Origin of the sequence: Serratia sp. TMDUHS_CL, from assembly GCF_037137105.1 — a bacterium.
GTDB lineage: Bacteria > Pseudomonadota > Gammaproteobacteria > Enterobacterales > Enterobacteriaceae > Serratia > Serratia nevei.
In genome coordinates, this window is record NZ_JBBBDV010000002.1 from 115113 (window position 1) to 571180 (window position 456068).

Consider the following 456068-nt stretch of genomic DNA (forward strand, 5'->3'; position numbering starts at 1 on the left):
TAACTTCGACTCTCAGCGCATCATCGGCTACGCGCGCGAAACCCTGCTGCTGCGCGATTCGCTGGCCGCCCGTTGCCGGCTGCTGGACGCCAGCGTACGCGTCGATCACCCGATGGCGGCGCTGCAGCTGGCCGGTGACGATATGCCTGCGCTGCTGCAACAGGCGGCGCAGTTTGCCCTCAACAGCGACAAAGCCGAGGTAGGCGACGACGTCCACGGGTTGCGCATGCTGTGCCTGTACGGCCTGAAAGGCGCGGCGGCCTATATGGAACACGCGCACGTGCTCGGCCAGTTCGACGAGCAGCTCTATGCCGACTACCACGCCTTCATGGCCTGGCTCGGCACCCGGCCGCGCAACGTCGATACCCTGCTGAACAACGCCATGGGCATCGGCAAGATGAACTTCAACGTGATGGCGATCCTCGATCGCGGTGAAACCCAGGCCTACGGCGATCCGCAGCCCAGCGCGGTCAACGTGCGCCCGGTGGCCGGGAAAGCCATTCTGATCTCCGGCCACGATCTGAAAGATCTGCGCATGCTGCTCGAACAAACCGAAGGGCAAAACGTCAACGTCTACACCCACGGTGAAATGCTGCCGGCGCACGGCTATCCGGAACTGAAAAAATTCAAGCATCTGGTGGGCAACTACGGCAGCGGCTGGCAGAACCAGCAGACGGAATTCGCCAAATTCCCCGGCCCGATCGTGATGACCTCCAACTGCATCATCGATCCGAACGTCGGCAACTACGGCGATCGCATCTGGACCCGCAGCATCGTCGGCTGGCCGGGCGTCAATCATCTGGAAGGCGACGACTTCGGCGCCGTGATCCGCCAGGCGCAGGGCATGAACGGCTTCCCTTACACCGAGATTGAGCATCTGATCACCGTCGGCTTCGGCCGCCAGACGCTGCTGAACGCCGCCGACACGGTGATCGATCTGGTGTCGCAGAAAAAACTGCGCCACGTCTTCCTGGTGGGCGGCTGCGACGGCAGCCGCGACGAGCGCAGCTACTTCACCGACTTCGCCCGCAGCGTGCCGCAAGACTGCCTGATCATGACGCTGGCCTGCGGCAAGTACCGTTTCAACAAGCTTGACTTCGGCACCCTGGAAGGGCTGCCACGCCTGCTGGACGTCGGCCAGTGCAACGACGCCTACTCCGCCATCATGCTGGCGGTCAAGCTGGCGGACACGCTCGGCTGCAGCGTCAACGAGCTGCCGCTCAGCCTGGTGCTGTCCTGGTTTGAACAGAAGGCGATCGTCATTCTGCTGACGCTGCTGTCGCTGGGGGTGAAAAACATCGTCACCGGCCCGACTGCGCCGGGCTTCCTGACCGACAACCTGATGGCGATCCTCAACGAGAAATTCGGCCTGCGTCCGATCACCACCGTCGAGCAGGATATCAACGCGCTGCTCGCCTGATGCCGTTACGTTATGGGGCCGCCTGCGCCGGCCCCTTTGCTTTTTGAGGTGCCCCGATGACTCAACCCACTCCGCTTTGCCCGAACCGCATGCAGGTGCATTCCATCCGACGTGAAACCGCCGACGTCTGGACGCTGAACCTGATCTGCGACGTTTTCTACCCTTATCAGGCGGGCCAGTTTGCGCTGGTCAGCATCCGCAACAGCGAGGAGACGCTGCGCGCCTATACGCTCTCCTCCTCGCCCGGCCAGAGCCGCTTTCTCAGCATCAGCGTGCGCTGCCTGCCGGACGGCGTCGGATCGCGCTGGCTGACGCAAGAGGTCAAGCCCGGCAACACGCTGTGGCTGTCCGATGCGCAGGGCGAGTTCAGCTGCGAGCGCCACCCGGCCGATCGTTATCTGATGCTGGCCGCCGGCTGCGGCGTGACGCCGATCGTCTCGATGTGCCGCTGGCTGACCGCCAACCGTCCGGCCTGCGATATCGCCGTGATCTTTAACGTACGCACCCCCGCCGACACGATTTTCGCCGATCAATGGCGCGCGCTGTGCGCCGCTCATCCGCAGCTGCGCCTGACGCTGATGGCCGAGCGGGATCTGCAACCCGGCTATCTCAGCGGCCGCATCGATGAACAGACGCTGCGGCAGGCGGCGCCGGATATCGCCGAACGCACGGTGATGACCTGCGGCCCTGCGCCCTACATGGAACAGGTGGAGCAGCTTTGCCGCCGACTCGGCGTGCCGGCCGAACGTTTCCATAAAGAGCAGTTCCACACGCCGACAACGCAGGCCGATGCCACTGAAGGGCTGACGCTGCGCGCCGCCCGCCCGCTGCGCGAATTCCGCGTGCCGGTCGGCAGCACGCTGCTGGCGGCGATGGAGGCCAATGCCCTGCCGGTCAACGCCGCCTGCCGCGCCGGGGTGTGCGGCTCGTGCAAAACCCGCATCCTCGAGGGTGACTACACCACCACCAGCACCATGACGCTGAGCGCGGAAGAGATAGCGCAAGGCTACGTGCTGGCCTGCAGTTGCCAGCTGCAGGGCGACGTCACATTGGCGTGATCCCCAGGCCCCATCGCCGCGATGGGGCATTTATCGGCAAGCTCCCTCATCCCCGCCCGGTTACACTTTCCTCCGTCCTACGCTCTTTACCCTTCCTGACCGCATCTCGTCCACAGCCGGTAAGCTATGCTTGCAGTTGTTCTGCTGACACTCACCGGATCGAGTACACATCGTTTTTCAAACCATGTTTGGGGGAACCATGAAGCAAACCGTAGCCACACTGATCGCCAAAACGCTGGATCAAGCCGGCGTAAAACGCATTTGGGGCGTGACCGGCGATTCGCTCAACGGCCTGAGCGACAGCCTGCACCGCATGGGCACCATCGAATGGCTGGGCACCCGCCATGAAGAGGTGGCCGCCTTCGCCGCCGGCGCCGAAGCCCAGCTCACCGGCCAGCTGGCGGTGTGCGCCGGTTCCTGCGGCCCCGGCAACCTGCACCTGATCAACGGGCTGTTCGACTGCCACCGCAACCATGTGCCGGTGCTGGCGATCGCCGCACACATTCCTTCCAGCGAAATCGGCAGCGGCTACTTCCAGGAAACGCATCCGCAGGAGCTGTTCCGCGAATGCAGCCACTATTGCGAGCTGGTTTCCAACCCGGAACAGCTGCCGCGCGTGCTGGAGATCGCCATGCGCAAGGCGATCCTCAACCGCGGCGTCTCGGTGGTAGTCTTGCCGGGCGACGTGGCGCTGCGCATGGCGCCGGAAGACGCGACCCTGACCTGGCATACCCCGGCGCTGCCGCTGGTGCAGCCGCCGATGAGCGAGCTGAACAAGCTGGCGGAGACGCTGAATCAGGCGAAGAACATCACCCTGATGTGCGGCAGCGGCTGCGCAGGCGCGCACGATGAGGTGGTCAAGCTGGCCGAGCTGCTGCAGGCGCCGGTGGTGCACGCGCTGCGCGGCAAAGAGCATATCGAGTGGGATAACCCGTACAGCGTCGGCATGACCGGGCTGATCGGCTTCTCCTCCGGCTATCACGCGATGATGAACGCCGACACGCTGGTGCTGCTCGGCACCCAGTTCCCCTACCGCGCGTTCTACCCCACCAACGCCAACATCATTCAGATCGACATCAACCCCGGCAGCATCGGCGCGCACTGCCCGGTCAACATGGCGCTGGTGGGCGATATCCACACCACCCTCACCGCCCTGCTGCCGCAGTTGGAGCCCAAGCGCGACCGGGCGTTCCTCGACAAGGCGCTGGAGCATTACCGCAACGCCCGTAAGGATCTCGACGGGCTGGCGACCGCCAACGACGACCAGCCGATCCACCCGCAGTATCTGGCGCAGCAGCTCAGCCAGTACGCCAGCGACGATGCCATCTTTACCTGCGACGTCGGCACGCCGACGGTGTGGGCCGCCCGCTACGTGAAAATGAACGGCAAGCGCCGCCTGCTCGGTTCGTTCAACCACGGTTCGATGGCCAACGCCATGCCGCAGGCGATCGGCGCCCAGGCCACCGCGCCGGATAAACAGGTGATCGCCATGTGCGGCGACGGCGGCTTCACCATGCTGATGGGGGATTTCCTGTCGCTGGCGCAGCTCAAGCTGCCGGTGAAAATCGTGGTGTTCAACAACAGCGTGCTGGGGTTCGTGGCGATGGAGATGAAGGCCGGCGGCTACCTGACCGACGGCACCGACCTGCATAACCCGGACTTCGCGGCGATCGCCAACGCCGCCGGCATCAAAGGCATCCGCGTGGAAAAAGCCTCGGAGCTGGACGGGGCGCTGCAGGAGATGTTGGCGCACCCCGGCCCGGCGCTGCTGGACGTGGTCACCGCCAAGCAAGAGCTGGCGATGCCGCCGCAGATCAAGTTCGAACAGGCGAAAGGCTTCAGCCTGTACATGCTGCGCGCCATCATCAACGGCCGCGGCGACGAAGTGGTCGAGCTGGCGAAGACCAACTGGCTGCGCTAAGCAAGCTGCCCCCGGTAAAATAAGGGTATATGATGCCATGTACCCTTTTCCTCTCCCTTACATTCCAGGAACCCTATGCTTATCGATCTACGCAGCGACACCGTCACCCGCCCCAGCGCCGCCATGCGCCAGGCGATGGCTCAGGCAGAGGTCGGCGACGACGTCTACGGCGATGACCCGACGGTCAACGCGCTGGAGGCCGAGGCGGTACGCCTGTCAGGCAAAGAAGCGGCGCTGTTTTTGCCCAGCGGCACCCAGGCCAACCTGGTGGCGCTGCTGAGCCACTGCCAGCGCGGCGACGAGTATCTGGTCGGCCAACAGGCGCACAACTATAAATACGAGGCCGGCGGCGCGGCGGTGCTGGGCAGCATCCAGCCGCAGCCGATCGAGGCCGACGCGGACGGCACGCTGCCGCTGGACAAGCTCGCCGCCGCCATCAAACCCGACGATATCCACTTCGCCCGCACCCGGCTGCTGAGCCTGGAAAACACCATCAGCGGCCGAGTTCTGCCGCAGGCCTACCTGCAGCAGGCGTGGCAGTTTAGCCGCGAGCGGCAGCTGGCGCTGCATATCGACGGCGCGCGCATCTTCAACGCCGCCGTGGCGCTGAACCTGCCGCTGAAAGAGATCGTGCAATACTGCGACACCTTCACCATTTGCCTGTCAAAAGGATTGGGCGCGCCGGTCGGATCGCTGCTGTGCGGCAGCGAGGCCTTCATTCAGCGCGCGCTGCGCTGGCGCAAGATGACCGGCGGCGGGCTGCGTCAGGCCGGCATCCTGGCGGCAGCCGGCTTCTACGCGCTGGAGCATAACGTCGCGCGGCTGCGCGAAGACCATGACAACGCGGTCTGGCTGGAGCAACAACTGCGGCAGATCGGCGTAGAGATCGCCGAACCCGGCGCACAGACCAACGTGCTGTACCTGCGCCAATCACCGGCGCTGGCGGCCAAATTCGGCCCGTGGATGCGCGAACGCGGCGTGCTGATCAGCAGCGGCCCGCTGACGCGCATTCTGACCCACCTCGACGTCAGCCGTCAGGATCTGCAGCGGGTGGTCGAGCTGTGGCGGGAGTTCCTCCAGCAGCACGCCTGATCCCTCCTCCCCGGCGCGCCGGGGAGCCCTTCACCGCCCGCCGATGGCCTCGACAAAACGGCGAGTGATCTGCTGCGGGCGCGTAATGGCGCCGCCCACCACGACCGCATGCGCCCCCAACGTCAGGCAGCGTGCGGCCATCGCCGGCGTTTCGACATTGCCCTCGGCGATGACCGGCACCGGCACCGCCGCCAGCACCGCGCGCAGAAAACCGAAATCGTCCTCCGCCAGTCGGGCGCCCCGGCTTTCGGCGGTATAGCCGTGCAGCGTGGTACCCACGCAGTCGAACCCCAACCTGGCAGCCTCTTGCGCCTCTTCCACGGTGGCAATGTCCGCCATCAGCAGCAGCCGGGGATACCTGGCGCGGATCGCGGCAACCAGCGCCGCCAGCTGCAGCTCCCCTGGCCGAGGGTGGCCGGTCGCGTCAAGCGCAATCATCTGTGGCGCCGCGGCCATCAGCTCATCGATTTCACGCAGGGTCGGCGTGATATAGACATCGCTACCGGCATAATCGCGCTTGATAATGCCGATCACCGGCAGCGCCACCGTGCGCATGATGGCTTTAACGTCTTCGACGCCGTTGGCGCGAATCGCCGCCGCACCGCCTTGCTCGGCCGCCAGCGCCATGCGTGCCATGATAAAATCGCTGTGCAGCGGCTCGTCGTCCAGCGCCTGGCAAGACACCACCAGCCGGCCCTTAATCTGCTGCAAAATGGAAAGCGTCATAAATCCAACAACTCCTCGACTTCATTTTTAATAATGGTCACGTGCGGGCCATAGATCACCTGAACGCCGTTGCCGCGAACGATCACCGCCCGCGCGCCGCTGGCCTTCAGCCCGCCCTCGTCCAGCAACCGGCTCTGTTTTACCGTCACGCGCAGCCGCGTGGCGCAACAATCCAGTTCGACGATATTCTCTTTGCCACCCAGCGCCGCCAGCACCTGCTGCGAGCGTTCGGTGCCGCTCATCACCGTTTCCGGCACGGTTTCCACCTCGCGCCCCGGCGTTTTGAAATTGAAGCGCAGGATCAGGAAACGGAACGTGAAGTAGTACAGGAAGAACCAGGGCACCCCGACCAGCGGCACATACATCCAGTGGGTTTTCGCTTCGCCCTGCAGCACGCCGAACAGCATGAAATCGATAAAACCGCCGGAGAACGTCTGGCCGATGGTGATATGCAGAATGTGCGCGATCGCGAACGCCAGGCCGTCGAACAGCGCGTGCACCACGTACAGCGCCGGCGCGATGAACAGGAACGAGAATTCGATAGGCTCAGTGATGCCGGTCAGGAAAGAGGTCAGCGCCGCCGACAGCAGCAGCCCGCCGACGCGCTTGCGGTTCTCCGGGCGCGCGCTTTGGTACATCGCCAGGCAGGCGCCGACCAGGCCGAACATCATGGTGATAAAGCGGCCGGACATGAAACGCGCCGTGCCGATGTAGAACTGCTGCGTATTCGGGTCGGCCAACTGGGCGAAGAAAATGCGCTGCGTGCCTTCCACCAGCTGTCCGTTGATCACTTCGCTGCCGCCGAGCGCGGTGGTCCAGAACGGCAGGTAGAAGATGTGATGCAGGCCGAACGGCCCAAGCATGCGCAGCACGAAGCCGTAGATAAAGGTGCCGAGATAGCCGCTGGCGTCCACCAGGCCGCCCATGCTGAAGATCAGCCGTTGGAAAGGCGGCCACACCACGGTCATCAGGGCGCCGACCGCCATCGCCGCCAGTGAGCTGACGATCGGCACAAAGCGCGAGCCGCCGAAAAAGCCCAGGAACGGCGGCAGCGCTATTTTGTTGTAGCGGCCGTGCAGATACCAGGTCACCAGACCGATGACTACCCCGCCGAACACCCCGGTCTCCAGCGTCTGGATCCCGAGAATCGTTCCCTGCCCCACCGCGCCGGCGTCCTGCGTGGCCAGCGTGCCGTTGATTTTCAACAGCGCATTGATGGTGGCGTTCATCACCAGATAGGCGATCAGCGAGGCCAGCCCCGCCGTGCCCTTGTCGCTTTTGGCCAACCCCACCGCCACGCCGACCGCGAACAGGACCGCCAGGTTGGCGAACACGATGGCGCCGGCGCTGGCCATCACCGTAAATACGCTTTGCAGCCAGCCGACGTCGAGCCAGGGATACGCCTCGACGGTATTGGGGTTGGACAGCGCACCGCCGATCCCCAGCAGCAGGCCGGCCGCCGGCAGCACGGCGATCGGCAGCATGAACGATTTGCCGAACAGCTGGGCTTTTTCGAACCAGCCGCCGGAGCGCGACAATTCTGGTGTTGACATAAATTTTTCCCCGCTATCATTTTTATGATGAAAATTTTTACCACATTAAAATTTATTTAATGAAAATTTTATTCATAACGATGATCGGCTTCACAATCCGTCGATTTTGCTGGCGAGCGGCGGCGTCTTTCCGCCACAATAGAAACGGGCATACTCAGAAAGGTAACGTGATGAATACAGGCAACTTGTTATTGCGGCTGCGGCAGGATTTAGCGGGGTACAGCCCCACGCTGCAAAAGCTCGGCAACTATCTTCTTGCGGAGCCCTCCCGCGCCGTTTACCTGACCATCACCGAACTGGCGCGTGAAAGCGCCACCAGCGAAGCCAGCGTCACGCGGCTGTGCCGCCATCTGGGCTGTAAAGGCTATACCGAATTTAAAATGGCGCTGGCCCTCAGCCTGCAACAAAACCAGCCGGAGGCGACGACGCGGCAAAGCGCAACGGAAAATTTGGTGGAAGAGAGCGTGCAGGCGCTGCGGGATACCGGCGCGCTGTTGGATCCTCAGGCGCTGCAACAGGCGGCGGACAGCCTGCAGCGTTGCGCTTCGGTACAGATTTACGGCGTCGCCGCCAGCGCCATCATCGGCGATTTTCTGCACTACAAACTGTTGCGCCTCGGCAAACCGGCGCAGCTGTTCAGCGACATGCACCGGGCGGCGATGAACGCCGCCTCGCTGAGTGAGCGGGATCTGCTGATCGTCATCTCCAGCTCCGGCTCCACCAAGGACGTACTGCATGCGGTGGCGTTGGCCAAAGGGCGCGGCGCACGCGTGATCGCAATCAGCAACACCCAACGCAGCCCGCTGGCTAAAATGGCGGATACGCTGCTGGTGGCGGCCAAACCGGAAGGGCCGCTGACCGCCGGCGCCCTGCCGGCCAAGGTCGGCGCCATGCTGCTGGTGGAGTTGATGATCGCCGCACTGGCTCAGCGCGATCCCGCCTACGCTCAGGCGATGCAGGCCACCGCGAGCGCTACCCTGCCGCTGCTGTTGTAATCAGAAGATCCAGCGGCCATAAACCCAGTACCACAGCCCCAGCACCGCCACCAGGTTGAGCGCCACGCTGAGGATGAACCAGGTTTTAAACGGCTGCTTTTGGGTTTTGTGGCGAAACAGCTGCTGTGCCGCCAGTGCGCCCAACCACCCGCCCAGCGCGCCGAACAGCAACAGCGTCGCCTCCGGTACCCGCCGCCACCCTTTGCGCGCCGCCAGCTTATCGCCGCCGTAGATCAGAAACGTCAGCAGGTTGGCCAACAGCAACCACATCCACACCGGATGCAGCGAGAACAGGCTGGCGACCAGCGCCAGGCCCAGCAGGGCGTAACAAATCACATTGAGCTTCATGACATCCGGTTTTTCGTTCGGTAAGGGGGCGCGTAGTGTGAACCTGCACCAGGATGGATGCAACCGGCTTATACCCATACAAAAAGTGCATTTAAACCCTGAATTTGGCATCCTGTCGTTCAGCCAATCCTCTACCGCACAAGGCGGCCCGATGACACCCCAACGCGTACTGGTTCTTGGAGCCAGCGGCTATATAGGCCAGAACCTGATCCCGCACCTGATCGAACAGGGGCACCAGATTACCGCCGCCGCGCGGCGCATCGAGTGGCTGCAGGAGCGGAACTGGCCGCAGGTCAACTGCCTGTATGCCGATCTGTATCGCCCGGAGACCCTGAGCGCGGCGCTGTGGGAAATCGATACGCTTTACTATCTGGTGCATGCGATGGGCGACGGCGACGATTTTATCGAGAAGGAGCGCCAGGCGGCGGAAAACCTGCGCGACGCGCTGCGCAATGCCAGCGTCAAACAGGTGATCTTTCTCGGCGCGCTGCAGCCGAACGACGATAGCTCACCGCACCTGGCGGCCCGCCGCCTGACCGGCGAGATCTTGCGCCAGAGCGGCGTGCCGGTGACCGAGCTGCGCGCCGGCATCATCGTCGGCCCCGGCTCGGCGGCGTTCGAAGTGATGCGCGACATGGTCTATAACCTGCCGGTGCTGACGCCGCCGCGCTGGGTGCGTTCGAAGTCGTCGCCGGTGGCGCTGGAGAACCTGCTGGTTTATCTGGCCGATCTGCTGGCGCACCCGGCGCAGGAGCACCGCATCTTCGACGTTGCCGGGCCGGAATACCTCAGCTATCAGGATATGTTCAAACGCTTTATCGCCCTCAGCGGCAAGCGGCGCTGGCTGATCCCGATCCCTTTGCCGACGCGGCTGATTTCGGTGTGGTTCATCAGCCTGATCACCTCGGTGCCAACGCCGATCGCCCGCGCGCTGATCCAGGGGCTGAAGCACGATCTGCCCGCCGACGGCCGGCCGCTGCAGGCCCTGATCCCGCAGCGGCTGCACACCTTTGAGCAGGCGGTCGCCACCACGCTGCAGCGCGAACAGGAGGTGGTCGATTCCGCCGACTGGGGCTACGATCCGGCGGCGCGGGCCCGCTGGCGCCCCGGCTACGGTTACTATCCGAAACAGGCCGGTTGTTCGCTGGACACCGCCGCCACCCGCGAGGCCCTGTGGCAAACGGTGCAGCAGCTGGGGGGCGAAGAAGGCTATTTCTACGCCAATATTCTGTGGCGCATCCGCGCCCGCATGGACGACATGATCGGCAACGGGGTGGTCTACGGCCGCCCGGCGCGCGCGACCCTGGCGCTGGGCGACGAGATCGACGGCTGGAAAGTCATCACGCTGAAGCCGCTGCGGCAACTGGCGCTGCTGTTCGGCATGAAGGCACCGGGGCTGGGGCGGCTGAGCTTCAGCATCACCGATCACGGCGATCGCCGCACGCTGGACGTGCGCGCCTGGTGGCATCCGGCCGGCTTCAGCGGGCTGCTGTATTGGTTCGCCATGATGCCCGCACACCTGTTCATTTTTCGCGGCATGGCGAAGCGCATCGCCGAGCTTGCCGAGAGCCTGGACCGGCAACGGCGCTGAACACCGTTCATTTGTCGATCAACCGCACAGTTTGCCGCTGCGCTTCGGGGCTTTCCGATTGCATAGCGCACGAAATCACGGAAGAATGGCATCTTATTTGCTGGGAGCGCCGCAAGCGCCCGCCGGTATTCCGATTTTGGGTGAGAATAGAGTCCGTTATGAAGGTATTGGTCACCGGTGCCACCAGTGGGTTAGGCCGTAACGCCGTTGAATATCTGCGCCGCCAGGGCATCAAAGTGCGCGCCACCGGCCGCAACCAGGCGATGGGCGGCCTGCTGGAAAAAATGGGCGCGGAGTTTATTCATGCCGATCTCACCAATCTGATCTCTTCGCAGGCCAAGGCGATGCTGGCCGACGTCGACGTGCTGTGGCACTGCTCCAGCTTTACCTCGCCCTGGGGCACCGAAGAGGCCTTCGAACTGGCCAACGTCCGCGCCACCCGCCGCCTCGGCGAATGGGCGGCGGCCTACGGCGTAGCGCAATTCATTCACATCTCTTCCCCGGCGATCTATTTCGATTACCACCATCACCGCAACGTGACCGAAGACTTCCGCCCGCAGCGCTACGCCAACGAATTCGCGCGCAGCAAGGCCGCCGGCGAGCAGGTGATCCAGCAGTTGGCACTGTCCAATCCGCAGACCCATTTCACCATTCTGCGCCCGCAGGGATTGTTCGGGCCGCATGACAAGGTGATGCTGCCGCGGCTGCTGCAGATGATCAAGCGCTACGGCAACCTGCTGCTGCCGCGCGGCGGCGCGGCGATGGTGGACATGACCTACCTGGAGAATGCGGTGCACGCCATGTGGCTGGCGACGCTAAAAGAAGATACCCCGTCCGGCCGCGCCTACAACATCACCAACCAGCAGCCGCGCCCGCTTCGCACCGTGGTACAGCAGCTGATCGACGATCTGGGCATGAAATGCCGCATCCGCTCCGTCCCCTATCCGATGCTCGACATGATGGCGCGCGGCATGGAACGCCTCGGCAGCAAAAGCGAGAAGGAGCCGGTGCTGACCCACTACGGCGTCGCCAAACTCAACTTCGACCTCACGCTCGATACCACCCGCGCGCAGCAAGAGCTGGGCTATCAGCCGATCGTCTCGCTGGAAGAAGGCATCGCGCGCACCGCCCGCTGGCTGAAAGATCACGGTAAGCTGCACGGCCTGTAATCAACGCGCCGCGCCGTACTTCACCAGCAGCGCATCGACAATCGCTTCACTCTCTGCATCCGGCTCGCCGCGCACATCGTCGGGCCGGAAGTGCATCTGAAACGCCGCTACCACGTTGCGCCGCTGCCGCGCATCCCATGACGGGTCGATCGCATAGCCGTAACGCGCCAGCTTTTCGAGCAGCGGCGCCATCGGTACCGGCGCATGGCGATCGCGCCCCGCCAGCAAACGCTGCACGTCCCGTTCATCCGGCCAGGCGCCGATGCCGGCCTGCGCCAACTGCCGCCAGGGGAACAGCGGGCCGGGATCCTGCTTGCGCTGCGGCGCGATATCGCTGTGCCCCACCACGTCCTGCGGCTGGATGCCATAGCGTTGGATAATGTCGCGGCTCAGCGGGATCAGCACGGCGATCTGCTCCGCCGTATAGGGTTGCCAGTGGGTGAACAGCATGCTGCGGGTGAAGCCCTTGTTGACGATTTCGATGCCGATCGAGGTGTCGTTGAGGTTGCTGCGGCCGCGCCAGGCGCTGGTGCCGGCATGCCAGGCGCGCATCGCCTCCGGCACCAGCCGGTACACCGTCGGTTTGCCGTGCTCGCGCTGAGGGTGTGCCGGCAGCAGATAATGGGCGCTGACGTGCTCGTCGGTCAGCGTTTTCAGCGATGAATGGAAGTCTTCCGCCGTGTAGTGCATCACCAAAAACCGGATGCGCTGATCGGCACCCTGCGCCTGATGCAGGGTTTCGAGCTGGTAAGCGCCGCGATCGACGAGCGTGTCCTGCTGTGGATTTTGGCACCCCGCCAACAGCGCGGCGGCGATAATCCCTGGCCAAATTTTCACTTATCCTCCTGATTGTCGTCCGTGAAAATGGTAAGGCGACGCGATTAGCCTGTATCCAATCATCACGCTCATCGAGAAATGATGACAGATAGCGCCGATGTGCAAGCGAGTGTTTCTCTCGGCTGGCGCCCTGCGCCCCCCATGATAGTCTCAAAGTATCATCTGCGCTGAAAGAGCGGAGTCGAACATGTTCACACCACGCTATCTGTCCTGGTTGCTCTGTGCCGCCATGCTGCCGCTCAGCGGCTGCGATCAGCAAAAAGTCGCCGGTGCGATGGGCGGGAGCACGCCGCCCCCGGCCGCTCCCGCCGCCACTGCAAGTGCGCCGGCCTATACGCCGCTGACCGCCGATCAGCTGTACCAGTTGGTCAGCCCGGTGGCGCTGTTCCCCGATAAGTTGCTGGCGCAGGTCTTGGCCGGCGCGGGCTATCCCGACCAAATCAGCGCCGCGGATGCCTGGCTGGCGCAAAACCGCGGATTGCAACCGGCGGCGCTCAGCTCGGCGGCCGACGCTCAGCCCTGGGATCCCAGCGTGCGCGGCCTGGTACAATTCCCCGACGTGCTCGATCAGATGGCGAAGAATATCCCCTGGACCACCGCCCTGGGCAGCGCCTACCTCAACGATCCCACCGACGTGATGAACGCCATTCAGGTGATGCGTCAGCGGGCGGCCAGCCAGGGTACGCTGAAAAACACCCCGCAGCAGCGCATCGTCGTAGCGCCTACGACCCGTTACGTTGAGCAGCAATCCTATCGCCAGAGCGTGGTGGCGGCGCCGGGCGAAACCATCGTCATCGAGCCCAGCCAGCCAGATACAGTTTACGTTCCGCATTACGACCCCTGGGAGGCCTACGGCACGCCGATCCCCGCCTACCCCAGCTATCAGTATCAGCCTTCGGGCTATAGCGGCGGCGACATGTTGGCGGCCGGCGTGATCAGCTTCGGCGTCGGCATCGCGGTCGCCTCATTGTTCAATCAGCACAACAGCGGTTGGCACAACTGGGATATGCGCTGGGACGACCGACGCCAACCGGTGGTCTACCGCAATGCGCCTTACGTATCGCACTCCACCACCGTGGTAAATCGCGTCACCAACATCAACCAATATAACAACGTCAACAATGTGAATCGCAGCAGCACCAGCACGGTGAACAACTACAATACGTCCCCCGCCGCGCCGACGCCGCGCTTCAACGCATCGGCGCCGAACGCGGCGCCGCAACAGCCGCGCGTCGCGCCTGCAGCCCATGCGCCGATGACCATGCCGAACTTTGCGCATACCCAGCCGGTAGCGGCCGCGCCGCACGTGCAACAATCGGTCAACGCGTCCCATGTGCAGCAACCGATGAGCATGCCGACGTTCACGCATACCGCGCCTGCGGCGCCCCACGCGCAGCAGCCGATGGCCGTGCATTCAGCGCCGGTACAGACGCATCCGATGCCGGCCGTCGCGCCGGTGCATCAATCCGCCGTGCGGCCACCGGTTCAGGTCGCGCCGCACGTCGTTCAGCCGGCGGTACACGAACCGGCCGTAGAGCCGCACCCGGCGGTAGTGCGCCCGACGCCGATGCCGCAAGAACGCGTCATGCCGCATCCGGCCCCGGCGCCGCAGATCCGCCCGTCGTTCGTTCAGCCGATACAGCATCGCCAGGAGCCGGCGCCGGTAAAACCGCAGGAGCACCGCCCGATCGTCGAGCAGCACAAGGTGGGGTAAAGCAAGAGAACGTCGCCCCGGCAGAATGGCCGGGGCGCGAGAATGGCGTTAGCGGCTGACTTTCACCGCGGTGCCGCTGACGGTCACCATCAGCATGCTGCCGTCTTTACCAACAGTTTCATAATCGATATCAATGCCGACCACCGCGTTGGCGCCCAGCTCTTTCGCCTGATCTTCCAGCTCTTCGAACGCGATCAAGCGCGCCTTGCGCAGCTCTTTCTCATAAGCGCCCGAGCGGCCGCCGACGATATCGCGCACGCCGGCAAAGAAATCACGAAAAATGTTGGCGCCGAGGATCGCTTCGCCGGTCACGACGCCGCAGTATTCGGTGATGGTGAACCCTTCCAGGGTCGGGGTAGTTGAAAGCTGCATCAGAATTCCTTGTTTGATTAATTCAACGTATCTATGACCAGAGGATTGGCATTATGTTCGCTTAATCAATGGCACGCAGTACGAATGCAAGGCCAAAAAACGCATTTATACTGTAAGCTATCGGTCTTCATGGTAGAGACTTTCACATAAGGTAATAAGATGAAAACAAAAACGATTGCGGCTGTTTTACCCTTAGCGCTGTTGCTGAGTGCCTGTACCACGGTGGAACCGGCATACAAGGATATCGGCACCCGCAGCGGCAGCTGTGTGGAAGGCGGCCCGGATACGGTCGCGCAAAAGTTCTATGACCTGCGCATCCAGCAGGGCGCCGGCCTGCCGGACAGTAACCGCCTGGCGCAGCTGCAACCTTACCTGAGCAAAGTGCTGTATCAGGATCTGGTCAGCGCCGGCCAGAACCCGGGCAAGCACCGGATAACCGGCGATCTGTTCTCCGGCAATGCGCAGGGGCCAAGCAGCGCGTCCGTCGCCAGCGCCTCGACCATTCCTAACACCGATGCGAAAAACATCCCGCTGCGCGTTGACTTGAGCTACCAAAAAGACGCCAACAGCACCGTGAACTGGCAGGACGAAGTGCTGATGGTGCGCGAAGGCACCTGCTGGGTGGTTGATGATATTCGCTACCTGAATGTTCCAGCGCACGCCACCAACGGCAGCGTGCGCCAGGTGCTGGAAAACCAGTAACCCGCCATGCCCCGGCCGACGCGGGCTTGCCGCGTCGGTCATCCCCGCCGTCCGCCCACCGCTCGAATTTCGTCCAATAGAAAAAATTTCGCTACCGATCTCACAGCCTGCGCCACAAATCCCCTCCCTCGGCTTGAGTCGCGGTATCTTGTGCTAATCTTTTACTGTCCCGCCGCACACTCATAAATTTTAACGCACAAAGATTGCATAAGTATTCTGTGGAAGTTAACATTTGCGGCATCAATGTCTATTCAATTCTGGCGCATGAGTATTCAACTTAACGGTATCAATTGCTATTACGGCGCTCACCAGGCGCTGTTTGACATCACGCTGGATTGTCCAGCCGGGGAAACCCTGGTGCTGCTTGGCCCAAGCGGCGCCGGGAAAAGTTCATTGCTGCGGGTGCTGAACCTGCTGGAAATGCCGCGTTCGGGCCAACTGCAGATCGCCGGTAACCAATTCGACTTTAAGCAGGCGCCGGGCGAGAAAGCCATTCGCGAACTGCGCCAAAATGTCGGCATGGTCTTCCAGCAATACAACCTGTGGCCTCACCTCACCGTGGTTCAGAACCTGATCGAAGCGCCTTGCCGCGTGCTGGGTCTGACCAAGGCTCAAGCGATGGAGCGTGCCGACAAGCTGCTCAAGCGTCTGCGCCTGACCGACTTCGCCGATCGCTTCCCGCTGCACCTTTCCGGCGGCCAGCAGCAGCGCGTGGCGATCGCCCGTGCCCTGATGATGGAACCGCAGGTGCTGCTGTTCGATGAACCGACCGCGGCGCTGGATCCGGAAATCACCGCTCAGATCGTCAGCATCATTCGCGAACTGGCCGGCACCGGCATCACGCAGGTGATCGTCACCCACGAAGTGGAAGTGGCGCGCAAGACCGCCAGCCGCGTGGTGTACATGGAAAACGGCCACGTGGTGGAGCAAGGCGACAGCAGCCACTTCACGCAGCCGCGGACCACCGAGTTTGCCAACTACTTATCACACTAACAATTAACTTGCTGTAATTTGGGGAGTTTGCGATGAAAAAACTAATAATCGCCGCCGTTCTGGCCGGCATCAGCGTTTCCGCCTCCGCAGCCGAAACGATCCGTTTCGCTACCGAAGCCTCCTATCCTCCATTTGAATTTATTGACGCCGGCAACAAGATTCAGGGTTTTGATGTCGATCTGGCCAACGCGCTGTGCAAAGAGATGCAGGCCGAGTGCACCTTCACCAACCAGGCGTTCGACAGCCTGATCCCGAGCCTGAAGTTCAAGCGTTTCGATGCGGTCATGGCCGGTATGGACATCACGCCGGAGCGTGAAAAGCAGGTGCTGTTCACCAAGCCGTACTACGATAACTCGGCGCTGTTCATCGCGCAGAAAGGCAAAATCGCCGACGTGGCGGCGCTGAAAGGCAAGAAAGTGGGCGTGCAAAACGGCACCACCCACCAGAAATACCTGACCGACAAGCACCCGGAAATCACCACCGTGCCTTACGACAGCTACCAGAACGCCATTTTGGATCTGAAGAACGGCCGCGTTGATGCGGTGTTCGGCGATACCGCGGTGGTCAACGAGTGGCTGAAGCAGAATGACGCGCTGGCGGCAGTGGGCGCCAAAGTGACGGATAAAGACTACTTCGGCACCGGCCTCGGCATCGCGGTACGCCAGAAGAACACCGATCTGCAGGGCAAGTTCAACGCCGCTCTGGACAAGATCAAGCAGGATGGGACCTATGAAACCATCTACAAAAAATGGTTCCAGCAGTAATACGCCCCGATGAATGAATTACAACCTTTAGCAAGCGCCGCCGGCATGACCGTCGGCCTTGCCGTTTGCGCCCTGATCCTCGGGCTGATTCTGGCGATGCTGTTCGCCGTATGGGAATCGTCCCGCTGGAAAGCGGTCAGCTGGCTCGGCACCGCCTGGGTGACCGTGCTGCGCGGCCTGCCGGAAATCCTGGTGGTGCTGTTTATCTATTTCGGCTCGTCGCAGCTGCTGCTGATGCTCTCCGACGGCTTTACCCTCAACCTCGGTCTGTTCCAGCTGCCGATTCAGCTGGCGATCGACAATTTCGAAGTCAGCCCGTTCCTGTGCGGGGTGATCGCTCTGGCCCTGCTCTATTCCGCCTACGCTTCGCAGACGCTGCGCGGCGCGCTCAAAGCGGTGCCGCAGGGGCAGTGGGAGTCCGGCCAGGCGCTGGGGCTCGGCAAGGCGGCGATCTTCTTTCGCCTGATCATGCCGCAGATGTGGCGCCACGCCCTGCCCGGCCTCGGCAATCAGTGGCTGGTGTTGCTGAAAGACACCGCGCTGGTGTCGCTGATCAGCGTGAACGATCTGATGCTGCAAACCAAGAGCATCGCCACCCGCACCCAGGAACCCTTTACCTGGTATGTGATCGCCGCGGCCATCTACCTGCTGGTGACGCTGTTCAGCCAATACGTCATCAAACGCATTGAGCTGCGCGCCACGCGCTTTGAGCGGGGGCCAGTCTGATGATTGAGTATTTACCGGAGATCCTCAAAGGGTTACACACCAGCCTGACGCTGACCGTCGCCGCGCTGATCGTCGCGCTGGTGCTGTCGCTGCTGCTGACGGTGATACTGACGCTGAAAACGCCAATCCTGACGCCGCTGGTCAAGATCTACGTGACGCTGTTCACCGGCACACCGCTGCTGGTGCAGATCTTCCTGATCTACTACGGCCCCGGTCAGTTCCCGGCCATCCGCGACTACCCGTGGCTGTGGAACCTGCTGTCGCAGCCCTGGCTGTGCGCGATGATAGCGCTGGCGCTGAACAGCGCGGCCTACACCACGCAGTTGTTCTACGGCGCGGTGCGCGCCATTCCCGCCGGACAGTGGCAGTCGTGCGAAGCGCTGGGCATGTCGCGCCGGCAGACGCTGCGCATCCTGCTGCCGTTCGCCTTCAAGCGCGCGCTGTCGTCTTACTCCAACGAAGTGGTGCTGGTGTTCAAAAGCACCTCGCTGGCTTACACCATCACGCTGATGGAGGTGATGGGCTACAGCCAGCTGATGTACGGCCGCACCTACGACGTCATGGTATTCGGTGCCGCAGGCCTGGTGTACCTGTGCGTCAACGGCCTGCTGACGCTGCTGATGCGCTTGGTGGAGCGCCGCGCGCTGGCGTTTGAACGCCGCAACTGAGGCCGCCTCCCCCATGAGCCCCGCCATTGTGCGGGGCTTTTTTTATCCCCACTGCAATACTTAATCATTTATATTGCATTTTAATTCACCCAATGGCAGGGTTATCAGCAGGCGCACACGTAAAAACCTCTGGCGATTACCAGTAAAAACAAACGATAGCGAATAATCACTTTCAGGATTCAGACAGGAGCTCTACGCATGAAAAAACTGCTGCTTGCCGCGACGATGTTGGCCGGGATCACCTTTAACGCTACCGCGGCCGAGACCATCCGCTTCGCCGCTTCCGCCACCTACCCGCCGTTCGAATCGCTGGACGCCAACAACCAGATCGTCGGCTTCGATATCGATCTGGCCAACGCGCTGTGCAAGCAGATGCAGGCGCAGTGCACCTTCACCAACCAGGCGTTCGACAGCCTGATCGCCGCGCTGAAATTCAAGAAATACGATGCGGTGATTTCCGGTATGGACATCACGCCGGAGCGCAGCAAACAGGTCGCTTTCACCCAGCCTTACTACGCCAACTCGGCGATCGTGATCGCGCAAAAAGGCAAGTTCAGCTCGCTGGCGGATCTGAAAGGCAAAAAGCTCGGCATGGAAAATGGCACCACCCACCAGAAATACATGCAGGACAAGCATCCGGAGATTAACACCGTCTCTTACGACAGCTACCAGAACGCCATTCTGGAGCTGAAAAACGGCCGTATCGACGGCGTGTTCGGCGACACCGCCGTGGTGAACGAGTGGCTGAAAACCAACCCGCAGCTGGCGCCGGTGGGCGAGCACATCACCGATGCGCAATACTTTGGCACCGGCCTCGGCATCGCGGTACGCCTCGACAACCAGGCGCTGCTGGCCAAGCTGAACGCCGCGCTGGACGCCATCAAGGCCGACGGCACCTACAAGGCCATCAACGACAAGTGGTTCCCGCAGTAAGCAATAAGGCCCGGTTATCCGGGCCTTATGTTTTATAAAATCCGCACCAACAGCGTCAGCACTTCGTAGTGCGCGGTATGCGGGAACATGTCAAACAGCTGCACCCGTTCGATGCGGTACCCCGGCAACATCTCGATATCTTTCGCCATGCTCTCGGCATTGCAGCTCGAATAGAGAATATAGTCCGGCGCCATCCGGCTCAGGTAGTCGCACAGCGCCTGGCCGATGCCACGCCGCGGCGGGTTGACCAGCACCAGCTGCGGCACCTGACCTTCGGCGGTGGCGAAGCGGGTGGAATCGAGCGCCTGAAAATCTACGTGCAGCAGCCCTAACCGCTGCGCCGACTGGCGGGCGCAGGCGATCGCTTCCGCGCTGATTTCGATGCCGGTCAGCCGCGTTTGCGGTTGCGCGCAGTGCAGGCCGAAACCACCGACGCCGCAGAACAGATCCCACATGCTGTCGATACCCAGCGCGCGCACCCAGTCGCGGGCGGTGGCATACAGATCGGCGGCCACCTGCGGGTTGGTCTGGAAGAAGCTTTGCGGGCGGATAAACAGCGGCACCTGATTGAACCGCTCCTCCAGCGCCTGCTGTTCGGTCAGCGCAATCTCGCGCTCCCCTTCCATGATCGCCATGTGCACCGGCTGAATATTGGCGGAGATCACCTTGAGCTGCGGCAACTGCTGCTGCAGCCACGGCAGCGCGGCGCGCAGCTGCGCCAGCTTGGTTTCCGAACGCAGCACGAAGCGCAGCATCACGCCGCCGTCGAGCGTGCTTTCGGTCAGCAGCAGGTACTTCAGCTCGCCGCGTTTGCGCGCCACGTTATACGGCGTCAGGCCCGCGCGGGCGATAAAGCTTTTCAGCACCGCAAACATCGGCGCAAAACCGGCGGGATACAGCGGGCAGTCGCTCAGATCGACCGGCGTGCCGTCGCGGTGCAGCATGCCGAGCAGCGGGCGCTCTACGCTGCCGCTGACCACCATCTTGGCTTTATTGCGAAATGCGCTCAGCTCTCCCGCCACCGGCTGCAGCCACTGCGCGACGTCGCGCCCGGCCAGCAACGATTGCAGGTGATGCTGTTTGTCGGCCAGTTGCTGCGGATAGGGCTTTTCCAGCCACTGACAGGAACGGCAGGTGCCCGCCGTATACAAAGCGCAATGCATGAAGATTACCGTGAAGTTCAGGATGACGAATTAAGGGCGCAGAGTTTACCACTCCGCGCGCCTAAAATCTCACTTGCGCGCGGCGAAGAAGCGGCGGCTGGCGGTAGGAACGAACAGCAGCGCCAGGATCACCACGTCGGGGATCTTTTGCAGGATCAGAACGTGCAGGATTTGGCCGCTGGTTTCCCCTTCCACGGTAAACACCTCGGGGAAAACGCTGCCGATGGTGGCCAACAGCAGGTAAAGCACCACGATGCACTGGCAGACCACATAGCCCCAGCGCCCCCAGTTGCGGCCGCGCATCACCGCAAAGCCGCAGCTGATTTGCAGGCACAGCAGCATCAGGCCGGCCAGAAAAATAAGGGTAGAATCCCACGCCTGCGCGCTGGTGTTGACGAACTCCTGCGCACCGTCGACGCCCAGTTCGCCCAACAGCAGCACCACGCTGATACACTTGATCGCGACCATGGCGGTACCCGCCACCATCACCGGCACCGGCGCATCCGAAGTCGATCCCATTCCCTGCCCGCTTTTCAGCATGTCTGACATATCCGTGTTCCGCTACGACGCGCCACCAATACAGATGGCGCATGTAAAGTCAGGTAGTTAGTTGCAATACTTATTGATTGCAAAAATAGCAGGTTTGTTACGATTCAGCTACGGGCCGCCCGCTGTAATTCACGCGATCGTTGTTTTTCCGAGCGCGCCATAAACCACCAGGCGATCAGGCCGAGAATGCCCACCACCAACAAGATCAGGCTGGCCAACGCGTTAATTTCCGGATTCACCCCCATGCGCACGCTGGAGAATACCAGCATCGGCAGCGTGGTGGCGCCCGGGCCGGAGACGAAGCTGGCGATCACCAGATCGTCCAGCGACAGGGTGAACGCCAGCATCCAGCCGGAGATCAGCGCCGGCGCGATCATCGGCAAGGTGATGACGAAGAACACCTTCAGCGGCGGCGCCCCCAAATCCATCGCCGCTTCTTCAATTGAGCGATCCACCTCGCGCAGGCGCGAGCTGATCACCACCGCCACGTAAGCGGTACAGAAGGTGACATGCGCCAGCCAGATGGTGAACATGCCGCGTTCCGACGGCCAGCCGAAGGCGTGCCCCATCGCCACGAACAGCAGCAGCAGCGACAGGCCGGTGATCACGTCCGGCATCACCAGCGGTGCGGTCAACATAAACGCAAAACCGGTCGAACCGCGAAAGCGGCCGAAGCGCACCATCACCACGGCGGCGATGGCGCCCAGTACCACCGCGGCGGTGGCGGAGGCGGCGGCGATGGTCAGGCTGAGCCCCACCGCGCTGATCATCGCCGAGTCGTGAAACAGTTCGGTATACCAGCGCGTGGACCAACCGGCCCACACCGTCACCAGTTTGGAGCTGTTGAAGGAGTAGATCACCAGCATCAGCATCGGCGCATACAGGAAGGTAAAGCCGACCGTCAGGATGGCGATGCGCCACGGTGAACGCACTACCGGCAAGTTGTTCATTCCTGCCCCCCCATTTCCTTGTTCTGGTGTTTGTGGAACCACAAAATTGGCACGATCAACAGCAGCAGCATGATGGTAGCGACCGCCGAGGCCACCGGCCAGTCGCGGTTATTGAAGAACTCCTGCCACAGCACGCGGCCGATCATGATGCTGTCCGGCCCACCGAGCAGTTCCGGGATCACGAACTCGCCCACCGCTGGAATGAACACCAGCATCGAACCGGCGATGATGCCGCCGCGCGTCAGCGGCACGATCACGCTGAAGAAGGTTTTCAGCGGCCGGGCCCCCAGATCCAGCGACGCCTCCACCAGCGAGTAATCCAGCCGGATCAGCGCCGTGTAAATTGGCAGCACCATAAACGGCAGATAGGAATAAACGATGCCGATATACACCGCCAGGTTGGTGTGCAGGATCACCAGCGGCTGGTCGATCACCCCTAGCCACATCAGAAAGTTATTCAGAATGCCGTTGTTTTTCAGAATGCCCATCCAGGCGTAGACACGGATCAGGAACGAGGTCCAGGAAGGCAGGATCACCAGCAGCAGCAGAATGTTGCGGGTTGACGCTTTGCTGTGGGCCACCGCCCAGGCCAGCGGATAGCCGATGATCAGGCAGCACAGCGTCGAGACCGCCGCCACGCGCAGCGACTGCAGATAGGCGTCGATATACAGCGGATCGTCGGTCAGCTGCAGGTAGTTGGCGAAGTTGAGCGCGATGTTCAGCTTGCCGTCCGCCCAGCTCAGCAGCTCGGTGTAGGGCGGCACCGCCAGCGCCAGCTCCGCCAGGCTGATCTTGAACACGATCAGGAACGGCAGCATGAACAGCAGCGTCAGCCATAAATACGGCAGCGCGATCACCAGCTTGCGGCCGTGAGCCATCAGCAGGCGGTGGAACAGCGCCTTGAAGGTGCCGGGCGTTTTGGCCGGCGGTTCCGGCGTGCGTTCAGAAAGCAGGGTCATACGGGTTACTCCTCACCGGCTCCACTACACTGTCAACACTACGCAGCTGTCGGTTTCCCAGCACAGACGCACTTCATCGCCCCAGGTCGGCATCCCCTTGCGGAAACGGTGGCCGTTTTGCAGCTGGGCGCTGATAATCTGCCCGCTGTGCAGCTTCACGTGATAGATGGACAGATCGCCCAGGTAGGCAATGTGCGCCACTTCCCCCACCGCGAAGTTGCAGCCGTCTGCCGGCACCTGTTCGCACAGCAGGATCTTCTCCGGCCGCAGCGCCACCTGGATCGGCACGCCGTCCACCACCGAGGCGTCCGGATCCACCTTGATCGCATGACGCAATCCGGGGCTTTGCAAGATCAGCGCGTCGTCGTGCCGCTCCTGCAATACGCAGTCGAAGACGTTGACCGAGCCGATAAATTCGGCGCTGAAGCGGCTGTTCGGATGCTCGTAGATCTCTTCCGGCTCGCCGATCTGCACGAACTTGCCGCGGTTCATGATGGCGATGCGCCCCGCCATGGTCATCGCCTCCTCCTGATCGTGCGTCACCATCACGCAGGTCACGCCGACGCGCTCGAGAATGTCGGTCACTTCCAGCTGCATGCGATCGCGCAGCTTCTTGTCCAGCGCGCCCATCGGCTCATCCAGCAGTAGCAGCTTCGGCCGCTTGGCCAGGCTGCGTGCCAGCGCCACCCGCTGCCGCTGGCCGCCGGAAAGCTGGTGCGGCTTGCGCCTGGCGAACTCCTGCATGTGCACCAGCGCCAGCATTTCCGCCACCCGTTCGGCGATTTCTGCCCGCGGCATTTTGTCCTGCTTCAGGCCGAAGGCGATGTTCTGCTCTACCGTCATATGCGGGAACAGCGCGTAAGACTGAAACATCATGTTGATCGGCCGCTGGTACGGCGGCACGTGCGACATATCCTGCCCATCGAGCACGATCTGCCCTTCCGAGGGCTGTTCGAAGCCGGCCAGCATGCGCAGCAAGGTGGATTTGCCGCAGCCGGACGGGCCGAGCAGCGCAAAGATTTCGCCCTTGTAGATGGTAAGGCTGACGTCTTCGACCGCGTTCTGCCCGTCGAAGGTTTTGGTGAGGTTACGGATTTCCAGCAGAGGGGTGAAAACCTTCTGCGACTTGGCTTGAGGACGAGGGATGGCGTCGTTCAATCGGGGTGCTCTCCGGCGTAAAGCGGCACAAAACCACGGCGAGCGCCGTGGCCCAAAACGGCAATGCAGGCGGGGGCACCCGCCTGCCGGTTTACCGACGATAGGGGGCTATCCCCCTATCATCACTTCCCGCTTTTAACTTTAGTCCATGCGCGGGTAATGACACGGTCCAGCTTCGGCGACTGCACGTTGAGCGTGAACAGCTTGGCGCGAACATCGGCCGGCGGATAGACGTTCGGGTTATCGCGCACTTCGGCATTCACCAGCGGCGTGGAATCCTTCACCGCATTGGCGTAGTAAACGTGATTACTGATGTCCGCCATCACGTTCGGCTTCAGCAAGAAGTTCAGGAACTGGTAGGCGGCATCCTTGTTCTTGGCGTCCGCCGGCATGGCGAACATGTCGAAGTAGGTCAGCGCCCCCTCTTTCGGGATCGCATAGGCCACGTTGACGCCGTTCTTCGCCTCTTTGGCGCGGTTGGCCGCCTGCATCACGTCGCCGGACCAGCCGATCGCCACGCAGATATCGCCGTTCGCCAGATCGTTGATGTACTGGGAAGAGTGGAAATAGCGGATATTCGGCCGCAGCTTCAGCAGCAGATCGTTGGCCGCGCCGGTATAGTCCGCCGCGTTGGTGCTGTTGGGATCTTTACCCAGGTAGTGCAGCACGGTGGCGTAGACTTCGCTCGGCGCATCGAGGAAGGAAACGCCGCAGCTTTTCAGCTTCTCGAGGTTTTCCGGCTTGAAGATCAGATCCCAGCTGTTGACCGGCGCGTCTTTCCCCAGCACCGCCTTCACCTTGTCGACGTTATAGCCGATGCCGGTGGTCACCATCATGTAAGGGATGCCGTATTTGTTGTCCTTGTCGTTGTGCGCCACCAGCTTCAGCATCTCGGGATCGAGATTTTTGTAGTTGGGGATCTTGCTCTTGTCGAGCGGCTCGAAGATGCCGGCCTGCGACTGACGCTCGAGGAAGTTGGACGAAGGAACCACCAAATCGTAGCCGGTGCTGCCCGCCATCAGTTTGCCTTCCAACACCTCGTTGGAGTCAAAGACGTCGTACACCACCTTGATACCGGTTTCTTTCTGGAATTTGGCCAGGGTATCCGGCGCGATATAGTCGGACCAGTTATACACGTGCAGCGTTTTCTCTTCGGCTGACGCCGTGACGGACGCGGCCATCAACAGACCGGCAACCACACCCGATAACCACTTTTTACGTTGGGTGACCATCCGTAACTTCCTCCAAAACAGGGTGAATCATAGAATTGAACTTGTATCTGCAGCGATACAAAACCTTTCCTGATTGAGCGCAATCGTTGCAACCGCGAACTGAATGGCTATGCATATGATTGCATGTGCCTTTTTTCACTGCCCTGCTCGCGTGGTCACAAGGGAAATCGCAAGCCCTTTGCAGAATCAGCAGCATAGCCGCTGCTACCGCAACCCGCCAGCCCCCAGGGTAAAAAACGCCTTTTATCGATTTTTTATGCAGTTTTTCTCTATGTGATACGCCATTAACGGCACAAAAGGCGAGAAAGATCGGGCGGCAAAGGCCAAAGTGCAGAATATTTTATTGCGGAGGGGAATAACGGCAGCATGCCGCCGGAGCGACGGCATGCTGCAGGTACGGCGAGGATCAGTGCAGCATCGGCTGACGCACAGCGCCAGCGGGGATCTCTTCTTCATCCCCCATAAACAGCAGATCGTTCGCCCGCGCTTCGAGGATCACCATCGAGACCTGCTCTTCACCCTGCTGCATAAAGTGGGTGAACTGCTCATAGGTGATGCCGACCGCCACGCTCAGTGACTGGCAGACGATCAGCTTCGGCAGGTTGTCGTCCTGAATGTCGACAAAGGCTTTGATGGTCAGCGAACTGGCGTTGATTTGGCTCAGATCCGCCACCAGCGGGATCAGCGCGGTCGGCTTCACCTCGGCCAGCGCGGAGAACAGAATGACGTTGTCCACCAGATCTATCTTGGCATCGAACACGCCGTCGAAGTTCTGCATGTGCGGCAGGTGCAGCGCCTGGCAGGAATCGCACTCAAAGAAAGAAATGCCCGACTGATCCAGCCAGCGCCGCAACAGCGCCAAATCGGGGACAATGAGTGAATCCATAATAACCAGCCTCACAATATTCAATACGCGAAAAGGCGCATAGCTTACGGAATATTCACCCGATACGCCACGATCAATGCGGCTTAATTCACTAATTAAGATATTGCTCGGCGAGAAAAGCGCGCCGCCCGCCCCGTCACCCGCCGGATTTCAGGCGAAAGCCAGGCCGGCCGCGCTGCTCGATGTATTCGATCATCATACCGGCGATGTCCAGCCCGGTGGTGGTTTCCACGCCTTCGAGCCCCGGTGACGCATTGACCTCCATCACCAGCGGGCCGCGCTCGGCGCGCAGGATATCCACCCCGGCGACGTCCAGCCCCAGCGTGCTCGCCGCTTTCACCGCGATCGCCCGTTCTCTGGCGGTGATGGTCACCTTGCGGGCGGTGCCGCCGCGGTGCAGGTTGGAGCGAAATTCGCCGGGCTTGGCCTGCCGCTCGATGGCGGCCACCACCCGGCCGCCCACCACCAGGCAGCGCACATCGCTGCCCTGCGCTTCGCGCACGTATTCTTGCACCAGGATATGCGCGTTCAGGCCGCGAAAGGCATCGATCACGCTTTCCGCCGCCTGGCGGGTTTCCGCCAGCACCACGCCGATGCCCTGCGTGCCTTCCACCAGCTTGACCACCAGCGGCGCGCCACCGACCAGCTCGATCAGATCGCCGGTGTCGTCCGGCGAATGGGCGAAGCCGGTGATCGGCAGATCGATGCCCTGCCGCGCCAACAGCTGCAGCGAACGCAGCTTGTCGCGGGCGCGGGTAATGGCCACGGATTCGTTTAGCGGGTAGCTGCCGAGCAGCTCGAACTGACGCAGCACCGCCGTGCCGTAAAAGGTGATGGCGGAGCCGATGCGCGGGATCACCGCATCGTAACGCTCCAGTTGGCGGCCGCGATAATGAATGGTCGGCGCCGCCGGATTGATGTTCATATAGCAGGAGAGCGGATCGATAATATCGATGCTGTGCCCGCGATCTTCTGCCGCTTCACGCAGCCGCTTGCATGAGTAGAGCGTTCCGTCGCGAGAAAGAATGGCAATTTTCACTCGTCACCCCAAAAAGACCAACGCCTGCCCGGCAGGCGGGTTAGCGGCCGCGGCGCTCAGGCGCGCGGATCGCTGTCCTGATTATCTTTCGATTGCGGCTTGCGGCGATCGTTTTCCGGCGGCAGACCGCCGCGCATCAGCGGCCCGAAGCCCTGCACCACGCGCCACACCAGAAACGCCGCCGCCGGCACCATCAGCGCCACGCCGAGGAAAATCATGCCGACCGCCGCCTGCTGCGACGCCAGCCAGCCCGGCAGCTGCAGGTGGCCGTGAATGCTGAGGTAGGCCAACACCAGCATCACGATGCCCAGCCCTTCCAACACCAGCACCGGGCGCGGTAAGTCACCGAATGAACGCATATTTTTCTTCTCCAGAAGGTCTGCCCCCAGTGTAGTGAATTCCCGTCGGCGGCGACAGCCCCGGCCGACTAATTGGTTACATGAATCAGATTAACAGGTAATTCCTGCTTTTTTTTCACCGCCTCAACGGGCATAGTAGGCGCCATCTGACGCAGGTAATGACTTTTTCGGTGACGGGATGTCGTTGCGGTAGCGAACAATTTATTGAAAATCCAATTAAGGAGCGTTGCATGTTTGCAGTAATCTTCGGGCGTCCTGGCTGTCCTTATTGTGTCCGCGCTAAAGAACTGGCGGAAAAACTGACTGAAGAACGCGACGATTTCAACTTCCGTTACGTTGACATCCACGCGGAAGGCATCACCAAGGCCGATCTGGAAAAAACCGTCGGCAAACCGGTTGAAACCGTGCCGCAGATCTTCCTGGATGAGAAGCACATCGGCGGTTGCACCGATTTCGAAGCTTACGCCAAAGAACACCTGAACCTGTTCCAGTAAGTTTTTGAACGAAAAAGACAAAAAAGGCGCTTAACGCGCCTTTTTTTATTGCCGCTGCCGCCGGTGCAGCTGCTGCAGCGTCTGCAACAGGCCGAGGGCGAACAGCATCAGCATCGCACCGAACACGCACCAGAACACCGCGCTGGTGGCGTACGCCAGCTCCTGCCAGAACGAAGAGGACGGCGTCAGCCAGAAGTGGCGGATCAACAGGCACAGCGGCAGCGCATACAGCGCGCCGAGCAGCGGGCAAAGCAGCCGCTTGCGGCTCGACAGATAGCTGGCGATCGCACCGGGGATCACAAACAGCAGCAGGCCGGTTTCGCCGTGGTGCTCATGATCCGTGCTGCCGAACAGGCCGGTTTGCTGGCCGAGAAACACCAGGCTGAACAACAGAAAACAGCTGAGAATGCCCAGCCAATATCTATAACTCGTCATGCGAATTCTCCCCCGCCCAATTACTGCATCAATAGAAATCGGCCTGGCCCCCGCGCGGAGACGCTGAACCGAATTTTTTCCTTGGTCAAAAGAGAGTTAAATGCGCACGGCGGCGCAGGAAATCAGCTTTCTGTGCTGGCTGTCATCGGTCATAGCGTCTAGAATGAACGCCGCCGAACGATGGTTCGCTTCGCCTTACGCTGGTGGTGATTTATGACGTCGTTTTAAGGCTGAATTTATCTCTTATAGTTATCTATATCAAGCACTTACTGGTAAACAATAAGTTATCCTCCGTGAACATAAACGTCGCTAGTTTGTTAAACGGTAACTACATTCTGTTACTGTTCGTGGTACTCGCACTGGGGCTGTGCCTCGGTAAACTCCGTCTGGGCTCCGTCCAACTCGGTAATTCCATTGGCGTTTTGGTGGTTTCGCTGCTGCTCGGCCAGCAACACTTCGCCATTAACACCGAGGCGCTGAATCTCGGCTTTATGCTGTTTATTTTCTGCGTCGGCGTGGAAGCCGGGCCCAACTTTTTCTCGATTTTCTTCCGCGACGGCAAAAACTACCTGATGCTGGCGCTGGTGATGGTCGGCTCGGCGATGGTGCTCGCCATCGGTCTCGGCAAGCTGTTCCACTGGGACATCGGCCTGACCGCCGGCATGCTGGCCGGCTCGATGACTTCGACGCCGGTGCTGGTGGGCGCCGGTGATACGCTGCGCAACACCATCGTCAACGGCCCGGCGCTGCTGGCGGCGCAGGATCATCTGAGCCTCGGCTACGCTCTCACCTACCTGATCGGTCTGGTCAGCCTGATCTTCGGCGCGCGCTACCTGCCGAAGCTGCAGCACCAGGACCTGTCCACCTCTGCCCAGCAGATCGCCCGCGAACGCGGCCTGGACACCGACAGCCAGCGCAAGGTCTACCTGCCGGTGATCCGCGCCTACCGCGTCGGCCCCGAGCTGGTGGCCTGGGCCGACGGCAAGAACCTGCGCGAACTGGGCATCTACCGCCAGACCGGCTGTTACATCGAACGCATCCGCCGCAACGGCATTCTGGCCAACCCGGACGGTGACGCGGTGCTGCAGGTGGGCGACGAGATCTCGCTGGTCGGCTACCCGGACGCCCACGCGCGGCTGGACCCGAGCTTCCGCAACGGCAAGGAAGTGTTCGATCGCGATCTGCTCGACATGCGCATCGTGACCGAAGAGATCGTGGTGAAGAACAGCAACGCGGTGAACAAGCGCCTGAGCCAGCTGAAGCTGACCGATCACGGCTGCTTCCTCAACCGCGTGATCCGCAGCCAGATCGAAATGCCGATCGACGACAGCATCGTGCTCAATAAGGGCGACGTGCTGCAGGTGAGCGGCGACGCGCGCCGGGTGAAGAGCGTGGCGGAGAAGATTGGCTTTATCTCCATCCACAGCCAGGTGACCGACCTGCTGGCATTCTGCGCCTTCTTCATCATCGGCCTGCTGATCGGCCAGATCACCATTCAGTTCAGTAACTTCTCGTTCGGCATCGGCAACGCCGCCGGCCTGCTGATGTCCGGCATCATGCTCGGCTTCCTGCGCGCCAACCACCCGACCTTCGGCTACATTCCGCAGGGCGCGCTGAACATGGTGAAAGAATTCGGCCTGATGGTGTTTATGGCGGGCGTGGGCCTGAGCGCCGGCGCCGGCATCGGCCATAGCCTGGGCGCGGTCGGCGGCCAGATGCTGATTGCCGGGCTGATCGTCAGCCTGGTGCCGGTGGTTATCTGCTTCCTGTTCGGCGCCTACGTGCTGCGCATGAACCGCGCCCTGCTGTTCGGCGCCATTATGGGCGCCCGCACCTGCGCACCGGCGATGGAGATCATCAGCGACACCGCACGCAGCAATATTCCGGCGCTGGGCTATGCCGGCACCTACGCCATCGCTAACGTGCTGTTAACGCTGGCGGGTTCACTCATCGTGGTGCTATGGCCGGGGATACTCGGCTGATCGATTAGCGGGAGAGATGGATCGGCGATAAAAATATTTTGATTTTTTTGTCGCCGGCCAGAACTTTCGTTGGGGGCCGCAGTCTGAATTAGTGCCACTGCTTTTCTTTGATGTCCCCATTTTGTGGAGCCCGATAATCCCGCCTTTTAGGTTCAAGATTATCGGGTTTTTTGTTGCCTGAAACAGCCCGCAATACCTGCTGTCGCTGCCTCGTCGTCAGACATAAAGCATCGTGCCTCTGGGTGTCGCTTACGCCAGCATCCCCATCAATGTGCAGGTTTCAAAATAGAAACGCTGCTTGTGGGTTCGCCACTGTTCGGTGGCGCCAAAAACGGCTCTTAACAGCACCACTCTCGTCACCACCGGCTGGCTGCTCTTTGATGGCACATCCCATCATCTTCCTGTATGTCATCATGTCATGGTACTGCACTGGGGGAAGTGCCGGCATTGTCCCCCATGAGAGTCGGGACCATCTAATTCACCTGTTTTATTTTTTCTTTAATTTTAATTAGCTTTTTTATGTACGCATTGCTCTTATCCCCTTTGGCTATTTCCGCAGAAATCAGAGAAAGGAAGCTGTCATTAAAGTCATCTTTGGCTAAGGGGTTAGCGCCATGAGCCAAAAGAACCTCAATGTGCTCAGGGCAGCTGTTATACAGCGCATTAATTAATGGCATTCGGCTCATAGCGCCTTTGATATTAACATCAGCTTTGTATGCAATTAATATCTTTAATGTTTCGGTGTTCGCCGCATCAAAACTTTCAAATATAATGGGTTGATTATGAACCTTATCTCTGGCATTTGGAGAGAGCCCGCCCTCTAACATAGCTTGTATCCATACGCCTTTATTCGCCTTCATAACAAATTCAGCTGGGCTACTCCCCCCCTCAGCTCTTGGCTGCAGTGGGTCTGCTCCCGCCTTGACCAGATCCGTAATGATCTTGAGCCGCTCTGGCGTGTTCTTGTCAAAGATAGCGTTATTTATCGCCCAGAATAATAACGTCATCTCCGCCTTGGCCGGCCGATTTAACGTTTCTTTGCTTACCGTCGGTAAAACCTTATCCAGCTTTTGCCGGTCCCCCTCGTAGATGATCTTGGCGATGTCCAGCTGCTTTCCTTCAAAGTAATCCTGTGGTTGTAGATCCCTACCTTGTTTGCATCCCTGCATCATGAGCATCGACAGCAACATGATAATGATAAGAGCGCTGTGCCCCATGCCATCTCCATTTTTAACATAACCACGGCCCAACTTTGCTTTATTACCGTATCAGTATCCATCTACACCCTTGGGATACTGAGAATGGCTTATTTACTGACAGGAGCAGGCGGCCATTTCCCGCCACGCTTAATTAGCTCGTCTCTGATGCGCTCAAGAGACTCTTTCGCCTCACTGCCGTCCGGGCTTCTATTAATCAGCCGTTGCAGTTGATTACCCATCGTCCAACCCGAGTTGCCTCTTATATCGCTATCGGCACCTTTTTCTAAAAGAAGAATGACGTGGTCATAGGAGTGATAGTCTAAAGCATCGATGAGCAGCGTATCACCCAGTGAATTTCTTATATTTATGTCCGCACCATAATCCAACATGACCTCTAATGTCTCTGTATTCTTCGCAAGAATACTTTTAAATATAATTGGCTTATTGTTGATTTTATCTTTTGCATTAGGAGAGAGCCCCCCATCTAACATGGATTTTATCCAGATTCCCTTATCTGCTTTCATAACAAATTCAGCGGGGCTACTTCTCCCTTCCGGCCTTGGCTGCAGTGGGTCTGCCCCTGCCTTGACCAGATCCGTAATGATCTTGAGCCGCTCTGGCGTGTTCTTGTCAAAGATAGCGTTATTTATCGCCCAGAATAGCAACGTCATCTCCGCCTTGGCCGGCCGATTTAACGTTTCTTTGCTTACCGTCGGTAAAACCTTATCCAGCTTTTGCCTGTCACCCTCGTAGATGATGTTGGCGATGTCCAGCTGCTTTCCTTCAAAGTAATCCTGCGGTTGTAAATCCATACCTTGTTTGCACCCCTGCATGATGAGCGTAGACACTACCATCGTGATAATGAGTATGATTTTTTTCATATTCTTCCCTTGATTGTGGCAATGTCATCGTCTTTTTCATTTTCAATGCATTGTATCGCCTGGTCTATACCGTGCTTGTCCAGCAGTGAGCCTGTTCCACCGGGAAGCGTGTGTTTTACTCCCACGGCGTCAGGCGCCAACATGGACAACCGTTCTTTCGCCATCACTGCGGGCGGATAAAATTTAAGGTCTTTGGCATCCTCCCACAAATCAACCTCCTGCAGCTTGGTCAACAGCTCCCCTTTCACGCGATACGCCTGAATATTATCGGCGTTGCCTATTATAGAGCCACCGTATTTTTCGACGGTTCCCGCATTCAGGCCTGCTGCATTAAACGTCCAAGCCAGTTTGCCGCTGGCCATGGAGGTCGCAGAGGCCATGCCACCGCCTAATGAATGACCTGCAATGTCAATATTTGATACTTTCGAAATTTTATCGCCAATTATAACGGCTTGTTTATAGTATTCAGAATTAAACCCCAACCCCTGAGCGCCGTTATTTGACCAGTCACTCAGATTTTTAATGCCTGACAAATCGCCATTCAGTAACGCTTTCTGGGCAGCCTTGCTTATTCCCTCCGGGAACTCGGGCGCACGCGATCCACGGAACACCACCGTCGGATTCATCGCTTTACCAAAGACCCTTTCATCTGGCTGATAAACCCGAGCCAGAAAGCCCGGCGTATCCTCATCGTCATAGAGCATATCTTTGCTTAAACCGAGTTTACCCAGCGCCCCATCATTGTTACTGATGTCCTTCCAGCCCTCAGGGATGTCTATCGTGTCCTTGAGTGGGTTAGTGGTCTTGTAAACATTCTCAGCCAGCTTCGCTTTTTCGACCGCGACGTTGTTCTCCGCCAATCGCTGTGCCGCCATGCGCGCATCCGGGTAAATGCTGCGGTTGCCTCGCCCTATCAGGTACTGGCGTTCTTGCCAGCGTTCTGCCTTGGTCATCGGACGAATGGCCTGTACCGTGGCGGCAACGGTTGCCACTGCGGTAGCGATGGCTTGCTGCAGAGGGGGATTCCGGGTCGTATTCTGCCTCGCCGGCAGCACCGTCGGTTTTGCCCGCCGGCCATAGCGGCTGACCATTTCTTCATAGCGGGCGATCACGCGCCCTGTAGGATAAAAGGCAGGAAGAGAGCTGCCGGGATAGCGCTGTAATCGGCCTTCCGCGTCGACGTAAAACGCGTATTTGGTCGGCGTCCAGGCGCCTATTTCCTCATCAATCGCCAGCAAACCGCCCCGGTTGAGATCATCGAACACGCTGCGCTTCACAATCGCGTCCTCACGATAACCGGTGACGCCAATACCGGATTGAGTATTACGGGTTATGGAATACCGGCTGCTTATCGATATGCCGGCTGCGCCGCCGAACAGATAATGCCGTTCCAGCTCATGGCACGCTTGTGTCGGGGTGAGTATCCGGGAGAAACTTTCCGGCGCCGTGTGTTCAGAAAAGAGAGAGAGCAGCTTCATACGGCACCAGTCCGTACGTCGCTTCCCTGGGGCGGCGTTCCGGCCCCTTTCCTTGTCACCTCGCCGAGATTTAGCGAACGATAACGCATTGGATATCCTTATCTTGCAGGTCACTGCATGTCCGTGAATGTTCGAAAAACTAGCACAATTCAGCAAAGATTGCTTTGTTGTCTTGCTGTTCACACCGTAACACTCGGTGGAGGAAATTCATGCAGTGGCGTTTTTCGGCAGCGGCGTCTGGCAAACGCCATAGGAAAATAAATCTCAGATAAAAGTCTGGCGGAGAATCAGAAGGGATATAGAGAAAAAGAAAAATGGCACACCCGACGTTGCTGGGCTGCTTTTGCTGCGCCGGCCCAGGCCGGCGCAGCAACGCCCGTTTAGAACCGCTGTTTGATAGGTTCATCACTGTTCAGATTGCCGTTGGCCTGCGCTTCTCCGCAGGTGGTGGGGCCAAAGGCCACCACTTTGCCGTCGCTGTTTCTGAAGCCGACGTAGAACGGCGTCACGGTGCCGTTCGGCAAGCGGTGGTTATAGTCGTGGCACACGCCCTGGCCGTTCAGCGTCGGCCGGGTGGCAATCGGCGCGCCGAAATCCCGGCTGACCGAGCGCTTGTCGGCGCCGACGTGAAAGGCCTCGGCGATCTTTTGATCGCGCAGCAGGCTGAAGGTATCGCAGCCGGTTAACAACAGGCTCACCGCCACAACGGCACTCCCTAACCCTTTATTCATTTTTCACTCCCTCTATATATATTGAACCTGGCGGCAATTACGCTGTTTTGCCGGGTAAACGTCGGCGAGCGCCCAAGGGCGTGCCTGCTCGCTAGAGCATTAAAAAGAGAAGCCATACAAATTAATGATTCAACGAATGAGATAACCGCCCCATCGCCGTGGAAAGAACCGAATGGAGACGCGTTACAGTTTGCGGATCACATTGCCAATCAGGCATTTCACGGCGTTGACTTGCGCCGTCAGCCCCGGCTTGTCGGCGGGAAACACGCCGTCCAGCGCCGCGGTACCGACGGTGAAGCCAACCGCATTGCCCGTCACCACGGCGGCGATGCGATCTTCGCGGTCGATAGACCCGGCGATATAAACCGGTTTGTCGACCGCATCGCACACCCGCCGAATCAACGTCGGCACGTCGCCGGCAAAGCGGTAGGCCAGCAGATCCAGCCCTGTCACGCCCGGTAAAGCGGCGCGCTGGCGGGCGCTGGCGACAATATCGTCAATGTCACCTTCCAGCACGCTGGGGTGGCCGCTGATGCGGCCGGCAAACGGATAGTAGCGTAGGCCAGACTGACGAATGATCGGCAGCACGCTTTCCGGCCGCGTTCCCCCCATCAAGACATCAACGCCCAACGCCAGCGCCGCGCGCGCCGAATTCATCTCGCTTTCCTCATCCAGGCTAACCACTTCCAGATAAGCGGTGGCGCCACCGGCGTGGATCGCCTGCGCCAACTGTTTGAGTTGATCCAGCGGCAGGCCGATATCCTTAAAGCCGATATGCTTCACGCCGGCAGCCAGCACCTCTGGTAGCCGCGCTTGCGCATCGGGCACCGTGCTGTCGTTGCGCGTCAGCATGAAAATAAACTCGGGTGTGTGCATGGTGTTTCCTTATTGTCTTCAGGTGATATGAGTTATTGGGCGTGCAACATTTTTTCCGCCTGCCGGAAGGCGTACAGCAGGCTGGCGTGTTCCGCCCGTCCGCTGCCCGCGATATCGAACGCCGTACCGTGGTCGACCGAGGTGCGGATAAACGGCAGGCCGACGGTGACGTTAACGCCATGATCCACCCCGAGATATTTCACCGGGATCAGGCCCTGATCGTGATATTGGGCGACCACGATGTCGAACTCCCCGCGCCGGGCTCGCATGAAAACGGTATCGCCGGGCCAGGGGCCGCTGACGTCCAACCCCTGTTCCCGCGCCAGGGCGATGGCGGGCACGATGACGTCAAGATCTTCGCGGCCGAACAGGCCATTCTCCCCGGCATGCGGATTCAGGCCGGCCACCGCAATGCGCGGTTTCGCTATGCCCAGCGCCCGACAGGCCGTTTGCGCCAGATGAAACGCGCGCAGTTCGTTTTCCACGGTCGCCGCGTCGATGGCGTCCCGCAGCGAAACGTGAATGGAAACCAGGATCACCCGCAGCTCGTCGTTGGCCAGCATCATGGCGAAGTCCTGGGTGCCCGAGCGCGCCGCCAGGATCTCGGTGTGCCCCGGATAATCGATCCCCGCCAGGCGCATCGCCTCCTTGTTCAACGGCGCGGTGACGATGCCGGCGATGCACCCCGCCAACGCCAGATCGATGGCGGCAACTACCCAGGCATAAGACGCCGCGCCTGCGCGCTTATCGAGCCTGCCGAGGGGCAGGTCCGCCGGCAGCGCAACGCCGGCGGAATAGACGGCGGTTTCTCCCCGCATCCAGGCTTCGTCCCATCCCGCCAGCGAGGCGGGCAGCTCGCGGATGTGCAGCGTCAGCCCCAGACTGGCCGCCGCGCGCGCCAGGGCACCGGCATCGCCAATCACCACATAAGGCGTGCTCAACCGCTCTTTGGCCGCCAGTTTGGCGATGATCTCCGGCCCGATGCCGGCGGGATCGCCCATGGTTATCGCCAGCGGCAAGGTGGAAAGGGTCATCGTTCTTCTCCTTCTCGGTCAGCGCGCAACCGGGTTACGCAGTTCAACAACGTGGCAGCCCGGCCAAAACCGCCCGCCTTGGTGGCGAACGGCAGCCTGCGGCCCGGCAGATTTAACAACCCGAAAGGCACGCCGGGTTCCACCTCACCGAACAGCGTCAATGAGCCGGCCGCCATGGCGTCGACGATGCGCCGCGCGGTATCGCCGCCGGTCGCCACCAGCCCGTCGAAGGCGGGCGTGCAACGGCTGACGACCGCGCCCAGCGCAGCGGCATGATCCGCCGCGGCCGCTCGCGACCGGGGCGACATCAGGCAAACCACATCGGCACGCGCAAACGCCGCTCGCACCTCTTGCGCTACCGCCTCGGGATCGGCCGCTTCCGGCAGCGTGACTAGCACCGCGCCCGCCTGCCGCAGGCTTGCCAGCTGGGCGTCATTCGCCGGATGCAGGCTGCCAATCGCCACCAGCACCTTGCGGGCTCGCAGCGGCGGTTGAGCGGGCGGCGCGTTCTCCTCCGAGGACAACGCACGCGACAGCGCCGCCGCCAGGCCCGGCGATCCCACCCACACCACCGGTTCGGCAATGCCGATCCGCCTCACGACCTCATCCAACTCGCCGTTGTCTGCGGCGTCGAATACCTGAAAGCGCGTCGGTTCCAGCCCCGCCATGCGCTCCATGACGTAGCCGGTGACGATCGGGTTCTTCGGATCGCGCGCAAAGGCGGTCTGCTCCAGCGCGACGCCGTCGACGTATTGCCGGCCGCCCACCGTGGTGCGGCCGGCATCCGGGAAGGCCGGCGCGACGATGGCGAGACGGCGCCCGCTGCCCGTCAGCGCCCCGCGCGTTTCCGGCCCCAGATTGCCGCGCAGCGTGGAATCCACCGTTTTGTAGATGAGGCGCGCCGGTTTCACGCAGGCGGTGGCATGGCGAAAACGCCGCTCCGCCTGCTCCGGCGAAACGAAGCGGGAATCTAAATCGAAGGCGACGATCTCCGCGTCCTGCAACGTGGCATCGGGCAGGCGCAGCATGACGCAGGCATTCAGTCCGCGTGCGGCGAACGGGGCCGCGCCGTCGAGCGCGCTGGTAAGATCATCGGCGAGAATGGCAATCATCGCAGTTACCCGTAAGTGGAAAGTGATGCACACTTTGGCGGATTTGGCTGGCAATAAAAAACGATTTGCGTAGTATCGATGATTGACAAAAACTCAATCAAAAGGGGGCGCAGTGCGTCAACGAAGATTGCCTAACCTGGCGGTATTGCGGGCTTTCGAAGCTACGGTGCGGTACGGCAGCGTGTCGAAAGCCGCCAAATCTCTCAACGTCACCGACGGCGCCGTCAGCCGCGCGGTGCGCGAATTCGAGCAGACCCTGGGATTCGCGCTGTTTCAACGCACCAGCCGCATGGTGCACCCGACGCCGCAGGCGCAAGAGCTGGCGAGCGAGATCGGCCGGGGGCTGGACAACCTGCAGTCGGCGATCGACCGCGCCTGTCGGCATCATCAGAATCGCCCATTGGTGATCTCCTGCGAGCCGACCTTTCTGATCCGCTGGCTGATCCCGCGTCTGGCCGGTTTGCAGCAGGCGGTGGGGAAAGAACGCGATCTGCAGCTGGTCTCCGCCGGCGGCGCCGTCGCCTTCTCACGGGAAGGCATCGATCTGGCGATTCGCCGCAACGATTTCCCGATCGCCGACGACGTGGTCGCCCGACCGTTCCTCAAAGAGCGGGTCGGCCCGGTATGCCGCCGGGAGCATGCCGCGGCGGGGCGTGAACTGCGCGGTACCCTGCTCCACACCGAGACGCGCCCGTACGCCTGGCGCGACTGGTGTGCCCACAGCGGCATCGAGATCCGGCCGGGTAACGAGCTGCGTTTCGAACATTTCTATCTCAGCCTGCAGGCGGCGGTCGCCGGTGCCGGTATCGGCATCGGCCCGTTGGCGCTGGTGGCGGATGATATCGTCAACGGCGCGCTGGTGGCACCATATGGCTTTGCGCCTGACGGGACGGATTACGTGCTGATGACCCAGGCCGACGCCCAGGAGGATGCGATCTTCTCAACGGTGTTGGATTGGCTGATCGCCATGGGGGAAGAAACCGAACGGGCGGTGTTGGTGGGCGAAAAGAAAGCGTAACGGGGAGAAGTCTCCGCCTGCCGCGCAGGGCAAGCGGAGTGGCGTCAGGCGGCGATTACTTCTGTTCGGCCTGGCTTACGGTGTCTTCGGCTTTCCAGATGCGGTATTTCACTTCCGCGTCTTTCGGCGCGTATACCACGATCGGCAGGCGGCTGTTGTAGCGCTGCATCGCGGCATCACCCAGGTTGGCGGCGATAAATTGCTTGGTCTTGGTGTTGTCCGGGCAGCCCATCAGCGTGGAGGCCGGATCGGACAGCTTCTCCAGTACCAGGTAGTCATAGCCCCAGCCGGAGAGGGTTTTGGTCTCCAGCGTGCCGCCAATCATGTGGCGGTTGCAGTCCACTTCCAGCGTCTTGCCAATCAGCAGCTCCACCTTGTAGTTCTCTTCGTGCTCTTGCTTCGGCAGGTAGATAACCTGGCGGTTCATGCCCTTCTCGGCTTTCGGGTAAGGCGCGATTTTTTCCAGCGGCTGTTTGCTGATATCCGCATCATCACCAGAGGTCGCCGCCATGGCGCCGGCGGAAACGGCCATCAGCAGGCCAGAAAATACAACGGATGCCTTGTTCATGTTTTATCCCTACACGTTGTCAAATAATCCGCCTATAAACTAATACACTACAGCCAAGCCCGCCACAGGTTTAATCTTCTTTACAATAGGCGATCAATAGTGACAATCGCCTGATATCGCCGATTAACCGGAGTAATGACTCAGCGTTTCTTCAGGTTGGCAACATAGGCCTTCACCACCTGATAGACATAATCCTGGCATGCCAGCCCGGTTTGCGGATCGTATTTGCCCTGATTGGTGATGTTGTTGGACAACACGCGAATGCCGACGAACGGCACCTTGAACTCGGCGGCGATCTGCGCGGCGGAGGCGGTCTCCATCTCTTCGACCGACGTCCGGTAGCGGTCGTGGAAATAGCGAATGCGATCCAGCTCGCTGTTCCATACGTCGGCCGAGCCGATCACCCCTTCCACGACCTTGCCCTGTCGGTAATCGCTCTTAACGCTTTGCGCAATCGCCAGCAGGTTGGGGTCGGCGGGAAACTGACGCAGGCTGTGCGCCTTTTTGTCCTCGCCGGCGCTGCCTTTGGAAGCCAACAGATCCATCGGCTGCCACTGCCGCGAGTCGCTGCCTTCCCCCAACGCCTTGGCCGGCGTTTTGAACGCACCGAGATTGACCGAATATTTGCCCAGCACGATGTCATATACTTTCAGTGCCGGATCATGGCCGCCGGCGGTACCCTGGTTGATGATCGCCACCGGGTGAAACTGCGTGGCGGCGATCGCCGTGGCCGCCGCGGCGTTGGACATGCCCTTCAGCGTCTCCGACACCACCACCGGGTAGCCGTCTACAGTGCCGTGCCAAAAGCGCCAGCCGCCGATCTGCTCCTCGCGCGGGTTTTCCAACCGCTGGGCAAAACGTTCCGCCTCCACCGGCATGGCGCCCTGCACCACGATCGGCCCGGCCGCCGCAGGTTGGCCAAAGCTCAGCGGAGAAAAAGCCGCACCGGCAGCCGCCAACAGTAAGACACGCGCTTTATTCTGCATCACCACACTCTCATCCCGAAAAAGCAAACGATTACCTTAGCCGAAGGCGGTGGCCTCGGATAGGGTTTTCTTACCGGTGGACTAAGGTTTTCTTAAGACAGAATTATTACAGTGGCGTTATTCAATCCTGCCACCGAGCCTGCGCGTGAATCCAGAATCGTCATTAAATCAATCCTCAACGGCACCGCAAATTAAGACAACCGCCCTTTACTCCCTGCCGGCATCCTTTTACCGTTGGCAGGTTTTTGGCCTGCTGATCAGCGGCCTGCTGTTCCTGTGGCTCTCCCGCAACGAACAGCTGGACTGGGCGATCAGCAACTTTTGGTACGCTCCCGCCAGCCGGCATTTCCCGTGGCAAAACAATTATTGGCTGGATCTGATCAACCACCGCCTGCTGAAGCAAATAGTGATCGTCGGGGCGGTGCTGACGCTGTTTTGGGGCATCTATCGCCGCAGCGCGCGCCTGATCGTGACCATGCTGTTGATCGGGATCGGTCCGTTGGTGGTGGGCATTCTCAAGGCCACCAGCGCGCACTCCTGCCCGTGGGATCTGATCGAGTACGGCGGCAAGGCGATGTCCTTCCCGCTGTTCGGCGCGGTACCGGCGCTGCCGGGCCCCGGCCGCTGCTTCCCCGGCGGGCACGCCTCGAGCGGTTTCGCGGTCATGGCGTTGTTTTTCCTGTTTTATCCGCAGCGTCCGCGCCTAGCCTGGTGGTGCTGGTGCGGCGGCATTGCGCTCGGCATGCTGATGGGCTTTGGCCAGATCATGCGCGGCGCCCATTTTCTTACCCATAACCTGTGGGCGGGTTGGTGGGTTTGGTTAAGCCAGTTGGCTATTTATTGGACGGTTAGCGGCTATTGGCGCCGCAAGACGAGGTAACGGTTATGGAACAGTTGAACCATTTTCTTTTCGCCTGGATCAATGCGACCCCGGCGTCTCCCGAGTGGATGATCGATTTCGCCACCTTTTTGGCGCGCGATCTGATCATCATCGTGCCGCTGCTGATCGTCGGCCTGTGGCTGTGGGGGCCGCAAAGCCAGCTGGTTTCGCAGCGCCAGGTGGTGGCGAAAACCACTATCGCGCTGCTGTTCGCCATGCTCGCCGCCGCCACCATCGGCGCGCTGCTGCCGCATGAGCGCCCGTTCGTCGCCGGCGTTGGCTATACCTTCCTGGCACATGCGCCGGACAGCTCGTTCCCAAGCGATCACGGCACCGCCATCTTTACCTTTGCGCTGGCGTTCCTGTTCTGGCACCGGGTCTGGTCCGGCGTGCTGCTGATGATCGTCGCCGTCGGCATCGCCTGGTCACGCGTTTACCTCGGCGTGCACTGGCCGCTGGATATGGTCGGCGGTTTCCTGCTCGGCCTGGTCGGCTGTCTGTTCGCCCAGCTGGTGTGGAATCTGTTCGGCGATGTCATCGCCGACAAGCTGTCGCGCCTGTATCGTTTCCTGTTCGCCTTCGCCATTCGCCGTGGCTGGGTGAAAGAGTAACTGCACAACATGACCGGGGCGTTACCGCCCCGTTATTTCACACCACGCCGGTGGTCACGCAAAACGCCCGCGTTTTTCCCGCCCCCAGCATCATTCCCGCCTCTTCCTCCAGCGCATTCGGGCGACAGTTCGCCGGCTGGATAAAAGCCAGCAGCCGCCGGTTGCCCTGAACGGCGATGCGCCGCAGGCCATAGTTGAATTGCCCTGATGATCGTCGCCGTCGGCATCGCCTGGTCACGCGTTTACCTCGGCGTGCACTGGCCGCTGGATATGGTCGGCGGTTTCCTGCTCGGCCTGGTCGGCTGTCTGTTCGCCCAGCTGGTGTGGAATCTGTTCGGCGATGTCATCGCCGACAAGCTGTCGCGCCTGTATCGTTTCCTGTTCGCCTTCGCCATTCGCCGTGGCTGGGTGAAAGAGTAACTGCACAACATGACCGGGGCGTTACCGCCCCGTTATTTCACACCACGCCGGTGGTCACGCAAAACGCCCGCGTTTTTCCCGCCCCCAGCATCATTCCCGCCTCTTCCTCCAGCGCATTCGGGCGACAGTTCGCCGGCTGGATAAAAGCCAGCAGCCGCCGGTTGCCCTGAACGGCGATGCGCCGCAGGCCATAGTTGAATTGCCCGGTAGCGAAGCGCGTCACATAGCGCCGGCCTTGCGACGCCAGCATAAAGAACTCGGCCTGATCCACATAGCGCGACAGATCGTCGGAGCACAGCAGTTCCTGCCCGAGCGCATCCCCCAACAGCGCCGGCGCCGGCAGGTTCTGACGGAATACCGCGTCGGGAATGCAGCCGTAGTTGAGGCGACACACATAGCGCAGCGGCTGCGGCCGCTCGGCCAGGTTGGTGACCGTCATCTCAATGGCGAACTGTGCGCTCTGCGCCGCCAGACGCAGCGCCGGGCCGATGCGCCAACGCCCACCCGCCCGCTCCCCCTCGCCGTGCAACGTCAGCTCATCGCCCGCCAGTTGGAGCCACACGCGTTGCATCTGCAGCGGCTCACCGTCCTGATTCGGCCAGGCAGGGCAGAACGCGGCATCGTCAGCGCGCTTTCTTCCGGCGCCCTTTACGCTGCGGCGGCCCGACTTCAGCGAATAACCGTCAAACTCGGCGTCCCAGATCGCGAGGCCCTGATACGGTAAAACCGTCAGTGCGCCACGATGATTCGCCAACGTCAGCATCGGCCCGCGTTCTGTGCAGCGATGCGTGCTCACCGCGAAATCCGCATTGCGGAACAGTTCCTGCCGATGCGCCCCGAAAGCTTCAGGAGCCAGATCGATGTTGATCTTCATCTTTTTTCCCTCGACGTTGCGCCCGCGCAGGCCGCGAGCCCTTAAATGTTATTTAAATAACAAATGAAACGCCTTTAAGTTATACCTATAACAGCCTTATAGCGACGATCGGATCGACATTTTTTAAACATCACTAGGTTTATCGGCATCTGAATGTTATTATTTTCACATTACCCATCCCGCTTACTGTCTTAACCTCACTAAGGAATCGCGATGACCACCGAAACCATCGATTACGCCAGCTATGTTGACCACACCCTGCTGGCGATGGACGCCACCGAACTGCAGATCGCCAAACTGTGCGAAGAAGCGCAGCAGCACAACTTCTATGCGGTCTGCGTCAACTCCGGCTACGTGCCGCTGGCAGCCCAGCTGCTGCAAGAAAGCACCGTAAAAGTCTGCTCGGTGATCGGTTTCCCGCTGGGTGCCGGCCTGACCGTCGCCAAAGCCTTTGAAGCCAAAGCGGCAATCGCCGCCGGCGCACAAGAGATCGATATGGTGATCAACGTCGGCTGGTTGAAAAGCGGCCTGTTGGACGAAGTGAAAGCCGACATCGCCGCCGTGCGCGAGGTTTGCGCGGCGATCCCGTTGAAGGTAATATTGGAAACCTGCCTGCTCAGCGATGCGCAGATCGTCCAGGTTTGTGAAATGTGTCGCGAACTCGATGTGGCCTTCGTGAAAACCTCCACCGGCTTCAGCACCGGCGGCGCTCGGGAAGAGCACGTCAAACTGATGCGCGAGACCGTGGGCAGCGAAATGGGCGTGAAAGCTTCCGGCGCCGTGCGCGATCGCGCCACCGCCGAGAAGATGATTAACGCCGGCGCCACGCGTATCGGCACCAGCTCCGGCGTCGCCATCGTTTCCGGCGCCCAGCCAGCGGCGGGCAGCTACTGATCGTCGGCATGCCCTGACGGGCACAGCCAATACACTCCGATGCGGGACAATACGGGCGGCCAAGGCGGCCCGATATTGCCCCGCATTGTTGTGTTTAGCGCCGGACACGCCGGCACGCCCTTTTATCTCTACTACCTGTGGGAAGACGGACCTATGGAAACGCGGCGCGAAGAACGTATCAACCGGCTAGTTCAGGCGTTAAAACGCGCTGACAAGATCCACCTGAAAGAAGCCGCCGTGCTGCTGGGGGTCTCGGAGATGACCATTCGCCGCGATCTGAGCGCCGAACCGGCGGCGGTGGTGCTGCTCGGCGGCTATGTGGTGACCGATCCTCGCAGCAACGGCGTGACCAACTACTTCGTTTCCGATCAAAAAGCCAAGCAGGTGACGGAGAAACGGCGTATCGGCCTGCTGGCGGCCCCGTTGATCAATGAAAACGACACGGTGTTTTTCGACTGCGGCACCACTACCCCGGCGATCATCGACGCCATCGCCGACGAGCTGACCTTCACCGCCGTCTGTCATTCGCTGAACACCTTCCTGGCGCTGCAGGACAAACCTAACTGCAAGGTGGTCCTGTGCGGCGGTGAGTTCAAGCCGAACAACTACATCTTTTCCAGCGTCAGCGGCCGTAACGAGCTCGATCACATCTGCCCGAACATCGCCTTTATCTCCGCCGCCGGCCTCAGCCTGCAGCACGGCGCCACCTGCTTCAACTTCGACGAGCTGGAGATGAAGCATCGCGCCATGGCGATGGCGCAGCAAAAGATCCTGGTGGCAGACCACAGCAAGTTCGGCAAAACCAAACCGGCCTGCATCGGCCCCCTGACGCAGTTCGATCGGGTGATCAGCGACCGCCAACCGGACGCCGACTTCATGGCGTTCTTCAACGACAACGCCATCGCTACCCGCTATTAGTCCGCCTTCTGCGCCGTCGAAACCGACGGCGCACCGTTGCAATCCCCTTCTTTTCCCGCCCGAAAATGAACAAATAATGCGCAATCGATTCGCGTTTTTCGCTTATCCGCACGCAACATCAGGTTAATAAAATGCAACAGATCACCCGAGTGATTATTTTCTCGCAGGCTAAACCGGCTGTCGGCTGCGTGAATTAACGACTATTTATGGCTTTTATATGATAAATCGCGCCAAAGGCCGGGATGTTTAAATAAACGGCGGTTTAAGCGATTGCAGCAAATCTCGCCAATACCTGTTAGTTATCTGTTATTTATATGATGAATGGTTACGCATTTTTATCCGCTAACCACGTAAGTAATTTCCCTTCGTTATTAGCGGTGATTTTTAACAAAAAACCATTAAAAACAAATAGATGAATTGAATTTTACTTAAAAATACAATGTGATCTACGTCACTAAAACTGCTTAATCCGGGTTTTTCGCTAGATCCAAAACCACGCATAAAATATATTGCTCGGCTTGCTGCTGAGCACAGCGCTTTATCCGGCTAATTATTGTACAAACCGCATAATCGCAGAAATCTTTATGAGAGCGTTCTCAGCACAAAATCTTACACAAATGTGCAACAAATGCGCGAAAAATCGATAAAACAGCGGATAACTGCACATATTACGCATTTGAGAGCAGGATCACGGTTGTTTCTACTGTAAATCGTTATCTTGCCGCCAACAAAAATCGACAGGCAAAGACCTGTCGGCAGCGATAACGACTTTTATCACCCGTGACGGTGAAAAGTCTTTAGTGAATTACCCGGCGCTGTGCCTTGGTAATGAACGCAATAAACAACCAGGGGGACGCCAAAACATCCCCGCAAGCAACACCTGATTCTTACCGCAAGCGTTGCCTGAATAGGACGTTTGACGGTTTAACCTTAAGTTTTGCCTTTTAATTTTAAATTCGTGTTCACTTCGGAGATATTTATGGACACTACACAGACCGGCACAATTGCCTCTGCGGCCTCGGGCTCCAGCAGTACCTGGCGTAAAACGGATACCATGTGGATGTTGGGCCTGTACGGCACCGCCATCGGCGCAGGCGTCCTGTTCTTGCCAATCAACGCCGGTATCGGCGGTTTGATTCCTCTGATCATCATGGCCATCATCGCTTTCCCGATGACCTTCTTTGCCCACCGCGGCCTGTGCCGTTTCGTTCTGTCCGGCAAAAATCCCGGTGAAGACATCACCGCCGTGGTAGAAGAGCACTTCGGCATCACCGCCGGTAAGCTGATTACCCTGCTGTACTTCTTCGCCATCTACCCGATTCTGCTGGTTTACAGCGTGGCGATCACCAACACCGTCGACAGCTTCATCACCCACCAGTTGGGCATGACATCGCCACCGCGCGCCATCCTGTCGCTGATCCTGATCGTCGGCCTGATGACCATCGTGCGCTTCGGCGAGCAGGCCATCGTGAAAACCATGAGCATCCTGGTCTTCCCGTTCGTCGCGGTGCTGATGCTGCTGGCGGTGTATCTGATACCTAACTGGACCGGCGCCATCTTCGAAAACGTGTCGCTGTCCGGCAGCGGTACCGGCATGGGCCACGGCCTGATCATGACCCTGTGGCTGGCGATCCCGGTAATGGTGTTCTCCTTCAACCACTCGCCGATCATCTCCGCCTTCGCCGTCGCCAAACGCGAAGAGTACGGCGCAGACGCCGAGAAAAAATGCTCCCGCATTCTGGCTTATGCACACATCATGATGGTGCTGACCGTGATGTTCTTCGTGTTCAGCTGCGTGCTGAGCCTGACGCCGGAAAACCTGGCGGAAGCCAAGGCGCAGAACATCTCGATTCTGTCTTACCTGGCTAACCACTTTAACAACCCGATGATCGCGTACATCGCGCCGGTTATCGCCTTCGTCGCCATCACCAAATCGTTCCTGGGCCACTACCTGGGCGCCCGTGAAGGCTTCAACGGCCTGGTTGCCAAGTCGATGAAGAGCCGCGGCAAAACCGTCAGCACCGCCAAGCTGAACCGCATGACCGCAATCTTCATGCTGGTGACCACCTGGATCGTCGCCACCCTGAACCCAAGCATCCTGGGCATGATCGAAACCCTGGGCGGCCCAATCATCGCCATGCTGCTGTTCCTGATGCCGATGTATGCCATCCGTAAAGTGCCTGCCATGCGCAAGTACAGCGGCCACATCAGCAACGTGTTCGTGGTTGTGATGGGTCTGATCGCCATCTCTGCTATCGTGTTCAGCCTGCTCGGCTAATCACGTCCGGCCGGCGCCGCTGCGCGCCGGCCCTCCCGCACTCCCCCATTTCCCGTATTCACCGCCTGAAACCTGAAGAAGGAGGCGAGACCATGGTCAGCGTTTTCGATATTTTCAAAATTGGCATCGGCCCATCCAGCTCCCACACCGTTGGCCCGATGAAAGCCGGCAAACAGTTCGTCGACGATCTGATCGCCCACCAGCAGCTGCAGGACACTACCCGCGTGGTGGTCGACGTGTACGGTTCGCTGTCGTTGACCGGTAAAGGCCACCACACCGATATCGCCATCATCATGGGCCTGGCCGGCAACCTGCCGCACAACGTGGACATCGACAGCATTCCGGGCTTTATCCGCGACGTCGAACAGCGCGGCCGCCTGTCACTGGCCAACGGCCATCACGAGGTGGATTTCCCGCTGCACGGCGGTATGAACTTCCACAGCGACAACCTGCCGCTGCACGAAAACGGCATGCGCATCCGCGCCTTCGCCGGTGAACGCCTGCTGCACAGCAAAACCTATTACTCGATCGGTGGCGGTTTCATCGTTGACGAAGAGCACTTCGGCCAATCCGCCGAGGGCGCCACGCCGGTGCCCTACCCGTTCAAATCGGCGCACGACCTGCAGCAGCATTGCAAAGACACCGGGCTGTCGTTGTCCGGCCTGGTGATGCAGAACGAGCTGGCGGTGCGCAGCAAGGCGGATATCGACGCGCACTTCGCCGACGTCTGGCAGGTGATGAACGCCGGTATCGAACGCGGCATCAACACCGAAGGCTTGCTGCCCGGCCCGATGAAAGTGCCGCGCCGCGCCGCCGCGCTGCGCCGCATTCTGGTGACCGGCGACAAGAACAATATCGACCCGATGAACGTGGTCGATTGGATCAACATGTTCGCGCTGGCGGTCAACGAAGAGAACGCCGCCGGTGGCCGCGTGGTCACCGCGCCGACCAACGGCGCCTGCGGCATCATCCCTGCGGTGCTGGCTTACTACGACAAGTTCATCCGCCCGGTGAACGCCAACTCCTACACCCGCTATTTCCTGGCGTCCGGCGTGATTGGCGCGCTGTACAAGATGAACGCCTCGATCTCCGGTGCCGAAGTGGGCTGTCAGGGGGAAGTGGGCGTAGCCTGTTCGATGGCGGCGGCCGGGTTGACCGAGCTGCTGGGCGGCAGCCCGGCGCAGGTGTGCATCGCGGCGGAGATCGCCATGGAGCACCATTTGGGGCTGACCTGCGATCCGCTCGCCGGCCAGGTTCAGGTGCCCTGCATCGAACGCAACGCCATTTCCGCCGTCAAGGCGGTCAACGCCGCGCGCATGGCGATGCGCCGCACCAGCGAACCGCGAGTTTGTCTGGATAAGGTGATCGAAACCATGTACGAAACCGGCAAAGACATGAACGCCAAATACCGCGAAACCTCCCAGGGCGGGCTGGCGATCAAGGTCGTGGCCTGCAATTGACCGCCACGGCGAATCACTAAAGGCGCCGGCCGTTCCGATCTGGCCGGCGCCGTTTCAATGCCGCTCTTTCCCTGCCGCAACGCCCGGCTGAATGCCGGCTCGAGCCCCCACGGCGCCGGGACGGGCGCTGTGCCGCAGCCAACCGTAAAGTTCGGCATTACGCCGGAATCCCATCTTGCGCATAACGCTCATCTTGTGATTGCTGACGGTTTTCACGCTGATGTCCAGCATCCGCGCAATTTGCGTCACCCCCATCTCCCGCGTCATGCAGCGCATGATCTCCTGTTCCCGCAGCGTCAGGCCTCGGTGCTGACATACGCAGTTCATGCCACAACCCGGCCTACCCGGCCATTTGCTGCGCCGCTCCAGTTCGGCGCTCACCTGATACAATGCCGATACCAGCGGCGTATCGTGGTAAATGACGCCGGCCTCCAGCGAGCAGCGGGTGCCGACGGTGCGTTTATGCCGCCCCTCCGGCGTTCGCAACGAGAAATACAGCGTTTTGCGCCCTGCGGCCTGCGCCTCAAAGAAGTGACAAAAGCAGCTTTGCACGCCGGGAGGAAAATAGCAGAACACCAGATCGGCTTCGTGAATCTGCTGCGCATCCAGTAACAGCGTGCGCTTGCCGTAAGTGCTGAAATGCAGCGCCAGGGCCTCCTGCCAACCGGCGCTGAAGTAACGGTTTTCATCAAATAGCGCGATTTTTATCATGGTGTTCATCCCTGCCCTCCCGCCGTTCCGGCTTCCCGTTTAACCGCCTGGGCCCCCTTTGTCGGAGCCTGACTGTTGTCGATGCGTAATTCATAAATCATGGTGGCGTTAGGTGGCACTTTCGGCGGGTAGCCGGTTTCGCCGTAGGCCAGCGCCGGTGGCACGACCATCGTCAGCGAACCGTGGTTATGCAGATGGCTTATCGCCTCCCTGAACAGCGGCGGATACTCGGACAGCGGTTGCGACAGCACCTTGCCGCTCAGTTCCATATCCTGGATCACCGTGCCGTCGGTCAATTTCTCCTTCACGACCACATCGACCACCGCCGTTGGCGCCAGCGCGCCCTCTCCGGCGTAATCCACCCGATACCAAAAGCCCATCGCCGATTGTTTTACGCCCTTTTGTTGACTGAACTGCGCCAGATAATCTTCATCACGCCGCCGCTGTTCGTTAACGCGTTTCTCACGCGCGGCCATGGCGGCGGCATCCGCCTGCGCCGTCAGCGTATTCAGTTCATCCGGCGGCAGCTGCAAACGCCCCGACACGCTATCGATGACGCCCGCCAACAGGCTGTCGCGGTCCACCGGTACGCCCCAGCTTTGACGCTCCGTCACTACCCCCTGAATATCCCGCCCCAGCGCACTGCCCGCCGCATAGGACAAACGCTTGCGTTCATCCTTCAACTGCTCCGGCGTCACCTCCCATTGCAGCCGCTTATGCAGCGCCAACAGCGCTTCGCGCGCCTGCTGGGTCACTTTCTGCTCATCGGCCCGCTTCTGCTCACTCGCCTCCAGCGCGGTACGCAGAGCGTGCAGTTCCTCCTGGTGCTCGCGCTGGCGTTGTGCAAGCGTCTGTGCCGATGCCTGCGCAGCGGACTCCAGCTCGGTGACGCGCCGTTCGGCCTGCATCGCCGTCGCTTTGGTTTTGGCGGTTTCCTGCGTCGCCTGCCGCAGCAGCGCCTCGGCGCGCTGCGCATCGGGCGAGCCGCGCCAGGCGGCGCCCAGCCCGGCGATCCACTGCTGCAGCGTTGACGAATCGGGCAACGTCGCGACGGGTGGTGCTGCTTTCTCCGCCCGCAGCGCGGCGAGTTCCTGGCGCAACACCGTCAGTTCCATTCGCTGGCGCGCCAGCTGTTGGTCACGCGCCAATAATTCCTGGCTCAGCGTAAAAGCTTTGGCCGGGGAACCAGGCTGGTGGGTATCCGACGGACGCTTTGCCGGCTCACGCTTTTTTTGCCCCGCCCCGCGGTCGGCGGGCGCCGCGTTTTCGCTCGCCGGCCCGGTGTTCTGCCGTTGATACTGCTCGGCAAACTGCAGCAGCGCCGGCACGCCGTCGTCCGCCTGCGCGACGCCGGTGAACAGCAGAGCCGCACAGCCCAGCAGGCGCAGCCTCATTTAACCTGCTCCCCGCGATCCGCCAAGCCGGTCAACACCGCCTGATTCACCCCGGCGCACAGATAGTTGACCTTGTAGCGATACAGCGCATCCACCGTCTCCTGCGTGTCGCCGTTTACCCGTGCGCGCAAGTTGGCGTACTGCGAAGCGCCGCTCATCAGGCTGTCGAAGGCCTGTTTATAGCGCTGATATTGTTTCTCGTCGATCGTGCGCAATGCACCCAGTTGCTCCTGGCACTGCTGCAGCTGCTCGGCCTCACGCTGCTTGCGCAAAGCCTCTTCTGACGGAGCTTGCACAGCCTGATTTTTGGTGTTCACAGCCGGCTTGCCCGACTTTTGGTTTTGACAGGCGGCGGCGCTCAACGCCAACAGGCACAGCAGGCCCATGCGCAGGGCGCGATTGAGGGGCTTTATCATCATTGCGTTTTTTGTCCTTGTAGACGCTTATTCGTATTCCAACGTAAAAGTGGCCACCGCGCTGAAGGTGCCGCGGCCGATGGACTTCGATTGGATGGCCTCCGGCTCCCCCTGCACATAGGCCTGCAGCGTGAGCGTGGTGTTACCGGAATTCAGGCGGAATTTATCGCTGGCGCGATTGAGCGGCAGCGCCTTGCCGGTGCTGTCCTCCAGCCCGATGCCGATCCCCGAGGCCAGGCTGCCGGCATCCAGCGCCAACAGGCCGGGCAGCTTAGCGTTCTCGGTGCCGGTAAACGTGATGGCCACCGTATTGCCCAGGCTGAGATCGCACTCGGTCAGGTGCAACGCGAAGCTTTGGCTATGGGTGCGGGTGTTCAGATACAGGTATTTGTCGACGATGGTGCCGAAATCCAGTTGGATATCCTCATCTCCCGGCTGAATGACGCACGGCTCGGCTACCAGCGTACCGTGAAAGCGCATGTTTTCCGCCGCAGTCGCCGGCGGCGCCATCATGCCGGCCGCCATGACCATGCCTGCCCCCAACAGCGCGCTCCGGCGCCGGTTCGTCTCTGTCGCGCGCATGTCGCCACTCCCTTTGGTTGTGCTTGCGCCGGTCCGACGCAAGCGGCGTATTAGTCGTAATAAAGGCGGAAATCGATCGCCGCACGGTAGGCGCCGGCGCTCAGCGTCGCCGGGGTTCGCACCGGCGTCACCGTATACGTCAGGGTGTTTTGCCCCGGCGTCAGCAAGATCGGTTTGTTACGCGCGCCGAGGCGCACCGGCAGGCCGCTGGCATCCGCCAACAGCAGCCCCAAGCCGGTGACGCCGGCTACCCTGACCAAACCCGGCGCGTCGTCATCCGCAGGCGCGGCAAACGCCACGGACACCGCAGGTTGACTGCCGCTCCAGGCCAGAACCCCGGTCCAGGCGTCGCGGTTACTCGCCGGCGCCCGCAGACAGTCTTTCAGCGTCAGCTCGAACGCCACCGGCGTGCCGCGATCGCCCGGGCGCTGGAAGTGCGCCGTTCCCGTCTCCCCCAGCCACACTTCCTGACGAGCGGTGGTCATTTCCAGACTGCAGGCGCTTTCCGTCAACGCGCCGTAGACGTGGAGCGTGCCGTTCGCGCCCTCCACGTCCCAGTTGTCCACCGCGCGGGCCGGCGGCATCAGCATCAGCATCGTGCCTGCCGTCAGCGGTACCATCAGCGCGGCCAATACCGTCAGGCCGATAGTGCGTCGCTGATGACGTTCATAGGCCTTTCCCAACAGCATGGGGATCTTTCGTTGCATGATTCGTTCACTCCGCTGTATTCACTCTGTCTTCCCTGCTTGCGCGCGGATCGTCATTTGGCGACCGGCACGACCTGGCAGGCATTGCCGGCGCAGCGGAAGTTCAACTGCGGCCGCCCACCGTAATCGTTGATGTATGCCAGCGACGGGCCGTTGCCGAGGCTCGCGGCGGAGACGTTCAGCGGGGCACTGGCCTTCGGCGCCACCATCAGCGGTTCAAAGCCCGCCGCTCCTTTTCCGCCCTTGCCGGCGCTCGCCTCAACGATCGTCACGTAATAAGGGGTCGGGTTGTTCACCACGTACTTGTCGCCCTGCCGGGTCAGCGTCAGCTGCTCCTGCCACGGTGCGGCGTTCTTTTTCGGGGCGAGCGCCGCCGGGCGATAAAACATTTTGATGCGCGTCTGCAGCGCTATCTGCAGCGTGTTCGGCTTATTGCTGCGCGGCGGGATCTCGCGCAGGTTGAAGTAATACAGCGTCTCCCTGTCCTGCGGCAGCTGACGCGCGGCCGGCAGCGACTGGATCTTCACCTGGCTCGGTTTACCCGGCTCCACCCGTTGCACCGGCGGCAGCACGGTGAAAGGGCTTTGGATTTTGTTGCCGCGATCGTCTTCGATCCATCCCTGCGCCAGATACGGCAACTGTTTGTTCTGGTTACTGATGTTGAGACTGACCGTTTTCAGGTCGCCGTCGAAAATCACGCGCGTGCGATCCAGCGCGATAGCCGCATGAGCGGGCAGGCTGACCGCGCCGATCGTCAACGCGGCGGCGAGCGGGCCCACAAGGAAAACGGTCTTTCTGGTCATAGTCAGATTCATCATGTCTTCACGGTTCCAGTCGGCCGGAAGCGGACGAGCCCGCTCCGGCGGTTTAGCGGCGGAGCGGGCTCCGCCGGGTGTATGTCAGTTGGCGTCAGCCGCCGGCTTGCTGCCGGCAAGAGGACGGCAAGGCAGCAGCAACGTGTTCATCAACATTTCGGCCGGCAGCGGCGACGGCAGCTGGATTTCACACTGCGCCGCGCCGTTCCAGTGCACGCTCATGCGCTCGCCGGGGTTAAGGCCGGACAGGTAAACGCTGCCGCCGTCATTGATGATGCCGGTCTCCTGTTTGCGGGCATTCAGCACCGTGGCGCCAAACGGCGGCTCGCTGCCGTCCGCCAGCTTGACGATCGCCATCGCCTTCTCACCGGCAATCACTTCAAACTTGCGGTAGCCGATGGCCCCCTCGGTCAACGTGGCCTGCACCACGGAACGCGTCGCCTCGACGTTGTCGCTCAGGCTGTTGAGATCGATGCTGGCCTTGTTGCGGTAGTAGCTATTTACATCCGCCACCACCGCCTTGCCGTAACGGTTGGTCAGCACCGTACTGCCGTAGCCACGTACCGGCACACCGGCGACGCCTTCGGTATCGAGCAGCAAGCGCGTCCCGCCCGGCGTATTGACGCGGTGCAGCACCGCCCCTTCCGCCGCCATCGTCAGGCCGCCCTGCGCACCGATGCCGACGGCGCTGTAGCGGCCGGCCTGGTAGCTGGCGTTGGCGTTGATCTGCGCCATGTCGCCCTGATGGCTGTAATAACCGCTGGCCGTCGCTCCGCTGCGTGCGGCGCCGGCGCTGATCTGATAGTTGTTGTGTTCATCGACCCGGTTGTAGTACCCGACCCGGTGAGCGTTCTCTTCGCGATCGAGCGTCATGTTGTAACTGAGCGTGCCTGCACTGCCCCAGGGCAGCGACAGCGACAGATACATCCCGTCGTCGTTGCGCTCGTTATAACGGTTGCGATAGGCCGACAGCGACACGCTGACGTTCTTGAAATCGCCGATGTCGAAGTAGCGTGATACCATCAGGTTGTAACGATCGTTCGGCGCCCGATCCCAGTAGGTTTGGTGGCTGTAGTTGAGATAGGTGCTCAGCCCCAGTTCGCGGAACTGCTTGTTGAAGGTGATGGTGTACATCTCCTTGCTCTTGCCGCTGCGCCCCCCTTCGTAACGCGCATCCAGGTAGTCCCCCATGCTCATGAAATCTTCCTGGGAGAAGCGGTAACCGGCAAAGGTGACCTGGCTGTCGTATTCATCGAAGTTCTTCGAATAGCTCAGCCGGTACGAACCGCCGGTCAGCGTGCCATCCTGCGGCAAACGCGCACGCGACTGCGTGGCATCGAACGACAGCGCCCCCAGCGCCATCAGATCGCGCCCGATCCCCAGCGACAGCGCGTTGTAATCGCCGCCGGCGATGCCCCCGCCGTACAGCGACCAGCCGTTGCTGATCCCCCAGGAGAACTCGCCGGTGCCGAACATCGGCCCGCGCAGATGGTGCCCCCACTCTGACGGTTTGCCCGTCGCCAGCTTGTAACGCACCGTACCCGGCCGCGTCAGATAAGGAATGTTGGCGGTGTTCATCTTGAACTCCTGCACGCTGCCGTCTTGCTCTTCGACACGCACGTCCAGCTCGCCGGAAACCGCATCGTTGATGTCCTGAATGCGGAACGGCCCCGCCGCTACCTGCGTTTCATACAGCACGCGCCCCTGCTGGCTGACCACCACCTTGGCGTTGGTTTTCGCCACGCCGGTCACTTCCGGCGCATAGCCGCGCAGGTTGGGCGGCAACATGCTGTCGTCGGATCGCAGACTGACGCCGGTAAAGCGCAGGCTGTCGAAAATGTCGGAGTTCAGGTAATCCTCACCCATCGTCAGCCGCGAACGCAGCGCCGGGATCGCCCGGTAGGCGTAATAGCGGCTCCAGTCGAACTGTTTATCGGTAGGCTGAGAAGAACCGGTCTGATGGTTGAGGTTGGCCTGCCAGTCGGCGCGCAGACGCCAGGCGCCCAGGTTGGCGCCACCGGTACCGTTGCCGCTCAGGCTGTAACTGCTGCCGCCTTTCTGATGCTTTTGCGTTTGGGCGTTGACGTTATAGTCAAACAGCAGCCCGGGAATACCGTCATCCCAGCGCGAAGGCGGGTCCCAGTTTTCCGAGCTGTATTCCAGATAGGCCTGAGGAATGTTCAGATACAGTGAGGAGCTGGCAAGATCGCCGCGGGCTTCCATCCCCGCCAGACTGGAGGCGTCAAGGCAACGGCCGCCGTGCGTCCAGTTCAGCGTGCTTAACAGTTTTTCTTTCAGCCCCAGTTGGTTGACCAATTCCGGCGAAAGACAGGCTTCGCTGCCTTTAGGATCGTTCTCGGTCGCCATAAACGTTACCGGCTGTTCCGGCAGATCGTTCTTATTGACGTGCACCACCATGGTATAAACGCCCGGCATGATGTAGCCGCTGCGCGTAAATTGGCTCAGATCGATATTTTTACGATCGTTGATGTCCAATACGTCGGTATTGAATTGAATCACGTCGGCGGCATAGACCAACGCGATTGGATTTCCCAGAGAAAGGGCAACGCAAAGCCCCAAGGCCTGAAGACGAAATAACTTCCCTGCCGGTGAAAGCATAATAAAGTCCTTTCAATAACGAATTAACCGTCAGTACGAGAAAAAATCAAAAATAATCCAGCTTAAAACGCACTGTGGAAAAATACGCTCCCACCTTCAACGGCTGGTGATTCGGCATCAACGTCATGGAATAATTCAGCACTCGGTTTCCCGGTATTATTCCCTCCATCGGCAAAGGTTTCCCTGGAATAACCGCCGTGCCGCTGCTGTCTTTTATCTCCAAGGCAACGCCGCGCGCATCGCCCTGTACGCCAAACAGAGCACCTTCCGCATAACCATCAAACGTGACCTGAAAGAATTTCCAGTCGGGCTTGTTTTCCGGCCGTTCCAAAATGCAATTGACCAATTCGATACTGAAAGGTTTGGTCATCCCCTGGCCGTCACGAATGATCTGTCCGAGAGGAATAGTGTCCATATCGATCGTCTGATCGCGGCTGCCGGCGGCAATGGCGCAGGCGGTGTCGATAATGGCGCCGTGCATGTTGACTTTGCCCCACCCCTGCGCGGCGGAAGTTGCATAGCCGGGCGCAAACGCCAACGACGCCAAAAGAACGGCACCCGCTCGATTCCTTGGTAAAAACATCGCGACATTCCTTTGACAGGGAGATTCACCAGGCATGCGGCGAACCCCATGCCTGGTTGATTAAGCCTTCGGACTCACTTACTGATAAGCCAGGGTGAAATCGGCTACGGCAGTGAAATCGCCCGGAACGATGGCGGCGGAAGCGCCTTCACCCTGCAGGTAGGCGGCGAAATGCAGAGTGTTGTTGCCGGTGTTCAGGGTCTGCGCGGTAGTCGCTTCACCCAGTTTGATCGGCTGACCATTGTAAGAGATGGCTACGCCGGCGCCGCTGGCGGTACCCGCGATACCCAACAGATCCTTGTCGGTGGACGACGCTACGCCGCTGAAGGTGGTTTTAACGGTTTTCAGCGTGGTGATATCACACTGCTCCAGTTTGATTTCAAACGGACGCGGGTTGGATTTGCCGCCGTTTTTCAACGCCACGTTGGAAACCTGGCCCAGATCTACGGTCTGATCGATCGACTCGGGTGCAATAGAGCATGGCGCATCAATAATAGAGCCCGTGAAGGTGACCTTACCGTGTCCCTGATCGGCTGCCTGTGCAAAAGAACTTGCGCCAAATGCAATCACTGCAGCCATCATGATTTTGTTAAGTTTCATAGAACCTATATTCCTTATAAGAAAAAATGCATATTCCAATCAAGAAAAAGAGCAACAGGAAACCCGCTCGCGCTTATATATGCGCAGCCCTGATTCTTTAGCATCTTGCTGGTTGGTTAACTGCCAAAACCCAAAGGCGCCGACAATAAACATGTCGATTACGGCAAGTTCGCAGCGGCCCACCCATTAATGAATTCGTCATATAAAAATAAACAAAATCACAACAAGCAGAGACCAATACTTTCTAATCCGCCCTTCTTGTTCGGCGATGAATATTCTGGCAAATGCCTCCAAGCAAAAAAAGGCTTTTTTTGATCAAGGCGAACATTCGCAATTTATTTCCTAATTGAAGTTAATTTACTGTTATTTTTAGGCTCATAGATCGTAAAAGATGCTTTTATAGAGCAATATCCTGTTTTTCTGTGATTCCCAAGTAATCAGATCGCAAAGTGGCACTTTGTGAATATAATAAACCAAAATTTTAGGTTTCAGCGTGACGCCACCCCTGCCTTGGTATAGGTAAAAACGGGGCGGGCAACGCCTTTTTTTTCAATCCTGATAAATAGATAGGATTTTTCTTTGTTCGCGTTTTACCTCGTTGTTGGTAGGCAGCGAAAGTTTGTTTTTTCTTAGGAATACGGCAATCGGAATACAGAGGAAGTGCTATGGAAGCGTTATCTCCGAAACAAAAGGAAATACGGCAATTGCAGCACGATCTGCTGCAAACATTATTTGCGCAGTCACCCCGCAAGTGCCCCGTCGCCGGTCTGCCGCCGCCGCAGCAATGGCTATCGACGCGGCAACTGGCCAATGCCGTCAACGTCGGTGTTTACCGGGCTCGGCGGCTGTTGTTGGATCTTGTCGCCCGGCAAAAAGTGATTGTGACGGACGGCTCTATCAACAACTCGTTGAGGTGGTATCCCACCGCGTTGCTGAACGGTGATAACGACGGCATCCCCAACAGAGATGCCCTCACTCCCCTTTAACGGAATAAATATGGCCAACCGGCCTGATTGGCGATATTTCATTGCGGAGTAATGCCGCACACTATTTATATATATTGGGATATTATCGTGAGAAAAACAGCCCTGCTATTTTTACGTTGCTGCCTGGCATTATCTTTCTTCATGCTGCTTGGCAATGCCAACGCATTTACCTGCCGCACGTCCGATGGCGGACTGATTCCACCCGGGGGCTCGACCACGCCGGTTGACGTCCGGGTACGCATCGGGCCACAGCTTTCTTATGGCAAAAACGAAATCGTCAACGTCAGCCAGGTCACCTGTAAAAACGACGTCGCGAGCTGGTATGACTATCTCAAAACCGACAGCCCGGCGCTGTCGATGAACAGTGCGATTTTTGGCACCATCGGCAGCGGTACCACCATCAACGGTAGCGATTACAACTCTCCGGTGCCATCAGGTATCAGCGTACTCAGCCTTACCGGGTTACAGACCCAGTCGGTCGCCATCCGGGTCTATATCGTGTTGAACCGTTTCCCAACGCCGGACATCAAGGTGAACAAGGGCGACGTCATCGGCCAAATAAACTTTATTCAGACCAACGATCAGCCGGGTTGCCCGCAGTGCGGCGTTTATCGCTGGCGCCTGATCGCCGACAACGACGCCTACTTCGTCACCACCAGTTGCACCATCAACAACGGCCAGCAAATCAATGTCGACTTTGGCCAGATCCGCCAGGACTTTCTGACTCAAAGCGCCAGCGACGCCCAAATCAAACAGGACAAGGCGCTCAGCTACCAATGCGACGACCAGAGCGCGACGCAGGATATTCTGATCCGCATGGTCAGCGACGCCAGTGGCTTCTCCAGCGATTTTATCAAAACCAGCAACCCTAACGTCGGCGTGGCCATGGTGTACAACGGCGCGGTGGTAAAGCCCAACAATGCCTTCAGAACGCGCATCGTCAACGGGCTGGGCAACGACACCGTAACCTTTGTGCCGGTGAAGAACAATGTGCCTTACACCAGCATCGCCACCGGCCCGCTGTCAGGCTCGGCCACGCTGATCTTCAGCGCACCTTGAAACGGGAGCCAGAATGAACATGACGAAAAAAACACGCTGCGCTCTGCTGTGGTCGCTGAGCCTGATCAGCGCCACCACCCAGGCCGCCGACCAGGGCACCAAGGTCAACATCACCGCCACCGTGGTGGCGCCTCCGCCTTGCGTGATCAATGACGGGCGCACCATCGATATCGACTTCGGCAAGGTCGGCATCAAGCGCATCGACGGCAATCGCTATATGCAACGCATCGATTACAGCATCAAATGCGAGTTTCTGGATAACAGCCGCCAGCTGAAAATGAAGATCATGGGCGGCGCGGCGGCCTTCGACGGCAGCGTGTTAACCAGCAGCGTCAATGGATTGGGCATCAAGCTGTTGGCCAACGGTAAGGCCTTCGCCATCAATACGCCGCTGAACATCGATTACGCCAATCCGCCGACGCTTGATGCAGTGCCGGTGAAAAACAGCGCCGTCACCCTGGCGGAAGGCGATTTCACCAGCGGCGCCACCATGCTGGTGGACTACTTTTAATCACCGCGCCCCAGGAACTCGCGAAAAAAAAGCCGCAACGTCTCCGTTGCGGCTTGGTCGAGAATCTTGCACCCGGGGCGCGCGCCTCACATCAGGGTATTTAGCCGAAGATCCCGCCGAACCACTGGCTCAGCTTCATCATCACCATATCCCAGATGCGGCTGAAGAAGTTGCCCTCTTTCACCTCTTGCATCACCACCAGCGGGTGTTGCTCGATGGTTTTGCCGTCCAGCTGGAAATCGATGGTGCCGACCACCTGGTTTTTCGCCAGCGGCGCTTCCAGCGTCGGCTGGGTCAGCTTGTAGCTGGCCTTCAGGTTTTTCATCTGCCCTTTCGGAATGGTGACCGAGGCGTCTTTCGCCACGCCGAGCGGCACTTCGCTGACGTCGCCGAACCACACTTTCTGGGTGACGAACGGCTTATCGGCCTTGATCGGCGTCGCGGTTTCATAGAAGCGGAAGCCCCAGGTCAGCAGCTTTTCGCTTTCACTGAAGCGTACGCGATCGCTCGGCGCGCCCAGCACCACCGAGATCAGACGCATCGGGCCGTCGGTGGCCGACGCCACCAGGTTATGGCCGGCGCCGCTGGTGTAACCGGTCTTGATGCCGTCGACGTTCAGGTTGCTGCTCCACAGCAGGCGGTTACGGTTAATCTGGCGGATCTTGTTAAAGGTGAACTCTTTTTCTTTATGCAGCGCGTATTCGTCCGGCACGTCGCGGATCAGCGCCTGGCTCAGCAGCGCCATGTCGCGCGCCGTGCTGTACTGCCCTTCCGCATCCAGACCGTGCACCGTCAGGAAGTGGGTATTCTGCAGGCCCAGGGATTTGGCGTAGTTGTTCATCAGGCCGACGAACGAATCCTGGCTGCCCGCCACGTAGTCCGCCAGCGCGATGCTGGCGTCGTTGCCCGACTGGATCACGATGCCCTTATTCAGCTCCAGTACCGGCACCTGATCGCCCGGCTTGATGAACATCAGCGAAGAACCGCGCAGCGCCGGGTTACCGGGCGCCCAGGCGTCTTTGCCGACGGTGACCAGGTCTTCCGGCTTGATCTTGCCGGCCTTGATCGCCTGGCCGATCACGTAGCTGGACATGATCTTGGTCAGGCTGGCGGGATCGAGACGGGTGTCGGCATTGCCTTCGGTCAGCACCTTGCCGCTGTTGTAATCCATCAGAATGTAGGCCTTGGCGTCTACCTGCGGCGGCGCCGGCGGCTCGGCCGCGTGCACGGCCGGGGCGGCCAGCAACAGGATGCCTACGCTGAAGGTCAGTTTTTTCAGGGAAGTGGATAAGTTTTTTTTCATCATGACGTCGCCAGAGTGTCCATTCAAACCATTGAAATAGCGTTAACTTTCAAACATGTTCACGTTTTAAGCCAACCAGCGAGAGTGGCCCGGTGCGCGCGTGCCGGCCGCAACCCCCTGCGGCGCCCATAGCGGGTAACGCAACGCACCGAAAATGCCCTTGCTGTGAGTTTATGTGATTTATCTTATTTTTGCAGGGTTTAGCGTGAATTTTCAGCATTTTTACATAACTGTACGCAGGCCCCCGCTTATCGTTCAAAAAAGCATCGCGACGCGTATTTTTGCATCCACCCACGGCTACACGGCCAAGCATCTGCACCGCTAAACATCTGCGCATCTATACGTCTAAAAAAGATTAATATATTCCATAATGGCATATATAACCGTTATTTGTTCTTTTTAAAGCGCTTATCCTCAGCGTTATCATCCATATAACGACTTTTATACCGAATAATCCTGGAGATGAGTCATGGCGATCCCCCATTCCGTCATCGAGATGATTGGCAATACCCCGATGCTGGAACTGACCCAGTTCGATACCGGCCCGTGCCGGCTGTTCGTCAAGCTGGAGAATCAAAACCCCGGTGGTTCGATCAAAGACCGCGTGGCGCTGTCAATGATCGAGCAGGCCGAGCGCGACGGCAAGCTGCAGCCGGGCGGCACCATCATCGAAGCCACCGCCGGCAATACCGGCCTGGGACTGGCACTGGTGGCGGCGCTGAAAGGCTATAAGCTGCTGCTGGTGGTACCGGACAAGATGAGCCGCGAGAAGATCTTCCACCTGCGCGCACTGGGCGTGGAAGTGCTGCTGACCCGCTCGGACGTCGGCAAGGGGCATCCGGCTTACTATCAGGATTACGCCAAACGCCTGGCCGGGGAGATCCCCGGCGCCTTTTATATCGATCAGTTCAACAACCCGGCCAACCCGGCGGCCCATACCACCACCACCGCGCCCGAACTGTGGCAGCAGATGGAGCATGACGTAGACGCTATCGTGGTTGGCGTCGGCTCCGGCGGCACGCTGGGCGGGCTGAGCCGCTATTTCGCCGACGTTTCGCCGCAGACGGAATTCGTGCTGGCCGACCCTGCCGGCTCTATCCTGGCGGACTATCTCGACAACGGCCACATCGGGGAAGCGGGCAGCTGGCTGGTGGAAGGCATCGGCGAAGACTTCGTCCCGCCGCTCAGCGACTTTGACCAGGTCCGCCACGCTTACCGCATCGGCGACGCAGAAGCCTTCACCACCGCGCGCGATCTGCTGCGCAAGGAAGGCGTGCTGGCGGGCTCGTCCACCGGCACCCTGCTGGCCGCCGCACTGCGTTACTGCCGCGCACAGACCGAACCCAAGCGGGTAGTGACCTTTGTCTGCGACAGCGGCAACAAATACCTGTCTAAAATGTATAACGACCACTGGATGCTGGAACAGGGCCTGCTGAGCAAACCGCAGCACGGCGATCTGCGCGATCTGATCGCCTACCGCCACGACGAAGGCGCCGCCGTTTCTGCCGCGCCGGACGACACGCTGGCGATCGTGCACGCCCGCATGCGGCTGTACGACATCTCGCAGCTGCCGGTGCTGGAAGGCGATCGGGTGGTCGGCCTGATCGATGAGTGGGATCTGCTGAACGCCGTCCAGGCCGACGCCGCCCACTTCAGCCTGCCGGCCAGTAGCGCAATGACCAAGCGGGTCCATACGCTGCAAAAAGAAGCCGGCTACGAAGAATTGCAGGCCACTTTCAACCATGGCCACGTCGCGGTGGTGCTCGACGGCGAGCGCTTCCTCGGCCTGATTACCCGCACAGACGTGCTAAACGCCTGGCGCCAAAAATTACGTTAATAAGGACCCATTATGGCCAAGTTTGATACGTTGACCGTTCACGCCGGTTACACCCCGGACGCCACCGGCGCCGTGATGCCGGCAATTTACGCCACCTCCACCTACGCCCAACCGGCGCCGGGCGAGCATACCGGCTACGAATACTCCCGCAGCGCCAACCCGACGCGCACCGCGCTGGAAAGCGCCATCGCCGAACTGGAAGGCGGCAGCCGCGGCTACGCCTTCGCCTCCGGCCTGGCGGCCTGTTCCACGGTGCTGGAGCTGCTCGATAAAGACAGCCACCTGATCGCGGTAGACGACCTGTACGGCGGCACCTATCGCCTGCTGGAAAAGGTGCGCAGCCGCACCGCCGGCCTGCGCGTCACCTACGTGTCACCGGCGGATCTCGCCGGGCTGGAACAGGCGATCGAGCCGGATACCAAAATGATCTGGGTGGAAACCCCGACCAACCCCTTGCTGAAACTGGCGGATCTGAGCGCCATCGCCGCGATCGCCAAAAAGCATCAGCTAATCAGCGTGGCGGACAATACCTTCGCTTCGCCGTATCTGCAGCGTCCGCTGGATCTGGGCTTTGACGTGGTGGTGCACTCCGCCACCAAATACCTCAACGGCCACTCCGACGTGGTGGCCGGCGTCGCGGCGGTGGGGGATAACCCGGCGCTGGCGGAGCAGCTCGGTTTCCTGCAAAACGCGGTCGGCGGCATTCTCGATCCGTTCAGCAGCTTCCTGACGCTGCGCGGCATCCGCACCCTGGCCCTGCGCATGCAGCGCCACAGCGACAGCGCGCTGCGCATCGCCCAGTGGCTGGAGAGCCAGCCGCAGGTGGAAAACGTCTACTATCCCGGCCTGCCGAGCCACCCGCAGCATGAGCTGGCGGCGCGCCAGATGACGCGCTTCGGCGGCATGATCTCGGTGCGGTTGAAAGGCGACGACGCCTATGCGCGCCGGGTCATTCAGCGCTCGCGCCTGTTCACCCTGGCGGAAAGCCTGGGCGGCGTGGAAAGCCTGATCAGCCAGCCGTTCAGCATGACGCACGCCTCCATTCCGCTGGAACAGCGCCTGGCAACCGGCATCACGCCGCAGCTGGTGCGCCTGTCGGTGGGGATTGAGGATGTGGAAGATCTGATCGCCGATCTGCAGCAGGCGCTGGCGGAATAATCGCCCGAATCAATCGCCATCAGCCCGGCCGGCGCGCCGGGCTTTTTTGTGCCTGATGTTCAGACGCCGATGACGTCCCGATAAAAGCGCTGTGCCACATCGGGGTGGGAACGGATGCGGCCTTTCAGGTAGTTATACCCCACGTCGCGCAGCAGCGGATTGAGCGGATCGCTGGCCGGGCCGCGCGCCTGCGCCGCCAGCGACGGCGGCAGTTGATACAACGGCACCACCGCGTCCAATCGCGCGCCGAGGAAGAAGGCGATCGACAGCCTGTCGCGCCCCGCCGGCGGCGTTTCCACCCGGTGCACCGTGGCGCGCAGGTAGCCGTTGGTCGCCAGCTCCAGCAGCTCGCCGATGTTCACCACGAAGGTGTCCTCACGCGGCTGGGCGTCAATCCACCGCCCTTCGCTCACCTCCACCTGCAGCCCTTTTTGCGCGTCCTGCAGCAGGAAGCTGAGAAAGCCGGAGTCCTTGTGCGCGCCGACGCCCTGTGCGCTGGCGGTAGCGTCCCGCCCCGGGTAGCGAATCAGTTTGATGTGTTCGTTGGGCTTCTCGCCGTACAAGCGATCGAAAGCCTGCTCCGGCAGCGACAGCGCCAAAGCGAAAGCGCGCAGCAGCCGCAGCGACATGGCGGTCATCGCCTGTTGCCACTGCAGCAGCAGCGGTTTCAGCGTCGGCAGCGCCGCCGGCCACTGGTTTGGCCCCTGCAGACGCGCCCAGCGCGGGGTGTCGTCAGACAGCGTTAGCGCCGGGCGTTCGGCGCCGATATCGAACTGCTCACGCCAGTCCGGCTGGCCACGCGTCAGCTCCGCCGCCGCCCGGTTGTAACCACGAAAGTGCGGCGAATGCACCATCTGCACCGCCAATTTGTCGGCTTCCGGCAGCGCGAAGAATTGTCGCGCGCCCTGCTGCAGCCGCGCATTCAGCGCACTGTCCACACCGTGCCCGCGCAGATAGAAAAAACCGACGTCGCGGGCCGCCGCGCGCAAATCGTCAAGAAAGGCGCGCCGCCGGCGCGCATCGCCGTCAAGCTGCGAAAGATCCAGCAGCGGCAGCGTCTTCAGCGTCGTCAGGTGCGTCATCATGCGGTTCCTCTTCTTCCCCGATCGCGATCGGGCTGCCGTACAGGCGAATAATCAACATTGTCTCTCTCCAGCGGGTGGCTGCGTTTGCCTCATAGTTATCACCGCGCTCGCCGGGGCGGCCAATATTGTTGCGTTCTAAGTTATGCAAACGTTCAACAAACTGTCGCAAAACCGTCATCAATGTTTCTTATGCTCTGCGCAATTTCGCCGACGCCGCTGGCTGGCGATGGGCGCTATCCGCTATCCTGTAAACGACCTCATACCCTGCCTGCCGGAGAAATACTGATGGATTTAGCCTTATTCGACCTGGATGAAACCCTGATTGACGATGACAGCGCCAGCCTGTGGATCCGCTGGCTGGTCGGCCAGGGCTTCGCGCCGGCGGAGCTGGAACTGCAGGAGCAGCAGCTGATGCAGCTCTATTATCAGGGCAAGCTGTCGATGGAAGACTATATGCAGGCTACGCTGGCGCCGCTGACCGGCCTGAGCGTGCAAACCGTGGCCGGCTGGGTGCAACGCTACATTCGCCGCGATATCCTGCCGCGCGTCTATCCCGCCGCCCGTGAGCGCCTGCAGTGGCACCGCGAGCGCGGCGACTGCATCCTGGTGATCTCCGCCACCGGCGAGCACCTGGTGGCGCCGATCGCAGAACAGCTCGGCGCCGACGATGCGCTGGCGATCGGCGTGGAAATCAGCGACGGCCGCTTCACCGGCAACACCTACGGCACCATGACCTACCAACAGGGTAAGGTGATCCGCCTGCAACACTGGCTGGCGCAGCATCCGCACCTGAAATTCGAACACAGCCACGGCTACAGCGACTCCCTCAACGATAAGGCGATGCTGCAATTCGTCGACAGCGCTACGGTGATCAACCCCGACAGCGAGTTGAGCGCGCTGGCGGCGGAACACGGCTGGGAAGTGTGCCGCTGGGAGCGCTGAGCGGCAGGCAAAAAGTGCCCTGCGGTGTGACAAAAAGCGCGTTGTGGCGTAGGTATTAAGGGTCTTTAATCCGCTAACGGAGTTATCCCATGCTGACCATTTGGGGTCGTGAGAATTCGAACAACGTCAGGAAGGTGCTGTGGTGCGCCGCCGAACTGGGGCTGAGCTATACCCACATCAACGCCGGCGGCGCGTTCGGCAAGGTGAACGAAGAGAGTTACCGCGCGCTGAACCCGAACGGCCTGGTGCCGCTGCTGCAGGACGATGACTTCGTGCTGTGGGAGTCCAACACCATCGTGCGCTACCTGGCGGCGAAATTCGGCGACGCGACGTTCTATCCGCAAGATCTGCAGGCACGCGCCGCCGCCGAGAAGTGGATGGACTGGACTACCTCGACTATCGTCCCGGCCTTCACCATCGTCTTTTGGGGCCTGATACGCACCGCGCCGGAATTGCGCGACATGGCGAAAATCGAAGCGGCGATCGCCACGCTGGAAAAACACTTCGACGTCATTGAACAGACGCTGGCACGCCAGCCTTACCTCTCCGGCGACGCGTTCGGCTTTGGCGATATTCCGCTCGGCAGCTTCGCCTACGCCTGGTTCGAGATGCCGATAGCCCGCCGTTCGCGGCCGAACATGGAGCGCTGGTATCAGCAGCTGCGCGCTCGCCCGGCCTACCAGCGCGGCGTGATGAGCGAACTTACCTGATCGCTACGGGGCGTTACGACGCCCCGACTTTCAGCAGCTTGCCGTCCCGCTCGTCCGTCAGCAGATACAGGTAGCCATCCGGCCCGCTACGTACCTCGCGAATGCGCTCGCCGCGATCGCCCAGCAACCGCTCTTCCGCCACCACCTTGTCGCCTTCCAGCGTCAGGCGAATCAGTTCCTTTTGCGCCAGCGCGCCGATGAACAGCGAGTGCCGCCAGGCGGGGAAGCGCTGCCCGTCATAAAACGCCATGCCGCTGAGGCCGGGCGAAACCCGCCAATAGTGCAGCGGCTGTTCGGTGCCGGGCACCCGTTCCCCCCTGGCCTCCGGGATCGGCTGGCCGGAATAATTGATGCCGTAGGTGGCCAGCGGCCAGCCGTAGTTTTTACCCGGCTGCGGGATGTTGAGCTCATCGCCGCCGCGCGGGCCGTGCTCGTGCTCCCAGATCGCGCCGCTCCACGGGTTCAGCGCCAGCCCTTGCGGATTGCGGTGGCCGTAGGACCAAACTTCCGGCCGTTTGCCGGCCTGGCCGACCCAGGGGTTGTCCGGCGGCACTGCGCCTTCGGCGGTCAGCCGCACCAGCTTGCCCTGCAGCTTGTCAGTCTCCTGCGCCGTCGGCCGCTGGTTGTTTTCGCCCAGCGCAATAAACAGGTAGCCCTGCCTGTCGAACGCCAGCTTGCCGCCGAAGTGATTGCCGACCGACAGCTTGGGCAGTTGGCGGAAGATCACCTTGAAGTTTTCCAGCCGCGCGCCGTCGTCGCTCAAACGGCCGTAGCCGACCGCCGTGCCGGCTTTGCCGCCCTCGCCCGGTTCGGCGAAGCTGAGGTACACCCGGCGGCTGGCGGCGAAGTCGGGGGCCGGCAACACCTCCAGCAGGCCGCCCTGCCCCTCGGCGTAAACCTGCGGCACGCCGGCGATCGGCGGCGACAGGCCTTTGCCCTGCTGCCACAGCCGCAGCCGGCCGGGCCGTTCGGTGATAAGCAGGCCTTGTTCCGCCGGCAAGAAGGCCAGCGACCACGGGTGTTCCAGGCCGTCCTGCAGTTGGCTGACCGTCGGCGCAGCGTGCAGCAGGCCGCTGCACAGCAGCAAACCGGCCAGCAAAGTCAATCGGGGCATGGCGTCCTCCTGGGGTGAAATGACCCGTTTAGTGTAGCCCACTCAGCGGATGTGGTCGTTTGCATTACATTTCAATAGGTTGCCTTTTGGCCGTAGTGTGCTTAAGTTAACGCATCACCCAGGAGGAATCATGGACATTACCGTTACCGACGCGATTGACGAACACACCCTCGATGCGATCAGGCAAGGCCTGCGCGCTTACAACCTGCCCCATATCGACGCCCGTCACCGCAAGTCGCTCAGCGTCTATGCGCGCGACGAGGCCGGCACGGTGATCGGCGGGCTGACCGCCGAAACCTGGGGCAACTGGCTGAGCGTCGAGTGGCTGTGGGTGGCGGACTCCCAACGCGGCAGCGGCCTCGGCGGCCGGTTGATGCGCGCCGCCGAACGCGAGGCGCAGGCGCGCGGCTGCCGCTACGCTCGCCTGGATACCTTCAGTTTCCAGGCGCGGCCGTTCTACGAAAAACTCGGCTATCAGCTGCAAATGACGCTAAAAGATTATCCGGTGGAACATGAGTGTTATTTTCTCACCAAAACCCTGACTGATTAATGGATGGACGGATGGACAGCAAAAGCATGGTGGTGAACTGTGTGGCGTACAAAGCCGGCCAACGGCTGGGCGAAGTGACCATCGACGATATCAGCGAGGTGGTCAAACAGCCGGACACCTTCGTCTGGCTGGGGCTCCGGCAGCCGGAACCGGCGTTTATGCGCAAGGTGCAGGAGGAGTTCGGCCTGCACGATCTGGCGATCGAAGACGCGCTGTGCGCGCACCAGCGGCCGAAGCTGGAGACCTACGGCGATTCGCTGTTCATCGTGGTTAAAACCGCGCAGTGGGGCGAGCACGACGAAATCGAATACGGTGAAACCCACTTCTTCGTCGGCAAAAACTTTCTGGTGACGGTGCGCCACGGCGCCTCGCCCAGCTACGCGCCGATCCGCGCCAAGGCGGAAGAGAACCGCAAGCAGATGTGCCGTGGGCCGGGCTTCGCCCTCTATTCGGTGCTGGACTTCGTGGTGGACAACTACCGCAGCGTGGTGGCGCGCTTCGAGAGCACCATCGAGAATATCGAAGCCAACATGTTCCAGTCGGAGTTCGATCAGGCGGCGATCGAGAACGTCTATACCCTGCGCCGCCATCTGCTGGCGCTGCGCAACGCCGCGCTGCCGATGGATGAAATCTGCAACCAGCTGATCCGCCTGCACGAAGAGGTGATCCCGAAAGAGCTGCGCGCCTACGTGCGCGACGTGCAGGATCACGCGCATCAGGTGGTCAGCAATATCGACGACATGCGTGAAATGCTGACCAACGCCATGCACGTCAACCTGGCGCTGGTGACGGTCAAGCAGAACGAAGTGGTGAAACGGCTGGCGGGCTGGGGCGCGATTTTGGCCATTCCGACGGTGGTCTTCAGCCTGTACGGCATGAACTTCGCCGACATGCCGGAGCTGAAGTTCCCGTGGGCCTACCACGCCACGCTGGGGGTGACCGCCGTCGGCTGCATTTTCCTGTATCAGAAGCTGAAGAAATCGGGCTGGCTGTAAGCGCCAAAACGGCGGCTGTTGCCGCCGGCAAAAACCCTCTGCGGGGCAGCCCGCCCCGCCGCTTCAGTACAGCATCGGCCTCCGATCGCGATGCACGTGATTGTGGCGGCCGATGCGCTTGTCATCGGCCGCGCCGATATCCATCGATGCCAGCACCATGCCTTCGCCCGTCAGGCTCTGCGTCAATGGATAGCCGTCGGCGTCGACGATCGCCGAGCCGCCGATCCACGCGACGCCGCGCTCCGTTTCGCAACGATCGCACACCGCGATGAACAGCCGATTGACGGCGGCATTGGCCTGCGCCTTCACCATCTCCGCCGGCCGTTCGCCCTGCGGGCGCGGCGCCAGCGGCCAGTTGACCGGCGCGCACAACAACTGAGCGCCGGCCAGCGCCGGCAGCCGCACCCACTCAGGGAATTCGAGATCGTAACAGATCATCACCGCCAACCGGCCGAAGCGGGTCTCGACGACCGGCGGCGGCCGATCGCCGGCGGTAAAAATGGTGCTCTCTTCATGCCACAGGTGCGCTTTGCGATAAATCGCCCTCACCCCCTGCGCATCGATCAATGCCGCGCTGTTGGCCACCTCGCCATCAGGCAGGCGCTCGCAAAAACCGGCGACGATCGCCACATCCAACTCGCGCGCCAGGCCCCGCCACAGGCTGAGGCTAGGCCCGTCTTCGGCCTCGGCCAACGCGCGCGCCTCCGCCTTATCACGCAGCACGTAGCCGCTGTTCACCAGCTCCGGCAGCACGATGACGTTGGCGCCGCGCTGCGCCGCCCGGCGGATCGCCTGGGCGGACAGTGCCCGATTGTGTTCCGCTTCCCCGACCCGCAACGCTAACTGGCAGCATGCGACGCTGATTTTTTCCTTCACTCCCGTTCTCCTTCCAATAAACCTTCGCAGCACAACGCCACCCGCCGTTCGGCTTCAAGATCGAGCTTCCGGCACATCACGACATAAACGCTCCCGGCCACCAGCAGGCCGACCAGAAAAGCGATATCCGCACCGCCCAGTAAAACAGCAAAGGGGCCGGTGTAAAAGCCCAACGTCATGAACGGCACCATCGCCAGCAGGCCGATCGCATAGGCCGTCAGGCCAGGGCGCCCCCAGCGGCCGTAGATCCCCGCCGGGTTGAAGATTTCACCGATCGCGTAATGCCCGCCGCGCACCACGTAAAAGTCCATCAGATTCACCGCCGTCCAGGGCACCAGGAAATACAGCATCAGCAGCACGAAGGTGTTGAAGCTGGCGAGATAGCTTGCCGGGATAGCCAACGCCACCGCAAATACCGTCAGGGCGACGACGCCAATGCCGATCATGCGTAATCTCAACGTCGGCGTCACTTTACGGAACGCGTCAATCGCGCCGAGGCTGGTCAGCATTGCGCCATAACAGTTGACCGCCATGATGCCGACCAGCGAGGGCACGGCGATCAGCACGGCCAGCGTGCCAAACCCCGGGTAAACGGCATTACCCACCGCCTGTACGCTGCCGATCGCATCGGGGGCCGGTAAGGCTGAAGCCAGAAACGCGCCCAGCGACATCAGCCAAAGCGCCGATCCTGCCGCCCCCAGATAAGTCCAAAAGATCACTTTGGCAGACGGCGTTTCCTGCGGCAGATAGCGCGAATAGTCGGAAACGTACACCGCGTAGCTGATCTGGTAGCCGGCGGCGGCCGACAGCTGAATCAAAAAGGCCGCCCACGAGAAATGCCCGGCGCCGACGGCGGCATCCATCCGCAGCGACAACGCGGCGCCGATCGTCAGCACGCCGAACACCGCCATCATCACATAGGTCAGCCAGCGCTGCACCGCATGCAGCATATCGTGGCCGACGATCGCCAACAGCACGGCCACCGCGATCAGCAACGCATACCAGGGCAGACGGTGCCCCGGCAACACCGTGTTGATCGCATCGGTCGCGAGAATAACGTTGAACACGTTGAAACCGATGTAAACAAACACCACGGCGGCAAAGGGCACGATGGCGCCACGCAGGCCGAATTGGGCCCGCGACTGGATCATCTGCGGCAGCCCCATGCGCGGCCCCTGATTGGCATGACACGCCATGAAGAACGTGCCGCACCCTACGCCGGCGGCAATGGCCAGCATCGAATAAAGCGCGCCCAACCCCAACGCAGGGCCGGTGAAACCGACCACCATCGTCGTCAAAACGAAATTACCGGTAAACCAAAACGGCGCCTGATGCCAAACCTTGCCATGCCGCTCGTGACGGGGCACATAGTCTATCGAGCGCACTTCAATTTTTGGGCGTGACGCCACATTGCGATTGTTCATGTTCCACCTCGTCGCGATCATTAGCCTCGTCTCAACGCTCGGTTTGCGGCTGCAGCTGCGCTGCCGGGCGGCTCAACAGGCTGCCCAACACGAAGGCGACGCCGCCGCCCAGCAGGCCGCCGTAGATCGGGCTGTTGGCGTCGATGCCGTGCCAGATCATCAGCCCCACCACGCACAGGCTGCCGGTCAGCATGCTGGCAATGGCACCGGCGCTGGTGGCGCGCGGCCAGAAGATCGCCCCCACCAGCGGGATCAGCATGCCGCCCACCAACAGGTTGTAAGCCAGCGTCAGCGCCGCCAGCACGTCGCGTACCACAAACGCCAGCCCCAGCATGACCACGCCCATGAGAAGCGTGGTGAAGCGCCCGGCGGCCAACCCGCCGGAAGGTTTGCGCCGGATGGCCGGCAATACGTCCTCCAGCGCGATGGTGGAAGAGGCCAGCAGGCAGGCGCTGGCGGTGGACATCAGCGCTGCCAACGCCGCGGCGGCCACCAGCCCGCTGACGCCGACCGGCAACACCGCCTGCGCGATGGCGGCGAAGGCGCCGTCGGTGTTGCTGAGCGACGGCTGTACGATCTTGCCGGCCATGCCGATCAGCGCGCCGGTCACGCCGTACAGCACGCAATAGACGCCCGCTCCCAGCCCGGCGAAGCGCGCCACGTTGGCGCTGCGGGCGGTGAACACCCGCTGCCAGATGTCCTGGCCGATCAAAATGCCGAAGAAGTAGATCAGGAAGAATACCAAAATGGTGTCCAACCCGATCGACGACAGCTGGTAGTAACCGGCGGGCAGCAGGCTGGTGAAGGCTTCCCAGCCGCCGGCCTTGACGATGCTCATCGGCATCAGCACCAGCATCATGCCGACGGTCATGATGATGAACTGAATGATGTCGGTCAGCGTCAGCGACCACATGCCCCCCAGCGTCGAATACAGCACCACCAGCCCGCCGCCGAGCAGGATAGACGCGCTGAACGACAGGCCGAACATCACCTGCATCACGCTGCCGATGGCGATGATCGAGGTCACCGCCACCATCAGGTCATACGCCAGCATGATCGCGCCGCTGGTGACCCGCGCCGCCGGGTGATAGCGCCGCGACAACACCTGGCTGACGGTATACAGCTTCAACTTGAGCAGCGGCTTGGCCAGCACCAGGCTCAGCACCACGATGCCCAGCCCGAGCGCGCCGCACAGCCAGACGCCGGAGATGCCGTAGGTGTAGCCGAGTTTGACGCTGCCGATGGTCGACGCGCCGCCGAGCACCACCGCCGACAGCGTGCCCAAATACAGCCCCGGCCCCAGATTGCGCCCGGCGACCAGATACGCCTCTTTGGAATTGGCGCGGCGAATGCCCATCCACCCCACCGCGCCTATCACCAGAAAGTAAAACACCACGACCAGCAGATCGAGATTCATGGGTACCTCCACTCCGTTGTTATTGTTATCAGGGGCCCCGGCGCAACCGCTCCGCCGGTAGGGTCAGCGCACCGGCCTCAGCGGGCCGGCAGCACGCACAACATTTCAAACAGCAGGTTGGCGGCCAGCAGCGCCGTGTTGCCGGAGCGATCGTAAGGTGGCGACACCTCCACCACGTCGCCGCCCACCAGGTTCAGCCCGTGGCAGCCGCGCACGATCTCCAGCCCCTGCCAGACCGACAGCCCGCCGACTTCCGGCGTGCCGGTGCCCGGTGCGAAGGCCGGATCCAGTCCGTCGATATCGAAGCTGAGGTAAACCGGCGCATCGCCCATCTGTTCGCGGATCTCCGCCATCAGCGGCGTCAGCGACCGGTGCCAGCAGGCCTCGGCCGGCACCACGCGGAAGCCCTGGCGCCGTGACCAGTCGAAGTCGTCCGCCGCATAGCCGCTGCCGCGCAGGCCAATCTGCACCACCTTTTCCGGCGCCAGCAGCCCCTCCTCGAACGCGCGGCGGAAGGTGGTGCCGTGCGCCAGCTGTTCGCCGAACATCTCCTCATTGGTGTCGGAATGCGCATCAACGTGGATCAGCCCGACCGGGCCATGCCGACGGGCGACGGCGCGCAGCACCGGCAGCGTCAGCGTGTGGTCGCCGCCGAGCGTCAACGGCATGCAGCCGTGCGCCAGGATCTCGTGGTAAGCCGCCTCGATGCGCTGCACGCTGTCCGCCAGGCTGTAAGGGTTGATGGCGACATCCCCCAGATCGGCCACCTGCAGCCGTTCGAACGGGGCGGAGCCGGTGCCCATGTTGTAAGGGCGGATCATCACCGACTCCTGGCGGATCTGGCGCGGGCCATAGCGGGTGCCGCTGCGGTTGGAGGTGCCGATATCCAGCGGAATGCCGACAAAGGCGGCATCCAGACCGTGCGCCTGGTCGGCCGCGGGCAGGCGCATCATGGTGGGAATACCGGCAAAGCGCGGCATGTCGTTACCGCTTTGGGGTTGGTTCAGCATGGCGTTTCCTTGTCTTTATCTGCGATGAATTGAAACATTTGAGCAACATTCGCAGACTACCCCGTTGGCCACCCCGGCTACCATTCCCGCTTTTGCATGTAAACATCGAAAAACGCGATGCAACTAACTTATTGAAGTATTGATTTTTATTTCCAATTCATGCCATAAGGAAGGCCATATCTTCAGCGCCGCCCCTATTTCTTCGATGTTAAAAATGGGTTAACCGGCCGACGTTCTGCGGAGGGGGAATGCTCACCAACCTAAGCGATATCGATCTGAAACTGCTGCGGGTGTTCGTCGCGGTGGCAGAAGCCCAGGGCGTCAGCGCCGCGCAGGAAACGCTGCTGATGAACCAATCCACCATCAGCACCCACCTGGCCTCGCTGGAAACCCGGCTGGGTTTTCGCCTGTGCCAACGCGGCCGCTCAGGCTTCCGGCTGACGCCCAAGGGCGAACGCATGCTGATCGCCTGCCGTTCGCTGTTCAACGCCGCCCGCGACTTCACCCGGGTCAGCCAGTCGCTGAACGGCCTGCTGACCGGCGATCTGCAGATCGGTCTGGTGGATAATCTGGTTTCGCTGCCGGGCAACCCGTTCAGCCAGGCCATCAAACACTTCCAGCGCCGACATCAGGACGTGCAATTGCAGTGCCGCATCTGTTCACCGAACGAGATTGAGCAGGGGCTGCTGCACCGGCAGCTCGATCTGGGCATCGGCTACTTCGGCCAACAGTTGGAGGCGTTGCGTTATCAGTCATGGCTGGAGGAGACGCAGGCGATCTACTGCAGCGCGGATCACCCGCTGTTCGCGGTGGAAGAACCGGAGCGCGAGCAGATTGAAAACGCGCGTTGGGTCAAGCGCGGCTACCTGCTGGCGCAGCAGCTGTGCCCGATCGCGCCGCCTCACCTGGCTGCGGTGGCCCACCATATGGAAAGCGTCGCCCATCTGGTACTGAGCGGTTCCTGTCTCGGCTACCTGCCCACCCACTACGCGGCGCGCTGGGTGGAACAGGGGCTGCTGCGGCAGCTGGGCGGCGCGGCGCTCTCTTACCGCGCCACGCTCAGCCTGGTCAGCCGCCCTGTCCAGCCCGACGAGGCGTTGAACGCGCTGCTGGAGGATTTGGCGCGTGCCGCACGCCAATCACCTCATCGCTGAGAGGCCAGCGCCCGATTCATGGCAAACAGCGTGCCGGTTAAAGACAGGATGAGGAGCCCGATGATGGCCCAGGCAAAAGAGGCCGCTCCGCCCTTGTCGAGCAGCATGCCGCCGATCGCGCCACCGGCGGCCACGGCGGTATTCCAGCCCGTCGTATACATGGACTGCGCCATATCGGCCGCGCGGCCGGAAAGGCGTGACAATGCCGTCTGCGTGAGGGTGGCGAAACCGCCGAAAGCCACGCCCCACAATGCGACCGCGAGATAAACCATCGGGGCTATCCGTCCCCCACTCCCCAGCAGCACGGCGGCGAGGGCAAAGGTGACGATGCTCATTACCGTAAGAGATTGGACTCGTCGATCGACCAGCATCCCGGCGACGCCCAATCCGGCAATCGCGCCCAGCCCGAAGATAAACAGCACGATATCGACCCGCTCGGATAACCCCGACGGCTTGAGGAAAGGCTCCAGGTAGATATACAGAATGTTGTGGGCAACGATGAAGGTGAACACCACGAACAGCACGGCGCGGATCCCGCATTGCAAGAATACGCCGCTCAGAGACGGGCGATGCGCCTTAGCCTGGCCGGGGAAATCCGGCACGATGGCGATGATCCACACCACGAGCATCACCGCCATCAACGTCATCAGGCCAAAGGCGCCTTGCCAGCCGATGGCTCGGCCAAGCAACGTGCCGAGCGGTACGCCAAGCACCAGCGCCAGGGTGGCGCCGGCGCCGGAGATCGCAATAGCGCGGCCGCCAAGATGGGCCGGTGACATGCGCACGGCGTAACCGGCCAGCAAGGACCAAACGATGCCGCCGAAAACGCCGGCGAAGAAACGCGTCGCCAATGAGACGTGGTAATCATGCGACAGCGCCGTGACGAGGTTGACGATGGCAAAGCCGCCGATCGCACTCAAGAGCAAGGGGCGGCGCCGCATGCCCTGCGTCAATGCGGTAAGCGGAATGGCGGCGACCAACGCCCCCACCGCATAGGCGGTGATGAATTGCCCCGCCAGGCTTTCAGACACGCTCAAATCGCCCGCAATCGAAGAAAGCACGCCCGCCGGCATGATCTCGGTCAGCAGCGTGATGAAAGCGGCCATCGCCAACGCCAGCAGGCCCCCCAGCGGCAACCGATCGCTTCTCGCGGCAGGCGCAGATATCGTCGTTTGATTCATCAATCACTCCCCATTCAAAGATGTTTCCGCCCATTGCGGATGACGTTTGCATCATGCTGCCCACTCGCCGATAAAAGAAAAACAGGCTAAAGTGAATAACACTCATGACGTAAAGGTCATCAATAGAATGGAAGCCTATGGAAAGCTTGGGTTCTCTCGACGTTTTCGTGCGGGTCAGTGAAAGCCGCAGTTTCACGGCGGCCGGGCAACAGCTGGGGATCTCCGCGTCGGCGGTCAGCAAAACCATCGCCCGGCTGGAGGAACGGCTCAGCGTGCGGTTGTTTCACCGCTCCACCCGCACGGTCAACCTGACGCCGGAAGGCGCCTTGTTCCTGGAGAGGTGCCGACGCATTTTGAGCGAGGTGAAAGACGCGGAAGCCGAACTGTTGCAAACGCGAGGAACGCCCCAGGGTAAGCTGCGCATCAGTCTCCCGTCGCTGGGCACGCTTTTCATGCCAAAACTGGGGGACTTCAAGCGCCGCTATCCTGAGATCGAGCTGGATATTGATTATTCGGATCGGCTGGTTGACGTGATTGAGGAAGGTTTCGATGCCGTTATCCGCAGCGGCACCCCGAGCGATTCACGGCTGGTTGCCCGCCGGTTGGGGACCTGCCGCAAGGTTTTCGTTGGCGCGCCAAGCTATTTCAGCCAAGCGGGTATACCGCGCAAGCCCGAGGATCTGACAAGCCATGCCCGTTTGCATTATCGCTTTCCCAGCACCGGCAAACTGGATGTCTGGCCGCTGGGGGACAAGACGGAGACGATCCCCGAACGGCCGGCCAGCATGGTGACAAATACCCTCGATCCGCAGGTGTGCTTCGCGGAGCAAGGGCTCGGCATCGCTTATTTGCCGGAGATCGCCGTGCGCAGACAGCTGGAACAGGGCAGCCTGGTGACGGTTCTGGATGAATACGACCGCGAGAACATGGTTTTTCATGTCCTCTGGCCGTCGGGCCGCCACCTGTCAGTCAAAATCAGGCTGTTCGTCGACTTTGTGACGAGCCACCTTTTCCCGCTTTAAACGACGTATGCTGCCTTAACTGACCGGCATGCGCGCCGGATCGGGATACTGGTACTCAAAACCCAGCTCGTTGCAGATGCGGTTGCCGTCCACCAGCCGCTCATCCTGCTCCGCTTCGTCGGCGAACTGCGGCGGCTCCAGGTGCAGCTGCTCGGCCAGCGCCGGATAAAATTCGCGTTTGGCCGGATGACGCGGCGCGCACAGGTTGTACACGTGACCGCCCTTCGGCAGCTTCAGCAACAGCTGGATGGCGGCGATGACGTCGTCCTGGTGCACCAGATTCACCCCCTGCGAACCGCCCTTCACATCGAGCTTGCCCGCCAGGAAGCGACCGGGGTGACGATCGGCGCCCACCAGCCCCGCCAGCCGCAGAATGTCCACCGAGGTGTTCGGCAATTCATGCAGCCAGCGCTCCAGCTCGGCCAGCACCCGGCCCGACGGCGAGACCGGCCGCAGCGGCGACTCTTCGCGCAGCGTGCCGGCGGTTTCGCCGTACACCGAGGTGGAACTGGTAAAGATCACCCGCGGCACGCCGAAGGCCATCGCGCTGTCCACCAGCATGCGCACCGCATTGAAATAGTTCTCGCTGCCTTCGACGGTGCGGCGAGCGGGCAGCGTCACCACCAGCGCATCCACACGCAGCAGCGATTCCAGATCGTCCGGATCGCACACCAGCTCCGGCGTCAGCTCCAGTTGATAGCATTCGATGCCGCTCATGCGCGCGGCCTCGACGCCGTCCGGCGTGGTTTTGCTGCCGACCACATCATACCCGCGCCCCATCAGCGACAGCGCCAACGGCATGCCCAGCCAACCCAAACCAATAATGGCTACCTTTTTCATCCTCTTCCTCTCCTGAAGATCGCAGCGCCCTACCCCTAAGGCTACGCCACTGTGCACGGCGATACAATCTGCCCGGCTTAAGGTTAGGTAAAGCCGTCTGTGGCTAATAACCTAACCTGTTTCAATAAATTAAATTTATGACGTTAAAAAAGGGTTGCGCGGTGGACAGCGGATAGTTTAGCTTAATTGGCATACGGTTTTTACCGGCTTTTGATTAGAGAAAAACACCATGACACGCGTTCAGTTCAACCACCATCATCACCATCACCCTGACTAGTCTTTCAGGCGATGAGTGCTGGAAGACGGTTTGTTAATCTTCCAGTGGCGCGCAGAACGCAAAAGAGAGCCCTCGGAAGATTTCTTCCGAGGGTTTTTTTTTGGCTCCGGACAGACAGAAAAGAATAGTTTTTACAATAAATTCATAAAATTACAGATTAAACAGAGGTTACCATGCTGGACAAGACACGTTTACGGATCGCAATGCAGAAGTCGGGCCGCCTGAGCGATGAATCCCAGGAGCTGCTGGCGCGCTGCGGCATCAAGATCAACCTGCAGCAGCAGCGCCTGATCGCCTTCGCGGAAAACATGCCGATCGATATCCTGCGCGTGCGCGACGACGACATTCCGGGCCTGGTGATGGACGGCGTGGTCGATCTGGGCATCATCGGCGAAAACGTGCTGGAAGAAGAGCTGCTCAGCCGCCGCGCTCAGGGCGAAGACCCGCGCTACTTCACCCTGCGCCGCCTCGATTTCGGCGGCTGCCGCCTGTCGCTGGCCACCCCGCTCGACGCCGAATATACCGGCCCGCAAAACTTGCAGGACGCCCGCATCGCCACCTCTTACCCGCACCTGCTGAAGCAATACCTCGACAAGCAGGGCGTGCGCTTTAAATCTTGCCTGCTGAACGGCTCGGTGGAAGTGGCGCCGCGCGCCGGCCTGGCCGACGCCATCTGCGATCTGGTCTCTACCGGCGCCACGCTGGAGGCCAACGGCCTGCGCGAAGTGGAAGTGATCTACCGCTCCAAGGCCTGCCTGATTCAGCGCGACGGTGAAATGCCGGAAGCCAAGCAGCAGCTGATCGACCGCCTGATGACCCGCATTCAGGGCGTGATCCAGGCGCGCGAATCCAAATACATCATGCTGCACGCGCCGAGCGAGAAGCTGGACGAGATCGTCGCGCTGCTGCCGGGCGCCGAGCGCCCGACCATTCTGCCGCTGGCCGGCGCGCAGAACCGCGTGGCGATGCACATGGTGAGCAGCGAAACCCTGTTCTGGGAAACCATGGAAAAACTGAAAGCGCTCGGCGCCAGCTCGATTCTGGTGCTGCCGATTGAAAAGATGATGGAGTAACGCCATGTCGACCTTCAACACGCCGATCGATTGGGCAACGTGCAGCGCCGAACGCCAGGCCGAGCTGCTGATGCGCCCGGCAATCGCCGCTTCCGACAGCATCACCCGCACGGTGAGCGAGATCCTCGACAACGTGAAGGCCAACGGCGATCGGGCGCTGCGCGACTACAGCGCCCGTTTCGACAAGGCGGACGTCGCCGCGCTGCGCGTCAGCGCCGAGCAGATCGCCGCCGCCTGCGCCCGACTGGGCGATGACATCAAACAGGCGATGGCGGTGGCCGTCGCCAACGTGGACACCTTCCACAACGCGCAGCGACTGCCAGCGGTGGACGTCGAAACGCAGCCGGGCGTGCGCTGCCAGCAGGTGACCCGCCCAATCGACTCGGTGGGCCTGTATATTCCCGGTGGGTCGGCGCCGCTGTTCTCCACCGTGCTGATGCTGGCGACGCCGGCGCGCATCGCCGGTTGCCGCCGGGTGGTGCTGTGCTCGCCGCCGCCGATCGCCGATGAGATCCTGTATGCGGCGCAGCTGTGCGGCGTGCAGGAAGTGTTTCAGGTCGGGGGCGCGCAGGCGATCGCCGCCCTGGCGTTCGGCACCGAAAGCGTACCGCGCGTGGCGAAAATCTTCGGGCCGGGCAACGCCTTCGTGACCGAAGCCAAGCGGCAGGTCAGCCAGCGTCTCGACGGCGCGGCCATCGACATGCCGGCCGGGCCTTCGGAGGTGCTGGTGATCGCCGACGCCGGCGCCACCCCGGCGTTTGTCGCTTCCGATCTGCTGTCGCAGGCCGAACACGGCCCGGATTCGCAGGTGATCCTGCTGACGCCGGACGCAGCAATGGCGCAGGCAGTGGCCGAAGCGGTGGAAAGCCAGCTGGCCGAGCTGCCGCGCGCCGAGACCGCCCGCCAGGCGCTGGCGAGCAGCCGCCTGATCGTAGCGCGCGATCTGCCTGAGTGCGTGGCCATCAGCAACCGCTACGGCCCGGAGCACCTGATCATTCAGACCCGCAATGCGCGCGAGCTGGTAGACGGCATCACCAGCGCCGGCTCGGTGTTCCTCGGCGACTGGTCGCCGGAGTCCGCCGGCGATTACGCCTCCGGCACCAACCACGTGCTGCCGACCTACGGCTACACCGCCACCTGCTCCAGCCTGGGGCTGGCCGATTTTCAAAAACGCATGACGGTGCAGGAGCTGACGCCGCAGGGCTTCAGCAACCTGGCCGCCACCATCGAGACGCTGGCTGCCGCCGAGCAGCTGATCGCCCACAAGAACGCCGTGACCCTGCGCGTCGCCGCCCTGAAGGAGCAAGCATGAGCATCGAAAAACTGGCGCGCGCCAACGTTCGCGAGCTGACCCCTTATCAATCGGCGCGTCGCCTCGGCGGTAAGGGCGACGTGTGGCTCAATGCCAACGAATACCCGATCGCGCCCGAGTTCCAGCTGACCGCGCAAACCTTCAACCGCTATCCGGAGTGCCAGCCGGCGTTGGTGATCGAACGCTACGCCGCCTACGCCGGGGTGAAGAAAGAGCAGGTGCTGGTCAGCCGCGGCGCCGATGAAGGCATCGAGCTGCTGATCCGCGCCTTCTGCGAGCCGGGTAAAGACGCCATCTTGTTCTGCCCGCCGACCTACGGCATGTACGCCGTCAGCGCCGAAACCTTCGGCGTGGAGCGCCGCACCGTGGCCGCCAAAGAAGACTGGCAGCTGGATCTGCCGGCCATCGCAGACAGCATGGACAACGTGAAGCTGATCTACGTCTGCAGCCCGAACAACCCGACCGGCAACCTGATCGATCCGGACTCTCTGCGCAACCTGCTGGAGCTGGCCAAAGGCAAGGCGATCGTCGCGGTGGACGAAGCCTATATCGAGTTTTGCCCGCAGGCCTCGGTGGCCGGGTGGCTGAGCGACTATCCGCACCTGGCTATCCTGCGCACGCTGTCGAAGGCCTTTGCGCTGGCCGGCCTGCGCTGCGGCTTTACGCTCGCGAACGAAGATCTGATCGCCCTGCTGCTGAAAGTGATCGCGCCTTACCCGCTTTCGACGCCGGTGGCGGATATCGCCGCGCAGGCGCTGAGCGAAGAAGGTATCCGCACCATGCGCCAGCGCGTCACCGACATTGCCGCCACCCGCAGCTGGCTGCAGCAACAGTTGGAAAAATGCGCCTGCGTCGAGCAGGTTTTCACCAGCGACAGCAATTACCTGCTGGCCCGCTTCACCGCCTCAAGTAATGTGTTTAAAAGCTTGTGGGATCAGGGCATTATCTTACGAGACCAAAACAAACAGCCCGGGTTGTCCGGCTGCCTGCGCATCACCATAGGCACCCGCGACGAATGTCAACGCGTGGTGGACGCCTTGTCCGCCCTGCCCGGTGCCAACCAGACTCGCCAGGAGCCAATGTGAGCCAAAAAATCCTCTTTATCGATCGTGACGGCACGCTGATCGCCGAGCCACCGGAAGATTTCCAGGTTGACCGCCTGGACAAGCTGGCGCTCGAGCCGGACGTGATCCCTTCCCTGCTGGCGCTGCAACAGGCGGGGTATCAGCTGGTGATGATCACCAATCAGGATGGGCTCGGCACCGCCAGTTTCCCGCAGGAAACCTTCGACCCGCCGCACAACCTGATGATGCAGATCCTCAGCTCGCAGGGCATTCAGTTCTCCGATGTGCTGATCTGCCCGCACCTGCCGGCGGACAACTGCGACTGCCGCAAGCCGAAAACCGCGCTGGTGAAGGGTTACCTCGAACCCGGCGTGCTGAATGCCGCCCACAGCTACGTGATCGGCGATCGACCGACCGACGTGCAGCTGGCGGAAAACATGGGCATCCAGGGGCTGCGCTACCAGCGCGGCGTGCTGGGCTGGAAAGAGATCGTGCGCCAGCTGACGCTGCGCGATCGCCATGCGCGGGTTAATCGCGTGACCAAAGAGACGCAGATCGACGTCAACGTGTGGCTGGATCGCGAAGGCGGCAGCAAGATCAAAACCGGCGTCGGCTTCTTCGATCACATGCTGGATCAGATCGCCACCCACGGCGGCTTCCGCATGGAGATCGACGTCAAAGGCGATCTGTATATCGACGATCACCACACGGTGGAAGACACCGGCCTGGCGCTGGGTGAAGCGCTGAACAAGGCGCTCGGCGACAAGCGCGGCATCGCCCGCTTCGGCTTCGTGTTGCCGATGGACGAATGCCTGGCGCGCTGCGCGCTGGATATCTCCGGCCGCCCGCACCTGGAGTACAAGGCCGAGTTCAACTATCAGCGCGTCGGCGATCTCAGCACCGAAATGGTCGAGCACTTCTTCCGTTCGCTCTCTTACACCATGGGCTGTACTTTGCACCTGAAGACCAAGGGCAAAAACGACCACCACCGGGTCGAGAGCCTGTTCAAAGTGTTTGGCCGCACGCTGCGCCAGGCGATCCGCGTCGAGGGCAATACCCTGCCGAGCTCGAAAGGAGTGCTGTGATGAACGTGGTGATTTTGGATACCGGCTGCGCCAACCTGGCCTCCGTCACCTACGCGGTGCGGCGCCTGGGCTATCAGCCGGAGGTGAGCCGCGATCCGGAGATCGTGCTGCGCGCCGACAAGCTGTTCCTGCCGGGCGTCGGCACCGCACAGGCGGCGATGGATCAACTGCGCGAGCGCGATCTGATCGAACTGATCAGGGCCTGCACGCAGCCGGTGCTGGGCATCTGCCTCGGCATGCAGCTGCTGGCGGCCAGCAGCGAAGAGAACGGCGGCGTGACCACGCTCGGCCTCATCGATACGCCGGTCAAGCAGATGACCGACTTCGGCCTGCCGCTGCCGCACATGGGCTGGAACCAGGTGTCCGCGCAGGCGGGCCACCATCTGTTCCGCGGCATCGATGACGGCGCCTACTTCTATTTCGTTCACAGCTATGCGATGCCGATATGCCCCAGCACCATCGCCCAGGCGAACTACGGCGAGCCCTTCACCGCCGCCGTGCAAAAAGACAACTTCTTCGGCGTGCAGTTTCATCCAGAACGATCTGGAGCGGCCGGCGCGCAACTGTTGAAAAACTTTCTGGAGATGTAGGCAGCATGATTATTCCGGCTTTGGATTTGATCGACGGCAACGTGGTGCGTTTGCATCAGGGCGATTACGGCCAACAGCGCGACTACGGCAACGATCCGCTGCTGCGCCTGCAGGACTATCAACAACAGGGCGCCCAGGTGCTGCACCTGGTCGATTTGACCGGCGCCAAGGATCCGGCGGCGCGCCAGATCCCGCTGCTGCGCAAGCTGCTGGCGGGGGTTGACGTGCCGGTGCAGGTCGGCGGCGGCATCCGCAACGAGCAGGACGTCAGTGCCCTGCTGGAGGCCGGCGCCACGCGCGTGGTGATCGGCTCCACCGCGGTGAAACAGCCGCAGTTGGTGCAGAGCTGGTTCGAGCGCTACGGCGCCGACGCGCTGGTGCTGGCGCTGGACGTGCGCATCGACGCGCAGGGCGTGAAACGCGTGGCCATCAGCGGCTGGCAGGAGGATTCCGACGCCACGCTGGAACAGGTGGTGGAGCAGTTCCTGCCCTACGGGCTGAAGCACGTGCTGTGCACCGACATTTCGCGCGACGGTACGCTGGCTGGGTCCAACGTGGCGCTGTATCAGGAGATCGGCCGCCGTTATCCGCAGGTGGCCTTCCAGGCCTCGGGCGGCATCGGCAATCTGGACGACATCGCCCAGCTGCGCGGCAGCGGCGTTGCCGGCGTGATCGTGGGGCGCGCCCTGCTGGAAGGTAAATTTAGCGTTGAGGAGGCGATCGCATGCTGGCAAAACGGATAATCCCGTGTCTGGATGTTAAAGACGGGCAAGTGGTGAAAGGCGTGCAGTTCCGCAACCACGAAATCATCGGCGACATCGTGCCGCTGGCGCAGCGCTATGCGCAAGAAGGTGCGGACGAGCTGGTGTTTTACGATATCACCGCCTCGAGCGACGGCCGGGTGGTGGACAAAAGCTGGGTATCGCGCGTGGCGGAGGTGATTGATATCCCGTTCTGCGTCGCCGGCGGCATTAAAAGCGCCGAGGACGCCAGCCAGATCCTGTCTTTCGGCGCCGACAAGATTTCGATCAACTCGCCGGCGCTGGCCGATCCTGAGCTGATTAGCCGCCTGGCGGAACGCTTCGGCGTGCAGTGCATCGTGGTAGGCATCGACACCTGGTTCGACAGTGAAACCGGCAAGTATCACGTCAACCAATATACCGGCGATGAGAGCCGCACCCGCATCACCCAGTGGGAAACCCTCGACTGGGTACAGGAAGTGCAGCGCCGCGGCGCCGGTGAGATCGTGCTGAACATGATGAACCAGGACGGCGTGCGCAACGGTTACGATCTGCAGCAGCTGCGCCTGGTGCGCGAGGCCTGCAAGGTGCCGCTGATCGCCTCCGGCGGCGCGGGCACCATGGAGCACTTCCTGGAAGCGTTCCGCGATGCGGACGTCGACGGCGCGCTGGCGGCGTCGGTGTTCCACAAACAAATCATCAATATCGGCGAACTGAAAAGGTTCCTGGTTGAACAAGGCGTGGAGATTCGCGTGTGCTGACAGAACAACAGAGAAACCAGCTGGACTGGGAAAAAACCGACGGTCTGATGCCGGCCATCGTGCAGCACGCCGTTTCCGGCGAAGTGCTGATGCTGGGTTACATGACGCAGGAAGCGCTGGCGACCACCGAGCAGAGCGGTAACGTCACCTTCTTCTCACGCACCAAGCAGCGTCTGTGGACCAAGGGTGAAAGCTCCGGCCATTTCCTCAAGGTGGTCAGCATTACGCCGGACTGCGATAACGACACGCTGCTGGTATTGGCCAACCCGATCGGCCCGACCTGCCACCTCGGCAACAGCAGCTGCTTCCACCCGGCCGCCAGCGACTGGACGTTCCTCTATCAGTTGGAGCAGCTGTTGGCGGAGCGCAAGCACGCTAGCCCGGACAGCTCGTACACCGCCAGCCTGTATGCCAGCGGCACCAAGCGCATCGCGCAGAAGGTCGGGGAGGAAGGCGTGGAAACCGCGCTGGCCGCCACGGTCAACGATCGCGAAGAGCTGACCAACGAAGCTTCGGACCTGATCTATCACCTGCTGGTGCTGCTGCAGGACCAGGATCTGGATCTGAGCGCGGTGATTGGCCGGCTGCGCGAGCGGCATAGGAAATAAAATCGCGATATAATGCCATAACATCACTCACTTAACATTTTTGGCCATAAAAAAACCGGCAATAAATATCATGACTTGACATTTATTGCCGGCAAATTGAACCCTAAATTAATATGATTAGATGTATTTCTTCCAGAATTTCTTCCTATTTATGCGCCGATAACCTTCTTTCCAATAGCTCTGTTCAAACATTTCGTAATACTTATTTCCCTGAAGCAAACGATCTTTCAGATTTAATTTTTTCGCCAAAGCAATACGCCCACTATTAGCCCCTGCAGCCTCAGAGTGAGTGATACCAACTAAGACGTCCAACTGGTGACTGCTTGGTTCAGAAACAAGCGTAAAGAAAGGTTCAGACAACAAACGACTGCTCATAGCCTCTGCCGGTACGACCGCAAGAATGGAAGAGACATATTCAAAGAAGGACAAAATACCCTTTTGTAAAAGCTGCGCCTTTTTTAGGTATTCCAATTCTTCGTCACCGACAATTTCTTTTACAGGCTGCGTTTTACCATTAATTTTCTCATAACCCTTAGTCGAACCCGTGTTGTCTGCCATAGCAAACTCCAACAGTTCTACCCCACCAGAGAGAATCAAGTCATGATGACTTCTTGGTTCGCCATAATTGGTCAACCAACCTTTCATATCATTATAATATGATTTGTTATCCTTAGCCCCTTCAAAAGTCGCTAGATATAGCCCACTTATTTTCTTATCTGCCCATACGTCACCTAGAGCACGACTAAATACAGATTGAATGTTGCCCATCCAACCAATATCAACTAACGCAACTGACTTATAGTCACCCACTGCTTCTCTGAAGTAATCTGAGAATTCATCTCGACACTTCTTATTTTGCAATAATGCATGCGTGAACAACTTATTAATCAGCCAGTGAACTCTATCGCGCTCGTGATGACTCGGAACATAATTTTCGTCTGGGAAACCAACATCGTGAATATCAGAAAGATGGTTTTCAGCATTTAATCCAATAACAGAAAGAATGCTTTTTATACTTTTCCTATTCTTACCCCCAAAAAGATGCCAAATACGATGCATGGGCCAGTCAGTCATTCCCATTTTGTAAGTCGAGGCACGGGAAAGATAAACATATTGATAGTCAAATTGACGATCTTTATTGTAGAAATTCAGGAAAATATCGCGAATTAAATGTGCATCACGAGCTAAAAACAAGAGTTTTTCAACATTTAGTTTTTTTGCCGTAGCGTAGATCCAAGATGTATAGCCCAACATCAATGGGCCAAAAATTTTGAAACCAATCTCAGTAAGCGGGTCATCAGCGAAAAATTGCTTTGCTTGGATATTCGTTACAGAGAGATTAATAGACTCGCCGATAACATCCTTAATCTGCCAATGCCGCGAAACACCACCATCATATTGTGACCAATCAGCATGTAATCCATCAATCGAATGACACTTCGCCATTTCAATATCAGAATGCTTATTATCACCAATATGCAACCAACGTTTTCCTGTTAGCCCAAGTTTTTCTCTAACCCTAGGGTATAATTTCCCCGAGTGTTTAGATACGCCCTCCTCGCCTGATGAGAAAATAGCCACATCATCAAGATCTTTATAACCAGAGTTTTCCAGCAGTTCGCGCAACACTTTAGATGGTAAATACATATCGCTTATAACGATAATCTTACACCCTGCTGCCCTAGCTTGATCAAAAATGGTTTCCGCAGCAGAACTTTTAAAAAGGACGGCTTTCTCCATCTCTATTTCTAAAGCAATCAATATGTCAATTATATTACTGGGTAATGCGGGAACCCTCTCTCTTACTTGATCATAGATATCCGAAATCAAAATCTCAGGCTCACCGCCGTACAGTTCAACCTTATTTTTTCTAGCTTTTTCCTCTGCTTTTTCTCGGATAACAGAAAAATTATCGACTAGTTCAGGCCATGCAACATATTTATTATCATACGACAAATTAGCCTGAATCAGCGAAAACAAATCCTTAGGCCGTGCAATTTTTCGACTTAAAAGCGTATCAAAAATGTCGAAACTAACAAAATCGTAATTATTAAAATTCATAGTTCCCTCTACTGAGCAGGAATTATTTATTGATCTACGAGGCGTGAAATTTTGTTATCAATCGAGGTTACTCGATGAAAAATAGCCTCATTAAAGATGAAACTAGAAATAAACCGACATGTGTAGTCATCGGAAGCATTTCTAGCCATGCTATTTAGAATAATTTTAGATGAAAAAGCATAGTCTTCTGCATGAATAATACTATAGTTACCCAGATTGAAATCATCTTCCCTACGAAAGTGATAGAAAGATAACGATTCAGGAATGAACCAAACATCATTTCTGCTCATAAATGATATTAAGAACACCCAGAAAAATGCCGGCTCTAGAATATTATAGGACTTAACATCATGCATAAATGCACTATATTCAAAGATGCATGATGATATAGGAATACTGTTCCTATAATACAATGCATCGATGCAAACTGGCCCCGCAGAAAAATAATGATTCCACGGCTCTGTTTTATCTATTTTTATTCTATTGCCTTCAGCTATTTCAGAAACCCTATTTACATGGCATGCCACAGCACCAATGGATGGGTATTTATCTTTACTTTTTTCAAAAATAGAAAGGCAGCGTGTTAAATATTCAGGAGCCCAAGTATCATCATCGTCAAGAAAACATACATACTCAAATTGGATGCTGTGTAGTTTATTAATAAGTTCATCCTGGGAGGCTACAACATTAACATTGTCACACCCAGAAATTAAAACCAAGTCCTCAATGTCAGACGATATGTTAAATTTACTCATCATGACAAAAACTTCATATTTTTTATATGATTGATTCTTCACGGACTCAAGGGCTCGTAAAAGCAAGCGCTTCCTAGTCTCGTGGTGTCTCAAAATAATAGCAACTGAGCCTTTCATATTTCCTCTATGAATACTATTCAGGCAAATGAATCAATATTGACTTATATTAACTACTATAATAATTTTTTATTTTCTGAAAAATATAGAAATCAGAAATCAAAACTTATGACAGTAAAGCCGGACATAGTCCGGCTATTTAGTGTAATGAATTTATTCCATCCATTCGGTATGGAACACGCCTTCCTTGTCGATACGTTTATAGGTGTGCGCACCGAAGTAGTCGCGCTGCGCCTGGATCAGGTTCGCCGGCAGCACCGCGGAGCGGTAGCTGTCGTAGTAGGCGATCGCAGCAGAGAAGGTCGGCGTAGGAATACCGTTCTGCACGGCGTAAGCCACCACGTCACGCAGCGCCTGCTGGTACTCGTCGGCGATTTGCTTGAAGTATGGCGCCAACAGCAGGTTGGCGATATCGGCATCCGCCGCGTAAGCGTCGGTGATCTTCTGCAGGAACTGGGCGCGGATGATGCAGCCGGCGCGGAAGATCTTGGCGATTTCGCCATAGTGCAGATCCCAGTTGTTTTCTTTAGACGCGGCTTTCAGCTGAGAGAAGCCCTGCGCGTATGACACGATCTTGCCCAAATACAGCGCGCGACGCACTTTCTCGATGAACTCAGCTTTGTCGCCGGTGAACGGCGCCACTTTCGGGCCGGTCAGCACTTTAGACGCGGCAACGCGCTGGTCTTTCAGCGAGGACAGGTAGCGTGCGAACACCGACTCGGTGATCAGCGACAGCGGTTCGCCCAGATCCAGCGAGCTCTGGCTGGTCCACTTGCCGGTGCCTTTGTTGGCGGCTTCGTCCAGGATCACATCGACCAGGTATTTACCCTCTTCGTCTTTCTTGGTGAAGATATCTTTGGTGATGTCGATCAGGTAGCTGTTCAGTTCGCCCTTGTTCCACTCGGCGAAGGTTTCGGCCAACTGCTCGTTGCTCAGGTTCAGCGCCTGCTTCAGCAGAGAATAGGCTTCGGCAATCAGCTGCATGTCGCCGTATTCGATGCCGTTGTGCACCATCTTCACATAGTGGCCGGCACCGTCAGCACCGATATAGGTCACGCAAGGCTCGCCTTCCGCAACCGCAGCGATTTTCTCCAAGATTGGCGCCACCAGCTCGTAAGCTTCTTTCTGGCCACCAGGCATGATGGAAGGCCCTTTAAGCGCGCCCTCTTCACCGCCGGAAACGCCAGTGCCGATGAAGTTGAAGCCCTGGTCGGACAGTTCACGATTACGACGAATGGTGTCCTGATAGTAGGTGTTGCCACCGTCGATCAGAATATCGCCCTTGTCCAGGTGCGGAGTCAACGAGGCAATGGTTTTATCCGTTGCTTCGCCCGCTTTCACCATCAGCAGGATGCGGCGCGGTTTTTCCAGCGATTCGACAAACTCTTCAACGGTGTAATACGGCGCCAGATTCTTGCCCGGGTTCTCAGCGATCACTTCGTCAGTTTTGTCGCCAGAACGATTGAAAATGGAAACGGTGTAACCACGGCTCTCGATGTTCAGCGCGAGGTTGCGGCCCATTACCGCCATGCCGACAACGCCGATTTGTTGCTTGGACATTTAGGAACTCCTGTCTGAGGATGACCCTGCCAGCAACGTCGGCCAGCAGGTTTTGTGATGTGGCACACATGTTAACTCAGGATTGAGCCGGGTGGGTAGTGATTGGTGCGATAGGCTTTGCAACAGATTACAAAGCGTTAAAAATTGTACAGCTGCGCCAATAACAGCTGCTTAGCCTGTTGAATTTGTTCCAGACCCTGTTGGCGGTCGCCACGCGAAAATGACAATAAGATAGCCCGTAACTCTTCCTGGTTGATATCCGGTCGAATCATTGGCCAGTCTGACATGCGTTGCAGACTGGAGAACTTGTTGTCGTAGTAATCGGACCACGAAAGCGCGACCCCTGGAATGCCAAGGCTGGCAGCGATAACCTGAAAATGGAAACGCGAGCTGATACAAAAATCATGTGACGCAAATTTCAAGCCATCATGCCAAACCTGCTCAAATGACACAAACTCAGCCTGGGGGAAAAACTCGAGGATTTGACGGAAGAAAACACCATCTGAGCCAGGGCGAAACTCATAAAACTTGATTATCGCGTTCGGATGCTTTTCCAGGAATAGCGCTGTTGTTTGCCCCAACAACCCCAATAAACTCTCAGTGAGAACATCATCTTCCGATAACTCGGTATGAATGCACAGGTGTAAAGTGAACTGCTCATTCTCAGCAATGTATCCTAGAGGATAAGACGAAAAAGCAAAATAATCGTCTCCTGTAAAACCGAGCGCTGGCAGTTCAAACGGCGCTAAAACGTCGTAACTCGCCTGATCCCGGACATCAAACTGGTCAAACTGGCGAATATAAGGTGCTAGTTGCTCGGCCTTTTCAGAAGAGAGCGGCTGCAATCCCAGCCCTGTAGCATAACAAGCGAGCTGGTATTTTTGGGCAAAATAGGCAACCACTTCAATTAGCCGCGAGTTGGCACCCCAGAGCTCATTGATGTATCCCCCACCCAGTAGATGAATACTTTCGGCGGAGATAAATGCCTTGGACATCAAACGCTCACGAAACGGTAGCGTGTAAGGATCGGCAAGCTTTTCTTCCAAAGAGCCATCATTGCCCAATGCTTGAACCAATCGCCACAGATAATCCACGCATCGCACTCCGGGAAATAACCGTGAAGCAACGACGGCGTCAACTGCATCCAGATAAATGGTGCAGCCCGGGAACCGCCGTTGCAATTCAGTGACCCAAAATCGCGTCAGCATATCATCGCCAAAATTAGGCATACCTGCAGCCGACACTAAATAGAATACTTTCACTGGCGGAACCGGAACGTCCTTTTCACATTTTCTCGTCCATAGCTTCGCGAAGAAAGTCAAAATACCCCCTAAAATCAATACGTTCCATTAGCAATGGCGCGTTGATAGAGTTTCAACGTGTCATCGATAACTAATGATGAGGCGAATTTGCTTTCGATGCGCTCTCGGCTGCGCACACCCATCTCGACACGCTTGGTAGGGCTGGTGAGCAGCTGTTCCAACTTCTCTGCCAAGACTTCGATATTGCGCATCTCAACCAAGCTGCCGGTATATTCATCAATAATCAGACTTTGGCACCCGCCCACGTCGTAAGCGATGCAAGCACGCCCAACCGAGGACGCTTCAAGCAAAATACGCGGGATGCCTTCCGAATACGTAGAAGGCAGAGCGACAACGTTAGAGGCCTCAATCAGACTGTAAACATCGCTGCAGCGGCCCAGCCAGTTAATAAGCCCTTGCTGGTGCCATTCTTCTATTTGCGACAGCGGGATGGCATCTGGATCGTCAACAATCGAAATCCCAGCCACATTAAGCACAAAATCCACACCTTTACTCGCCAACCGTTTTTTCACCTCAACCAGATCGCCCAATCCTTTGCTCCACAGCAAACGGCTGGCGAACAAGACGACCGGTTTTTCGCGGTTGATTTCTAGCGAGTAGTGATAAATATCGGGGTTAATGCCAGCACCATCGATCACAACCGTTTGGTTTTTTTTCGCTTCAGTCAGCGCCAGAAGTCGATCGCGGTCGTGTTCATGCTCAAAGGCCAGCAAGCATTTTTTGTTCTTAAAGATATGATTGTACGAATGTAACGTCAGATAACGAATGACGTTCATTGACAATTTATCCTCCATAAAGACGCGCCCAAGCCCGACAAAGCCGAGAATAATCGGCTTGTTGTAAAAACGCGCAAAGAACCCGCCCATCAAGCAAGGTTTGATAGTGATGCAATGCAGTACGTCAGGGTTGATTTTTTTGAGTAACGTCCAAACTTTGGCCAGCGAACCAAAGAAGTTAATCGGATTGATAGACAATTCAGATACAGATGAGTCATGGCAGATAAAACCCTTATCCGCCAGCTTTTGCTGAATGTCGTCGCCCACAAAGTGACTAACAACGTGGATCTCATAGCCTGCGGCCTGAGCCGCCAGCGCTCTTTCAACCCAGTGCAGTTCAAAGTACCAATCTGAGTTGATAAAATAACAAATCTTTTTCATTTAACTCTTACCGGCTAATGTTGTTTACCATTTTTACGTGATATACCGTCAACAATACCGCGCACTACGTATTTAATATATTCGCCTTTTCTGCCTTGAGAGGTAAAAGAAAGTAAATATTTAGCAATACGTAACACGATAGCTCCGAGTGAGTATGGTCTTTCATGTTTTTCGAAAAGCATCCTTGAAAGGAGCAAGTTTCTGACCAGATAGTACACTTTCCAGGGCGGCGTTATCCCACCCTGGCTAGCAGGTACATCATGCAGAAACATCAGCTCCGGTGAGTATCGGAACCGATACCCTTGTTGACTCAACCTGTAAGAGAAGTAAAGATCATCATAATAAATAAAAAGCTCTGGCCAGATGTACTCGATGTTAGCGGCTAAAACGTCTTTGCGTATTATTGCGCCAACAAATGAGAGAGTAACAACATCCGCGGGTTTATGCTCCGCGGGGGTGTAACGTCCGGGCTCAGTTATGTAGTCCAATGTTTGTAACAGCGACGTTGGCATCTTGCTGAAAGGCACGTTCATTTTGCATAACGCCCCTTGCTTGTCCAGTACCCGACTACAGTAGGCCGCATAGTCGAACCGTTGCGCCAAATCGCAAAAACGCGTCAGCAATGCGCTATCAGGATAGGCATCGTCATCGAACATAAACACCCAGTCGGTATCTATCTTGCTCGCAATATACTCTGCACCGAGCCTGAAACCACCTGCACCACCATCGTTTTGCGTAGCGCGTATGACGTGCAAACGGCTATCTTCGATGCTATTCAGCCACGGCTGAGTTTCGTCGGTCGATGCATTATCAACAATGATAATCTCTTCAAACGGCAACGCAGAGGTTGTCGCCCAACATTGTTTCAATTTTTCCAGGCGATTGAATGTAACAATTAACGCCGAGCTTTTCATCTGATGCTGACCGTAAATACCGGCATGGCGTTTTCTTGTTCCAGGCCTGCCAGGTAGGTTTCAGCCGTTTTCAGCGCTTCGGCGATGGTCACATCCATATCCAGGTAGCGATACGTTCCTAAGCGGCCGATGAAAGTAATGTCATGCTCTTTTTCAGCCAAATCGACATACTTCTCCAACAACGCCATTTCGCCGACCTGGCGAATCGGGTAATAAGGAATATCGTTTTCTTCACAGGCGCGACTGTACTCTTTATAACAAACCGACCCTTCGTGTTGCTCCCACGGGGAGAAGTACTTATGTTCGGTGATACGGGTATATGGTACCGACTGTTCACAATAGTTCATCACCGCGCAACCTTGATAATCCCCTTCCACGGTGAATTTTTCAAAGTCCAGAGTGCGGTATCCCAGGCGCCCATACTGGAAATCATAAAACGCATCCAATGGACCACTGTAAAACACATGATCGTAGCCTTCACGATCCTGCATTTGGAATTGGGTATCCAACGCCACCGAGATATTCGGGTGATCTAAAATACCTTCCACCATTTTGGTATACCCGTCTTTCGGCATCCCCTGGAACTTATGATTGAAATAGTTATCATCATAATTAAAGCGGATAGGCAGGCGTTTGAGAATAGAAGCCGGCAACTGTGCCGGGGACATTCCCCACTGCTTGATAGTATAGCCTTTGAAGAAGGCTTCATACAGCTCTTTGCCGACAAAGCGTAGCGCCTGCTCTTCGAACGATTGCGGGTCAGTAATACTGGAATCGCCTTTCTCGGCGATCAAGGCTTTCGCCTCCGTTGGCGAGCAGGTCTTTTTGAAGAACTGGTTAATGGTGTGCAGATTAATCGGCAGCGAGAAAACCTGGCCATTCACCGTCGCTTTTACACGGTTAACATATGGCATCATCGTGGCGTACTGATTCACAAAGTTCCATACTTGCTCGTTGTCTGTGTGGAAAATATGCGGACCATAGGTATGCACCATCACGTCTGTCTTTTCGTCCCGAGCGTCGTAGCAGTTGCCTGCGATATGAGTACGACGATCGATGATATGAATTTGATGACCTTGCTCAGCCAATTTCCGCCCGATGACCGCACCGGAAAAACCTGCACCTACAATTAAAATTTTTCTACTTTTCATCATCAAATCATCCAATAATTGCACGTCTAACTTTGTAATAATACTTAGTCATAAAATTGCGACGTGAAGTGCCTTTAGGTGCCATCTTGTTAACCATGGGCATCAAGGCTCGTTTCACTTTGGTTTGAAACAGCACGACCGGTGCACTTACAACTTGCGGCACAGTACGCGAGGAGATGCTCGAACCAACCAAACGCTCATAAGCCTCCAGAGCCCAAGGTGTTTCTACGACATTTTTGTGGTAATTATCGAAGAAATCCACATGACGCGTGTTCCATGGTTTGTTCTCACCTGCGAAATGGATCATTTTAGGCTTGCTGCGCGCATCGAGAAAACGCATATAGGTCGAAAATGGCAAGTTCGGGAAGAAATCATCTGTATTTCCATTGCCATGATAAACATTCCACTCCAGTGGCAAATAATGGACACGACCATGGAAGACTTTATTCATTATGTCTTGGTCGAGGAACCAATAGGTTTTGCTTTTCATTGCATCCATCAGGCTGGAGAACGTCTTCTCCTGGTTCATCTGCTTAATGTTAAACACTAAGATGCCCGCCTGGAAATAACCCTTCGGATCCGTCATTCCCAATGAAGTTGACAGATATTCCTTCGCCGGCATCACGCCATCGCTGGACTGCGACATTGCGCCAAACAAGACAAATCCTTCCATCACGATGTCTTTAACCGCCGCGACCAGGTTATCGCCTAGCGGTACAGCCAGCAATTCGGAGAGATCACTTTCCACTACGGTATCCGAGTCGATAAAAATAACTTTGTCAAACTCGGCAAAAAGCTTAGGAATAAACAGGCGTGCATAGGTCGCTGCACTGAAATGTGCTCGTGTAAAGACGCTTTTTATCTCGGAAAACGCATTAACATCAAAGAAGCGAAGCTTAATATTATTATGCTCAGATACCATCGAGAAGAAGCGCTTTTTGCTCGCCAGCGAAACGCCGTTCTCTAACACTACCACGTCATAATTCAGCTCTGGATTGGCATGCTTGATAATAGAGTTAATCAATGCTGCGCCACTAATTGCGTAGTTATCATCAAAGCAGATGACTACCGGCACATTGTTCTCGGCAAAGGCCGGTTTCAGTGTGGCGGTAAAAGTTTCTTGTTGAATGAAGGTTCGCTGTAATTCTTTTATTTTGAAGTTGCGTTTACTAGCTTGATATTCAACATAAATGTTCAGTAAGCGTTCGGAAATATGCCCAACCACCCGTTTCTCTTGAGCATTGTAGTTTTTGAACCTAAGTTTCGACTCAAGCTTATCTAAAATAGAAAACAACCAAGAGGAGTAGTCATCAAACATGTCCTTTTTCATCACGAACATATTTGTATAATAACCATCCGATGCATTATTAAATTTATCAGCTGCAGCTTTATACTCTGGATAGAATTCATCAATAATTTTTAAAGCTGCATCGTAATCTTCAATATGCAAATAATTAGATACTTTGTAATGCTGATAGTTATTTTTGCTACCTGCCGCACTGACATCCCATTTTTTTGGCAAGATAATATCAACATCAGTTAAACACTGAGCGATATCCTCATCATTCAGACCAAACTGTTTATGATAAGTTTCGTCAATTTTCTCATAGTTGACAACCCCCCAATTATCTTCTTGGAGGTTTTGATCTTTTGAGAAATTAAAATGGCGGCGATAATGCATAAACCCAACATAATCAGCCGGTTCTGCATTTTTCCACGCCCAATAATGTGCAGTCAGTTCGCAATAAAATGGATTCTTGAACGAGATGTTATCGCCAGTATCGTCACCTGGACAGCCAATTTCATTGAGACTATTCGCTTTTCCAACATGGATGGGCTGAACCAACGTGGAGTCAAGAAAAGCACTTGGTTTATGGTGACAAGTGTATATCTTAATACTTTTCATTTGAATTACCTAGTAGTCATATTTATAAATTTAGGCCATTGCTGTCTTATACTGAGAGATAATAGAGTGAGCATCACCCATGGCTTTCATTTTATGGTTTTCAATCCAAATGACCTTATCACAAATTTTCTCGACATCTTCAAGATTGTGGCTAACAAAAAGAATAGTAACGCCCTTGCTCTTAAATTCGTTGATCGTTTTTATACATTTGCGTTGAAACGCAATATCCCCTACAGCCAACACTTCATCAATAATCAGGATATCCGGATCAACTTGCGTAATGACTGAGAACCCCAGCTTCGCCAGCATACCGCTGGAGTATACTCGGATTGGTTCATCGATAAATTCCCCCAACTCGGAGAACTCGATAATCTTATCCAGGCGTTGTTTTAATTCTTTACGACGAAGGCCCAACAGCGTGGCATTCAATCGGATATTCTCTCTGCCGGTCAGTTCCGGATGGAACCCACCGCCCAATTCCAGCATGGAAGCCACCCGGCCAACGACATGAACAGAACCGGAAGACGGTTTCATCACGCCAGCGACCAAACCAAGCGACGTACTTTTCCCCGCGCCGTTTCGGCCAATGAGAGCAACGGACTCTCCTTTTTGCACCTGGAAACAGATATCCTCGATCGCCAAATAACTGCGCCCACTGAGCAAACTCAGCGCCCGGCGAGGATTAAAAATCAGCTCCTTAATGCCAGATCCAATATGATGGTATAATGGATAGCGCTTAGTGACATTTTTAAATTCTATAGCTACGCTCATTATAATATCTCTGCAAATCTGTACTTCAACTTATTGAAAATGCTGACACCAACGATAATGAACAGCAGCGCATATCCGTAGAGCATACCGATTTGTTGATAATCAATAACCCCATTCATAAACAGATCGCGCCAACTCAGTATCATGTTAGCCAACGGATTGTAATCAACCATAAAGCGATATTCTTGGGGAATCATATCACCGGAGTACAGAATTGGCGTGCAATAAAACATCAACATGATACCCAGCGTAATGAAACGCTCCAGATCGCGGAAGAAAAGGTTCAGCGTTGACAGCATCATCGCGATCCCGAAAGTCATCATCATCTGCGCAATACCGATAAGTGGGACTCCCCACAGCCAATCAATCGATGGACGCATATCATAAACATAGAGGAAAACAATAATAACCGGAATCGTACAAAGGAAATGCAGGCACTCCATCAGAACATTACTAAAAGGAATGACCGAGCGTGGAAATACGGTTTTTTTGATAATCTGCGCGTTAGCAATAAACGAATATAAAGAGTTAGTCGTTGAACTGGCAAACCACTGCCAAGGGAACAGACCTGTAATAATAAAAACGGTATAGTTTGGTATTTGAACCCGCATGACCAATTTAAAAATAAAATAGTAGATCATAGCAAAGAGTAATGGATTAGCAATTGACCATAAATAGCCAAAGAAGCTGCTTTTATATCTTACTTTTAATTCTTTCTCTGTGATGACCGAAGCCAAATCCCAAAGATAACCTAAGCTATACTTCATATAAAAACTCGATTTAAGATTGAAATTCCCTGACAGATGAAACATGGCCGCACGTCTTCAGGTCTAACCTAGCCTGGGTAGCAAGACGGGTAGAATGCGTTTCTCAACTAATCGCAACCACGCTACCGCCCCTGGCGTTGTGGCAACCAGAGCACACTTAAAACAACCTGTTGATTTTACTTCATAACCGGGAAAACTTCCTGCCCCCAGTTCGCTACACACCTCGGTGAGCCCGTGTAGCCTGCCCTCAAGCTACATCCAGCCGGTCCATTTTACTTTAGGAATCGGCTGGATTCGTCAGGTACAGCAGGCGCTTAAGCCTGCAACATCCCCTTTAACCACTCAGAAAATGCTTCACCCTGCGTTGGATGACGAAGACCATACTCAACAAAGGCCTTCATGTAACCTAATTTATCGCCACAGTCATGCGAACGCCCAACCATGGCGAAAGCCTCAACCGGTTTTTGCTCCATCAGCATGGCGATGGCATCGGTAAGCTGGATCTCACCGCCTGCGCCATAAGGCGTTTTTTCCAGCAGCGGCCAGATATCCTCAGCTAAAACATAGCGGCCAACGACGGCCAAATTTGAAGGAGCCTCTTCTTGAGAAGGTTTTTCGACGATCGCATGCATCGGCACGCTTTGGCCTGGCGCCACGGTCACACCGCGACAATCGACCACGCCGTATTTGGACACGTCCTTTTCTGGCACAGGTTCTACCATGATCTGGCTGCGACCGTGCGCTTCGAATTGGGCAATCATGCAGGCGAGGTTATCTTTCGTCAGATCAGAGGCAATATCGTCCATCAGCACGTCCGGCAGCAATACGGCAAAAGGCGCATCACCGATCAGGGGTCTGGCACAGAGTACCGCATGGCCCAATCCTTTAGATTGCCCCTGCCGTACATGCATCAGGGTCACGCCTTTCGGACAGATAGACTGAACCTCTTCCAGCAGTTGGCGCTTAACGCGTGACTCCAGCATGCTTTCCAATTCAAACGAGGTGTCAAAGTGGTTTTCAATCGCATTTTTTGACGAGTGCGTGACAAGAATAATCTCTTTAATACCAGCAGCAACGCATTCATTTACGATGTATTGGATAAGAGGTTTGTCTACAACCGGCAGCATTTCCTTAGGAATTGCCTTTGTGGCCGGTAACATGCGGGTACCAAGACCGGCAACTGGGATGACAGCTTTCAGCATATCTGTGGGGGCTCCCAACGACTTCAGTTTCATTAATGCAACATGTCAAAATTATCGCGATAACACTCAACGTTATCACCGCCCTCTGTTATGCAACCAAGGGGCCTCTATTTTCTTCGGGCTGAATTATACACCCATGTGGGAAGTTAATACATTAACGCCACATAGACAAAACGTCATTTGTCTACGCAGTAACCGCCAGTCACCAAGAAAAATCTCAATGCATTGAATAACAATAAAAAAAGCGAAATCCTGCACGCTTTCTCACTAACCCTAAGAGTCTTCTGGCCCTTGGCACTTTTTGCACCTGCAGGGTTGGAGGGGACCACAAAAGGAAAATATAATTAGCACACTAACAAAAACATCAAGTTATTGAGAATGATTGCTAATTACTAAAGCTACGTTTCCCTCTTTCGCCACAGATAACAACGAAAAAGCCCACAGCTTAATGTGGGCTTTTCATTGTTTAACTTTATATCAGTATTCTTACTTATACCCTTGCGGATTTTTTTTCTGCCAGTTCCAGGTGTCGCGCATCATGTCATCGATACCCCGACGAACTTTCCAGCCCAACTCCTGATAAGCCAGATCGGCGTTCGCCCAGAAAGCAGGCAGATCGCCGTCGCGGCGAGGCAGTATCTGGTAAGGGATCGTTACGCCGGACGCTTTTTCAAATGCCTGAACCATCGCCAGCACCGAATGCCCTACACCGGCCCCCAGATTATAAGCTTTAAATCCGTTGATCTTCGCCAAATGGTCCATCGCTTTCAGATGGCCCTCGGCCAAATCCATGACGTGAATGTAATCACGCTCTCCCGTGCCGTCTTTCGTTGGATAGTCACCGCCGAAAATACCCAACTTCTCCAGCTTGCCGATAGCCACCTGAGAGATGTACGGCAGTAGGTTATTGGGAATACCGTTGGGGTCTTCACCAATCAAACCCGATTCATGGGCACCCACCGGGTTAAAGTAACGCAAGGCAATGATCGAAAATTGCGGTTCTGCCTTAGCGAAATCTTGCAGGATCTGCTCTACCATCAGCTTGGACGTACCATAAGGGCTGGTCGTGCCGCCGATCGGTGTCGTCTCGACGTAAGGCACCGGCGAATTGGCCCCATAAACGGTGGCGGAGGAACTGAAGATGAAATCATGTACGCCGGCACGGCGCATCGCATCCAACAGCACCAGCGTGCCGGTGACGTTATTCTGATAATATTCGAGAGGTTTGCGCGTTGACTCCCCGACGGCCTTGAGGCCGGCGAAGTGGATCACGGCAGTGATCTCATGCGCACCAAAGATGCGATGCAGGCATTCAGCATCCTGGACGTTCCCCTGATAGAACACGGCGGATTTCCCCGTAAGCTTTTCCACGCGGCTTAATGACTCGGCAGAAGAGTTCGACAAATTGTCCAATACCACCACGTCTTCGCCACGTTCCAACAGAGATAAAACGGTGTGAGACCCAATGTAACCGGCACCACCGGTAACTAGAATTGCCATATCAACCCCTTATACTTCGGCAACACCCTTGGTTTGCCAAAAACACCCCATTGATAATGGATGTATCGTACAACCTTCTGAGCGCACCATGAAGAGAGAGCGGCAAAAGCCGCCCTCATCCTGGACTCTTCAATATGCTAAGCGTTAAATTTTTGCAGCGAGCAGCGCAAGAATTTCATCAGTTTTCTCTTGCATCAGCGCAACATCAGCACGCGATTCGACATTAAGACGCACCACCGGTTCCGTATTGGAGGAACGCAGATTGAAACGCCAGTTTGCAAACGTCATGCTGATGCCATCGGTATAGTCCACCTCGTCGGCATGCGCTAAATAGTGTTGCTTAACGCTTTCGATAGACACGGCCGGCTGAGCCAGTTTGATATTGATCTCACCGGAAGACGGGTAGGCGGCAATGCGATCCTGTACCAGCTGTCCCAGAGTTTGTCCCTTCACGCTGACCAACTCAGCGACCAGCAGCCACGGGATCATGCCACTGTCACAATAAGCAAAATCACGGAAATAGTGGTGAGCGCTCATCTCTCCGCCATAAATGGCGTCTTCCGCACGCATGCGTTCCTTAATGAAAGCATGGCCGGTTTTCGACATCACAGGTACGCCGCCGGCACCGGTGACCACATCGACGGTGTTCCAGCTCAGACGCGGATCGTGGATGATCTTCGCCCCTGGCTGTTTCTGCAGGAAGGCTTCCGCCAGCAGGCCGACGATGTAATAGCCCTCGATGAAATCGCCTTTTTCATCGAACAGGAAGCAGCGATCGAAATCACCGTCGAACGCAATGCCCATATCAGCGCCATGCTCACGCACCGCATCCGCGGTATCCGCGCGACACTCAGGCAGCAATGGGTTGGGAATACCGTTAGGGAAAGTGCCGTCCGGCTGGTGATGCACCTTGATAAACTCCAGCGGCACGCCCCGCGCCTTCAGTTGCGCTTCAATAGCATCGATCACATGCCCCGCCGCCCCGTTGCCCGAGTTGATCACCAACTTTAACGGTTTGAAGTTTTTTACATCGACATAGGAGAGAATATGCTCAACGTAAGCCCCCAACACATCCTGGCGGGCATAGCTGCCGCGCGTTGCTGCTGGTGCATCAAATTGGTTGTTCTCCGCCAGTTCTTGAATAGCCCGTAATCCGGTATCGCCGCTAATCGGGCGAGATCCTTCGCGCACCAGCTTCATACCATTGTAATCGATAGGGTTATGGCTGGCGGTCACCTCCACGCCACCATCCGTTTTCAAATAAGTCGTGGCGAAATAGATTTCTTCGGTACCGGTTAAGCCGATGTCGATCACGTCGGTACCCGCATCCTGCAAGCCTCTCGCCAACGCCAGCTTCAAACTTTCGCTGGTCAACCGCACGTCACTGCCCAATACGATAGTTTTAGGCTGCAAAAACTCGCCGTAGGCGCGCCCAATACGGTACGCGATGTCCTCGTTAAGCTCTTCGCCCAATTTCCCCCGGATGTCGTACGCCTTAAAACACGTCAACTTTTGCATTGCCCAACCCTTTTTTAAACTCTGCCATAGCGATCTTGTAAGCGTTCAATATCATCTTCTTCCAAATAGCGGCCTGATCTGACCTCAATCATTTCCAAATCGATTTTGCCGGGGTTTTCCAACGTATGGACACTCCCCGCAGGAATAAAGGTGGACTGATTTTCCGATAAGAAGAACTCTTTATCATCAACGTTAACTTTTGCTGTCCCGCTCACGACCACCCAATGTTCAGCACGGTGGAGATGGCGTTGTACTGACAAACCTTCACCTGGGCGAACAATGATCTTTTTCACCTGGAAATGCGAGCCGCTGTCGATGTCGCAGATTTTTCCCCAGGGGCGATAAGAGGCTGAATGCTGGCGGAAATGGTGAAGATTTCGCTTTTTAAGCTCATCAACGACTTTCTTAACATCCTGCACTTTGTCTTTATGAGCAATCAGTAGAGCATCACTGGTGTTAACCACAACAAGGTTTTCCAACCCTATTGTCGCCACCAACGCAGACTCAGAGGAAATGTAGTTGTCATTAGAATCGATCGAGATAATTTCACCCACGTTGACATTACCCAAATGATCCTTCTTTGACACTTCCCACAACGAGGACCAGGAGCCGACGTCGCTCCAACCCGCATCGATAGGAATCACCACCGCATCATGCGTCTTTTCCATCACCGCATAGTCGATGGAGTCACTCGGACAATGTTTGAAGATGTCTTGCTCAACCCGGATAAAATTCATGTCTCGCTGACTATTGATCACAGACTGCTGCGTTGTGCTGAAAATTTCAGGACTGAACTGCCGCAGTTCTTGCAGGAACTTAGCGGTCTTGAACATAAACATACCGCTGTTCCAGCTGTAATCACCGCTGGCGAGATATTCGATCGCTTTCTCCAAACGCGGCTTTTCAACGAACGAATCAACTTTGAAACACGCATCGGAAAGGTGCTCGCCACGCTTAATGTAGCCGTAGCCTGTTTCAGGATGCTCAGGAATAATGCCAAACGTCACCAGTTGATTGTTGTCTGCAAACGAGATAGCTGTCTGGATAGCCGCGTGAAAATTATCCACTTTGGTGATCAGATGGTCTGCTGCCAACACCAGAAGCATACTGTCTTCGTCTTCCTCAGCAGCAAGATGAGCGGCTAACGCCACTGCCGGTGCGGTATTACGCCCTACGGGCTCTAAAATAATATTGGTCGCTAATTGTCCAATTTCGCGTAATTGTTCAGCAACTAAAAAACGATGTTCCTCGTTGCAGATGACCAGAGGGGCGACAACTTCAATGCCTGCCAGGCCTGACAAACGCTGTAACGTCTGTTGCAGTAGGCTTACGCCACTGTCATCAATAGACAAAAACTGTTTAGGAAACGATTCTCGCGACATCGGCCATAGACGACTCCCAGTACCGCCGGCCATAACCACAGGAATTAGTTTGGACATTATCTACCCTTTACTCAGCCATCGTTCTGATAAGGATAACACCACACATCAGCAGCATTATTCTAAACTTCGTACGTTAATTAACCAATTATTGCATTTTACGAAAAGTATGCATCCCTCTAACTTACCGTTCCTTAAAAGAAATTTATGTATAGAAATAAACCAGGCAAGTATAAATACTGAAGGAAGCACCGGCCGATAACATAACGTATTAACGCAAAAAAGAGCAGCGCAGTGCTGCTCTTTCAGATTAATGCTCATAGTGAATATGCTGTTAGCGACTGTGGGCGAAATACTGCGCCACGCGCAGCACATCCTTCTCGTCCAACGTGCCGGAGTCGCTCAGCAGGGTAATCCAGGACTTGATGTAGGTGTACTTGGCAGAAGCCAGATCCCGCTGGGCGCTATAGAGCTGCTGTTCGGCGTTGAGCACATCGACGTTGACGCGCTGCCCCGCCAAGACGCTCTGCCGGGTCGCCGTCACCTGCGTGGTCGCCGACTTCACCGCCAGCTCGTAGGCCGCCAGCTTGGCGCGGCTGCTGATGCACAGATTGAACTGTTTGCGCAAATCGTTCAGCGTCGAGCCAACCTGCGTGTCCATCTCAGCCATCGCCTGGCCGTAGCGTGCCGCCGCCTGCCGCGTTGAGGCCGCCACGCCGCCGCCGGAGTATATCGGCAAACTCACCTGCACCCCGATACTGTCGGTTCGGTATTTCTGGTTAACCGTGTTGTCGCTGCTGGAATCGTTCTCCGAATGCGAAGCATAGAGTTGCACGTTCGGCATAAAGCCGGCGCGGTTTCTCTCTACCTCGTATTTTGCCGCATCGACGCCATGGCGCGAGGCCGCCAGCACCGGGTTATTCTCCAGGGCGATCTTTTGCCACTCTTCGAACTTCGACGGGATCAGCGGTGCCACCTGGAACTTGCCTGGCCGTAGGGCCTGCAGCTCATCCAGTTGATTCAACGGCACGCCGATGATCACCTCCAGCTCGCGCTGCGCGGCATCCAGCGCGTCGCGCGCCTCGATCACCTGCGCCTCGGCCAGGCTGTAGCGCGCCTGCGTTTCGGAAACGTCGGTCAACGTCCCCTCACCCGCGCTCATCAGCCGATCGTTCAACGCCAGCTGCTCTTTATAGGCCGCTTTTTGCGCCTCGGCCAAGGCGATTTGATCTTTGGAATAGGCCACTTCGACATAGGCGCTGATCACCCTCACAGCCAGGTCGAGCAGTTTGCCGCGGTAGCGTTCATCCGACATCATCGTTTGCGCCACGCCGCCTTTGTAGCGCGCATAGGCCTCATAATCGAACAGCGGCTGCGTCAACGTTATCGAACTGGAATGGCTGCGATACTGTTGTCGCTTGGTTGCCTCTCCAAGGCTGTTGCCGAAAATGTCACTCGCCGGATACTTCTGCGTTTGCCAGTTGCGCGGCGAATTCTGGTAGTTCAGCGATACCTTCGGCAGCAGCCCCGCCCTGCCAATATTTTCGTTCTCATCTCCCGCTTCTTTTTCTTTTATAGCCGCCCGGAAGGTCGGGTCCTTTTCTAATGCCAGCGAATATGCGTCTAAAATCCCTATCGAATAAACCGGCGCAGACATCGCAAACAAAAGGGTGCCGATAACCAGACCGGCAGCCTGTCGTTTTGAATGAATCAAAATTATTCCTCGGTTAATGAAGTATGAGCGCGATCCAAAATAGGTTTAAACAGATAGCTCAGCAGCGAGCGTGACCCCGTTTTCACGAACACCTCCACCGGCATCCCCGGCTTGATGTCCTCGCCACTGAGCATTTTCATGCCCTCCGGCGAGACCGTGACCTGCATCTGGTAATAAGGTTCGCCATTGGTTTTGTCGACCAGACGATCGGCGGAAACCAGCGTGACCGTTCCCGGAATTTTCGGGGTTTTGTTTTGGTTGAAGGCGGTAAACATCAGATCCACCGGCAACCCGTTGTACACCTTATCGATCAGGTCGACTTTGAGGCGAGAATCCACCACCAATGTCGCCTGGCTGGGTACCACGTCCATCAGGTGGTCACCCGCTCCCACGACGCCCCCCTGAGTGAAGATATTCAATCCGACCACGGTGCCGTCCACCGGTGAGGTGATGGCGGTGTTGCCCAGATCGAAATCGGCCATTTGCAGCTTGTTGCGGAACTCGCTGGCGTCCATTTGGGTTTGCGCCAGCTGCGTTCTGACTTCGCGCTGATAGTCGGCGAAGCGCTGATCGATGCGTTGCTGAGATTCCTGCAGCTGCTTTTGCAGTTGGCCAATCCGCCCGACGGTTTCATCGATGCTGCTGTTCACCTCGGCGAACTGGCGCTGAATTTCCAGATAGCGGTTACGCGGCAGGTAACCGTCCGCCGCCAGCTGTTTCATGCTGTTCATCTGCTCACGCAGGCTGGAGAGCTGGATCTGTTTGTTGGCACGTGAGTCCTGCAGGCCTTTCAATTGGAAACGGATCCCGTCCATCGACTGCTTATAACCGTCAATTTCACTTTGCAGCCCTTGGCGACGGGAGGCGAACAGCTGCGTCTGCAGCGCAATGATCTCCGCGACACGCGGCTGAGCCTTAACCTGAGCGAAAACAGGGGAAAAAGTGACCTTGCTCAGACCGTCCCGTTCAGCCAGCAAGCGCCCTTCGGTCGCCAGCGTGGTGTAATACTGATCGCGCAGCGAATCGACCTGCGCCTGTGCCTGCACCTGGCTCAACTGCACCAGGACTTCGCCGGCTTTCACCTTGTCGCCGTCTTTCACCACGATATTTTTGATGATGCCGCTGGCCGGTGCCTGCACCGTTTTACGGTTGCCGGAAACGGTTACCGATCCCGGCGACGCGACCCCTTTGTCCAAAGGTGCAAACGCCGCCCAGGCCAAGAAACCGAACACGCCCACACCCAGCGCCAACCACCCGAGACGGGTATAACGGCGCTCATCCAGCGGGATCTGTTCTGAGTACGAGTCATTCGGCTCGCCAATATGCGTAGACATACCAACTCCTTTGACTGCCGGCGACGCAACGGCGCCGCCAGGCCAGTTCACGGCTTAATTAATTTGAGTTTTAGGAACATCGCCTTCATCCGGCTCGGAGTTCACCGCACGCACCGCCTGCGTAGGCACCTGCGCTTTTTGCGCATTCGCCAAGGCCTGCAGCACCTGCTGCGTTGGGCCAAACGCATTGACGTTCCCGTTAACCAGCAGCAACAGCTTGTTGGTCATCGCCAGCAGATTGGTGCGGTGCGTAATCAGGATCACCGTCTTATTCCGCTGTTTAAGGAACGTAATGGCCTGGTTCAACGCCCGCTCGCCGGCATCGTCCAGATTGGAGTTGGGTTCATCCAGCACGATAAGAGAAGGATCGCCATACAGCGCGCGCGCCAAACCGATACGCTGCTTCTGACCGCCGGAAAGCCCGGCGCCCCCGCTACCAATAACCGAATCATAGCCATTGGGGAAGCGCAGAATCAGCTCATGCACCCCGGCCAACTTGGCGGCCTCGATCACTTTCTCCGAGTCCAGCTCGTTGAAGCGGGCGATGTTCTCCGCGATGCTGCCGGCGAACAGCTCAATATCCTGCGGCAGATAGCCGATGTAAGGCCCCAGCTCGTCCTTGTTCCACTGGTAGATGTCGGCGTTGTCCAGGCGCACGATGCCTTCGCTGACCGGCCAGATGCCGACCAGCAGACGCGCCAACGTCGACTTGCCGGAGGCGCTTGGCCCGATAATCCCCAGCACGTCTCCCGGCTGAATGGCGAAGCTGACGTTATGCAACACCGCGCTCCCCTTCGAGCCGGGCGGCGTCGCGGTCACCCCTTCAACGGAAATCACCCCTTCCGGGCGCGGCAGCGACATGGCGGTACCACGCGGCGGATGCTGCTCCAACAAACGCACCAGGCGCTGGTAAGCCAGTTTGGCGGAGCTCCAGCTTTTCCAAACGTTAATCACCTGCTCGATAGGCGCCAACGTGCGCCCCATCAAAATGGAACCGGCGATCATCATGCCCGGCGTGATGTGCCCATCGATCGCCAGCCAGCCCCCCAGGCCCAAAACCAGCGACTGAAGCGACAGACGCACAAACTTCGTGATCGACGTGACCCGTGATGCCCGTTCGCTGGCGATACGTTGGCTGTTCAGGAAGCGCTGATGCAAACTGAACCAGCGCCCCTTCAGGTTGGGTAACATCCCCAACGCTTCAATCACTTCGGCATTGCGCAAGTTGGTGCTGGCCAGATTGCCCGACATGATTGAAAGCCGGCTGGCATCCGCCAACGGTTTCTTCGACACCACTTCGTTGATCACCGCCAGGGCGATCAACAGCAAGGAGCCCACCAGCGCGAACAGCCCCAGCCAAGGGTTAAACAGGAAAATCACCAGCAGATAAATAGGGAACCAGGGCGCATCGAAGAAGGCGAACAGCGCACTGCCGGTCAAGAATTGACGCACGTTGGTCAGATCGCTCAGCATCTGGCCGGCATCAGAAGATCCGTTCTTTAAATTCGCCTCGTAAGCCGCCGTATAGATGCGCGTATTGAGGCGCATATCCAGCTGACTGCCGATGCGGATCACCACCATGCTGCGCACGTATTCCAGCAAAGACATCATGCCGAACATACCCAGCATGATCAGCGTCAGCATTAACAGCGTGATTTCATTGCGCGAAGGAAGCACCCGGTCGTAAACCTGGAGCATGTAAATGGAAGGCACCAGCATTAACAGGTTAATAAACGCAGTGAATATGCCAACGGTCCAGAAGACTTTACTGCGCGTCCGTATAACATCCGCAATTTCGTTGCGCGGGATAAATTGATTCACGTTCTGCCCTTACATCATGTGCACTGTCAGTCCAATCCGCATTGACCCCTTCCCTAAAGAAATTCCTAAAAAAGAATTACCCCGAGAAGACTCACCCCAAAGAAATGCCCGAGACTGCAGATACTTTTGTTAACTATAGGTAGAGAAAGTGAAAACCGGCAAGGTAGGGTATAAAAAAAAAGCCGGTCATCGTGCATTGAAAAAACATGATAAAACAGAATGATACGGGAAAATGAAAAAGCAGCGGGAAGATAACGAAATGGAATAACTTAGAGAGGATGATGCCGCTCACAAATTTAAACATGCGGGGGGATAACCTCCCCCGCATTATTTAAACCTCAATAGTTCCATAGGGAATTATTGATTATTGTGGTTTACCCTTAGGCGTAGTGCAGAGTATCCACCAATTGCTGGTGGTTCTGGCCCGTCAGGTAAATGACGGTATCGTTAGCATCCAGCGTGTGGTTATTGTTATTGTCAATAATCACATAGGAGTCAGCATTGTTACCTGTACCACTGAACACCACCGAGGCCACGCCCACCTTCGCCGTCAGCGAGTTAGGATTGCTCAGGCCCAGGATGCCGCCCAACAGACCGACAACGCCGGTAGTCAGACCGCCAACCAGCGACCCCAACAGCGCATCCAACGTATCTGAAGCGCGAGTACCGTAATCCGCCACCGCGGTACCGGTGTTGGACAGGGTCAGGCCGGAGGCCGCATCCACGATTTTGTCTTTCGCGGTGCTGAAGTCGGTGATGGTGACCCCCGCCTGCGAAGTACTGGATTTCAGATCGTAGATATTTGCCCCGGTGCCGCCGGTCAACGTGGTGTTACCCAGTACGTTGAAGCTGTCGGCCGTCGACGTCCCTTCTACCGTCAGTTGGTAACCGTTCAGACCCAGCGTGTTCAACAGCGGAGTCAGCAATGCGGTGGTAACCGCACTCAGTGGCAACGCGTTCAACAGCTGCACGATAATACCGTCACCGGTACCCGCATGGTTTGAATCCAGGTTCAAACCGCCGGTATTGGTAGAGGCGTTAACGTCACGAACGTTGCTGAAGCCGCTGCCCAACGTCAAGTTCAGCGCATGGTCACCGGTCACGTTGACGGTCTGAACCTGCGCATTGGTGCCAGCCAGGGACAGAATGTTGTTGAACGAGCCGGTACCGCCGGAAGCCACATTCACCGTCGTCAGCGCGGTGCCCAACAGCGCACTGCTGCTGCTGTTCAGGCTGATGGCGCCGGCATTCACGTTCGCCGAACTCACCGCATCAAAGTTGATGTTGAAGTGGTCGGTGGCGTTTTGGACGAAGGTAAAGTTCAGCGTACTGGCGGAGGTCGCGTCCCCTTTCACCTCCAGCTGCGCGGCATTGCCGCCGGCGGCATTGATGACGTTGACGTTAGCCAGGCCAGAGATCACGAACCCTTGTGCCCCCAGGTTGGTCGCCGCTGCGTTCTGGGTGACCGTGCCGCCCGTAGTGCCTTCGACCGTAGACGTGCCGTTGGTCAGGCCAAAGTCGAAGGTGTTGGTTGGCGTAGTGACGCTGGTGGTGGTTGGTGAACCAATCAGCGGTGTCGTAATCAGCGTACCGACAGACTTACCGATATAACCGGTCAGATCAATCTGCTCAAAGTTCGAGAAGTTGTTGGCGTTGCTGGTCACGGTGCTGGTGCGAACGCCCAGGGCGTTCTGGTTGGTCACGACGGTTTTGGTGATGAAGTTGGCAGAGATGGAATCCGTGCCGGTACCGCCGTCAGCCTTGACGGTATTGGCAACGGTGTTCGCACCGCCGGAGACCGCGTTACCCGCCCAGTGCAGGCTGTCGTTGCCGGCGCCGAGGTTAAACTGTGCGGTACCGGTCGCGATGTTAGCCGTCGAAGTCACGACCACGTTGTCTGAACCGGAGCTGGCATTCAGAATGACGTTGCCGTTGTTGACAGTCACCGCCACGCCAGGGTTGACGCCGTTGTTAGACAGGTTGACCGTTGCAGCGCTGGTGCCGTTAATGGTCAGGTTAGCCAGATGATCGGCGAACTGCAGGTTGACCAGGCTGGCGGCGTTGGCGTTCAATACCGCGTTAGCAAGTACAGCGGTTTCTGCATTGCTCAGGGTATGACTAGCACCAGTATTTACAGTACCAGTAGCGTTCCCTCCCCCAGATGTGACTGAAAGCGTGGCCGCTGTTTTGTAAAGTAAGCTGCTACCAATATCATATTCGAAAGCATGCTGTTGAGTAACGGTCGCATTATCAGTTGCTACTGATGTGCGGAGGTCATTAATAATTGCACTGACGATTAAGGAGTTGTTTGCCAGCCCGCTGTATTGGGCCAACTGAGCCGCGGTCGCAGCCGTGCCATGAACAGCTGTATATACATGCTGAATAAAGTCGTTACCGGTGAGCTGGGCTCCTTTACGCTGAAACTCGGAAGAAGCTAAAAGCGTGCTGATTAAACTATTAAAGGTTTGACCCGCTGCAAGGCTTTTCGAATAAGGATCTACACCAGATGCATCAATATCTCGACCTGGAACAGCTAAATAAATCGAAGAAACTTGTTCCTGATAAGACAATCCGGCAAGTTGACCAGGGTTATATACTACAAGTGCGCCATTAAAGTGGGCCTGAGCAGCTGCATCGGAAGAAGCAACGGTTCCTTTCAGTGAAGCAATCACCTCCAGGGCAACCTGAGCTCTTGTTGTACCTGAAGATAACTCACTCAGATACTGATTTAATTCAGTCTGAGTAGGCGTTCGCTGATAACCATTAGTGAAAAGACGTGCTACAAAGTCACTATTACTGATTCCGGACAGATACGTTCTTGAATTTATTATTGCAGCAGCAACATCAGAAACGGTTTGAGCGCCAGATGCAATGGCCGCACCATATGTATTTAAAGCATCGGTCGTTGTTCCCATGCCAAAAACGTAGAAAAGGCCTTGAACATCAGCGGCCCCAGGAGCTGCGGCAGCATTTACAGAAGGATAAAGAATAGTATTAATAGTGTTCGTAAAAGAATCTTGTGCGGCAAGTTGAGTAGCATCAAAACCACTGTAATTCAATACATTATTAATAACAGAAGACAAGATAACAGGGAGAGAACCTAGCGAAAGGAGGTTTGATAACTCAGCGGCAGAAGGCGCCTGCCCATAAACAGTTGTATAGATAGCCTGAACAACGTCTGAGGTTGATTTCCCTTGATATAAGGCCACTCCTTGCGAAGAAGAAAGCAAATTCTGAACATATGCGCTGCTAGAAAGAGTACCACTCTCAAACTGCGCCCCAACTTGATCAAAAGCAGAAATAGTAGCTTTAGTCCCCAATACGGCATAAAGAATAGCTGCGGCTTGTTGCTGATATGCTAACCCCGACATAGAATCCCCCTGCGAGATATAGGTAAAACTGTTAAGAAGCCATAAAATAAACAAAAAGAGATGCCACAAAAGATGAGATGGCAGCCAAAGTGAGTACAGTTCATAGTTTTGGCATTGTCAATGCGAGCCAAAAGAAATTAAAATAATCAGAATATACAATGAGTTAAGCTTGAGGTAAAAAATAAAAAAACAAAATAATTTCTGTTGAAAAAGTTTAATTAGCAACATTATCAAGGATGTCAAAGCCAAAAAACAACTTAATTCAAAGAGATAGGCAGGGAATATTTTAAAAAGTCCATGAGGGAAACGCGAAGATATTGAGATGTATAGGATTTTTTACCTAAATACATTTTTTGAGGAAGTTAAGATATGGTGCAGGATATAAAATAGTAACTAAACAAGGAATGAAAAGTGGTGTTTATAATAAACTTTTATGTAAAAATACAAACACCACGGTAAACTCTTACAGAAAACGCCAATATTACAATCGGTTAAAAATCAAGACTTTTCATCTTCCTGGATTTTAGCCAACTTGACGCAAGCTTCCATTCAAAAATAAGAATTGAAACACAGTAGAGCAATATACCTAAAACCACTTTCAGAATAAGCGCAGATACACTTTCCATGGAATAAAAATCAATATAATCAGATAGAACCATCAAAAGTACTGCCATCACCGCAGCCGCCAACAGTGGACGAATTATCACGGAAAGAAAAGAAATGAAGCCCCCCCCAATTTCCTTTACAGCCAAGTACATATTTGGCACAAACATAAAAACATTTGCGATAAGATAAAGTTTTATGAGGACATCAATACTAAATAGACCACCTACAACGAATGCTCCTACCTGTAAGATGGAGTTATACAAGGAAATCTTTAAAAGGAGATCCGTCCTCGCTCGAGACATGAAGACCGACCCCGTAGTACTTACCATAGACTGCATTATTGCAACTGGGGCCAACCAAATTAACATATTAGCCACCATGGTCCATTGTGACCCAAAAACAATGAGCACAAAGTCATGGCTTACCACCGCCATTCCTAGCATTAATGGGGGAATAACAATAGCTATCGTTTTAATTACTTTAAAATAAGTAGCAACTGCCTCAGTATTATTTTCCTGCAGTCGACTTAATACAGGATAAAGAGAGCGCGTTAGTACAAATGTTATATTCTGTATTGGAAATAGCATTACCCTATACGCAAGGGAATACTGGCCTAACACAGCTGAATTAAAGGAACGACCGATAATTATTTGGTCCGAGTTTCGTGAAAAATAATTTATAAAATTAAAGCCCACTAAATTAGAACTAAACCTGAAAATTGACCGAACATCATCAAATTTGAATTTAAATTTAGGAAACCATCCAGAATAGATCCAAAAACCTAGTGCACTTATTATCGCATACAATACAGTTTGAATAACTAAGCTGTAAACACCCGCTCCATATATGACAAAAAAAACAGCCATAACAAGGGCCAATATCGAGGCAGTAATTTCAACCACAGCTGTTTTATTAAATTTTGACTCTCTCTCAAGTAAAGCAAGATGTACTGCTGTCATGCTATTAATAGGGAAGGCAATCGCTACTATTTTCACTGTGTCTGCCAGCTCCGGCTCTTTGAAGAAGTCGGCTATAACACCAGAGAGTGAAAAAGCTATAATAAACAAAAAAATGCCTAGGGATAAGTTGAGAAAAAACACACTACATTTGAGACTGTCGGTAAGTTCATCTCTTTGTATTATAGCCGCCGATGAACCCATATCCCGTAAAACATTTACGAAGTTGACAACAATCAGCGTCATTGACATCACGCCTATCTCTCCAGGGGTCAAAAACCTAGAGAAGATAATCATACCTAAAAGCTGACAAACGACTTTTATCAATTGAGATATGGTAACCCATTTGACGTTATTAAATAACCCCATAAGGCCCTCTTGAATTACGAAAAAAACTTATCAGTGATGGCAGAAATAAAGTATAAAGACACTAAATCAATCAGCTTTTTCTTTCTATGGAAAAATATGCATCAATCTTACGCATAATCTGATCATTGTTAGAAAGAGAAACACCAAAATAACCAAAAATCAAATTCTTAACCTTCACCATAAATTTAGAGAATCCTTTAGTCTTAAAAATAATATTATTTGTTTGGCTCAGCGCATCATTCGAGTGCTGAATTTCCATGACATGTACGAGAGCTTTAGGACAAGTAACAACCTTACTTCCCGAGAGTTCAAGTAATTTACTGATCCAAAGATCATCAGTACGCGGAGCGATATTGATAAATTCGCGATTATTTATGAAGGATTCACGCACATGTTCCTTTTTGAGAACACATCCTCCCACACCGGTAATAATAAAATCATTAGACATCTCCCGCTCGGAAAGAGAGACTGCGTATCGATTATAACTCTGGTACCGCCCAAATAAATTCTTATTTTTAATTCTGACTCTGGCCGCAACAACAGCCTCACCATTAAATCTATTAAAAGTAGAAACTAATGTTTTTAACCAACACCTACCATATACAACATCATCATCAGCATAAACCAATATGTCATCTTGAGCGCACTCTGCCAATGCAGGAAAAATCTTCCGGTAGGGACCAGTGTTTTCGACGTACTTAATATTAATAATTCTTTTTATATTATTTAATTTATCATACCAATCAGGGAGACTATCTATTCCATTATCAGCCATGTAAGCATCATGAGATATGTATAAATCAATTCGATCGGGCAACAACTCTTGATGAATGAGGGACCAAAGAGTAACCGCACATAAATCTAATCGTCCAGATGTTGTCGTTAAATTAACAACCAGCATAAAGTCCTCTACTTAACATTCCGTGATAATTAATAAACGATTTTTTTTCGTCTTTGAATAATTCATATTTTTCGTTTATATACTGCGCTATTTCTTGCTTGAACCTGGCCGAAGAAAATCTCATCGCATTGTTTCTGCAAGCGTCAGGAGAAACAGCGTCAACATGATTTTCAAATTGCGAGACGGCATCTACGATCGAAGCAATAGTTTGCTCTCTAAAGAAGAAACCCGTAGCATTATCAATGCCATAAGGTCGTACCGTTTCTAACGAACCGCCTTTTCCAAAAGCTATCACAGGCGTACCACAGGCCTGCGCCTCAACAGGCGTGATACCGAAATCTTCTTCAGCGGCGAAAACAAATGCTTTCGCATTTTGCATATGTTCTTTCATAACATCATTACTTTGATAACCAAGAATTTCGATGTTCCCACTTGCCTTAGACTTTATCTTTTTCATTTCTGAACCATCGCCGATGACAACTAATTTTTTATCCGGCATATGGCTAAAAGCCTCAACAATGAGGTCTATTCTCTTATATGGTACCATCCGAGAGGCAGTGAAATAATAGTTATCTTTTTTTGACACCAAAGAAAAACGCTCCACATCTACGGGCGGATATATTACATCGGCCTCACGGCCATAGACCTTTTTTACTCTTCTTGCAATGAATTGAGAATTAGCAATAAAATGGTCAACTCCGTTTGCAGTTCGATAGTCCCACATTCTAATTTTGTGGAGTAAGAAACGGGCCAACATGCTTTTAAGCCCTTTCCTCATACCTGACTCGTTCAAATACTGATGCTGCAGATCCCAAGCATAACGAATTGGAGAGTGCACATAGCTAATATGTAATTGATCAGGACCAGTAAGTACTCCCTTTGAGACTGCATGGCTGCTAGACAATATTACATCATGCTTAGAAACATCTAACTGCTCAATAGCAAGTGGCATAAGTGGCAGATAGGTTTGATACTTCTTCTGCGCGAACGGTAAGTTTTGGATAAATGTAGTTTTGGCTTTTTTATTATTAAAAAGCTCTCGTGATTTATCGGAAAGAAAATCAACAACTGAATAGAGCTCTGATTCAGGAAAAATATCAATAAACTCTGAAATAACCTTCTCAGCCCCGGCATAACTGACCAACCAATCAGCAACAATACCGACATTTAAATCCTTTGACATAAAAAACCCTTAAAACCTGTAATTAAACTTCAATTAAAAAGCAATATTAATAACTTTCTTCAATGTTATTCACAAGAGTTATAACTTTACGAGCAGATTGTTCCCAAGAAAATCTGCGCACATTCTCAAGACCTAGCGAAATCAATGAACTGCGTAAATCCGGATTTTCAATAATTTTCACCATTGCATCACTAATGTCCACACAGCTATCGGGATTAAAATATAATACGCTGTTACCAAGAACCTCCGGGATAGCAGCCTTATTTGATGCAATAACAGGACAGCCAGACGCCTGAGCTTCTAGAGGTGGAATGCCAAACCCTTCATAAAAAGAAGGAAAAATAAAAGCCAGAGCATTCTGATAGAGTCCTGCAAGCTTTTTATCATCGACCCTACCAATAAACTCTACATTATTAGAGTATTTGTTCCGCTGGTACTTTGGTTTTGAAAATACGGAGGAAGAGGCGCCGATAATTTTAAGTTTTATAATATTGCTGCAACTTACTCTCTCCATTGCACTCAAGAATGCGTCCAACATACCATGGAAGTTCTTATGGTAATTAGGAGAAGAGACAGCTAGTAGATATACTTCCTGATTATCATTACGCTCTAAACTTTGTTTAGGCTCAAATAAAACATTTGCTGAATTATAGATAACAGATATTTTACTTAGCTCGGTTTTATATGCTTGATTTATTTCAGACTTTGAAAACTCACTAACAGTAATAAGATGCTTTGATCTTTTCACCATTAAAGGAATGATCAATTTATAAAAAAAAACGAACGACTTAGAGTAACTTCTAGGATACCTAAGATATGATACATCATGATGAGTGACTATTTTATTTTCATAGAAAACGGGCCCAGTACTCCCTAAATTTAACAAAAGAGGATTGTCAAGTTTTTTAAGAAAATTAGGTAATTCAATCTGCTCCCATAAAGGTCCCGAGAAACGGCCGATAATCTTAACATTCAATTTTTCTGCTGTGCCAAGCCTCAAAATTCCAGGAGGGCATAAGAAACATATATCTTTCTTTAAACGAGAAAGTTCTAGAGAAATCATCTCTGCAAACCGCTGCACGCCAGTAACTTCTTGTGTTAAAAACCGAGCATTAACATATAGCATCGAACGGCCTCTGAAGCTTGGTAAGATTTACTATTGCCAACATCAATCTAAAAAAAGCTTTGACACATAAAGATATCATATGTCCACACAAATTGCTCTAACGCTAGTCGGAACATCAAATAACGAGAGAAAGTAATAATTTGTATTCACTATTAATACTTACTTTTAAAATACTCTTCAGTGTCATTTGCCATGTTAGAGAGTGAATCATATACTCGTATTGCTATAACTAAATAGTAACACAATTGGAGCTAGTCATGAGAAAATCGTTGCTTCATGTAAATATCTTAACTGTGCTGGGATTAAGCCTTGCATGCAGCACTGCATACGCCTTCGAATTGGGTATCGGCGTTCATCCAGCGGAATTCAGTGCGCCTACGGAAAACTATGTAAATCTAGCAAAACAGTATGGGTTTAACTCATTTAGAACCGACTTTAGCTGGAACAGCACTGAAAAAGAAAAAGGAATGTACTCAATTCAGGGTCCACTTGGAAAAATTAATGAGCTGTTACAAATAATCAGCAAAGACAAGTCAACAACTGCGCTGCTTGTGCTGGACTACGGCAATGAGCTATATACGCCATCAGGCTATCCATATACTCAAGACCAGATCAATGCCTTCGCAAATTATGCTAGCTGGGTTTCCCATCACTATAAAGGCAAAGTGAGATACTATGAAATCTGGAATGAATGGCTGCAAGGAACAGGTGTAAAGAAGAATTCAACTCCACCAGAAGATCCTTTAGTTTACACGGCATTAGCACGAGAAAGCTATAAAAGAATAAAGCAAAACGATCCTAACGCAATAGTCATGGTTGGCTCAATAAACCCTACCATCCCCAAATATATGACATGGCTTGACGGGCTAATTGACAATGGCATCCTGGATTATTCTGATGCCATCTCAGTCCATGCTTACTCAACAAGAATTTCGACCCCTGGAACTAAACCTCCGGAAAGAGGAATTGAAGAAATAGAAAAAGTTGAAAAACTTATTGTTAACAAAACTGGCAAGCCTAAAGATATATATATCAGCGAAAATGGCTACCCTACAATGTATAATGTCAAGGACCTATCTCAAGATGGTGTTGCCCAGAATATAATAAAATTCACTATGCTAGCCAGAAGTAAACCTTATATCAAGGGACTTTGGTGGTATGATCTCATTGACGATGGCAGCAATAAGGATGAGCCAGAAAATAACTATGGTTTCTTCAGCACCACGAATATACCGAAAAAATCTGCTGTTTCAGTAAAAGAACTCGCCAGAGTTGTTAAAGATGATTCCTATCGATTTACAGAAAGTGAAAGCAGCAAAGGAATTATCACCATATCGATAGTTTCACCGACAAACAAGCAAGCGCAAATCTCTTGGAGAAAATATCATCCAATCAATGTTAACGAGTTCAATGATTTTTTGACAAGCCTAAGCTCAATGTAAGTCAATATTCAAAGGGCCCTGCCTTAGCAGGGCCTTAATTTGTTCTTCTCTAGCTAAAGGCGATTAATTGCATTCTCTATAATGCCCCGCGTTTCTGACCACTGAAATTTCGCAGCCTGTTTATATCCTTTTGCCACCATTGAATCGCGGATGTCTGCATCATTGACAATTTTTTCAATTGCGCCAGTTATCTCATTTAAATCATTGGGACTAACTAGTAAGGCAGCATCTTCTGAAACTTCTGGTAAAGAAGTCGTATTAGAAGTAATAACGGGTGTTCCACAAGCCATGGACTCAATAACAGGCAGCCCAAACCCCTCGTATAGAGAAGGAAAAAGTAAGCAAGTAGCCCCTTTGTACAAGGACGCTAACTCTTTATTTGTAACTTTACCAAGAAATCTTACTCTATCAGAAGCGTTATTCTTATCCAAAATATCAGTCAACTTTGGTGATGAATCACCAGTCAGCAATAATTGATAATTAGTAGAGATTTTTGCTTTTAAAAAAGCAAGCAATGCCATATCTTCATTCTTATGCTCCTTTCTATTCCCAACCATCAGAATATAAGGTGACACATTTTTATACGCGACTGCATTTTTATTGAACTCATCTGATACGCCATTTCCAACGACAATAACTTTTTCTTCGCTGGTACCTGACCATTCAACAATTCTTTTCTTAGAAAACTTTGACACAGTAAAAACTATAAGTGCATTTTTACACGCTCTTTTTAAAACGTAGTTATAGTAAACTCTTTTCAAAAAAGAACTGTTTGAATCTATATCAATATGATTCAGGTCATGCACAGTAATAATAGAGCGCTTTGCACATAAAAGAGGGGCGTTATATCCAGGGGAAAAATAATATTTATTTTTATTAACAAGTAAAAAAAGCGTTAACTTCAGTACATCCAATTTCCCCGCAGGGTTTCCTGCTAGTTTTATTTCTTCTAATTTTAAATTACTTTTTTGCACTTCTTTAGCAAAGCGGCCTATCCCATGTTCGCCGATCCATCTGTTATCAAAAATAAACTCTTTTTCGATCATATAATTTCACTCGCTAGTAACCAATACGATTTTTAATACTCTACATTCTTTCAGCACTGTTCGATTTAATTGCATCATCATAAATCTTTACATATTCTCTCATAACATTTTCACTCGAAAATTTTTGTGAAAACAAAACAGAGTTTTCTGATAATACGCTATATTTATGATCGTCCAACATTAAAACATTCTGCAACAATGTAACTAGTGAGTATTGATCATCGGCATCAAATACAAACCCAGTTTCGTTCTCAACAATGATTTCAGGGATCCCTCCTCGATTGCTACCTAAGACAGGAACGCCAAATGAGTTAGCCTCAACAACCACTCGGCCAAATGGTTCATGCCACAATGATGGCGTAATCAGGTAATCTATTTGAGGGAAAAAATCATTAATCTTGACTGTGCCTATAAATTCAAAATTAATTTTTGAATATTTTCTTTCCAAAAATCGTAGGTATTCGTCATCACCCTTACCGGCCACTAGCAAACTTAGATCTTCCCTGTCCAGTTTATCTAGTGCATCAAGCAGAAACTCAATTCCTTTATTTTCCTCTATCCTGCCTAAATATCCGAAAGTAATCTTGCCACCATCTTTATATTTTCTTTTATTCGGCCATGAAGTTCTTTTTATATCAATACTGTTATAGATAACTTCGGATATTTCATTCCTGAAAAAACCGTTTTGAACATGTAATTTTTTAATATACTGACTAATTCCCACAAACTTAGTAACTTTCCGCGCCTCTCTTCTCTTGACGAAAGAGAAGATTAATGAATCAATTGTTTTCGGTGAATGATTTTCCCCTTTGCGAAATAATTTCGCATTAGGATTCATCAGATAGTAATCTCGTGCAGTATGTACAATAGGAAAATTTCTTTGTTTTGCCCATTCCCACACAGCTACAGAAAATCCACAAAGGTTATTGGTATGTACGACATCATAGGTTTCGTTGGAAAACTTATTTTTGACTGTCTCCAACATTTTATTGTTATAGATGTCACGTATATGCCAAAATAGCTTCGTTATTCTCCCCTGTACTTCCCCCCATGGCCAATAAGAGTTCAACAATGGCAACTTTACTACATTCACACCGTTATAATTGACCTGTTCCACATCATTGCCATCATGTAAGCTAACAACGGTAACTTCATCTCCATTGTTACTCAAACTCTCGGCAAGAAGCTGCACTGAGCGCTCCGCGCCACCAATTTGGTATGGGTGATAGAGCGTATTAAAAATGATAATTTTCATTTTAGTTGAATCCAAGTATTGCCTTATATTACAAAAACCATCACTTCTACTTCAGGTAATATAAGAAAGTTTCACCTACCCAAGGGTAGCTAAACCAAAGGTTCATAAAGCTATCATCGCCAGTATCAGGTGAGAAATAAGGCCCTATTTTAAATGTCCTATAGACACAATATCCTATTAAGATAATTCTATAGACCCATAGCATCCTAAAAAATGCCAAAAACATTAGGTAGCCGTTCATAAATGCAACCATCAACAAAAGCAATCGATGAGAAACAACCGGAATCGGCGTTAAGACGAAGTAAATGAATGTTCCATAGAAAAGAAGGCTTTTATATTTTTTATGCTCCGGTGAGAAATAGAAAATACCAACAACACACGTTATAAATAAGTACTTCAGATAGCCAAGTGTCATATCACCTGAGTCTACATCCGCATAAAATAGAAGTTTATATGTTGCAGTTCCAAGCAAACCTTTCGCGATTATAATGCCTATAACGATGTTAAAGAATAACGAGACAAATACTGCTGTGGCAGCAAGTATCTTCTTCCTTCTTTCATTCTCCCCCATTAGGATAGCGAACAGAGGAAATATTAAGAGAGCAGTAACATGTGATATCGTTGCCAAGAATAGGAATACGGAAAATAGCAGCCACTTTCGCTCAAAATAAAAAGTTATAACGTAAAGCAAAAAAACACATGATATTGCCTGCCTCATATTTTGCGTGGTTACAGCAAATACCAAAAGGGCAAGTGATGATGCAACACATAATGAGCGCTTATTTTCACTAATACTCTTCAAACCATATTTTTCAAGCCAAATATAAAACAACCCTAAGCACAAAGCGGTAACTGCAGCCATGATTGGTACTGGCTGAGAAATACCAAAAACGTTATAGATTATTTTAAAATATAGTGGCAGGAAGAATTCAGCCCCCTTAGTGAATTGATAATAAAATATTGTACTTCCGTGGGTAAGCATATTAAATACAGGAAAGTATATATTGGCAAAGTCATCTTTTATAGAACCACTGGCAATATTTCTTGATGCAAAGACAAACATGCTGCTATACAATATTATTATTGAAATTAATATCCTGAATGTTTTATTACTTCCAAAGTTCAATGCCAAGAATATTATCGGGACATAAAAACCAAGCACGGGCGAAATAGCCGCAAGAAGAGAGAAAGAAACTAAGAAGAAGGCATAAAATAAGAATTCGAATCGCTTAAGATAACTTTCATTCATCATGCAGCCTTAAATTATTATTGCACATCATAGCAAAAATGAAAAACACAACTTTATGGGGTAGTAAGCGAGCATTGTTTACAATTTATGGCCTCCTGAAAATCAATAAGCCACACTAATAAGCACCATCTCTCTTGACCACGACCCCAATAGTTTTAAATAAAATCGCAATATCATTCCACATTGACCAATTTTTCACATACCATGCATCAAAGTATACTCGTGTTTCATAGTCAACGTCATTGCGGCCACTCACCTGCCATAAGCCCGTCATGCCTGGTTTTGCCATAAGATAATAATCTACATCGCCGGCATAGCGCTCCAGTTCTTTTTCAATAATAGGTCGAGGTCCAACCAAACTCATCTCGCCTTTTATTACATTAAAGAGTTGGGGTAATTCATCAAGACTCGTCTTGCGAATGAATTTACCCACAGCAGTTATTCTGGGATCATCTTTCAGCTTGAAATCCTTGGCCCATTCTGCTCGGGCTTCGGCATTGTTCTCTAAAAGTCCTTGCAATACTTCCTGCGAGTTTACAACCATCGAACGGAACTTCAAACATTTAAATTTTTTACCATTGTGCCCAACTCTTTCATGTCCATAAATGGCAGCACCGCCATCTTTTGAAACGAGATAAGCTAAAATGGCCAGAACCGGTGAGAGCAAAACAATTATACTCGCTGAACCAATAATATCGAAAACACGTTTGCAAAAACGTGAGGTCCTTTTCGCCAAATTATTATTCACCCTTAATATCATCACTTCATGGCTAAAGATGAACGACATATCAGTGCCATACAGCGGAACACCGCGAAGTGTTGGAATGACCGAAACGGAGCGACAATTATGCGTTGTCAATCGTTTTAACCATTCGTCTCGGATTATATTTTCCTCAAACTCTAATGCCACTATAAATTGAGTCGTCGCCGGGTCACACTGTGCCCATAACTTATCCTCATCATATACAATAGGAATACCCAATAGTTCTTTTTTGGAATCTGGAGTCGGTGAGAAAAAGCTCGTAATGGCAAATCCCATGACCTCTTCACTTTGCAAAGCTGCATAGGCATCCCGTGCATTCTTCCCTGCACCAATAATGACGGTGTGCTTCTTCCACAACCCAATTTTGTTGAGGAAGTGTTTTGTACATGCCCTTGCAAAAGGAACCATCAGCAAAGCAAGAGTCCACGTACAAACCCACACATAACGGGAAAATTGCCATTTTGAAAAAGCGACGAGAGCCAGATCACAGACGGAAAAAATAAGAAGCGTTCTGAGAATTTCTTTGAGTTCAAACCAGAATGGTTTTCTATATGTATAATGGCGTAACCGCACCCAAAACCATGTCACACATAACAGCGAAAGCATTATATGGGTAAAAAGCCTTGCTGGCATTTCAGTTTCAGGTAAAAAATTATTTATGTCACCGCCAAAAAACTCAACGATAAATATACCGATAAACAATGACAAATTAAAAAATAAAAAGTCTGATAATGCCAAAAAAATTTTAACTAAATTGGTTTTTTTTGAGTAACTCATGGCACTCATAAGCTTTCCCATCCCTAAATGCTAGATAAGCAGAGACCCTAACAAATCTCTTTTGTTATCTTCAATATATACCTAACTTATAAATCACAGGGAAATCAAGTGACTACTCTGTATATAGTCGAAGACGGCATTAAAATCATCTAATGCCGTCTTCCGTTTTTCGCCAATTAACTCCGGCTTTTCTTATCTTCATAACTATAGTCGTAATAATCATAACCATAGTTATAGTAGTTTATCGCTTTTCTTATTACAGCGTTCAAGATCACGCCTTTTATTTCGATGCCATTTTGTTCGAACCGACGGATACTGATATCAATTTCTTTCGGAGTATTGACTTCGAATCTGGCAACTACGAGCGACGTACCTGCATGCTTTCCTATGATGGCGGCATCCGTGACCGCAAGAATAGGTGGCGTATCGACCAATACTAAATCGTAGTCTTTTGATACCTCACTCAGAAGCGTGGAAAAACGCGAGTGCATCAAAAGCTCGGAAGGATTCGGAGGTATCTGGCCTCTAGAGATAAAGTCAAAACCACCTTCACCGACAGACTTAATTGCAGATTTATAATCAAGCTTTCCAGATAAAATATCTGATAGCCCATTATTTCCCGCAAGCCCTACTAGCTCGTGAGCATAGCCTTTACGCATATCACTATCGATAAACAACACGCGTTGACCAGATTTCGCGACAACTGCAGCCAAGTTCGCACTGATAAATGTCTTACCGATCCCAGGACTCGCGCCTGATATCATTAAGACATTATTCTTCGCTTCCATCATGGCAAAATGCAAACTGGTTCGCAGGCTGCGAATAGCCTCAATGGCCAGATCAGCCGGATTACCAAATGCTAGCAAGGTATTCGCATCTGTATTCTTCTTTTTACCCTTTATCTTATTAGCAAAGTCGAGATCTTTTTTACGTTGCCATTCAGAAAGCGGCACACTTGCATATACATTTATGCCAAGCTCTTCCAGTTGTTCAGGGCTTTCAATGCCACGATGAAGGAATGAACGTAATAATACATAAGCAAAGGAGAAGAAAGTTCCAAGAATCATACTTACCAGTATGACCACAATTTTCTTTGGTTCTACTGGTTTTGGCTGCACCATCGCTTGGTCAATGATGCGTACATTGCCGACAGTACTGGCTTTTGAAATGCGTAACTCTTGATCTTTATTTAACAACTGCATGTATACGGCTTGCCCAGACTGAACGTCACGGCTCAATCGCAAGATTTCTTGCTGTGTTTCAGGCATTGCGTTTACACGCTTATTCAATCTGTCTCTTTCTTTTTCCAGTGTATTACGCTTCTCTAAAAGAGCTTTGTATGATGGATGCTCTTTAGTATACAACTTAGAGATTTCCGCCTCTTTGAACGTCAACTCATTCAACTGAGAATCGACAGATACGATAGTATCCAGTACCGACTTTGCTTCAAGTGAAAGGTCAACAGAGTCTTTTTTCTGTCTGTATTGGTTTAGTTTCTCTTCAGCCCCATCCAAGCCAGCTCGAATTTTCGGCAGTTGTTCTTTCAAAAAATCTAAACTTCTCGCATCCTCTTCAGACTTCCGTGCAACATTCTGTTCTAAATAGTTCTGCGTAATAGATTGAAGAGTCTCTCTTATTAAGACAGGATTTTCACCCGTCATTGACAAAGCAAGAATCCCCGTATCTTTTCCTTTATCAGCTACATCAAGCTGCTCTAGTAAATTATTGACCGCTTCAAGTTCACTGATCTTATACACTTTAAATTTCGTGCCTGCATCAGCACGAATATCATCTACTTGTATAGAGAAATCATCAGCTTTAGTGACAAGCTGACCAATTTTACCTTTAGCAAACTCATCGCCATCTTTGCTAAGAGTAAAACTAGAGTCATCACCCACTGTCAGCGTAATATAATCACTCTCTTCCCAAGATGAGGGAACAGTAAGCTTAGAAATAGCTAACTCACCTGGCTTCTCGCCGCTTAATCGCGCAAATCCTTTGCCAACTATCGGAAAGTACTTTTCCTTGACGACTATTTGTAAGTTTAATTCATTGACTGTCTTTCCCAGAATCATTCGCGACTTGAGAAGTTCGATTTCTGGAGCCGACTCAGGCTGACTTGTTGGCAACATTTGACTGATATTATTCAGCAACGAGTTACCAACACTTTGCTCTACCTGAACCAAAGCATCAGCTTTATAAATTGGTGTAGCGAAAATGCTATATAGTATGCCTAATGTTAAGAAAATAGCCGTTGTCCCAATAATAAGCCAACGGTTATCTATTGCCTCACCTACAATGCGAGTTAAATCTACCCCATCGGACTTATCGTTACTCGCATTACTTACTTTTGTTTTTTCTGACATTGGATATCCTGAATGACTATCGGCTTAATGCGTTGGCCCACTTTCTAGCAGACTCATCAAGAAGCTGGTAAACAAATTCAAAGGCTTCACGGCTCTGGCGATATGGATCAGCAATTTCACGCTGCATCAGCCAATGGCCAAACAACATCGTTTTTCCTCTAACTTCCGGAGCTATACGGCAGACCGCGTCAATATGGCCTTTCTCCATAACAAGTATGAGATCATATTCACGACACATAGATGCTGTTAGTTGCTGTGCAACATGGCCCTCAAGAGAAGTTCCATTCTTTAACGCAACATCAACCGCTGATGGATCTGCGGGTTTTCCAACTAATGCACCAAGTCCTGCAGAAGCAATGTTCTTCGTAGGTAATAAGTTTTTCAACAAATGTTCCCCTGTAGGGGAACGGCAAATATTACCTACACAAACCACCAAGATTGAATCAAACATTTGTCAATTCCACTGTTTGATAAACCGTACCGTTTCGGTCATATCGTGTACGCCGGTAATGGTCGGTACCAACTGGGTAATCACACGATTCCAACGAACTACAGGCGCGGTTGTCACATAGACAATATCGTAAGGCTGCAATTGGAATTCTGTGCCCATAACAAGCGCAGAAGCATCGGCGGCGTTTAACTGATAAATGTTGGCAATCTTCTTCCCGTCACTTCCACGCAGAGGCCGGATAACGAAGACACCCGTTGCATCAGACATTGCCTGATCCATCCCCTCCGCGTTCCCCAAGGCTTCGGTTAAGGTCATCCCACTCCGATCCATACGCAAGGTAGACTGCTTTTTCACTTCTCCCATCACAAATACTTTCAGATCGTCATTGCGTGGGATGTACAGAATGTCACCTGGATAAAGCAGATGATTCTGTGTAAGGTCACCCTTCTGCATCAATGCTTGCAGAGATATACGATGCTCTTTGCCATTGTGCGTTAATACCACATTTCGCCAATCAGCATTTGCGCTCAGCCCACCCGCAGCATTCACAGCGTCCATAATCGTCAATGGGACGTTCGTAATAGGTTGTTGACCTGATTTCTCGACCTCACCGGTCACATAAACTTTCTGCGAACGGAAAGCAGCGATGCTGACGTCAACTTGCGGGCTCTCGATATACTGAGCGAGACGGCCGGCAATATCACTGCGCACCTGACTGACCGTCTTTCCTGCAACTTTCACCTTGCCAATATACGGATAGAAAATAGTCCCGTCCGAGTTGACCCAGTTACCGGTATCACTGGCACTGCGGTATTGCCCCGCTGGCGTTGTCAGTTCTGGGTGATCCCATACGGTCACCATCAGCACATCGCCGACGCCAATACGGTATTCGTAATTCTGCAATTCACGTTCTAACGAAGAATTAGGCTGTGCAACCACTGGTTTCGACCGTAACTTCTCGATAAGGCCAGGTGTCAATGGGTAAATATTAACCAGCTTGTCGAGATCAAAATCGCTATCTTGCTGTTTTACGACATCTTTACCACTAGTTGAAAGATGAGAGCCCGGCACGATAGTACAGCCGCTAACCACACTGATAGATACCAGAAGCGGTATCAGTTTCCATTGTTTTTTTGCCATCGAGTTATCATCACTTTCAAAGTAAAAAATGCATGTAATGCCAAGCCCCAGGCCAACCATGGCGCCTACCGCGGCACTTAGCGAAATGAGTTATCAATGCTCGCATGAGTACACCCTAAAATGCACGGTCATTGAGCAAGCGTTGAATTCAGATTTGTTAGACTTAAAACTGTAGGAGCATTATTGCATAGTTCTTAAATAAAAAGAGCAGCATAAGCACCGTCGTTTTTGCCTAAACATAGCAGTGGCCGGTCGGATATCGCTCCAAACCAGCCATCATAAAGGCAATTGATAAACTCTACAGAGAGAGTTGCTCCGCCCACTCACGGAAGGCCTTCCCTTGCGTTGGATGGCGTAAGCCATACGTCACGAATGCCCGCAAGTAGCCCATCTTCTCGCCGCAGTTAAACGACTCGCCAACCAACTCAGTGGCCTCTACCGTCTGATGTTTCAGCAATTCGGCAATCGCGTCCGTCAACTGAATGCGCCCCCAGGCACCCGGCTCGGTTTTTTCCAAAATGGGCCAGATAGCGGCTGAAAGCACGTAGCGCCCAACGGCTGAATAGTTGGATTTCAGTTGAACACCGCTGTCCGGTTTTTCGATAATCGCGGTAATGGGTGAGGATTCACCTTGTCGCAACGCATTGTTCTGGCACTCCACAACAGAATAGTCGCGCAAAACATGCTCATCCACGGGTTGGATCAATACCTGACTCAAACCCGTCTCTTCGAAGCGGGAAATGAGGTGAGCCAGGTTATCTTTTTTCAGATCGGCTTTGGCATCGTCAAGCAGCACATCCGGCAACAGCACCACGAAAGGAGACTCTCCGATCAATGGTTTGGCACAAAGTACCGCATGACCCAGCCCTTTAGGTTGCCCTTGCCTAATATGCATCAACGTTACGCCTTTCGGCGTTATCGATTGGACTTCATCCAACAACTGGCGCTTAACGCGTGCCTCGAGCATCGCTTCCAATTCAAAGGACGTATCGAAATGGTTTTCTATTGCATTTTTAGATGAATGCGTAACCAGAATGATCTCTTTGATACCTGCCGCTACGCACTCATTAACAATATATTGAATCAAAGGCTTATCGACGATCGGCAACATCTCTTTAGGAATCGCTTTGGTCGCCGGTAGCATATGCATGCCAAGGCCAGCGACAGGAATGACAGCTTTCAACTTCGTCATGCTCGTCCTCTTCAATCTTGTGAACGTACTCAGCCACATGTTAGTTGTTATTCAAGGCCAGCTTCAACCATCGCGAGAAATCTTCACCTTCAGTGGCATGGCGTAGACCGTATTGCACAAAGGCCTTCATATAACCAAGTTTATCGCCGCAGTCGTGTGATTTACCGCTCATATGGAAGGCTTCCACTCTTTGCTCATCCATCAGCATGGCGATAGCGTCGGTCAACTGGATCTCATCGCCCGCGCCTGGAGGCGTTTTCTCGAGCAACGGCCAAATAGCGGCGGAAAGCATGTAGCGCCCCACAACCGCCAGGTTCGATGGCGCTTCCTCGCGTGCGGGTTTTTCAACCACGGCAGACATCGGCGCACTTTCACCAGCAACCAGTGCTACTCCCGCACAATCCACTACGCCATATTTCGACACATCCTGCTCTGGTACCGGTTCAACCATGATTTGGCTGCACCCTGTAGCCTCAAAGCGTTGGATCATTTTAGCCAGGTTTTCTTTACGAAGATCCGCGGTTGCATCATCCAACAACACATCTGGCAGCAAGACGACAAAAGGGGAATCCCCTACCATGGGTTTCGCACACAATACCGCATGCCCGAGCCCTTTCGCTTGCCCCTGACGCACCTGCATCACGGTCACATCCGGCGGACAAATGTTTTGCACTTCAGCCAGTAACTGACGTTTTACACGAGCTTCCAGCACCGCTTCCAACTCGAAAGAAGTGTCAAAATGGTTTTCAATCGCATTTTTCGAAGAGTGGGTGACCAGCACGATATCCTTAATGCCGGCGGCGACACACTCACCGACAATGTATTGGATAAGTGGCTTATCGACCACCGGCAACATTTCTTTAGGGATTGCCTTGGTTGCCGGCAACATACGAGTTCCTAAACCCGCCACTGGGATCACAGCTTTCAGTCTTTTCTGCATTTCCACTTCCACAAGCAATTAACTGATTTATATAGTATAAAAAACGGATTTTAGGCAAAATATCGCAGCGCAAACAATTCGATTAGACACGCTACCGCCCTTGGCTTATAGCTGCCAAAACGCTGTTATGAAAATTCCTGTACGCAATCCAATGAACGCTAAGCACGCTTCTGTACATGACAAAGAGCACGCATCACACGTTGGTATTTCGCAGTTTGAAGAACAACGAGAATCTATGCCCTTATAACCAAAAAACGCGAGTTATCTTCGCTTATATGGCTAAGATTCTTATACTATTGACTTGCTGATACAAGCCTTAGATACCCGTGGCTAGGTGTTTTCAGAATAAGACTACTAACGTGCTGGAGCCATGCAAATAATAGCATAAGAAACCTATTTCAATACGTTGATATTATTGATGTTTAAAGCATGTGTTTTTTATGAACAGCCCAGTTGGCATTCTCATACACCGTTTCCCCGTGATGCCAGATACACCTGAATGTGCTTTAAATTATTGGATGCTTTTTCTGCCGAAATACCCCGTTTTCATTCACTTCCTCTGATTAAAGTTGAATTTTGCCGCCTCAGCGCCCATCATTCCCGTGCGGCATAAGCCGTAGAACTTACAGGTGAAATTGGGCGTATGGAATGGATCGCTGATCCAACAATTTGGGCCGGCCTGGCCACATTGGTCGTGCTGGAAATCGTTCTGGGTATAGACAACCTTGTCTTCATCGCCATTCTGGCGGACAAACTACCAAAACAACAAAGAGATAAGGCTCGTGTCGTCGGTCTGTTGCTGGCGCTGGTCATGCGCCTGGCGCTGCTCGCTTCCATCTCGTGGCTGGCGACGCTGACCAAACCGATGTTCATCGTCGCGGAGCACCCCTTCAGCGGCCGCGATCTGATCATGCTGGTCGGCGGGATATTCCTGCTGTTCAAGGCTACCATGGAGCTGAACGAACGGCTGGAGGGCAAGGATGAAGAGCAGCACGGCACACGCAAGGGCGCGCGTTTCTGGCCGGTGGTGGCCCAGATCGTGGTGCTGGACGCCGTTTTCTCACTCGACTCGGTGATCACCGCAGTCGGCATGGTCGACCACCTGGCGGTGATGATGATCGCGGTCTGTATCGCCATTGGCCTGATGCTGCTGGCCAGCAAGCCCCTGACGCGCTTCGTCAACGCACACCCGACTATCGTTATCCTGTGCCTGAGCTTCCTGTTGATGATCGGTTTTAGCCTAGTGGCGGAGGGCTTCGGCTATCACATTCCGAAAGGTTACCTCTACGCGGCGATCGGCTTCTCGGTGATGATCGAAGCCTTGAACCAACTGGCCCAGTTCAACCGCCGGCGCTTCCTGTCGAAGGTGCGGCCACTGCGCGAGCGCACCGCCGAGGCGGTACTGCGCATGCTGAGCGGTAAACACGAAGAAGCGGAGGTCGACAGCCACTCCGCCAACCTGCTGGCGGACAGCGACAGCGAAAACGGCGAGATCTTCAATCAGCAAGAACGGCGCATGATCGAACGCGTGCTGGGCATGGCGCAGCGCACGGTCAGCAGCATCATGACTTCGCGTCACGACGTCGAATACCTCGAGCTGAACGATCCGCAGGAGAAACTGACGCAATTGCTGGAGCGTAATCAGCACACGCGCATCGTGGTGGTGGAAAGCAGCGCCAGCGACGAACCGCTGGGCGTTATCCATACTATCGACGTCCTCAAACAGCAGTTGGCGCAGGCGCCGTTGGATCTGCGCGCGCTGATACGCCAACCGCTGATCTTCCCGGAACAGCTCACGCTGTTAAGCGCCCTGGAACAGTTCCGCCAGGCGCAGACGCACTTTGCCTTTGTGGTCGACGAGTTCGGTTCCGTCGAAGGTATCGTCACCCTGACGGACGTGATGGAAACCATCGCCGGCAATCTGCCGGAGGCCGGCGAAGAGGTGGACGCACGCCATGACATTCAGCAAAACGAAGACGGCAGCTGGATTGCCAACGGCTATATGCCGCTGGAAGATCTGGTGCTGTACCTGCCGATGCCGCTGGAAGAAAAACGCGAATACCACACGCTGGCGGGGCTGCTGATGGAACACAGCCAGCGTGTGCCGCAAGAAGGCGAGCAAATCAAGATCGGTGACTATCTGTTCGAACCGCTGGAGGTTAACAGCCACCGCATTCTGAAAGTGAAGATCACCCCGCCTCCCCCACCGGAGGACTACGAGGTTTAGCATTGAGGCCGGGCATCGCCCGGCCTTTCTTTTACTGGGGAACCAACAGCTCGGTCGCCACGATCACCACCACCAACCCGACAATTACCGGCACCGAAGTGCGTTTCACCACTTCGAACGGCGAGATTTTCGCCATGCCGGAAACCGCCACCACCACGCCGGAGACCGGCGACAGCGTGCGGCCAAGGTTAGACGCCTGCAGCATCGGGATTACCAGATAGGCCGGATTCACGCCCATCTGCGCCGCCAGTTTCGGGATCAGTTCGACAAACGCATAAAACGGCGCATTGCCGGAACCGGTAGTCATGGCCGCCAGCATGGTGATCACCACCAGCACCAACATCATGATCAAACCACCGGTGCCGAACGACTGCGCCAGCCCGATCAAGCCGCTGATAAAGCCAACGGTGCTCAGCCCCTGCGCGAACACACCCGCGGCCACCAGCAGCATCACCACGCTGGCGAAAGCGTCCGCCATGCCGCGATAGGCCACTTCCAGGCCGCTGAATACCTGTTTGGCGCTGAAGCTGCGCACAAACTCGATCACGGCCGCCAACAGTATGCACCCGACCAGTACGGTAATGATATGCAGCTCCGGCCCCCATTTTCCGTCGAAAATCAGCACGCCGAGGATCGGCGTAAACGGCAAAATCGCATAGAACCCCGGCGCGTGGGTGTTGATTTCGCTGACGTCCATGATGTGATGCTGTTCATTGTTCTTTTTGTCGAGATAGCGCTGCCAGAAAAAGTGCGCCACGGCCATGCAGACGATGGCGGCAATCGAGATCGGCAGCGTGGTTTTGAACGCGAAGTCCACCAGCGGCATCTCCGCCGCCTTGGCCGCCAGCACCACGTCGCCAGAGGTCGGCGCCAGGATAATCGCCGCCGGCGAAGCGCAAATGGCCGCCGCCGCCCCGCGGCTGATGCCAACGTTCACCATCAACGGGAACAGCGTCGCCATCAGCAATACGCCGAGGCCAGTGGCGGAAGAGACCGCCAATGACATCAGGCAAGCGACAAAATAGGCCGCCACCATCAGCAGATAAGGCGAGTTGATCATCTGCAACGGGCGCGAGGCCAGCTTGACGACCACGTCGTTGGCGCCGATATGCGTCATGTAAGCGGCGAAACCGCACAGCATCATGATCATCATGCCCAGATCGCCGCCGCGGCTCATCAGCAAGATCTTGACGTATTCGATAATATCGGTCGCGCGCCAGCCGGTAGACGCGGCGCCGGACGGCAACAGCGTTTTCCCCATTAGGGCGCTGATACCGAGCAGCAGTAACCCGCCCACCATCAAGACGCCGGTGGCGGAATACCCCTTGATGATGTAACGGCCCACGCCCGCCGCCACTACGGCGCCAATAAGAAGCTCTATCATGTTTCCTCAACTCGTCATGTTTTCGCGCTCAGGCGCATAGTCATAGCAGAACAGTCCCTTACTCTGCACAAACTGCGCGCGAGTCTTCATGACCTTCATCAAGGTAACGGAGAGAAATTATCGCGGGAAACATCGAGATTGACGCGGGCCACAATGCGGCCCGCGCCTGAGGAGATTACAGCTTGTCGAGCAGCTTCTTCAGATCCTGGCCTTCGCGCGAATCCTTGTTCTTTTCAGCCCATTTGTTCAACGCATCCTTGGCCCGATCCTGCAGCGTTTTGCGCAGCACTTGATCGACCTGCAGTTGATAATTCAGCTGTTGCCAAGGCCCATAGACCCGCAGCGGGATCGGCGTTTTTTGCAGTTGCTCAATCAGCTCGCCGCGCCCTTGCCAACCGCCGGTGACGCGCACGTTGAGCGCCATGTCGCACTGTTTGCCCGGCATATCGATGCTGCCGGCGCCGGTCAACGCCAGCAAAGGCGAATCCGCCGTCAGGCCGCTGAGTTTGACCGTGCCCTGATTCAGGCTGGCCTGCGCAGAGACGCTTTTGACTTCGGTATAGCGCTGATAGCTGTCTTGCCCACGTACGCTGTTATCATTACGCGCCACCGCCTGCTGAATCAGCTGCTGAATATTCAGGCCGTGCAGCTGCGCATCCTGCATCGCCAGCTGCGCCGTACCGCGCCAGCGGCGCTCAAATGCCTGTGAAGAGAGGCGATCGCCGGTAAGATCCCCTTTCATGCTGAACTTGCCGGTGAGCATCTGCGGCATATCGAATGCCTTGAGCACCGTGCCGAGCTCAACCTGATTCAGCACCGGTTGCACGCTTATCACCGGTTTATTGCCGCGCGCGTCGAGCGTTCCCGGCAAGGAGAAATCTCCGCCGGCCAATTGCCCGGCAAGCTTGTGCAACGTCAGCAGGCCGCGTTGGTTGTCTGCCGTAACGGCCAATTGGGCAACGTTCATACCGCGATAGGTTACCTGTGCCGCCTGCAGGTTCAACTGTGCAGTGAAATCGCGCAGCGCCTCCAGGTTTTGCTGCCTATCGTCAACCTGGCTGGCGATCACCGGCGCGGAAGTCACGGCGGGCTGCTCGGCGGTAGTGGTGCTGGATTGCCAGCCGGAAAGCGCGTCGAGATCGAGGTTAGCCGAATTGAGGTTCACCACATAGCCGGGCACTGGTCCCAGCGTGGCGCTGATATCGCCGGTCAACTGACTGTTATTGGCGCTGACGTTCAGCTGACTGACGGCAATCTGCGCCGGCGTCTGCTGATAGACCACCTGCGCATTACCCTCTCCCTGAATACCGCCGTTCAGAATATCCGCGCCCGCCAGTTGGTAATTGAACTGGGTCACTTTGGCGCCAATCTGGCGTGGGAACTGCTGCAGATCGACATCGGCCGCCATGCTGAAGGTCAGGTCACGCTGATCGCGGTTGACCCGGCTGGAAAGTTCCAGCTGCGCCTGGCGTTTCTCCGTTTGTTGCAGGGTGAGATTGATATCCCGGACATTGATTTGTTCGTTATCGGCACGCTGCCAAATCAGCAGGCTGTCCACCACCCGAAGGTTATCGATATCGAACTTCCAGGCCGCGTCTGCCGCGTCAGTACCGCTACCGGCGGGTGCGATCGGGGCGTCCACCTGCGAGTGCTCTTCGCTGTCGGGCGTGAGGCGAATAACCGCGTTTTTCAACATCACCTGCTTCACAAACAGCTGATGCGACAGCAGCGGCAACAGTTTGACATCGAGGCGCATGTTTTCCGCACTCACCACCGGCGCTTTGGCACCCGGTGCAGTTAGCGTCATGCGGCCGGCCAGGATGCTGAGCTGCGGCCAGATATGCCACCGCAGGTCGCCTTCGAGCGTCAGCTGGTAGCCGCTCTTCTGCTCGACCTTTTTGACCATGTAGCCGCGAAAATCATTCGGATTGACCAGCAGTACCAGCGCGGACATCCCCGCCACCACGACCACCAGTAAAATCGCCAATGTCGTCAGTAATCTTCTCATGCCACCCTCTTGTCAGCGCCACACCGACGGTGCATTCCGCGCCGTTAGTCCTTGTCGATTCGACTGGCTACTGCGCCCTGCTGATCGCGATATTTTGCGTCCTGGCGGCTGTTGTATGGCCGGGCCGCCGGGCCGGACAATGGCTCAAAGCTCAAGGCCCCGATCAGCATCCCCGGCCGCAGCGCCAGCGGCAGCTTGCCGGAGTTGTAAAATTCCAGCACGATGCGGCCGTGCCAACCCGGATCGATACGGTGCGCAGTGACGTGCACCATCAGCCCCAGGCGCGCCAAAGAAGAACGGCCGTCGAGCCAACCCACCAGATCGTCCGGCAGCGTCACGGATTCGAACGTCACCGCCAGGGCCAGCTCGCCAGGATGAAGGAAGAACGCCTCGCCTTCCGGCAGGACAATCTCGTCGCTCATCACGCGATCCAGCGCGGCGCTGACTTCGTCTTTCGGCCCGCTAAGATCGATAAAAGGCGCGGTATGGCCACTGAACACGCGGAACTGATTGCCCAAACGGACATCTACTGTGGCCCCGTTGATGCGTTCGAGCGGCGGGCGCGGGGAAATCACCAGTTTCTCGCTATCCAGCCAGGCTTCTATATCGCGGTCGCACAGTCTCATGTCTTTCTTCTCCATCAAAACGCATAACTAAACAAAAATTGCCACACAACGGGCGAAAGGTCTACGCCGGGGTGCAAATAGTTGGCCAATGGCCGGAAATACACATTTCCGGCCATTAAGCGGCATTATTCAAAGAATTGGCTGATTTTGGCTTTCAGAATATCGATCGCGATGCGGTTTTTGCCACCGCGTGGGACGATGATATCGGCGTATTGTTTGGAAGGTTCGATAAACTGTAGGAACATCGGGCGCACGGTCTTCTGGTATTGCGCCATCACCGAATCCATCGAGCGGCCGCGCTCGTTGACATCGCGCTTCATGCGGCGCATCAGGCAGATATCGAGCGGCGTATCGACAAAGATAGAGAAGTTCATTTCCTGGCGCAGGCGGATATCCGTCAGCAGCAAGATCCCTTCCAGAATGATCACTTTTTTAGGTTCGAGATGGATGGTTTCTTTCTTGCGCGTGTGTTCGGTGTAGCTGTACAGCGGCAGCTCGATCGCCTTGCCGGCCTTCAGCATCTGCAGATGCAGAAACAGCAGGTTGTGATCCATGGCGCTCGGGTGGTCATAGTTGGTTTTGACCCGTTCTTCCATGGTCAGGTGAGTCTGGTCTTTATAGTAACTGTCTTCTGGAATAACGCCGATGTGCTCATCGCCGACCTGCTCGCGGAGTTCGCGGTACAATGTGCTGGCAATAAGGCTTTTTCCGGAGGCAGATGCGCCAGCTATACCAATAATGACGCACTGATGCGGATTGTCAGTCATAAAATTAAAGACCTGATTTCATAGTGTGAAGGGGGGAACTAAAACGCGACAATTATAGGGAGTCGTCAGGGTTTGCGCCACTGTATATTGCGCGACGGCGGGCGAATTCAGGCTATCTCGTCTTATCGGTACTGTCGTATTTTAAGAATCTCACGGCTAGGGCAACGCACGCTAACAAGATACACTCCTGCGCTGACTTATGCTCCCCCATGCCCCTTCATCGGAGATTGATGTGCTGGATTGGTATTTTTTGACTTTTTTCGGCGACAGCATGCTGCTGCTGCCCTGCGCGCTGATTCTGTTTTTATTGCTGCTCACGTCTTCCACCACCCGCGCGGCAGGCTGGCAGTGGGCGCTGATCTTCGGATTCACCGGCGGGCTGGTCTGCCTGTCCAAACTGGCCTTTATGGGCTGGGGTATTGGTAACGCAAGTTATGATTTCACCGGATTCAGCGGCCATTCGGCCCTCGCCGCCAGCATCTGGCCGCCGTTACTCTGGGCGTTGACCGGCCGTTTTTCCCATCCAGTGCGTAGCCTCGCGCTGCTGACCGGATGGATATTGCCTTTCACCATCGGCGTGTCACGGCTGGAAATTCGCGTTCATTCGGTATCCGAGGTGATCAGCGGGCTGATTTTAGGCTACCTGGCCAGCGCCCTGTTCCTGTGGCTGCAACGCGCTAAGGCTCGTCCACGCCTTTCCTGGCCACACTTGGCCATCGCGCTGGCCTTGCCGCTGGCACTGATGGGGCAGCGGCAGCCGGCCCCCACCCAGGGGTTGCTGGAACATATCGCCAAAACGCTCGCGCAAATCGAACGTCCTTATACCCGCGCGGATTTGCATAACCCTGCCCGTATCCCATAAAAAAACCCGGCGTTTAAGCCGGGTTCTTGCATTGCCATAGGCCGATTACAGCGCGCGGAACGCAATCTCCGTCGGGATCGTCTCGCCCTGCCAATACATCTGCGCGGCCACGCGGCCGGCGAGCTGGCGATACATCTCGGCAAATTCGCTGTCCGGGCGGCTGATCACCGTCGGCGTACCGCGATCCAGATCTTCGCGCAGCGAGATATGCAGCGGCATCTGCCCCAGCAGACGGCTGTGGTATTTCTGCACCAGCTTCTCGGCGCCGCCGGTGCCGAAGATCGGCTCATGGTGACCGCAGTTGCTGCAGATGTGCACGCTCATGTTCTCCACGATGCCCAATACCGGCACATGCACTTTCTCGAACATCACGATGCCCTTGGCGGCATCCAGCAAAGCGATATCCTGCGGGGTGGTAACCACCAGCGCGCCGGTCACCGGAATGTTCTGCGACAGCGTCAGCTGGATGTCGCCGGTGCCCGGCGGCATGTCCAGCACCAGGTAATCCAGATCCGGCCACAGCGTATCCTGCAGCAGCTGCATCAGCGCCTTGCTGGCCATCGGGCCGCGCCACACCATGGCGTTATCGTCGGTCACCAGGTAACCGATGGAGTTGGTCGCCAGGCCGTGCGCCACGATCGGCGCCATGTGCTGACCGTCCGGCGAGGTCGGCCGCTCATGTTCGGTACCCAGCATGTTGGGGATCGACGGGCCGTAAATGTCGGCGTCCAGAATACCGACCTTGGCCCCTTCGGCGGCCAGCGCCAGCGCCAGGTTGACGGCGGTGCTGGATTTCCCCACCCCGCCTTTGCCGGAGCTGACGGCGACGATGTTGCGCACGCCTTTGATGCCGGCCTGGCCGTTGGCGCGTTTCAGCGTCGTGATGTCGTGTTTCAGCTTCCAGTCGATAGCGGAAGCGCCGGTCACGCGCAACAGCTCGGGGCCGACGCTCGCCTGCAGCGCCTCAAAACCGCTCTGCCAGGCAAACGGCATCGTCAGTTCGATATGCAGTACATCGTCCAGCAACGCGCAGTGATGAATGGCCTTCAATGCGGTCAGGTTGTTTTTCAACGTCGGGTGTTCAAAGGCGGCCAGTACACCGGTCACCAGGGCGCGCAGAACTTCGGGGTTGGTCTGCTCAGGGGATTTTGCGTTCATCCCGGCTCCTTGATTTTGAATGAGTAGCTTCCGGCTAAGCATATCAGAACTGCGCTGCCGCTGGCGCATATAACCTGCAAGAAACCGCCCTAGCAGCGAAGGGCGCGATCGGTTAACATCGAAGGCCCTTTTATTCATTACAGAAAGCAAGTTCTCACTATGGCTCAAGTCGCGAAAAAATTATTGGTGACGTGCGCGCTACCGTACGCAAATGGTTCCATCCATCTCGGCCACATGCTCGAGCACATCCAGGCGGATATCTGGGTGCGTTACCAACGAATGCGCGGCCACGAAGTGCATTTCATCTGCGCGGACGACGCGCACGGCACGCCGATCATGCTGAAAGCGCAGCAACTGGGCGTGAAACCGGAAGAAATGATCGCGGAGATGAGCCAGGAGCACCAACAGGATTTCGCCGGCTTTGGCATCAGCTATGACAACTACCATTCGACCCATAGCGATGAAAACCGTGAGCTGTCCACCCTGATTTACAGCCGCCTGAAAGAAAACGGTTTTATCAAGAACCGTACCATTTCTCAGCTGTACGATCCGGAGAAAGGCATGTTCCTGCCGGACCGTTTCGTGAAAGGCACCTGCCCGAAATGCAAATCGCCGGATCAATACGGCGATAACTGCGAAGTGTGCGGCGCCACCTACAGCCCGACGGAACTGATCGATCCGAAGTCCGTGGTTTCCGGCGCGACGCCGGTGATGCGCGACTCCGAGCACTTCTTCTTCGACCTGCCGGCCTTCAGCGAAATGCTGCAGGCGTGGACGCGCTCCGGCGCGCTGCAAGAGCAAGTGGCGAACAAGATGCAGGAGTGGTTCGAATCCGGCCTGCAGCAGTGGGACATCTCCCGCGATGCGCCTTACTTCGGCTTCGAGATCCCGGATGCGCCGGGCAAATACTTCTACGTCTGGCTGGACGCGCCGATCGGCTACATGGGCTCCTTCAAGAACCTGTGCGACAAGCGCGGCGATCTGGACTTCGACGAGTTCTGGCGCAAAGACTCCACCACCGAGCTGTATCACTTTATCGGCAAGGACATCGTCTACTTCCACAGCCTGTTCTGGCCGGCGATGCTGGAAGGCAGCAATTTCCGCAAACCGACCAACCTGTTCGTGCACGGCTACGTGACGGTGAACGGCGCCAAAATGTCCAAGTCGCGCGGCACCTTCATCAAGGCCGGCACCTACCTGCAGCATCTGGACGCCGACTGCCTGCGCTATTACTACGCCGCCAAGCTCTCTTCACGCATTGATGATATCGATCTCAATCTGGAAGACTTCGTGCAGCGCGTAAACGCCGACATCGTCAACAAGGTGGTGAACCTGGCGTCACGTAACGCCGGCTTTATCAACAAACGCTTCGGCGGCAAGCTGGCCGACAGCCTGGCCGATCCGGCGCTGTACCAGACCTTCGTCGACGCGGCGCAGAGCATCGCCGAAGCTTACGCCGGCCGCGAGTTCAGCCGCGCGATCCGCGAAATCATGGCGCTGGCCGATCTGGCCAACCGCTACGTGGATGAGCAGGCACCTTGGGTGGTGGCGAAGGAAGAAGGCCGCGACGCCGATCTGCAGGCCATCTGCTCGATGGGCATCAACCTGTTCCGCGTGCTGATGACTTACCTGAAGCCGGTGCTGCCTTCGCTGACCGAACGCGCCGAAGCGTTCCTCAACGCCGAGCTGAGCTGGGACGCAATCCCGCGGCCGCTGCTGGGCCACCAGGTGAACGCATTCAAAGCGCTGTTCAACCGCATCGATCTGGACAAGGTCAGCGAAATGGTCAACGCCTCGAAAGAAGACATGGCCGCCGCCAAGCCGGTGACCGGTCCATTGGCCGATGATCCTATTCAGGAAACCATCACCTTCGACGACTTCGCCAAGGTGGACATGCGCATCGCCCTGATCAAAAGCGCCGACTTTGTCGAAGGCTCCGACAAACTGCTGAAGCTGCAGTTGGATCTGGGCGGCGAATCGCGCCAGATCTTCTCCGGCATTCGCTCCGCTTACCCGGATCCGAAAGCGCTGGAAGGCCGCCTGACCATCATGGTCGCCAACCTGGCGCCGCGCAAAATGCGCTTCGGCGTTTCGGAAGGCATGGTGATGGCGGCGGGCCCCGGCGGGAAAGAGATCTTCCTGCTGAGCCCGGACAGCGGCGCGCAGCCTGGCATGCAGGTCAAGTAACCGCGCCGGCGCGTTACATCAAGGGTCGAGCTTGCTCGGCCCTTTTTAATGCCTCAAACCCAACGTTATAAACAGTAAGAAAAAGTCATAACCGCTCTGATTCCCTCGCCCGCCGCATCTCGCTATGATGCTCCGCAACAACAAATAGACGTCCAGACAGAAAGACTGCTATAACAGACCTTCACCGGGACCGTTTACCCGCTTTTTTGGAGCCTATAATAATGAAAAATCTCAAGACTTCGCTGCTCGCCCTCAGCCTGCTGGCTGCCCTGCCGCTGCAGGCGGCGGAAAACGCCGCCGTGCCGGCCGCCATCGCTCAGCATCAGGGGCCGGTGCGCATCGCGGTGATCCGCAACCTCGGATCCGACGACAACACCACGCAATTTTTGGCGGGCGCCATTCAGGAAGGACGCAAGCTGGGCTTCAAGGTGGACACCTTCCTCAGCAACGGCGACGACGCGCGTTTCCAGGACTTCGTCAACCAGGCTATCAGCCAGAAATATGACGGCATCATCCTCTCGCAGGGACGAGCCCCCTATTCCACCGAGTTGGTCAAACGTATCGCGGTGGCCGGCATCGCCGTCGCGGCTTTCGATACCGACGTCAGCGGCAGCGTTCCCGGCGTCACCGTCTCGCAGCAGGACGACGCTTCGCTGGCCAACGCCTCCTTCGGCCAGCTGGTGAAGGATTTCAACGGCCAGGCCAACATCATCAAACTCTGGGTAGCCGGCTTCCCGCCAATGGAACGCCGCCAGGCCGCCTATCAGCAGCTGCTGAAACAGCATCCGGGCATTCACGAGCTGGAATCGATCGGTGCGGTCTCCTCCGACGTACAGGGCGATACAGCCAATAAAGTGGGCGCGGTGCTGGCGAAATACCCGAAAGGCAAGATCGACGCCATCTGGGGCACCTGGGACGCCTTCACCCTGGGCGCTTACAAGGCATTGAAAGAGAACGGCCGCACCGAGATCAAGCTGTACAGCATCGATATCTCCAACCAGGACTTGCAACTGATGCGCGAAGCCGGCAGCCCGTGGCAGGTCAGCGTGGCGGTGGATCCGAAACTTATCGGTGCAGTCAACCTGCGCCTGGTGGCCAACAAGATCGCCGGGGAAAGCACGCCGGACAGCTATCAGTTCAAAGCGACGGTCATTCCGCAAGCGCTGTTGCTGGCGCAGCCGGGGCCGGTCAACGTCGCCGGGCTGGCGAAGATCATCCCCGGCTGGGGCAGCAGCAGCGACTTCGTGCAGCCGTGGTTCGCCACGCTGCAGGCCGAACACGGTAAATAATGCTGTTTTTGACGAGGCTGCCGACGCAGCCTCTGTTTTTAAACTAATTTTAGGCTTTCCCCTTCCGTCCTCGCCAAAATACGCTATGTTATCTGCATTGCCCAATAACTGTATGCATACACAGGCTTCGAATGAAGGGATTCCCCTCGCTGATTAACATGCTGCTGGCCAGTTCGCTGGTGTTGACCATCGGCCGCGGCGTGACGCTGCCGTTCATTACCATCTATCTCACCGAGCATTTCCATCTGCTGCCGAAGAGCGTGGGCGTGATCCTGGGCGTCAGCCTGACCCTCGGCATCCTTGCCAGCCTGTACGGCGGCTATCTGGTGGACAAATTCAGCAAGAACCGCCTGATCCTGCTATCGATTTTATTGTTTGCGCTGAGCTTCTTCGCCCTTCCCTGGATCCCGCGCCCCGGCGGCGTGATCGTGGTGCTGGCGATCCTGCATACCTGTTATTCTGTGCTGAGCATCACCATTAAGGCCTGTTTCGCCGACTGGCTGCCGGTCGAGCAGCGCATCAAGGCTTTCTCAATCAACTACACATTGGTCAACGTCGGCTGGGCGATCGGCTCTGCGCTCGGCGTTCTGGTGGCCGGGCTTAGCCCACTGCTGCCGTTTTACCTGTCGGGCGGGTTGGCGCTGGCGACGGTGGCGACGCTAAGCCTGCGCTTGCGCGGTCGGGAACAGCGCGCAACGCCAGCCGCCGCCCCCGCGGCGCTCCCCAACTTCCGCCAGACGGTGACTATCCTGCGCAGCGATCGGCGGCTGATCTACTTCACTCTCGGCAGTACCCTGGGTGCCGTCGTGTTCGGTCAGTTCACCGGCTATCTGTCGCAATACCTGATCACCGTCTCCAGCGCCGAGTTCGCCTACAAAATCATCGGGCTGGTGATGATCGTCAACGCCAGCATCGTCATCGCCCTGCAATACCTGCTCAGCCGCGGCATGCGTCAGGAAAACATGCTGCGCTGGCTGGCGCTGGGCACGCTGTTTTTCATCGTCGGGCTGCTCGGTTTTATGGTGGCCGGCCAGGCGGTCTGGCTGTGGCTGGCGGCGATGGCGGTGTTTACCCTCGGCGAAATCATCGTTATCCCGGTGGAATACATGTTCATCGACTTTATCGCGCCGCCGCACCTGAAAGGCAGCTACTATGGGGTACAGAACCTCAGCGCGCTGGGCGGCGCCATCAACCCGGTGCTGTGCGGGGTGCTGCTCAGCTATGCTGCGCCGCCGTTGATGTTCGTGATGCTGATCGTCGCCGCGCTGCTCAGCCTGCTGTTTTTCTTCCTCGGCCACCGGCTGGCGGAACACGCGGCGACAACCGCCGAAGACACGCGCTGAGCCCGCGCGTAGCAGCCATTGCGGGCTGTCAACCCGCCGATCGGGCATGGCATCCATAGCGAGAATTCATGGTGCGATCTGTGGCATGGCTCACAGTTTAATTGTATGATGAATGCATCAGTTAAACGGGAAAAGACAATGGCCAACGTGCTCACACTGTGCTGGAAATACCTGAGAGCCCTGCTCCTCATCTACCTTTGTCTGTTCGTCGGCAATGCGCTGGCGGCGCTGCTGCCGTTCGCCATTCACGGCAGCATCCTCGGCATGCTGCTGCTGTTCGCCCTGCTCTCTACCCAGATTCTGCCGGCCAAATGGGTTAAACCCGGCTGCCACTTGCTGATCCGCTACATGGTGCTGCTGTTCGTGCCGATCGGCGTCGGGGTGATGAAATACTATGACCAGATCGTCGCGCATCTGGGCCCACTGGTTATCTCTTGCCTCATCAGCACGCTGATGGTGCTGGTGGTGGTCGGCTATACCTCACACTATTTTCACCGCGAGCGCCGCATCGCCGGTAAGCCCGATGACACGGAGGGCAACCCATGATCCATGAAATCTGGTGGTCGCTGCCGCTGACGCTGGCGGTCTATTTCGCCGCGCGCTGGCTGGCGCGCAAGCTGAACATGCCGCTGCTCAACCCGCTGCTGGTTTCCATGGCGGTGATCATCCCGCTGCTGCTGCTCACCGGCATCCCCTATGAGCGCTACTTTCAGGGCAGCAAAATCCTCAACGATCTGCTGCAGCCGGCGGTCGTCGCGCTGGCCTTCCCGCTGTATGAACAGCTGCACCAGATCCGCGCGCGCTGGAAGTCGATTATCGCGGTGTGCTTCATCGGCAGCCTGACCGCCATGATCAGCGGTGGCGCCATCGCCCTGTGGCTGGGTGCCACGCCGGAAATCGCCGCCTCTATCCTGCCGAAATCGGTCACTACGCCGATCGCGATGGCCGTCGCGGACTCGCTCGGCGGCATTCCGGCGATCAGCGCGGTCTGCGTCATTTTCGTCGGCATCCTTGGCGCCGTGTTCGGCCATACGCTGTTCAACCTGTTGAAAATCACCACCCACTCGGCGCGCGGTCTGGCGATGGGTACCGCATCCCACGCGCTGGGCACCGCACGCTGCGCGGAGATGGACTACCAGGAAGGCGCTTTCGGCTCGCTGGCGCTGGTGATCTGCGGCATCATCACCTCCCTGCTGGCACCGTTCCTGTTCCCTGTGCTGCTGCACCTGTTCGGTTGAACAGGGTGAAACTTGCGATACATCTCGCATTTATGTATCTCATTGCATTAATTTCATCAATTAAGAGACATTAATCACACTTTAATGTCTCTGGCCTGCCTAGAATGTTATCCCGTTAACCTGTAGAGAGACTTTCTATGCATCCGCGTTTTCACACCGCGTTCAGCGCACTGCCTGCGACACTGCAATCCGCCCTGCGGCCCTATCTGGACGCGCCTGACTTTCCGGCGATGTTCACGGCCGAGCAAGCGGCGGCGATCCGCACAGGCTGCGGGTTGGACGATGACGCGCTGGCATTCGCGCTGCTGCCGCTGGCGGCGGCCTGCTCGTTAACCCCGATATCGCACTTCCACGTCGGCGCCATCGCGCGCGGGCAAAGTGGCAACCTCTATTTCGGCGCCAATATGGAATTCAGCGGCGCACCGCTGCAGCAAACCGTGCATGCAGAACAATGTGCGGTTACCCATGCCTGGCTGCGCGGCGAGCCTGCGCTGGCCTCGGTCACCGTCAACTACACGCCGTGCGGCCACTGCCGTCAGTTTATGAATGAACTGAACAGCGGCGGCGAGCTGCAGATCCGTCTGCCGGGCCGCGCGCCGGCCACGCTGGCGGACTATCTGCCGGACGCCTTCGGCCCGAAAGATCTGGATATCGCTTCGCTGCTGATGGACAAGGTCGATCACGGCCATCGGTTGGCGCTGGACGATGCGCTGACGCAGGCGGCGCTGGCTGCGGCCAATCAGAGCCACGCACCGTACAGCAACGCCCACAGCGGCGTGGCGCTGGAAACGCAGGACGGTAACCTCTACGCCGGCCGCTATGCAGAAAACGCCGCCTTCAACCCGAGCCTGCCGCCGCTGCAGGCCGCGCTGATCCTGCTGAACCTCTCCGGCGGCGATTGCCTGAACATCCGCCGCGCCGTGCTGGTCGAACCGCAAGAGGCGATCCTCAGCCAGTGGGACGCCACCCGTGCCACGCTGGCGGCGCTGGGCTGCCAAAACGTCAGCCGCGCCGCGTTCTAAGCGCACCACGGCGGAGCCATCCGGTTCCGCCGCTAACAGCCCCGCCCGCCAAATACAATGCCCCAACGCCGCCAGAGAGACTTTCTTTAGTTAAAAAATCATTTGATTGTCGATAATTACGCCAACCTGGTTCATCATCTGGCAACAAATGCTGTACATCTTCTCTTTATCTCTTAGGATCGTCGGCAATAAAGTTATCTGATACGTGAAGAGTAAAACTGATGGAACTAGAATACGAAAGCAAACGCCCGCTCTACATCCCTTACGCCGGCCCGATTCTGCTGGAATTTCCGCTGCTGAACAAAGGCAGCGCTTTCACCGAGGAAGAACGTAGCCACTTCAACCTGCACGGCCTGCTGCCGGAAGCGGTGGAAACCATCGAAGAACAGGTGGAACGCGCCTACCGTCAGTACCAGGATTTCAAGAACGACAACGACAAGCACATCTACCTGCGCAACATCCAGGACACCAACGAAACCCTGTTCTACCGCCTGCTGGACTCGCACCTGAGCGAGATGATGCCGATCATCTACACCCCGACCGTCGGCGAGGCCTGCGAACACTTCTCCGATATCTATCGCCGCGCGCGCGGGCTGTTCATCTCCTACCCGAACCGCGATCGCATCGATGACATGCTGCAAAACGCCACCAAGCAGAACGTCAAGGTGATCGTGGTCACCGACGGCGAGCGTATCCTCGGCCTGGGCGACCAGGGCATCGGCGGCATGGGCATCCCCATCGGCAAGCTGTCGCTGTACACCGCCTGCGGCGGCATCAGCCCGGCCTACACGCTGCCGGTGGTGCTGGACGTCGGCACCAACAACCCGCAGCGCCTCAACGATCCGCTGTACATGGGCTGGCGCCATCCGCGCATCTCCGGCGAGGAGTACCACGCCTTCGTCGAAGAGTTTATTCAGGCGGTCAAACGCCGCTGGCCGAACGTGCTGCTGCAGTTCGAAGACTTCGCGCAGAACAACGCCACCCCGCTGTTGAACCGCTATCGCGACGAGATCTGCTGCTTCAACGATGACATCCAGGGCACCGCCGCGGTCACCCTCGGCAGCCTGATCGCCGCCAGCCGCGCCGCCGGCAGCCAGCTGCGCGATCAGACTGTCACCTTCCTCGGCGCCGGTTCCGCCGGCTGCGGCATCGCCGAGCAAATCATCGCGCAGATGAAGTCCGAAGGTTTGAGCGAAGACGAAGCGCGCGCCCGCGTATTCATGGTCGACCGCTTCGGCCTGCTGACCGACAAACTGCCGAACCTGCTCGATTTCCAGAGCAAGCTGGTACAGAAGAGCGACAACCTGGCCGGTTGGGAAACCGCCAGCGACGCCATCTCGCTGCTGGACGTGGTGCGCAACGCCAAGCCGACCATTCTGATCGGGGTGTCCGGCCAGCCGGGGCTGTTTACCGAAGAGCTGATCCGCGAAATGCACAAGCACTGCGAACGCCCTATCGTGATGCCGCTGTCCAACCCGACCTCGCGCGTGGAAGCCCGCCCGGAAGACATCATCAACTGGACCGACGGCGCCGCCTTGGTGGCGACCGGCAGCCCGTTCGCGCCGGTGAGCTATAAAGAGCAGCTGTACCCGATCGCCCAGTGCAACAACTCCTACATCTTCCCGGGGATTGGCCTCGGTGTGCTGGCCTCCGGCGCCACCCGCGTCACCGACGCCATGCTGATGGCCGCCAGCCGCGCGCTGGCGGACTGTTCGCCGCTGGCCACCGACGGCCACGGCGCACTGCTGCCGAATATCGACGATATTCAGGGCGTGTCGAAGTGCATCGCCATGGAAGTGGGTAAAGCGGCGCAGCTGCAGGGCGTGGCGATCGTCACCTCCGAAGACGCGCTGTCGAAAGCCATCGAGCACAACTTCTGGCGGCCGCAGTACCGCAGCTACAAGCGCACTTCGTTCTAACTGGCGCGCTAAATTGACCCAGCCCGGCTCCGCCGGGCTTTTTTGTGCGACAAAACCGCCTAAAAATGCGGCGTTGCGCGTGCTTCAGGCGGTTCGCGTCTTGCGTCGATCGGTCAGGTAAAGTAGCCTTGATCCATCTTTTTCAGCCCGGCGCGCGTAAGGCAACAACATGTGGAAACGCCTGATCATCAGCCTGTTCATCATCATTGCGGTGTTGATGGGTTCGGCTATTGCGCTGGATCGCTGGATCAGCTGGAAAACCGCGCCTTACGTCTACGACGAACTGCAAGAATTGCCGCACCGCCAGGTCGGCGTGGTGCTCGGCACCGCCAAGTATTACCGCACCGGGGTGATCAACCAGTACTACCGTTACCGCATTCAGGGGGCGATCAACGCCTATAACAGCGGCAAGGTGAAATACCTGCTGCTGAGCGGCGACAACGCCCAGCAAAGCTATAACGAGCCGATGACCATGCGTCGCGATCTGATCGCCGCTGGCGTGGCGCCGAGCGATATCGTGCTGGACTACGCCGGTTTCCGTACCCTGGACTCCATCGTGCGCACCCGCAAGGTGTTCGACACCAACGATTTCATCATCATCACCCAGCGTTTCCACTGCGAGCGCGCGCTGTTCATCGCCCTGCACATGGGCATTCAGGCGCAGTGCTACGCGGTGCCGTCGCCGAAAGACATGATGACGGTCCGCGCCCGCGAGATCTTCGCTCGCCTGGGCGCGCTGACCGATCTGTACATCCTCAAGCGCGAACCGCGCTTCCTTGGCCCGCTGATCCCGATCTCCGCCATGCACACCGTGCCGGAAGACGCCCAGGGCTATCCCGCAGTTTCACCGGAACAGTTGGTGGAACTGGAGCACAAGCTGAAAGAAGAGAAGCAGAAAGCCAAACAGCCCTGACGCGGCAAACGCCCAAAACAAAGGCCGGCAATAGGCCGGCCTTGTGGTCTGCGAGGTGGCAAATCTACTTCTTCTTGGCGTATTTCAACGAGTCCAGCGCCACGGCGAAGATGATGATGCTGCCCTTGATAATGTACTGCCAGTACGGGTTGATGCCGATATAGGTCAGGCCGTAGTTGATGACGGTGAAGATGATCACCCCGGTCACCACGCCCCACACCGTACCCACCCCGCCGGCGAAGGAGACGCCCCCCACCACGCAGGCGGCGATGGCATCCAGCTCGTACATAAAGCCGAGGTTATTGGTGGCGCTGCCGATGCGCCCCGCTTCCAGCAGGCCGCCGAAGGCGTAGAACACGCCGGACAACGCATAGATCATGATCAGGTTCAACGGCACGTTGACCCCGGACACCTTGGCCGCTTCCGGGTTGCCGCCGATGGCGAAGATGTTCTTGCCGAAGCGGGTCTTGGTCCACAGGATCCAGACGAATATGATGGCGATCAGCGCATAGAAGGTAATGTACGACAGCTTAAAGTCGCCGAAGCGCAAGAAACCTTGGGCAAAGGTGGAAAACTTCGGATCGAAGCCCGCGACCGGCGAAGCGCCGACCGAATCGTAATACAGCGAGTTGATGCCGTAGACGATGATCATGGTGCCCAGCGTAGTGATGAACGGCGTCACGTTGAGATAGGCGATAATCAGGCCGTTAACCAGGCCGATCACCGCGCCGACCGCACACACCAGCAGGATGACCAGGGGAATCGACCAGGTTTCCATGTGCGGGAACACCTTGTTGACGTTATCCATCGACTGCAGCAGCGTGGCCGCCACCACCGCCGCCAGCCCCACCTGCCGCCCGGCGGACAGGTCGGTGCCCTGGGTCACGATCAGCCCCGCCACGCCCAGCGCGATGATGATGCGCACCGAAGACTGCGTCAGGATGTTACTCAGGTTCATCAGGCTGAGGAAAGTCGGATCCTGAATGATGATGATGGCCAGCAGCACCAGCAACACCACGTAAATGCCGCCTTCCTTGAAATAGGTAAATAAGGTTTTTTTATTTAGCGCGTTCATAATTCCGATCCTTAAAGGTGCAGGGAGGCGAGACGTAAGATTTCATTTTGCGAGGTCTGTTTAGTGTTAACGATGCCCGCAACCTGACCATTGCTCATCACCAAAATACGGTCGGTGATCCCCAAAAGCTCCGGCATTTCGGACGAGACGATAATGATCCCCTTGCCCTTCTTCGCCAGTTCGGTCATCAGCTGATAAATCTCGAACTTGGCGCCCACGTCGATGCCGCGCGTCGGTTCATCCAGCATCAGGATCTCCGGCTGCGTCAGTAACCAACGGCCGATGATCACCTTCTGCTGATTGCCGCCGGACAGCGAGCCGATATGGGTGTGATGCCCCGGCGTTTTCACCCGCATGGCGTCGATCACCCACTGGGTGTCGCTCTTCATCCGCGCGTTATCCAGCAGGCCGAGCTTGTTTTTATAATTGCGGATATTGGAGATCAGCGAGTTGAAGCCCACGTCGAGGTAGGCATAAATCCCGGTGGAACGGCGTTCTTCGGTCACCAGCGCAAAACCGTGGTTGATCGCTTCGTTGGCGCTGTGGTTGTCGATCGCCTTACCGTGCAGCTTGATGGTGCCCGCCACCTTTTCGCGAATGCCGAACAGCGTCTCGACGATATCGGTGCGCTTGGCGCCCACCAGCCCGGCGATGCCGAGGATCTCGCCTTGGTGCAGATCGAAGGACACATCGCGAATCGAGGGCTGGCGCAGCGACGTCAGGTTCTTCACCTCGAGGATCACCTCACCCGGCGTGTTCTGCCTGTCGGGGAAGCGCTGGCTGAGCGAACGGCCGACCATCATGGCGATGACCTTGTCCATATCCAGCCCTTCCAGCGGCTGGGTGGCGATCCACTGCCCGTCACGCAGCACCGTTATCTCGTCGCACAGCTGGAAGATCTCTTCCATCTTGTGCGAGATATAGACGATGCCGCAGCCGCGCTCTTTCAGCTTGCGGATGATGGTGAACAGGTGATTGACCTCTTTTTCCGTCAGCGAAGAGGTCGGTTCATCCATGATGACGATTTTGGCGTCGTAGGAGAACGCCTTGGCGATCTCGATCATCTGCATCTGCGACACCGACAGGTTGCCCACCTTTTCGCGCGGGTTGATGTCGATATCCAGCTCGTCGAAGATCGCCTGAGTGTCTTTGAGCATTTTTTCCTGATCGACGAACAGGCCTTTGGTCGGGTAGCGCCCCAGCCACATGTTGTCCATCACGGTGCGCTGCAGCACCAGGTTCAGCTCCTGGTGCACCATGGAAACGCCGTGCTCCAGCGCTTCCTTCGAACTCTTGAAATCGATCTCCCGGCCCTGAAACACAATGCTGCCGCTGTCTTTTTTGTAAATGCCGAACAGGCATTTCAGCAACGTCGATTTCCCCGCGCCGTTCTCCCCCATCAGGGCGTGAATCGAGTGCGGGCGGACGCGTAAATTGACATTGTCCAAGGCTTTGACGCCGGGAAATGACTTACAGATATCCGTCATTTCCAGCAGAAATTCGCGTGAGCTATCGGCCATAAATACACCTGGCTTAACGATCTTGCAGTCGTAAACATCCCCGCCAGCGGTATTCCTGGTGTTGGCGCCGCCGGCGGGGTCTTAGCGGGATCTCAATTCTTATTTAACAAACTGAGACAGGTTGTCTTTATCTACGCCGACGTAAGGAATACGCACGACTTTATTTTCGATTTTATATTGGGTGCCTTCGGTGGCCGGTTTGCCCGCCGCCAGGTTCTTCGCCAGCTCGAAGGTGGCTTTCGCCTGGTTGTCGGCGTCGTTCAGCACCGTGCCCGCCATCGCGCCGGATTTCACCAGCGCCAGCGCTTCAGGCAACGCATCGACGCCAAACACCGGGATACTGGTCTTGTTGTGCGCTTTCAGCGCTTCCACCGCGCCCATTGCCATGGCGTCGTTGTTGGCGATCACCACTTCGATCTTGTTGGCGTTCGGGCCGGAGAGCCAGGCGTCCATCTTGTCCTTCGCCTGCGCGGTATCCCACATCGCGGTATCCATCTGCAGCTGCTGGGTCTTGATGCCTTTTTCGTTCAGCGTTTTCACCACGTAGGTGGTGCGCGCTTCGGCATCCGGGTGGCCCGGTTCGCCCTTCAGCAGCACATACTGGATCTGGCCGTCTTTGTTCAGATCCCAGGCCGGGTTGGCTTTCCAGTGTTTGGCGATCAGCTCGCCCTGGATCACGCCGGATTCTTTGGAATCGGTGCCGACGTAATACGCCTTGTCGTAGCTGTCCAGCGCCTTGCGGGAAGGTTCTTTGTTGTAGAACACCACCGGGATATCGTTTGCGCGCGCCTTATCGATAACCACCGGCGCCGCGGCCGGGTCGACCAGGTTGATCGCCAGCGCTTTCACGCCCTTGGCCAGCAGCACGTCGATCTGATCGTTCTGCTTGGACTGGTCGTTCTGCGAGTCATTCATCAGCAGGGTGACGTCCGGTGAAGCCTTGGCGTCTTTCTCAATAGCCTTGCGCACCACCGACATGAAGTTGTCGTCGTACTTGTAAATCGTGACGCCAATACGGGTGTCAGCATGGGCTGCGGCGCCAAACATCATGGCTGCGGCCAGGGCGGCCAGGGTGAAAACCTTCTTATTCATTGTCAGTCTCCGGTTCTGTGTAGGGTATTACTCGTCTTTGAGCCAATGGTCACCGGCAGTGCGCACACCCCAGGCCAGGCGATTTCCACTCAACACCTGTCGTCCGTGGATCTTGTTATTTCCGAGAAATGCTGTGTCAGCGCGAGGTAAAGGTTGCAGCGGCAAGGGCCTTTGCGCCGGAAAACGCCTAGAGCATAGACGGCGCGATGTTAATATTCTGTGAATTTTCTCACAGATTGAAAACGGTTACACAAGATTAAATCGTCAGAGAGTGACCGTCGCCTCACTTTGCCAGGGGGCGACAGAATGGCGCCGTACCAGCGTCGGCATGAACAGATGAGCGGCCTGCGGCTCCGCCAGGCCTGCTGCGCCCTGCAACGCCAGCTCGGTCGCCAGCGTGGCCATCGAGACGATCGGATAGCGCACCGTGGTGAGCTTGGGGCTGGTGTAACGTGCGATGGGGATGTCGTCGAAGCCGATCAGCGAGAAATGCTGCGGCACTGTGATACCGTTTTCTTTCAGCACCGCCATGGCGCCGGCGGCCATGGCGTCGTTGTAGGCGAACACCGCGCTCAGCTGCAAGTTACGCCCCAGCAGTTCCACCATCGCCGCCTCGCCGCCCTGCAGATCCGGCGAACCGTAGGCGCGCCAGTTGTCGGGCGTGGCCAGCCCGGCGGCGGCCATCGCCTGCGCATAGCCCTGCTGGCGCAGCGGCCCGTCTTCGATCGGGTGATTGGAGCCCAGATAACCGATGCGCCGATGGCCCTGCGACAGCAAAAGACGCATCGCCATTTCCGCGCCGCAGACGTTATCCAGCCCGACGCAGCGCGGCTCATAGCCGGGGATAATCCGGTTGATCAGCACCATGCCCGGCACCTGCTCCAGAAAGCCGATCAGCTCGGCGTCGCTCAGGGCTTTGGCATGAACAATCAGGGCATTACAGCGCTGGCGGATCAGCACTTCGATCGCGTGGCGCTCTTTGCCCGCCTGATGATAGCTGTTGCCGATCAGCAGGTATTTGTGGTGTTTCTGTGCCACCGTGTCTACCGCTTTCACCAGCGCGCCGAAAAACGGGTCGGAGACGTCCATCACCACCACGCCCAGGGTATCGCTACTTTGGGTCGCCAGCGCCTGCGCGTTGGCGTTGGGGCGATAGCCCAGCTCCGCCACCGCCTGCAGCACCTGCTCGCGCGTCTCCTTGCTGGTCAGCGCGCTGTGGTTCAGCACGCGGGAGACGGTCGCCACGGAGACCCCGGCGCGTTTCGCCACGTCGCGAATGGTGATCGGATGAACTGGAGGCATGCGGGATCCTGAAATCGGGGTAGTGGCCGGTGGCGCTATCCTACCCCGATTGGCCCGCTGCTCGCGTGAATTACGTCACAGGAAAGAAAACGTTTACATACATTTTTTTAACCTGCCGGCTGGCGCTCACTTCTGCGTTTTGGGTTCCGCTGCGCCGGCGGCCAGCTGCGTCAGCTTGCGCCACAGCCATTCCATCGGCCCCTGAGCGAAGTAACGCAGCCACAGTGCGGAAAACGCCAGGTTGGCCAGCCAGACCAGCGGCACGAACGCCAACAGCTGCAGCCGGTCGAACTGCGCATAGAGACCGAAGCGATAAAACAGCGTGGTGCAGATCAGCGTTTGCAGCAGGTAGTTGCTCAGCGCCATGCGCCCCACCAGACTCAGCCAGTGGGCGATGCGCATGCGCGACAGCGCGGGCCAGAAACCGTAGCACAGCGCCAGATAGCCCATCGCCTGCAGCGGGGCGCCCAGCTCACGCGGCACCTGCAACAGGAAACCGCTCCAGCGATAGTCCCAGTGGACCTGCCATTGCAGCGCCACCGCCGGCAGCTGGATCAGCACCGAAAGCGGCAGCAGCCACGCCGCCTGCCGCAGGTAATAACCGGAGGAATAACTGCCGCGCAGCCAGCCGCTGCGCATCAGCCCGGCGCCGAACAGCATCAGCCCCGCCAGCTCCCAGCCATACTGCGCGCCGATGGCCAACAGGCTGGACGAGAGCAGATCGGCGCGGCTGCGCCAGGCTTCGAAACCGCCCTGCAGCTTCCAGAACTTCTCGTACTGCAGCTCCGCCACGCCCGGCTGCCAGAAGCTGCCCGGCTCACCGTGCGAAACGAAGCCGAGCAGCAGCAGCACCGCTACGCCGATCAGATAGAGCACCACGCCGGTTTTCAGCAGCTGGAAGGTTTCTTTGGCTTCGCGGATCATGCGCCAGCACACCAGGCCGATCAGCCCATAGGCCAACAGAATATCGCCGTCCCACAGGAAGATGGCGTGCGCGAGGCCAAACAGCACCAGCCACGACAGCCGCGCGCGGATCCAGCTTTTGCCGCGCCGCAACAGCATTTGCAGCCCGGCACCGAACAGCAGCGCGAACATCGCCAGGAACTTCGCCTGGGCGAAGAGATCGAGCAGTGCCCAGGTCCAGGCGTCGCGCGACGACGGCATGCCCAGATAGGCCGGGTTGAGATAGGCGGCCTTCGGCAAGCCGAAGGCGCTGATGTTCAGCAATAAAATGCCGAGAATGGCGATGCCGCGCACGCAGTCCAGCGTGGCGATGCGCGGCAGAGGGTGACTGTTCATTTTTTATCGCTGTCTTCCGCTCATGAAAAAGGCGCCCGCAGGCGCCTGTTGTCGTCGTGCGGGTCGCCCCGCAACGCCATCACCCCTGGTGATGACGCACCGCGCGCAGGAACTCCTGGCGGGTATTCTGGCTGGACTTGAACAGCCCCCCCAGCGAGGTGGTGGTGGTGGCGCTGGTCGCGTCGCGAATGCCGCGCGCCTTGACACAATAATGGACCGCATCGATCGATACCGCCACGTTATTGGTGCCGAGCAGCGTCTGCAGCGCCACGAGGATCTGCTGGGTCAGGCGCTCTTGCACCTGCGGACGCTGGGAGAAGAACTGCACGATGCGGTTGATCTTCGACAGGCCGATCACCGAGTCTTTCGGGATATAGGCCACGGTGGCCTTGCCGTCGATGGTCACGAAGTGGTGCTCGCAGGTGCTGGTCAGCGTGATATCGCGCACCGTCACCATCTCATCCACCTTCATTTTGTTCTCGATGACGGTGATTTTCGGGAAATTAGCGTAGTCCAGCCCGGAGAAGATCTCGTCGACATACATTTTGGCGATGCGATGCGGCGTCTCCGCCAGGCTGTCGTCGGACAGATCGAGATTCAGCAGCTGCATGATTTCGGTCATGTGCTCTTTGATGCGGCGCTTGCGCGTTTCGCGATCCAGCACTTCCCCGCGCAGCGGTGTTTCCAGACCACGCTCTTCCAGCGCCGCATGCACCAGCGCGGCTTCTTTACTTAATGATGTCATGTACTTGTTCTCCTGCGGACGGAACCCGCCGGCGGCCTGGTAGGGCGTGCGGCCGGCGAATTGCTTGCTCTCGTGACGGCAGAGTTTTCGTGATGGATAACGTGAACCCGGTCAAGATTTTGCCCCCACTGTAGATGAGAGCGCGGCGATTATCCAGTGATAGTGCTTCATCCGCAGGTGAAATATTCGCATTTAGCACAATCAGGCCGGCTGCGGGATCCCACGCTTTTTGTATGGATTTTAATCAGCGCATCGCCGTTTTTTGCGCCAGCCGCCGCGCCGGGGTATTCACCACCAGCGCACCGGCCACCAACAGCGCCGCCACCGCCACGTACAACGCCGGCTCCAGCCGATGGGTCATGGCGGTCGACAGCGCCGACAGCATCGGCCCAACCAGCTGGCCGATCGCATAACCGGTGGTCAGCAACCCGGCCATGTAACGCGCATGGCGCGGCGCCAGTTCACGGCCGTGCTGAAGGGCGAGCTGCACCACACAGAGAAAACCGCCGCCGGTCAGCAACGCCCCGAGTGCCAGGCCGGCCACGCCCGGCACCACTTCGGCGCTCAGTACGCCCAGCGCCTGTATCCACAGCGTGATCGCCAGTCGGGTCTGGGTGGTCAGCCGATGACGGGTCAAAATGCCGATCACAATCCCCAGCACCGCCGCACCGCCGAACACCGGCCAGACGAACTGCGCGAACAGGCTGCCGGGAAAACGTGCCGCCGCCATCTGCGACAAGAACGTCGCCGGCAGGATGTAGCCGAAACCGGCCAGGCTGTAGCTCCACACCAGGCGTTTGAGCGCCGGCGTCAGCAGCAGCGGCTCCGGGGCCACATCCGGGCGATGCAGCTCGCCGCTGCGCGGCAGAAAGGCGCTAATTCCTCCGACCAACACCAGCGCCAGCCCGCCATACACCAGCCAGGCCTGCGCTGCCGTCAGCCCCAGCGTGTTGATACCCACCGCCAGCATGCCGCTGAGGAAGATACCGGCGCCCGGCCCGGCGAACACCGCCGCGCTCAGCGCCGGCCGGCCGTAGTGCGCCAACCGCTCGTTGGTCCAGGCCGCCACCAGCACCATCGCCCAGCCGCTGGCCCAGCCGATGACGAAGCGCAGCGCACCGTGCGTCCATTCATCCTGCGCCAGCGCCGACAGCAACGTCAGCGCCATCGCGCCCCATACGCCCAACCACAGGCGCCGCTCGACGTGGCGCGTGGCGCGCATCGCGTCGTAGGCGCCGCACAGGTAGCCCAAATAGTTGATCGCCGCCACCAGCCCGGCGCCGGTCAGGCTGAACTGGTGCTCCGCGATCATCAGCGGCACCTGGGGAGTAAAAGCGAAGCGGCCAATGCCCATCGCGACGATCAGCGCGGCAAAACCGCTCAAGGCAATACGTAAAGCCATACCGGTATCCAAAAGGTTAAAAGAAAGTTGCCAGTATCATGCCGCAGTATTAAACTCACAAAAACTGAATAATAGTTATCAAGTTCATCACGAAACGAGAATATTATGGATCTGACCCAGCTTCGCATGTTCTGCTGCGTGGCGGAAACCGGCTCGGTCGCCCGCGCCGCCGAGCAGCTGCACCGCGTGCCGTCGAATTTGACCACCCGGCTGCGCCAGCTCGAGCAGGAGCTGGGCGCCGATCTGTTTATCCGCGAAAAACAGCGCCTGCGCCTGTCGCCGATGGGCCATAACTTTCTGTGCTACGCCAACCGCATCCTGGCGCTGAGCGACGAGGCGATGAGCATCACCCACGCCGGCGAACCGGCGGGTAACTTCGCCCTCGGCTCGATGGAGAGCACCGCCGCTACCCGCCTGCCCTCGCTGCTGGCGGCTTACCACCAGCGCTTCTCGCAGGTTTCGCTGTCGCTGACCACCGGCACCTCCGGCGAAATCGCCGATCGGGTGCGCGCCGGCACGCTGGCCGCGGCGCTGGTCGACGGCCCGGTACCCTATGACGAGCTGAACGGCTGCATCGCCTATCCTGAACATATGGTGGTGATCTCCTGTCTCGATCACGCGCCGATCCACAGCGCCAAAGACGCCAATGGCGAGACGCTGTTCGCCTTTCGCGCCAGCTGCTCCTACCGCCTGCGGCTGGAGGCCTGGTTCAAGCGCGAAGGCGCGCGGCCGGGGCAAATTATGGAGATCCAGTCCTATCACGCCATGCTGGCCTGCGTCGCCAGCGGTGCCGGGCTGGCGATGATCCCGCATTCGGTGCTGAGCCTGCTGCCGGGCCATGAGCGGGTTCGGGTTCACACCCTGCCGCCGGACGTGGCCGACACCGCCACCTGGCTGCTGTGGCGCCGCGACGCGTTCGGGCCGAACGTGCGCGCGCTGAAAGAGTTGATTATTGAACAGACGGAAACCGCCGATGTTGATGAAAGCACCCCCAACGATTTATCAGACGTTGTCGATATCGCCTGATTTAAAAAGAAAACCACTGAGGAGACTATGATGGAGATGATCAAAACCCGCGCCGCCGTTGCCTGGGGCCCGAACCAGCCGCTGAAGATCGAAGAAGTCGAGCTGATGCCACCGCAAAAAGGCGAAGTGCTGGTGCGGATCGTCGCCACCGGCGTTTGTCACACCGATGCCTACACCCTGTCCGGCAAAGATCCGGAAGGCGTGTTCCCGGCGATCCTCGGCCACGAGGGCGGCGGCGTAGTGGAAGCGGTCGGTGAAGGCGTCACCAGCGTGGCGGTCGGCGATCACGTGATCCCGCTCTACACCCCGGAGTGCGGCGAGTGCAAATTCTGTAAATCCGGCAAGACCAACCTGTGCCAGGCGATCCGCGCCACCCAGGGCAAAGGGCTGATGCCGGACGGCACCACGCGCTTCTTCAAGGACGGCAAGCCGATCTTCCACTACATGGGCACGTCCACCTTCTCCGAGTACACCGTGGTGCCGGAAATCTCACTGGCGAAAATCAACAAGGAAGCGCCGCTGGAAGAAGTGTGCCTGCTGGGCTGCGGCGTGACCACCGGCATGGGCGCGGTGATGAACACCGCCAAAGTGCAACCGGGCGACACCGTGGCGATCTTCGGCCTGGGCGGCATCGGCCTGTCGGCGATCATCGGCGCGCAGATGGCCGGCGCGGGCCGCATCATCGGCATCGACATCAACACCAGCAAGTTCGATCTGGCCCGCAAGCTGGGCGCCACCGATCTGATCAACCCGAAAGACTATGACAAGCCGATTCAGGAAGTGATCGTCGAGCTGACCGACGGCGGCGTCGATTTCTCCTTCGAGTGCATCGGCAACGTCAACGTGATGCGTTCCGCGCTGGAGTGCTGCCACAAGGGCTGGGGCGAATCGGTGATCATCGGCGTCGCAGGCGCCGGCGAAGAGATCTCGACCCGGCCGTTCCAACTGGTCACCGGCCGCGTCTGGCGCGGTTCGGCGTTCGGCGGCGTCAAGGGCCGTTCGCAGCTGCCGGGCATCGTCGAGCGCTATCTGGACGGCGAATTCGCGCTGAACGACTTTATCACCCACACCATGGGGCTGGAGCAGATCAACGAAGCGTTCGATTTGATGCACGAAGGCAAATCGATCCGTTCCGTCATCCACTTCGACCAATAAGCCAGGAGGCAGAGATGACGTTGTCATTGGAACTTCTCGAAGAGCACCGCATGTTCGGCGGCTGGCAGCAGCGCTATCGCCACGCGGCGCAGAGCCTGAATTGCAACATGACATTCAGCATCTACCTGCCGCCGCCGCGCGATGACAACCCGCCGCCGGTGCTGTACTGGCTGTCGGGGCTGACCTGCAACGACGAGAACTTCACGTTGAAAGCCGGCGCGCAGCGCATCGCCGCCGAGCTGGGTCTGGTGCTGGTGATGCCGGACACCAGCCCACGCGGCGACGAAGTGCCGAACGACGAAGGCTACGATCTGGGCCAGGGCGCCGGGTTCTACCTGAATGCCACCCAGGCGCCGTGGGATCGCCATTTCCGCATGTACGACTACATCAGCGCCGAACTGCCGGCGCTGATCGAACAGCACTTCAGCGTCAGCGATCGTCAGTCGATCTTCGGCCACTCGATGGGCGGCCACGGCGCGCTGATGATGGCGTTTCGCAATCCGCAGCGCTTCCGCTCGGTATCGGCGTTCGCGCCGATCGTGAACCCGTGCCAGGTGCCGTGGGGCCGCAAGGCGTTCACCGCCTATCTGGGCAGCGACGAAAGCCAGTGGCTGCAGTACGACAGTTGCCATCTGCTGGCCAGCGGCGCGGAAAAAATGCCGGTCCTTATCGACCAGGGCGACGACGACCAGTTCCTGGCCGACCAGCTGCAGCCGGCGCGCTTGGCGGAGCTGGCGCGCCAGCGCGACTGGCCGCTGACGCTGCGCATTCAGCCGGGGTACGATCACAGCTACTTCACCATCGCCACCTTCGTGGAGGATCACCTGCGCTTCCACGCCGAGCACCTGTTCCGCTGATAAAAAAATCCGGGCGGTTAACCGCCCGGATTTCTTCAAAAGCCATCAATCAGAAAATCGATGGCAGCTTTAATTTGATTCCTATGCTCATTGGCATTACCAACGGCCTTCCCGATCTGTGAAATACGTACGGCAGCCATCTCATGTGTCATACCCATTCCTCATCCCTGTAATATACACCGGTCAAATCTTCATCAAAAAACTCTAAAACAGGGGTATGCCAATTCAGCGATACCCTCACCCCTTCAGTTTCGGATCCAACGCGTCGCGCAATCCGTCGCCCAACAGGTTGAAGGCCAGCACGGTGATGAATATCGCCAGGCTGGGGAAGATCGCCACGTGCGGCGCGATCACCATATCGGCGCGCGCCTCGTTGAGCATCGCCCCCCACTCCGGCGTCGGCGGCTGGGCGCCCAGGCCCAGAAACGACAGGCTGGCGGCGGTGATGATCGAGGTGCCGATGCGCAGGGTGAAATAGACCACGATCGAAGACAGGGTGCCCGGCAGAATGTGCCGCAGGATGATGGTCCAGTCCGAGGCGCCGATGCTGCGCGCCGATTCGATATAGGTCAGGTGCTTCAGCACCAGCGTATTGCCGCGCACCAGGCGGGCGAAGGCCGGAATGCTGAAGATCGCCACCGCGACGATCACATTGGCCATGCCGCTGCCCATGATCGCCACCACGCCGATCGCCAGTAGAATGCCGGGAAACGCGAACAGCACGTCGCAGACGCGCATGGTGAGGCGATCCCACCAGCCCTCATAGTAGCCGGCCAGCAGCCCCAGCAGGGTGCCGATCGCCCCGCCCGCCAGCACCGAGAACACCCCGGCCGCCAGCGAAATGCGCGTGCCCATCAGGATGCGGCTGAAGATATCGCGCCCGAGGGAATCGACACCCAGCCAGTGCATCAGCGAAGGCCCTTCGTTCAGCCGGTCGTAATCGAAATAATTTTCCGCATCGAACGGTGCCAGATAAGGCGCCAGCAGCGCCGCCGCAATCAGCAGCAGCACGAACAGGCCGGCGACCAGCGCCGCCCGCTGGCGGCGAAAACGCCGCCAAAACTCGCTCCACGGCGTGCGTACCGCGTTGGAGTCGATAAGCGGCATCGCCTTCAGTGCGGCGTTGCGCCGCCAATGCTTAATCATGCCGCGTCCTCATTGATAACGAATCGCCGGGTTGATCGCCGCGTACAGCATATCCACCAGCAGGTTGATCAGGATGAACTCCAGCGAGAACAGCAGCACCTCAGCCTGGATCACCGGGTAATCGCGCATCTCCACCGAGTCCACCAGCAACCGCCCCAACCCCGGCCAGTTGAACACCTTCTCCACCACGATCGAACCGCCGAGCAGGAAGCCGAACTGCAACCCCATCATGGTCACCACCGGGATCATCGCGTTGCGCAGGCCGTGTTTCATCACCACCACGCTTTCCCGCACGCCCTTGGCGCGCGCGGTGCGCATGTAGTCCTCCTGCAGCACCTCGACGAACGAAGCGCGGGTGAAGCGCGCCATCACCGCCGCCACCGCCGCCCCCAGGGTGATCGAAGGCAGAATGTAGTGCCGCCAGCTGTCGGCGCCCACCGTCGGCAGCCACCCCAGCTCGACCGAGAACACCTGCATCAGCAGCATGCCGAGCGCAAAGGCCGGGAACGAGATCCCCGACACCGCCAGCGTCATGCCGAGGCGATCCGGCCAGCGGTTGCGCCACACCGCCGACACCACGCCGATCGCCAGGCCGAACGCCACCGCCCACAGCATGCTGGTGACGGTCAGCCAGAAGGTCGGCATAAAGCGCGAGGCGATCTCTTCGCTCACCGGGCGTTTGGACACCATCGAGATGCCGAAGTCGCCCCGCAGCGCGTTGACGAAGAAGTGCGCGAACTGCTGCGGCAGCGGCTTATCCAGCCCCAAATCCTTGCGCACCAGCTGCACCACCGCCTCGTCGGCCTCCGGCCCCGCCGCCAGCCGCGCCGGATCGCCCGGCAGCAGGTGAACGAACAGAAACACCAGCACCGCCACGATCAGCAGAGTCGGGATCAGGCCCAGCAGTCGTTTCAGAAAATAATTGAGCATCTCATTCCTTCCCCCGCCCGCCGCCGCTTGGCCACGGGCGGGGATGGGCGCCTTATTTCAGATCGGCGTTATCAAAGTTGAACGAGGTATCCGGCATCACGTAGAAGCCGCTCAGCTGCTTGCTGTTGGCCGACAACAGACGTTCGGTCGCCAGGAAGATCCAGGGCGCGTCGGCCCAGATGCGATCCTGCGCGTCCTGATACAGTTTCTGCTTCTCGGCGCGATCGGTGGTCGCCAGCGCGTCGGTCAGATCCTTGTCCACCTGCGGATTGCTGTAGAACGCGGTGTTAAACTGCTTCGGCGGCGCCGCCTGGGTAGAGAACAGCGGCGACAGCGCCCAGTCCGCTTCCCCGGTCGAGGCCGACCAGCCGGTGTAGAACAGCCGCACGCCGGTGTCCTTCACCCCGACGCTCTCCACCTGCGCCGCACGCTGCCCGGCATCCATCGCCGTCACCGTCACTTTCACCCCCACCTGCGCCAGCTGCTGCTGGGTGAACTGCAGCACCTTCTGCGCGGTGCTGTGGTTGTGGGAAGACCATAGCGTGGTGGTGAAGCCGTTCGGGTAGCCGGCCTCTTTCAGCAGCTCGCGCGCCTTGGCCGGATCGTACGGCCACGGCTTATAGCGGGCGGCGAAGTCAATGGCCGGCGGCACCGGCCCTTCCGCCGGCACCGCGTAACCGGCGAACGCCACCTTGATCAGCGCGTCCTTGTTGATGGCGTAGTTCAGCGCCTGGCGCACCTTCGGGTTGTCGAACGGCTTTTGGGTGACGTTCATGCTGATGTAACGCTGCAGGATCGACGGGGCGGCCACCACGTCCAGCTTGGCGTTGCCCTCCAGCACCTTGGCCTGCTCGTAGGGGATCGGGAAGGCGAAGGTCGCCTCGCCGGTCTGCAGCATCGCCGCGCGGGTGTTGTTATCCACCACCGGGCGCCAGGTGATGCTGTCGAGCTTCGGCAGCCCCGGCTGCCAGTAGCCGTCGAACTTCTTCACCTTGACGAAATCGGTCTGATTCCAGGTCACGAACTGATACGGCCCGGTACCGACCGGGTGGAAACCGATCTCTTTGCCGTATTGCTTCAGCGCCGCCGGCGAGATGATCGCCGCCGCCGGGTGCGCCAGGTTGTTGACGAACGCCGAGAACGGCGCTTTCAGCACGATCTTCACCGTATCGGCGTCCACCGCCTCGGTTTTGTCGATCATCTTGAACAGGTTGTAGCGCTTGAGGTGGCTGTCCGGGTTGCTGGCGCGATCGAGGTTTACCTTCACCGCCTCAGCGTTGAACGCGGTGCCGTCGTGGAATTTAATCCCCTGGCGCAGTTTGACCGTGTAGGTCAGGCCGTCTTTGCTGACCTCGTAGCTGTCCGCCAGCACGTTCACCAGCTTCATGTCCTTGTCGAAGCCGAACAGCCCCTGATAGAACGACTTGGCCACCGCCTGCGACAGCGTGTCGTTGGCGTCGTAAGGATCGAGGGTGGTGAAATTGGAGGCCACGGCGATCACCGCGTCCTTCGCCGCCCAGACCGGGCCGGTTCCCGCCGCCAGCAGTACGGCGGCCAACAGCGCATTGCGTTTGAATGTGTGCTTCATGTCGCTTGTCTCTCCTGAGGTCTTTAAAAAGCACCGGCGATCGGGTGGCGGGCGACAAAGTGCCCGGCGCCAACCTGCACCAGCGGTGCGGTAACGGGTTCATCGCCCAGCGCGCGCACTGGGCTCGGGATCTCATCGGCCGGCAGCGGCTGCCGTTTGTGGGCATGAGCGGGATCGGCCACCGGCACCGCCGCCATCAGCTTGCGGGTGTAGGGGTGTTGCGGATTGTCGAACACCGCCTGCCGTGGGCCGATCTCGACGATCTGCCCGAGGTACATCACCGCCACCCGGTGGCTGATGCGCTCCACCACCGCCATGTCGTGTGAAATAAACAGAAAAGCGATGCCGAACTCGCGCTGCAGATCGAGCAACAGATTGACGATCTGCGCCTGAATCGACACGTCCAGCGCCGAGACCGCCTCGTCGGCGATCACCACTTTCGGGTTCAGCGCCAGCGCACGCGCGATGCAGATACGCTGGCGCTGGCCGCCGGAAAATTCGTGCGGGTAGCGGCGCGCATGCTCCGGCAGCAGGCCGACGCGCTCCAGCAGCCAGGCCACCCGTTGCTCCGCCTCCCGGCCGCGCATCACGTTGTGCACCAGCAGCGGCTCCATGATGGAAAAACCGACCGTCAGGCGCGGATCGAGCGAGGCGTAAGGATCTTGAAAGATGAACTGAATATCGCGCCGCAGGTGCTGCAGCGCCGGCCCCTTCAATTGGTCTATCCGCCGCCCGGCGAAGGTGATAGTGCCGCTCTGGCTGTCCACCAGCTTCAGCAGAGAGCGCCCGGTGGTGGACTTGCCGCAGCCGGACTCGCCCACCAGCCCCAGCGTCTCGCCGGGGTAAAGATCGAAACTGACGTTTTCCACCGCGTGCACCCGGCGAGTGACCCGATTGAACAATCCGCCGCGCAGATCAAAGCGCGTAACCAGATGCTCCACTCGCAGGATCGGCGCGGCGCCGGGCGGTACGGTATCCTGCGGCGCCGTATCCTCCTCGCCGCCCGGCAGCGGAAACTTCGCCGGCAGCGGCCGATCGGCCATCGCCCCCAGCTTCGGCACCGCCGCCAACAGCGCCCGGGTATAGGCCTGTTGCGGCGCGGCAAACAGCTCGCGCACCCGATTCTGTTCCACCTGTTCGCCGCGGCGCATCACCAGCACCCGATCGGCGATCTCCGCCACCACGCCCATGTCGTGAGTGATGAAGATCACCCCCATCTGCATCTCCTGTTGCAGCACGCGGATCAGCTGCAGGATCTGCGCCTGAATGGTGACGTCGAGGGCGGTGGTGGGTTCATCGGCAATCAGCAGCGCCGGTTTGCAGGAGAGCGCCATGGCGATCATCACCCGCTGGCGCATGCCGCCGGAAAGCTGGTGCGGGTAGCGCCCCAGCACCTCTTTGGCCTCCGGAATACGCACCAGATCGAGCATACGCAGCGCCTCCTGGCGCGCGCTGCGGCGATCCATGCCCTGATGCAGGCGCAGCGATTCGGCGATCTGCTCGCCGACCGGAAATACCGGGTTGAGCGAGGTCATCGGCTCCTGGAAGATCATCGCCATGTCGGCGCCGCGCACCGTGCGCAGCGTGCTCTGCGAGGCGCGCGCCAGATCGAGCAGCGCGCCGTCGCGCCGGCGCAGCGTCATGCCGCCGCCGACGATGCGCCCGCCGCCCTGCTCCACCAACCGCATCAGCCCCAGCGAAGTCACCGATTTGCCGGAGCCGGACTCACCGACGATCGCCAGCGTCTCGCCGCGATCGAGATCGAACGACAGGTTACGCACCGCTGCCACGGCGCCGTCCGGTTGAGGAAAGCTGATGCTCAGATCGCGCACCGTCAGCACCCGCTGCGGCGGCAATGACGGCCCGCCGCCAGCGGCGGGTCGAAGTGAAACGTCGGTCATGCACCCTCCCGGTGAACGCTTAGCGGTAAATCCCGACGGACGGTGCATCGCCGACATAGCCAAAACCGCGATACATCCCCTCGCAGTTGAACGGCAGCGCGATATTGCCGTGGCGATCGACGGCGATCATGCCGCCGCTGCCACCGAGCGCCGGCAGCTTCTCCATCACCACCCGATCGCTGGCGGCCTGCAGGCTCAGATCGCCATACTCGATCAGGGCGGAGACGTCATAGGCCGCCACGCCGCGCATGAAGATTTCACCGGTTCCGGTGCTGGAGACCGCCACCGTGGCGTTGTTGGCATAGCAGCCGGCGCCGATGATCGGCGTGTCGCCTACCCGCCCGGCCTGCTTGTTGGTCATGCCGCCGGTGGAGGTGGCGGCGGCGAGGTTGCCCAACGCATCCAGCGCCACCGCGCCGACGGTGCCGAATTTCCGATCGGGATCGAGCGGCTCGCCGGCCTGCGCCGCGCCGTCGTGATCGAGCAATACCCGGCCCTGCTCCGCCTGGGCCCGGTGCAGCTGATCGAAACGTTCCTGGGTAAAGAAGAAATCGGGGGTGACCAGTTCCAGGCCGTGGGCCGCGGCAAACTTCTCGGCGCCTTCAGCGGCAAACAGCACGTGTTCGCTGTTTTCCAGCACCGCGCGCGCCGCCAGCACCGGGTTGCGGATGCGGCTGACGCCGGCGACGGCGCCGGCATCGCAGGTGCGGCCGTCCATCACGCAGGCGTCCAGCTCGTGGGTGCCCTGATGAGTGAACACCGATCCTTTACCGGCGTTGAACAGCGGGCACTCTTCGAGCAGCCGCACCGCTTCTGTCACCGCGTCCAGCGCGCTGCCGCCCTGCGCCAGTATCGCCTGCCCGGCGGCCACGATCTCGGACAGTGCCTGGATATACAGCCGTTCTTTTTCCGCACTCAGCGCCGCCCGGGTAATTGCGCCCGCGCCGCCATGAATGGCAATCACTGGTTTGCTCATTTGCCTGACACCCTGTGTTAATCCCGCCGTTGCGCAGCGAATAAGCTGAGCGCGGTATCATTATTATTCAGTCTTTTTCGACTCTATTTAGTCCTGCAGTGGAAGTACAGCATAACGTCCACGCCCCGCTTTTAGCGTAGCGCGCTTAGACCGTTTCGCACCTTGAAATAGCTTATTGGAATAAAAACAGCAGGTTATAAAAAACGGCAAACCGCCGATCCTGCGGCTGAGATTATTGGTAATTTCACGTGCGGAAATAGCGGCATGGCGTAAGGAAATAAACGTTCGCGCTGAATAACGCTTATTGCGGCGCCCGGCCTGCTGTTTTTTCCCCGGCCGGGCGCAGATGATCCAACGATTAAAAGCCTGATCCAGGCTGTTGTAAAAAGGCCTCTTCTTCCGGCGTGCTGGTGCGCCCCAATATCGCATTGCGATGCGGGTAGCGGCCGAAACGATCGATGATCGCCTTATGCCGCAGCTCGAACTCCAGCTGGTCGCCGTTGTTGAGCTCGGTATACAGCATCAGCGCCTGCTGGTGGATCAGCGGCGATTCCGAATGCATGAACGGCAGATAGAGGAAGCCACGCTGCTCGCGGCTCAGCCGTTCGCACTCGCCGCTGCGGATCGCCTCCTGCGCCAGGATCAGCGCCATGCCGTCGCAGGCGAACGACTGTGGCGTACCGCGAAACAGGTTGCGGCTGAACTGATCGAGCACGATCACCTCCGCCAGGCGCCCTTCGATGGTGTCGCGCCAGTGCGCCAGCTCCCCCGCCGCCGCTGCACGCCAGATTTCGCCGAAACGGCTGTGCAGCAGACGATCGAAATCGTCGTCCTTTTTAAACCACATGATCGGTTCGATCTCGTCGAACCAGAACTCGATAACCTGTTTATGCATCATGATTCTCCTCTGTTTTGCGCAGTTTATACCCGTTCGCCCCGGCGCCGCAGTACGAAAGATGGCAAGCATAACCCGTTCTCCCCCCCGGCGTTCTCTGCCATAATACCCGCACTTTGTCGCTATTTTAGCGCACCCTGATTACGGAGTTCCCTTTATGGATCATTGCCATACTTCCGATCTCATCTCCCTGGAGCAAGCGCTGGAAAAAATGCTCGGGCAGATCGCCCCGCTGCAGCAGACCGAATCCGTTGCCCTGACCGCCGCCGCCGGCCGCATCACCGCCGCGCCGGTGGTCTCGCCGCTCGACGTGCCGCCGTTCGCCAACTCGGCGATGGACGGCTATGCGCTGCGCCTCGCCGACCTGGCGGCCAATGCGCCGCTGCCGGTCGCCGGTAAGGCCTTCGCCGGTGCGCCGTTCGACGGCCAATGGCCGGCCAACAGCTGCGTGCGCATCATGACCGGCGCGCCGATCCCGGCCGGGGCGGATGCGGTGGTCATGCAGGAGCAGGCCGAGGTGAGCGACCAGGGCGTGCGTTTTACCGCGCCGGTTGAAGCCGGCCAGAATATCCGTCTGGCGGGTGAAGACATTCGCCGGGGCGCGAGCGTGTTGCCGGCGGGCGTGAAGCTGGGCGCCGCGCAGCTGCCGCTGTTGGCTTCGCTTGGCGTCGCCGAAGTGCAGGTAATGCGTAAGCTGAAGGTGGCAGTGTTCTCTACCGGCGACGAACTGCAGCCGGTCGGCCAGCCGCTGCAGGCGGGCCAAATCTACGACACCAACCGTTTCGCGGTGCGCCTGATGCTGGAACAGCTGGGCTGCGAGGTGCTCGATCTCGGCATTATCCGCGACGATCGCGATGCGCTGCGCGCCGCTTTCGAACGGGCGGACAGCCAGGCCGACGTGGTGATCAGCAGCGGCGGCGTCTCGGTCGGCGAGGCCGACTACACCAAACAGATGCTCGACGAGCTGGGCCAGGTTAGCTTCTGGAAGCTGGCGATCAAACCCGGCAAACCCTTCGCCTTCGGCAAGCTGGGCCACGCCTGGTTCTGCGGCCTGCCGGGCAACCCGGTTTCCGCCGCCCTGACCTTCTACCAGCTGGTGCAGCCGCTGCTGGCGAAGCTGGCCGGCCACAGCGACTGGCGCCTGCCGCCGCGCCTGCGGGCGCGCGCATTGACGCCGCTGAAGAAATCGCCGGGCCGCCTCGATTTCCAGCGCGGCGTGTTCAGCAGCAACGCCGCGGGCGAACTGGAGGTCAGCACCACCGGCCACCAGGGCTCACACGTCTTCAGCTCCTACAGCCAGGGCAACTGTTTCATCGTGCTGGAGCGCGAACGCGGTTCGGTGGCGGTAGGCGAAACGGTGGAGATCGAGCCGTTCAACGCCCTGTTAAGGAGCTGAGCATGCTGCCGGAATTGACCGACGCCGAAGCGCTGCGCTACAACCGCCAGATCGTGCTGCGCGGCTTTGACTTCGACGGCCAGGAGAAGCTGAAGGCCGCCCGCGTGCTGATCGTCGGGCTGGGCGGGCTGGGCTGCGCCGCCGCGCCTTACCTGGCGGCGGCCGGCGTCGGCCATCTGGTACTGGTGGATTTCGACACCGTCTCGCTCTCCAACCTGCAGCGCCAGATCCTGCACCGCGACGATCGCATCGGCCAGAGCAAAGTCGCCTCCGCCAGGCAGGAACTGAGCGCCATCAACCCGCATATCCGCATCGACGCGATCGACGGCCGTTTGGAAGATGACGCGATCGCGGCAGAGGTCGCCGCCTGCAATCTGGTGCTGGACTGCACCGACAACGTGGCGGCGCGCGATGCCCTGAACCGCCTGTGCCACGCGCAGCAGAGGCCGCTGGTTTCCGGCGCGGCGATCCGCATGGAAGGCCAGCTCAGCGTGTTCACCTATCAACCGGGCGAGCCCTGCTACCGCTGCCTGAGCCGGCTGTTCGGCGACAGCGCCCTCACCTGCGTCGAAGCGGGCGTGATGGCGCCGCTGGTCGGCACCATCGGCACCCTGCAGGCGATGGAAGCCATCAAGCTGCTGGCCGACTATGGTCAGCCGCTGCACGGCAAGCTGTTGATGTTCGATGCGATGAGCATGCAGTTCCGCGAGATGAAACTGCCGAAGGATCCGCACTGCGAGGTGTGCGGCGGGGAATGACGGATAAAAAAAGGGCGGGATAATTCCCGCCCTGATGCGTTGCCGCGAGGGTTACACGATGCCCTGGCTACGCAGATAGTCTTCGTAGTTGCCGGTAAAGTCGATCACCTTGTTCGGGGTGATTTCCAGAATGCGCGTCGCCAGCGAGCTGACGAACTCACGGTCGTGGGAGACGAAGATCAGCGTGCCTTCGTACATCTCCAGCGCCATGTTCAGCGATTCGATGGATTCCATATCCAGGTGGTTGGTCGGTTCGTCCATCACCAGAATATTTGGGCGCTGCATCATCAGCTTGCCGAACAGCATACGGCCCTTCTCGCCACCGGACAGCACCTTCACTTTCTTCTTGATGTCGTCCTGGCTGAACAGCAAACGGCCCAGCACGCTGCGCACCGCCTGCTCGTCGTCTTTTTCCTGCTTCCACTGGCTCATCCAGTCGAACACGGTCAGGGTATCGTCGAACTCGTATTCGTGATCCTGCGCGTAGTAACCGATGCGGGCGTTTTCCGACCACTTCACGGTGCCGCTGTCCGGCTGCGCGTCGCCCACCAGCGTTTTCAGCAAGGTGGTTTTACCGATGCCGTTGGCGCCCAGCACCGCAACCTTCTCACCCACTTCCACCATCAGGTTCAGCTTGCTGAACAGCGGGCCGTTGTCGAAGCCCTTGGTAAGCGCTTCCACTTCCAGCGCGTTACGGAACAGCTTCTTGTCCTGATCGAAACGGATGAACGGGTTCTGGCGGCTGGAGGCCTTCACTTCTTCCAGCTGGATCTTGTCGATCTGGCGGGCGCGCGAGGTGGCCTGCTTGGATTTGGAGGCGTTGGCGCTGAAGCGGCTGACGAACGATTGCAGCTCGTTGATCTGCGCCTTCTTCTTGGCATTGTCGGCCAGCAGACGCTCACGCGCCTGGGTGGCGGCGGTCATGTATTCGTCGTAGTTGCCCGGATAAACGCGCAGTTCGCCGTAGTCCAGATCCGCCATGTGGGTGCAGACCATGTTCAGGAAGTGACGGTCGTGCGAGATGATGATCATGGTGCTGTTGCGTTCGTTCAGCACCTGCTCCAGCCAGCGAATGGTATCGATGTCCAGGTTGTTCGTCGGTTCGTCGAGCAGCAGGATTTCCGGATCGGAGAACAGCGCCTGCGCCAGCAATACGCGCAGCTTCCAGCCCGGCGCGATTTCGCTCATCGGGCCGTAGTGCTGTTCCACCGGAATACCGACGCCAAGCAGCAGTTCGCCGGCGCGCGCTTCGGCGGTGTAACCGTCCATCTCGCCGTAGGCGACTTCCAGATCGGCCACTTTATAGCCGTCTTCCTCGCTCATCTCCGCCATGGCGTAGATGCGGTCGCGCTCTTCCTTCACCGCCCACAGCTCGGTGTGGCCCATGATCACGGTGTCCAGCACGCTGTATTGTTCGAAGGCAAACTGATCCTGACGCAGTTTACCCAGGCGCTCGTTCGGATCGAGGAACACGTTGCCGCCGGTCGGCGCCAAATCGCCGCCGAGGATTTTCATAAAGGTGGACTTGCCGCAGCCGTTGGCGCCGATCAGGCCGTAACGGTTGCCGCCGCCGAATTTAACAGAGATGTTTTCAAACAACGGCTTGCTGCCGAACTGCATGGTGATGTTGTTGGTGCTTAACACAGCGCTCGCTCTTTATACATAGGGAATGTGATTTGGCGCGCATTATGCCACAACGGGGTGCAGAGATCGCGGGAAGTTTTGGTGACATTTTGAGCGGCGCCGACGGATGAATCATACCTGCGTTGGATAATACCGATGAAAGTCACGGGGAGGCTTCGCTCAGCAAACCGTACAATAGCTCGAACAAATTCACAAAACATATTAATTATCGGTATTAATTAAAATAAAAAATGAAATACATTCTCGCCAGATACCGCACCAGGTAAGAATAAATCGCACCTGAATACCTCTTGAGAATCATTGATACAGTCAACACACTTCTATTTAATTCTATTTCTTGCCGACTATCGCCACATATTCTGCTATACGCGACATTTTGTGACCCCCTTCTTAAATGCCAGGATTTTTTCGATGATTAATGCGCTACAGCTCACTAAATCGGCACTAAATCACCTCACTGCCACACGTTATAAATTCAAAAAAAACATATAAATACAAAATCTTAAAAAAATCAAACCCGCGTTATCCCGTTAACCGCCCTCATATTGCACAGGGTTGTACATACAAGTATATGTAAAGGAGACGTTGCCATTCTGTTGCCGCTTCGGGCGGCGGTTATCGCCGTCCCGGATAATGCCACCACGGCCAGAAAATAATAACAACACACCGTCCACCTATCGCGAGAGATAACGATGAACACTGCTGAAAAAACCTTGCCCAAAAGCCAAACGGCAGAGAAAGGCGCGGTAAATTACAAAGTCATTGTCGGCGCCAGCCTGGGCAACGGCCTGGAGATTTTCGACTTCACCGTATACAGCTTCTTTGCCGCCATCATCGGCAAACTCTATTTTCCCAGCGACAGCGCCTACGGCTCTTTGTTGATGTCGGTGGCGGTGTTCGGCGTCGGCTTTATCATGCGCCCGCTGGGCAGCATGGTGCTGGGCGCCTATGCCGACCGGGTCGGCCGCAAGGCCGCCATGCTGATGACCATCGTGCTGATGGGCGTCGGCACCGCCCTGATTGCCTTCGCGCCAACCCATGCGCAAATCGGCGTTCTGGCGCCGGTGCTGATCGTAGTCGGTCGCCTGATTCAGGGCTTCGCCGCCGGCGGTGAAGTGGGCTCAGCGACCACGCTACTGCTGGAGTCCGCCGGGGCCAATCAGCGCGGCTTTTTCGTCAGTTGGCAGGCGATCAGCCAGGGCGTCAGCGCCCTGCTCGGCGCCTCTTGCGGGCTGGCGCTCACCTATTTTCTGTCGGAAGAGGCGCTGTATGCCTGGGGCTGGCGCGTGCCGTTCATCATCGGCCTGCTGATCATTCCGGTCGGCGTCTATATCCGTAAGCACCTGGAAGAGACCTACAGCGGCGAACAGCCGGATCGTGCGCGGGTACCGCTGAATCCGGTATGGGATCTGGTGAGCAACCATGCTAAAGACCTATTGCTGGGTGTGCTGGTCATCATGTCCGGCACCGTGATGGTTTATGTGGTGCTGCTTTACATGCCGACCTACATGATGCAGACCTACCGCATCGCCGGCCCGACCGCCTATCTGTTCAGTTGCATCGCCTCCGTGGTGCAAATCGTGGCGGTCTATTACGCCGGGCGCTATGTCGATCGGATCCAGAATTACAAAAGGCCGCTGCTGTTCTCGATCTTTGCGGCACTGATCCTGATTTACCCAACCTTCTGGTTCCTCAGCGCCACGCAAACCCTGTGGCTGGCGATCGTCTTCCGCATCCTGCTGATCGGCGCGCTGGGCATCAACATGCTGTCCAGCACCATGCTGATCGTCTCGGCGCTGCCGCGCCACGTGCGCGCCACCGGCACCTCGATGATCTACGCCTTCGGCGTGACGCTGTTCGGCGGCTCGGCGCAGCTGATCGTTACCTGGTTGCTGGATGTCAGCGACAACCCGCTGGCGCCGGCGTGGTACGTGACCGGCATGCTGACCGTCAGCCTGATAGCCACTCTGCTGTTCCGGGAGCGCCACACCGAGTAAGGCCCATGGGTGGCCGGTCAGCGCAGCTGCTTCTCCAGCCACGCGCGCATGTCCGCCACCACCCGCGCCATCTCGCTGGCGCCATTTTCACGCCGCATCACATGGTCCAATCCAGCGTAATTGACATAGGTAATGTTCGTTTTGCCGGCGGCCCGCAATTCGTCGATCATATTGTCGACCGCCCCCGGCGAAACGGCGCGATCCTGGTCGCCCTGCACGATCAGCACCGGCGTCTTGATGCTGTGCAGCGTGGCGAGCTGATCGATGTTCAGCATGCCATGCCACCAGGCATAGCCATGATCGCTGGCGTTCAGGGGGAACGGCGGCGCCGTCATCACCTGCTGCAAAAATGCGTTCAGCCCGGCCATCTCTTCCTTCGGCGCGCCGGCAGCGCTGTGGCGCACGTCGTCGATAAACCAGCGCCCGCCACCGCTGAACGCGAGGGTGGCATCAATCCGGCCCGAGGAGGCCGTCACCAGATTAGCGATCACCGCCCCTTCGCTGCCTCCCAGCACCGCGACCTTTTGATAGCCGTTGCGCGCAATCACCGCCTGCAGCACCTGGGTGACATCGCTCACCCGCCGCTGCGGCGTGTCATGCTGCACAAAAGCGTCCGGGCAATCCTGCCGCGGGACTTCTTCGCGGTACGGCAACCGGTCGTCGATGCCGTATTTCTCCACCGTCAGCAGGTCTGCGGCGGGGAACACCTGCCGCAACGGCGCCAGCAGGCGGATATGCCGCACGCTGTTGCAATCCGATCCTTGCAGGATCACCAACAGCGCCGCCGACGATTGTCCGGGCACCGCGGCGTCCAGATAGTAATGAATACTCGAACCGTCTTCCCTGGGCAGCGTCAGCGCCGCAGGTTGCGCCATCGCCAGCCCGCTCCACAGCGCCAATGCGCTCAGCATACCCGTCGCCAGTCTCATTACTTGCTCCTCTTCCCTGTTACGTTCGGTTAATTCGCCTTTTCTGGTCTACGCTTCATGCCAACCACTTTTCTGACAGGGAAGCGCTACCATGCCGCACCTCTATAACACCGCGCTGCTGATCGGCGCCGCGCTGAGCGCCATCGCCGCGCTGCTGCATATCTGGGTGATCGCCGCCGGGCCGCGCGGCTACCGGCTATGCGGCGCCGGCGATCGCTTCATTAAGGCGGCGGAAGCGGGTAAAAAGTTCCCGGCCGTCGTCACCGCCGGTATCGCGCTGGTGCTGTTTATTTGGTCGCTGTATGCGCTTTCCGGCGCGGGCCTGATCGCACCGCTGCCGCTGCTGCGGCCCGCGCTGTTTATCATTACCTTCATCTACCTGCTGCGCGGCGTCGCCGGCCCCTTCGCCCTGCGCGATACCGGCCGCAGCCAGCGCTTTATCGTCGTCAGCTCGCTGATTTGCCTCGGCTTCGGGCTGGTGCATTTGCTGGGGATGACGCAGCGCTGGGGGGCGTTGGCGTAACGCCCTGTTCCTGCAAGACGGCGATAAACACCTGCGCGGCCGCGCTGCGGTAAGCGCCTTTGCGCTGCAGCCACACCGCCTGCCGCACCGGCATGGCGTTGGCCAATGCCACTTTTTTCAACTGCCGGTTCTCGCGCGCAATGGCGGCCGGCAGCAGCGTGGCGAGCTGCCCGCGCCGCACGATCTCGACGATGGCGCCCAGCGCGTTGGCCTCCACCGCCACCTGCGGCCGAAATCCCAGCTGCGTGCAGTAGCGATCGATAAACTGGCGCGTGGCGAAGTCGCCGCTCAGCAAAGCCAGCGGCAGATGTTGCCACTCCGCCAGCGTCAGCGGCCGGCGATGAGACGCCAGGGGATGGTCGGCGCCGACCATCAGCTCCAGCGTCTCGCTGAACAACGCCGCCGCTTCCACCTCCGCCGACTGCGCCATCTCGAAGGCGATGCCCAGATCCAGCCGATCCTGCGCCAGCAGCGCCTCAATTCGCTCTTGCGCCATCTCCTCGATGCTCAGGGTAATCCCCGGGTAGCGGCGGTAGAACGCATCGATCGCCGGCCCCACCAGATAGGCGGTGAAGGTCGGCGTCATCGCCAGCCGCAAATGGCCGCGCTCGAGCGTCGCCACGTCATGGATCGCCCGCGCGCCGGCGTCCAGATCTTGCAGCGCCAAGCGCGCATAGCGCATCCACGCCTCACCGGCGTCGGTCAGGCGCACGGCTCTGCCGCTGCGATCGAACAGCGGCGCCCCCAGTGTGTCTTCCAGCTGCTTGATCTGTTGAGACAGCGTCGGTTGCGAGACGTGCAGCGCTTCGGCGGCGCGGGTGAAGTTGCCCTGTTCGGCAACGGCCAGAAAATAACGGATGTGTCGCAGCAGCATAGCTGCCCCAGCTATTAGTAAAACCTATAGCTGGCATTATAAATGGGTCTTAGACCCTATAGCCAGAAGCGTTCATCATGCCGCCATCGCATAACGACACCCAATGGAGAAACGGATGAAAGAGGTGATTGAAGGCTTCCTGAAGTTCCAGCGCGAAGCCTTTGTTGAACGCACGGCGCTGTTTCAGCAGTTGGCGACCCGCCAAAACCCGCGCACCCTGTTTATCTCATGTTCCGACAGCCGCCTGGTGCCGGAGCTGGTCACCCAGCGCGAGCCGGGGGATCTGTTCGTGATCCGCAACGCCGGTAACATCGTGCCTTCTTTCGGCCCCGAACCCGGCGGGGTTACCGCCTCGGTCGAGTACGCCGTCGCCGCGCTGGGCGTGGAGGATATCGTGATCTGCGGCCATTCCGACTGCGGCGCGATGACCGCCATCGCCACCTGCCAGTGTCTGGAGCACCTGCCGACGGTCGCCGGCTGGCTGCGTTACGCCGATTCCGCGAAGGCGGTCAATCAGGCTTATCCGCACGCCTCCGACGAGGCCCGGGTCGCGTCGATGGTGCGCGAAAACGTCATCGCCCAGCTCAACAACATCAAAACGCACCCTTCCGTCGCCCTGGCGCTGGATCAGGGCCGCCTGACGCTGCACGGCTGGGTCTATGACATCGCCAGCGGCGCTATCGAAGCGCTGGACGGCGAAACCCGCCGCTTCGTGCCGCTCGCCACCCATCCCGACGTGACCGCCACCCCGGCGATCGCCCGTTTTTAAGCCAACAAAAGGAGCTAACATGACACACTCTCTGCATAACGCCGCCCCGCGCGAAGCGCTCACCGACACCATTATGGTCGCCAAGATCCGCCATAACCTGACTTTCGACGCGCTGGCCGAGGGCACCGGTCTCAGCCTGGCGTTCGTCACCGCCGCGCTGCTGGGGCAGCATGCGCTGCCGGAACCGGCGGCGCGCACGGTAGCGGCCAAGCTGGGGCTGGACGAAGAGGCGGTGCTGTTGCTGCAAACCATCCCGCTGCGCGGCAGCATTCCCGGCGGCGTGCCGACCGATCCGACCATTTATCGCTTCTATGAAATGCTGCAGGTTTACGGATCCACGCTGAAAGCGCTGGTGCACGAGCAGTTCGGCGACGGCATCATCAGCGCCATCAACTTCAAGCTGGATATCAAAAAGGTCGCCGATCCGGACGGCGGCGAACGCGCAGTGATCACCCTGGACGGCAAGTACCTGCCGACCAAGCCTTTCTGATTGGCCTTGCGCCGGCGGCCCGCGCCGCCGGCAAATTGACAGCCAACCGGCCATTGGCTACATTATCTGCGCTGAAACGCCGCCCTGGCGTTTTTCACTGCCCGAGGCCTGTATGTTGGAGATTGTAACCACCCGATAGTCGCTTCCTTGCCGTATGGCGAGGGACTCTGACGTATCCGACGCGCGTTTGCGCGGGGATGCGCGTATCTGGGGTTATTACAGGATCTCCCAACATGAACATTTCCAAAGCGGAACAACGCGTGCTGCACGTGTTGGCCAAAGGCGGCTATATCGCCTTCACCCGCAACGACGCCGGTCGCGTCACCCACGTCGAATGCTACACCCGCGAAGGGCTCGGCCTGGCCGACTGCTCACTGGCCGTCTTCACCAAACTCAAAACCAAACGCCTGATCCTCTCTCGCCAGGGGCGCCCTTATCGCGTCACCTTCGCCGGGCTCAAGGCCGTGCGTGCGCAGCTGGATAACCGTTAATCATCGATACCGGCCGGGCAGGTAGCCCGGTCGGCTCAGCCTTATTTAATCAGGATACAACCATGAACATCACTTTACGCCACGAAACGCCGGCCGACGTCGACGCCATCGCCACCCTGACCGCCGCCGCGTTCCTGCATGCCGAACACAGCAGCCACACCGAGCAGTTTATCGTCAACGCGCTGCGTGCGGCAGGCGCTCTCACCCTGTCGCTGGTCGCTGAGCACAATGGCACACCGATCGGGCACGCGTCCGTCTCGCCGGTCACACTCAGCAACGGCACCGCCGGTTGGTACGGGCTGGCGCCGGTGTCGGTGCTGCCGGCCAGTCAGAACCGGGGGATCGGCAGCCGGCTGATCCGCCAGCTATTGGCCGAGCTGCAGGAACGGCACGCCGCAGGCTGCGTGGTGCTGGGCGATCCGAACTATTACGGCCGTTTCGGCTTCCAGGCGCAGACCGCGCTGACCCTGCCGGACGTGCCGCAAGACTACTTCCGCGCCATCGCCTTCCAGGGCGCGCTGCCGTGTGCGGAAGTCGCCTTCCACAACGCGTTTAACGCCGAATCCTAACCCTGTTGCCGGCGCCGTCATGGCGCCGGTTTTCAGTTCTGTTCGCCATAACGCAAGACGGTCATCCCTTCCTCTTCCGCCGGGGGAACAAAGTACTGTGCCAGGCGCTCAAACTCCGCTTCGCTCAGTGTAAACGGGTGCTCACCGCGCGCGTTTCTCAGCGTTATCCGGCTCAGGCACTGCGCATGGCTGACGTCGAGAAAATGCAGGCAGTGCGCGACGCCGGCCTCCTCCGCCAACGCTTTGGCCCAGCGCCGCCTGTCCGGCGTATTCATCGGGAAATCGAGCGCCACGGACCAGCCGCCGCGCAGCAGCTGAACGAGGTGCCCGCCCAGCGCCCGCCGTAACCGTTCGGAACAGCGCGCATAGTCTTGCAGGCTGGCCATCTCCTGTTCATACAGCGTCGCCAGCCACGCATCTTCGACCAGCAACAGCGTTTGCGGTTGCTGCGCCAAACGCTGCGCCAGCGTCGATTTGCCTGCACCGGCCTTGCCGCACATCAGGTGTAAAACTGCAGGGTAGGTTTTCATGCCGTTCTCCGGTCGTTGCCGGAAGGGGATAAAAAAACCCGCCTTGCCGGCGGGTTTTTTATTGGCGACACACGCGCTATCCCACCACACGAAGCATGGTGATAATAATTTGCGCGAATGGGCGATAGGATCTTTTCATAACTAAGGAATATGACAACCGTGCGCCGTTGTCAATTCGCCGTCATCAATCCCTGTTCTCGCACAAACTCGGTGAATAAACTCACTTTCTGCTGCACATGCCGGCGCGTCGGGTAAACCGCGAAGACCTGATGCGCTTCGGCAATCTGTTCAGGGAACAGCCGCACCAGCCTGCCGGCGGCGATTTCGGGATCCGCCACGAACGACGGCAGCGAACCGATGCCCAGTCCCGCCACCAGCATGTCCCGCAGCATCAGGCTGTTGTTGGCGATCAACCGGGGAGTGAACGTCACGCTCAGGCTCTCCTCGCCAGCGGTGAACTGCCACTGCCCCGGCCTTTCCGCCAGGGAATAGGCCAGACAGCTGTGCCGCGGCAAGTCATTCGGCGTTTGCGGCACGCCGTGCTGTGCCAAATAGTCGGGCGCGGCGCAAATTCGCTGGTGCACTTCACCCAGTGCCCGGGCGCTGAGGGAAGAATCCGGCAGCCGTCGGCGAATGCGCAAGGAAATATCGAAACCGGCCGCCACCACGTCCAATACCCTGTCGTCCAGCGTCAGTTCCACCTGCAGCTGCGGGTAGCGTTGCATAAACGGCGGCAGCAGCGGCGACAGCACCGTCAGGCCGAACGAGAGCGGTGCATTGACCCGCAGCGTGCCGGAGACCTGCTGCGCGCTGGCGGCAACCGTCTGCTCCAGCGCGTCGAACTCGCCAAGCAACCGGCAGGCTTCCTGGTAATAGAGCTGCCCGGCTTCGGTCAGGCTCATGCTGCGGGTGGTGCGCACCAGCAACAGCGTACCCAACCGGTTCTCCAACTGCTTAATCTGCTTGCTCAACGCCGCCGGCGTGATCGCCAGATCCTCCGCCGCCTTATAAAAACTGTTGCGCTCAACCACGCGGCGAAAGGCGCGCATCGTCAGTAACACGTCCACATTATGTCCTATTGGTTAATTATAAATTCAATAAAACACAGATTATTAACCTCAACAACCTCAGTAGACTTTATTCAACCGCTTCCCTGAGTGGGAAGTGAATTTAATCTACTGATAATCATGGAGTTAATAATGAAAAAGACCCTGTTCGCCCTGATGCTCGGCCTGAGCGCCGCCGCCGCCCCCGTCGCCGCGTTGGCGCAATCCCCCGCCGCCGACAGCCGCCATGCGGGTTATGTGCAGCCGCTGACGGCCGAGAACAGTCTGCTGCTGCTGGTCGATCTGCAGGACATGTTCGGCATGACCATTTCCTCTATCGACCAAACCAACCTGGTCAATAACGCCGCCGGCATCGCCAAGGCCGCCAAGGTGTTCAACGTGCCGACCATTCTGGCCTCGGCCAACGCCAAAAGCTTCGCCGGGCCGGTATTCCAGCCGGTGACGCAGGCACGCCCGGACCTGCAGGTGTACGATCGCACCGCCATCAACGTCTGGCAGGATCGGCGCGTGGTGGATCTGATCAAACAATCCGGCCGCAAGAAAATCATCATCGGCGGGCTGTGGACCGCCAGCTGCGTGATGCTGCCGGCGCTGTCCGCCCTGGGCGAGGGATATGAGGTTTATATTCTGTCGGACGTCACCGGCGACATTACGCCAGACAGCCAAAACAACGCCATGCAGCGCCTGATACAGGCGGGCGCCACGCCCATCAACTGGGTGGCGTTGATGCTGGAATGGCAGCAGGACTGGAGCCGCAAAGCCACGGCGGGAGGCGTATTGCAGATCGCCCGCGACCACGGCGCTGCCTGGGGGATGGGCGCCAGCTACGCCGGGGCGATGAAGGTGGGCAGCGAAGCGAAATAACGGACGAAGAAAGCCCGCCGCCGGCGGGCTTTCTTCAGGTGCGGTGATAGCCACGGCTATCCTGCGGCGCCTGATCGCGTCTCTCCAACCCGTAGTCCCGCACCACCTCCGCCACCCGCAGCCGATACTGCGCCAGCACCTCGCCACGGCCGCGCGCCTGCGCCGCCCGGTGCTGCTCGAGATTGCGCCACTGCTGCACCGCTGCCTCGTCGCGCCAGAAGGAGAGCGACAGCAGGCGCGCAGGATCGGCCAGGCTTTGAAAGCGCTCGATGGAAATGAATCCATCGATCTGCGCCAGCAGCGGCTTCAGCTCCGCCGCCAGCGCCAGATAGGTATCACGCTGCCCGTCGGCGGCCTGCAGTTCAAAAATCACGGCGATCATTATCGTTTCCTCTCAACGGTAAAACTCAGGTACGCGTGCATTGTAGGAATGGCGCCACCGCACCGATTCCAACGCCCGCTCATCAATATTCAGCGAACACAGATGCGCCACGCCGCAGCGCGCGATAATCCTCGCCCAGCGTTCGCCCGGGCAGCGGTGTGCCCCTGCGCCGAAGGCCAGTTCGCCGTCGGTGCCGAGCAACAGCAAGACGGTCTGCCCCACGCGCAGCGTACAACCGGCAAGCTGCGTCTCGCGTAAGACGAAACGGCGCGTGTTTTGGATAGGTGGCGTCAGCGCCCGCACCCGATCCAGCGCGGTGTCCACTTCGCCGTTCTGCCGTGCCAGCAAATACGCCTGCCCGAGCCAGCCCGCCGTCGCCTCACAGGCCTGAAACAGCAGGCCGAGCGCATTGGCCGACTCAAGCCGGGCGTCGCCGATCTCCCGCACCAGGGCCTGGCGCAGCACGCCATTCCCCGTCGCCAGCCGGGCACAGAGCCGCTGCGTCGCCGCAATACCGCGTGCCAGCTGCTGCGGCGTGCCGCCGGGCGCGATACAGCGGACAAAGTCCAGGCTGTCGTCGATAAGATGTTGCCACTGCGCTTCGGGCACGCCCAACAATGCGCCGAGGGTGCAGACCGGCAACCCGTAGTTAAAGCGGGTGATCGCCGCCGCCTCGGGGGCCTTTGGCGCTAACCGCGCCGCACAGTGTGCCGCAGTTTGCTGAATCAGAGTATCGTCGCAGGAAGCTAACGCCCGCTGCAGCGCCGCCTTAAGCGTGCGATGCTCCTCGCCGTCGCGCATTCGCGCCAGCCCGGCGAACAGCGGCGCCATCGGCGTCTCCAGCAAGGCCGTCGGCACCGGCTCATCGGCCGGCCGCACGCCGAGATCGGCATTGAGCAGCGCTTCCCTCACCCACTGCGGCGTAGCGGCCACCCAACATTGCCATGCGCTATCCCAGCTCAGGGGCGGCAAGGCGCGATAGTGCATCTGCGGCTCGGCGGCGAGCGCGGCGGCATAAGGACATACGGACATGGTTTTCTCCCTCGGTACCAGATGGCGATAACCACAGGCTAGCGCTGGACGCGCAGTCATACTTCGCCTAATCTCGAAGTATGCATAACATCGACATAGAAGATCGTTTAGCGGCGTTGAGCGCCGCCATCGCCGACCGCACCCGGGCACGCATGCTGTGCCTGTTGATGGATGGGCGCGCCTACACCGCCACCGAGCTCAGCGCGGCGGTCGAGGTCGCCCCGTCCACCGCCAGCGCGCATCTGGCGAAACTGCTGGAGCAGCGGCTGATCGCCTGCGTCAAACAGGGGCGCTACCGCTATTTTCGGCTGGCCGGCCAGCCGGTAGCCGAAGCGCTGGAAGGCCTGATGGCGCTGGCGGGCGTACCGCGCCCGTCGGTGAAAAGCAGTACGCCCACCACGCTACAATATGCCCGCACCTGCTACGACCACATGGCGGGCGAGGTGGCGGTGAAGCTGCACGATCGGCTGCATGCGCTGAACTGGCTGAGCGGTGAGGAAGACTACCGGTTAAGCGACGTCGGTCAGGCCGCGCTGGCGCGGCTGGGCGTCGATTGCTCCCCCGCCCCCACCCGCCGCCGCTTCGCCTGCGGCTGCCTGGACTGGAGCGAACGCCGCTCTCACCTCGGTGGCGCACTGGGCGCCGCGCTGTTAGCCGCCTTTATTCAACGCGGCTGGATCGTCCGCCAGCTCGACAGCCGCGAGCTGCAGCTGACCCCCGCCGGTAAAAAAGCGCTGGCCGCACATTTTGAGCTCACGGTGTAACCCGGCGGCGGGGTAGTTTTACTGCAATACTCAAGGGGTACGCTTAAGCGACCCCGCCAACCCGAGGAGTTTCCATGCTCGATTCCACCCAATTCCCGATCGTCAAACGCTGGCCGGCTCAGCACCTGGAACGGTTGCAGCTCTATTCCCTGCCGACGCCGAACGGCGTCAAAGTATCCATCATGTTGGAAGAGATCGGCCTGCCTTATGAAGCGCACCTGATCGACATCGGCAACAACGAAACCTGGACGCCGGAATTTCTGGCGCTGAACCCGAACGGCAAGATCCCGGCGATCATCGATCCCGATGGCCCCGGCGGCCGGCCGCTGCCGCTGTTCGAATCCGGCGCCATTCTGCTCTACCTGGCGGAAAAGAGCGGCCGTTTCCTGCCGCAGGATCCGGCGCAGCGTTATGAAACCATTCAGTGGGTGTTCTTCCAGATGGCCGCCGTCGGCCCGATGTTCGGCCAGCTCGGTTTCTTCCACAAATTCGCCGGGCGCGAGTATGAAGACAAACGGCCGCTGGAGCGCTACAAGAACGAATCGAAACGCCTGCTTGGCGTACTGGAAACGCGCCTTGAAGGCCGCGACTGGATCATGGGCGCGGACTACACCATCGCCGATATCTCGCTGCTGGGCTGGGTGCGTAACCTGATCGGCTTTTATGAGGCGCGCGAGCTGGTGGAGTTCGACAGTTTCCCGCGCGTCGCGCAGTGGCTGGAGCGCGGTCTGGCGCGGCCGGCGGTGCAGCGTGGGCTGGCTATTCCGGCGCGCGCGGCCTGACGCCAAACGGGGTGGCCGCCGGGCCATCCCGTCTTTCGCTGTCATAAAATTGTCATCCCTCTGCTCTACTCTCCTTACGTAACAATTTGATGTTATTTACATTGTTGTATTACGACAAGGAGCTTACCCCATGCAACCTGCTGTATCCCTGATCGCCGGCGCCGTGCTGTCCGCCCTGCTCTGTTCCTCCGCCATCGCGGCGGAAACCTCGGCCAATGTCGATGGCCTGACCGAGCGCGCCGCGCGCGGCACCCTCACCGAGCCGGGCGGCGCCCGTCGTCTGGCCGGCGATCAGACCGCCGCGCTGAAGGCGTCGCTGTCGGACAAAACGGTGAAAAACGTGATCCTGCTGATCGGCGACGGCATGGGGGATTCCGAGATCACCGCCGCGCGTAACTACGCCGAAGGCGCAGGCGGTTACTTCAAGGGCATCGACGCTCTGCCGCTGACCGGGCAATACACCCACTACTCGCTGGACAAGAAAACCCACAAACCGGATTACGTAACCGACTCCGCCGCCTCCGCCACCGCCTGGGCCACCGGGGTGAAAACCTATAACGGCGCGCTCGGCGTGGACGTGAACGGCAAAGACCAGCCAACGCTGCTGGAGATCGCCAAAGCGGCCGGCAAGGCCACCGGCAACGTCTCCACCGCCGAACTGCAGGACGCTACGCCGGCGGCGCTGGTGTCGCACGTCACCTCGCGCAAATGCTACGGCCCGGAGGAAACCAGCGAGAAATGCGCTGCTAACGCGCTGGAAAACGGCGGCCGCGGCTCCATCACCGAGCAGTTGCTGAAAACCCGCGCCGACGTCACGCTGGGCGGCGGCGCGAAATCCTTCAACCAACTGGCGAAAAGCGGCGAATGGCAAGGAAAATCGCTGAAGGACCAGGCGGCAGCGCAGGGTTACCAGTGGGTGAGCAATGCGGATGAACTGCAGGCCGTTACCCTGGCCAATCAGCAAAAACCGCTGCTGGGCCTGTTCGCCGACGGCAACATGCCGGTGCGCTGGCTGGGGCCGAAAGCCAGCTATCACGGCAACCTCGACAAGCCGGCGGTAACCTGCGAAAACAACCCGGCGCGCACCGCGGCCACGCCAACGCTGGCGGCGATGACCGAAAAAGCGATCGCGCTGCTGAAAGACAACCCGAACGGTTTCTTCCTGCAGGTAGAGGGCGCGTCGATCGATAAGCAGGATCACGCCGCCAACCCGTGCGGGCAGATTGGTGAAACCGTCGATCTGGACGAAGCGGTGCAAAAAGCGCTGGCCTTCGCCCGCGCCGACGGCAATACGCTGGTGATCGTCACCGCCGACCACGCGCACTCCAGCCAGATCGTCGCCGCCGACGCCAAAGCGCCGGGCCTGACCCAGACACTGACCACCAAAGACGGCGCGCCGATGACCCTCAGCTACGGCAACTCGGAAGAAGAATCGCAGGGGCACACCGGCACCCAGCTGCGCGTCGCGGCCTATGGCCCGCACGCCGCCAATGTGGTGGGGTTGACCGATCAGACCGATCTGTTCTTCACCATGCGCGATGCGATGGGCATCAAGTAACCGCCTTGTGAATCCTGGCCGCCCGCAACGGCGGCCATTTATTATTGGTTACCGATGCGTATTTGCAATTTAACCGCAATTATTGTGTGATAACGAAATAACGTTTAATTGCGCGACAATTAACCCCTGAAAATAACGCGGTTATACGGCCTTTCTCCCCTCTCTGTTTATTCCTGCGACAGCAACCGGCCGTTTTTTGCTTATATTCATTTTTTTTAGTTACAAAAGTAGTTTTTAACATTCTCGCAAACAATAATACCCCGCCAGTAACGTGAACCGATCAATTTGCATCCGGACGGCCTGCAATAGTTCACTTTTCGTTAAAAACCCTATTAACAAAAAGGCATTATCGCTGCCTATCGGCTCACGCCGGGCGGTCGGCTTCATTATTTTCCAGGGTAACTCCCGCTAAATTCTTTCACCTGCAATGAGTAGAATTTACACACAAGAGATTTAATTCAATGAGAAAATTACTCGTCCTGATTTTCAGTCTCAGCCTGTTTAGCGTTACGCAGCAGGCAGCGGCTGAAGAGAAGAATAAAACCGTCGACGTGGTGTTGATCGGCGGCGGCATCATGAGCGCGACCTTGGGTACCTATCTGCATGAGCTGGAGCCGACCTGGACCATCGACATGTACGAGCGCATGAACGGCGTGGCGGAAGAGAGCTCCAACGGCTGGAACAACGCCGGTACCGGCCACTCCGCCTTTAGCGAAATGAACTACACGCCGGAAAAAGCCGATGGCACCATCGACATCAGCAAGGCGGTGAAGGTCAACGAGTCTTTCGAAATCTCCCGCCAGTTCTGGTCTTATCAGGTGAAGAACGATGTCCTGAAAGATCCGAAATCCTTCATTAACAGCGTGCCACACATGAGCTTTGTGTGGGGTGACGACAACGTCAACTTCCTGCGTAAACGCTACGCGGCGCTGCAGCACAGCACCCTGTTCCGCGGCATGGAATACTCCGAAGATCCTGCGCAAATCAAACAGTGGGCGCCACTGGTGATGAACGGCCGCGATCCGGCGCAGAAAATCGCCGCGACCCGCATGCCGCTGGGTACCGACGTTAACTTCGGCGTGATCACCCACCAGCTGGTTGACGCGCTGAGCACCAGCGACAAGTTCAAGCTGAACCTGAGCCACGAAGTGCGCGACATCAAGCGCAACGCCGACCAGACCTGGAGCGTGACCGTTGCCGATCTGAACCGCGACGGTAAAGAAACCACCGTTAACGCCAAGTTCGTGTTCATCGGTGCCGGCGGCGCGTCCCTGACCCTGCTGCAGAAATCCGGCATCCCAGAAGCCGACGGCTACGGCGGCTTCCCGGTCGGCGGCCAGTTCCTGGTCACCACCAACCCGGCGATCGCCAACCAGCACCTGGCCAAAGTGTATGGCCTGGCCAGCGTAGGTTCGCCGCCGATGTCCGTGCCACACCTGGATACCCGCATGCTGGACGGCAAGCGCGTGCTGCTGTTCGGGCCGTTCGCCACCTTCTCCAGCAAGTTCCTGAAGAACGGTTCGCTGTTCGATCTGATGCACTCGCTGAGCACCTCGAACCTGATGCCGATGACCCACGTTGGTCTGGATAACTTCGATCTGGTGAAATACCTGGTCGGCCAGCTGATGATGAACGACGACGATCGCTTCGCCGCGCTGAAAGAGTACTTCCCGGACGCCAAGCAGGAAGACTGGAAGCTGTGGACCGCAGGCCAGCGCGTACAGATCATCAAGAAAGACGCAGATAAAGGCGGCGTGCTGCAGTTCGGCACCGAAGTCGTCAGCTCTGAAGACGGCAGCATCGCCGCTCTGCTGGGCGCTTCGCCGGGCGCTTCCACCGCTGCGCCAATCATGCTGCACCTGATGGAAACCGTGTTCAAAGACAAAGTGGCGACGCCGGAATGGCAGAGCAAGCTGAAAGAGATCATCCCGTCCTACGGCCACAAGCTGAACGGCGATATCGAGATGACCAACAAGATCCGCGGCTACACCAGCAGCGTACTGGGTCTGAACTACATTGAAGTGAAGCCGGAAACTAACTGATTTTCCACTCGTTTCCTGCTGAAAAGGCCGCTTTATGCGGCCTTTCTTTTATCCCCCTGCCGTTCAAAGAGCATTTTTGGCCACCTTTTTACCCCCGGTTTACCCTTGCGTAACGGCGCACTCACGCCTATTATCAAAGCATATTCTTGGATAATTAAGCTAAGTCACTGTGACCTGAATGTCGTTTTTGCGGGAGAACTAAAACCATGGATCGCGTCAATATCATTCACGATTTACTAGACTGGATTGAAACTCATCTGGACCAGCCGCTGCTGCTGGATAACGTCGCCGCCAAATCGGGCTACTCCAAATGGCACCTGCAGCGCATGTTCCGCAGCACCACCGGCCACGCGCTCGGCAGCTATATCCGCGAGCGGCGTCTTTCGCAGGCGGCGCAGGCGCTGCGTTCCAGCCCACGCCCGATCCTGGATATCGCCCTGCAATACCATTTCGACTCTCAGCCTTCGTTCTCACGCGCCTTCAAGAAACAGTTTGGCAAAACCCCGGCAGTCTATCGCCGCACCACCCGCTGGGACGTCGCGGAATGGCCGGCGCAGCCGGTAGAGGCGGAGGCCGAACCGCGCCACGATGCCCCTACGCTGCCTCGTTGGTATGCGGGCAAGCCGCCGGAAGGCGTCTGCACCAGCTGGATGGGGCTGCGTTAATCGGCACGGCATAAGGCACAAAAAAAGGGTCAGTTCGCGCGAACTGACCCTTTTTTTATTGAAGCGACACCGGATTATTTGAAGGTGACGTCGACGTTGGCAGTGGCATTGAACACCCCGGTCTTCGGCGTATTGGTCAACCACTTCAGGTTCGCGATAAAGGTCTCTTTCACTTCGTTCTGCTTATCCTGCAGCACGCCGCCGAAATCCACGTTGGTTTGCAGTGGGATCGGTTTTTTACTGGTGTCGCGCTGCTGCGTCAGGAAGATCGCCACGCCCGGTTGGGTGGTTGGCAGGATCTGCGTGTTGTCTGACGGATCGGCGTTGGTGCTGCTGAAACTGGCCTGCAGAGATTGGCCGGCACATTCGCCGCCGCTCAAGGTAGCCTTGATATCGAACGGCACCTGCTTGGCGATAGTGCCGGTTTTGGCGCTGGAGCTGGTTAGCACGCCGAAATCGACGCTGGCACCGTTGTTAGCCAATACGGTGATCTGCGGGTTGCACTGGATCACGCGGATCTTGTCCAACCCTTTGATATAGGCGTTAAAGTTGCTGTCTTTGGTGGCGTTCAGCCCCAACTCACCATCGATCTGGAACAGCGACGCGCGCGCCAATGGCGGGAAGTTACCCGCCGGCGGTTTCACCCCGGTGGCTTTGATATACACCGAATAGGTGGCAGTCACCGCCTGAGGATCGGCTTTTCTTCTGTTACTACCCGGTTTGGTACCCGGCCCCAAATCAGGGCCCGTCGGCCGGTTGGAGCTTTGCTTCAGGTTAATCGCGTCATAATCACGCCCGTTGATCGATACCCCAATCTCCAGCGACTTATCCAGTGCACCGAACGAGTTCTGCGGGTTCCAATAGATGTAAGCGTTCTCTCCGCGCGGGTAGTTATCCGTATCCCAGCAGGTAAAGGTGGAGGTAAAGTTCTGCGAACGCCAAATCAGGTTGCCTTTGACGAAGTCGCTGGCGGCCAGCACGATCGGGCGGCCGACGTCGATATCCTGCGTTACGCTGCCAACCGGGTTTTTTGAACCCGTCGAGTTGCCGAAGCGGCACTGCATCGCCGCCGCCTGTTGCGCCATCGCCAACCCCGCCAGCCCCACCACCGACAGAAGTGTGTTACGTGCTAATTTGCTCAAGTTCATGGTGTACCTTACAGTTTTTGGCATTGCAGGGTCAGTTCCTGATATCCCATGGCCGCTTGTTTGTCGCCCACATCCGCCGGAATCGGCAGTACGCATTGCTGGTCGGCTTTCGGCCCCCATTTGATCGTCAGTTTCTCACCCGCTTTCACGCCGGAAACATAGGTTGCGCCTTCCAGGCCCACGGTACCGCTGTTGCGGCCGGACTCGTTGAACACGCCGGCGCCGATGGCCGGATAACCGTTGTCACCCAGACGAGCATGAATCAGCAGGCTGACGCCCTTGAAGGTATCGAAGCTCACCTTCACCACCGATTTCTCGGTCGGCACCACTTGTTTACTGGCCACCGGCACATCCAGGCCTGGGCCGAAGTCTTCGGTGCGCAGCGCCACATAGTTGTAGCGGTACGGGTTGGCCGACGGCACCACCGCATAACCGAAGCGATCGATGGTCACGCCCGGCTGGTTTTCCAGACGCACGCCTTTGGCATCTTTCGCTTCCACCAGCAAGATGGTGTTCTGCAACGGCTGAGTCAGGGTCGCGCCGCCGGAGTGCACCAGCAGACCACCGGAGAGGCCCAGTCCTTCCTGGCGGTATTTCGAACTGTAGGCATAGCTACCGTCGATGTTACCGATGCTGCTGCTGTAGCCCAGGTTCAGGTTGCTGCTCTGACCGGAGGACTGCGTATGCCCGGTGGAAACCGAGTAGTTCATGCGACGGTCGTCCAGCATGGTGCCGCTGATGCCGGTCGAGTAGCTGTCGCCGCTCTGTTTGCTGTGCGCCGCGCTGAAGTTGGCGGTGGTCGAGTTGTTGCTCTGGCCCCAATCCAACGGGATCGACATCGTGAAGTTCACGCTGCGATCGGAATAACCGTACTGGCCGCGCGTATCCTGCAGATAAACACCGTAGGAAATGCGCTTGAAGCCGTCGTTGTAACCCAGTTGAATCGTGCGGTCGTTGCCGGACACGCCCCAGTAATTCTGGTGGCTCACGTTGGCGTACAGGCTGGCACCCGCCCACAGCTGCTGGCTGAGCGACAGCTCGACGCGTTCACGCTTGTTGCCGTAACGCGCAGTGTATCGGGTACGTTTCTGGTTGTTGCTCCAGGAAGGCTGGCCCGGCTGCAGATCGTTCGGATCCCAGTAATCATTGGCATAAATGCCGTTGCGCCAGCTGTTGCGCTCCTGGACCGCATCGCTGAGATCATAGTAACCGGAAGTCGCATAGCGATAGCCCGCCAACTGGAAGTTGGTGCCCATCTGGTTAAGCGACTTGGAGTACAGGAAACGGAAGCTCTGCCCCTGCTTGCGATCGCCGTTCGCCAGCTCGGTATCGGAGATCGAACCGTCCACGGAGATGGCCCCCCATGACCCCAGGCTCTTACCGATACCCACGGCAGCGGAACGGTAGTGCTCCGCGATGATGGCGCCGCCGAACGGCGTCAGGCCATAGTTCATGCCGTATGCCGCGGTGCCCTGAATCAGTTTCGGCTGATAGCCGCCGTTACCGTTGTGGTATTTACCGGCGGTCAGCTGGAAGTTCCAAATGCCTTCGCGCAGCATGTTGGCCACGGAAGAGTAGGCGACGCTGAACGTTTTGTGCGAACCGTCGGCCTCGTTCACGGTGACCTGCAGGTCACCGTTATTGGTATGCGGATAGACGTCGTGGATCTCAAAAGGACCCGGCGCGACGTTGGTGCTGTAGATGACGTAACCGTTCTGGCGAATTTCGACGCGGGCGTTGGTCGCCGCCACGCCGCGCACCACCGGCGCATAACCGCGCAGGCTGTCCGGTAGCATGTCGTCAACGCTGGAGAGTTGCACCCCACGGAACTGGAAGCTGTTGAACACGCTGTTGTTGGTGCTCGCCTGGCCCATCACCAAACGGCTGCGCCATGGCACGATATCGGTTTCGGCCCAGGAAGAGACGTTGGTCCAGTTGCTGCTGCTGCCACTCTGCTTATCCCAGGTGGAGTTGTTGCGCAGGCGCCATCTGCCCAGGTTGAGGCCGCTGTTCAGCGCGAGGAACATGTACTCGCTGTCGTCGGCGTCATCTCGGCGATAGCTGTTCTTGTTGTAGTTGAAGTTATAGTTGGCGAACAGCGCGTTGATGCCTTCATCGTACATGCTTGGCGGGATCGCCCCGATCGCGCTCAGATCCATCATGGTCTGCGGCACGGAAATGTTGATCTGCTGCACCGCTGCGTCATAGCTGACGGTGGCGTCTTTAATCAACTCAGACACATCAACACAGCTGCCGGCCTGCAGCGTTTCCGGCAGTTTGATGCCGTAGTTGCGTAGGTCTTCAACTTTCAGGCAGGGTTGAGACGCGGTCTGGCCTTTAACCTGACGAAAAGTAACATCCTTATGATCGACCTGAGTCAGGTTGACATAGATGTCGAATGGGTAAACGCCCGGTTGCAAAGCATCGCCCTGAGCGACCGCTTCCGCGTTGCTCAGGTTTTCATCGCCGTGAATAAACGACATGTTAAACTCTGCCAGCGCCGCTTCACTCCATAACATCGGCGCACTGGCGGCAATGATTGCAATTCGGATCAGCTGTGTCAGCCGCGTCGTTCCGCCTGCTACTTTTCGTTGATTTGCCATTCCCTGTCTCTCTTATTGTACTGGAACGTCCTTGACTTCCGTTCTACCGCCAAAATCGTTGATATAACTGAAAGCAATCTTGTTGCCGACGCTGACGCCCGCCGGGATGTTGATCGATAAGCGATCTTTCGGGCTCACCATGTTGGCGTCCACATCCACGGTCTTGCCCGCGCTGTTTTTCAAATGCAGCGCCCCAAAGGTGATATGCAGCGGGCCATCGTTAATCACTTGCAGACGTGAACCTTCACGCTGCCAACGCAAATTTTGTACTTGCTCGTCCAGCGTCGTTTTCAACGCCACCGGCCGGTAAAAAAGTTTGATTCGGGTACGCACCGCAACCTGCAGCACGTTTTCCTGCTTCGGCGCCGGTGGAATTTCCTGCACGTTAATCCACAACAGGGTTTCTTTATCCTGAGGTAAGCCATTACCGGAATAGATAAAGCGCAGAACGGCAGTTTTAGCAGCGTCCAATTTCAGAATCGGTGGAACGACAACGACAGGCAGATTTTTCGGCACTTGGTTTCTGTCACCAGTGTCCAGCCAGGTCTGCACCATATAAGCTTCTGAAGCATCGTTATGAATCGGCAGAGAGGCGGATTTGTCATCGCCTTTATAGATCACGCGAGTGGCATCTACCTGGATACCGGCGTAGCTGTTAAAGGCGCCCAGCATCAGCAGAGCAGCAAAGAACTTTTTCATCGGTTTCCTCTACGGGCCATCCTTGGCCGTGTGTGTCCTGAAAGACGATTATTTGTATTCGATAGTGAACGGGCTGGTAGCGTTAGCCAGACCTGCAGTTACGTTGCTATCGAATGAACGGTAACGAGCCTGCAGGTTGAAGGTCGCTTTACCGTCAGCAGCGATGGTGACTTTCGCTACGTCGTCGTTGATGTTGGAACCGTCGCCGATAGCGAATGGCTTGCCGTTGTTATCGGTGATTTCGATACCCACGCCGGTAGCTGCAGCGCCGGTGCCGCCCACGTTGCTTACGGACAGCAGGTCTGGGTTGCCAGCAACGGTGTTACCGTCGAAGCGCAGGCTGTAATCGCCGGCATCACATTTTTCCAGAGAGATCTGGAAAGCTTTAGAAGCGGATTTAGAACCCACGGTTGGGAAAGCAGAAGTTGGGTAAGTACCCAGGTAAACTTCTTTATTCTGAGTATCGCTAGTTACCTGGCAGGTAGACTGTTTGATTTCACCGGTGAATTTAACAGTGCCGTTTGCTGCCATTGCGTTGGAAGCAGTTGCAGACAATACCAGGGCAGCCAAAGGCAATAATACTTTTTTCATTTCCAGCTCCATAGAACAATAAAATAATCGATTCAGTGGCGGGCTTATATATATATTGCCGCCACTGAGCATACACTCAGCGATAGCACTCCCTTGCTGAAAAGGAGCGTTGCCTCGATGAACTCATTGCCGGACGAAATATAGACTAAGCATATTCTTAATGTTAAATCGTTTAAAACATTCATAAGGCCCCTCTTGATAGGAATAAACTATCGGCGGATACCTATCGATCGATGTTGACGATTCATATGAATAGGAATAATCTGTGTTTGGGAAAGCTGCAGAGTTCAAGATTTTGCATTAAGGCCTGAAAATCAGAATATTATCCCGAATATTTACATTTAGTAACAGATTGCGACGTTTGGACTTTGGCACGAATTACGCGTTAAATGGTCTGTCGACACGCTTCGGCCATCCTGACGTTTTAAATAAGAAATTTACCAATAAACTCGGAGTAACTTTCTTTTTAATCATTTAAAATCAACAAGTTAAATATCAATCCAAGGATTGGGAAATGAGCGGTTCTTTCAGAGAGAAAAATAACGGCATTAATTATGTTTTTCAGCCAATGTTCGCGAAATCGGGACAATTGCTGGCCGTTGAATGTCTGTCTCGCTTTACGTTTAATAGCGAATATGCCCATTTTTCTCCTGAGCAGTTCTTTCGCCACGCCGACAGTGCCACTCGGATTGAGATTTTGATGGATCAGATCAATCTGATCGATAAATACAAACACTGGTTTCATGAAAACCAAGTGATAGCCACTTTGAATGTTGACGATTATTCCCTGCAATCGCTGGCGAATACTCACTTTGCCGAAAGAATTAACGCTATGCGCTGTATTCATTTCGAGATCAGCGAGAATTCAACCCGGCTGGTGAAAGATCGCGTGCACGGCGATCCGTCATTGAATAGTTATTCATTTTGGCTCGATGATTTTGGTTCTGGCTATGCGGGTTTTTCCGCGTTGTACAACAGCCAGTTCCGCTTCGTTAAGCTCGACCGTTTTCTGCTTTGGGACTTCATGAAAAAGTCCGGCGGCGAGGGCTTGATGCGCGCGTTACTGCGCTTCTTTTACCTTAATCATTACAAGGTAATTATCGAAGGAGTTGAAACTCCCGAACACAAGAAATGGCTGGATGAAATGCCATATTACGCACTGCAGGGAAAGCTGTGGAAGGAATCCAGCATCAAGGATTTGAACTCGCTTCTTACAGCTGAATACTTTTAACTCGGTATTGGTGTTTGCCCTATGTCTAAAAACAACGTTCTTGTGATTAGTGAGTGTAAGTACAGCTATGTTGGCCTGTCGGTGCTGCTGAAGAAACACTACGGCGCGTACGATATCCGCCTGTTTTCCGATTTCATGCACGGCGGCGCCAAAGCAGAGAAGATCACCAAGCACGATATCGCGCTGATTTTCACCTCGCAAAACCTGGAACAGAGCGTCAACGTGATCGAAAGCCTGGTGTCCCTGCACCAGCAGTACAACAGCAAAACGCGCCTGTTGGTGTTCTATGACGACGAGCGCGTGGTGAAACTGCTGTCGATCCTGGGGATTTCCGTCGAGTTGGTCTCCACCCGCATTCCGCTTTATTCGCTGCAGGAAAAAATCCAGCGGCTGCTGGAAAGCAAAGAACCGGGCGGCATCAGAGTGCAGAAAACCCGCGAGCTCAGCCCGGCGGAAAGCGACGTGATCTTCAATCTGCTGCGCGGCGACAGCCTGCTGCACATTGCGGAAAAGCGCGGTACGCACCCAAAAACCATCTTCTCGCAGAAATACAGCGCGATGAAAAAGCTGCGGCTGCGCAGCATGAGCACCATCTTCGTCGCCGGCAAATAACCGGCCCTGGCTTGTTGCGCGGTACGCCGCGCGGCAACCGGCCCTCCCCCGCCAAGTTAAATTAATGTAACAACCGGCGACAAAGCAGCAACAGACACACAACATCCTCTCCTGTTGGCTACGATTTGCACACGGATTATCCGTGAGTCATGTCGTGTGGATTAAAATAAACATCAGGAGATGTTATGAAGTCGTCCTTATTCAGCCGCTACACCTGCTTTGTGCTGAGCATCTTGCTCACCCTGGTTTTCTTAATCATGATGCGCAACCATCCGTGGTTCTGGCTGCCGGCCCTGGCCTGCGGTGGCTTGATGGTGCTGGGTATCTACGATCTCACGCAACAGCGCCACGCCATCTGCCGCAACTACCCGATCATCGGCCGCCTGCGCTTCTTCTTCGAATTCATCCGTCCGGAACTGCGCCAGTATTTCCTCGAGCAGGATAATGAAGAGATCCCGTTTTCGCGCACCCAGCGCACGCTGGTGTATCGCCGGGCGAAAAACGAGATGGGCGACAAGCCGTTTGGCACCCTGCTGGACGTCTATCAAACCGGCTATGAGTGCATCGGCCACTCCATGCGGCCGGTGGAAGCCGCCGACCCGACCAGTTTCCGCATCACCATCGGCGGCGCCGACTGCCGCCAGCCCTACTCCGCGTCGATCTTCAACATTTCGGCCATGAGCTTCGGCGCGCTCTCCGCCAATGCCATCCGCGCGCTCAACCTGGGTGCAGCCAAGGGCAATTTCTACCACGACACCGGCGAGGGCAGCATCAGCCGCTATCACCGGGAAAACAACGGCGATCTGGTGTGGGAGCTGGGCAGCGGCTATTTCGGCTGCCGCACCACCGACGGCCATTTCGATCCGCGGCGCTTTGCCGAACAGGCGCAAAGCCCGCAGGTGAAAATGATTGAAATCAAGCTCAGCCAGGGCGCCAAACCCGGCCACGGCGGCATTCTGCCGGCGAAGAAGGTGGATGCGGAAATCGCCGCCACCCGCGGCGTGCCGGAAGGGGTCGATTGCATTTCGCCGGCCTCGCACAGCGCCTTCACCACTCCGCTGGAAATGATGCATTTCATCCAGCAGCTGCGCGAGCTGTCAGGTGGCAAGCCGGTCGGTTTCAAGTTGTGCATCGGCCATCCGTGGGAGTTTGTCGCCATCGTCAAGGCGATGCTGCACACCCGCATCCTGCCGGATTTTATCGTGGTGGACGGCAAGGAAGGCGGCACCGGCGCCGCGCCGCTCGAGCTTTCCAACTATATGGGCATGCCGCTGCGCGAAGGGCTGCTGTTCGTGCATAACACGCTGGTAGGCTGCGGCCTGCGTGACCAGATCAAGGTAGGCGCCAGCGGCAAGATCATCAGCGCCTTCGACATCGCCAGCGTGCTGGTGCTCGGCGCCGACTGGGTGAACTCGGCGCGCGGCTTTATGTTCGCCGTCGGCTGCATCCAGTCGCAAAGCTGCCACACCAACCACTGCCCGACCGGCGTGGCGACGCAAGATCCGCTGCGGCAAAAGGCGCTGGTGGTGCCGAACAAGGCGGAACGCGTCTACCACTTCCATCAAAATACGGTGAAAGCGCTGGCGGACATGCTGGCGGCGGCCGGCGTCAGCCGCCCGGAGCAGCTGACCTCGCACCATATGCTGCGCCGCATCACGCCGACCGAGATCAAGGTGTACGCCGATATCTATTACTACCTGGAGCCGGGCGCGCTGCTGCAGCCGGAGATCAAAAGCGAGTTCTATGCCCGCATGTGGCGTATGGCGACGCCCACCAGTTTCGATCAGGCGATCTCGCTGCCGGCGGCATGATGGGATAAGGAATAAAAGGGAGTTGCCCCCTCGCCTTGGGGAAGAGCATATGGAGAGGGGTTGCTTGCTACGGCGGCCCTCCCCCTCAACGGCGAGAGGGCGTATCGGTTACTGCTTGCGCACCGGCGCATCGCCGGCGACGTAATAGTCGGCGGTGCTGCGCGGCAGCGGCGCGCGCTGGCGAATGCGATCGGCTAACTTCTCGGCGATCATGATGGTGGTGGCGTTCAGGTTGCCGGTGATGATCAGCGGCATGATCGACGCATCCACCACCCGCAATCCTTCCATGCCGTGCACCCGGCCCTGACCATCGACCACCGCCATCTCATCCTCGCCCATCTTGCACGAGCAGGACGGGTGGAAGGCGGTTTCGGCGTGCTCGCGCACGAAAGCGTCCAGTTGCTCGTCGGTCTGCACCTCCGGCCCCGGGCTTATCTCGCGGCCGCGGTATTCGTCCAGGGCCGGCTGCGCCATGATCTCGCGCGTGATGCGAATAGCGTCGCGGAACTCCTGCCAGTCCTGCTCGGTCGCCATGTAGTTGAACAGAATGCTCGGGTGCTGGCGCGGATCTTTCGATTTCACCTGTACCCGGCCGCGGCTCGGCGAACGCATCGAGCCGACGTGCGCCTGGAAGCCGTGCTCTTTCACCGCGTTGCTGCCGTTGTAGTTAATCGCCACCGGCAGGAAATGATACTGAATATTCGGCCAGGCGAACTCTGCGCGGCTGCGGATAAAACCGCCGGCCTCGAACTGGTTGCTGGCGCCGATGCCGGTGCCGTTGAACAGCCATTCCGCGCCGATCTTCGGCTGGTTGAACCATTGCAGCGCCGGGTACAGCGACACCGGTTTCTTACAGGCGTACTGCAGGTACATCTCCAGGTGATCCTGCAGGTTTTCCCCGACGCCCGGTAGATCGTGCACCACGTTGATATCCAGACTTTTCAGCAGCGCCGCCGGGCCGACGCCCGAACGCTGCAGGATCTGCGGCGAGGCGATGGCGCCGGCGCACAGCAACACTTCGCGCCGCGCTTTGGCGTGGGTCAACTGATTGCTGTCGCCCTGCAAATAGTTGACGCCCACCGCACGCTTGCCGTCGAACACGATGTGGTCGGTCAGCGCATGGGTGACGATTTTCAAGTTCGGCCGCGAACGCGCCTGATCCAGATAACCGCGGGCGGTGCTGGCGCGGCGCCCTTTCGGCGTCACGGTGCGATCCATCGGGCCGAAGCCTTCTTGCTGGTAGCCGTTCAGATCGTCGGTGCGCGGGTAACCCGCCTGAACGCCGGCTTCCACCATGGCGTGGAACAGTTCGTTGTTGCCGGCTTTCGGCGTGGTGACGCTCACCGGACCTTCGCCGCCGTGGTAATCGTTCGGGCCGATATCGCGGGTTTCCGCCTTGCGGAAATACGGCAAGCAGTCCAGATAGGTCCAGTCTTCCAGACCCGGCGCCTTGGCCCAGTTATCGAAGTCCATCGCGTTGCCGCGAATGTAACACATGCCGTTGATCAGGGACGAACCGCCCAGCCCTTTGCCGCGGCCGCATTCCATCCGGCGATTGTTCATGTGCGGCTCAGGATCGGTTTCATACGCCCAGTTATAGCGGCGGCCCTGCAGCGGAAACGCCAGCGCGGCCGGCATCTGAGTACGGAAATCCATCCGGTAATCCGGGCCGCCGGCTTCCAGCAGCAGGACGCTGACGTCGGCGTCCTCGGTCAATCGGGTGGCTAACACGTTGCCGGCGGAACCGGCACCGATAATGATGTAGTCAAATTCCATTCATTATCTCCTAAATATTCGTATGCCTGAATGATGCGAATGGCTTGAATTCCGCATGCTGAATATAACAAGGCAGTTTTGGATGCGAAAAAGATATATCCCCTATGGATTTCGAGTTACAGCTAGGCGGCAAGGGCGCAGAGCCCCAGGAGCTTACTCAAGTAAGTGACTGGGGTCTGCGCTCGCAGCCAACAACGCTGTAGCTTGAAAGACGACGGGGATAGTTAAAATACCGAGGCGTATTCGCCCAGCTCAACCTGCACCGATTTGATCTGGGTGTAGTGCTCCAGCGTCGTCAGGCCGTTCTCGCGGCCAACGCCGGACTGCTTGTAGCCGCCGACCGGCATTTCCGCCGCCGACTCGCCCCAGGTGTTGATCCAGCAAATACCGGCTTCCAGCTGGTGGATCACGCGGTGCGCACGAGCCAGATCGTTGGTCACCACGCCCGCAGCCAGGCCGAAGGTGGTGTCATTGGCGCGGCGCACCACTTCCTCTTCGCTCTGGTAGCTGAGAATGCTCATCACCGGCCCGAAGATCTCCTCGCGCACGATTTCCATCTCGTCGCGGCAGTCGCTGAATACCGTCGGTGCCACGTAAGCGCCCTTGCCGAATTCGCCGTGGGTGACGCGTTCGCCGCCGCACAGCAGGCGCGCGCCGCTGTTCTTGCCGCTCTCGATAAAGCGCAGCACCGACTCCATGTGCGCGAAGCTGACCAGCGGCCCGAAGTTGGTCTGCGGATCGGTCGGTTCGCCGAGGCGAATGCGCTTCACGCGCTCGAGGATTTTCGCCTCAAACTGCGCCTGCAGCGCCGCCGGCACGAAGACGCGGGTGCCGTTGGTGCACACCTGGCCGGAGCTGTAGAAGTTGGCCATCATGGCGATATCGGCGGCGCGATCCAGATCGGCGTCGTCGAAAATAATCAGCGGCGACTTGCCGCCCAGCTCCATGGTGACTTCTTTCAGCGTCGATCCCGACGCGTTGGCCATCACCTTCTTGCCGGTTTTCACCCCGCCGGTGAAAGAGACTTTGGCGATGCCCGGATGGTCGGTCAGGTACTGCCCCACCTCCGCCCCGCTGCCGGTCACCACGTTGAACACGCCGTCCGGCAAGCCGGCTTCGGTGTAAATTTCCGCCAGCTTCAGCGCCGTCAGCGACGTGACTTCGCTCGGTTTGAAGATCATCGCGTTGCCCGCCGCCAGCGCCGGCGCGGACTTCCACAGCGCGATTTGAATCGGGTAGTTCCAGGCGCCGATGCCGGCCACCACGCCCAGCGGTTCGCGGCGGGTGTAAACGAATGAGGTTTCGCGCAGCGGGATCTGTTCGCCTTCAATGGCCGGGATCAGGCCGGCGTAATACTCCAGCACGTCGGCGCCGGTGACGATGTCCACCGCGGTGGTTTCCGACATCGCTTTGCCGGTATCCAGCGTTTCCAGCGCCGCCAGCTCATCGTTGCGCTCGCGCAGAATATCCACCGCGCGACGCAGGATGCGCGAACGCGCCATCGCCGTCATCGCCGCCCACACCTTCTGCCCGCTGGCCGCGCTGGCCACCGCACGATCGACGTCTTCAGCGCCGGCGGACTGGACTTCAGCCAGAACTTCGCCGTTCGCCGGGTTAATGGCGTTGAAGGTTTTTCCAGCGGTGCTGTCTACATAGGCGCCATGAATATAGAGCTTCTGCAAGCCAAAACGGGACATAGGATCTCCTTGGGTTATCCTCCGGGCGGCGTCTGCCCCCGGAGTTGGAACGTGATGTATTCGGTCGTGAGCGCCAGCGCCTGCGACTGATTGAACGCCGAGCCGCGCAGCGCGCTGCGCAGCCACAGTCCGTCGATCAGCGCCGCCAGCCCCTTGGCCGCCAACCGCGCCTGCGGCTGCGGCATGACGCGGCGAAACTCGGCGCACAGGTTGGAATAGAGCCGGCGGCCGTTCACCTGCTGCAGCCGGTTGAGCTGCGGTTGGTGCAGACTGCTGGCCCAAAAGGCCAGCCAGGTCTTCATCGCCGCGCTGTTGATCTGGCTGTCGTCGAAATTGCCGGCGACGATCGCCTGCAGCCGCGCCGCCGGGCTGTTATCGGTCAGCGCCTGCAAGCGCAGCTTCACCGCCTCGCCCAGATGGCTGATCAGATAGCGCATCGTGGCTTCCAGCAGGCCGTTCTTGTCCTTGAAATAATGGCTGATGATGCCGTTGGAAACGCCGGCCCGCCGCGCGATCTGCGCGATGGTGGCGTCATGCATTCCCACTTCGTTTACCGCAGCGAGCGTGGCATCAATCAACTGCTGCCTTCTGATTGGCTGCATTCCTACCTTTGGCATATTTCGACTCTCACAAAACCGACTTCGGCCTTATCTCAGCGGGCAAATTTCACTGCCGTTTCGCCCGTGATTCAGGTCATCATGAGGACTATTAAACTTTTTTTTGATTGAACGTTCAATAAAAATTGCATATATTTTATTGCCGCCTGGTTAAAAATTTGTACTATCTGGTTGTGGAACTAGCTGATTTTTGTGAGGTAATTAACGAATCTGACCAAAATCAGTGGCTGTAAGCGGTTCCCGCCGCGAAGCGCGCCGGCGCTTCATTAACAGGCGAAAGCGGCATCATTCAGGCCCTCCTCTAAGGAGACGGCCGCCGCCTTCATTCGCCCGTTTTCCAGAGGCCAACGCGCCCCGGAATGCGGAGCGGCACGATTTTCTCAGTTCAGAGGATGACGATGACAACCCACGAAACCGCCTCCAAACCGCAGCAGGACCGCCTCAACCCTGTGGTTTTCTTCACCTCGGCGGGGCTGATCCTGGCCTTCTCGCTGATGACCATCTTTTTCACCGACTTCTCCGGGCAGTGGATCACCCGCACGCTGAATTGGGTGTCAGCCACCTTCGGTTGGTACTACCTGCTGGCGGCGACGCTGTACATCGTGTTCGTGGTGTTTATCGCCGCTTCGCGCTTCGGTTCGATCAAGCTCGGGCCGGAGCAGTCCAAGCCGGAATTCAGCCTGATGAGCTGGGCGGCGATGCTGTTCGCCGCCGGCATCGGCATCGACCTGATGTTCTTCTCGGTCGCCGAGCCGGTAACCCAGTACATGATGCCGCCGGAAGGTGACGCGCAAACGCTGGAAGCCGCGCGCCAGGCGATGGTCTGGACGCTGTTCCACTACGGCCTGACCGGCTGGTCGATGTATGCGCTGATGGGCATCGCCCTCGGCTACTTCAGCTATCGCTACAATCTGCCGTTGACCATCCGCTCGGCGCTGTACCCGATCTTCGGTAAGCGCATCAACGGCCCGATCGGCCACAGCGTGGACATCGCCGCGGTGCTCGGCACCATCTTCGGCATCGCCACCACGCTGGGCATCGGCGTGGTGCAGCTCAACTACGGCCTCAAGGTGCTGTTCGAGATCCCGGAAAACCTGACGGTGCAGGGCTCGCTGATCCTGCTGTCGGTGATCATGGCCACCATCTCGGTCACCTCGGGCGTCAACAAGGGCATCCGCATCCTGTCCGAGCTGAACGTGCTGCTGGCGCTGGGCCTGATCCTGTTCGTGCTGTTCTTCGGTGACACCGAGTTCCTGCTCAACGCGCTGGTGCTCAACGTCGGCGATTACGTCAATCGCTTTATGGGCATGACGCTCAACAGCTTCGCCTTCGATCGGCCGGTGGAGTGGATGAACAACTGGACGCTGTTCTTCTGGGCCTGGTGGGTGGCGTGGTCGCCGTTCGTCGGCCTGTTCCTGGCGCGCATCTCGCGCGGGCGCACCATTCGCCAGTTCGTGGTCGGCACGCTGATCATACCGTTCGTGTTCACCCTGCTGTGGCTGTCTATCTTCGGCAACAGCGCGCTGTACCAGATCATTCACGGCAACGCCGAGTTTGCGCAGGAAGTGATGCAGTTCCCGGAGCGCGGCTTCTACAGTCTGCTGGCGCAATACCCCGGCTTCACCTTCAGCGCCTCGGTGGCCACCATCACCGGCCTGCTGTTCTACGTCACCTCGGCGGACTCCGGCTCGCTGGTGCTGGGCAACTTCACCTCGCGCCTGGCCGACATCAATAATGATGCGCCGAACTGGCTGCGGATTTTCTGGTCGGTGGCCATCGGCCTGCTGACCATCGGCATGCTGATGACCGACGGCGTGCCGGCGCTGCAGAAAACCACGGTAATCATGGGCCTGCCGTTCAGCTTCGTGATCTTCTTCGTGATGGCCGGGCTGTACAAATCGCTGCGGGTGGAAGACTACCGCAAGGCCAGCGCGCTCAGCACCCTGGCGCCGGTGCCGGTCTCCAGCCACGACGTGCTCAACTGGAAACAGCGCCTGTCGCGGGTGATGAACTATCCGGGCACCCAGTACACGCAGAAAATGTTGGATAAAGTCTGCCGTCCGGCGATGCAGGACGTGGCGCGCGAGCTGGAGTTGCGCGGCGCGAAAGTGGAGTTCAGCGAAGTGCCGCCGACCGAAGACGAGCGTCTGAACCACCTGGAGCTGCTGGTGCGCCTGGGCGAGGAACAGAACTTTATCTATCAGATCTGGCCGATGCGCTACTCGGTGCCGGGCTTCACCTACCGCGCCCGCTCCGGCAAGTCGCACTACTACCGGCTGGAAACCTTCCTGATGGAAGGCACCCAAGGCAACGACCTGATGGACTACAGCAAGGAACAGGTGATTGGCGATATCCTCGACCAGTACGAGAAGCACCTGAACTTCCTGCACATTCATCGCGAAGCGCCGGGGGGCACCCTGACCTTCCCGGATATGTGACGATCGATAAATCACGAGAGGGCGTAGCCAGGCTACGCCCTTTTTTATGCCTGCTCGGCCGGCAAGTCGGCTTTCAGCAGCACTAGGGAACCGGCCAGCAACACCAGATCCTTGATTAAAAAGCTGGTGGCGCCGGCCATGGCCGGAAAACCGCCGGCGGAAGGCTCCCAGGCCCCCGGCGTGGAAAAGATCAGCGTCAGCGTAGTTAGGTAGGTTACCGTCGAACCGATCGCCCCCAGCAACCCCAGCCGCCGCGACCAGAATCCCGCCAGCAGCAGCAAACCGAAGCTCCACTCGGCAACGCCCAGCGCATAGCTGGCGCCGCGGATGCCGAACGCCTGATGCATCCAGCTCAGCAGCGGGCTGTTGCCGATCAGCGGTACCAGCCCCTGCGCCTCGTAATCAAACCACTTGGCGTAACCGAAGGCGGCGAAGATCACCACCAGCGCCGCGCGCATAAAGATAACGTCCCCGTTCGAGCGCTGAAAGCGCCGCAGCCATGTCGCCAGCATCATCCTCTCTCCTTATGTTGCCCACGGCCGCCGCGGATCGCCCGCTTGCGGCCGCGGGGTGCGGCGGCTTAGTGCCCCATCGCGTCCTTCTTCATTTCGTCTTTCTTCATGCCGTCTTTGGCCATACCGTCTTTCGCCATGCCATCCTTTTTCATCGCGTCTTTGCCCATCTTGTCTTTCTTCATGCAGTCCTTGCCCATGCACGCTTTCTTCATGCCGTCTTTGGCCATGCCGTCGTGCGACATCTGGCTCATGCCGTCCTTTTTCATCGCGTCTTTGCTCATGCCATCGGCGGCGTTGGCACCGGCCACGCCCAGCATCAGCGCGCTGCACATCATCATTGCGAATAACTTTTTCATGGTATTTCCTTCCGTCATGTCAAAGGCACCGGGGTGCCGGAGAATGGCCGGCGGCCGCCTCAGCTGCCGCCAAACCAGTTGTAACCCTGGTCTTCCCAGTAACCGCCCGGGAAGCGGTTGGTGACCTCGATCACCTGAATGTGTTTCGGGTTCTTGTAGCCCAGCTTGGTCGGCATGCGCAGCTTCATCGGGTAGCCGTACTTGCGCGGCAAGATCTGGCCGTCATAGGTCAGCGCAATAATCGTCTGCGGGTGCAGCGCAGTGGCCATGTCGATGCTGGTGTAGTAATCGTCGGCGCATTTGAAGCTGACGTAGCGGGCGCTCAGATCTGCGCCGATCGCCTTGAGAAAGGTCGCGAACGGCACGCCGCCCCACTTGCCGATGGCGCTCCAGCCCTCGACGCAAATATGGCGCGTCACCTGGCTGACCTGCGCCATGCGGTGCAGCTGTGGCAGGCTCCAGGCGCGTTTGTCCTGCACCAGTCCCGCCACTTCCAGCCGGTAATCGTCGCCGTTGATGTCCGGCGCGTCCTCCTCGGCGTAGAAAGCGTTGAACGGGAACGGCCGGGTGATCATCGATTCCGGGTAGACCGGCGCCAGGCGATCGCCATTGAACAGCCAGCCCTGTACCCGATCGTTGAAGCGAGAGATGCGGCTCAGCGCCTGTTCGACGTTGGCGTTATCGCTGAGATCGCAGCCGGTGAGCATGGCGATGCCGCCCAGCGTCAGGCCGTTGCGCAGAAAGCGGCGGCGCGAAGGCGCGCTCAACAGCCGCTGCGCTTCTTTGACGATCGCCTGCCCTTCAATGATCGTCATGATCCGTTTATCCTTTTCCATCATTCACTCCTTAGCGTCCGCGCAGCATGGCCAGCAGCGTCCGCGGCACCAGCGCCACCATCACCAGGTGAATCGCGACGAAGACCACCAGCGCCGACATGGCAAAAAAGTGGATATAGCGCGCCGCCTCATAACCGCCGAGCAGCGTGCGCAGCAGCGGAAACTGCACCGATTTCCACAGCACCAGCCCGGACAGCGCGCTCATCACGCCGAGGATCATCACCGACAGATAGGCCACGCGTTGCACCATGTTGTAGTGGCGCAGGTCGGCGTGTTGCAGCCTGCCGCGCAGCGCGGCACCTATATCGGCGAGAAACTGCCGTGGGCTGAGCGGCCAATACTTGCGTTTGAAACGCCCGCTGGCCAGGTTGATCAGCAGGTAGCACAGCCCGTTGACGCCGAACAGCCACATGCCGGCGAAGTGCCACTGCAGCGCGCCGCCCAGCCAACCGCCGAGCGTCAGCTCATTGAGAAAGCTGAAGTTGAACAGCGGCGAGGCGTTGTAGATGCGCCAGCCGCTGGTCACCATGATCAGCATCGCCAGCGCATTCAGCCAATGCGTCAACCGCAGCCACAGCGGATGCACCGTCTGTCGTTGTTCCGGGGTGAGAGTGAGGCTCATGCGAACTCCTGGCGACCAATGAGGCGATGAGCCGAGTATTCCCCGGATTTGTTCCCCAAGACCTCACGCAAAGTTAAATAAAATGTGATAACTCCGCCGGTGGGGGTTGTGTAGACTTCAGAGAGAAACGGGCAATCAGCGGTAATGAGAATGGACAAGCCAAAACGAATTTTGATCGTCGAGGACGACGGCGACATCGCCGAACTGCTGCAGCTGCATCTGCGCGACGAGGGTTACGCCATCAGCCACGCCGCCGACGGCAACCGGGGCATGGCGATGCTGGAACAGGGCGGCTGGGACGCCCTCATCCTCGATCTGATGCTGCCGGGCGTGGACGGATTGGAGATTTGCCGCCGGGCGCGCACCATGACGCGTTACACGCCAATCATCATCACCAGCGCGCGCTCCAGCGAGGTGCACCGCGTGCTGGGGCTGGAGCTGGGCGCCGACGACTATCTGGCCAAGCCCTTCTCCATGCTGGAGCTGGTGGCGCGGGTCAAGGCGCTGTTTCGCCGCCAGGAAGCGATGAGCCGCAACCTGCGCATGGACGCCGGCGTGCTCAGCGTCAACGATCTGACCATCGACCCCATCGCCCGCGAAGTGCACCTGCACCAGCAGCCGGTCGAGCTGACGCCGCGCGAGTTCGACCTGCTGTACTTTTTCGCCCGCCACCCGGGCCAGGTGTTCTCGCGCCTGAGCCTGTTGAATCAGGTTTGGGGCTATCAGCACGAGGGGTATGAGCACACCGTCAACACCCATATCAACCGGCTGCGCATCAAGATCGAGCGCAACCCGGCGGAACCCGAGCGCATCCTCACGGTGTGGGGCATGGGCTATAAATTCGCGGCCGCGCCGCAAGAGTGAGCCATGAAAAACCTTACGTTAGCGCAACGCCTCACGCTGATCTTCGCGCTGCTGATCGTCATCGGCTGCGCCTTTTCCGGCTGGATGCAGGTGCGCAGCAGCACCCAGTACAGCCAGGCGGTGATCCAGCGCCTGTCCGGCAACCTGGCGCAGCATATCGCCGACAGCAACCCGCTGCTGGGGGTGAACGGGCCGGATCCGCAGGCGGTGCATACCCTGTTCGATCAGCTGATGGCGGTGAACCCCAGCGTTGAGGTTTACCTGCTCGACAAGCAGGGCGCGATTATCGGCAACGCCGCGCCGGCCGGGCATCTGAAGCGGCAGCGGGTCGCGTTGCCGCCGCTGCAGGCGCTGCTCGGTGGCGCGCCGATGCCGGTGTATGGCGACGATCCGCGCAGCGTGGACGGGCGCAAGGTGTTCAGCGTCGCGCCGCTTAAGGTCGATGGCCGGATCGAAGGCTATCTGTACGTGGTGCTGCTCGGCGAAGAGTACACGGCGCTGGCCAGCAACGCCCAGTTCAACTCGGCGGTCAGGATGGCGCTGTGGACCTCCGGGCTGATGGTGCTGTTCAGCCTGCTGGCCGGCGGCTTCGCGTTTTATTGGGTAACGCGCCCTATCCGTCGCCTGACCCGACAGGTCAGCGCGCTGGACAGCGGCGGCATCGAGGCGGTGCAGGCCTACGCGGCGCTGCCTGCGGTACGGGCCGGGCGCGACGAAGTCAGCCAGCTGCAGCAGGCTTTCCACCGCATGGCGCAGCGCCTTGCCGAACAGTGGCAAACGCTGGCGCAGCAGGATCGGCTGCGGCGTGAGTTCATCGCCAACGTCTCGCACGATCTGCGCACCCCGCTCACCTCGCTGCACGGCTATCTGGAGACGCTATCGGTCAAGGCCGCCACCCTGAGCGAAGCCGATCGGCGGCGCTATCTGGAGATCGCGCTGGCGCAGAGCCGCAAAGTGGGCAAACTGGCGCAGGAGCTGTTCGAGCTGGCGCGGCTGGAGTACGGCGTAGTGAAACCGCAGAAAGAGCCTTTTTCCCTCAGCGAGCTGTTGCAGGACGTGTTCCAAAAGTTCGAGCTGGCGGCGGAGGCGCGCAACCAGCGGCTGCATGCCGACATTCCCCCCGGCATTCCGCCGGTGTTCGCCGATCTCAGCATGATTGAGCGGGTGCTGACCAACCTGTTGGACAACGCCATTCGCCATACGCCGCCCGGCGGCGACATCGGCGTGCGGCTGTGGCGGCAGGACGATCGAGTGATGGTGCAGGTCAGCGACAGCGGCCCCGGCATTCCGCAGACTCTGCGCGCCGATCTGTTCGTGCGCCCGTCTGTCCTGAGCGGCGCCCGGCGCCCTTCCGGCGGACTGGGCCTGATGATCGTGCGGCGCATTCTGCAGCTGCACGACAGCGATATTCAGCTGATCGAACAAGCGCAAAGCGGCGCATGCTTCCGCTTTGCCATTCCGCCGCGTTAATCGAGGCAGCTGCGATCGACGCTGATAAATTTGTCGTTATAGATAATAAATTTCTGCCCCTTCAGCCGAATACCGGCATGGGTCAGCGTATCGCCGGGGCGCAGGTATTCGGTGACGCCCTCTTCATCCGTGCTGTTGCAGCCCGGCTTGAGCAGGAACTTGAAGTAGGTGTTGCCGGTGTTGGTGAGCGTACCGCGCTGGGTATCGAGCCGATAGGCAAAGTTTACCTGACGCGGGCGCACCACCAGAATGGTGTCCATCACCACGATCGGCTCCAAGTTGACGCCGGCACCCCGACGCGGCCCCGGCTCGAACAGTCGGGTCGGCACTTCGCGAAATGACACCCGGTAATAACGCTCGCGATTATCCTGCGGCCCGCGATAGAAAAACTTATAGTACTCCGCCTGCCCGGCCTGCAGCGTCAGCTGGCGCGGCGCGAACAGCAGCTCGCCGTCCGCCGGCCGGCTGCGCACCTCGCGCTCTCCCGGCCGATCGATGGCGCGAATGCTCACCTGATACAGGCGCGCGCTGCGGTTATTATTCAACACCCGTTTGGCGGTGAATGAGCGATCCTGATCCATGGCAAACGTCAGGGTACCGACATTGATCGCGGCGGCGGTAAAGGGAAAGGACAAACACAGCAACCCTATCAGCACAAGTTTCACGCCCTGCCCTCAATTGATGTTGCGCCAGGTGGCTTCGACATGAATTTCACCGGCGGCGCTGACGTCGCCATACCAACCGTTGCCGTCGACGGTTCTCAGCGAGATCGGATTGTTCATCGGAATGCTAAAGGTCACGCGGGTCTTGTTCAGCACCCCCACTTCACCGGAGATATCATTCCACGGCGTGCTGCTCCAGAGCGCATTGGTCATGTCGTGCCACTGGCCATCGCAGCCGGCGGCGAAGCTCTGCTGGCCGTTGGTGCTGGTGGTGATGCCGAGGGTGGCGGGGAACGGCACCTGGGTAGTGTTATCCGCAGAAGAAAAGAGGCAATAGTTCACCCCGTTGATCGCCTGAGTCGGCCCGGTCGCCATCACCCTCACCTGATCGGCGGCGGTTTTGCCGCTGGTGGTCACGAAGTAGCCGAACTCCAGCGCCGGCTCCGCCGGGCCGACATAGCCTTCACGGTGTGGGCTGTTGTCGTAATCATCGGAAATAATGCTGATGCTGAAATCGCGCGGCTTGATAATCAGCTGGTTTGAAGTGGAAAACTCATACCATCCCGACTCCGGCGAGGTGGTGTTCTGAAAACGGAAATTGATCAGATCGCGGGTGCCGCTGTCGGAAATCCCCAGCGCGACCATCTGTTTGAAGAAGTTACTGGAGAAGAACACATAGACGGCGTTGCTGCTCTTCAGCTCGTTAAACGTATAGTAGCTGCCGGTGCCCGACGTGTTTTTCCAGGTGTTGCCGTTCAGACTGAACTGCAGATCGGCGGCGTTCACCGCTGAGGACAGCGCCGCATGGTTAATCGCCGGGAAAATATGAATCGAGGTATTGCTCACGCTGCCGTCGGTCTGCAAATCGTAGCTGACCATCTTGCACATGATGCCTGAGCGAGCGCCGATGGTCTGGTTCTTGCAATCGGCATTGCCCTCGCCGATGATCGGCACCCCATCGCTGTTGACGAACACCTCCGATACGGCGTTGGTATTGATAAAGCGCAGGTGGGCCGCCTTGCGGTGCGTGACGGTCCGCTTGTACCAGCTGCCGCTGGCCTGATCCCGACAGCGGCCGCCGGCCGCGGCGTCATAAGCCACCGACGTTTGGCAGCCGTTGATCTGCATGCTGAAAGCTTCGCCCGCCGCCATCTGCTTCAGATACTGATAGAAGCTCGGCGACATCATGCCGTGCATCCATTTTGCGCCGCCGGGCGTAACCACGGCGCCGTAAAATCCCTTTTCGTCGGTGGTCTGCGGCAGAATCAAGCTGGTATCCATATTGCAACCGGCATACCAGTTGATGCAGCGCAGGCCGAGGAACGGATTCTTTATCGGCGCATTTTCCAGCCACATGTCATAGCGCCAGTTGGCATTCAGCCCCGTGTTGTAACCATTATCCACGTACCCCAGGCTCTGCTGATAGACAGTGCCGGAACCGCCGTATTTCAGCCCGGTCCACTTATTGGCGCCGGTCATGCGCGGATCCAGCCCGCCGGCCGGCGTGACGAAAAAGTTGTCGTCGGCGTTGTTCTCCACGAAGACAAATTTCATGACCGCCGCATCCGGCCAGTTGGTCTGGCTGACCGCCGCCTGCAGCGCGGGGGCGACCAGCGCCAACAACAACAGCGCAACGTTAGCTCTCATGGTCAGACTCCCCGGATGACATATTGCCTGCATAGGTTTTCAGCCCGGTGCAGATCACGTCGCCGACCCACACGGCGCCTTGCGCCTTGCTGAGATCCAAATCCACTTCGCATGTCTGATTGCCGCCGTGGGTAAAATCGATAACCGGGAATTTCTTGTCGACGTCCATGATAAATTCGCCTTTCTCATCGGTGCGGGTGCGGCCGATATGGTTCTTGATATAGGCGTTGGCCAGCAGCGTGCCGTCCTCCGCTTTGATGCGGCCAAACACCGTCACCATCTGTTTTATCTCCGGCGAGATCACCGCCACGTTGCCCGGATACAGGGTGAGCTTGCTCTTGCGCCTGGTGACGATGTCGAAGCTCTCCGCCGAGTTTTTGTTGTTCATCAGCTCAACGTCGTACTGACCGTAAGGCGACAAAGGCAGGTAATTCTTATTGCCGCTCAGCTTCACCATCCGGCCGTCAACCCGTGCGGTCAGCAGGCCGTCGTTTTCAATGCCGGTATTGAAGATAATCCCGGCGTTGCCTTCGTTGCGGCCGCTGATGGCAATATCACGCCCTTGCCAACCCATGCTGCCGCTCGCGGTCAGGCTGCTGTTAACGTAGCCGTCGGCGGAGCTGCTGACGTTGAGCGTGCCGGCCGAATACTTGGTGTCGAAGCGCGCATAGCCACCACCGTTGAAGCGATTGTCGCCGCGGGTATCACCGGAAATCGCCCGCGACAGGTTGGCGCCCAGGGTGCGGATCGGCCCGTCCTTGATGTCCTTGCGCGCCGCCAGGTTGGCGGTGGTGTAACCGTTTTGATTGGAAACGCCGGCGCTGAGCCAGTTGCCCATCGGCAGTGAAAAATCGAGCGCGATGTACTTGCCGGTATTGGCGTTGCTGCTGCCGTTGTTGTAGCGTTGCACGCCCGCCCGGACGCCCAGCGTGCCGAATCGGCCGGTAAAGATGTTCTGGTAATAGTCGGCGTTGTAATAGTGACTGTCGTTCTTCTTATCGTCGTTGTAGCTGGCGCTCAGGGTGCCCAGCGGAGACCACAGCGCCCCCAGATTAAGGCTGCCGCCAACGGCGCGGTTATAGGCGTCATTTTGCAACAGACGATCGCCAATCTGCGTTTTCTCCTGATTGATCCATACGCTGCTGAAGCCGCCGGGCAACGCGGCGCTGACGCTGTTGACCAGGCTCCAGGAGCGATCGGAGGCCGCCATGTTTTGCAGGTTGATCTGAATCGACTCGGTCACCGGCAGGCTGACGCGGCTCTCGCCGACGGCGTTGCCGTCAAACGAATACCCCGACAGCGCCCAATTAAGCGTTTGCAGATTGCCGGTAGCCGAAGCGCCAAGCAAATAAGAGTCCTTTGCCGGGCGGTGGCGTTCCCGTTCGCCGCGCCAGTCGTCCATGCGCAGCATCCCGCCCCAGAATTGCCAGGCCAGCGGCGCATTCGCACCGCGATTGGGGCTGAACAATTTATTCACTCGCTGCATGCGTTTATCGACCACTTTGCCGTTGACCACGACCTCCACCTCTACGTCATAGATACCGTAGGGCAAACTGCCGGTGTCCACTTCATGGTTGCCCATCGTGAAGTTTTGTACGCTGAGCAGCCGCCCGTCGCGCGACAGATGCACCTCGCCGGCCGAGGGGAAAAAAACCACGATCGGCGTCAGCGATTGGGAATTATCGAATACCGTCGAGTTGGCGCGGTTGCCGTAGGACAGGCCATAAATCTTACTCGAGTTGATGGTCGTGACCGGCCCCAGCGACTGCAGATTCCAGCTGTCCAGCATGCCGGCGGCGAAACGGCGGCCGGCGAAATCACGCTCGTACATCGCTTTGTACAGCGTGGCGTTTTCATCGCCGCTGCCGATACCGTAGATGGAACCGTTCAACTCCACGTGGTGTTCACGCAACGCCGTGACGCTGTTGAGCGATAAATAACTGGAGGTATTGCCTTCGCTGGCGCGGGCCCGGTTATCGTAGACCCCGAGGTTATAATCCAGCGTGCTGCTTACGGCATCCACGCTGGACGCGCCGATGTCGCTGGAGCGGGCGCGCAGCACCGTCCCCAACGCGGATTCCTTCACCACCAGCTGCAGGTTGAGCTGCCGGAAATCCAGCGCCAGCCAGGCGTCGTCCGCGATCCGAATATGCTGCTGCCGATCGAATGGCGCATCCTGCAAAGCCTGCAGCTGGCCGGCAATCGCCGCCGTCAGCCGGGCGCCGTCGTCGTTATCCTCCAGCGTCACCCGACGAATCTTTAGCCTGTCCTGATCCAGGTAGAGAAAGGCATGGCCGATGCGGCTGTCGTCTTTGACGCCATCGCTCTTTTCATAATGCAACAACAGCGGAATACTCATCCCCTCGCGCAACGCCAGGCTGAAAGTGTGCGGGATCAGCACGCCGTTAATCTGCGTCAAACCGGCCGCCATCGCCATACGGCCAGGCAACAGCGTCGGGAGCGCCAGCGCACCGGCAGCCAAAAGCGTTCTCAACAGCACAGCGTTCACATGCCACTCCTTGCGTGATTGTTTTGCATCCATCGTGGATAACGCGCGCATTACTTCACCGGGATAAACTGTTCGCCGTGCCACAGCGCGACGCGTCCTTTTTTATCGTTGACGTCAACCTTGCTGAAGGCGCGATCCTTCCCCGGCATCACAAAATAGTTTTCCTTGCAGTCGCTGCCGTCTTGCTTGTTCCTGCAATTGCCGTAGGCCACCACTTTGAACGTGGCGTTGCCGGTGTTTTTGATCCGTCCGTTGGCGAACTGATAGGCGAAGCGATCCTGCCGAGGCGCCACCACCAAAATGGTGCCGATGCGCGCCGACGTGGTGGCCACGGCATTACGCCGAGCCGAGTTTTGCCCCGCCTCGCTCAGCGCCTGATCGAACCAAACGATGCGGTAGTAACGCTCTTGGGCATCATTCGGCCCCTTGTAGTAAAAGCGGATCACATCGCTGGCGTTGGCCGGCAAGATCAGGCTGGCGGGCGACAGCAGCATTTCATCCCGACTGCTCATCGGGATCACCGTGCCGGAGGCCAGGGGACTGGAAATGCGTTCGATCTTGATGGTCACCAGCCGGCCGCTGTCGGTGGTGTTTTTGATTTCCTTGCTCAGGCGCGCGCTGTCGCCAGGCATGAAGGCGCTGATCTCACCCACATCGAGCGCCAAAGCCGGCCGCAGCAGCATTAACATCAGGGTGACGGCGAGAGAAAAGCGTGTCATTGCGGTATTCCACTGGCGTTGATGAGCGATAAATAGCAGGAGGTCTCCCCCCTGCCAGATGCAGATCGTTCGGGGGATTAGGAAGTCCAGGTCGCGTTGAACTCGACGCTGACGTCGCCGCTCCAGATACCTTCCGGCAGCGTGCTGAAATCCGTGACGGCGGTGGTGCCGTTTGACGTCGCGCCGATGATGCTGAAGGTGAACTGATCCTGCGCGCTGGTGCGGCCGGCCTGGTTGTAGGCGTTGGACAGGGCGCTCAGATTGCCGCCCAAAATGCCGGCGGTGGTGTCGATCATGGTGGTTTCAGCCGTTTTCCCGACCACCGCACCGTTATAGTTCACCCCGACTTCCAGCGTAGAACCGGAAGTATCCAGCTGAGTCAGCGTATTGGAGACCAGTTTTGAGGTCAGTTTGAAAGCGGTGGCCGTGGTATCGCCTTCCACGGTGACGTCAAACAGGCCTTTCTGGCTGTTGAAACCCTTAATGCCTTCTGCATAGTTGAAGGCCAGGCTGCCAATCGGCGTCACAACCAGTTTGCTGGTGGTGTCTTTCTTGGCGGTCGCAGACCAGGTTGCCAGCGCCTGAGCGGTAACGTCGGCGGCTTGAGCAGTGCTGACCGCTGCAAAGGCGGAAACGATCGCCAAAGCCAGTGTCATTTTCTTCATGGTATAACTCCCTTCAATGTTGAATATGTTTTCTTTCTTTCGTCCATTCTCAGCCAGCCGTTTGCATCACTGCGTTTAGCCAGTCTGCTTGACGCCACAAGAATATCCCTGGCCGATCAAAAAAGAATCATTAACTATTAAAGTTCAAATATTTAGATTTAAATCCCGCAATTAATGTTTCAACCCCCATCAATCACATTAAAAAACGGGTTGAGCCTTTAATGAAAGCACAATCACATTGTGGTTTAACCCCGGCAAGGCGGGTATTGTTTAACCACAAGTACGCTCTGTTCGCCCTTCCCATGGCCGTGCAAAATTTCAGCGCCGGCGTTGTTCGCTGAGGGAAAAGATTGATTGGATTTACGCAGGGGGCAGCAGCCAATCCAGATCGGCCGCTGTAGAGAAAAAGGGGGCTTCTCGCCCTGTGTCAGGAAGGGTATCGGGTTCTCAGGGAAAGAATAAGCCGCATAAAGCCGGCCTGATTGAGGCCCAGTTTTCGCATAATATTCAGTTTATGGGAGCTTATGGTTTTGTAACTTCGCCGGGTCACGTTGGCGATGCTGCCTGGAGATGCACCGGCAACCATCATAGCCAAAACTCGCCATTCACTGTCAGATAATGCGGCTGCCGGATGCACCGAGCGGGCGCGAATATGCGGAGAACGATAGCCGGAGAACTCACCCGCAGCCGCAATGGCGTCACTCAGGCAATGCAATGGCTCCTCCTTTGCCACTATCGCTATGCGCGCATCCGCCGCCAACAACGCTAATATACCGGGGTGTTCTACCGCGGTGAAAATCACCAAGGGAATTTCCGGCCAAACATTTTTTGCCGTCAGAACGAACCGTAATACATCATACAAATATTCTCTCTGATGATATAACTCCATAATAAGCGCGCGAGGCTTTCCCTCTTTCAATACCCCTTCCAGCTCCCTCAAGGTGTCGATAAAATAGCTGTCACTTGATTGGGTAACGAGAAATGCTTCCATTCCTCTTCTCACTAAATAGCTGGGTTCAAAAAATAGCAGCGCATCACCGAAATCGGCTTTAACCATACATAATCACCATAATGAGGTAGAAAGCGGTAGAGAAAGGGAAATACCTCTCGTAAGCGCCACACGGCAACCCGCCAAATGAAAGTCGAACGTTCTATTTCAACACTGTAATATTTTTGTCATATCCACCGCCCTTCAATCGCGTTGGGCAGCGGCGATCAATGGTCAATTAATAAACTCAGCATTGTCGCTTTCCAATCCTGAACAGATCTCCATTTTATGTTCGCGCAAGATCTTGCAGCGCAGCAGGAATAAGCGGGAAATGCCGGAAATGTAAGCCCTGACCTGATTGCTGCGCACCACCAGCAAAAACTCATCGCCGCTGCATTCTCCCGTTTGGTGCGCGGCGTAAGCCAGAATGTCCCGATTCAGGCTGGCGTTGACCGTCGCCGAGGCATCAGGCAACGACATGAAAACCTTACAGTTGCCCGACTTTCCCAGGTAGCTCTCCTGCCGGGCCCCCGAGCCGCTGAAATAGGCCGTGACAGCAATAGCCATGAGGATCCCCCCCAGAACCATCGCGCTGAACATCAGCCACCCACGGCGGGAATAACCAAGATGAGAAGAGGCCCCGTCGATGACGGTGTCGGACGCCGGATTGACCGTCGCTGCGGCCGCAGATCCCGGCACAGCCGCGGCAGGCTCCGCGTCGTGAATATCTTCCGCGTCCTCATAAGACTCGATGGTAATCTCATCACGCAACATAAAGCCCACTTTAGGAACCGTAACAATGACCTCATCCTCGACGCCAAGGTTTTTAATCACCCGACGCAATTTGCTGACGCACTGATTAAGATTATTATTGCTGGACACCATGCCGTAATCGTCCCAGACCTTCTTGAATATCAGTTCACGCCCTACGGCCTCGCCATGGTGGGCAATCAACAGCAACAACAACCGTTTGGAAGGACTGGATATGGATATGGGATCGTCAGAAAAATCTGTTGGGCTAAGGGTTCTGGTGTCTGCGTCAAAGAGAATATGGTCATTAAATCTATATTTCATTTTATTCACATGTTTTCACTATAGCGATCATTTATAGTTTGGCGTCAAATGTTAATGAAATATTAAATAAATATTTAATCAGGTAATTCGCGAAAATACCCAAGCACAGGCAAGAAAAACCACTCAATTAACGCCACGAAATACGCTTTGTCACCTCACCATCGTTTATATAGGATTTTTCTTGCAAACCATAACCAAAGGTTAACCAATCACCTCATTCATTGATATATTGACGCGACAAAAACCACAAAGTTAGTTTTTTGTGTCGCAAATTATCAATTTTAAGGAAAATCATCTCAAAAAAAGACCGCAGAACTAAATTTTAATAAAAAAATAATAACACGTGAATGTTGAGCGTAATCACAGACCGCAGTCCATCCGCATTAGCCCGATGAATTAACGCGTTTGCCGCGTCGCAAATGTTAAATTTTAGGTTCAGCCAAGGCGGTGGGAAACAATAATGAAAGGAAAAACTTACGAATGGCGCCTGTCGCGTTTTCCGCAACAGGCGAAAACATTCGCGGTAGCTCATTGAACTGATGAGGGGAATATCAGGCTAAAGGTCAAGCAAGCAGAACCCCGGCCATCGGAACACTGCGCGCGAACTTCACCGCCGTGCAGCGTCATGATGGCGCGCACGATAGACAGCCCCAGCCCACTGGCATGATTGCCGGCGCTGCGCGCGGGATCGGCGCGATAGAAGCGATCGAACAGCTTTTCCAGCTGTGCCGGCGCGATCGGCGGCCCCTGATTGATAACCTGTACCCACCAGGCATCGGCGCGCCGTTCAGCCCGCAGGACGATCCGGCTGTTCTCGTCGGCATAACGTACCGCGTTAGCCACCAGGTTGCTCAACGCGCGCTGGAACAGCATCGCGTCCGCCTTCAGCGTTCCCTCACCTGCGCAGCTCAGCGCGATGCCGCGTTCTTCCGCCAGCCCCTCGAAATAATCCGCCACCCGCCGCAGCTCCAGCGCCACATCCAGCCGACTGTAGTTCAGCGCAGACTGCGCCTCGCCGGCGCGCGCCAGGAACAGGATATTTTCCACCATGCGGGAAATGCGCTCCAGCTCATCCATATTGTTCGACAGCAGGGTTTCGTACTCCTCCACGCTGCGGGGCTGGTAAAGCGCCACCTGACACTGGCCCATCAACGCCCCTACCGGAGTGCGGATCTCATGGGCCAGATCGGCGGAAAACTGCGTCAGCCGCTGATAGCCTTCATTCAACCGATCGAGCATCGCATTGAACGAACGGGTCAGCTGCTGCAACTCCTTCGGCGCCCCCTGCTCGCTCAGGCGTGTCGACAGCGTATTGGGTGCAATCTGCGACGCCTGCGCCGCCATGCGCCATAACGGCTTTAATCCTCGGCGCATGACCCCATACCCCAGGAGCGCAATCAGCAGGAAAGCCACCGCCACCGCCGCGACGATGCGCCACAGGTAGCGCGCCAGCATCTTCTGTTCGTTGACCATCACGTGCGCGGCGGAGATCTGCAACAGGCTGCCGTCTTCCAGACGCACCATCGCGGAAGCCGCGCGCAGCGGCACCCCCTGCGACGTTTCCCCGCCGCGCACGGCGGCCAACGTCTGCGCCTGGCCGGCCGGCGTCGGCGCGATCGGCGGCAATGCCACCCCGGCCGGGTTCACGTTGATGAGCGGTTTTTGTCCCGGAATTTGGAAAATCAGCACGTCCTGTTCATTGCCCAGCATGTTTTCAAACAGGCCGTTATTGGCGGTCAGGCGCGCCAAAGGAAAGCGCTGCCCCAGCAAATGGCGGAAATACTCCACGCGCCCGGTCACCTGCAGATCGCTGCGCAGCGTCATTTCCTGGCGCATGGCGCTATACAGATACCCGCCCGTCCCGCTCACCACCAACGCGGCCACCAGCGCGAACAGCGTGGCGGTGCGCAGCGTCAGCGATACCGGCCGACGTGACGTGCGCCCGCTCACGAGCGTGGCTCGCAAACATAGCCGATGCCGCGCACGCTGTGGATCAGCTTGACGTCGAACGGCCGGTCTATTTTGGCGCGCAGGCGTTTGATGGCCACGTCAACCACATTGGTGTCGCTGTCAAAATTCATGTCCCACACCTGAGAGGCTATTTGCGTGCGCGACAGCACTTCGCCCTCGCGCCGCACCAGCAGATGCAGCAGCATGAACTCCTTGTTGGTCAACGGGATCACCTGATCCTGGCGCACCGCCCGGCGGCGCAACACGTCCAGCTGCAGATCGGCGATGGCGTAATGATCGGCTTCGCGCGCCGGCCCGCGGCGCAGCAAGGTGCGCAAACGCAGTACCAGTTCGGTAAACGAAAACGGTTTAATCAGATAATCGTCCGCGCCCAGTTCCAGGCCGTGGATGCGATCCTGCACGCCGTCGCGGGCGGTGAGAAACAGAATCGGCACGTCGCTTTTCTTGCGCAGCACCTCGATAATCTGCCAGCCATCCAGCCCCGGCAGCATCACATCGAGCACGATCGCATCGTAATCCTGCTCCAACGCGCGAAACAGCCCGTCGGTGCCGTTGCGCGCCAAATCGACGCCGTACCCCGCTTCCCCCAGCCCTTTCTTCAGGTAATCCCCTGTGCCGATATCGTCTTCAACTACCAGTATTCGCATGCTCGCCACCTCGTTACGTCTGCAAAAATACTAGCAGCTTCGGCGGACAAACTTGATGACATTAATGTCATCAAACGGCCATGGCGCTGACCCAATGGCTCAACCATGCTTAACCGGCAAACTTATTTCAGGAGAACGTTATGATTACTCGTCATCGTATAGCCGGTTTACTGTTATCCACCTTGCTGCTGTCCAGCGGCCTGGCCGCCGCCGCCCAAACGCCGGGCAAAGTCATCGCGCCGCTGCGCGGCACCATCAGCCAGGTGGCCGACGGCAATCTGCAGCTGACCGATCGCAAAGGCGAGACACTCAGCGTCAAGCTGAACGATCAGACCAAAGTGCTCAGCGTGTCCAAAGCCACGCTGGACGACATCAAACCGGACAGCTTTATCGGCACCGCCGCCGTGCCGCAGCCGGACGGCACGCTCAAAGCGCTGGAGGTGCACGTATTCGCCGCCAGCCTGCGCGGCACCGGCGAAGGGCACTCGGCCTGGGAATCCGCCGACGGCAAAGTGGACACCATGACCAACGGCACCGTCGGCAAACTGGTGAAATCCAACGGCCGTACCCTGACCGTCACCTACGGCAACCAGCAGAAAACCGTCGTCGTGCCGGAAGACGTGCCGATCGTGACGCTGGATCCGGGCGATTTGAGCCTGCTGAAACCGGGCGTGCACATCGTGCTGTTCTCCGCCGTCAACGATAAGGGCGAGCGCATCGCCACCCGCATTTCCGCCGGCAAAGACGGCACCGTGCCGCCGATGTAACCGGAGAAAACCATGAAAACCAACGCGTCGCGGCCGGTGCATCGCTGGCCGGTTCGAATCACTCATTGGATCAACCTGTTCGCCATGGTGTGCATGTTCATGAGCGGTTGGGAGATCTATAACGCCTCGCCGATGTTCGATTTCCGCTTTCCGCCACAGATGACGCTGGGCGGTTGGCTGGGCGGCGCGATTGGTTGGCATTTGGCGGTGATGTGGCTGTTGGCGCTCAACGCCGTCTGCTATTTGCTGTGGAGCCTGTTCAGCGGCCATTTTCGCCGCGATCTGTTGCCGCTGCGCGTCGGCGCGCTGCGGCAGGATATCTGGCTGGCGTTGACGCTGCGCCTGCGCCACCGGCATGGCCACTACAACGCCATTCAGAAGCTGATGTACCTCGGCGTACTGGCGCTGGGCCTGTTGCTGGTGCTGTCCGGCCTGGCGATCTGGAAGCCGGTTCAGCTGCAGGGATTGGTCGCCCTGTTTGGCGGCTTCGATTTCGCGCGCTACGTGCATTTCTTCGCCATGGCCGGCATCGGCCTGTTCGTGGCGATCCACGTCTTTATGGTGATCATCGTGCCCAAAACGCTGTGGGCGATGATAACGGGTGGCAAACATGAATGAGAAAAAGCCGCGGGCAACCGCGCCAAAACTGGAACCGGACCAAAAAAAGCAGTTGGTCAATCTGCAGCGCCGCCTGATGCTGCGTTCCGGCCTGACGCTGGGTGGTATCGCCATGCTCACCGGTTGCAACCTGCAAGACGGCGATCGGGTGGATAAGGTGCTGTGGGCCATGTCGCGCTGGAACGACCGGGTGCAGGCCTGGCTGTTCAGCGGCCAGCGGCTGGCGCAAACTTACCGGCCCGATCAGATTACCCACCCTTTCCCCTTCAACGCGTTTTACCCGGAATACAACGTCCCCGAGATCGATCTCGCCGGCTACCGGCTTGAGGTCGCCGGGAAAGTGGAGAAAAAAGCCCCCTGGACGCTGGAACAGCTGCAGCGGCTGCCGCAGCAAAGCCAGATCACGCGTCTGATCTGCATTGAGGGCTGGAGCGCGATCGGCCAATGGGGCGGCGTGCCGCTACGCACCTTTCTGCAGCACGTCGGCGCGGATCTCAATGCCGGTTACGTCGGCTTCAAATGCGCCGATCGCTACTACTCCAGCCTCGACATGGCCACCGCGCTGCACCCGCAGACCATCCTGGCGCTGGATTTCGGCGGCAAGGCGCTGCCGGCGGACTATGGCTACCCGCTGCGGCTGCGGGTGCCAACCAAACTGGGGTTCAAAAACGCCAAACATATCGCCGCGATCTTCGTCAGCGACGTCAATCCGGGCGGGTATTGGGAAGATCAGGGCTACAACTGGTTCAGCGGCATTTAGTTTTGCGCGGCGCTGCGCATAAGCCTCATCGGCGGCTGGCGGATCTTCTCCGCCGCGGTTAATAATCTGTTCGTCACAACGGGGGTAACTATAGGAAAAATAATAGTAAAAAGGATTTTATCATGGAGATTGATGTGAGGGAGATCAATGCACGACCTGTCACGGAATATAGGTACCGAATAACGGTTTTTAAAAAAGCCAGCAGCGTTGCTGCATATTACCTTGATTTTAAAAAAGCGACGTTAAGGATGCGTCAATGGCTTATTGGGGCTTATCCTGCCTCGGAAGTATTGGACAATGCTTACGTCATGGAACTGTACGATGTAAGGGCGTTGGAAACCCGCGCCGAAGTAACCAAATCCTTATTTGATACCTATACCAGGATGGCATACACCCGAGATGAACGAGAACAGCTATTCATTAATGGCATCGGCCAGGCGATCGTCACTTTTGTGGCGCAATATCAAGCGAGATTGGTTTTCAGCGTACCGCTCAGGCCAGCGTTAGCCAGAATTTATGACTCGCTCTTGAAAAAACATGCGCATCGCGTACATTATTTGTACAACCAAGGGCTTATTGAGGACGGATTATATGTCATCGAAATACCGCCTGTTAACGGCAGAATCCCACCCAACTCCTATGAGCATAAAGGAACGGCACCAAAGAGAAATGCAAACCTTCCACGAAGAATGGGCTGAACAAAGGCGCCGCGAATGGCGTGAACGCGGCGGTGCTGAAGCCAGTGAAGCGCCCGCCAGTGGCATCGATAGCGAACTTTCATCCTGATTCCGGTTCGTATTTCCTCTTCCCCTGCCGTCAGCAACCCAAGCCCCGCCTACTCGATGGCCTCTTGTGCGGCGGCGGCTGGCCCCAAGACCTGGACGAAGCTGACCACCCTGCTCGGTCTTGAGCGGCTTTCTGTTCACCCGGCCGTTGTGGCTGGCGATGTGATTTCTCTGGCATACTGAACGCCGTTGTTTTTCATCGCCTTTCACCCTGTGCAGGAGCAGCAACATGACCGTAATCAACACCGCGCCAACGCTTATCACCGAACGTCTGCGGCTGGACGCGCACACGCTGGACGACTTCGAGTCGCTGGCCGCATTGTGGGCCGATCCGCAGGTGGTACGCTACATCGGCGGCACGCCGCGCGACCGGGAGGACTCCTGGGGGCGCCTGATGCGCTACGTCGGCCACTGGGCGCTGTTGGGATACGGGTATTGGGCGGTGCGTGACAAACTGAGCGGCGAGTACCTCGGCAGCATCGGCTTTTCCAACTTCCTGCGCGACATCACCCCGGCGCTCGACGCACCGGAAATGGGCTGGACGCTGGTGAGCTCGGCGCAGGGCAAAGGCTACGCCACCGAGGCACTGCGGGCGGCGCTGGCCTGGGGTAAAACGCACCTGCCGGGCGAGAAAACCGTCTGCATCATCTCGCCGGAAAACCAGGCTTCGCTGGGGCTGGCGAAAAAGGTCGGTTTCTGCGAAAGCCACCGCAGCGAGTATCACCAGAGCCCGATCGTCGTGATGTACTGCCCGCTTTGAAAGCCTAAGCGCGTTGCACCGCCAACGCCGTCTGAATGAAGTTGTCCCGCAGCGCGTCCGCGCGCTGCGGATCCCAGGCGATACCGACCTGCCACTCCGTCTCTTCGCCGCTCAGCGGCAGAATGTCGATGCCAACCGGCGCGATGTGCGTGATGCTGTGCGGCAGCAGCGCGACGCCAACGCCGGCGGCGACCAGCGCCAGCAGCGTCTGGATATCGCCGGCCTGCTGCACCACGTTCGGCGTCAACCGGTGAGCGGCGATAAACCGCAGCGACTGATCGCTCAGCCCGCGCCCGCGTTTCGGCGTCAGCTGCAACAGCGGCAGCTGATTGAAACGCGCCATCAGGTCGTCGGCCCGCAGCGCCAGCGCGCCCGGCGCGGCCAGCACCAGCCGGTCGCTCAGCAATGCCACGCCGCACAGCGGCGTAGTGACCGGTAAGCGCACGAACCCCGCCTGCAAATCGCCCTGCAGCAACAGCTGATACTGCCGCTCCGACGGCATGTCCTCCAGCCCAATGACCACCTCGGGAAAACGCTGGCGAAAGGCGGCCACCAGCTGCGGCGCCAGATGAAAACTGGAGAGGCCAAATCCCAGCGCCAGCCGCCCCGCTTCCCCGAGCGCTACCCGCCGGGCGCGCCGCTGAAACTGCTGGTACTGTTCCACCAGCGCCTGCGCCTCCGGGTAGAGCCGCTGCCCACCGGCGGTGAGCACCGCCCCCTGTCGGCCACGCTCGAACAGCCGAACGCCGAGCTGGGTTTCCAGCGCTTGAATCTGCTTGCTCAGCGCCGGTTGGCTGATGCACAGCAGGCTCGCCGCCTGCCGATAGTTGCCCTGTTCGGCCAGCGCCACCAGGGCGCGCAGTTGTTTTATATCCATTCCATCAGGTTATCGAATAGGGAATTTAATTGATTATACAGTAATCAATCCACCTGCTGTAATCAACGCAGACCCCAACCGGAGAGACACCATGACCCCTTCACTTCGCGCCGCCACGGTGCAATTCCAGCATCGCGCCAACGATAAGAATTACAACCTGTCGACCATGGAACGCTTTATCACGGAGGCGGCCGAGCAGCAGATACAGCTGCTGGCCTTCCCGGAAATGTGCATCACCGGCTATTGGCACGTGCGCCATCTGTCCGACGCCGAGGTGCGCGCGCTGGCGGAGCCGATCGCGAGCAGCCCTTCTCTGGCGCGCATTCGCCCGCTGGCGGAGCGTTACAACATGGCGATCGGCGTCGGGCTGATCGAGCTAGGCGACGACGGCCGTTGCTACAACGCCTATGCCGTTTGTCTGCCGGACGGCGAGCTACATGTGCACCGTAAACTGCACGCCTTCGAACACCCGGCTATCGCCAGCGGCGACCGCTACACGGTGTTCGATACCCCCTGGGGCGTGCGCGTGGGCGTCTTGATCTGCTGGGACAACAATCTAGTGGAGAATGTGCGCGCCACGGCGCTGCTGGGTGCGGAGGTGTTGATCGCCCCGCACCAGACCGGCGGCACCCATTCGCGCAGCCCGCACGGCATGAAGCCGATCCCGCAGACGCTGTGGCAACGGCGTGCGGAAGATCCGCAGGCGATAGAAGCCGCCTTTCGCGGCGAACACGGCCGCGGCTGGCTGATGCGCTGGCTACCGTCGCGCGCTCACGACAACGGGCTGTTCTTGCTGTTCAGCAACGGCGTGGGCCGCGATGACGATGAGATACGCACCGGCAACGCGATGATCCTCGATCCTTACGGCCGCATCGTGGCAGAGACCTGGGCGGCGGAAGACCGGATGGTCAGCGCCGAACTCGATCTGACGCTGATCCCGCTCAGCACTGGCCGTCGCTGGATTTACGGACGCCGCCCCGAGCTGTACGGGCTATTGACCGAACCACAAGGCTATGAGCGCGATGCCCGCAGCGCACGCTTTTCAACGCAGCCGACGGGGCGCGGCGGCCGATAACAGATAAAAAAAATCCGCCCGGAGGCGGATTTTTTATCGGTGCGGCAAAATCTGCCGCAGGTTCATGCCCGCAGGCACGAACACACTTAGAAGCGGTAGCCTACGCCAACGTTCCAGGTGCCAACGTCAACGCTACGAATGCGGTTCTGCTCGTAACCGACATCCAGGGCAACGTTCTCGATTGGGTTGAACTGCAGACCGGCACCGTAGGTGAAGCCGTAGTCAGCGGTGTCGTGACGAGAAGTACCGTTCTGAGCGTTGGTAGTGAATTTACCGTAACCCAGGCCAACCAGACCGTAGATGCTCGCCCAGTCATTGATGCGGTATGCTGGACCGGCAGAGATAGAGTTGTACTGAGCTTTGTTGTAGAAACCGTCCTGAGAACCGTCCTTTTCCAGGTGGGTAAAGGAACCGATTACGCCCAGTGGGTTATTGTCGAACTCGTAACGGTATTTCAGGTTGAAACCGTCGGCCTTGTTAGCAACGCCTTGGAAATCACCCTGCGCATAGCCAGCGGATACGGTGCTCTGACCAGCGAATGCGGTACCTGCGCTAACTGCTAATACGCAAGCTGCTACTGCGGAAAGACATGCAATTTTTTTCATAACCACCTCAAACGCGTTTTATTATTAAGTACATCCATTTGTTCATGCTTTGAAAATATAACAAAAATTAGCGTGAAACTCTGCCTTGAAATGAGTGTCTAATGCTTTATATCGTGTAACAGAAGATTTCAAGAACAGTGTATCTTCTTCTTTTCGCTCTATTTTCGGCCGTATTCTACGGCTTTCTGTGACAAAAATCACCTATTTAATATCCAGATAATTCTTAAGAAAAAGCGCACTTTTTGACCAAATCCGCCACATCTCATCCGAGGATCGGCGGATTTCACCGCGATGCGCGCTTTTCTCAGACAGATTTTCGCATTTCATTTACACTGCTCGCATCCCCGTTTCGACCGTTTTCTCAAGGCTGAGGAACGGCGCATAAAAGGCCCGTTAAGGATGTCGTTACCTACTTCCGGCAGAGCGCCCTCCGCGCTGCTGCCTATCTGTCTGTTAATCATCGCCATGGTGTCTATCCAGAGCGGTGCCTCGTTGGCCAAAAGTCTGTTCCCGATCGTGGGCGCGGAAGGCATCACCACGCTGCGCCTTTTCATCGGCACCCTGATTTTGTTCATCATCTTCCGCCCGTGGCGCATGCGCCTCGCCGCCGGCAGCCGCTTGCCGCTGCTGATTTACGGCCTGTCGCTCGGCGCGATGAACTACCTGTTCTACCTGTCGCTGCGCACCGTGCCGCTCGGCATCGCCGTGGCGCTGGAGTTTACCGGCCCGCTGGCGGTGGCCATGTTCTCCTCGCGGCGGCCGATCGACTTCCTCTGGGTGGCATTGGCGATCGCCGGGCTGTGGTTCCTGCTGCCGCTCGGCCACGGCGTGGGGGGGATCGATCCGTTCGGTGCCGCCTGCGCGCTCGGCGCCGGCGCCTGCTGGGCGGTCTATATCATCTTCGGCCAGAAGGCCGGCGGCGATCACGGCCCCGGCACGGTGGCACTCGGTTCGCTGATCGCCGCGCTGGTGTTCTGCCCGATCGGCGCCTGGCAAACCGGCAGCGTGCTGTTCAACCTCGATATTCTGCCGGTGGCGCTGGCGGTAGCGATCCTCTCCACCGCGCTGCCTTATTCACTGGAGATCATCGCGCTGCCCAAAATCCCGGCGCGCACCTTCGGCACCTTAATGAGCCTGGAACCGGCAATGGCGGCGCTGTCCGGCATGCTGTTCCTCGGCGAACACCTGAGCGGCGTGCAATGGCTGGCGCTGGCGGCCATCATCGCCGCCTCCATGGGCTCCGCCCTGACCATCCGCCCTAAACCGCGCCTCGAAAGCCTTTCCTGATCGCTAACCCGCCTACCGACCGCAACGCCGGAATGCAGGCGGGTTAACTGTTTTCCTCGTGACAAGTCGGCATACTTCCCCTTAGCCTGTACCGCAGGCACTTTGGACTTTCGCTCACATGGAGAATAACAGTGATTCACAACAGCCTGTTCAACCCACGCTTCGGCCGCGGACTCGCGCCGGCGCTGGTTGCAACCCTGACCGAGTTGCGTCGATGCGACCTGCCCGAACTGGCCCCAGGCCATCACCCGATCGACGGCGATAACATCTTTATGGATGTCATGACGCTGACCACTACGCCGGCGGCGCAGAAGCGCGCCGAGATGCATCAGGAGTACATCGCGCTCCATCTGCTGATCAGCGGTGAAGAGCGCATCGAATACGGTCTGGCGGGCGACGGGCATCGCGAACAGCCCCACGCAGAAAATAGCGACCTTCTGCTGCTGGACATCAAACGCCATCCGCAAACGCTGCACATGACGCACGGCATGTTCGCGATCTTTTTCCAAATGGAGCCGCACAAAACCGGCTGCCTGTGGCAGCGGCCGCAGCACATCAAGAAAGCGGTGGTGAGGATCCATCACCGCCTGCTGCTGTGACCCTGCGGCAACGCCCGTAAAAAATCGGCGGCCTGGCGGGGAGAACGCAAGCGTATGAAGCAGCGCCCGGCGCCGGCCATTTCCGCCAGGTATTTTCGCCGATTTTTGGCGTAGGTGCGGATCGTCCAAAGTACGATCGACTCGCGGCTGAAGAAAGAACGGCGAAAACTTTCCCGGTTGCCGGTGCCCGGCCACAGCTCACGTTTGCTGGCCGCGCGTCGGCACGCGCGGCGCACGGCTTGCCACAGCGTGCGCCCGAAACCGTAGTCCAGCCACAGGATATAGTCGACCTCGCGCCACTTGATCGGCTGCGTGCGGCTGTAGTTGCCGTCCAGCACCCAGCCTTCGCCCGCTTCGGCCAGCGCCTGCTCAAGCCGCGCCAGGAATGCGTCATCGGGCGTTCCCTGCCACTCGGGCCGCCAATAGAGCCTGTCCATCTCGATATAGGGCACGTCAAGCCGTTCCGCCAGTTGACGCGCCAGGGTGCTTTTACCGCTGCCGCTGGTGCCGACGACGTTAATTTTCATCACTCGCCACTCATAGAGAGGGGATAATCTCCCTACTGTAACTGCATCAATTACGGCTATCAATCTGAATAGGCTTAAAATTAACACCGCGATAACAAAGTGGATATTCTTCTGAGGCCGGCATGCTCAATGAAAATAAAATAACAGGGATAAACCGTCACTGCGGTAAATAATAAATCTGCAACAAAAAATAAAAAAACCAATAAAAATCAATTTCATTAATCAAAAACAAAAGCCACATTAAAATATTGCCATTAGGCTAATCCTATTTGTGCAATAGCCATTTTCGTACGGCAAAAATAAATACCCCTGCTATAATTGATCCCGTAACGAAATAGGACAACGACTAATCAAGAGGATATCTGATATGAGTACCGCTAAACTGGTGAAAACGAAATCTTCTGATCTGCTGTATACCCGTAACGATCTGGACGAAAAAGTCAAACTAGCCGCCATCAAGGCGCTGAACCATCAGGTCGTGCAATTTATCGATCTTTCGCTGATCACCAAACAGGCGCACTGGAACATGCGCGGCGCGAACTTCATCGCGGTCCATGAAATGCTGGACGGCTTCCGCACCGCCATCATCGAGCATCAGGACACCTTCGCCGAGCGCGTGGTGCAGTTGGGCGGCGTCGCACTGGGCACCGTACAGGTGGTCAACGATCGCACACCGCTGAAAAGCTATCCGACCAATATCCACAGCGTGCAGGAGCACCTGAAGGCGCTGGCCGATCGCTACGGCGCGGTAGCGAATGACATCCGCAAGGCGATTACCGAAGTGGAAGACGAAGACACCGCCGACATGTTCACCGCCGCCTCGCGCGATCTGGACAAGTTCCTGTGGTTTATCGAATCCAATATCGAATAACGCGAAAGCGTTGCAGAGCGCCCGTCGTTCCGGGCAGAACAGGCTGGGCTTTGCCCGGCCTGTTTTCTTTTGCGCGACCGTTGCATTGTACAAAAAACGGCCCATATTAAACGGTAAGGTTCCCTTGTCAGGAGGTAATGATGGCCAGCGGCTGGGCGGCGGACGGCGCCGTACAAGATCAGATTGATTCCACCGTCGACGATGCGGTGCAGCGCGCGCGTGAAGCGCTCGGGCACGGCGAGAGCGAACGCTATTGCCAGGAATGCGGAGAGGCGATCCCCGAGGCGCGACGCAAGGCGTTAACGGGCGTGCGTTTTTGCCTCGCCTGCCAGACCGAACAAGACAAAAAACACGCGGCCGCCAGCCTGTACAATCGGCGCGGCAGCAAAGACAGCCAGTTGCGCTAGCATTATCTGCTCCCCCTTTTGCACCCTCGCGGCCCCGCTTGCACCGTCAGTGCATCATGAAAGTTAGAGTTAGTTATCAATATTGAAGCAAAAACGTTAAAGAACGGTTGTTTCACAGCCAAAATTTGGTTAATGATAGCCCCGTGCACCAAGATAATTCTTACGCACCATTTTGGTGCCTCACCTTGGTGCACAACCATAACAATTCGCCTTTCCGGCACAACATCACGCACTAACTCTTTGTTTTTATAGTAGTTGAAAACATGGCACGATTTTTTCATGGCACCAACTGCAATATAAAAAATGGGTAATCCGCAACCTGTACAGGAATTCCTCTCATGAAGTCGATTTTTAAAGTCTCCCTGGCCGCACTCTCTCTGGCCTTTGCCGTAAGTTCCCACGCAGCAGACAAACTGGTGGTCGCCACCGACACCGCTTTCGTTCCTTTTGAGTTCAAACAAGGCGACAAATACGTCGGCTTCGACATCGACCTGTGGGCCGCCGTCGCCAAAGAGCTGAAGCTGGACTACACCCTGAAACCGATGGACTTCGGCGGCATCATTCCGGCGCTGCAGACCAAAAACGTCGACCTGGCGCTGGCCGGCATCACCATCACCGATGAGCGCAAAAAAGCCATCGACTTCTCCGACGGCTACTACAAGAGCGGCCTGCTGGTGATGGTCAACGCCGACAACAACAGCGTGAAAAGCATCGACGATCTGAACGGCAAAGTGGTGGCGGTGAAGAGCGGCACCGGCTCGGTGGATTACGCCAAGCAGCACATCAAAACCAAGGATCTGCGCCAGTTCCCTAACATCGACAACGCCTACATGGAACTGGGCACCAAGCGCGCCGATGCGGTGCTGCACGACACGCCAAACATCCTATACTTCATTAAGACGGCCGGCGCCGGCAAGTTCAAAACCGTAGGCGATTCGCTGGAAGCACAGCAGTATGGCATCGCCTTCCCTAAAGGCAGCGACGAGCTGCGCGAGAAGGTGAACGGTGCGCTGAAAACCCTGCGCGCGAACGGCACCTATAACGAGATCTACAAGAAGTGGTTCGGCACCGAACCTAAGTAAGCTGTGAATTTGGCAAGCTATTAACTTAAGCACAGGGGGTCGCTTAACCCCCTGCGCTTCGTTGTATCTGATACCCACGTTTGGGATCACCGGGAGAAATATCATGCAGTTCGACTGGAGCGCCATCTGGCCCGCCATTCCTATCTTGTTAGAGGGCGCCAAAATGACCCTGTGGATTTCGGTCCTCGGTCTGATTGGCGGCCTGATCATCGGCCTCGTCGCCGGCTTTGCCCGCACCTACGGCGGTTGGATCGCCAACCACATCGCGTTGGTGTTTATCGAAGTAATTCGCGGCACGCCGATCGTGGTACAGGTGATGTTCATCTACTTCGCCCTGCCGATGGCATTTAGCGACTTGCGCATCGATCCGTTCACCGCGGCGGTGGTGACCATCATGATCAACTCCGGCGCCTACATCGCGGAAATCACCCGCGGCGCGGTGCTGTCGATTCATAACGGTTTCCGCGAGGCCGGCCTGGCTCTCGGCCTGTCGCGCCGCGAAACCATCCGCTACGTCATTATGCCGCTGGCGCTGCGCCGCATGCTGCCGCCGCTGGGCAACCAGTGGATCATCAGCATCAAAGACACCTCGCTGTTCATCGTGATCGGCGTGGCGGAGCTGACCCGTCAGGGTCAGGAAATTATTGCCGGTAACTTCCGCGCGCTGGAAATCTGGAGCGCCGTGGCGGTTATCTATCTGATTATTACCCTGGTGCTGAGCTTCGTGCTGCGTCGTCTGGAAAGAAGGATGAAAATCCTGTGATTGAATTTAAAAACGTCTCCAAGCATTTTGGCCAAACCCAGGTGCTGCACAACATCGATTTGAAGATCGACAAAGGCGAAGTGGTGGTGATCATCGGGCCGTCGGGCTCCGGTAAATCTACCCTGCTACGCTGCATCAACAAGCTGGAGGAAGTCACCAGCGGCGATCTGATCGTCGACGGCCTGAAAGCCAACGATCCGAAAGTGGACGATCGGTTGATCCGCCAGGAAGCCGGCATGGTGTTCCAGCAGTTCTACCTGTTCCCGCACCTGACGGCGCTGGAAAACGTCGCCTTCGGCCCGATCCGCGTGCGCGGCGCGAAGAAGTCCGATGCGGAAAAGCTGGCGCGCGAGCTGCTGGCCAAGGTCGGTCTGGCGGAGCGTGCCCACCACTACCCGTCCGAACTGTCGGGCGGCCAGCAGCAACGCGTGGCGATTGCGCGCGCGCTGGCGGTGAAGCCGAAAATGATGCTGTTCGACGAACCGACCTCCGCGCTCGATCCGGAGCTGCGCCACGAAGTGCTGAAGGTGATGCAGGATCTGGCCGAGGAAGGCATGACGATGGTCATCGTCACCCACGAAGTCGGCTTTGCCGAAAAAGTGGCGTCGCGCCTGATCTTTATCGATAAGGGCCGGATTGCCGAAGACGGCAACCCGCACGATCTGATCAACCATCCGCCAAGCCCGCGTCTGCAGGAGTTCCTGCAGCACGTGTCCTGATCCCGGCGGTTTAACGGCGGGCGCGCCACGCGCCCGCCGCTTTCATTCCGCACGCTCTCCCACGCCCCAGCGCGCCATCTTTCCTACTATATTGATTGTTTTTCATCGTATTGCTTTTACATCCGCCGATCACAGAACGCCAAAGAGAGGAACAATGCCGCCAAACGCAGACTCCCGACGAGGTTCTCATCTGCGAGAACACCTGCTTTTCCTGCTGCTGTTGCTGACCCTGAACGTCTTCGCACCACCGGCCCTGGCGCAAAACGCGCCGCCCGCGCCCGCCGACAAGAGCGAGCAGCAGAAAGCCGCCTACGCCGCGCTGGCCGATCTGCTGCAGGACGACAAAGCGCGCGCGGAACTCATCAACCACCTGAAACAGGCCGCCGGCGACGCCCCCGCCACCGCCCCGGCAACGCCGGTGGAATCAACGCCGGCGACGCTGAGCGACAGCCTGAACTCGCTGGCGCAGGAAGGCATCGGCACCTTTAACCAGAAGCTCGGCGCGCTGCAAAAGCTGATCGATTCCGGCCCGAAGCGCGTTTTCAATCCCGCCGGCTTTTTCCGCGCGCTGGGCTACTTTCTGCTGACGGTGGCGGTCACCTTTGCGCTGTTCCACCTGATCCGGCGACTGATCGCGCCGCTGTACAAGCGCATGGGCAGTTGGGGGCACAACGCCCGGCTGCAGCGTGGCCCGTGGTATAAACGCCCCGCCGCCATTCTCGGCGCTTTCGCCGTCGATCTGCTGGTGCTGCTGCTGGCGCTGGCGGCGGGCAACCTGTTCGCCCGCCACGTCCACGCCGACAGCGCCACCATTCTGCGGTTGCAGACCCTGTTTCTCAGCGCCTTCGCGGTGATTGAGTTCTTCAAGGCGGTGCTGCGGCTGATTTTCGCCCCCAACTTCGACTACCTGCGCCCCTTCCCCTTCAGCGACCCGAGCGCGCGCTACTGGAACACGCGCCTCGCCTGGCTCAGCGGGCTGATCGGCTACGGCCTGATGGTGGTGGTGCCGGTGGTGGCGGTGCAGATCAGCTACCCGGCCGCCGCCGCCGTCAACCTGGTGGTCATGCTGGCGCTGACGCTGTATGCCATCTGGCTGATCCTGCACAACCGCAAGCCGATACAGCAACAGATCAACCTGCTGGCCGAACGGTCGATGGCGTTTTTCAGCGTGATCCTGCGCGGCCTGGGGCATATCTGGCACCTGCTGGCGATCGCCTATTTTCTGGTGTTGTTCGTGCTGTCCCAGTTCGACATCGGCAACAGCCTGCGCTTTATGATGAGCGCCACGGTGAAAAGCCTGCTGGTAGTCGGCGTCGGCGCTCTGCTGTCCGGCATGCTGACCCGCTGGATTTTCCGCCGCATTTCGCTGCCGACCGACGTCAATCTGCGCTATCCGATGCTTGAGCGGCGCATCAACTCCTATATTCCTAACGGGTTGAAGATACTGCGGGTGATGGTGGTGCTGGCGGTGACGCTGTTCCTGCTTGACGCCTGGCACCTGATTAATCTGTACCAGTGGGCAGGCAGCGAAAATGGCCAGCGGACGCTCGGCGGGCTGGTGCATATCCTGCTGATCCTGCTGATCGCCGTCTTCAGCTGGACGCTGATGGCCAGCATCATCGAGCACCGCCTGGCGTTGGAGCTCAGCAACGGCGTGCGGCCGAGCGCGCGCGAACGCACGCTGCTGACGCTGTTTCGCAACGTGCTGGCTATCGTTATCAGCACCATTACCGTGATGATCGTGCTGTCGCAGGTCGGGCTGAACATCGCGCCGCTGCTGGCGGGCGCCGGCGCGCTGGGGCTGGCTATCAGCTTCGGCGCCCAGACGCTGGTGAAAGACGTGATTACCGGCGTATTCATCCAGTTCGAAAACGGCATGAACACCGGCGAATACGTCACCGTCAGCGGCATCACCGGCACCGTGGAGCGCATGACCATTCGCTCGATTGGCCTGCGCGACGACTACGGCGTCTACCACATCGTGCCGTACTCCTCGATCACTACGCTGGCCAACTATGCGCGTGAGTTCGGGGTGTATCGCGCCAACTACACCGTCAGCCGCGACGAGGATATCGATCGGGTCAATGAGGTGCTGCATCAGGCCGTCGCGGCGCTGAAGCAGGATGAGCAGGTGAAGCATTTCCTGATTGGCGAGCCGGTCTTCAACGGCGTGGTGGCGCTGGGCGACCGCTCGTTCACCACCCGCGTGACGGTGCGCACGCAGGCGCTGAAACAGTGGGTGGTGCAATACGCCCTCGATCGGCTGGTGAAAATCCATTTCGATCGGGCCGGCATCGGCATGCCTCAGCAGGCGATGCAGATCTCCCGCGCGCCGCAGCCGCACGAAGAACAGGCACCGCCCGCGGCTCCCGGCAGTTAGCGCCCGCGCCCGCAGGGCTGAGCGGCTAGGAAGGCCGCCACGTCCTGTCGGTAGGCGTCGTATTGCACCGAGCGCGGCGCAAACAGGCCCACCACGTTGATCAGCCACGGATGGCGGGCGAACAGCGGTTTGATCATCACGTGGTCGGCTTCGTCGATGCGCGTTACCGTCAGCAGCGAGGCCGGGATCGTTTGCCGATACACGCGCTCGGTTTCGTCCGCGTCCACGTTGACGTCGCGCCCGCCCAGGATCAGGTGCACCGGCGTGTTGAAATTCCGCAATCCCGCCGTCGCGTCGCTGGCCATGTTGGCGCGGATAAAGCGCCAGCGGTCGGCGCTCAATGCGGCGGAGCCATACTCGCGGCGGTACTGCGCGTAGCCGTCCGGTTGCTCGAGCAGCGTCTGGATATGGCGCCAGTGCGCTTCGCGCGCCTGGATTTTCGCTTCATCTTCCCCCGCCGCCGCCATCGCCGCGCGGGTGTTGTAACGCCCCTGCCGCAGCCAGTTGATCGCCGGCGCCAGCGCCAGCGTGAAGGCGATACCGGGGCGTAAACGCGCCACCTCCGGCATCACCCACCCCGCCTGGCTGGTGCCCCATAGCCCCACGCAGCGCGCATCGAAGCGCCCGTCTCGCCGGGCCCAGTCGATGATATCGGCGGTTTCCCGCGCACGATCCGCCATGGTCTGATGCAGCCAGTTGCCGCCCGAGCCGCCAACGCCCGGCTTATCGAAGGATAAAACCGCGTAGCCCTGCTGCGCCATCGCCTCCCAAATGCCGTAATAGCCTTCGTCGCGGCTGGCGTTAGCCGGCCCATCGCCGTGCACGAACACCACAACGCCGGGCTTGACCGGCGCATGCTGCGGCAACACCAGCGTGCCGGTCAGCCGGTTGCCGCCGGCGATCACCGTGATCGGTTCGGTGACGAAGCGAAAGTCGTTGACGAAAATGACCCAGCCGAACGCCAGCAGGAACAGCACCACGCTGCACAGTCCTATTTTGCGCACGTCGCCTCCCCGCAGCGTCTCTCCATCAACACCCAGTCGGCCTGACCGAACAACCATCCCAACGCAGCGTAATGCTCTTCTCGCCGCACCTGAAAACCACAGTGCCGATACAGGCGCAGCGCATCCACGTTGCGCCGGCTGACGTGCAGGCTCAGGCGCCGCCCCGAACCCTGCCCGGCAGCGTAGTCGTTCATCCACTGCAGCAGCCGCTTGCCCACCCCTTTGCCGCGCTGATTCTCGGCCACCGCCAGGTAAGAGAGATACAGTTCATCGGCCGCCGGGGTGTGCCGCAACACCGCCATTTGCAGATACATGCGCCAAACGTTCAGCCAACCATAGCGGCGGCACAGCCGCCAAATCGGCAAAGTGCGCGGACGCCACCCGGCGTTGTTCTCGCCAGCGGCCGCATTGAGGGCAAAGGCCGCCACCACCTGTTCATCCTGCTTCACCACGAAGCTGTGCTCCCGGCTGCCGCCTTGCTTCCAACGCCACAGTCGATAGAACAGACGCCACTGAAGGCGGGGGCTCAGACGGCGCGCGCGCTGAAACTTGTCGCAGAACGCGGCGTAGATCAGCGCCGCCGTTTGCAGGCGGTCAGCATCGTGGTACGGCTCAATGTGCAGCATATCCACCTCGACTAGGGATGCCGGTAGAGCAGCTGTTCCAACAGCCGCACCGGCGTGGTCTCCTCCGGCGCGGACGACGCAAAGATCGCCTGCCGCCAGGCCTGACTTTCGATCACGTCCAGCACCAGCTGCGCAAGCGGTAACGGCGCTATCGCCGGTGCAATCTCACCGGTTTGCTGAGCTTCGGCGATAACCGTCGCCAGCGCCTCAATCAGCTGCCGCTGGTTGGCGCCGAACGGCTCGGCCAACGCCGGGTTGCGCGCCACCTCCGCCACGATCTCCGCCGACAGCTGCACATTGGCCGGCTCAGCGACAAAAGCGTGATAGGCGGTAAAAAAGGCCGACAGCGCCTGCTTCGGCCGCTTTCTCTCGGCCCGCAATCCGGCGGCAAACTCGGTGAATACGCCGTTTTCCAGCAGCGCAATCTCGCCGATCAACGCCTCCTTGCCGGTAAAGTGGTTATAGAGGTTGCCGACGCTGACGCCCGCCGCCTGCGCGATATCCCGCATGCTGGTCTGGTGAAATCCCTTATGGGTAAAGCTGTGCAGCGCGGCCTTGACAATCTTTTCTCGATTTCCCATCGACAACTCCCGAAACGGTGAAGGGGGGCGCCTGGCGCCATCGAATAAACATTAACGAACGAACGTTCGTTCACATTTAAGGATAGCATAGGCCGATAAAATTGAACCACGGCTCAACGGCGTGTGAATCGGCGGGAAGATAAAAACGCCGCCCCTGTTTTCGGCGGGCGGCGTGGTGAAAACTCAGTGCAGCGCGTCGCCCTGCTTCACCGACGTAAACGCCTGCATCAGTTTCACGACGTCGTGCATGCCGATGTTGACCTGGTTGATCACTTCCCCGGCATCGTGGGTCAGCGCCACGCCGCCGCCGGCCTGCTCTACGCAGGTTGCCATGCCGGCAATCGCCGCCGCCACGCCTTGCTGGATAGACTTGGTCATGCGCTCAATCTCGGTCGCCGCCTTACGCGACTGTTCCGCCAGCGTGCGCACTTCGTTGGCGACCACCGCAAAACCGCGCCCGTGCTCACCGGCATGGGCGGCTTCGATCGAGGCGTTAATCGCCAGCAGGTTGGTTTGGGAGGCGATTTTACGAATGGCTTCGACGATGGTGCCGATCTGCTGAGAACACTTACCCAGCTCGGTGACCACGTCCGAGGTTTCGCGCGCCGCCGCTTCGACCTGCTGCATGCCTTTCACCGCCTGCTGCACGATGATCGCGCCCTGCGCCGCCTGCCGATCGGTATCGAGCGACAGATGATGCGCGTTACGCACCATCTCTTCTTCGTGCTGCTGCTGTTGCATCAGCCGGGTGATGTCCTGGGCAATCTTCACCACTTTCACCACCTGGCCTTCGTTGTCGAGGATCGGGTTGTAACTGGCCTCCAGCCATACCCGTTCGCCGCGCCGGTTGAGACGCTCAAAACGCCCGGTGATGAACTCGCCGCGCGCCAGGCGCTGCCAATGCCGCCGATAATCGTCGGAAGCGGCGAACGCCGGCGGGCACAGCACCGCATGCGACTGCCCGCACGCCTCTTCCAGCCGATAGCCCATCAGCGCCAGCATATTGTCGTTGGCGCTGACAATGGTGCCCTGCGGCGTGAAAGCGATCATCGCCATCGATCGATTCAGCGCCGCCAGCAGGCTGCGGTGTTCCTGCGCCTGAGTCACTCGCTCGGTCACCTCGCTGGCGATCTTGACGATTTCCACCACCTTACCCTGTTTATTCAGCACCGGCGCGTAGGTGCCCTGCAGCCATACCGCCTCGCCGTTTTTCGCGATGCGCTTTATGGTGTCCGTGATGGGTTGCCCCTTATTCAGCGTCTCCCAATGCTTGCGATATAACGGGCTGGCGACATAGTTCGGATCGCAGAAAATACGGTGATGCCGGCCAATCACATCATCGCGTTGAAATCCCAGCGTGCTGAGGAAAAGATCGTTGGCGCGCAATACCGTGCCGTCGGGCGAGAAGACGATCATCGGAACGGCGTGTTCTATCGCGCTCAGCTCGGCGCCTTTGTGGGTAGTTAACTGACTGAATCGTAACAGCATAAGGTGTAGTCCTTGTGGCAGATGATGGCGCTTTTCTTATTTTTGCCTGGCCACATGCCGCGCCCACACGCAGACGTGCCATCGCGGAAGGAACGGGCAGCGCCGTTCCTTCTGGTTATTGCTATTAACCGGATTAAATTTATTTATTCAGTAAAGTAATTATTAGAATTTAAATAAACCAACAGCCTAAGATTTTTATTACTAAACCCGTATTGAGAATAACGTAAGTGATGAAAATTGAAAGGTAAAATGCGGATTTTTGTCGGCGCCGGCAGGATAACCGGCGCCGGAAGGGTTAGCGCCAGCGTTCGGCTGCCCAGGCGGCCTGTTGCTCGGCGTCGTGGAAGGTCCAGGCGACGAAGCGGCTGATCTTCTGCCCTTGCGCCATCTCGATGGTGCGCACCTCGGCCGCGCCCGCCACGTTCAACGCATGGTAGATGGCCGGCAGCGTGGTGTTTTTCGAGATGAGTGAGGTAAACCACAGGCAGTGGTTGGCCTTGCCGACGCTCTCTTCCACCATCTTGCGCACGAAGGCCTCTTCGCCGCCTTCGCACCACAGCTCGTTGTTCTTGCCGCCGAAGTTTTGCACCGGCTTGGCGGCCACTTCCCCTTTGCCCAATTTGTGCAGCTTGCGGCGGGTGCTGGCGCGCGCTTCCTGCTCGGACGCATGGAACGGCGGGTTGCACAGGGTGGCGTCGAATTTCTCGGCCGCGCCGATGATGCCGCTAAAAATCAGCTCAGGCTGTTTTTGCAGCCGCAGACGCACACTGTTACGCAGCGTCGGGTTCATCTCGACGATCATCTTGGCCGAGTTGAGCGACACCGGATCGATTTCAGACCCTGTGAAACGCCAGCCGTATTCGCGCAGGCCGACGATCGGGTAGATGCAGTTGGCGCCGACGCCGACGTCGAGGATCGCCACACCCTTGCCGCGCGGGATCTCGCCGCCGTTGCTGGTCGCCAGCAGATCCGCCAGGTGGTGCAGATAATCGGCGCGGCCGGGGATCGGCGGGCACAGGTAGTCCGCCGGAATATCCCAGTGTTCAATGCCGTAAAAGTGTTGCAGCAACGCACGGTTGAGCATTTTCACCGCCGCCGGATCGGCGAAGTCCACCGAGACATCGCCCCAGGCGTTCGGCTTCACGAACGGCGCCAGCGCCGGGCAGCTGGCGATCAGCGCCGGGAAGTCGTAGCGCGAACGATGACGGTTGCGCGGATGCAGGCCGCTTTTCTGCTGCGGGAAGGTTTTCTTTTTTTCCACCGTGACGGGCTCTCTTGAAGGTATTTCCGACGCGTAAGATAACACATCCGGCCCGCAATGGCGCAGCGGCGGGAAACCCGGCACAATGAAAGCTTCATCGATTGCCACAGGGTCCCCCATGAGCCGTGAATCTCGTTATTATTATGAACCCGCCGCCGGCCACGGCCTGCCGCACGATCCGCTGAACGCCATCGTCGGCCCGCGCACCATCGGCTGGATCTCTTCCCGCAGCGCCGCCGGCTTGCGCAATCTGGCGCCCTACAGCTTTTTCAACTGCTTCAACTATCGCCCGCCCATCATCGGTTTCGCCAGCACCGGCTGGAAAGACAGCGTGGCGAATATCGTGGAAACCGGCGAGTTCGTTTGGAATCTGGCGACGCGCCCGCTGGCGGAAGCGATGAACAACAGCGCCATCAACCTGCCGCGCGGCGAGGATGAATTCGCCTTCGCCGGCGTCACGCCGCTGCCCGGGCGCAGGGTCAAAGCCGAGCGCGTGGCCGAAAGCCCGGTGAACTTCGAATGCCGCCTGACCCAGTGCATTCAGCTGCAAACCGCCGCCGGTGAACAGGTGGAAACCTGGCTGGTATTGGGCGAGGTGGTGGCGGTGCACCTCGATCCGGCGCTGCTGGACGAACACGGCGTCTACCAGACCGCCGCCGCCGAACCGATCCTGCGCGCCGGCGGCCCGACCGCCTACTATGGCATTTCCGAACAGCACCGTTTCGATCTGGCGCGCCCGACGCGCTGATCGTCTCCCCCCGTTTAGGCAGAAGATGAACGGGGGAGTAAACAATCAAAAAATCTGAACAAAACAATCAACACTCTCCGATTTCATCCCGCCTGTCACTGCGCAATAATCTTCCCATCGAAAGGCAACCCCCTTTCTCCCTAATTCACTTTGACAGGAATGACGAACATGAAAACCATCAAAACTTTTGCTGCTGCTATCGCCCTGGCTACCGTTTCTTTCACTACTTTCGCCGCTGAGCACGTCAGCGCCCAGGATGCCGCCCAATTCGAAAAAGCCGGCGTGATCGTCGCCAGCGGTGCGACCGACCTGAGCAGCCTGAAGTCGCAGCTGGCCGCCAAAGCCGATGCGGCAGGCGCCAAGGCCTTCACCATCACCTCCACCAGCGGTAACAACCTGATGCACGCCACCGCGGTTATCTACAAATAATCACCGCCCCAGACGTCAAAAAGCCCGCCGGCTATCACCCCGGCGGGCTTTTTTTATGTTCGCGTACGTCAGCGCTGAATGGGTACGACAGCGAGTTTATTACCATCCGCTTTATCAGCAACCACTGTAAATTCAGTCCAATATTTGCGCGGCGCCTCATTTGACGCATTGCCGACCGTCGCAATCTCAACCGAATAGCTATGCCCAATCTGGAACCCGTCGAAAGCCACCGCCAAGCATTCGCCTGGCATGACCGCTATCGGTTGCTGACCTGGCGCAACAGAAGTGGACCATTCCGCCTTCCCGCCGACCCCCGGTTGATAAATTCCGATGCCCACCAGCTCGCGTTTTCCGGCAATATCGTCCGGCACGCTAACGCATACGCGATTATTTTTAACGCTGACGTTTGCCGGATAGAACCAGGGACGCTCCTGCACACAGCCGCTCAGTAATACCAACGCCACTAAAAAAGTCAGTTTTTTCATTTCATTGCCTTAGGGTTACGCGGCTCTTGGATGAACAACCGTAACACGGTTTCATCGTTAGCGCCGAACAGGCAAGACAGCGAGTTTCTTACTGTCCGCTTCTTCAGCACCCCACGCGTAAACGAACCGGACAATGCTGCCGAAAACGGGTAGAAACCCCGTATTTAATGGGGTTTGCAGGGGGGATGAGCACACATTTTTTTACCACCCCATTGCTGGACTAACGGGAGAGGATGATTATCATGTTACGCAGACTACAGATGCAGAGAGCGTTGTATGCAACATATCATTGAAGGTTTCCTCAGTTTCCAGAAAGAGATTTTCCCGCAGCGTAAGGAACTCTTTCGCAGCCTGGCCTCCAGCCAAAATCCTAAAGCGCTGTTTATCTCCTGTTCTGACAGCCGCCTGGTGCCCGAGCTGGTGACGCAGCAAGAGCCTGGGCAACTGTTCGTTATCCGCAACGCCGGTAACATCGTCCCTTCCTTTGGCCCGGAGCCGGGTGGGGTTTCTGCGACTATCGAATACGCGGTGGTGGCGCTGGGCGTGACTGATATCGTGATTTGTGGCCACTCGAACTGTGGCGCCATGAAGGCTATCGCGTCCTGCCAATGCCTCGATCCCATGCCTGCCGTTGCCCACTGGCTGCACTACGCGGATGCGGCCAAAGCGGTGGTCGAGAAGAAAACCTGGAATAGCGAAACAGACAAAGTTAACGCTATGGTGGAAGAGAACGTTATCGCCCAGCTAAATAATATCAAAACCCACCCTTCTGTTGCGGTGGGTCTGCGCAACAGCGGGCTGCGCCTGCACGGCTGGGTGTACGACATCGAAAGCGGCGAAATTCGTACGCTGGATAGAAACACCAAGAGCTTCGTGTCCCTGGCCGATAATCCCGACGTCTATTTCGAATAAAATAACGCCCGGTTTTAACCATTAAATAAAATCCACGCTGCCGCGTGGATTTTATTGTCAGCCTTAAACCAAACGCGCCTCTATCGCCGCGGCGAAGTCGCGGCACATCCGTTCGTCACCGTCGGCGTTATCCGCCAATACCGTCTCGCCGTCCACCACCCGAATGTGCGCTTCCAAATCGAAATCCGCCGGCGGCTGCGGGCGCCTGGCCGCGGCCGCCATGGTCTGCTGCGCCTCGCGCCACGCCTGCGCCACCGTCTGGTTACAGGCCTGCGCCAGAGAGTCCGGGTTGAACCCTTCGCCGGTCAGGCTGCGCAGCGTGTCGTCATGGCTGACGCTGTTGCCCGGCAGCCAATAGTGTTGCGCCAGATCCGGGCCGATGGCCGGGTTGTCCGTCAGGTAACCATCGCGCTGCAGGAAGAACTGGCGGGTTTGTTCCACCGCCATCATCGCCAGCAGATAGCCCTGGTAAGAGCAGGCGGACTCCAGCGACAGCAGATGCGGGATCGCCAGCGTCGGGCGCGGGCTGCCGCTGATGCCGAGGATCTTTTGCTCGACCTCGCGCGCCAGCGCGGTGATGGCTTCCGGCGTGCGCTGCTCATCATCCCATTGATACAGCGCCCACTCGAAGTACGGCACCAGCAGGATATGGCGTTCGTTAAACGCGCGCATCGGCTGGCGCGCCGCGATGCCGGCTTCGATCAGCGCATCGGGCACCGCTTCGCCGGCGGCGTTTTTCGCATAGCGTTTCAGCCAGTCGGCGTCGTCCAGCAGGCTGTCGCAGAACATCGACTGGGTTTCGGCATAGGCCATCGAGGTCGGTGGGAACTCCTGCGAGAAGCACGGCGCATTCTGGCGAATGTTGGCGAAGTGCGCCGCATGGCCGCCCTCGTGGAACAGGGTGTTGAGCCCGTAAGCCCCGCTGCCCACCTGCCCCGGCTGCGCCAGGCTGGTGAAGTTGATGCGCGCCGGCACCCATTCCCCCTGGCGCACAAACGGCGGCACCGGGCCGTGCATAAAGCCGTTCTCATACTTGCCTTTGCGCACCAGCAGATCGAGGTTCATCTCGGCGCCGCCAAAGCCGATGTGCAGGCGTTTGAAGCTGTCGACCCAGCGTTCCAGCGAACGAGAAAACGGGAAGTAAGGATCCAGTTGACGGGTGACGTCGCCGGCGCTGGCGAAGCGCACGTTCCACGGCTCCAGCGCCTGGCTGCCCTTGTCGGCCGCCAGCTGTTGCAGGCTGCGCGCGTTGGCCTCGCGGGTTTCCCGCTCGAAGCGATCCAGAATGGCGAACAGCTGCTCCGGCGTCATGCGCTCGGTTTTGTTCACCTTGTAGTCGAAATAGTTGCGATAACCCATCTGGCGCGCAAAGCGGTTGCGCAGGCCAATCAGCTCCGGCAGGCCGTTATGCAGCAGCCATTGCTCCAGGTCGCGCAGCGCCTGCTGCGAGCTGCGGCGGTAGTCTTCGTTCGGGTTGGTCGCCTGGTTGGTCAACAGTTCGCCGAGCGAGGCTGCCACCCGCTGGCCCTCGGCGTTCAGGTGCGTGACCTGATAGCCCTTGCGGCGCGAGTAGAGATCGGATTCGGAGTGGATGATCTGATCCAACAACGCCTGCGCCTGCGGATCTTCAATGGCGTTACAGTCGAAGAAACGCAGCCAGCCTTGCAGGCCGTGGATCAGCGCATCGCGCTGCGCCTCCTGCGGCAGCGTTTCCAATCCGGCCAGCAGATTGCGGATCTCCGCCAGCCGGCGCGGTTCGGCGATAAAGCGCTTATAGGCGCTTTCCGCGGCGGAAAAGCGCGCCGACACGTCTTCACCGCCGGTGCCCATGTAGTTTTGCCAGAACAGCTCTTCTTTGGCGCGGTGTACGTCGAGGTAATCCTGGTTCAATTGATTGAAGTAATCGAGAGCCTGTTGCATAACCGTCCTTCTCAGCCGATGAGGAAATATCCCAGTATAGTCGCGCTCAGGCCTGATGCAGGCGCTGCAGCCCCTGTTCCAGCGTCTCGCTCTCGCCGGCGGCCACCAGGCAACAGGCGATCTGCCGCTGGATGGCCTGCGGGATCACCACCTCGCCCGCCAGGCAGCGCTCGGTCCAGCGCGCGGTGGTTTCCGCGTCTTTCGCCGCCGGCAACGTCGGCGTTTCATCCTGCAGGGTGCGCTCCAGCAATACCCGCTGTTCGCCGCCGGCAATATAATGAATCTGCGGGCAGCGCAGCGGGTTGGCGTAGGCTTCGCCTTCGGTGCCGTGCATCAACAGCCCGCGGGCGCCGATCTGGCGGAAAAACGACGCCACCCGGCCGACATACTCCGGGTGTGAGACGCTGGCGAGGCGCAGCGCATCCTGTTCGCCGAACGGCGTCGCCAGCTTGGCCAGCGTATGGGCGCTGTTGCGCACCCCCATGCGCCAACGCAACCCGAGCTGCCGCGCCAGCGGCGCCGACAGCGTGGAAACCGGCATGAATACCGCCTCGCCGTTATCGAGACGCTGCTGGGCGTGAGCGGCCTGTTCCGACCACGGCAGCCCCAGGGCGCGAAAAATCTCGGCGCTGGTCACGCGGGTACTGTCGTCCAGCACGCCATGCACCACCACCGGCAGGCCCACTTTCGCAAGCAGCAGCGCCAGCAGCGGCGTCAGGTTGGCCTGCTTGCGCGCGCCGTTGTAGCTCGGCAGCACCACCGGCAATGGCCGCCCCTGCGGCGCCTGCAGCAGCAACACCTGCTGCTGCATCGCCTGGTAGAAGCCCAGCATCTCCTCTTCGGCCTCACCCTTGATGCGCAGCGCGATCAGAATGCCGCCCAGCTCCAGCTCGGGGACCGCCCCGGCCAGCATCGCCTGATACAGCTCAAAAGCGGTCTGCCGGTCCAGGTCGCGCGCATGATTTTTGCCGCGGCCTATTTCTTTGATAATTTTGGTGTAATCCATCCGAAGGTTCCCCTTGCTCACTCTTCGGTTAGCATACCCTATCCGCGCCGCCGCTCAACCTCCGCCGCCAGCCGCCGCTGCGTTTCATCCCCTTCGCGCAGCCCGGCGATCACCCCATCGGCATCGTCGGCGCTGCGGTTTTGGCTCATCTTCCATTTGCCTTCGCGCCGGGTGACGGCGATCTCGATACCGACAATGCCTTTTAGCTGCGCGGCGATGTAGTTGGCCGGCGCGTCGTCGAGCTGCCAGGGTGCCGGGCGGCGCCCTTCCTGTTGCGCCGTCAGGTCGATCAGCTGGCGGCGCAGCCAGGCCGGGTCGTCCATTACCGTCGGCACGCCATACAGTTGCACCATGCTGTAATTCCAGGTCGGCACCACTTTGCCGGTCTGGCGCTTGCTTGGGTACCAGCCGGGCGACACATAACCTTCCAAACCCTGAAAAATCACCAGGCATTCCGCCGCGTGCTGCAGCCGCCGCCAGTGCTCGTTGGCGCGCGACAGGTGCGCCCGCAGCCGGATCTGCCCCTGTTCGACATCGGCCAGAAACGGCAGCAGATCGGCCGTCAATCCCTGCTCGCCGTGGCTGACCAATAGCCCCAACGGGTGGGCGCGCACCAGCGCCAGTTGGGCATCCAGATCGTCTTCGCGAAATGCGGCGGGTTGAAACATCAGTGTGGCTCCTTACGCTCTCTCATGATGACCACAGTAAAGCACCCGCCGGCGGCCTACTTAAGATCCGCTTTCTGACTATTTCGAGTGATCCGGTTTAACAAGATCAGGGCAATGCCCATCGCCAACAGATTAAATACCATGGCGCCGGCAAAGGCCTGCGCATAGTGTTCCGCCGCGCCGCCGTTTGCCAGCAGCGGCACGAAGCCGACGCCGCTGACCACGATGCCCAGCGCACCTCCCACCTGCTGCACGGTGGCAACCAGGCCCGCCGCCATGCCCGCCTGCCGCTCCTGCGCCAAACCGAGCACCAGATTCAGCAGCGGCGTCATGCTCAGCGCCTGGCCGAATCCCAGCACCACCAACCCCGGCAGCAGCCGCAGCGGATGCGCCAGTGCCGCGCCCCACAGCGCCTGGGCCATTAACAGCGCCAACCCGGCGGCGTAAATCGCTACGCCCACGCTCAGTACGCCATTGCCCCAACGCAGCGCCAGCCGGGGCGCCAGCATCGACGCCAGCATAAAGGCCGCGCTGGCCGGGGCGAACAGGCTGCCCGCCTGAAAAGGCGTCAGCCCCGCCCCCGCCTGCAGCAGCAGCGCGAAGCACAAGAAAAACGAGGAGGCGGTGGCATAAATCGCCAGCACCACCGCCATGCCCGGCGCGAAGCCTGCCTGGCGTAACAGCGCCGGATCGAGCACCGCATCACCGCCGCGCCGCGCCAGACGGCGCTCCCACCGCAGGAAGCCCCACTGCGTCACCATCGCCAACGCCAGCATCGGCGCTATCCACCACGGCCAGCCGCGCGCCGGCCCTTCCAGCAGCGGCAGCAGCAACAGCGACAGGCCGATCGCCGCCAGCCACAGGCCTACGCCGTCCAGCCGCTGCGCCTGCGCCACCCGCGATTCGGGAATGCGCCGCGCCGCCCACAGCGCCAGCGCGCCGATCGGCAAATTGATCAAAAAGATCATGCGCCAGCCGCTGCCGAACAGGTTGGCCTCGATGATAAACCCGCCGAGGATCTGGCCGAAGATCGCCGCCAATCCCAGCATCATGCCCAGCCAGGCAAAGGCGCGCCGCCGCTGTTGCGGCGCGTACAGCACCCGCATCAAGGCGTAGATCTGCGGGAACAGCAGCGCCGCCGCCGCCCCCTGCAGGATACGCGCCGCGATCAGCAGGTTGAGCGATCCCGCCAGCCCGCACAGCAGAGAGCTCAGCGCAAATCCCAACATGCCGAGGCTGAACAGACGCCGGCGCCCGAAACGATCGCCCAGACGCCCGCCGGCGATCAGCAGCACCCCAAACGCCAGTTCATAACCGGCGACGATCAAACCGACACCGGCGAAATCGGCAGCGAACTGCCGCTGGATCACCGGCGCCGCCACGTTGACCACAAACAGATCGAACACCGTGACGAAACCGCCCAACAACAGCACCGGCAGGCCGGGCAATGCCCGCCGTTCACGAGATAATGAATGTTCCATACCACCTCCAGCGATTATGATGGCCGCAGTATGGAACAGGGTTTAAACTGTTACTATATAGCCATTTATACTATTACTGACAGCAACAGGACGGCCGCCATGCCCCCACGCACCCTCGAGCGCACCCGCCACGAACTGGCGGATTTTCTACGTCAAAAGCGAGAACAGCTGTCGCCGCAGGCGGTCGGTTTGCCGAGCGGCAGCCGCCGCCGCACGCCGGGATTGCGGCGCGAGGAGGTCGCGGCGCTGGCCGGCGTCGGCCTCACCTGGTACACCTGGCTGGAACAAGGCAGGGAAATCAATGCGTCGGTGGCATTTTTGGAAAACCTGGCGCGGGTGCTGCAGCTCGACGCCGCCGGCCGCTACCACCTGTTTTTATTGGCGCATCAGCGGCCGCCGGTGCCGGTCGGCCATCAGTGGTGCCAGGCCTCGCCGCTGGTACGGCGGCTGCTGGACGACCTTGTGCTGCGGCCGGCCTACGTCATGAACCTGAGTTGGGATATCATCGCCTGGAACCCGGCGGCGCAGCGACTGTTCGCCATCGGCGAACGCCCGGCGGAAGAGCGCAACATGTTGTGGATGCTGTTTGCCGATCCGCAACTTAATGCGCGCCTGTTGGAGTGGGAGGCGCAGGCGCCGCAAATCCTGGCCAGCTTCCGCCGCGACTATGCCCGCGCGCCGGAGGATGAGGTAATGCGCCAACGGGTACAGGCGCTGGAGCGGGTATCGCCGCCGTTCCGCCGGCTCTGGCGGCAGCACGATATCCACGGGCGCTGCCAGGGGCGGCGCAGCTTCATCGTCCCGGAGATCGGCCCGGTCACCTTTGACCACGCCTCTTTCATCGTCGACGAAGAGAATCACCTGCGGCTGGTGATGTACAGCGCGCTGCCGGACGAACCGGCCAGCGCGGCATTTGAAGCGCTGCTGCGCGAGGGTTAGCGGCGGCTGTCGAAAATGAGCTTGCAGGCCAGCCCAGCGAATACCCCGCTCAGCAGGTAGTTCGGCCAGCGGGCGCTGAAGCGGCGGCCGGCGAAGCGGCTTTTCATGCCGCTGACCGCCAGGATCACCCCGCCGTTAATCAGCAACCCCACCAGATTCAGCACCGTCGCCAGCGCCAGCATCTGCACCACCACCGAGCCTGAACGCGGATCGATAAACTGCGGGAACAGCGCCAGCACGAACAGCGCCATTTTCGGGTTGAGGATGTTGGTGAACAGCCCCTGGCGGAAGATGCGCGCCGTCGGCACCGCCTGCAACCCGGCGGAAGCCTGCAAACTGCTGCCGGATCGCAGCGTTTTCCACGCCAGGTAGAGCAGATAGGCGGCGCCGAGCATTCTTACCGCGTCGTAGGCCAGCGGCACGGCGACGAACAGTTGCGACAACCCCAGCGCCGCCGCCAACGCGTGGCAATACGTGCCGAGCTGAATGCCCGCCAGCGAAGCGAAACCGGCGCGCCGCCCCTGGCTGACGCTGCGCGAAGCGATCAACAGCATATCCGGGCCGGGGGTCAGCGCCAGCGCCACGCAGGCACCGGAAAACAACAACAGCGTTGCGGCATCAATCATGAATCACCTGATAAGAAGATGGAGGGGAATGAAGCATCCATCATAGCGACGCCGACGTGGCTTGTCAGCGCCGCCTCGCGTCAGATCACCCACAGATCGAGATACTCGTTGACCGGCATCTGCGCCAGCCGCTGCCGGTCCAGCGACACCTCGAGAATACGCTGCTGCTGCAGGGCCGGGAACTGGCGCGCCAGGTTGGTTTTGAACTTCTCGATCAGCAGTGGGATGCCCTCTTCGCGCCGCCGCGCATGGCCGATAGGGTACTCCACCGCCACCTCATCCAGGCGGCTGCCGTCGGCGAACTCCACCGTCAGCGCATTGGCGATCGAGCGTTTTTCCGGATCGTGATAATCGCGGGTGAAGACGGGATCTTCATGGCAGTGGATCTTGCCGCGCAACGCGTCGATGCGCGGATCCTCGGCCACCCGATCCTCGTAGTCCGCCGCCGTCAGCCGGCCGAACAGCAGCGGGATCGCCACCATATACTGAATGCAGTGATCGCGATCCGCCGGGTTATCCAATGGCCCCTGCTTGTCGATAATACGCAGGCAAGCCTCGTGAGTGCGGATGCTCACCCTGGCGATGTCGGCGGCGGTTTTACCGGCGGCCTGCATCAAGCGGTGCAGCGTCATGGCCGCCTCCACGGCGGTCTGGGCATGGAACTCCGCCGGGAACGAAATTTTAAACAGCACGTTCTCCATCACGTACGCGCCGTACGGCCGCTGGAAGCGGAAAGGCTTGCCGTTGAAAGAGACGTCGTAGAACCCCCAGGTCGGCGCCGTCAGCGCCGAGGGGTAGCCCATCTCGCCGGTGGCGGCCATCAGCGCCAGCCGCACCGCGCGGGCGGTCGCATCCCCCGCCGCCCAGGATTTGCGGGTGCCGGCGTTCGGCGCGTGGCGATAGGTACGCAGCGACTGCCCGTCCACCCACGCCAGCGACACCGCGTTCAGGATCTCCGCCCGGCTCAGGCCGAGCAGCTGCGCCACCACCGCGGTAGACGCCACCTTCACCAGCAGCACGTGATCCAACCCCACCCGGTTGAAGGCGTTTTCCAGCGCCAGACAGCCCTGGATCTCATGCGCCTTGATCATGGCGATCAACACCTGCCGCATGGTCAGCGGCGCCTTGCCCGCCGCCACCGCCTGGCGCGAGAGCCAGTCGGCCACCGCCAGGATCCCGCCCAGGTTGTCCGACGGGTGGCCCCACTCCGCCGCCAGCCAGGTGTCGTTGAAGTCGAGCCAGCGGATCATGGCGCCGATATTGAACGCCGCCTGCACCGGATCCAGCTGGAAGCGGGTGCCCGGCACCCGGCTGCCGTTCAGCACCTCGGCGCCCGGCACCACCGGCCCCATCAGTTTCTTGCAGGCCGGATAGCTCAGCGCCTCCAGCCCGCAGCCGAGGGTATCGAGCAGGCAATAGTGGGCGGTGCGGTACGCCGCCGGGGTATCGACGGCCTCTTTCATCACATAATCGACGATATCGACCATTTCGCGATCGAACGGCGGACGGCGGGTATTGGCAGACTCAAGCATCATGATTCCCAAAGGCTCCATAGTGAATAACGATCGGCGCTCAGCGCTGATCCAGCGGTACGAACGCCCGCGCTTCCGGCCCGGTATAGTTGGCGGACGGGCGAATGATTTTGTTGTCCTGCCGTTGCTCGATGATGTGCGCCGACCAACCGCTCACCCGCGCCATGACAAACAGCGGCGTGAACATTTCGGTGGGCACCCCCAGCTGGTGATAAGACACCGCCGAGAACCAGTCGAGGTTGGGGAACATCTTTTTGGTGTCGCGCATCACGCTTTCCAACCGATCGGCGATGTCATACAGCTTCATCGCCCCCGCTTCCTGCGACAGGCGCAGCGCGATCTCTTTGATCACCTGATGGCGCGGATCGGAGACGGTGTACACCGGGTGCCCGAAGCCGATCACCACCTCTTTGTTGTCGATGCGGCGGCGAATGTCGGCTTCCGCTTCGTCCGGCGTTTCATAGCGTTGCTGGATCTCCAGCGACACCTCGTTGGCGCCGCCGTGTTTCGGCCCGCGCAGCGCGCCAATGGCGCCGACGATCGCCGAATAGACGTCGGATCCGGTGCCGGCGATCACCCGGCCGGCGAAGGTCGAGGCGTTGAACTCATGCTCGGCGTACAGGATCAAGGAAGCGTGCATCGCCTGTTCCCAACTGGCGGAAGGCGCTTCGCCGTGCAGCAGGTGCAGGAAGTGGCCGCCGATGGAATCGTCGTCGGTCTCCGGCTGAATGCGCTCGCCGTTGTGGCTGTAGTGATACCAATACAGCAGCATCGATCCCAGCGACGCCAGCAGCCGGTCGGCGATGTCGCGCGCGCCGGCCGCGCCGTGCTGCTCTTTTTCCGGCAGCGTGCAGCCAAGGGCCGAGACGCCGGTGCGCATTACGTCCATCGGGTGAGACGCCGCAGGCAACGCCTCAAGCACCGTGCGCACGCTGGCGGGCAGGCCGCGCAGCGCTTTGAGACGGTGTTTGTAGGCCTGCAGCTCATCGCGGTTGGGCAATTTGCCGTGGATCAGCAGGTGGGCAACCTCTTCAAACTCGCAGTGGCGCGCGAGATCGAGAATGTCGTAACCGCGGTAGTGCAGATCGTTGCCGCTGCGCCCTACGGAGCACAGCGCGGTATTCCCGGCGGGCACGCCGGATAACGCCACGGATTTTTTCGGCTTATCGCCAGTCGGGCTTTGCGGAGGGATCGCTTGGCTCATACTGTCCTCGTTTGGCTTCTGCGTGAATGGCGCTTATTCGTCGCGCTGGCGAGCGAACAGAGCGTCGAGTTTCTCTTCGAACAAATAGTAGTTGATGCTTTCGTACAGCTCGTTGCGGGTCTGCATGGTGTCGATGACGCTTTTCTGCGTGCCCTCTTCGCGCAGGGCACGGTATACCCGCTCCGCCGCGCGGTTCATCGCCCGGAAGGCCGACAGCGGATACAGCGCCATATCCACCTGGGCGCTGCGCAGTTCGTCGGTGGTAAACAGCGGCGTCGCGCCGAACTCGGTAATATTGGCCAGGATCGGCACCTGCGTCGCTTCGGCGAAGCGGCGGTACATGCCCAGTTCGGTGATCGCTTCCGGGAACAGCATGTCGGCCCCGGCCGCCACGTAAGCCTGAGCGCGCTCGATGGCCGCCTCCAGCCCCTCCACCGCCAGCGCGTCGGTGCGCGCCATGATCACAAAGTCCGGATCGCTGCGCGCATCCACCGCCGCCTTGATGCGATCCACCATCTCTTCGGTGGAGACGATGGCCTTATTGGGGCGATGGCCGCAGCGCTTGGCGCCGACCTGATCTTCGATATGCAGCGCCGCCGCCCCGGCCTTGCTCACCGAGCGCACCGTGCGGGCGACGTTGAACGCCGAAGCGCCGAAACCGCTGTCCACATCCACCAGCAACGGCAGCGGGCAAACGTCGGTGATGCGGCGAATGTCGGTCAGCACATCGTCCAGGGTCGAAATGCCCAGATCCGGCAGCCCCAGCGAACCGGCCGCCACGCCGCCGCCGGAAAGGTAGATGGCCTGGAATCCGGCCCGCTGGGCCAGCAGCGCATGGTTGGCGTTGATCGCGCCGGCGATTTGCAGGGGTTTTTCTTTACTCAGGGCCTGACGAAAGGCGAGCCCGGGTGAGCGCAGCGTCATGACGTTTTCTCCGATTAGCCAGATGAAACAGACAGAGCAAGGGGCGGGCCAGGTTGTACTTCGGTAAGGGGAAAAATTAAACGCGATAAAAATAAGTGAGTTACAACACCTTCAGCGCCATTAGCCTGGCAAAGGGGTAAAAAACGTTTCAGTTAACGTTTCAATCGTTGTTTCACACAGTAAATTTGAAACATCACTGAAACCGGGCTACACCTAATGCAGCCACTTCCATTTGGTAACCCACCATGAGCGATCACGTCACGCCGGACAAACCGGTGATCTGGACCGTCTCCATCACCCGCCTGTTCGATCTGTTCCGGGACATCAGCCTCGAGTTCGACCATCTGGCAACCATCATCCCGATCCGCCTCGGCTTTGAGGAGGCGGTGCAGCACATCCGCGCCCGCCTGGCAACCGAGCCTTGCGACGCCATCATCGCCGCCGGCTCCAACGGCGCCTACCTGAAAAGCCGGCTGTCGGTGCCGGTCATCCTGGTCAAGCCCGGCGGTTTCGATCTGCTGCAGGCGCTGAGCAAGGCGCGCAGAACCGCCGATCGGATCGGCGTCATCACCTATAAGACCCCTCTGCCCGCGCTGCTGGAGTTCCAGCAAACCTTCGATCTGCCGCTGGAGCAGCGCAGCTACGTCACCGAAGAGGATGCGCGCGGCCAGATCGCCGAGCTGAAAGCCGCCGGCATTCAGGCGGTGGTCGGCGCCGGCCTCATCAGCGATCTGGCGGAAGAGGCCGGGCTCACCGCCATTTTTCTCTATTCCGCCGCCACCCTGCGCGCCGCCTTCAGCGATGCGCTGGACGTGACGCGCCTGATGCGGGGCGGCAGCAAACGCGGCGGCGATTACGCCGCGCGCAATACCCTGCAACCGCGCTACGGGCTGGACGATTTGCAGGGCGAGTCCCCGCAGATGGAGCAAACGCGGCGCACCATCATGCTGTACGCCCGCTCGCCGGCGGCGGTATTAATTGAAGGAGAAACCGGCACCGGCAAGGAGCTGGCGGCGCAGGCGATCCACCGGGAATACTTTTCCCGGCGCGGCGCACCGGCCAGGGGCGCGACGCCGCCGTTCGTCGCCATCAACTGCGGCGCCATCGCCGAATCGCTGCTGGAGGCGGAGCTGTTCGGCTATGAGGAAGGCGCCTTTACCGGCTCACGGCGCGGCGGCCGACGCGGGCTGCTGGAAACCGCCAACGGTGGCACCCTGTTTCTGGATGAGATCGGCGAAATGCCGCTGCACCTGCAAACCCGGCTGCTGCGCGCGCTGGAAGAGAAGGCCGTCACCCGGGTCGGCGGGCAGCAGCCAGTGGCGGTCGACTTTCGCGTCATCAGCGCCACCCACAACCACCTGGAGCAGGCGATTCAACGGGGCGACTTTCGCGCCGATCTGTTCTACCGCCTGAGCGCCCTGCGGCTGCAGCTGCCGCCGCTGCGGGCGCGCGGCGACGATATCGCGATGCTGGCGGAACACTTTCTGAAACGGTCACTGGCGGTGCTCGACGTACCGCTGACGGAGCCGCTGCGCGCCGCCATGACAGGCTGTTACGCCGCGCTGAATCATTACGCCTGGCCCGGCAACCTGCGCGAACTGCGCAACATGATGGAACGGGTGGCGCTGATGCTGAGCACCGGCGCCGCGCCGAGCGGCGAGACGCTGCGCTGGCTGCTGCCGGAGCTGGCGACGGGCACGCCGCCCGAGACGCCGGTAGCGCCCCTCTCCGCCCACGAAGCGCTGGCGCGGTGCGGGGGCGACCACGCCGCCGCCGCCCGGTTGCTCGGGATCAGCCGCACCACCTTATGGCGCCGGTTGAAAAAAACGAACTGAGCATCAGCCGGCGCGCCGGCCGTCCGAGGCCGGCAGCAGCCGCGCTCGCCGCTCGCCCAGCAGGTTCATGCCCGCCGCCGCCAGCAGAATGATCGCCGCGCCCAGCAGCTGCCACGCCGACAGGCGGTGGCCAAACGCCAGGCGATCCACCAGCATGGCGGCGACCGGGTAGATGAACGACAGTGAGCCGATCAGGTTGGTCGGCAGCTTCTGCAGGGCGCCGTACATCAACACATACATCAGGCCGGTGTGCAGCACGCCGAGCGTCGCCAGCATTCCCCACTGCCCAACGCTGGCCGAAACGTGGAAATCCACCAGCGGCAACAGCATCACCGCCCCCACCGCCACCTGGATCAGCGCAATAAGATGCGGCGGCGTGCCCTTCAGCCGCTTGGCCGCCAGCGCCATCAGGGCGTAGAAAAACGCCGCCCCGAGCGCCAGCGCGATGCCCGCCAAATAATGACTCTGTTCCCCCGCCTGCCGCGGCTGCGCCAGCACCACCAGCATCATGCCGCCGAACGCCAGCCCCAGCCACAGCAGCTTGCGGGCGGTCAGCCGCTCCCCCAGAAACAGCGCCCCCAGCCCCACCAGCATAAACGGCTGGGTGTTGTACACCGCCGTGGCGATGGAGATAGACGCATAGGAATAGGCGGCAAACAGCAGCAGCCAGTTGATCACCAGCGCGACGCCGCCGGCGATCGCCAGCAGCAGCGTGGCGCGCGTCAGCGCATCGCGCCGCAGCTGCCCCAGCGCGCCGCACACCGCCAGCAGTACCAGCGCCCCCACCGCGCAGCGCCAAAACACCACGTTGACCACCGGCTGGCCGGACATCAGCACAAACCAGCCGATGGAGCCGGAAATCAACATCGCCGCCGTCATCTCCAGCGAGCCGCGTTTTATCTCTGCATTCATTCTGCGTTCCTCCAAACTTGCCCAGAGGCATAGCTTGCGGCTTCGCGGGGCGGCTTTCCATGGCATAAAAAAGGCAGATATGCTTAACTGCCTTTTTCTCGTAGCTATAATAAAGAAAATACCTAACGGAGGCGTTATGGATGATATCGATCGCCAGATCCTGACTCTTTTGGCGCAGGACGCACGCGCGTCGTTGAAGACGCTGAGCGCGCAGGTGGGGCTGTCATCGCCGAGCACGTCGGAAAGGCTGCGGCGGCTGGAGGAAAGCGGCGTGATCCAGGGCTATACCCTGAACGTCAATCTGCAGGCGGTGGGCTACGCCTTCGAGTCACTGGTGCGTATCAAGCCGCTGCCGGGCATGCTGAAGAAGGTTGAACAGCTGATTCAGGCGATCCCGGAAGTGGTCGAGTGCGATAAGGTGACCGGCGAAGACTGCTTTATCGTGCGGCTGGTGGCGCACTCGATGGAACAGCTCGACCACACCCTCGATCGGCTGGCCGAGCATGCGCAGAGCAACACCTCGATCGTGAAAACCACGCCGGTCAAACGCCGCCTGCCGCCGCTGCTCTGATTAACGCCGCCGCTTGCGGGCAAACGGGTTGCCGCGCTTCTTCTCTTTTTTGGCCGCGTCGGCGGCGGATTTCAGCGCCGCCAGATGCGCCTTGTCGGCCTCCGGCACCGCGCGCTGTTCGATCGGGAACACCGGCAGCGACGCCAACAGCCGCGAACCGTAGTTTTTGGTCAACAGCCGGCGATCGTAGATCACGATCTCGCCGTAGCATTGGTTGCTGCGGATCAGGCGGCCGACCTGCTGGATCAGGTTGAACGAGGCGCTCGGCAGGCTCTGCACTTCGAAAGGATAGCGCTTCAGCGATTTCAGCCACTCGCCTTCGGTAATGATCACCGGGCTGTCGATCGGCGGGAACGCAATTTTGTGAATGTGTACCTGGGTCAGCAGCTCGCCTTTCAGATCCAACCCTTCGGCGAACGATTGCAGCCCCACCAGCACGCTGGCGACGCCCTTCTCCACCCGCTTGCGGTGTTCTTCCACCAGCCGGTAGCGCGGCTGGTCGCCCTGCACCAGCAGCATCAGCCGCAGATCGGTCACGTAGCTGAGGAAAGTCTGCATCGCCCGGTGGCTGCTGAACAGGATCAGCATGCCTTTGTGTTTGCCGCTCGCCTGCTCGGCGCGGAAACATCGCGCCATCTCCTCGAGGTGCTCCGCCTCGTTGGCGAGCGCCGGTTCATAGCGCATTTGCGGAATGACAATCTTGCCCTGTTCGACATGATTGAACGGCGAAGAGAGCGTTTCGAAGCGATCGCCGGCCTTCTCGCTCAACCCGCTCATCTCCTGCAAACGCGCGAAGCTGTTCAGCGAACGCAGCGTGGCCGAGGTGACCACCACGTGCGGCACCTTGCGCCACAGCAGCTTCTCCAGCTGGTCGCTGACGCGGATGCCGACGCAGTGCAGGTAGAGATGGGTAACGTTATCGCGCAGCTCGCGCGTGACCCATTTGGAGATCGGCGCGTTGGACGACTTGTCGAGCGCCGCCAGCCGCCACAGCTTGCTCATCGCTTCCAGATAGCCCAGCGTGCGGCTCATCTGAATGATCGACCGGTGCAGGCGCACGATGTCATGCTTGCCGGTCTGCTCGGTGAGATCGTTAAGCACGAACTCCGCCAGCCCGCGCAGCGCATCGGTCAGTTTGAACAGCCGCGCGCAGCTCTCCACCATCTCCGCCGGCAGCTCGCCCATCTCGAAACGGTGCTCGGCCGCCACGCTGTCGCCGGGCAGGTAAGCGCTGACCTGATGCTCGAAGATCTGCACCAGCTCGCGCAGCTCCTCACAATGGTTCTTCAGCCGCTCGCTGTTGGCCAGCCCCGGCGGATTCTTCGGCCGGTACTGCGTCATGCACTGCTCGACCTGCCGCACGATCATGTCCAGCTGCAGGTTGGTCGACAGCGCGGTAATTTCCCCGTCGATCTCCAACGCGTCGCGCGCCACCTCAGGCAAATGGTGGCCTTCGTCCAACACCAGCAGCAGCTCTTTCGGGTTCGGCAGCACCGACTCCGTCTCCAGTGCCGCCATCACCAGAGCGTGATTAGCCACCACCACGTCGGCGCTCTCGATCTCTTTGCGGGCAATATAGAACGGGCATTCGCGAATGTAGTGGCAGTTGCGCCCCAGGCAGTTGGCCTTGTCGGTGCTCAGCTTGGCCCACAGCGGATCGTCGATGCTTTGTTGATAGTGATCGCGCAGCCCGTCCCACTCGAAGCGAGCCAGCGCCTTGGTCAGCTTCTGGCACAGCGCCTGCTCTTCGCCGCTGGACGGCGCCAGCTCGTCGTCGAGGAACAGCGTCAGATCGCCCTGTTGACTGACGTCGGTGCTCATCGCCGCCAGGTTGCGCGGGCACACGTAGCGCCCACGGCCAAAGGCGCCGGTAAATTTCAGATCGGGGATAATCTTCTTCAGCAGCGGCAAATCTTTGCTGTAGATCTGATCCTGCAGCGCCACGTTGGCGGTGCTGACCACCAGCGGTTTGCTCTCCGCCCGCCCGACGGCGATGCCCGGGATCAGGTAAGACAGCGTTTTACCGACGCCGGTCGGCGCCTCGATCGCCAGATGGCGCGGGTAGTCACCGGCCAGCGTCTTCGCCACCTCGGCGATCATCTGGCGCTGGGGCGCGCGGGAAATAAAATCCGGTATTTGCTGCTGCAGGGCTTTGTACCACTGGCCAATCTGATCTTTAACTGCGGAGGAGAGCGCCATTCAACTCTTATCTAAACGAAATGATGGCGCTATTGTCCCACAGACCGCCCGCGGCGTCAGCCCGAGTTACGTCTGCGGATCGATCATCGAGGCACGCCCGGCGCTGAACGACCACTCGTCCAACTGGGTGGTGGTGATCACCACCATCACATCCTCGGGGCGCAGCCGCAGGTTTTCCGCCAGCAGCGCCGCCAGCCGCCCGTAGAAGCGCCGCTTGGTGTCGGTGTCGCGCGGCCGCCCGGCGGTGATGTAAAACAGCACGAAATCCGCGCTGCGCGGCCCGCCGAGATAGTCGCGATCGTAGATAAGCTCACCGGGGCGGTATTGATCGATCACCTGAAATTTATCCGTCGGCGGTACCTCAAAGGCCTCCACCAGCGCCTGATGCAGGCTGTCGGACAGGGTTTGCAGATAGTCGGCGGACTTGCCCTGATGCAGGGCGATACGGCTAAACGGCATGATTGGCCTCCTGTTCCAGCTCGCGCAGGCGCGCCACGGCCGACGCCGCCGCGGGCCAGCCGGCGTAGAACGCCAGATGGGTGATGAGCTCGGCCAGCTGCTGACGCGTCACGCCGTTGCGCTGCGCCAGCTGCAGGTGAAACGGCAGTTGTTCCACGCGGTTGAGCGCCACCAGCGCGGCGACGGTAATCAGGCTGCGCTCGCGCGGGCTCAGCGCCGGCCGCTGCCAAATATCGTCAAACAACACTCGGTCGCTGAGCTGCGCCAGCTTGGGGGCAATATCGCCGAACGCCTGTTGCCCGGCCTGGGATTCTGATGGCATCACACTCTCCTGTCAGTTGCGGATAGCCTTACGCTACCCGCCGCCGCAACGAGTGAAAATCGGGATTTTCGGCAGTCTCGGTTCAGAAAAACGGGAGGGTTCCCCGCCGGGCGGCGGGGAGGATTCAGGATTCCAGCGGGGCAACGCCGTCGAACTGCGCGCTCAGCAGCGCATTCAGCTCCGGCCGCTGTTCCACCCGTTCAGCGATGGCGTACAGCCGCGGACAGTGTTGCCGGAACCACGCGCGACCCGGCCGCCAGTGGCACATCACCGCCACGTACAGATCCAACGCGCTGAAGCTCTTGCCGAGAAACCACGGGCCCGCTGCGCCGGCGGCGGCGTTCAGCTGCTGCAATAAACGCTCGCGATAAGCCATTACCGCGTTTTTCAGCTGTTCCGCCCCCGCCGCCTGCGGCTGCCAGCGCTGCGGATGGTCGGCATAGGTGAAGGTGGGGTAAATCTCCGCGTTGATGAACAGCAGCCAGCGCAGAAAACGCGGCAACAGCGGCGAACCGCCGGGCGGCGCCAGCTCGGCATGCGGTGCGCGATCGTGCAGCAGCAGAATAATCGCCGCACTCTCCGTCATCACTTCGTCATTGGGCAACACCAAGGTAGGCACCTGACCCAGCGGGTTCAGCGCCAGCAGGCGATCGCGCTCCGGGCCGTCCTGCGTGTAGTCCACTTCCTCATAGCCCCAGGGGAAAGCGGTCAACGCCAACGCGGCGGCCACGATCGTCGAGCCGCAGCCCTGCGTACCGAACAAAGTATAAGTATCGTGCATGATTCCTCCCGCAGCGGAACAAGGTATCGGTAACTGTAGACCAGCCGCCGACCATCGGCTGAAGAAAAAATTCACCCTTTGCGCGACTTTTTTAATCGTTCGACATGAAAATGAATTTTTTGTCATAAATAGATCACATTACTACGGTAAAAATTCTCCGCCGCAAACAATCAGGCGGCACAGTAAAACAGCAATGCAACTGATGATAAGCGTCTTTCAATCGAATAAAGCAGGGTAACTCATGAAACGTAATCTTCTGGCCGTTATTATTCCGGCACTTTTACTTGCGCAAGCGGCACAGGCAGCAGAAATCTACAATAAAGACGGCAACAAACTCGATTTTTACGGTCGTGTGAAAGCCCTGCATTATTTCTCCGATGATGCCGGCAACGACGGTGATAAAACCTACGTCCGTATCGGCTTTAAAGGCGCGACTCAGATTAATGACATGCTGACCGGTTACGGCCAGTGGGAATATCAGATCGCCGCCAACCATTCTGAATCCGACGGCACCAAAGACACTAAAACGCGTCTGGGCTTCGCCGGTCTGAAATATAAAGACTTCGGCTCTTTCGATTACGGTCGCAACTACGGCATTATTTACGACGTCGGCGCCTGGACGGATATGCTGCCTGAATTCGGCGACGATGCTTACGTCAAGACCGACAACTTCATGAACGGCCGCACCAACGGCGTTGCCACCTACCGTAATAACAACTTCTTCGGTCTGGTTGACGGCCTGAAATTCGCCGTGCAGTACCAGGGCAAGAACGAAAACGACGGCCGCTCCGCCAGCAAGGCGAACGGCGACGGTTGGGGCCTTTCCTCCAGCTATGAAATTATCGACGGCCTGAGTGTGGGCGCCGCCTATGCCTCTTCCAACCGTACCGCCAGCCAGAAAGCGGGCACCTTCGGCAAAGGCGACAAGGCCGATATCTGGGCCGCCGGTATGAAATACGACAACAACGATGTCTACCTGGCTGCCACCTACTCGGAAAGCCGCAACATCGCGCCTATTTCCGGCACCGCCACCATCAATAACCGCTCCACCTCCGTCAGCGGCTTCGCCAATAAAGCAGAAGGCCTGGAACTGGTTGCGCAATATCAGTTCGATTTCGGTCTGCGCCCATCGCTGGGCTATGTTCAGCAGAAAGGCAAAGATATTGAAGGCATCGGCGATGCCGACCTGGTGAAATATATCGATGTCGGCGCGTACTACTATTTCAACAAGAACATGTCGACCTATGTCGATTATAAAATCAACCAGCTCGACAGCAATAACAAGCTGGGTCTGAAAGACGACAACGTGATTGCCGTCGCCCTGACCTACCAGTTCTGATGTGATGAATGAATAACCACCACTGCAAACTTTAGCGTCACTTGATACCCAGAGTTTTATTTCGCCGGGCGGCTGCGTCCGGCTTTTTTGTTTTTATTTTCCCGCCAACGAATGCCCCCGCTTGCCTTGCAAAACAAACGGGTCTACATGTATAGCTTTCCCCCCGAGCGGAATCAGCCATGCATAACGACGGACGCTTCGACTACCACAACGCCCTGCGCTACAGCAGCGACGAGCTGGCAAACATCCTCAACCACTGTTTTGAAAACTACATCGTGCGCTTCGTGCTCGACGGGCCGACCTTCGCCGCCCGCTTCGGCGCTGAGGATCTCAGCCTGAACGACAGCCTGATCGTCACCCACCGCCATGAACCGGTGGCGGTGGCGCTGATCGCCCGCCGCGGCCGGCACAGCCGGGTTGCGGCCTTTTCCGTGCGCCCGGAGATGCGCGGCCAGGGGCTGGGCAAGGCGCTGATGCAGCGGCTGGTGGCGGATGCCCGCCACCGCGGCGACCGACGGCTGTCGCTGGAAGTGATCGAAGGCAACGAAGCCGCGCTGGCGTTGTATCATCGCGCCGGGCTGCGCATCGTGCGCACCCTGACCGGCCATCAGGCGCCGGCGGAAGCGCCGCCAGGCACGGCGGCGCTGCAGGCAGTCGATCCGCTGACCGTCAGCCATCGCCTGACGGCGGAAGGCGCCACCGACCTGCCCTGGCTGATCGCCCCCGAATCGCTGTTCAAGCTGCCGGGCAAACCGCAGGCCTATACGCTCAATCGTCAAGCCTACGCCGTGGTGATGCCCGGCGCCGAGCACTGCTGGCTGCGCCTGATCTACGTGCCGCCGCAGCACCGCGGCCAGGGGCATGCGCGCGCCTTGCTGGCCGCCCTGCAAACGCGGTTCGCCCCTTTGCCGCTGACCGCCAACGTCTTTGTGCCCGAGGTGGCGGCCCCCTTCTTTACGCATCTTGGCTGGCGGCAGGATCCCCTGCGCCAGTTCGAGATGGATATGCTGCTGGACAGCCCACAAGAATAAAACCGAGAGAGATAACGATGGCAGGAAGACAGGCAAGGAAACTCACCCTCGGCGCGGCGGTCGGCGTCGCGCTGCTGACGTTGGCCGGTTGCGCGCAGCCGCCGCACACCGACGCCCAGGCCCAGCAACGGCTGGCGGATCAGTCGGTGCTGGCGGTGAACTGGTTCCAACAGTCCGGCGAATACCAGGCGTTGGCGCATCAGGCGTTCAACAGCGCGCAGCGCGCCTTCGATCAGGCCAAGGCCGCGCCGGGCCGTAAAAAGGCGGTGGTGGTCGATCTGGATGAAACCATGCTGGACAACAGCGCCTACTCCGGCTGGCAGGCGCAGCAGGGCCAGCCGTACGACGGCGCCACCTGGGCCCAATGGACGCAGGCCGAACAGGCCGGCGCGGTGCCGGGCGCGGTGTCGTTTGCCCGTTACGTTAATACCCATCAGGGGACGATGTTCTACGTATCGAACCGCAAGCAGAGCGAGTACGCCGCCACGGTGGCCAACATGCAGAAGCTCGGTTTCACCGGCATGTCGGAAAAGACCGTGCTGCTCAGCACCGACACCTCCAATAAGCAGGCGCGCTTCGACGCCATCAAACAAGCCGGCTATGACATCGTGGTGTACGCGGGCGATAACCTGAACGACTTCGGCGCCGCGACTTACCACCAGGACAATGCGCAGCGCCGGGCGTTCGTCAGCGAGAACCAGGGCAAGTTCGGCACCGAATTCATCGTGCTGCCCAACCCGATGTACGGCGATTGGGAAAGCGGGCTGGCCCGCGATTACAACAAGCTGACGCCGCAGCAGAAGCTGCAGGTGCGCCAGCAGGCGATCAAAGCCTGGCGCGGGCGCTAAGCCTCACAGCAGTTTGTACATATAGCAGGTGGCCTCCAACGCCCCGCCGTCGCTGGCGCGGGCGTATTGTGGGATGTCACCTGCCGCTTCGAACCCCAATTGGCAGTACAACCCCTGTGCCGCACTGCCGCTCAGGGTATCCAGCACCAACAGGCTGCGGCGATGACGCGCCGCCAGCGCCTGCACTTCCTGCATCAACAGCCGCGCGACGCCCTGCCGCCGCGCCTGCGGGTGCACCATCAGCTTGACCACTTCCGCCCGGTGGCGGCCATTGTCCGGCATCGCCAACAGCAGCTGCACGGTGCCGACCGGCCGCCCGTTCGCGAGCGCCACCAGCATCGCGCGCTCTCCCCGCGCCAGGGCCGGCAGCAACCCCTGCCAAAACGCCCGCGCCTGTTCCAGCGTAAAAGGCATGACAAAACCGATGCTGGCGCCGTGCGCCACGCTGGCGTGCAGCATTTCGGCCAGGTCGGCCAGGGCGTTGTGCGCCGCGTCGGCGTCCCACTGTTGTAATTCAATCATGGCTATGGCCTGCAGATAACGAGCGTGTAATGGGCCGGCTCATCGCCGGGGACATGGAAACGGGAAGCACCGAACAGGCGGTAGCGCAGACAATCGCCGGGCGACAGCTGGAAAACACGCCCTTCCAGCGTCAGCTCCAGCTGCCCGGACAGCAGCCAGAGGTGATGCTCCAGCGCCGGAATCGACGGCAGGTCGTAATCGATCTGCGCGCCGGCATCGAGCCGGGCTTCGATAAATTCGGCCTTATACAGCGCGGCAGGCGGGGAAACGGAGCGACGGTGAAAACCGCTGGCGCGATCGACCCATACCGGCTGTTGCGGCGGCCGCAGCAGCTCCGGCGGTTCGTCTTCGATTTCGCTCAGCAGGCGCGACATGGTCAACCCGTAGGCGGCGCACAGCCGGTTCAGCAGCGACGCCGTCGGGCTGGTTTCGGTGCGCTCCACCCGCGAGAGCGTCGCCCGGCTCAGGCCGGTGCGTTGCGCCAGCTCCTCCAGCGACCACCCCTGCTGCTGGCGCAAATCCGCCAACCGCTGCGCCAACCTCAGGTCAGCCGTCTCCAAACCGTTATCCATCGCTCACACTCCGCCGAAAAATCCCATATAAGAGAAATAATCTCAAATTAGAGATGTGGCAAGCGAATTTTAAAAAATGCCGCGCAGCGCGATAAATATCAGCAGGCTCAGCAACACCACCGCCAGCATGTTGCGCAGAAAGAACGCCAATATCACCGCAAACACCGCCCCCCACAGGTAAGGGTTATCCGGCGCGGCGCGCAGCTGGTCGCCGCTGAAGGCGATAATCGGCCCGCAAATGGCCGTCAGCACCGCCGGCACGGAAAAGCTCAGCAGCGTTTTAACGCGCGGCGATAACCGCAGCGGCAATCCCGGCGCCAAAAAGCAGTAGCGGTTGAAGAACACCACCAGCCCCATCAAGACTATCGTCAGCCAGATCATCGGCGCCCCCCGCTGCACAGCAGCCCGACCAGCATCGCCGCCACGGTGGCGATCACCAGTGCGCCCGGCGTCTGGAAATGGTGCAACACAATGGAAAGCAGCAGCGCGGTCAGCACGCAGGCCAACACCGGCAGGCTGCGCACCAGCGGCACCACGATGGCGATAAAGGTGGCGGCGATGGAAAAATCCAACCCATAACCGTCCAGATCCCCGGCGCTGCCGGCGGCTACGATGCCGAGCAGCGTGGAGAGAAACCAGCACAGGTAAAAAGTCAGCCCGGCGCCCAGCGCATACCAGCGGTCGAAACGCGCCGGCGCCTGTTCGCCGGTCAGCGCAAACAGTTCATCGGTGAGCAAGAATCCCAGGGCCAGCCGCCAGCGTAACGGCAGCGGCGCAATGCGCTCCCGCAGCCGCAGCGCATAGAGAAAATGCTGGGCGGTGACGAAAAAGGTCGACAGCAGGATCGCCAGCAGCCCGGCGCCGCCCTTGATCATGCCCATCGCCACCAGCTGCGCCGCCCCGGCGAACACGATGGCCGACATGCCCAGCCCCTGTGCCGGCGTCAGGCCGTTTTGCAGGGCCATCGAGCCCGCCAGTATGCCCCACGGCACCACCGCCAGGCACAGCGGCAAGATCGCCACCCCACCCTGCAGAGCGGGGCGCAGGCGGGCAGACGGCGGCGTGATGAGGGGGATTGAATCAGTCATGGGCTTCTCCTTTGATTGAAGAAGCCAGCTTACGGCGCAGGCGCACACGGGTATTGCACCCGATTGCCCGGTTATTTCAGCGATTTGACGTAGTCGCCCGGCGTGATGCCCATCGACTTGCGAAAATGGCGGTGGAAATGGCTTTGATCGTGAAAACCGCAGCTCAGCGCGCTGTCCAGCACGCTGCTGCCGGCCTTCAGCATGCCGCGCGCCTTGCGCAGCCGCGCCTGAATTTGATAGGCGTGCGGCGGCAGACCGGTGGCCTGCTGAAACTGCCGCAGCAGGTAATAAGGGCTGAGCGCCACTCGCTCCGCCAGCTCCAGCAGCGAAATGTCCGCCTCGGGGAAATCGTCGAGAAAGGCTTTCACCCGCGCCACCTGGCTTTGCGCCCGGCTCTGCGGCGTGGGATCGATGCGGCTTTTGCCGTGCCGCAGCATCAGCCAGGTCAGCGCCGAGAACACCATGGTCTCTTTCATCAGCCGGTTCTCATCGCTGCGCAGCAGGCTGAACGCCATCCGCAGCTGGCCGGCCAGGCCGACGTCGTGCACCACCGGGTTGGGGAAATAAGGCGTCGCGCCGGCGCCGGTTTTCAGATCGCGCGACAAAAACGCCAGTAGCTCCGGCGTCGGGTACATCGCCTGATACGACCATCCCTCTTCGGTGGCGGAGCTGCCGGTGTGGATGTCGTCGGCGTTGACCAGAATGATGCTGCCCAGCGGCGCCACGTGTTCGCCACCGGTGCGGTAGAAACGCTGGGCGCCGTCGTCGATGACGCCCACGCAGAAGCCTTCATGGCTGTGGCGCGAGAAGGTTTGGCGGCGGTAGGTGGCCTGCAGCACTTCCAGCCCGCCGAGATCGTCGACGTGCATGAAATGGGCCTGTTCCCGGGATGCTTTGCGCGCTGCGCCTTCCACCTTCATCTTGCCTACCTCCGCTGAATGAGCGCCATTCTAGCACTCACGCGAGGGCGGGGTTTGTACAAAATTGCCCGTCTCGGCGCCCGGCGGCGCGATCGCCGCGCAGCGCCAGGCGCTGAACACCGCCAGCAGCGGCGCCAGCGCGAAAGCCAGGAACAGCCAACGCGCCGCCGACGCCGCGCCCACCGCCCCGCCCGGATCGTTCAGCCCCGCCAGATTGGCCGTCATCCCGGCCAGCGCCGCCCCGAACGCGGTGGCGAACAGCTGCACCGTGGTAATGGAAGCGCCGGCGATGTCTTTGTCCGCCTCAGGCGCCACCTGCAAAATGCGCGTCAGCAGGTGCGGCCAGCCGAAACCGATGCCGAATCCCACCAGCAACAGCGCAATGACGATCGGCGCCAGCGCCTGCCAGTGGCCACCGGACGGCACCGGCATCAGGATCGCCAGCGCCAGCAGCCCCACCAGCACAAACAGCGGCCCGCTGACGATCGCCCGGCGAATACCCGCCCCGCGCCAGCCGGAGCTGAGGATCTCGGACAGCGTCCAGCCGGCGGCCATGGCAGCGGCGATATAGCCGGAGATCAGCGGCGACTGGCCGTGCAGCAGCTGCAGGAAATACGGCACGAAGATCTCGCTGGTCATGCCGATCACCAGCAACGCGGTCGTGATGTAGAGCGCCGCCAACGATGAACCGCGCCGCAGTGCGCCGTGCGGTAACAGACGGGCCCTCGAGTGCGCTTCACGCTTCAGCAGCCAAGCCATCAGCAGCAGCGAGAGCGCGATGCCCGCCAGGTTGATCCAGGCGCTGTGTGCCAGGCTGCCGGCGGACACCACCAGCACCGCCACGGTCAGCAGCAGCAGCTGGGCGGCCGGCAACGGCGCGGCCGCCTGCTGCGCTTTGCCCTTGGGCAGGATCAGGAAGGTAAACGCGGCGTACAGCGCCATGATCGGCAGCAGAATGCCGAAGGCCCAACGCCAGGCGTGCAGCTCGGCGAAAATGCCGCCCACCGCCGGCCCCACCAGGGTGGCGATGCCCCACATCGCCGAGATGAGCGCCATGGCGCGCGGCCACAATCGCTGCTCGAACACCAGGTTGATCATCGCGTAGGAGAGCGCAAAGATCAGCCCGCCGCCGAAGCCCTGCACCGTGCGGCCGATCAGCATCACCGGCATGCTCGGCGCCAGCGCACACAGCGCCGCCCCGGCGATGAAGAACAGCGAAGCCACCAGATAGGCGCTGCGCGCGCCGTAGCCGCTGAGCAAGCGGGCCGACAGCGCGGAGCCGAGGATCGACGCCACCACGAACAGCGTGGTGTTCCAGGCGTAGAGATCCAGCCCGCCGATATCCTGCACCACCGAGGGCAGAATGGTGGTGGCGACCAGAATATTGATGGCATGCAGCGCTACGCCGAGCGAAAGCGCGATCGCACTGGCCGCATTTTTGCCGGAGAAGAGGTCGCTCCAGCGGCTATCGTCATGGGTTATCACGGTTGTCGTCCTGTTTTCAGAGGAATGGCATTGAGTTGGTCATGAGATTGCGTTAAATTTAACAAGAGTTATCTTGGAATAAGTTAGGGCGAGGCGGAGAAATATGTCAAGAATAAACTTGGAAAATAGCGGCAGCACCGCACAATCGGTCAGTGACCGCTTGCTGACGCTATTGAAAACCCGCGGCCCGCAGCAAGCTTCTGACGCAGGAAAGGTGCTCGGCACCACCGGTGAGGCGGCCCGCCAGCAGTTCGTCAAGCTGGCGAAAGAGGGACTGGTCGAAGCGGTGGCGGAAACGCGCGGCGTGGGCCGCCCGGTGCAGCTGTGGCATTTGACCTCGGCTGGCAACGCGCGCTTTCCCGACACCCATGCGGATCTGACGGTGCAGCTGCTGCGCACCGTGCGCGACAAGCTGGGCGAACAGGCGCTCGATGTGCTGATCGAGACCCGCGAGCAGGAAAACCGCATCAACTACAAGCAGGCGATGATCGGCGCCGCCGATCTGCAGGAGCGCGTGGCGCGCCTGACCGAGATCCGTTGCCGCGAAGGCTATATGGCCGAATGGCGCCAGGAAGAGGACGGTACCTATCTGCTGGTGGAAAATCACTGCCCGATCTGCGCCGCCGCCACCGTCTGCCAGGGCTTCTGCCGGGCGGAGTTGAGTATCTTCACCGAAGTGCTGCAGGCGCAGGTAGAGCGCGCCGAACACATTCTGGCCGGCTCGCGGCGCTGCGCCTACCGCATTTCGCTCCTGTAACACCGGTTTTTGCCCACGTTTTCAACCGGTACAGATTATTCTGCTTGTGCACCCCGCACCTTCCCTTCTAAGGTTGAATTAACGAACATTCAGGCAAACAGCGGGCCTCGCGCCCGCCCTGAGAAATCCGCCGGCGCCTGGCGCGCTAGCGGCAGAGTAACCCCACGGGAGTTGAACGATGAAGAAGCCGCATGCCGGATTCTGGCTGGCGACGCTGGGACTGGGCGTCTGCTGGCTGCTGGCGCTGCTGACTCGCGATCGGCTCAACGGCATACTGCTGGCCGGCGCGGCGCTGGCGCTGATTTTTACCCCCGCCGCCCGCCGTAAAGGCGCGGCCCTGGCCGCCTTGGGCGGCATCGGCATGGATGGGCTTTGGAGCTACAGCGGCGTGCTGCACTACAGCGGGCAACACGGCCTGCCGCTCTGGGCCATCGCGCTTTGGATCGGTTTCGGCTGCTGGTGGTATTGGTTGCTGGACGTGGTCAGAGCGGCCCCCTGGCCGCTGGCGGTGCTGGGCGCCGCCGTCGGCCCCTTCGCCTACGCCGTATCCTGGAAGCTAGACGCCTTGCTGCCCGGCGTGCCGCCGGAGTTCATGCTGCTGCTGCTGGCCGTCGGCTGGTCGATTTATCTGCCGGCCGTCAGCTGGCTGCAGTGGAAACGACGGGACAGCTGAACGGCGGGCAGCGGCCGGGAAAAATAATGCCGAAGGCCATTGCTTATCGGTTGCCCGATCGGGTTTACTGAGCGTTCTAATAATAATCATCCCTGCAAAATACAATCCTATGCTTAGCCAACCAAGCCGTCGCGTCCTGCCGTTGATCGGGGCGTTGTTCACGTTATATATCGTTTGGGGTTCCACCTATTTCGTCATCCGCCTCGGCGTCGCGCAGTGGCCGCCGCTGATGATGGCCGGCATTCGCTTTCTGACCGCCGGCATCGTGCTGTTCAGCTTCCTGGCCTGGCGCGGCCACGCGCTGCCGACGCCGAAGCAGTGGCTGGCCGCCGGCGTCATCGGCATTCTGCTGCTGGCGGTGGGCAACGGCCTGGTGACGGTAGCGGAGCACCAACACGTACCGTCCGGCATCGCCGCGGTGATGGTGGCGACGGTGCCGCTGTTCACCCTCTGCTTCAGCCTGCTGTGGGGCATGCGCAACACCAAACTGGAATGGGCTGGCATCGCGCTCGGGCTGGTGGGCATCGTGCTGCTCAACACCGGCAACAACCTGGTGGGCAACCCGACCGGCGCGCTGCTCATTTTGCTGGCGTCGGCCAGCTGGGCCTTCGGCTCGGTATTGGGATCGCGCATCTCGCTGCCGGCCGGGCCGATGGCCGGCGCGGCGGAGATGCTGGTCGCCGGCGTGGTGTTATTGGTCGCCAGCCAGCTGAGCGGCGAACACCTGACTCAGATGCCGAGCACCAGCGGCTTTCTGGCGCTGGGGTACCTGATCGTCTTCGGTTCGATGCTGGCGATCAGCGCCTATATGTTTTTGTTGAAGAACGTGCGCCCGGCGGTCGCCACCAGCTACGCCTACGTCAACCCGGTGGTGGCGGTGCTGCTCGGCATCGGCTTTGCCGGCGAATCGCTGGCGCCGCGCGAGTGGCTGGCGCTGGCGATCATCGTGGCGGCGGTGGTGCTGGTGACGCTGGGGAAATACCTGTTCGCCCGCCCGGCCCGCGTGCAGGCCATCGACAGCGAACGGTAGCGATCGCAAAAGGCGGTCTGTGGGCCGCCGTTAAAAACGATTCTTGTTTCACCCGGTGAAGGGGCTATAATTCCCGCTGTTCCAAGCAACCTGCGAAATTATTCCTATGCTGAAAAAAGCGTTCGTCATCGTCATCGCCCTGTGCGCCTTCGGTTCTTTGGGCGGCGTATTTCTCGCCGGGCTGAACATCTACACCCGTTCTACTACCCCGCACGAAGAAAGCGCGCCTGCCGGGGATGCCGCCGCCACGCCGGCGCAAACCGAAACCCTTCAGGCCAAGTGATCGTCCATCCAACGCTGGCAGCGCTGCTGTAAAAAGCGCTGCAGCTGCCTGACGCGTTCCGACACCTGCGAGCGATGCGGGCAGACCAGATTGATCGGCACCGCGTCGCTGCGCCATTCCGGCAGCAGTTGCACCAGCCGCCCGGCGCGAATATCCGCCACCACGTCGATCGCCGACTTGCGCACCACCCCGTGGCCGGCCAGCGCCCAGCGCCGCGCGATCTCGCCGTCATCGGTAAAATAGCTGCCGTTCAGCGGCACTTCGACCAGCTCCTCACCGCGCCATAGCCGCCATTCCACCTGCCGTTTGCCACTGGGTTGATACACCAGAATGCTGTGCCGGGCCAGATCGGCCGGCGTTTGCGGCACGCCATGCCGCCGCAGATAATCCGGGCTGGCACAAATCAGCCGCCGGTGCTGCGGCAAAATAGGCAGCGCCACCAGCGAAGAGTCGGCCAGCGCCCCGAAACGCAACGCCACGTCCACCGGTTCGCGGAACAGATCGGCCTGCCGATCGTTGATCAGGAGCTGCAGCTGAATATGCGGATGCTCTTGCCGGAACTCGTCCAGCCAGCCTAACAGCAGATTACGGCCGAAATCCGACGGCGCTGAAATCTGCAGCACCCCAGACAACCCCTGATGCTTTTCGCGGATCGCCTGCTCCCCTTCAGCCAACGCGCCCAACGCCAGGCGCGCGCTGTCGAGATAGCGGGCGCCCTCCTCCGTCAACCGCAGGCTGCGGGTGGAACGCACCAGCAGCCGCGCGCCCAGCTGCTGTTCCAGCCTTTTCACCGCGATGCTGGCCGCCGCCGGCGTTATATCCAGCGCGCGCGCCGCGGCGGAAAAACTGCCGCCGTCCACCGTGCGGACAAACACCTCGAGATCGACAAATGAGGTCATGCGTTTCCCTTCTTGGAGAGCCGGTTTCACGGCGTAACGGGTTGACGATAAAACGCCCAATAGTTATGATTAGATCATAACAAATGGAGCTTTGATCAATGGATGAACACAATGGACTGGACTACATCCTTAGCCTGCACGGCACGCGGGTCAATCGTGAGGATGGCTATTGGTGGAAAATCGAGGCTTGGACGGTGACCCAAACGGCCTTTATCCCTCACGGCATCCGTTACAATTTGACCTTGCATGATAACCACAATACCCGGGTTTTTGGCATAGATAACGCGCATGCCATTAAAACCCCTCGCAAAGGTAAATTTTCAGGCCGCGTCGTTTACGATCACCAACATGACACCCCGACGGACAAAGGCTTACCCTACGAGTTTCATTCCGCCTATCAGTTGGTGGAAGATTTTTTTACCCGGATAGACGAAGTCATACGCAAGAGAGAAAACCGAGGTTGATGATGAAAGCACTGATTGGCGTGATGCCCGAAGAACTGATTCGCAAGCGCATACTGGCGATCGCGAAAGGAGAATACCAGCCGCAGGAACGTGAACCCAAAGTCTGGTTCACGTCGATGATTGCGCTGGCCCAGGTGCTCAGCAACGAGAATATCGCCCTGCTGCGTCTTATCGACACCGCCCGCCCCGAGACCATCAGCCAGCTGGCCGAACTGTCCGGTCGGCAGGTCAGCAACCTGTCAACCACGCTGAAAACGCTGAGCGGGCACGGCCTGGTGGCACTGGAAAAACAGGGGCGCTCGGTAAAGCCCCGAGCGCTGTTTACCGATTTCGAAATTATCGTGGATCAGAAGTTAAATGCCCGCTTTAGCGCTGCGTGATCTTTAAAAGATATTAATAAGTGTTTGTCAGCAAGGCCAATTGTTAGGTCATTTTCAATCAGGAAAGATAGATCCCGTTGAAACTTACCCTAAAAGAGGCCTTAACATGACGATTCCCGATTCCCCTCTGAAACGACAGAAACTGGTGATCCTGGGCGGCACCAGCGGTATTGGCGCCGCGGTGGCCTACGCGGCGGCGGCGCGCGGCGCTGAAGTGGTGCTGGCTTCGCGCCGCCTGCCCCACGCCAGGGAGAAGAACGACGCGCTGCGCCTGATGCAGGCCGATCTGACCGATGAAGCGTCGCTGCACGCGCTGTTTGCCGCCGTCGGCGCTTTCGACCATTTGGTGATCACCGCCGGGCCGCTGGTGGAGGCGAAGCCGCTGGCGGAGACTACCCTGGAACGGGCGCAGGCCGACTTCAACGTCAAATTCTGGGGCAGTTTGCGCGCGGTGCAGGCGGCGCTACCGACGCTGGCGCCGCAGGGCTCCATCACCCTGACCTCCGGCCAGCTGTCGCGTAAATACCTCGGCGGTCAGCTGGTCAAAACCGCCATCAACGCCGCGCTGGAAGCGGCCGGCAAGCAGCTGGCGAAGGAGCTGGCGCCGCGGCGGGTGAACGTAGTCAGCCCCGGCATCACCGCCACCGAAGCCTACGACGGCATGAGTGCCGCGCAGCGTCAAGCGCTGTTCGAACGGGTTGGCGGCAGCCTGCCGGTCGGCAGGGTCGGCCAGGCGGCCGACGTCGCGGCGGGTTACCTGCTGGCGATGGAGAACGGCTTCGTGACCGGCAGCGTGATCGACATCGACGGCGGCGGCCTGTTGTAACGGCGGCTAGAGCGCCGTCACGCCCTGCGCGGCGGCCTGCTGTTCCAGCACGGTGATAATCTGGTAGGCCGAACGCGGCACCAGGCTGAAATCGCCGATCAGCAGGCGGTCGCTGACCGCCTCATCCAGCATCGCCCGGGCGCCGGCGCGCAGGATTTCCACCTGTTCCGGCGGCGTACCCGCCGCGGTGATCAGCGGCAGGCCGGGCACCGCCGCCGTGCGGCCGATGATTTTCAGCCCCTCCAACGCCTGCGGCTGCGCGCGACGCAGCAGTTCCATGCTGATCGAATCGATGGCGGCGATATCCGCCTGCCCGCTGCGGATCAGCTTCAGCGACTGATAATGCGCGCCGGAGGCCATCGCCGCACCGAAGAATTTCCCGTCCTGCGCCAACGGCGCGATCAGCGCGCGCAGGCCGTTGTAGCCGGACTGGGAATCGGTGCTGTTATAAGCCACCGTCCGGCCGCGAAAATCCGCCAGCCGTTCGCCGGGATCGCCCGCACGCACCACCAGCCAACTGCGGTAATTCGGCCCGTCGCACCCTTCAACCCGGTAATGGTAGGTGCCGATCAGCTGCACCTGCGACAGGGTGCTGACCAACGGATAACCGCAGGTTTGGCTGAGCAGCAGATCGTCGCGCCGCCAGTGCTGCGCCAGATCGTCCGGCCAGCTGAGCCGCTCCGGCGCCGCCGGCAGCCCCAGCCGCAGCAGCTTGTCGCGCAATACCTGCCAGAAAGATTCGGCCTGCTCCCGGCCAACGCCGTACATCGGTAGAGACACCTGCATCATTTCCCCCTTACCCCGCCGGAGTGGACGCCAGCGTCTGCTGACGCCAGGCGGTGAGATAACGCACCCAACGTTCGAACAGCATATCGGTGATAATAGCCAACAACGCCACCACCGCCGCGCCCTGGATCACATAGGCGGTGTTAAACCCGCTCAGACCGATGATGATCGGCGAGCCGAGGGTTTTGGTGCCGACGGTGGAAGCGATGGCCGCCGTGCCGATGTTGATGATCACCGACGTGCGGATCCCGGCGACGATCACCGGCGCCGCCAGCGGCAATTCGACCCGCCACAGAATTTGCCAGGCGCTCATCCCCACGCCGCGGGCAATCTCGCGCGTGGCGGGCGGCACCGATTCGATGCCCGCCAGCGTGCCCTGCAGGATCGGCAGCAGGCCGTACAGCACCAGCGCAATGATCGCCGGCTGTTCGCTGAAGCCCATCACCGGCACCGCTACCGCCAGCACCGCCACCGGCGGGAAGGTCTGCCCCACCGCCACCACCGTTTCCACCAGCGAACGAAACTCCCGACCGCTGCGCCGGGTGACGGCCACGCCGGCCACCACGCCGAGAGCCACCGCGATCAGGCTGGAGATCGCCACCAGCGACAGGTGCGCCCCCACCAGCGCGATAAAGCTGTCCTGCTGATAAATGGGCCGCTCCAGATCGGGGAACCAGGCGGCGAACAGGCCGCGCAGATGATCCATGCCGAACACCAGCGCCAACAGCAGCGCCAGCGTCCAGGGCAGCGGATCGCGCAACAGGCGCCAGACGCGCCCGCTCATGACAGCGCCTGCCCGGCGATCAGATCGTTAAAGTGCAACACCCCCAACGCTTCGCCCCGTTCATCCACCACCGGCAGGCAGTCGCTGCCGCGCGCCACAAACACCGACAGCGCCTCGCGCAGGCTCATGGCGGCGGCGATCGGTTCGCCCTCGGCGGCGCCGGGCCGCACCCGCTCCGCCACCGTTCCCAGCGACAGCAGCTTGATGCCGCGATCGCTGCGCCCGAAGAAATCCCGCACGAAGTCGTTGGCCGGCGCGGTCAGCAGCGCCAGCGGCGTGCCCTGTTGCACCACCCGCCCCTGATCGAGCAGCACCAGGCGATCCGCCAAGCCCAGCGCTTCATCGATGTCGTGCGTCACCAGCACGATGGTGCGGCCGGAGAGCTGATGGATGCGCGCGATCTCCGCCTGCAGCGCCGCACGGGTAACCGGATCCAGCGCGCCGAACGGTTCGTCCATCAGCAACACCTCGGGATCGGCGGCCAGCGCGCGCGCCACCCCCACCCGCTGCTGCTGCCCGCCGGACAGCTGATGCGGGTAGCGGCGGCGAAACAGATCCGGCTCCAGATGCAACAGCTCCAGCAGTTCGGTCACCCGATCGCGAATGCGCGCGCGCGGCCATTTCAGCAGCTGCGGCACGGTGGCGATGTTCTCCTCCACCGTCCAGTGCGGGAACAGGCCGATCGACTGGATCGCATAGCCCATGCGCCGCCGCAGATCCTGCGGTTTGAACGACTGGATCTCTTCGCCGGCAAAGAGAATCTTGCCCCGATCGTGTTCGATCAGGCGATTGATCATTTTTAACGTCGTGGATTTGCCGGAACCCGAGGTGCCGATCAACACGGTGAATTCGCCCTCGGCGATGTGCAGCGTGAGATCGTCGACCGCCGGCTTGCCCTGAAAAATTTTGCTGACTTGCTCAAAGTGAATCATCGGCGCGATACGTCCAGGATTGAAACCCAAAATTTAAACAGCGAATCGACGATGACCGCCATCATGACCACCGGGATCACCCCCAGCAAAACCAGATCCAGCGCGCTGCTGAGCAGCCCCTGGAACACGATGGCGCCAAAGCCGCCGGCGCCGATCAGCGCCGCCACCACCGCCATGCCGACGGTTTGCACCGCCAGGATGCGCACGCCGGTCAGGAACAGCGGCAGCGCCAACGGCAGCTGCACGCGCAGGAAGATCTGCCCGCGCGTCAGCCCCATGCCGGTGGCGGATTCGATCACCCCGGCCGGCACGCTTTGCAGCCCCGCCACCACGCTGCGCACCAGCGGCAACAGCGCGTACAGCACCAGCGCCACGATCGCCGGCGCCATGCCGATGCCGCTGACGCCGTGCTCCGCCAGCCAGGGCACCGCCGTCGCCAGCCCCGCCAATGGCGCGATCAGCAGGCCGAACAGCGCGATGGACGGCACGGTCTGGATAATGTTCAGCGCGGAGAAAATCGGCCGCTGCCAGCGTTCGGAGCGAAAACACAGCACCCCGAGCGGCACGCCGATCGCCAGCGCCGGCGCCATCGTCGCCAGCAGAATCGTCAGGTGCTGCAGCAGCGCGGCGTCAAACACCTCCTGGCGATTGTGGTACTCCTTCAGCAGCGACAGCTGATCGAGCTGATGCCCGAACAACAGCAGCGCCGGCGGCACCAGCACCAGCGCGTTGCCCAGCATGCGCCACAGGTGCGACGCGGTGAGGCGCGCCATGGCGTCGGCGGCGATCAGCAGGCTCAGCGCCATCGTCAGCCAGCATCCGCTGCCCCAGGAGGTGCGCGCCAGGCGCGATCCCTCCTGCGCCAGGCGTTCGGCGGCCTGCCCGCTGATCCAGAAGGCCAGCGTCAGCACCCCGCAGGCGGCCAGCGCCGCCAGCAGCGCCCGCCCCCGCGTCGGCGGCAACAGGCTGAGGATCGCCAATGCCGCCAGCGGCAACAGCAGCCACAGCGCCGGGCCGTGCAGCAGGGAGAACAAGGAGAGGCTTTTGCCCGACAACAGGCGATTGGGGGCATAACTGAGGAACGGCAGGCCGAACGCGGCCAGCAGCAACAGCATGAACAGCGTCAACAAGACGCGATGTTTTACGGCGATAGTCAAAGAAACGCTCCGGCTCCCTCGGTTTACCCCCTCTCCCGACGGCAGAGGGGGCACCTCGGCATTATCCCTTAACAAACCCTTTCTCTTTCAGGTAAGCGGCCGCCACCTGTTTGGCGTCCTGGCCTTCCACGGCGATCTGCGCGTTGAGTTTTTGCAGCGTCGGCCCGTCCAGCGAGGCGAATACCGGCTTGAGCAGCTCAGGCAGATTGGCGTGCGCCTTCAACGCCGCTTCGCGCACGATCGGCGCCGGCGCGTAGATCGGCTGTACGCCTTTCGGGTCCGCCAGCGTCTGCAGCCCCAGCGCCGCCACCGGGCCATCGGTGCCGTAGGCCATCGCCGCGTTGACGCCGGAGGTCTGCTCCGCCGCCGCCTTGATGGTCACCGCCGTGTCACCGCCGGCTAGGGACAGCAGCTGATCCTGATTCAGTTTGAAACCGTAGGCGTTCTGGAACGCCGGCAGCGCATCCGGCCGCTCAATAAATTCCGCCGAGGCCGCCAGCTTGAACTTGCCGCCGCCGTTGATCCACTTGCCGAGATCCGCCAGCGTTTTCAGATGGTTGGCCTGCGCCACGTCCTGACGAATGGCGATGGTCCAGGTGTTGTTGGCCGGCGCCGCGTCCAGCCAGACGATTTTGTTTTTGTCGTAGTCGAGCTGCTTCACCTTCTCGAAGCCGGCCTGGGCGTTCTTCCACGCCGGATCTTTCTCATCGGAGAAGAAAAACGCGCCGTTGCCGGTGTATTCCGGATAGATGTCGATCTCGCCGGAGGTGATGGCGCCGCGCAGCACCTTGGTGGTGCCGAGCTGCAGCTTGTTGGTGGTCTTGATGCCGTTGGCTTCCAGCACCTGCACGATGAGGTTGCCGAGCAGCGAACCTTCGGTATCGATCTTGGAGCCGACGCGCACCGAGTCGGCCGCCTGCGCCAGACCGCCGGTGGCCAGCAGGGCCAGCGCGACGGCAAAGGAACGTCCGCGTGATAAGGTGATTGCCATACTTTTCCTCTGGTTATATGTTTTCCGGCTCATGGGCCGGTTAGGTTGGAAAATCCTGAGAAACACGCTTCCAGCGCGCAATAAATTTTTCCGTCGGCAGGGCATCGCCTTCTCCCTGCGGTTCATCGGCGCGCAACGGATGCACGCCAACGTCGATCGGCGTCAGGGCGTAATCGCGCAGCCACTCGCCGTAGCCCTGCGCGACAAATCCCTGGCTGCGCCGCTGATACGCCTCACGCTCCGCCAGATAGACTTCGCGCAAACCGTACCAGGGCAGGCCGGGCAGATCGTGATGCACTAAATGGTAGTTCAGATTGAGAAACAGCAGCCGCCACGGCCAGCCCGCCTCATTAATAATAGAACGTGCCTGCGGTGCGTCCACGGCGCGATGCTCAAAAAACGATCTTACCTTGGTCAGCGCCAGCGCCGGGTAGCTGATGGCCAGCAGGTAAAACGCCGCACCGATACCCTGCGCCTGCAGCCAGTTCAGCAATATCACCAACAGCGACAGGTGCACTCCCCACATCATCCAGGTACGCCACTCCCCGGCGGCAAGCGCTTTCACCGCCCCGGCCAGGGTCGCGGCGATATCCAACGCCGGGCCGAGGAGCACCCGGCCGATCAGCGTATTGCGCACGGCGGTCAGCAGCGGCAACAGGCGGGGATAGCGCCGCCACTGCGCGGCGCTGAAGTAATAGCTTTCGGGATCTTCGTGCGGATCGGTCAGGTGGTCGTTGCGGTGGTGGCGCAGATGCGAATCGCGATACAGCCCATAGGGATACCACACCGCCAGCGGCAACAGGCCGAACAGCTGATTGACGCGCGGCCAGCGCGTCGGATGGCCGTGGATCAGCTCGTGTTGCAACGACAGGTACCAGGTGGTCAGGAGAATCAACAGCGGCGCACCAAGCCACGGGCCCAGCGTTTGCCACCCCAGCGCCACGCCGAACCAGCCGCCGTACACCGCCGCCATGATCCCCCAGGTGGGCAATTCCATTCGCCAATAGCGGCGCCGATAAAGCTGCCTGATTCGTTCGCGCTGTTCGGGGTGCAAATAGTGGGCATGGGACATGCTGCGGCTCGCGGTGAGAGATTTTCTCTCAGTATCCGCGAGCCGTAGCGGCGTTCAAAATAACGAAAATGGCAAAGCTAAGTGAAAATTCAGCGGGTTGCGTACGCGGCCTGCGGTTCGCAGGCCACCGGGAAATTCACCGAGTTGGCGATAAAGCACAGGTGATGCGCCTTCTCGTGCAGCTGTTGCGCCAGCTGCAGATCGTCGCCGTCGCGCACCGTGACCTGCGGCCGCAGCGTCACCGAGGTGAAAAAGCCGCCGCGCGCCGCGTCTTCACGCATCACCCCGACGGCGTTGTCCTGATAGGCCAGTACGGAAATGCCCGAGGTGGCGCACAGATGCAGATACCATAATTTGTGACAGGCGCTGAGCGAAGCCACCAGCAAATCTTCCGGGTTCCAGCGCGTTGCGTCGCCGCGGAAGGCCGGATCGGCGGAGCCGGCGATGTCTGCCTTGCCCGCGGCGCCGATCAGGTGATCGCGCCCGTAGGCGCGGTAATCCTCGGTGCCTGCGCCCAAATTCCCCTGCCAGGTGACCGCCACCTGATAATGATGTTCGCCTTTCATGCCTTTTTCTCCCGTTGGCCAGCCAATGCAACCTCGTCTTGAGACGTGCCCGGAAAACACTATTGGTGGAAAAGCGTGAATACGCAAACGGCGAAACGAGAAAAAACGGGCCGCGCAGGCGGCCCGTCGGTCACATCCCTTCAGGGAACGAAATCGAGCACCACGGCGTTGAACAGCGCGTACTCGGTGGCGGTGGCCATCGGCGGAAACTGCGCGTGCTGCACCGCCGCACTCGCCGCTGAGCACAGAGGCGCGTCGCCTCTTACGATCTTGCTGCTCGCCAGCTTGCCGTCCGGCCGCAGCCGAATGCTGATGGTGCAGCGTTGGCCGCGCGCGCGTTCAGGCAAACGCAGTTCGCGGCTCACCGCGTTATGCACCCGCACCGGATAGCTGAGCGGCACCGTGGCCTGCGCCTCGGCCTGCGGCTCCGGCAACGGGATGCCGGCCTGACGCCCGGCGCCGCAGCCGCTTAACAGCAACAGCGCCAACAGGCTTAGTGTCTTTTTCATTCCCTATGTCCTTATTGGGGGGATTTATCCTTATCGCGCGGCCCTCACTGCGCCGCCGGGTAAGCCTCGCCGTCATCCGCGTAACGCTGCAGCCGCTCGCGCCACCACTTGGCCGCCAGACCGCTGGCGCTTTCCCGCCAGCCGAAATAGGCAACGTCGCTGCAGCGCTCAGATTCCACGCGTTTCGCCACCAGTTCGCCGCTGTTCAGGTAAGGTTCTGCCAGAGAACGCGGCAGATAGCCGCAGCCCAACCCGGCCAACTGCGCCTGCAGCTTGGCGTCGAAGCCGAAGACCGTCAGCGTATCCTGCTCTTCGAGCAGGTTCAGGCTCTGCGGCGCGTTGACCCGCGAGGTATCGCGCACCACCACCGCCCGGTGCTGACGGATTTCGTCCTTCGGCAACGGTTCCGGCAGCGTCGCCAGCGGATGCTGCGGCGCGACGGCGAACACGTAATCCAGCTGCCCCAGCCGGCTGAACGCATAGCCCACCCGCGACGGTGGCTCGCAGATGGCGCCGATGATAATGTCGGCGCAGCCATAAACCAGCGATTCCCAGGAGCCGGCCAGCACCTCATGGCTGAAACGCAGCCGGGTATGATGATGTTGCCGATAGAACTCGTCGATCAGTGGCAACAGGCGGGCGAACGGGAATGAGGCGTCGATCCCGAGCGTGATCTCGCTTTCCCAGCCGTTCTCCACGTAGCGCGCCTGCTGCTCCAGATCCTGCGCCGCCCGCAGCAGTACCCGGCCTTTTTCCAGCATCAGCTTGCCGGTATCGGTGAACTTCGCCCGGTGGCCGGAGCGGTCCAGCAAGGTGATGTCGAGATCGTTCTCCAGCTTTTGCACCATATAGCTGAGTGCCGAAGGGGTTTTAAACAGTGCGGCGGCCGCGGCGGCGAAAGATCCGTGTCGGTCCAGCGCGTCCAAAATCAGCAGCGCTTCCAGGTTTAATCTCATGCTTTCTCCCGTGTATAAAAAAACTCAACAAGTCGGCAAAAATTCTGCGGTATCTTTGAAATCGCCCTCTGCCTACCATGCGTTTTATCGGCGTTACACTCATCAGATGTTCAACCGAAATATCACTGGGAAGGTAAATTATGTCCAAGTTTCAACTGCTTGATAAAGACAACTCCGCACTGATTTTTATCGATCATCAACCGCAAATGGCCTTCGGCGTGGCTAATATTGATCGTCAGCAACTGAAAAACAACGTTGTTGGTTTGGCGAAGGCGGGCAAGATTTTCAACGTCCCCACCCTTTTCACCTCGGTAGAAACCGAAAGCTTCAGCGGCTATATCTGGCCGGAACTGCTGGCGGTACACCCTGAAATCACCCCGATTGAACGCACCTCGATGAACTCCTGGGAAGACGCGGCCTTCGTTAAAGCCGTGGAAGCTACCGGCCGCAAAAAGCTGGTGATCTCCGCGCTGTGGACCGAAGTGTGTCTGACCTTCCCGGCACTGATGGCGCTGGAAGCCGGCTATGAAGTGTATGTGGTGACCGACACCTCCGGCGGCACCTCCGTCGATGCGCACGAGCGTTCGATCGACCGCATGGTGCAGGCCGGCGCCGTGCCGGTGACCTGGCAGCAAGTGCTGCTGGAGTACCAGCGCGACTGGGCGCGCAAAGATACCTACGACGCGGTGATGGCGCTGGTGCGCGAACACAGCGGCGCGTACGGCATGGGCGTCGACTACGCTTACACCATGGTGCACCACGCACCGGCTCGCACGGTGAAATAATCCCCTTGCCCCGGCCCTGCGCCGGGGTATTTTCAGGAGTCGGTTTTATGGCCCATCCGCAGCATGTCACGCTGGTGATCACCCACCGTTTGGCGCCGGGGAACGAGCAGGCCTATGAGGCCTGGCTGAACCGCATCATGCCCGACGCCGCGGGCTTCCCCGGCCATTTGGGCGTCAACGTGATTCGCCCTTCCGGCGACGAACAGGCCTATACGGTGTTGGTCCGCTTCGACAACCTCGACAACCTGTACCGCTGGATCCACTCGCCGCTGCGCAAGCAATACATCGAAGAAGTCACCCCGCTGCTGCTGGAGAGCGACCATATCGAGATCCGCCCCGGCGCGGAGTTCTGGTTTACCCCGCCCAACCCCGGCGTGCGCCAGCCGCCCCAGTGGAAGCAGTTCATCATCACCCTGCTGGTGATTTTCCCTTCCACCAATCTGGTGCCCTGGTTTTGGGGGGTGGTGCTGCCGCAGCAGGACGGCACGCTGCTCGGCCATTTTCTCAATGACGCCACCGTAGTCGCCCTGGTGGTGTACCTGTGGATGCCTATCGTGACTCGCGTTTTTCATCAATGGCTGACCCGCCGCTAGGCGGTTCGCCGGGAGAATGTTATGAACCACCACGCTTCATTGATCATCACCAACGGCAAGTTTCACACCGTCGATCGCCAAAATCCCACCGCACAGGCGGTCGCCATCCGCGACGGCAAGTTTCTGGCGGTCGGTAGCGAAAGCGAAGTCATGCAGCACGCCGGGCCGGAAACCCAGGTGATCGATCTGCACGGCCACACCGCAATTCCGGGCCTGAACGACTCGCACCTGCACCTGATCCGCGGCGGCCTGAACTATAACCTGGAGCTGCGCTGGGAAGGCGTGCCTTCGCTGGCCGACGCCCTGCGCATGTTGAAAGAACAGGCGCTGCGCACGCCGAACCCGCAGTGGGTACGGGTGGTCGGCGGCTGGACCGAATTCCAGTTCGCCGAGCGCCGCATGCCGACGCTGGACGAGATCAACCAGGCGGCGCCGGACACGCCGGTGTTCATTCTGCACCTCTACGATCGCGCGCTGCTCAACCGCGCGGCGCTGAAGGTGGTCGGCTACACCAAAGACACGCCGAACCCGCCGGGCGGCGAGATCCAGCGCGACGCCAACGGCAACCCGACCGGCATGCTGATCGCCAAGCCCAACGCCATGATCCTGTACGCCACGCTGGCGAAAGGGCCGAAGCTACCGCTGGAACAGCAGGTTAATTCCACCCGCCAGTTTATGCGCGAGCTGAACCGTCTGGGCCTCACCAGCGCCATCGACGCCGGCGGCGGCTTCCAGAACTACCCGGAGGATTATCAGGTGATCGCCGAGCTGCACGAGAAAAAGCAGCTGACCCTCCGCATCGCCTATAACCTGTTCACCCAGCGGCCGAAGCAGGAGCTGGAAGACTTCGAGCTGTGGACCGACATGCTCAAGCCGGGTCAGGGTACCGACTTCTATCGCCACAACGGCGCCGGCGAGATGCTGGTGTTCTCCGCCGCCGACTTCGAAGACTTCCTGCAGCCGCGCCCGGATCTGCCGCCGGGCACCGAAGACGAGCTGGAGCGGGTGGTGCGTCATCTGGTCGAGCACCGTTGGCCGTTCCGCCTGCACGCCACCTATGACGAGTCCATCAGCCGCATGCTGGACGTGTTCGAGAAGGTGAACCGCGACATTCCGTTCAACGGGCTGCACTGGCTGTTCGACCACGCCGAAACCATTACCGAGCGCAATATCGAGCGGGTCAAGGCATTGGGCGGCGGCATTGCGGTGCAGCACCGCATGGCGTTCCAGGGCGAGTATTTCGCTGACCGCTACGGCATCGAAGCCACCAAACATACGCCGCCGGTGGCGAAAATGCTGGCGGCCGAGCTGCCGGTCGGACTGGGCACCGACGCCACCCGCGTCGCCAGCTACAACCCGTGGACGGCGCTGTACTGGCTGGTTTCCGGCCGCACCGTCGGCGGCATGGCGATGTACGACGACAGCGCCCGGCTGGATCGCGAAACGGCGCTGATGCTGTGGACGCAAGGCAGCGCCTGGTTCTCCACCGAACAGGGCAAGAAAGGCCAGATCAAGGTCGGCCAGCTGGCGGATGTGGCGGTGCTGTCGCAGGACTATTTCAGCGTGCCGGAAGAGCAGATCAAAGGCATAGAGTCGGTGATGACGGTGGTGGATGGCAAGGTGGTCTACGCCGCCGGCAGCTTCTCGCCGCTGGCGCCGCCGCCGCTGCCGGTGCTGCCGGAGTGGTCGCCGGTTACCCAGGTGCCGGGTCATTACCGCTCCGCGCCGCCGTCGGCGGTAGCCAAAGTCGGCGTGCTGAGCCAGGCGCACCAATGCTGTGGCCCGTGCGGTGTACACGCACATCAGCATGACATTGCGCGCCGCTCCAGCATCCCGGTGTCGGATGAAAATGCCTTCTGGGGCGCGTTCGGCTGTTCGTGCTTCTCGTTCTAAGCTGCCAGGTCAGCAACTTACTATGCAACTAGCTTAATAAGATATTAAGTTAGCAAAATAACAAATTAATGGCGCTGTCCACGGGAGAGCGCCATTTCATTTTCAATCGCGGTTGATCTCCAGCCAGCGCCGCTGCTCGGCGGAGGCGGCTATCGCATCCAGCACGCAAGACACCTTCCAGCCTTCTTCAAAGTCCGGCCACATGCGATCGCCCGCGGCGATGCCGTTGACCAGATCGCGGATCTCCACCGTCTTCTGATCGTTAAAGCCGATGCCGTGCCCGGCGCTGATGCAGAACGCCGCGTAGTCCGGGTGCTTCGGCCCTACCAACAGCGTTTTGAACCCCTGCCGCTCCGCCGGCTCATCGTGCCGATACAGTTTCAGCTCCGCCATCCGTTCCTGGGTATAGCTCAGCGTGCCTTTAGTGCAGGTGACCACATAGGTCAGCCCCATCTTGCGCCCGCAGGCGATGCGCGAGGTTTCGAGAGTGCCCATCGCCCCGCCGGCGAAGCGCAGCAGCGCGCTGGCCTGATCTTCGTTTTCCACCGGCAGCAGGCGCGCCGGGTCTTGCGGATCCGGGCGCTGTTTGATCACGGTCTGCATATCACCGGAGACCGCCACGATATCGCCCACCAGGTAGTGCGCCATGTTGACGATATGCGCCGCCAGATCCCCCAACGCACCCAGCCCAGCGCTGGCGCGGCGGCAGTGCCAGTCAATCGGCGTGCGCGGGTCGGCCAGATAATCCTCATTGTGGGTGCCGTAAAAATGCACCACCTCACCGATTTCGCCGTTGGCGATGATCTCGCGCGCCAGCTGGCTGGTCGGGTTCTTCATGTAGTTGAAACCGACCAGCGTTTTCACGCCTTTGGCGCGGGCGGCCTGCACCATCTCCGCCGCGTCTGCGGCGTCCAGCGCCAGCGGCTTTTCCGAATACACGTGCTTGCCGTGGCGGATCGCCTCCAGCGCCATCTCTTTGTGCAAGAAGTTGGGCGCGCAGATGTCCACCACGTCGATCGCCGGATCGGCCACCAGCTGACGCCAATCGCCGGTCGAACGCGCAAAACCGAACTCGCCGGCGCGCTGCGCCGCCAGCTCGGGCGTCACTTCCGCCAGCATCTCCAGCACCAGCTCCCCTTTCAGAGGAAAGACCGTGGGGGCCTGCGCATAGGCGATAGCGTGACAACGCCCGATATAACCGGTGCCGATTAACCCAACGCGTACCTGTTTCATCATTTTCTCCCGTGATCGAAATCCTGCGTAGAACCAGGCGCCGTTCAATGAAACGCGCCGTCTGATAACGGGTTTATATGGAATATAAATTTCAATAACAAGCGCGCGGGAAAATAAAGTTCATATTCGTGATGCCGTTCATGAAACGTTGACGGGATGATGCAACGCAGAAAGCCCAGACACGGCTTGCCGTATCCGGGTGAGATAAAATGAACCGTTTATTTCATATCACGGTAAACCGTTGGCGCCGTGCTGCACGTAGCCGGGGCGTTGCAGCAGGCGCTGCTGATAGGCCGCCAGCGCCGCATAATCCGGCCGCTCGAACGGCGTCATCAGCCAGCGATTCAGCGACAGCCCCAGCACCACATCCGCCAGCGTGAAAGCGGCGCCGGCGACATAAGGGCCATGCTGCGCCAAATGCCTGTCCAGCAGCCCCATCAGCCGGTTCCACTCACGCTCGGCGGCGGCCAGGCTGGCGGCATCCTGATAATCCGCATGCCCACGCACCCGCGACATGAACACATAGCGCCAGGCGCCGTTCAGATCGGTGGCCTGCCAGTCCATCCACATCTCCACCGCCGCACGCGCGCCGGGTTCCTGCGGCAGCAGATCGCGGCGCCCTTCCCGCCCCGCCAGATAGCGGCAAATAGTGTTCGACTCCCACAGCACCCGCTCGCCGTCGATCAGCACCGGCACCAGGCCGTTCGGGTTCAGCACCAGAAACGCCGGCTCCTGCGTGGAGCGAAAGCCGCTGCCCCAGTCCTCCCGCGCCAGCGGCAGCCCCAGCTCCTGGCAGGTCCACAGCACCTTGCGCACGTTGATCGATGAAGCCTTGCCCAAGACTCTCAGCATCGGTTTTCCTTATTCTTTCCAGAACGGTTTATAGCCTTCACGCCGGGCTTCCACCTGCGTCAGGCCGATGTCCGCCAGCTGCCTGTCGTTCAACAGTAACAGCTCCTTTCTCGTTCTGTGCCGCAGCAGATAGAGACGCCAGCGTGACCAACCTACCGAGCGCCGCAGCGGCGTACCAGAAAACAGAGCCATGTTGTTATTCTCCCTGATGTTTTCACGTTGCAGTCATCATGCTCGCCGGGAGAAAAACAATACAGATTCACGCTGGCGCTATTTTTTTCATACAGATGCGCCCCAAAAACCGCTGAATGGTTTACTTTGAAAGAATCTGTACCGGTTTTTTAATCATTCATCCCGATAAGAGGCCTCTGTATGACACGCTACGCCACCCTGGCCGCCATTCTCAGCCAACGTATTCAGCAAGGTCTGTATCCGGCCGGCCACCGCCTGCCTTCGGTGCGCACGCTGAGCCAGGAGCACGGCGTCAGCATCAGTACGGTACAGCAAGCCTACCGGCTGCTGGAGGAACAGCGCCTGGTGGAAGCGCGGCCGAAGTCGGGCTACTTCGTGCATACGCAGCGCGCGCAGGCCGAGCTGCCCGCCATGACAGCGCCGGTGCAGCGGCCGGTAGACATTTCGCAATGGGAGCAGGTGCTGGAGCTGGTGCGCAGCCGGCCGCGCGAGGGCCTGATCCAGCTGGGGCGCGGCATGCCGGATATCGCCGAGCCGACGATGAAACCGCTGATCGTCGCCCTGCGCAACGCCGCCCGCCACGGCGACCTGCGCAGCCTGTATTACGACAGCATTCAGGGCGTGGCCGCGCTGCGCGAACAGGTTGCCCGCCTGCTGCTGGATTCCGGCTGCCAAATCGGCCCCGATCAGTTGCTGATCACCACCGGCTGCCAGGAAGCGATCTCCGCCGGGCTGCGCGCCGTTTGCCAACCCGGCGACATCGTGGCGGTCGACTCGCCCTGCTTCCACGGCACCATGCAGACGCTGAAGGGCCTGGGTATCAAGGCGCTGGAAATCCCCACCGATCCGCTCACCGGCGTCAGCCTGGCGGCGCTGGAGATGGCGCTGGAACAGTGGCCGGTCAAGGCCATCCTGCTGACGCCCAACTGCAACAATCCGCTGGGCTACATCATGCCCGACGCCCACAAACAGCGGCTGCTGACGCTGGCGCAGCGCCACGACGCGGCGATCATCGAGGACGACGTCTACGGCGACATCGCCTATCACTACCCGCGGCCGCGCACCATCAAGTCGTTCGACGAAGACGGCCGCGTGCTGCTGTGCAGCTCGTTTTCCAAAACGCTGGCGCCGGGGCTGCGGGTGGGCTGGATCGCACCTGGCCGCTACCTGGAGCGGGTGCTGCACATGAAGTTCATCGGCTCCGGCGCCACCGCCACCCAGCCGCAGTTGGCGATCGCCGAATTTATCCGCGGCGGGCACTATCTGCAGCACCTGCGGCGCATGCGTGCCCGCTACCAGCAGAACCGCGACCGCATGACCGACCTTATCCTGAAGCACTTCCCGGCCGGCACCCGCGTCAGCCGGCCGCGCGGCGGCTTTATGCTGTGGATCGAACTGGACGAGGCGTTCGACACCCTGCGGCTGAACCGCCATCTCGAACCGCAGGGCGTGCAGATCGCCGTCGGCAGCATCTTTTCCGCCGCCGGCAAATACCGCAACTGCCTGCGCATCAACTATGCGCCTAAGCTGACGGCGGAGATCGAACAGGCGGTGCAGCGGGTCGGCGCCACCATCCAGCGGCTGATGCCGAGCGGCGTGTTGCAACCTCAGACGGACTGAAGCAAAAACTCCGCCACCCGGCGGCGCAGATGTTCGATGCCCTGCGGATGGTGAATAAACTGCGCCACCGGCATCATCTGCCAGCGCTGGCCCTCGTCGCCGAAGCGAATGGCGGCGATCTGCGCCGAGGCGATCTCGCCGGCCATAAACCAGGTCGGCGGGGAGCCGGGCAGGATGCCGTCGTAGCGCCGCCGCCAGGTCACCTGGCATTCGGCGATCGCCACGCCGAATTCTTCCTGCGTCTCCCGCTGCACGCACTGCAGCGGCGTTTCGCCGTTTTCCCGCCCGCCGCCGGGCAGATCCCACTGGCCGGGCCACGGAATGCCCGGTTTGTCGTCCCGCTGGTAAACCAGCAAGCGATCGTCGCACAGCAGCGCGATCTTGGCCCCGCCAAACGCCTGATCCGTCATGTTTTCTCCGCTCCCCGCCCATCCTCTTTGACTGAACATCATACTTCATCCCCGCGCGGCCTGGTGTATAGTGAAAATCCGTTTTCACAACAGGCGAACAATGACGATGAACTCTCCGTTTCTGGTGACTCCCCAATGGCTTGCGCAGCATATCAACGATGAAAATCTGGTGGTGATCGACGTCCGGATGTCGCCGGTCGGGCTGACGCCGAAGAAAGACATGCTTGCCGAGTTCGAACGCGGCCATATCCCTGGCGCGGTCTATTTCGATATCGACGAGGTGGCGGACAAAAACACCGCGCTGCCGCACATGCTGCCGACGGCGGCGGAGTTTGGCGTGGCGGTGGGCAAGCTGGGCATCAGCGAGCACGACACCCTGGTGATTTACGATGAGGGCAACCAGTTCTCCGCGCCGCGCGGCTGGTGGACCTTCCGCAATTTCGGCGCCCGGCATGTTTACGTGCTGGACGAAGGGCTGAACGGCTGGACCGCGCTGGGCCAAGCGCTGGAGACCGGCCCGGCGCAGCCTGAGCCGCAGACGTTCAACGCCCGGTTCAACGCCGACGCGGTGGTGGATATGCGGCAAGTGGAACAGGCGTTAGGCACGCCGGTGCAAATTCTCGACGCGCGCGCCGCGCCGCGCTTTTATGCCGAAGCGCCGGAGCCGCGCCCCGGCCTGCACCGCGGCCATATTCCCGGCAGCATCAACATTCCGTACGGCGAGCTGCTGGAGAACGGCCGCTTCAAATCGCTGGAGGCGCTGCGCCAAACCTTCAGCGACAAGGGCGTGGACATCAACGGGCCGATCATCACCAGCTGCGGCTCCGGCGTGACGGCAGCGGTGCTGGCGTTCGGCCTGCTGTCGCTCGGCGCGCCGCAGGTCAAGCTGTATGACGGCGCCTGGAGCGAATGGGGCCAGCTGAGCGGCAAGCAGCCTATCGCTAAAGATTAAGTGCCTATCCGCTCGACCACGATCTGCGCCAGCCGCTGCACGGCGGCGGAAGGCTGATCCTCGGCGCGGTGCAGCACCACGCCGAGCTGGCCGAGAGCGGGCAGCAGTTCGGGCGCCAGCGGCGCCAGGCCGGGCGGCAAACCCGCCGCCGTGCGCACCGTAACGCCCAACCCGGCATTCACCGCCGCCCAAATGCCGTTCAGGCTGCGGCTGGTAAAGGCGATGCGCCAGGGAATGCCGGCGCGATCCAGCGCCTGCGTCGCCGCGCTGCGCATCAGGCAAGGCGCGTCGAACATCACCAGCGAAAGCGGCTCATCCCCTTCCCGCCAGGGCGCCAGCGCGAAGCCGGGCGAGGCGATCCAGTGCAGCTGCCGCTGCCCCAGCGCCTGATGAAACGGCGTGCTCAAACCGCCATCCCACGCTAGCGACAGATCCAGCTGGCCTTTCAGCACCCAGTCGATCAGCTCGGCATTGCGGGCGATGCGCGCCTCGATGCGCACCTTCGGATTGGCGCGCGCGAAGCTGCCTAATACCTGCGGCAGAAACGTCTCGCCGAAATCCTCCTGCAGCCCCAGCCGCACCGTGCCCTGCAGATCCAACCCGCGCACCGCGGCGGCGGCTTCGTCATTGAGCTCCAGCAGACGGCGCGCGTAGCCGAGCAGGGTTTCCCCCGCCTCGGTCATCACCATGCCGCGCCCGGCCTTGCGCAGGATCGGCGCGCCGACCTGCTGTTCCAGCTTTTTCAGGTGGGCGCTGACCGCAGAAGTCGAGCGCCCTAACCGTTCAGCGGCCTTGGCAAAGCTGCCCAGTTCGACGCCGGTAACGAAGCTGCGCAAATCCTCGAGATCGAACGTTATTCGCCCCATGCTGACCATCCTGATTTTCTGAACCATCAATCAAAATAATACCGATTTTACTGATAAAGATGGCGTGTCACGCTCTCCCGGTCAATGTCTTTCCGGAGAATCCTTATGCTCGCGATGCAATACCGTTTCACCCTGCCCGCCGATTACGATCCTCTGTCCGCCCCTTTGACCACACTGCGCCGCGGGTTGACAGTCAAACTTGATATTGATAATCATTATCAATATTGAACATTCACTTGCGGCTCGCGGGATGCGGGCCGCTCTCCGGGGTCAACCGCCATGCCGTCATCACCGATCACACCTTACGCCACCACCTGCTGCATCGTGGGGGGCGGCCCCGCCGGGCTGATGCTCGGCTATCTGCTGGCGCGGGCGGGGATCGACGTGACGGTGCTGGAGAAGCACGCCGACTTCCTGCGCGATTTTCGCGGTGACACCATTCACCCGTCGACGCTGGAAGTCATGCACCAGCTGGGCCTGCTCGACGAACTGCTGACGCTGCCACACCAGCGTGCCGAATCCCTGCACGCCGAAGTCGCCGGGCGCGACATTAAGCTGGCGGATTTCACTCGCCTGCCGACGCGCTGCAAATTTATCGCCTTTATGCCGCAGTGGGAGTTCCTCAACTTTTTGGCACAGCAGGCCGCCGCGTTCCCCCATTTCAGGCTGCTGACCTCGGCGCAGGTTCATCAGCTGCTCTACGACCGCGGCCAGGTATGCGGCGTGCTGGCCGACACGCCGGAAGGCCCGATCCGCGTGCGCAGCCAGCTGGTGATCGGCACCGACGGCCGCAACTCGGTGGTGCGCGAGCAGGCGGCGCTCAGCAGCCGCTCCTTCGGCGCCCCGCGCGACGTATTGTGGATGAAGCTCAGCAAGCAGCCGGGCGATCCGGCCTGGTCGATGGGTCATACCGGGCCGAAGCAGAACTTCATCATGATCGATCGCGGCGACTACTGGCAGTGCGGCTACTCGATCGATAAAGGCAGCTTCGACGCGATCCGCCGCAGCGGCCTGGAGAAATTTTTGCTGCACCTCGCCGAGGTGGCGCCATTCCAGGACGATCGCCTGCAGGAGATCGTCGAGTGGGATCAGGTGAAGCTGCTGAGCATCCGCATCGATCGTCTGGATCGCTGGGCCAAACCGGGGGTGCTGTGCATCGGCGACGCCGCGCACGCCATGTCGCCGATCGGCGGCGTGGGCGTCAACCTGGCGATTCAGGACGCGGTGGCCGCCGCCAACGCCCTGATCCCGCCGCTGCGCCAGCATCGGCTGCAGCTGAAGCATCTGCTGAGCGTGCAGCGCCGGCGCGAATTCCCCACCCGGGCCATCCAGTTTTTGCAGATCAAAATGAGCCAGCGCAAGCCGGGCGAACGCCGCGCGGCGGGCGGTTCGCGCCTGATCGCCCGCGTCGGCAACAGCCGCTGGCTGCCGCGCCTGTTCGGCCGCATCATCGGCCTGGGTTTTCGCCGTGAAACGCCGCGACATCTGTCCAACGACATCTGCCCGCCGGAATAATATTGGTTGTTTTTCCATCGCACCGTATAATGGTTAAATCGAACGATTTAATTAACTGGAGCGATTAAATGTACGCACTCAGCGCGAACGAGGCCAAAACCCAATTCGGCGATTTGCTGCTCAAGGCGCAGCGTGAGCCGGTGCAAATCAATCGCAACGGCAAACCGGTCGCCGTCGTCATGTCGGTAGAAGACTACCAGGCGCTGGAAGATCTCAAATTACGCGCGCTGCAGCAAAAAATCGCGCAGGCTACCGCCGAGGAAGACGCCGGTAAGGCGGTAGACGGCGATGCCTTCTTCAACCGTCTGCTCACCGACGAAACCGACTGATATGCCGGCGTTTCGCCTCACCCCGCAAGCCCAACAAGATCTGTTGGCTATTCGTCATTTCACCGTCGAGCACTGGGGCAAAGCGCAGTCTCGCCGCTATATTGAGCAGTTGAGAGAGGTCATGCATCATCTGGCGGATATGCCGGAAGCGGGTAAGGCCCACTTTCACGATCTGGGCGAAGAGATACGCAGTTTTCCTTACGCCAGCCATAGGATCTACTACCGCAGCCGGCCTGCCGGCATCACCGTTCTTGCCATTCTGCACCAGGCGATGGTGCCCCACCGGCATCTGGAACAACGGCTGTAATTTTTCTTACTCAAAGGGCACAGATGTTCACCGTCCGTCAGGCATTGCTGGAAGATTTAACGCAGGTGCGCGATATCGGCATCCGCACCTATCGCGCGCACTTCGGTGAGCTGTGGCGCTACCCGCACGAGCTCGAGGCCTTTCTGGCTGAGGATTTTTCCATTTCCGCGCTGGAACGGACGCTGCGCAATCCCGACGTGTGCTGGCTGTTGGCCTATGAGGATGACGCCCTCGTCGGCTATGCGCGCGTGAACTTCGACAGCCTGTTGGCCGCCACCCAACGGCGCGGCGCCGAACTGCAAAAGATCTACTTCCTGCCGGATTACGCCGGGCGCGGTTTCGGCCGACAATTTTTCGAACAGGTGCAGCGGCGGGCCGTCGAACGCCGTCAGCCCCTGCTGTGGCTGGAAGTGCTGAAACAGAACGCCGACGCCCAGCGCTTTTATCAGCGGCAAGGCCTGGCCGTATGTGGCGAGGCCCAATACACCAGCGAACAGGGTGCCATCGAACTTTGGGCGATGAGCAAGGCGCTGTAACCGCGCCCCGATCCGCCGTCGTTTAGCGCGGCTCCCGCTGCAGCATCAGGAACAGCAAGGCAAACGCATTGGGCGCCAGGTAGATCAGCGCCCCCAGCTGCACCGCCAGCGGATCCTTCTTGGCCTGCCAGGCCATAAACCAGTCGCCGGCGACCACCATAAAGCCGACGCCCCACACCGCAATTGCGCAAATCGCCCCCAGCATCGCCCAGGCTTTACCCTTGGCGAAGGCGGCGTAAGGGCCTTTCAATCGCCCGATCATCAGCACCACGCCTGCGGCCGCGAATAGGCCGGCCAGCGTTTCCAGCGTGGTGATGACAGCCAACCCCAACATGCAGGCCCAGTCGGCGCTGATCGCGCGCCACATCAACCCCGGCGTCTGATAGGTATCCTGCATGGCGAGCAGCGGGCCCACCGCATTGCGCGCGGTGCCGGCGAAATCCGCCGTATTGTTCAACAGGCTGAACAGCCCCCACAGGGCCGGAAACAGGGACAGGACAATGCAACCGAGGCGTGACACAGTGATTTCGTTCATGATGATGTTAGCTATCCATGGCAAGGGATTAATAAAAAACGCCTTTTAGATTAGTCCATAACATCCGCAAGGAGAAACAGCTGCACGACTTTCAGACATGCGGCTCCCTTTGCCTCGTTCAAATCGCCACCAGCCCGCGTACACCGTCCTGTTCCATATTGCTGCCGGCGCCGCGCTGCACGATGCTACCGCGCGACATCACCAGATAGCTGTCCGCCAGATCGGCGGCAAAGTCATAAAACTGTTCCACCAGCAGGATCGCCATATCGCCCTTCGCCGCCAGCTGCTTGATCACCGCGCCGATCTCCTTGATCACCGAAGGCTGGATCCCTTCCGTCGGCTCGTCGAGGATCAGCAGCTGCGGCCGGCAGGCCAGCGCCCGGCCGATCGCCAACTGCTGCTGCTGCCCGCCGGAGAGATCGCCGCCGCGCCGATCCTTCATTTGCCGCAGCACCGGAAACAAGTCATAGATCGGATCCGGCACCGTGCGCGCGGCGGCGCCGGAAAAGCGCGCCAGCCCCATCAGCAGATTTTCCTCCACCGTCAGGCGCGGGAAAATCTCCCGCCCCTGCGGCACATAGGCGATGCCCGTCTGCACCCGCTGATGCGGTTTTTTACCGGTGATGGTTTCGCCCTGCCAACGGACGCTGCCGCTGCGCGCCGGGACCAGCCCCATCAGGCATTTCAGCAGCGTGGTCTTGCCCACGCCGTTGCGCCCCAGCAGGCAGGTCACCTCGCCGATGCGCGCCTCGAACGACAGGCCGCGCAGAATGTGGCTGCCGCCGTAATACTGATTCAATTCCTCTACCTGCAGCATCGTTACGCCTCCTCAGCGCCCCAGATATACCTCAATCACCCGTTCATCGGCCTGCACCTGTGCCAGCGATCCTTCCGCCAGCACCTGCCCCTGGTGCAGCACCGTCACGCGATCGGCGATGGTTTCCACAAACCCCATATCGTGTTCCACCACCATCAGCGAATGCTTGCCCGCCAGCTCGCGGAACAGTTCGGCGGTGTAGTCGGTTTCGGCGTCGGTCATGCCGGCCGCCGGTTCGTCGAGCAGCAGCAGGTGCGGTTCCTGCACCAGCAGCATGCCGATCTCGAGAAACTGTTTCTGCCCGTGGGACAGCAACCCGGCGGGCCGGTGGCGTTCATGCCCCAGCCGCAGGGTCTTCAACATCTCGTCGATGCGGTCGCGCTGTTCGCTGCTCAGGCGGGCGCGCAGGCAGGCCCACACCGATTTGCGGGTTTTCTGCGCGATCTCCAGATTTTCGAACACCGTCAGCGCCTCGAACACCGTCGGTTTTTGAAACTTGCGGCCGATGCCGGCGTGGGCGATCTGCATCGGCGCCAGCCGGGTCAGATCGACGGTCTGATCGTAAAACACCCTGCCGCTGTCCGGCCGGGTCTTGCCGGTGATCACATCCATCAGCGTGGTTTTACCGGCGCCGTTGGGGCCGATCACGCAGCGCAGTTCGCCGACGCCAATGCGCAGCGACAGATCGGTCAGCGCGCGAAAACCGTCGAAGCTGACGTTGACGTTGTCGAGCTGCAGCACCGGATCGGTTTGCTGCCGGTATTTATCCGCCGGCAGCGGGTGGGTAAACAGCTCGTCGGTCACTTGCATCGCTTTCATGAGCTTTTCCTCCGGCGCAGCAGGCCGATCACCCCTTTGGGCAGAAACAGCGTGACGACGATAAACATCAGGCCGAGGAAGAACTGCCAGTATTCGGGAATGGCCATGGTGAACCAGCTCTTGGCGCCGTTGACGATGCCGGCGCCGAGCAGCGGCCCCACCAGCGTGCCGCGCCCGCCGAGCGCCACCCAGATGGCGGCCTCGATCGAGTTGGTCGGCGACATTTCGCCGGGGTTGATGATGCCGACCTGCGGCACATAGAGCGCGCCGGCCAGCCCGCACAGCACCGCCGACAGCGTCCAGACGAACAGCTTGAAGCCCTTCGGATCGTAGCCGCAGAAGGTCAGCCGGTTTTCCGCATCGCGCACCGCGGTCAGCACCCGGCCGAACTTGCTGCGCGCCAGCGCAAAGCCGATGGCCAGGCTGGCGGCCAGCAGCAGCACCGTCGCCAGGAACAGCGCCACCCGCGTGCCGGGGCCGGTGATGGGAAAGCCGAGCAGCGTGGTGAAACCGGTAAAGCCGTTATTGCCGCCAAAGCCGGTTTCGTTGCGAAAGAACAGCAGCATGCCGGCATAGGTCAGCGCCTGGGTCATGATCGAGAAATACACCCCTTTGATTTTCGAGCGGAAGGCGAAGTAGCCGAACAGGAAGGCCAGCAGGCCCGGCACCAGCACGATCAGGCACAGCGCCCAAGCGAAATGCTGGGTGCCGCTCCAGAACCACGGCAGCTCATTCCAGGAGAGGAACGCCATAAACGCCGGCAGCCCGTCGCCCGCCGCCTGCCGCATCAGGTACATGCCCATGGCGTAGCCGCCGAGCGCGAAGAACAGCCCGTGGCCGAGCGACAGCAGCCCGGCATAGCCCCATACCAGATCGAGCGCCACCGCCACCACCGCGTAGCACAGGATCTTGCCCGCCAGCGTCAGGGTATAGGTGGACACCGCCAGCGGATGATCCGCCGGCAACAGCGTCATGAACGGCATCACCAGCAGCGCCAGCAACGCCAGCCCGCCGATGCTCAACGCCAGCCGGGGCGCTTTCTGCACGCCGGTCACGGTCAATGGTTGGCTCATCAGTCAATCACCCTGCCCTTGAGGGCGAACAGCCCCTGCGGGCGCTTTTGAATAAACAGAACGATCAGCACCAGGATCAGGATCTTGCCCAACACGGCGCCGATCTGCGGCTCGAGGATCTTGTTGACGATGCCGAGGCCGAAAGCCGCCGCCACCGTCCCCGCCAGCTGGCCGACGCCGCCGAGCACCACCACCAGGAACGAATCGATGATGTAGCCTTGCCCCAGCTCCGGCCCGACGTTGCCCAACTGCGACAGCGCCACCCCGCCGAGCCCGGCGATGCCAGATCCCAGCCCGAAGGCCAGCATGTCCACCCGCCCGGTGGGCACGCCGCAGCAGGCCGCCATCGCGCGGTTTTGCGTCACCGCGCGCACGTTCATGCCGAGCCGGGTCTTGTTCAGCAGCAGCCAGGTCATCGCCAGCACCAAGAGCACGAACGCGATCACCGCGATGCGGTTCCACGGCAGCACCAGGTTCGGCAGCAGCTGCACGCCGCCCGACAGCCACGCCGGGTTGGCGACCTCCACGTTCTGCGCCCCGAACAGCACCCGCACCAGCTGGATCAACACCAGGCTGATGCCCCAGGTGGCCAGCAGGGTCTCCAGCGGCCGGCCGTACAGGTGGCGGATCACCGTGCGCTCAAGCAGCATGCCGATCCCGGCGGTGATGGCGAACGCCACCGGCAGCGCCGCCAGCGGGTAGAGCGCCAGCCACTGCGGCGCAAACTGCTGAAACAGCCCCTGCACCAGGTAGGCGGAATAGGCGCCGAGCATCAGCATTTCGCCGTGCGCCATATTGATGACGCCGAGCAGGCCGTAGGTGATCGCCAGCCCGAGCGCCGCCAGCAGCAGGATCGAACCGAGCGACAGGCCGCTGAACGCTTGGCCGAGCAGATCGCCGATCATCAGGCGGTGCTGCACCTGCTGCAGGCTGCGTTGCGCCTCGGCGCGCACCGCAGCGTCCGGCTCGTGGGCGGCGTCGGTCAACGCTTGCAGCCGCGCGCGGGTTTCCGGCTCGCCCGATTCGCCCAACAGCCGCACCGCATTGAAACGCACCTGCGGATTGCCGTCGGCCAGCTGCAGGTTAGCCAGCGCCAGGCTCAGCGCCTGATGCACCTGCGGGTCTGTTTCCCGCGCCAGCTGCCGGGCCAACAGCGGCAGCTGCTCGCCGTTCGCTTCGCGCTGCAGTGCGCTCGCCGCCTGCAGCCGCACCGCCGCGTCCGCGCTGACCAGCCGCTGCGCCGACAATGCGTTGGCAATCAGAATGCGCAGCCGGTTGTTCAGCCACACCTTCTTCGGTTCGCCAACCGGGGCCGCCTCGCCCTCGAGCGGCAGATAGCGATCGCCCTGGCGGATAAAGGCGCGCTTCGCCCCGTCGATCGCCACGGTTTCCTGCTGCAGCCCCTGCAGCAGCGGCAGGCGCGCGGCGTCCGGCTCGGCCGCCCACGCCTGCAGCAGTTTGGCCTGCTGCGCACGGTTGGCCGCCGCAAACTCATCGGCCGGCCCGGCCTGCGCCAGCAGGGGCCAGGCGCACAGCAGCCACAGCCCGACGCGCAGAGAAGATAAAAACGGAGATTGCATCAGCTGCCTCTTCTGTTGGGCCGGCGGGCGTTGAGCCGCGCCGGCGCTGAGTGACGTTACTTGCCGCCCTTCACCGGGTAATCCGGCCTCTTGTCGTTGCCGGCGATATACGGGCTCCACGGCTGTGCGCGCACCGGCGCTTCGGTCTGCCACACCACGTTGAACTGGCCGTTGCCCTCGATCTCGCCGATCATCACCGGCTTGTGCAGATGGTGGTTGGTCTGGTCCATGGTCAACGTGAAGCCCGACGGCGCGGCGAAGGTTTGCCCGGCCATCGCCGCGCGCACCTTATCGACGTCGGTGGTGCCGGCCTTTTCCACCGCCTGCGCCCACATGTGCAGGCCGACGTAGGTGGCCTCCATCGGATCGTTGGTGACCGCGGTGGCGTAATTCGGCAGGTTGTGCGCCTTGGCGTAGGCTTTCCACTGGCTGACAAACTGCTTGTTGGTCGGGTTATCCAGCGATTCGAAGTAGTTCCAGGCCGCCAGGTTGCCCACCAGCGGTTGGGTATCGATGCCGCGCAGCTCTTCCTCGCCGACCGAGAAGGCGATCACCGGCACGTCGGTGGCCTTGACGCCCTGGTTGGCCAGCTCTTTGTAGAACGGTACGTTGGAGTCGCCGTTGATGGTGGAGATCACCGCCGTGTTGCCGCCGGCGGCAAACTTCTTGATGTTGGCGACGATGGTCTGGTAATCGCTGTAACCGAACGGCGTGTAGACCTCTTCAATATCCTTGTCCTGCACGCCTTTGCTGTGCAGGAAGGCGCGCAGGATCTTGTTGGTGGTGCGCGGATAGACGTAATCGGTGCCCAGCAGGAAGAAGCGCTTGGCGCCGCCGCCGTCCTCGCTCAGCAGGTATTCCACCGCCGGGATCGCCTGCTGGTTCGGCGCCGCGCCGGTATAGAACACGTTCGGCGACATCTCTTCGCCTTCGTATTGCACCGGGTAGAACAGCAGCCCGTTCAGCTCCTCAAACACCGGCAGCACCGACTTGCGCGACACCGAGGTCCAGCAGCCGAACACCGCCGCCACCTTGTCCTGGCTCAGCAACTGGCGCGCCTTCTCGGCGAACAGCGGCCAGTTGGAGGCCGGATCCACCACCACCGGCTCCAGCTTTTTACCGAGCACCCCGCCTTTGGCGTTGATCTCGTCAATGGTCATCAGCGCCACATCCTTCAGCGGCGTCTCGGAAATCGCCATGGTGCCGGAGAGCGAACTCAGAATGCCGACCTTGATGGTGTCGGCGGCCTGCGCGCTCCAGGCCAGGCCCAGGCCGATCGCGGCGGCGGACAGCGCAAAAGCTTTGATAAAACGACGACGTTGCATAGTTCAAACTCCTGATGTGTGTGAAATCAAAATCGTTGCGCCGAGCGCGCGGGCTGCTGGGCCCGCGCCTGATGCAACATGTGCAGCGTTATTTTTCGTACCTCTGCCTTGCTGACGGCGATATGCTCGCCGAGCAGCGCTTGCGCCGCCTCGCTTTGCCGCTGCAGGATCGCCTGCAAAATGGCGGCGTGTTCGCGGTAGGTGGCGTCCACCCGCGCCTGCTGGGTGAAATCCAGCCGGCGAATGATGCGGATCTTTTCGGTCAGCTCGCGGTGAATGCGCGCCATCTCGCCGTTGCCCGCCGCGGCCACCAACGCCTGATGAAACTGCTCATCGTGCTGCGACACCGCCTGGCCGTCCGCCAGACGCGGCGCTTCGGTCCAAAAACGGTTCAGCGCCGCCAGCGCGGCCGGCGTTTCCCCGGCCGGCCATTCGCACAGCCGTTTCACCGCCTCTTGTTCCAGCACGATGCGCAGGTCGTACAGCTCTTCGAAGTAGGCGAAGTCGAATGGCCGCACCTGCCAGCCGCTGCGAAACAGCACCTCGACATAGCCTTCGCGCTCGAGCCGAAACAGCGCCTGACGCACCGGCGTGCGGCTGGCCGCCATGCGCTGCGCCACGTCGCTTTCGCTGAAGCGATCGCCCGGCAGCAGGCGAAACTCGAAGATGTCGGCCTTGAGCTGCAGATAAATGCGCTCCGCCAGCCCCTCAGGCCGCGCCTTGTGCTCCCCGTTGGTGATTTGCATCATCGCCCCTCCGTTCAGACCGCTTTTTCCAGCCACAGCAGGGCGTCGCCCGGCCCGACCGGCCGCCCCTGCCGGCAGCTGATGCGTTTGACGATCCCGGCGCGCGGCGCGGTGACCGCCAGCTCCATCTTCATCGCCTCGACCACGATCAGCGGCTGACCGGCCGCCACCGCCTGCCCCGGCTCCACCAGGATCTTCCACACGCTGCCGTTCAGATCGGCGCTGACCCGATCGCCGTCGATGGCGTCTTCTTCCTCCGGCGGCAACAGCTGCGCCTCGGCCTCGTCGTCATCGCTGCGCCAGCGCGCCACTTCGGCGCTGAACGCCTGCTGCTGGCGATGCTGGAAGTCGGCGATCGCCTCGGCGTTGTCGGCCAGGAAATCGGTGTAGGCGGCGAAGTCGAATTCGCTCTCTTCGATGCGCACCTGCATGCGCCCTTCGCGGAACGCTTCGCGCTGCTCGTCCAGTTCTTGCTCGCTGACCGGGTAGAAGCGCACCTGATCGAAGAAGCGCAGCAGCCAGGGCTCACCAGCGGTGAACTGCGGGTTTTTGAGGAATTTGTTCCAGATCGGCAGCGTGCGCCCCACCAGTTGGTAACCGCCCGGCGAGTCCATGCCGTAGATGCACATGTACATGCCGCCGATGCCGACCGTTCCTTCGGCGGTGTGGGTGCGCGCCGGGTTATATTTGGAGCTCAGCAGGCGATGGCGCGGATCGAGCGGCACCGCGCAGGGCGCGCCGAGGTAAACGTCTCCCAGACCGAGGATCAGGTAGCTGGCGTCGAACAGAATGTCGCGTACCTGTTCGCGTCGGCTCAGGCCGTTGATGCGCTGGATAAAATCGACGTTGTTCGGCAGCCAGGGCGCCGAAGCGCGCACCGTCTGCTGATAGCGATCCACCGCGCCCAGCGTGGCCGAATCCTCGAACGCCATCGGCAGCCAGACGGTGCGCGTCGGCACCTTCAGGCGGCTGACGTCCCCCAGCGCCCGTTCGCGCGCCAGCAGGCGCTGCAGCAGGTCGGCCTGGCTAATCTGTCGGCTGTCGTAGCGGATCTGCAGCGAACGCACGCCCGGCGCCAGCTCTGCCACGCCCGGTATCGCCTCCTCTCGCAGCGACTGCATCAGCAGATGGATGCGCAGCCGCAGCGCCAGATCGAGCACGTTGTCGCCGTACTCCATCAGAATGTAACCGTCCCCCGCCTGGCGATACGCCACCGCCGGGCGCCCTTCCGCCGCCGGCAGCGCCGCCAGCACCGCGGCGGAAACGGTCTCCGCCGGGGCCAGATCCGGCGGCGGCAGGGTGATGGCCTTCACCGCCGCCAGCGCTTCGATGCTGCCAAGCTGCGCCTGCTCCAGCGACTGCGCCTGGCGAAAGCCGATCGGATGGAACCGGATGCGGTCGCCCGGCTTCACCTGCCCCACTTTCCACAGCTCGGCCTTGGCGATGGTCACCGGGCAGACGAAGCCGCCGAGGCTGGGCCCGTCGCGGGTCAGGATCACCGGGAAATCGCCGGTGAAGTTGATTGCACCGATGGCGTACTCGCAGTCGTGCACGTTGGAAGGATGCAAACCGGCTTCGCCGCCGTCCTCCCGCGCCCATTCGGGCTTCGGCCCCGCCAGGCGCACGCCGAGGCGGTTGGAGTTGTAATGCACCTGCCAGTCGGTGGCGAAGAAGGCCTCTATTGATTCGGCAGTGAAAAAGTCCGGCGCGCCGTGCGGACCGTACAGCACGCCGATGTGCCACTGGTCGCCGTAGTACGGGATCAGGCTGTCGTCCATCGCCTGCGGCGCGGCGATCGGCGCCGGCGTAGTGCTGGCCGCCAGTGCCGGTTGGGCGATCGCCAGCATGTCCGCCACCCGCAAGGTGCGCCCGGCGTGGCCGCCGAACTGGCCCAGCGCAAAGGTGGAGCGGCTACCGAGATACACCGGCACGTCAAAGCCGTTGCGTACCGCCAGATAGGTGCGGCAGCCGTGCGTGGCGCGCCCCAGTGTCAATACCTGCCCGGCCCGCACCGCGATCGGCCGCCAGTAGGCGACCGCTTCGCCGTCCAAATCGGCCGGGCAGCTGGCACCCGTCAGCGCGATGGTGGCGTCGCAGTGAAAGCGCAGCGTCGGCCCCTGCAGGGTAAACTCGAGCCCGGCGGCCGCCGGGTGGTTGCCGACGATGCGGTTGGCCAGCCGGAACGCGAAGTCGTCCATCGGGCCGGACGGCGGCACGCCGATGTCCCAATAGCCGAGGCGGCCGGGATAATCCTGCACGCTGCTGTAGGTGCCGGGTTGCAGCACTTCGAGGCAGTGCGGCTGGAAACGCACCTCGTCCAGCAGGCGCGTCCAGACGTCGCCGCGCTGAAATTGCGGCGTGGCGATCACCTGCCGCAGATAGTCGAGGTTGGTGGCGATGCCGTGCAAACGGGTCGCCGCCAGCGCCACGCGCAGTTTTTCCAACGCCTGCGCGCGGTCAGCGCCGTGCACGATCAGCTTGGCGATCATCGGGTCGTAAAACGCCGAGACTTCGCTGCCGGTCGCCACCCAACCGTCGAGGCGTACGTCGTCAGGGAAATGCACCTCGGTCAGCACACCGGGGCTGGGCTGGAAGTTTTTCAGCGGATCTTCGGCGTAGAGGCGCACTTCGATCGCCGCGCCCTGTGGCGCGCGTTGCAACGCCGCCCAATCCAGCGCGTCGCCCGCCGCCACCTGCAGCATGCATGCGATCAGATCCAGCCCGGTGACCATCTCGGTGATCGGGTGCTCGACCTGTAAGCGGGTGTTCACTTCCAGGAAGTAAAACTCGTCGCGCGCGGCGTCGTAAATGAATTCCACGGTGCCGGCGCTGCGGTAATTCACCGATTCGCCCAGCGCCACCGCCGCCCGATGCAGCGCCTGACGGGTCGCCGCCGGCAGGTGCGGCGCCGGGGTTTCCTCCACCACCTTTTGGTTGCGCCGCTGCAGCGAGCAGTCGCGCTCGCCGAGCGCCACCACCCGCCCCTGGCCGTCGCCGAAAATCTGCACCTCGACGTGGCGCGCCCGATCGACGAAGCGTTCGATAAAGGCGCCGGCGTCGCGGAAGAACTGCTCTCCCAGCCGTTTGACGCTGTCGTACGCGTCGCGCAGCGCCGCCTCGTCGTCACAGCGCGTCAGGCCGATACCGCCACCGCCGGCGGTGCTTTTCAGCATCACCGGGTAGCCGATGCGCGCGGCGGCGGTAACCGCCTGCTCAACGCTCTCCAGCAAGCCGGTGCCCGGCGTCATCGGCACCCCGGCCAACGCCGCCAGCTCGCGCGCCCGGTGCTTGAGGCCGAACTCGCGGATCTGTGCCGCCGTCGGGCCGATAAAGGCGATGCCCGCCGCCTCGCAGGCTTCGGCAAACTCGGCGCTCTCGGACAAAAAGCCGTAGCCGGGGTAGATCGCCTGCGCGCCAGTGGCGGCGGCAGCCGCGAGGATCTTGTCGATGCACAGGTAGCTGTCGGCGGCCTTGTCGCCGCCGAGCGCCACCGCCTTATCGGCTTCGGTGACGTGCGGCGCATTGCGGTCGGCGTCTGAGTAGACTGCCACGCTGGTGACGCCCAGGCGTTTCAGGGTGCGAATGGCACGGCAGGCGATTTCGCCGCGGTTGGCGATCAGTACGGTATTAAACATGTTCATGCCCCTTAAGGCTGGCGAGATAGTCGCGCCAGCCGCCAAACTCAGTGATATCCGTGGCGCCTTCCAGCGCCCAGGCTTCGCAGATAAACCCCTTCACCCGCCTGCCGTCCGCCAGCAGCAGCGTGCCGATGCCCAATGGCGCCGGGATTTCCGCCACAAACTCGCCGAAACGGGCCAGCGGGATGTCCCACAGCTCAAGGCGGATCGCCGCCCCCTGCGCCGCGCGCGCCAGCCCCGGCTTCGGCGGCTCGGTATCGGCCAGCGCGTAGAGGCGGTAACAGGGGGCGGTGACGGTTTGCTCCACCCGCACCGCGTCGCGCTGCGTCAGCTGGACGTTGAGCGGCATACCGCTGAGGTGAGCGCCCACTACCGCCAGACGCACGTGTCCCGCTGACGGGGCCGGCGTGGGCTGCGGCGGCAATGCCCGGCCGGTAGCCCCGAGCGGTAAGGCGCTTTGCCGTTGCCAGCACAGGCCAAACGCCGCCAGCGCCCGGTCATGCCAGGCGGGCGCAATCAGGGTGATGCCCGCTGGCAGCCCGTCTTCGCGCAGCGGCCCCGGCAGCGCCAGCGCGCTCAGATCGGCCAGGTTGGTGAAATTGGTGTAAGTGCCGAATTGCGAATTGAACAGCACCGGCTCCTGCGCCATCTCCGCCAGGGTGCGGATAGTGGGCGCGGTCGGCACCACCAGCGCGTCGAACGGCGCCAGCCGCTGGGCAATTTGCCGCGCCAGCTCGGCGCGCAGGTATTCCGCCTTGTAGGCGTCGCAGGCGCTGTAGCTCAGGCCGTTGCCGACGATGCCGCGCACCACCGGGTCGATAGCCTGCGGGCTCGCGTCCAGCACCTGCTCAATCGCCACCGTGCGTTCCGCCACCCAGGGGCCGTAATACAGCTGCTCCGCCAGGGTGCGAAACGGCGCGAAATCGAGGGGTTCCAGCGTGGCGCCGCCCGCCTGCAGCTGCGCCAGCGCGCGGTGAAACGCCCGCTCGGCCTGAACGTCACCGAAAAACTCCAGCTGGGCGGGGATGGCGAAACGCGGCGCGGCGGGAATATCCGCCGGCGCGGTATGCGGATCGGGGCGGGAATACGGATCTGCCGCGTCAAAGCCGCTCGCCAGTTCCGCCACCTGCGCCGCATCGGCCACCGTCAACGCGAAGACCGACACCGTATCGTTCAACCGGCAGGCCGGCACCACGCCGCGGTTGGACAACCGGCCCTTGGTCGGCTTCAGCCCGACGATGTTGTTGAACCCGGCGGGCACGCGCCCCGAACCGGCGGTGTCGGTGCCCAGCGCGAACGGCACCAGACCGCGCGCCACCACCGAGGCGGAGCCGGAGCTGGAACCGCCGCTGACGTAGCGGCTGTCGAAGCTGTTGACCACCGCGCCATAAGGTGAGCGGGTGCCCACCAACCCGGTAGCGAACTGGTCGAGGTTGGTTTTACCGAGGGCGATCGCCCCGGCGGCGCGCAGGTTGGCGACCACGGTGGCATCCGCCGCGGCCTGATAGGTGAACGCCGGGCAGGCGGCGCTGGTTGGCCAGCCGCCGACGTCGATATTGTCTTTGATGGCGAAGGGCACGCCGAACAGCGGCAGGCAGCTGAGATCGCCGGCGACCGCCGCCAGCAACTGCGCGAGCTGCCGATACTGCTGCTCGCGCTGCGCCGGCGTGGCGAGATACAGCCAGGCGTTATCGTCCGGGTTCAGCCCGGCGAGCAGCGTTTCGATCGTCGCGCTGACGCAGGCGAGGCGCTCACCCGCCGGACGGGTTTGATAATGGTGCTGCCATTCACTGAGGGTAAAACCGCACGTTTCAACAGGGTCGCTCATCGGCTGAATTCCATCTGGTACACAAGATGGGATTCAACAGAGCAACCGGCGTGCCAATTTTTAATCTCATGATTTCAATAAATTATAATTAAAACTTATGACGGCGAGGGTGAACGGCCTGCACCAGCGGCGCGCAGCGGGAGAACAAAAAGAGTGCAATAAGGGGATGATGCAGAGGAAAATCGGGGCGACGACACTCGCCGCCCCGGGAGGCCGATGGGGATCAATCCTTAATGCGTTTTAAACCGACCGGCGTAATGCAGTAGGTCTGTTGCTTGCCCTTCTCCGCCAGTCGCACATGCTGCATCTCGTTGACGATCGTCAGACGGTTGTCCGGCTCTTCATGCCGCAGATGGATCACCTCACCGCCGTAGCCTGACAGCGGCAGCACCCAGGTTTTAGCCTGTTGATTTTGGCTGCCGATGACGTCGTAGCTGAGCAAGGTATTACCGTCCGCATCCGTCACGCTGAGGAAGGCGTAGCTGTCGGTAAAGTAGTGGTGAGCAATCCCCGCCGCCAGCGTCACGGTCACGGTTTTCTTCACCAGATCGACGGCGCAGGTCAGAAACTGGCGATCGCCAATCCCTTTGCCGGCCACGGTAAACGCATTGCCGACGTTAGCGCCCGGCGGCGTATTGTCGGCCGGCAGGCAATCCCGATAGGTCGCCAACAGCGGCTCGCGCTGCGGCTCGGCAAAGGCGCCGATCGCCAGATAAATATCGTCCTTGAACGACGACGATGGCGCGTAGTAGGCCGGCAGCAGCCGGCGCAAACGCTGCGCCGCCTGTTCCAGGCGCATCAGCAGCGCCTGCTCGGGCTCGCCGGAAAGCGCCGGGTTTTTCAGCCCGCTGGTTTCGATACGCAGCACGTTGGTTTTGTTTTTGTTATCGATGACGCCGGCCGCCGCCGGATTCAAACGCACCCGGCTCGGCTCCACATGATAAATCTCGATGTCATCACCCTCGGCAAACGGCAGCTCGTCATGACTTAACGTAGCCTGAGTGCCCTGAACCTCTTTGCTGAACCGCACCGCACCCTGCCGATCGCGTAGCGTCACCCGGGCATAGGTTTCACCCGGGAAGTAGGCGTGCGGCGTGGTGCTGGTCACGTCAACCACCACCGCCCCTTTGGCGCGATCGACGACCACGGTGGCGAAGACCGCATCGCTCAGGCCCAACAGATTGATCTCCTGCGACACGATCGGCGAAGCGGCTTTGCGCTCGAAGCGAAGCGTCACCGCGTTTTTCCCCTGTTTCACCGTCAGGTAACCCGCCGTCGGCCGGTATTTGCGATCTTTACCGGTCGGCAACCGCAGGGTGTACACGCCGATCGGCAACCCAGCCAGGGTCAGGGTCGGCGCGTCGATACGGACCTTGTGGGCATAGCGCGCCCCTTCCATCAGCACAAGCTCCTCACCGTAGATCTGCGCAAAGTCATCGATATCCAGACTCAGGGCGACATCGCCTTTCAGGCCGCTCGCCTTGAGCTGAGAGGAATCGACCAGGCGCAGGGAGGAATCCAGCTTCAGCTGTGCCTGCACCGCCGGCAAACTCTGCGCATCCACCAGTTGATACAGCGGGTATACCGCCTTGGCGTGGCTGTACGCGTTGAGATCGCGCTGCGTTTGGGTGATCACGCCGCCGGTCAGCTCGACGAACGGCGTCACGTCGATTTGCTCGCCGGCCGCGGCGAAGCTTGCCGACAGCAGGTCCAGCAAGGCATGTTCGGACGGCACGAAGCCCGGCGTATTGCAGCTTTGGCGATACTGCTGGTTAAAGTGCGTGAAGGCGTTCTTGCCTGCCTTGTCGACCATCAGCATCGCGAAGAACAGCTTGGAGCGCAGATCCCACTGGTTGAGCGGCGTACCCTGAGCGATCAGATCGACGATTTTCTTCTCGACGCCAGTCGCGTTGCCGTAGTTATACAGCCACCCTTCCTGGTATTTGCGCTCTCCCAGCATCACGTCCTGATAGCAAGCGGCGTAAATATTGTTCCACATCTCACCGGTGGAGAAATATTTGTCGCCCATAAAGTGCCCCTGATAGCCGTGCGCGATCTCATGCAGGCTGCCCCAGTTGCTGTCTTTCGGCGTCAGCCAGAAGCTGCTGACCGAGTTGCTGGTTTCCGCCGTCCAGCGGCCGCCGTAATACGCGGCGCCGGCGCCGTGTTTATCGGCCTTCATAAAGTAGCGGTTGCGAATATTGCGATCGGATTCGTGTTCAGCCTCGAACGAGACGCCGGTCAGCGCATTGTAGAAGGTGAAAATGCGGTCATAGTAGGCGATCAGCCCGTCGATGTTTTTCGCTTCACCCAGCGACTTCAGCGCCGGTTTACTGATTTTCGGCACCAGCAACACCGCGTATTCCGCATCGACCAGCGCAAACTCGGCGTCCCGATCGTCCCAGCGGGCGAAGAATGCGGCTTCGTTTTCGCCGCGGCGATAAACCGGCAGCGCTTTCGCCGTGTCCGGATACTCGAACTCCAGCGCCGGTTCGCCCTGCCCGTACGGCGTATCGATAAACGGCACCGAGACGGCATTGACCTGGGCCTCGACCCAGCTCGCGCCGAGGCTGAATTCAGCCTCCGTTTTGCTGTCGTCATTCAGCAAGCGCAGCGTGAGCTTGCCGGTAAACGCCGCGTTGGTCTGCCGCACTCGCAGCACCTGCCCGGCGGCGAGAATGATGCCCAGGTGCTGGCGATCGTGATCGATACCTTTGCTCATGCCTGCCGCATCCAGCCAGACCGGCCGGGTCAACGTGTAAAGTGATTGGGTTTTCGTGATGGTTGGCATCCTGCTTTCCTCATGGTTTGGGTGATTGAATTGACCATGAGAAAGTAACCGGGGGGCGGCCCGCCCACCATCGATGGCGGATGGCTGAGGGCCTGTACAACAACGGCGGGCGGGAGAGCGGCAATAAAAAAGGCGCAACCTTGCGATTGCGCCTGAGGCTCGGTGAACGCTGCGCGTTACTCGCCGCGAACGCGTTGCGCCAGCCCCTTGAGGAAGTAGCGCAGCATCTGATCGCCGCATGGGCGGTAGTTCTTGGTGCCTTCTTTGCGGAACAGCGCGCTCAGCTCCGGCTTGGAGATGCGGAAGTCCACCGCGGTGAAGATCTGGTGCATGTCGGTGTCTTTCAGCTCGAACGCCACGCGCAGCTTTTTCAGCACCAGGTTATTGGTGATCGGCAGCTCAACCGCCGGCGCCGGGAACTTGTCGTCCTTGCCGCGTTTGAAGAACACCAGGCCGTTGAGGAAGTGCGCCATCACTTCGTCCGGGCACTTCTCGTAGCCCGGCTCGCCTTCTTTGATCACGTAAGCGTCCATCGCCGACACCGCCACCTCGAAATCGTCCAGTTTGATAATCTCGACCATTTTGGCGTTGTTAATGCTCAGCATATAGCGCACGCTGCGCAGCACGTCGTTGTTCATCATGGGATTGCATTGCCTTTACTTGTCTAACGGGGACGTGCGCACATTGCGAAACGAAATGACTGCCACACACCTTGAATGTGCGGCAGTATAGGGATCGGCAAGGGGTTTCTCAATCGATTTGGCTTTTTTGCTGATACAGCGGGATGTCTTCGCCGATGATGTACTTGTTGCGCAGCATCGACGAGACCTTATCCATGATCATCACCACCACCACCAGAATCAGGGTGATGAACATCACCACGTCCCAGTTCCACAGCCGCATGTTTTCCGCGTACACCAGGCCGATGCCGCCGGCGCCGACGAAGCCCAGCACCGCCGCAGAGCGAGTGTTGGACTCGATCTGGTACAGGCTGAGCGCCAGGAAGGTGGGGAACGATTGGGTGAAGATGCCGTAGCGGTGCTTCTGCAACCCGTTGGCGCCCACCGCCGTCAGGCCGCGGCTGGGGGACTTGTCCACCGCCTCGTGCCCTTCGGCGTACAGTTTGCCCAGCAGCCCGACGTCCTGCATCACGATCGCCAACACCCCGGCCAGCGGCCCCATGCCGACGGCGCGCACGAAGATCAGCCCCCAGATCGCCATGTCGATACCGCGCAGCACGTCCAGCAAGCGGCGCACCAGCACGGAGATCGGCCGCAGCAGCGGCGTCGACATCACGTTGCGCGCGGCGAAGAACGACAGCGGCAGCGCGATCAGCGACGCGGTGATGGTGCCGGCGAACACGATGGCGATGGTGATGCCGATCTGCTGGAAGTAGTACATGAACGGCCAGTTGACGAAGTCGTGCCAGACGAACATGCGCAGGAAATAGCGCCCCAGCTGCTGGCAGCCGTTGATAAACTGCGGCCAGGTAATGCCGAAGACCAGGAAGAAGAACACATAGTACAGCACGATCGCCAGCGCGATCAGGCCGACGGTGCGCAGGTAGCGCCCCTGCTGCGCGAAGATCGCCGGATGCTGTTGTTTCAACTGGCGCAGCGTTTCCGCCGACGCCGGAGTGCCCGCTATCATTTTGCCCCCTCCACCACGCGCTTACGCAGCTCGCCCGACACGTAGTCGAGCACGGAAACCACCACGATGATCAACAGCAGCGTCATGCTGACCTGATCGTAGCGGTCGAGTTTAATGTTGGTCATCAGCTCCTGGCCGATGCCGCCCGCGCCCACCAGCCCCAAAATGGTCGACTGACGGAAGTTGATCTCCAGCCGCATGAAGCTGTAGGAGAGAAACACCGGCTTCACCTGCGGCCACAGGCCGAAGCGCATGCGCTGCAGCGGCGTGGCGCCGCAGGCCGCCAGCCCGCGCACCGGTTTGTTGGAGGCGGTTTCTATCGATTCGTAGAACAGCTTGGTCAGGCTGCCGATGGTGTGCAGCGCCAGCGCCAGGAAGCCGGGAATGGCGCCGATGCCGAACGCCATCACGAACATCACCGCCCACGCCAGCTCCGGCATGGTGCGCAAAAACGCCACCAGCGTGCGGATCGCCAGCCGCACCGAGGCCGGGGTATAGGTGTTGCCGGCCGCCAGAAACGCCAGCACGGTCGCCACCAGCACCGAGAAAATGGTCGCCGCCAGCGCCAACTGCAGGGTCTCCCAGATCAGCGGCAGCTGGATATTCAGGCGGTAACCCCAGTAGGCCAGCGAGCCCTCGGTGCGCCCGTCGGCGAACAGTAAATGCCAATGCAGCGTCGGAATGGTTTCGGCCAGGTAGTCGAAGAAGTGCGGAATAGACACCCAGACGGTGTGCAGGTTGAACTCGGCGAGGTTGCCGGCGCCCAGGTACAGCACCACCAGCCCGAGCGACCACAGCAGCGCTTCGCGCTTTTGCTTGCTGCGGATCCGTTGGTAATAGTGTGCGAAATCGGTATTCAAAAGAGGTCTTCCATCTTTATGGAACAAGGGGTTCAGCACGCTGAACCCCTTCATTCGGACGGCCGAGGCAGCCGGGAATTAACGGTCGCCTTTGGTCAGCTCGCGCTTCATATCGATGATGTTCTGGTATTCCGCCAGGGTGGTGTCGCCGATGTGCTGTTTGCCGCCCATCGCTTTGATAAAGCACTGGTGATCGTCTTTATCCAGCTTCTTGATCGCGGTGACCACTTTGGCCTTGAAGTCGGCCGGCAGCGAGTTGCTCACCAGGATCGGGCCGTTCGGGATCAGCGGCGACTGCCAGATGATGCGGATCTGTTTCATCAGGTCAGGGTGATCCATGCGGATCATGCGGGTGAACGCGCCGCTGGTGTAGCCGGTGTTGTAGTCGCCGATCATCGACGCCCAGGTCACTGCGCCTTCGAACTGGCCGTTCAACACGCCGAGAATGTCCTGCTCGTGGCCGCCGGAGAAGGTGACGCTGGAGAAGGTGTTGTTGTATTTGTTGTCGACCGTGCCGCCGAACAGCTTTTTAAACGCCTGGTTCGGGATCAGGAAGCCGGAGGTGGAATCCGGATCGGCGAAGCCGATGGCCTTGCCTTTCAGGTCTTCCAGTTTCTGGTACGGGCTACCGGCCTTCACCACCACCACCGAGTGGTAGCCGCGCGACTGGTCGACGTCGTCAACCGCGATGCCGACGATGTCCACCGCTTTCGGATCCTTGATGTAGACCGAAGCGAACGACGACGGCGACATGCTCAGCACCAGGTCAATCTTGCCGCCCAGCAGGCCCTGGATCACGCCGGAATAGTCGGACGAGTTGCGCAGCTTGGTATCGACGTTCAGCTCTTTATCCAGAAACTGCTTCACGCACTGGTTATCGCCGATCTGCTGGGTGGCGTTCTGGCCGCCGAGAATGCCCAGGTTCAGCTCTTTCGGCGCATCCGCTGCGGCAGCATTAAATACCATCATCGCGCCGGCCATCAGGGTGGTCAGACTCAATACTTTTTTCATTAGGTGTGCCTTGTGTGTAAAGGGTAAAGGTCAAAAGTGCTTCAATGGATCTGATTGGCTTCTTCGCCATACAGCTGGTGCAGGATCCGTTCGTTCAGTTGCGAAGGATGCCCGTCAAACACGATCTTCCCGTGGGCGATGCCGATCACCCGCGAGCAATACTCTTTCACCAGTTCGACCGAGTGCAGGTTCACCATCACCGCGATGCCGTCTTCGCTGATTTTCTGCAGCGCGTCCATGATGCGGCGGGTGTTTTTCGGATCGAGCGACGCGACCGGCTCATCGGCCAGCAGGATTTGCGGGTTTTGCATCAGCGCGCGGCAGATGGCGACGCGCTGCATTTGGCCGCCGGAGAGGTTCTCGGCGCGCTGCAGCGCGTGCGGCAGCATGTTGAGCCACTGCAACAGCTCGATGGCGCGAGCGCGGTCGGCGTCATCGAACAGTTTGAAGAAGGATTTCAGAGTGGAAGTGTGGCTCAGACGGCCCAGCAGCACGTTGGTCATCACGTCCAGCCGCGGCACCAGGCAGAAGTCCTGGAAGATCATGCCGCAGCGCGCGCGCCACTGGCGCATCTGGCGGCCGGCCAGCTGAGCGATATCCTGCGCCACGCCATCGTCTTCGAAGTGCAGCATCTCGCCGCAGCTGGAAGGAATGGTGCCGTTCAGGGTGTGCAGCAGCGTGGACTTGCCCGCGCCGGAACGGCCGATCACCGCCACGAATTCGCCGGCGTGCAGATCGAAATTGATGTCATCCAGCACGCGCTGCTGCGCTTTGTAGGCCTTGCCGAGTCCCTTTACCGATAAAACTTTGCGGGATGCGGCGGCGTGCTGCCCTGGAAAGTCGTGCTGTGCCAATTTTAACAGTGCCTGAGCCATATGATTTCTCTGGTTTCAGTAGCTAATCATTATGGGCACCTATTAACGGATAAGTTTATGACAGTGGGATGATCGTTTTATGGCCGGGGCGTGACGCGTGCCGCCCCGGCGTTAGCCTCACGCCAGGGTGAAGAAGTCCAGCCCCAGCGCCGTCTTGACCTGTTGCAGCGTCTGTTGGCTGACCTGATGCGCGCGGCGGGTGCCGTGCTGCAGGATGCGCGTCAGCTCGCCTTTATCGGCGATGAATTCGGCGCGGCGGGTGCGGATCGGCTCAAGCAAGCTCTGCAGGCAATCCTCCAGCAGCCGTTTGATTTTCACGTCCCCCAACCCGCCGCGCCGATAGTGCGCCTTCAGATCCGCCACCAGTGCGGCGTCTTCGCAGAAGGCGTCCAGGTAGGTGAACACCATGTTACCTTCCACTCGACCGGGATCGCTGACGTTGAGATGGCCGGGATCGGTGAACATGCTCATCACCGCCTTGTGCACCTCGTCGGCGCCGGCGCCAAGCTGAATAGCGTTGCCGCGCGATTTCGACATCTTGCCCTGCCCGTCCAGCCCCGGCAGACGCCCGACGTTGCTCAACAGCGGCTGGCACTCCGTTAATATCGGTTGGCCGACGATGTGGTTGAAACGCCGCACGATCTCATTGGTTTGCTCCAGCATCGGCAGCTGATCCTCGCCGACCGGCACGTGGGTGGCGCCAAAGGCGGTGATGTCCGCCGCCTGGCTGACCGGATAAATCAAAAAACCGGCCGGCAGGCTGCGGGCGAAATCCTTCTCGGCGATTTCGTTTTTCACCGTCGGGTTGCGCTCCAGCCGCGCCACGCTGACCAGATTAAGGTAGTACATCGTCAGCTCGGCCAACGCCGGCAGCGCCGACTGCAGGCAGATCGTGGTCTTGTGCGGATCAATGCCCACCGCCAGATAGTCGGCCACGACGTTGAGCACGTTGGCGCTGATTTTTTGCGGGTTGTTGCCGTTGTCGGTCAGGCCCTGCAGATCCGCCACCATCACCGTTTGGTTATGCTGGTGCTGCAGTTCGACGCGCTGGCGCAGCGAGCCGACGAAGTGGCCTAAATGCAGTGGGCCGGTGGCGCGATCGCCGGTAAGAATGGTGTAGCTCATGACAGTGCTCCTGAAGGTCTGTAGACCGCCGGATCAACGCCACAAAAAATAATGCCGCCAAACCGGCGGCATTAAAAAGAGATGTGAATACTCGTGCCGCCTCAGAAGAGGCGCCACCATGACTGATTGTGGGTGGAGTGCAACGATATATTCATGCCATCAAGGTATACCCGCAGCGGCAGCGCGTCAATAGCCCGCCGCCGGCGCGTAAGACGGCGTTACACTCCGGCATTTGCGTTCCTGGCCTGGCGCGCTAGGGTAAAACCTTCAACCTGAAAAAGGAGCGCATGATGAAGATCGGATTTGCCGGACTGGGTGGGATGGGCAGCGCCATGGCGGCCAACCTGTTGCAGGCGGGCTTCGCCTTAACGGTATGGAACCGCTCGCCGCAGGCGGCGCAGCCGCTGGTGAGCGCCGGCGCGCAGCAGGCCGAACGGCCGGAGCAGCTGGCCGATGCCGACGTGCTGATCACCATGCTGGCCGACGATGCCGCCACGCAACAGGTGGTGGTCGACAGCGGGTTGCTGCAACGGATGAAACCGGGCGCGCTGCATATCAACATGGCAACCATCTCGGTCGAACTCGCCCAGCGTTTGACGGCGCTGCATGCGGAACACGGCATCGGCTATCTCGCCGCGCCGGTGCTGGGACGGGTCGACGTGGCCGCCGCCGGCAAGCTGAATATTCTGGCGGCCGGCGATAGCGAGCTACTGAAGCAAGCGCAGCCGCTGTTCGATGCCCTCGGCCAGAAAACCTGGCACTTCGGCGCCGATCCGGCGCAGGCCAACGTCGTCAAGATCGCCACCAACTTTACGCTGGCCAGCGCCATTGAAGCGATGGCGGAAGGCAGCGCGCTGGTGCGCAACTACGGCGTGTCCGGCGCCGACTACCTGCAGATGCTGAGTAGCACCGTCTTCGCCGCCCCGGCCTATCAGGGCTATGGCGCGCTGATCGCCGCCGAGAAGTATTCCCCCGCCGGATTCCGGCTGGCGCTGGGGCTGAAGGACGTCGGGCTGGCGCTGGCCGCCGGGGCCGACAGCCATACGCCGATGCCGTTCGCCGGGGTGCTGAAAGACAACTTCCTCGACGCGATGGCGCAGGGGGATGCGGATCTGGACTGGGCCGCGCTGGCCAAGGTAGCGGCGCGGCGGGCGGGCCTGAAATAACGAACGGGGGCCTCGGCCCCCGTTTTTCCGTTCTCAGAACACGATGTCCGCCGCGGGAACGGCGCGGATCGGCACGCCGAAGCTTTCGATATTCGACAGCGTCTCGTTATGGTGGGTGCGGATCAGCAAACCGTCGGCATAGGGTTTGTCGTGGCAGGTGTGGGCATCCGCCGCCAGCGTCACCGGATAACCGTGCGCCGCCGCGCTGCGCACCGTGGTGTCGATGCAAAACGGCGTGGAGTAGCCACAAACCACCAGCTGCGATACACCGTTGGCGATCAGTAACGCGCCCAGTGAGGTGCGCAGGAACGAGTCCGGCGTGGTTTTATCCACCCGATGATCGCCCGGCGCCACCTTCAGCGCCGCGAGCGCTTGCCAGGCGGCGCTGCCGTGCCGCAACTCGTCGTCCGGCGTGTGGTGCTGAATGACGACAACCGGCACGCCCGCCCGGCGGGCGCGCTCGCTCAGCTGATTGATGCGCGCAACGGTGCCCGCAGCATCCGCCGGCGGCGGCGTAAACAATCCTTCCTGCACATCGATAATCAACAGCGCGGTGGTCATGGCGGCTCCCGAAGAGAAGATAAGTGGCGTCAGCACACCGGCTGGCGCGGGCGGAAAATATGGTCGACGCCCTGCTCCCGCAGCCGATTCACCAGATCGTGCCCGCCGTTCGGCGTGGCGTGCGCCAGCTGCCGCTCGGCGGTAAACACCGGGCTGGCCCAGAACAGGTTCACCGGATCGCCGTACTGCTGCGGCAGAGCCAGGTGCGCACTATGCGGATAGAAGGACGACGATAAAATATAACCCTCGTAGCCCAGCGGCGCCACGTCCGACTCCAGCGTATGCCCTTCGCCGATCCAGGTCAGCCGCGCCCACGGCGCGTGCGCGAAACCGGCCAGCGCACTGGCCATCTGCACCGCGTTGTCTTCGGTCATGTATTGGCTGTCGATGGCGATCGCCATCTCCATGCGGCGATAGCGCGAAGCCTCGTCGTTGAACAGGATCTCCACCCACGGCATCGGCCGGATGCTCACCCCCATGGTGAGGAAGTAATAGATGCCGTCACGCTCGTGCTGGGTGATGGCCATCGGTGGCCACTTGCCCTGATCGATGGCGTAGTACTTCACCGAAGGGCCAAAATGCGGCTCATAGCGCGCCTGAAAATCGCGCTGCATCTTCGGCCACGGATTGCCCTCTTCACGCTGCCAGCTGCGCCAGAACTGGCGGGTGCTCTCCGCCTGCGCATACTGCGTGTTGGTCGAGGCCGAGCCGAGCGGATAAGCCAACGGGCTCTCCTTGATGCAGCTGGCGGAATAGCACACCGAATGGTCGATATACAGACTCCAGCCGGGGATCACCGCCAGCAGTTGGCCGTAATACCACAGGGCCGCGCCGTCGTCGCTTTCGCTCCACACCACCATCAGCCCTTCCGGGTTCAGCGGCGCTTCGCCTTCCAGGTTGCGGCAATACTCCGCCGCCAGCATCGGCGGCTGCCCTTGTTCCAGCGCGGCGCGATCTTCCTGCAGCGGCGCGGCGGCCAGGTTGCGCAGCCAGCAGGCGCGCACCTGATAGCGATCGCTGTAGGCTTCGGCGGGATAGATATAAAAATAGGCTGCCCGGTGATCTTGCTGAACCACCGCAACCAGCGTCTGGTTCTCATTGCTGACTTCAGCAAGTACGTATGACTCGTTCATATCACCTCAATAGGGTCAGGGCGCGGCAGAATCGGCTGCGCGCCAAAAATGGAATGTGGCTTTGCCCCCAAGTGTAAAACGCATTACTGGCCGGATCACCCGTAAAAGTCTCAAAAGCGTCCGTAAACGAAGATAAACAAAGGTTAATTATAGCGGCTGTGGCTCATGACGGCTGAGTGATGCGCCGCACCGCGCGCTGATAGGAGCCGTTGCGCATCGACGCGCCCAGCACCTTGCCGAGGCCTGCGGCGCCCGTTCGCACCAGCCGCCGCCGCAGCGCGCCCGGATGAAAACCGAACTGCCGCTGCGCCCAATCGGGTAACAGATCGATGCCCGCCTGCATCACCACCCCGCCGAGCGGGCGCGCCAATGCGCTCGGCGCCGGCGCCTTCAGCAGAATGCGCGCCACCTCTTGCGTGCGTTCATCGCAGACCAGCTGCGGCCGCATCGCCTGCAGGTACTCTTCGACCTCCGCGCAGGACTGAGGAATTGCGGTCGCCCCCAGCGCGGCGGCCACGCGCGCCGCTTCGCGGTAGTATTGATCCTGCAAATCGCGGGAAAGATGGGGGTTGCGGTAGCGCAGGTGGCTGGCCAGAAAACGGCTGCTCTCCGCGACGTGTACCCAGGTCAGCAGCGCCGGATCGCTGGCGGCATAAGGCGTGCCGTCGCGGCCGACGCCGGTCACCCGCAGATGGATGGCTTTGACTTTGGCAATCAGCCGCTCCGCCTCGGCGGTCGGGCCGAAGGTGGTGACCGACACGAACTGGCTGGTGCGGCGCAGGCGGCCAATCATATCTTCGCGAAAGTTGGAGTGATCCCACACCCCGGCCAGCGCCAGCGGGTGCAGCATCTGCAGCAGCAAGGCGCTGACGCCGCCGCACAGCATCGGGGTGAAATCGCGATGAACCTGCCAGATGACCGACTGCGGGCCGAACAAGCCCGGATCGCCCGGTGGGTTCTCAAAATCGACGCCGCCGAGCGCCAGCCCGGTCAGGCTGAGCACCTGTTTTTCTATCGCTGCGCGTACCGCTTCCATCCTGCTGCCCTCTCGCTCATTCAGCGGCCAGTGTATCACGCGGCGGGCGCCCCATTGCGCCCTGCGGCGGTTGAAAGCATTAACTTACTGAATTACAGTTGTTATACCGCTGGCAGAAAGGCGGGCCTATTCGATCCACTGCAGAGGCGCTTTGCAGGGCGTTAACCCACGTTAATTCGGCACTAACCCCACAAAACCTCTATCTAGTTTTTTTCCTTCAACTTAGATAGCAGAGAGTTCGATGATTACCATCAGAGCACGCGCGGCGGAAGACAACGCGCAATTGGCAGATATCTGGCTGCGTTCGGTGCGCGCCACTCACCATTTTTTAACCGAAGACAACATCGCACAGCTGTTCCCGCTGGTGCTGAACGACTACCTGCCGGCGGTTAACGTCTGGGTGGCTGAAGAGCGGCCGGGGCATCCCTGCGGTTTTATCGGCCTGAACGGCAACAAGGTGGAGATGCTGTTTATCGACGCCGATCAGCGCGGCAAAGGGGTGGGCAAAGCGCTGCTGACCCACGCGGAAACGCTGCACGATGAACTGCAGCTGGACGTGAACGAGCAAAATCCGCAGGCCAGCGGCTTCTACCGCCACTACGGGTTTGTCATCACCGGCCGCTCGCCGCTCGATGGCCAGGGCAACCCGTTCCCGCTGCTGCACATGAAGCTGGACAAACGCTAGCCCTCCCGCCGGCCGCCCTGCGGCCGGTTTTCTCCCCCCTGTTTCACCCGCCGTTTTATATATCAAATCAGAATAAGTAATAGAATTTACATTCTTCCTGTCACTATAAACCCTCGGTAGGATTGCCCGGTATTCACCCGCAACAGAGGTTCCGTCCGCCACTCCCCGCCGGGTTGTGCCCCGCAGAAAAGCCGAACGATCCCTGTCCGGCGCACCGCGCTCTGGACGGAATGCTGTGAAGTATCGATAAGGATCCGCTTCGCTATGATCGTTCTTTCGAACGTTTGCAAAACTTTTGACAGCACACAGGGCCGCGTCGTGGCGGTAGACAACGTCAGCCTGGCGGTAGAGGCCGGGCAAATTTACGGCATCATCGGCTACAGCGGCGCCGGCAAAAGCACGCTCATCCGCCTGCTTAACGGCCTGGAGACCCCCACCAGCGGCCGCATTGACGTAGGCGGCTTCGACATCGCCCGCGCCAAAGGCAGCCACCTGCGCCAGGCGCGCCTGAAAATCAGCATGGTGTTTCAGCACTTCAACCTGCTGTGGTCGCGCACCGTCAGCCAAAACATCGCTTTTTCCATGCAGATCGCCGGCGTGCCCAAGGCGCAGATTGCGCCGCGCGTGGCGGAACTGATCGCGCTGGTCGGCCTGCAGGGGCGCGAAGACGCCTACCCGTCGCAGCTCAGCGGCGGCCAGAAACAGCGCGTCGGCATCGCCCGCGCGCTGGCCAATAACCCGAGCGTGCTGCTGTGTGACGAGGCCACCTCGGCGCTCGATCCGCAGACCACCGACGCCATCCTCGACCTGCTGCTGGACATCAACCGCCAGCTGAAATTGACCATCGTGCTGATCACCCACGAGATGCACGTGGTGCGCAAAATCTGCCACCGCGTGGCGGTGATGGAAAACGGCCGCATCGTCGAAGAAGGCCCGGTGCTCGACGTGTTCACCCGACCACAGCAGCCGATCACCCGGCAGTTCGTCAAACAGGTGTCGCAGTATGCGGATACCGAAGAGAGCTTCAACCCGCTGCTCACCGCCCATCTGCCGGGGGCGATTTTCAAGCTGACCTTCGTGGGCGTGCAAACCCATCAGGCGGTGATCTCTGAAGTGATCCGGCGCTATGCCCTGACCATCAACATTCTGCACGGCAAGATCAGCCACACCCTCAACGGTTCGTTCGGCGAACTGTACATCCACGCCGAAGGCAACGAACAACAAGTCGCCGACATGCTCAGCCTGCTGCACGAAAGAGACATCGCCGTCGAGGTTATCCAACATGATTGAATCCCTGTTCCCCCACCTGCGTCTGGATCAACTGTGGGACGCCACCTGGGAAACGCTGTACATGACCGGCATCGCCGGTTTGGCCACGCTGGTGCTGGGCATCGTGCTCGGCGTGCTGCTGTTTTTAACCTCCAAGGGCCAGCTGTGGCAGAACCGGGCGGTCTACTCGCTGATCTCCGTGTTGGTCAACGTCTTCCGCTCCATTCCGTTCATCATTCTGATCGTGCTGCTGATCCCGTTCACCAAATCGCTGATCGGCACCATTCTCGGCGCGGACGCGGCCCTGCCGGCGCTGATCGTCGGCGCGGCGCCGTTCTACGCCCGGCTGGTGGAGATCGCGCTACGCGAGGTCGACAAAGGGGTGATCGAGGCGGCGCGCTCGATGGGCGCCAAAAACCGCACCCTGATCTTCCGCGTATTGCTGCCGGAGAGCTCGCCGGCGCTGGTTTCCGGCATCACCGTCACCCTGATCGCGCTGGTGAGCTACACCGCGATGGCCGGGGTGATCGGCGCCGGTGGCCTGGGCAACCTGGCCTATCTGGAAGGGTTCCAACGCAACCACAGTGACGTGACGCTGGTGGCGACGCTGACGATTCTGCTGATCGTTTTCGTCATTCAGTTCATCGGCGACACCCTGACAAGAACGCTCGATAAACGTTAATTAACCAAGGAAAACGATGATGAAAAAGCACCTACTGATGTTGGCTTTCGCCTCCGTCGCCACCCTCGCCTCTTTTGGCGCCACGGCAGCGACCAAGCTGGTGGTCGGCGCCTCCAACGTGCCGCACGCCGAGATCCTCGAACAGGCCAAGCCGATACTGGCGAAGGAAGGCATCGATCTGCAGATCAAGCGCTTCCAGGACTACATCCTGCCGAACACCGCGCTGGCCAGCCACGACATCGACGCCAACTACTTCCAGCACGTGCCTTACCTGAACTCGGTGCTGAAAGACCACGCCGACGACAAGAGCTACGACTTCGTCAGCGCCGGCGCGATCCATATTGAGCCTATCGGCATCTACTCGAAGAAGTACAAGAGCCTGAAAGATCTGCCGGAAAATGGCAAAATCATCATGCGCGACGCGGTGGCGGAAGAAGGCCGCATCCTGTCTATTTTTGAACGGGAAGGCGTGATCAAGCTGAAGCCGGGGGTGAGCAAAGTGGACGCGCGCATCAGCGACGTGGTGGAAAACCCGAAACACCTGAAGTTCCAGGCCAACGTTGAGGGCGCGCTGCTGCCGCAAATGTACAACAACGACGAAGGCGACGCGGTGGTGATCAACGCCAACTACGCCATCGACGCCGGGCTGAATCCGACCAAAGATCCGATCGCGGTCGAAAGCGGCGAAAACAACCCGTACGCCAACATCATCACCGTGCACAAGGCCGACGTGAACAAACCGGAGATCGTGGCGCTGGTCAAGGTACTGCACTCCAAACCGATTCAGGACTTTATCCGCGAGAAATACCAGGGTGCGGTGATCCCGGTCAATCAGTAATGGGTTACACGGCCCGGTAAAAGCCGGGCCGGTTGTTACACCTTATTGCCAATCTGGCTGAGCCGCGGCCACACCAGCATCAACGCCTCCAGCAACCGCAGCAGATCGCTCCGGCTTGCCCCTTCACGCGCCTGCACCGACATGCCTTCAATGGTGCAAATCACGTATTTCGCCAGCAGCGCGGTGTCGGTTTTCGCCAGCAGTTCGCCCTGCTGCACCTTGCGATCGAAGCAGGCCTTCAGCGCCGCTTCCTGCGCATGATGCTTCCTGCGAAGCATCTGGGCGACGTCATCGGACGCCGACGACAGCGCGGCGGAGGCGCACACCATAAAGCAGCCTGACGGCGTGTCGGGGTCGGTAAACACCTCGGCGGAAGAACGCACATAGGCCTCGACGATCTCGGCCACCGGCAGATCCTGCTCCAGCATTTGGTTGGCGCAAACCGTATATTTCTGCAGATAGCGCTCCACCGCCGCGCGGAACATACCTTCTTTGTTGCCGAATTCCGCATACAGCGTTGGCGCCTTGGCGCCGGTCACTTCCACCAGATCGGCCAGCGAGGTAGCTTCATAACCGTGCCGCCAGAACAGATCGAGCGCGCTTTCCAGCGCCCGGTCGCGATCAAATTGTTTCGGTCTGCCACGGCTTTTTTTGCCGCAGACCGTTTCATTGATGCTCATCGTTCCTCTCCTATCCCGCTCCACAGCAGGGTTAGCACAAATAACTTAACGATCATTATAAAAAAATATTGCGCCCTCGTCGAGAACCTATTAGCATTTAGTTATCGATCGTTAAGATAAATTAGCGAAGCGGATTAAAACCCTCTATTCACCGTTATCGGAAAGGAAATAACATCATGAAAAACTTAAAATTAACCTTAGCAGCTCTCACTCTGGCCAGCGTTTCCTTCGGCAGCTTCGCCGCCGATTTAGTCCAGAGCCAACCGGCTGACCAGCAGAAAGTGGGCGTCATCACCGTCAGCGGCGCATCCGATCTGACCTCGCTGGAAAGCAGCCTGGCAGCCAAAGCCGATCAGGCCGGTGCAAAATCCTTCCGCATCATCGGCGCCGGCGGTAACAACCAGCTGCACGGCACTGCAGAAATCTATCAATAACAACGCATTAAGCCAACAGATTGCCTGTTCTTTTGCTCACAACGCCAGGGCGTAAAAAAAATTAATTAACGAGCATTAAAAAAATACTTGCAATCTGTCAAACCGGCATCTAACATTAAATTATCGATCGTTAATTAATTTAACGACCTTACCAAACAAATATTGTAAAGAACACAGATAGGAAATAAGACTATGAAAAACCTGAAAATGACCATCGCCGCCATCGCACTGGCTTCCGTCTCCTTCGGCAGCTTCGCCGCCGAACTGGTCAACGCTCAACCGGCCGATCTGCAAAAAGCCGGCGTCGTCACCGTCAGCGGTGCGTCCGACCTGAGCAGCCTGGAAAACAAACTGGCGGCCAAAGCCGACGCAGCCGGCGCCAAATCCTTCCAGATCATCGCAACCACCGGCGACAACAAACTGCACGGTACCGCGATCATCTACAATTAATTGCCACACCGGCAATCGCGCAAAAGGGCGGCTCAGGCCGCCTTTTGTTTTATCTGCCCACCAACGCGCCGGTCGGTTTACGGGATCCACCCCAGCAGCCTGAACCACAGATAATCCAGCGGCACCAGCAGCGCAAAGCTGAGCGCGGCCAACAGCAGGCACAGCTTCAACCCTTCACGCGCCGGCACTTTGCCCATCCCCATCGCCACCACGATCGGCGAGGCCTGATACGGCAGCAGCGGCGTGGCGTAACCAATCACCTGGGTCATCAGCACCGTCAGCAGCGGCAGGCCGCTGCCCGCAGACAACGCCTGCGCCAGCGGGGTAAACAGCGCCGGCACGCCGTTGGCGGTCACCACAAAATTCAGCAATGCGGTGATCCCCACCAGCGAACCGAATGCGGTGAACGGTTTGCCGTGCAGATCCGGCATCATCGCCAGCAGCGCACCGCCCAGCCGATCGCCAAGCCCCGAGTGGCTGACCAGCGCGGTCAGCCCCAGGATCCCCGCCACGTAAATGCAGGTGCGCACGTTAACCCCGGCGGCGGACTGCTCGCCGTTGAGAAATCCGATGCGCGGCAACAGGCAAACGCAGGCCGCCGCCAACCCGATCCAGGCGGGAGCGATGCCATGCCAGCTGTCGGTCATCCACAGCAACACCGTGACGCCCAACAGCGCGATCAGCCGCCATTCGGCGGCGCTGAGCGGGGTTTGCGCCGCCTCGGCCGCCACCGGCTGCGGCCGCGCACGGAACAGGCCGCAGATGCACAGCGTCAGCAGCGCGCCTTTGGCGATCCCGAGCACCGGGGCGTGCAACAGCAGGTAAGAAAGATAGGCGAAGTGGCTGCCGTAGGCGCTTTCCGCCGCGCCGCTCATCACCAGATTGGGCACGTTGGCCGGCAGGATGCTGGCGGAGAGCTGGAAGGTGCCGAACCCCACCGCCAGCGCCAAACCGATGCGGCCGCGCGAGCCCTCCCCCAAACCGGCGCGATCGGCCAACGCCATGACGATCGGCATCAGCAGCGTAATGCGCCCCATGTTAGAGGGCATGACAAACGCCAGCGCGTAGCTTATCGCCACCACGCCGCCCACCAGGCGGGGCCAGGAGCCGGCCAGGTGCGGCAAGAGCCGGTTGGCCAGGCGATCCGCCAAACCGGTACTGCGGATGGCGGTGCCCAGCACGAAACCGCTAAGCACCAGCCAGAATGCGGAAGACGCGAAACCGGAAAAGGTCACCGCGGCGGGCGCCAGCTGCAACACCATCACCGCCGCGAAGAACAGCAGCGCGACCAAATACTCCGGCAAGCGGGCGCTGGCCCACAGCGCGATGACCACCAGCGTGACCAGCGCGGACAGCGCCATCGGATCCCCCAACATAGTTTCCTCCCTGATAAAACGTTGTGATTGTTATCAAACGGTTAACAGGGTGGCACAAGGCGCGGGCGCTAACCTTGAAACCGCTCACATATCGTCGTTCTTCAGATTTTTCAGCATGCACACGTTACAGCCGTGATGGCCGGTGTTGCCGCGCCGTTCCGTCAGCAGCGTGAATCCCAGCGCGTAGTACAACCCGATCGCCTCTTTCAACTGTTCGGTGGTTTCCAGGTAGCAGTAGCGATACCCCGCCGCCCGCGCCGCCTTCAGCGCCTGTACCACCATATAGCGCGCCATGCCCAGCCCACGCGCGCCGGGTTTGAAGAACAGCTTTTGCAGCTCGCAATAGCCGGGCTCTTCGCCCGCCAGCGGCGCCATGCCGACGCCCCCCACCACCTGCCCGTCCCGCTCCAGCACCCAGTAATGGCCGCCGTTGTCGCGATACAGACCGGTCAGACGATCGAGATCCGGATCGTGCAGGCTGACGCCTTCCATCTTGTCCATGCCGTACTCGCGAAACACATCGCGAATGATCGCCGCCATCGCCGCATCGTCGCGCGCGGCAATCGGCCGCACCCGCAGGTTGGCGTCGCGCTGTTTGCGCGCGCTGCGCAGCGCCGCGGTCATCTTTTTCATCGCCGCGGTGGTACTCGCCAGCTCATCGTCGTCCAACTGCGCCAGCGCCGCCTGCATAAAACCGTCGGCGTCGCTCTCGATGCCGGCCAGCGCCTTGCCGCCCTTTTTACTCAGCCGGTGCAGGTTGTGCCGCTTGTCATCCGGATGATCCACCGTTTCTATCACACCGGCGGCAACCAGGCTGCGCAGCGCCCGGCTGGCGCTGGCTTTGTCGATGCAAAGCCGGGCCGCCAGCTCGGTGACGCCCAGCGGCTGCTCGCTGACTTCAATCATCAGATGGATCTGCAGCGGCGAAAAGCGCGAGCCGTTGCTCTGCTTGTTCAACATGCCGAATTCTCTGACCAAACTGCGCGCCAATGCTCTGAAATCCCTGATGTTCACAATTGATATCCCCGATTAGCTACCGATAAAAAATGACACTTGGTTGATAGTGTTACCTAATTTTCACTACCTTAACGGATCATCAAGCCGTCATGAACCCCGGCATAACACAGGAGCTGATGCAAAACGTAACATTAATCAATACAACAAACTGGTTAGTTAAAATATTTCAGGATTAATGGCCATGTATTTAAGATTAAAAAGACAATAACCCAGACAAAAAATACACAATCGTGAAAAACACTGTAATGAAGAGAGAAAATCGAGACTAATCCATTGCATTCCAAGGGGTTACAACAATGTTAATAGCGGCATTAATGCCGATATATTGTTGTAATTTGTTACATATTCACGGCAGGATCGCGGCGTTTCTATAACGGCGACAACGCTCGTTATATCAACGTCGGGCGCGGGTTGCTCCCGCGCTGTTTTATGCTCATGGAGAGATTGCACGCCAATGAAAAAATCACTCGCCGTCTGTTCCGTCGCCCTTTCCGTCACCTTGCTGGCGGGCTGCGCGACCGAATCTTCTCGCACTTTGGAAGTGCCGAAAGTCGCTTCCTACAACACCACTTATCAGGGCCCACGCAGCCCTATCGCCGTCGGTAAATTCGACAACCGCTCCAGCTACATGAACGGCATCTTCTCCGATGGCGTCGATCGACTGGGCAATCAGTCCAAGACTATCCTGATCACGCATTTGCAACAGACTGGCCGTTTCAACGTGCTGGATCGCGCCAACATGGAAGAGCTGAAAACTGAAGCCGGCATTAAAGGGAAGGCACAAACGCTGAAAGGCGCCAATTATGTGATTACCGGCGATGTCACCGAATTCGGCCGTAAAGAAGTCGGCGATCATCAGCTGTGGGGGATCTTGGGCCGGGGTAAATCACAAGTCGCTTACGCCAAAGTCAATCTGAACGTCGTAAACGTACAGACCTCAGAAGTCGTCTTTTCCTCTCAGGGCGCCGGTGAATACGAACTGTCCAATCGCGAAATCATCGGTTTCGGGGGCACCGCCAGCTACGACTCCACCCTTAACGGCAAGGTGCTGGACCTGGCCGTGCGTGAAGCCGTCAATAACCTGGTCACCGGTATCGAAAATGGCGCATGGCGCCCTGCTAACTAACGGAATAGAAGCAGAAAGATGATAACTAAAAAAATGGGCGGGGCGCTGTTTGCAGCGACCCTGCTGGCCGGCTGCGCCGCGCCGAAAACGCTTTACAATTGGGATGGCTACCAAACTTCTCTCTATCAATACTACCAACAGGAGGGGCAAAGCCCTGAGCAGCAGATCGCCACGCTGAAAGAGATCGTCGAGAAATCCCGCGCCAAGGATAAAGCCGTACCACCAGGTCTGCATGCGCAACTGGGGCTGCTGTACAGCAAAACCGGCAACGACGGACAAGCAATGAGTGAATTCAACACGGAAAAAACGCTGTTCCCGGAATCGGCACCGTTTATGAATTTCCTGATGGCCAGGGATAAGGGGAGTTTTAAATGAAGCGTGTACTCACTTTACTCGGCGTTGCCGCCACCCTGTTGCTAAGCGGCTGCGCCAAGCAGACGCCTTATGATTATGCGGCGTTCCATGAGAGCAAGCCGAAGTCGATTCTGGTCTTGCCGCCGGTTAACCAGTCGCCGGATATCAAAGCCAGCCACAGCGTACTCGCCAGCGCCACCCTGCCGTTGGCCGAGGCCGGTTACTATGTGCTGCCGGTCGCTGTAGTGGAGGAAACCTTCCTGCAAAACGGTCTAACCAACGCCAACGACATTCGCGCCGTCAGTCCGAAAAAACTGCACCAGATTTTCGGCGCCGACACCGTGCTGTATCTGGATGTCACGCAATACGGCACCAGCTACATGGTGATCAGCAGCGAAACCCGCGTTACCGTAGCCGCTCGCCTGGTCGATTTGCGCAACGGCAAACAGCTGTGGGCCGGCACCGCCACCGCATCCAGCAACGAAGGCAACAACAACTCCGGAGGCCTGCTGGGCATGGTGATCAGCGCCGCGATTTCACAAATCGCCGATACCATCAGCGACAAAGGATTTGATGTTGGCGCCATCGCCAACACCCGTCTGTTATCGGCGACAGGTCAGAACGGCGCCATTCTTTATGGCCCACGCTCACCTCATTACGCCAGCCAGCGTTAAGCCATCTCTCGGGCGGCCTTCTCGGGCCGCCTATACCAAACTTGTCCCTTTTGCCAAAAGTAGCCCATGCTTTAACTGCTCCTCTCCTTCTGGCTAACCGGGACGCTGGCTCATGACGAAAAAAACCACCCTGCTGCAATTCTTCCACTGGTACTACCCCGACGGCGGCAAACTGTGGCAGGAGGCCGCCGAGCGCGCCCCGCACCTGGCCGAACTGGGCATTACCGACCTGTGGCTGCCACCTGCCTACAAGGGCGCTTCCGGCGGCTACTCCGTCGGCTACGATACTTACGATCTGTTCGATCTCGGCGAATTTGACCAGAAAGGCAGCGTGGCCACCAAATACGGCGACAAGGCGGCGCTCGAACACGCCGCCACTACGCTGCGCGAACACGGCGTGGGGGTACTCTACGACGTGGTGTTCAACCACAAGCTTGGCGCGGACGAGAAAGAACAGGTACACGTGTTCAAAGTGGACGCCAACAACCGCAACGACATCGACGACCAGGGCTTCGACGCGCTGGCCTACACCCGCTTCACCTTTCCCGGCCGCCAGGGCGTGCATTCCGAGTTTATCTGGGATTACACATGCTTCAGCGGCGTCGATTACGTTGAGCAGCCGGACGACAAAGGGGTGTTCAAAATCGCCAACGACTATGCCGACGACGGCTGGAACGATCAGGTCGACGACGAAAAAGGCAACTACGACTATCTGATGGGGGCCGACGTGGAGTTCCGCAATACCGCCGTGACGGAGGAGCTCAAATACTGGGCGCGTTGGCTGTTGGAAAGCCTGCCGTGCGACGGCTTCCGCCTGGACGCCGCCAAACACATTCCCGCCTGGTTCTTCAAAGAGTGGGCGGATCACGTGCGCGGCAGCGCACAGCGCGACCTGTTTATCGTCGCCGAATACTGGTCGCACGATCTGAGTGCGCTGCAACAATACATCGAGCTGGTGGACGGCAAGGTGATGCTGTTCGACGTGGCGCTGCACCTGAAGTTTCATCAGGCGTCAAAACAGGGCGACGGCTTCGACATGGCGCAGATCTTCACCGATACCCTGACCGCCGCCGATCCGGCCCACGCGGTAACGCTGGTCGCCAACCACGACACCCAGCCGTTGCAATCGCTGGAAGCGCCGGTGGAACCCTGGTTCAAACCGCTGGCCTACGCGCTGATCCTGCTGCGCGAACAGGGCGTGCCCTGCGTGTTTTACCCCGACCTGTATGGCGCCAGCTACCGCGACAAGGGGCGCGACGGCGGCGAGTACCAGATTGACATGCCGGCGATCCCGGAGCTGGAGAAGCTGATCGCCGCCCGCCAGCGTTTCGCCAACGGCCCGCAAGCCGACTACTTCGACGACAGTCACTGCGTGGCCTTCAGCCGCGCCGGCACCGCCGAGGCCCCCGGCTGCGTAGTGGTGCTGACCAACGGCGGCGAGAGCGGCAAGACCGTCGCGCTGGGCGCCGATTTGGCGCACACCGCCTGGCGCGATTTCCTCGGCAACCGTCAGGAGGAGATCACCACCGACGACCAGGGCAGCGCCCATTTCCCGGTCAACGCCGGCAGCGTCAGCGTCTGGGTGCCGGCCGCCAGCCTGTGAGCGCCCGCCGCCGCGTAATGATGACGCGGCGGCAAAACTAATGTTTGCCTTTCGGGTCTAACTTACGCTATCAACTGCGCAAGCCATTCACACCGGAGCCTAAATAGGGTACAAGGCTGCATGAAAATTCCAAAACGACTCCAGCCGCTGGTTGATGACGGGTTAATCGACGACGTCATCCGCCGGTTGAAAAGCGGCAAAGAAGCCGACGTGTTTATCGTGCGCTGCGGCGATGAGATCCGCTGCGCCAAAGTGTACAAAGAGGCCGAGAAGCGCAACTTCAAGGAGGCCGTTCACTATCAGGAAGGACGCAAGGTGCGCAACAGCCGCGACGCGCGCGCCATGAGCAAAGGCTCCAAATTCGGCCGTCAGCAGCAGGAAGAAGCCTGGCAAAACACCGAAGTGGACGCGCTGTATCTGCTGGCCAAGGCCGGGGTGCGGGTGCCGCAGCCGGACATCTGCCTGGACGGCGTGCTGCTGATGGAGCTGATCACCGACGAAGAAGGCCTGGTGGCGCCACGCCTGAGCGATGTCATCCTGACGCCGGAACAGGCGCGCGCCGATCACGCCCTGATGATGAACTACGCGGTGCGCATGCTGTGCGCCGGGCTGGTGCACGGTGACCTGTCGGAATTCAACGTACTGATGGATAAAGACGGGCCAGTGATCATCGATCTGCCGCAGGTGGTGGACGCCGCCGCCAACAACCACGCCAAAAGCATGTTCGAGCGCGATATCGGCAATCTGGCCGAGTATTACGGCCAGTTCGCGCCGGAGCTGCGCGACAGCCAATACGCCAAAGAGATTTGGGCGCTGTATCAGGAAGGCAACCTGACGCCGGACAGCGTCCTCAGCGGCCGGTTCAGCGAAATCCTGAAACGTGCCGACGTCGGCTCGGTGCTGGAAGAAATCCAGGCCGCCGGCGAGGAACATCAACGGCGCATGATGGCGCGCAACGCGGAAGAGTGACGCGCCGCGCTATTCGACGCGAAACACGTCCGGCCGCTGTGGCGTCGCCGCCTCGTGATAGATATCCCCCAGATAGCCGGCGATCTCCTCTTCGCGCAGATCGGCCGGCAGCACGATATCGTAGCTGGGGGCATATTTGCGCTCCGGCAGCGTCACGCGGAACAGCCGCCATTCGTCCCCGATGCGCTTCACGCCCAGCAGACGGCCGAACACGTTAAAAATCATCATCCGCCATTCCCCCCCTCGTCGCTTTCAGGCTATAACACTGTGATGCCGCCGCAGTGAAAAGGAAAGCGTATGAGTGAAAAAACGCCGCAGTTCTGGCGCGATCCGCAGTTGCCGTTCGTCGAAGCCCGCGCCATCGAGGATGGCCGCCAGGTGTGCTACAGCCTCCACAGCCACGAATTCTTTTCCATCGGCGCCATCACCGGCGGCGTCAGCACCTATGTCAACGGCGAGCGGCGCATGCAGGTCAGCGCCGGCGATCTGGTTGTCATCAACCCGCAGCAGGCGCATGCCTGCAACCCCATCGCCGATCGCCGTTGGTCGTACATCATGTTCTATCTCGATCTCGCCTGGCTCGGCGCGCTGCAGCAGGAGCTGCTCGGCGGCGACGGTGACCGTTTTGTTCCGTTCAGCCAGCCGCTCAGCCGCGATCCGGCGCTGTTCCACGGCCTGAACCGGCTTTATGCGCTGCTGACGGATCCGCTGTGCTGCGCGCTGGAAAAACAGATCGCCATGGTGGAGTATTTCAGCGCCCTGCAGCTCGGGCTGGGCGATGTCCGCCAGCCGGAGACACCGGCGCATACCCGACTGGAAGCGGCGGCGGCGTTTATCGACGCGCACTGCACCCGGCCGCTGACGCTGGACGACATTTGCCGCGCCGCCGCGCTGTCCCCTTCTTACCTGATCCGCGCCTTCCGCCAGCGCTACGGCATGACGCCGCACGCCTATCTGGTCAACCGCCGCGTGCAGCACGGCCATCGGCTGTTGAAGAGCGGCCTGCCGATCGCTGCGGCCGCCAGCGAAAGCGGCTTTGCCGATCAGGCGCACTTCCAGCGCACCTTCAAGCAGCTGCTGGCCGCCACGCCGGGGCAGTATCAAAAACCCTCCGCCAGCAGATAGCAGGCGCTGGCCGCCAACAGCAGCGCCATCGCGCGGTTGAAACGCCGCACGTTGCGCGCCTGCCTGAGCAGGCCGCGCAGCATCGCGCCGACATAGGCCCAGCAGGCCACCGAGGCATAGCAAATCACGAAGTAGAGCCCGGCGAACTGCCACAGCAGCCGGATGTCGCCGTCGCCGACAAAAGCGCCAAGGCTGGCCACCGACGCCAGCCACGCCTTGGGATTCAGCCATTGCATCAGTGCGCCGTAGCGCCAGGAAGGCGCCCGCGCCGCGCCGTTGCCCAATCTGCCGTCGTCAAACGCCAGCCGGTAGGCCATAAACAGCAGGAAGGCCACGCCGGCCCACTGAATCAAACGGGTCAGCGCCGGCCACAGGGTCAGCAGCTGGTGCATGCCCAATCCCAGCAGCACCAGCAACAGGGTAAACCCCAGCGTGGCGCCGAACACGTGACGCTGGGTCGCGCCAAAGCCGAATTGCGCCCCGGCGCTCAAGGCGACGATGTTGACCGGGCCGGGGGTGATGGAGGCCGCCAGCGCAAACGCGGCCATGGAAAGGTAGATATTCATGATGGGCACCTGAGAAAGTATTCACAGGCGCCAGAATGCCGACCGCTGCCGACAACGTATTGAACAGAATTGCCCTGTTCGGTTTAACGCGCGATCGCCGCCCGGCGGCGCGGCAGCCCGAAGGTGTTGACCGCCATGCCGGCCAGCACCAGCAATGCGCCGCCGAACTGCGCCGGCGACAGCGCTTCATCCAGCAGCAGCCAGGCGGCGAACAGCCCGACCAGCGGCACCAGCAGCGTCAGCGGCGCAACCCGCCAGGTTTCATAGCGCCCCAGCAGGCTGCCCCACACCGAATAACCGAACAGCGTGGCGGCGAACGCCAGATAGGCAACCGCCAACCAGGTGCCGACCTGCACATGGCTCAGGCTGCTCAGCACCGCCTGCGGGCCGTCGAACAGCCAGCTGCAGGCCAGGAACGGCACGACCGGGATCGGCGCGCTCCACACCACCAGCGATAAAATATTACGCTGCGGGAAACCGGCCAGGATCTTCTTGTTGGTCAGGTTGCCCAGCGCCCAGGAAAACGCCGCCGCCAGCGTCAGCAGCAGGCCCGCCAGGGGGACCGCGCCGCTGCCCGGCTTATGCAGGCTGGCCTGCGCCAGCACCAGCATGCCGCCGCTGGCGATAGCGATGCCGACGAAATGGTTAACGCGCAGCTTTTCGCCCATCAGCACGACACCCAACAGCAGGGTGAAGAACACCTGCGCCTGCAGCACCAGCGAAGCCAGCCCCGCCGGCATCCCCACCTTGATAGCGACGAACAGAAACGCAAACTGCGCGAAGCTCATGGTCATGCCGTACAGCAGCAGCCATTTCCACGGGATCGTCGGGCGCGGGATAAAGAAGATCGCCGGCAACGCCACCAGCAAGAAACGCATTCCGGCCAGCAGAAACGGCGGCATGCCCTGTAAACCGAACTTGATCACGACGAAATTCACGCCCCAGATCACCACCACCAACAGCGCCAACAGCCGATCGCGCAATGTCATCCTCGCCCCGCTTATCCCATTGAAAATTCGCTTTAGCTTGCAGGTTACAACCAAACCGGGCGCATGGACACCGGCAAACGCCGGCGATTATTCCGGCATCAGGCCGATAAAGGTGGTCTTCTTGCGCGGGCCGGTCATCAGCGCTTCCAGCTTCTCCACGCACTGCAGGTAGTGCGGGGTCTGCTTGTGCGCCGCCACCGCCTGCTCGTCGCGATAGGCTTCGTAGATGTAAAACCGCGTCGGAATCTGTTCGTCCTGCAGCACGTCGAAGCGCAGGTTGCCCGGCTCTTCGATTGCCCCCCGATGATTGGCGCGGAAAACATCGATAAATTCGTCGATTTTGTCTTGTTTAACGTTGATCTCAACCAATGTGACGTGCATGGCAACTCCTTGTTTAAACGGCGTACCGCAAAATGACTCTTTCCAACCATAGGTTTATTCCCGTCGATTGCCCGCCGCAACGGCAATTTTGCCGCCTGGCTCACAAATCGCAGCGGCGACGCCCACTCCTCCCCCGGCGGGGTAAGGCGGCGGCATCTATAGTTAACACTCCTCCCCCTGAGAGCATAGGCTATGGACAACTACTTGATGGCGCTGGACGCAGGAACGGGCAGCATTCGCGCGGTGATCTTCGATGTGGCGGGCAACCAGATCGCGCATGGCCAGGCGGAGTGGCAACACCTGGCGGTGCCGGGCGTGCCCGGCTCGATGGAGTTCGACCTCAGCCGCAACTGGCAGCTGGCCTGCCAGTGCATTCGCCAGGCCTTGCAGCGCGCCGGGCTGACGGCGCAGGCGATACGCGCGGTGGCCTGCTGTTCGATGCGTGAAGGCATCGTGCTGTACGACCGCAACGGCGTGCCGATCTGGGCCTGCGCCAACGTCGATGCGCGCGCCAGCCGCGAAGTCAGCGAGCTGAAAGAGCTGCACAACCACGGCTTCGAACGCGAAGTGTATCAATACTCCGGCCAGACGCTGGCGCTGAGCGCCATGCCGCGCCTGCTGTGGCTGGCGCACCATCGGCCGGACATCTACCGCCAAGCGGCGACGCTGACCATGATCAGCGACTGGCTGGCCAACATGCTGAGCGGCGAGCTGGCGGTCGATCCTTCCAACGCCGGCACCACCGGCATGCTGGATCTGACCAGCCGCGACTGGCGCCCGGCGCTGCTCGACATGGCCGGGCTGCGCGCCGATATTCTGTCGCCGGTGAAAGAGACCGGCAGCGTGCTGGGGCGCGTCACCGAACAGGCGGCGCAGGAGAGCGGGCTGCTGCGCGGCACCCCGGTGGTGATGGGCGGCGGCGACGTGCAGCTCGGCAGCCTGGGGCTCGGCATCGTGCGCGCCGGGCAGACGGCGGTGCTCGGCGGCACCTTCTGGCAGCAGATCGTCAATCTGCCGGAGCCGGCCATCGATCCGGAGATGAACATCCGCATCAACCCCCACGTCATTCCCGGCATGGCGCAGGCGGAATCCATCAGCTTCTTTACCGGCCTGACCATGCGCTGGTTCCGCGACGCCTTCTGCGCGGAGGAAAAATTGCTGGCGGAGCGGCTGGGGGTCGATGCCTACAGCCTGCTGGAAGAGATGGCGGCCAGGGTGCCGCCGGGCGCCTACGGCGTGATGCCGATCTTTTCCGACGCCATGCATTTCAAAACCTGGTACCACGCGGCACCGTCGTTCATCAATATGTCGATCGACCCGGAGCGCTGCAACAAACAGACGCTGTTCCGCGCGCTGGAGGAGAACGCCGCCATCGTCTCCGCCTGCAACCTGGAGCAGATCGCCGCCTTCTCCGGCGTGCAGGCGCGCTCGCTGGTGTTCGCCGGCGGCGGGGCCAAGGGCAAGCTGTGGAGCCAGATCCTCAGCGACGTCACCGGGTTGACGGTGCGGGTGCCGGTGGTGAAAGAGGCCACCGCGCTGGGCTGCGCGATCGCCGCCGGCGTCGGCGCCGGGCTGTACGAGTCGCTGGCCGAAACCGGCGAGCGCCTGGTGCGTTGGGAGCGCGAGCATCAGCCGGACATGACCCACCACGCGCTGTATCAGGAACAGAAAGAAACCTGGCGGCAGGTTTACGCCGATCAGCTGACGCTGGTGGATAACGGCCTGACCACTTCGCTGTGGAAAGCGCCGGGGCTGTAAACGCCACGCGGCATTCGGTCATAACCTTATGCCGTTTTATTCCTTTCCCCTCAGCGCGGCGCAAGCCGCGTTTTCACTCGCCGCCGGCGATTGTTTCCCCTCAGAAACAGTGTAACCACCGCAAACGGATTTATCCGCGGCTTCGGCCTGCCGTAGATTGTGACTTCGGTCACACCGCGCCCCGAGCGCGGCCTGCGCATTCACCCAAGACGAGCGGCATTATGCTGAATAATAAAGATAAACCTGCATCATCCCCGTGGCCGGCGATCTTCTCGCTGACGGTCGCCTGTTTTGTCATGGTCACCACCGAGTTTCTGCCAATCGGCCTGCTGACCAACATCGCCCCTTCGCTCGGCGTCAGCACCGGCACCGCCGGGCTGATGGTCACCATGCCCGGCATCGTGGCGGCGGTAGCTGCCCCCGCATTAAGCCTGATTTCCGGCCGCCTGGACCGGCGTTTACTGATGCTGGGGCTGTCGCTGCTGCTGATCGTCTCCAACCTGGTGGCGGCGCTGGCCGTCAACTTCCCGATGATGCTGCTGGGCCGCGTGCTGCTGGGCATCTGCGTCGGCGGCTTCTGGTCGTTCGCCGCCAACTACGGCCGCCATCTGGTGCCGGAAGCCAGCCAGGGCCGCGCCACCGCGCTGATCCTCAGCGGCATCTCGGTCGGTGCGGTGTGCGGCGTGCCGGCGGGGGCGCTGATCGGCGATCTGTTCGGCTGGCGCGCCGCCTTCTTCGGCGGTGCGGCATTGGCGGTCGGCGTACTGCTGGCGCAGCTGCGTTTGCTGACCTCGGTGCCGCCTTCCCGGCCGGTCACGCCGCGCGATCTGGTGCTGCCGCTGCGCCTGCCGATGGCGCGCATCGGCCTGATCGCCATCGTGCTGTTGTTCATCGGCCACTTCGCCGCCTACACCTATCTGCGGCCCCTGCTGCAACAGGTGTTCGTCCTCAGCCCGTCGGCAATCTCGCTGCAGCTGTTGGCCTATGGCGCCATCGGCCTGCTGGGCACCTTCCTCGGCGAGCGTCTGGGGGAATACAGCCTGCGCGCCACCTTCATCCTGATCGCCGCCATGCTGGCAGCCATCCTCATCGTCTCGCCGCTGCTCAGCGGCCTTGGCGGCGCCACGCTGATGGTGATGGTCTGGGGACTGGCCTTCGGCGCGGTGCCGGTATGCGCCACCAACTGGATGTTCGCCGCGGTGCCGCAGGCGCCGGAAGCCGGCCAGGCGCTGCTGGTATGCGTGGTGCAGATCGCGCTGGCCTCCGGCGCACTGCTGGGCGGCGAGGTGGTGGACTGGCAGGGCGTCAGCAGCGCCATGCTGTTCGGCGGCGCACTGATCCTCTCCGCCGCGTTGGTGTTCGGCCTCAGCTTGCGCTCCGGCGTGATAGGCGCTAAACAGTGTTAATCCTTATTTATCCGCAGAAACGCGCCCCGGCCGCCGCCGGGGCGTTGCGCTGAGAGCCTATGGACCATCATCTACTCGCCATCCGGGTGTTTAACCGCGTGGTGGAAACCGGCGGCTTTACCCGCGCCGCCGATTCGCTAGGCATGCCGAAAGCCACGGTGACCAAGCTGATCCAGAGCCTGGAAGATCACCTGCAGACCAAGCTGTTTCAGCGCACCACCCGCAGCGTGTCGGTCACCCGCGAAGGCGAATGCTATTACCAGAATACGGTGAAATGGCTAGCGGATTTGGAGCAGATGGAAGGCTGCCTGACCGAATCGCAAAGCTCTCCGCAAGGCGTGCTGCGCATCGACACCGGCGGCGGCACCGCGCGCCGGCTGCTGTTGCCCGCCCTGCCCGATTTTCTGGCGCGCTACCCGCAGATACAGATCGATCTGAGCGTCGGCGACCGCGTTATCGATCTCATTAGCGACAGCACCGACTGCGTGATCCGCAGCGGCCCGCTGGCCGATTCCAGCCTGATCGCCCGCCGCCTGTTCGATCTGGACTGGGTGAGCTGCGCCACCCCGGCCTACCTGGCGCGCCACGGCACGCCGCGCCACCCGTGCGATCTGGAGCAGGGTTTCCCGATGGTGCACTATCGCCATCCGGTCAACGACCGCATCCATCCGCAACGCTATGTCGAGCGCGGCAAAGAGATCGCCATCCAGCAACGCTATCCGGTCAGCATCAACGAAGGCAACGCGCTGCTGGCGGCGAGCCTGGCCGGGTTGGGCATCATCCAGACCTATCGCTTTATGGCGCAGCCGCACCTCGACAGCGGTGAGCTGGTCAGCCTGCTGCACGACTGGCAGCCGCCGCCGGAGCAGATGTACGTGGTCTACCCGTCCAACCGCCACCTCAGCGGCAAGCTGCGGGCGTTTATCGACTGGGCGGTGGAGACGTTTCATTAACCGCTCTCGCCGGCTATAGTGGCTTATCTTCCGGGCAACGAAATGGTCGCACCATGCGTATCGAACCTCTGCCGGCACATCGCCGGCGTATTGACGAACTGGCCGAGTTACTGCATCAGGAATGGGGCGCCTTTGCGCAATGGAGCAGCCGCGACACCATCAGCCAGCGTCTGGCCGAACGCTGCGCGCCCGGGCAGCGGGGCGTCGTGCTGTTGGCGCTGTCGCCGCAGCAACAGATTCTCGGTACCGCCAGCCTGACGTTGTATGAACTGGCGGATAAACCGGAGCGCCAATACTGGCTGAGCGAAGTCTTCACTCACCCGCAGCACCGCGGCCAAGGCATTGCCCGTCGCCTGATTGCACGCTGCGTCGAACACGGCCGGACCCAGGGCATAGACGAACTCTATTTGTACACGCCCGATCAGCAGGCGCTGTATCAGAAACTCGGCTGGCGCTCGCTGGAGCAACGCCAGATCGCCGGCGAAGCCGTCACGGTGATGAGCCGCACGTTGTAGCCGCACGCAGTGTGGTATTATTTGCCGCATAGTGATTCACGACGGACGACCACCATGGCCTATATCCCCAAAAACTATGCGAAGCTGGAAACCGGCTACCGCGAAAAAGCGCTGAAACTGTTCCCCTGGGTGTGCGGGCGCTGCTCGCGCGAATTCGTTTATTCCAACCTGCGCGAACTGACGGTGCACCACATCGATCACGATCACAGCAACAACCCCGAAGACGGCAGCAACTGGGAAATGCTGTGCCTGTATTGCCACGACCACGAGCACTCGAAATACACCGAAGCCGATCAATACGGTTCGACGGTGGTGGCCGGTGAAGACGCGCAGAAAGATGTCGGCGTCGCCACCCACAACCCATTCGCCAACCTGAAGGCGATGATGAAGAAATAATGTCGACAACAGCTTAATGGGCCACTAACTTATTAAGCTGTTAAATTAACAAAACCCGCCTCCGCATCGCCACTTCCCAGAGAATTCCTACTTACCCATCCGGGCCCTCCAGCGCAAAATAAGCCGCACAGTTAACGACATACTGGCTTGGCAAGCCGCCGCAGTTGGTGCATATTGTTCGCGAGTTGTTCTTGTTAACCTGTTTGATTATCAACCTAATAAGCACATTAACTTAATAAGTTATCAGCTTAATAACTTGAGAGATGGCAGCATGATTGTCCTGATTGGCTCGCAAAAAGGCGGCGTCGGCAAATCGACGAAAGCGGTGAATATCGCCGGGTATCTGATTCTTAAGCAAGGCAAGACGGCGATCATCGTCGATGCCGACGACCAGAAATCGATCATGACCTGGTACAACGACCGCCAGAACGTCGAAGGGTTGCCGCACATTCCGGTGGTGGCCGCGTCGGGCAAAATCAAGGAAACGCTGCTGGAGCTGGATCGCCATTACGACTACGTGATCGTCGACACCGCCGGCCGCGACAGCGCCGAGCTGCGCTCCGGTCTGCTGGCCGCCGATCTGTTCCTCTCGCCGCTGCGCCCTTCGCAGATGGATCTCGACACCGTCGGCTATCTGTCGGAGATGTTCTCCACCGCGCAGGAATACAACGAGAAGGTCAAAGGCTACATCGTGCTGAACATGTGCCCGACCAATATCTTCATCAATGAAGCCAACGAAGCGGCGCAGGTGCTGAGCGAATACCCGGAGTTCACGCTGGTGAGCCACCGCCTGTGCGACCGCAAGATTTACCGCGACGCCTGGGGCGAAGCCATCACCGTGCATGAGGCGAACAACGAAAAGGCGCAGAGCGAAATTGAATGCCTGGTGAAAGAGGTGATCCTGTGAAGAAACGCACCCCCACCCACCGCATGTCGGAAGACGAATTCATCAACAGCGCCACCTCGCACACGCTGCCGGTCACGGCGCCCGCGCCGGAAGCCAAACCGGCCGGCCGCAAGCGCACCTACAAGGCGATCTCCGTCAGCCTGACGGACAACCACATTGAAGCCATCGATGAAGTGATCGTGCAGGCGGCGCGCAGCGGCATCGTGCGTATCACCCGCTCCGACATCATCAAGCTGGCCATCGACGGGCTAGCGGAGAAAAGCGAAGCGCAGCTGCTGGAACTGCTGAAGAAGCTTTGAACGCACTACAGCCGCCGGCGAGCCACAGCCGGCGGGTTGTCATCACCTTCAGTTCCCCGCCACCGCACATTGGTAGTCCTGAATTTCGCCGGCTGAGCCCAGGTTCAGGTCGGTCAACTTCAAACGGTTCGCCAACAGCAGCATCTCGCCCTGTGGGCTGACCGCCAGCGCCAGGCCATAATTGCCGATGCTGTCGCCCTGCTCGACCACATAGTTCTGCAATAACCGGAAAGGATCTTCCTGGGTTAAATCGGTGCCCGCCAATTTTCTGGCCAGATATTGGTGGCCGACCAATTTCACCGCCAGCGGGCGCCACTGTTGATCTAATTGTTCCGCCTGCTGCCCCAGCGCGTTATAGACATCCTGACGCAGGCAGGCAACGTGAATATGCAGCTGATTCTGAGAGCGGCCATATTTCGAATTGACCGCCAGAGAAAGCCACGCATCTTTTAACGGTTTACCCAGCTCGCCGGATATATGTTCCCGGTTATTCCAGGCCTGGGCGAAATAAGGCGGCGCGTGCTCCGTCTGCAATGCCGGGCTCTCGATGCCGCTGACTTTTTCGGTTGGCATCACCAGATCGTGATAGGGGCCTTTGCTGTCCTTAAACAGCACATAACCCTCGGTTAAATCAACCTTTAAGCAGGGCGCCGGATCGTTGTTCTGCTGCTGATTAGGCACGCACTGTTGGCTGACGATTTGCCACAGCGCATTCGGATTACCACGCCCGAAGAACCACCACAGCACCGCCGCCAGCAGCAAAATGACAAGCAAAATAATTAATAGTCTGAAAAGTCTTTTCATCGTGACTCCCTGTTTACCTATTCCATCTTGAAAGGAGCGCCAGCATAAACCAAGGCTCTTATCGTCACCAGAATATTATCCTTAACGTCACCTTTCATTGACGTCTTGTTATCAAGAGAAATTAAAAATAAGGGTTTACCTAAGTAATTTAAGGTAAATTAATACCGCAGGTTGAATATGAGTGTGATATAAGCAGCCGGACTCTCTTTATATAAGGAACCGATAAGATGCCAACGATGGGCAAATCCCTGCATTATCTCGACGTGGGCTCAGGCTTTCCGTTGCTGCTGGGCCACAGCTATCTGTTCGATCTGAACATGTGGGCACCGCAGTTCGAAGCGCTGGCGAAACGCTACCGCCTGATCGTGCCGGATCTCTGGGGCCACGGCGACTCACCGGCGCTGCCGGCCGGGCGAAACAGCCTGTCGGATATCGCCGCCGATCATTTGGCGCTGATGGATCATTTGGATATTGAAGAGTTCGGCATCGTCGGCCTGTCCGTCGGCGGCATGTGGGGCGCCGAACTGGCGGCGCTGGCGCCGGAGCGGGTCAAGGTGCTGGCGCTGCTGGACAGCTATCTGGGCGACGAAACGCCGGAGGCGCGGCAGCGCTATATGGGCATGCTGGCAGCCGTTGAACAGGCCGGCGCCATCACTTCACCGCTGCTGGAATACATCGCCGCGCAGTTTTATTCCGACGAAGTACCCGATGCGTTGTCGCAGCCATTGCTGGCCCATCTGCAGAGCCTGCCCGCCGATCGCCTGCGCGAGAGCGTCGTCCCGCTGGGCCGGATGATCTTCGGTCGCCCCGACAAGCTGCCGCTGCTGAAAAACATCACCGCCGCCAGCATCGTCATCACCGGCGCGCAGGATAAACCGCGCCCGCCGGCGGAAGGCCAGCGCATGGCCGATCTTCTCGGCTGTCGTCACGTGCTGATCCCCAACGCCGGGCATATCAGCAACAAGGAAAACCCGGCGGCGGTCAACGAAACCCTGCTGGCGTTTCTGGCTGAAAACACCACCCCGCTGTTCTGGTAAGATTCCCCGGGCCGCCTGGCCCGGCGAGTCATTCCGCGCACCGCATAAATCCGTGTCGGCTCAGGATTTCCTGCCCTTGTTCGCTCAAGATAAATGCGGCCAACCGCTGTGCGCCGTCATCCAACAGGCATAAACCGTAATCCGCCTCAATGTCCAGCGGCGGCGCCAACGGCCGCACCGCCAACGTCGGGTAGGCGGCTAAAGCCGGAGCATAGCTGGCGTAGCCGAGAAAAATATCCGCCTGCCCGCCGCCTATCAGATATTCCGCCGCCAGCCGGCCCGCCGGTACCGGGGCGGAATCCATACCGCCAACCAACGGCAGCGCCCGGCGGCGCAACGCTTCCCCTTGCCCCGGCCAGTATTGCTCACAGCGTTCGAAAAGCTGCTGCGCATAATCGCCGGAAGGATCTGCCCCCGGTGTCGAGGTGGCAAGGCGCCAGTGCGGATCGAACAGCACCTCCGGCAGCGGACGCTCGGTTAATGCCGGCACGTTGCGAACCGTCACGCAGAGCCGATTGCGCGCAAAAATCTGCACCGCCCCCGCGATACCGAGATCCGCCAGCCTTTGCGGGTGCGCCAGGTTGGCCGAAGCGAACAGCTGTGGCCGCTCACCATTCTCTATCCGTTGGCGCAACAACCCCGCCGGGCCGAATTCCGCCGTGACTTTTTGCCCGGCGTGCCGCTGAAATGCCGACAGCAGCGGCGCAAACGCCAGTCGCAGGCTGCCGGCGGCAAACAGCAGGATATCACTCATCATGTCGCTCCAGTTGGCTGCGATACAGCGGCACCAGCGTCGCGTAGCGGCGGCCCGCCACCGTCAGCGGCACCCGTTCGATCGCCAGCTCGAACAGGGGTGACAGGGATTGCGCCGTTAACACCTCGCGGCAGGCCCCGAGCCGGCTGCGCCCTTCTCTGCCCAGCAGCAAAGCCCGATCGGCCACCGCGTGAGCATGGTTGGGCTGATGCGTGGAGAACACCACCGCCAACCGCTGCTCTCGCGCCAGGCGGGCCATCAGGCTCAACACCCGATCCTGGTAATGCAGATCCAGCGCCGAAGTCGGTTCATCCAGAATCAACACCTCGCAGCGCATCGCCAACGCGCGGGCGATCATCACTAATTGACGTTGGCCGCCGGATAGGCTGCCAAACTCACGCTCTGCCAGGTGCTGCAAATCCAACGACTGCAACGCTTCTCTCGCCAGCCGATGGTCCTCGGCTGACGGTGAACGGAACAGGCCGACATGGCGCGCCCGCCCCATCAATACGATATCCAGAACCCGATAGGCGAACGGCGGCGCAAAGTGCTGCGGGACAAAGCCCATCTCACCGTGGCGCTCAATCTCGCCGGATTGCGGCGTCAGGCTGCCTAACAACAGCTGCAGCAGCGTGCTCTTGCCACGCCCATTCGGGCCCAATACCGCCAGCACTTCGCCGCGCCGCAGCTGAATGTCCAGATGCTGGAACAGCGGTGCCCCGCCCGGCCAGGCGAAACTCACGCCGCTGGCGGCCAATAAGGTGTCAGTCATGCCAGCCTCTCACTTGCGCGCGGCGCAGCAGCAGCGCGAACAGCGGCGCGCCAATCAGCGCGGTCAGAATGCCCAGCGGGATTTCGCTGCTGCTCAGCGTGCGCGCCAAATCGTCAATCAACAGCATGTACAGAGCCCCCAGGCAAAGCGAAGCCGGCAGCAGGCGCCGGTGATCCGGCCCCACCAGCCGCCTCGCCACGTGCGGGATCACCAAGCCGACCCAGCCGATGCTGCCGCTGACCGCCACCTGGGCGGCCACGATGGCGGCGCACAGCGTCAAAATCAGCCAGCGGGTACGCTCAACGTTGATGCCTAATGCACCGGCATCCTCATCGCCCAACGACAGCAGATTGATGCGCCAGCGCAGCGCCAACAGCAAGCCGCCGGCCAACAGCAAAGGCACAAACAGCATCAGCAGCTTTTGCCGATCGGCGGTGGCAAAGCTGCCGAGCAGCCAAAACACGATGCTCGGCAGTTTCTCTTCGGTATCCGCCAGATATTGCATCAGGCTGACGCAGGCGGAGAAAAAGCCGCTGAGGATCACCCCCGCCAGTACCAAAGAGAGAATATTTCGCCGCGCAATGGCGCTGGTGAGAGTGAAAATCAGCAGCAGCGCCGCCATACCGAAAACAAAAGCCGACAGCAGCAGCGCCGCCAACGGCAGGCTGAGCAGGATAGCCAGCGTGCCGCCAAACGCCGCGCCGGAAGACACGCCGATAATATGCGGATCGACCAGCGGGTTGCGAAAGACGCCTTGCAAAGCCGCGCCACACAGGGCCAGCGCCGCGCCGGCGCCCATCGCCAACAGCACTCGCGGCACACGCACGCCCAGGATCACCTGGCGTTGGATAGCATCGATGCCTGCATAATGTTGCCCGGTGAACGGCTCCAGCAAAATCATCAGGCTGTGCGTCATCGGCACCTGAAAGCGACCAACGCCGAGCGAAAACAGCGCGCAGCACAGCGTCAACAACGCCAGCCAGCCCAGCCTCATTGCCCGCTCTGGCAGCAGGTGGCGCGGTAATAACGTTGATAGTAAGCGTCGACCCGCTGCTGCAGATTGATATCGGCAAAGCGCTGCGGGTAAAGTTTTTTCGCCATCCACAACTCACCCAACGCCATCGCCTCCGGCATCGGATATCCCCAGGCCTTGGCGTACTCCGGCATCAGGTAGACCCGCTTATTCTTCACCGCGTCGATCGGCTGCCACTGCGGTGACGTCAGGATCTGTTTCACCACGTCCGGGTAGCGCTCCTGCACGAAAATCACCGCCGGATCCCACTTCAGGACATCCTCGATAGAAACCTGTTTAAACCCCTGAATGTCCTTCGCCGCCACGTTGAGCGCCCCGGCGTGCCGCATCATCAACCCGGTATACTTGCCGGCGCCGTAGGTGGTGAGATCGGGGTTGGCCATATACACCCGCACCCGCCGATCTTCCGGCAGATCGCGCAGCCGTTCGGCGACCAGCGTGCGCTGCTGAATGACGTCCTTAATCAGGGCTTCGGCCTGAGGCTGACGCGACATCACTTCGCCGATCAGGCGAATGCCGTCCTGCAGCCCCAGCGTATAGGCCCGGTCTTCATCGCTCAGCTGGGGGTTCATTTTGCCCGCCTGATCGGCTGCCTCGCGGCGCAGCGAGACCGCCACCACCGGAATGCCCGCCCGTTCGATCTGCGCAATCATCTCCGGCGGCGCGTAATTGGCCACGAACACCACCTGCGGATGCAGGCCGAGCAGGCTCTCGATGTTCACCGAAGTCAGATCGCCCGGCATCGGCAGGGTTGCCAACGTCGGCGCCAGCCGCAGGTAGTTTGGCCCCAACTGCTTTTTCCAACTGCTGAGCACGCCGACCACCTGCGGCATCGCATCAAGCTGCACCAACAGGTTCAGCGTCTGGTGTTGCAGCACCACCGCGCGGGTGATGCGATCGGGCAACGTCACCTGGCGGTTGAGTTGATCGGTGACCTGGCGATCCGCCTGGGCGGCGGTGGAAAACAAAACAAGCGCCAACAGCAGGCGCGGGAGAAAGTTAAACATGGCAGTGACCGGTTGATTATCGTTGTATAGCAAATAATATAGCGATGAGCATGGCGAAACAATCAGCGGGATCAAACCGGATGCGGGTACTCGGGAGGTAAAACGAGGCGTGAATGCGATCCTGGAAGCGGATCCGCCGGTGCGGCGACGGATCCCATCGGCCCTGTAAGGGCGCGTGAAGAAGACTTATTGACCGATAGACGTCAGACCCTGGCGGATCCCTTCGTCAGCCTGCTGGCACCATGTCTGCAGCCCCTGCGGCGCTTCTTTTTCCAACGCAACCACTTTGCCGTCGTCGTTCAGCACATTGCCTTCACGGCCCATCGCTTCGCGCTTGTCGCCATCGCGGGTGTCGACGCCGCCGGGAATAGCCGCCACGTAGGCCACCATTTTCTTGGCGTTGTCGATGCTGTCGGCTTTCAGGAAGCCTTTATCGACGCAGTAAGACATCAGCCCGGCGGTATTGCGCGTGATGTCATAAACGTTTTTCAATGCGGCAGGATCCATCCCTTCAGCGTTAGCGGTGTTGAACAGGCCCAGAGTCGCGGCAATCATGCCGGTCAGAATGCTTTTTTTCATTGTTAACTCGTTTTAATAATGAAATAGTTAAGTTTTAATTATTCACAAAAAGAATGCGAACACCGCTACGGTATAACGGCGGCCTAGATTAGCACAACCCTAACGCGTTAATAACTGTGATTAAGTTAACCCCCAATAAAATAAAAACGCACGATAGGGTAATGACCCCCGCCCGGTATCATTTTTTCATGCTCGATATTGGCCACGCTCAATTCATATTAAAAATAATCTCACCCAGGAATTATTTGCAACGGAAGTGTTGGCCTGCGGTCAATCGTGCTCCCGCCCTTTGCTAAAATCACAGGCGTGACATAGCCTGTTAAGACGCGCCATGCCTAGTGGGAGGGGATTCACATGAACTATTCCGTCCGGCCGCCGCAATGCGACGACAAAACCATTCTCGATATCACGATGAATTTATATCTCTATCCGGCGGTGCTTATCGCGCATCGCCTGGGCATCTTTGAATTTATTGCTTTGCACCCCCGCAACCTGACCGATATATGCGCTCAGGCCAATGTGGAAAGACGCCCGGCGGAAACGTTGGTCATGGCGTTATTGGCATTGAAATTGATAGACAGAGACGGTGAAACATTCTCTCTCACGCCGGAAGCGGAAACCTTTTTGTTAAAAAACAACCCGCATTATTTCGGCTACTTCTGGGATTTGATGGTTGAAAATAGCGAAATTTTCTCGCTGAAAAACCTGGAAAGCGCCATCAGAAAAAATACCTCGCAGGTGTACGGCGAGCAGGAGCTGTTTGAAACCCATACGCTCGACGCCGACAGAATGCGGCGGTTTACCCACGCCATGCACAGCCTGAGCATGGGCTCGGCCAGCGTTTGGCCGGCGCTGTTGCCCCTCGGTGCCTGCCGCGCGGCGCTGGATATCGGCGGCGCCTCCGGCGCCCATGCCATCAGCCTGGCGGCCCACTGGCCGACGTTGACCTGCACCGTGTTCGATCTGCCGGAGGTGTGCCCGCTCGCCACCGACTACGCGCGCCATTACGGTCTCAGCCAGCGCATCGGCACCCACAGCGGCGATATGTGGCGCGATCCCTACCCGGCGGCGGATCTGCACCTGTACTCCAATATTTTCCACGACTGGCCGATGGACAAGAACCGCTTCCTGGCGCAAAAGAGCTATGCGGCCCTCCCGCCCGGGGGGAGGATCGTGATCCACGAAGTGCTGTACAACGATGACGGCGACGGGCCGCCTGCCGCCGCGGGGTACAGCCTGATGATGATGGGATGGACGCAGGGCCGCCAATACTCCGGCAGGGAAATCGGCGACCTGCTGCACGACGTCGGCTTCGGGCCTGCTCAGGTGCTGCCGTCGCTCGGCTATTTCAGCATCGTGACGGCGCAAAAGCCCCAGGCTTAGCGGTTCACCGAGCGCGCCATGCGGCTGTAGGTGTGGCGCACACCGCGAATCGCCACGCTGTAAGCGAAGATGTTTTCCGGCAGCGCCAGCCCCAGATAGCCGGTATCGCCGATATGGTGCAGGTCCGCCCCGGCCATTTTGCTCATCAGCGCAATCTGCCGCACGGTCTGCACGTCGGCCCCCTCTTGCGAGGTGCCGATCGCCGTCATCGCCAGCGCGCCCTGCCGCTGGGCAAAGGCGATCAGCGCCGCCACTTTCTCCTGCGACATGCCGGGAATGGTGCCCGGCGCCGGCAACAGCACGATATCCGCACCGTTCTCCACGAACAGCGCGATGTCCTGCTCGCCGATCAGCTGGCTGCCGCTTTCGCGCACGATACCGGCCCCGTGCATCTTGCCGGTCACCAGCACCATCTCGTCGCCCACTTCATCGCGAATCGCTTTCAGCGCGGCGGCGATCGCCTGATTGCTGACGCCGTTGTTCGGGTTGCCGGTCAGCACCAGCATGCGCGCGCCGAGCTGATACAGCTTGCGGGCATTCTCGGCGGTGGCGGCACGCCCCGCCGTCATCTGCCAGAAATCGTTATGTTCGGTGGCGAAGGCCGGATCGACGGCCTCCAGGTTCACCCCGATCACCCGCCCGGTCAGGCGCTGCAGCGTGCGCAGCGCCTCCTGCGGCGGCACGTCGGCGGGCAGGCCCGCGATGTGCGGATGGTCGACGTCGAACAGGTTCAGCAGCAGCAGGTCGGCGCCCTGGCTGGCCGCCAGCTCGGCGTTGGTGACGTTATTGAGCAGCGGCTGAGTGACCGCGATGGTTTCGCTGACCAAAATGCGCCCTTCGCTGGCGCGGATGGCATAGAGCAGGTCGGCTTTGCCGATATCGGCCAGATCGCTGGCGCTGCAGTCCAGATAGCGTTTCATGAGGCAAGCTCCGATGACGTTAGCGGGAATGGATGCCCCCTCGCTCAGCGCGGCGAACGAGGGGGACAGGGTTACTTCAGCGTAAAACTTTGCGCCTGCACGTTGTCGGAGTCCAGGCCGACGAACACGTTGAATTTGCCCGGCTCCGCCCCCCATTTCAGGCTGGCGTTGTAGAACTTCAGATCGTCTTCGCTAATCGGCAGCTCAACCTGCTGCGACTGGCCGGCCTTCAGCGTCACTTTCTTGAAGTTGCGCAGCTCTTTTACCGGCCGGCTGACCGAGGCGGTCACGTCCTGCAGATACAGCTGCACCACCGTGGCACCGTCGTACTTGCCGGTATTTTTCAGCGTGACGCTGGCGGTTAGCTTGCCGTTGCGCGCCATCGTCGGGCTGGACAGTTTCAGATCCGACAGGCTGAAGGTGGTGTAGCTCAGGCCGTAACCGAACGGATACAGCGGGCCGTTCGGCGAATCGAAGTAGCGCGAGGTGTACTTGCCCGGATTCTCCTTGCCGAACGGGCGGCCGGTGTTCAGGTGGTTGTAGTACATCGGGATCTGGCCGACCGAGCGCGGGAAGGTCATCGGCAGCTTGCCCGACGGGTTGTAGTCGCCGAACAGCACGTCCGCCACCGCGTTGCCGCCCTCGGTGCCGCTGTACCAGGTTTCCAGCATCGCGTCCGCCTGCTCGCTCTCCCAGCTCAGCGCCAGCGGCCGGCCGTTCATCAGCACCAGCACCAGCGGCTTGCCGGTGGCTTTCAGCGCGGCGATCAGATCGCGCTGGCTCTGCGGGATGGTGATATCGGCGCGGCTGGAGGCCTCATGTGCCATGCCCTGCGATTCCCCCACCACCGCCACGACCACGTCGGCCTTGTTCGCCGCCTGTACCGCTTCGTCGATCATCTGCTGCGGCGAACGGGTATCGAACGCCACCGCCGGCTCATACTCGTTCAGGTAGTCGATGATGCCCTTATCCTGCGTGACGTTGGCGCCCTTGGCGTAAAGAATGCGCGCCTTGTCGCCCACCGCCTGCTCCAGCCCTTCACGCAGGGTCACCGACTGCTTGACCACTCCGGCGGCCGACCAGCTGCCCATCACGTCGCGCTGGCTGTCGGCCATCGGCCCGACCAGCGCGATGGTCGCCTGCTTGCTCAGCGGCAGCGTCTGCTTATCGTTCTTCAGCAACACCATCGTTTTGCGTGCCACCACCCGCGCCTCGGCGCGGTGCAGACGGCTTTCGGCGTTGGTGTCCTGCGGGTCGGAACCCGCCGGGCCCAGATGCACATACGGATCGGTGAACAGCCCCATGTCGTACTTGGTGTTCAGCACGTCGCGGCAGGCGCGATCGATATCGCTTTCAGGCACCAGCCCGTCTTTCACCAGACCCGGCAGGTATTTGTCGTAAAACTCGTCGCTCATGCTCATGTCGACGCCGGAGGTGATTGCCAGGCGTACCGCGTCGCGCGCGTCGGCGGCCACGCCGTGTTTAATCAGCTCTTTAATTGCGCCATGGTCGCTGATGGTGATGCCTTTAAAGCCCCACTGGTCGCGCAGCAGGTCTTTCAGCAGCCACGGGTTGGCGGTGGCCGGCACGCCGTTCACCGAGTTGAGCGACACCATCACCCCGCCGCTGCCGGCATCCACCGCCGCTTTGTAAGGCGGCAGGTAGTCCTGATACATGCGCAGCGGGCTCATGTCGACGGTGTTGTAATCGCGGCCGCCTTCGACGGCGCCGTACAACGCAAAGTGTTTAACGCTGGCCATCACCGAACCGGGCTTGGCCGGGTCGCCGTTTTGATAGCCGTCGACCATCACTTTGGCGATTTTCGACACCAGCCAGGTGTCTTCGCCGAAGCCTTCGGAGACCCGGCCCCAGCGCGGATCGCGGGTGATATCGACCATCGGTGCGAAGGTCATGTTGAGGCCGTCATCGCTGGCCTCCTGCGCCGCCACGCGGGCGCTGAGCGCAATGGCTTCCAGATCGAAGCTGGCCGCCAGCCCCAGGCTGATCGGGAACACGGTGCGCTGGCCGTGCACCACGTCATAGGCGAAGAACAACGGAATTTTGAGGCGGCTGAGCTGCATCGCCTGATCCTGCATCACCCGAATGTCCGGGCGGGTGACGGTATTGAAGATGGCGCCGATCTGCCCTTTGCGAATGCCCTCGCGGATCGCTTCTTTCGGGTTATCCGGCCCGACGCTGATCAGCCGCAGCTGGCCGATCTTCTCTTCCAGCGTTATCGGCGTTTCCTGCGCAAAAGCCGGGCTGAGGGCCAGACCGGACAACATACTCACCACACAAAGCCATTTCATCTTGTTTTATCTCAGGCGTGTTTCCGCAGCCAAAGCCGCGAGGTTTAATCGGAGTGAAGAAACAGTTTGCCACACTCTGTTTCATCGCCAAGGGAATTCGCATCGGTAATGTTTACAAAGCATTACAGGTTATCGGCAGGTAATTCTGCAGCCGGGCGCGGCTGTCGGCGGCCTCCGCCGTCAGAAAATCGATCAGCGGCGCCAACGCCGGCGGCGGCGCCCCGCGTTCAGGATAGACCAGATAATAGGCCGCGCCGCTGCTGACGCAGAGCGGGAACGGCGTCACGACACGCCGCGCCTGAATATCCTCCTCCAGCAGGCACAGATCGCCGATGGCGATGCCGAACCCCTGCAGCGCGGCGCTCATCGCCAGATCGAGAGTATCGAAATGCTGAGCCTTGCCGGACGGCAGCGCATCGGCGCCCGCCGCCTTCAGCCAGCGCAGCCAGTCGCGGCGATCGCGCGTCGGGTGCAGCAGGGTTTTGTCCGTCAAATCCACCAACCGGGGCGCCGGCGGCAGAAACGTCGGCGTGCAGACCGGCGTGAGGATTTCGTCGAACAGCAGGTGCGCGGTCAGTTTTTTACCCGGCGGCCGGCCGAATACCACCGCGGCGTCAAACTGCTCGGTACTGAAATCCAGACCGTGCGACACCGAGGCGGTCAGCTCGATATGCATGTCCGGCCGTTCATTCTGCAGGCGAATCACGCGCGGCAGCACCCAGCGCATCGCGCAGGTCGGGCATTTGATGCGCAGCGCCCCCGGCGGGGCGGCGGCCCGCGTCAGCGCCTCGTCCAGCTGCCCCAGCGCCTGCTGCACCGGCGCCAGCAGTTGCGCGCCCTGCGGCGTCAGCGCCAAACCGCGCGCCTGGCGGCTGAACAGCGGATAACCCAGGCGCTGCTCCAGCCCGAGAATTTGCCGGCTGACCGCCCCCTGCGTCAGGTGCAGCTCCCGGGCGGCATGGGTAAAGTTGAGGCGTTGCGCCACCACCACGAAGGTTTTCAACACGTCGAGCGACGGCAGGGATATCGGCATAGCGGGCCTCGATTAGGTATGATCGTAGTGCATGGCAAGTATGACAAACTTTCCCTTGTCCGCCTACGCCGGCTAATGCTTAATCGCTCAACACTTCCCTGTTTGCCTGGAGCCCATCATGCAGAGTGCCTGTTCATCCCGCTCGAAGCTGCCGGACGTCGGCACCACCATTTTCACCGTCATAGGCCAACTCAGCGCCGAACATCAGGCCCTCAATCTGTCGCAGGGCGCGCCCAACTTCGCCGGCGACCCGCAGCTGATCGAGGCTACGGCACAAGCCATGCGCGCAGGTCATAACCAATACGCGCCGATGAGCGGCGTGGCGGCGTTACGTGCTGCTCTGGCGGAAAAAGCTGAACGATTGTATGGCGCACGCTATGACGCCGACGAAGAAATCACGGTGATCGCCAGCGCCAGCGAAGGGCTGTACTCGGCGATCAGCGCGCTGGTGCATCCCGGCGACGAGGTGATCTATTTCGAACCGGCGTTCGACAGCTATGCGCCGATCGTGCGCCTGCAGGGCGCCACGCCGGTAGCGATCAAACTGTCGCTGCAGGATTTTCGCGTCGACTGGGACGAAGTGGCCGCCGCCATCAACGGCAAAACGCGCATGATCATCGTCAACACGCCGCACAACCCGACCGGCGCGGTGTTTGACGAGCACGACATCGAACGCCTGACCGCCCTGACCCGCGACACCGACATCGTGATCCTGTCCGACGAGGTCTACGAACACGTGGTGTTCGACGGCGAAATTCACCACAGCATGGCGCGCTACCCGCAGCTGGCGGAACGCAGCGTGATCGTGTCGTCGTTCGGTAAAACCTACCACGTCACCGGCTGGCGCGTCGGCTACTGTCTGGCGCCGGCGGCGCTGATGGACGAGATCCGCAAGGTGCACCAGTTTATGGTGTTCTCCGCCGATACGCCGATGCAACACGCCTTCGCCGCCGCGCTCGCCAACCCGCAGAGCTACCTGGGGCTGGCGGCGTTTTACCAGCAAAAGCGCGATCTGCTGGCCAGCGCCTTGCAGGATTCGCGCTTTGAGCTGCTGCCCAGCCGCGGCAGCTTCTTCATGCTGGCCCGTTTTAGCGGCTTCAGTCACGAAAGCGACAATGATTTCGCCGTACGCTTGATCCGCGAAGCGAAGGTGGCGACGATCCCGCTGTCGGCGTTCTACAGCGACGGCACCAATACCGGCCTAATCCGGCTGAGTTTTTCCAAAGATAACGAGACCCTGCTGGAAGGCGCGCGCCGCCTGAGCCAGGCGTAATTTTTTGTCCGACCATGGGAAAGGGGCACTGCCTATGAAAGCACTGAAAACGCTGTTCGCCGCCGGATGCCTGTTGGCCGCCGGCTCTTCGCTGGCGGCGGAAAACAGCCTGCGCTTCGGCCTGGAAGCGCTGTATCCGCCGTTCGAATCCAAATCCGCCAGCGGCAAACTGGAAGGGTTCGACATCGAACTGGGCGACGCGGTATGCGCCGCCGCGCAGTTGAAATGCAGCTGGGTGGAAACCTCGTTCGACAGCCTGATCCCGGCATTGCAGGCGCGCAAGTTCGACGCCATCAACTCGGCGATGAACGTGACCGAACAGCGGCGTCAGGCGATCGCCTTTACCGACGCCATCTATCAGGTGCCGAACCGCCTGATCGCCAAGGCCGACAGCGGCCTGCTGCCGGACGCCAAATCGCTGGCGGGCAAACACGTGGGCGTGCTGCAAGGATCGATTCAGGAGATTTACGCCAAAACCCATTGGGCGCCGGCGGGCGTGGACGTGGTGTCTTATCAGGATCAGAATCAGGTTTACCTCGATCTGGCGGCCGGTCGGCTCGACGCCACGCTGGTGATGGCGCCGTCGGGGCAAAGCGGCTTCCTGTCGCAGCCGGACGGCAAAGGCTTCGCCTTCGTCGGCGAGGCGGTGCGCGACGACAAAATCCTCGGTGAAGGTATCGCCTTCGGCCTGCGTAAAGGGGATGAGGCGCTGAAGAAAAAACTGGATGCCGCCATCGCCAAAGTGAAACAGCAAGGCACGGTGGCGGCGCTGTCGAAGAAGTATTTCGGCGACATCGACGTGACGGTGAAGTGATAGACGGGGGCGGCACCGCCGCCCCCTCCCGCGTTTAGCGATCGAATACCGAACTGTTCAGCGCACGATCCTGCTGGTGGCGTTCCAGCGCCAATTCGATCAGGCGCGTGATCAGCGCCTGATAGCTGACGCCGCTGGCGGCCCACAGCTTGGGATACATGCTGATGTTGGTGAAGCCCGGCAGCGTGTTGATTTCGTTGATTACCACCTGGTTGTCCAACGTCAGGAACACATCCACCCGCGCCAGTCCGAAGCACTCCAGCGTGCGGAACGCCTTCAGCGCCACCTCGCGGATGTGGTCGCTCACTTCCGGCGCGATTGCCGCCGGCACCACCACCTGAGCGCCCTGCTCATTGATGTATTTGGTGTCGTAAGAATAGAAGGCGTCGCTCAGCACGATCTCGCCGCACACGCTGGCCTGCGGATCGTCGTTGCCCAGCACCGCGCACTCGATCTCGCGGCCGACGATCGCCGACTCCACCAGCACCTTGTGATCGAAGCTGAAGGCCAGCGATACCGCCGCGTCGAACTCGGCGCGGTTTTCCACCTTGCTGACCCCGACCGAGGAGCCCTGGTTGGCCGGCTTGACGAACAGCGGCAGGCCGAGGCGCTCGCTCAGTTGCTCAAACGTGAATCCGGCGCGGTTGGCGCGCGTCAGGGTGACGAACGGCGCCACCGCCAGCCCGGCGTCGCGCAGCAGGCGCTTGGTCACGTCTTTGTCCATGCTGACCGCCGAGCCGAGCACGCCGGCGCCGACGAACGGCATATTGGCCATGCGCAGCAGCCCCTGCAGCGAACCGTCCTCCCCCAGCGTACCGTGCACGATCGGGAAGATGACGTCCAGTTGGCCCAGCGCGCCGGCGCTGCCCGCTTCGATCAGCTGTTGTTTTTCCTGGCCTGGGATCAGCGCCACGTTCTTGTTCGAGCGGTTCAGCGCGATCAGCGCCGGGTTCTCGGCGTTGAGCAGGTAGTTGGAGGCGTCGTTGATGTGCCACTGCCCCTGTTTGTCGATCCCCAGCAGCGTGACGTCAAACTTCTCTTTGTCGATTGCATCCACAATGTTTTTGGCCGACTGCAGCGACACCTCATGCTCCGCCGATTTACCGCCAAAAATCACCCCAACACGTAGTTTAGTCACGCCTTAAATCCTTCTGAAAAATCATGGCAAAAAAGTCGTTCATCACAATAAACGCATTGTCTGGCGGCGGCAATCGTTGTTGCCAGAATCTTCTTACGCCACAGATTGCCACATCACGACCATCCTAAACGTATACACTTCGTATATCGTTCACTTAGGGAGACGCCGATGGGCATCGTAAAAATTTCAGACGCGCTGCATGACGATCTGCGCCTCGCCAGCCTGACCATGACGCGTTCGATCAACGCGCAGGCTGAATACTGGATCAAAATCGGCATGCTGGCGGAGTTCCATCCGGAACTGACCTACCCGCAGCTGGTAAAAAAGATGATGAAAGATAACGCGCTGACGCTGAAGGAGATTGTCGGGTGAAACAGATTGTGATTAAAACGCCGGAAGAGATTGCCAAAATGCGCCATTCCGGCGCCCTGCTGGCGAAAGTGTTTGCTATGCTCGATGAGGTCATCGTCGAAGGCATCTCCACCATGGAGATCAACGACCGCGCCGAGGCGTTTATCGTCGACGAGCTGAAGTCGCGCCCGGCCAGCAAAGGGCAGTATGATTTCCCCTATGTGCTCAACACCTCAATCGACGAGGTGGTGTGCCACGGGGTGCCGTCGGCCAGCAAAATCCTGCGTTCCGGCATGATTATCAACGTAGACATCACGCTGGAAAACGGCGGCTATATCGCCGATTCCAGCAAGATGTACTGCGTCGGCCAGGTGACGCCGCTGGCCAAACGGCTGGTGAACAACGTCTATGAATCGATGTGGCAGGGCATTCGCGCGGTAAAACCGGGCGCGACCCTGGGCGATATCGGCCATGCCGTCCAGCGGCACGCCGAGCAGGCCGGCTACAGCATCGTGCGGGAGTATTGCGGCCACGGCATCGGCCGCGATATGCATGAAGAGCCGGCGGTATTGCACTACGGTCAACCCGGCAGCGGTATGGTGCTGCAGGAAGGCATGGTGTTCACCATCGAGCCGATGATCAATCAGGGCGACCGCCGCATCAAGCAGAAGAAAGACGGCTGGACGGTGGTGACGCGCGACAAAAAACTGTCGGCGCAGTGGGAGCACACCGTGGCGGTCACCGCCGACGGCGTGGAGATCCTGACGCTACGCGACGAAGAGCGCCGGGCCGGCTACGCCGAGCGCTACTAAACCCGCAAGCCATTAGTCTGACAAGCTGATAGCTTAATAAGTTATTTAATTGATAACCTCTTAGCTTATATGCGGCACTCCGGCGCCGCGGTTAAAGCGACGGGGATGACAGGGAGACAGGCAGCATGCAGTCAGGCAATCAGGCATTTATCAACCAGCTTAAAGACATCGTCGGCGGCCCGCAGCTGTTGACCGGCGATCGCAACACCGAGCGCTATCGCAAGGGGTTCCGCTCCGGCGAAGGCCAGGCGCTGGCGGTGGTGTTTCCCACCAGCCTGCTGCAGCTGTGGCGCATTTTGCAGGCCTGCGTGGCCGCCGACAAAATCGTCATCATGCAGGCCGCCAATACCGGCCTGACCGAAGGATCGACCCCCAGCGGCAACGACTATGACCGCGACATCGTCATCGTCAGCACCCTGCGCCTCGACCATATTCAGGTGCTGGATAACGGCAAGCAGGTGGTCGGCTTCCCCGGCAGCACCCTGCACCACCTCGAGAAATTGCTCAAACCCTACGGCCGTGAACCGCATTCGGTGATCGGTTCCTCCTGCATCGGCGCCTCGGTGATCGGCGGCGTGTGCAACAACTCCGGCGGCTCGCTGGTGAAACGCGGCCCGGCCTATACCGAAATGGCGCTGTACGCCCAGCTAGGGGAAGACGGCCAGCTGCGCCTGGTGAACCATTTAGGCATCCGCCTCGGCGACACGCCGGAAGAGATCCTTACCCGGCTAGAAAAAGGCGACTATCGCCCGACAGACGTCGAATACGGCGAGCTGCGCGCCTCGGATAACGAGTACGCCAGCCGGGTGCGCGACGTCGATGCCGACACCCCTTCCCGCTTCAACGCCGACAAACGCCGCCTGTACGAGGCCTCCGGCTGCGCCGGCAAGCTGGCGGTGTTCGCGGTGCGACTCGACACCTTCGAGAAAGAAGGCAAAGAGCAGGTGTTTTATATCGGCACCAACGACACCGCGGTGCTGACCGAACTGCGCCGCCACATGCTGAGCCAGTTCGAAAACCTGCCGGTGGCCGGTGAGTACATGCACCGCGATATCTTCGACATCGCTGAGGTGTACGGCAAAGACACCTTCATGATGATCGACAAGCTCGGCACCGATCAGATGCCGCGCTTCTTCACCCTGAAAGGCCGTATGGACGCCAGCCTCAACAAGCTGCCGCTACTGCCGCACAACCTGACCGATCGGCTGATGCAGGGACTGAGCCATCTGGCGCCGAGCCACCTGCCGAAGCGCATGAAGGAATACCGCGAACGTTTCGAACATCACCTGCTGCTGAAGATGGCCGGCCCCGGCGTAGACGAAGCGCAGCGCTACCTGACCGAGTACTTCGCCCAGGCCGAAGGCGCTTTCTTCGCCTGCACGCCTGACGAAGGCAAAAAGGCCTTCCTGCACCGCTTCGCCGCCGCCGGCGCCGCCGTGCGCTACCATGCGGTGCACGCCGACAAGGTGGAGGATATTCTGGCGCTGGATATCGCCCTGCGCCGCAACGACACCGACTGGTTCGAAACCCTGCCGCCGGAGATCGACAGCCAGCTGGTGCATAAGCTGTATTACGGCCACTTTATGTGCCACGTCTTCCATCAGGACTACGTGGTGAAAAAGGGCGTCGACAGCCACGCGCTGAAGGAAAAGATGCTCGAGATCCTCAACCGGCGCGGCGCCGAGTACCCGGCGGAGCATAACGTCGGCCACCTGTACCACGCCAAGGCAGATCTGCAGGCGTTCTACCGCACCGCCGATCCGACCAACAGCTTCAACCCCGGCATCGGCAAAACCAGCAAACGTAAAGGCTGGGCCGAAGACCCCCGCTAAGACCGCCCGATTGGCCCGCCGCCGCACCCGGCGCGGGCTTCCTCTCCCCCTGCCTGCCTCGTCGTGACCTTTCTGCGCCCTTAAAGATGCATTTTTATTGCAACTTATAAATTTCCCGATTACCATTCACCGCACAATCGCAAATGAGAATCAATTACAAAGCTGTCATGACGGATACATGGCATCCGCCGTGGCAATCACCGCGAAGTTGTTAATGAGAAGGAACCTACCATGAGTCAAACCCTCGATTCCGCCCAGCTGTTGTCCGCGCTCGATAAAGTGATGGTGATCTCCACCACCGATCTGCAGGGCACCATCACCTACGTCAACGATCTGTTTTGCCAGCTGACCGGCTTTTCCCGGGAAGAGCTGGTGGGCCAGCCCCACAGCATCGTGCGCCACCCTTCCGTGCCGAAAGCGGTTTACAAAGCGATGTGGGACACCATCAAGGCAGGCGGCATCTGGACCGGCATCATTCCGAACGTCGGCAAAGGCGGCGTGCTGTACGTGGTCGACACCACGGTGCAGCCGCTGTATGACGCCCAGGGCAATATCGCGGCCTATATCAGCATCCGCCGCGTGATCAACGATCTGATGACCGACTTCGAATCGGTGGAATTCGCCAAAGAACAGTTCGACAACCACTACGACAAGTAACCGCCATGGCCGACCTTATCGAACGCATCCTGATTGGTTACGGTTCGGAGTCGGGCAACGCCCGGGCGCTGGCGATGCGCCTGGGCGAGCAAAGCAGCCTGCAACCCTACCGCCCCGTCGTGAAAGAACTCAACGCCATCCAGCCCGCCGATGTGGGCGAACGTGACGCCCTGCTGATCGTCTCCAGCTCATTTGGCGACGGCGAACCGCCCGCCAACGCCGAGCGTTTTTCCGACGCGCTGGCGCAATGGCCGGATCGCCACCGGTTGCGCTACGCCATCTTCGGTCTCGGCGACACCGCGTACCCGCATTTCTGCGGCTTCACGCAGGCGCTGGATGCACGTCTGACGCAATACGGCGCCCGCGCCATCATCAATCGCGTCGACGCCGACGTTAACTTCGAACCGTTCTTCGCAACCTGGCTGACGACGCTGGAGAAGGTGCTGGCCGGCGATGCCCAGGCCGGCCGCGATTTGCATCTGCGCGTGACCGCCTACGGCGAAGACCATGCGTTCAGCGCCGCCCTCCTCGAACGGCGGCCGCTCAGCGCACGCACGCCGCAGGCCTGGCACCTGCGGCTCAATATCGCCGGCAGCGGCATCGTTTACCGGGCGGGGGATACCGTCTATCTGTTGCCGGAGAACGACGAAGGATTATTGACCCGGCTGGCTGACTGGCTCGGCAGGCCGGAGGCCGCCGACGCGCTGCGCCGCCGGGAACTGCGCCAGCTCAGCAAAACGACGCTGCGCGAACTGGCGCAGTTGGCCGACAGCGAAGAGCTCAAAGGCTTGCTCAAGATCCGCCAGCGCAAAGCCCTGGAGAGCTATCTGTACGGCGCCGATCTGCTGGACGTACTGCACGATTTTTGCCCGCCGCAGACGGTCACGCTGGAAAACCTGTTGGCGCTGCTGCCCGTTTGCCTGCCGCGCGCCTACTCCATCGCTTCGGCAACGCGGGCAGAGAGCCTCGACCTGTACGTGCGCGACGTACGATATGAACGCGACGGCCGCACCCGGCGCGGCACGGCGACCGGCTGGCTGCTCAGCCAACCCGGCCCTTTCCGCCTCTTCTGCCGCGCCAACCCCGGCTTTTACCTGCCGCGCGATACCACCGTGCCGGTGCTGCTTATCGGTACCGGTACCGGCATCGCGCCCTTGATAGGCTTGCTGCGCGAAATGGCCGCCCAGGGTGAACGGCGCGAAACCGTGCTGATCTTCGGCGAAAAACGGCGCGATGAAGACTTCCTGTATCACGAAGCGTTAGAGGCACTGAACGCGGCGGGCGTACTCACGCGCCTCATCACCGCCTTCTCGCGCGACGCCGCCGCCAAATATTATGTGCAGCATGCGATCGGCGAGCATGCCGATGCCATCAGCGGCCTGCTGCGGCGGGGAGCGCATGTCTACCTGTGCGGCAATCGCCAGTATCTGGAACATGCCGTGGCGACGGCGCTGGAGCAAGCCTGCGGGGCGGAAAACCTGTGGCAGACGCTGATTGAGCAGCAGCGCCTGCATCTGGAACTCTATTGAGACAGGGTGGCGTTCATCGTTCCGCACGCAGCAGCAAGGACACGATGAACGCGCCCCCCAGCCCGGCCGTAATGATGCCGATAGGCAGCTCCTGATGGGGGATCAGACTGCGGCTGAGCATGTCGCCGCCGGTCAGCAGCGTCGCCCCCAGCAGGCCGCACATCGGCACGGCCAAACGGTGGCGCACGCCCACCAGGCGCCGAGCCAGGTAGGGCACCATCAGCCCGACAAAGCCGATCACGCCCGTCAGCGAAACGAGAAACGCCGTGGACAGTGCGCAGCACAGAAAGGTCTCGGTGCGCAGGCGCGCCACGTTGACCCCCATCGAATGGGCGGTTTGCTCGCCCGCCAGCAGCGCGTCCAGCGCCCGCCAACGCAGCGCCGTAAACCCGGCCAGCAGCACGAAACTCGCCAGCGGAATGAACAGATTATCCCAACGCGCCAGCCCCAGCCCGCCGAGCGACCAGAACAACACCGAACCGGCCGCCCGCTGATCGCCGGAAAACACCAGGTAGCTGGTGAGCGCGCTGAACAAAAACGAGACCGCCAGGCCGCAGACGATCAGCTGCTCGGCGCGCCTGACCCGGCCGACGCGAAACAGGATCATCACCGCCAAGGCGGACAAAACGCCGCCGGCGAAGGCGGACAGCGGCAACGTCAGCGCGCCCAGCGCATCGCCGAAGCGCGTGATGACCAGCACCGCGCCGGCGGAGGCGCCGGAGGAGAGCCCAAACAAAAAAGGATCGGCCAGCTCATTGCGGGTGGTGGTCTGCAGCAGCGCGCCGGTCATCGCCAGCCCGGCGCCGGTCAAGGCCGCCAGCAACGCTCTGGGCACCCGCAGTTGCACGACGATAGTGTCCAGCATGCCGGAGAGGGGCGCCGATGAAAGCCCCAATGCCACCATCGTCTGCCGCCATGACAGCGCGACGCTGCCCAGCTGCAGGCTCCAGATCATTAACCCGCACAATACCGACAGCGCCAACGGCGCGAGCAACATAAACCGCCGGGTCGGCGAGTTCATTCAGCCTCCGGCGCGTACAGCGCCCGCGCCAGCTTTTCCACTGCGCCGATGTTGGCCGGCCCCGGCGTCAGCTCCGCATACTGCAGTTTCAGATAGCGATGGTGCCGTACGGCAGGCGTTAATTTCATCAACGGGTGGGACTCGAGGAAGCGCCGCAGCGCATCGGCACCCGATCCGGTCTGGTAATCCAGCAGAATAATGAAGTCAGGCTCGGCCGCCGCTACCGCCTCCCAGGACGCCGTCGTCCAACTCGCCGGCAAGCCGTCCATCACGTTGCGGCCGCCCGCCGCTTCGATGATCGCCGTCGGCATCGCGTATTTGCCGCTGGTGAAAGGCTTCTCCTCCCCCGAGTCATAGATGAATACCTTGAGCGGCGCCTGGCCCGCCGGCCTGGCGGGCAGCGCAGCCAACCGGCGCTTCCAGCCCTCAACCAGCGCGGTGGCCTCTTGCCGCTTGCCGAAAATCTTGCCGAGCTTCAGCTCATCGTCATACAGCAGATTCATATCGGCCTTCTGCGGCCGCCCGCCGGCCTGTACGCAGCTCTCGCTCAGCACCAGCGTTTTGATGCCGAACGGGGCGAGCTTCTCCGGCGTGACGTCGCCGCCGATCTTCATGCCGTAATTCCAGCCGGCGAAAAAGAAATCCGGCTGTGCCGCCAGCAGCGTTTCCAAAGCGGGATATTTCGGCGCCAGTTCGGGAATGGCACCCATCGCGGCCTTGAAGTCGGGCGTCAGTTTGTACCAGCCGGTGATGCCGGTCAGCCCGACAATGCGATCCTGCAGATGCAGTGCAAAGGCCATCTCGGCCATGTTGATGTCGTTGATGACGGCGCGCTGCGGCGCCTGGTTGAAGGTGACCGGCACACCGCAGCTTTCTACGGTGACGGGAAAATGTTCGGCCGCCGCCGACCTGGCGGCCAGCAGCAGAAGCAGGATGAATACGCGTGCGTTCATGTTTCTCTCTGGTTTATCAAGCGCAATGGGGAACGTCAAAAATGCGCAGCGTTTTCCCGCTGACGGGATGCGCCACCTTGAAGCTGTTCATGCCGAACACCGGCAAAATCACCGAAGTCTGTAACACCGCCTCGGGCGTACCACAGGCTACCTGGCGGCTTTCGTTCAGCACCAGGATCCGATCGGCAAACGCCTCTGCCACGGGCAAATCGTGCAGCACCGCAATCACGGCAATCTCTTTATTTTTCACTAACGACAGCAGCGCCGAGCGCCCGGGCGGATCGAGGTGATTGGTCGGTTCATCCAGCAACAACAGATCGGGAGACTGCGCCAACGCCCGAGAGCCGCCCCAACGGGCGGTGCCTGAGCGGCGCCAGCCCGGTTTCCCCGATGGCCTCGTCAACGATGCGTTTTCCCGCCGCAGAGCGTTCGCCATGCGGTAAACGGCCCAACGCCACGTAGTCCTCAACCGACAGCCGCAAATCCGGCAGATCGTTTTGCGCCAGAAAGGCGATGCTTCTGGCGCGCTCCGCCGCCGGCCACTCGGACAAGGCTTGCCCTCGCCAGTAAATGCCGCCGCTGTCCGGCCGCGTTTCGCCGATCAGGGCGCGCAACAGGCTGGACTTGCCGCTGCCGTTAGGGCCGATCACCGCCAGCTTTTCACTGGAACGGAGCGCGAAATGGATGTTGTCGAGTATCAATGCCCCGCCATGGCCGGCCAGGCTAACCCTATCAACGTGGAGGATGTCGCAAACTGGATTCATCATGCATCAATTGTTATATTATAACATATCAATATATTTATCACGATTGCCCGCCTTCTGCAAAAGCGAATCGCAACGCCTTTTGCCGCGCACGCTGCGTGAACCTATGCAGGCAACAAAAGCCGCGCCCCCTGCGTCAACACTGCGCGCCTCAAGCAACATAGCACAGCCTTTTATTGATGATAATGATTTTCATTATCAATTAAATCATGGTGATTTCCGATTGCGCATCCCGGCGAACTTGGTTATGTTTGAAGCGATTAGTTTCATTCCCAATTTTCAGGAACTCACATGACCTACCTGGCGCACAGCACAGATCCGACAGACGCGACCGTTCCGGCCGTCGTTTTGCTGTGTGCTTCCTCCGCTCCACTCGCCGTTTCCTCTGTCGTTTCAGCGGTTGCCGCTTACCCGCCACGCATTGCCGCTTACCCGCCACGCATTGTGGTTGTGCGCTAAGCCAAACCGACTTTTTACCTCCGGCTTATTGATCTGTTGCGTTCAGGCGTAGACCGCCGCGCGCGCCGGAGCCTGTAATTTTCACGACAGGTGAAATTGACATGCGATTACCTTCTCTCTGGGCCAATGCCGGCCTGGCTACGCTGTTCGTCCTGCTTTGGAGCAGCGGCGCGATCTTCTCCCGTTGGGGGTTGGAACACGCCTCCGCCTTCGCTTTCCTGTTCTTCCGCTGCGCCATCGCGCTGGCGGTGCTGTTGGCCATCGGCCTGTGGCAGCGCCAGTGCCTGCCCGCTCCCGGCACCCGCCGGCGCGTCGCGCTGATTGGCGTGTTGATGATCGGCAGCTATCAAATCTGCTATCTGCTGGCGCTGGAACAGGGTATTACGCCCGGCGTGCTGGCGACGTTGCTCGGCGTACAGCCGATCCTCACCCAGTTCATCACCGAACGGCGCTGCACCGGGCTGCGGGCGCTCGGCCTGGCGCTGGCAATGGTCGGGCTGACGCTGGTGGTGTACCAAAGCCTGATGGTGGCCCACTTCTCGCTGAGCGGCATGCTGTTCGCCTTTATCGCGCTGGGCTGCATGACGGCCGGCACCCTGCTGCAAAAAGGCATGACGCAGCCGCCGCTGGCGGTCTTGCCGCTGCAGTATGCCGTCGGGTTGCTGATGTGTACGCTGGCGCTGCCGTTTGAGCCGCTGCGGGTCGAATGGCGGCCGGCGTTCGTGCTGCCGCTGCTGTGGATGGCGGTGGTGATCTCGGTGCTGGCGACCTTCTTGCTGTATCGCCTGATCCAGCGCGGCAACCTGGTGCAGGTCACCAGCCTGTTCTATCTGATCCCGGCGGTGACCGCCCTGCTGGACTACCTGTTGCTCGGCCACGCGCTGGCGGCGCTGAGCCTGCTGGGCATGGCGGGCATCGTGCTCGGCGTGATGCTGGTTTTCCGCCGCGTATAAAAGCAAAAGCCCCCGCGCCGTTCCACCGGCGCGGGGGCGATAACAACAGCCGTTAACTCAGAACAACCAGGAACCGTACCCCCACAGCAGCACCGTCACCCCAAGCAACAGCTCGAGCAACAGGATACCGATAGCGAAGGTCGAGCTGGAGAAGATGAACCCTTCCTTACTGTCGATATTCAGGAAGTGCGGGATCCCCAGATTCAGCAGATAGTCCGAATAGCACAGGCCGATAATGCCGACAAACAGACACAGCCAGACGACCGGATAGAGCGCCACAATCCCGCTGAGGAACATCGGGGTCGCCACGTAGCCGGCGAACACCATGCAGCGGTGCAGGCTGGGGCGCGATTCATAGCGCCGCGCCATCCAGTGAATGACTTTCCCCATGGCCGCTACGCCCGCCAGCATCAGCAGGTAAAACGCCACGGCGGTATAAAGCGCGGTAAACATGTCGAGCCGGATGGCATGTCCCTCGCCGGAGAGCCAGCCCAACTGGGTGGTGCCGATAAAGGCGCAGACCACCGGGATTGCTGCCAAGAGCAACACGTGATGGGTGTATAGGTGCGAGACGCTTTCATTCTCGCTTTTGATCTGTTCGAACTCGGCGCTGGGATGCGCCAGAAGTCCCCAAACATGACTGACCATGAGACACCTCCTATCTCGCCGTAGGCCGCGATCGGCGAACGAATTTCACACCTCCGACGGACAGCTACCCGTGCGAGGATTGCGGCCACGGGGCTCTCTCCCCTGTACTAATTATAGTCTTTCGGCGAAAAAACGTGCGGAAAGCGCAACGCCGCAACGCTTTGTCTTATACTCCCACCATAAAAACCAGGCTGCGAGGAAGGTCATGTCATCCGTTATCACCACCCGCCAGGCGGGGATCGTCGACGTCGACGCCGGGCGCAACGTCACCGTAGTCGAGCCCAGCAATCTGTACGGCTGCCGGCTCGGCGACGATGTCTTCGTCGGCCCGTTCGTGGAGATCCAGCGCCACGTCAGCATCGGCGCGCGCAGTAAAATTCAGTCGCACAGCTTTATCTGCGAATACGTCACCCTCGGCGAAGCGTGCTTTGTCGGCCACGGCGTCACCTTCGCCAACGATCTGTTCAAAGACGGCGCGCCCAATGCCGATCCGGCCAGCTGGGGGCGCACGCGCGTCGGCGATCGGGTGTCCATCGGCTCCGGCGCCACGATCCTGGCGGTGGATATCTGCAGCGACGCGGTGATCGGCGCCGGGGCGGTCGTGACCCGCGACATTACCCGCAAGGGAATTTATGCCGGCAACCCGGCGCGCCTGCTGCGGGAGCTGCCATAATGACCCCGGCCATCCGCATCGCGGCCATTGAGGCGCTGCCCGATGATTACCTGACGCGCGGCGATTTCGGCTTTACCATCCGCAGTTACGCCCTGCCGCAGTTCGACAGCCCGGTCGACAGCTGGCCAACCCGGCCGGTGGCGCCATTTCGTAAACAGTATCCCCTGGCGCCGTTCGCCAACGAAGACAGCGTGACCTTCCTGGCGTATCGCCAGGACGAAGCCGTTGGCCACATCACGCTGAGCAAAAACTGGAACGGTTACACCTTGATCGACGAGATCGCGGTCAGCGCTCACGCGCGCCGTCAGGGCATCGCCGGGGCACTGCTGGACTGCGCCAAACAGTGGGCGCGGCAGCAGGAAACCTCGGGTATGATGCTCGAAACGCAGAACAACAATCTGGCCGCCTGTCGCTGCTACCAGCATTACGGGTTTATTCTCGGCGGCATCGACCGTTTGCTGTACCGCGCCGAGCCGGAGATCGCCGATCACGAAATCGCGCTGTTCTGGTATTTGCCGTTCAATAGCGAAATCGGTTACTGATTTATCGGCCGCCATTGAGGCTATGTTTACTTTTTAACCCCTACCATCGGATGAGAACTGTTATCACTTACTCTGATAAACCAGCGACACCCAGGGAGGGCCGTATGAACCAGAACAAGGTTGTTTTACTGATGTTAGCTATCGCCATGAGCGGATGCGCCGATCGCCCCGCCGCCGTCACCCCCGCAACGCCGCCGACCGACGTCACCGTTTCGCCGCCGGGCGTGCAGCCGGAGATGGACGCCAGCACCCGCAGCAAGCTGCGTGAGATCTTCACGCTGCGCGCCGGTTGGCCCGCCGCACAGCCGCATGGCCGCACCGTAGATTTGATTTCGCGCGAGTTTCTCGGCACGCCCTATCTCGCCAACCGTCTGATCGGTTCGCAGAGCACGCCCGAGCAGTTGGTGATCGACTTCCGCGGGCTGGATTGCTTCACCTACATCGATTATGTGGAAGCGCTCAGCACCGCCCGCAGCGAGGGCGAGTTCGTACAGCGTCTGGTAGACATTCGCTACGTCGACGGCAAAATCGCCTTCCCGCAGCGCAAACACTTCTTCACCGACTGGGCTCAGCGGCCGCACCAGGTGGCCGAAGACATCACCGCGCAGCTCAGCCCGCACGCCGTCACCCTCGTGAAAACCCTCAACCGCAAGGCGGACGGCAGCAGCTACCTGCCCGGTTTGCCCAACGTACAACGCAGCGTGACCTATATCCCCAGCGACAACGTCGACGACAAGGTGCTGGCCCAGCTGCGCACCGGCGATTACATCGGTATTTACACCAACCTGGACGGGCTGGACGTGACCCACACCGGCATCTTCGTGATGACCGACAGCGGCCCGGTGCTGCGCAACGCCTCTTCGCGCAAGGCCAACATGCGGGTGGTCGATTCGCCCTTTATGGATTACGTGATGGCTACGCCGGGCATCGTGGTGCTGCGTTCGCTCAGCCGATAATCCCTCGCCGCATAACGGCTATAAGCTATAGCCGTTTATGCTGAACGAGCGTTTGACTTCATCGGCGGTTCAGGCTTAGCTGTAAGGACAAAAAACAACTGATTTTATTGTTCTTTTCAGGGAGACTTCGATGACCTTACGCTGGCGTATCACCCCTCTGGCGGCGGCCTTCGCCGCCGTATTGGCGCTTCAGGGCTGCGATCAAAAAACCGATCAGAATCATATCAAGGTCGGCGTCATCAACGGCGCGGAACAGGACGTGGCGGAAGTCGCCAGACAGGTGGCGAAAGAGAAATACGGGCTGGACGTCGAGCTGGTCGGCTTTAGCGGTTCACTGCTGCCGAACGACGCTACCGACAAGGGCGAACTGGACGCCAACGTGTTCCAGCACCGCCCGTTCCTCGAACAGCAAAACAAAGATCACGGCTATAAGCTGGTGGCGGTCGGCAATACCTTTGTCTTCCCGATGGCCGGCTACTCCAAAAAGATAAAATCGCTCAAAGAGCTGCCGGACGGCGCGGTGATCGCCATCCCACTCGATCCGACCAACCTGGGGCGCGCCCTGCTGCTGCTGGAAAAAACCGGGTTGATTACGCTGAAACAAGGCAAGGGGTTGTTGCCCACCGCCCTGGACATCAGCGCCAACCCGCACCATTACCAAATCATGGAGCTGGAAGGCGCGCAGCTGCCGCACGTGCTGGACGATCCAAAGGTCACCGTTGCCGTCATCAGCACCACCTACATCAACCAGACCGGTCTGACGCCGACCAAAGACGGCATCTTCATCGAGGATAAGGACTCGCCGTACACCAACATCATCGTCACCCGCGAAGACAACAAGGACGCGCCGAACGTGCAGAACTTCATCAAGGCCTACGAGTCAGACGAAGTGGCCAAGGCCGCCGAGAAAATCTTCAACGGCGGCGCGGTGAAAGGCTGGTAATTCCGGGCACAGCGCCACAGGGGCTCTCCCCAAAGAGCCCCTTCCCGCTCACCATCGCCTTTTCTTATCTCACCATAAGAAAACCCGATTTACCCCGGCGGTGAGCGGCGCGCATAATGGCGTTTATCCGCTGATTTCCAAGGTAAACAGGCATTACCATGACGCTCTCCGCTCCCGTACTCAGCCTCCTCGATGCCACGCCGGACGATATGGCCGCCGTGCTGCGCATTTACACCCACCACGTGCTGTACGGTGCCGCCTCGTTTGAAGAACAGCCGCCGACCCTGGCGGAAATGCAGCTGCGGCTGAGCAAGGTGCAAGAAGCCGGGCTGCCCTGGCTGGTGGCGAAGAGCGAAGGCCGTATTGTGGGCTACTGCTATGCCACGCCGTATCGCCCCCGGCCGGCCTATCGCTTTACCGTGGAAGACTCGGTGTATATCGCCGAGGGGCAACAGGGCAAAGGCGTCGGCAAGGCGCTGCTGAGCGCGCTGATCGCCCGCTGTGAGCAAGGCCCCTGGCGCCAGATGCTGGCGATCGTCGGCGATTCCGCCGCCAACCGCGGCTCGCTAGCGCTGCACCAGTCGCTCGGCTTTACCAGCGTTGGGACGCTAAAGGCCGTGGGGTTCAAACTGGGGGAATGGCGCGACACCCACATCATGCAGCGCGCGCTGAGCGCGGGCGACAATCAGCATCCCTGAATGCATGGCGACGCACGATAGGAAGTTAGCGTCTATAGTGAAGAGTGATTTCATTGAGTTAGCGCCAATCGCGCGCGCCATTTAACCGATAAGGGAGAAGTGAATGAAAATTATTCTGTGGATTGTCGCCATCATCTTCATCGTGGGTTTATTGACGATTACCGGCGTTTTCAAACTGATTTTTTAAAGCGTCTGCACCGTCCCGCCCCTCTCGGGGCGAGACTTTTCATCATGCCTTGAAACGCGCGCGTACCGCGCCCAGCGCCGACACCACCACCAGCACCACGCCGCCGGCCACCAGCCCGAACGCCACGTTCAGCAGAGCCGGAACCACCCCCTGCAAGATATGGCCAAACGTCGGCACCACCGTGGTGTACGAGGCCCAGTCTTCGAAAAGGTGATGCACCGGCGGCAGACCGTGGGTCAGGATGCCACCGCCGACCATAAACATGGCGACAGTGCCGACGATCGACAGCGTTTTCATCAAATAAGGCGCGGCACGCACGATGCCGCCGCCGAGGGAGCGCGCTAACGCGCTGCTTTTGCGGCTCAGATACAGCCCCAGATCGTCCAACCTGACGATGCCGGCGACGATGCCATACACGCCGAGCGTCATCACGACGGCGATGCCGCACAAAACGATTACCTGCTGGCTGAAGGTGGCGCCGGCAACGGTGCCCAGCGTGATGGCGATAATCTCGGCGGAGAGCACGAAATCGGTGCGTATTGCGCCTTTCACCTTGCGCTTCTCATAGGCCGCAGCGTCCTCATTGGCGCCGGGCCCGTCCGATTTTTCCTCCTGCGCCGCCTTGCCGTGGCTCAGGCTGTGAAACACCTTTTCGAATCCTTCGTAGCACAGGTAGGCGCCGCCCACCATCAGCAGCGGCGTAATCGCCCAGGGTGCAAAAGCGCTGATCAGCAGCGCCAGCGGCACCAGGATCGCCTTGTTGATCAACGAACCTTTGGCGACGCTCCACACCACCGGCAGTTCGCGATCGGCTTTAACGCCGGTGACCTGCTGCGCGTTGAGCGCCAGATCGTCCCCCAACACCCCGGCGGTTTTTTTTGCCGCCATTTTGCTCATTAACGAGACGTCGTCCAACAACGAGGCGATGTCGTCGATGAGGGTAAGTAAGCTACTTCCTGCCAAAATGATTCATCCTTTTCATATTCACGGGCCATTCTATTTTTAGCATAGCGGTAAAACGTCATGAAAGGATATGGGAGGATCGCGGAAAACGCCGGGCGGGCGAATGCCGCCCGGCGCCGGCGTTAGAGCGCTACGCTGCCCAGGATGAACGTCACGGTGATAACCGACAGCAGCGTCGTCCAGGTGATGATGGAGGCCATCGCTTCATGATCGCCCCCCATTTGCCGCGCCAGAATATAGGCGTTGCCGGCGCAAGGCACGGCGGAGTAGAGAATGGCGATGCTGGCCGGCACGCCGGTAGCACCGAAATAGTGCACCAGCGCAATGGTAATCAGCGGCATGGCCACCAACTTCAGCACGGTCGCATAAGAGATGGAAACCAGCTTGCGGATATGCATGCTGACGATCAACCCTGCGCCGACCGACATCAGGCTCAGCGGCGTGGCGGCGTTGGAGAGATAAACGAACAGCTGTTTAAGCGCGCCGGTGATGTGCAGGTTGCACAGGTTCATCAGCACCCCGAACAACGCGCCGATGATCAGCGGGTTTTTCGTCAGCGCCAGCAGCGCGCCGCTCAGGCTTTTCTTGCTGCCGGTGCCGTAGTGGTTCATCACCAACACGCTCATGATGTTGGTCAGAATGATCATGTATGCCACGAAGAAACCGGACAGTGCCACCCCTTCGCTACCGAACAGCGATTGCGACAGCGCGATGAATACATAAGAGTTGTATCTGACTCCGCCCTGAAAAATGGAGGTAAACAGATCGGCCGACGTATTGAAGAACAGTTTGCCAACGAAAATAATCAACGCGATGGCCAGCGTGGAAACAATGGTCGCCACAACGGGATAAAAGCTGTCCGCGCCGCTAAAATCCGCCTCACTGATATCCAATATCAACAGCGCCGGAAAAAACAGGTAATAAACAAATTTGTCTGAGAAGCCCCAAAATACGGCGACGTCTTTAACATAGAGTTTTGACAAATAGCCCAGCACGATTAACAAAAAAATCGGCAATATAGAAAGAAAAACGTTCAGCATAAATAATAACCTTAAATCGAGAAAATGCGCTCTTCAACCTGATTGAGATTGCGGTGATTCCACAAGCTTGCCGAAATGAAGACGCGTTGCACCCAGCGCAACGGCGTATCTCTTTCATCGAAAGAAGGCGTGAATTTATCGCGCGAATGCAGCGCAAAGCGGTTATCGATATACGCCAAATCGCCTGGGCAAATATCGATGCCGATGGCGTTTTCTTTCACCAGCCCGTAGAAACGCTCCAGCGCGGCTTCCGCTCGCGGCGTGCTGGCCGCAATCATGCCGGGATAGAAGACGGCGCTCACATCCGGCAATACGTGATTTTGCGAAATCAGCGGCACAAGCGCGGTTTCTTCCCGCCCGGCCTGCGTGGATTGGCGCCAGCGGTAAGGCAGTTTGATGCTGTACAGCGGGCTGGCCAGCGTTTCGACGTCCTCGCGGCTCAGTTGAGCGATCGCCAGACGCGAATCGGAGATGCGCGTCATCGGGCTGTGCGGATCGCGGCGCACACCGGCCAGCAGCAGGCCCATCGGCGAGACGTTGAACTGTTCCAGGTGTTTCAGCGCCGCATTTTCAATATGGAAGTCCAGTTCAACATCGAACCCCAGACCGGTATACTCTTTTTTGGCTTCGCGTTTGGGGATCAGATTATTAATCAGCTCCTTCCCCTCGAAATACATCGAATAGGGCTCACCGATTAGCGAAGAAATACCCACCAACAGGTTTTCGCTGATATTCCCGGATTTGGCCGAAGGCGTGTATTGGTTCGGGCAAGGGGAAAAGAAAACTTCTTTATCCACCGGCACATTTTTTAAAATAAGATAAGGCCGTGGTTTGATTGACGCCTTTTGCTGGCTTAATGCGGCGCTTAATCTGTGGGGCAAATGGGTAATCATGGCCGTTCGTATAGCGTGAATATACGCATCACCGCCGGCGGGATCGTAAGCAATTTTATCTAATGCCGAAAATAACTCGTTTCGTTCCTGATCCGTCAATTGAAAGACGTTTTGGTAATCCATCCTGAGCATTCCTTGACAATAAGAATATCATTAGCAAGCCTAATGAAAGCGGCAGGATGTTAACACTTTGCAATCAAATTCATAAAGATTTATTAACTAATTTCGTGATCTTAATCACCACTCCTCCGTCCAGTTAATGGCGGAGAAGAAGTGATTAAGAAACAAACAGCTACGCGGATGCATCTTCATCAGACGCGCCAGCGAATACGCGCGAGAGGTAGCGCAGGACATGATCGTGGGCCTCAAAGACGCACGATAAATGCGTACTGCCCTCAAGCAAGCCAAAGGCAACATGCACGCTGCCATGCTGTTCGACGAAACGCTGCAAGGATTGCGCGCTGAACAACTCATCCTGCACCGCCGCCAGCAGCAAGGTCGGTAATCGCAGCGCCGCCAGTTGCTTTGCCGGGGTGCGTGGCGTCAACGCGTTAGCCATATTAACGCTGTATTGGCAGACAAAATCGGGGGCGGCGGCCAGCACGGCCGGGGGAAAATTCAGGCTGACCGCCCGAGACTGCCCAAACCACCGTCCACCGCTGAGTGCATTGGCCACAAAGGGCCATTGGCGCACCTGGGCAAAACGGGCCGCCACCGGCAAATCGCGGGCCATCCCGGAAAATGGCCCCAGCTCGGGCGCCAGCAGGGTCAGGCTGTCCGCCTGCTGTTCACAAGGATAGCGGGTCAGGTAGTTGAGCAACATCCCGGCGCCGCTGGAATGGCCAAGCAGGTGCCTGCGCGCTAACGGAAAACGCAGGCGCATTTCCGCCAGGATGACATCGACATCGCGCCAAATACGCTCAGGCCGCTCAACCGTCCCCCGCTCTCCCGTGGAATCGCCATGCCCGCGAATATCGACCAGGCACACCGCGAGCGTTGGCTCGGCAGCCAGCTGGCGCGCAAGAATGTCATACCCGGCGGCGCTGTTAACCCCGCCGCCGTGATAAACCACGATCACGTCTTCGCTCTCGGCAGTTTGCCGATACAGGCGGTAGCTCAATCCCTCAACGCTGCCGGACGACGTGGCCACCTGTGCCCCCGGCCACTCGCCGTAAGACTTCGCTTGCTCAACATAACGGTCAAAATCAATCAATTCGCACCTTTCCATGATGTTGTCGGTATTCCCCACGGCAGAGCCGCTGCCCCGGCGATAAGCATATGAAACAACAGCAGGAACTGCCATGCCTTTTGCACGCTCCCCTTAGCCTCAGGGCAAATCCCCCGCCGGGACATTGAGCTGCCAGGAGAGCCCAAAGCGATCGTTGAGCCAGCCGAAGCGGGCGCTGAAGCCGTAGTCGTCGAGCGGCATCAGCACCTTGCCGCCCTCCGCCAGGCGGTGGAAAGCCTGCTCCAGCGCCTCTTCGTTAGGCAGGTTGATGAACAGCGACACCGCCGGGGTGAAGCTGAAATCATGGCTGATCGGGCTGTCGATAAACACCAGGTTCTGCCGGTCGAAATCGATGGCGGCATGCTTGATCAATCGCCGGCCGTCCGGCGTCGGGTCGTAATGCTGCACCTGCATGAGCCGAAAACGTGCAAACACCTGGCTGTAGAGGTCGATCGCCTGCTGCGCCTCCCCCTGGAACATGACAAAAGTCGAAACCTGACTCATAACATCCTCTCCGGCAATCGTTGTGGTATTAATGGAGGATAGCGGATTACCGTTGAAGCGGCGGAAAGGAGCAACCATGAGCATCATTCATCGCCTGGCGCAGCCGGACGATCTCAACGGCCTGTTGGCTCTGTATCGCGAGCTGCGCCCACAGGATGCGCCGCTGCGTACCGACGACGCACGCCGCACCCTGCAACGCCTGCTGGACGATCCGGCGATCCGTCTGGTGGTGGCGGCAGACGAGGAACAGCCGATCGCCACCTGCATGCTGGCACTGATCCCGGGGCTGGCGCACCAGGCGCAGCCGTTCGGCGTCATCGAGCACGTGGTGACGGCAGAGCCCTATCGCGGCCACGGCGTGGCGCTCGCGATGATCGAATACGCGCTGCAGCTGGCCTGGCGCAAGGGCTGTTACAAGGTGATGCTGCTGTCGGGGCAGCAACGCACCGGCGCGCACCAGCTTTATCTCAAAGCGGGTTTCGACGGCGATCGCGAGCGGGGATTTGTCATCAGGCGGCCCGAGGGCCGATAGCGGCCTGCTGCAAACGAGCAGGCCGCCAGGCGGGTCATTCGGTGGCGTTTTTCGCCAGACTGGCGTCTTTTTGCCGACGATAGTCGCGGGCGGCGGCCGGGATCGGCGTCACCTTGCCGGTTTCAATCCAGCTGCGCAGCCGGTTGGCGTCGGCGAAGTGGGTATATTTGCCGAAGGCGTCCAGCACCACCAGCGACACCGAGCGGTTACCGATTACCGTACGCATCGCCAGGCAGTGGCCCGCCTGGTTGGTGAAACCGGTCTTGGTCAGCTGGATGTTCCATTTCGGGTTATACACCAGATGGTTGGTGTTGCGGAACGGCAGCGTATAGTTCGGATCTTTGAAGCTGGCCATGCGCTCGGTGGTGGTGCTGAGCTGGCCAATCAACGGGTATTGCTTGGTGGCGATCAGCAGCTTGGTCAGATCGCGCGCCGTCGACACGTTATGGATAGAGAGCCCAGTCGGTTCCACATAATGGGTATTGGTCATGCCCAGCGCCTTGGCCTTGGCGTTCATCGCTTTGATGAAGGCGTTGTAGCCCCCCGGATAGTGGTGCGCCAGGCTGGCGGCGGCGCGGTTTTCCGACGACATCAGCGCCAGCAGCAGCATATCCTTACGGCTGATTTCGCTGTTCAGCCGCACCCGCGAATACACCCCTTTCATCTCCGGCGTCTGGTGGATATCCACCGCCAGCATCTCGTCGAGCGGCAGGTGCGCGTCCAGCGTGACCATGGCGGTCATCAGCTTGGTGATCGAGGCGATCGGCACCACCTCATCCGGGTTACGCGCGTACATCACCTTATGGGTTTGCATATCGACGACCATCGCACTGCCGGAGGCCAGCTCCGGCTGGGTGGCGTGCAGGGCGGCGGCGTTGTCGCTGGCCAGCGCGCGCGGCGCAAAGCCTGCGCCCGCCTGCAAAGCGAGCAGGGTCAGAACCAAAACACGTATTTTCACAGGCATTACTCTGAAATGGGGGCTTGAACTCAGCGAATTATATGTGAGGGTTCAGCGCTTGGCACTGGGATTGTATGGCGGATTTGTGACAAATTCTGTCGGCCGAAAAACGACGCAGCCCGCGGGCGCTCTGGGATGAACGCCCGCATAGAAAAAGTTACAGCGCCGGCTGCCAGGCCGACTGCGGCAGCAGGTACAGCCCCGGCGTTTGCCGCGCCCCCGCGCCGACGATATGGCCGATGCCGGCCGCCATCACCGCCAGCGTCACGTCGAAGGCGTTGAGGCTGTCGCCGTAGCCGGCGGTCAGGTTGAACATCGAACCGTTGGCCAGCAAATAGACCGTCTTTTCATTGAGTTGGTAAGCGTTCACATAAGGCATCGGCTCGTGGTGCGGCAGGCCTTGCAGGAAGCCGACGTCGATCTCTTCCGCCACGTGGCCGACGTTGAGGATAAACACGCCGTCCTGCGCCTGCTGCAAATGCTGCGCCGAGAGCACGTTTTTCGCGCCGGTCGCGGTGGCGATCACGTCCGCCTGCGCGACGGCGCTCGCCAAATCCACCACCTGCCAGCCGTCATAACGCGCCTGCAGCGCGCGCGCCGGATCGATTTCCGCCACCATCACCTGGCCGCCGTAAGCCCTGGCCGCCGCCGCCGTCCCCTGCCCGACCAGGCCGTAGCCGATCACCAGCACGCGCTTTTCGTGCAGCGTCAAATGGGTGGTCTGGAAGAAGGTGTGCCAGGCGGTCAGCCCAACCATATGCCGATTGTGCAGCCCCTCTTTCACCGGCAGATCGTCCCAGTTGAAGATCGGATAGCGCGGCGCCACGCCGTTCAAACGATTGATGCCCGATCCGGTGGCTTCCAGCCCGGCGACGATCTGCGGGCCGTTCGGCGATTGGTGCAAACGGGTGGTCAAGTCCGCCCCCATTTCGCACAGGTGAGTCGGCTGCCAGGCCAACGCGCGGTCGAAAGATTCCGACCACTCGCCGGCGCTCATGTCACGCCAGGCATAGGCCTGCGCGCCCCGTCGTTCGAGCCAGGCCACCACGTCGTTCTGCACCGTGGTGGGATTGCAGGTGGTCAGAAAGATCGCCGCGCCCTTGTCCAGCAGGCCGGCCACCAGCGGCGCCATTTTCAGATCCAGGTGCATATTGCACGCCAGCCGCACCCCGTGCAGGTCCGGCAACGCCGCCACCGCCGCCCGGGTGCGCGGCATATGGCGCATCGCCCAGTTCAATTCGCTCTCGAAATCCTGATACATCCGTTGCTCCTCTGGTGCGCCCCGCCGCCAGGCGTGGCAAAAAAGTTATCCCGCGCGGCCGAGCCGGCGGATCGCCTGCGGCGACAGGCCAAATACCCGGATAAACGCCCGCCTCATGCGCTCCGGATCGCTGAATCCCACCGAACGGGCGATCGCCTCCAGCGGCTCGGCGCTCTCTTCGATGCGCACCCTGGCCGCCTCCACCCGCAGCTGTTCGATCACCTTGGCCGGCGTCTGCCCGGTTTCGGCGCGGAACAGCCGACCGAACTGGCGCTCGCTCAGGCAGGCGGCGTCGGCCAGATCCGCCACCGACAGCGGCAGGTGCAAGTGCTCGCGCGCGAACGACAGCGCGGCGCGCATGCGATCCGACGACGGGTTCAACGCCAGCAACAGCGAGTACTGCGACTGCCCGCCGGGGCGCCGGTGGTAGACCACCAACTGCCGCGCCACGCCCGCCGCCATCGTGGCGCCAAGGTCGTCTTCTATCAACGCCAGCGCCAGATCGATGCCGGCGCTGATGCCGGCCGAGGTCCAGATATCGCCGTCGCGAATGAAGATACGGTTGCTGTCGACGCGGATGCGCGGATAACTCTGCTGCAGCCGCGCCGCATGATACCAGTGGGTGGTGGCGCGCTTGCCGTCCAGCAAACCGCAGGCCGCCAGAATAAACGCGCCGGTACACACGCTGGCGATGCGCCGTGCCCGCCGGCTGTGGGTCGTCAGAAACGCCACCAGCGCCGGCGACTGCGCCGCCATCACGTTGCCGCTGCCGCCGGCCACCACCAGCGTATCGAAACGCTCGTCGCCGCATGGCTGCGTGGCGATCTCCACCCCGGCCGAGCTGGCGACCATCCCGCCCTGCGGCGAGATCGCCACGCAGCGGTAGGCCGGCGGATCGGTAAACTGGCTGACGTTATCAAACGCCGCCAGCGGGCCGGCAAAGTCCAGCAGGTTGAAACCGGGAAAAACCACAAAACCGATCGTTTTCATGATGGCGCTTTTTGAGGGTTATCTGTCATAACAGCCAAAAACAGGGCGGCTATTATGGCCCAGGTCCAACGATAAAAATGAGGCGAATGTCATGTCTGAACCACTCGTGATTGTATTTCCCATCTATCAAGGCGTCACCCAGCTCGATTTCACCGGCCCACTGCAGTTTCTGCGCCACATGCCGGGCGCGGAAATCGTCGTCGCTTCGGTAGACGGCGCGGATGTCGAATCGGAAGGCTTGCACTTCACCCAACTGCGCCCGCTGCCGGAGATCGCGCGCTGCGACGTGCTGTGCGTGCCGGGCGGCAGCGGCTGCACCCAGGCGCTGCAGGATGAAGCGTTCATGCGGCAAATCCGGCGGCTGGGCGCCGATGCCCGCTACCTGACCTCGGTGTGCACCGGTTCGCTGATCCTGGCGGCCGCCGGCTTGCTGCCGGGAAAACGCGCCGCCTGCCACTGGTCGATGCGCGACAGCCTGGCGCTATTCGGCGCCATACCCAGCGCTGCACGCGTTGAGCGCGACGGCAACGTGATCAGCGGCGGCGGCGTCACCGCCGGCATCGACTTTGCGCTGGCGCTGATCGCCGAACTGCACGGCGAAGACACTGCCCAGACGATCCAACTCTATCTGGAATACGCCCCGGCTCCGCCGTTCACGGGCGGCACGCCGGAACTGGCCCCGCCGCACATTTACGCCAAGGTACAGGCACAAATGGCGGAAAGCCTGGCGCAGCGCAGAGCGTTGGTGGCCCAGATCGCCCAAGGCTAGCGATCGGGCGTATACTTGCCCTTATGCGTCAGTCACATAAGGAGTAAGGAATGACCGATTTGGCCCACTACATTACGGACTACGGCTACTGGGCGTTGTTTATCGGCTGCCTGGCTGAGGGAGAAACCATCACGCTGCTGGGCGGCATCGCCGCCCACGAAGGGCTGCTGCACTGGCCGTGGGTGATAGCGGTGGTGGCGCTCGGCGGCACGTTGGGGGATCAGCTGCTGTACTTCACCGGCCGCCGGTTCGAAGGCCGGGTCATCTCGCGGCTCAAAGGGCAGGAAAAGCGCATCGCGCGCGCCAGAAGGCTGATCGCTCGCCACCCGATGCTGTTCGTTATCGGAGTGCGCTTTATGTACGGCTTCCGCATCATCGGTCCGGTGCTGATCGGCGCCAGCCGCCTGCCGCCGTCGCGCTTTGTGCCGCTCAACATCCTCGGCGCTATTCTGTGGGCGACGATCTTCGTCATGCTCGGCTATTTTGGCGGCCAGGCGATCGAAAGCTTCTTTACCGGCTTCAATAAAAAACTCTCCAGCCTGCTGTTTGTCGCGCTGGCGATTGCCGCCATCCTGCTGGTGCGCTTCTGGTGGCGCAAACGCCACGCGGAGTGAAACTCAGCGACTAAGCATCAGTTTGATGCCCAACAGCGCCAGCACGCCGCCGCTCAAGCGATCGAACCAGGCCTTGAAGCGCAGATAAATCTGGCGCGGACGCGGCGAAGAGAGCACGAAGGCGACAAAGGCGTACCACGCCACATCGACCGCCAGCGCGATCAAGGGTAGCGCCACATACATCCACGGCGCAATCGCGTGGCTAAGCAACGCGGCGAACACGCTGGCAAAGACGATGGCCGTATTCGGGTTGCCCAATTGAGTCAGCAGACCGGTGGTGAAGGCTTTACGCCATCCCAGCGGCTGCCCGCCCACTCCATCCACGTTCAGCGGCCGGTTGGCACCGCGCAACATGTTGAACGCCAGATAGATAAGATAGGCGCCGCCCAACAGCTTCAACGTCCCGTAAAGCCATGGCAGCGCCAGCAACAGCGACTGCAGCCCAAGCAGGGCCAACAGTGCAAAGACAAAGCATCCGACGCCCATTCCCAGCGCGACCGCCATGCCGTCGCCACGTGAGGAAGCCACCGCCGTACGCGCCACCAGAATAAAGCTTTGCCCCGGACTCATCGCCCCCAGCGCTATCGCGCCGGTAATGCTTATTATTGACAGCGCCGTCTCGCTCAACATGCCCACTCTCCCGTTGTCATTTTTTATTCAAACTAGCGCAGAGGTGAAAACAAAAGCAATAACGGTGCGTCAAGATCCCTGCGGCGCCGCGCGCATCAGCTCGACCAGCTCGCGCGCCGCCTTGTCCAGCGGGCGGCTCTTCAGCCAGATCAGATGCATCGGCAAGCGCAGCTCGTTCTTGGTGTTTTTGAATTTCAGCCGCACCAGCCGCCCCTGCGCCAGCAGCGGCTCGGCCAGCGACAGCGGGAAATTGCCCCACCCCAGGCCCGCTTCCACCATGTTCAGTGCCATCGGCAGGCTGTCGGTGCGCCAGTAGGCCTCCGCCACCTGCGGGCGCAGATCGCCGATCGGCAGATCGCGGCTGGCCACCATGATCTGCCGCACGTTGATCAGATCCTCGAGAAACAGCTCGCCCGCCGCGCCCTCCAGCGCCGGATGCTGCGGCGATACCATCGCCACCAGCGACTCCGCGCCGACGGAGTGGAACTGCTCCGCGCTGTTGATGTTCAGCCCGCCGAACGCCAGGCAGACGCCAATGCGCCCCTGATGCAGCATATGCAGCACGTCGTCCTGCGGCGCGCTGAGCACTTCGATGTTCAGCAGCGGATAACGTTGCGACAGCGTTTTCACCGCCGCCAGCAGGCCGGCACCGTTGATGTCCGACGCCACGCCGATCGAAAGCGTGCTTTCCAGCCCTTGGGAAAGTTCGATGGCGTGCACCTGCAGCTGCTTGAGCTGCCCGGCGATCAGGCGGGCGTGCGGCGCCAGGGCCAACGCCAGCGCAGTCGGCGTCGGTTCGCGGTGCGAGCGATCGAACAGTGCGAAACCGAGCTCCGCCTCCATGTTGGCGATGCCCATGCTGACGGCGGAGGGTACGCGCCGCAGCGCGCGGGCGGCGGCGGAAAACGAACCGCGATCGAGCACCGCCAGAAACAGTTCGATATTGTCGCTGGAAAAGTTCATCGTTTAACCTGTCAGTAAAACTGACAGCTCCTGACTTTTTCTATCAATGTGATTGACGCTATCTTAGCCGCCGTCGCCACAGAGGCAACTAAAAACAGATCGGGAGAAAACAATGCAAGGCGTCAAACGCAAACTGGTGTATGTCACCGCTTATGAACTTATCGGCATGACGATCTCGGCGCTGGGGCTGGCGCTGCTGTCGGGCCACGCGCCGAGCAGCACCGGGCCGCTGGCGGTGGTGATCACCACCATTGCGGTCAGCTGGAACTTCATTTACAACTACCTGTTCGAGTGGTGGGAAAGCCGCCAGGCGTCGCGCACCCGCACCCTCAAGCGCCGCATTTTGCACGCAGTGGGCTTTCAGCTGACGCTGGTGGTGTATCTGATCCCGCTGATCGCCTGGTGGATGGGCATCACGCTGTGGCAGGCGCTGCTGCTGGACATGGCGCTGATCGTCATCATTCCTTGCTACACCTTCCTGTTTAACTGGGCGTTCGACAAGCTGTTCGGCCTGCCGGCTTCGGCCCTGCCGGCCGGTGAATCCGCCTAAAAACCCCCCCCTCGTCCGATTCGCCTGCGCACGCCCATCGCCGCGCAGGCACCATCGCTTTATTTTCCGCCCGCCTTTGCCCCCACGCGAAATAACCCTCATATCCCTTTAGTTTGCACGGTAATTATTATTCTGTGATTTCAATCACTTTTATCGTTCGATATTTCCGTGTTGATAATGAGACTCATCTTACTGAATAATATGCGCTTTTGTTTTCAGTTTAAAAAACACACACAATTGCTCACGCTTTGCGCACAGGTTTTTTTGCCACATTTATCGGGAAACGGTAGCATGCCACGCCGTTATTTAACGGCAGCTGTATACACAATAAACAGCGGAATGATGCTACGACCTCATTCTCATTACGATTGCTGATGGCAATCGTTTGCCCTGCAGCTCAGGGCGGAGTTCATCATAGACAGGTAAACAGGACGGATAATGCACTCACAAAAAAAGTCGGCGGACGATAAACACGCCGCCAGACGACGCTGGCTAGACTCCCATGAATCCGGTTATCACAAAAGCATGGGTAACCGGCAGATCCAAATGATCGCCATCGGCGGTTCGATCGGCACCGGCTTGTTCCTCGGTACCGGCGGCCGCCTCGAACTGGCCGGGCCGGCGCTGGCGCTGGTCTATCTGGTGTGCGGGATCTTCTCTTTCTTCATCCTGCGCGCGCTGGGCGAACTGGTGCTGCATCGCCCTTCCAGCGGCAGCTTCGTTTCTTACGCCCGCGAATTTCTCGGTGAGAAAGCCTCTTACGTCGCCGGCTGGATGTACTTCCTCAACTGGGCGATGACCGGCATCGTCGACATCACCGCGGTAGCGCTGTACATGCACTACTGGGGCACCTTCGCCGACGTGCCGCAATGGCTGTTCGCCCTCGGCGCACTCGGCATCGTCGCCACCATGAACATGATCGGCGTGAAATGGTTCGCCGAAATGGAATTCTGGTTCGCGCTGATCAAGGTCGCCGCCATCGCGCTGTTCCTGATTGTCGGTGTGGTGTTCCTCGGCACCGGCACCCCGGTTGCCGGCCACACCACCGGCATGCACCTGATTACCGAAAACGGCGGCATGTTCCCGCACGGCCTGCTGCCGGCGCTGGTGCTGGTGCAAGGGGTGATCTTCGCCTTCGCCGGCATTGAGCTTATCGGCACCGCCGCCGGCGAGTGTAAAGATCCGGCCAAAATGATGCCCAAAGCGATCAACAGCGTGATCTGGCGTATCGGCCTGTTCTACGTCGGCTCCGTGGTGCTGTTGGTGCTGCTGCTGCCGTGGAACGCCTATCAGGCCGGCCAAAGCCCGTTCGTGACCTTCTTCAGCAAGCTGGGTGTGCCTTATATCGGCACCATCATGAACATCGTGGTGTTGACCGCCGCGCTGTCCAGCCTCAACTCCGGCCTCTACTCTACCGGCCGCATCCTGCGCTCGCTGGCGATGGGCGGCTCCGCGCCGAAGCTGATGGCCAAAATGAGCAGCCAGCAGGTGCCTTACGCCGGCATCCTGGTCACCTGCGGCATCTACGTGATCGGCGTGGTGCTCAACTATCTGGTGCCGGCGCAGGTGTTCGAGATCGTGCTGAACATCGCTTCGCTGGGCATCATCGCCTCCTGGGCATTTATCATCGTTTGCCAGATGCGCCTGCGCAAAGCCGTGCGCGAAGGCCGCGCGCAGCCGGTCTCGTTCAGAATGCCGGGCGCGCCGTTCACCTCCTGGCTGACGCTGGCGTTCCTGCTGATCGTGGTGGTGATGATGGCGTTCGACTACCCGAACGGCACCTGGACCATCGCCACCATTCCGGTGCTAGCGGTGCTGCTGACGCTGGGCTGGTTCGGCCTGCGCAAGCGCGCGCAGGAAGTGAAGCTGGAACAGCAGGCTCACGAAGAACAAAACCCGCACTGATTCGACAAACCGCCCTCCGGGGCGGTTTTTTTTATCCGCTATAATCGGCCGTAGAACGTCATTCTGGCGCTTTCCGACAGCATCACGTCCGGCTGCGCATTGTAGGCCAGCACCACCAGCATGCGCGTGATGTCGCCTTCGGTCGGCGTCACCCGGTGCATGGCGTTGCGCCCGCGAAACAGCACCAAATCCCCCTCCTCCATCGCCAGCCGTTTGGCCGCCCGCTCCCCGTCCAGCACCTGCGTGACCCCGGCATAGTTCATCTCGCCGCGATCGGCATCGCGCAGGTTCTCCACGTACTCGAAACGCCCGCCCGCCGCCGGTTTCTGGATCAGCAGCGTGATGGCGAACGACGAATTGTCGAAGTGCCAGCCCAGCTCCTGGCCGGTGTGGGCGTAATGCAGGTTGATCGACGACAGCCGATCGGCGTAGGGATACAGCTGCGCCTCATCCAGCACCGCACAGAGGAACGCGCGAAACGCCGGAGCGTCGTACAGCGCACGCAGCGGCGACTGCGGCGGAATATCTTCGTCGGTAATGCAGCCCTTGGACGACACCACCAGCCGGTTGCGCGCGTGATCGGCCGGCAGCGCGTCGTCCTGCGGCCGCAGATACACGTTGTGTTTGCTGGTGGCGTAAAACGCCGCGTGGTGCTGTTCGGCGCCTTCCAGCCGCACCGTCGCCAGCGCGGCGGCGCGCAGAAATCCCGGCAGTACTAACGCACCGCTGCGTTCCAGCGTTTGCCGGCAACGGGCGCGGAACTCGGCATCGTCGATGGGATGGGCGGGCAGATCGATAATATCGGCAAGTTGCGGCATGACATTCCCCTCGTGTGCGATAGCCGGATGCCTCTCACTGTAGCGAATGGCGCATTGCCGCCATAACAAAAATACGTTATGGATAAGCTAACCAATTCTTAGCGATAGCCCTGCCCATGCACTCACCGTCCCGCGCGCGCTTGCCCAAGCTGAGCGCCATTCTGGCGTTCGAAACCGCCGCCCGCACCGGCAGCCTGGCCCGCGCGGCGGATACGCTGGCGCTGACCGCCGCCGCCGTCAGCCAGCAGATCCGCCAGCTGGAGCAACACCTGGGGATCACGCTGTTCATCCGCGCCAAAAGCGGCGTCACGCTGACCGAACAGGGCGCGGACTACCTGGCCTACGTGCAGGAGGCGTTCGAAACGCTGCGCGTGGCGCAGCAGCACGTCGAGCGCCAGCGCGGCAAACAGGCGCTGACGGTATTCGCCCTGCCGGCGTTGGCCTCCAAGTGGCTGAACCCGGCGCTGGGCGACTGGCTGGCGCAGTGCCCCGACGGCGATCTGCGGCTGCACGCCACCCATGCGGCGGTCGATTTCGCCCATTCGGCGGCGGACTTCGCCCTGTGCTTCGGCGATCAGGACTATCCGCTGCTGGAAAAGGTGCGGCTGTTTCAGGATCGGGTGCAGCCGGTGTGCAGCCCGGCGCTGCGCGATCGCGGCGACTGGACGCAGCTACCGCTGATCCACGTCGACTGGGGCAAGGAGAGCCAGTTTCTGCCGGGCTGGCACGAGTGGTTCACCGCCGCCGATCGAATGCCGCCGGCGCGGCGCGGGCTGACCTATAACCTGACTTCGCTGGCTATCGACGCCGCCGTGCAAGGGCGCGGGGTGCTGCTCGGCCAGCGGCGGCTGATCGCCCGTGAACTGGCGGAAGGCCAGCTGGTCACCCTGGCCGAACCGGCGCTGCCGCTCAGCAAACCCTACTACGTGGTTTACCCGCCGCGCACGCTGGAAAAACCCGGTGCAGCGGCGTTTCTCAGTTGGCTGCAGGCGCTGGCTCAGCGCGCGGTATAACCGCCGTCGATGCTGTAAAACGCGCCGGTGGTGAAACTGCTGTCGTCCGAGAGCAGGAAAGCCACCGTTTTCGCCACCTCTTCCCGCGTCGCCATTCTCCCCAGCGGGTGCGAAGCGGCCATCTGCGCCCGCGCCGACGCCGGCAGCGCCCCCATCGCCGGCGTATCCACATAGCCCGGCCCGACGGCGTTGATGCGCACGCCGCGCGTGGCGAACTCCAGCGCCGCCGAACGCGTCAGCCCCAGCACGCCATGCTTGGCGGCGGTATAAGGCGCAATCCCGGCAATGCCCACCACGCCGTTGGCGGAAGAGAGGTTCACTACCGCCCCGCCGCCGCCGGCGACGATCGCCGGCAGGCCGTACTTCATGCCGAAAAACGTGCCGCTCAGGCAGGTGGCGATCACCTCATGCCAGTCTTCGACCGCGTACCGATCGATGTCCACCTCGTGCGGGCCGGTGATCCCGGCGTTGTTGACCAGCAGATGCAGCGCGCCGCAGCGCCGCACCGTCTCTTCAACGCCCTGCTGCACCGACGGCGCATCGCGCACGTCCATCCGCAACGTCATCACCCGTCGACCGTCAGGATCGAGCCGCGCGGCGGCTGCGGCGAGAGGCGCAGCGTGGCGGCCGGTCATTACCACCGTGGCGCCGCGCCGAAACAGCTCGGCGGCGATCGCTTCGCCGATGCCGGTGGAAGCGCCGGTCACCAGCGCCACCCGATGTTTGAAATCTTGCATAGCCGTTCTCCTGCAACGTTGAACTCAGGGGAACAGGCTAGCGCCGACCGGTGACAGTTTGCGGCAGCAGCGACAGCGCAGCACGTAATGCGCTCACAAAAGCTGCAAAGCCCGCTATTTTATGCCTACTTTTTCTCATGCGAGACACCCTGTGGATACCCAACGCTACCTGCAGCATATCGGCTTTACCGGCGCCGCCCGCCCTGACCTCCCCACGTTGCAACAGCTGCACCATCGCCACATGCTGAGCGTCCCGTTCGAGAATCTGAGCATTATTTATCATCAGGGCATCCGGCTGACGCCGGAGGCGCTGTTCAGCAAGGTGGTCGAGCGCAACCGCGGCGGTTTCTGTTATGAGCTGAACACGCTGTTCGCTTTGCTGCTGCGCGAGATCGGTTTCAAGGTGAGCTTCATCTCCGGCGAGATCCGCGCGCGCGACGGCCATTTCGGCCCGCCCTACGACCACCTGGCGCTGCGGGTGGATCTGGAAGACCAAGCATGGCTGGTAGACGTCGGTTTCGGCGATTCCTTCCTGACGCCGCTGAAGATCGTCGTCGCCGAGCCGCAACCGCAGGCCAGCGGCACCTTCCACCTGGAACGGGAAGGCGAGTATTACCTGCTGGAGCGCCGCAACGGCGACCAACGTTCGCATGCCAAAACCCTGTATCGCTTTACCGTTCAGCCGCGCGAGCTGCATGAGTTCGACGAGATGTGCCGCTTCCACAGCACCTCGCCGCAGTCGCATTTCACCCAGCGCCTGGTGTGTTCACGGCCGACGGACCACGGCCGGGTGACCCTCAGCGACATGAAGCTGATCGTGACCGAAGATCACCAGCGCCACGAAACGACGTTGCATTCGGAAGAGGAACGGCGCGCCGCGCTGTGGCAGCATTTCGCCATCGATTTGGATCGTTGAGGGCGCCGGCGGCGCCCTTTTATTACGATTCTGTTACACCGATTGCATAACCGCGCTTGGCTGATTGCCAGCACCGCGGTGGCAGGCATCATAGGGCCATGATTCGGCAACAGAGTGCGAAAAATGATCCGTGTGATACTGGTGGATGACCATGTGGTGGTGCGCTCCGGCTTTGCGCAGTTGCTCAACCTCGAGGACGATCTCGACGTGGTGGGACAATACAGCAGCGCGGCGGCGGCCTGGCCGGCATTGCTGCGCGACGACGTCAACGTCGCGGTGATGGACATCGCCATGCCGGATGAAAACGGCCTCAGCCTGTTGAAACGCCTGCGGGCGCAGAAGCCGCAGTTCCGCGCGATCATCCTCAGCATCTATGACTCCCCCACCTTCGTGCAGAGCGCGCTGGACGCCGGCGCCAGCGGCTATCTGACCAAACGCTGCGGGCCGGAAGAGCTGGTGCAGGCGGTGCGTTCCGTCGATATGGGCGGCCATTACCTGTGCGCCGACGCGCTGCGGGCGCTGCGCGGCGGCGAGCGGCCGGCCACGGCGCTGGAAGTGCTGACCCCGCGCGAGCGTGAAATCTTCGATCTGCTGGTCAAAGGCGACAGCGTAAAGGAGATCGCTTTCAAGCTCGATCTCAGCCATAAAACGGTGCACGTGCATCGCGCCAACGTCCTGGGCAAGCTGCAGTGCAACAGCACCATCGAGCTGGTGCATTTCGCTCTCGACCATCAGCTGCTGGCGGGGCATTGATGTCGCCCCGCTTCCGGCCCTGGGTTATCTCGCTGTTTATCCTGTTGGCCTGGGGCAGCGGCTGGCTGATGCTGTGGACGCTTGGTTTCTATCTGACCCGCAACGGCAACCAGGCGGCGCTGTTTCTGCCGCACGGCGTCTATCTCGCGCTGCTGATCCTGCTGGCGCGTCGCTATTGGCCCGCCTTGATCGTGCCGCCGATCCTGCTGCTGTTATGGCTGCACGGCGAACGCCTGCTGAGCGGCTACGGCCTGCTGGCCGCGCCGTTTATCACCCTGTTTCCGGCTGCGGTCGCGCAACGACTCTGGCACCGTTTTCCGCTCTACTGGCAGCGGCTGACGCTGCTGCTGGCTGCGGTGACCGCCGCCTCGCTGCTCAACACCGCCCTGCTTTCGCCGTTTGTGCCAAGCCCGGCGATGCTGCTTGGCCTGGCGTCGTTTACCGGCGGCGTCTTGCTGACCCCGTTCGTCTATCTGATCTTTGAATTTCTGCGCCAGCAGCACCGTTACCACCTGCTGGGGCTGGACACCCCCAACCCGCCGCTGCGCGCGTCCTTAATCATCTGGTGCAGCCTGTTCTTCGTTATCGGTATCGGCACGCAGATGGTGCTGTCGCCGGAAATCGAACGCCTGCTGCTGATCGTGGTGTTTCTGCCGAACGTGGTGATGGCGTGGAAGTTCGGCTGGCAGGGCGGCGTGCTGTCCGGCCTGCTCGGCAGCATGATGATCACCCTCGCCCGGCAGGTCGGCGTGGGGTTCGGCAACCTGGTCGAGCTGGAAATCTTTCTGGCGACGCAGGCGCTGCTCGGCATCGGCCTGGGCATCGCCATCAGCCGCCAGCAGCACCTGGCGCAAAACCTGCACCACTATCAGCGTCGCCTGGAAGAAGAGCTGGCGGCGCGGCGGGCGCTGACCGAAAAACTGATCCACACCGAAGAAGACACGCGGAAAAACCTGGCGCGCGAGCTGCACGATGAAATCGGCCAGAACATCACCGCGATTCAAATCCAGTCGCAGCTGGTCAAACGGGCGCACGATCCGGCGCAAACCCAGGCCGCCGCGCACCAGATAGGCGAGCTCGCCCGGCGCATTCATCACTCCACGCGCCAGCTGCTGCGCCAGCTTCGGCCGCCCGCGCTGGACGAGCTGGCGTTCAAAGAGGCGCTTCACCACCTGCTGAGCGAATTCGCCTTTGCCGAACGGGGCATCCACTGCCGTTTCGATTACCGGCTGAGCGACACGCCCGCCGGCGAAACGGTGCGCTTCACCCTCTACCGCCTGCTGCAAGAGCTGCTCAACAACGTGTGCAAACACGCCGAGGCCAGCGAAGTCGCCATCGTTTTGTATCAACAGGGGCCGCTTTTGCACCTCGAGGTACGGGACAACGGCATCGGCATCCGTGCGGACAAGGTGCCCGGCCTCGGCATTCAGGGGATGCGCGAGCGGGTCAGCGCGCTGGGCGGCGAGCTGACGCTGGAAACGCAGTGCGGCACGCGGGTAATTGTTAACCTGCCCACAAATTTGCAACAAACCGCCGGCTAACTAGGAAAAAGTCTTAGCCACTCCGGACTTTATCTCATCCCCTTTCCCTTTCACCTTCTTATAGTCACCACCAGGGAGGCGGCTATGCAGGCACGCTCGGCATCTGAAATCGATCATCGTTACCGCGCGCTGCGCCCGCGACTGCTGCTGTACATGGTCATCGGGTACGCCGCCTTTTACCTGACGCGCAAAAGCGTGAATTACGTGCTGCCGGCGCTGCAAACGGATTTGGGGCTGGATAAAGGGGACATCGGCCTGCTCGGCTCGCTGTTTTACCTGAGCTACGGCCTGTCGAAATTCGCCGCCGGGCTGTGGCACGACGGCCACGGGCAGCGCAGGTTTATGGGGATCGGCCTGTTCGCCACCGGCTTGCTGAACGTGGCGTTTGCCTTCGGCGAATCGCTGACGCTGCTGCTGGTGGTCTGGGCGCTGAACGGCTTCTTTCAGGGCTGGGGCTGGCCGCCCTGCGCGCGGCTGCTGACCCACTGGTATTCTCGCAACGAGCGTGGCTTCTGGTGGGGCTGCTGGAACATGTCGATCAACCTCGGTGGCGCGATCGTGCCGCTGATCAGCGCCTTCGCTGCCCAGCGCTGGGGCTGGCAGGCGGCGATGCTGATCCCGGGCGCCGTCAGCATGGTGTTGGGCCTCTGGCTCACGCAGCAGCTGACAGGCACGCCGCAGGAAGAAGGCCTGCCGTCGGTCGGCCAGTGGCGACACGATCCGCTGGAGCTGCGCCAGGAACAGCAAAGCCCGCCGCTGGGGCTGTGGCAGATGTTGCGCACCACGATGCTGAAGAACCCGATGATCTGGCTGCTCGGCGTCTCTTACGTGCTGGTCTATCTGATCCGCATCGCGTTGAACGACTGGGGCAATCTCTGGCTGACCGAAAGCCACGGCGTCAACCTGCTCAGCGCCAACGCCACGGTGATGCTGTTCGAGATAGGCGGCCTGCTCGGCGCGCTGTTCGCCGGCTGGGGTTCGGATGTGCTGTTCGGCGGGCAGCGCGCGCCGATGATTTTGCTGTTCACGCTCGGGCTGATGGTTTCCGTCGCCGCGCTGTGGCTGGCGCCGGTGCATCACTACGCGCTGCTGGCGGGCTGTTTCTTTACGGTGGGCTTTTTTGTCTTCGGCCCGCAGATGCTGATTGGCCTCGCCGCCGTGGAATGCGGGCACAAAGGCGCAGCGGGCTCCATCACCGGTTTTCTCGGCCTGTTCGCCTACCTGGGGGCAGCGCTGGCGGGCTGGCCGCTGTCGCAGGTCATCGAAGGCTACGGCTGGTCAGGCATGTTCAGTTTGCTGTCGATCGCCGCCGTTCTTATGGGTTTATTGCTGATGCCGCTGCTGATGGCGAGCGTCGCCACCTCTACCGAGAGAAGGATAAAACAATGAAAAAAATGTGGGTCACGACTCTGATAGCTTCCGGCATCGCGCTGGCCACGCTGAGCGGCGCCGCGCACGCCAAGGGCCGCCTGGTGGTTTACTGCAGCGCCACCAATGAAATGTGCGAAGCGGAGACCAAAGCCTTCGGCGAGAAATATGACGTGAAAACCTCGTTCATCCGCAACGGCTCCGGCAGCACGCTGGCGAAAGTGGACGCCGAGAAGAAAAACCCGCAGGCGGACGTCTGGTACGGCGGCACGCTCGATCCGCAATCCCAGGCCGGTGAAATGGGGCTGCTGCAGCCCTACAAATCGCCGAACCTCGAACAGGTGATGCAACAATTCCGCGACCCGGCGAAGCTGAAAGGCAACTACTCCTCGGCGGTCTACGTCGGCATCCTCGGCTTCGGCGTCAATACCCAGCGCCTGAAAGAGAAAAACCTGCCGGTGCCCAAGTGCTGGAAAGACCTGACCAAACCGGAATACAAAGGCGAGATTCAAATCGCCGATCCGCAGAGCTCCGGCACCGCCTACACCGCGCTGGCGACCTTTGCCCAGCTGTGGGGAGACGATCAGGCCTTCGATTACCTCAAGCAGCTGAACGCCAACGTCTCGCAGTACACCAAGTCCGGCATTGCCCCGGCGCGCAACGCCGCCCGCGGTGAAACGGCGATCGGCATCGGTTTCCTGCATGACTACTCACTCGAAAAAGAACAGGGCGCGCCGCTTGAGCTGATCTCGCCTTGTGAAGGCACCGGCTACGAAATCGGCGGCGTCAGCATCCTCAAAGGCGCACGTAACCTCGACAACGCCAAGCTGTTTGTGGATTGGGTGCTGTCGAAAGAGGCGCAGGAATTGGCATGGCAGAAAGGCAAGTCCTATCAGATCCTGACCAACACCACCGCCGCTACCTCGCCGAACTCGCTGAAGCTCGACGACCTGAAGCTGATCAACTACGACATGGACAAGTACGGCTCGACCGAGGTCCGCAAGGCGCTGATCAATAAATGGGTCAGCGAAGTCAAGATGGGTAAATAAGCTCACATTCTGCGCCTGTTGCCGGGTAAGCCTCACGCCTTACCCGGCCTGAACATCCGGGAAACTTATGTCACATACACATGCACTCCATCTCGTGAAAAAACGAGATGCGATATTCCTTTGGGTCTTGCTTGGCTGGCTGGCGTTCGCCCTGCTGCCGAGCTGGAGCCTGGATTACGGCCTGCTGGAGTCCACCGGCGATGAAATCCTCGCGGCCTACGGCTGGTCACACCGCAATGTCAGCTGGCTATGGTGCCTGTTGCCGAGCCTGCTGCTGCTTCGCCCTTACGCCCCGGCGGGCGGTGAACGGCGGCGGCGCCACGCGTTCGATGCCGGCTGGGCGCTGCTGTGCATGGCCTTTATCGTCGTCAGCGCCACGGTGGCGGGGCGCGGTTTAGGCTACGCCACCCTGGTGCAATTGACCGCGCTGGGCGCCATCATGACGCTGGCGCTGACCCGCCTCGAATGGCTGGGCGGCGACCGTTTCGTTATCGGTGCGCTGGTCACCATCGTGGCGCTGATCGGCGTCTTCATCGTCTGGCCGAGCATCGCGATTTTCATTCCGATGTTCACCGACCAGGCGGGGGCATTCGCGCCGCTGGCGTTTATGAATGTGCTGTCGCAGGCGCATATCGTTCAGGTGATCCTCAACTCCATCGCCCTGTCGATCGCGGTGGGCGCCGGCTGCACCTTCTTCGGCCTGGTGCTGGCGATTTACACCACCCGCATCGCCAAGCGCAGCGCCATTATCGGCCGCATCTTCTCCATCCTGCCCATCGTCACGCCGCCGTTCGTCGTCGGCCTGGGCGTCACGTTGATGATGGGGCGCTCCGGCTACGTCACCGAGTGGATGGTGGCCTGGTTCGGCCTGACCAACACCAACTGGCTGTACGGCTTTACCGGCATCTGGCTGGCGCAGGTGCTGGCGTTCACGCCGATGGCGTTCATGATCCTCGACGGCGCGATCAAGACCATTCATCCTTCGCTGGAAGAAGCCTCCTACACCCTGCGCGCCAGCCGTTGGCAAACCTTTAACGGCGTGTTCGTGCCGCTGCTGAAACCGGCGCTGGCCAACGCGTTTCTGATCGTGGTGGTGCAATCGCTGGCCGACTTCAGCAACCCGCTGGTGCTCGGCGGCAACTTCGACGTGCTGGCGACGCAAATCTATTTCTACATCACCGGCTCGCAGCTCGACTATCAGGCCGCCAGCACCCTCGGCGCCTTCCTGCTGCTGTTCTCGCTGCTGGTGTTCTGCATCCAGTACCTGTGGATCGGCAAGCGTTCCTACGTCACCGTGTCCGGCAAATCCTATCGCGGCGACGTACAGCCGCTGCCGGTCACGCTGGTGTGGGGCGTGATCGCGTTGCTGGCGGTGTGGGTAGCCTTTAACGCCCTGCTCTACGGCAGCATTTTCTACGGCAGCTTCACCGTCAACTGGGGGGTGGATTACACGCTGACGCTGGATAACTTCATCAAGCTGTTCGGCCAGGGCATGAGCGACGGCGCGTGGCCTTCGCTGCTCGACACGCTGCTGTACGCCGGGATCGCCGCGCCGATCACCGCCGCCTTCGGTCTGCTGATCGCCTGGATCGTGGTGCGCCAGCAGTTCAGGGGCAAAAAGACCATCGAGTTCACCACCATGCTGTGTTTTGCGGTGCCGGGCACCGTGGCGGGCGTCTCTTACATTCTCGCCTTCAACAGCGCGCCGGTGTACCTCACCGGGACGGCCGCCATCGTGATTATCTCGATGGTGATGCGCAATGTGCCGGTGGGCATTCGCGCCGGGATCGCCGGGCTGGGCCAGATAGACAAATCGCTGGACGAAGCCTCGCTCAGCCTGCGCGCCGGCTCGCTGCGCACCATTACGCACATCCTGCTGCCGCTGCTGCGCCCGGCGATCCTGTCGGCGCTGATCTACAGCTTCGTACGCGCCATCACCACCGTCAGCGCCATCGTTTTCCTGGTGACGCCCGATACCCGCGTGGCCACCGCCTACATCCTCAACCGCGTGGAAGACGGCGAATACGGCGTGGCGATCGCCTACGGTTCAATTCTGATCGTGGTGATGCTGGCGATTATTTTCCTCTTTGACTGGCTGATCGGCGAGGCACGCATCTCCCGTTCAAAAGCCAAAAACCAGGCGTAATGGAGCCCATGATGAGCCAGAAAAATTTCGTTGAACTGCGCAACGTCTCCAAACGGTTCGGCAGCAACACGGTGATCGATAACATCACGCTCACCATCCCTCGGGGGCAGATGGTAACGCTGCTCGGCCCTTCCGGCTGCGGCAAGACCACCATTTTGCGCCTGGTCGCCGGGCTGGAGAAACCGAGCGACGGGCAGATATTCATTGATGGCGAAGACGTTACCCATCGTTCCATCCAACAGCGTGACATCTGCATGGTGTTTCAGTCTTATGCCCTGTTCCCGCACATGTCGCTGGGAGAAAACGTCGGCTATGGGCTGAAGATGCTCGGCATTCCGCGCGCCGAAGTGAAAGCGCGCGTGCAGGAAGCGCTGGCGATGGTGGATCTGGCGGGGTTCGACGATCGCTATGTCGATCAGATCTCCGGCGGCCAACAGCAGCGCGTGGCGCTGGCGCGCGCGCTGATCCTCAAGCCGAAAGTGCTGTTGTTCGACGAGCCGCTGAGCAACCTCGACGCCAACCTGCGCCGCAGCATGCGCGAAAAGATCCGCGAGCTGCAAAAGCAGTTTGATATCACGTCGCTGTACGTCACTCACGATCAGAGCGAGGCTTTCGCGGTCTCAGACACCGTGCTGGTGATGAACAAGGGGCATATCATGCAGATAGGCTCGCCGCAGGATCTCTATCGGCAGCCGGCGTCGCGCTTTATGGCGAGCTTTATGGGGGACGCCAACCTGTTCCCGGCCGGCTTCAGCGCGGACTATGTCGATATCAGCGGCTATCGCCTGCCGCGCCCCGCGCACTTTGCCACCGAAGGCGCCGGTACGGTGGGCGTGCGGCCGGAAGCGATCACGCTGAGCGAGCACGGCGAGGAAAGCCAGCACTGCGTGATCCAGCATGTCGCCTATATGGGGCCGCAGTATGAAGTCACGGTGGCGTGGCATGGGCAGCAGATTTTGCTGCAGGTCAACGCCACCCGCCTGCAGCCCAACGTCGGCGAACAGTATTATCTGGAAATTCACCCCTACGGCATGTTTATGCTGGCGGACGCGGCATAATAAGCATCACTCTTAAGCGTTAGAATAACGGTCATTCCGCATGGAATGACCGTAAATAACCACCCAAAAAACCGTATTTATCTATTTTTACAATTCCTTCCAAGTCCTTGTTCAGCCGAGAAATAAATATATCCGTATTCATTAAAAAATAACCACCTGGGCCACCAAGGATGATATTTTTATTTAGATGGGGTAAGCTTAATCCCGCAGTCGAAATTATTTAACGGCCAACTCAAGGAGAAATTCATGAGCAACAATGCAAACGCACAGGCGCAGCTGGATAATTTACGCAACGTCGCTTCCCAGCTGAAGGAAATGCGCCACTATGCGCAGTCGAACACCGAAACGCTCTCCGCACACTGGCTGGCCTTCGATCAGGGGGAATGCAAAAATAAGGCATTCGCCGAAGCCATTAACGACCTGTTGAATAAACAGGGTGCCTGCCTGGAAGGGCTGGAAAAAACCATTCAGGATATCGAGATAGAATTGAACCGTCTCGACAAAGCCGCCTGATAATACCGATTTAAATAAACCCGCCGCGTGCGGGTTTATTTTTAGCTACGGCAGATGACGCGCGCAATATCCCCTGACGTCGTCAGCGCGCGTATTTCGCTGAACAGTTCGGTGGCTTCGTCATATTCTTTGCGCAAATAACCCAGCCACTGTTTGATGCGCGCCACATGATACAGGCCGGTGTCGCCCTGCTTTTCCAGATGGACGTATTTTTGCAGCAGCTCAACCACCTGCGGCCAGGGCATGCGCGGTTCGTTGTACTTCACCACCCGGCTCAGGTTTGGCACGTTGAGCGCGCCGCGCCCCAGCATGATGGCGTCACAGCCGGTCGCCTGCAGGCAATCCTGCGCGCTCTGGTAATCCCAGATCTCGCCGTTGGCGATCACCGGGATGCTCAGCCGTTGACGGATCTCGCCGATCGCCGCCCAGTTGATGCGATCCGCCTTGTAGCCGTCCTCTTTGGTGCGGCCGTGCACCGTCAGCTCACTGGCGCCCGCCTGCTGCACCGCATCGGCGATTTCAAAGCTGCGGTTGGAGGAGTCCCAGCCCAGGCGCACCTTCACCGTGACCGGCAGATGGGCCGGCACCGCCGCGCGCATCGCTTTGGCGCCCTGGTAGATCAATTCCGGATCTTTGAGCAGCGTCGCCCCGCCGCCGCTGCCGTTCACCAGCTTGGACGGGCAGCCGCAGTTGAGATCGACGCCGTAAGAGCCCAATTCCACCGCGCGCGCGGCGTTCTCCGCCAGCCACTGCGGGTACTGCCCCAGCAGCTGTACCCGCACCAGCGTGCCCGACGGCGTGCGGCTGGCGTGGCGCAGTTCCGGGCACAGCCGGTAGAACGATTTGGCCGGCAGCAGCTGATCGACCACGCGCAGAAATTCGGTGATGCACAGATCGTAGTCGTTCACGTCGGTGAGCAACTCACGCACCAAAGAATCGAGAACGCCCTCCATCGGAGCCAATAATACGCGCATGACCAATCCCAGCTAAAAAAAGACCCGCAATGATACGGGTGAATGCCCGCGCCAGACAAGCCTCTGCGGGCATTAAAAGCGCCGTTAGCCCAGCCGGCGGATCGGTTGGCCGGCGAGGAATGCCGCAATGTCCTCGACCGCCTCGGTGAAGTAGGCGCGGTAGTTGTCGTCCGCCACGTAACCCACGTGCGGCGTCGCCAGCACGTTGGGCAGCTGACGAAACGCATCGTCGGCCGGCAGCGGCTCCGTCTCAAACACGTCCAGCCCGGCGCCGGCGATCTTCCGCTGTTGCAGCACGTCCACCAATGCCGCCCGATCGACGATCGCCGCACGCGAGGTGTTGATCAGGTAAGCGGTGGGCTTCATCGCTGCCAATTCGTCGCGCCCCACCAGCCCGCGGCTGCGATCGCTCAGCACCAGGTGGATAGAGACAAAATCGCTCTGCTCGAACAGCGCCCGTTTGGACGGCGCCAACAGGGCCCCCTCCTGCGCCGCCCGTTCCGCCGTCAGGTTCTGGCTCCAGGCCAGCACCCGCATGCCGAACGCCTGCGCCACCTTGGCCATCTGGCCGCCGATCTTGCCCAGCCCCAGCAGCCCCAGCGTTTTCCCCTGCAGAGTAACGCCGAGATCCCGCTGCCACGGGCCGTTGTTTTTCAGCCCGACGCTTTCCGGCACGATATGCTTCGCCAGCCCGAGCAGCAGCGCCCAGGTCAGCTCCATCGGCGCCGCCGATCCGCTGCGGGTGCCGCACACCACTACGCCGCGCTCGGCGGCCGCGGCCAAATCGATAGAAGCGTTGCGCATGCCGGAGGTGATCAGCAGCTTCAGCTTCGGCAGCCGCGCCAGCAGCGAGGCGGTCATCGGCGTGCGCTCGCGCATGATGACCAGAATGTCGCACTCCTGCAGATGCACCGCCAGCTCCGTTTCATCGGTAAAGTGCGCGCTGATGGCGGACACCTCCACCCGATCGGCCAGCGCCGACCAGTCTGCCATCTTGAGCGCCACCTGCTGGTAATCATCGAGAATTGCGCACTTCAATTTCATCTCCGTCTCCTGGAATGTAGGGTTAGCCACCGTCCAGCCTAGTACGAAAATGCCGTTCCGCCAGGCAAAAAAAAAGCCGCCCGTATCGGCGGCTTACTCTTTGAGCAATCAGGCTTATTCAGCCGGTTTGCGGTTGCGTGGGCGACGCGAAGCCGGTGCGCCGGAACGGCGCTGGCCATCACCCTGCGGGCGGGCGTTACCGTTGCCATTGCCGCGGTTTTCACGCTGGCCGCCGTTCGCGTTGCCGCTGCGCTGACCGCCGCCGTTACCGGAACGCTGGCCACCGCCGTTGCCGCGCGGGGCGCCGCGCCCGCCACCCTGACGGCCGTTGATGATCGGCTCGGCCTTGATGGTCGGATCCGGCTCGTAGCCCGGCAGCGCAATGCGTGGAATTTCACGCTTCAGCAGCCGCTCGATGTCGCGCAGCAGCTTGTGCTCATCCACGCACACCAGCGAGATAGCTTCGCCGGTGCGCTCCGCACGGCCGGTACGGCCGATGCGGTGCACGTAGTCTTCCGGCACGTTAGGCAGCTCGTAGTTCACCACGTGCGGCAGCTGGTCGATATCCAGGCCGCGCGCCGCGATGTCGGTCGCCACCAGCACGCGGATGCGGCCGTCTTTGAAGTCGGCCAGCGCACGGGTACGGGCGCCCTGGCTCTTGTTGCCGTGGATCGCCGCTGCGGTGATACCGTCCTTGTTCAGCTGCTCCGCCAGGTGGTTGGCGCCGTGCTTGGTGCGGGTAAACACCAGCACCTGCTTCCAGTCGCCTTCGCCGATCATCTGCGACAGCAGTTCCCGCTTACGCTTCTTGTCGACGAAGTGCACGCTCTGCTCGATCTGCTCAGACGCGGTGTTGCGGCGCGCCACTTCTACCGAAGCCGGGTTGTGCAGCAGCTTGTTGGCCAGCGCCTTGATGTCGTCGGAGAAGGTCGCGGAGAACAGCAGGTTCTGACGCTTGGCCGGCAGCTTGGCCAGCACGCGGCGGATGTCGTGGATAAAGCCCATGTCCAGCATGCGGTCCGCTTCGTCCAGCACCAGAATTTCGATTTTGGACAGGTCAACCGCGTTCTGATGTTCCAGATCCAGCAGACGGCCCGGCGTTGCCACCAGGATATCGACGCCGCCGCGCAGCTTCATCATCTGCGGGTTGATGCTCACGCCGCCAAACACCACCAGCGAACGCAGGCGCAGGTGTTTGCTGTAGGCATCGACGTTTTCGCCGATCTGCGCCGCCAGCTCACGGGTTGGCGTCAGGATCAGCGCGCGCACCGGGCGACGGCCCTTGACCGGATGGTCATGCTTGCTCAGCAGCTGCAACAGCGGCAGGGTAAAACCGGCGGTTTTACCGGTGCCGGTCTGGGCGCTGGCCATCAGGTCACGACCTTCCAGCACGACAGGGATAGCCTGACGCTGAATTGGCGTCGGTTCGCGATAGCCCTGTTCTTCAACAGCGCGCACAATTTCAGCACTTAAGCCGAGGGTTTCAAATGACATAAAGAGAAAAACTCCAGATCCCCCCTAACCTAACGGTGTTCGGTGCAGTTTCCTGGGAGGATGATCAGACGGGGCATTAAGCATGACCACGAGGGATTGGCACAAACTGCAGTGCACCAGGCGGCGATTGTAACAGAAGTCGCGCAATAAAAAGCACTTTTACGCACCCAGAGCACAATCTGCCGTAAATTCAGCATTGTCTGAAGCCGATCACATAACTCATTGTGATTAGCGGTTGCGTTTTAAACAATCTGGCATAAAGTTAATCATATGATTGATTAACTTTGAGCGTGCCCCATGCCAGCTTCCGTCCCTCATCAGGCCGCCGGCCGAGCGCGCGGCGAGCAAACGCGCCGGCAGCTGCTCGCCGCGGCGACCGAACTGTTCGGCGAATGCGGCCTGGAAGGCGCCACCACCCGCGACATCGCCCAACGGGCCGGCCAGAATATCGCCGCCATCACCTATTACTTCAGCTCCAAAGAGGGGCTGTACCTGGCCGTGGCGCAGTCGCTCGCCGATTTCATCCAGCAGGCGTTCGCCCCGCTGGCCGACGAGGTCGATCGCTTCTGGCAACAGTCCGCCGCGCAGCGCTCACCCGACGCGGCGCTGCGTTTGCTGCAGCGTGGCCTGCTGGCCTTCAGCGAACTGATGACCCAGCCGCACACGCTGAACCTCAGCAAAATCATGTCGCGCGAACAGCTCGCCCCGACCGAGGCCTACCCGCTGATCCACAGCCAGGTGATCGCGCCGATGCACGCGCGGCTATGCCGCCTGCTGGCGGCCGCGACCGGCATCGACGACCAGGCGACCCGCCTCGTGCTGCATACCCATGCGCTGATCGGCGAGGTGCTGTCGTTTCGCGTGGCGCGCGAAACCATCCGCCGCCAGGCCGGCTGGCAAGCCATTGGCGAGGACGAAGCGGCGCAGATCGGCGCCGTGCTGAGCGAACATATTGAGATTCTGGTTACCGGGCTGCGCCAACGTCACGGCGCGTAAATTCAGGCAGGGAGTGTTATGAACAAAAAACGCAGTGCCTTGATCGTGTTGTTAATTCTGCTGATCGCGGCCGCCGCTTACGGGGTATGGCATTACCAACAGCAGCAGGATAAGCCGCTGACGCTGTACGGCAACGTCGACATCCGCACGGTGAACCTCGGCTTTCGCGTCGATGGCCGCCTGGCGTCGCTGACGGTGGATGAAGGCGATGCCGTTCAGCCGGGCCAGCTGCTCGGCAAACTGGACGACGCGCCCTACCGCAACGCGCTGCAGCAGGCCGAAGCCAACGTCGGCAGCGCGCGCGCCAAGCTGTCGCTGCTGCAGGCCGGCTACCGCAGCGAAGAGATCGCCCAGGTACGGTCGGAAATGGCGCAGCGCCAGTCCGCCTTCGCCTACGCCGACAGCTTCCTGAAACGCCAGCAGGGGCTGTGGGCGAAAAACGCCACCTCCGCCGACGCGCTGGAGGATGCGCGCACCGCCCGCAATCAGGCGCAGGCCAACCTGCAGGCGGCGAAAGACAAGCTGTCGCAATACCTCAGCGGCAACCGCCCACAAGAAATCGAACAGGCCAAGGCCGACGTGGCGCAGAGCGAGGCGGCGCTGGCACAGGCGCAGTTGAACCTGCAAGACGCCACGCTGGTCTCCCCTTCCGCCGGTACGGTACTGACCCGCGCGGTGGAGCCGGGCACCATGCTCGGCGCCGGCGGCACGGTCTTCACCCTGTCGCTGACCCGGCCGGTGTGGGTGCGCGCCTACGTCAACGAAACCAGCCTGAACCAGGCGGTCCCCGGCACCGAACTGGAGATCTACACCGACGGCCGCCCCGACAAGCCTTACCACGGCAAGATCGGTTTCGTCTCGCCGACCGCGGAATTCACGCCGAAAAGCGTTGAAACGCCGGATCTGCGCACCGATCTGGTGTACCGCCTGCGGGTGATCGTCACCGACGCCGACGACGCGCTGCGCCAGGGCATGCCGGTCACCCTGCGCTTCGCCAAACCCTGAGGCCGGCCATGGAACAGGCGCACACCATTGAGCTGGAAGGGCTGGAGAAGCGCTTCCCGTCGCTTGAGAAACCGGCGGTCGCCAGCCTGACCACCACCCTGCGCAGCGGCGCGGTGATCGGGCTGGTCGGCCCGGATGGCGCCGGCAAAACCACCCTGCTGCGCATGCTGGCCGGGCTGCTGCAGCCCAGCAGCGGCAAACTGCGGGTCGTCGGGCTGGATCCGATCGCGCAGGATCGTCAACTGCACGCGATCCTCGGCTACATGCCGCAGAAGTTCGGGCTGTATGAGGATCTGACGGTGATGGAGAACCTGACGCTGTACGCCGATCTGCGCGGCGTCACCGGCGATCTTCGCCGCCAGACCTTCGAGCGGCTGTTGAAATTCACCGATCTGACCCGCTTCACCGAGCGCCTGGCGGGCAAGCTGTCCGGCGGCATGAAGCAGAAACTCGGCCTGGCCTGCACGCTGGTGGGCGAACCTCAGGTGCTGTTGCTGGATGAGCCGGGCGTCGGCGTCGACCCGATCTCGCGCCGCGAGCTGTGGCGCATGGTGCACGAACTGGCCAACGACGGCATGCTGATCCTGTGGAGCACCTCTTATCTCGATGAGGCCGAACAGTGCCGCGAAGTGCTGCTGCTCAACGAGGGCGAGCTGCTGTTCAGCGGCGCACCGCAGGAGCTGACCCGCCGTATGGCCGGGCGCACGGTGTTGATCGCCGCGCCCCCCGGCAGCCATCGATCGCTGCTGCAGCGGGCGATCTGCCTGCCGGCGGTCACCGATGGGGTGATCCAGGGCAAGTATCTGCGCCTGATTCTGAAGGAAGGCGAAGATCACCGGCAGCTGTTGCAGGCGCTGGATCTGCCGGAGGCCGAACTGGACGAAGCGGATCCGCGCTTCGAGGATGCGTTTATCGATCTGCTCGGCGGCGGCCCCAACCACCGCTCGGCGCTGGCGGAGATCATGCCGACCGTCAACGGCGAAAGCGGTGAAACGGTGATCGAAGCGGTGCAGCTGACCAAAAAATTCGGCGACTTCGCCGCTACCGATCACGTTGATTTCCAGGTGCGGCGCGGCGAAATTTTCGGCCTGCTCGGGCCGAACGGCGCCGGCAAGTCCACCACCTTTAAAATGATGTGCGGCCTGCTGATCCCCTCCAGCGGTAAGGCGCTGGTGCTAGGGATGGATCTCAAGACCAGCTCCGGCCAGGCGCGCCAGCGCCTCGGCTACATGGCGCAAAAATTCTCGCTGTACGGCAACCTGACGGTGGCGCAGAACCTGAAGTTCTTCTCCGGCGTCTACGGCCTGAGCGGCAAGGCGCAGCGCGACAAAATCGACGAGATGTCGCGCGCCTTCAACTTCGCGCCGATCCTCAATCAGACGCCGGACGCGCTGCCGCTCGGCTTCAAACAGCGCCTGGCGCTGGCCTGCGCGCTGATGCACGAACCGGATATCCTGTTCCTCGACGAACCGACTTCCGGCGTCGATCCACTGACGCGGCGCGAGTTCTGGTTGCACATCAACGGCATGGTCGACAAGGGCGTCACGGTGATGGTGACCACCCACTTTATGGACGAAGCGGAGTACTGCGACCGCATCGGCCTGGTGTACCGCGGCAAAATCATCGCCGCCGGCACGCCGGACGATCTCAAACAGCAGGTGGCACGCGACGACAATCCCAACCCCTCGATGGAGCAGGCATTTATCGAGCTGGTGCAGGGTTACGATGAGGAGGAATCACGGTGAGCGATAACCGCACCCCAATCGACGACGGCGGCTTCTCCTGGCGCCGGCTGCGCGCGCTGTGCCTGAAGGAAACGCGGCAGATACTGCGCGATCCCAGCAGCGGCCTGATCGCCTTCGTCATCCCGCTGATGCTGCTGTTTATCTTCGGCTACGGCATCAACTTGGACTCCAGCAAGCTGCATCTGGGCATTCTGATGGAGCAGCAGAGCGAAGACGCGCGCGATCTGGCCCAGGCGTTCGCCGGCTCGCCCTATATCGAACCGACCATCAGCGACAACCGCCAACAGCTGATCCAGCAGATGCAAGCCGGCACGATCCGCGGCCTGGTGGTGATCCCGGTGGATTTCGACCAGCGCATGGCGCGCCCGCACGACAGCGCCCCTATCCAGATCATCACCGACGGCAGCGAGCCGAACACCGCCAACTTCGTGCAGGGCTATGCCCAGGGCGTATGGCAAATTTGGCATCAGCAGCGCGCCACCGATCGGGGGAACAGCGACAAACCGCTGATTGACGTACAGATGCGCTACTGGTTCAACCCGGCGGCCATCAGCCGGCACTACATCATTCCCGGCGCCATCACCATCATCATGACGGTGATCGGCGCCATCCTCACCTCGCTGGTGATCGCCCGCGAATGGGAGCGAGGCACCATGGAGGCCCTGCTGTCCACCCAGGTGACGCGCAGCGAGCTGTTGCTCTCCAAGCTGATCCCTTATTACTTCCTCGGCATGGCCGCGATGGCGCTGTGCATGGCGGTGGCGGTATGGGTGCTCGGCGTGCCCTATCGCGGCTCCCTGCCGATCCTGCTGCTGATCAGCAGCCTGTTCCTCGCCAGCACCCTCGGCATGGGCCTGCTGATCTCCACCCTCACCCGCAATCAGTTCAATGCGGCGATGGTGGCACTGAACGCCGCCTTCCTGCCGTCGATCATGCTGTCCGGCTTTATCTTCCAGATCGACAGCATGCCGGCCATCGTGCGCGCGGTGACCTATATCATTCCGGCGCGCTACTTCGTCAGCACGCTGCAGACGCTGTTCCTGGCGGGCAACGTCGGCACCGTGCTGCTGATCAATCTGCTGTTCCTGATCGCTTCCGCCGTGGTGTTCATCGGCCTGACGGCCTGGAAAACCCAGCGCCGGCTGGATTGAGGAGAAAGAGCGATGTTTCATCGTCTGTTGACGCTCATCATCAAGGAAATGCAGGCGCTGCTGCGCGATCCGCAAACCCGCGCCATTTTAATCATGCCGGTGATCCTGCAGGTGCTGCTGTTCCCGTTCGCCGCGACGCTGGAAGTCACCAACGCCACCATCGCGGTCTACAGCGAGGACAGCGGCCAAGCCTCGGTAGAGCTGACCCAGCGCTTCGCCAAGGCCAAGGCCTTTCAACACGTGCTGCTGCTGCGCAGCCCGCAGGAGATAAAGACCACCATCGACAACCAGCGAGCGCTGCTGCTGATCCGCTTCCCGGCGCAGTTCTCCCGCGATATCGCCACCGGCAACACCGCGCCGCTGCAGCTGCTGCTCGACGGGCGCAACTCCAACAGCGCGCAGATCGCCGCCAACTACGTGCAGCAGATCGTTCAGGAATATCAGAACGAGCTGCTCGGCAACCGCGCCAAACCCAACAACAGCGAGCTGGTGGTGCGCAACTGGTATAACCCGAATCTGGACTATAAATGGTTCGTGGTGCCGTCGCTGATCGCCATGATCACCACCATTGGCGTGCTGATCGTCACCTCGCTGTCGGTGGCGCGCGAACGCGAACAGGGCACGCTGGAACAGCTGCTGGTCTCGCCGCTCACCACCTGGCAGATCTTTATCGGCAAGGCGGTGCCGGCGCTGATCGTCGCCAGCTTCCAGGCCAGCATCGTGCTGCTGATCGGCATCTTCCTGTACCAGATCCCGTTTGCCGGATCGCTGCTTCTGTTCTATGCCACCATGCTGATCTACGGGCTGTCGCTGGTCGGTTTCGGCCTGCTGATCTCGTCGCTGTGCGCCACTCAGCAGCAGGCGTTCATCGGCGTGTTCGTGTTCATGATGCCGGCGATCCTGCTCTCGGGTTACGTCTCGCCGGTGGAGAATATGCCGGTGTGGCTGCAGGATCTTACCTGGGTCAACCCGATACGCCACTTCACCGACATCACCAAGCAGATCTACCTGAAGGACGCCAGCTTCGACATCATCTGGCACAGCCTGTGGCCGCTGCTGGTGATCACCGCCACCACCGGCAGCGCCGCCTACGCGCTGTTCCGCCGCAAAATCGCATAAAAAAAGCTCTGCATGTCACATGCAGAGCCCGGTAAGTCCTGTGGATTTCAAGCTACTGCTTGAAAGGCCACGGATTTAGCGACGGTTGCCGAAGATACGCAGCAACATCAGGAACAGGTTGATGAAGTCGAGATACAGCGTCAGCGCGCCGACGATGGCGTACTTGCGGAAGCTGTCTTTATCATCGGCGTTCAGCTGCTCGCCCATCGCCTTGAGTTTTTGCGTGTCGTACGCGGTCAGGCCGACGAACACCACCACCCCGATGTAGGTAATCGCCCACATCAGCGCGGTGCTTTTCAGCCAGATGTTCACCAGCGAGGCCAGCACGATGCCGATCAGCGCCATGAACAGCATGCTGCCGAAGCCGCTCAGATCGCGCTTGGTGGTGTAACCGTACAGGCTCATGGCGCCGAACATGCCGGCGGTGACCACGAAGGTGCTGGCGATCGAGCTGTAGGTGTAGGCGATGAAGATGCTCGACAGCGTCAGCCCGGTCAGCGCCGAGTACAGCATGAACAGCGAAGTGGCCACCGCGCCGCTCAGGCGGTTGACCATGCCGGAGATCACGAACACCAGCGCCAGTTGGGCGATGATCAGACCGAAGAAGGTGATCTGGCTGGAGAAGATGAAGTTGAGGATCGCGGGCGTGTTGGCCGCATACCAGGAAACGAACGCCGTCAGCAGCAGACCGCAGGTCATCCAGCCGTAAACCTGCGCCATGTAGGCCTGAATGCCGCTGTTGGCACGTTCGACGATTGAACCATTAGAGCGTGGATATCGGTCCATGACGGTTACCTTTTGCGTTGTAAACAAGATTCCGAAGCCCCGCGAACGGGGCTTCGCCTGCTATAAGCGTACCACAGAATATGCCGGGCGAAAGCGGCAAAGGTCTTGATTTGTTTCCGCTGTTGACGCGTTATTTAGCCGCGTCGTGCCAGCGCTGCGCGGCCTCGCGATCGCTGTCGCGGGCGTCTACCCAACGATCGCCCTGGCCGGTGGCTTCGCGCTTCCAGAACGGCGCGCGGGTCTTCAGGTAGTCCATGATGAACTCGCTGGCGGCGAACGCCATGCTGCGGTGCGCGCCGGTCACGCCGACGAACACGATCTCGTCGCCGGGATACAGCGCGCCGACGCGGTGGATCACCGTCACCCGCTGCAGCGGCCAACGGCTGCGCGCCTCGGCCACGATCTCCGCCAGCGCCTTCTCGGTCATGCCGGGGTAGTGTTCCAGCGTCAGCGCGCTGACGTCGTCACCCAGATTATGGTTGCGCACCTTGCCGGTGAAGGTCACCACCGCGCCATCGGCGTCGCACTGCGCCAGCCACTGGTACTCGTCGCCGACGTTGAACGGCGCCTCGCCCACGCGAATGCGGGTATTTTCCATGCTTACCCCCCGGTGACCGGCGGGAAGAAGGCCACTTCATCGCCAGGGCGCAGCGGATGGTCCGCCGCCACCAGCGACTGATTGACCGCCGCCAACAGCTTGCCGGACTCCAGCGCCAGCGCCCAGCGATCGCCGCGCGCGCACAGCGCCTGGCGCAGCGCCTCGACGGTCGGATAATCCGCCGGCATCGACAGGCCACCGGTGCCCACCAGTTCGCGCACCTGCGCGAAGAAAAGAATATCGATCATACGTTCACCTTAAAATCGCCGGATTTGCCACCGCTTTTCGCCAGCAGGCGCACCGGGCCGATCACCATGTCTTTCTGTACCGCTTTGCACATGTCATAGATGGTCAATGCCGCCACCGAGGCGGCGGTCAGCGCCTCCATCTCGACGCCGGTTTTGCCGGTCAGCCGGCAGCAGGTTTCGATGCGCACCCGGTTGTGCTGCGTTTGCGCCTCCAGCTGTACTTCGACCTTGCTCAGCATCAGCGGGTGGCACAGCGGGATCAGCTCCCAGGTGCGTTTGGCCGCCTGAATGCCGGCGATGCGCGCCGTGGCGAACACGTCGCCCTTGTGATGGCTGCCGTCGACGATCATCGCCAGCGTGGCGGGCAGCATCTCGACGAAGGCTTCGGCGCGCGCCTCGCGCACCGTTTCGGCCTTGGCGGAAACGTCAACCATATGGGCTTCGCCGGCGGCGTTAATGTGGGTTAGCTGTGTCATGACTCAGGGCTTCTTCAAATGGGGCTGGAAGTTGCACGGGCGATGGCGCGCGTCCAACTGCTCTTCGATAATCCGCTCCCAGGCGGTGCGGCAGGCGCGGGTGGAGCCCGGCATGGCGAAGATCACCGTGCGGTTGGCCAGGCCGGCCAGCGCACGCGACTGGATCGTCGCGGTACCGATCTCTTCATACGACACCATGCGGAACAGTTCGCCGAACCCTTCTACCTCTCTGTCGAACAGCGGCAGCAGCGCTTCCGGCGTGTTGTCGCGGGCGGTAAAACCGGTGCCGCCGGTGATCAGCACCGCCTGCACGTTGTCATCGGCGATCCAGGCGGAAACCCGCGCGCGGATCTGGTAAATGTCATCTTTGACGATGGCGCGATCCACCACCTGATGGCCGGCTTCCTGCGCCGCTTCCTGCAGATATTGGCCGGAGGTGTCTTCCGCCGCGCCGCGGCTGTCGGACACGGTCAGGATGGCGATATGCGCCGGAATAAACTCGCTGCTCGCATGGCTCATGGTTCAATAGGCTCCTATTGGCTGTCAGCCGCCGATAAACGACAGGTTCTGGGTGATCCCGCTGTTGCCCTGATGCAGGAAATGGGTCTGCTTCTTGCTCAGCAGCCCGCTCTGGATGCGCGCCTTCAGCGCGTCGAGCTGGCCGTCGTCCGCCAGCAGATCGCGCAGGGGCACCCCCTGCTCGCCGAACAGGCACAGGTGCAGATTGCCGATGGAAGAAACGCGCAGCCGGTTGCAGCTGGCGCAGAAGTCTTTCTCATAAGGCATGATAAGACCCACCTCACCCTGGTAGTCCGGGTGGCTGAACACCTGCGCCGGGCCGTCGCTGCGGCCGCGCGCCTGGCGCTGCCAGCCCTGCTGCTCCAGCTGCCGGCGAATCACTTCGCCGGAAACGTGGTGTTTGCGAAACAGCTCGCCGCCCTCGCCGGTTTCCATCAGTTCGATAAAACGCAGCTGGATAGGCCGGTCTTTGATCCAGGCGAGAAAGGCGCCGAGCTGCTGGTGGTTAACGTCGCGCATCAGCACCGCGTTGACCTTAACCTTGCTGAAACCGGCGCTGAAGGCGGCGTCGATGCCGTCCATCACCTGGCGGAACTTGTCCTGACCGGTGATGGCGTGAAACTGGCGGGGATCCAGGCTGTCGACGCTGACGTTAATCGCCGTCAGACCGGCGTCACGCCAGGCGGCGACGTCGCGCGCCAGACGGTAGCCGTTGGTGGTGACAGCCAGGGTACGGATGGCCGGGTTTTCCCGCACGGCGGCGATGATCTCGGTAAAATCGCGGCGCAGCGAAGGCTCGCCGCCGGTCAGGCGCACCTTTTCGGTGCCCAGTTCGGCGAACGCGCGGCTGACGCGGCGGATTTCATCCAGCGACAGGAAGCTTTTCGGGCTGCCGCTCGGCTTGTAGCCGTCGGGCAGACAATAGGTGCAACGAAAGTTGCACACGTCGGTGATCGACAAGCGCAGGTAATAGAACTTGCGCTCATAAGCATCAATGAGTTGCGGCACCATAACACCTTTCCAAAGTCGGGAGATGCGAGCGTTTCCCCTCTGCACCCTGGTGGCTGACTTCGCCACGGCCCAGGCGCCATATCGTTCCGGATGAACAACGTAGGCGCAGGGGCTAGGAGTTTGATTTCTCTTCCCGCTACCTTGAGTAGCCGGAACGAAACCGTGGTTTTCAGCAGAATTCTAGCGCTAATCGGCAACGATAGCCAACGCGTAAATTCGCTATATAATTGTCTATACAGCGTTTTTAGACGCCGCGTATTCTGGTAAACCATGATAAACATCACTTGCGCGGACGAATTGACCGGAATCACGCAAATGACACTCTTATCGCGTTTTTATGCCGGATCCGCTACCTTATGCGGGCAGTTCAGCCCCTTTGTAAGGAAATTTATGCGTAATCGTACCCTGGCCGATCTCGACCGCGTGGTGGCGTTAGGCGGCGGACACGGTCTGGGCCGTGTGATGTCGGCCCTGTCGTCCTTAGGCTCCCGCCTGACCGGCATCGTCACCACCACCGACAACGGCGGTTCCACCGGCCGCATCCGCCGCTCGGAAGGCGGCATTGCCTGGGGCGATACCCGTAACTGTCTCAACCAGCTGATCACCGAACCGAGCGTCGCCTCGGCGATGTTCGAATACCGCTTCAGCGGCAACGGTGAGCTGGCCGGCCACAACCTCGGCAACCTGATGCTGAAAGCGCTGGATCACCTGAGCGTGCGCCCGCTGGAAGCGATCAACCTGGTACGCAGCCTGCTGAAGGTGGACGCGGCGCTGATCCCGATGTCGGAGCAGCCGGTGGATTTGATGGCGCACGATCACGAAGGCAACCATGTTTACGGTGAAGTGAATGTCGACCAGCTGACCCATATGCCGCAGGAGCTGATGCTGTCACCGCCGGTCAACGCCACGCGCGAAGCGCTGGACGCCATCGCGCAGGCCGACGTGATCCTGATCGGGCCGGGCAGTTTCCTCACCAGCCTGATGCCGCTGCTGCTGCTGGACGATCTCACCCAGGCACTGCGTCGCAGCAGCGCCAGCATGATCTATATCGGCAACCTCGGCCGCGAGCTGAGCGTGGCCGCCGCGGCGCTGTCGCTACAGGATAAGCTGACGCTGATGGAAGAGAAGATTGGCCGCCGGATGATCGATGCGCTGATCGTCGGCCCGGCGGTGGACGCCAGTGAAGTGCAGGATCGGGTGGTGATTCAACAGCCGCTGGAAGCGAGCGACATCCCCTACCGCCACGATCGCCAGCTGCTGCGTCAGGCGCTGGATCGGGCGCTGGTGGCGCTGGCCGATCGCCGCTGATCGAATTTAACCGTCTCGCCCACGCAGCCAGGGATTATCGCTGGCTGGGGCGGGATGGCTGACCATATCGATATACAGGTCTTCCACCTCTTTGCGCGCCCAGGGCGTGCGACGCAAAAACTTCAGGCTGGACTTGATGCTCGGATCGCTGCGGAAGCAGTTGATGCGAATGCGCGCACCCAGCTCGGACCAACCGTAGTGATCCACCAGTTTAGTCAGCAGTTGCTCCAGCGTCACGCCGTGCAGCGGGTCTTTGGACTGGTGTTGGCTCATGTTCGGTACTCTTCGTGGTCAAATCGGGCCGCACACCATAACAGCTTTGGCGCGGCCGACAAGGAATTTTGACGCCCGCGGCGCGGGCGCCATCCAACGGTCAGGAAATCGCGATGAACTGCTCGCGCAGCTGGTGGATCTCGTCGCGCAGCGCAGCGGCCTGTTCGAACTCCAGGTTTTGCGCGTGGGTGTACATCTGCGCCTCCAGATCGCGGATTTTCTGATCCAGCGCTTTCGGCGTGAGGTTCTGAAGCGAAGCACCGCCGTCCAGCGCCTTGCCCTTGCCTTTGTTCTTGGCGCGGTTGACCGGCTGGCCGATCTGCAGAATATCGCCGATCTTCTTGTTCAGCCCCTGCGGCACGATGCCGTTGGCTTTGTTGTAGGCCTGCTGCTTGGCGCGGCGCCGCTCGGTTTCGCCGATCGCCTTGGCCATCGAATCGGTGATGCGATCGCCATACAGGATCGCCTTGCCGTTCAGGTTACGCGCCGCGCGGCCGATGGTCTGGATCAGCGAACGCTCGGAACGCAGGAAGCCTTCCTTGTCGGCGTCCAGAATCGCCACCAGCGACACCTCAGGCATGTCGAGCCCCTCACGCAACAGGTTGATGCCCACCAACACGTCGAACTCGCCCAGACGCAGGTCACGGATGATTTCGACCCGTTCCACGGTATCGATGTCCGAGTGCAGGTAGCGCACGCGCTCGCCATGCTCTTCCAGGTATTCGGTCAGGTCTTCCGCCATGCGTTTGGTCAGGGTGGTCACCAGCACGCGCTCGTTGATCGCCGCGCGCTTGCGGATCTCGGAGAGCAGATCGTCCACCTGGGTGGCGACCGGTCGCACCTCCACGATCGGATCCAGCAGCCCGGTCGGCCGCACCACCTGATCGATCAGATCGCCGCCGGATTTCTCCAGCTCATATTTGCCCGGCGTCGCGGAGACATAGATGGTCTGCGGCGCCAGCGCCTCGAACTCCTCGAAGCGCAAGGGGCGGTTGTCCAGCGCCGACGGCAGGCGGAAGCCGTACTCCACCAGCGTTTCTTTACGCGCGCGGTCGCCCTTGAACATCGCGCCGATCTGCGGAATGGTGACGTGGGATTCGTCGACCACCAGCAGGCCGTCCGCCGGCAGGTAGTCGAACAGCGTCGGCGGCGGCTCGCCCTCGGCGCGCCCGGACAGGTAGCGCGAGTAGTTTTCGATGCCCGAGCAGTAACCCAGCTCGTTCATCATCTCCAGATCGAACTGGGTGCGCTGCGTCAGGCGCTGCTCTTCCAGCAGCTTGTTGTTGGCCAGCAGCACCTTGCGGCGGTCCGCCAGATCGACCTTGATCTCTTCCATCGCCTGCATGATCCGCTCACGCGGCGTCACGTAGTGCGATTTCGGGTAGATGGTAAAACGCGGCACCACCTGCTCGATCTGCCCGGTCAGCGGATCGAACAGCGACAGCCGTTCCACTTCATCGTCGAACAGCTCGACGCGCAGCGCCAGCTCGTCCGACTCCGCCGGGTAAATGTCGATCACCTCGCCGCGCACGCGGAAGGTAGCGCGCTGGAAGGCCTGATCGTTGCGGGAGTACTGCAGCTCCGCCAGCCGGCGCAAAATGGATCGTTGATCGATGATCATGCCCTGGGTCAGGTGCAGCATCATCTTCAGGTAAAGATCCGGATCGCCCAGGCCGTAGATCGCCGACACCGACGCCACCACCACCACGTCGCGCCGCTCCAGCAGCGCCTTGGTGGCGGAAAGACGCATCTGCTCGATGTGCTCGTTCACCGAAGCGTCTTTTTCAATGAAGGTGTCGGAGCTGGGCACATAGGCTTCCGGCTGGTAGTAGTCGTAGTAGGAGACGAAGTATTCCACCGCATTCTCCGGGAAAAACTCTTTCATCTCGCCGTACAGCTGCGCCGCCAGCGTCTTGTTCGGCGCCAGCACCATGGTCGGCCGATTCAGATCGGCTATCACGTTGGCGATGGTGAATGTCTTGCCCGAACCGGTGACCCCCAGCAGCGTCTGGTGCGCCAGGCCGTCTTCCAGCCCCTCTTCCAGCTTGCGGATGGCTTCCGGCTGATCGCCGGCCGGTTTGAACTCTGAATGCAGTTTGAAAAGTTTACTCATTGCTCGGCTACCCTGTGGAGATGCGCGCGCTCAGGCGGCCAGCCGGCTCTGCGCCGGGCATGGCCCCTAATTATGGAAAGTGTCGGCGATTTGCGCCAGTGCCCATGATACTGGATATAAAACCAGCTTCAAGCGGATTCGTCGCCGGGATCGACGCCGCTGCAACGTCGCTGCACCGTGGCGTTACAGCCCGGTGACATTTTTATTGTCAATAACAGATTTATCCCCAGAACTTGCCGCGAATTAACTTATTGATAGCACGGCGTTGAAAAATCATACATAGAGGCCTGATCAATACCCCTGCGTCTTGATTTTAATTAAATTATTGATATTTAATAACATTAATAAAAAGACGAGAATGCGGACAAAGCGAACAGAACCCGCGTCGGCTCTCGCTTTACAGCGTTTTTCTAAATCTAATACACAAGGTTATCCACAGGAATAGTGGATAACTCTCACCGCCCCGCCCGGGGCGGGAGTTACAGAAAGAAAGCTTTTCGCCCTTTACACTCGCCAAAATGCCTTTTTTAGTTATTTTTTCATAAAAATATCGCTTTGTTTATGCCGATTAATACTAAAAATCCCCATTGCCAAAATCGCATTGGCCCCTTTCACGCGGATCGCTCTTGACGGCGGCGCAACGCCTTGCACCATGCCCTGACCAAAGAGCACCATAAGAGTGCAAAAAACGTCCGGGTTAACTTCCCCGCGTATTTTCGGGCCGCCACGGCAGCGCCTGTCAGGCCTGACGCGTGGTTAACAAGGCGATAACAATCCCCGTTTTCACCCGGCGGCAAAACTGGCCTGAGAGTTGCTTTATCTTCCTGCGTATAAACGCGGTGCCACAGCATGATGCGCTGCCTGCCGCGACGCGTAATCTCCGCGGCGCTATCGCCCGTAAAAGCGCAAGAACGACACCAAGTCGTCACAAGCGTCGTTTTTAACGACATATTGACTGTCATTCCGTCTACCGCAGACCTTGCTCTGGCTCATTAGACGGACGGCATTTTGTTCCAGACATTGCCACACTCGGGAAATTCGCCGCGCATGCGGCCTTTGCAGTCCCCGCCAACGAGTGAAACGGGCGTCTATGAGGAGAATGCCAAATGCTGAGCCTGAGATCGGTCAATCAATTTTACGGGCAGAACCACACCCTGTGGGACATCAACCTGGAGCTGCCGCGCGGCCAGTGCACCGTGCTGCTCGGCCGCAACGGCGTGGGCAAAACCACGCTGGTCAACTGCATTATGGGGCATGTGCCGGTGGTGAGCGGCAGCATGACCTGGCAGCCGGCGGATCAGCCGCCGCAAAACCTGTTGCTGCAGCCGATGGAGCGCCGCGCCGCACTGGGCATCAGCCACGTGCCCCAGGGGCGGCAGCTCTTCTCGCAGCTGAGCGTGGAGGAGAATCTGCAGGTGGCGCAAATGGCCGGGCGCGGCGCCCCTCGCCGCATTCCGCCGCTGATCTACAGCCTGTTTCCCCATTTGCGCCAGATGCGCGCGCGCCGCGCCGGCGATCTTTGCGTGGGCGCCCAACGCCAGCTGGCGATTGGCCGGGCGCTGGCCCAGGAGCCGGCGCTGCTGATCCTCGACGAACCGACGGCGGGCGTCCCCCCCTCGATCGCCGCCGACATCGGCAACGTGATCCGCCGGCTCAACCGCGAATTGGGCATGACCATTTTACTGGTGGAGCATCAGCTGCCGTTCGTGCGCCGGGTGGCGGACCGCTTCTGCCTGTTGGACAGCGGGCGCACGGTGGCGCACGGCGCGCTGGCGCAGCTGGATGAGGCGTTGATCGGCGCCGGGCTGGCGCGCCAGGAAGGAGAATGAGGGAGAAAGCCTCCCTCATGGAGGGTTTATAGCAGGCTGATATCCAGATACTGCCCCAGCGGCGCCCGCTCGGCCTGCGGCAGGTGCGGGATTTCACCCAGCAGCGGCGCCGGCAGCATACGGCGCAGCGTGGCCAGGTATTCCTGATGCCGCCGCCCCGGCGGCGTCACGTCGTTGGCGATCCAACCGGCCAGCTTCAGCCCCGCCTGTTGCACCGCCTGCGCCGTCAGCACCGCGTGGTTGATGCAGCCCAGTTTAATGCCCACCACCAGGATCACCGGCAGTTGCTCCTGCTGCACCCAATCGGCGAAGGTGTACTGCGCCGACAGCGGGGTAAACCACCCGCCCGCGCCCTCGACCAGCACCCAGTCGGCGCGCTGCTCCAACCGGCGCAGGCCGTCGGACAGCTGCGCCGCCTCGATCGGCCGGCCTTCATCGGCGCTGACGATATGCGGCGAGGTCGGTTCGGCAAAAACGTAAGGGTTCACTTCGTCGTAGCGGAGCGCCACGCCGCTGTTGGCCTGCAGCGCCAGCGCATCGCCGTTGCGCAGCCCCTCGGCGGTCATTTCGCTGCCGGAAGCCACCGGCTTATAACCGGCGCTGCGGTAGCCCGCCCGGTTGGCGGCCTGCAGCAAGGCGCTGCTGGCGACGGTTTTACCGACTTCGGTGTCGGTGCCGGTCACGAACCAACGTTTAATCACGATAAATCACTCCATAAACCAGATGATAGCTGAGTGGGAACTGCCCCTGCCGGCACGGGTAAGCCGCCTGCAGCGCGGCGAGACGGCCACGCGACATCAGGCCGCCCTCGCGCCCCTGATGCAGGTGCGTGGCCCCGATGCCCTTGAGCGAACGCATCAGCGTCATCACGTCCGGGTAGTTCAGGGTGCGCAGCTCCGTGACCAGCTCGTGCCGATAGTCAGCACAGGCGGCGCGGATCTGCGCCAGCGGCAGGAAAGCGTTCACGTGGCGCTCGCCATCCACCTGTTGCCAGGCGTCCCCCAGTTCCTGCAGCGATCCCGCCGCCAGCGTGGAAAACAGAATTACGCCGCCGGGGCGGGTCACGCGATACAGCTCCGCCAGCGCGGCGGGCAGATCGCTGCACCATTGCACCACCAGGCTGCTGAAACAGATGTCCATCGCCGCATCGGGCAGCGGCACCTGTTCGATATCGCCCAGCAGATAATGGTGCGCCGCCTGCCGTTGACGGGCGACGTCCAGCATGCCCGGCGCCAGATCGAGCGCGGTCACCTGCTTGCCGCGCTCGCGCCACAGGCGGCTGAAATAGCCGGTGCCGCAGCCGGCATCCAGCAGCCGTTCGCCCGGATGGGCACTCCCCATCCCCAGTAAGCGCTCGCCAACGTCACGCTGCAGCGCGGCGGCGGCGTCGTAGCTGCCGGCGGCGCGGCTGAAGGCCGAAGCGACCGCCTGTTTGTTCACCGCGTCATTGGCTGACGTCATGCAATACCTCCAGCAGGCGATCGATGTCCTGCGGCTGATGCGCCGCCGTCAGGGTGATGCGCAACCGCGCGCCGCCCGGCGGCACCGTCGGTGGGCGGATGGCGCTCACCCACAGCCCGCGCTCACGCAGGCGGGTCGCCAGATCGAGCGCGCGTTGATTGTCCCCCACCAGCAGCGGCTGGATGGCGGTGTCGGAATCCGTCAGGGTTAGCGCCAGCGGCGCCGCGCCCTGGCGGAAACGCCGAATGTTGTCCTGCAGCCGGGCGCGCAGTTCATCGCCCTCTCGAATGCAGGCCAGCGCCGCCTGCAGCGCGCAGGCCTGCGCCGGCGGCATCGCGGTGCTGTAAATCAGATGGCGGGCGAACTGCAGCAGATACTCGGCGGTCGCCTCATCGCACAGCACCGCCGCGCCGCTGACGCCGAACGCCTTGCCGAAGGTCGCCACCAGCAGTTCAGGGCGCACGCCCTGTTGCCAGCAGCTGCCGCGGCCTTGCTCGCCGCGCACGCCGACGCCGTGGGCATCGTCCACCATCAGCCAGGCGCCCGCCGCGCGGGTTAAGCGATGCAGTTCCGCCAACGGTGCGCCGTCGCCGTCCATGCTGAACACCCCTTCGGTCACCGCCAACCGCTGCCCTTCACAGGGTTTGGCCAGCAGATCCGCCAGCGCCTGCGGCTGATTGTGCTGGAAGCGGCGCAGCTCGGCCGGCGACTGCGCCGCCGCCTCCAGCAGCGAGGCGTGGCTGAGGCGATCGGCTAAAATGCGATCGCCTTTCTGCATCAACGCCGCCAGCACCGCCTGGTTGGCGGCGTAACCGGAGATGAACAGCAGCGCGCGCGGATAGCCGAGCCACGCCGCCAGTTGCTCCTCCAGCGCCTGATGCGCCGCGCTAAAGCCGGTGACGTGGCCCGACCCGCCGCTGCCGACGCCGTAACGCTGCGCGCCCTGCTGCCAGGCGGCGATCACCCGCGCATCTTGGCTCAGCCCCAGGTAGTCGTTGCCGGAGAAGTTCAGGTAGAGACGATCGCCCAGCCGGATCTGGCGGCCGTTGCCGCCCTCGGTGGTCTGTCGCCGACGGTAGGCGGCGTTGAGGTGCCGTTCTGCCAGCGCCTGCTCGATGCGTTGTTGCCAGCTCATCACGGCGCCGCGTTGTAAAACTCGGCGGTATCGGCGTTCAGCAGCTGCTTAGCCAGCACCTGCTGTTGCTGGTTGTCGCCGTGTTCGGTGGCGGTCTGCTGCGGGTTCAGCCCCAGCTTGCGGAACAGTTGCAGATCCTTGTCTTCTTCCGGGTTCGGCGTGGTCAGCAGCTTGCAACCGTAGAAGATCGAGTTGGCGCCGGCCATAAAGCACATCGCCTGTGTCTGTTCGTTCATCTGTTCACGGCCGGCGGAGAGGCGGACATAAGAAGACGGCATCATGATGCGCGCCACCGCGATGGTGCGGATAAAGTCAAACGGATCGACATCGTCGTTATCCGCCAGCGGCGTGCCTTTTACCTTCACCAACATGTTGATCGGCACGCTCTCCGGCGGTTTCGGCAGGTTGGCCAGCTGCACCAGCAGCCCGGCGCGGTCGCGCACCGTTTCACCCAGCCCGACGATGCCACCGGAGCATACTTTGATGCCGGCGTCGCGCACTTTGTCGAGCGTATCCAGACGTTCCTGGTAGCTGCGGGTGGTGATGATGCTGCCGTAGAACTCCGGCGAGGTATCGAGGTTATGGTTGTAATAATCCAACCCGGCTTCCGCCAGCCGCTCGGCCTGAGTGCCGTCAAGCGTGCCCAGCGTCATGCAGGTTTCCATGCCCATCGCTTTCACGCCCTGCACCATCTGCTGCAGATAAGGCATATCGCGCTCGTGCGGGTTCTTCCACGCCGCGCCCATGCAAAAACGGGTCGAGCCGTTCGCCTTGGCCTTGCGCGCCGATTCCAGTACCTGTTCGACCTGCATCAACCGCTCCGACTCCAGGCCGGTCTTGTAGCGCGAGCTTTGCGGGCAGTATTTGCAGTCTTCCGGGCAAGCGCCGGTCTTGATCGACAGCAGCGTGCTGACCTGCACCTGACGCGGGTCAAAGTGCTGGCGGTGTACGGTTTGCGCTTCGAACAGCAGTTCAAGCAGAGGTTTATCAAACAGGGCCTGGGCTTGCCCTACTGTCCAGTGAATGCGATCGGCCATCATGGCGTCTCCAAAACGAAAAAGTGTCGCCAGTTTAAATATTGTGGATATACTGTCAACCAATCTTAATTCAATTTGGTTTACAAGTATGTCTGTGACCGCTTCCGACCTGGCGTTTGACCAACGTCATATCTGGCACCCCTACACCTCCATGAGCCGCCCGTTACCCTGTTACCCGATCGAGTCGGCCAGCGGCGTCGAGCTGCAGCTGGCGGACGGCCGGCGTCTGGTGGACGGTATGTCCTCCTGGTGGGCGGCGATCCACGGTTACAACCATCCGCACCTGAATCAGGCCGCCAGCCGGCAGCTGGAGAAGATGTCGCACGTGATGTTCGGCGGTATTACCCATCCGGCCGCCATCTCGCTGTGCCGCCGGTTAGTGGCGATGACGCCGGAAGCGCTGCAGTGCGTGTTCCTGGCGGATTCCGGTTCGGTGGCGGTAGAAGTGTCGCTGAAGATGGCGCTGCAGTACTGGCAGGCGCGCGGTGAGCGGCGGCAGCGCATCCTGACGCTGCGCCACGGCTATCACGGCGATACCTTCGGCGCGATGTCGGTCTGCGATCCGGACAACTCGATGCACAGCCTCTATCAGGGCTACCTGGCGCCGCACCTGTTCGCCACCGCGCCGCAGTGCCGCTTCGACGAGGAATGGCGCGAAGAGGACATCGCGCCGTTCGCCGCGTTGCTGGAGCAGCACGCCGGTGAAGTGGCGGCGGTGATCCTGGAACCGGTGGTGCAAGGCGCCGGCGGCATGCGTATCTACCACCCGACCTACCTCAAGCGGGTGCGCGAGCTGTGCGATCGCCATCAGGTGCTGCTGATCGCCGACGAAATCGCCACCGGCTTCGGCCGCACCGGCAAGCTGTTCGCCTGCGAGCACGCACAGGTGGTGCCGGACATTCTCTGCCTGGGCAAGGCGCTGACCGGCGGCTACATGACGCTGTCCGCCACCCTGACCACCCGCCACGTGGCGGAGACCATCAGCAACGGCGCGGCCGGCTGCTTTATGCACGGCCCAACCTTTATGGGCAACCCGCTGGCCTGCGCGGTGGCGGACGCCAGCCTGGCGCTGCTGGCGGAAAATCGCTGGCAGGCGCAGGTGAGCGCCATCGAAGCCCAGCTGAAACAGGAACTGCTGCCGCTCGCGGCGCTGCCGAAGGTGGCGGACGTGCGGGTGCTGGGCGCGATTGGGGTGGTGGAGATGCGTGAACCGGTGGACGTCGCCGAGCTGCAGCGCGGATTCGTCGAACGCGGGGTGTGGATCCGGCCGTTCGGCAAGCTGATTTACCTGATGCCGCCTTACATCATCGAAGCGGAACAGCTCAGCCGCCTGACCGCCGCCGTCGCCGCCGCCGCGCGTTAATGCCTTACCAATGCTGGTCCAGATAGCGGGCCAGCAATCCCAGACACAGCAGCCAAAGTAAAATGATCATCGCTGCCGCCATGCGGCCGGTGGGGTTATCGACGCGCTTTTGCGCCTTCTCGCGCAGCTCGGCCATCAGCGGCTTGGGGATCAGGCGCACCGCCAGCATGATGCCCAACGGCACGATGATGACGTCATCCAGATAGCCCAGCACCGGAATGAAGTCCGGGATCAGATCGATCGGCGAGATCGCATAGCCGGCCACCAGCAGCGCGATCAGTTTGGCGTACCACGGGGTGCGCTTATCACGGGCGGCCAGCCACAGCGCGTAAATATCGCGCTTGATGCTTTTGGCCCAACGGCGCAGCCAGCCGAACCACGGCGTGCGTTTTTTCAGTGAGATCATGGTGGCGTTATTTGGCTATCCGGCGGTCTGTAGGAAGGAAGATGCGGCCATGGTAACCGATCCGCGCCGCCGTTGGCGAATGGCAATCCCGCTTGTATTGTCACGGCGAAACGATCTAGCTTAAGGGTCCGCGTTTACCGACAACTGGGAGTCACTATGGCTTTTCGTTTGTACAGCAACGATCTGCAGGACGGCGGCAAGCTGCCGCAGGCGCAGGTCTTCAACGGCATGGGCTACCACGGCGATAACCTGTCGCCCCACCTGGCCTGGGACGGCGTGCCGGCCGGCACCAAGAGCTTCGTAATCGCCGTTTACGATCCCGATGCCCCGACCGGCTCCGGCTGGTGGCACTGGATCGTGGCCAACATTCCCGCCGACGTGCGCGAGCTGCCCCAGGGCGCGGGCTCCGGCAAAGCGCCGCTGCCCGCCGGCGCACTGCAGACCCGCACCGACTTCGGCTCGGCTGGCTACGGCGGCGCGGCGCCGCCAGAGGGCGAGAGCCACCGCTACCAGTTCACCGTGCATGCGCTGGACGTGGAGCGTATCGAAGTGGATGAGGGATCCAGCGGCGCGCTGGTGGGCTTTAACGTCCATTTCCACAGCCTCGGCAGCGCCACGCTGACGGTGACGTTCAACTGATCCCCCGCCAATAAAAAAGCGCGATTCAACCGAACCGCGCTTTTTCCATACTCATCTGACCGCCGAATTACTTCGCCAGCACGCTCACCCACATCGGGCCTTTGCCCACCGGATAACGCGCCAGCGTGGTCAGCTCACCGCTGCGCTGATCAATCTCATGCACCGCGATGTGATCGGACTTCTGGCCGGACGAAATCACGAAGCGGCCGCTGTGATCGATATTGAAACCGCGCGGCTGCGCTTCGGTCGGGTGATAGCCGACCACGCTCAGCGTGCCGCCGTCTTCGGAAACGCTGAAGATGGTCAGAATGCTAGCGGTGCGATCGCTGGTGTACAGGAAGCGGCCGTTCGGCGTGATATGAATGTCCGCCGCCCAGCGGATGCCGTCGAAGTCGGCCGGCATGATGTCCAGCGTCTGCGTCACGGTGTAGTGACCGCCGTTTTCCGAGATGGCCAGCACGTCCACCGTACCGTCCAGCTCATTGACGCAGTAAGCGAACTTGTCGTTGTGGTGGAACGCCATATGACGCGGCCCGGCGCCGGCGGCGGTCGCCACCGCTTCCTGCGCGTGTGGCGTCAGCTGGCCCGCCAGGCTCAGGTTGAACAGGCGGATGCGGTCTTCTTTCAGGCAAGGCACCAGCACCAGCTGGTTGGTCGGATCGATGTTCGCCGAGTGCGGCGCGGTCAGGCCGTCGATCTGCTGAATAGGCGCCGTCACCACGCCGTCGTGGCCGATCGGGCTGATGCTGGCGCAGTTGCCGCTGTAGGAGGCGGAGAACAGGTAACGCCCCTGCAAATCGGTGGAGATATGGGTCGGGCTGCCCGGCAGCGGCGCCATGCCGGCCTGCTGCAGCGTGCCGTCCGCCTCGATGCGGTAGCTGACGATGCCGAACGCCGGACGTACGCCGACGTACAGGTGGGTCTTGTCCGGATGAAGGGTCATCGGCTGCACCTGGCCCGGCACATCAACGGTTTGCAGCAGCGCCAGCGCGCCGGCATCGTCCAACTGCCAAACGTGGATCTGCTGGCTCTCCGGGCTGGCGACATAAACGATTTGCTTCATGTGTTCTCCTTGCAAAGGGTAAAAGAGGAACCGGTTTCAGGCCGTTCGATTGCCCCTAGCTTACCGCACATCCGTCGCATGGCAACCCCGCTTAGCACCGGAAGCTCACGCGGTTTTCTCCGTTGGCTATCCGGTGTACCATCGGATTAATTTTATGGCTAACGATAACGAGAACCCTATGAGCTACCGCGTCATCGCCCTCGATCTTGACGGCACCCTGCTGGACAACCAAAAACGCATCTTACCGCAGTCGCTGGAAGCGCTGGCGCAGGCGCGCGCCGCCGGCATCCAGGTGGTGGTGGTCACCGGCCGCCACCACGTCGCCATCCATCCGTTCTACCAGGCGCTGCAGATAGACACCCCGGCCATCTGCTGCAACGGCACCTACCTGTATGATTTTCAGCAGAAGAAGGTGCTGGCGGCCGATCCTCTGGCGAAAGATCAGGCCAAGCAGGTGCTGCAGATGCTCAAACAGACCGACATTCACGGGCTGATGTATGTTGACGACGCCATGCTCTACCAGGAGCCGAGCGGCCACGTGACCCGCTCGCTGGCCTGGGCCGAAACCCTGCCGGTAGCGCAGCGCCCAACGCTGCTGCAGGTCGGCAGCCTGGCCCAGGCGGCCGACGACGCGCAGGCGATCTGGAAATTCGCCACCTCGCACGCCGATACCCTGGCGCTGCGCGAGTTTGCCGACACGGTGGAGAAAGAGCTGGGGCTGGCGTGCGAATGGTCCTGGCACGATCAGGTGGATATCGCCAAAGGCGGCAACAGCAAAGGCAAGCGCCTGCGCCAATGGGTGGAGTCGCAGGGGCTGAGCATGGATCAGGTGGTGGCGTTCGGCGACAACTACAACGACATCAGCATGCTGGAAGCGGTCGGGTTGGGCGTGGCGATGGGCAACGCCGATGACGCGATCAAGGAACGCGCCGATCTGGTGATCGCCGATAACCTGCAGCCGGGCATCGCCGAGGTGATCCGCACCCGCGTGCTGTAATCTTTTCGCCCTCCCGCCGGGAGGGCCTGTCTTAGCGGCTCTCGCGGCTGATCGACACGCTCTTCACCTGCGCGTACAGCCACTGCCCAGGGCGGATCGCCAGTTCATCGCGTGCCCACGGCGTGATCCGCGCCCACAGCACGTGTTCCCCGACCGCCAGCTTCACTTCCACCTGTCCGTCCACGTCCAGACACTCGCTTACCTTGGCCGGCAACACGTTGCGAATGCTGCTGTTGACCGGCGGCTGCAACACCAGCGAGACGTCGGCGGCGTTGATGCGAATGCGCAGCTGGGTGCCCAGTTCGGCGTCGATACCGCTGACCCACAGCCTTTGATCGCCGAGCGCCAGCGCGGTCATGGCATAGCGCTGATGATGCTCAATCACGCTGACGCGCAGCACGCTGCTCTGATCTTCACGCTGCAGCCACGGCCTCAGCGCGCTGCTGGCCCAGACGGCTTCCAGCCCGCCGAACGCACGCACCTCGCCGCGATCCAGCACCATCACCTGCTCGGCCAGGCGCAGGATCTCGTCCAGGCTATGGCTGACGTAGAGGATGGGGATGTTGACGTCCTGCGCCAACCGCTCCAGATACGGCAGCAGCTCGCGTTTGCGCGGCAGATCGAGCGAGGCCAGCGGCTCGTCCATCAGCAGCAGTTCCGGCGCGGTCAGCAGCGCGCGGCCGATCGCCACCCGCTGTTTTTCACCGCCGGAGAGCGTCAGCGGCAGCCGATTGAGCAACGGTCCGATGCCCAGCAGCTCGACGATAGTGTTGAACTGTGCGCGCATGCCGGCCGCCATGCCGTACTGCAGGTTGCCGCGCACCCGATAGTGCGGGAACAGCCGTGCATCCTGAAACACGTAGCCGATACGGCGCTTTTCCGGCGGCAGGCAAAGGCCAGCGGCGGTATCCACCAGCGTGCGGCCATTGAGCGCGATGCGCCCCTGCTGCAAACGGGTCAGGCCACCGATGGCGTTGATCAGGGAAGTTTTGCCCGCACCGGACAGGCCGAAAATCGCGGTGATGCCCTGCGCCGGCAAATCGGCGCGGACGTTGAGATTAAGGTCGCCCAGCTGCTGCGAGAAATCCAGCTCCAGCATTTACACCCCCATCCGTTTGCGGCCCCAGCGGGCCAGCCATTCGGACACCATCAGGGAAGCCAGCGACAGCACGATGGCGATCGCGCACAGCCGCGCGGCGGCGGCTTCCGCCCCCGGCGTTTCGATCAGCGTATACATCGCCAGCGGAATGGTGCGGGTTTCACCGGGAATGTTGGAGACGAAGGTGATGGTGGCGCCGAACTCCCCCAGCGAGCGGGCGAAGGCCAGCACCACGCCGACAATGACGCCGGGCAGCGACAGCGGCAGCGTGATGGTGAAAAACACCCGCCACGGGTTGGCGCCCAGCGTGCGCGCCGCCTGCTCCAGCCGGGTATCCACCGCCTCCAGCGCCAGCCGGATGGCGCGCACCATCAGCGGAAACGCCACCACCGCCGATGCCAGCGCGGCGCCGCGCCAGCTAAAGCTGAAGCTGAAGCCGAACCAGTCGTACAGCCACTCGCCGATGACGCCGCGCCGCCCCATGGCGATCAGCAGCAAATAGCCGACCACCACCGGCGGCAGCACCAGGGGCAGGTGAATGACGCCGTCCAGCAGCGCCTTGCCGGGAAAGCGGCAACGCACCAGCACCCAGGCCATCAGAATGCCGAACGGCAGGCTGCAGACCACCGCCAAACCGGAGACTTTCAGGCTCAGCTCAACCGCCTGCCACTCGTACTCACTCAGAATCATTTACGCGGGGTGAATCCATAATGTTCAAAAATAGCGGCCGCTTCCGGGCCCTTCAGATAGGTATAGAAAGCGCTGACCGTCGGATTTTGACGATCTTTCACAATCGCCATCGGATATTCAACCGGTTTGTGGCTGTCTTCCGGGAATACGCCCACCACTTTCACCTTGTCGCTGGCGACCGCGTCGGAGCCGTAGACGATGCCGAGCGGCGCTTCACCGCGCTCCACCAGCGCCATCGCGCTGCGCACGTTGTTGGCGCGCGCCAGTTTCGGCTCCAGCGCGCTCCAGGCGCCCAGGTGTTCCAGCGCCTCTTTGGCGTAGATGCCGGCCGGCACGTGATCCGGATCGCCCACCGCCAGACGGCCGCCGTTGAGCAGCTTGGTCCAGTCGGTCTGCTTGTCGATGGCGATCTTATCTTGCGTATCGCTCTTGGCGGCGATCAGCACCAGTTCGTTGCCCAGCAGCGTATAGCGGGTGTCTTTCACCATCTGCTGCTTGTCGATGGCGTAATCCATCCACTGTTGATCGGCGGAGATGAACAGATCGGCCGGGGCGCCCTGCTCAATTTGGCGCGCCAGCGTCGAAGAGGACGCAAAGGAGGAAACCACCTGCACATCCTTGCCTTTTTGATACTGGGTGGCGATGTCCTGCAGCGCGTTGGTCAGCGACGCGGCGGCGAACACGGTGATCTTTTCCGCCGCCGAAGCCTGTGCCACCAGGCCCGATGCCAACACGATCCCGCCAACCCATTTGGTCCATTGCTGTTTCATTGTTTTTCTCCGCAAGTTAACGTGCATTATCACTCTTCGTTATATAAAAAATAATATAACGTTGCGCGAAAGCTTGTCATGCGGTTTATCGGCAAAGCGTGAGATAACTTGAGGAATGCCCGCCGGGCGATGCCGGCGGGTATCAGGATGGGGAACGGTCAGTGCTGGGTGCGATTTTCTTTCGAACGGCCCACTTTGGAGAAGACGTTGAATACTTCGCCAAAACCGTAGATCAGGCCGAGGATCAGCGCCATGACCACCGGCACCATGACCACGGCAAACAACAGACTTTTCAATAATTCCAACATGATAGCCTCGCTTAACTGCCCATTGAGCGGCAAATGCCTTTCACCGCATATCGGGTTATTCTAACCCAAAAAAATCGGTAAAACCGGAGTTATTTTAGCCAGCGGGGCGAAATTGTGATCGGCTAAACGTGCCCTTTCCACCGGGCTCATGCCGGTGCGGGGTAATAGATCAGCGGCGGCGCATAGCCGGCGGGCGCCGCCAGCCGGGCCTCCACCCCGTACACCGCGCGAATGTTCTCCGGCGTCAGCGCCTGCCGCGGCGCACCCGCCGCGCAGACCCTGCCCCACTGCAGCAGCGCCACCCGATCGCAATAGCAGGCGGCCAGATTCAGATCGTGCAGCGTCACCACCACGCTGAGCTTCAGCCGCCGCAGCAAGGCCATAAACTGCTGCTGATGGGCGATATCCAGATGGTTGGCGGGCTCATCCAGCAGCAGCCACGGCGTTTGCTGCGCCAACGCGCGCGCCAGGTGCACCCGCTGCCGTTCGCCGCCGGACAGCCGCTGCCAATCGCGATCGGCCAGGTGGCTGATGCCCACTTGCTCCATCGCCTGCCCGGCGAGACGGCGATCTTCGGGGCCGAAACCGCGCCAGCGGCCAATATGGGCCAGGCGCCCCAGCAGCACCGCCTCCTTCACCGGCAGCGCGAAGGCACCGGGGGCGGATTGCTCGAGAAAGGCGATGCGCCTGGCGCGCTCCCGCCCGGAAAACGCAGTAATTTCGCGCCCTTCCAGCCAAACGTGGCCCCCGGCGGCAGGCTGCAACCCGGCCAGCAGCTTGAGCAACGTGGATTTACCGCTGCCGTTGACGCCGAGCACGCCGGTGACCTCACCGGGCAAGGCGCAGAAATCCAGATTTTCCAGCACCGTGCGTTCGCCCGCTCGCCAGCTCACCGCTTCGGCGCGCAGGCCGGATCGCGCTTTTTCAATCGTCATGCATTGACCTTCCGATACAGCAACAGCAGGAATACCGGCACCCCCAACAGCGCCGTCAGCACGCCGACCGGCAGCTCGCGCGGGGCAAACAGCGTTCTGGCCAGCGTGTCCGCCGCCACGGCGAACAGCGCGCCGCACAGCGCGCTGGCCGGCAACAGCAGCCGATGCCGCGAGCCGACCAGCCGCCGGGCGACATGCGGCACCGTCAGCCCGATAAATCCCACCGCGCCGCTGAACGCGACGATCGCCGCCGTCAGCGCGGTGGTCACCACATACAGCAGCAGCTTCAGCGGAGCCACCGCCACCCCCAACGAAGCGGCGGTCACGCCGCCGAACGCCAGCGCGTCCAGCTCACCCGCCCGCAGCCAACAAAGCAGCAGCGCCGCCGCCAGCGCCAGCCCGCACAGCCCGACCTGCGGCCAGCGCGCGTCGCTGAACGATCCCAGCAGCCAGAACATCACGCCGCGCGTGGCGTTGGCGTCCGCCTGCCAGAGGGTGATCAGCGAAGTCAACGCAGAAAGCAGCTGCGTCACCGCCACCCCGGCCAGAATAAACAGCGTGGACTCCCCCTGCAGCGAACGCCCGGCCAGCAGCATCACCAACGCAAATGCTCCCAGCGCGCCGATAAACGCGCCTCCGGACACCGACAGCAGGCCGCCCCCCAGCCCCAATACCAATACCGTTACCGCCCCCACGCCGGCGCCGGAGGAGATGCCCAGCACCCAGGGATCGGCCAGCGGGTTGCGGGTCAGCGACTGCAGCACGGTGCCCGCCAACGCCAGCCCGGCGCCGGCCAGCGCCGCCAACAGCGCGCGCGGCATCCGCAGCGACCAGATGATGCGCTGATACACCTCGGCGTCGGTCGCCGCGCTGCCGCTGACGCCGAATACGATGCGCCAGGCATCGTGCCACGCGATCGGCGCAGGCCCCGACAAGGTGGCGCCCAGCAGGACCAGCGGCAACGCCGCCGCCAGCAACAGCAGCCAGCCGGCCTCACGGCCGGGCAGTAACCGCCGGATCATGCTATTTCCAGCCTGCGATCACATAGTCGTCCAACAGCTGCCACACCGTCCCCGCCTCGCTGAAACCGGCTTGTCTAAGCGCCGCGAGCTGGAAATCCACCGGCGTCGGCGGCGGCACCGGGCGGCCGGCGAACAGCGCTTCACGCTCGGCCTGATAAGCGGCCAGCGTCGGCGATTGCAGCGCGCCCGCAAACCAGCGATCCCAATCCTCGACGCCGTTGTCCCAGGCGCGCTGTTGGGTCTGCTCGTCGTGCCGCTCCGCCAACGCTTTCAGCCGCGGCTGACGCGGGTCATAGCGCTGATGATCGGCGTTCAGGAACACGCCGCCGTCGGCCAGCAGCCCGGCAACGTTGCGGTACAGCGCCAGCTGCTGCTCGGGCATCAGCCAGTGCAGCGCCGTGCTGGATACCGCCGCCTGTGGCGCGGGGCCGGACAGCGCGGCAAAACAGGCCGGATCCGCCAGATCGGCCTGCAGAATGCGGATCCGATCGCCGTACTCCGCCAGCGCACCGCGCGCCACCGCCAGCAACAGCGGATCGAGATCGATGGCGGTCACCCTGGCCTGCGGAAAGCGCTGCAAAATGCGCAGGCTCAGCGATCCCGGGCCGCAGGCCAGATCCACCACGTGAAAATCCTGGCCGGCGACCAGCGCCAGCACCTCCAGCTGGGCGTTAAAACGCGCTTCCCGTTCGGCGATGTAGGCCGCCTGCTGGCGATCCCAGGAGTCCAGCAGCGAAGAGAATGAAACGGCAGTCATATCAAGGTTCCTTGTTGGAAAAAGTCGGCGCCTGCGGCGGCAAGGCCGCCAGGCCCCGAATCAAACGGCCCAGCGCCGCCACGGTGCGGGCGGAAGGGTCCATGTCGTAACCGGGGAGGATCACGTAGCGCCGCTGACGCACGGCGCGCAGCGTCGCGGTCAGCGGGTGATGTTCCAGAAAGGCGATTTTGTCGGCCGCGCTGTCGCCGAGGCCGCCGCGCGGCAGATCGCCAAGCACGATCGCATCCGGATCGCGGGCGGCGATAACCTCCCAGGACACCGTCGGCCACAGCTCGGGCCGATCGCCGAACAGGTTCTCGCTACCGACGCTGCGGCTCAGCAAACCTGGCGCGCCGCAGCAGCCCGCCACGTAGGGCGTTTGCGCGCCGGCATACCACCACAGCAGACGTAAATGCGGCAGCGGCGCGCGCTGCGCCTCAAACGCCCTCAGCTGCCCGCGCAGCCGCGCGACCAGCGCTTCACCGGCGCTGCTGACGTTGAAAATGCGCGCCAGCTCCCGCAGCTCGGTGAAAATGTCTTCGAACGTCAGCGCGGCGGCGATCGCGCTTTGCTGGCCGCTGCAGGCGCCGGGAGAGAGATAAGTGCCGATGCCCCATTCTGCCAGCCGCGCCCGAACGGGCGTTTCCGGGCTGTGCAGCCAGTAATAGCTAGCCGAATAGACAAAATCCGGCCGCATCAGCAGTAACGCTTCCGCCGTGGGCGGCGCCGGGCTGGTGGGCGCCTGCAATGTCTCGGCCGACGCCGTTGGCACGGGATCGCGCGCGCGGTCATACCCGACCACGCCGATCGCGCGGCCAGCCAGCCCCAGCGCCAGCAGGTTTTCCAGCGCCGGGTTGGCGTAAACCAGCACCCGCTGCGGCGGCTGCGGGTAATCGCGCGTTACCCCGCAATTTTGCAGGCTGACGGCATCGGCACGCAGCGGCGCGCTGCCGCCCAATCCCAGGGCGCACAACAGCAGGGCAAGCCAGCCTTTCACGCCGTCAGAACCTGACCGACACGAAGGTTTCATAGCTGCGCGGCGGCGCGATCAGCGCCTGGTCCGGGTAAGTACGCTGATAGGCGTACAGCTGGTTGGTGGCGTTGCGAATGCGAAAACCGACATCGACGATCGGCGTCAGTTGATAATCCGCCGCCAGATCGAGCGTGGTGTACGCGCGCATCTTGCGCCGGTTGGCGTCGTCGTTGTAACTGCTGCCGACGTAGCGCAGCGAAGAAGCCAGCCCCAGGCGCTCCGTCGCCTGATAATGCACGCTGAGGTTGGCAGTCCAGTCCGGGATATAGGCCGGGCGATTGCCGTTATAGCTGCGCAGCGGGCTACCGCCGCGATAGTCGTCGTAGCGGGCATGCGTGTAGGCGGCGTTGCCGGCCAGCTCCCAGCGCTCGTCGGGACGCAGCACCACGCCAAGCTCAATGCCGTGCGACGTCTGCCTGCCTACCGCATTCAACGCATCCGGCCGCTGCGCGTCGGGCACAAACAGGTTGTCCTTGCGCAGTTCGTACAGCGCCAGCGTCGCCTCGCCCTTGTTACCCCAGAACTGCCCTTTGGCGCCGGCCTCCCACTGGCGCGCTCGCGTCAGCGGCAGATCGGTCTGCGTTGGGCTGAGGAAGAACAGATCGTTGCCCGGCTCCTGGCCGGTGGTGTAGTTGGCGTAGAGCGTGAGGTTGTCGGTCAATGCATAGCTGGGGCCCAGGCTCCAGGTGCTGAAAACGTAGGTGTGCGCGCGGCTCTCTTCCTGCGGCCCCTGGAAGCGCCAGTCCATGTTCATATGGTTGTAGCGCAGCTGGCCCAGCAACGCTAAACGCTCGGTCAGGCTGAAGCGATCCTCGAGAAAGGCGGCGTACTGGTTCTGGGTAACGTGGCGCACCGGCGCGCGTTGGCGGTCGGTACCCTGGGCGAACGGCTCTCTGGGCGGCGCGCCAAGCGGTACGTCTTCCGAGCCGGGGAAACCGTTGGAATAATACTGAAAATGCCGCTTGCTCAGATCGAGGCCGACCAGCAACCGGTTATCAAAACCGGCGATGGCGCGGTCGAATACCAGCGAACTGCGGTTGCCGATCAGATCGTCGTCGTGCGCCAGGGCGCCGAAGGAGTCGCGGTTGACGTCGCCGGGCCGGGCCGCCGCCGCGACGCGGAAGCGCTCGACGTTGCGCCATTCGCGAAAGCCGCTGTAGTAATAGAATTGGTTATGCCATTCCACTTCGGGCGTCATAAACCAGTCCAGGCTGGCCTGAAATGCGGTGGCGTTGCTCTGGATGCGGCTGTCGGTCAGGTTGTTGTAATTGATGTCGCGCAGCTCGCCGGCAATGCGCCCGTCCAGCAGCGGCGTGCCGTAGTAAGGGTTGTTGGTGCGGTTGAGCATGCGGTCCAGGCTAAGCGTCAACAGCGCATCGTCCGTCAGCTTAAACAGCAGCGAGCCGGAAACCCGCTTCTGCCGATCGCGTTCATACTGCACGTTGCTGCCGCTGTCGTTGCCGCTGACGTCCAACCGGTACGCCACCGCATCGTCCACCAGCGCGCCGCCGGCCCCCAGATGCAGACGCTGGCTGCGGTAGCTGCCGAAGCCATAATCGAGCTCGAGCGGCTGGCGGCTGAAGGGCGGCCGCCGCGAGATCAGGTTGACGCTGCCGCCCGCGGCGCTCAGGCCGTTCAAGGCCGATCCCGGCCCGCGCAGTACCTCGATGCTGTCGTAATGCGCCGGATCGCTCAGCTGCAGCGTGCTGCCGGGCATCTCCACGCCGTTATACAACCAGGCGATAGGCCGGAAACCGCGCGCGGAAAAGTTATTGGACAACGTTGGCGAAGCGACGCCGGACAGACCGGTGGCATGCTCGACGGCGGCGGCCAGCGAGCGGTCGCCCCGCTGTTGGATCGCTCTTGCGCTGATGATATCGACGCTGCGCGGCGTTTCCCGAGCGGTCAGCCCGAGCTGCGAAGCGCTGCGGCTCACGGCGCTCAACGCATCGTAGCGCCCGGCGGGGGCCGCCGCCTCCACGGTGAGCTGTTCTTCGCACCCCGTGGCATTGCGGGCTTTATCGCAGTCGGCAGCGAAAGCCAGCGGCGCCGTCAGTGCGCCGCCGACCCAGGCGGCAAGGCATAAAGATTTTCTGGGCGTGACAAGACGCCGGCGTGTCGTACTCATGTGGAGCATCCCTGTGGTGAAATAAAAACCGGCCGTAAGCCGGCGTAAAGCCTTATCGTTTTTCTGTTATGTTATAATATAACAACAAAGCAATGCCAGTCTTTATTGCCCCGCGCTCCACCGCACTGCGTTTGGCGCTTTGCCGCCAAATCGGCGACAATAAGATTTTTGCCGCCGACAGGATGCGCTATGCAGGCCGAAATTCTTCTGACTCTCAAACTCCAGCAAAAGCTGTTCGCCGATCCGCGCCGCATAGCGCTGCTGAAACAGGTGCAGCACACCGGCTCCATCAGCCAGGGCGCCAAACTGGCGGGCATCAGCTATAAAAGCGCCTGGGACGCCATCAATGAAATGAACCAGCTGGCGGAACAAACGGTGGTGGAACGCGCCACCGGCGGTAAAGGCGGCGGCGGCGCGCAGCTGACGCACTATGGCCAGCGGTTGATCCAGCTGTATGACCTGCTGGGCCAGGTGCAGCAAAAAGCTTTCGACGTGTTGCAGCAGGACGATCTGCCGCTCGACAGCCTGCTGGCGGCCATCTCGCGCTTCTCGCTGCAAACCAGCGCGCGCAATCAGTTCTTCGGCACCGTCATCGAACGCGATCATCAGCAGGTGCAGCAGCACCTGGCGATTTTGTTGAACGACGGCACCACTCGCCTGATGGCGGCCGTCACCCAACAAAGCGCCGACCGGCTGCAGCTGACGCCGGGTAAAGAGGTGCTGGCGCTGATCAAGGCGCCATGGGTGCGGTTAAGCGTCGATACGGCGGAGCATACCGGCGCAGATAACGCGCTGGCGGGCGTGGTGGCCGGCATTCAGCCAGGCGCTGAACACAGCGAGGTGCTGGTGACGCTGGCGGGCGGCGAAACCCTGTGCGCCACCCTGACGACGGCGGAGCTGCAGCGTCTGCAGCTGAGCGTCGGTGCCGCCGTACACGCCCTGTTCAACGCCGATCGCGTGATTGTCGCCACGTTGTGTTAAGCGCAACGTGACGTTGCGTTTTTGTTGATTGACATCCCCCTGCAATGCGCCTATTTCTAAGGCAAATAATTGCAAAAAAAGGAACAGGTGATGTCGTCGTTGCACATTTCGCAAGGTTCATTCCGCTTAAGCGATACCCGCACCCTGACGCTGGACGCGCTGGAAATCCAGGCCGGCGACAGCTGGGCCTTCGTCGGCGCCAACGGCAGCGGCAAATCTGCCCTGGCGCGCGCGCTGGCGGACGAACTGGTTCTGCTGAGCGGTGAACGCCGCAGCGATTTTCAGCACGCGGTGCGCATCTCCTTCGAACAGCTGCAAAAAATGGTCAGCGACGAGTGGCAACGCAACAACACCGATCTGCTCAGCGCGGACGAGGACGACACCGGCCGCACCGCGGCGGAAATCATTCAGGAAGAGGTGAAAGACGCCGCGCGCTGTGAGCGGCTGGCCGCGCAGTTCGGCATCACCGCCCTGCTGACGCGCCGCTTCAAATACCTCTCCACCGGCGAAACGCGTAAAACCCTGCTGTGCCGGGCGCTGATGCCCGAGCCTGACCTGCTGATCCTCGACGAGCCCTTCGACGGGCTGGACGTTCACTCGCGCGCGCAGCTCGCCGCATTGCTGAGCGAGCTTTCCGCCCAGGGCCAAACCGTGGTGCTGGTGCTCAACCGGTTCGACGAAATACCGGATTTTGTCCGGCAGGTGGGCGTGCTGGCGGACTGCACCCTGACCAGCCGCGGGCCGCGCCGCCAGGTGATGGCGGACGCGCTGGTGGCGCAGCTGGCGCACAGCGAAAACCTCAGCGGGCTGGCGCTGCCGGAGACCGAGGATCCGACGCAAAAGGTGACGCTGCCGGCGGATCGGCCGCTGATCGTCCTGCGCGACGGCGTGGTCAGCTATAACGATCGGCCGATCCTCAATCATCTCGACTGGCAGGTTAACCCCGGCGAACATTGGCAGATCGTCGGCCCGAACGGCGCCGGCAAATCCACGCTGCTCAGTTTGATCACCGGCGATCATCCGCAGGGCTACAGCAACGATCTGACGCTGTTCGGCCGCCGCCGTGGCAGCGGGGAAACCATCTGGGAGATCAAGCGCCATATCGGCTACGTCAGCAGCAGCCTGCATCTGGACTATCGCGTCAACACCAGCGTGCGCAACGTGGTGCTGTCGGGGTTCTTCGATTCGATCGGCATTTATCAGGCGGTGTCGGATCGTCAGCGGCAGCTGACCGAACAATGGCTGGCGCTGCTCGGGCTCGACGGCGCGCGCGGCGATGCCCCGTTCCACAGCCTTTCCTGGGGCCAACAGCGGCTGGCGCTGATCGCCCGCGCGCTGGTGAAACACCCGGCGCTGCTGATCCTCGACGAGCCGCTGCAAGGGCTGGATCCGCTCAATCGCCAGCTGGTGCGTCGCTTCATCGACGTGCTGATCGGCCAGGGTGCCACCCAGCTGCTGTTCGTCTCGCACCATGCCGAAGACGCGCCGCAGTGCATCACTCACCGCCTCAGCTTCGTGCCCGACGGCGAGGGCGGCTACGACTACCAACGGCAACGGCTGGAGGCGGCCTCCGCCTGAAACGCGGCGTAAACATATCCGGCAACACTTCACCGCAGCACATCACATTTGGCCTTTTATCATAGAAAGAAAGAAGGCCATTTTCTGGAGACGCCATGTCCGCTGCGTTGATTATTATCGACCTGATCGAGGATCTGATCGGGCCCAAAGGGCGCGCCAACCACTGCCGCGAACAGGTGGTGGCGACCCACCTGCTCGCCAACGTCAATGCCGCCGCGGCCTACGCCCGGGTGCGAAAAATCCCGGTGATTTGGGTGCGGGTGGGATTCGCCGACGATTATCATGATATTCCCCCCCACTCGCCGCTGTTCAACCATTTGAAACAGATAGGCGCGCTGCGGCTTAACAGCCCGGGCTGCCGCTGGATGCCCGAACTGCATCAGGAAGAAACCGATCTGCTGTTTGAAAAAACGGCGATAAGCGCCTTCTCCGGTAACAATTTGTTAGCCTGGCTACGGCAGCATCGGTGCCATCATCTGCTGCTGGCGGGCGTCAGCACGCCGCTCGCCATCGAGAGTACCGCGCGTCAGGCGCACGACGCCGGCTTTCAGGTGACCGTGCTGCACGACCTGTGCGCGGCCCCCACGCAGGAGATCCACCAGCAGAGCCTGGACACCCTGCAAAACCTGGCCGAAATCACCCGCTCGCAGGCCTGGATGAAAGGCTGACCCGCGTTGTCGCAGGTCGTATGGGCCGGCATCATGCACAAATCCGTCACTGCCCCGACCTTTAGCGTCATTTGGGTGTGCTACTATCCGCTTTAGCGCTCAATTTCGCCATCATCGCACGCCGCAAAGGCGCTGAGCGCCGTGTACATATTTTAAAGGGACATATTATGTGGGGCGTACTGGCTGCTTCGTTATTTTTCTTGCCGTTTAACCGGCTGATAGCCTGGGTGATCCTGGCCGCCTCGGCGGGCATGGGGCTTTATCATGGGGTACTGACGCCACTCAGCCTGAGTTATCTGCTGGCGATCGTCGCGTTGGCGGGGCTACGTCACCATTTTCGCGAGCAGCGTAATCTGGCGATCGCGTTCGAAGGCTTGGTGGTCGCCGGCTGCATCGCGCTGTTCTTGCATCTGGTGCCGGGCATCCACAACCAGCTGATGATCGACGGCGACAAAGCCGGCCCGCTCAGCGCGCCGTTCACCATGTATTACAACTTCGACAAGGCGATGGTGCCCTTCCTGCTGTTCGCCTGCTTGCCCACGCTGTTCAGAACCGATAAAGCGGAAAAAAGCGTCGCCTCGGGTTCCTGGATTGCATTGATCATCAGCGTACCGGCGCTGTTGCTGCTGGCCGTGGCGCTGGGCGGTTTAAAAATCGAACTGCATGCGCCCGCCTGGATCCTGCCGTTCGTGATGGCGAACCTGTTCTTCGTCTGCATGGCCGAAGAAGCGCTGTTTCGCGGCTACCTGCAACAACGCCTCAGCCAATGGCTGGGGGCCTGGCCGGCGCTGATCGTTGCCGCCCTGGTGTTCGGCGCCGCGCATTTGGCCGGCGGCATGCTGATGGTGATCTTCGCGACGCTGGCCGGCGTGATCTACGGCCTGGCATGGATGTGGAGCGGCCGCCTGTGGGTGCCGATTCTGTTCCATTTCGGGCTTAACCTGACCCATCTGCTGTTCTTCACCTACCCGCTGTATCAGCACCCCTGACGGCTGACGCCGGCAGAGAGCCTCTCTCTGCCGGTTGACCAGGTGAAAACGCTATCACCGGCAGCTCACCGCAATCCTCTCAATCACGTAGCCAGCGGCTCACCTCCGCCCATCCGGCGCTTTTCAATGAAGTGTAAACGATTCCATTTTTCGCGTTAGATCACCTTTTTATCGCCGCGGGCATGCTATCTTTTTGCACAATGTATTCTCCCTTTTCAGCAACGGGCGTATCAAGACGGCGGCTGAAAGCGATTACACCTCGTCGACGCCAAGAAAGGAACCGTATGACGGCATTTAACCCTATCGACCACCCACATCGCCGCTACAACCCGCTGAGCGGCCAGTGGGTGCTGGTCTCACCGCACCGCGCCAAGCGCCCCTGGCAGGGCCAACAAGAGGCCGTCCCCACGGAAACGCTGCCGGCGCACGATCCCGACTGTTTCCTGTGCCCGGGCAACGCGCGCGTCACCGGCGATCGCAATCCGGATTATCGCGGCACCTACGTCTTCACCAACGATTTCGCCGCGCTGATGAGCGATACGCCGCCGGCGCCCGACAGCCAGGATCCTTTGATGCGCAGCCAGAGCGCGCGCGGCGTCAGCCGGGTGATCTGCTTCTCTCCCGATCACAGCAAGACCCTGCCCGAATTGACGCTGCCGGCGCTGGAGCAGGTGGTCGCCGCCTGGCAGGCGCAAACCGATGAGCTGGGCAGGCAGTACCCCTGGGTACAGCTGTTCGAAAACAAAGGCGCGGCGATGGGCTGCTCCAACCCGCACCCGCACGGGCAGGTCTGGGCCAACAGTTTTCTGCCGAACGAGGCCGAGCGCGAAGATCGCCTGCAGCACGAGTATTTTCAGGAACATGCCTCCCCGCTGCTGCTGGACTACGCGCAGCGCGAGCTGGCCACCGGCGAACGCATCGTGGTGAACACCGAACACTGGCTGGCGGTGGTGCCCTACTGGGCCGCCTGGCCGTTTGAAACGCTGCTGCTGCCGAAAGCGGCGGTGCAGCGCATTACCGATCTCGGCGCGGCGCAAAGCCAAGATCTGGCGCTGGCGCTGAAGAAGCTGACCAGCCGCTACGACAACCTGTTCCAGTGCTCCTTCCCCTATTCGATGGGATGGCACGGTGCGCCGTTCAACGGTGCCGACAACCGACACTGGCAGCTGCACGCCCATTTCTACCCGCCGCTGCTGCGTTCAGCCAGCGTGCGCAAATTTATGGTCGGTTACGAGATGCTGGCGGAAACCCAGCGCGACCTGACCGCCGAACAGGCCGCAGCGCGTCTGCGCGCCGTCAGCGATATTCATTACCGTGAAGCCGGAGCCCAAGCATGAGCCTGAAACCGCTTACCCATTCCCTGTTTACCGAACACTTCGGCTACGCGCCGGCGTTGACCATCCAGGCGCCGGGGCGGGTGAACCTGATCGGCGAGCATACCGATTACAACGACGGCTTCGTACTGCCCTGCGCCATCGATTATCAAACCGTCATCGCCTGCGCCAAGCGCGACGACCGCCAGATCCGCGTCCTCGCCGCCGATTATCAGAATCAGCAGGATCAATTCTCGCTCGACGATCCGATCGTCAGCCACCCCGATCAGCGCTGGTCCGACTATGTGCGCGGCGTGGTGAAGCACCTTCAGCGCCGCAGCGCCGACTTCGGCGGCGCGGATCTGGTGATCGCCGGGAATGTGCCGCAAGGGGCGGGGCTCAGCTCCTCCGCCGCACTGGAAGTGGCGGTGGGCCAGGCGCTGCAGGCGCTCTATCAGCTGCCGCTGGACGGCGTAGCGCTGGCGCTGAACGGCCAGGAGGCGGAGAACCAATTCGTCGGCTGCAACTGCGGTATCATGGACCAGCTGATCTCCGCGCTCGGCCGGCGCGACAGCGCTCTGCTGATCGACTGCCGCTCGCTGGAAACCCGTGCGGTACCGATGCCGGACAACGTCGCGGTGGTGATCGTCAACTCCAATGTGCAACGCGGGCTGGTGGACAGCGAATACAACACCCGCCGCAAACAGTGCGAGGAAGCGGCGCGGTTCTTCGGCGTCAAGGCGCTGCGCGACGTCAGCCCCGAACAGTTTGAGGCGCGTCAACACCAGCTCGATCCGTTAGTAGCCAAACGCGCGCGCCATGTGATCAGCGAGAACGCCCGCACGCTGGCAGCGGCCGAGGCGCTGGCGGCCGGCGATCTGCAGCGCATGGGCCGGCTGATGGCGGAGTCGCACGCCTCGATGCGCGACGACTTTGAAATCACCGTGCCACCGATCGATAAGCTGGTCGAGATCGTCAAAGCGACGATCGGCCCACGCGGCGGCGTGCGCATGACCGGCGGCGGCTTTGGCGGCTGCATCGTCGCGCTGATGCCGCAAGATCTCGTGGAGACGGTGCGTGCCGCCGTGGCGCACGAGTATCCGCGGCAAACCGGCGGATTGCAGGAAACCTTCTATGTCTGCCAGGCTTCGCAAGGCGCCGGCCTATGCTGACGGCAACGGCGGCACTCGCCCCCGATGGTCAGCCTTATCAGCTGACGCAGTTGCAAAACGCCGGCGGCATGACGGTGACGCTGATGGACTGGGGCGCCACCTGGCTGTCCGCCGTCTTGCCGCTCAAATCCGATGAAAGGCGCGAGCTACTGCTCGGCTGCCGCAGCCCGGCGGACTACCAACGTCAGGGCGCCTATCTGGGCGCCACCGTCGGCCGCTACGCCAACCGCATCGCCAACGCCAGTCTGCCCATCGACGGGAAACCCCATGCGCTGGCCGCCAATCAGGGCGCCCACCAGCTGCACGGCGGCCCCGACGGTTTCCATGCCCGCCGCTGGCGCCGGGTACAGCACGATGCGCATCAGGTCTGCTATACGCTGCACTCGGCGGAGGGCGATCAGGGTTTTCCGGGCAATCTCGACGTGCAGGTCTGCTACCGCCTGACCCCCGACAATCGCGTGGAAATCAGCTATCTGGCGCAGGTCGATCGCCCCTGCCCGGTCAACCTGACCAACCACGCCTATTTCAATCTGGACGGTGCCGGCACCGACGCCCGCGCCCAGCGGCTGCAGCTGTTCGCCGATCGCTATCTGCCCGTCGACGCCGAGGGCATTCCCTGTGCCGGGCTGACGCCGGTGGACGGCAGCGGCATGGATTTTCGCCAGCCGAAAACGCTGCTGCAGGATTTTCTGCGCGACCGCGACCAGCAGCGGGTAAAAGGCTACGATCATGCTTTTCTGCTGCACCGCACCTGCGGCGCGCTGGAGTGCCCGGCGGCCCATTTGTGGTCCGCCGACGGGCAAGTGCAGATGAGCGTGTTCACCGACGCGCCCGCACTGCAACTCTACAGCGGCAATTATCTGGCCGGCACGCCGGCGCGCGACGGCGGCAGCTATGCCAACCACGCCGGCGTGGCGCTGGAGAGCGAGTTTTTGCCGGACAGCCCGCACCATCCCGAATGGCCACAGCCGGACTGTTGGCTGCAGCCGGGGAGCCGCTACCGCAGCACCACGCATTATCAGTTTTATCCTATCTGACCGCCACGCCCCTCGCCGCGCGGCCGGGGGCGATTTGTTATAAATGCTTACCTTTTATCGCTATTCCCCCGCCGGCGCCCACCTTTCCTTATTCCAAAGCGCGCACTACACTCAGGCTACCGTGATAAGCACAACGCCTTGTGCAACGTCACAATTTTCGGCCGATGGCGGCCAATCAATAGCTGAAGGAACACCTATGCGTCTGATTACTGCACTTCCATTGCTGGCGGGCTTAATGCTGAGCACCAATCTGATGGCGGCCGACGCGACGACGGCGACAAAAACGCCTTCGCCGGCGCAGGCGGCCCAACAGAAACGCATGACCGATTGCAACCAACAGGCATCCACCAAATCGCTGAAAGGCGCGGATCGCTCCACCTTTATGAGCACCTGCCTGAAATCTGAAGGCGCCGCCGCGACGGGCAAAACCCTGACGCCACAGCAGCAGAAAATGAAAACCTGCAACGCCGACGCCAAGACCAAGAACCTGAAGGGCGACGCGCGTAAAACCTTCATGAGCAGCTGCCTGAAAAAATCGGCCTGATTTGCCCCACGCCACGGCGCGTCCGAAGCGATTTCGGCGCGCCGTTTCCCCCTCGCAGCGCCAGCCTGAACGATTCAGCTTTTTCCTTTCGCCAGCCCTTACTTTGCGGCAAGAAATTGGCTATGGTTAGACACTATCGATTGCCGAGCCCCGGCCCGCGGCAATATAATGATTTTCGTTATCATTGAAATGTCAGATTATTAAGGAGTTAAGCTATGGCTGTAACTAAGCTGGTTCTGGTGCGTCACGGCGAAAGCCAGTGGAACCAAGAAAACCGCTTCACCGGTTGGTATGATGTCGATCTGTCCGACAAGGGCCGTACCGAAGCGAAAGCAGCAGGCAAGCTGTTGAAAGAAGAAGGGTTCACTTTCGACTTCGCTTACACCTCCGTACTGAAGCGCGCGATCCACACCCTGTGGAACATCCTCGACGAGCTGGATCAGGCCTGGTTGCCGACCGAAAAATCCTGGAAGCTGAACGAACGTCATTACGGCGCGCTGCAGGGTCTGAACAAAGCGGAAACCGCTGAAAAATACGGCGACGAGCAGGTGAAACAATGGCGTCGCGGCTTCGCGGTGACCCCACCTGAGCTGACCAAAGAAGACGAACGCTACCCTGGCCACGATCCGCGCTACGCCTCGCTGACCGAGCAAGAGCTGCCGCTGACCGAAAGCCTGGCGCTGACCATCGATCGCGTGATTCCTTACTGGGACGAAGAGATCCTGCCACGCATCAAGAGCGGCGAGCGCGTGATCGTTGCGGCGCACGGCAACTCGCTGCGCGCGCTGGTGAAATACCTGGATAACCTGAGCGAAGACGAAATCCTCGAGCTGAACATCCCAACCGGCGTGCCGTTGGTGTATGAGTTCGACGAGAACTTCAAGCCAACCAAACGTTACTACCTGGGTAACGCCGACGAGATCGCTGCAAAAGCGGCCGCCGTGGCAAACCAGGGTAAAGCGAAGTAATTTCGCCCGTTAACGAAAAAGCCCCCGGTGAAAACCGGGGGCTTTTTTATTACTGATTACTGTGGCGGCTGCTGCGCCATCGCCTCGTTCACCGCGTCCAGCCGTTCCTGCATCGCCGGGTGGGTGCTGAGCCAGGCCGGCAGCGCCCAGTCATCGGCCTGTTCTCGTTCAGGCGCCTGCGCCAACGCGCGGTAGATCGCTGCCATTTGCGCCAGCGAACGCCCCTGTCGCTGCATTTGCGCTATCGCGAACGCATCCGCCTCGCGCTCCATCCCGCGGGAAAACTGCATCTCATTCACGAAGGACGCAGACTGCAGCAGCGTATCGCCGATGCCGCTGACGTCACCGGTCATCCACATCAGCGTCAACGCCACCAGCGACGAACGCACCAGCATACGCATTGGGTGGCGATGAGCGTGGTGCCCCATCTCATGCAACATGACTGCCGCCAGCCCATCGTCGTTTTTCGCCAGGGCGACCAGACTATCGCTGAGCACCAGCGTGCCGTCCGGCAACATAAAGGCGTTCGGCGCACCGGGCACCGCCATCAGCTTCAACGACAGCGGCGTACGCTCCTCACGCATTTCGGCCGGCATCACCTGCCGGAACAACTGCTGCAACGCCCGCTGCCGCTCGGCCGGGAGTGCAGAAGGCTTGAAGCCGCTCTGGCTTAAAAACGTCTGCGTGTGTTCGCCCAGCGTCTGTTCCACCGAGGTGGGGATGCGCATGGCGATCTCGCTGCTCGCCCACGGCAGCACGACGTAAACGTAGGCCACGACCGCCAGCAGCGTCATCAGCAGCGCCAGAGCGACGCCGCGTTTGTGGCGTTCCAGGCGATGCACCCAGCCCGGCGAACGGCGCTGATAGAACCAGCGGCGAAACGCCGCGTCGTCGTCCGGCACAAAGCGCGCGCCGTCCTTGAAGGTCAGCGTCAGCGGAATATTGCCCAGCGCCGCAGAGACGGTGATGTCCGCCAAGGGGATGTAACGTTGCTCATCCTGCCGCTGCAGCGTCACGCCCTCGCCGCTTTCGTTCACCAGCAGGCGGGCCGCCTCACGTGCGGCCCGCCCCGGCAACTGGTAGGCGCCCTCGAGGATCATTGGCGCCTCAGAAACTGCCGCCCAGGTCCAGCGCCTGCACCGCTTCTTCGGCCACCGCGCTGTTGGCGGTTTCCTGGTGCGCCGCGATGTCCAGCAACGCCAGATCGCCTTCAACCGCCGTGCACTCCGCCAGATAACGGGCGTGACGTACTTCCGCCACCGGCGCAGCAAAGCCGAGCGAGAACAGCGTGATCAGGGTATTGGTGATCAACAGCCCCATATACGGCAGGGTCTGCATGGAAGAGTGCAATTTGATGCTGCCGTTCAGCCTCGCCTGGTTAAACAGATAGTTGCGTTGGGCGACAATCTGGTAACTGCCGGCAATCAAGGCGCCAACCAGCAACACCACCATCATCAACAGCAGGCTGCCAATATTCTCCAACACCAGCAAGTCGGCGGTTTCATCCGTCAGTATGCCCATCAATACCATTTGGTACAGCGACAGCATGAACGACCCCATACACACCAGCGCCGCCAACATAAACGGCAGGAAAATGAGCAGGCCGATCAAGGCAAATTTGATAAAGGCCGACTTTTTCAGTTCGGCAATAAACGGCGTGCGGCCGAAGAACAGATTATTAACGTACAGATCGTGCTGCAGCGCGCTAATAATACCATTGACGGCGGCGAATGCCGGCACGGCCAACAGCAGCGTCAACACCAGCATCAGGCCGATGGCGTTAATGCTGTCAAAGCTGCTGCCAATACTGAGCAAAATGATTAAGCCGACATAAAGCCCGATAATCAGTAATAGCGGGCAGAACAGTAGCGCCCAATAAGCGCGCCCGGTGCGGCAAACATAATTAAAACGCACGCCGCGATAGCTCGACATAATCGCATTGTAGCGCCAGCTGCGAATCACCACCCATGGCAGCAGGGCAAGCAACGCCAATAAGGCCAGCAGCCCCAGCAGCGGCGCCACCGCCAGCAGGATATAAAACACGATGATACCGCCGATCACCAACAGCCGCCCTTTCAGAATTTGCAGCGGCTGCGCATGGTAATCGAAACGATCGCCGTCCAATTCCGTGTTGCCGTAAAAATAGCGGCGACGACGCACCGTCGCCCAGGCGGAATAGATGCCCAGGGTCACGATGGTCAATAATGCATTGACTAACCAAATAGCGAAGTACTCGCCGCCTTTCCCATGGAATTTAATCCGGTGCAGCCCCAGCGGCTGCGAGGTATTGCTTGTCATAATTCTTTCGTCCTGAAAGGAATAGGTCATACCACTCCCCGCTTATTTGTCATGCGGGGTTTGTGGAATAAAAAAGCGTCTTATATAAGCACAATGCCATGAGCAGTGACAATTATTCTTTTATTAAATAGGAATAATGCGAAGGAGGTCGCTTAATGATTTCATTGGCCTATTAATTGTAAGCCTTAAATGAGTGGGATATATAGAGGTGCCATGACAAGGATAAAACAAGGGCCCGGCTGCCAGGCCCTTGTCATTTTAGCGATTATCCGCGGCGCGCTTTCACCGCCGCCGCCAGATCGCGCAGCACGGTTTCGGTGTCCTGCCAGCCGATGCAGCCGTCGGTCACGCTCTTGCCGTAAACCAGCGGTTCGCCGCTTTCAAGGTTCTGGTTGCCTTCCACTAGGTGGCTTTCGATCATCACGCCGATGATCGCTTTTTCACCGCCGCTAATCTGCCCGCAAACGTCAGCGCTCACGTCCATCTGCTTTTTGAACTGTTTGCTGCTGTTGGCATGGCTGAAATCGATCATCACCTGCGCCGGCAGCCCGGCTTTGCTCAGGCCGGCTTTGACGTCCTTCACGTGCGCCGCGCTGTAGTTCGGCTCTTTGCCGCCGCGCAGAATAATGTGACAGTCGCCGTTGCCGCTGGTGTTAACGATAGCCGAGTGGCCCCACTTGGTTACCGACAGGAAACAGTGCGGCGCGCCGGCGGCGTTGATGGCGTCGATCGCCACCTTGATGGTGCCGTCGGTGCCATTCTTGAAGCCGACCGGGCATGAGAGGCCGGAGGCCAGCTCGCGGTGCACCTGCGATTCCGTGGTGCGCGCGCCGATGGCGCCCCAGCTCATCAGATCCGCCAGGTACTGCGGCGTGATCATGTCGAGGAATTCGCCCGCGGCCGGTAGGCCGCTGTCGTTGATCTCCACCAGCAGCTTGCGCGCCAGGCGCAGACCGTCGTTGATGTTGAAGCTGTTGTCCATCTGCGGATCGTTGATCAGGCCTTTCCAGCCCACGGTGGTGCGCGGTTTTTCGAAGTATACGCGCATGACCACTTCCAGCTCGCCCTTCAGTTCTTCACGCAGCGCCAGCAGGCGCCCCGCGTACTCTTTGGCGGCTTGGGTATCGTGGATAGAGCAAGGGCCAATCACCACCAGCAGGCGATCGTCGCTGCCGCGGAGGATATTGTGAATTGCGCTGCGGGCCTGGGACACCGTCTTTGCTGCGCGTTCAGTGGCCGGGAATTTCTCCAGCAAAGCCACCGGCGGCAGGAGTTCCTTAATATCATTAATGCGTAAATCGTCGTTTTGGTAATTCATAGCTTTTCCATTCGGTATCGAGGGGTATTTCGCAGTGCGTAACGGTGTAGATCCCAACAATCTAGCCTGTGGGAATGGCGCTGTAAATCACCTTTGCCCCCCTCCGCTGGAACCGCCAAATTAACAGCAGATTGTGCTGTTTCATCAGGGGAGCGCAGAGCCTCCTTTTTCGCTATGCTAGCGATCGGAATATAAAGCGACCCGAGTTGAACATGCCCTCTCTGTTATTAGTTGATGACCACCCGGTGGTTCATGTCGCACTGGAAGCGGCGCTAATGAAGTCATCCCGCTCCTACCGCCTGCAGGCGGCGCAGGACGACGTCCAGGCGCTGGCCCTGCTGGCCGAGGCCGCTTTCGGCCTGGTGATCCTGGATATCGGCCTGCCGCAGGTCGACGGGCTGCAGCTGTTGAAAAAAATCCGCCGCCGCTACCCGCAGCAGCCGATCCTGATCTATACCGCGCAGGAGGCCGAGGTCTATGCGCGCATGGCCCATGCCGCCGGAGCCAACGGTTTCGTCAATAAAGGCAGCTCGTTGGCAGAGCTGGTACAGGCGATCGAGCAGGTGCTGGACGGTGAAACCCACTTCCCCGCCGCCGCGCTGGCCGAAGAAGCGCCGACGGCGGACGGTGGGCTGCTCACTCCCAAAGAGCTCGAAGTGCTGGGCTTGCTGAGCCAGGGGCTGTCCAACCTGCAGATCGCCGATCGGCTGCACATCAGCAACAAGACCGTCAGCACGCACAAGAAGAACATCCAGCGCAAAACCGGCGCCGGCAACCTGCTGGAGCTGGTGGCGGTGTTTAAAGAGCTGGCGCCATGATGCGCCGCGCGCTGCTGCTGCTGATCCTGTGGTGCGGTCTGGCGCAGGCGGCGGAGCCGGTGCGCTATCAGCTGGTCAGCAATCTGAATACCCCCGAGAACATGCTGATCGTCGGCGAGAAAAATCCCTGGCGCGACCGAACGCTGCGCATCGGCATCATTAGTGAGAACACCAGCCCGTACAACATCATCGTGGACGACGATCTGTACGGGCTGAACGCCGACTACCTCGGCTATATCCAGCAGGTAACCGGCATTCGCTTCGCCATTTACGGCTTTGCCGATCTGACGCAGCTGGAGCAGGCGCTGCACGACGGCAAGATCGATCTGCTGTACGGCATCCCGCAGAGTGAGGCGCTGCACGGCCTGGCGATCTCTCAGCCCTATTACGTCAGCAACCTGCGCGTATTGCGCGATCGCAGCAACGATCGACCGGTGATGCTCAACTCCGCCAACGCCCGCGTCGCGATCGGCGCGCTGACCGACATGCAGTCCGGCGGCGCTCTGCAGGCCGTGGCGTCGCAGATCCAGCGCTACGACAACAATCTGCAGGCGGTCTACTCGCTGCTCAACGGCAGCAGCGACTACTTTATCGCCGACGAGGCCAGCGCCAGCTTTATCATCGACCAGCTGCAGCTCGGCCAGCTCTATCAGATTGAAAGCAACGAGAACCTGGGCAACCTGTCCTTCGTGTTCGCCGCCGCCGACTCACGGCTGATAGACACGCTGGACACCGCCATCGCCGACGCGCCGATGGAGCTGATGAACGCCCTGCAGAGCCGCTGGAGCAAAAAGATCCCCAGCTACCTCGACACCGGCAATGCCGACCTGACGACGATGGAGAAGAATTGGGTGGCGAGCCACCGCGTGGTGTACTACGCCGCCATCGAGAACAACTTCCCGTTCGCCTACCGCGGCTCTGACGGCCAGCCGCGCGGCTACGCCATCGACATTCTCAACATCATCGCGCAAAACACCGGGCTGCGTTTCGCACCGCTGTGGGCGCGCAACGCCGAGCAGGCCGATCAGCTGGTGCAGTCCGGCCAGGCCAGCTTCCGCGCCGCCCTGCCGCTGGCGCGCGGCGTCAAGGCGCGCTACGGCGCCAGCATGCCGATCCACCGCTCGCTGTGGGGCGTTTACGTTGGCCAGCACGCCGACGGCATTTCCACCTGGAGCGATTTGGCCGGCAAGCGCATCGGCGTGCTGCAGGGCGATTTGGCGCAGGGGCTGGTGCCGGAACAGGAGCAGACCGTCAGCTTCGCCGACAGCAAGTCGATGTACGACGCGCTGGCCAACGGCCAGCTGGATGCGCTGGTGGATAACGTCATCTCCGCCAACTTTTTGGCGCTGTCACGCTATTCCGGTGCTATCAAGCTGGCCTTTGCCGCCAACAACATCCCCTACCCGGTGGCCTTCGGCGTGCGCCGCGATCAACCTCTTCTGTTGGCGATCCTCGATAAGAATCTGATGCAGATCCCGGCGGACACCCTGCAATCGCTGCGCGACGAGTGGATCGTCGACCGCAGCAATCTTATCGACGCGGTGAATGACAACCGTATGCCGCCGCAGACCACCTGGCTGCTGGCGCTGCTGGCCGCCGCCACCGTGCTGCTGCTGGCGCTAACGCTGCGCCGTTTCATGCTGCAGCGCCGTGAAAAACGCGAACGCGAAGAACTCGAGCACGCGCGCCGCCGCGCCGAGGCGGAAAACCGCATGAAGAGCAAATTCCTCGCCACCGTCAGCCATGAGCTGCGCACCCCGATGCACGCCATCCTCGGCCTGTTGGAGCTGGAGCTCAAACGCCAACCCGCGCCGGAAGGCCTGCCGGTGATATACAGCTCGGCCTCTTCGCTGCTCAACCTGCTCAACGACCTGCAGGATCACGCCCGGCTGGAAACCGGTTCGCTGACGCTGGCGCCGAAACCGGTGGCGCTGCGCCCCTGGGTAGCGCGCATCGACGCCCTTTACCGGCCGCTGATCGGCGAACGCCCGTTGACGCTGAGCGTGCTGGCGGATCCGGCGCTGCCTGAGGCGGTGATTATTGATGGTGAGCGTTTACTTCAAGTGGCTAACAACCTGATAAACAACGCGATAAAGTTTACACCGCGCGGCACTATTCAGGTCGAGATCGGCTGGCGCGCGCAAGATGAGCGGCAGGGGGAATTGCGATTAACGGTGAACGACAGCGGCTGCGGCATCGCCGCCGATGAGATAGGCAAGCTGTTCCAACCGTTTTACCGCGCGCGCGGCGCGCAACGCATTTCGGTGCAGGGCACCGGTTTGGGACTGTCTATCTGCAAAGAGATCGTCGAACAGATGGGCGGCCGCATCGGGCTGCACTCGCAGCCGGGCGTCGGCACCCGCGTCGAGGTCGCGATACCGGTCGAGCTGAGCGGCGCGGCGCCGGCTGTCGCCCAGGAGGAGCACACCTATGCACTGCCGTCTTCCGCCTTGCGTACCGCGCTGATCGACGATCACCCCACCAATTTGTTGCTGCTGGAACGCCAGCTGCGCCACTTCGGGCTGCAACCCGCCCGCTTTGAACAAGGCTATGCGCTGTTGAAGGCCCAGCGCCGGCAACCGTTCGATCTGCTGTTTATCGACTATAACATGCCGCGCCCGGACGGGCTGACGCTGGCCAGACTGATCCGCCGCGACGAACAGCGGCTGCAACGCCCGCCTTGCCGCATCGTGCTTTGCTCGGCAGACGTGCAGGAGTTTACCCGCATCCCGCCGGGGCTGGTGGCGATCGACCACTTCCTGACCAAACCGATTTCACTGGCGGCGATCGGCCAGGTATTGGCTCAGCAACCGCAGGCTCAGGAAGAAAAGTCAGTCCTTACTGACCTGCGACAAACGCTGGCCGAAATGGCAGGTGGCGATCGCGCCATGCTGCAGCGGCTGGCGCAGACGCTCGGCGATACGCTGCGCCAAGACCGGCAGCGGCTCGCGGACGCCGTCGCCGCGAGCGACTGGCCGCGCCTGGAGCAGGCGGCGCACCGCATCAAGGGCAGCCTGCTGATGCTGCAGCTGCCGGAAGCCGCGCAGCTGTGCCAGCAGCTGGTGGATACCGCACGTCGGGGCGAGCTTGCCGCCGCCGCTTATACTAAATTAAAGGCGTTAGTGGCGCAGATAGAACCGGAGCTGGACGCTCTGCTCGCCGCCGCCCCCTCTTTCGCTATGCATAAGGATGAATAATGTCGGACACTCCACACGTACACCTGCCGAAAGACAGTAATAGTAAACGCCTACTGACCGCTTTTTTAGTCACCGCCGTCTTTATGGTGGCCGAGGTGGTCGGTGGCCTGTTGTCCGGCTCGCTGGCGCTGTTGGCCGACGCCGGCCATATGTTGACCGATGCCGCCGCGCTGCTGGTGGCGCTGATGGCGGTGCACTTCTCCCAGCGCAAGCCCAACGCGCGCCACACCTTCGGCTATCTGCGCCTCACCACCCTGGCGGCCTTCCTCAACGCCGCGGCGCTGCTGGTGATCGTGGTATTCATCCTGTGGGAGGCGATACGGCGTTTCTTCGAACCGCAGCCGGTGATGGGTACCCCGATGCTGATCATCGCCGTAGCGGGGCTGCTGGCGAACCTGTTCGCCTTCTGGTTGCTGCATCGCGGCAGCGAAGAGAAAAATATCAACGTGCGCGCCGCCGCGCTGCATGTGTTGGGCGACCTGCTCGGTTCGGTGGGCGCCATCGTCGCCGCCATCGTCATTCTTGCCACCGGCTGGACGCCGATTGACCCGATCCTGTCGGTGCTGGTCTCCTGTCTGGTGCTACGCAGCGCCTGGCGGCTGCTGAAGGAGAGTTTCCACGAGCTGTTGGAAGGCACGCCGCAGGAGGTCGATATCGCCAAGCTGCAAAAAGACCTGTGCCTGAATATCCCGGAAGTGCGCAACATCCATCACGTGCATGTCTGGCAGATCGGCGAACAAAAGCTGATGACGCTGCATGCGCAGGTGATCCCGCCGCATGACCACGATGGGCTGTTGCAACGCATTCAGGCTTATCTGTTGGAACACTACAAGATTGGCCACGTGACCATTCAGATGGAGTACCGGCACTGCGAGACACCGGACTGCGGTATCAACCGGGCGCCGGAGCCGAGTGAACACTCACATGCCGAAGCGCACTCCCATCTGGGACATCGTCACTAAGCCAAGAGGGCGCCACCACGGCGCCCTCTGCTGTTGCTACGGTGCGGACGAGAGCGGGTTGGAACGGTTACGCCCGGCGCTCTTGATCCACAGCCAGGAGCCGTTCAGGGCGATCAGCGTCAGAATGACATACTCCAGCGCCATCGCGTACACCCCCTGGTAAGCGAAGATCGCCACGCTGATGACGTCGATAACCACCCACAGCAGCCAGTTTTCCACGTACTTGCGCGTCATCAGGATCATCGCCACGATGGAGAGCACCATCATCGCCGAATCCCAGAACGGGAACGCGTCCGGCTGCAGTTCAGGCATCTGCACGTTCAGCCCCAGCCCTTGCATCACCGCTACCGCGATCTGCGTCAGCCAGGCGAACACGCGGTCGATGTTAAAGGTCATCAGGCCAATGCCGATGACGCAAACCGCCGCCCAGGCCAACGCTTTCGGCAACGGCAGCCAGCGGATCTGCAGCTCAGCCTGATTATCCTGGGTTTGGCGGCTCCAGGCATACCAACCGTAAATGTTGGCGCCGAAAAAGAACAGCTGCAACAGCAGGCTGGCGTACAGCTGGATCTGGAAAAAAATTACCGCGAACAGCGTGACGTTGATCAGGCCGAACAGGTAGTTGATGATTTTTTCCTTGCTGGCGTACCAGATGCACAGCAACCCGAACAGCGTGCCGATGGCTTCGATCCACGACAGATCGTAACCGCCCGCGCCAAGCGGAATGTGCACCAGAATATTGCTGGTACTGAAGAAGCTCATGAAGTCATCCTTTTAAACGGTTAAGCGTTGCCTTTAACCTGCATCTTAAGCTGAGCGGCGAAATCCAGCATGCGGTTCAGCGGCACCAGCGCCTTCTCACGCAGCGCGGCGTCCACGTGGATCTCATGCTGCGCGCCCCCCTGCTCCAGCCCTTCGGCAATCGCCTTCAGGCCATTCATCGCCATCCACGGGCAATGCGCGCAGCTGCGACAGGTCGCCCCTTCTCCGGCGGTCGGCGCTTCGAACAGCTCCTTGTCCGGGCAGGCCTGCTGCATCTTGTAAAAGATACCGCGATCCGTGGCGACGATCAGCTGTTGATGCGGCAATGTTTTCGCCGCCTGAATCAGTTGGCTGGTCGATCCCACCGCATCCGCCAACTCAACCACCGCCTGTGGCGATTCGGGATGCACCAGGATGGCCGCCTGCGGATAAAGCGCCTTCATGCGCCGCAGCGCCTGAGTCTTGAACTCGTCATGGACAATGCAGGCGCCTTGCCAGCACAGCACGTCGGCGCCGGTCTGCTTCTGCACGTAGCTGCCGAGATGGCGATCCGGCGCCCAAATGATCTTCTCGCCCAGGCTGTCCAGGTGTTCGATCAGCTCAACGGCGATGCTGGAAGTGACCACCCAGTCGGCGCGCGCTTTGACCGCCGCCGAGGTGTTCGCATAGACCACCACGGTGCGATCGGGGTGGCTGTCGCAAAACGCATGAAACTCCTCTTCCGGGCAGCCCAGATCCAGCGAACATTCGGCAAACAGCGTCGGCATCAGCACCTGCTTTTCCGGGCTGAGGATCTTGGCGGTTTCCCCCATGAAGCGCACGCCGGCCACCAACAGCGTGGAAGCCGGATGGGCGCTGCCGAAGCGCGCCATTTCCAGCGAATCTGCCACGCAGCCGCCGGTTTCTTCCGCCAGCGCCTGGATTTCCGGATCGGTATAATAGTGGGCGACCATCACCGCATTGCGCTGCTTGAGCAGGGTTTTGATCTTTTCGCGATAAAAGGCTTTTTCGGCTACGTCCAGCGGAACCGGTTTAGGCGGGAAGGGATACACCGCCGCATTGACATCAAACATTTCACTCATCGCTGCAATCTCATGCTAGGCTGGGCGCCTGCCGCGTGAATATCGCCTGCCGCAACGCCCTTCGTTTTATATACTAAACAAAATACCTAAAGCTGCGCGAAAAGTCCGCTGATATTTTCATATTTGCGCACCTATTGTTTAATGGATTAAAAAACACAGATATTGGTTACACAGCTCACAGCAGAAAATGACCTGACGAGACCATATAGCCGTTCAGAGAACAGCGTGATGATCGGTGCGGTGTTGAAACGAGAAAGCACGAATGTAGGTGACGGTGCTGCAGATGCGAAAAAAGCGCCAAAAGGCGCTTTTCTCTGAATTGGTGGGTCGTGCAGGATTGATTCGGCCTGTGGCCTCACCCTGCGGGCAACGCTGCGCGTTGTCGTATCGCTGCGCGATGCTCGAACCTGAACGCAGGATCTCACCCGCACGACTCGGTGACCATGTTGGCAAGAAGATGAGGTCAGGTTTAGATGTTACAGAAACGAAAAAAGCGCCAAAAGGCGCTTTTCTCTGAATTGGTGGGTCGTGCAGGATTCGAACCTGCGACCAATTGATTAAAAGTCAACTGCTCTACCAACTGAGCTAACGACCCGCAGTGTGGTGGGTGATGACGGGCTCGAACCGCCGACCCCCTCCGTGTAAAGGAGATGCTCTACCAACTGAGCTAATCACCCACTGCTGTGGTACTGCTATTTTTCACTCTCAAAGAGTGGTGGGTCGTGCAGGATTCGAACCTGCGACCAATTGATTAAAAGTCAACTGCTCTACCAACTGAGCTAACGACCCACTGATGTGGTTTACTGCTGATGGCGAATAGGTTATTGGAACCGACTCGCGGAAAACAAGGATGGGGATGTTCAGGACAACTCGACGGGTACTCGACTCGGACCTTTACTTTGCCACATCAAACCGATTCTGAAGCTGCCATTCTTAAAGAATGGTGGATCGTGCAGGATAACTCGGCCTTTGGCCTCGCCCTTGCGGGCCATCACCGGAGTGATGTTGTCTCGCTTCGCGAGACTCGAACCTTTACGGTTCTCATCCTTTACGATTCTCTATCGCAGCCATTCTTAAAGAATGGTGGGTCGTGCAGGATTCGAACCTGCGACCAATTGATTAAAAGTCAACTGCTCTACCAACTGAGCTAACGACCCATAACAGTGGTGGGTGATGACGGGCTCGAACCGCCGACCCCCTCCGTGTAAAGGAGATGCTCTACCAACTGAGCTAATCACCCACTGTTGTGGTTACTGCTACTTCAGAAATTGGTGGGTCGTGCAGGATTCGAACCTGCGACCAATTGATTAAAAGTCAACTGCTCTACCAACTGAGCTAACGACCCAATTTCCCTGCCGCTTTAACATCTTGCAAGATGTCTTGGCAACGGCGGCATATATTACTAATTTATCTTGGCAGCGCAACCTAAATTTTTTACTGATGCGTTCAACTGCTTGTTCTTCACGCGAATGAGCCCAGAAATCGGTCAAATCGACTAACTTCTGGGCTCATTTTTCTGACTGTTAACCGCCTACGCGGCTTTTCGCCTGTTTGGCCGCCGCACTGGTTGGGTACTGTTTAATCACCTGCTGGAACACGGCTTTGGCTTTATCGGCCTGCCCTTTCTCCTGCATGATGATACCCACCTTGTACATGGCGTCCGGCGCCTTCGGTGATTTCGCGTAATTCTTCACCACCACCGCAAAATAGTAGGCCGCGTCGTCTTTTTTACCCTTGTTGTAGAACAACTGGCCCAGCCAATAGTTGGCGTTGGGCTGGTAGGTAGACTTCGGGTACTGTTTTACGAAGGACTGAAAGGCGGAAATCGCCTGGTCATACTGTTTTTTTTCCAGCGCCAGAGAAACAGCGGCGTTGTAGTCGCTGTTCTCATCACCGCCGCTCGGCGTTGCAGACGCGGCTGCAGGCGCGCTGCCGCCCGCATCGGAAGATGCGCCTGCGGCTGCCCCACCGGCAGCGCCCGCGGCCGCAGAGGCGCTCTGAGCGCCGCCCTGGCTGAGGCTATCCATCTGCTGATAGATTTGCTTCTGGCGTTCAACCACCTGATTCAACTGATACTGACTTTCCTGGATTTGCCCACGGAGAGAATCAATGTCGCGTTGGTTATCAGAGAGTTGTTGCTGGAGTTGGTTTAAAAGCTGGCCTTGAGCATTGCTGATGCGCTCAAGCGAGGTGACACGGTCTTCGACCGAGCCGGAGCCGACATTACTGATTGGCGCTTGGGCAGTAGCGGCCCAAGGGGCCGCTACGCCAACCAGTAACGACAGACTCAACAGGTGACGTCTGAAGTTACTGTTCATGCGATTCTCTTAGTAAACCAGAACGGCACGACGGTTTTTAGCATAAGCCGCTTCGTCGTGGCCCAGTACTGCTGGTTTTTCTTTACCGTAAGAAACGATAGAGATCTGGTCAGCGGAAACGCCTTTACCCTGCAGGTACATTTTAACGGCGTTAGCACGGCGCTCACCCAGAGCGATGTTGTATTCCGGCGTGCCGCGTTCGTCAGCGTGGCCTTCAACGGTCACTTTGTAAGACGGGTTGTTACGCAGGAATGCAGCGTGCGCGTCCAGCATCTGAGCGAATTCGGAGCTTACGTCATACTTGTCCAGGCCGAAGTAAACGATGTTGTTCTTCTGCAGTTCTTGCATCTGCAGACGAGCTTGTTCTTCGGAAGACAGGTTGCTGCTGCCGTTTTCCATACCAGTGCCAGCGCCCATACCAGATTGGTCGTTGTTTGCGCTTTTGTTAGAACTACAAGCTGCTACAGCCAGAACTGGCAGTGCCAGCAGAAGCCCTTTCAGCACTTTGTTCAGTTGCATTTCTTTGATCCTTTTATAGTTTGCCATACATATTTACACATGCATCACAGATACGGCGACCAGGCAGGGAATTTGACCTGTCCATCAGTTGCCGGAAGACGCGCTTTGAAACGCCCATCAGTTGACACCAACTGCAACACGGAGCCCATACCTTGCGTGGAGCTATAGATCACCATGGTGCCGTTTGGCGCAATACTAGGCGTTTCATCCAGGAAGGTACCGGTCAAAACCTGAACGGCGCCCGATCCAAGATCTTGTTTGGCGATGTGTTGTGCACCACTGTTGGTGCTTACCATCACCAGGAATTTACCGTCGGAGCTGACTTCAGAATCCTGGTTCTGAGAGCCTTCCCACGTCAGACGCTGTGCGGCACCGCCGCTGGCGCTGATTTTATAAATCTGCGGACGCCCGCCCTGATCGGAGGTAAACGCCAGCGACTGGCCATCCGGGAACCAGGTCGGTTCGGTGTTGTTGTTGCGGCCATCGGTCAGCTGCGTGATCTGGCCGGAGCCGAGGTTCATCACGTACAGGTTCAGGCTGCCGCTCTTGGACAGCGCGAAGGCCAGCTTGCTGCCGTCCGGCGAGAACGCCGGCGCACCGTTGTGGCGCGGGAACGAGGCGATCTGGCGGATTGCGCCGTTAGCCAGGGTCTGTACCACCAGCGCGGAACGGCCGCTCTCGAAGGTCACGTAAGCCAGTTTGCTGCCGTCCGGCGACCAGGCCGGCGACATAAGCGGCTCAGGCGAACGGTGCACCGTGAACTGGTTGTAACCGTCGTAATCCGCTACGCGCAGCTCATACGGGAATTTCCCGCCGTTGGTCTGCACGACGTAGGCGATACGGGTACGGAACGCGCCCTTGATGCCGGTCAGCTTCTCGAACACTTCGTCGCTGGCGGTATGGGCAGAATAACGCAACCATTGTTTGGTCACTTTATACTGGTTCTGCGCCAATACGGTGCCCGGCGAACCCGAGGTGTCCACCAGCTGGTAGGAGATCAGGTAGCTGCCGTCGGCGCCAGGTTGAACCTGGCCGACAACCACGGCGTCGATGCCTAATGCAGTCCAGGCCGCCGGCGTCACTTCAGACGCGGAGGTCGGTTGCTGCGGCATGCGCGCCACGTCGATCGGGTTGAATTTGCCGCTGTTGCGCAGATCCGCACCGACAATCTTGCCGATATCTTCCGGCGGCGTGCCTGGGCCCGCCCATTTAAACGGCACCACGCCAATCGGACGAGCGGAGTCGACCCCTTGGGTGATTTCAATGCGAACTTCCGCGTGCAGCACGGACGCCCACAGAATTAAAAAACCTAGCGCTACTCGAAATGCCTGCTTCATCTCATCTCCCTTATCCAGGCGGGATGCCTGCGATAAATTAGCAGAATTTTAACAAACCAACTTACGTAAAACTACATAATCCCTGTTGGTTACCTTAGTACATCCCTGTGATATCACTCACTCAATCAACCGTTATTGCGGCTTGAATTCAAGTATAGAATTCTTAAAGTGCTGATAAACGGCATCGCTCGGCGGCTTCGGTATATGCGCCAACTTGGCGGCAGACACTGCTGCTTGACACAGAGCAGGATCGCCCCCCGCCGCTTGTACGCTTATCAGCAGGCCGTCCGGCGCCAGCTTGATACGCAGGTCGCAGGTTTTGCCGGCGAACGAACTGGCGTCATAGAACTTGCTCTGAATCGCCCCTTGAATCTGCCCCATATAACCGCTGATATCCGCCCCGCTGGCCCCAGCCGCTTTGGCATTGCCCTGCCCGGCCGGTTTACCATCACCTTTCGATTTAGCACCGCCGCCTTTCGGCGCGTTCTTGCCGTCCGCCAGGCCGCCAAACAGATCGCTAACTTCATCCGATTGTTTCGCAGCCTCAGCGGCAGCCTTCTTCTTGGCATCCGCAGCGGCTTTTTTGGCGGCAGCCGCTTTCTCGGCCGCAGCTTTCTTCTCTGCCTCGGCGGCAGCCTTCTTCTCGGCTTCCGCTGCGGCTTTTTTCTCAGCTTCAGCGGCCGCTTTCTTCTCCGCGGCCTCTGCGGCTTTTTGCTCTGCGGCAGCCGCCGCGGCTTTCTTCGCCTCTTCCGCCTGTTTCTTGGCGGCGGCAGCGGCGGCCGCTTCTTTCTTGGCTTCCGCTTCGGCTTTCTTCTGCGCGTCCGCCTGTGCCTTGGCGACCTTTTCCGCTTCGGCCTTCGCCTTGGCGGCGGCGGCTTCGGCGACCTTCTGTTGCTCTTTGGCCTTGGCTGCGGCGGCTTCCGCCGCTTTTTGCTGCTCGGCGGCCTGTTTCTGCTGCTCCGCTGCCTTCTGCTGTTGCTCAGCCTGCGCCTTGGCGTCCTGCGCAGCTTTCTCCTGCGCCGCCAAACGCTCTTTCTCCAGCTCCTTCAGGCGCTGCTGTTGCTCCGCCTGCTTCTGCTGAAGCTCTTCGGCCTGTTGCTCCGCCTTTTTCTGGCGCTGCTTCTCGGCACGCTGCGCATCGTTGCTCTGCTGCTGCTGGCGGTTGTATTGCTCCACCACCGCGCCAGGATCGACCATCACTGCGCCCACCACGGTGCCATCACCGCCACCGCCGGCGCCCATGTCGACCTTTTCCTGCAGCGATCCCCAAATCAGCAGGGCAATCAATATGAAGTGCAGAACGACCGAAACAATAACGGCGCGGTTCAGCTTATCGTTTTGCTCAGTTGCCTTTACCAAAATAGATTCCCAAAAACTGGTGTTGCTTATACGGGGTTCCTGGGCCGCAGCGCAGGAACCGGGTTGCCGTTCGCCTTACGGTCAGATCGGCTGGGTCATCAGCCCCACGGAAGCCACGCCCGCCTGATGGAGAATATTCAATGCCTTGATAATCTCATCGTAAGGGACTTCCTTCGCACCGCCGATCAAAAAGACCGTTTTCGGGTTAGCCGCCAAACGCGACTTGGCTTCGGCCGCGACTTGCTCAGGCGGCAGCAGCTCCATACGGTTGTGATCCACCACCAGGGTGTATTGACCTACGCCGGAAACCTCGAGGATCACCGGCGGATTGTCATCGCTGGACACCGTTTTGGAATCGGTGGCGTCCGGCAGGTCAACCTCCACGCTCTGCGTGATGATTGGCGCGGTTGCCATAAAGATCAGCAGCAGCACCAGCAACACGTCGAGCAGCGGAACGATGTTAATTTCGGACTTCAGCTCGCGCCGACTACGTCCACGTACTCTCGCCATGCTACCTCCTACTTATTTGCTGTCGCTGGAGAAGGCCTGACGATGCAGAATAGCGGTGAACTCTTCCATAAAGTTGTCGTAATTCTGCTCAAGCTTGTTGACGCGCTGGTTGAGACGGTTATAGGCCATTACCGCCGGGATGGCGGCGAACAGACCGATCGCGGTGGCGATCAGCGCTTCGGCGATACCCGGCGCCACCATCTGCAGCGTGGCTTGCTTCACCGCGCCCAGCGCGATAAAGGCGTGCATGATCCCCCACACGGTGCCGAACAGGCCGATATACGGGCTGATCGAACCGACGGTGCCGAGGAACGGAATATGGGTTTCCAGCGTTTCCAGCTCGCGGTTCATCGAAATACGCATCGCGCGCGACGCCCCTTCGATCACCGACTCCGGCGCATGGTTGTTGGCGCGGTGCAGGCGGGCGAACTCTTTGAACCCGGAATGGAAGATCTGCTCGGAACCGGTCAGGCTATCGCGACGCGCCTGACTTTCCTGGTACAGACGGGAAAGCTCGATACCGGACCAGAATTTGTCTTCAAAGGCTTCGGCGTCACGCGTCGCCGCATTGAGGATGCGGGTGCGCTGAATGATGATCGCCCAAGAGGCTACCGAGAAGCATATCAAAATCAACATGATAAGCTTAACCAGCAGGCTCGCCTTCAAGAATAAATCTAGGATGTTCATGTCAGTCACTGCTTAAACTCCGCGACAATAGACTTAGGAAGCGCTCTTGGCTTCATTTGGTGTGGATCAATACAGGCAATCAGGACATCTGCCTGGCTCAGTAGGGCCCCGTCAGAATTGACAATGCGTTGAGCAAACGTGAGAGAAGCCCCGCGCAGACAGGTGATTTCGCTCTGGACCTCCAGTTGCTCGTCGAGACGAGCCGGAGCCAGATAATCCACCGTCATGCGCCGGACGACAAAAGCGACTTGTTCACTGAGCAGCTGCTGTTGATGAAAGTTGTGCTGACGCAGCATCTCTGTGCGCGCTCTTTCAAAAAAGGCGACGTAGCGGGCGTGATAGACCACACCACTGGCATCGGTATCCTCGTAGTAAACGCGAACCGGCCATCGAAACAACGTATTACTCACTCTACTTCCCAGCAATGCAATTTAACGCTGCTACTATACGCAAGACGGATCGGGTTGGGAATGGGTTACAAGATGGGAATGAAAATAATTATGGGCCGTGAGGGCCCATAACGTGGGGACATCAGGGAGATTATAAAGAAACGTAAAGTAATCCTGCGCACAGGATCACAATTGCGGGAAGCGGCGCGAAAAAGGCGCGCCAGATGCTGCGCTGCGGGCGGAATCCGAAACCGTGGATCACCCCGGCGCACACCGCCCAAATCAGCAGCAGCCCTTCCCAAATCTCCAGCGAGCTGGTTTTGGCGGCGAAACGCGTCGGATCCCAGAACACGCACCCCGCCAAAATCAACGCCAGCACCAGGGAAAGGGCCCGGATCGGGCCCTTGTCGGTGACAGCGTACAGCTTGTCAATCACGGACGAGCTCATCACTTACCGTCTTGCTGAGCTTTGGTCGCTTCGCTCTGCTCAAGCGCCAGCGCCGTGATGATGCCGAAGGCGCAGGCAAGAAGCGTTCCGAGAATCCAGGCAAAATACCACATGGTTTAGCTCCTTATCCTTAGTACAGCGAATGCTTGTTGTTTTCGATGTAGTTCTTGTCGAGGCGACCGAACATTTTGTAGTACGACCAGCTGGTGTACGCCAAAACGATAGGCACGAAGATCGCCGCCACGACGGTCATCACTTTCAGCGTCAACAGGCTCGACGTCGCGTCCCACATGGTCAGGCTGACGTTAGGCACGGTGCTGGACGGCATCACGAACGGGAACATGGTGACCCCGGCGGTGAGGATGACGCAGGCGATGGTCAGCGACGAGGAGACGAACGCCAGTGCGCCTTTCTCCAGACGCGAGAACAGGATGGTGAACAACGGCAGCACCACGCCCAGCGCAGGCAACGCCCACAGCAGCGGATACTTGTTGAAGTTGATCAACCAGGCACCGGCCTGATGCGCCACTTCTTTACGCATCGGGTTGGATTCCGCCAGGGTGTCCAGCGCCGACGTCACGACGAAGCCGTCGATGCCTTTCACCAGCCATACGCCCGCCAGCAGGAAGCACACCGCCATGATCAGCGTTGCGATCTGCGCCGCAGCGCGTGAACGCAGGTGGATCTCGCCGGTGGTGCGCATTTGCAGGTAAGTCGCCCCCTGGGTAACCAGCATGGTCAGGCTGACCACGCCCGCCAACAGACCGAACGGATTCAGCAGTTGGAAGAAGTTACCGGTGTAGAACAGGCGCATGTACTCGTCCATGTGGAACGGCACGCCCTGCAGCAGGTTGCCGAACGCCACGCCGAATACCACGGCAGGCACGAAGGAGCCGATGAAGATGCCCCAGTCCCACATGTTGCGCCAGCGGCTGCTCTCCAGCTTGGAGCGGTAGTCGAAACCGACCGGGCGGAAGAACAAGGCGGCCAGCACCAGGATCATGGCAACGTAGAAGCCGGAG

447 protein-coding genes, 6 tRNA genes, 2 other RNA genes, 2 pseudogenes, 1 riboswitch and 1 other annotated feature (2 of these 459 cut by a window edge) are annotated in these 456068 nt (G+C 59.9%); of the genes and pseudogenes, 191 read left to right on the plus strand and 266 right to left on the minus strand.

Annotated features, from left to right (window positions below):
* The 4 genes from hcp to ltaE all read left to right on the plus strand — a co-directional run.
* A protein-coding gene (gene hcp, locus WCL58_RS04260) for a hydroxylamine reductase (protein WP_197784656.1) crosses the window boundary here: on the plus strand, positions 1-1420 show its 3' portion. The gene continues 230 nt to the left of window position 1, outside the view; the window shows 1420 of its 1650 coding nt (coding positions 231-1650); its start codon lies beyond the left edge, outside the window; the stop codon is at positions 1418-1420.
* A 56-nt stretch (positions 1421-1476) separates the two neighbouring features.
* A complete protein-coding gene (gene hcr, locus WCL58_RS04265; protein WP_225528949.1) occupies positions 1477-2478 on the plus strand; it encodes an NADH oxidoreductase in 1002 nt (333 codons plus the stop codon).
* Positions 2479-2677: 199 nt separating this feature from the next.
* Positions 2678-4399 carry a ubiquinone-dependent pyruvate dehydrogenase gene (gene poxB, locus WCL58_RS04270; protein WP_049202200.1) on the plus strand — a complete coding sequence of 574 codons (1722 nt, stop codon included), beginning with the start codon at positions 2678-2680 and terminating at the stop codon, positions 4397-4399.
* Positions 4400-4474: 75 nt separating this feature from the next.
* Positions 4475-5491: a low-specificity L-threonine aldolase gene (ltaE, locus tag WCL58_RS04275; RefSeq protein ID WP_336850587.1), complete on the plus strand. Its 1017-nt coding sequence runs from the start codon at positions 4475-4477 to the stop codon at positions 5489-5491.
* 30 nt (positions 5492-5521) lie between these two features.
* Here ltaE and WCL58_RS04280 read toward each other — a convergent pair whose 3' ends face one another.
* Both WCL58_RS04280 and WCL58_RS04285 read right to left on the minus strand, forming a co-directional pair.
* Positions 5522-6217 (minus strand): N-acetylmannosamine-6-phosphate 2-epimerase, encoded by a 696-nt coding sequence (locus WCL58_RS04280; protein ID WP_049202202.1) that lies wholly within the window; start codon positions 6215-6217, stop codon positions 5522-5524.
* The gene (locus tag WCL58_RS04285; RefSeq protein WP_336850588.1) at positions 6214-7770 is read right to left on the minus strand and encodes a PTS transporter subunit EIIC; all 1557 of its coding nucleotides are present in this window, start codon (positions 7768-7770) and stop codon (positions 6214-6216) included. The genes WCL58_RS04280 and WCL58_RS04285 overlap by 4 nt, the downstream gene beginning before the upstream one ends.
* Positions 7771-7937: 167 nt before the next feature.
* Between WCL58_RS04285 and WCL58_RS04290 the strand changes: the two genes are divergently transcribed.
* Complete coding sequence (locus tag WCL58_RS04290; protein WP_197808320.1) at positions 7938-8765, plus strand: SIS domain-containing protein; 828 nt, start codon at positions 7938-7940, stop codon at positions 8763-8765.
* Here WCL58_RS04290 and WCL58_RS04295 read toward each other — a convergent pair whose 3' ends face one another.
* Positions 8766-9113 carry a DUF1294 domain-containing protein gene (locus tag WCL58_RS04295; RefSeq protein WP_033654657.1) on the minus strand — a complete coding sequence of 116 codons (348 nt, stop codon included), beginning with the start codon at positions 9111-9113 and terminating at the stop codon, positions 8766-8768.
* A 151-nt stretch (positions 9114-9264) separates the two neighbouring features.
* On the opposite strand from WCL58_RS04295, the gene WCL58_RS04300 reads away from it, so the two are divergent.
* Both WCL58_RS04300 and WCL58_RS04305 read left to right on the plus strand, forming a co-directional pair.
* A complete protein-coding gene (locus WCL58_RS04300; protein ID WP_308342821.1) occupies positions 9265-10704 on the plus strand; it encodes a DUF2867 domain-containing protein in 1440 nt (479 codons plus the stop codon).
* 158 nt (positions 10705-10862) lie between these two features.
* Positions 10863-11873 carry an NAD-dependent epimerase/dehydratase family protein gene (locus WCL58_RS04305; RefSeq protein WP_004928393.1) on the plus strand — a complete coding sequence of 337 codons (1011 nt, stop codon included), beginning with the start codon at positions 10863-10865 and terminating at the stop codon, positions 11871-11873.
* Here WCL58_RS04305 and WCL58_RS04310 read toward each other — a convergent pair whose 3' ends face one another.
* Positions 11874-12710: an N-acetylmuramoyl-L-alanine amidase gene (locus tag WCL58_RS04310; RefSeq protein WP_060440302.1), complete on the minus strand. Its 837-nt coding sequence runs from the start codon at positions 12708-12710 to the stop codon at positions 11874-11876.
* 187 nt (positions 12711-12897) lie between these two features.
* On the opposite strand from WCL58_RS04310, the gene WCL58_RS04315 reads away from it, so the two are divergent.
* A complete protein-coding gene (locus WCL58_RS04315) occupies positions 12898-14424 on the plus strand; it encodes a DUF3300 domain-containing protein (RefSeq protein ID WP_180548341.1) in 1527 nt (508 codons plus the stop codon).
* A gap of 48 nt (positions 14425-14472) precedes the next feature.
* Here the strand turns inward: WCL58_RS04315 and WCL58_RS04320 are convergent, their stop codons facing one another.
* Complete coding sequence (locus tag WCL58_RS04320; protein ID WP_004928400.1) at positions 14473-14796, minus strand: heavy metal-binding domain-containing protein; 324 nt, start codon at positions 14794-14796, stop codon at positions 14473-14475.
* 159 nt (positions 14797-14955) lie between these two features.
* Here WCL58_RS04320 and WCL58_RS04325 point away from each other — a divergent pair, with 159 nt between their 5' ends.
* The 6 genes from WCL58_RS04325 (at position 14956) to artJ (WCL58_RS04350) (ending at position 19582) form a co-directional block, all read left to right on the plus strand.
* A complete protein-coding gene (locus tag WCL58_RS04325) occupies positions 14956-15498 on the plus strand; it encodes a lipoprotein (RefSeq protein ID WP_049202208.1) in 543 nt (180 codons plus the stop codon).
* Between the two features lie 264 nt (positions 15499-15762).
* Positions 15763-16491 (plus strand): arginine ABC transporter ATP-binding protein ArtP, encoded by a 729-nt coding sequence (gene artP, locus WCL58_RS04330; RefSeq protein WP_038884338.1) that lies wholly within the window; start codon positions 15763-15765, stop codon positions 16489-16491.
* A gap of 32 nt (positions 16492-16523) precedes the next feature.
* Positions 16524-17255, plus strand: a complete 732-nt coding sequence (gene artJ, locus WCL58_RS04335; protein WP_004928409.1) for an arginine ABC transporter substrate-binding protein — start codon at positions 16524-16526, stop codon at positions 17253-17255.
* A gap of 9 nt (positions 17256-17264) precedes the next feature.
* Positions 17265-17981 (plus strand): arginine ABC transporter permease ArtQ, encoded by a 717-nt coding sequence (gene artQ, locus WCL58_RS04340; RefSeq protein ID WP_025159684.1) that lies wholly within the window; start codon positions 17265-17267, stop codon positions 17979-17981.
* The gene (gene artM / locus WCL58_RS04345) at positions 17981-18649 is read left to right on the plus strand and encodes an arginine ABC transporter permease ArtM (RefSeq protein ID WP_033637817.1); all 669 of its coding nucleotides are present in this window, start codon (positions 17981-17983) and stop codon (positions 18647-18649) included. The genes artQ and artM overlap by 1 nt, the downstream gene beginning before the upstream one ends.
* Before the next feature lie 198 nt (positions 18650-18847).
* Entirely contained in the window at positions 18848-19582 is a 735-nt protein-coding gene (gene artJ / locus WCL58_RS04350) for an arginine ABC transporter substrate-binding protein (protein ID WP_336850590.1), read from the plus strand.
* Between the two features lie 32 nt (positions 19583-19614).
* On the opposite strand, the gene rlmC is transcribed toward artJ (WCL58_RS04350), so the two are convergent.
* The 9 genes from rlmC to WCL58_RS04395 all read right to left on the minus strand — a co-directional run bounded on the left by rlmC (position 19615) and on the right by WCL58_RS04395 (position 27877).
* Entirely contained in the window at positions 19615-20745 is a 1131-nt protein-coding gene (gene rlmC / locus WCL58_RS04355) for a 23S rRNA (uracil(747)-C(5))-methyltransferase RlmC (RefSeq protein WP_141958672.1), read from the minus strand.
* Between the two features lie 69 nt (positions 20746-20814).
* Positions 20815-21294, minus strand: a complete 480-nt coding sequence (locus WCL58_RS04360; protein ID WP_047727995.1) for a YbjO family protein — start codon at positions 21292-21294, stop codon at positions 20815-20817.
* Positions 21295-21398: 104 nt separating this feature from the next.
* Positions 21399-22244, minus strand: coding sequence for a putrescine ABC transporter permease PotI (gene potI, locus WCL58_RS04365; RefSeq protein ID WP_025302238.1), 846 nt, complete (start codon positions 22242-22244; stop codon positions 21399-21401).
* A complete protein-coding gene (potH, locus tag WCL58_RS04370; RefSeq protein WP_049202213.1) occupies positions 22241-23203 on the minus strand; it encodes a putrescine ABC transporter permease PotH in 963 nt (320 codons plus the stop codon). Before potH ends, potI begins: the two co-directional genes overlap by 4 nt.
* Before the next feature lie 24 nt (positions 23204-23227).
* The gene (gene potG, locus WCL58_RS04375; protein WP_049202214.1) at positions 23228-24361 is read right to left on the minus strand and encodes a putrescine ABC transporter ATP-binding subunit PotG; all 1134 of its coding nucleotides are present in this window, start codon (positions 24359-24361) and stop codon (positions 23228-23230) included.
* A 122-nt stretch (positions 24362-24483) separates the two neighbouring features.
* Positions 24484-25593, minus strand: coding sequence for a spermidine/putrescine ABC transporter substrate-binding protein PotF (potF, locus tag WCL58_RS04380; protein ID WP_336850591.1), 1110 nt, complete (start codon positions 25591-25593; stop codon positions 24484-24486).
* Between the two features lie 406 nt (positions 25594-25999).
* The gene (locus tag WCL58_RS04385) at positions 26000-26479 is read right to left on the minus strand and encodes a YbjN domain-containing protein (protein ID WP_004938666.1); all 480 of its coding nucleotides are present in this window, start codon (positions 26477-26479) and stop codon (positions 26000-26002) included.
* A 136-nt stretch (positions 26480-26615) separates the two neighbouring features.
* Entirely contained in the window at positions 26616-27518 is a 903-nt protein-coding gene (rimK, locus tag WCL58_RS04390; RefSeq protein WP_038880682.1) for a 30S ribosomal protein S6--L-glutamate ligase, read from the minus strand.
* A gap of 56 nt (positions 27519-27574) precedes the next feature.
* On the minus strand, positions 27575-27877 hold the full coding sequence (locus WCL58_RS04395) for a YbjC family protein (protein WP_033646672.1): 303 nt from the start codon (positions 27875-27877) through the stop codon (positions 27575-27577).
* Positions 27878-28107: 230 nt separating this feature from the next.
* Between WCL58_RS04395 and WCL58_RS04400 the strand changes: the two genes are divergently transcribed.
* Positions 28108-28371 carry a GrxA family glutaredoxin gene (locus tag WCL58_RS04400; RefSeq protein WP_004938676.1) on the plus strand — a complete coding sequence of 88 codons (264 nt, stop codon included), beginning with the start codon at positions 28108-28110 and terminating at the stop codon, positions 28369-28371.
* 45 nt (positions 28372-28416) lie between these two features.
* Here the strand turns inward: WCL58_RS04400 and WCL58_RS04405 are convergent, their stop codons facing one another.
* Entirely contained in the window at positions 28417-28806 is a 390-nt protein-coding gene (locus WCL58_RS04405; RefSeq protein WP_033637808.1) for an inner membrane protein YbjM, read from the minus strand.
* A gap of 293 nt (positions 28807-29099) precedes the next feature.
* On the opposite strand from WCL58_RS04405, the gene WCL58_RS04410 reads away from it, so the two are divergent.
* Complete coding sequence (locus tag WCL58_RS04410) at positions 29100-30788, plus strand: aspartate:alanine antiporter (RefSeq protein ID WP_047728000.1); 1689 nt, start codon at positions 29100-29102, stop codon at positions 30786-30788.
* Positions 30789-31037: 249 nt separating this feature from the next.
* Here the strand turns inward: WCL58_RS04410 and WCL58_RS04415 are convergent, their stop codons facing one another.
* The 8 genes from WCL58_RS04415 to WCL58_RS04450 form a co-directional block, all read right to left on the minus strand.
* On the minus strand, positions 31038-31175 hold the full coding sequence (locus WCL58_RS04415; RefSeq protein WP_186766784.1) for a hypothetical protein: 138 nt from the start codon (positions 31173-31175) through the stop codon (positions 31038-31040).
* 86 nt (positions 31176-31261) lie between these two features.
* Entirely contained in the window at positions 31262-32005 is a 744-nt protein-coding gene (locus WCL58_RS04420; protein ID WP_336850593.1) for an ankyrin repeat domain-containing protein, read from the minus strand.
* Positions 32006-32094: 89 nt separating this feature from the next.
* Positions 32095-32868: an ankyrin repeat domain-containing protein gene (locus WCL58_RS04425; RefSeq protein WP_102984956.1), complete on the minus strand. Its 774-nt coding sequence runs from the start codon at positions 32866-32868 to the stop codon at positions 32095-32097.
* On the minus strand, positions 32865-34346 hold the full coding sequence (locus WCL58_RS04430; protein WP_336850594.1) for a phospholipase: 1482 nt from the start codon (positions 34344-34346) through the stop codon (positions 32865-32867). Before WCL58_RS04430 ends, WCL58_RS04425 begins: the two co-directional genes overlap by 4 nt.
* 380 nt (positions 34347-34726) lie before the next feature.
* Positions 34727-35077, minus strand: a complete 351-nt coding sequence (locus WCL58_RS04435) for a hypothetical protein (protein ID WP_126180655.1) — start codon at positions 35075-35077, stop codon at positions 34727-34729.
* Positions 35078-35260: 183 nt separating this feature from the next.
* Positions 35261-35953 (minus strand): 4-hydroxythreonine-4-phosphate dehydrogenase, encoded by a 693-nt coding sequence (locus WCL58_RS04440; RefSeq protein ID WP_049202222.1) that lies wholly within the window; start codon positions 35951-35953, stop codon positions 35261-35263.
* A 32-nt stretch (positions 35954-35985) separates the two neighbouring features.
* Positions 35986-36987 (minus strand): 4-hydroxythreonine-4-phosphate dehydrogenase PdxA, encoded by a 1002-nt coding sequence (gene pdxA / locus WCL58_RS04445; RefSeq protein WP_336850597.1) that lies wholly within the window; start codon positions 36985-36987, stop codon positions 35986-35988.
* Positions 36984-38153: a four-carbon acid sugar kinase family protein gene (locus WCL58_RS04450; RefSeq protein WP_336850598.1), complete on the minus strand. Its 1170-nt coding sequence runs from the start codon at positions 38151-38153 to the stop codon at positions 36984-36986. Before WCL58_RS04450 ends, pdxA begins: the two co-directional genes overlap by 4 nt.
* A 58-nt stretch (positions 38154-38211) precedes the next feature.
* Between WCL58_RS04450 and WCL58_RS04455 the strand changes: the two genes are divergently transcribed.
* Positions 38212-39117 carry a LysR family transcriptional regulator gene (locus tag WCL58_RS04455; RefSeq protein WP_060440311.1) on the plus strand — a complete coding sequence of 302 codons (906 nt, stop codon included), beginning with the start codon at positions 38212-38214 and terminating at the stop codon, positions 39115-39117.
* A 55-nt stretch (positions 39118-39172) separates the two neighbouring features.
* Here the strand turns inward: WCL58_RS04455 and eco are convergent, their stop codons facing one another.
* Positions 39173-39685: a serine protease inhibitor ecotin gene (gene eco / locus WCL58_RS04460; RefSeq protein ID WP_049202226.1), complete on the minus strand. Its 513-nt coding sequence runs from the start codon at positions 39683-39685 to the stop codon at positions 39173-39175.
* 140 nt (positions 39686-39825) lie between these two features.
* Complete coding sequence (locus WCL58_RS04465; RefSeq protein ID WP_060429826.1) at positions 39826-40671, minus strand: 5'-methylthioadenosine/S-adenosylhomocysteine nucleosidase; 846 nt, start codon at positions 40669-40671, stop codon at positions 39826-39828.
* Between the two features lie 145 nt (positions 40672-40816).
* Between WCL58_RS04465 and WCL58_RS04470 the strand changes: the two genes are divergently transcribed.
* From WCL58_RS04470 to WCL58_RS04480, 3 genes and pseudogenes are all read left to right on the plus strand, one after another.
* Positions 40817-41551, plus strand: coding sequence for a phosphatase PAP2 family protein (locus WCL58_RS04470; RefSeq protein ID WP_336850599.1), 735 nt, complete (start codon positions 40817-40819; stop codon positions 41549-41551).
* Between the two features lie 5 nt (positions 41552-41556).
* Positions 41557-42162: an undecaprenyl-diphosphate phosphatase gene (ybjG, locus tag WCL58_RS04475; protein ID WP_060421609.1), complete on the plus strand. Its 606-nt coding sequence runs from the start codon at positions 41557-41559 to the stop codon at positions 42160-42162.
* A 198-nt stretch (positions 42163-42360) separates the two neighbouring features.
* Positions 42361-42582: pseudogene (locus WCL58_RS04480) on the plus strand (phosphatase PAP2 family protein); the annotation flags it as partial.
* A 37-nt stretch (positions 42583-42619) separates the two neighbouring features.
* Here the strand turns inward: WCL58_RS04480 and WCL58_RS04485 are convergent.
* Positions 42620-43456, minus strand: a complete 837-nt coding sequence (locus WCL58_RS04485; RefSeq protein WP_141958653.1) for a hypothetical protein — start codon at positions 43454-43456, stop codon at positions 42620-42622.
* A 213-nt stretch (positions 43457-43669) separates the two neighbouring features.
* On the opposite strand from WCL58_RS04485, the gene deoC reads away from it, so the two are divergent.
* The 4 genes from deoC (at position 43670) to WCL58_RS04505 (ending at position 49006) form a co-directional block, all read left to right on the plus strand.
* Positions 43670-44350, plus strand: a complete 681-nt coding sequence (gene deoC, locus WCL58_RS04490) for a deoxyribose-phosphate aldolase (protein WP_038881133.1) — start codon at positions 43670-43672, stop codon at positions 44348-44350.
* Between the two features lie 153 nt (positions 44351-44503).
* Positions 44504-45268 (plus strand): DNA-binding transcriptional repressor DeoR, encoded by a 765-nt coding sequence (gene deoR / locus WCL58_RS04495; protein ID WP_060421601.1) that lies wholly within the window; start codon positions 44504-44506, stop codon positions 45266-45268.
* A 979-nt stretch (positions 45269-46247) separates the two neighbouring features.
* A complete protein-coding gene (locus WCL58_RS04500) occupies positions 46248-47546 on the plus strand; it encodes an HAAAP family serine/threonine permease (RefSeq protein ID WP_038881129.1) in 1299 nt (432 codons plus the stop codon).
* A 92-nt stretch (positions 47547-47638) separates the two neighbouring features.
* Positions 47639-49006 carry an L-serine ammonia-lyase gene (locus WCL58_RS04505; protein WP_336850601.1) on the plus strand — a complete coding sequence of 456 codons (1368 nt, stop codon included), beginning with the start codon at positions 47639-47641 and terminating at the stop codon, positions 49004-49006.
* A gap of 54 nt (positions 49007-49060) precedes the next feature.
* Here WCL58_RS04505 and WCL58_RS04510 read toward each other — a convergent pair whose 3' ends face one another.
* The 9 genes from WCL58_RS04510 to WCL58_RS04550 form a co-directional block, all read right to left on the minus strand.
* Positions 49061-49726, minus strand: coding sequence for a helix-turn-helix transcriptional regulator (locus WCL58_RS04510; protein ID WP_084826512.1), 666 nt, complete (start codon positions 49724-49726; stop codon positions 49061-49063).
* Positions 49723-51111 carry an FKBP-type peptidyl-prolyl cis-trans isomerase N-terminal domain-containing protein gene (locus tag WCL58_RS04515; protein WP_336850602.1) on the minus strand — a complete coding sequence of 463 codons (1389 nt, stop codon included), beginning with the start codon at positions 51109-51111 and terminating at the stop codon, positions 49723-49725. Before WCL58_RS04515 ends, WCL58_RS04510 begins: the two co-directional genes overlap by 4 nt.
* On the minus strand, positions 51108-51530 hold the full coding sequence (locus WCL58_RS04520) for a hypothetical protein (protein ID WP_060435266.1): 423 nt from the start codon (positions 51528-51530) through the stop codon (positions 51108-51110). Before WCL58_RS04520 ends, WCL58_RS04515 begins: the two co-directional genes overlap by 4 nt.
* 24 nt (positions 51531-51554) lie before the next feature.
* The gene (locus WCL58_RS04525; protein WP_336850603.1) at positions 51555-52109 is read right to left on the minus strand and encodes a fimbrial protein; all 555 of its coding nucleotides are present in this window, start codon (positions 52107-52109) and stop codon (positions 51555-51557) included.
* 50 nt (positions 52110-52159) lie between these two features.
* Entirely contained in the window at positions 52160-52798 is a 639-nt protein-coding gene (locus tag WCL58_RS04530) for a fimbrial protein (RefSeq protein ID WP_102984963.1), read from the minus strand.
* A 71-nt stretch (positions 52799-52869) separates the two neighbouring features.
* Positions 52870-53634, minus strand: coding sequence for a fimbria/pilus periplasmic chaperone (locus WCL58_RS04535; RefSeq protein ID WP_048321394.1), 765 nt, complete (start codon positions 53632-53634; stop codon positions 52870-52872).
* Positions 53635-53715: 81 nt separating this feature from the next.
* Positions 53716-56250, minus strand: a complete 2535-nt coding sequence (locus WCL58_RS04540; protein ID WP_336850605.1) for an outer membrane usher protein — start codon at positions 56248-56250, stop codon at positions 53716-53718.
* Between the two features lie 46 nt (positions 56251-56296).
* Positions 56297-56833, minus strand: a complete 537-nt coding sequence (locus WCL58_RS04545; protein WP_047728021.1) for a fimbrial protein — start codon at positions 56831-56833, stop codon at positions 56297-56299.
* Between the two features lie 78 nt (positions 56834-56911).
* On the minus strand, positions 56912-57433 hold the full coding sequence (locus WCL58_RS04550; RefSeq protein WP_025302212.1) for a fimbrial protein: 522 nt from the start codon (positions 57431-57433) through the stop codon (positions 56912-56914).
* Positions 57434-58098: 665 nt separating this feature from the next.
* On the opposite strand from WCL58_RS04550, the gene WCL58_RS04555 reads away from it, so the two are divergent.
* The 3 genes from WCL58_RS04555 (at position 58099) to WCL58_RS04565 (ending at position 59989) form a co-directional block, all read left to right on the plus strand.
* Entirely contained in the window at positions 58099-58419 is a 321-nt protein-coding gene (locus tag WCL58_RS04555) for a hypothetical protein (RefSeq protein ID WP_047728024.1), read from the plus strand.
* Between the two features lie 141 nt (positions 58420-58560).
* Complete coding sequence (locus tag WCL58_RS04560; protein WP_072265445.1) at positions 58561-59478, plus strand: fimbrial protein; 918 nt, start codon at positions 58561-58563, stop codon at positions 59476-59478.
* 19 nt (positions 59479-59497) lie between these two features.
* On the plus strand, positions 59498-59989 hold the full coding sequence (locus WCL58_RS04565) for a fimbrial protein (protein WP_225528983.1): 492 nt from the start codon (positions 59498-59500) through the stop codon (positions 59987-59989).
* A 100-nt stretch (positions 59990-60089) separates the two neighbouring features.
* Here WCL58_RS04565 and WCL58_RS04570 read toward each other — a convergent pair whose 3' ends face one another.
* Positions 60090-61295 (minus strand): serine hydrolase, encoded by a 1206-nt coding sequence (locus tag WCL58_RS04570; RefSeq protein WP_038881127.1) that lies wholly within the window; start codon positions 61293-61295, stop codon positions 60090-60092.
* Between the two features lie 466 nt (positions 61296-61761).
* On the opposite strand from WCL58_RS04570, the gene WCL58_RS04575 reads away from it, so the two are divergent.
* Together WCL58_RS04575 and WCL58_RS04580 are read left to right on the plus strand one after the other, a co-directional pair.
* Positions 61762-63129 carry a pyridoxal-phosphate dependent enzyme gene (locus tag WCL58_RS04575; RefSeq protein ID WP_060440321.1) on the plus strand — a complete coding sequence of 456 codons (1368 nt, stop codon included), beginning with the start codon at positions 61762-61764 and terminating at the stop codon, positions 63127-63129.
* A gap of 12 nt (positions 63130-63141) precedes the next feature.
* The gene (locus tag WCL58_RS04580) at positions 63142-64287 is read left to right on the plus strand and encodes a trans-sulfuration enzyme family protein (RefSeq protein WP_025302206.1); all 1146 of its coding nucleotides are present in this window, start codon (positions 63142-63144) and stop codon (positions 64285-64287) included.
* A gap of 59 nt (positions 64288-64346) precedes the next feature.
* On the opposite strand, the gene WCL58_RS04585 is transcribed toward WCL58_RS04580, so the two are convergent.
* Both WCL58_RS04585 and WCL58_RS04590 read right to left on the minus strand, forming a co-directional pair.
* Positions 64347-65369, minus strand: coding sequence for an isopenicillin N synthase family dioxygenase (locus WCL58_RS04585; RefSeq protein WP_070913983.1), 1023 nt, complete (start codon positions 65367-65369; stop codon positions 64347-64349).
* The gene (locus WCL58_RS04590; RefSeq protein WP_072271032.1) at positions 65314-65550 is read right to left on the minus strand and encodes a hypothetical protein; all 237 of its coding nucleotides are present in this window, start codon (positions 65548-65550) and stop codon (positions 65314-65316) included. The genes WCL58_RS04585 and WCL58_RS04590 overlap by 56 nt, the downstream gene beginning before the upstream one ends.
* A 107-nt stretch (positions 65551-65657) precedes the next feature.
* On the opposite strand from WCL58_RS04590, the gene WCL58_RS04595 reads away from it, so the two are divergent.
* The gene (locus WCL58_RS04595) at positions 65658-66314 is read left to right on the plus strand and encodes an HAD family hydrolase (RefSeq protein WP_004938759.1); all 657 of its coding nucleotides are present in this window, start codon (positions 65658-65660) and stop codon (positions 66312-66314) included.
* An 89-nt stretch (positions 66315-66403) separates the two neighbouring features.
* Positions 66404-67024, plus strand: coding sequence for a glutathione S-transferase family protein (locus WCL58_RS04600; protein WP_049202237.1), 621 nt, complete (start codon positions 66404-66406; stop codon positions 67022-67024).
* Positions 67025-67037: 13 nt separating this feature from the next.
* On the opposite strand, the gene WCL58_RS04605 is transcribed toward WCL58_RS04600, so the two are convergent.
* Positions 67038-68138, minus strand: a complete 1101-nt coding sequence (locus WCL58_RS04605) for a PQQ-dependent sugar dehydrogenase (RefSeq protein ID WP_336850606.1) — start codon at positions 68136-68138, stop codon at positions 67038-67040.
* A 130-nt stretch (positions 68139-68268) separates the two neighbouring features.
* Here WCL58_RS04605 and WCL58_RS04610 point away from each other — a divergent pair, with 130 nt between their 5' ends.
* Together WCL58_RS04610 and WCL58_RS04615 are read left to right on the plus strand one after the other, a co-directional pair.
* Positions 68269-68688, plus strand: a complete 420-nt coding sequence (locus WCL58_RS04610; protein WP_197652081.1) for a GNAT family N-acetyltransferase — start codon at positions 68269-68271, stop codon at positions 68686-68688.
* A gap of 11 nt (positions 68689-68699) precedes the next feature.
* Positions 68700-69683: a magnesium and cobalt transport protein CorA gene (locus WCL58_RS04615; protein ID WP_055312326.1), complete on the plus strand. Its 984-nt coding sequence runs from the start codon at positions 68700-68702 to the stop codon at positions 69681-69683.
* 63 nt (positions 69684-69746) lie between these two features.
* Here WCL58_RS04615 and WCL58_RS04620 read toward each other — a convergent pair whose 3' ends face one another.
* The 4 genes from WCL58_RS04620 to speB form a co-directional block, all read right to left on the minus strand.
* A complete protein-coding gene (locus WCL58_RS04620) occupies positions 69747-70559 on the minus strand; it encodes a nitrilase-related carbon-nitrogen hydrolase (RefSeq protein WP_336850607.1) in 813 nt (270 codons plus the stop codon).
* Positions 70556-71983: a purine-cytosine permease family protein gene (locus WCL58_RS04625; RefSeq protein WP_336850608.1), complete on the minus strand. Its 1428-nt coding sequence runs from the start codon at positions 71981-71983 to the stop codon at positions 70556-70558. Before WCL58_RS04625 ends, WCL58_RS04620 begins: the two co-directional genes overlap by 4 nt.
* A gap of 31 nt (positions 71984-72014) precedes the next feature.
* Positions 72015-73400 (minus strand): sodium:solute symporter, encoded by a 1386-nt coding sequence (locus tag WCL58_RS04630; protein WP_336850610.1) that lies wholly within the window; start codon positions 73398-73400, stop codon positions 72015-72017.
* A gap of 77 nt (positions 73401-73477) precedes the next feature.
* The gene (speB, locus tag WCL58_RS04635) at positions 73478-74410 is read right to left on the minus strand and encodes an agmatinase (RefSeq protein ID WP_033637774.1); all 933 of its coding nucleotides are present in this window, start codon (positions 74408-74410) and stop codon (positions 73478-73480) included.
* 248 nt (positions 74411-74658) lie between these two features.
* On the opposite strand from speB, the gene WCL58_RS04640 reads away from it, so the two are divergent.
* On the plus strand, positions 74659-75564 hold the full coding sequence (locus tag WCL58_RS04640; protein ID WP_060421547.1) for a LysR family transcriptional regulator: 906 nt from the start codon (positions 74659-74661) through the stop codon (positions 75562-75564).
* On the opposite strand, the gene WCL58_RS04645 is transcribed toward WCL58_RS04640, so the two are convergent.
* A complete protein-coding gene (locus WCL58_RS04645; protein ID WP_197801839.1) occupies positions 75555-76745 on the minus strand; it encodes an MFS transporter in 1191 nt (396 codons plus the stop codon). The two genes, WCL58_RS04640 and WCL58_RS04645, sit on opposite strands and share 10 nt — an antisense overlap.
* 137 nt (positions 76746-76882) lie before the next feature.
* Here WCL58_RS04645 and WCL58_RS04650 point away from each other — a divergent pair, with 137 nt between their 5' ends.
* Complete coding sequence (locus WCL58_RS04650) at positions 76883-77767, plus strand: LysR substrate-binding domain-containing protein (RefSeq protein WP_197779994.1); 885 nt, start codon at positions 76883-76885, stop codon at positions 77765-77767.
* Positions 77768-77782: 15 nt separating this feature from the next.
* On the opposite strand, the gene WCL58_RS04655 is transcribed toward WCL58_RS04650, so the two are convergent.
* The gene (locus WCL58_RS04655; protein WP_015377257.1) at positions 77783-78607 is read right to left on the minus strand and encodes an SDR family oxidoreductase; all 825 of its coding nucleotides are present in this window, start codon (positions 78605-78607) and stop codon (positions 77783-77785) included.
* A gap of 229 nt (positions 78608-78836) precedes the next feature.
* Between WCL58_RS04655 and hisL the strand changes: the two genes are divergently transcribed.
* The 9 genes from hisL (at position 78837) to hisIE (ending at position 86117) form a co-directional block, all read left to right on the plus strand.
* A complete protein-coding gene (gene hisL / locus WCL58_RS04660; protein WP_100396937.1) occupies positions 78837-78884 on the plus strand; it encodes a his operon leader peptide in 48 nt (15 codons plus the stop codon).
* Positions 78860-78986 (plus strand) — a sequence feature (His leader region). It overlaps the preceding gene by 25 nt.
* A gap of 71 nt (positions 78987-79057) precedes the next feature.
* Complete coding sequence (hisG, locus tag WCL58_RS04665) at positions 79058-79957, plus strand: ATP phosphoribosyltransferase (RefSeq protein ID WP_049202244.1); 900 nt, start codon at positions 79058-79060, stop codon at positions 79955-79957.
* A gap of 4 nt (positions 79958-79961) precedes the next feature.
* Complete coding sequence (gene hisD, locus WCL58_RS04670) at positions 79962-81269, plus strand: histidinol dehydrogenase (protein WP_060419856.1); 1308 nt, start codon at positions 79962-79964, stop codon at positions 81267-81269.
* Complete coding sequence (gene hisC, locus WCL58_RS04675; RefSeq protein WP_336850612.1) at positions 81266-82354, plus strand: histidinol-phosphate transaminase; 1089 nt, start codon at positions 81266-81268, stop codon at positions 82352-82354. Before hisD ends, hisC begins: the two co-directional genes overlap by 4 nt.
* Positions 82351-83418, plus strand: coding sequence for a bifunctional histidinol-phosphatase/imidazoleglycerol-phosphate dehydratase HisB (gene hisB / locus WCL58_RS04680; protein ID WP_084826525.1), 1068 nt, complete (start codon positions 82351-82353; stop codon positions 83416-83418). The genes hisC and hisB overlap by 4 nt, the downstream gene beginning before the upstream one ends.
* Entirely contained in the window at positions 83418-84008 is a 591-nt protein-coding gene (gene hisH / locus WCL58_RS04685) for an imidazole glycerol phosphate synthase subunit HisH (protein WP_004938803.1), read from the plus strand. The genes hisB and hisH overlap by 1 nt, the downstream gene beginning before the upstream one ends.
* A 5-nt stretch (positions 84009-84013) precedes the next feature.
* Positions 84014-84751 carry a 1-(5-phosphoribosyl)-5-[(5-phosphoribosylamino)methylideneamino]imidazole-4-carboxamide isomerase gene (gene hisA, locus WCL58_RS04690; RefSeq protein ID WP_060421534.1) on the plus strand — a complete coding sequence of 246 codons (738 nt, stop codon included), beginning with the start codon at positions 84014-84016 and terminating at the stop codon, positions 84749-84751.
* Entirely contained in the window at positions 84733-85509 is a 777-nt protein-coding gene (gene hisF, locus WCL58_RS04695; RefSeq protein WP_041034248.1) for an imidazole glycerol phosphate synthase subunit HisF, read from the plus strand. Before hisA ends, hisF begins: the two co-directional genes overlap by 19 nt.
* Positions 85503-86117 (plus strand): bifunctional phosphoribosyl-AMP cyclohydrolase/phosphoribosyl-ATP diphosphatase HisIE, encoded by a 615-nt coding sequence (gene hisIE / locus WCL58_RS04700; protein ID WP_197779995.1) that lies wholly within the window; start codon positions 85503-85505, stop codon positions 86115-86117. Before hisF ends, hisIE begins: the two co-directional genes overlap by 7 nt.
* Positions 86118-86234: 117 nt before the next feature.
* Here the strand turns inward: hisIE and WCL58_RS04705 are convergent, their stop codons facing one another.
* The 22 genes from WCL58_RS04705 to WCL58_RS04810 form a co-directional block, all read right to left on the minus strand.
* Entirely contained in the window at positions 86235-88178 is a 1944-nt protein-coding gene (locus tag WCL58_RS04705) for an HAD-IA family hydrolase (RefSeq protein WP_033640858.1), read from the minus strand.
* Positions 88179-88204: 26 nt separating this feature from the next.
* Positions 88205-89050, minus strand: coding sequence for a glycosyltransferase family 2 protein (locus WCL58_RS04710; protein WP_072009678.1), 846 nt, complete (start codon positions 89048-89050; stop codon positions 88205-88207).
* Positions 89051-89203: 153 nt separating this feature from the next.
* Positions 89204-90610 carry an NADP-dependent phosphogluconate dehydrogenase gene (gndA, locus tag WCL58_RS04715; RefSeq protein ID WP_004938815.1) on the minus strand — a complete coding sequence of 469 codons (1407 nt, stop codon included), beginning with the start codon at positions 90608-90610 and terminating at the stop codon, positions 89204-89206.
* Positions 90611-90747: 137 nt separating this feature from the next.
* Entirely contained in the window at positions 90748-91872 is a 1125-nt protein-coding gene (locus tag WCL58_RS04720; protein WP_197779997.1) for a polysaccharide pyruvyl transferase family protein, read from the minus strand.
* Positions 91873-91946: 74 nt separating this feature from the next.
* Positions 91947-93089 carry a glycosyltransferase family 4 protein gene (locus tag WCL58_RS04725; RefSeq protein WP_336850613.1) on the minus strand — a complete coding sequence of 381 codons (1143 nt, stop codon included), beginning with the start codon at positions 93087-93089 and terminating at the stop codon, positions 91947-91949.
* 14 nt (positions 93090-93103) lie between these two features.
* On the minus strand, positions 93104-94003 hold the full coding sequence (locus tag WCL58_RS04730) for a glycosyltransferase (RefSeq protein ID WP_033640861.1): 900 nt from the start codon (positions 94001-94003) through the stop codon (positions 93104-93106).
* Positions 94000-95154 (minus strand): UDP-galactopyranose mutase, encoded by a 1155-nt coding sequence (gene glf / locus WCL58_RS04735; RefSeq protein WP_033640862.1) that lies wholly within the window; start codon positions 95152-95154, stop codon positions 94000-94002. The genes WCL58_RS04730 and glf overlap by 4 nt, the downstream gene beginning before the upstream one ends.
* Before the next feature lie 7 nt (positions 95155-95161).
* Positions 95162-97060: a DUF4422 domain-containing protein gene (locus WCL58_RS04740; protein ID WP_336850615.1), complete on the minus strand. Its 1899-nt coding sequence runs from the start codon at positions 97058-97060 to the stop codon at positions 95162-95164.
* A gap of 30 nt (positions 97061-97090) precedes the next feature.
* The gene (locus tag WCL58_RS04745) at positions 97091-97831 is read right to left on the minus strand and encodes an ABC transporter ATP-binding protein (RefSeq protein WP_033640864.1); all 741 of its coding nucleotides are present in this window, start codon (positions 97829-97831) and stop codon (positions 97091-97093) included.
* Positions 97831-98598, minus strand: a complete 768-nt coding sequence (locus WCL58_RS04750) for an ABC transporter permease (RefSeq protein ID WP_197780001.1) — start codon at positions 98596-98598, stop codon at positions 97831-97833. The genes WCL58_RS04745 and WCL58_RS04750 overlap by 1 nt, the downstream gene beginning before the upstream one ends.
* Before the next feature lie 314 nt (positions 98599-98912).
* Entirely contained in the window at positions 98913-99800 is an 888-nt protein-coding gene (gene galU / locus WCL58_RS04755; protein ID WP_197780002.1) for a UTP--glucose-1-phosphate uridylyltransferase GalU, read from the minus strand.
* Between the two features lie 486 nt (positions 99801-100286).
* The gene (galE, locus tag WCL58_RS04760; protein WP_336850617.1) at positions 100287-101300 is read right to left on the minus strand and encodes a UDP-glucose 4-epimerase GalE; all 1014 of its coding nucleotides are present in this window, start codon (positions 101298-101300) and stop codon (positions 100287-100289) included.
* A 144-nt stretch (positions 101301-101444) separates the two neighbouring features.
* Entirely contained in the window at positions 101445-102818 is a 1374-nt protein-coding gene (gene cpsG, locus WCL58_RS04765) for a phosphomannomutase CpsG (RefSeq protein ID WP_336850618.1), read from the minus strand.
* Positions 102819-102832: 14 nt separating this feature from the next.
* On the minus strand, positions 102833-104257 hold the full coding sequence (locus tag WCL58_RS04770) for a mannose-1-phosphate guanylyltransferase/mannose-6-phosphate isomerase (RefSeq protein ID WP_336850620.1): 1425 nt from the start codon (positions 104255-104257) through the stop codon (positions 102833-102835).
* 274 nt (positions 104258-104531) lie between these two features.
* Positions 104532-105911: a TolC family outer membrane protein gene (locus WCL58_RS04775; protein WP_336850622.1), complete on the minus strand. Its 1380-nt coding sequence runs from the start codon at positions 105909-105911 to the stop codon at positions 104532-104534.
* A gap of 2 nt (positions 105912-105913) precedes the next feature.
* Entirely contained in the window at positions 105914-107245 is a 1332-nt protein-coding gene (locus tag WCL58_RS04780) for an HlyD family type I secretion periplasmic adaptor subunit (RefSeq protein WP_159317842.1), read from the minus strand.
* 54 nt (positions 107246-107299) lie between these two features.
* On the minus strand, positions 107300-109066 hold the full coding sequence (locus tag WCL58_RS04785; RefSeq protein WP_047728091.1) for a type I secretion system permease/ATPase: 1767 nt from the start codon (positions 109064-109066) through the stop codon (positions 107300-107302).
* 380 nt (positions 109067-109446) lie between these two features.
* Positions 109447-112437, minus strand: coding sequence for a beta strand repeat-containing protein (locus tag WCL58_RS04790; RefSeq protein WP_336850624.1), 2991 nt, complete (start codon positions 112435-112437; stop codon positions 109447-109449).
* Between the two features lie 491 nt (positions 112438-112928).
* Positions 112929-114368 (minus strand): MOP flippase family protein, encoded by a 1440-nt coding sequence (locus WCL58_RS04795; RefSeq protein ID WP_336850626.1) that lies wholly within the window; start codon positions 114366-114368, stop codon positions 112929-112931.
* Between the two features lie 70 nt (positions 114369-114438).
* Entirely contained in the window at positions 114439-115269 is an 831-nt protein-coding gene (locus WCL58_RS04800) for a glycosyltransferase family 2 protein (protein WP_336850628.1), read from the minus strand.
* A complete protein-coding gene (locus WCL58_RS04805; protein WP_336850629.1) occupies positions 115256-116452 on the minus strand; it encodes a glycosyltransferase family 4 protein in 1197 nt (398 codons plus the stop codon). Before WCL58_RS04805 ends, WCL58_RS04800 begins: the two co-directional genes overlap by 14 nt.
* Before the next feature lie 46 nt (positions 116453-116498).
* Entirely contained in the window at positions 116499-117578 is a 1080-nt protein-coding gene (locus WCL58_RS04810; protein WP_336850630.1) for a glycosyltransferase family 4 protein, read from the minus strand.
* A gap of 257 nt (positions 117579-117835) precedes the next feature.
* Here WCL58_RS04810 and WCL58_RS04815 point away from each other — a divergent pair, with 257 nt between their 5' ends.
* Complete coding sequence (locus WCL58_RS04815; protein ID WP_336850631.1) at positions 117836-119020, plus strand: cellulase family glycosylhydrolase; 1185 nt, start codon at positions 117836-117838, stop codon at positions 119018-119020.
* Between the two features lie 53 nt (positions 119021-119073).
* On the opposite strand, the gene WCL58_RS04820 is transcribed toward WCL58_RS04815, so the two are convergent.
* The 9 genes from WCL58_RS04820 to galU (WCL58_RS04860) form a co-directional block, all read right to left on the minus strand.
* Positions 119074-120066, minus strand: coding sequence for a glycosyltransferase family 4 protein (locus WCL58_RS04820; RefSeq protein ID WP_336850632.1), 993 nt, complete (start codon positions 120064-120066; stop codon positions 119074-119076).
* Positions 120067-120106: 40 nt separating this feature from the next.
* A complete protein-coding gene (locus tag WCL58_RS04825) occupies positions 120107-121321 on the minus strand; it encodes a glycosyltransferase family 4 protein (RefSeq protein ID WP_336850633.1) in 1215 nt (404 codons plus the stop codon).
* 46 nt (positions 121322-121367) lie between these two features.
* The gene (locus WCL58_RS04830) at positions 121368-122570 is read right to left on the minus strand and encodes an EpsG family protein (RefSeq protein ID WP_336850635.1); all 1203 of its coding nucleotides are present in this window, start codon (positions 122568-122570) and stop codon (positions 121368-121370) included.
* 115 nt (positions 122571-122685) lie between these two features.
* The gene (gene wbaP, locus WCL58_RS04835; protein WP_336850636.1) at positions 122686-124119 is read right to left on the minus strand and encodes an undecaprenyl-phosphate galactose phosphotransferase WbaP; all 1434 of its coding nucleotides are present in this window, start codon (positions 124117-124119) and stop codon (positions 122686-122688) included.
* Positions 124120-124286: 167 nt separating this feature from the next.
* Entirely contained in the window at positions 124287-126476 is a 2190-nt protein-coding gene (gene wzc / locus WCL58_RS04840; protein ID WP_336850637.1) for a tyrosine-protein kinase Wzc, read from the minus strand.
* A gap of 16 nt (positions 126477-126492) precedes the next feature.
* The gene (locus WCL58_RS04845) at positions 126493-126927 is read right to left on the minus strand and encodes an arsenate reductase/protein-tyrosine-phosphatase family protein (RefSeq protein ID WP_071934080.1); all 435 of its coding nucleotides are present in this window, start codon (positions 126925-126927) and stop codon (positions 126493-126495) included.
* 3 nt (positions 126928-126930) lie between these two features.
* The gene (locus tag WCL58_RS04850) at positions 126931-128067 is read right to left on the minus strand and encodes a polysaccharide export protein (RefSeq protein WP_336850639.1); all 1137 of its coding nucleotides are present in this window, start codon (positions 128065-128067) and stop codon (positions 126931-126933) included.
* Between the two features lie 298 nt (positions 128068-128365).
* Positions 128366-129259 (minus strand): sugar phosphate nucleotidyltransferase, encoded by an 894-nt coding sequence (locus WCL58_RS04855; RefSeq protein WP_336850640.1) that lies wholly within the window; start codon positions 129257-129259, stop codon positions 128366-128368.
* 40 nt (positions 129260-129299) lie between these two features.
* The gene (gene galU / locus WCL58_RS04860; protein WP_336850642.1) at positions 129300-130199 is read right to left on the minus strand and encodes a UTP--glucose-1-phosphate uridylyltransferase GalU; all 900 of its coding nucleotides are present in this window, start codon (positions 130197-130199) and stop codon (positions 129300-129302) included.
* A 643-nt stretch (positions 130200-130842) separates the two neighbouring features.
* On the opposite strand from galU (WCL58_RS04860), the gene WCL58_RS04865 reads away from it, so the two are divergent.
* On the plus strand, positions 130843-132426 hold the full coding sequence (locus WCL58_RS04865; RefSeq protein WP_060421430.1) for a TerC family protein: 1584 nt from the start codon (positions 130843-130845) through the stop codon (positions 132424-132426).
* Positions 132427-132457: 31 nt separating this feature from the next.
* Here WCL58_RS04865 and dcuC read toward each other — a convergent pair whose 3' ends face one another.
* From dcuC to udk, 4 genes are all read right to left on the minus strand, one after another.
* Entirely contained in the window at positions 132458-133810 is a 1353-nt protein-coding gene (dcuC, locus tag WCL58_RS04870; protein WP_060421426.1) for an anaerobic C4-dicarboxylate transporter DcuC, read from the minus strand.
* A gap of 175 nt (positions 133811-133985) precedes the next feature.
* Entirely contained in the window at positions 133986-135818 is a 1833-nt protein-coding gene (asmA, locus tag WCL58_RS04875; RefSeq protein WP_336850644.1) for an outer membrane assembly protein AsmA, read from the minus strand.
* Between the two features lie 44 nt (positions 135819-135862).
* Positions 135863-136444: a dCTP deaminase gene (gene dcd / locus WCL58_RS04880; protein WP_019454407.1), complete on the minus strand. Its 582-nt coding sequence runs from the start codon at positions 136442-136444 to the stop codon at positions 135863-135865.
* A gap of 125 nt (positions 136445-136569) precedes the next feature.
* The gene (gene udk / locus WCL58_RS04885; RefSeq protein WP_336850645.1) at positions 136570-137211 is read right to left on the minus strand and encodes a uridine kinase; all 642 of its coding nucleotides are present in this window, start codon (positions 137209-137211) and stop codon (positions 136570-136572) included.
* Between the two features lie 232 nt (positions 137212-137443).
* Here udk and WCL58_RS04890 point away from each other — a divergent pair, with 232 nt between their 5' ends.
* Complete coding sequence (locus WCL58_RS04890) at positions 137444-138073, plus strand: phosphatase PAP2 family protein (protein WP_202669206.1); 630 nt, start codon at positions 137444-137446, stop codon at positions 138071-138073.
* A gap of 45 nt (positions 138074-138118) precedes the next feature.
* Here WCL58_RS04890 and apbC read toward each other — a convergent pair whose 3' ends face one another.
* Entirely contained in the window at positions 138119-139231 is a 1113-nt protein-coding gene (gene apbC / locus WCL58_RS04895) for an iron-sulfur cluster carrier protein ApbC (protein WP_336850646.1), read from the minus strand.
* 159 nt (positions 139232-139390) lie between these two features.
* On the opposite strand from apbC, the gene metG reads away from it, so the two are divergent.
* From metG to sanA, 8 genes are all read left to right on the plus strand, one after another.
* Positions 139391-141418 (plus strand): methionine--tRNA ligase, encoded by a 2028-nt coding sequence (gene metG, locus WCL58_RS04900; RefSeq protein ID WP_197808293.1) that lies wholly within the window; start codon positions 139391-139393, stop codon positions 141416-141418.
* Between the two features lie 221 nt (positions 141419-141639).
* Entirely contained in the window at positions 141640-142707 is a 1068-nt protein-coding gene (locus tag WCL58_RS04905; RefSeq protein WP_336850647.1) for a sugar ABC transporter substrate-binding protein, read from the plus strand.
* A 131-nt stretch (positions 142708-142838) separates the two neighbouring features.
* Positions 142839-144050, plus strand: a complete 1212-nt coding sequence (locus WCL58_RS04910; RefSeq protein ID WP_187322169.1) for an MFS transporter — start codon at positions 142839-142841, stop codon at positions 144048-144050.
* Between the two features lie 138 nt (positions 144051-144188).
* Positions 144189-144596, plus strand: coding sequence for a CidA/LrgA family protein (locus tag WCL58_RS04915; protein ID WP_336850648.1), 408 nt, complete (start codon positions 144189-144191; stop codon positions 144594-144596).
* Positions 144593-145288, plus strand: coding sequence for a CidB/LrgB family autolysis modulator (locus WCL58_RS04920; protein ID WP_019454415.1), 696 nt, complete (start codon positions 144593-144595; stop codon positions 145286-145288). The genes WCL58_RS04915 and WCL58_RS04920 overlap by 4 nt, the downstream gene beginning before the upstream one ends.
* Before the next feature lie 137 nt (positions 145289-145425).
* Positions 145426-146310: a cytidine deaminase gene (cdd, locus tag WCL58_RS04925; RefSeq protein ID WP_060421403.1), complete on the plus strand. Its 885-nt coding sequence runs from the start codon at positions 145426-145428 to the stop codon at positions 146308-146310.
* A gap of 221 nt (positions 146311-146531) precedes the next feature.
* Complete coding sequence (locus tag WCL58_RS04930; protein ID WP_004938945.1) at positions 146532-148229, plus strand: NAD-dependent malic enzyme; 1698 nt, start codon at positions 146532-146534, stop codon at positions 148227-148229.
* A gap of 169 nt (positions 148230-148398) precedes the next feature.
* On the plus strand, positions 148399-149142 hold the full coding sequence (gene sanA / locus WCL58_RS04935; RefSeq protein WP_004938948.1) for an outer membrane permeability protein SanA: 744 nt from the start codon (positions 148399-148401) through the stop codon (positions 149140-149142).
* Positions 149143-149206: 64 nt separating this feature from the next.
* Here sanA and mglC read toward each other — a convergent pair whose 3' ends face one another.
* The 7 genes from mglC to WCL58_RS04970 form a co-directional block, all read right to left on the minus strand.
* Entirely contained in the window at positions 149207-150217 is a 1011-nt protein-coding gene (gene mglC / locus WCL58_RS04940) for a galactose/methyl galactoside ABC transporter permease MglC (RefSeq protein WP_004938953.1), read from the minus strand.
* Positions 150218-150228: 11 nt separating this feature from the next.
* Complete coding sequence (mglA, locus tag WCL58_RS04945; RefSeq protein ID WP_336850650.1) at positions 150229-151737, minus strand: galactose/methyl galactoside ABC transporter ATP-binding protein MglA; 1509 nt, start codon at positions 151735-151737, stop codon at positions 150229-150231.
* A gap of 99 nt (positions 151738-151836) precedes the next feature.
* On the minus strand, positions 151837-152829 hold the full coding sequence (gene mglB, locus WCL58_RS04950; RefSeq protein ID WP_060440366.1) for a galactose/glucose ABC transporter substrate-binding protein MglB: 993 nt from the start codon (positions 152827-152829) through the stop codon (positions 151837-151839).
* 264 nt (positions 152830-153093) lie between these two features.
* The gene (gene galS / locus WCL58_RS04955; protein WP_141958559.1) at positions 153094-154131 is read right to left on the minus strand and encodes an HTH-type transcriptional regulator GalS; all 1038 of its coding nucleotides are present in this window, start codon (positions 154129-154131) and stop codon (positions 153094-153096) included.
* A gap of 126 nt (positions 154132-154257) precedes the next feature.
* Entirely contained in the window at positions 154258-155430 is a 1173-nt protein-coding gene (gene yeiB / locus WCL58_RS04960) for a DUF418 domain-containing protein YeiB (protein WP_147839539.1), read from the minus strand.
* Between the two features lie 79 nt (positions 155431-155509).
* Entirely contained in the window at positions 155510-156175 is a 666-nt protein-coding gene (gene folE, locus WCL58_RS04965) for a GTP cyclohydrolase I FolE (RefSeq protein ID WP_004938969.1), read from the minus strand.
* A 244-nt stretch (positions 156176-156419) separates the two neighbouring features.
* Complete coding sequence (locus tag WCL58_RS04970) at positions 156420-157577, minus strand: YbfB/YjiJ family MFS transporter (RefSeq protein ID WP_033646786.1); 1158 nt, start codon at positions 157575-157577, stop codon at positions 156420-156422.
* Between the two features lie 105 nt (positions 157578-157682).
* Between WCL58_RS04970 and ptrR the strand changes: the two genes are divergently transcribed.
* The 3 genes from ptrR to fghA are packed head-to-tail and all read left to right on the plus strand — an operon-like array spanning position 157683 to position 160615.
* Entirely contained in the window at positions 157683-158603 is a 921-nt protein-coding gene (ptrR, locus tag WCL58_RS04975; RefSeq protein WP_102984997.1) for a putrescine utilization regulator PtrR, read from the plus strand.
* 30 nt (positions 158604-158633) lie between these two features.
* Positions 158634-159758 carry an S-(hydroxymethyl)glutathione dehydrogenase/class III alcohol dehydrogenase gene (locus WCL58_RS04980; RefSeq protein WP_038880962.1) on the plus strand — a complete coding sequence of 375 codons (1125 nt, stop codon included), beginning with the start codon at positions 158634-158636 and terminating at the stop codon, positions 159756-159758.
* Between the two features lie 14 nt (positions 159759-159772).
* A complete protein-coding gene (gene fghA / locus WCL58_RS04985; RefSeq protein WP_015377214.1) occupies positions 159773-160615 on the plus strand; it encodes an S-formylglutathione hydrolase in 843 nt (280 codons plus the stop codon).
* Positions 160616-160650: 35 nt separating this feature from the next.
* On the opposite strand, the gene WCL58_RS04990 is transcribed toward fghA, so the two are convergent.
* The 7 genes from WCL58_RS04990 to WCL58_RS05020 form a co-directional block, all read right to left on the minus strand.
* Positions 160651-160767 (minus strand): CcdB family protein, encoded by a 117-nt coding sequence (locus WCL58_RS04990; RefSeq protein WP_204275811.1) that lies wholly within the window; start codon positions 160765-160767, stop codon positions 160651-160653.
* A gap of 85 nt (positions 160768-160852) precedes the next feature.
* Positions 160853-161761: a glutathione ABC transporter permease GsiD gene (gsiD, locus tag WCL58_RS04995; RefSeq protein WP_336850653.1), complete on the minus strand. Its 909-nt coding sequence runs from the start codon at positions 161759-161761 to the stop codon at positions 160853-160855.
* A gap of 9 nt (positions 161762-161770) precedes the next feature.
* Positions 161771-162691: a glutathione ABC transporter permease GsiC gene (gene gsiC / locus WCL58_RS05000; protein WP_038880960.1), complete on the minus strand. Its 921-nt coding sequence runs from the start codon at positions 162689-162691 to the stop codon at positions 161771-161773.
* Between the two features lie 52 nt (positions 162692-162743).
* Complete coding sequence (gsiB, locus tag WCL58_RS05005) at positions 162744-164279, minus strand: glutathione ABC transporter substrate-binding protein GsiB (protein ID WP_060436885.1); 1536 nt, start codon at positions 164277-164279, stop codon at positions 162744-162746.
* 23 nt (positions 164280-164302) lie between these two features.
* On the minus strand, positions 164303-166180 hold the full coding sequence (locus WCL58_RS05010; protein ID WP_336850654.1) for a dipeptide ABC transporter ATP-binding protein: 1878 nt from the start codon (positions 166178-166180) through the stop codon (positions 164303-164305).
* A 19-nt stretch (positions 166181-166199) separates the two neighbouring features.
* Positions 166200-167156 (minus strand): isoaspartyl peptidase/L-asparaginase family protein, encoded by a 957-nt coding sequence (locus WCL58_RS05015; RefSeq protein WP_060440370.1) that lies wholly within the window; start codon positions 167154-167156, stop codon positions 166200-166202.
* A 358-nt stretch (positions 167157-167514) separates the two neighbouring features.
* On the minus strand, positions 167515-168051 hold the full coding sequence (locus tag WCL58_RS05020) for a DUF924 family protein (protein WP_141960627.1): 537 nt from the start codon (positions 168049-168051) through the stop codon (positions 167515-167517).
* Between the two features lie 157 nt (positions 168052-168208).
* Here WCL58_RS05020 and moeA point away from each other — a divergent pair, with 157 nt between their 5' ends.
* Complete coding sequence (gene moeA / locus WCL58_RS05025; protein WP_047728154.1) at positions 168209-169447, plus strand: molybdopterin molybdotransferase MoeA; 1239 nt, start codon at positions 168209-168211, stop codon at positions 169445-169447.
* 2 nt (positions 169448-169449) lie between these two features.
* The gene (moeB, locus tag WCL58_RS05030; RefSeq protein WP_336850655.1) at positions 169450-170205 is read left to right on the plus strand and encodes a molybdopterin-synthase adenylyltransferase MoeB; all 756 of its coding nucleotides are present in this window, start codon (positions 169450-169452) and stop codon (positions 170203-170205) included.
* A gap of 51 nt (positions 170206-170256) precedes the next feature.
* On the opposite strand, the gene WCL58_RS05035 is transcribed toward moeB, so the two are convergent.
* The gene (locus tag WCL58_RS05035) at positions 170257-171849 is read right to left on the minus strand and encodes an ABC-F family ATPase (RefSeq protein ID WP_033637709.1); all 1593 of its coding nucleotides are present in this window, start codon (positions 171847-171849) and stop codon (positions 170257-170259) included.
* Between the two features lie 692 nt (positions 171850-172541).
* On the opposite strand from WCL58_RS05035, the gene WCL58_RS05040 reads away from it, so the two are divergent.
* Positions 172542-173846, plus strand: a complete 1305-nt coding sequence (locus WCL58_RS05040; protein WP_060421373.1) for an MFS transporter — start codon at positions 172542-172544, stop codon at positions 173844-173846.
* Positions 173847-173863: 17 nt separating this feature from the next.
* On the opposite strand, the gene WCL58_RS05045 is transcribed toward WCL58_RS05040, so the two are convergent.
* Positions 173864-174775 carry an alpha/beta hydrolase family protein gene (locus WCL58_RS05045; protein WP_336850657.1) on the minus strand — a complete coding sequence of 304 codons (912 nt, stop codon included), beginning with the start codon at positions 174773-174775 and terminating at the stop codon, positions 173864-173866.
* A gap of 91 nt (positions 174776-174866) precedes the next feature.
* Between WCL58_RS05045 and WCL58_RS05050 the strand changes: the two genes are divergently transcribed.
* Positions 174867-175298 carry a hypothetical protein gene (locus WCL58_RS05050; RefSeq protein ID WP_033637706.1) on the plus strand — a complete coding sequence of 144 codons (432 nt, stop codon included), beginning with the start codon at positions 174867-174869 and terminating at the stop codon, positions 175296-175298.
* Here WCL58_RS05050 and cynR read toward each other — a convergent pair.
* Positions 175222-176172, minus strand: coding sequence for a transcriptional regulator CynR (gene cynR / locus WCL58_RS05055; RefSeq protein WP_336850658.1), 951 nt, complete (start codon positions 176170-176172; stop codon positions 175222-175224). The genes WCL58_RS05050 and cynR overlap by 77 nt on opposite strands.
* A gap of 115 nt (positions 176173-176287) precedes the next feature.
* Here cynR and WCL58_RS05060 point away from each other — a divergent pair, with 115 nt between their 5' ends.
* The 4 genes from WCL58_RS05060 (at position 176288) to WCL58_RS05075 (ending at position 178491) form a co-directional block, all read left to right on the plus strand.
* Positions 176288-176941: a carbonic anhydrase gene (locus WCL58_RS05060; protein WP_048233124.1), complete on the plus strand. Its 654-nt coding sequence runs from the start codon at positions 176288-176290 to the stop codon at positions 176939-176941.
* 19 nt (positions 176942-176960) lie between these two features.
* Entirely contained in the window at positions 176961-177431 is a 471-nt protein-coding gene (gene cynS / locus WCL58_RS05065; RefSeq protein ID WP_060421366.1) for a cyanase, read from the plus strand.
* A gap of 233 nt (positions 177432-177664) precedes the next feature.
* Positions 177665-177922, plus strand: coding sequence for a YjhX family toxin (locus WCL58_RS05070; protein ID WP_004939031.1), 258 nt, complete (start codon positions 177665-177667; stop codon positions 177920-177922).
* Positions 177923-177984: 62 nt separating this feature from the next.
* On the plus strand, positions 177985-178491 hold the full coding sequence (locus tag WCL58_RS05075) for a GNAT family N-acetyltransferase (RefSeq protein ID WP_225528997.1): 507 nt from the start codon (positions 177985-177987) through the stop codon (positions 178489-178491).
* Between the two features lie 32 nt (positions 178492-178523).
* On the opposite strand, the gene WCL58_RS05080 is transcribed toward WCL58_RS05075, so the two are convergent.
* Positions 178524-179021: an AAA family ATPase gene (locus WCL58_RS05080; RefSeq protein ID WP_060440377.1), complete on the minus strand. Its 498-nt coding sequence runs from the start codon at positions 179019-179021 to the stop codon at positions 178524-178526.
* 170 nt (positions 179022-179191) lie between these two features.
* Positions 179192-180088 carry a LysR family transcriptional regulator gene (locus WCL58_RS05085; RefSeq protein WP_060440378.1) on the minus strand — a complete coding sequence of 299 codons (897 nt, stop codon included), beginning with the start codon at positions 180086-180088 and terminating at the stop codon, positions 179192-179194.
* 132 nt (positions 180089-180220) lie between these two features.
* Here WCL58_RS05085 and WCL58_RS05090 point away from each other — a divergent pair, with 132 nt between their 5' ends.
* Positions 180221-180952, plus strand: coding sequence for an isochorismatase family protein (locus WCL58_RS05090; protein WP_336850660.1), 732 nt, complete (start codon positions 180221-180223; stop codon positions 180950-180952).
* A 34-nt stretch (positions 180953-180986) separates the two neighbouring features.
* Here the strand turns inward: WCL58_RS05090 and WCL58_RS05095 are convergent, their stop codons facing one another.
* Entirely contained in the window at positions 180987-181334 is a 348-nt protein-coding gene (locus WCL58_RS05095) for an antibiotic biosynthesis monooxygenase family protein (RefSeq protein WP_060440380.1), read from the minus strand.
* Positions 181335-181346: 12 nt separating this feature from the next.
* Complete coding sequence (locus tag WCL58_RS05100; protein WP_336850661.1) at positions 181347-182366, minus strand: cytochrome P450; 1020 nt, start codon at positions 182364-182366, stop codon at positions 181347-181349.
* 80 nt (positions 182367-182446) lie between these two features.
* On the opposite strand from WCL58_RS05100, the gene WCL58_RS05105 reads away from it, so the two are divergent.
* The 5 genes from WCL58_RS05105 (at position 182447) to WCL58_RS05125 (ending at position 188177) form a co-directional block, all read left to right on the plus strand.
* A complete protein-coding gene (locus WCL58_RS05105) occupies positions 182447-183130 on the plus strand; it encodes an ArsR/SmtB family transcription factor (protein ID WP_100396883.1) in 684 nt (227 codons plus the stop codon).
* A gap of 74 nt (positions 183131-183204) precedes the next feature.
* Positions 183205-183912 (plus strand): glutathione S-transferase N-terminal domain-containing protein, encoded by a 708-nt coding sequence (locus WCL58_RS05110; protein WP_336850663.1) that lies wholly within the window; start codon positions 183205-183207, stop codon positions 183910-183912.
* 130 nt (positions 183913-184042) lie between these two features.
* Complete coding sequence (phoA, locus tag WCL58_RS05115) at positions 184043-185470, plus strand: alkaline phosphatase (protein WP_060429775.1); 1428 nt, start codon at positions 184043-184045, stop codon at positions 185468-185470.
* 461 nt (positions 185471-185931) lie between these two features.
* Positions 185932-187512 carry a malate:quinone oxidoreductase gene (locus WCL58_RS05120; RefSeq protein ID WP_060421338.1) on the plus strand — a complete coding sequence of 527 codons (1581 nt, stop codon included), beginning with the start codon at positions 185932-185934 and terminating at the stop codon, positions 187510-187512.
* Positions 187513-187718: 206 nt separating this feature from the next.
* Positions 187719-188177, plus strand: coding sequence for a helix-turn-helix domain-containing protein (locus tag WCL58_RS05125; RefSeq protein ID WP_019454454.1), 459 nt, complete (start codon positions 187719-187721; stop codon positions 188175-188177).
* 74 nt (positions 188178-188251) lie between these two features.
* On the opposite strand, the gene WCL58_RS05130 is transcribed toward WCL58_RS05125, so the two are convergent.
* From WCL58_RS05130 to WCL58_RS05145, 4 genes are read right to left on the minus strand one after another with little or no spacing between them, the layout of a single operon-like run.
* Positions 188252-189319 carry a fimbrial protein gene (locus WCL58_RS05130; protein WP_204275812.1) on the minus strand — a complete coding sequence of 356 codons (1068 nt, stop codon included), beginning with the start codon at positions 189317-189319 and terminating at the stop codon, positions 188252-188254.
* A gap of 14 nt (positions 189320-189333) precedes the next feature.
* Positions 189334-191928: a fimbria/pilus outer membrane usher protein gene (locus tag WCL58_RS05135; RefSeq protein ID WP_084826566.1), complete on the minus strand. Its 2595-nt coding sequence runs from the start codon at positions 191926-191928 to the stop codon at positions 189334-189336.
* A gap of 12 nt (positions 191929-191940) precedes the next feature.
* On the minus strand, positions 191941-192627 hold the full coding sequence (locus WCL58_RS05140) for a fimbrial biogenesis chaperone (RefSeq protein WP_084826567.1): 687 nt from the start codon (positions 192625-192627) through the stop codon (positions 191941-191943).
* A 48-nt stretch (positions 192628-192675) separates the two neighbouring features.
* Entirely contained in the window at positions 192676-193218 is a 543-nt protein-coding gene (locus WCL58_RS05145) for a fimbrial protein (RefSeq protein ID WP_033647475.1), read from the minus strand.
* 514 nt (positions 193219-193732) lie between these two features.
* Here WCL58_RS05145 and WCL58_RS05150 point away from each other — a divergent pair.
* From WCL58_RS05150 to WCL58_RS05160, 3 genes are all read left to right on the plus strand, one after another.
* On the plus strand, positions 193733-194449 hold the full coding sequence (locus WCL58_RS05150) for an EAL domain-containing protein (protein ID WP_033637688.1): 717 nt from the start codon (positions 193733-193735) through the stop codon (positions 194447-194449).
* 21 nt (positions 194450-194470) lie between these two features.
* Positions 194471-195061: a LuxR family transcriptional regulator gene (locus WCL58_RS05155; protein ID WP_004939094.1), complete on the plus strand. Its 591-nt coding sequence runs from the start codon at positions 194471-194473 to the stop codon at positions 195059-195061.
* 185 nt (positions 195062-195246) lie between these two features.
* Positions 195247-196872, plus strand: coding sequence for an FMN-binding glutamate synthase family protein (locus tag WCL58_RS05160; RefSeq protein WP_336850666.1), 1626 nt, complete (start codon positions 195247-195249; stop codon positions 196870-196872).
* Positions 196873-196980: 108 nt separating this feature from the next.
* Here the strand turns inward: WCL58_RS05160 and betA are convergent, their stop codons facing one another.
* The 3 genes from betA to betI all read right to left on the minus strand — a co-directional run bounded on the left by betA (position 196981) and on the right by betI (position 200962).
* The gene (gene betA / locus WCL58_RS05165) at positions 196981-198648 is read right to left on the minus strand and encodes a choline dehydrogenase (protein WP_060421324.1); all 1668 of its coding nucleotides are present in this window, start codon (positions 198646-198648) and stop codon (positions 196981-196983) included.
* 224 nt (positions 198649-198872) lie between these two features.
* Positions 198873-200345, minus strand: coding sequence for a betaine-aldehyde dehydrogenase (gene betB / locus WCL58_RS05170; protein ID WP_336850668.1), 1473 nt, complete (start codon positions 200343-200345; stop codon positions 198873-198875).
* A gap of 14 nt (positions 200346-200359) precedes the next feature.
* Positions 200360-200962: a transcriptional regulator BetI gene (gene betI / locus WCL58_RS05175; protein ID WP_038880897.1), complete on the minus strand. Its 603-nt coding sequence runs from the start codon at positions 200960-200962 to the stop codon at positions 200360-200362.
* Between the two features lie 398 nt (positions 200963-201360).
* On the opposite strand from betI, the gene WCL58_RS05180 reads away from it, so the two are divergent.
* A complete protein-coding gene (locus WCL58_RS05180) occupies positions 201361-203400 on the plus strand; it encodes a choline transporter (RefSeq protein ID WP_089186853.1) in 2040 nt (679 codons plus the stop codon).
* 44 nt (positions 203401-203444) lie between these two features.
* On the opposite strand, the gene WCL58_RS05185 is transcribed toward WCL58_RS05180, so the two are convergent.
* The 4 genes from WCL58_RS05185 to WCL58_RS05200 all read right to left on the minus strand — a co-directional run bounded on the left by WCL58_RS05185 (position 203445) and on the right by WCL58_RS05200 (position 205729).
* Positions 203445-203915, minus strand: a complete 471-nt coding sequence (locus tag WCL58_RS05185) for a YkgB family protein (protein ID WP_033637683.1) — start codon at positions 203913-203915, stop codon at positions 203445-203447.
* Positions 203916-203980: 65 nt separating this feature from the next.
* Positions 203981-204271 carry a pentapeptide MXKDX repeat protein gene (locus tag WCL58_RS05190; protein ID WP_102984056.1) on the minus strand — a complete coding sequence of 97 codons (291 nt, stop codon included), beginning with the start codon at positions 204269-204271 and terminating at the stop codon, positions 203981-203983.
* 59 nt (positions 204272-204330) lie between these two features.
* Positions 204331-205107 carry a molybdopterin-dependent oxidoreductase gene (locus WCL58_RS05195; RefSeq protein WP_087762187.1) on the minus strand — a complete coding sequence of 259 codons (777 nt, stop codon included), beginning with the start codon at positions 205105-205107 and terminating at the stop codon, positions 204331-204333.
* Between the two features lie 10 nt (positions 205108-205117).
* On the minus strand, positions 205118-205729 hold the full coding sequence (locus tag WCL58_RS05200) for a cytochrome b/b6 domain-containing protein (RefSeq protein WP_060421314.1): 612 nt from the start codon (positions 205727-205729) through the stop codon (positions 205118-205120).
* Between the two features lie 150 nt (positions 205730-205879).
* On the opposite strand from WCL58_RS05200, the gene WCL58_RS05205 reads away from it, so the two are divergent.
* Together WCL58_RS05205 and WCL58_RS05210 are read left to right on the plus strand one after the other, a co-directional pair.
* A complete protein-coding gene (locus WCL58_RS05205; protein WP_336850670.1) occupies positions 205880-206593 on the plus strand; it encodes a response regulator transcription factor in 714 nt (237 codons plus the stop codon).
* Between the two features lie 3 nt (positions 206594-206596).
* Positions 206597-208063: a sensor histidine kinase gene (locus WCL58_RS05210; protein WP_060421310.1), complete on the plus strand. Its 1467-nt coding sequence runs from the start codon at positions 206597-206599 to the stop codon at positions 208061-208063.
* On the opposite strand, the gene WCL58_RS05215 is transcribed toward WCL58_RS05210, so the two are convergent.
* The 9 genes from WCL58_RS05215 to WCL58_RS05255 all read right to left on the minus strand — a co-directional run bounded on the left by WCL58_RS05215 (position 208060) and on the right by WCL58_RS05255 (position 218945).
* Positions 208060-208728: a fimbria/pilus periplasmic chaperone gene (locus WCL58_RS05215; protein ID WP_060438937.1), complete on the minus strand. Its 669-nt coding sequence runs from the start codon at positions 208726-208728 to the stop codon at positions 208060-208062. The two genes, WCL58_RS05210 and WCL58_RS05215, sit on opposite strands and share 4 nt — an antisense overlap.
* 9 nt (positions 208729-208737) lie before the next feature.
* Entirely contained in the window at positions 208738-210372 is a 1635-nt protein-coding gene (gene ecpD / locus WCL58_RS05220; protein WP_336850671.1) for a fimbrial adhesin EcpD, read from the minus strand.
* Positions 210362-212881, minus strand: a complete 2520-nt coding sequence (locus WCL58_RS05225) for a CS1-pili formation C-terminal domain-containing protein (protein WP_197778759.1) — start codon at positions 212879-212881, stop codon at positions 210362-210364. The genes ecpD and WCL58_RS05225 overlap by 11 nt, the downstream gene beginning before the upstream one ends.
* A 50-nt stretch (positions 212882-212931) precedes the next feature.
* Positions 212932-213600, minus strand: coding sequence for a hypothetical protein (locus tag WCL58_RS05230; protein WP_038880871.1), 669 nt, complete (start codon positions 213598-213600; stop codon positions 212932-212934).
* A gap of 77 nt (positions 213601-213677) precedes the next feature.
* Positions 213678-214265 (minus strand): common pilus major fimbrillin subunit EcpA, encoded by a 588-nt coding sequence (gene ecpA, locus WCL58_RS05235; RefSeq protein WP_004939148.1) that lies wholly within the window; start codon positions 214263-214265, stop codon positions 213678-213680.
* 427 nt (positions 214266-214692) lie between these two features.
* Positions 214693-215322 carry a helix-turn-helix transcriptional regulator gene (locus WCL58_RS05240; RefSeq protein ID WP_060421299.1) on the minus strand — a complete coding sequence of 210 codons (630 nt, stop codon included), beginning with the start codon at positions 215320-215322 and terminating at the stop codon, positions 214693-214695.
* Positions 215323-215487: 165 nt separating this feature from the next.
* Entirely contained in the window at positions 215488-216327 is an 840-nt protein-coding gene (locus tag WCL58_RS05245; protein ID WP_180548285.1) for a winged helix-turn-helix domain-containing protein, read from the minus strand.
* A 528-nt stretch (positions 216328-216855) separates the two neighbouring features.
* Positions 216856-218277: a heavy metal sensor histidine kinase gene (locus WCL58_RS05250; RefSeq protein WP_336850672.1), complete on the minus strand. Its 1422-nt coding sequence runs from the start codon at positions 218275-218277 to the stop codon at positions 216856-216858.
* Complete coding sequence (locus tag WCL58_RS05255; protein ID WP_033650568.1) at positions 218274-218945, minus strand: heavy metal response regulator transcription factor; 672 nt, start codon at positions 218943-218945, stop codon at positions 218274-218276. Before WCL58_RS05255 ends, WCL58_RS05250 begins: the two co-directional genes overlap by 4 nt.
* Before the next feature lie 140 nt (positions 218946-219085).
* On the opposite strand from WCL58_RS05255, the gene WCL58_RS05260 reads away from it, so the two are divergent.
* The 5 genes from WCL58_RS05260 (at position 219086) to WCL58_RS05280 (ending at position 222635) form a co-directional block, all read left to right on the plus strand.
* Entirely contained in the window at positions 219086-219712 is a 627-nt protein-coding gene (locus tag WCL58_RS05260) for a hypothetical protein (protein ID WP_060421289.1), read from the plus strand.
* A 12-nt stretch (positions 219713-219724) separates the two neighbouring features.
* Positions 219725-220330, plus strand: a complete 606-nt coding sequence (locus tag WCL58_RS05265; protein WP_336850673.1) for a cytochrome b/b6 domain-containing protein — start codon at positions 219725-219727, stop codon at positions 220328-220330.
* The gene (locus WCL58_RS05270; protein ID WP_004939173.1) at positions 220323-221090 is read left to right on the plus strand and encodes a molybdopterin-dependent oxidoreductase; all 768 of its coding nucleotides are present in this window, start codon (positions 220323-220325) and stop codon (positions 221088-221090) included. The genes WCL58_RS05265 and WCL58_RS05270 overlap by 8 nt, the downstream gene beginning before the upstream one ends.
* Positions 221091-221212: 122 nt before the next feature.
* Positions 221213-221788 (plus strand): hypothetical protein, encoded by a 576-nt coding sequence (locus tag WCL58_RS05275; RefSeq protein ID WP_197794242.1) that lies wholly within the window; start codon positions 221213-221215, stop codon positions 221786-221788.
* A 316-nt stretch (positions 221789-222104) separates the two neighbouring features.
* A complete protein-coding gene (locus WCL58_RS05280) occupies positions 222105-222635 on the plus strand; it encodes a GNAT family N-acetyltransferase (RefSeq protein ID WP_197786283.1) in 531 nt (176 codons plus the stop codon).
* 4 nt (positions 222636-222639) lie between these two features.
* On the opposite strand, the gene WCL58_RS05285 is transcribed toward WCL58_RS05280, so the two are convergent.
* Positions 222640-223512 (minus strand): LysR family transcriptional regulator, encoded by an 873-nt coding sequence (locus WCL58_RS05285; protein WP_336850675.1) that lies wholly within the window; start codon positions 223510-223512, stop codon positions 222640-222642.
* Between the two features lie 91 nt (positions 223513-223603).
* Here WCL58_RS05285 and WCL58_RS05290 point away from each other — a divergent pair, with 91 nt between their 5' ends.
* Positions 223604-224587, plus strand: coding sequence for a nitrilase family protein (locus WCL58_RS05290; protein ID WP_336850676.1), 984 nt, complete (start codon positions 223604-223606; stop codon positions 224585-224587).
* Positions 224588-224673: 86 nt separating this feature from the next.
* Here the strand turns inward: WCL58_RS05290 and ompX are convergent, their stop codons facing one another.
* Positions 224674-225192 (minus strand): outer membrane protein OmpX, encoded by a 519-nt coding sequence (ompX, locus tag WCL58_RS05295; protein WP_019454480.1) that lies wholly within the window; start codon positions 225190-225192, stop codon positions 224674-224676.
* Between the two features lie 399 nt (positions 225193-225591).
* On the opposite strand from ompX, the gene rhtA reads away from it, so the two are divergent.
* Positions 225592-226479 (plus strand): threonine/homoserine exporter RhtA, encoded by an 888-nt coding sequence (gene rhtA / locus WCL58_RS05300; protein WP_038880488.1) that lies wholly within the window; start codon positions 225592-225594, stop codon positions 226477-226479.
* A gap of 131 nt (positions 226480-226610) precedes the next feature.
* Entirely contained in the window at positions 226611-227078 is a 468-nt protein-coding gene (nanQ, locus tag WCL58_RS05305; RefSeq protein ID WP_336850678.1) for an N-acetylneuraminate anomerase, read from the plus strand.
* Here nanQ and WCL58_RS05310 read toward each other — a convergent pair.
* Complete coding sequence (locus WCL58_RS05310) at positions 227060-227605, minus strand: AAA family ATPase (RefSeq protein WP_060421270.1); 546 nt, start codon at positions 227603-227605, stop codon at positions 227060-227062. The two genes, nanQ and WCL58_RS05310, sit on opposite strands and share 19 nt — an antisense overlap.
* A gap of 367 nt (positions 227606-227972) precedes the next feature.
* Here WCL58_RS05310 and dps point away from each other — a divergent pair, with 367 nt between their 5' ends.
* The 6 genes from dps (at position 227973) to ybiO (ending at position 233827) form a co-directional block, all read left to right on the plus strand.
* Positions 227973-228476, plus strand: coding sequence for a DNA starvation/stationary phase protection protein Dps (gene dps / locus WCL58_RS05315; RefSeq protein ID WP_004939215.1), 504 nt, complete (start codon positions 227973-227975; stop codon positions 228474-228476).
* A 140-nt stretch (positions 228477-228616) separates the two neighbouring features.
* Entirely contained in the window at positions 228617-228883 is a 267-nt protein-coding gene (locus WCL58_RS05320) for a DksA/TraR family C4-type zinc finger protein (protein ID WP_038880495.1), read from the plus strand.
* Positions 228884-229221: 338 nt separating this feature from the next.
* Positions 229222-229965 (plus strand): glutamine ABC transporter substrate-binding protein GlnH, encoded by a 744-nt coding sequence (gene glnH, locus WCL58_RS05325; protein ID WP_038880498.1) that lies wholly within the window; start codon positions 229222-229224, stop codon positions 229963-229965.
* Between the two features lie 103 nt (positions 229966-230068).
* A complete protein-coding gene (glnP, locus tag WCL58_RS05330; protein WP_019454487.1) occupies positions 230069-230728 on the plus strand; it encodes a glutamine ABC transporter permease GlnP in 660 nt (219 codons plus the stop codon).
* Positions 230725-231447, plus strand: a complete 723-nt coding sequence (glnQ, locus tag WCL58_RS05335) for a glutamine ABC transporter ATP-binding protein GlnQ (RefSeq protein WP_004939230.1) — start codon at positions 230725-230727, stop codon at positions 231445-231447. The genes glnP and glnQ overlap by 4 nt, the downstream gene beginning before the upstream one ends.
* A gap of 154 nt (positions 231448-231601) precedes the next feature.
* Entirely contained in the window at positions 231602-233827 is a 2226-nt protein-coding gene (ybiO, locus tag WCL58_RS05340; RefSeq protein ID WP_197786289.1) for a mechanosensitive channel protein, read from the plus strand.
* Here ybiO and WCL58_RS05345 read toward each other — a convergent pair.
* The 5 genes from WCL58_RS05345 to rlmF form a co-directional block, all read right to left on the minus strand.
* Complete coding sequence (locus WCL58_RS05345) at positions 233824-234831, minus strand: alpha/beta hydrolase family protein (protein WP_336850680.1); 1008 nt, start codon at positions 234829-234831, stop codon at positions 233824-233826. The genes ybiO and WCL58_RS05345 overlap by 4 nt on opposite strands.
* Positions 234819-235457: a GNAT family N-acetyltransferase gene (locus WCL58_RS05350; protein ID WP_336850681.1), complete on the minus strand. Its 639-nt coding sequence runs from the start codon at positions 235455-235457 to the stop codon at positions 234819-234821. The genes WCL58_RS05345 and WCL58_RS05350 overlap by 13 nt, the downstream gene beginning before the upstream one ends.
* 11 nt (positions 235458-235468) lie before the next feature.
* On the minus strand, positions 235469-236038 hold the full coding sequence (locus tag WCL58_RS05355) for a TetR/AcrR family transcriptional regulator (protein ID WP_087762177.1): 570 nt from the start codon (positions 236036-236038) through the stop codon (positions 235469-235471).
* Between the two features lie 183 nt (positions 236039-236221).
* Positions 236222-237526, minus strand: a complete 1305-nt coding sequence (locus WCL58_RS05360; RefSeq protein WP_049272509.1) for a methyl-accepting chemotaxis protein — start codon at positions 237524-237526, stop codon at positions 236222-236224.
* A 295-nt stretch (positions 237527-237821) separates the two neighbouring features.
* On the minus strand, positions 237822-238787 hold the full coding sequence (rlmF, locus tag WCL58_RS05365) for a 23S rRNA (adenine(1618)-N(6))-methyltransferase RlmF (RefSeq protein WP_180548279.1): 966 nt from the start codon (positions 238785-238787) through the stop codon (positions 237822-237824).
* Between the two features lie 118 nt (positions 238788-238905).
* Between rlmF and WCL58_RS05370 the strand changes: the two genes are divergently transcribed.
* Positions 238906-239535: a flavin reductase family protein gene (locus tag WCL58_RS05370; protein WP_336850682.1), complete on the plus strand. Its 630-nt coding sequence runs from the start codon at positions 238906-238908 to the stop codon at positions 239533-239535.
* Between the two features lie 168 nt (positions 239536-239703).
* The gene (bhsA, locus tag WCL58_RS05375; RefSeq protein ID WP_015377148.1) at positions 239704-239964 is read left to right on the plus strand and encodes a multiple stress resistance protein BhsA; all 261 of its coding nucleotides are present in this window, start codon (positions 239704-239706) and stop codon (positions 239962-239964) included.
* Between the two features lie 68 nt (positions 239965-240032).
* Here bhsA (WCL58_RS05375) and WCL58_RS05380 read toward each other — a convergent pair whose 3' ends face one another.
* Complete coding sequence (locus WCL58_RS05380) at positions 240033-240449, minus strand: putative T6SS immunity periplasmic lipoprotein (RefSeq protein ID WP_336850684.1); 417 nt, start codon at positions 240447-240449, stop codon at positions 240033-240035.
* 276 nt (positions 240450-240725) lie between these two features.
* Between WCL58_RS05380 and WCL58_RS05385 the strand changes: the two genes are divergently transcribed.
* Positions 240726-241361, plus strand: coding sequence for a carbonic anhydrase (locus WCL58_RS05385; RefSeq protein ID WP_004939270.1), 636 nt, complete (start codon positions 240726-240728; stop codon positions 241359-241361).
* Between the two features lie 63 nt (positions 241362-241424).
* On the opposite strand, the gene WCL58_RS05390 is transcribed toward WCL58_RS05385, so the two are convergent.
* From WCL58_RS05390 to WCL58_RS05405, 4 genes are read right to left on the minus strand one after another with little or no spacing between them, the layout of a single operon-like run.
* Positions 241425-243281 (minus strand): M3 family metallopeptidase, encoded by a 1857-nt coding sequence (locus WCL58_RS05390; RefSeq protein ID WP_336850685.1) that lies wholly within the window; start codon positions 243279-243281, stop codon positions 241425-241427.
* 46 nt (positions 243282-243327) lie between these two features.
* A complete protein-coding gene (ybiB, locus tag WCL58_RS05395; protein ID WP_102984067.1) occupies positions 243328-244287 on the minus strand; it encodes a DNA-binding protein YbiB in 960 nt (319 codons plus the stop codon).
* Positions 244288-244325: 38 nt separating this feature from the next.
* Positions 244326-244955, minus strand: a complete 630-nt coding sequence (locus WCL58_RS05400; RefSeq protein WP_336850687.1) for an FMN-binding negative transcriptional regulator — start codon at positions 244953-244955, stop codon at positions 244326-244328.
* A gap of 56 nt (positions 244956-245011) precedes the next feature.
* Positions 245012-246436, minus strand: coding sequence for an MFS transporter (locus tag WCL58_RS05405; RefSeq protein WP_336850689.1), 1425 nt, complete (start codon positions 246434-246436; stop codon positions 245012-245014).
* A gap of 99 nt (positions 246437-246535) precedes the next feature.
* Between WCL58_RS05405 and WCL58_RS05410 the strand changes: the two genes are divergently transcribed.
* The gene (locus WCL58_RS05410; RefSeq protein WP_197783553.1) at positions 246536-247375 is read left to right on the plus strand and encodes a helix-turn-helix transcriptional regulator; all 840 of its coding nucleotides are present in this window, start codon (positions 246536-246538) and stop codon (positions 247373-247375) included.
* Here WCL58_RS05410 and WCL58_RS05415 read toward each other — a convergent pair.
* The 4 genes from WCL58_RS05415 to prpB all read right to left on the minus strand — a co-directional run bounded on the left by WCL58_RS05415 (position 247372) and on the right by prpB (position 251661).
* Positions 247372-248001, minus strand: a complete 630-nt coding sequence (locus WCL58_RS05415) for a LysE family translocator (protein ID WP_048321374.1) — start codon at positions 247999-248001, stop codon at positions 247372-247374. The two genes, WCL58_RS05410 and WCL58_RS05415, sit on opposite strands and share 4 nt — an antisense overlap.
* An 80-nt stretch (positions 248002-248081) precedes the next feature.
* Complete coding sequence (locus tag WCL58_RS05420) at positions 248082-249533, minus strand: bifunctional 2-methylcitrate dehydratase/aconitate hydratase (RefSeq protein ID WP_225529068.1); 1452 nt, start codon at positions 249531-249533, stop codon at positions 248082-248084.
* A 40-nt stretch (positions 249534-249573) separates the two neighbouring features.
* Complete coding sequence (gene prpC, locus WCL58_RS05425; RefSeq protein WP_049200932.1) at positions 249574-250737, minus strand: bifunctional 2-methylcitrate synthase/citrate synthase; 1164 nt, start codon at positions 250735-250737, stop codon at positions 249574-249576.
* A gap of 33 nt (positions 250738-250770) precedes the next feature.
* Entirely contained in the window at positions 250771-251661 is an 891-nt protein-coding gene (prpB, locus tag WCL58_RS05430; RefSeq protein ID WP_049200934.1) for a methylisocitrate lyase, read from the minus strand.
* A gap of 245 nt (positions 251662-251906) precedes the next feature.
* Between prpB and prpR the strand changes: the two genes are divergently transcribed.
* Entirely contained in the window at positions 251907-253496 is a 1590-nt protein-coding gene (gene prpR / locus WCL58_RS05435; protein ID WP_336850690.1) for a propionate catabolism operon regulatory protein PrpR, read from the plus strand.
* A gap of 3 nt (positions 253497-253499) precedes the next feature.
* Here the strand turns inward: prpR and WCL58_RS05440 are convergent, their stop codons facing one another.
* Positions 253500-254408 carry a DMT family transporter gene (locus WCL58_RS05440; RefSeq protein WP_047728241.1) on the minus strand — a complete coding sequence of 303 codons (909 nt, stop codon included), beginning with the start codon at positions 254406-254408 and terminating at the stop codon, positions 253500-253502.
* A gap of 136 nt (positions 254409-254544) precedes the next feature.
* Here WCL58_RS05440 and WCL58_RS05445 point away from each other — a divergent pair, with 136 nt between their 5' ends.
* Complete coding sequence (locus WCL58_RS05445; protein ID WP_038880548.1) at positions 254545-254979, plus strand: Lrp/AsnC family transcriptional regulator; 435 nt, start codon at positions 254545-254547, stop codon at positions 254977-254979.
* Here WCL58_RS05445 and dinG read toward each other — a convergent pair whose 3' ends face one another.
* The 4 genes from dinG to WCL58_RS05465 form a co-directional block, all read right to left on the minus strand.
* Complete coding sequence (gene dinG / locus WCL58_RS05450) at positions 254980-257178, minus strand: ATP-dependent DNA helicase DinG (protein WP_033637643.1); 2199 nt, start codon at positions 257176-257178, stop codon at positions 254980-254982. It lies immediately after the preceding gene.
* 66 nt (positions 257179-257244) lie between these two features.
* Positions 257245-257637 (minus strand): tautomerase family protein, encoded by a 393-nt coding sequence (locus WCL58_RS05455; RefSeq protein WP_047728244.1) that lies wholly within the window; start codon positions 257635-257637, stop codon positions 257245-257247.
* Complete coding sequence (locus WCL58_RS05460; protein ID WP_049200944.1) at positions 257627-257959, minus strand: carboxymuconolactone decarboxylase family protein; 333 nt, start codon at positions 257957-257959, stop codon at positions 257627-257629. The genes WCL58_RS05455 and WCL58_RS05460 overlap by 11 nt, the downstream gene beginning before the upstream one ends.
* A 124-nt stretch (positions 257960-258083) precedes the next feature.
* Positions 258084-258740: a glutathione S-transferase family protein gene (locus tag WCL58_RS05465; RefSeq protein ID WP_038880560.1), complete on the minus strand. Its 657-nt coding sequence runs from the start codon at positions 258738-258740 to the stop codon at positions 258084-258086.
* A 241-nt stretch (positions 258741-258981) separates the two neighbouring features.
* Between WCL58_RS05465 and ompC the strand changes: the two genes are divergently transcribed.
* From ompC to WCL58_RS05480, 3 genes are all read left to right on the plus strand, one after another.
* Positions 258982-260079: a porin OmpC gene (gene ompC / locus WCL58_RS05470; protein ID WP_038880563.1), complete on the plus strand. Its 1098-nt coding sequence runs from the start codon at positions 258982-258984 to the stop codon at positions 260077-260079.
* Between the two features lie 179 nt (positions 260080-260258).
* A complete protein-coding gene (locus WCL58_RS05475) occupies positions 260259-261110 on the plus strand; it encodes a GNAT family N-acetyltransferase (RefSeq protein WP_197827198.1) in 852 nt (283 codons plus the stop codon).
* Between the two features lie 17 nt (positions 261111-261127).
* Positions 261128-261958, plus strand: a complete 831-nt coding sequence (locus WCL58_RS05480; protein WP_336850691.1) for a 5'-nucleotidase, lipoprotein e(P4) family — start codon at positions 261128-261130, stop codon at positions 261956-261958.
* 3 nt (positions 261959-261961) lie between these two features.
* Here the strand turns inward: WCL58_RS05480 and WCL58_RS05485 are convergent, their stop codons facing one another.
* From WCL58_RS05485 to WCL58_RS05510, 6 genes are all read right to left on the minus strand, one after another.
* Entirely contained in the window at positions 261962-262480 is a 519-nt protein-coding gene (locus WCL58_RS05485) for a GNAT family N-acetyltransferase (RefSeq protein ID WP_141958472.1), read from the minus strand.
* Between the two features lie 2 nt (positions 262481-262482).
* On the minus strand, positions 262483-263052 hold the full coding sequence (locus tag WCL58_RS05490; RefSeq protein WP_197658368.1) for a helix-turn-helix domain-containing protein: 570 nt from the start codon (positions 263050-263052) through the stop codon (positions 262483-262485).
* Between the two features lie 69 nt (positions 263053-263121).
* Positions 263122-263433 carry an AzlD domain-containing protein gene (locus tag WCL58_RS05495; RefSeq protein ID WP_049200952.1) on the minus strand — a complete coding sequence of 104 codons (312 nt, stop codon included), beginning with the start codon at positions 263431-263433 and terminating at the stop codon, positions 263122-263124.
* Entirely contained in the window at positions 263430-264140 is a 711-nt protein-coding gene (locus WCL58_RS05500) for an AzlC family ABC transporter permease (RefSeq protein ID WP_064290268.1), read from the minus strand. Before WCL58_RS05500 ends, WCL58_RS05495 begins: the two co-directional genes overlap by 4 nt.
* 71 nt (positions 264141-264211) lie before the next feature.
* Positions 264212-265060 carry an AraC family transcriptional regulator gene (locus tag WCL58_RS05505; RefSeq protein WP_049200955.1) on the minus strand — a complete coding sequence of 283 codons (849 nt, stop codon included), beginning with the start codon at positions 265058-265060 and terminating at the stop codon, positions 264212-264214.
* 30 nt (positions 265061-265090) lie between these two features.
* Entirely contained in the window at positions 265091-266545 is a 1455-nt protein-coding gene (locus tag WCL58_RS05510) for an MFS transporter (RefSeq protein ID WP_060440421.1), read from the minus strand.
* A gap of 103 nt (positions 266546-266648) precedes the next feature.
* Here WCL58_RS05510 and WCL58_RS05515 point away from each other — a divergent pair, with 103 nt between their 5' ends.
* The 4 genes from WCL58_RS05515 to WCL58_RS05530 all read left to right on the plus strand — a co-directional run bounded on the left by WCL58_RS05515 (position 266649) and on the right by WCL58_RS05530 (position 269288).
* Positions 266649-267302 (plus strand): helix-turn-helix transcriptional regulator, encoded by a 654-nt coding sequence (locus WCL58_RS05515; RefSeq protein ID WP_060421189.1) that lies wholly within the window; start codon positions 266649-266651, stop codon positions 267300-267302.
* 178 nt (positions 267303-267480) lie between these two features.
* Positions 267481-267975 carry a DUF2878 domain-containing protein gene (locus tag WCL58_RS05520; protein WP_049200960.1) on the plus strand — a complete coding sequence of 165 codons (495 nt, stop codon included), beginning with the start codon at positions 267481-267483 and terminating at the stop codon, positions 267973-267975.
* Between the two features lie 109 nt (positions 267976-268084).
* The gene (yedA, locus tag WCL58_RS05525; protein ID WP_060440422.1) at positions 268085-269005 is read left to right on the plus strand and encodes a drug/metabolite exporter YedA; all 921 of its coding nucleotides are present in this window, start codon (positions 268085-268087) and stop codon (positions 269003-269005) included.
* Between the two features lie 106 nt (positions 269006-269111).
* Positions 269112-269288 carry a hypothetical protein gene (locus WCL58_RS05530; RefSeq protein ID WP_016928550.1) on the plus strand — a complete coding sequence of 59 codons (177 nt, stop codon included), beginning with the start codon at positions 269112-269114 and terminating at the stop codon, positions 269286-269288.
* Here WCL58_RS05530 and WCL58_RS05535 read toward each other — a convergent pair.
* Positions 269276-270187 carry a LysR family transcriptional regulator gene (locus WCL58_RS05535; protein ID WP_193158839.1) on the minus strand — a complete coding sequence of 304 codons (912 nt, stop codon included), beginning with the start codon at positions 270185-270187 and terminating at the stop codon, positions 269276-269278. The two genes, WCL58_RS05530 and WCL58_RS05535, sit on opposite strands and share 13 nt — an antisense overlap.
* A 98-nt stretch (positions 270188-270285) precedes the next feature.
* Between WCL58_RS05535 and WCL58_RS05540 the strand changes: the two genes are divergently transcribed.
* The 3 genes from WCL58_RS05540 (at position 270286) to WCL58_RS05550 (ending at position 271857) form a co-directional block, all read left to right on the plus strand.
* Complete coding sequence (locus tag WCL58_RS05540) at positions 270286-270651, plus strand: DUF6516 family protein (protein ID WP_336850695.1); 366 nt, start codon at positions 270286-270288, stop codon at positions 270649-270651.
* A 2-nt stretch (positions 270652-270653) separates the two neighbouring features.
* Complete coding sequence (locus WCL58_RS05545) at positions 270654-271031, plus strand: HVO_A0114 family putative DNA-binding protein (protein ID WP_049201211.1); 378 nt, start codon at positions 270654-270656, stop codon at positions 271029-271031.
* Positions 271032-271137: 106 nt separating this feature from the next.
* Complete coding sequence (locus WCL58_RS05550; RefSeq protein ID WP_141970102.1) at positions 271138-271857, plus strand: SDR family oxidoreductase; 720 nt, start codon at positions 271138-271140, stop codon at positions 271855-271857.
* A 6-nt stretch (positions 271858-271863) separates the two neighbouring features.
* On the opposite strand, the gene WCL58_RS05555 is transcribed toward WCL58_RS05550, so the two are convergent.
* The 9 genes from WCL58_RS05555 to WCL58_RS05595 all read right to left on the minus strand — a co-directional run bounded on the left by WCL58_RS05555 (position 271864) and on the right by WCL58_RS05595 (position 279610).
* A complete protein-coding gene (locus WCL58_RS05555; RefSeq protein ID WP_080432947.1) occupies positions 271864-272625 on the minus strand; it encodes a phosphate/phosphite/phosphonate ABC transporter substrate-binding protein in 762 nt (253 codons plus the stop codon).
* A 28-nt stretch (positions 272626-272653) separates the two neighbouring features.
* Entirely contained in the window at positions 272654-273427 is a 774-nt protein-coding gene (locus WCL58_RS05560) for an ABC transporter permease (protein WP_147839573.1), read from the minus strand.
* Positions 273424-274359, minus strand: a complete 936-nt coding sequence (locus tag WCL58_RS05565; RefSeq protein ID WP_033637623.1) for an ABC transporter ATP-binding protein — start codon at positions 274357-274359, stop codon at positions 273424-273426. Before WCL58_RS05565 ends, WCL58_RS05560 begins: the two co-directional genes overlap by 4 nt.
* On the minus strand, positions 274356-275516 hold the full coding sequence (locus tag WCL58_RS05570; protein WP_046686654.1) for an ABC transporter permease: 1161 nt from the start codon (positions 275514-275516) through the stop codon (positions 274356-274358). The genes WCL58_RS05565 and WCL58_RS05570 overlap by 4 nt, the downstream gene beginning before the upstream one ends.
* Before the next feature lie 61 nt (positions 275517-275577).
* Positions 275578-276507, minus strand: coding sequence for a glycine betaine ABC transporter substrate-binding protein OsmF (osmF, locus tag WCL58_RS05575; protein ID WP_180548264.1), 930 nt, complete (start codon positions 276505-276507; stop codon positions 275578-275580).
* A 40-nt stretch (positions 276508-276547) separates the two neighbouring features.
* Positions 276548-277579, minus strand: a complete 1032-nt coding sequence (locus WCL58_RS05580) for a fatty acid desaturase (RefSeq protein WP_197827196.1) — start codon at positions 277577-277579, stop codon at positions 276548-276550.
* Between the two features lie 89 nt (positions 277580-277668).
* Positions 277669-278145, minus strand: coding sequence for an OsmC family protein (locus WCL58_RS05585; protein ID WP_049200976.1), 477 nt, complete (start codon positions 278143-278145; stop codon positions 277669-277671).
* Between the two features lie 140 nt (positions 278146-278285).
* Positions 278286-278654 (minus strand): cell envelope integrity TolA C-terminal domain-containing protein, encoded by a 369-nt coding sequence (locus tag WCL58_RS05590; RefSeq protein ID WP_100396113.1) that lies wholly within the window; start codon positions 278652-278654, stop codon positions 278286-278288.
* 44 nt (positions 278655-278698) lie between these two features.
* Complete coding sequence (locus tag WCL58_RS05595) at positions 278699-279610, minus strand: LysR substrate-binding domain-containing protein (protein WP_049200980.1); 912 nt, start codon at positions 279608-279610, stop codon at positions 278699-278701.
* Between the two features lie 140 nt (positions 279611-279750).
* Between WCL58_RS05595 and WCL58_RS05600 the strand changes: the two genes are divergently transcribed.
* The 3 genes from WCL58_RS05600 to WCL58_RS05610 are packed head-to-tail and all read left to right on the plus strand — an operon-like array spanning position 279751 to position 282881.
* Complete coding sequence (locus WCL58_RS05600) at positions 279751-280395, plus strand: hydrolase (protein ID WP_004939390.1); 645 nt, start codon at positions 279751-279753, stop codon at positions 280393-280395.
* A 47-nt stretch (positions 280396-280442) separates the two neighbouring features.
* Entirely contained in the window at positions 280443-280988 is a 546-nt protein-coding gene (locus WCL58_RS05605) for an antibiotic biosynthesis monooxygenase (RefSeq protein ID WP_197757477.1), read from the plus strand.
* Positions 280989-281009: 21 nt separating this feature from the next.
* A complete protein-coding gene (locus WCL58_RS05610) occupies positions 281010-282881 on the plus strand; it encodes an amidohydrolase (RefSeq protein WP_169318165.1) in 1872 nt (623 codons plus the stop codon).
* A gap of 102 nt (positions 282882-282983) precedes the next feature.
* Here WCL58_RS05610 and WCL58_RS05615 read toward each other — a convergent pair whose 3' ends face one another.
* The 3 genes from WCL58_RS05615 to WCL58_RS05625 all read right to left on the minus strand — a co-directional run bounded on the left by WCL58_RS05615 (position 282984) and on the right by WCL58_RS05625 (position 285158).
* Positions 282984-284114 (minus strand): Gfo/Idh/MocA family protein, encoded by a 1131-nt coding sequence (locus tag WCL58_RS05615; RefSeq protein WP_336850697.1) that lies wholly within the window; start codon positions 284112-284114, stop codon positions 282984-282986.
* A 228-nt stretch (positions 284115-284342) separates the two neighbouring features.
* The gene (locus WCL58_RS05620; protein WP_336850698.1) at positions 284343-284966 is read right to left on the minus strand and encodes a glutathione S-transferase family protein; all 624 of its coding nucleotides are present in this window, start codon (positions 284964-284966) and stop codon (positions 284343-284345) included.
* A gap of 9 nt (positions 284967-284975) precedes the next feature.
* Positions 284976-285158 carry a DUF1127 domain-containing protein gene (locus WCL58_RS05625; protein WP_060421155.1) on the minus strand — a complete coding sequence of 61 codons (183 nt, stop codon included), beginning with the start codon at positions 285156-285158 and terminating at the stop codon, positions 284976-284978.
* A gap of 180 nt (positions 285159-285338) precedes the next feature.
* Here WCL58_RS05625 and WCL58_RS05630 point away from each other — a divergent pair, with 180 nt between their 5' ends.
* On the plus strand, positions 285339-286778 hold the full coding sequence (locus WCL58_RS05630) for an aminotransferase-like domain-containing protein (RefSeq protein ID WP_070914033.1): 1440 nt from the start codon (positions 285339-285341) through the stop codon (positions 286776-286778).
* Here the strand turns inward: WCL58_RS05630 and WCL58_RS05635 are convergent.
* Positions 286766-287188: an NUDIX hydrolase gene (locus WCL58_RS05635; protein WP_336850699.1), complete on the minus strand. Its 423-nt coding sequence runs from the start codon at positions 287186-287188 to the stop codon at positions 286766-286768. The two genes, WCL58_RS05630 and WCL58_RS05635, sit on opposite strands and share 13 nt — an antisense overlap.
* A 106-nt stretch (positions 287189-287294) precedes the next feature.
* On the opposite strand from WCL58_RS05635, the gene sseA reads away from it, so the two are divergent.
* Positions 287295-288140 (plus strand): 3-mercaptopyruvate sulfurtransferase, encoded by an 846-nt coding sequence (gene sseA, locus WCL58_RS05640; RefSeq protein ID WP_336850779.1) that lies wholly within the window; start codon positions 287295-287297, stop codon positions 288138-288140.
* Here the strand turns inward: sseA and WCL58_RS05645 are convergent.
* Positions 288137-289006, minus strand: coding sequence for a LysR substrate-binding domain-containing protein (locus tag WCL58_RS05645; RefSeq protein WP_087762155.1), 870 nt, complete (start codon positions 289004-289006; stop codon positions 288137-288139). The genes sseA and WCL58_RS05645 overlap by 4 nt on opposite strands.
* Before the next feature lie 105 nt (positions 289007-289111).
* Between WCL58_RS05645 and WCL58_RS05650 the strand changes: the two genes are divergently transcribed.
* The 5 genes from WCL58_RS05650 (at position 289112) to WCL58_RS05670 (ending at position 291693) form a co-directional block, all read left to right on the plus strand.
* A complete protein-coding gene (locus WCL58_RS05650) occupies positions 289112-289234 on the plus strand; it encodes a hypothetical protein (RefSeq protein ID WP_336850701.1) in 123 nt (40 codons plus the stop codon).
* Between the two features lie 51 nt (positions 289235-289285).
* Positions 289286-290521: an FAD-dependent oxidoreductase gene (locus WCL58_RS05655; protein ID WP_336850702.1), complete on the plus strand. Its 1236-nt coding sequence runs from the start codon at positions 289286-289288 to the stop codon at positions 290519-290521.
* Between the two features lie 68 nt (positions 290522-290589).
* The gene (locus tag WCL58_RS05660) at positions 290590-290850 is read left to right on the plus strand and encodes a type II toxin-antitoxin system Phd/YefM family antitoxin (RefSeq protein ID WP_033637606.1); all 261 of its coding nucleotides are present in this window, start codon (positions 290590-290592) and stop codon (positions 290848-290850) included.
* Positions 290810-291157, plus strand: a complete 348-nt coding sequence (locus WCL58_RS05665) for a type II toxin-antitoxin system RelE/ParE family toxin (protein ID WP_159317787.1) — start codon at positions 290810-290812, stop codon at positions 291155-291157. The genes WCL58_RS05660 and WCL58_RS05665 overlap by 41 nt, the downstream gene beginning before the upstream one ends.
* A gap of 23 nt (positions 291158-291180) precedes the next feature.
* A complete protein-coding gene (locus WCL58_RS05670) occupies positions 291181-291693 on the plus strand; it encodes a GNAT family N-acetyltransferase (RefSeq protein WP_159317786.1) in 513 nt (170 codons plus the stop codon).
* A 22-nt stretch (positions 291694-291715) separates the two neighbouring features.
* On the opposite strand, the gene WCL58_RS05675 is transcribed toward WCL58_RS05670, so the two are convergent.
* The 16 genes from WCL58_RS05675 to trpS all read right to left on the minus strand — a co-directional run bounded on the left by WCL58_RS05675 (position 291716) and on the right by trpS (position 312366).
* A complete protein-coding gene (locus tag WCL58_RS05675) occupies positions 291716-292228 on the minus strand; it encodes a DUF2165 family protein (protein WP_049272535.1) in 513 nt (170 codons plus the stop codon).
* 118 nt (positions 292229-292346) lie between these two features.
* Positions 292347-293045 (minus strand): urea ABC transporter ATP-binding subunit UrtE, encoded by a 699-nt coding sequence (gene urtE, locus WCL58_RS05680; protein WP_149572085.1) that lies wholly within the window; start codon positions 293043-293045, stop codon positions 292347-292349.
* Positions 293046-293057: 12 nt separating this feature from the next.
* On the minus strand, positions 293058-293864 hold the full coding sequence (gene urtD, locus WCL58_RS05685) for an urea ABC transporter ATP-binding protein UrtD (protein WP_015377102.1): 807 nt from the start codon (positions 293862-293864) through the stop codon (positions 293058-293060).
* Entirely contained in the window at positions 293861-294937 is a 1077-nt protein-coding gene (gene urtC / locus WCL58_RS05690) for an urea ABC transporter permease subunit UrtC (protein ID WP_159317785.1), read from the minus strand. The genes urtD and urtC overlap by 4 nt, the downstream gene beginning before the upstream one ends.
* Positions 294937-296517 (minus strand): urea ABC transporter permease subunit UrtB, encoded by a 1581-nt coding sequence (urtB, locus tag WCL58_RS05695; protein ID WP_060421130.1) that lies wholly within the window; start codon positions 296515-296517, stop codon positions 294937-294939. The genes urtC and urtB overlap by 1 nt, the downstream gene beginning before the upstream one ends.
* Before the next feature lie 56 nt (positions 296518-296573).
* Positions 296574-297842, minus strand: a complete 1269-nt coding sequence (gene urtA / locus WCL58_RS05700) for an urea ABC transporter substrate-binding protein (protein WP_089185674.1) — start codon at positions 297840-297842, stop codon at positions 296574-296576.
* 26 nt (positions 297843-297868) lie between these two features.
* Positions 297869-298588 carry a GntR family transcriptional regulator gene (locus tag WCL58_RS05705; protein ID WP_084827869.1) on the minus strand — a complete coding sequence of 240 codons (720 nt, stop codon included), beginning with the start codon at positions 298586-298588 and terminating at the stop codon, positions 297869-297871.
* Between the two features lie 14 nt (positions 298589-298602).
* Entirely contained in the window at positions 298603-302223 is a 3621-nt protein-coding gene (gene uca / locus WCL58_RS05710; protein ID WP_336850707.1) for an urea carboxylase, read from the minus strand.
* Positions 302216-304054 (minus strand): allophanate hydrolase, encoded by a 1839-nt coding sequence (gene atzF / locus WCL58_RS05715; protein ID WP_336850708.1) that lies wholly within the window; start codon positions 304052-304054, stop codon positions 302216-302218. Before atzF ends, uca begins: the two co-directional genes overlap by 8 nt.
* Positions 304055-304277: 223 nt before the next feature.
* Entirely contained in the window at positions 304278-306845 is a 2568-nt protein-coding gene (locus WCL58_RS05720) for a putative mucin/carbohydrate-binding domain-containing protein (RefSeq protein WP_336850710.1), read from the minus strand.
* 176 nt (positions 306846-307021) lie between these two features.
* Positions 307022-307486, minus strand: a complete 465-nt coding sequence (locus WCL58_RS05725; RefSeq protein WP_004939471.1) for a DUF1456 family protein — start codon at positions 307484-307486, stop codon at positions 307022-307024.
* A gap of 109 nt (positions 307487-307595) precedes the next feature.
* Positions 307596-308495 carry a phosphonate ABC transporter, permease protein PhnE gene (gene phnE / locus WCL58_RS05730; RefSeq protein ID WP_033637591.1) on the minus strand — a complete coding sequence of 300 codons (900 nt, stop codon included), beginning with the start codon at positions 308493-308495 and terminating at the stop codon, positions 307596-307598.
* The gene (gene phnE / locus WCL58_RS05735) at positions 308492-309355 is read right to left on the minus strand and encodes a phosphonate ABC transporter, permease protein PhnE (RefSeq protein WP_019454695.1); all 864 of its coding nucleotides are present in this window, start codon (positions 309353-309355) and stop codon (positions 308492-308494) included. The genes phnE (WCL58_RS05730) and phnE (WCL58_RS05735) overlap by 4 nt, the downstream gene beginning before the upstream one ends.
* Before the next feature lie 78 nt (positions 309356-309433).
* On the minus strand, positions 309434-310366 hold the full coding sequence (phnD, locus tag WCL58_RS05740; protein WP_019454696.1) for a phosphonate ABC transporter substrate-binding protein: 933 nt from the start codon (positions 310364-310366) through the stop codon (positions 309434-309436).
* A gap of 41 nt (positions 310367-310407) precedes the next feature.
* A complete protein-coding gene (gene phnC, locus WCL58_RS05745) occupies positions 310408-311241 on the minus strand; it encodes a phosphonate ABC transporter ATP-binding protein (protein WP_041034041.1) in 834 nt (277 codons plus the stop codon).
* Between the two features lie 117 nt (positions 311242-311358).
* Positions 311359-312366 carry a tryptophan--tRNA ligase gene (trpS, locus tag WCL58_RS05750; RefSeq protein WP_046686640.1) on the minus strand — a complete coding sequence of 336 codons (1008 nt, stop codon included), beginning with the start codon at positions 312364-312366 and terminating at the stop codon, positions 311359-311361.
* A 290-nt stretch (positions 312367-312656) separates the two neighbouring features.
* On the opposite strand from trpS, the gene WCL58_RS05755 reads away from it, so the two are divergent.
* Positions 312657-313532 (plus strand): NAD(P)-dependent oxidoreductase, encoded by an 876-nt coding sequence (locus tag WCL58_RS05755; protein ID WP_060421117.1) that lies wholly within the window; start codon positions 312657-312659, stop codon positions 313530-313532.
* Between the two features lie 33 nt (positions 313533-313565).
* Here WCL58_RS05755 and WCL58_RS05760 read toward each other — a convergent pair whose 3' ends face one another.
* From WCL58_RS05760 to WCL58_RS05770, 3 genes are all read right to left on the minus strand, one after another.
* Positions 313566-314093, minus strand: a complete 528-nt coding sequence (locus WCL58_RS05760) for a cysteine hydrolase family protein (protein ID WP_336850712.1) — start codon at positions 314091-314093, stop codon at positions 313566-313568.
* A gap of 29 nt (positions 314094-314122) precedes the next feature.
* Positions 314123-315226, minus strand: coding sequence for a suppressor of fused domain protein (locus WCL58_RS05765; RefSeq protein ID WP_038880072.1), 1104 nt, complete (start codon positions 315224-315226; stop codon positions 314123-314125).
* A gap of 163 nt (positions 315227-315389) precedes the next feature.
* On the minus strand, positions 315390-316262 hold the full coding sequence (locus WCL58_RS05770) for an oxygenase MpaB family protein (protein WP_089185669.1): 873 nt from the start codon (positions 316260-316262) through the stop codon (positions 315390-315392).
* 241 nt (positions 316263-316503) lie between these two features.
* Here WCL58_RS05770 and WCL58_RS05775 point away from each other — a divergent pair, with 241 nt between their 5' ends.
* The 4 genes from WCL58_RS05775 (at position 316504) to WCL58_RS05790 (ending at position 319736) form a co-directional block, all read left to right on the plus strand.
* Positions 316504-316947 (plus strand): acetyltransferase, encoded by a 444-nt coding sequence (locus tag WCL58_RS05775; RefSeq protein ID WP_015377088.1) that lies wholly within the window; start codon positions 316504-316506, stop codon positions 316945-316947.
* A gap of 264 nt (positions 316948-317211) precedes the next feature.
* A complete protein-coding gene (locus tag WCL58_RS05780) occupies positions 317212-318237 on the plus strand; it encodes a methionine ABC transporter ATP-binding protein (RefSeq protein ID WP_033647004.1) in 1026 nt (341 codons plus the stop codon).
* Positions 318230-318898 (plus strand): methionine ABC transporter permease, encoded by a 669-nt coding sequence (locus tag WCL58_RS05785; RefSeq protein ID WP_033637581.1) that lies wholly within the window; start codon positions 318230-318232, stop codon positions 318896-318898. Before WCL58_RS05780 ends, WCL58_RS05785 begins: the two co-directional genes overlap by 8 nt.
* A 19-nt stretch (positions 318899-318917) precedes the next feature.
* Complete coding sequence (locus WCL58_RS05790) at positions 318918-319736, plus strand: MetQ/NlpA family ABC transporter substrate-binding protein (protein WP_038880058.1); 819 nt, start codon at positions 318918-318920, stop codon at positions 319734-319736.
* Positions 319737-319771: 35 nt separating this feature from the next.
* Here WCL58_RS05790 and WCL58_RS05795 read toward each other — a convergent pair whose 3' ends face one another.
* Positions 319772-320416 (minus strand): TetR/AcrR family transcriptional regulator, encoded by a 645-nt coding sequence (locus WCL58_RS05795; RefSeq protein ID WP_049201030.1) that lies wholly within the window; start codon positions 320414-320416, stop codon positions 319772-319774.
* Between the two features lie 176 nt (positions 320417-320592).
* Between WCL58_RS05795 and bhsA (WCL58_RS05800) the strand changes: the two genes are divergently transcribed.
* Positions 320593-320850, plus strand: a complete 258-nt coding sequence (bhsA, locus tag WCL58_RS05800; protein WP_060421097.1) for a multiple stress resistance protein BhsA — start codon at positions 320593-320595, stop codon at positions 320848-320850.
* Between the two features lie 192 nt (positions 320851-321042).
* Complete coding sequence (bhsA, locus tag WCL58_RS05805) at positions 321043-321300, plus strand: multiple stress resistance protein BhsA (RefSeq protein ID WP_004939517.1); 258 nt, start codon at positions 321043-321045, stop codon at positions 321298-321300.
* A 77-nt stretch (positions 321301-321377) separates the two neighbouring features.
* Here the strand turns inward: bhsA (WCL58_RS05805) and WCL58_RS05810 are convergent, their stop codons facing one another.
* Both WCL58_RS05810 and WCL58_RS05815 read right to left on the minus strand, forming a co-directional pair.
* Positions 321378-322676, minus strand: coding sequence for an SLC13 family permease (locus tag WCL58_RS05810; RefSeq protein WP_336850714.1), 1299 nt, complete (start codon positions 322674-322676; stop codon positions 321378-321380).
* A gap of 84 nt (positions 322677-322760) precedes the next feature.
* Positions 322761-323666, minus strand: a complete 906-nt coding sequence (locus WCL58_RS05815; protein ID WP_080347957.1) for a bifunctional helix-turn-helix transcriptional regulator/GNAT family N-acetyltransferase — start codon at positions 323664-323666, stop codon at positions 322761-322763.
* 481 nt (positions 323667-324147) lie between these two features.
* Here WCL58_RS05815 and WCL58_RS05820 point away from each other — a divergent pair, with 481 nt between their 5' ends.
* From WCL58_RS05820 to WCL58_RS05840, 5 genes are all read left to right on the plus strand, one after another.
* Complete coding sequence (locus tag WCL58_RS05820) at positions 324148-324819, plus strand: CsgG/HfaB family protein (RefSeq protein ID WP_004939528.1); 672 nt, start codon at positions 324148-324150, stop codon at positions 324817-324819.
* An 18-nt stretch (positions 324820-324837) separates the two neighbouring features.
* Positions 324838-325194: a DUF4810 domain-containing protein gene (locus WCL58_RS05825; protein ID WP_060421091.1), complete on the plus strand. Its 357-nt coding sequence runs from the start codon at positions 324838-324840 to the stop codon at positions 325192-325194.
* Positions 325191-325847 carry a DUF799 domain-containing protein gene (locus WCL58_RS05830; protein ID WP_060421088.1) on the plus strand — a complete coding sequence of 219 codons (657 nt, stop codon included), beginning with the start codon at positions 325191-325193 and terminating at the stop codon, positions 325845-325847. The genes WCL58_RS05825 and WCL58_RS05830 overlap by 4 nt, the downstream gene beginning before the upstream one ends.
* 112 nt (positions 325848-325959) lie before the next feature.
* Positions 325960-327450 carry an alpha-amylase gene (gene amyA, locus WCL58_RS05835; RefSeq protein ID WP_336850715.1) on the plus strand — a complete coding sequence of 497 codons (1491 nt, stop codon included), beginning with the start codon at positions 325960-325962 and terminating at the stop codon, positions 327448-327450.
* A 120-nt stretch (positions 327451-327570) separates the two neighbouring features.
* Positions 327571-328419, plus strand: a complete 849-nt coding sequence (locus WCL58_RS05840; protein WP_336850717.1) for a PA4780 family RIO1-like protein kinase — start codon at positions 327571-327573, stop codon at positions 328417-328419.
* Between the two features lie 9 nt (positions 328420-328428).
* Here WCL58_RS05840 and WCL58_RS05845 read toward each other — a convergent pair whose 3' ends face one another.
* Positions 328429-328647 (minus strand): DUF7661 family protein, encoded by a 219-nt coding sequence (locus tag WCL58_RS05845; RefSeq protein ID WP_038879994.1) that lies wholly within the window; start codon positions 328645-328647, stop codon positions 328429-328431.
* A 69-nt stretch (positions 328648-328716) separates the two neighbouring features.
* Between WCL58_RS05845 and WCL58_RS05850 the strand changes: the two genes are divergently transcribed.
* Positions 328717-329544 (plus strand): helix-turn-helix transcriptional regulator, encoded by an 828-nt coding sequence (locus WCL58_RS05850; RefSeq protein ID WP_336850718.1) that lies wholly within the window; start codon positions 328717-328719, stop codon positions 329542-329544.
* On the opposite strand, the gene WCL58_RS05855 is transcribed toward WCL58_RS05850, so the two are convergent.
* From WCL58_RS05855 to lsrG, 3 genes are all read right to left on the minus strand, one after another.
* On the minus strand, positions 329520-330110 hold the full coding sequence (locus tag WCL58_RS05855; protein ID WP_060440448.1) for a LysE family translocator: 591 nt from the start codon (positions 330108-330110) through the stop codon (positions 329520-329522). The genes WCL58_RS05850 and WCL58_RS05855 overlap by 25 nt on opposite strands.
* Before the next feature lie 83 nt (positions 330111-330193).
* Entirely contained in the window at positions 330194-331099 is a 906-nt protein-coding gene (locus WCL58_RS05860) for an EamA family transporter (protein WP_049201041.1), read from the minus strand.
* 87 nt (positions 331100-331186) lie between these two features.
* Entirely contained in the window at positions 331187-331480 is a 294-nt protein-coding gene (gene lsrG, locus WCL58_RS05865) for a (4S)-4-hydroxy-5-phosphonooxypentane-2,3-dione isomerase (RefSeq protein ID WP_043146917.1), read from the minus strand.
* A gap of 192 nt (positions 331481-331672) precedes the next feature.
* Here lsrG and lsrK point away from each other — a divergent pair, with 192 nt between their 5' ends.
* The 7 genes from lsrK (at position 331673) to WCL58_RS05900 (ending at position 337714) form a co-directional block, all read left to right on the plus strand.
* A complete protein-coding gene (lsrK, locus tag WCL58_RS05870) occupies positions 331673-333238 on the plus strand; it encodes an autoinducer-2 kinase (protein WP_060421069.1) in 1566 nt (521 codons plus the stop codon).
* 221 nt (positions 333239-333459) lie between these two features.
* Entirely contained in the window at positions 333460-334644 is a 1185-nt protein-coding gene (locus tag WCL58_RS05875; RefSeq protein WP_048233016.1) for an MFS transporter, read from the plus strand.
* A gap of 59 nt (positions 334645-334703) precedes the next feature.
* Entirely contained in the window at positions 334704-335597 is an 894-nt protein-coding gene (locus WCL58_RS05880; RefSeq protein ID WP_070914050.1) for a LysR family transcriptional regulator, read from the plus strand.
* Positions 335598-335650: 53 nt separating this feature from the next.
* Positions 335651-336112 carry a GNAT family N-acetyltransferase gene (locus WCL58_RS05885; RefSeq protein ID WP_060421064.1) on the plus strand — a complete coding sequence of 154 codons (462 nt, stop codon included), beginning with the start codon at positions 335651-335653 and terminating at the stop codon, positions 336110-336112.
* 54 nt (positions 336113-336166) lie between these two features.
* Positions 336167-336508 carry an HNH nuclease YajD gene (gene yajD, locus WCL58_RS05890; RefSeq protein WP_016928619.1) on the plus strand — a complete coding sequence of 114 codons (342 nt, stop codon included), beginning with the start codon at positions 336167-336169 and terminating at the stop codon, positions 336506-336508.
* A 271-nt stretch (positions 336509-336779) separates the two neighbouring features.
* On the plus strand, positions 336780-337415 hold the full coding sequence (locus tag WCL58_RS05895) for an AAA family ATPase (protein ID WP_038879975.1): 636 nt from the start codon (positions 336780-336782) through the stop codon (positions 337413-337415).
* Positions 337412-337714, plus strand: coding sequence for a hypothetical protein (locus WCL58_RS05900; RefSeq protein ID WP_084826618.1), 303 nt, complete (start codon positions 337412-337414; stop codon positions 337712-337714). Before WCL58_RS05895 ends, WCL58_RS05900 begins: the two co-directional genes overlap by 4 nt.
* A gap of 48 nt (positions 337715-337762) precedes the next feature.
* Here WCL58_RS05900 and WCL58_RS05905 read toward each other — a convergent pair whose 3' ends face one another.
* On the minus strand, positions 337763-338518 hold the full coding sequence (locus tag WCL58_RS05905; RefSeq protein WP_060440451.1) for a CDP-diacylglycerol diphosphatase: 756 nt from the start codon (positions 338516-338518) through the stop codon (positions 337763-337765).
* A gap of 236 nt (positions 338519-338754) precedes the next feature.
* Here WCL58_RS05905 and WCL58_RS05910 point away from each other — a divergent pair, with 236 nt between their 5' ends.
* Entirely contained in the window at positions 338755-339555 is an 801-nt protein-coding gene (locus WCL58_RS05910) for an alpha/beta fold hydrolase (RefSeq protein WP_336850780.1), read from the plus strand.
* Between the two features lie 28 nt (positions 339556-339583).
* Here WCL58_RS05910 and WCL58_RS05915 read toward each other — a convergent pair whose 3' ends face one another.
* The 5 genes from WCL58_RS05915 to WCL58_RS05935 all read right to left on the minus strand — a co-directional run bounded on the left by WCL58_RS05915 (position 339584) and on the right by WCL58_RS05935 (position 343700).
* Positions 339584-340309 carry a substrate-binding domain-containing protein gene (locus tag WCL58_RS05915; protein WP_100396129.1) on the minus strand — a complete coding sequence of 242 codons (726 nt, stop codon included), beginning with the start codon at positions 340307-340309 and terminating at the stop codon, positions 339584-339586.
* Positions 340302-341081, minus strand: coding sequence for an ABC transporter ATP-binding protein (locus WCL58_RS05920; protein ID WP_060440454.1), 780 nt, complete (start codon positions 341079-341081; stop codon positions 340302-340304). Before WCL58_RS05920 ends, WCL58_RS05915 begins: the two co-directional genes overlap by 8 nt.
* On the minus strand, positions 341074-342075 hold the full coding sequence (locus WCL58_RS05925; RefSeq protein ID WP_049201062.1) for a FecCD family ABC transporter permease: 1002 nt from the start codon (positions 342073-342075) through the stop codon (positions 341074-341076). Before WCL58_RS05925 ends, WCL58_RS05920 begins: the two co-directional genes overlap by 8 nt.
* A complete protein-coding gene (locus WCL58_RS05930; RefSeq protein ID WP_147839594.1) occupies positions 342072-343121 on the minus strand; it encodes an ABC transporter substrate-binding protein in 1050 nt (349 codons plus the stop codon). The genes WCL58_RS05925 and WCL58_RS05930 overlap by 4 nt, the downstream gene beginning before the upstream one ends.
* Positions 343122-343307: 186 nt before the next feature.
* Complete coding sequence (locus WCL58_RS05935) at positions 343308-343700, minus strand: hypothetical protein (protein ID WP_060421050.1); 393 nt, start codon at positions 343698-343700, stop codon at positions 343308-343310.
* A gap of 354 nt (positions 343701-344054) precedes the next feature.
* Between WCL58_RS05935 and WCL58_RS05940 the strand changes: the two genes are divergently transcribed.
* Positions 344055-345083 (plus strand): methyltransferase, encoded by a 1029-nt coding sequence (locus WCL58_RS05940; RefSeq protein ID WP_084826621.1) that lies wholly within the window; start codon positions 344055-344057, stop codon positions 345081-345083.
* Here WCL58_RS05940 and WCL58_RS05945 read toward each other — a convergent pair.
* The 3 genes from WCL58_RS05945 to WCL58_RS05955 form a co-directional block, all read right to left on the minus strand.
* Positions 345080-346003, minus strand: a complete 924-nt coding sequence (locus WCL58_RS05945; RefSeq protein WP_049201071.1) for a DUF7916 family protein — start codon at positions 346001-346003, stop codon at positions 345080-345082. The genes WCL58_RS05940 and WCL58_RS05945 overlap by 4 nt on opposite strands.
* 71 nt (positions 346004-346074) lie before the next feature.
* Positions 346075-348312 (minus strand): beta-glucosidase BglX, encoded by a 2238-nt coding sequence (gene bglX / locus WCL58_RS05950; protein WP_336850719.1) that lies wholly within the window; start codon positions 348310-348312, stop codon positions 346075-346077.
* Positions 348313-348424: 112 nt separating this feature from the next.
* On the minus strand, positions 348425-349345 hold the full coding sequence (locus tag WCL58_RS05955) for a LysR substrate-binding domain-containing protein (RefSeq protein WP_147839596.1): 921 nt from the start codon (positions 349343-349345) through the stop codon (positions 348425-348427).
* A gap of 118 nt (positions 349346-349463) precedes the next feature.
* Here WCL58_RS05955 and WCL58_RS05960 point away from each other — a divergent pair, with 118 nt between their 5' ends.
* Both WCL58_RS05960 and WCL58_RS05965 read left to right on the plus strand, forming a co-directional pair.
* Positions 349464-350618: a pyridoxal phosphate-dependent aminotransferase gene (locus tag WCL58_RS05960; RefSeq protein ID WP_038879947.1), complete on the plus strand. Its 1155-nt coding sequence runs from the start codon at positions 349464-349466 to the stop codon at positions 350616-350618.
* A 34-nt stretch (positions 350619-350652) separates the two neighbouring features.
* Positions 350653-351432, plus strand: a complete 780-nt coding sequence (locus tag WCL58_RS05965; protein WP_070914060.1) for an ABC transporter substrate-binding protein — start codon at positions 350653-350655, stop codon at positions 351430-351432.
* A gap of 34 nt (positions 351433-351466) precedes the next feature.
* Here the strand turns inward: WCL58_RS05965 and ddlA are convergent, their stop codons facing one another.
* Positions 351467-352570 carry a D-alanine--D-alanine ligase gene (gene ddlA / locus WCL58_RS05970; RefSeq protein WP_197757457.1) on the minus strand — a complete coding sequence of 368 codons (1104 nt, stop codon included), beginning with the start codon at positions 352568-352570 and terminating at the stop codon, positions 351467-351469.
* Positions 352571-352738: 168 nt separating this feature from the next.
* Between ddlA and WCL58_RS05975 the strand changes: the two genes are divergently transcribed.
* The 5 genes from WCL58_RS05975 to WCL58_RS05995 all read left to right on the plus strand — a co-directional run bounded on the left by WCL58_RS05975 (position 352739) and on the right by WCL58_RS05995 (position 357751).
* A complete protein-coding gene (locus WCL58_RS05975; protein WP_006324220.1) occupies positions 352739-352942 on the plus strand; it encodes a ParD-like family protein in 204 nt (67 codons plus the stop codon).
* On the plus strand, positions 352939-353733 hold the full coding sequence (gene map, locus WCL58_RS05980) for a type I methionyl aminopeptidase (protein WP_087762129.1): 795 nt from the start codon (positions 352939-352941) through the stop codon (positions 353731-353733). Before WCL58_RS05975 ends, map begins: the two co-directional genes overlap by 4 nt.
* A 125-nt stretch (positions 353734-353858) precedes the next feature.
* Positions 353859-355565: a D-lactate dehydrogenase gene (dld, locus tag WCL58_RS05985; RefSeq protein ID WP_197652208.1), complete on the plus strand. Its 1707-nt coding sequence runs from the start codon at positions 353859-353861 to the stop codon at positions 355563-355565.
* Positions 355566-355796: 231 nt separating this feature from the next.
* Positions 355797-356222: a PAS domain-containing protein gene (locus WCL58_RS05990; protein ID WP_060421025.1), complete on the plus strand. Its 426-nt coding sequence runs from the start codon at positions 355797-355799 to the stop codon at positions 356220-356222.
* Between the two features lie 5 nt (positions 356223-356227).
* Positions 356228-357751: a sulfite reductase flavoprotein subunit alpha gene (locus WCL58_RS05995; RefSeq protein ID WP_336850724.1), complete on the plus strand. Its 1524-nt coding sequence runs from the start codon at positions 356228-356230 to the stop codon at positions 357749-357751.
* Between the two features lie 13 nt (positions 357752-357764).
* On the opposite strand, the gene WCL58_RS06000 is transcribed toward WCL58_RS05995, so the two are convergent.
* The 3 genes and pseudogenes from WCL58_RS06000 to WCL58_RS06010 all read right to left on the minus strand — a co-directional run bounded on the left by WCL58_RS06000 (position 357765) and on the right by WCL58_RS06010 (position 360426).
* The gene (locus tag WCL58_RS06000; RefSeq protein WP_336850726.1) at positions 357765-358772 is read right to left on the minus strand and encodes a FecCD family ABC transporter permease; all 1008 of its coding nucleotides are present in this window, start codon (positions 358770-358772) and stop codon (positions 357765-357767) included.
* Positions 358769-359725: an ABC transporter substrate-binding protein gene (locus WCL58_RS06005; RefSeq protein WP_149572062.1), complete on the minus strand. Its 957-nt coding sequence runs from the start codon at positions 359723-359725 to the stop codon at positions 358769-358771. The genes WCL58_RS06000 and WCL58_RS06005 overlap by 4 nt, the downstream gene beginning before the upstream one ends.
* Positions 359726-359741: 16 nt before the next feature.
* Positions 359742-360426, minus strand: a pseudogene (locus WCL58_RS06010) (ABC transporter ATP-binding protein).
* Between the two features lie 64 nt (positions 360427-360490).
* On the opposite strand from WCL58_RS06010, the gene WCL58_RS06015 reads away from it, so the two are divergent.
* Together WCL58_RS06015 and WCL58_RS06020 are read left to right on the plus strand one after the other, a co-directional pair.
* Positions 360491-360784 (plus strand): hypothetical protein, encoded by a 294-nt coding sequence (locus WCL58_RS06015; RefSeq protein ID WP_336850728.1) that lies wholly within the window; start codon positions 360491-360493, stop codon positions 360782-360784.
* A 265-nt stretch (positions 360785-361049) separates the two neighbouring features.
* Entirely contained in the window at positions 361050-361901 is an 852-nt protein-coding gene (locus WCL58_RS06020; RefSeq protein WP_060421010.1) for a DMT family transporter, read from the plus strand.
* Positions 361902-361958: 57 nt separating this feature from the next.
* On the opposite strand, the gene WCL58_RS06025 is transcribed toward WCL58_RS06020, so the two are convergent.
* A complete protein-coding gene (locus WCL58_RS06025; protein WP_213873066.1) occupies positions 361959-362549 on the minus strand; it encodes a Yip1 family protein in 591 nt (196 codons plus the stop codon).
* A 205-nt stretch (positions 362550-362754) separates the two neighbouring features.
* Here WCL58_RS06025 and WCL58_RS06030 point away from each other — a divergent pair, with 205 nt between their 5' ends.
* From WCL58_RS06030 to WCL58_RS25350, 6 genes are all read left to right on the plus strand, one after another.
* Positions 362755-363222 (plus strand): acyltransferase, encoded by a 468-nt coding sequence (locus WCL58_RS06030; protein ID WP_084826630.1) that lies wholly within the window; start codon positions 362755-362757, stop codon positions 363220-363222.
* Positions 363222-363764, plus strand: coding sequence for a GNAT family N-acetyltransferase (locus WCL58_RS06035; RefSeq protein ID WP_084826631.1), 543 nt, complete (start codon positions 363222-363224; stop codon positions 363762-363764). The genes WCL58_RS06030 and WCL58_RS06035 overlap by 1 nt, the downstream gene beginning before the upstream one ends.
* A 104-nt stretch (positions 363765-363868) precedes the next feature.
* Entirely contained in the window at positions 363869-364720 is an 852-nt protein-coding gene (locus WCL58_RS06040) for a DUF1460 domain-containing protein (RefSeq protein WP_180548249.1), read from the plus strand.
* Between the two features lie 130 nt (positions 364721-364850).
* Positions 364851-365663 carry a MetQ/NlpA family lipoprotein gene (locus tag WCL58_RS06045; protein ID WP_038879912.1) on the plus strand — a complete coding sequence of 271 codons (813 nt, stop codon included), beginning with the start codon at positions 364851-364853 and terminating at the stop codon, positions 365661-365663.
* A gap of 158 nt (positions 365664-365821) precedes the next feature.
* A complete protein-coding gene (locus WCL58_RS06050) occupies positions 365822-366361 on the plus strand; it encodes a GNAT family N-acetyltransferase (protein ID WP_336850731.1) in 540 nt (179 codons plus the stop codon).
* A 103-nt stretch (positions 366362-366464) separates the two neighbouring features.
* Positions 366465-366548, plus strand: coding sequence for a membrane protein (locus WCL58_RS25350; RefSeq protein WP_020825765.1), 84 nt, complete (start codon positions 366465-366467; stop codon positions 366546-366548).
* Positions 366549-366590: 42 nt separating this feature from the next.
* Here the strand turns inward: WCL58_RS25350 and WCL58_RS06055 are convergent, their stop codons facing one another.
* The 5 genes from WCL58_RS06055 to WCL58_RS06075 form a co-directional block, all read right to left on the minus strand.
* Positions 366591-367511, minus strand: coding sequence for a DUF808 family protein (locus WCL58_RS06055; RefSeq protein ID WP_197813837.1), 921 nt, complete (start codon positions 367509-367511; stop codon positions 366591-366593).
* Between the two features lie 122 nt (positions 367512-367633).
* Positions 367634-368551 (minus strand): AEC family transporter, encoded by a 918-nt coding sequence (locus tag WCL58_RS06060; protein ID WP_025301959.1) that lies wholly within the window; start codon positions 368549-368551, stop codon positions 367634-367636.
* 11 nt (positions 368552-368562) lie between these two features.
* Positions 368563-369567, minus strand: a complete 1005-nt coding sequence (locus WCL58_RS06065) for a TauD/TfdA family dioxygenase (protein ID WP_336850734.1) — start codon at positions 369565-369567, stop codon at positions 368563-368565.
* A gap of 169 nt (positions 369568-369736) precedes the next feature.
* Entirely contained in the window at positions 369737-370747 is a 1011-nt protein-coding gene (locus tag WCL58_RS06070) for an alpha/beta fold hydrolase (protein ID WP_336850736.1), read from the minus strand.
* Between the two features lie 24 nt (positions 370748-370771).
* Positions 370772-371176 (minus strand): VOC family protein, encoded by a 405-nt coding sequence (locus tag WCL58_RS06075; RefSeq protein ID WP_047728359.1) that lies wholly within the window; start codon positions 371174-371176, stop codon positions 370772-370774.
* A 76-nt stretch (positions 371177-371252) separates the two neighbouring features.
* Here WCL58_RS06075 and WCL58_RS06080 point away from each other — a divergent pair, with 76 nt between their 5' ends.
* On the plus strand, positions 371253-371708 hold the full coding sequence (locus WCL58_RS06080; protein ID WP_033637538.1) for a GNAT family N-acetyltransferase: 456 nt from the start codon (positions 371253-371255) through the stop codon (positions 371706-371708).
* A 34-nt stretch (positions 371709-371742) separates the two neighbouring features.
* On the opposite strand, the gene pbpG is transcribed toward WCL58_RS06080, so the two are convergent.
* From pbpG to WCL58_RS06095, 3 genes are all read right to left on the minus strand, one after another.
* Positions 371743-372672, minus strand: a complete 930-nt coding sequence (gene pbpG / locus WCL58_RS06085) for a D-alanyl-D-alanine endopeptidase (protein ID WP_038879897.1) — start codon at positions 372670-372672, stop codon at positions 371743-371745.
* Between the two features lie 151 nt (positions 372673-372823).
* Positions 372824-373927, minus strand: a complete 1104-nt coding sequence (locus WCL58_RS06090) for an adenosylhomocysteinase (protein WP_100396143.1) — start codon at positions 373925-373927, stop codon at positions 372824-372826.
* Between the two features lie 45 nt (positions 373928-373972).
* The gene (locus tag WCL58_RS06095; protein ID WP_049201103.1) at positions 373973-374917 is read right to left on the minus strand and encodes a GlxA family transcriptional regulator; all 945 of its coding nucleotides are present in this window, start codon (positions 374915-374917) and stop codon (positions 373973-373975) included.
* Positions 374918-375008: 91 nt separating this feature from the next.
* Here WCL58_RS06095 and WCL58_RS06100 point away from each other — a divergent pair, with 91 nt between their 5' ends.
* Entirely contained in the window at positions 375009-375686 is a 678-nt protein-coding gene (locus WCL58_RS06100; protein ID WP_060420976.1) for a DJ-1/PfpI family protein, read from the plus strand.
* A 50-nt stretch (positions 375687-375736) separates the two neighbouring features.
* Entirely contained in the window at positions 375737-376300 is a 564-nt protein-coding gene (locus WCL58_RS06105; RefSeq protein WP_060420973.1) for a DedA family protein, read from the plus strand.
* 3 nt (positions 376301-376303) lie between these two features.
* Here the strand turns inward: WCL58_RS06105 and WCL58_RS06110 are convergent, their stop codons facing one another.
* Both WCL58_RS06110 and WCL58_RS06115 read right to left on the minus strand, forming a co-directional pair.
* Positions 376304-376930: a LysE family translocator gene (locus WCL58_RS06110; protein ID WP_060420970.1), complete on the minus strand. Its 627-nt coding sequence runs from the start codon at positions 376928-376930 to the stop codon at positions 376304-376306.
* 69 nt (positions 376931-376999) lie between these two features.
* The gene (locus WCL58_RS06115; protein ID WP_060420965.1) at positions 377000-377893 is read right to left on the minus strand and encodes a LysR family transcriptional regulator; all 894 of its coding nucleotides are present in this window, start codon (positions 377891-377893) and stop codon (positions 377000-377002) included.
* A 112-nt stretch (positions 377894-378005) separates the two neighbouring features.
* Between WCL58_RS06115 and WCL58_RS06120 the strand changes: the two genes are divergently transcribed.
* The gene (locus WCL58_RS06120) at positions 378006-378443 is read left to right on the plus strand and encodes a PACE efflux transporter (RefSeq protein WP_060420963.1); all 438 of its coding nucleotides are present in this window, start codon (positions 378006-378008) and stop codon (positions 378441-378443) included.
* A 438-nt stretch (positions 378444-378881) separates the two neighbouring features.
* Positions 378882-380348 (plus strand): L-asparagine permease, encoded by a 1467-nt coding sequence (gene ansP, locus WCL58_RS06125; protein ID WP_156865302.1) that lies wholly within the window; start codon positions 378882-378884, stop codon positions 380346-380348.
* 38 nt (positions 380349-380386) lie between these two features.
* Here the strand turns inward: ansP and WCL58_RS06130 are convergent, their stop codons facing one another.
* Entirely contained in the window at positions 380387-381166 is a 780-nt protein-coding gene (locus tag WCL58_RS06130) for a HalD/BesD family halogenase (protein WP_033642261.1), read from the minus strand.
* Between the two features lie 116 nt (positions 381167-381282).
* Between WCL58_RS06130 and WCL58_RS06135 the strand changes: the two genes are divergently transcribed.
* Positions 381283-382179 (plus strand): LysR substrate-binding domain-containing protein, encoded by an 897-nt coding sequence (locus WCL58_RS06135; protein ID WP_102984111.1) that lies wholly within the window; start codon positions 381283-381285, stop codon positions 382177-382179.
* Here WCL58_RS06135 and WCL58_RS06140 read toward each other — a convergent pair.
* A complete protein-coding gene (locus tag WCL58_RS06140) occupies positions 382164-382916 on the minus strand; it encodes an SDR family NAD(P)-dependent oxidoreductase (RefSeq protein ID WP_336850738.1) in 753 nt (250 codons plus the stop codon). The genes WCL58_RS06135 and WCL58_RS06140 overlap by 16 nt on opposite strands.
* A 151-nt stretch (positions 382917-383067) precedes the next feature.
* On the opposite strand from WCL58_RS06140, the gene WCL58_RS06145 reads away from it, so the two are divergent.
* The 8 genes from WCL58_RS06145 to WCL58_RS06180 all read left to right on the plus strand — a co-directional run bounded on the left by WCL58_RS06145 (position 383068) and on the right by WCL58_RS06180 (position 392260).
* Positions 383068-383832: an arylamine N-acetyltransferase family protein gene (locus tag WCL58_RS06145; RefSeq protein WP_049201122.1), complete on the plus strand. Its 765-nt coding sequence runs from the start codon at positions 383068-383070 to the stop codon at positions 383830-383832.
* 123 nt (positions 383833-383955) lie between these two features.
* Entirely contained in the window at positions 383956-384585 is a 630-nt protein-coding gene (locus WCL58_RS06150; RefSeq protein ID WP_060429699.1) for a response regulator transcription factor, read from the plus strand.
* Entirely contained in the window at positions 384585-386126 is a 1542-nt protein-coding gene (locus WCL58_RS06155; RefSeq protein ID WP_130042684.1) for an MASE1 domain-containing sensor histidine kinase, read from the plus strand. Before WCL58_RS06150 ends, WCL58_RS06155 begins: the two co-directional genes overlap by 1 nt.
* A gap of 60 nt (positions 386127-386186) precedes the next feature.
* Positions 386187-387515 (plus strand): MFS transporter family glucose-6-phosphate receptor UhpC, encoded by a 1329-nt coding sequence (gene uhpC, locus WCL58_RS06160; protein ID WP_259677942.1) that lies wholly within the window; start codon positions 386187-386189, stop codon positions 387513-387515.
* Entirely contained in the window at positions 387512-388543 is a 1032-nt protein-coding gene (locus tag WCL58_RS06165; protein WP_060420945.1) for an ABC transporter substrate-binding protein, read from the plus strand. Before uhpC ends, WCL58_RS06165 begins: the two co-directional genes overlap by 4 nt.
* Positions 388544-388610: 67 nt before the next feature.
* Positions 388611-390689, plus strand: a complete 2079-nt coding sequence (locus WCL58_RS06170; RefSeq protein ID WP_049270365.1) for an ABC transporter permease — start codon at positions 388611-388613, stop codon at positions 390687-390689.
* 11 nt (positions 390690-390700) lie between these two features.
* Positions 390701-391747 (plus strand): ferric ABC transporter ATP-binding protein, encoded by a 1047-nt coding sequence (fbpC, locus tag WCL58_RS06175; RefSeq protein ID WP_336850741.1) that lies wholly within the window; start codon positions 390701-390703, stop codon positions 391745-391747.
* 246 nt (positions 391748-391993) lie between these two features.
* Entirely contained in the window at positions 391994-392260 is a 267-nt protein-coding gene (locus WCL58_RS06180; RefSeq protein ID WP_049201133.1) for a hypothetical protein, read from the plus strand.
* 41 nt (positions 392261-392301) lie between these two features.
* Here WCL58_RS06180 and dusC read toward each other — a convergent pair whose 3' ends face one another.
* From dusC to rhlE, 3 genes are all read right to left on the minus strand, one after another.
* The gene (gene dusC / locus WCL58_RS06185) at positions 392302-393234 is read right to left on the minus strand and encodes a tRNA dihydrouridine(16) synthase DusC (RefSeq protein WP_049295196.1); all 933 of its coding nucleotides are present in this window, start codon (positions 393232-393234) and stop codon (positions 392302-392304) included.
* Between the two features lie 84 nt (positions 393235-393318).
* Entirely contained in the window at positions 393319-394278 is a 960-nt protein-coding gene (locus WCL58_RS06190; RefSeq protein WP_336850743.1) for a D-2-hydroxyacid dehydrogenase family protein, read from the minus strand.
* Between the two features lie 114 nt (positions 394279-394392).
* Positions 394393-395772, minus strand: a complete 1380-nt coding sequence (rhlE, locus tag WCL58_RS06195; RefSeq protein ID WP_042783890.1) for an ATP-dependent RNA helicase RhlE — start codon at positions 395770-395772, stop codon at positions 394393-394395.
* Positions 395773-396069: 297 nt separating this feature from the next.
* On the opposite strand from rhlE, the gene cecR reads away from it, so the two are divergent.
* The 5 genes from cecR to WCL58_RS06220 are packed head-to-tail and all read left to right on the plus strand — an operon-like array spanning position 396070 to position 401788.
* Positions 396070-396768 carry a transcriptional regulator CecR gene (cecR, locus tag WCL58_RS06200; RefSeq protein ID WP_336850744.1) on the plus strand — a complete coding sequence of 233 codons (699 nt, stop codon included), beginning with the start codon at positions 396070-396072 and terminating at the stop codon, positions 396766-396768.
* A gap of 18 nt (positions 396769-396786) precedes the next feature.
* The gene (gene hlyD, locus WCL58_RS06205) at positions 396787-397773 is read left to right on the plus strand and encodes a secretion protein HlyD (RefSeq protein ID WP_049201139.1); all 987 of its coding nucleotides are present in this window, start codon (positions 396787-396789) and stop codon (positions 397771-397773) included.
* An 8-nt stretch (positions 397774-397781) separates the two neighbouring features.
* On the plus strand, positions 397782-399518 hold the full coding sequence (locus tag WCL58_RS06210) for an ATP-binding cassette domain-containing protein (protein ID WP_336850746.1): 1737 nt from the start codon (positions 397782-397784) through the stop codon (positions 399516-399518).
* On the plus strand, positions 399515-400669 hold the full coding sequence (locus tag WCL58_RS06215; RefSeq protein WP_336850747.1) for an ABC transporter permease: 1155 nt from the start codon (positions 399515-399517) through the stop codon (positions 400667-400669). Before WCL58_RS06210 ends, WCL58_RS06215 begins: the two co-directional genes overlap by 4 nt.
* Positions 400670-400681: 12 nt before the next feature.
* Positions 400682-401788 carry an ABC transporter permease gene (locus WCL58_RS06220; RefSeq protein WP_033637509.1) on the plus strand — a complete coding sequence of 369 codons (1107 nt, stop codon included), beginning with the start codon at positions 400682-400684 and terminating at the stop codon, positions 401786-401788.
* Positions 401789-401863: 75 nt separating this feature from the next.
* On the opposite strand, the gene WCL58_RS06225 is transcribed toward WCL58_RS06220, so the two are convergent.
* The 6 genes from WCL58_RS06225 to moaA form a co-directional block, all read right to left on the minus strand.
* Positions 401864-402574, minus strand: coding sequence for a Bax inhibitor-1/YccA family protein (locus WCL58_RS06225; RefSeq protein ID WP_033637508.1), 711 nt, complete (start codon positions 402572-402574; stop codon positions 401864-401866).
* A 130-nt stretch (positions 402575-402704) separates the two neighbouring features.
* Positions 402705-403172, minus strand: a complete 468-nt coding sequence (gene moaE / locus WCL58_RS06230; RefSeq protein ID WP_004939764.1) for a molybdopterin synthase catalytic subunit MoaE — start codon at positions 403170-403172, stop codon at positions 402705-402707.
* 2 nt (positions 403173-403174) lie between these two features.
* Positions 403175-403420, minus strand: coding sequence for a molybdopterin synthase sulfur carrier subunit (moaD, locus tag WCL58_RS06235; protein ID WP_141958379.1), 246 nt, complete (start codon positions 403418-403420; stop codon positions 403175-403177).
* On the minus strand, positions 403417-403896 hold the full coding sequence (gene moaC / locus WCL58_RS06240) for a cyclic pyranopterin monophosphate synthase MoaC (protein WP_049201144.1): 480 nt from the start codon (positions 403894-403896) through the stop codon (positions 403417-403419). Before moaC ends, moaD begins: the two co-directional genes overlap by 4 nt.
* A 3-nt stretch (positions 403897-403899) precedes the next feature.
* The gene (gene moaB / locus WCL58_RS06245; RefSeq protein WP_033642238.1) at positions 403900-404415 is read right to left on the minus strand and encodes a molybdenum cofactor biosynthesis protein B; all 516 of its coding nucleotides are present in this window, start codon (positions 404413-404415) and stop codon (positions 403900-403902) included.
* Between the two features lie 24 nt (positions 404416-404439).
* On the minus strand, positions 404440-405426 hold the full coding sequence (gene moaA / locus WCL58_RS06250) for a GTP 3',8-cyclase MoaA (protein WP_004939778.1): 987 nt from the start codon (positions 405424-405426) through the stop codon (positions 404440-404442).
* Positions 405413-405557: riboswitch (molybdenum cofactor riboswitch) on the minus strand. (Overlaps the previous gene by 14 nt.)
* Before the next feature lie 259 nt (positions 405558-405816).
* Between moaA and yvcK the strand changes: the two genes are divergently transcribed.
* Complete coding sequence (yvcK, locus tag WCL58_RS06255; protein ID WP_060420927.1) at positions 405817-406734, plus strand: uridine diphosphate-N-acetylglucosamine-binding protein YvcK; 918 nt, start codon at positions 405817-405819, stop codon at positions 406732-406734.
* Positions 406735-406740: 6 nt separating this feature from the next.
* Here yvcK and WCL58_RS06260 read toward each other — a convergent pair whose 3' ends face one another.
* Both WCL58_RS06260 and uvrB read right to left on the minus strand, forming a co-directional pair.
* Positions 406741-407007, minus strand: a complete 267-nt coding sequence (locus WCL58_RS06260) for a VF530 family DNA-binding protein (protein ID WP_049201151.1) — start codon at positions 407005-407007, stop codon at positions 406741-406743.
* 100 nt (positions 407008-407107) lie between these two features.
* Entirely contained in the window at positions 407108-409120 is a 2013-nt protein-coding gene (uvrB, locus tag WCL58_RS06265) for an excinuclease ABC subunit UvrB (RefSeq protein ID WP_142109441.1), read from the minus strand.
* 1106 nt (positions 409121-410226) lie between these two features.
* Here uvrB and WCL58_RS06270 point away from each other — a divergent pair.
* Positions 410227-410949 carry an ATP-binding cassette domain-containing protein gene (locus WCL58_RS06270; protein WP_049195911.1) on the plus strand — a complete coding sequence of 241 codons (723 nt, stop codon included), beginning with the start codon at positions 410227-410229 and terminating at the stop codon, positions 410947-410949.
* A gap of 26 nt (positions 410950-410975) precedes the next feature.
* Here WCL58_RS06270 and bioD read toward each other — a convergent pair whose 3' ends face one another.
* The 4 genes from bioD to bioB are packed head-to-tail and all read right to left on the minus strand — an operon-like array spanning position 410976 to position 414582.
* Positions 410976-411650, minus strand: a complete 675-nt coding sequence (gene bioD, locus WCL58_RS06275) for a dethiobiotin synthase (protein ID WP_336850748.1) — start codon at positions 411648-411650, stop codon at positions 410976-410978.
* Positions 411643-412410 carry a malonyl-ACP O-methyltransferase BioC gene (gene bioC, locus WCL58_RS06280; protein ID WP_060420921.1) on the minus strand — a complete coding sequence of 256 codons (768 nt, stop codon included), beginning with the start codon at positions 412408-412410 and terminating at the stop codon, positions 411643-411645. Before bioC ends, bioD begins: the two co-directional genes overlap by 8 nt.
* Positions 412394-413545 carry an 8-amino-7-oxononanoate synthase gene (bioF, locus tag WCL58_RS06285; RefSeq protein ID WP_147839618.1) on the minus strand — a complete coding sequence of 384 codons (1152 nt, stop codon included), beginning with the start codon at positions 413543-413545 and terminating at the stop codon, positions 412394-412396. Before bioF ends, bioC begins: the two co-directional genes overlap by 17 nt.
* Positions 413545-414582, minus strand: coding sequence for a biotin synthase BioB (bioB, locus tag WCL58_RS06290; RefSeq protein ID WP_031299723.1), 1038 nt, complete (start codon positions 414580-414582; stop codon positions 413545-413547). The genes bioF and bioB overlap by 1 nt, the downstream gene beginning before the upstream one ends.
* An 88-nt stretch (positions 414583-414670) precedes the next feature.
* Here bioB and bioA point away from each other — a divergent pair, with 88 nt between their 5' ends.
* Positions 414671-415945 carry an adenosylmethionine--8-amino-7-oxononanoate transaminase gene (gene bioA / locus WCL58_RS06295; protein ID WP_060440490.1) on the plus strand — a complete coding sequence of 425 codons (1275 nt, stop codon included), beginning with the start codon at positions 414671-414673 and terminating at the stop codon, positions 415943-415945.
* Positions 415946-415949: 4 nt separating this feature from the next.
* On the opposite strand, the gene WCL58_RS06300 is transcribed toward bioA, so the two are convergent.
* Positions 415950-416351 carry a YkvA family protein gene (locus WCL58_RS06300; protein WP_038870940.1) on the minus strand — a complete coding sequence of 134 codons (402 nt, stop codon included), beginning with the start codon at positions 416349-416351 and terminating at the stop codon, positions 415950-415952.
* Positions 416352-416507: 156 nt separating this feature from the next.
* On the opposite strand from WCL58_RS06300, the gene WCL58_RS06305 reads away from it, so the two are divergent.
* Positions 416508-416990, plus strand: a complete 483-nt coding sequence (locus tag WCL58_RS06305; RefSeq protein ID WP_060420913.1) for a kinase inhibitor — start codon at positions 416508-416510, stop codon at positions 416988-416990.
* 67 nt (positions 416991-417057) lie between these two features.
* On the opposite strand, the gene pgl is transcribed toward WCL58_RS06305, so the two are convergent.
* Complete coding sequence (gene pgl / locus WCL58_RS06310) at positions 417058-418053, minus strand: 6-phosphogluconolactonase (protein WP_084826658.1); 996 nt, start codon at positions 418051-418053, stop codon at positions 417058-417060.
* Between the two features lie 178 nt (positions 418054-418231).
* On the opposite strand from pgl, the gene WCL58_RS06315 reads away from it, so the two are divergent.
* On the plus strand, positions 418232-419050 hold the full coding sequence (locus tag WCL58_RS06315) for a pyridoxal phosphatase (protein ID WP_047728435.1): 819 nt from the start codon (positions 418232-418234) through the stop codon (positions 419048-419050).
* Positions 419051-419081: 31 nt separating this feature from the next.
* Here WCL58_RS06315 and modC read toward each other — a convergent pair whose 3' ends face one another.
* The 9 genes from modC to WCL58_RS06360 form a co-directional block, all read right to left on the minus strand.
* Positions 419082-420149: a molybdenum ABC transporter ATP-binding protein ModC gene (gene modC / locus WCL58_RS06320; protein ID WP_016928697.1), complete on the minus strand. Its 1068-nt coding sequence runs from the start codon at positions 420147-420149 to the stop codon at positions 419082-419084.
* Positions 420150-420839, minus strand: a complete 690-nt coding sequence (modB, locus tag WCL58_RS06325; RefSeq protein WP_019454005.1) for a molybdate ABC transporter permease subunit — start codon at positions 420837-420839, stop codon at positions 420150-420152. It lies immediately after the preceding gene.
* Positions 420836-421609 (minus strand): molybdate ABC transporter substrate-binding protein, encoded by a 774-nt coding sequence (gene modA, locus WCL58_RS06330; protein WP_060440492.1) that lies wholly within the window; start codon positions 421607-421609, stop codon positions 420836-420838. The genes modB and modA overlap by 4 nt, the downstream gene beginning before the upstream one ends.
* A gap of 158 nt (positions 421610-421767) precedes the next feature.
* Entirely contained in the window at positions 421768-421917 is a 150-nt protein-coding gene (locus WCL58_RS06335) for an AcrZ family multidrug efflux pump-associated protein (RefSeq protein WP_004939813.1), read from the minus strand.
* A 146-nt stretch (positions 421918-422063) separates the two neighbouring features.
* On the minus strand, positions 422064-422852 hold the full coding sequence (locus WCL58_RS06340; protein ID WP_180548237.1) for an ABC transporter ATP-binding protein: 789 nt from the start codon (positions 422850-422852) through the stop codon (positions 422064-422066).
* Positions 422849-423874, minus strand: a complete 1026-nt coding sequence (locus WCL58_RS06345; RefSeq protein ID WP_060451378.1) for a FecCD family ABC transporter permease — start codon at positions 423872-423874, stop codon at positions 422849-422851. The genes WCL58_RS06340 and WCL58_RS06345 overlap by 4 nt, the downstream gene beginning before the upstream one ends.
* 1 nt (position 423875) lies before the next feature.
* A complete protein-coding gene (locus tag WCL58_RS06350; RefSeq protein WP_336850749.1) occupies positions 423876-424631 on the minus strand; it encodes a class I SAM-dependent methyltransferase in 756 nt (251 codons plus the stop codon).
* 1 nt (position 424632) lies between these two features.
* Complete coding sequence (locus WCL58_RS06355; RefSeq protein WP_336850750.1) at positions 424633-425628, minus strand: ABC transporter substrate-binding protein; 996 nt, start codon at positions 425626-425628, stop codon at positions 424633-424635.
* Between the two features lie 4 nt (positions 425629-425632).
* On the minus strand, positions 425633-427792 hold the full coding sequence (locus WCL58_RS06360; RefSeq protein ID WP_336850751.1) for a TonB-dependent siderophore receptor: 2160 nt from the start codon (positions 427790-427792) through the stop codon (positions 425633-425635).
* 189 nt (positions 427793-427981) lie between these two features.
* On the opposite strand from WCL58_RS06360, the gene modE reads away from it, so the two are divergent.
* The 9 genes from modE (at position 427982) to gpmA (ending at position 437042) form a co-directional block, all read left to right on the plus strand.
* Positions 427982-428773, plus strand: a complete 792-nt coding sequence (gene modE, locus WCL58_RS06365; protein ID WP_049201184.1) for a molybdenum-dependent transcriptional regulator — start codon at positions 427982-427984, stop codon at positions 428771-428773.
* Between the two features lie 90 nt (positions 428774-428863).
* Complete coding sequence (gene modF, locus WCL58_RS06370) at positions 428864-430351, plus strand: molybdate ABC transporter ATP-binding protein ModF (protein ID WP_336850752.1); 1488 nt, start codon at positions 428864-428866, stop codon at positions 430349-430351.
* Positions 430352-430446: 95 nt separating this feature from the next.
* Positions 430447-431019: a cysteine hydrolase family protein gene (locus WCL58_RS06375; RefSeq protein WP_336850753.1), complete on the plus strand. Its 573-nt coding sequence runs from the start codon at positions 430447-430449 to the stop codon at positions 431017-431019.
* Positions 431020-431186: 167 nt separating this feature from the next.
* Positions 431187-432008, plus strand: a complete 822-nt coding sequence (locus WCL58_RS06380; protein WP_060440498.1) for a CPBP family intramembrane glutamic endopeptidase — start codon at positions 431187-431189, stop codon at positions 432006-432008.
* Between the two features lie 284 nt (positions 432009-432292).
* Complete coding sequence (gene galT, locus WCL58_RS06385; RefSeq protein ID WP_060440499.1) at positions 432293-433345, plus strand: galactose-1-phosphate uridylyltransferase; 1053 nt, start codon at positions 432293-432295, stop codon at positions 433343-433345.
* The gene (galK, locus tag WCL58_RS06390; protein ID WP_159317754.1) at positions 433342-434493 is read left to right on the plus strand and encodes a galactokinase; all 1152 of its coding nucleotides are present in this window, start codon (positions 433342-433344) and stop codon (positions 434491-434493) included. The genes galT and galK overlap by 4 nt, the downstream gene beginning before the upstream one ends.
* Positions 434487-435530 (plus strand): galactose-1-epimerase, encoded by a 1044-nt coding sequence (galM, locus tag WCL58_RS06395; protein WP_336850755.1) that lies wholly within the window; start codon positions 434487-434489, stop codon positions 435528-435530. Before galK ends, galM begins: the two co-directional genes overlap by 7 nt.
* Before the next feature lie 196 nt (positions 435531-435726).
* Positions 435727-436074: a PsiF family protein gene (locus WCL58_RS06400; RefSeq protein ID WP_048232954.1), complete on the plus strand. Its 348-nt coding sequence runs from the start codon at positions 435727-435729 to the stop codon at positions 436072-436074.
* 215 nt (positions 436075-436289) lie between these two features.
* A complete protein-coding gene (gene gpmA, locus WCL58_RS06405) occupies positions 436290-437042 on the plus strand; it encodes a 2,3-diphosphoglycerate-dependent phosphoglycerate mutase (RefSeq protein WP_004939834.1) in 753 nt (250 codons plus the stop codon).
* A gap of 56 nt (positions 437043-437098) precedes the next feature.
* Here the strand turns inward: gpmA and WCL58_RS06410 are convergent, their stop codons facing one another.
* The 3 genes from WCL58_RS06410 to aroG form a co-directional block, all read right to left on the minus strand.
* The gene (locus WCL58_RS06410) at positions 437099-438142 is read right to left on the minus strand and encodes a M48 family metallopeptidase (protein ID WP_060423656.1); all 1044 of its coding nucleotides are present in this window, start codon (positions 438140-438142) and stop codon (positions 437099-437101) included.
* A gap of 7 nt (positions 438143-438149) precedes the next feature.
* Positions 438150-439340 carry a YjgN family protein gene (locus WCL58_RS06415; RefSeq protein WP_225529559.1) on the minus strand — a complete coding sequence of 397 codons (1191 nt, stop codon included), beginning with the start codon at positions 439338-439340 and terminating at the stop codon, positions 438150-438152.
* Positions 439341-439605: 265 nt separating this feature from the next.
* Positions 439606-440658 carry a 3-deoxy-7-phosphoheptulonate synthase AroG gene (aroG, locus tag WCL58_RS06420; RefSeq protein ID WP_047568857.1) on the minus strand — a complete coding sequence of 351 codons (1053 nt, stop codon included), beginning with the start codon at positions 440656-440658 and terminating at the stop codon, positions 439606-439608.
* A 212-nt stretch (positions 440659-440870) separates the two neighbouring features.
* On the opposite strand from aroG, the gene WCL58_RS06425 reads away from it, so the two are divergent.
* From WCL58_RS06425 to zitB, 3 genes are read left to right on the plus strand one after another with little or no spacing between them, the layout of a single operon-like run.
* Positions 440871-441476 carry a response regulator gene (locus WCL58_RS06425; protein ID WP_060423720.1) on the plus strand — a complete coding sequence of 202 codons (606 nt, stop codon included), beginning with the start codon at positions 440871-440873 and terminating at the stop codon, positions 441474-441476.
* Positions 441473-444673: an ATP-binding protein gene (locus WCL58_RS06430; RefSeq protein ID WP_336850756.1), complete on the plus strand. Its 3201-nt coding sequence runs from the start codon at positions 441473-441475 to the stop codon at positions 444671-444673. Before WCL58_RS06425 ends, WCL58_RS06430 begins: the two co-directional genes overlap by 4 nt.
* Entirely contained in the window at positions 444673-445635 is a 963-nt protein-coding gene (zitB, locus tag WCL58_RS06435; protein WP_033637476.1) for a CDF family zinc transporter ZitB, read from the plus strand. Before WCL58_RS06430 ends, zitB begins: the two co-directional genes overlap by 1 nt.
* 36 nt (positions 445636-445671) lie before the next feature.
* On the opposite strand, the gene pnuC is transcribed toward zitB, so the two are convergent.
* From pnuC to cydB, 20 genes are all read right to left on the minus strand, one after another.
* Positions 445672-446397 carry a nicotinamide riboside transporter PnuC gene (gene pnuC, locus WCL58_RS06440; RefSeq protein WP_048232945.1) on the minus strand — a complete coding sequence of 242 codons (726 nt, stop codon included), beginning with the start codon at positions 446395-446397 and terminating at the stop codon, positions 445672-445674.
* 20 nt (positions 446398-446417) lie between these two features.
* Positions 446418-447479 (minus strand): quinolinate synthase NadA, encoded by a 1062-nt coding sequence (gene nadA / locus WCL58_RS06445; RefSeq protein WP_015376982.1) that lies wholly within the window; start codon positions 447477-447479, stop codon positions 446418-446420.
* A gap of 320 nt (positions 447480-447799) precedes the next feature.
* A non-coding RNA gene (locus WCL58_RS06450) (RtT sRNA) lies at positions 447800-447924 on the minus strand.
* 74 nt (positions 447925-447998) lie between these two features.
* Positions 447999-448074: transfer RNA gene (locus tag WCL58_RS06455), tRNA-Lys, on the minus strand.
* 6 nt (positions 448075-448080) lie between these two features.
* Positions 448081-448156: transfer RNA gene (locus WCL58_RS06460), tRNA-Val, on the minus strand.
* Positions 448157-448192: 36 nt separating this feature from the next.
* Positions 448193-448268: transfer RNA gene (locus WCL58_RS06465), tRNA-Lys, on the minus strand.
* A 152-nt stretch (positions 448269-448420) separates the two neighbouring features.
* Positions 448421-448545, minus strand: a non-coding RNA gene (locus WCL58_RS06470) — RtT sRNA.
* Positions 448546-448560: 15 nt separating this feature from the next.
* A tRNA-Lys gene (locus tag WCL58_RS06475) sits at positions 448561-448636 on the minus strand.
* Positions 448637-448643: 7 nt separating this feature from the next.
* Positions 448644-448719 (minus strand) — tRNA-Val (locus WCL58_RS06480).
* Positions 448720-448748: 29 nt separating this feature from the next.
* A tRNA-Lys gene (locus tag WCL58_RS06485) sits at positions 448749-448824 on the minus strand.
* Between the two features lie 178 nt (positions 448825-449002).
* Positions 449003-449797 (minus strand): cell division protein CpoB, encoded by a 795-nt coding sequence (cpoB, locus tag WCL58_RS06490; protein ID WP_033647153.1) that lies wholly within the window; start codon positions 449795-449797, stop codon positions 449003-449005.
* Between the two features lie 9 nt (positions 449798-449806).
* Positions 449807-450316: a peptidoglycan-associated lipoprotein Pal gene (pal, locus tag WCL58_RS06495; protein ID WP_025160033.1), complete on the minus strand. Its 510-nt coding sequence runs from the start codon at positions 450314-450316 to the stop codon at positions 449807-449809.
* 44 nt (positions 450317-450360) lie between these two features.
* On the minus strand, positions 450361-451653 hold the full coding sequence (gene tolB / locus WCL58_RS06500; protein ID WP_004939856.1) for a Tol-Pal system beta propeller repeat protein TolB: 1293 nt from the start codon (positions 451651-451653) through the stop codon (positions 450361-450363).
* Positions 451654-451785: 132 nt separating this feature from the next.
* On the minus strand, positions 451786-453012 hold the full coding sequence (tolA, locus tag WCL58_RS06505) for a cell envelope integrity protein TolA (protein WP_060440506.1): 1227 nt from the start codon (positions 453010-453012) through the stop codon (positions 451786-451788).
* Between the two features lie 81 nt (positions 453013-453093).
* Positions 453094-453522 (minus strand): colicin uptake protein TolR, encoded by a 429-nt coding sequence (gene tolR, locus WCL58_RS06510; RefSeq protein ID WP_004939859.1) that lies wholly within the window; start codon positions 453520-453522, stop codon positions 453094-453096.
* 12 nt (positions 453523-453534) lie between these two features.
* The gene (tolQ, locus tag WCL58_RS06515; protein WP_004939862.1) at positions 453535-454218 is read right to left on the minus strand and encodes a Tol-Pal system protein TolQ; all 684 of its coding nucleotides are present in this window, start codon (positions 454216-454218) and stop codon (positions 453535-453537) included.
* Positions 454215-454619, minus strand: a complete 405-nt coding sequence (gene ybgC / locus WCL58_RS06520) for a tol-pal system-associated acyl-CoA thioesterase (RefSeq protein WP_025160034.1) — start codon at positions 454617-454619, stop codon at positions 454215-454217. Before ybgC ends, tolQ begins: the two co-directional genes overlap by 4 nt.
* 130 nt (positions 454620-454749) lie before the next feature.
* On the minus strand, positions 454750-455046 hold the full coding sequence (ybgE, locus tag WCL58_RS06525) for a cyd operon protein YbgE (protein WP_038877538.1): 297 nt from the start codon (positions 455044-455046) through the stop codon (positions 454750-454752).
* The gene (gene cydX / locus WCL58_RS06530; RefSeq protein WP_004939868.1) at positions 455046-455159 is read right to left on the minus strand and encodes a cytochrome bd-I oxidase subunit CydX; all 114 of its coding nucleotides are present in this window, start codon (positions 455157-455159) and stop codon (positions 455046-455048) included. Before cydX ends, ybgE begins: the two co-directional genes overlap by 1 nt.
* Before the next feature lie 17 nt (positions 455160-455176).
* On the minus strand, positions 455177-456068 hold the 3' portion of the coding sequence (gene cydB / locus WCL58_RS06535) for a cytochrome d ubiquinol oxidase subunit II (RefSeq protein ID WP_197780181.1). Its footprint extends 248 nt past the window's final position; only the last 892 of its 1140 coding nucleotides appear in the window; its start codon lies off the right edge, out of view; it ends in the stop codon at positions 455177-455179.

Bases quoted from the DNA above. Each gene is read 5' to 3' on its own strand.
- WCL58_RS05780 (WP_033647004.1), top strand. From the start codon at position 317,212: ATGATCGTTCTTTCGAACGTTTGCAAAACTTTTGACAGCACACAGGGC.
- dusC (WP_049295196.1), bottom strand. From the start codon at position 393,234: ATGCGCGTATTATTGGCTCCGATGGAGGGCGTTCTCGATTCTTTGGTG.
- hlyD (WP_049201139.1), top strand. From the start codon at position 396,787: ATGAACAAAAAACGCAGTGCCTTGATCGTGTTGTTAATTCTGCTGATC.
- cpoB (WP_033647153.1), bottom strand. From the start codon at position 449,797: ATGAACAGTAACTTCAGACGTCACCTGTTGAGTCTGTCGTTACTGGTT.
- WCL58_RS05540 (WP_336850695.1), top strand. From the start codon at position 270,286: ATGGATGAACACAATGGACTGGACTACATCCTTAGCCTGCACGGCACG.
- WCL58_RS05455 (WP_047728244.1), bottom strand. From the start codon at position 257,637: ATGCCGTTTAGCCGTATCGCCCTGCATCAGGGCAAGTCCGCCGACTAT.
- WCL58_RS06400 (WP_048232954.1), top strand. From the start codon at position 435,727: ATGCGTCTGATTACTGCACTTCCATTGCTGGCGGGCTTAATGCTGAGC.
- WCL58_RS06170 (WP_049270365.1), top strand. From the start codon at position 388,611: ATGTCACATACACATGCACTCCATCTCGTGAAAAAACGAGATGCGATA.
- WCL58_RS05475 (WP_197827198.1), top strand. From the start codon at position 260,259: ATGCATAACGACGGACGCTTCGACTACCACAACGCCCTGCGCTACAGC.
- WCL58_RS05060 (WP_048233124.1), top strand. From the start codon at position 176,288: ATGAAAGAGGTGATTGAAGGCTTCCTGAAGTTCCAGCGCGAAGCCTTT.
- WCL58_RS06060 (WP_025301959.1), bottom strand. From the start codon at position 368,551: ATGCTGAACGTTTTTCTTTCTATATTGCCGATTTTTTTGTTAATCGTG.
- WCL58_RS04610 (WP_197652081.1), top strand. From the start codon at position 68,269: ATGGACATTACCGTTACCGACGCGATTGACGAACACACCCTCGATGCG.
- WCL58_RS04705 (WP_033640858.1), bottom strand. From the start codon at position 88,178: ATGAATTTTAATAATTACGATTTTGTTAGTTTCGACATTTTTGATACG.
- WCL58_RS05185 (WP_033637683.1), bottom strand. From the start codon at position 203,915: ATGATGCTGGCGACATGGCTGCGGCGCTTTCAGCGCTCGAACGGGGAC.
- betB (WP_336850668.1), bottom strand. From the start codon at position 200,345: ATGTCCCGTTTTGGCTTGCAGAAGCTCTATATTCATGGCGCCTATGTA.
- WCL58_RS06210 (WP_336850746.1), top strand. From the start codon at position 397,782: ATGGAACAGGCGCACACCATTGAGCTGGAAGGGCTGGAGAAGCGCTTC.
- WCL58_RS05290 (WP_336850676.1), top strand. From the start codon at position 223,604: ATGACCCCTTCACTTCGCGCCGCCACGGTGCAATTCCAGCATCGCGCC.
- WCL58_RS04585 (WP_070913983.1), bottom strand. From the start codon at position 65,369: ATGACGCACCTGACGACGCTGAAGACGCTGCCGCTGCTGGATCTTTCG.
- WCL58_RS06065 (WP_336850734.1), bottom strand. From the start codon at position 369,567: ATGGATTACCAAAACGTCTTTCAATTGACGGATCAGGAACGAAACGAG.
- lsrK (WP_060421069.1), top strand. From the start codon at position 331,673: ATGGACAACTACTTGATGGCGCTGGACGCAGGAACGGGCAGCATTCGC.
- WCL58_RS06315 (WP_047728435.1), top strand. From the start codon at position 418,232: ATGAGCTACCGCGTCATCGCCCTCGATCTTGACGGCACCCTGCTGGAC.
- WCL58_RS05535 (WP_193158839.1), bottom strand. From the start codon at position 270,187: ATGACCTCATTTGTCGATCTCGAGGTGTTTGTCCGCACGGTGGACGGC.
- WCL58_RS05155 (WP_004939094.1), top strand. From the start codon at position 194,471: ATGTCTAAAAACAACGTTCTTGTGATTAGTGAGTGTAAGTACAGCTAT.
- cydX (WP_004939868.1), bottom strand. From the start codon at position 455,159: ATGTGGTATTTTGCCTGGATTCTCGGAACGCTTCTTGCCTGCGCCTTC.
- WCL58_RS06095 (WP_049201103.1), bottom strand. From the start codon at position 374,917: ATGAAAACGATCGGTTTTGTGGTTTTTCCCGGTTTCAACCTGCTGGAC.
- WCL58_RS06075 (WP_047728359.1), bottom strand. From the start codon at position 371,176: ATGAGTCAGGTTTCGACTTTTGTCATGTTCCAGGGGGAGGCGCAGCAG.
- WCL58_RS05620 (WP_336850698.1), bottom strand. From the start codon at position 284,966: ATGCTGAGAGTCTTGGGCAAGGCTTCATCGATCAACGTGCGCAAGGTG.
- WCL58_RS04750 (WP_197780001.1), bottom strand. From the start codon at position 98,598: ATGAAGTATAGCTTAGGTTATCTTTGGGATTTGGCTTCGGTCATCACA.
- WCL58_RS04650 (WP_197779994.1), top strand. From the start codon at position 76,883: ATGGAAAGCTTGGGTTCTCTCGACGTTTTCGTGCGGGTCAGTGAAAGC.
- WCL58_RS05355 (WP_087762177.1), bottom strand. From the start codon at position 236,038: ATGGGAAATCGAGAAAAGATTGTCAAGGCCGCGCTGCACAGCTTTACC.
- WCL58_RS05925 (WP_049201062.1), bottom strand. From the start codon at position 342,075: ATGAGGCTGGGCTGGCTGGCGTTGTTGACGCTGTGCTGCGCGCTGTTT.
- WCL58_RS05630 (WP_070914033.1), top strand. From the start codon at position 285,339: ATGACACGCTACGCCACCCTGGCCGCCATTCTCAGCCAACGTATTCAG.
- urtB (WP_060421130.1), bottom strand. From the start codon at position 296,517: ATGCAATCTCCGTTTTTATCTTCTCTGCGCGTCGGGCTGTGGCTGCTG.
- WCL58_RS06140 (WP_336850738.1), bottom strand. From the start codon at position 382,916: ATGCAAGATTTCAAACATCGGGTGGCGCTGGTGACCGGCGCTTCCACC.
- WCL58_RS05255 (WP_033650568.1), bottom strand. From the start codon at position 218,945: ATGCGAATACTGGTAGTTGAAGACGATATCGGCACAGGGGATTACCTG.
- WCL58_RS05140 (WP_084826567.1), bottom strand. From the start codon at position 192,627: ATGAAAAAGTTCTTTGCTGCTCTGCTGATGCTGGGCGCCTTTAACAGC.
- phnC (WP_041034041.1), bottom strand. From the start codon at position 311,241: ATGGCTCAGGCACTGTTAAAATTGGCACAGCACGACTTTCCAGGGCAG.
- WCL58_RS06070 (WP_336850736.1), bottom strand. From the start codon at position 370,747: ATGGCAGTTCCTGCTGTTGTTTCATATGCTTATCGCCGGGGCAGCGGC.
- WCL58_RS05670 (WP_159317786.1), top strand. From the start codon at position 291,181: ATGTTCACCGTCCGTCAGGCATTGCTGGAAGATTTAACGCAGGTGCGC.
- WCL58_RS05420 (WP_225529068.1), bottom strand. From the start codon at position 249,533: ATGCTTGAGTCTGCCAATACCCGCCGTCCGCCGTTCGATCGCGAAATG.
- WCL58_RS04795 (WP_336850626.1), bottom strand. From the start codon at position 114,368: ATGGGGTTATTTAATAACGTCAAATGGGTTACCATATCTCAATTGATA.
- cpsG (WP_336850618.1), bottom strand. From the start codon at position 102,818: ATGCAAAAGTTGACGTGTTTTAAGGCGTACGACATCCGGGGGAAATTG.
- bglX (WP_336850719.1), bottom strand. From the start codon at position 348,312: ATGAAATGGCTTTGTGTGGTGAGTATGTTGTCCGGTCTGGCCCTCAGC.
- WCL58_RS05530 (WP_016928550.1), top strand. From the start codon at position 269,112: ATGCTGAAAAAAGCGTTCGTCATCGTCATCGCCCTGTGCGCCTTCGGT.
- WCL58_RS04850 (WP_336850639.1), bottom strand. From the start codon at position 128,067: ATGGCAAAAAAACAATGGAAACTGATACCGCTTCTGGTATCTATCAGT.
- WCL58_RS05080 (WP_060440377.1), bottom strand. From the start codon at position 179,021: ATGAAAACCTACCCTGCAGTTTTACACCTGATGTGCGGCAAGGCCGGT.
- WCL58_RS04285 (WP_336850588.1), bottom strand. From the start codon at position 7,770: ATGTCAACACCAGAATTGTCGCGCTCCGGCGGCTGGTTCGAAAAAGCC.
- WCL58_RS05565 (WP_033637623.1), bottom strand. From the start codon at position 274,359: ATGATTCACTTTGAGCAAGTCAGCAAAATTTTTCAGGGCAAGCCGGCG.
- prpB (WP_049200934.1), bottom strand. From the start codon at position 251,661: ATGACGCTGCGCTCACCCGGGCTCGCCTTTCGTCAGGCCCTGAGTAAA.
- WCL58_RS04465 (WP_060429826.1), bottom strand. From the start codon at position 40,671: ATGCAGAATAAAGCGCGTGTCTTACTGTTGGCGGCTGCCGGTGCGGCT.
- WCL58_RS05500 (WP_064290268.1), bottom strand. From the start codon at position 264,140: ATGACTGATTCAATCCCCCTCATCACGCCGCCGTCTGCCCGCCTGCGC.
- WCL58_RS05180 (WP_089186853.1), top strand. From the start codon at position 201,361: ATGACAACCCACGAAACCGCCTCCAAACCGCAGCAGGACCGCCTCAAC.
- WCL58_RS04580 (WP_025302206.1), top strand. From the start codon at position 63,142: ATGGCCAAGTTTGATACGTTGACCGTTCACGCCGGTTACACCCCGGAC.
- artM (WP_033637817.1), top strand. From the start codon at position 17,981: ATGATTGAGTATTTACCGGAGATCCTCAAAGGGTTACACACCAGCCTG.
- folE (WP_004938969.1), bottom strand. From the start codon at position 156,175: ATGACATCATTAAGTAAAGAAGCCGCGCTGGTGCATGCGGCGCTGGAA.
- WCL58_RS05415 (WP_048321374.1), bottom strand. From the start codon at position 248,001: ATGATTGATGCCGCAACGCTGTTGTTGTTTTCCGGTGCCTGCGTGGCG.
- WCL58_RS04360 (WP_047727995.1), bottom strand. From the start codon at position 21,294: ATGTCAGACATGCTGAAAAGCGGGCAGGGAATGGGATCGACTTCGGAT.
- rhlE (WP_042783890.1), bottom strand. From the start codon at position 395,772: ATGTCATTTGAAACCCTCGGCTTAAGTGCTGAAATTGTGCGCGCTGTT.
- sseA (WP_336850779.1), top strand. From the start codon at position 287,295: ATGAACTCTCCGTTTCTGGTGACTCCCCAATGGCTTGCGCAGCATATC.
- WCL58_RS04525 (WP_336850603.1), bottom strand. From the start codon at position 52,109: ATGCGCGCGACAGAGACGAACCGGCGCCGGAGCGCGCTGTTGGGGGCA.
- ybgE (WP_038877538.1), bottom strand. From the start codon at position 455,046: ATGAGCTCGTCCGTGATTGACAAGCTGTACGCTGTCACCGACAAGGGC.
- WCL58_RS05270 (WP_004939173.1), top strand. From the start codon at position 220,323: ATGAATGAGAAAAAGCCGCGGGCAACCGCGCCAAAACTGGAACCGGAC.
- WCL58_RS06035 (WP_084826631.1), top strand. From the start codon at position 363,222: ATGACCCCGGCCATCCGCATCGCGGCCATTGAGGCGCTGCCCGATGAT.
- lsrG (WP_043146917.1), bottom strand. From the start codon at position 331,480: ATGCACGTCACATTGGTTGAGATCAACGTTAAACAAGACAAAATCGAC.
- WCL58_RS05320 (WP_038880495.1), top strand. From the start codon at position 228,617: ATGGCCAGCGGCTGGGCGGCGGACGGCGCCGTACAAGATCAGATTGAT.
- WCL58_RS04615 (WP_055312326.1), top strand. From the start codon at position 68,700: ATGGACAGCAAAAGCATGGTGGTGAACTGTGTGGCGTACAAAGCCGGC.
- WCL58_RS04590 (WP_072271032.1), bottom strand. From the start codon at position 65,550: ATGACGGTTTTGCGACAGTTTGTTGAACGTTTGCATAACTTAGAACGC.
- WCL58_RS06180 (WP_049201133.1), top strand. From the start codon at position 391,994: ATGAGCAACAATGCAAACGCACAGGCGCAGCTGGATAATTTACGCAAC.
- WCL58_RS05045 (WP_336850657.1), bottom strand. From the start codon at position 174,775: ATGAGACTGGCGACGGGTATGCTGAGCGCATTGGCGCTGTGGAGCGGG.
- artJ (WP_336850590.1), top strand. From the start codon at position 18,848: ATGAAAAAACTGCTGCTTGCCGCGACGATGTTGGCCGGGATCACCTTT.
- WCL58_RS05550 (WP_141970102.1), top strand. From the start codon at position 271,138: ATGACGATTCCCGATTCCCCTCTGAAACGACAGAAACTGGTGATCCTG.
- WCL58_RS04515 (WP_336850602.1), bottom strand. From the start codon at position 51,111: ATGAGGCTGCGCCTGCTGGGCTGTGCGGCTCTGCTGTTCACCGGCGTC.
- WCL58_RS06430 (WP_336850756.1), top strand. From the start codon at position 441,473: ATGATGCGCCGCGCGCTGCTGCTGCTGATCCTGTGGTGCGGTCTGGCG.
- hisG (WP_049202244.1), top strand. From the start codon at position 79,058: ATGCTGGACAAGACACGTTTACGGATCGCAATGCAGAAGTCGGGCCGC.
- WCL58_RS04550 (WP_025302212.1), bottom strand. From the start codon at position 57,433: ATGAAACTTAACAAAATCATGATGGCTGCAGTGATTGCATTTGGCGCA.
- WCL58_RS04595 (WP_004938759.1), top strand. From the start codon at position 65,658: ATGGATTTAGCCTTATTCGACCTGGATGAAACCCTGATTGACGATGAC.
- cdd (WP_060421403.1), top strand. From the start codon at position 145,426: ATGCATCCGCGTTTTCACACCGCGTTCAGCGCACTGCCTGCGACACTG.
- potH (WP_049202213.1), bottom strand. From the start codon at position 23,203: ATGACCCTGCTTTCTGAACGCACGCCGGAACCGCCGGCCAAAACGCCC.
- gsiB (WP_060436885.1), bottom strand. From the start codon at position 164,279: ATGAAGCACACATTCAAACGCAATGCGCTGTTGGCCGCCGTACTGCTG.
- WCL58_RS05590 (WP_100396113.1), bottom strand. From the start codon at position 278,654: ATGAAAAAGACACTAAGCCTGTTGGCGCTGTTGCTGTTAAGCGGCTGC.
- deoC (WP_038881133.1), top strand. From the start codon at position 43,670: ATGACCACCGAAACCATCGATTACGCCAGCTATGTTGACCACACCCTG.
- artP (WP_038884338.1), top strand. From the start codon at position 15,763: ATGAGTATTCAACTTAACGGTATCAATTGCTATTACGGCGCTCACCAG.
- WCL58_RS05260 (WP_060421289.1), top strand. From the start codon at position 219,086: ATGATTACTCGTCATCGTATAGCCGGTTTACTGTTATCCACCTTGCTG.
- WCL58_RS05190 (WP_102984056.1), bottom strand. From the start codon at position 204,271: ATGAAAAAGTTATTCGCAATGATGATGTGCAGCGCGCTGATGCTGGGC.
- WCL58_RS25350 (WP_020825765.1), top strand. From the start codon at position 366,465: ATGAAAATTATTCTGTGGATTGTCGCCATCATCTTCATCGTGGGTTTA.
- WCL58_RS04710 (WP_072009678.1), bottom strand. From the start codon at position 89,050: ATGAAAGGCTCAGTTGCTATTATTTTGAGACACCACGAGACTAGGAAG.
- WCL58_RS05050 (WP_033637706.1), top strand. From the start codon at position 174,867: ATGCCGCACCTCTATAACACCGCGCTGCTGATCGGCGCCGCGCTGAGC.
- WCL58_RS04645 (WP_197801839.1), bottom strand. From the start codon at position 76,745: ATGAATCAAACGACGATATCTGCGCCTGCCGCGAGAAGCGATCGGTTG.
- WCL58_RS05400 (WP_336850687.1), bottom strand. From the start codon at position 244,955: ATGTTTCAACCCGCCGCATTTCGCGAAGACGATCTGGATGCCCAACTG.
- WCL58_RS05490 (WP_197658368.1), bottom strand. From the start codon at position 263,052: ATGGATAACGGTTTGGAGACGGCTGACCTGAGGTTGGCGCAGCGGTTG.
- modE (WP_049201184.1), top strand. From the start codon at position 427,982: ATGCAGGCCGAAATTCTTCTGACTCTCAAACTCCAGCAAAAGCTGTTC.
- WCL58_RS05595 (WP_049200980.1), bottom strand. From the start codon at position 279,610: ATGAGATTAAACCTGGAAGCGCTGCTGATTTTGGACGCGCTGGACCGA.
- pnuC (WP_048232945.1), bottom strand. From the start codon at position 446,397: ATGAGCTTCTTCAGTACCAGCAATATTCTGGTGCACATTCCGCTTGGC.
- pgl (WP_084826658.1), bottom strand. From the start codon at position 418,053: ATGAAGCAAATCGTTTATGTCGCCAGCCCGGAGAGCCAGCAGATCCAC.
- moeA (WP_047728154.1), top strand. From the start codon at position 168,209: ATGGATCATTGCCATACTTCCGATCTCATCTCCCTGGAGCAAGCGCTG.
- glf (WP_033640862.1), bottom strand. From the start codon at position 95,154: ATGAAAAGTAGAAAAATTTTAATTGTAGGTGCAGGTTTTTCCGGTGCG.
- WCL58_RS05825 (WP_060421091.1), top strand. From the start codon at position 324,838: ATGATAACTAAAAAAATGGGCGGGGCGCTGTTTGCAGCGACCCTGCTG.
- gpmA (WP_004939834.1), top strand. From the start codon at position 436,290: ATGGCTGTAACTAAGCTGGTTCTGGTGCGTCACGGCGAAAGCCAGTGG.
- WCL58_RS05410 (WP_197783553.1), top strand. From the start codon at position 246,536: ATGCCCCCACGCACCCTCGAGCGCACCCGCCACGAACTGGCGGATTTT.
- WCL58_RS05830 (WP_060421088.1), top strand. From the start codon at position 325,191: ATGAAGCGTGTACTCACTTTACTCGGCGTTGCCGCCACCCTGTTGCTA.
- prpR (WP_336850690.1), top strand. From the start codon at position 251,907: ATGAGCGATCACGTCACGCCGGACAAACCGGTGATCTGGACCGTCTCC.
- WCL58_RS05935 (WP_060421050.1), bottom strand. From the start codon at position 343,700: ATGAAAAAAAGCATTCTGACCGGCATGATTGCCGCGACTCTGGGCCTG.
- asmA (WP_336850644.1), bottom strand. From the start codon at position 135,818: ATGAGAAGATTACTGACGACATTGGCGATTTTACTGGTGGTCGTGGTG.
- WCL58_RS04855 (WP_336850640.1), bottom strand. From the start codon at position 129,259: ATGACGAAGTTGAAAGCTGTCATTCCTGTCGCTGGCCTTGGCATGCAT.
- WCL58_RS05380 (WP_336850684.1), bottom strand. From the start codon at position 240,449: ATGAAAAAACTGACTTTTTTAGTGGCGTTGGTATTACTGAGCGGCTGT.
- WCL58_RS04300 (WP_308342821.1), top strand. From the start codon at position 9,265: ATGACACCCCAACGCGTACTGGTTCTTGGAGCCAGCGGCTATATAGGC.
- pdxA (WP_336850597.1), bottom strand. From the start codon at position 36,987: ATGACCCTTTCCACCTTGCCGCTGGCGATAACCATGGGCGATCCCGCC.
- nadA (WP_015376982.1), bottom strand. From the start codon at position 447,479: ATGAGTGAAATGTTTGATGTCAATGCGGCGGTGTATCCCTTCCCGCCT.
- WCL58_RS06375 (WP_336850753.1), top strand. From the start codon at position 430,447: ATGTCCGCTGCGTTGATTATTATCGACCTGATCGAGGATCTGATCGGG.
- WCL58_RS04440 (WP_049202222.1), bottom strand. From the start codon at position 35,953: ATGCACACACCCGAGTTTATTTTCATGCTGACGCGCAACGACAGCACG.
- sanA (WP_004938948.1), top strand. From the start codon at position 148,399: ATGTGGAAACGCCTGATCATCAGCCTGTTCATCATCATTGCGGTGTTG.
- WCL58_RS05095 (WP_060440380.1), bottom strand. From the start codon at position 181,334: ATGATCGCCGTGATTTTTGAACTGCAGGCCGCCGACGGGCAGCGTGAT.
- WCL58_RS05840 (WP_336850717.1), top strand. From the start codon at position 327,571: ATGAAAATTCCAAAACGACTCCAGCCGCTGGTTGATGACGGGTTAATC.
- WCL58_RS06165 (WP_060420945.1), top strand. From the start codon at position 387,512: ATGAAAAAAATGTGGGTCACGACTCTGATAGCTTCCGGCATCGCGCTG.
- WCL58_RS04420 (WP_336850593.1), bottom strand. From the start codon at position 32,005: ATGGGGCACAGCGCTCTTATCATTATCATGTTGCTGTCGATGCTCATG.
- WCL58_RS05465 (WP_038880560.1), bottom strand. From the start codon at position 258,740: ATGCACGATACTTATACTTTGTTCGGTACGCAGGGCTGCGGCTCGACG.
- WCL58_RS04430 (WP_336850594.1), bottom strand. From the start codon at position 34,346: ATGAAGCTGCTCTCTCTCTTTTCTGAACACACGGCGCCGGAAAGTTTC.
- ybiB (WP_102984067.1), bottom strand. From the start codon at position 244,287: ATGGATTACACCAAAATTATCAAAGAAATAGGCCGCGGCAAAAATCAT.
- eco (WP_049202226.1), bottom strand. From the start codon at position 39,685: ATGAACAAGGCATCCGTTGTATTTTCTGGCCTGCTGATGGCCGTTTCC.
- WCL58_RS05145 (WP_033647475.1), bottom strand. From the start codon at position 193,218: ATGAAAAAAGTATTATTGCCTTTGGCTGCCCTGGTATTGTCTGCAACT.
- WCL58_RS04520 (WP_060435266.1), bottom strand. From the start codon at position 51,530: ATGATGATAAAGCCCCTCAATCGCGCCCTGCGCATGGGCCTGCTGTGC.
- WCL58_RS04505 (WP_336850601.1), top strand. From the start codon at position 47,639: ATGGTCAGCGTTTTCGATATTTTCAAAATTGGCATCGGCCCATCCAGC.
- WCL58_RS05755 (WP_060421117.1), top strand. From the start codon at position 312,657: ATGAAGATCGGATTTGCCGGACTGGGTGGGATGGGCAGCGCCATGGCG.
- WCL58_RS05545 (WP_049201211.1), top strand. From the start codon at position 270,654: ATGAAAGCACTGATTGGCGTGATGCCCGAAGAACTGATTCGCAAGCGC.
- WCL58_RS04730 (WP_033640861.1), bottom strand. From the start codon at position 94,003: ATGAAAAGCTCGGCGTTAATTGTTACATTCAATCGCCTGGAAAAATTG.
- dps (WP_004939215.1), top strand. From the start codon at position 227,973: ATGAGTACCGCTAAACTGGTGAAAACGAAATCTTCTGATCTGCTGTAT.
- WCL58_RS06360 (WP_336850751.1), bottom strand. From the start codon at position 427,792: ATGAGTACGACACGCCGGCGTCTTGTCACGCCCAGAAAATCTTTATGC.
- WCL58_RS04435 (WP_126180655.1), bottom strand. From the start codon at position 35,077: ATGAATAAAGGGTTAGGGAGTGCCGTTGTGGCGGTGAGCCTGTTGTTA.
- fbpC (WP_336850741.1), top strand. From the start codon at position 390,701: ATGAGCCAGAAAAATTTCGTTGAACTGCGCAACGTCTCCAAACGGTTC.
- WCL58_RS05655 (WP_336850702.1), top strand. From the start codon at position 289,286: ATGCCGTCATCACCGATCACACCTTACGCCACCACCTGCTGCATCGTG.
- moaD (WP_141958379.1), bottom strand. From the start codon at position 403,420: ATGATCGATATTCTTTTCTTCGCGCAGGTGCGCGAACTGGTGGGCACC.
- zitB (WP_033637476.1), top strand. From the start codon at position 444,673: ATGTCGGACACTCCACACGTACACCTGCCGAAAGACAGTAATAGTAAA.
- WCL58_RS04865 (WP_060421430.1), top strand. From the start codon at position 130,843: ATGGAATGGATCGCTGATCCAACAATTTGGGCCGGCCTGGCCACATTG.
- rhtA (WP_038880488.1), top strand. From the start codon at position 225,592: ATGTCGTTACCTACTTCCGGCAGAGCGCCCTCCGCGCTGCTGCCTATC.
- WCL58_RS05820 (WP_004939528.1), top strand. From the start codon at position 324,148: ATGAAAAAATCACTCGCCGTCTGTTCCGTCGCCCTTTCCGTCACCTTG.
- pal (WP_025160033.1), bottom strand. From the start codon at position 450,316: ATGCAACTGAACAAAGTGCTGAAAGGGCTTCTGCTGGCACTGCCAGTT.
- WCL58_RS05480 (WP_336850691.1), top strand. From the start codon at position 261,128: ATGGCAGGAAGACAGGCAAGGAAACTCACCCTCGGCGCGGCGGTCGGC.
- WCL58_RS04725 (WP_336850613.1), bottom strand. From the start codon at position 93,089: ATGAAAAAGATTTGTTATTTTATCAACTCAGATTGGTACTTTGAACTG.
- WCL58_RS06425 (WP_060423720.1), top strand. From the start codon at position 440,871: ATGCCCTCTCTGTTATTAGTTGATGACCACCCGGTGGTTCATGTCGCA.
- galU (WP_197780002.1), bottom strand. From the start codon at position 99,800: ATGCTGAAAGCTGTCATCCCAGTTGCCGGTCTTGGTACCCGCATGTTA.
- WCL58_RS04320 (WP_004928400.1), bottom strand. From the start codon at position 14,796: ATGCAGCTTTCAACTACCCCGACCCTGGAAGGGTTCACCATCACCGAA.
- potF (WP_336850591.1), bottom strand. From the start codon at position 25,593: ATGGTCACCCAACGTAAAAAGTGGTTATCGGGTGTGGTTGCCGGTCTG.
- hisF (WP_041034248.1), top strand. From the start codon at position 84,733: ATGCTGGCAAAACGGATAATCCCGTGTCTGGATGTTAAAGACGGGCAA.
- WCL58_RS04280 (WP_049202202.1), bottom strand. From the start codon at position 6,217: ATGACGCTTTCCATTTTGCAGCAGATTAAGGGCCGGCTGGTGGTGTCT.
- WCL58_RS05370 (WP_336850682.1), top strand. From the start codon at position 238,906: ATGAGCCGTGAATCTCGTTATTATTATGAACCCGCCGCCGGCCACGGC.
- WCL58_RS06225 (WP_033637508.1), bottom strand. From the start codon at position 402,574: ATGGACCGATATCCACGCTCTAATGGTTCAATCGTCGAACGTGCCAAC.
- WCL58_RS06100 (WP_060420976.1), top strand. From the start codon at position 375,009: ATGTCTGAACCACTCGTGATTGTATTTCCCATCTATCAAGGCGTCACC.
- WCL58_RS05485 (WP_141958472.1), bottom strand. From the start codon at position 262,480: ATGATTGAATTACAACAGTGGGACGCCGACGCGGCGCACAACGCCCTG.
- bioB (WP_031299723.1), bottom strand. From the start codon at position 414,582: ATGGCCGATCGCATTCACTGGACAGTAGGGCAAGCCCAGGCCCTGTTT.
- WCL58_RS06220 (WP_033637509.1), top strand. From the start codon at position 400,682: ATGTTTCATCGTCTGTTGACGCTCATCATCAAGGAAATGCAGGCGCTG.
- WCL58_RS06050 (WP_336850731.1), top strand. From the start codon at position 365,822: ATGACGCTCTCCGCTCCCGTACTCAGCCTCCTCGATGCCACGCCGGAC.
- WCL58_RS06150 (WP_060429699.1), top strand. From the start codon at position 383,956: ATGATCCGTGTGATACTGGTGGATGACCATGTGGTGGTGCGCTCCGGC.
- WCL58_RS05955 (WP_147839596.1), bottom strand. From the start codon at position 349,345: ATGCCGATATCCCTGCCGTCGCTCGACGTGTTGAAAACCTTCGTGGTG.
- phoA (WP_060429775.1), top strand. From the start codon at position 184,043: ATGCAACCTGCTGTATCCCTGATCGCCGGCGCCGTGCTGTCCGCCCTG.
- WCL58_RS05705 (WP_084827869.1), bottom strand. From the start codon at position 298,588: ATGCAAATCACCAACGGGGAGCACAAGGCGCGGCCTGAGGGGCTGGCG.
- WCL58_RS04815 (WP_336850631.1), top strand. From the start codon at position 117,836: ATGAGAAAATCGTTGCTTCATGTAAATATCTTAACTGTGCTGGGATTA.
- WCL58_RS04805 (WP_336850629.1), bottom strand. From the start codon at position 116,452: ATGTCAAAGGATTTAAATGTCGGTATTGTTGCTGATTGGTTGGTCAGT.
- gndA (WP_004938815.1), bottom strand. From the start codon at position 90,610: ATGTCCAAGCAACAAATCGGCGTTGTCGGCATGGCGGTAATGGGCCGC.
- WCL58_RS06030 (WP_084826630.1), top strand. From the start codon at position 362,755: ATGTCATCCGTTATCACCACCCGCCAGGCGGGGATCGTCGACGTCGAC.
- WCL58_RS04565 (WP_225528983.1), top strand. From the start codon at position 59,498: ATGACGAAAAAAACACGCTGCGCTCTGCTGTGGTCGCTGAGCCTGATC.
- amyA (WP_336850715.1), top strand. From the start codon at position 325,960: ATGACGAAAAAAACCACCCTGCTGCAATTCTTCCACTGGTACTACCCC.
- WCL58_RS06025 (WP_213873066.1), bottom strand. From the start codon at position 362,549: ATGGTCAGTCATGTTTGGGGACTTCTGGCGCATCCCAGCGCCGAGTTC.
- WCL58_RS05010 (WP_336850654.1), bottom strand. From the start codon at position 166,180: ATGACCGACGTTTCACTTCGACCCGCCGCTGGCGGCGGGCCGTCATTG.
- trpS (WP_046686640.1), bottom strand. From the start codon at position 312,366: ATGAGCTACACCATTCTTACCGGCGATCGCGCCACCGGCCCACTGCAT.
- ybjG (WP_060421609.1), top strand. From the start codon at position 41,557: ATGGAACAGTTGAACCATTTTCTTTTCGCCTGGATCAATGCGACCCCG.
- WCL58_RS04560 (WP_072265445.1), top strand. From the start codon at position 58,561: ATGCTGCTTGGCAATGCCAACGCATTTACCTGCCGCACGTCCGATGGC.
- WCL58_RS06300 (WP_038870940.1), bottom strand. From the start codon at position 416,351: ATGATCTCACTGAAAAAACGCACGCCGTGGTTCGGCTGGCTGCGCCGT.
- speB (WP_033637774.1), bottom strand. From the start codon at position 74,410: ATGCTGAACCAACCCCAAAGCGGTAACGACATGCCGCGCTTTGCCGGT.
- WCL58_RS05760 (WP_336850712.1), bottom strand. From the start codon at position 314,093: ATGACCACCGCGCTGTTGATTATCGATGTGCAGGAAGGATTGTTTACG.
- WCL58_RS04400 (WP_004938676.1), top strand. From the start codon at position 28,108: ATGTTTGCAGTAATCTTCGGGCGTCCTGGCTGTCCTTATTGTGTCCGC.
- urtA (WP_089185674.1), bottom strand. From the start codon at position 297,842: ATGCAACGTCGTCGTTTTATCAAAGCTTTTGCGCTGTCCGCCGCCGCG.
- WCL58_RS05990 (WP_060421025.1), top strand. From the start codon at position 355,797: ATGAGTCAAACCCTCGATTCCGCCCAGCTGTTGTCCGCGCTCGATAAA.
- WCL58_RS05285 (WP_336850675.1), bottom strand. From the start codon at position 223,512: ATGGATATAAAACAACTGCGCGCCCTGGTGGCGCTGGCCGAACAGGGC.
- WCL58_RS05195 (WP_087762187.1), bottom strand. From the start codon at position 205,107: ATGGAAAAGGATAAACGGATCATGACGATCATTGAAGGGCAGGCGATC.
- ompC (WP_038880563.1), top strand. From the start codon at position 258,982: ATGAAACGTAATCTTCTGGCCGTTATTATTCCGGCACTTTTACTTGCG.
- WCL58_RS05855 (WP_060440448.1), bottom strand. From the start codon at position 330,110: ATGAATATCTACCTTTCCATGGCCGCGTTTGCGCTGGCGGCCTCCATC.
- moaB (WP_033642238.1), bottom strand. From the start codon at position 404,415: ATGAGCCATGCGAGCAGCGAGTTTATTCCGGCGCATATCGCCATCCTG.
- WCL58_RS05275 (WP_197794242.1), top strand. From the start codon at position 221,213: ATGGAGATTGATGTGAGGGAGATCAATGCACGACCTGTCACGGAATAT.
- WCL58_RS05515 (WP_060421189.1), top strand. From the start codon at position 266,649: ATGTCAAGAATAAACTTGGAAAATAGCGGCAGCACCGCACAATCGGTC.
- galU (WP_336850642.1), bottom strand. From the start codon at position 130,199: ATGCAGAAAAGACTGAAAGCTGTGATCCCAGTGGCGGGTTTAGGAACT.
- WCL58_RS04990 (WP_204275811.1), bottom strand. From the start codon at position 160,767: ATGACACATGAGATGGCTGCCGTACGTATTTCACAGATCGGGAAGGCC.
- WCL58_RS05280 (WP_197786283.1), top strand. From the start codon at position 222,105: ATGACCGTAATCAACACCGCGCCAACGCTTATCACCGAACGTCTGCGG.
- WCL58_RS06090 (WP_100396143.1), bottom strand. From the start codon at position 373,927: ATGTATCAGGATTTCGAGAGCGAATTGAACTGGGCGATGCGCCATATG.
- WCL58_RS05445 (WP_038880548.1), top strand. From the start codon at position 254,545: ATGGATGATATCGATCGCCAGATCCTGACTCTTTTGGCGCAGGACGCA.
- WCL58_RS04425 (WP_102984956.1), bottom strand. From the start codon at position 32,868: ATGAAAAAAATCATACTCATTATCACGATGGTAGTGTCTACGCTCATC.
- WCL58_RS04770 (WP_336850620.1), bottom strand. From the start codon at position 104,257: ATGTCCAAACTAATTCCTGTGGTTATGGCCGGCGGTACTGGGAGTCGT.
- glnH (WP_038880498.1), top strand. From the start codon at position 229,222: ATGAAGTCGATTTTTAAAGTCTCCCTGGCCGCACTCTCTCTGGCCTTT.
- WCL58_RS06120 (WP_060420963.1), top strand. From the start codon at position 378,006: ATGCAAGGCGTCAAACGCAAACTGGTGTATGTCACCGCTTATGAACTT.
- WCL58_RS06270 (WP_049195911.1), top strand. From the start codon at position 410,227: ATGCTGAGCCTGAGATCGGTCAATCAATTTTACGGGCAGAACCACACC.
- dcd (WP_019454407.1), bottom strand. From the start codon at position 136,444: ATGAGACTGTGCGACCGCGATATAGAAGCCTGGCTGGATAGCGAGAAA.
- WCL58_RS05895 (WP_038879975.1), top strand. From the start codon at position 336,780: ATGATTGTCCTGATTGGCTCGCAAAAAGGCGGCGTCGGCAAATCGACG.
- dld (WP_197652208.1), top strand. From the start codon at position 353,859: ATGCAGTCAGGCAATCAGGCATTTATCAACCAGCTTAAAGACATCGTC.
- WCL58_RS05615 (WP_336850697.1), bottom strand. From the start codon at position 284,114: ATGAAACAGGTACGCGTTGGGTTAATCGGCACCGGTTATATCGGGCGT.
- WCL58_RS05850 (WP_336850718.1), top strand. From the start codon at position 328,717: ATGAGTGAAAAAACGCCGCAGTTCTGGCGCGATCCGCAGTTGCCGTTC.
- deoR (WP_060421601.1), top strand. From the start codon at position 44,504: ATGGAAACGCGGCGCGAAGAACGTATCAACCGGCTAGTTCAGGCGTTA.
- bhsA (WP_015377148.1), top strand. From the start codon at position 239,704: ATGAAAACCATCAAAACTTTTGCTGCTGCTATCGCCCTGGCTACCGTT.
- WCL58_RS05135 (WP_084826566.1), bottom strand. From the start codon at position 191,928: ATGGCAAATCAACGAAAAGTAGCAGGCGGAACGACGCGGCTGACACAG.
- WCL58_RS05350 (WP_336850681.1), bottom strand. From the start codon at position 235,457: ATGCTGCACATTGAGCCGTACCACGATGCTGACCGCCTGCAAACGGCG.
- WCL58_RS05015 (WP_060440370.1), bottom strand. From the start codon at position 167,156: ATGAGCAAACCAGTGATTGCCATTCATGGCGGCGCGGGCGCAATTACC.
- WCL58_RS05880 (WP_070914050.1), top strand. From the start codon at position 334,704: ATGGACCATCATCTACTCGCCATCCGGGTGTTTAACCGCGTGGTGGAA.
- moeB (WP_336850655.1), top strand. From the start codon at position 169,450: ATGCTGCCGGAATTGACCGACGCCGAAGCGCTGCGCTACAACCGCCAG.
- WCL58_RS05495 (WP_049200952.1), bottom strand. From the start codon at position 263,433: ATGATCTGGCTGACGATAGTCTTGATGGGGCTGGTGGTGTTCTTCAAC.
- WCL58_RS04655 (WP_015377257.1), bottom strand. From the start codon at position 78,607: ATGAAAAAGGTAGCCATTATTGGTTTGGGTTGGCTGGGCATGCCGTTG.
- bioA (WP_060440490.1), top strand. From the start codon at position 414,671: ATGTCTGTGACCGCTTCCGACCTGGCGTTTGACCAACGTCATATCTGG.
- WCL58_RS06380 (WP_060440498.1), top strand. From the start codon at position 431,187: ATGTGGGGCGTACTGGCTGCTTCGTTATTTTTCTTGCCGTTTAACCGG.
- WCL58_RS06260 (WP_049201151.1), bottom strand. From the start codon at position 407,007: ATGAGCCAACACCAGTCCAAAGACCCGCTGCACGGCGTGACGCTGGAG.
- artJ (WP_004928409.1), top strand. From the start codon at position 16,524: ATGAAAAAACTAATAATCGCCGCCGTTCTGGCCGGCATCAGCGTTTCC.
- hisD (WP_060419856.1), top strand. From the start codon at position 79,962: ATGTCGACCTTCAACACGCCGATCGATTGGGCAACGTGCAGCGCCGAA.
- betI (WP_038880897.1), bottom strand. From the start codon at position 200,962: ATGCCAAAGGTAGGAATGCAGCCAATCAGAAGGCAGCAGTTGATTGAT.
- WCL58_RS05110 (WP_336850663.1), top strand. From the start codon at position 183,205: ATGCTCGATTCCACCCAATTCCCGATCGTCAAACGCTGGCCGGCTCAG.
- WCL58_RS05960 (WP_038879947.1), top strand. From the start codon at position 349,464: ATGCAGAGTGCCTGTTCATCCCGCTCGAAGCTGCCGGACGTCGGCACC.
- ompX (WP_019454480.1), bottom strand. From the start codon at position 225,192: ATGAAAAAAATTGCATGTCTTTCCGCAGTAGCAGCTTGCGTATTAGCA.
- WCL58_RS05100 (WP_336850661.1), bottom strand. From the start codon at position 182,366: ATGTCCGTATGTCCTTATGCCGCCGCGCTCGCCGCCGAGCCGCAGATG.
- WCL58_RS05200 (WP_060421314.1), bottom strand. From the start codon at position 205,729: ATGAGCCTCACTCTCACCCCGGAACAACGACAGACGGTGCATCCGCTG.
- WCL58_RS05995 (WP_336850724.1), top strand. From the start codon at position 356,228: ATGGCCGACCTTATCGAACGCATCCTGATTGGTTACGGTTCGGAGTCG.
- WCL58_RS04640 (WP_060421547.1), top strand. From the start codon at position 74,659: ATGCTCACCAACCTAAGCGATATCGATCTGAAACTGCTGCGGGTGTTC.
- hisA (WP_060421534.1), top strand. From the start codon at position 84,014: ATGATTATTCCGGCTTTGGATTTGATCGACGGCAACGTGGTGCGTTTG.
- artQ (WP_025159684.1), top strand. From the start codon at position 17,265: ATGAATGAATTACAACCTTTAGCAAGCGCCGCCGGCATGACCGTCGGC.
- WCL58_RS05020 (WP_141960627.1), bottom strand. From the start codon at position 168,051: ATGCATAAACAGGTTATCGAGTTCTGGTTCGACGAGATCGAACCGATC.
- WCL58_RS04325 (WP_049202208.1), top strand. From the start codon at position 14,956: ATGAAAACAAAAACGATTGCGGCTGTTTTACCCTTAGCGCTGTTGCTG.
- cynS (WP_060421366.1), top strand. From the start codon at position 176,961: ATGACACACTCTCTGCATAACGCCGCCCCGCGCGAAGCGCTCACCGAC.
- WCL58_RS05385 (WP_004939270.1), top strand. From the start codon at position 240,726: ATGCAACATATCATTGAAGGTTTCCTCAGTTTCCAGAAAGAGATTTTC.
- WCL58_RS05650 (WP_336850701.1), top strand. From the start codon at position 289,112: ATGCTCGCGATGCAATACCGTTTCACCCTGCCCGCCGATTACGATCCT.
- WCL58_RS04575 (WP_060440321.1), top strand. From the start codon at position 61,762: ATGGCGATCCCCCATTCCGTCATCGAGATGATTGGCAATACCCCGATG.
- WCL58_RS05645 (WP_087762155.1), bottom strand. From the start codon at position 289,006: ATGGGGCGAATAACGTTCGATCTCGAGGATTTGCGCAGCTTCGTTACC.
- WCL58_RS05075 (WP_225528997.1), top strand. From the start codon at position 177,985: ATGAACATCACTTTACGCCACGAAACGCCGGCCGACGTCGACGCCATC.
- WCL58_RS05265 (WP_336850673.1), top strand. From the start codon at position 219,725: ATGAAAACCAACGCGTCGCGGCCGGTGCATCGCTGGCCGGTTCGAATC.
- WCL58_RS05975 (WP_006324220.1), top strand. From the start codon at position 352,739: ATGGGCATCGTAAAAATTTCAGACGCGCTGCATGACGATCTGCGCCTC.
- ansP (WP_156865302.1), top strand. From the start codon at position 378,882: ATGCACTCACAAAAAAAGTCGGCGGACGATAAACACGCCGCCAGACGA.
- WCL58_RS04600 (WP_049202237.1), top strand. From the start codon at position 66,404: ATGCTGACCATTTGGGGTCGTGAGAATTCGAACAACGTCAGGAAGGTG.
- gsiC (WP_038880960.1), bottom strand. From the start codon at position 162,691: ATGCTCAATTATTTTCTGAAACGACTGCTGGGCCTGATCCCGACTCTG.
- WCL58_RS04545 (WP_047728021.1), bottom strand. From the start codon at position 56,833: ATGTTTTTACCAAGGAATCGAGCGGGTGCCGTTCTTTTGGCGTCGTTG.
- WCL58_RS06080 (WP_033637538.1), top strand. From the start codon at position 371,253: ATGAGCATCATTCATCGCCTGGCGCAGCCGGACGATCTCAACGGCCTG.
- WCL58_RS05245 (WP_180548285.1), bottom strand. From the start codon at position 216,327: ATGAAATATAGATTTAATGACCATATTCTCTTTGACGCAGACACCAGA.
- mglA (WP_336850650.1), bottom strand. From the start codon at position 151,737: ATGGCCGATAGCTCACGCGAATTTCTGCTGGAAATGACGGATATCTGT.
- WCL58_RS04570 (WP_038881127.1), bottom strand. From the start codon at position 61,295: ATGATGAAAAAAAACTTATCCACTTCCCTGAAAAAACTGACCTTCAGC.
- WCL58_RS05785 (WP_033637581.1), top strand. From the start codon at position 318,230: ATGATTGAATCCCTGTTCCCCCACCTGCGTCTGGATCAACTGTGGGAC.
- hisC (WP_336850612.1), top strand. From the start codon at position 81,266: ATGAGCATCGAAAAACTGGCGCGCGCCAACGTTCGCGAGCTGACCCCT.
- moaA (WP_004939778.1), bottom strand. From the start codon at position 405,426: ATGGTGCCGCAACTCATTGATGCTTATGAGCGCAAGTTCTATTACCTG.
- galE (WP_336850617.1), bottom strand. From the start codon at position 101,300: ATGGCAATTCTAGTTACCGGTGGTGCCGGTTACATTGGGTCTCACACC.
- WCL58_RS04800 (WP_336850628.1), bottom strand. From the start codon at position 115,269: ATGCTGGTTGTTAATTTAACGACAACATCTGGACGATTAGATTTATGT.
- WCL58_RS05875 (WP_048233016.1), top strand. From the start codon at position 333,460: ATGCTGAATAATAAAGATAAACCTGCATCATCCCCGTGGCCGGCGATC.
- WCL58_RS05885 (WP_060421064.1), top strand. From the start codon at position 335,651: ATGCGTATCGAACCTCTGCCGGCACATCGCCGGCGTATTGACGAACTG.
- WCL58_RS04740 (WP_336850615.1), bottom strand. From the start codon at position 97,060: ATGAAAAGTATTAAGATATACACTTGTCACCATAAACCAAGTGCTTTT.
- aroG (WP_047568857.1), bottom strand. From the start codon at position 440,658: ATGAATTACCAAAACGACGATTTACGCATTAATGATATTAAGGAACTC.
- WCL58_RS06305 (WP_060420913.1), top strand. From the start codon at position 416,508: ATGGCTTTTCGTTTGTACAGCAACGATCTGCAGGACGGCGGCAAGCTG.
- WCL58_RS04780 (WP_159317842.1), bottom strand. From the start codon at position 107,245: ATGTCTACGCATATTGGCGAGCCGAATGACTCGTACTCAGAACAGATC.
- WCL58_RS05090 (WP_336850660.1), top strand. From the start codon at position 180,221: ATGAAAAAGACCCTGTTCGCCCTGATGCTCGGCCTGAGCGCCGCCGCC.
- cynR (WP_336850658.1), bottom strand. From the start codon at position 176,172: ATGCTGCTGCGACACATCCGTTATTTTCTGGCCGTTGCCGAACAGGGC.
- glnP (WP_019454487.1), top strand. From the start codon at position 230,069: ATGCAGTTCGACTGGAGCGCCATCTGGCCCGCCATTCCTATCTTGTTA.
- WCL58_RS05660 (WP_033637606.1), top strand. From the start codon at position 290,590: ATGTACGCACTCAGCGCGAACGAGGCCAAAACCCAATTCGGCGATTTG.
- urtE (WP_149572085.1), bottom strand. From the start codon at position 293,045: ATGCTGCAGGTAGAGGAATTGAATCAGTATTACGGCGGCAGCCACATT.
- hisH (WP_004938803.1), top strand. From the start codon at position 83,418: ATGAACGTGGTGATTTTGGATACCGGCTGCGCCAACCTGGCCTCCGTC.
- apbC (WP_336850646.1), bottom strand. From the start codon at position 139,231: ATGAACGCAAAATCCCCTGAGCAGACCAACCCCGAAGTTCTGCGCGCC.
- ecpD (WP_336850671.1), bottom strand. From the start codon at position 210,372: ATGAGAGCTAACGTTGCGCTGTTGTTGTTGGCGCTGGTCGCCCCCGCG.
- WCL58_RS04305 (WP_004928393.1), top strand. From the start codon at position 10,863: ATGAAGGTATTGGTCACCGGTGCCACCAGTGGGTTAGGCCGTAACGCC.
- WCL58_RS05725 (WP_004939471.1), bottom strand. From the start codon at position 307,486: ATGATGAACAACGACGTGCTGCGCAGCGTGCGCTATATGCTGAGCATT.
- WCL58_RS04395 (WP_033646672.1), bottom strand. From the start codon at position 27,877: ATGCGTTCATTCGGTGACTTACCGCGCCCGGTGCTGGTGTTGGAAGGG.
- bioC (WP_060420921.1), bottom strand. From the start codon at position 412,410: ATGACGTCAGCCAATGACGCGGTGAACAAACAGGCGGTCGCTTCGGCC.
- WCL58_RS04530 (WP_102984963.1), bottom strand. From the start codon at position 52,798: ATGCTGTTGGGAAAGGCCTATGAACGTCATCAGCGACGCACTATCGGC.
- ptrR (WP_102984997.1), top strand. From the start codon at position 157,683: ATGGATCTGACCCAGCTTCGCATGTTCTGCTGCGTGGCGGAAACCGGC.
- WCL58_RS05625 (WP_060421155.1), bottom strand. From the start codon at position 285,158: ATGGCTCTGTTTTCTGGTACGCCGCTGCGGCGCTCGGTAGGTTGGTCA.
- bhsA (WP_004939517.1), top strand. From the start codon at position 321,043: ATGAAAAACCTGAAAATGACCATCGCCGCCATCGCACTGGCTTCCGTC.
- udk (WP_336850645.1), bottom strand. From the start codon at position 137,211: ATGACTGACAATCCGCATCAGTGCGTCATTATTGGTATAGCTGGCGCA.
- WCL58_RS06130 (WP_033642261.1), bottom strand. From the start codon at position 381,166: ATGCCGCAACTTGCCGATATTATCGATCTGCCCGCCCATCCCATCGAC.
- WCL58_RS04295 (WP_033654657.1), bottom strand. From the start codon at position 9,113: ATGAAGCTCAATGTGATTTGTTACGCCCTGCTGGGCCTGGCGCTGGTC.
- WCL58_RS05585 (WP_049200976.1), bottom strand. From the start codon at position 278,145: ATGAAAGGCGAACATCATTATCAGGTGGCGGTCACCTGGCAGGGGAAT.
- modF (WP_336850752.1), top strand. From the start codon at position 428,864: ATGTCGTCGTTGCACATTTCGCAAGGTTCATTCCGCTTAAGCGATACC.
- WCL58_RS04820 (WP_336850632.1), bottom strand. From the start codon at position 120,066: ATGATCGAAAAAGAGTTTATTTTTGATAACAGATGGATCGGCGAACAT.
- WCL58_RS05460 (WP_049200944.1), bottom strand. From the start codon at position 257,959: ATGCCATCAGAATCCCAGGCCGGGCAACAGGCGTTCGGCGATATTGCC.
- WCL58_RS05905 (WP_060440451.1), bottom strand. From the start codon at position 338,518: ATGAAAAGACTTTTCAGACTATTAATTATTTTGCTTGTCATTTTGCTG.
- poxB (WP_049202200.1), top strand. From the start codon at position 2,678: ATGAAGCAAACCGTAGCCACACTGATCGCCAAAACGCTGGATCAAGCC.
- WCL58_RS05390 (WP_336850685.1), bottom strand. From the start codon at position 243,281: ATGCAACAGGCTCTCGATTACTTCAATCAATTGAACCAGGATTACCTC.
- WCL58_RS05600 (WP_004939390.1), top strand. From the start codon at position 279,751: ATGTCCAAGTTTCAACTGCTTGATAAAGACAACTCCGCACTGATTTTT.
- WCL58_RS04405 (WP_033637808.1), bottom strand. From the start codon at position 28,806: ATGACGAGTTATAGATATTGGCTGGGCATTCTCAGCTGTTTTCTGTTG.
- cecR (WP_336850744.1), top strand. From the start codon at position 396,070: ATGCCAGCTTCCGTCCCTCATCAGGCCGCCGGCCGAGCGCGCGGCGAG.
- yajD (WP_016928619.1), top strand. From the start codon at position 336,167: ATGGCCTATATCCCCAAAAACTATGCGAAGCTGGAAACCGGCTACCGC.
- WCL58_RS05210 (WP_060421310.1), top strand. From the start codon at position 206,597: ATGAAAAACCTTACGTTAGCGCAACGCCTCACGCTGATCTTCGCGCTG.
- WCL58_RS05105 (WP_100396883.1), top strand. From the start codon at position 182,447: ATGCATAACATCGACATAGAAGATCGTTTAGCGGCGTTGAGCGCCGCC.
- WCL58_RS04830 (WP_336850635.1), bottom strand. From the start codon at position 122,570: ATGAATGAAAGTTATCTTAAGCGATTCGAATTCTTATTTTATGCCTTC.
- WCL58_RS05125 (WP_019454454.1), top strand. From the start codon at position 187,719: ATGGATCGCGTCAATATCATTCACGATTTACTAGACTGGATTGAAACT.
- metG (WP_197808293.1), top strand. From the start codon at position 139,391: ATGGCTCAAGTCGCGAAAAAATTATTGGTGACGTGCGCGCTACCGTAC.
- WCL58_RS06340 (WP_180548237.1), bottom strand. From the start codon at position 422,852: ATGACGATTGAAAAAGCGCGATCCGGCCTGCGCGCCGAAGCGGTGAGC.
- WCL58_RS04980 (WP_038880962.1), top strand. From the start codon at position 158,634: ATGGAGATGATCAAAACCCGCGCCGCCGTTGCCTGGGGCCCGAACCAG.
- WCL58_RS05810 (WP_336850714.1), bottom strand. From the start codon at position 322,676: ATGTTGGGGGATCCGATGGCGCTGTCCGCGCTGGTCACGCTGGTGGTC.
- mglC (WP_004938953.1), bottom strand. From the start codon at position 150,217: ATGAACGCGCTAAATAAAAAAACCTTATTTACCTATTTCAAGGAAGGC.
- WCL58_RS05230 (WP_038880871.1), bottom strand. From the start codon at position 213,600: ATGACACGCTTTTCTCTCGCCGTCACCCTGATGTTAATGCTGCTGCGG.
- WCL58_RS04905 (WP_336850647.1), top strand. From the start codon at position 141,640: ATGAAAAATCTCAAGACTTCGCTGCTCGCCCTCAGCCTGCTGGCTGCC.
- WCL58_RS05940 (WP_084826621.1), top strand. From the start codon at position 344,055: ATGAACTATTCCGTCCGGCCGCCGCAATGCGACGACAAAACCATTCTC.
- WCL58_RS06335 (WP_004939813.1), bottom strand. From the start codon at position 421,917: ATGTTGGAATTATTGAAAAGTCTGTTGTTTGCCGTGGTCATGGTGCCG.
- galK (WP_159317754.1), top strand. From the start codon at position 433,342: ATGAGCCTGAAACCGCTTACCCATTCCCTGTTTACCGAACACTTCGGC.
- WCL58_RS06005 (WP_149572062.1), bottom strand. From the start codon at position 359,725: ATGAACGCACGCGTATTCATCCTGCTTCTGCTGCTGGCCGCCAGGTCG.
- WCL58_RS05040 (WP_060421373.1), top strand. From the start codon at position 172,542: ATGAACACTGCTGAAAAAACCTTGCCCAAAAGCCAAACGGCAGAGAAA.
- pbpG (WP_038879897.1), bottom strand. From the start codon at position 372,672: ATGCCTGTGAAAATACGTGTTTTGGTTCTGACCCTGCTCGCTTTGCAG.
- WCL58_RS04790 (WP_336850624.1), bottom strand. From the start codon at position 112,437: ATGTCGGGGTTAGCATATCAGCAACAAGCCGCAGCTATTCTTTATGCC.
- yedA (WP_060440422.1), top strand. From the start codon at position 268,085: ATGCTTAGCCAACCAAGCCGTCGCGTCCTGCCGTTGATCGGGGCGTTG.
- WCL58_RS06020 (WP_060421010.1), top strand. From the start codon at position 361,050: ATGCGATTACCTTCTCTCTGGGCCAATGCCGGCCTGGCTACGCTGTTC.
- phnD (WP_019454696.1), bottom strand. From the start codon at position 310,366: ATGAAAAAAGTATTGAGTCTGACCACCCTGATGGCCGGCGCGATGATG.
- WCL58_RS05205 (WP_336850670.1), top strand. From the start codon at position 205,880: ATGGACAAGCCAAAACGAATTTTGATCGTCGAGGACGACGGCGACATC.
- WCL58_RS04825 (WP_336850633.1), bottom strand. From the start codon at position 121,321: ATGAAAATTATCATTTTTAATACGCTCTATCACCCATACCAAATTGGT.
- WCL58_RS05910 (WP_336850780.1), top strand. From the start codon at position 338,755: ATGGGCAAATCCCTGCATTATCTCGACGTGGGCTCAGGCTTTCCGTTG.
- WCL58_RS05405 (WP_336850689.1), bottom strand. From the start codon at position 246,436: ATGGAACATTCATTATCTCGTGAACGGCGGGCATTGCCCGGCCTGCCG.
- WCL58_RS05915 (WP_100396129.1), bottom strand. From the start codon at position 340,309: ATGAGTGATATCCTGCTGTTTGCCGCCGGCAGCCTGCGACTGGCGTTT.
- WCL58_RS06115 (WP_060420965.1), bottom strand. From the start codon at position 377,893: ATGAACTTTTCCAGCGACAATATCGAACTGTTTCTGGCGGTGCTCGAT.
- WCL58_RS05070 (WP_004939031.1), top strand. From the start codon at position 177,665: ATGAACATTTCCAAAGCGGAACAACGCGTGCTGCACGTGTTGGCCAAA.
- modC (WP_016928697.1), bottom strand. From the start codon at position 420,149: ATGCTGGAGCTGGATTTCTCGCAGCAGCTGGGCGACCTTAATCTCAAC.
- WCL58_RS04970 (WP_033646786.1), bottom strand. From the start codon at position 157,577: ATGGCTTTACGTATTGCCTTGAGCGGTTTTGCCGCGCTGATCGTCGCG.
- WCL58_RS04745 (WP_033640864.1), bottom strand. From the start codon at position 97,831: ATGAGCGTAGCTATAGAATTTAAAAATGTCACTAAGCGCTATCCATTA.
- WCL58_RS05775 (WP_015377088.1), top strand. From the start codon at position 316,504: ATGATTACCATCAGAGCACGCGCGGCGGAAGACAACGCGCAATTGGCA.
- WCL58_RS04810 (WP_336850630.1), bottom strand. From the start codon at position 117,578: ATGCTATATGTTAATGCTCGGTTTTTAACACAAGAAGTTACTGGCGTG.
- modA (WP_060440492.1), bottom strand. From the start codon at position 421,609: ATGAAACAGCAATGGACCAAATGGGTTGGCGGGATCGTGTTGGCATCG.
- potI (WP_025302238.1), bottom strand. From the start codon at position 22,244: ATGAACAACTTGCCGGTAGTGCGTTCACCGTGGCGCATCGCCATCCTG.
- WCL58_RS05560 (WP_147839573.1), bottom strand. From the start codon at position 273,427: ATGAGCGGGCGCGTCTGGCGCCTGTTGCGCGATCCGCTGCCCTGGACG.
- WCL58_RS06045 (WP_038879912.1), top strand. From the start codon at position 364,851: ATGACCTTACGCTGGCGTATCACCCCTCTGGCGGCGGCCTTCGCCGCC.
- fghA (WP_015377214.1), top strand. From the start codon at position 159,773: ATGACGTTGTCATTGGAACTTCTCGAAGAGCACCGCATGTTCGGCGGC.
- WCL58_RS05845 (WP_038879994.1), bottom strand. From the start codon at position 328,647: ATGATGATTTTTAACGTGTTCGGCCGTCTGCTGGGCGTGAAGCGCATC.
- WCL58_RS05665 (WP_159317787.1), top strand. From the start codon at position 290,810: ATGCCTTCTTCAACCGTCTGCTCACCGACGAAACCGACTGATATGCCG.
- gsiD (WP_336850653.1), bottom strand. From the start codon at position 161,761: ATGATTAAGCATTGGCGGCGCAACGCCGCACTGAAGGCGATGCCGCTT.
- WCL58_RS04845 (WP_071934080.1), bottom strand. From the start codon at position 126,927: ATGTTTGATTCAATCTTGGTGGTTTGTGTAGGTAATATTTGCCGTTCC.
- WCL58_RS04535 (WP_048321394.1), bottom strand. From the start codon at position 53,634: ATGATGAATCTGACTATGACCAGAAAGACCGTTTTCCTTGTGGGCCCG.
- dinG (WP_033637643.1), bottom strand. From the start codon at position 257,178: ATGGCGCTCTCCTCCGCAGTTAAAGATCAGATTGGCCAGTGGTACAAA.
- uvrB (WP_142109441.1), bottom strand. From the start codon at position 409,120: ATGAGTAAACTTTTCAAACTGCATTCAGAGTTCAAACCGGCCGGCGAT.
- bhsA (WP_060421097.1), top strand. From the start codon at position 320,593: ATGAAAAACTTAAAATTAACCTTAGCAGCTCTCACTCTGGCCAGCGTT.
- WCL58_RS05965 (WP_070914060.1), top strand. From the start codon at position 350,653: ATGAAAGCACTGAAAACGCTGTTCGCCGCCGGATGCCTGTTGGCCGCC.
- WCL58_RS05520 (WP_049200960.1), top strand. From the start codon at position 267,481: ATGAAGAAGCCGCATGCCGGATTCTGGCTGGCGACGCTGGGACTGGGC.
- WCL58_RS05635 (WP_336850699.1), bottom strand. From the start codon at position 287,188: ATGACGGATCAGGCGTTTGGCGGGGCCAAGATCGCGCTGCTGTGCGAC.
- WCL58_RS06155 (WP_130042684.1), top strand. From the start codon at position 384,585: ATGTCGCCCCGCTTCCGGCCCTGGGTTATCTCGCTGTTTATCCTGTTG.
- modB (WP_019454005.1), bottom strand. From the start codon at position 420,839: ATGATTCTGAGTGAGTACGAGTGGCAGGCGGTTGAGCTGAGCCTGAAA.
- atzF (WP_336850708.1), bottom strand. From the start codon at position 304,054: ATGAGCGACCCTGTTGAAACGTGCGGTTTTACCCTCAGTGAATGGCAG.
- prpC (WP_049200932.1), bottom strand. From the start codon at position 250,737: ATGAGCCAAGCGATCCCTCCGCAAAGCCCGACTGGCGATAAGCCGAAA.
- moaC (WP_049201144.1), bottom strand. From the start codon at position 403,896: ATGACACAGCTAACCCACATTAACGCCGCCGGCGAAGCCCATATGGTT.
- wbaP (WP_336850636.1), bottom strand. From the start codon at position 124,119: ATGAGTGCCATGAGTTACTCAAAAAAAACCAATTTAGTTAAAATTTTT.
- yeiB (WP_147839539.1), bottom strand. From the start codon at position 155,430: ATGAACAGTCACCCTCTGCCGCGCATCGCCACGCTGGACTGCGTGCGC.
- ecpA (WP_004939148.1), bottom strand. From the start codon at position 214,265: ATGAAGAAAATGACACTGGCTTTGGCGATCGTTTCCGCCTTTGCAGCG.
- WCL58_RS04625 (WP_336850608.1), bottom strand. From the start codon at position 71,983: ATGAACAATCGCAATGTGGCGTCACGCCCAAAAATTGAAGTGCGCTCG.
- WCL58_RS05150 (WP_033637688.1), top strand. From the start codon at position 193,733: ATGAGCGGTTCTTTCAGAGAGAAAAATAACGGCATTAATTATGTTTTT.
- hcr (WP_225528949.1), top strand. From the start codon at position 1,477: ATGACTCAACCCACTCCGCTTTGCCCGAACCGCATGCAGGTGCATTCC.
- WCL58_RS05675 (WP_049272535.1), bottom strand. From the start codon at position 292,228: ATGAACGAAATCACTGTGTCACGCCTCGGTTGCATTGTCCTGTCCCTG.
- ybiO (WP_197786289.1), top strand. From the start codon at position 231,602: ATGCCGCCAAACGCAGACTCCCGACGAGGTTCTCATCTGCGAGAACAC.
- WCL58_RS05790 (WP_038880058.1), top strand. From the start codon at position 318,918: ATGAAAAAGCACCTACTGATGTTGGCTTTCGCCTCCGTCGCCACCCTC.
- WCL58_RS04485 (WP_141958653.1), bottom strand. From the start codon at position 43,456: ATGAAGATCAACATCGATCTGGCTCCTGAAGCTTTCGGGGCGCATCGG.
- WCL58_RS06135 (WP_102984111.1), top strand. From the start codon at position 381,283: ATGCACTCACCGTCCCGCGCGCGCTTGCCCAAGCTGAGCGCCATTCTG.
- WCL58_RS04910 (WP_187322169.1), top strand. From the start codon at position 142,839: ATGAAGGGATTCCCCTCGCTGATTAACATGCTGCTGGCCAGTTCGCTG.
- WCL58_RS05160 (WP_336850666.1), top strand. From the start codon at position 195,247: ATGAAGTCGTCCTTATTCAGCCGCTACACCTGCTTTGTGCTGAGCATC.
- WCL58_RS05720 (WP_336850710.1), bottom strand. From the start codon at position 306,845: ATGCCAACCATCACGAAAACCCAATCACTTTACACGTTGACCCGGCCG.
- WCL58_RS05945 (WP_049201071.1), bottom strand. From the start codon at position 346,003: ATGAAACGCTATCTGGACTGCAGCGCCAGCGATCTGGCCGATATCGGC.
- WCL58_RS05555 (WP_080432947.1), bottom strand. From the start codon at position 272,625: ATGTACGGCGTTGGCCGGGAGCAGGCCGAATCTTTCTGGCAGGTATTG.
- tolR (WP_004939859.1), bottom strand. From the start codon at position 453,522: ATGGCGAGAGTACGTGGACGTAGTCGGCGCGAGCTGAAGTCCGAAATT.
- WCL58_RS05930 (WP_147839594.1), bottom strand. From the start codon at position 343,121: ATGTTTAACTTTCTCCCGCGCCTGCTGTTGGCGCTTGTTTTGTTTTCC.
- WCL58_RS06190 (WP_336850743.1), bottom strand. From the start codon at position 394,278: ATGAAATTGAAGTGCGCAATTCTCGATGATTACCAGCAGGTGGCGCTC.
- WCL58_RS05360 (WP_049272509.1), bottom strand. From the start codon at position 237,526: ATGCTGTTACGATTCAGTCAGTTAACTACCCACAAAGGCGCCGAGCTG.
- WCL58_RS06410 (WP_060423656.1), bottom strand. From the start codon at position 438,142: ATGATCCTCGAGGGCGCCTACCAGTTGCCGGGGCGGGCCGCACGTGAG.
- WCL58_RS05770 (WP_089185669.1), bottom strand. From the start codon at position 316,262: ATGGAAGCGGTACGCGCAGCGATAGAAAAACAGGTGCTCAGCCTGACC.
- WCL58_RS04540 (WP_336850605.1), bottom strand. From the start codon at position 56,250: ATGCTTTCACCGGCAGGGAAGTTATTTCGTCTTCAGGCCTTGGGGCTT.
- WCL58_RS06345 (WP_060451378.1), bottom strand. From the start codon at position 423,874: ATGATCCGGCGGTTACTGCCCGGCCGTGAGGCCGGCTGGCTGCTGTTG.
- WCL58_RS05440 (WP_047728241.1), bottom strand. From the start codon at position 254,408: ATGAATGCAGAGATAAAACGCGGCTCGCTGGAGATGACGGCGGCGATG.
- WCL58_RS06350 (WP_336850749.1), bottom strand. From the start codon at position 424,631: ATGACTGCCGTTTCATTCTCTTCGCTGCTGGACTCCTGGGATCGCCAG.
- WCL58_RS05310 (WP_060421270.1), bottom strand. From the start codon at position 227,605: ATGAAAATTAACGTCGTCGGCACCAGCGGCAGCGGTAAAAGCACCCTG.
- WCL58_RS04510 (WP_084826512.1), bottom strand. From the start codon at position 49,726: ATGAACACCATGATAAAAATCGCGCTATTTGATGAAAACCGTTACTTC.
- WCL58_RS04630 (WP_336850610.1), bottom strand. From the start codon at position 73,400: ATGAATCTCGATCTGCTGGTCGTGGTGTTTTACTTTCTGGTGATAGGC.
- WCL58_RS06105 (WP_060420973.1), top strand. From the start codon at position 375,737: ATGACCGATTTGGCCCACTACATTACGGACTACGGCTACTGGGCGTTG.
- urtD (WP_015377102.1), bottom strand. From the start codon at position 293,864: ATGAAAGCGATGCAAGTGACCGACGAGCTGTTTACCCACCCGCTGCCG.
- WCL58_RS05795 (WP_049201030.1), bottom strand. From the start codon at position 320,416: ATGAGCATCAATGAAACGGTCTGCGGCAAAAAAAGCCGTGGCAGACCG.
- WCL58_RS04920 (WP_019454415.1), top strand. From the start codon at position 144,593: ATGATCCATGAAATCTGGTGGTCGCTGCCGCTGACGCTGGCGGTCTAT.
- WCL58_RS05860 (WP_049201041.1), bottom strand. From the start codon at position 331,099: ATGACATTGCGCGATCGGCTGTTGGCGCTGTTGGTGGTGGTGATCTGG.
- phnE (WP_033637591.1), bottom strand. From the start codon at position 308,495: ATGATAGCGGGCACTCCGGCGTCGGCGGAAACGCTGCGCCAGTTGAAA.
- WCL58_RS05605 (WP_197757477.1), top strand. From the start codon at position 280,443: ATGGCCCATCCGCAGCATGTCACGCTGGTGATCACCCACCGTTTGGCG.
- WCL58_RS04315 (WP_180548341.1), top strand. From the start codon at position 12,898: ATGTTCACACCACGCTATCTGTCCTGGTTGCTCTGTGCCGCCATGCTG.
- galM (WP_336850755.1), top strand. From the start codon at position 434,487: ATGCTGACGGCAACGGCGGCACTCGCCCCCGATGGTCAGCCTTATCAG.
- WCL58_RS05610 (WP_169318165.1), top strand. From the start codon at position 281,010: ATGAACCACCACGCTTCATTGATCATCACCAACGGCAAGTTTCACACC.
- urtC (WP_159317785.1), bottom strand. From the start codon at position 294,937: ATGAGCCAACCATTGACCGTGACCGGCGTGCAGAAAGCGCCCCGGCTG.
- WCL58_RS05580 (WP_197827196.1), bottom strand. From the start codon at position 277,579: ATGTCCCATGCCCACTATTTGCACCCCGAACAGCGCGAACGAATCAGG.
- wzc (WP_336850637.1), bottom strand. From the start codon at position 126,476: ATGTCAGAAAAAACAAAAGTAAGTAATGCGAGTAACGATAAGTCCGAT.
- galS (WP_141958559.1), bottom strand. From the start codon at position 154,131: ATGCCTCCAGTTCATCCGATCACCATTCGCGACGTGGCGAAACGCGCC.
- WCL58_RS04555 (WP_047728024.1), top strand. From the start codon at position 58,099: ATGGAAGCGTTATCTCCGAAACAAAAGGAAATACGGCAATTGCAGCAC.
- WCL58_RS06015 (WP_336850728.1), top strand. From the start codon at position 360,491: ATGCATCAATTGTTATATTATAACATATCAATATATTTATCACGATTG.
- mglB (WP_060440366.1), bottom strand. From the start codon at position 152,829: ATGAATAAGAAGGTTTTCACCCTGGCCGCCCTGGCCGCAGCCATGATG.
- WCL58_RS04605 (WP_336850606.1), bottom strand. From the start codon at position 68,138: ATGCCCCGATTGACTTTGCTGGCCGGTTTGCTGCTGTGCAGCGGCCTG.
- WCL58_RS05505 (WP_049200955.1), bottom strand. From the start codon at position 265,060: ATGAAGGTGGAAGGCGCAGCGCGCAAAGCATCCCGGGAACAGGCCCAT.
- tolB (WP_004939856.1), bottom strand. From the start codon at position 451,653: ATGAAGCAGGCATTTCGAGTAGCGCTAGGTTTTTTAATTCTGTGGGCG.
- WCL58_RS04930 (WP_004938945.1), top strand. From the start codon at position 146,532: ATGGAACTAGAATACGAAAGCAAACGCCCGCTCTACATCCCTTACGCC.
- WCL58_RS04500 (WP_038881129.1), top strand. From the start codon at position 46,248: ATGGACACTACACAGACCGGCACAATTGCCTCTGCGGCCTCGGGCTCC.
- WCL58_RS06040 (WP_180548249.1), top strand. From the start codon at position 363,869: ATGAACCAGAACAAGGTTGTTTTACTGATGTTAGCTATCGCCATGAGC.
- moaE (WP_004939764.1), bottom strand. From the start codon at position 403,172: ATGGAAAATACCCGCATTCGCGTGGGCGAGGCGCCGTTCAACGTCGGC.
- osmF (WP_180548264.1), bottom strand. From the start codon at position 276,507: ATGGCAATCACCTTATCACGCGGACGTTCCTTTGCCGTCGCGCTGGCC.
- galT (WP_060440499.1), top strand. From the start codon at position 432,293: ATGACGGCATTTAACCCTATCGACCACCCACATCGCCGCTACAACCCG.
- WCL58_RS05120 (WP_060421338.1), top strand. From the start codon at position 185,932: ATGAGAAAATTACTCGTCCTGATTTTCAGTCTCAGCCTGTTTAGCGTT.
- betA (WP_060421324.1), bottom strand. From the start codon at position 198,648: ATGGAATTTGACTACATCATTATCGGTGCCGGTTCCGCCGGCAACGTG.
- yvcK (WP_060420927.1), top strand. From the start codon at position 405,817: ATGCGTAATCGTACCCTGGCCGATCTCGACCGCGTGGTGGCGTTAGGC.
- WCL58_RS05920 (WP_060440454.1), bottom strand. From the start codon at position 341,081: ATGACTGACACCTTATTGGCCGCCAGCGGCGTGAGTTTCGCCTGGCCG.
- ltaE (WP_336850587.1), top strand. From the start codon at position 4,475: ATGCTTATCGATCTACGCAGCGACACCGTCACCCGCCCCAGCGCCGCC.
- dcuC (WP_060421426.1), bottom strand. From the start codon at position 133,810: ATGATAGAGCTTCTTATTGGCGCCGTAGTGGCGGCGGGCGTGGGCCGT.
- WCL58_RS04385 (WP_004938666.1), bottom strand. From the start codon at position 26,479: ATGGATTCACTCATTGTCCCCGATTTGGCGCTGTTGCGGCGCTGGCTG.
- WCL58_RS06110 (WP_060420970.1), bottom strand. From the start codon at position 376,930: ATGTTGAGCGAGACGGCGCTGTCAATAATAAGCATTACCGGCGCGATA.
- WCL58_RS06000 (WP_336850726.1), bottom strand. From the start codon at position 358,772: ATGAACTCGCCGACCCGGCGGTTTATGTTGCTCGCGCCGTTGGCGCTG.
- uca (WP_336850707.1), bottom strand. From the start codon at position 302,223: ATGTTTAATACCGTACTGATCGCCAACCGCGGCGAAATCGCCTGCCGT.
- WCL58_RS04915 (WP_336850648.1), top strand. From the start codon at position 144,189: ATGGCCAACGTGCTCACACTGTGCTGGAAATACCTGAGAGCCCTGCTC.
- WCL58_RS05240 (WP_060421299.1), bottom strand. From the start codon at position 215,322: ATGGTTAAAGCCGATTTCGGTGATGCGCTGCTATTTTTTGAACCCAGC.
- WCL58_RS05765 (WP_038880072.1), bottom strand. From the start codon at position 315,226: ATGAACGAGTCATACGTACTTGCTGAAGTCAGCAATGAGAACCAGACG.
- rlmC (WP_141958672.1), bottom strand. From the start codon at position 20,745: ATGCATTGCGCTTTGTATACGGCGGGCACCTGCCGTTCCTGTCAGTGG.
- WCL58_RS06415 (WP_225529559.1), bottom strand. From the start codon at position 439,340: ATGACAAGCAATACCTCGCAGCCGCTGGGGCTGCACCGGATTAAATTC.
- bioF (WP_147839618.1), bottom strand. From the start codon at position 413,545: ATGAGCTGGCAACAACGCATCGAGCAGGCGCTGGCAGAACGGCACCTC.